The following is a 459,639-nucleotide window of genomic DNA, read 5'->3' on the forward strand; positions in this document are numbered from 1 at the left end:
TCCGCTGATGCCTGGCGGGCCGGTCGAGGAAGCGGATCGGGGGCGGCACGGCGGCCCGAAATTCAGACGTGGCACAGAGGCTTTTCGCCAGCCGCCTCCGGCGGCATATAACAAATAAGCCGCCTCCGGCGGTATATAAGGATCAAGCTGTCAGAAGAGTCAGTCAGCCATACGGATGGTCCCAACCGCATCGCCGGCGGCATTGTAGACGATCGGCTGTAAATGTTTGGCCAACTTGCGGCTTTCTTCTTGCCCGATAATCCCGGCCTCGACCAGCAAATGCCCCATCACGACATCGGCGGCGCGTTTCTCGCCGTCCTCTGCCTTGAGGGCAATCCCCAGGCCCTTCCCCGGCAGAATGGCGATGTGAACGCCTTCTGCGCCGCCTTTCGTCGCGACTTTGCCGCCGAGGGCACCCATGATATCGGTATCGAAGCGGTCCGGGCCGCCGACCATGAACGGCTCCGCCATGACGGCGGCAAGGATGCGCCTGACAGCCGTGCCGCGCTCTTCGCCAAGACCCGCCGGGTCGGCCATTTTCTGCGCTGCATGGGCGAGCGCCGTCAGCGTCATGCCATATACCGGAATGCCGCAGCCATCCAGGCCACGGCCCGTATCTGCCAAATTCTGGCCACCAAGTGTGACGAGTATTTCATACAGCCGGCGTTGCACGGGGTGATCCGGGTCCAGGTATCCTTGCGTCGGCTCGCCGAGGTGCAGCGCCGTGGTCAGGAAACCTGTATGTTTTCCCGAGCAGTTATTGTTCAGCCGTGTCGGCGACTGGTCGGCGCGAATCAGTGCGTGCGCGGAAGTAATGTCATATGGCAGATGCGCGCCGCAGCCGAGATGATCAGCGCCGAGGCCTAATCGTTCCAGCCATGCCGCAACGGCGTCGACGTGCGTCGGCGTTCCTGAATGCGAAGCGGATGCAAGAGCCAGTTCCGCCACATTGACCCGCCGCGCGTCCGCTGCGCCGCTTTCGACCAGCGGCAGGGACTGCATGAATTTGATGGCTGAGCGCGGATAAAACATCAGATCGGGATCGCCCCATGTTTTGACCGGGCCGGACGCGTCGCACACCATCGCATGCACCCTGTGTCGGCTTTCCACCATGGTGCCGCGGGTTACTTCACAAATCAGGGGGTCGGACATGGGTAAGGACCTTGTGTTATCTGAGCGTAAGTATGTAACGGGACTTGCGAATCCGTGAGCGTCCGGTATATCACGTTGGGTATGAAAACCACGCAGCTTTTCCATTTCACGGCCCTGTTTATAGCCGTTTCAGCCGCCCTTTTTTTCTGGACACCTGATGCGCGTGCAGAATTTCTTGGCAAGTTTCAGGACTGGGAGGCGCACACCCTCAAAGATGGTGGTACCAAAGTTTGTTATGCGGCCACCGTGCCGCGTAAATCGGAGGGTAAATACACCCGTCGCGGTGATGTATTCCTTCTGGTTTCGCATCGTCCAGGCGACAAGATGATCGGCTATGTCAGCATTGAAGCCGGCTATCCCTATGGCAGCAAAAGCAAGATCACGGCACGTATCGGCGGGGCTTCGTTTCCGATGTACCCCGGTGGCGAGCTGGCGTTTGCCCATGAGGATCGCCCTCTGGTCGAAGCCATGATCCGGGGGCAGGAAATGGTCGTGACGGGGACGTCCAGCCGCGGGACGCTGACGACCGACACGTTTTCTCTAAGCGGTTTTACGGCGGCTTATAAGACGGCGTCGAAGGAATGTGGGGTGAATCCTTAAATTCATGGCCGGTTTTTCAGATGACATTTTAATGCGTACCGACATTCTTCCGGTGAGATGCCCGGGATGCGGTGAAGCACAGAACACCCTTGAAGGCGCTGCTGATCCGCTATCGCCCAAGGCACAGGTCGGCTGTATGGTGTGCGGCTATGTTTTCGGTGCGGACGAATACCGCACGCTTCTTACCGAACGTCAGCGCGAGTTTCAGACGCTGCAACTCGGCGATCAGTAAGCCGCCGATTAGGATGGTAATGACGCCCTCGGGGTGATACATAGCCGCGCCATGACCGACACCGCACACATACGAAATTTTGCGATCATCGCACACATCGACCACGGGAAGTCGACCCTTGCCGACCGCCTGATTCAGGTGTGCGGCGGGCTGACGGCGCGCGAGATGAAAGAGCAGGTGCTCGACAACATGGATCTCGAGCGCGAGCGCGGGATTACTATCAAGGCGCAGACCGTGCGTCTGAAATACACCGCCAAAAACGGCGAGGATTACATTCTCAACCTGATCGATACGCCGGGTCATGTGGATTTTTCTTATGAAGTCAGCCGCTCGCTGGCTGCCTGCGAAGGCGCGCTTCTCGTTGTCGATGCGACGCAGGGAGTCGAGGCACAGACCCTGGCCAACGTCTATCTGGCCATTGAAAACGACCTCGAGATCATTCCCATATTGAACAAAGCGGACTTGCCGGCGGCTGAGCCGGAACGGGTCAAGGAGCAGATTGAGGACGTCATCGGTCTGGATGCGTCCGAAGCGCTTCTGATTTCCGCCAAGACGGGCATGGGCGTGCCGGATGTTCTGGAAGCCATCGTCAACAAGGTGCCGCCACCCAAGGGCGATCCCACGGCGCCGCTGAAAGCGCTGCTCGTCGACAGCTGGTACGATGCCTATCTGGGCGTGATGACGCTGGTGCGTGTCTATGAGGGTACGCTGAAGAAAGGCATGAAGCTTCGCCTGATGCAGGAAGATGCCATACACCAAGCCGACCAGGTCGGGGTCTTTACGCCGAAACCGACAAAGATCGAGGCGCTGGGCCCGGGGGACGTCGGTTATATGACGGCGGCCATTAAGGCTGTCGCGGAAACGTCGGTCGGCGACACGATTACCGAGGACAAGCGCCAGACGGCAACGCCGCTGGCGGGCTTTAAGCCGTCGATCCCCGTTGTTTTCTGCGGACTGTTTCCGACCGATGCATCCGAATACGAAGATCTGCGCGATGCCCTGGCAAAACTGCACCTGAACGACGCCAGCTTCCACTATGAGGCGGAAAGCTCGGCGGCGCTCGGTTTCGGATACCGGTGCGGATTTCTCGGCCTGTTGCATCTTGAAATCGTGCAGGAACGGCTTGAACGCGAATTCGATCTCGATCTTATCACCACCAGTCCAAGCGTGGTGTACAAGGTCTACCGCACCGACGGCACTATGAAGGAACTGCATAACCCGGTCGATATGCCGGATCCGGTGCAGATCGATTATGTCGAAGAACCGCTGATCCGTGCTTCGGTCATGGTGCCGGACGAATTTCTCGGTTCAGTGCTGAGCCTGTGCGAAGAACGGCGCGGCGAGCAGATGGAGCTGACCTATGTCGGCAACCGCGCCATGGTCGTTTACAAGCTGCCGTTGAACGAAGTTGTGTTCGATTTCTATGACCGGCTGAAGTCCGTCTCGCGCGGATACGCAAGCTTCGATTACGAGCTGATCGGTTACGAGCGCGGCGATCTGGTCAAGATCTCGATTCTGGTCAATGCCGAGCCGGTCGATGCCCTGGCCTTTATTGCGCATCGCAGCCATGCCGAATCGCGCGGCCGCCAGGTGTGCGAGAAATTGAAGGACCTGATCCCGCGCCAACTGTTCAAGATTGCCATTCAAGCGGCGATCGGCGGCAAGGTGATCGCGCGTGAAACCGTTAGCGCCATGCGCAAGGACGTCACCGCGAAATGCTATGGCGGCGATATCACGCGAAAGAAAAAGCTTCTCGAAAAGCAGAAGAAGGGCAAAAAGCGGATGCGCCAGATCGGCAATGTGGAAATTCCGCAATCCGCGTTTTTGGCCGCACTCAAAACCAGCGGCGACTAGCCTCGGATATATGGCCTAGCCGCTGTCAGCGGTCCCGAGGCTTGACGAATTCGGGAAACGGATCGAATTCCGGGTCGAATGCTTCGTCATCGTCATCTCTTTCGAACAGGTCGATCAGATCATGCGTCGGCAAGCGGTCGTCGTCATTTGACGTATCGCCTTCTTCGCGGGCCCATTTGCGGGCTTCGCGGGCCAGTTCGTCGTAAAGGAACAGCGAGACTTCATGCTCGCGCAGTTCCTCTTCGGCCATCGGGCTCAGTTGCCGGTTCGGGCGGCAGGTCCATGCCAGGATGACACCGGGCAGGGCCAACAGAAACCATGCCGGCGGGGTCAGGAACCAGAGCATTACCGGATCCCAAATCCACGGAAGCGTGGCATTCAGCCGCACCTCGGCCATCAGATAAGATCCCGGCCACAGGGATTGCCATAATTCATGCGCCGACAGCATCCAGCCGGTGCCGCCGGGCAGGGCCCGGGCAACGGTTTCCGCAGCGGCGACTGCGAAGGCGCCGAGCAGTAAAATCCAGCCGGTGATAAAGGATGCGCGCATCCGCTCATAGTTACCCAAAATGGTTAATATTCCTTAACGAATATACTATGTGCGTTTCTGCGGCCCAATGATCAATCCCCCTTGCTCAGCGGGGGCTGCTCGGTTAGTTTCCCGCCGACTGTAAAGGTCGATGGAGGGGTGGCCGAGTGGCTGAAGGCGCACGCTTGGAAAGCGTGTATGCGGGAAACCGTATCGAGGGTTCGAATCCCTCTCCCTCCGCCATCACCCCCGAAGTCCACCCTGAGTAACCCTTTCAGTGCCACCTAAGGCTCCCCCAAGCGTCTTGCTACACCAGACGCTACACAGGAGTTGTCATGAAGTTGCACCAAAGGGGACAGGCGTATCACCTCCGGGTTCGCGTTCCAGCGGACCTTGTCGAGATCATCGGTCGTCGTGAAATCCACCAGTCACTAAGAACCAGCGATGGCCGTTCGGCACGCTCCAGAGCCTCCACCTTGAGAGCCACTATCGACGCTGGCTTCGACCGTCTTCGCTTGGCGCGGCTCGGGAACCAGAACCAAGAGCATCTGTCCGAGTTGGCGAATGCCTTCCTCGTGAGCCTTGGTAGCTCCCGCCGCAACGGCAGCAATAAGGCCACAACCAAGAAGCCGCTCCGTCTTCGTCAACTGATGGACCTCCACCTCGCAGAGAAGAAGCCCGCCCTTGATCCTCGCAGTTACGGCAAGATGGAACTCAGCTTCAAGATGGCGCTTCACCACATGGGCAACATTCCCCTCAAGGACTTGGACCGTTCCGTCTGCCGCGCCTACCGGGAAGCCTTGAGGGTGACGCCTCAGTTCCTCCTTCGGAACGATACCGCTTCGGAGAACACCAAGAGAGTTCTCTCGGACAAGACGATCAACCATCACCTCCAGTATCTCTCCGGTCTTCTCCGGTGGGCCACGCGGGAAGAACTGATCGGGGGCAACCCTGCCGAGGGCCTCTCCATCAGGAAGCGCCAACGAGATTGGGAGGAGCGGTTCGCCTTTGACGCCGATCAGTTGAAGACGCTTCTCGGGTCACTCTGGACGGATACCGACAGACAGGAACGTCGATGGGTCCCGTTGATCGCCCTCTGGTCCGGGATGCGTCAGGAGGAAGTCTGCCAACTGCGTCACTGTGACATCGTTGAGCGAGACGAGGGCCACTTCTTCGTTGTTACCATCGAAGCAGGGACACTCAAATCCGCTGCCGCCGAGAGGCTTGTCCCCGTCCATCCCCGTCTGGTGAAGATGGGACTCCTTGAGGAAGTCTGGAACCCCGAGTTGGGAGACCAGCGCCTCTGGCCCTCTCTCAAGAAGACGGCATTGGATCGTTACGCCAACGCCCTCTGTAAATGGTTCAGCCGCTACAAGGCGTCGAAAGGGTTCAACGACCGCCGCTACTGCTTCCACTCACTCCGTCACACCTTCATCAACGCCATGAAGCAGAACGAGGTCCCGGAGCCTGTCATTCGTCAGATCGTCGGACATCAGGAAGCATCCCTGACGTTGGGTCGATACGGGAAGGTCTATGACTTGGAGAAGCTGGTCCGCTACATGGAAGTGATCGACTTCGACATCGATCTCACTCGGCCCACCTGAGAAGACACTGCCTGTCCCCTTTGGTGCAACTTCATGACAACTCCTGTGTAGCGTCTGGTGTAGCAAGACGCTTGGGGGAGCCTCAGGTGGCACTGAAAGTGTTACTCAGGGTGGACTTCGGGGGTGATGGCGGAGGGAGAGGGATTGCCCCAAGCCTCCCTCTGTCGTTCTCAGCCCCTTATGTCTTCCTGTATCTGTCTTCGTGCGACCTCAGGTTCACCACCAAGCGCGGTGGAGCAACCTGTGTAGCATGGGGAACCCACCAAGTGAATCCCCTCAGTTACACCTAAGGCCTCTCCTAAGATCAACACGTGGTCGCACCAGAGTAGCTACCGTGCTGACCATGTTGATGATGATGGCAAAACGACCGGGGCTGACCCTAAGAAGACGACTTGGGAGCGCGGGGGGGGTAATCCGCCGAGGGCACTTCCTATTAAACCCCCTTCGGAAATCTCCAACGAAATGAGCACTCCACCGCTTCCCAGAAGACAGGGAGAGGAGTAGTAGAGTACTTCATCTCAAGCTGTGGAATGGAGTGTAATAATAAACACTGTAAGACTCGCTCCTTTGGGTTTTCCTCAGGGTAAGGCCACGTCGAAGCCGTAATATCTTGCCGAGCCGATCTCGGGTTGCACCTTGAAGGGGTGCATCTCACCAGCGATTTGCCGTTTCCTGTATTCGAGGTACCTGTAGACGAGGCTCTTACCGACCCCAATCCCCTTGGCAATGATCTCAGCGGGAACTTCGCCGAAGTGATCGACAATCCAACAGACCTTCATCTGAGGGTCTAGCTTCGACATTCCCTCACCCTTTCTGAAGCCCTCGAAGTCCGACAAGGCATCGAATACTGGGGTCCACCGGGAGGGGCACTGGGAGGCGAGGAACGCCTTGAGGTCATCCTCGATGATCTCCCGACACAAGGGAGATAAGACATCGAAGGGGCCGTGTTCGCCTATGATCCGATACCCCAACCCCTTCTTCTCCGCTTAAACATGTTCGCAGTAAGCATGATGACGTGCTTTACTGGATGGCAATTATCAGCTGCGAGGCATATTCGTGGACATCGGGATTCACTTCATCACGATAGCAGCCGTTCTTGCTTCTGGGCTTGCCGTTGACAAGGTCGGCCGGGCCACACACTTGCCGAGGATTACGTTGTTGGTGATTTTCGGTGTGATTGTGGGACCTTCCGGTCTGGGCTTTTTGCCCGATGATATCAATGCATGGCGTGAGGTGATTTCTATTCTCGCCCTGACGATGATCGCGTTTCTGCTCGGTGAAGAGTTCTCGATAAAAGGACTCAAGGCTTATGGGCCGTGCATACTCAAAGTTTCCTTTTCGGTTGTTATGGCGTCGCTGTTTTGTATCGCCGGTGGATTGATTTTGCTTGGTGTTCCCGCCGCCTTGGCATTTTTGATGGCCGGCGTGGGGCTGGCCACGGATCCGGCGGCGACGCGTGATGTTATCGTTGAAAGCCATGCGGACGGGCCTGTGACAAAAACCGTACTTGGCGTGGTTGCTGTCGACGATGCCTGGGCGGTGATCATATTCAGCATCATTTTAGGATTTGTCGCCGTGACCGATTCTGGACACAACGGTGGATTGTTGGCCGGCTTTTACGATGTTCTGAAAGCGGCTGCGGTCGGCATTGGTGTCGGAATCCCGGCGGCATTCCTTAGCGGTCGTCTGCGTGACGGCGAGCCGACGTTGCTGGAAGCGATCTCGATCGTCATGCTGTGCGCCGGCGTTGCGCTGGTGCTTGATGTCTCTTTCCTGCTGAGCGGGATGGTCGCGGGCGCTACGGTCGTCAATCTTGCCCGCCATCACGATTATTCGTTTCACGAAATCGAACACATCAGTGCGCCGTTTCTGATCCTGTTCTTCGTACTCGCAGGTGCTGCCATCGATCTGGTCTCGATTTTTGACGCCGGTCTGATCGGCATAGCCTTTATCGTTCTGCGCCTTGCCGGCAGATTTGCCGGGGGCTGGGTTGGCGGCATTTTTGGGGGGATGACAGCGCAACAATCGAAGTGGATCGGCCTGGCGCTTACGCCACAGGCCGGTGTCGCACTGGGCATGGCGCTTGCCGCCGGCCACGCCGCCCCTGACATGGCCGAAGACCTGATGACCCTGACCGTGGCAACGGTCGTATTTTTCGAAATTACGGGGCCTGTGCTGACACGCTATGTGTTTAATCATCTTGGTGAGGCGCAAGCGGATTCAGATCCACCAAATAAGCCAGGCAGATGATTCATACGTGCATAGTCATAGCACATTCCGGATTTTGATCGACGGTACTTTCCTGAATGATGTGCCGGAAAGTCACCGCCACAGCGGATTGACGGTTAGCCGGCTGTACGGTTCCAGGGCATCATCAGAACAATACGGGCCAGTGCACATGTCCCCGTCAGGCCTGCAAAAGCCAACCCGGCGCCGATTGCCATGGTCGCATAGGCGACTTGTGGCGGGCCCACCAGTGTCCACGCCGACAAGGCAAGGATCATGACGCCGACGATCAACTGTACCTGTCTGGCGATGCTCATGCCGGCACTGCCTACGTGGCCGGCGACAACAGGCAAGCCGTTGTCACGCCAGGCGTTGATGCCACCGGTCAGAATGCTGGTTTTACCAATGCCGGACTTATTGATGAGTGGCGTTGCATTTTCTGTGCGGATGCCGGACGAACAGTAAAAAACGGCATCCTTGTCGCCGACGATCAAGGGCAGGTTGTTGTCAATCTGGTCACTCGGCAACAATACGGCACCCGGAATGTGTTCCGCCGCAAATTCATCCTCGCCACGGATATCAAAAAGAATGACCTGTTGATGATCGATCAGAGTTTTCAACTCCGGGGGACTAACGCTCTGCATTGGGGAACTCCATAAAAGGGCTGTATAATATTCTTTGAATATAATATATAAAAATGGAATATGAAGTAGTCTTTTAAGAATATCTATTGTGCGTTGAACACATGCCTCGAAAGAGGCCTTGATTGCGTACGACCCGCATATGCGTTGCCGGAGAATGTCCCTGATGGAAGCCTGGCTTGCCAACGATCTGATTTCCGACCCGGCCAAGGCCAGCCTCGGAGGTCTGCTTATCGGTCTGGCCTTCGGTGCATTTGCGCAGTCCAGCCGGTTTTGCCTGCGCAGTGCTTGTATTGAGTTCTGGAATGGCCGCCTTGGGCAGAACGTCGCGGTTTGGCTTTTCGTCTTCGGATCGGCTTTGTTCTTTGTGCAATTGCTGTTTGCCGAAGGTGGGCTGGCAGCGACGGAAGTCAGACAGATATCAACTGCCGGGACGATGTCGGGCGCCATTATCGGCGGGCTGATCTTTGGCGTGGGCATGATCCTTGCCAGAGGCTGTGCAAGCCGTTTGCTGGTGCTTTCGGCCACCGGAAATTTACGCGCGCTTGTGGCGGGTCTTGTCGTGACCGTTGTCGCCCAGGCGGCTCTGTCAGGCGTATTGTCCCCGCTCAGGGGCATGTTGTCCGGTCTTTGGGTCGTCGATGCAAATGCACGCAATATGATGATCTACTTTCCGGATGGTCTTGGCATCATGATCGGTGCGCTGATTCTGTTGTTGGCGCTCATTCTTGCTATTCGTGCAGGGCTTACGTGGCAGCGGGTTGTGCTCGCCGCAGGTGTCGGCATAACGGTTGCGCTTGGCTGGGAGTTTACGGCGGCATTGTCGCATGTGTCGTTTTCACAGATCCCCGTCGGCAGCGTCACCTTTACAGGGCCTTCCGCAAATACTCTGATGGCGCTGATCACGTTGCCATCATTGCCGCTCGATTTCAGCATCGGCCTTGTCCCCGGCGTTTTCGCAGGGTCGTTTTTGTCCGCGATGATGCGGCGCGAGTTTCATATCCAGGTCTTCAGTATGGAAACAGGCACGTCCCGCTATTTGCTGGGCGCGGCGCTGATGGGTTTCGGCGGCATGCTGGCCGGTGGCTGTGCCGTCGGTGCCGGTGTTACCGGTGGGGCCGTATTGTCGATGACGGCCTGGGTGGCGCTGTTTTTCATGTGGATCGGGGCGGGTATTACCGACCGGATACTCAGTGTGCAGGAAAACCGCACCAGCGGCCTGGCGGAAGTGGGCAGCCGCTAGAGCGCCCGCGCCGCCTCGGAAATCGCAACGACGGTTTGCGCCAAATCATCGTCGCTGAGCGCCAGCGAAATATAGGTCTTCCCCGGCGATTTAAGAATGCCGCGTGCACGAAGTACGGCATTGAAGCGTGCAACCTTGTCGTGATCGCTGTTCAGGACATCGCGATAGGTGCGGACCGGCTTGTCCGTAAAAACGATATCGAACATCGGTGGATGCCCCGAAACGACATGGGCGTGCCCAGCGGCGCCGAGGTGTTCTTCAATGGCCTTGATGATGACGTCGCCGTTGGCGAAAAGCTTTTTGTACTGATCGGGCCGGCGAAGGATTTCCATGGTTTTCAGGCCTGCGACTGCGGCGATCGGATTGCCGCTCAGCGTGCCTATCTGCATCAGGAAACCGCCGTTACCCGCCTTGCCTTTGTCGAAGTGTGCCATGATTTCTGCCTTGCCGGCAATGGCGGCGAGTGGAAAACCACCACCGATGATTTTGCCCAGCGTGCAGACATCCGGCGTCACCACATAGAATTCCTGCGCGCCGCCATAAGCAAGCCGGAAACCGGTGACCACTTCATCGAAAATCAGCACCACGTCTTTTTCTGTGCATAAATCGCGAAGTGCCTGCAGGAAGCCGGGTGCGGGCGGGATAATCCGCTGCAGCGGCTCAACAATGATTGCCGCAACTTCACCGGCATATTCATCTATCAGTGAGCGGGCAAAGTCGGCGTCGTTATAGGGTGCGATCAGCATCTGCTCGGCAACCGTCTCGGGGATGCCTGCTGAATCGGGGACAGCGCGTGGAAAGTTGCCGGGTTTTTCGGGGGCGAGGCTCATTTGCGCTTCGGCCGACATGCCATGATAGCCACCTTCGAACTTGATGATTTTGTCGCGGCCGGTGAACGCACGCGCAAGGCGCATCGCGTACATGTCGGCCTCGCCGCCGGTGGAGACAAAGCGGACCTGATCGGCGCAGGGAACGGCGCGGCAAATCTCCTCTGCCAATTCAATGCCGTGTTCATTATTAGCGAAGAAAGTCATGCCCTGGTCCAGCTGCGCGCGAACGGCATCGAGGACTTCCGGATGCCCATGACCCAATACCATGGGCCCGGACCCGATCAGGTAATCGATATATTCTTTCCCGTCGGCGTCCCAGACGTGCGCACCGCTCCCGCGCTGAATGAAGATATCCGCGTCGAAATTCCCGAATCCGCCGGCCGGCATGACATTTCGGGCGCGATCGATAAGTTGTTGCTGAACGGTCATGCTGCGGAGCTCCTTTGAGATATCTGATGATTGGCGGTTTACAATAGCAAGGTTGGTCAGTCGACTTGTTTGCCAAGGTCTTCTATCAGTTGTTGCGCTTGGTGGTTGTTTATCAGGAATTCAACAAGCGATACCACCTGCTTTACGTTGCCGGTCTCATCGACAAGCGGAAACCGGATAAAGCGTTGAAAGCCTTGGCGCGGCAGGTTCCCGCCGCGGGCGAATTCCGACAACATCGCAAGCGGTGCCCGTGCCCTGACGACGTCGGCATAGGCTTTGCGAACCGGTTCCCTGATTTCAACAGGCAAAAGGGTCTCCGTCGATATGCCGGTGCCGTCATAACCAAGGTATGCCCGGAAACCGCTGCCCCAGAAGCGGTACCGGAAATCCTGTCCGTTATTGATGACGTCCACGATGTGTGTCGTCGGCAGTATGGTCGCGGGCAACCGCATCAGATCGAAACTGGATGTCAGCGGAATGCCGGTGTTCTTATAGGCAGGCAGGCTGCGCCAGTATTCAAGACCGGACAGCTGCAGTTCAGAAAGCTCGGACCCGGCGATTTCCCATTGCCTGTAACTCATTTGAGATCAGGGTTCTTATGTTGTTTCATCTCTATGAGAGATTAGTCCCCTCCGGTGAGGGAGAGCAATTCCTGATATAAAATGGCCGCAAGGTCGGAACGCTGGTTGTTGGTGCGTTCGATCAAGACAACGCTGCGCCGTACCTGCGGCGTGCCGAACGGTACAGTCTTGAGACGGTCCACACTTTCGCCACGTAACCTGCCGCTGGGGACCACGCCGACGCCGAGCCCGGCCATGACAAGGCCGACAATCGATTCGGAGCTGTCCAGCTCCATGGCTTCGGTTACCGCAATGCCGGAGGTGCGAAGTGTCACATCGATCAACGCGCCGACACCGGACTTGCGGTTGAGGCGCAGGAAGGGGCGTGCCCGCAGGATGTTCTTCCAGCCGCGTTCAGAAACCGATTTCGGCGCGACGACGATCAGAGGCTCAGTGGTGATCGGCAATATCTGCATGTCCGGCGATGGCACAAGCGGCTGGGTGATCAGTGCGCCATCCAGGGCGCGGCGGCGGACACGGTTGATCAGGTCATCCGTGAGACCTTCCTCAATGCGGATCTGCAGTCGGGGATGGCGATCGCGCAAGGCGGACAATGCACGGGGTATAAGTGAGCTGGTGATCCCGGTTGCCGAACCGATGGTCAGTGTGCCGGCAATCTCACCCGCTGAGCGCGCCCGCTCGGCCAGGGCATTGAAGCGTTCCAGAACATCGCGCGCCTGTGTGACGATATTGACGCCATGCGGATTCAGCCTTGGCGGACGGGTGGTGCGATCGAACAGCGTGACCTGCAGGTCATCCTCAAGATTACGCATCTGTTGTGAAACCGCCGCCGGTGTCAGAAACAGCGAATCCGCTGCGTCGGCAAAGCTGGCATGGTCGTGGACCGCGATCAGGGTTTTGAGATGCTGGATGTTCATGTTATTAACTTAAGATAAAATTAATCTAATAACAAATATATATCATTTGAGTAATTTTAATCCGCAAACTAGATTCCCCCTGACCGTAGACATGGCGGTCGGCTTTATAAGGAGTAAGACCAATGGAACGCGCAATTGACAGTCTTCTGATCAGCGCCATGGTGGGGATCGCTTTTCTCGCCAACTATTCCTATCTGATGTCCTGAACATGAAGGCCATCGCACAGAACGCCCCTGGCGCCTGAAACGCCGGGGGCGTTTTCATTTGTCCCCAGCATAAAGCTTTTACATTCCCCACAGCCTGCCGAATGCCTTATCATCTCTCGGCATGACCGTCATTTTACGATACCTTTTCATCCCTTCCTTTTGTGCGTTCGTTCTGCTGTTCGCCCCGTCTGGCAAAGCGCAGGCTGAAACGCTTGAAATCACGGTTGCAACATGGGGCGGATTTTATGGTGAGGCGCTGCAAAATGCGGTGTTCAAGCCGTTCACCCGCGCGACCGGGATCGGCGTCCGCATTCATCACCATGGCAGTAATTATCTGCCGCTGATGGAGCGGGCGAGTAACCGCCGCCCGCCGTGGCATGTGGTCGATATCGAGCGCGCGCCGCTGACGCGCGGTTGTGCGGAAGGCGTTTTCGAGAAACTCGATCCCGAACTTTTGCTGGGTAATGCGGCGCGGCAAGATTTTATTCCAGGTACCCTGCACCCTTGCGGGATCGGCGGCATGATCTGGTCACAGGCCATTGCCTACGATGCGACATTGTTCAAGAAACGTCTGCCGAGGACGCTTGCCGATTTTTTCGACCTTGAAGCCTTTCCCGGCAATCGCGGCCTGTTTGCCGGCGCTGAGGGAAATCTTGAGATTGCCCTTATGTCCGATGGCATTCCGCCCGAAGATGTATATGACATCTTGCGCAAGCCCGGCGGTGTCGATCAGGCATTGGCGATCCTCGATAGAATCCGCCCTGTCGCCATTTTCTGGAAAGGCGGCGACGAGCCGGAACAGATACTGAATGACGGGCGCGTCGTGATGAGTACGGCCTATGCAGCGCGGTTTCTACGTCCCAGAGAGGGCGCCCGCCGCCCCATCGGGCTGCTATGGTCGCATCAGTTGTGGCGGTCGACTTATTGGGCGATTCCCGCAGGCCAGGACAAGCCTGTCGATGCGCAGCGTTTCGTCAGTTTCGCCACGGACGCCGTCCGGCTTGGTGAACTTGCGGCCAGACTCTGGTTCGGTCCCGCACGCAAAAGCGGATACGACGCAGCCCCCCCCAACATTCGCGAGGCTTTACCGACGGCGCGCCGTCAGTTTCATGACGCACTACAGATCGACAGCGGTTTTTGGGATGAATTCGGCTCCCGGATCGAACCGCGCTTCCAGGCATGGCGGGGCGGTTAAATATGCCGGCCCATGTACAGGCATTGCCGGAGGAAAGCCGCACTCGCGCGGCATCGCATAAAGCCGAAATTATCCGACAACTCGTCAGGCAGGCATTTCTGACGCATTTGTGTCCGCTGTGATTGGCTCTTTGGGGCGTCCAAGAGGTTTATTTTTCAATGGCCTCACGGATTAACCTTTCCTTTGCCCTTTTTTGGCCTTAATGGCGGTGCCTAATCGTGACAGAAGCCGATTTCGTGACGGAGTAGAAAATGACCGATATAGCAGAAAGCCAACGCGCATACGCTCAAGCAGGCCCTTGGGACAGACTGGGTGCGATGTTGAGAATAGGTGTGGCCGTATTATTTGTGGCGATCACCGTGGTGTTTTTCGCCACGGCAAAGAACGGTCTGGTCAGCGCTTCTGATGCGCACCTGAGTCCGGCTGCTCCGGCGGCAGTTCAGAACTAAGCTTCATCTCTGTTGCTTTCCGAATCGCCGGTTTCTTCGGCCGGTTCCCATTTTTCCATGAATCCATCGATGGCGTTTCTGGCCGGGAGTCCATGCTCGCCAAGAATCTCTGCCTTGATGTAAATAATCGCGAGGGTAATTCCCGACCATGCGATGTTGTCGCGGCGGCTGCGTGCAGCGCGGTTCAGTTCGGTCAGCGCGGCAACCCCGCGCCCATAAAACTGAACATCATCCAGCCCGCGGCGATGAACTTCCGAAATGTTGTATTTAATCTCGCCGGAAATCTTGCGGAGCGAATCCGGGCCGTGCTGGCCGTGCACCATTTCGATCATGGCACGCGCGTCACGGATCAGAATACGTGCGTCGTTTTCAGGTCCGCCCAGTCCGAAAAAAGCTTTCAAGTCCGATAGCATTCAATTCTCTCCGTTGCTTACCCCATTGTTTCTGACGAGCCATGCGACTGCAAGCCGGGTGAACGCGTCAAGCTTGAGCGGGCCTGCCTGCTGACATACCCTCGCGGTCAATGAAAATCCGGGAGAGAAGGAAATCACCATGGCCCTGCAAAAATACGACGTCGAGTTTGAACAGCTTTCCGAAGAAGCTCTTGCCCAATGGCGGGATATCCCGGCGGCCGTGGTCTCTGACATGATGAACCGTTCGCAAGTGATGGGCGGGCGGATCAAACCGGTTGGCGAGGGCATGAAACTCTGCGGTCAGGCCCGCACCGTGAACTGCATGTCCGGCGACAATTCCGGCCCGCACCGGCTGATTGGCATGTGCCGTCCGGGCGAGGTGATGGTGATCGACGCGCGCGGCTCGGAAAACGTTGCCATTTGGGGCGGCATCATGACGGAAGCGGCAATTGCCCGCGGCATTGCCGGTATTGTCGTCGAAGGGGCAATCAGGGATGTTGCGGAAATTCGCGCGCGCGGCTTCGCCGCGTTTTCCAGCGCCGTGGTACCGGCGGGACCTCATAAAAATTTTGGCGGGATCATTGACGGAACGATTTCCGTTGGTGATTGCCCGGTTAAATCGGGCGATCTGATTATCGGTGATGACGATGGCGTTGCCGTGGTCCCGTTGGCGTGGGCCGAACGCATGCTGGCGGCTTCTCAGCAGAAGATCAAAGACGAAGCGGACGTGATTCGTAAAATCCACGAAGGCGCCAATCAGGCAGATCTGATGGGGCTGCCGGAGCCGGAACTGATCGCCTGAAGACTTAAAACATCTTGATTACGTAAGACTCCTTTTCAGCCGCGGCAATCCACGCGGCCATGTCCGGCTGCGGCTATGCTGCCAGGCCTTTCGTCTGTATCGGAGAGTTTAGGGTTTTCGTTTTCCATGCGCCAAGTAAGATCGAGCCTTCACCCGACCAAGGAGCATGCCGTGAGCGAGAAGTCCACGGGCGCGACGCCCGTCCATCTGATAGCTGAAACCGCATTCGAAGAATGGTGTGCCGGCGCGCCGGCCTCTGCCAAGGCCTGGGCGGCGGCCAATGCCTTCAAAGGGGCTGCGGGCAAACACCTTGTGGTGCCGGATGAAGGCGGAACGATCGGGGCGGTGCTTGTGGGCACCTCCGATCCTGTTTCACTTTGGGACACCGGGGCTCTGGCCAAGGCGTTGCCGGCGGGAAATTACGCGCTCGCGGATGATCTGAGTGCTGACGTTGCCGGACAGGCGATGCTCGGCTGGCTTTTGGGATCGTATGAGTTCGACCGCTATAAACCGCCGGCACCGGTGCCCGCCACCCTGCGGCATCCGCAAGGGATCGACGCGGCCCGCATCACGGCAATTGCCGATGCGACCAGATTGGTGCGTGATCTCGTGAACACGCCGGCCAACGATATGGGGCCGGCAGCACTGGCCGATGCGGCAAAGGCCCTTGCCGATCAATTCGGCGCAGATTGCCATGTCACCGTTGGCGAAGATCTTTTGCGCGAAAACTACCCGGCCATTCATGCTGTCGGCCGCGCCGCTACCGATGCGCCGAGGCTGATCGAATTAACCTGGGGCGATCCAGCAAATCCGACCGTTGCCCTGGTCGGCAAGGGTGTGTGCTTCGATTCCGGTGGCCTCGACATCAAGCCGGCTGCGGGCATGAAGCTGATGAAAAAGGATATGGGAGGATCCGCGCACGTGCTTGGCATCGCGCACTGCATCATGGCGCTGGGGATCAAGGTACATTTGAAGGTTTTGGTGCCGGCCGTCGAAAATGCGATCTCGGGGAATGCCATGCGGCCATTGGATGTGGTCCGGACCCGGGCGGGGATAACGATTGAAATCGGCAATACGGACGCCGAGGGCCGGGTCATTCTTGCCGACGCCCTGACCCGCGCCGGTGAGGCAAATCCCGATCTGGTGATCGATTTCGCGACGCTCACGGGGGCGGCGCGTGTCGCGCTGGGGACCGAACTGCCGGCACTTTTCTGCAACGACGATGCTTTCGCGGCCGAGATTCTTGATGCCGGGACAGAAGTCTCCGACCCGTTGTGGCGCATGCCGCTTTGGCCCGGTTACCGGAAAATGATTGAAGGCAAGGTTGCCGACATCACCAACTCACCTGAAGGCGGTTATGCCGGCGCCATTACGGCGGCATTGTTCCTTGAGCGGTTTGCCCCGTCAGCATCGAAGTGGGCGCATATTGACGTTATGGCATGGAACGTATCGTCGAAACCCGGGCGTCCCGAGGGTGGTGAGGCGATGGGCATGCGCGCCTTCGCCGAAATGCTTGAGCGGAAATACGGGCGGGCCTGAGCGGTTGCGGAGGCCAGTGAAGCGCGATGAGCCTTGAGCTTTCAGATTTGCAGGCACTCGACATCTGGCGCCGTGCTCTCGTTGCCAGTGTCCGGCACGATGCGCCGGATCTCTCGGCGCGGCAAATGTCGCTTTTGTTGAGCGTTTACCTGACACCGCCACCGCATACCATCCGCGGGCTGGCGGCGCACCTTAATGTAACCAAGCCGGTCATCACCCGCGCCGTTGACCGTCTCGCAGAGCTGGGAATGGTGCGTCGTAAAACCGATACTCTGGACCGGCGCAGCGTGCTGTTGCAGCGGACAGTCAAAGGGTCGGTATTCTTAAGGGAATATGCGGAACTGATCGTCGCCGCGGCAAACGGCAAAACCGAAGGCGACGCCAGCGGCCTGCCGCCCCGGTATTGAGCCGTTAGCCTGCGGTGCGGGTCTGCGCCAATGGCGTCCGGTAGCGCCTCAGATACGTCGGCAAGATGGCTTCTGCGGGCGTCGCGGCAATCCCGAGGTCCGTAAGCCCCGGCAGCGTGCCGCCGGCGACGTTGTCGGTCTGCATGAGGCGTATTTGATCGGTGGTCAGCAACGGTTTAGGCAGCTTTTCCAGAAAAAAGGCCTCAATTTCCGCGACCCAGAACGGCACCGGTAAAAGCGCGCGTTTGCGGCAGGTCGTCTTGAGCACAAGCCGCATGATGTCGGCGAACGAATAGACACTCGGTCCCGTTAGCTCATACGTCTTTCCGGCCGTGCTGTCGACATTCAGGCACATGACGATGGCGTCAGCGACGTCGCCGACATATACGGGCTGAAATTTGGGCCCGCCGTCGCCAAGGAAATTAATGCTGAACGGTTTGCCGCCGCCGATGCTGACGTCTGGAAACGTCGGCGCGCCGATGACCGGCAGAAACGGCGAAATACGGCACAGGCCGGCAAAGGTGTTGAAGAAACTGTCCTCGGGTCCGAAGACAACGCTCGGGCGGACGATACGGGCCTGCGGCAATGCCGCCATGACGGCTTCTTCACCCATGGCCTTGGTCCGGGCATATTCGGCGTCGGCATGCTTATTCGCGCCAAGCGCCGACATATGGACATAGCGTGTGATACCCAGAGAAGCTGCTGTTTCCGCCGCCAGTTTGGCACAATCCACGTGCATCTTCTGGAAAGTGGACTTGCCGCTCTCATACAGAATGCCGACGAGGTTTACAGCGGCTTCGGCGCCTTCAAGGGCAGCATGTACGCTTTTCGCATCGCCGATATCGGCACCCCAGGGAATGACCTGGCCGACATCGCCCATGGTACGGAGATATTGGGCTTTTTCCGGATCGCGGCAGGCGGCGCGAACAGTCCAGCCGTTTTTCGCCAGACGGCGTACAAGATGGCGGCCGATAAAACCGGAAGCCCCGAATACGGTGATGATGCGTCGCTGCGTACTGTTGGCCATGCTTGCATCCTTCTTGATACACTTCTTGTGCGCTGGAAAAAGAATCAGCTTAATATGGCTTATACCGAGCTTTGCCCATGGTCAACCGGGCCATTTCAAACGATGGGACGGAAACAGGAGACAACATATTGACAAGGTGCCCTGTGAGGACTAATCCCTCCACTTCCGACGCGTGCTTCGGCGCGCACAGGAGCCCAGGTGGCGGAATTGGTAGACGCGCTGGCTTCAGGTGCCAGTGGCCGCAAGGTCGTGGAAGTTCGAGTCTTCTCCTGGGCACCATCACCCTCCCGCCTCACGGCACAGGACGGAAGGCAGTCTCTTGAGCCGTCAGACTTACTCAACACCCGTAGAAGTTCATGTCCACCATGGCGATATACCGGCGGACATTGATTTCGGCAGTGCGGTTGCCGTTGATACGGAAACCCAGGGTCTGAATCTGCAGCGCGATCGGCTTTGCGTTGTGCAGCTTTCAGCGGGGGATGGGGTCTGTCATCTCGTTCAGCTTGCCGCTGATGATTATGCCGCACCGAATCTCAAGGCCCTGATGACCGATCCCGCGTTGACCAAGATTTTTCATTTTGCGCGCTTCGATGTCGCGATCATGAAGCGCTGGCTCGGCATCACGATCAATCCGGTGTACTGCACCAAGATCGCTTCTAAGCTGGTCCGCACCTACACCGACCGTCACGGCCTCAAGGATGTCACCCGCGAACTGATCGGTATCGAATTGTCCAAGGCGCAGCAGTCATCCGACTGGGCCGCAGCGGAACTGAGCGAAGCGCAACAGACGTATGCGGCATCGGACGTTCTCAATCTGCATGCTATCAGTGAAAAACTCCAGGAGATGCTGGTCCGCGAAGGCCGCGCCGAACTGGCGCAGGCATGCTTCGATTTCCTTGCAACCCGTGCCGATCTGGACCTTTCAGGCTGGGCCGAGGCGGATATCTTTGCCCACATGTGATGACGGCCTTCTGTTGAACGATCGTGGTTTGAAGCGCATACTTAGCGAAACCGGCGAACCTTTTTCAGCGCTGCGTTGGGAGCATTCATGAACGGGATTCCCGCCGAGAAAATCGAAAATGACGATACGCGCCGCGATATAGATGCGGCACGGCAGGTTATTGAAACCGAAATCAAGGGTCTTAAAATTCTTGCCGATACCATCGGCACGGATGTTGCCCATGCAATTGAAATTCTTGCCTCCGTAACGGGGCGTGTTGTCGTCACCGGGATGGGCAAAAGCGGCCATGTTGCGCGCAAGATCGCATCGACGCTGGCGTCGACCGGCACGCCTGCCTTATTTGTGCATCCGGCGGAAGCGTCGCATGGCGATCTTGGCATGATTACGCAGGCTGATGCCGTGTTTGCACTTTCCAATTCCGGCGAAACGACGGAATTGGCGGATCTCGTCGATTACTGCAAGCGCTTTGAAATCCCGCTGATATCCATGACCGGCCGCGCCGACAGCACCCTTTCTGCCGCCGCTGATGCGTCGCTGGTTATACCGCCTGCCGCCGAAGCCTGCCCGATGGGTCTGGCGCCGACCACGTCGACGACGGTGATGCTGGCGCTTGGCGATGGCATAGCCGTCGCACTACTGGCCAGAAAAGGTTTTTCGAGTGACGATTTCCACGCGCTTCATCCGGGCGGCAAGCTTGGCAGGCGGTTGCTCAAGGTCCGCGACATCATGCATGGCGGTGACGAACTACCGGTTATCGGAACGGACACGGTGATGTCGGAAGCACTGATCGAAATGACGACGAAAGGTTTTGGCTGCGTCGGGGTCATTGATACCAAGGGCAATCTGGCCGGCATCCTTACCGACGGGGATTTGCGCCGCCATATGAGCGACGACCTGACGATGAAACCGGTGACCGAGGTCATGACGGTCGGTGCCAAGACGCTGCAGCCGGAAATACTGGCCAGCGAAGCGCTGCATTTCATGAATGAATACAAGATCACCAACGTTTTCGTGGTGGCGGATAAGAAGCCCGTCGGCGTTCTGCATATCCACGACTGCTTGAGGGCCGGGGTCGCTTGATGCGGCACTTTTGATTGAGCAGAGGCACAATGGCTCCTGCGACACAAAACGGTCTGGAATTGGAAGGACGCAAGCGCGGCGGAGATTTAGGATTCGAATCCCGCGGGCCAAGGCGTCATACGGCATCGTATTCCCATTTTGTCCGGGCCATGAAGTTTCTGTTGCCGGCCATCGCGCTGTTGCTGATCGGACTGATCATCGCCTGGCCGCACATTCAGGTATCGAACAGCAAGTTCCGGATCGGTTTTGCCGATCTGACGGTCAAGGAAGCAGACGATCCGAGCATGCTGAATCCGCGCTATATTGGCGCCGATGACGATGACCAGCCTTATTCCGTGACGGCTGAAATTGCCCGACGCCTGTCGGCGACAGGCAGCGTCATCGAATTGGACAGTCCGAAAGCGGATATTCTTCTTGAAGACGGGACCTGGCTGGTTTTGACGGCGCGGCGGGGGATCTATGGCCGTGATGCGGAATCCCTCAATCTTGTGGGCTCGGTCGTGCTTTATCACGACACCGGTTACGAATTCTTAACCGAGAAGGCGAAGATTGACCTTGAGAAGAGCTCTGCCGAGGGCGACCAACCGATTCGGGGGCAGGGGCCGTTCGGCAATCTGCAGGCCGAAGGCTTCCGCCTTGTGGACAAGGGCAAGACAATATACTTCACCGGCAAAAGCAAACTTGTGATTTACCCGGGGGCGGGACAAAGGGACCCATGAAAGCACCCATGAAGCGCAGCTTTTACAGAAACGGATCCGGTCGTGAAAATCACGGGCGTCGACGCACCATGCCGCTGATGGATTTTGCATGCGTTATCGTTTGTATGACCGCCCTGCTAAATACCCCTGATGCGCTTGCCCAAAGCCTGAGCCTGGGAGGTGTCGCCGGGGATCAACCGATTGAGGTGTATGCCCAGGACGGCATCGAATGGCAACAGGACGGCAATCTTTTTGTGGCCCGTGGCGATGCCCGGGCTGTGCGCGGTGAAGTGGAAGTGCTAAGCGACGAGTTGCGCGCGCATTACCGCGAGACCGCATCCGGTCAATCCGAGGTCTGGCGCCTCGATGCGCTCGGTAACGTCCGTATCGTGTCGAACAGCGAAACCGCTTACGGTGACCGGGCCATCTATAATGCCGATCAGAAGGTTCTGGTCGTCGATGGCAAGAGCCCCCGGCTTGTGTCCGGTCAGGACACGCTCAGTGCGTCACAGCAGCTTGAGTACTGGGAGTTGAAGAAATACGCCGTGGCGCGCGGAGATGCAGTGGCGTCGCGTGACAAGAAGAAGGTCTTCGCCGACGTTCTGGTGGCTCATCTTCGACCCGATGATAAAGGGAATACCCGCGTCTACCGGGTTGATGCTTACGACAATGTCCGTATCCGCACCGAGCGTGAAACAGCGACGGGAGACCGTGGCGTTTATAATGTGGAAAGTGGTATCGCAACCCTGACCGGTCGGGTTAGACTGGTGCGTGACGATAATGTACTGCGGGGCTGTCGCGCCCAGGTCAATCTCAACACGGGCATCAGCCAGCTGTTTGCCTGCTCGAGCGATCAAGGAACAGGACGTGTTCAGGGGAGTTTCATCCCCAAAAACCGCAGCAACAACTGATAACGGTGCAAGCAAAGCACCGGCGCCTGGAAGGAAGATAATGAGCGACGACTTCGAACGGATCGGAAGAGAACTCTCGGACGGTGGGGGTGCGCAAATGCATAAGCGCAAGAAACCCCGTCTGATCGCAGAGAGTGAACGCGGTCTTTATGCCCTCAATATTGGCAAGCGCTTCAAGAAGCGCCCGGTCGTCCGCAGTGTCAGCCTTGAGGTCCATCGCGGTGAGGTCGTCGGTCTTCTGGGCCCCAACGGTGCCGGCAAGACAACCTGCTTTTACATGATTACCGGCCTGATTCAGCCCGACATGGGCAATATTGTACTCGACGGCAACGACATCACGGACTTGCCCATGTATCGGCGTGCCCGGCTGGGCATCGGGTATCTGCCGCAGGAAGCATCCATTTTCCGGGGCCTCAGCGTTGAGAGCAATATCCGCGCCGTGCTTGAAGTGGTGGAAAAAAGCCGTGAACGTCGCGAAGCGATCCTGGATGCGTTGCTGGCGGAATTCTCGATTACTCACTTGCGCCGGGCGCCTGCCCTCGCCCTTTCGGGCGGTGAGCGACGCCGTGTCGAAATCGCCCGCGCGCTCGCATCCAACCCGCATTTTGTACTGCTCGACGAGCCCTTCGCCGGTATCGACCCGATAGCTGTCGGCGATATCCGCGAACTTGTAGCGCATCTCAAGGATCGCGGTATTGGGGTTTTGATTACCGATCACAATGTTCGCGAAACACTGGATGTGATCGACCGGGCCTATATCATTCATGATGGGATGATGCTGATGGAAGGGGTGCCATCGGATATCGTCGGCAATGCGGACGTGCGGCGCGTCTATCTGGGTGACCGCTTCTCTCTTTGACGTCATGGACAGGAGGCGCCCATGGTGATGTCGCCTCGCCTTGAACAGCGGCTAGGCCAGTCGCTGGTCATGACGCCGCAATTGCAGCAGGCCATCAAGCTGCTGCAACTTTCCAATCTGGAACTCTCTGAGTTTGTCGAAAGCGAGTTGGAGACAAATCCGCTATTGGAGCGCGATGAAGCCGCGCCGGCGGATACGCCTGAGCGTGAAAATGACAGCGATGGCGATTTCGAGGATGCGCCTGGCCTGGATGATCTGAATCTCGGCGAGCCGGCTGAAAGTGAAATGACGACGGTCGGTGAACTGGATGCCGACTTGGGTGGCGCCTTTGAAGACGGGCTGGTTACGGTCGGAGAGTATTCCAGTCTTCCCGAATCCGGTGGCTATGATCCTGATCTGCCGGGCCTGGAGGAAACCCTGGCCGAGACCCAGACGCTTCGCGGCTATCTCGACCAGCAACTGGGAATGGCGCACTTGTCCGCCGAGGATACACTGATCGCGGCTTACTTGATCGATCAGGTCGAAGACAGCGGATACCTGGGAGCGCCGCTTGAAGAGGCCGCGGAAGTGCTGGGTGCCCCGTTTGCAGACATTGAAAGGGTGCTGGCTGTTTTGCAGGGCTTCGAGCCGACAGGCGTGTTCGCTCGCGATCTTGCGGAATGCCTTGCGCTACAACTTAAGGAGAAGGACCGCTTCGATCCGGCGATGCAGACGTTCGTTGAAAACCTCGATCTTGTTGCTGCCAGGGAATTCTCAAAACTGGCAAACCTGTGCGGCGTCGATGCCGAGGACATCACCGACATGCTCGCCGAGCTTCGTGAGCTTGATCCGAAGCCCGGTCTGTCGTTCGCCGTGCAGACGGCGGAACCGATCATTCCTGACGTGATCATGGTCCGGCATCCGAAAGGCGGCTGGATGGTCGAACTGAATTCGGAAACCCTGCCGCGTGTTCTGGTGAATTCCACCTATCATGCCCGGGTCCAGAAAACACCGATGAGCAAGGAAGACCGCAAGTATCTGGCGGAACAGTTTCAGTCCGCGAACTGGCTGGTGCGGGCCCTGCATCAGCGCGCCACGACGATTCTCAAGGTATCTTCGGAAATCGTGCGCCGTCAGGATGCTTTCTTCAAAAAAGGCATCGCACACCTGAAACCGATGGTATTGCGCGACGTCGCCGATGAAATCGAAATGCACGAAAGCACCGTCAGTCGTGTGACGTCGAACAAGTACATCGTCACGCCGCGCGGCATTTTCGAGCTCAAGTATTTTTTCTCGTCCTCGATCGGCGCTACCGATGGCGGCGATGCGCATTCCGCCGAATCGGTGCGCTATCGCATCAAGGAATTGATCGATGCGGAGGATCCGAAAAAGATTCTTTCCGATGATAAACTGGTTAAGCTGCTGGTTGCCGACGGCTATGACATCGCCCGGCGCACGGTGGCTAAGTACCGGGAATCCCTCAAAATAGGCTCATCCGTTGAACGGCGCCGGCAAAAAGCACCGCCAAAGTGATCCGTGAATAGGTCCGGAACCGGACCTCTTGTTTTATTCCTTGTGATGACATTTTACACGAACCGCAGTATCATCGGCCAATGATACAGCTTCACGTATTGACTTCGCGGGGCCATCTCACTAGGGTCCGCCCACCGTCTGCTGAGGGGCCGTTTGGCGCACCATTCTGTTCCATGGACTGGTTGGAAGAAATTAAAAAAATCAAACACTTAGAGGCATAATCCAGACATGGAAATCTCCGTTTCCGGTAAGCATGTTGATGTTGGTGATGCGTTTCGCGAGTACGCTGAAGATCAGCTGACAGATTCAGTCACTAAATATTTCGATCAGGCGATAGATGCGCATGTCACGGTTTCTCGTGAGGGATCGATGATGCATGTGGATATCTCGGTCCACCCCGGACCGCGCGGTATGGTCGTGCAGGGCCGTGGTGAAGCCGCCGAAGCCTATCCGGCATTTGATGCCGCACTTGCGCGGATTGCCAAGCAGCTGCGCCGATACAAACGCCGACTTATCGGTGATCAGCGCCGCCGTGCGGCCAATGACGATGTGGTCCTGGCTCAGCAGTATGTGATTCAGGCGGACAGTGGCGAGGAAGAGGTTGCGGTTGACGAACAACCGATCATCGTCGCTGAAATGCAGACCGATATCGCGACCCTTTCCGTCAGTGAAGCGGTCATGCACATGGATCTGGCAGACCTGCCCGTTTTGATGTTCCGCAACGTCAAAACCAATGCTTTGAGTGTGGTTTACCACAGAAAAGACGGAAATATCGGCTGGATTGATCCATCGCCGAGCGGTGAGTCGGACTAGAAGCAAGCAAGGCCCATAAGAGGGCCGGCCTGAAGGCCAGTGAATAGCAAGTGTTGGACAGGAAGAGACAATGGAACTCAGTGATCTCCTAGACAGCGATAGCATCGTTGCCAATCTTCGCGCGACCAGCAAAAAGCAGGCGCTGCAGGAATTGGCGCGCAAGGCAGCTGACGTGACCGGTCTCGATGAACGCAAGGTTTTCGGTGTGCTGATGGACCGCGAACGGTTAGGGACCACCGGCGTTGGATCAGGAATCGCGATCCCGCACGGCAAGTTGGCCGATCTTGATCGCCTGCACGGCATTTTTGCGCGGCTTGAAAAGCCGGTCGATTTTCAGTCCATAGACGACCGTCCGGTCGATCTGATTTTCGTGCTTCTGGCACCGGAAGAAGCGGGCGCCGATCACCTGAAAGCGCTGGCGCGTGTCTCCAGGCTGCTGCGTGATCACAATATCTGCGACAAATTGCGCGCGACCGGTGAAGGCGATGCGCTTTTCGCCATCATGACGGAGTCTCAGGAGACCCGTGCAGCCTGATTAATTGTCAGGCTCCATGTCGATGGTCTGAGACCCGCCCTTGGCGCTTTCAATCTTGATGGTTTTGACTTCAGGCTCGGGCACTTCGCGGTGCAGGTCGACATGCAGCAAGCCGTTGTCGAGCGTGGCGCCGGTGACATCGATTCCTTCCGCCAGAACAAACGAACGTTGAAACTGCCGCGCGGCAATGCCCCGGTGGATAAAGATGCGCTCGGCTGTGTCATCAACCTGTTTGCCGCGGATGACGAGTTGATTGTCCTCCGTGGCGACCGACAGGTCGTCCATGGTAAAACCGGCAACCGCCAGCGTTATGCGGATATCGTGTTCACCCGTCTGTTCGATATTATAAGGGGGGTACCCCTCGCCGGACGCCTTGGCGGCACGATCGAGAATCCTCTCGATATGGTCGAACCCGAGCAGGTGCGGATTGTTAAAAATCGTCATTGGTTTCTCCCAGCCTCCCCGAAGGGCGAGGCATTTATTGGATCCATGGAATTATTTTTAACCATTCCCGGCATCCGTCACCGGCATCCCCCCATGGGCCAGCCAGTATATTCGTATAGATTTGGATCAGCGGACGGCCAAGTCAAGACCATGACGTTCGAGCACAACCCTCTGCCAAGGCGTGACAAGCCCGTCGGTGCCCAAGTAAGCTCGGGCCCGGCATGAATTCTGGAAACATATAATGATGCAACCGCCCCCCGCCGAAATCGGCGACGACATGCAGGATGTCGATACCCCGGCCTTGATGATCGACCTCGACGCGTTCGAGGCGAATATATCGGCGCTCGCGAAAACCGTCAGTGATTTCGGTGTGCGGCTGCGGGCCCATTCGAAAACCCACAAGTGCCCGGAAATCGCCCGGCGGCAGATTGCCGCCGGTGCGGTCGGTATTTGCTGCCAGAAAGTGGGCGAGGCCGAAGCTATGGTCGCGGGTGGTATTGAGGACGTTCTGGTGACCAACCAGATCTGGGGCGAACGCAAGCTGGCCCGGCTGGCGGCGCTGGCGGACAGAGCACGCATCAGTGTTCTTGCCGACGATGCGGGAAATATCCGCGATCTCGCACAGGCGGCACGTGACGCCGAGGTGACGCTGCATGTTTATGTCGAGATCGATGTCGGCGCCGGTCGTTGTGGTGTCGATCCGGGCTTGCCGGCTGTTGAGCTGGCCCGTCTCGTGAATGAAGAGGATGGTCTTCATTTCGCCGGTCTGCAGGCGTATCACGGTTCAGCCCAGCACATCAGGACCGCTAACGAGCGGGGGGCGGCCATTGGTGCTGCCTGTGACAAGGTGCGCGAAACACTGGCGGCGATGCAGGCCGCCGGGATAGAGGTGCCGATCGTGACCGGCGCCGGCACCGGCAGCTTCCGCTTTGAAGCGGCCAGCGGCTTGTATCAGGAAATGCAATGCGGCTCTTATATTTTCATGGACGCGGACTATGCACAGAACATGGACCAGCGTGGCGATCCGTTTACGGAATTCCGCCACAGCCTTTATGTGCTGGTGACCGTCATGAGTGCGACCAAGCCCGGACGCGCCGTCGTCGATGCCGGCCACAAGGCGCTCGGCAACGATCAGGGGATGCCATGGGTCGCGGACATTCCCGGCGCGCGATATCAGGGCCCTTCGGACGATCACGGCACACTTGTTCTCGATGATGCCGCCAGGGACGTCATGTTGGGGGAGAAAATCCGCCTTATCCCGGGTCACTGCGATCCGACCGTGAATTTATATGACTGGTTCGTGGTGATTCAGGGCGGCCGAGTCGTCGATCTGTGGGAAATCAGCGGGCGCGGGGCGATCCGCTAGGGCGGATGACCAGGACTGGAAAAATGAGCAACGATACGGAACAAAGACTGACCGCCCTCGAGATGACGGTGACGCATCACGAGCAGACGATCCACGAACTCAGCGACGTCATTACCGAACAGTGGACGCAGATTGAAAAGCTGAAACTTGAACTTGGCCGGCTTGACGAAACCAAGGCCGATATCGAGCCCGAGGAAGATGCAACGCGCCGCCCTCCACATTACTGAAAATCCTGCTATCATAATCCGTTAAGGCAGAAAGCCGGGGGCTAACCTCGGGGGAACAATAGGGTGGCACTCGATATTCCATCGGGGCTCGCAGTTTCTTTTGCAGTGACGGGCTCAACAGCTGCCCGCCGACTCGCAAGCGTGCCGTCGGTTTCGCTGGATGCGGCACGGGGACGCGGGCTTGGCGAGGGGAGTGTTGCCGGCCGTTTTGTCGAGCGAACGGTTGAGATCAATACCGAGGCCGCACGTCAGGCGTTGAATCAGTCGGTGTATGCCGGTGCGGCGATCCGCTCGGCGGTCCGTGAATTGTCAGGCCTTGCCCAGCTTGCGGAAAACGGCGGGCTTGTTTCGGACAGCACGTATCTTTTGTCCAATGACGGGTCCCGGGTCTCGCGCGGCAACATACAGACACAAATCAACCGCGCCATCGGTCTCATCGACAATCTGGTCGGCGCCAGCGCCAGTGGCAGCGCCAATTTCATCAACGGCCGGGGTCCGGCGATCCGTGTGCAGACAAGCAGCTACGGTGGCGCCATCAACATTCTGCCGCAGGGATTGGACAGCCGCTCGCTCGGCCTTGCCGGTCTGGATGTTTCGACGAGTGCAGACGCACGAGAGGCCAGGGCGCGGCTCGACAATGCCGTTTTGACTGCCGGAAACCGGCTGGACAGGCTCAGGCAGTTGCAAACGGCGCTTGGTCAGGGCAGCGCCTTCAACCAATCGGTGGTCTCGGCGACCGCCGATATTTCAGGCGCCCTGCCGGTCGGAGCGTTCGTCAATCTGTCCGCTTGAGCCGCCTTAATTCATGATCCCGAACGATTTCAGGATGAACGCGTAATTGAACGCGAGTTCTTCCAGTCTGTCGAAACGGCCGGCGGCGCCGGCATGCCCGGCGCTCATATTTGTCTTGAGTAACAGCGGATTGTCGTCGGTCTTCAGGTCGCGCAGTTTCGCCACCCACTTCGCCGGCTCCCAGTACGTGACGCGCGGATCGGTCAGGCCTGCCGTCGCCAATAGCGCGGGATAAGCCTTGGCCTCGACATTGTCATAAGGCGAGTAACTGAGGATGTAGTCGTACGCCGTCTTGTCTTCGATGGGGTTGCCCCATTCCGGCCATTCGATCGGCGTCAGCGGCAGCGACGTGTCGCACATGGTATTCAGGACATCGACAAAAGGGACATCCGCGGCCACGGCACGCCAAAGACCGGGCGCCATGTTGGCGCAGGCACCCATCAACATGCCGCCTGCCGATCCGCCGTGGATCGCGATACCACCCGGACGTGCCATGTTTTGCGCGATCAACGCGTCGGCCGCGGCAATGAAATCGGTGAACGTGTTGCGTTTCCTGTCACGCTTGCCGTCCGTATACCAGCGATAGCCCTTCTCCATGCCACCCCGGATATGGGCGATGGCATAGATGAAGCCCCGGTCGACAAGGCTCAGACGTGGCGTCACGAACGATGCCGGCATGGTCATACCGTAGCTGCCGTAACCGTATAGTAAAACCGGCGCACTGCCGTCCAGAATGCAATCGGCGCGGTGCAAGACCGTGACGGGGACCAACTCACCATCAGCGGCAACGGCCTGAATGCGGCGGGTTACGTAATCCGCCGGGTTGTGGCCGGACGGGACCTCGTCCTGTTTCAGCAATGCACGTGCGCCGCTCGCCATGTTGAATTCAATGACCTGACGTGGCGTGGTCGGCGATGAATATGAAAAGCGCAGGTTCTGCGTTGCGTATTCATACCCGCCTTCGAGACCCAGGGCATAAGCCTCTTCCTCGAAGCGGATGGTCGTTTCCTGCAGACTCTCCCAATTGCGGATGACGATCCGGGGCAGTGCCGCGACACGTTCCAGCCGGACAAGATAATCGGCAAACACTTCGCAGCCGACGATCAGCGTTCCCGGCATGTGAGCGACGAGATCGGTCCAGTTTTCACGCCCGGGGGTTTCGATCGGGACGGTGACGATCTTGAAATCCTCGGCGCCATCGGCATTGGTCAGAATGACCAGCCGGTCGGCATGATCGGAAACGCTGTATTCCACACCGTTCGCACGGGGCGCAATCAGCCGGGGCTGGGTTTCCGGCTTATCGGCATCGACAAGATAAACTTCCGACGTTTCATGATCGTGGGCATCGACCAGAATGAAGCGGTTGCTCTCGGTCTTGGAAAGACCGACGAAAAAACCTGGATCGGGTTCTTCATAAATCATCACATCCGCATCGGCGGGCGTTCCGAGAACATGGCGCATGACTTTCGATGGGCGATGATTGTCGTCGAGCACGGTATAGAAAAGCGTTTTGCCGTCTTCCGCCCATTCCATGTCGCCGCTGGCGTTGCCGATTTCATCTGCAAGGTTGTTGCCGCTTTCGAGATCGCGGAATCGAATGCGGAAAATTTCAGATCCGTTCCGGTCCTCTGCATAAGCCCCGTAACGGTGATCGGAGGCGTGTACGAATGCGCCGATTTTATAATAGCTTTGCCCTTCGGCTTCGGCGTCGCCGTCGAGCAGGACCGTTTCGCCGGGCGTGCCGGACGTCGGGATACGGCAGAATATCGGATGCTGCCCGCCTTCGACGTAGCGGACATAATAGGCGTACTTGCCGTCTGGAGCGGGGACTGTCGAGTCGTCTTCCTTGATGCGGCCGCGCATCTCGGCGACCAGCTTTTGTTGAAGTGCTGCCGTGTCGGACATCCAATCCAGCGTGTAGGCGTTCTCAGCTTCCAGATAAGCACGGATATCGGCGTGCAGCAGGTCCGGTTCGTGCATCACCCGTTGCCAGTTCTCATCCTTAAGCCATGCATAATCATCGGTCCGTGTGTGGCCGTGCCAGGTGGTCTCGTGAGGATGTTTGTCGGCGATCGGCGGGCGGATGTCGGCCTGTGTCATATTCTTGCCTTCTGGTCGTGACAGAGTAATTCTTGCGTCGAGTTATCCCCTATGTAGTCAGGAATACCCCGGATGTCGAACAAGGTCATTCTGGTCGTCGTCGACGGCCTCAAATATGAAACAGCTCTGGGCCACTGCGGTTTCCTGGAAGGTCAGGTTGAATCCGGCAAGGCGCGGCGCTGGCGTATGCGCGCCTCGCTGCCGAGCATGTCGGCACCATGTTACGAAAGCCTGCATACCGGACTGGACCCGGCGCACCACGGGATCACGGCGAACAGCGTTCTGCGGCCGTCCAGCGTCGACAATATATTTTCGCTGGCAACGGCAGCGGGGAAAACGACCGCGGCTGTGGCGTACAGCTGGTTTTCGGTTCTGTATAACTCGGCCCCCTATGACCCGGTACGCGATCTTGAAACGGACGATACGTCAAAGCCGATCCAGCATGGTCGTTTTTACGACGATACGAGCCGCACCGATTTTCATCTGGCAATACCGTCGGATAATGATCTGTGTGCGCAGGTCGATCGCATGATCGTGCGACATGCGCCGGATTACCTGCTGTTTCATACCCTGAGCTGCGACAGCGTCGGCCATGTGTTCGGCGGCAATTCATGGCAATATCAGCGTTCGGCGACGGTCGTCGACAGCATGCTGGCAAAGCATGTCGGCGGATGGCGCGATGCCGGTTACCGAGTCCTGGTGACGGCCGATCATGGCTTTACCGACTGCGGTTATCATGGCGGCACCAATGACGAAGTGCGCGATGTCGCGTTTTATGATATCGGCCACGCCGCCCCCGGAAAGTGCGATGATGTTGTCTCGCAACGTGCCGTGGCGCCGACGGTCCTGACACTGATGGGACTGGATGTCCCGGCGCAAATGACGGAAGCGCCCTTGGTATGATCCTTACGCAGTGACGGACCGGATCAGTGCGCGGATTTCCTCGCGGATCGGCCCGTGATTGGCGGGGTCGGCCAACGTTGTGAACCAGCGTTCCGGCGCATCGGCGGCGCGCCGGTGGCGCCAGGTCACTTCTCGCAGCAATTTTTCGGCCGCAGGCGGCAGCCTGTCCGGCACATCCAGTCCTGCCAGTACACCCCATATGCCGGCCCAGCCACGCGCAACGCTGAACGGATTATAGCCGCCGCCCCCGGATGCGATGACACGGGGGGCCATGTCTCTGACCGATGCCAGGGCGCGCCAAAGCGCGGTGTTTGAAACAGCCAGGCGGCTTTGCGGGTCGTCGGCCAGTGCATCGACGCCGCATTGCACGAAGACCGCTTCCGGTTCGTGCGTCTGGATCAACGGCAGCACGGCACCTTCTATTATGGCTTCCAGTTCGTCATCGTTGAGGTCCGCCGGTACCGGAATATTGCGGGCCATGCCACCGGCCCGGTCCTTGACGCCGCCCGGTCCGGCCGGATCGGCATTGCGCCGATCCATGGGCCAGCGTCCGGCTTCGTGGATGGACAGGGTGAAGACGCGGGGATCATCGTGAAAAGCGTCCTGCACACCGTCACCATGATGCGCATCGAGATCGAGATAAAAGACACGCTCGATCCCGCGCTCCAGCAACGCCCCAATCGTCAGCGCCGGTTCGTTGAAATAACAAAATCCGCTGGCCCGGTCCGGCCTGCCGTGATGCTGACCGCCACCCAGATTGAAAATTCTTCCGCCGTTTGCGGCTAGCTCGGCTGCTTTGGCACCGCCGCCGGCGGCGGTCGCCGGGCGGCGGAACATCTCGGGGAAAATCGGGTTGCCGTTGATGCCGATGTTGTGTCGCGCTCGAACAGCCGGTGGGGCATCCTGTTCACGTTCGGCCTGCATAACAGCTGCGACGTATTCGGGCGTATGAAAACGTTCAAGATAAGCCGCATCGGCACGCGGACTATCTACGTAAGCACTGTCCCTGAACCAATCCAGCGTCCGGATCAGATCGATGGCTAAAGATACGCGCGGGATCGCCAGTGGATGGCCGCGCCCGTATGTGCTGTCACGATATATCTCGCTGCCGATGAAGTATGCGCCTGTCATGCGCCGGGCCCGGCGTCCAATAGCCATGCACGAAAGGCGGCGACGCGGGGCAGCGTCGCGGCGGCTCGCGGCGCGACCAGATAGAAACTCTCGGACTCTATGATCTGTTCGTCAAAGGGGGCAACAAGTCTGCCTGTCTGCAGATCGCTTTCGACGAACGGCGTATGTGCGATGGCGATGCCGAGGCCAGCCGCGGCCGCTTCAAGCGCCTGTGCCGAAGACGCGAACGTCAGCCGGCCTTGCGGCTTCAGTCCTTCAAGACCGGCATGGGTGAGCCAGCGTGGCCAATCATCGTGGCGCGGCGAGGCGTCGACGGAAATAAAGACGTGGCGGGCAAGGTCTTGCGGCGTGCCGATCGGCACGCGTTCCAGTAAGGACGGGCTGGCGACCGGGAACAGGGCGTTTTCAAACAGGAAATCGCTGCGGCAGCCGGGCCATTTCCCCTCGCCGACGCGGATTGCCAGATCGACATCCTCGCGCTGCAGATCGACGAGACGCGACGTGGTCAGCAATCGCACTTCGATTTCCGGGTGAGCCGCCTGAAACGACGGCAGGCGGGGGATCAGCCAGCGCTGCGCCAACGTTGCCAACAGTGCCAGCGTCAGGGGGGCGGCACTGCCGGACAGACCGGCAGCATCGCCCAGCGCATCGCGCATATCATCGAAAGAGCGGACTAGCCGGGTCGCCAATGCGGCGCCGGTCGCGGTCAGATCAACGCCACGCCGGTCGGTGCGCACAAGCCGTGTGCCGAGATGCCGTTCCAGCAGTCTGAGTTGCTGCGTGACGGCGGGTTGGCTGACGCCCAGCTCCTTTGCGGCAAGCGTGACGTTGCGATGGCGCGCAACGGCCTCGAAGGCACGCAGACACCGAAGAGAGGGAGGAAGGTCCATTTAGTCATAAGAACACCTTATGTCTAAATCAGAAAGAACTGATTGCAGGCATGAGCAAATGCAGTGCTATGGTGCGGCATAATTATTAGATGGAACACCCATGGAACTCTGGATCCCGATTACGATCGTCGCCGCATTTTGTCAGAATCTGCGTTCTGCGCTGCAAAAGCATTTAAAAGGCAAGCTGTCGACCGGCGGGGCAACATATGTCCGGTTCTTTTATGCATGGCCGTTTGCAATTGTGTATGTCTGGGGACTCAACACGTGGGGCGGCATGCCGTACCCCGAGATAAAGGGGTATTTCCTGCTCTATTGTCTGCTGGGCGGATTGTCTCAGATTATCTTCACGGGTCTTCTGGTGTGGCTGTTCTCATTCAGGAATTTTGCCGTCGGCACCACGTTCTCTAAAACCGAGACCGTACAGGTGGCATTGCTCGGATTTCTGTTGCTGGGCGATACGCTGTCGACCGGCGCGATTCTGGCGATCGTCATCAGCGTTGTCGGTGTGATGTCGATGTCGCTGGCACAAACAAATATCACTTTGCGGACTCTGTTTTCCGGTCTGGTCGAGAAATCGACATTGATCGGTTTGGCGTCGGGGCTTTTCCTGGGTGGCTCCGTGGTGTTTTTTCGGGGCGCATCGCTGGAGCTGGGCTACGACGGCTTCATTATGCCGGCCGCCTTTACGCTCGCCGTTTCAGTGGTCATCCAAACGGTTTTGATGGGGATCTATCTGCTGGTGCGCGAGCCGGGGCAGATGAAGGCGGTGTTGGTCAATTGGAAATGGTCACTCGCGGTCGGTGTTGCCGGGGTTCTGGGCTCGGTCGCCTGGTTTACCGCGTTTACACTTGAAAACGCGGCACTGGTGCGCGCTGTCGGCCAGATTGAGCTGGTCTTTACCTTCATCGCGTCGGCGATGTTTTTCCGCGAGAAAAGCACACCGCTCGAAATCGCCGGTATCTTGCTGGTCATCGCCGGGATTTTGCTGATTCTGTTCGTGCGCTGAGCCATGTTGCGGTCTGCGCCTGATGCAGAGGCCCATGCGTATATGGGTCTGGTCAGCGGCGCTTGCCTCTTTATACTCTCGGGCCATGACACTGAATGAACTCGATCAATGGCGGCTGCAGCATGTGCTGACCGACGCCGAATTCAAGGAACTTCCCGGTCACCAGACCGGCAAGGTGCGCGAAAGCTATAACCTGCCCGACGGGCGCCGCGTGATGATCGCGACGGATCGCCAATCGGCTTTCGATCATGTATTGGCGGCGGTTCCGGACAAGGGCCATGTGCTGACGGCGACCGCGCAATTCTGGTTCGAGCAAACCGCCGATGTCTGCCCCAACCATGTGATCGCGCACCCCGATCCAAACGTGATCATTGCCAAGCGGTTGCAGATGCTGCCGGTCGAAATGGTGGTCCGCGATTACATTACCGGCACCACGGATACCAGCATCTGGACCATGTATGCGAACGGTGAACGCACGGTTTATGGCCACACGCTGCCGGAAGGGCTGAAGAAAAACGACAAGCTGCCCGGCGTACTGATCACACCGACCACCAAGGGTGCCGTCGGTGCGCACGATCATCCGATCACGGCAGAAGACATCGTTGCTCAGGGATTGCTGAGCCAGGCGCAGTGGAACGAGGCGGCACAAAAAAGCCTCGATCTGTTTGCCCGCGGCCGGGCGATTGCGAAACGGAACGGCCTGATCCTGGTCGACACCAAGTACGAATTCGGCCTTGACGAGAACGGCGTCGTCACCATCGCCGACGAAATTCACACCCCCGATTCTAGCCGTTACTGGGATGCCGTCAGCTATCCGGAACGGCATGCGGCGGGCGAGGAGCCGGTCAATCTGGACAAGGAATTTCTGCGGCTGTGGATCAGGGCGCGTTGCAACCCCTACACCGATCCGCTACCGGAAATACCACCGGAAACCCTGATCGAATTTTCCAACAAATATGTTTCGCTATATGAGCGGATTACCGGTCACACGTTCGTGCGAACTGACCCCAAGATGCCGGTGCGGGCACGTATTCATGCCGCCCTCGCCAAGACACTTCCCGAATATTTCTGACCCGCGGAGATAACAATGGCCAAAACGCTGCTTGAAATGTCCGGCGCCGATCTGACGCCGAATGCGGTTTCCGACTCCGTGCTAATTCTGATCGATTGCCAAAACGAATACGTGAGCGGCGCTTTACCTTTGGTCGGGATCGATCAGGCAATGGAAAATGCGCGGGTCTTGCTCGAGCTGTTTCGAGCCGCCGGTTCCCCCGTCATTCACATCCAGCATGAAGGCAAGCCCGGTGGGGCTTTCGATCTGAGTGATCCACGAGGTGCCATTGATGCGCGTGTTGCACCGGTGGACGGCGAGACTGTTATCCGCAAGGGTCTGCCGAACAGCTTCGCCGACACGGCGCTTCAGGAAACGCTTGTGGGGATCGGCCGCCAGAAGCTGGTCATCGCCGGTTTCCAGACACACATGTGCGTCAGCGCCACAACCCGTGCCGCATTGGACCTGGGTTACCGCAACACGCTGGTCGCCGATGCCATCGCCACGCGGGACCTGCCGTCCGCACTGGGTGAGGGGGTGGTTTCCGCTGATACCGTTCATGCGGCAACACTGGCTGCATTGAGTGACCGGTTTGCCATTATTGCAGGTACCGCAAACGACCTGCCGGATTAATACCGTTTTCAGGCCGCTTTAAGCGAAGATGGCAGCGAGATTTGATGAGATGGTTGTCTTACCGTAGCCCCCCTTGGCGTTTGGGATGGCATTGGCGTTTGGGATGGCAACGGACTTCATGCTCACGCCTTGTTTTTTCCATGGCCGGACGGCGATTTTTCGCTGCGTGGCTTCCAGAACGGCGGCACGCCGGCAAAGGCTTTCCAGTCCTTGATCAGGGCCGGTTCGGTTTCATGTAAAGCCAGGGCGTACCAACCCTGAACGATACCGCCTGCATGCCGCAGTTTGGCCGTGTCGGCGTCTGTCTGGCCGCTGGTCATCAACTCACCGGTCAGCTTGAGTGCCTGTGCAACATCATTCAGATGCCCGAACTGGTCCTGCAGGGCTTGCAGGGACTTGATGTATTTACGGGTCCCCGGACCGGGATAAACGCCGCGCAGGAAATCGACGGCATAGCGTAGTTTCTTGAGGCGGATACGAACCTCATGACGGGCCTCCATATCCTGACCGGCCAGGCCCTTGGCCTGCCTGATCAGCTTGCGGTGCGGCTTGGCAAGAATGTCGCCGGCGGTATCCCCAAGGGGTTTCAAAAGCGGATCAGACGTATCCAGGGGCATGGCGAGCCAGCCTTCGACGGCGACAAAGGCTGTCAGCCGGAACATCATCTTGGCATAACGGGCCGAACGCAGGGTCCGGCGAACGGTGCCATAGGCACGTGCGCGTTTCTCTTCCGCAGCGGCGGTGAGCGTCTGCATCGCGGTATCGTTGACGCCGTACCCGGAGACCTGCGCCAGCATCTCGGTGATATAGACATCCCAGTCACGTGCGGGGCCCAGCTTGCTACCCAGCCATTTCAGTTCGTCGGCCATCCATGTGACGCGTGCCGGGTCAATGACATCGCTGAAAACCTTGAGGGACGTCCGCAGACGACGCACGGATACACGCATCTGGTGCACCCCTTCGGGGTCCGTGCCGTCAAGGCAGGCTTCTTCGTTATCGACCATATTGGATACACAGGCGGGATAAATTTCTGCCAATGCCTGATGGATACTTTGGTCGGACCGCAGTTGAAATTTTGCCAGCCGTTTGGGGGCAGGGCCTTCGCCGGCAAGCAGGCGGTACCCTCGTGCGGCTTTGGTCAGGCTCGACAATGCGAGCGGGCAAGCGGTGTGTATTTCCGATACGACATGGAAGAATGCGTTGATGTCGCCTTCGATCAGTTCCAGTTCGCATTCGTGAAAGGGTTCGCTTTTGTCCCCGGCCACGGCCAAGCCCTTGTCGGCTACGGCCTCAATGACCAGATCCGGGCCAAGCGGGTTCGCACGTCGCACCATCATAACCTGGCGTTCGATGTGGACTTCCATGACCGGGATTAATGCACCCTCCGTGAGCGCCCCCATGGCGCGCTGGGCTTCGATCGGCAGACGGTCAAGATCAAGGGTATCGCCCTCGACGGGAAACTCCCATTCGTGCCGGTCCATCAGGCCGCCGCTGCCGCCCCTCTTTGCCTTGACGGTCTGTACTGTTTTCCCGGCGTTACTGCGCAACCGGATGGATACGCCACGGTCCTGCAGGCATAAATCCTGTGTGTCGAAATAACGGCTGACGAGGCTCTTCTTGGGCCATGCGCGGCGATTGCCGCTGGCCGCATTGACCGCTTTCTTGAAGCGCTGGAGATCGCGCGGCGCGGCTTTGAATTTTAGCTCAAGTTCGCGGTTTTGCTGGGTGCTCGTCATGAATTTGGCCGGTTTCGCCTCATAAGCCTGATGCCCTAGTTGTGGCATCTTACCCGACTTGCGCCGCGTGTCATTGCTTTGAAAGCGCTGGCGCTGTGGCGGCGATCATACAAATATGTGGGTATGAGCCGTGAAATACTTTTTATGCGCCATGGCAAAGCGGCGAACCCTGGTGGTGTCGGTGATTTCGATCGACCGCTGACAGAGCGCGGCATGTGTCAGGCACGGCACGTTGGCGTGTGGCTGTCGGCCAACGACGCGCTGCCAGATGCCGCGTTGTCGTCGCCGGCGTTACGCGCATTGCAGACGGTGCAAGAAGTTGTGCAAGCGGCGGGCCTCGACGCCGAAGTTATCCGTACGGATACCCGGCTTTATTTCGACACGCGCACGAATTTGATGGCGGCGCTGGCCGAAGCGGCGAGCGTCGGTTCGCGTCTGCTGGTGGTCGGGCACAACCCGCGGCTGGAAGAACTGGTACTGGAAATCGCTGCTGAACCGGTGCCGCATCCGGGCGGTAATTGGTGCATGAAAACCGGCGCAATGATACGTTTCGACGTGACGGGCTTGGCGCCGGGGGCGGGAAGGCTGCTTGATTATATATTGCCGGATGGGCGCGGCGGTTAGCGCCTTATATTGGCAATGCGCGACATCGGTGTTTGGGAAGGAAAAATGGTGGAGCCAGACGGAATCGAACCGACGACCTCTACAATGCCATTGCGCCGGGATATTCTGAAAACCTAAGCATTATCAATAACTTGTTTGGGCGCTGTCGCAACTTTGTGCCCATTTTGTGCCAGATAAGGCCTGATAAGACGGAAGGGCACTGGCACGGTTTGGGCACAACCCACTTGCAACTCGGATGAGTCAAACTCCACCAACTCAATTGGTTGCTCACGCTCAGGAGCAAGAGTTACGCTTCTGACAAAACTTTCTTGTTGTTGCCAGAAATATCAATGCGGTTTTGATCTCTTTGAACATAACCCGCTGTCAATAACGCTCTTTCCATCGCAGTTCGTTTGCCCACGCTCCAACCTTCAATGGTTTTTGAGGCGTCATCTATCGCTTGGTTAACCCAACCATTTTCTTTGTTTGTCATCCGCCAGTGCTCCCGGTGTTTTGGTTTGGAAACAAGCCTTCGATACTCTTAATTACAAGGCTTTCGTTATCAAGGTATGAAGGAAAAATATCTACTCGTGGATTTGCTTTGTCTGCATGCCATTCAATAGTGTTCCCCTTTTTATCTTTTCTTTCTGGGGCTTTGAAAAATCCCATGAATTTTCTAGGTGCCACACCCATAAATGGTTCAAAGGCAACAGCTCCATCTAACGCAGTCGTATCTTGGTCCACGCGGACTGCATTTGGGTACAGCTCTTTTGCAAGCGATTTAGGATATGGTTCAATGTAAACCACACGTAAAATCCCACTCGAAATTATATGCCTAGCGCACATGTGACACGGAAACACGGTTGTATAAAGTGTCGCCTTATCGATTTGCAGGCCTCTGCGGGCTGCATCGCAAATTGCATTCATTTCTGCATGAACTATTCGGCCAAATTCGAGGATTGAAGAAACACGGCTACCTTTTAAAGGAGGGTTTGGGCCCTGAAATAAAGCGGCTTCAACTCTTTCATCACGACTCATCGCCAAAAAATCTGAGCTAAACCAACTATCCGGTAGCTGATCAAAAACCTCATTTACTAGCTCTTTTTTCATTTTAACGCTGGAATCATAACCGATGGCGTGATCTCGGCTATCAGGCAATTCGTCTCCGATATCCTCTGCCCAAATTGACCCTCCGCCAGCTTCAGGAACTTCATTACATCCAGTTGTAATAATCTCGCCAGTTTTGGTGGTGATCACAGCTCCAACCTGTCGAGACAAATCAGCAGAACGCAAAGCTGTTGCTTGGGCGTGAAACATTCCATATTCATCGCGCGTAGGTGTGACAAACGGATTTTCGAACAAAAGATCTATAAACCGGACGATTTGGGGGGCGACATCATCTTTTTGTGAAAGGTCTAAAAAATAATCTGCAAGTGGGAACGTATCTCTGACGTTCTGGCCGAAGTTGTTATCCTTCTCTTTTTCGTCCTTTTCGATCAAATCGTGAGATTGAGTCTGGAAATCATCATAATTGTGGGAATCGCGGGACCTGGCGATCTTCATACGCAAAGCTGCGTCTCGTTGTGCCACGGGAGCATAAGCAGAAATGACAAAGAGATGATTGCGATAAACATCTCTCAACATACTTATTTCTTTAGGATGTTTTAGTGAATTGAAGATGTATGCGGTTCCGTCAACACCGGCGTCAGAACTTCCGGTAGTGTCCAACCGAAATTGTAGAACCTTCATTACGCCTAGAATGGCTACCGCGGCTCCGTTCGCTGCTTTGGATCGGAAATCATCACCAGCGTCCATCGATTGATTAATGCGCTCATCTTCAGAACCGTTCTTTAACTCTTCTAAATGAGGATAAAGCCCGCATTCAGTTATAGCTTGGCTTAACCGAATTGGGACAGGGTTGTATTTTACCCTTCGAAGTTCTTGCTCGAGCCGCTCCTGAACAAGTGATAGGTCGCCGCCGACGGCTCCCACCAAAGCAAAAAATAATTCCGGTTTGTCTGCCACGAAATCCCCAAAGCATCGACCATTCAAGAAACGGCCAATATGTCGCGCGCATGATGAATACTGAGGAGACAGTGAATCAGAATTCGGATTCTATGGGAAGTAACCCAAGGCAAAAACCTGTTGATGCTTTTCCGATTATGTATATTGCAGATGAATGCCGAGCGAATAGAAAATAGTATAACTACTTGATAATGCGATAATTATTGCAGGTTTCTACCTGCAAACGTTAGCAAGGGCACATCCCACAGCATTTAAAAACAAACCTGCAAAACCCTGCGGTAGCGTCTATTGATCACCTGCTTCTCATGCTTTTCGCGAATCGCAATTTCATTTGCAAATTGCGTCGGTAACTAGTTTCCACAACATTTCAAGCGGATTTAACTTGCGCTTAGAACTGGATGAAGTAATCCGAATGGTTTTTTTCTGGCCCCGAAAAGCGGCAACACGCTCCGGCGACCAATCCTCTGCCCAGCTAATGCGATCATTCTTGATCCAGTAATGTGACCGGCATTTTAGGCTCCAGTTGCCGATGGACGGGTGCAACGAAACGGACCGGCCATCGAACATTAACTTCCAGTCCGTTGGCGAAATCGGGGTCACCACCTCTGCGCCGCAACCGCATGCGCACTTATGTGTTGCCGTTGCGTAGTTGATCGACACGTAGATTGTACGTTCCGCCAATTTTTCGGGAATGAATTCTACGAATTCATGGTTAAACGCGATTGGACGTTTCATGACTCGTCGTCCTCGTCTTCCCCGATCAATTCGCTGCCATCGATCATGAAGATTAGGTTGTGTTCGTGATCCGAGTCGGCATAGAAACCGAACAATTTCTTCCACGTGATCACAGCCAAATTGGCGTTTAACGAGTTCAAATCCGAAATTTGGATGTTGGTGGCATACACGTCGTTTCCGTGCCCGCCGGTGAACGGAATACGGTTCTTAGCGCGAACATGGTCCCGCTTCGACGGCGTACTCAGAGTGACGCGCAAGAGGCCCGCAAGCGCATCGTTGACCACGTCAATGCCCATGCCGACGTCGATGAAGGGGATGTCGTGGGCTTCAAGCCATTCAACGATCGGTTTCTTGGCCGGGCCGTTGTCGATGCATATGAAAACGAAATCTGTTCCCTGCAGCAGGTCAACATTGCTTGCGTCGATGCGGTGCGTATGGGGGAAAATAAAGTTCCGCATCCGGCCATAGTAGCGGCCGTAATAATCAACCTTCTTCATCTTGCGTCCAAGAATCCTGGGCGGGATCGCGCCGGGTGTCCGAAAAGCATTGTGCTGCAGAAGGTCGTCGTCGTCGTAGATGTGAATGTCATGCACGTGCGTTTTGCATACGTGATCCAGAATATAGGCTCCGGTGCCACCCAAGCCGATGATGTCGATACGAAGTCCGCGAAGCTTGTGCGACATCGTATTGATGCCGACGCGGCTGGATGCCGTGTCCTCATATTTGAAAACGCTGTCCGGATTGGAAGACATGATAACGTTTCCGGTCCTCGCCGTTGCGGCAGGGTCAATCTGCCGCGCGTGCCGGGAAATCATGTCCTCGTATGTTGTCATTTTTGCGTAATAGTCGGGATAGCCTTCAGTCGGCTTGCTCGAGAAAGAATGCTTCGCTGTAATCGAATCCGAGATACGCTCGGTGTTGCCGGAGTGCTCCATGTGGCGCAGTTTCTCACCGTCGGCGTTACACGGATGATCGCCAGCAAACAGGGCGATATGCGTGCTCGGCGTCACGGTCTTGTCACCAGCTAGGTCGAGCTTTGAGATTAGAATCCCACGGCGGACTTGTTTTGCGGAATCGACATACGGCACGTTGTGGATAAGCAGGTAACCGCCTTCCACAGAAACCTCAAAGCCCTCGTCTGTGAGGGCTTTGAGATCAGCGTTAAGCTTTATCAGTGTATTTGACATCGAAGATCATCCCCTTTTTGACTTTGATGGCTTCGCCGTCCGAGAGCGTCCCCGACTGATTCGGAGAAGGTCCCTTGCGATAGGCGACCGTGAAGCAGATGAATTCGCCGGTGGGCGGGTCATCAAATGCCAGCTGGATAAGTTCGTTAAACGTGATCTCGCCTTTGGGCACGGATTTCTCGCGGCCATTAACGATGATCGTTACCTCTTTGGATTTACCGGGCTTCAACGCCTCAAGAGCACCCATTATTATTTCTCCTTTCTGACGCCCTTGAAGGGCTGTTTGGAGGACGTTTTCACGTCCATGAAGCGACCGGAATCAGTGTCGCGCTTGACCCAGTTTCCGGCCGGTGTTTGGGTTTGCGAGCGACCTTTGACTGCGCCGTTGCGGCGGTTGTCGCCAGTTGGGGGATTGGTAGCCATGTACTTTAAAACCTTTCCTATAAATCGATACAAAAAGTATTGCTATAACGATACTTTTCAAATGCTGACTCTGCGTGTTACATTTGTCAATAATAAAAAGTATCGCTATAGCGAACTTCCCATAAGATATTGAATTTGAAGGGAGATATCAGGTGCCGAGCCCACTTGGTGTGCGAATTAAAGAACTAAGAAAGTCCAAAAAATTCACACTTGAACAATTGGCAGAGAGAATCGGATCGAGCAAAGGGTATGTATGGGAGCTAGAAAATAAGGATGATATTCGACCATCGGCAGAAAAATTAGACAAGATAGCAGTCACGCTTGATACTACATCTGAGTTCCTTCTGACTGGAAAGGACGCCGACTCAGCTGTTGAAGAGGACAAAGCGTTTTTCCGCAAGTATCAGGAAATGCCGCCTGAAACGAAGGAGAAAATCCGCAGAATGTTGCATATCTGGGATTCTGACGATTGAACGAAACTTACGCACTGTCAGCCAAACGTGAAGCAATCAATTTATCGAATCTTCTTAAGCTCACGCTTGGCGAAGAGCGTTTTCCAGTGGATGTGAAATTAATTGCCAAAGAGCGCTCAAAAAACGAAGCAGACCCAATTACTCTAATAAAAGGAGACAAATTGGACGGGTTTGAAGGTGCGCTTTACCCAAGCCCGTCAGGCAAACCAGAATGGGCAATCTTGTATAATTCATCAATTCGAGAGGCTGGGAGGGTGCGGTTTACGTTAGCTCATGAGTTAGGGCACTACATTTTGCATCGTTCCGTGTTAGACCCGGTAGCAATACAGTGTGATCGCCGAGATATGACAAGATGGAGTGATGGCGATCTCATTGAGGCAGAAGCAAATGAATTTGCATCGTACTTGTTGATGCCCCTGGACGATTACCGCGTGCAAGTCGGTAACGCACAAATGACTTTTGATCTAGCACGACACTGTGGGGACCGTTACGGAGTGTCGCTTACAGCGGTGTTGTTAAAATGGGTTGAATTTACAGACGCCGCAGTCGTGTTGGTAGCTTCTGATAAAGGCGAAATTGCTTGGTCCAAGTCTAGTGCCAAAGCATTTAAGCGGGGTATTTTTTTCCGCAAAGGCTCACGCTTGCCAGAATGTTCAGTGGCGGCAATTGGTGCCGGATCAATTTTTGATTCTGGAGATGTAGCAGAGCTTCCGAAAGGTGTCTGGCACGCGAATAGCGCCGCTAGAGAATGGTCCGTGTTCTCGAAGCGATACAACGATTTGTCGTTGGTTGAGTTCCTCTAGTTCGTCTAGAGAGACTATCCTCAAAATTTTTATCACATCGTGATATTGCGCCAAAATAACTATATAATGCCCGAGGAATCTCCGAAGCCTTAAGGCTCCGGATGCGCCTTGGAAGCCTTAAGGCTTCCGAGTCCTTAGGCCTACCCCTTAAGGCTTCTTGGGCGTTCAATGAGCGCACCGCCTCCGTAAGGCCCCGCGTTAACCTCTGAGACGGAACCAAGGCCTTATGCCGATGCGCGTAGATTTATTCCGAATTACAGTCGATTCCGCCTCGGAGGCCTAAGGCCTCCGAAGCCTTAGGCCTCCAGTACAAACCGGCTGAAAACCCCGCAGACTGCTAAAGAGGTCGGGCATTGTGCCGTTGACCCTTTAAGGGCAAGGCTCATTCACTTTGACGGCAGAAACCACCATACCGGAACGAATCTACCTCACGCGAGCGGAGGCCGCCGCCTGGCTATCTGTGTCCGTCGACACATTTGCGTTCCTCGGCATCCCTTATTGCGACCTTGGCCCCCGTATACGGCGCTGGAGCGTCATCGACATCATTGCCTTCATGGATGATACTCGGAACTGCGACAGCGCCCGAACCTCGACAACGAGGAGAAGGCAACAATGCGCATCTTCAAACGCGACGGCTCACCGCTCCGGCGGTCCCAGTTCGTCCAGCAAGGCCGTCACGGCTGTTCGTAGCTCCGGCAACGTGGTCTCTACGGTGCGCCATACGCGGGCATTTTCGATCATCGCATAGCCGTGAATCAACATGTTGCGAAAGCCGACGATGGCCGACAGGTCGGGGACGCGTGCGGCGATCTCGGGCGCGGTTTTCGACAGGCGGTTGAGCGCCTCGCCGATGATCTCGAACTTGCGTTCGACTGCCGCGCGGACAAGCGGGTTTGCGATATATTCCGCCTCCGTCATGCCGTCGGTGAATGCGGCGATGGCTTGGGCTGCTTCCTGCGCATCCCACAGGAATGCGCGTGGATCATGCGGCATACAGCACCTCGCGCGCACGGTCGATTTCGGCCAGGATATAGGGGTTGCTGACCGCCCCGGCCTCGATCAGGTCGACCGGGCGACTAAGCAGTTTTTCCAGTTCGGCGCGCAGGCCGAACACCTGTTCCAGCGGCGTGAACCCGCCACCGTCCACGAACTCGACGAGGAAATCGGCGTCACTTCGCATCGGGTCGAAATCATGCCCGCGCGCGGCGGAGCCGAAAACCTCCAGCCGTGCCACGTGATGACGGCGGCAAAGATCGGCGATCCTGTCACGGTGGCGGGCGAGTTCGGTCAGCATAGTGCGGTTCATCCTCGTTCGCGGCGGCGTTTCGCAACGCCATGACATGCAGGATAGGCAATATTTACGGCTCTGGCATATGATTTTTGCCCGTGAACGGCGAAACCTCAAATGACGCCTCGATATCGACATTCCCTTAAGCTTAAAGCTTAAGGGCAGTCCCCTTAAGGCCTCATTTCAGTACCTGACAGCACACCGCCCCTAACCTCATAAGACCATCTGGCTGGGTCCGAATCGCTTCCGCTGCACATTCTTTTCATCCTGTCTACGAGGCCTAAGGCCTCCGATACACGACCCAGTTTTTTCTGCTCTGATTAATGTCAGAAAACGGATCGATTCATCACGTCCGTATCGATGTGAAACTTAGACAGGGAGAATTTCCAATGTGCCCGATGCCTTCCTTTATGCCTTTCCAAATACAATCATACACTCGCAATTTTCCTGCTTCGCTACGTATACGTAACGTATACGTGCGAGACGTCATTCCCCCATGCCCGTTACGTATACGCGAATCCCCGTATACGGAATCGGCCCCCTGAATGCGGCCTTGAAACAGTCATTTCCGTATACGTATACGGAAACGCGACATCAGAGGCGCGGCGTGTTCCGTATACGGGAGAATCATTGCCAACGGTTTCACGGTTATACGGTTCAAGGATTGGCATGGATGGTGATGCAAATGACAGGTTTAACGGAAAAATTCCCTTTAAAAGAAAAATCTCAAAACGAAATAAAATTGCTCTTTGCCTTTAAAAGAACCGGTTTCTTTTAAAGGAACGTTTTCTTTTAAAGGCATTCGACTGGCGGGAGCAAAGCGGTTTATGCCGGTCCCCTGTTGATAATCATTCGGAGGTTCAAGGACGTTGAAGATCGAGGCACCTATTCCGGAAAGGCGCTACCTCACTCGCGAGGAAGCCGCCATCTGGCTATCCGTGTCCGTCGATACATTCGCGTCCCTCGGCATTCCCTATTGCGATCTTGGCCCCCGTATACGGCGCTGGAGCGTTATCGACATCATTGCCTTCATGGATGATACTCGGAACTGCGACAGCGCCCGAACCTCGACAACGAGGAGAAGGCAACAATGCGTATCTTCAAACGCGACGGCTCACCATTCTGGTGGGCATCATGGTACGACCCCAAAGGTCGAAGACGCCGCAAGAGCACTCGGACTGACGATAAGAAGTTAGCCGAAGCGATGGCGGCAAAATGGCAGCAGGAAAGTTTCATGGAGCAGCATTTCGGCACGATCCCCGATACGCCGTTCGATGACGCCCTTGTCCGGTATGCCGATGAGAAAAACCGGGAGAACCCGGACGGCTACAAGGCGAGCCTGAAGTATCAACTGCAAAGGCTTCTGGACCACTTCGGCGGCCTTATGCTTAAGGACATCGATACCAAGGTCCTGCACGACTACGCGGCGCTCCGGCGGCGCACCATCAAGGAAGCAACCTTGCACCGCGAACTTGCCGTGGTGCAGGCGATTATGAACAAAGCGAAGCGAGAAGGGCTTTTGCTGAATGTGCCACCGTTCCCCAAGGTCAAGCTACCAAAGGGGCGGACACGCTGGTTGACGCTTGAGGAAGAGAAACGGCTCCTTAAGGCCTCTCCGGATCACCTCAGATTGGTCATCATGTTTGCCCTCGATACGGGCGGACGGCGCTCCGAGCTTCTTAAGCTTGAATGGCGGAATGTCGATCTTGCGAACAATCGGATTGTGTTTGTCAGAACCAAGAACGGCGAAGACCGCGCGATCAGATTAACCGACCGTGCGCGAGCAATTCTGGAGCATCTGATATCACGTGATATCACTGGTCCTGTGTTCACGTATAAAGGCAAGCCAATGGCGAGCGTGACGAACGCATTCGAGACTGCGCGTGCAAAGGCTGGCCTAGAAGATGTTCGCTTCCACGATCTGCGGCACACATTCGCATCACGATTGGTGCAACGTGGCGTGCCACTTTATGAGGTGATGCAGCTGACCGGTCATAAATCCTTGGTCATGGTGCAGCGTTACGCGCACCTCGCACCTGAGTTTCAGGAGCGGGCAATCGGCGCACTTAATGATGTGGTCAACCAGTCAAAAGACCGCATTAACGGCTGCTGGCACGTTTTGGGCACAGTAGCCGGATTTTCGGGAAAGGACCGGAATCGGACAAACGAAAACCCCTTGATTTCTCAAGGGGTTGGAATGGTGGAGCCAGACGGAATCGAACCGACGACCTCTACAATGCCATTGTAGCGCTCTCCCAACTGAGCTATGGCCCCACACGTGCCCGCCGTGATATTGCCGGTTCGGGGCCGGCGTTTAGGCGAACGGGCCGGAACATACGAATGCGCCTCCGGCCTAGCAAGCGAAAAATGACTGACGGTTTACGTCTCTACGGCGAGGAGCCAGGTGAGGCGCCCTCATTTACGGCAGACAGCCCCGCTTAGCGTTCCTCGTCGTCGACTTCGATGTGTTCCTTGACCTCGGCTACGTCGTCATCTTCATCAAGATCGGACGTATCCTCGATCAGATCCTCATCGTCGTCGTCGTCGATGTCAATGTCATCGTCGTCATCGTCCAGCAATGGATCGTCTTCATCATCCTCGATCTCGTCCACGACAACAGCCTCTTTCTTGGGTTTCGGCTTCGGCGCTTCGGCGGGCTGGCGTCTTGGTTTAAGGATCGGTTGTGCCTCGACCTTCGTTTCGCATTTCGGGCAGGTCGCGGGGTCCTTGTTCATGTTGTAGAACTTGGCGCCACAGCTCGGGCACGTCAGCTTCTTTCCCCAATCTGGTTTCACCACGGTTTAACTCCTGCAGGTCTGTATTAAAGCTCGTCTGAACGGGCATTTGCCATGATCCTTGTCGCCTGTCAAAGTCTAAGTTCAACAGCTTTTCCCGGTTTTCCCGAAGCACGGCAATCGGGGCTTTATATCAGGGCCCTGCGCGGTGTATGACACCCACATAAAAACCGTGCTTTAAGCGAAAATGACAACGAGGTTTACATCCGTGACAACGCTTCGTGCCAAGCCAGCCAAAGGCCTCAGGGGCATGGTCCGTGTCCCCGGCGACAAGTCCGTTTCACACCGTTCCCTGATGCTTTCCGCACTGGCCATCGGTGAGACGCGGATCACCGGCCTGCTCGAAGGTGAAGACGTTTTGGCGACGGCCGGTGCGATGCGCGCGATGGGGGCCGGTATCGTCCGCGACGAGGATGGGATCTGGACAGTATCGGGTGTCGGAGTTGGCGGTCTGATCGAACCCGAAAACGCAATTGATATGGGGAACGCCGGAACCGGTGTGCGGTTGTTGATGGGACTGGTGGCGACACATCCTATCACGTGTACGTTTACCGGCGACGCATCCTTGTCGCGCCGCCCAATGGAACGCGTCATGGGGCCGTTGCGCCGCTTCGGTACCCGCTTTACTTCGCGTGAAGGCGGCCTGTTGCCGATAACGGTGATCGGTGCCGAAAGCCCGGTTCCGGTCCGAGCCGAAATGACGGTGCCGTCCGCACAGGTAAAATCGGCCGTATTGCTGGCCGGCCTGAATACGCCGGGTGAAACCAGCGTGATCGAAAAAGAAGCGACGCGCGATCATACCGAGAACATGCTGCGGCATTTCGGCGCCGAGGTGAACAGCGAACCCTGGCCTGCCGGAGGCGTCCTGATCCGCCTCAAGGGGCAGCCGACCCTTAAGGCGACGGATGTAAAAGTGCCCGCCGATATCTCGTCGGCGGCTTTCCCGATTGTTGCCGCGCTGATTACGCCGGGCAGCGATGTGGTGATCGAAGCCGTCGGTCTTAACCCGCTGCGTGCCGGTTTGCTGGAAACGTTAAAGGACATGGGGGCGGATCTGAAGATTGAGGACGAACGCGTCGAAGGCGGAGAGCCGGTCGGCGATATCCGCGTCAAGGCAGGGCCGCTGAAAGGCATCGATGTGCCCCCTGAACGCGCGCCGTCGATGATCGATGAATATCCCGTTCTCTCCGTATGTGCCGCATTTGCCGAAGGGACAACGCGGATGACCGGCCTGGCCGAACTTCGGGTCAAGGAGTCCGACCGCCTGGCGGCTATGGTCGAGGGCCTCTCGGCATGCGGAGTGACGGTGCGCGCCGGTGAAGACTGGATGGAAGTTGACGGTGCCAGCGTGCCGCCGAAAGGCGGCGCCATGATCGCTGTCGACCTGGATCACCGTATTGCCATGAGCTTTCTGGTCCTCGGATGTGCTTGTGAAGATGCGGTTGCCATTGACGATGCCCAGGCGATTGCGACAAGCTTCCCCGGGTTCGCAGGACTGATGAACGGTCTTGGCGCCGATATCGAGGAGTTTGAGGCATGATCATCGCCATCGACGGTCCGGCAGCTGCCGGCAAAGGCACGCTGGCCAGGCGCATCGCCGCCGCCTTCGACTTTGCCTATATGGATACGGGATCGCTTTACCGTGCCACGGCAAAAAAAGTGCTGGATCAGGCGATAAACCCGGAAGATGCCCAGGGCTGTACGGTGGTGGCGCTTAATCTGACGCCGGAAGATCTGGTGGTCGATGGCCTCAGAACAGAAGAAGTCGGCCAGGCGGCATCCGTTGTGTCCGTTATTCCGGATGTGCGCGCCGCCCTTTTGAGGTTCCAGCGCGATGTCGCGGCCAGTCCGCCGGGCGGGAAGGCCGGGGCCGTTTTGGATGGCCGGGACGTCGGAACCGTTGTCTGTCCGGACGCCGATGTGAAATTTTTCATCACGGCCTCGGCCGAGGTGCGCGCAGAGCGGCGCTTTAAAGAGTTGCGTGAAGCGGGCGATGACGCTATATACGCCCGCGTTTTGGAGGAAATGAGAGAACGCGACGAACGCGATACCAACCGCGCCGTGGCACCTCTCAAACCGGCCGAAGATGCGACGGTCATCGATACGTCCGGGCTGGATGCCGATCAGGTATTCGAACAGGCCCGTCGGATCGTTGCCGCGAAACAGGCCTGAACTTCCCAATTGACCAGAACCGTCCGCAAAGGACGGCGCCACTGAACCGCCCAGGGATGCAAAAATCCCGTGGGTATATGTTGTTTGAAGACCGCCGGAACCAACCGGTCGGCCGGAAACGAAACTGAAGGATAATATACTTATGGCCAACACTGACGCCTCGAGCGAGGCTCCCGTAATTACTGAAGATTTCGCTGCCCTTTTGGATGAACAACTGGGCACAGAAGACGACGGCTTCGAAGGCCGCGTTCTTAAAGGCACCGTTATTTCCATCGATGGCGACGCCGTCGTGGTGGACGTGGGCCTCAAATCCGAAGGCCGCGTGCCGGTTAAGGAATTCGGCATTCCGGGCCGTGATCTGGATATCAAAGCGGGCGATGAAGTCGACGTTTTCGTCGAGCGCTATGAAGACCGTGACGGCGTTATCCGCCTCAGCCGCGAGAAAGCGCGCCGCGAGGAAGCCTGGGCCGACCTGGAAAAGGCATTTGCCAAGGCCGAGCGCGTCAACGGTGTCATCTTCGGCCGTGTCAAAGGTGGTTTCATCGTCGATCTTTCAGGCGCCGTGGCGTTCCTGCCGGGCAGCCAGGTCGATATCCGTCCGGTGCGCGACATTTCGCCGCTGATGGGGACCCCGCAGCCGTTCCAGATCCTGAAAATGGATCAGGCGCGCAACAACATCGTTGTGTCGCGCCGTGCGGTGCTTGAAGAAACCCGCTCCGAAGCCCGCTCCGAACTGATGCAGAACCTCGTTGAAGGCCAGGTTCTCGACGGTGTCGTCAAGAACATCACCGATTACGGCGCATTCGTCGATCTGGGTGGTGTCGATGGTCTGCTGCACGTCACGGATATTGCATGGAAGCGTATCAATCATCCGTCCGAAGCCCTGCAGGTTGGTGAAACCGTCAAGGTTCAGGTGATCCGTTTCAATTCCGAAACGCAGCGTATCTCGCTCGGCATGAAACAGCTCGAAGCCGATCCTTGGGAAGGCATCGAAGGCAAGTATCCGGTCGGCGCCAAGCTCAAGGGCCGCGTCACCAACATCACCGACTACGGCGCATTCGTTGAGTTGGAAGCCGGCGTTGAAGGTCTTGTCCACGTTTCCGAAATGAGCTGGACCAAGAAAAACGTGCATCCGGGCAAAATCGTTTCCACCTCGCAGGAAGTGGAAGTCATGGTGCTCGACACCGATCCGGAAAAGCGCCGTATCTCGCTTGGTCTGAAGCAGTGTATGGAAAATCCGTGGGCTGACTTCCTGACCAAGTTCCCGGTCGGATCCGAAGTCGAAGGCGAAGTCCGCAATATCACCGAATTCGGTCTGTTCATCGGTCTCGACGGCGATATCGACGGTATGGCGCACCTGTCCGATCTGAGCTGGGATAAATCCGGCGAGGAAGCTCTGGCCGATTACAACAAGGGTGACATGGTAAAAGCCAAGATTCTTGATGTAGACGTCGATAAAGAACGCATCTCGCTTGGTATCAAGCAGCTTACGGACGATCCTGTCGGTGGCGCGCTTGAAGGTGTGAAGAAGGGTGCCGTTGTTACCTGTACCGTGACGGAAGTTATGGACGGTGGCATCGAGGTCATGGTCAACGACACGGTGCCGGGCTTCATTCGCAAGTCCGATCTGTCGCGTGATCGTTCCGAACAGCGCCCCGACCGTTTCGCCGCCGGCGAAAAGGTCGATGCCAAGATCACGCAAGTCGACAAGAACGGTCGCCGTGTGACTCTCTCGATCAAGGCTCGCGAAGTCGAGGACGAGAAGAAGGCAATGGCCGAATACGGCTCCACCGACTCCGGCGCGACCCTGGGCGACATTCTGGGTGCTGCACTTGCCGGTAGCCAGGAAGCCGAAGCCCCGGCCGAGGAAGAAAAGCCGAAAAAGGCAGCTGCCAAAAAGAAAGCTGCCAAAGCCGATGAGCCGGCTGAAGAGGCCGCTTCCGAAGATGGCGAAGAAGCCAAGTCGGAAGACTGAGAAAAATACTAGAGACGACCGGACGGGCGGCAGCAATGCCGCCCGTTTCGTTTGCAGGCGCCGCCGAAATCATAATAATGAGGCCGCATGAGTACTGGCCTGGATAGTGACGCGCTGATCGCGCTCAGAAGACTTAGGCGCCATCTGACTTGGTGGCGGCTTTTGGCCGTTGCCGGATTTGCGCTGGCGATTTTTCTTTCCATTCGTGATGGTGGCGTTTTGCCGCCCGACGAGCATGTTGCCCGTGTGCCGATTGACGGCATCATCGTCGAGGACAGGGAATTCCTGTCCATGTTGGACACGATTGCCGAAGACACGCAGGTCAAGGCCGTGATTGCGGATATTTCCAGCCCCGGCGGGACCTTTACCGGCGGCGAGGCGGTCTATAACGCATTGCGCCGAATTTCCGAAAGCAAACCCGTCATCACCGTGATGGGCGGGATTGCCACCAGCGGCGCCTACATGGCGGCGATCGGGACCGACCGTATATACGCCGGTCATGGTACTATCACCGGGTCAATCGGCGTTATCATGCAATCGGCCGATGTCACGGGGTTGATGGATATGATAGGCGTCAAACCTGAAGTTATGAAAAGCGGAAAGTTAAAAGCGACCCCCAACCCTATGGAATCATTGACACCTTCAGCGCGCGAGCAATTGCAGGCGGTCATCGATGCACTGCATTTGCGGTTTATGGAAATGGTCGCCGAACGCCGTGGTTTAAGTGTCGACGAGGTGCGCAGCCGCACCGGTGACGGCGGCATCATGACCGGAGACGCGGCCTTGAAACTTGGACTGGTCGATGCCATCGGCGATATCAACAAGGCACGCTTATGGTTGGCATCGGAACGGGGTGTTTCCGAAGACCTGCCTTTGGTTGACTGGCAGCCGGATGACCCCCTGGCGTGGTGGCGCGACGGGGCCTCTTCACTCGCATCCGCTTTTTTTGGAAAATCACTTTTACCAGAACGACTTAGACTTGACGGCATTCAAGCCCTTTGGCACCCTTCTATGAGCGGGGAGCGATAATGGAGTCTTGCCGCGCATCTTGGGAGGATTGTCGGATATGACGAAATCTGAGCTCATCGCGAAACTGGCCGCTGACAATCCGCGCCTGTATCACCGCGAAGTGGAACGCATCGTCTCGACGATCTTCGAAGAAATTACCGCCGCTTTGTCGCGTGGTGATCGGGTCGAGCTTCGCGGCTTCGGCGCTTTCTCGGTCAAGGCGCGTCCGTCGCGCGTCGGGCGTAATCCACGCACTGGCGAGTCGGTGAGTGTTGACGAAAAATTCATTCCGTATTTCAAGACCGGCAAACAACTCCGCGAAAGACTGAACGGCGCCCAGTAAGCGGCGTTATGCCGTTCTTTTGACTGCAACAGGCGTTTTCTGGAGGTTTGGGCGTGAAGCGCATTTTGTCCTGGATCATCATGATCCCGTTTGCCTTGGTGGTGATCGTTTTTTCCGCTGTAAACCGCGAGCTCGTTACGTTGGATCTCTGGCCCTTGCCGCACGAGATCACGGTCCCCGTATTCACGCTTGTCCTTGCGGTCTTCATTTTCGGCTTCCTGTGGGGCGCTGTCGCCGCGTGGTCGTCCGCAGCGGGGAATCGCCGGCGGGCACGAAATGCGCAATGGCGCGCCGAAGCGGCGGAACGCGAGTTGCGCTCGTTGAACAATAAACTGCAGGAACGTGAGCGGGAACTTGAAAGCGCCCGCGATATACCCGGGGACAGCGACAAGAAACTTCCAGCCCCCGCATCCGGCGCCTGATAATCAATGCAATTCCTAGATGCCGCAGCAATGGCCCGCGCCTTGCCGTATGGGGCATTGGTTGATGCCATTGAGCGGGCATTTGCAGGCGGCGTCACAGTACCGGTCCGCGCACATCACAATGTACCTGTTCCGGATGGGCAGGATGCCACGATTTTGTTGATGCCGGCATGGTCCGATGACGGTTTCATCGGCGTCAAAACGGTGATCGTCGCGCCTGATAATGCGGCCAGATCCCTGCCTGCGGTACAGGCGACGTATCAGCTTTTCGAGCGCGAAACCGGCCGGCCCCTTGCACTGATGGACGGCCCGGAACTGACGGCGCGGCGCACGGCGTGTGCGTCGGCGCTGGCAGCGCGCTATCTGGCGCCCAGGGAAGCCAGCAAGCTTCTTATGATCGGCACCGGGGTTCTGGGCCATCATCTGCCGCTGGCGCACGCCGCGGTGCGGCCGATTTCAGAAGTTCGGGTCTGGGGCCGGAATGCCGAAAACGCCGAAAAAAGCGCGGCGGCGCTACGCGCCGCGGGTCTCGCTGCCAAAGCCGTGGAAGACCTCGCATCATCGGTTCACTGGGCTGATATTGTATCCGCGGCAACACTGGCCAAGCAGCCGATCATCAACGGGAACTGGCTCCGACCCGGTCAGCACATCGATCTGGTCGGGGCCTTCCGTCCGGATATGCGTGAAGCCGATGATACTGTGCTAAAACGCGCCCGTATTTTCTGTGATACCAAGGCCGGCGCCATGACGGAAGCCGGGGATTTGTCCGATCCGCTGGCTCGCCGTGTGATCGAAAACGCAGACGTGCTTGCCGATCTTTTTGATCTGGCGGACGGAAGCTATCGCTTCGAGCGACACGCCGACGACATCACCCTGTTCAAGTCCGCCGGTACGGCGATTGAGGATCTGGCCGCTGCCATGCTTGCCTACGGTCGCGAAGCGGGCTAAGAGAGCGCCATTATGAGCCTCTCGCCGACAGAACGTATCTATGTTGCGCTCGATACCCCCGATGTGAAAAAGGCGGTATCGCTTGCCGAAAAGCTTACCGGTCATGTCGGCGGGGTTAAGCTCGGCATGGAATTCTATTACGCCAATGGACCGGAAGGCGCACGTGCCGTCACGGACGTCGGCATGCCGTTGTTTCTGGACCTTAAATTCCACGATATCCCGAATACGGTGGCGGGAGCAGTGCGCTCGACGCTGGAATTGCATCCCGCGATCCTCAATGTGCATGCCCAGGGCGGTCCGGCGATGATGCGTGCCGCACAGGCGGCGCTTGATAATGCGGAAGGCATCAAGCCGCTGCTGATTGCCGTTACGGTCCTGACGTCGCTCAGTGACGATGATCTGGGTGAGACAGGCTATACGCTCAGCGCCGGTGATCTGGTAACGCGGCTCGCTAAATTAACGCAGGCATGCGGTCTCGGGGGCGTTGTCTGCAGCCCGCGTGAAATCAAGGCCATCCGTGCTGCCTGCGGCCCCGAATTCAAGTTGATCGTCCCGGGGATTCGCCCCGAGTGGGCCGACGCAGGCGACCAGAAGCGGATCACAACACCCGCTCAGGCGATCCGGGACGGCGCCGATTATATCGTTATCGGCCGTCCGATCACCGGTGCCGATGATCCACTGGACGCGGCTAAACGTATAGCTGACGAATTGGCGGGCCTTTAAGTCCCGCGGCTTCGCCGGCCGGAGATTAAAATGGACGCCATCGTCAAAATATGCGGACTTCGCGAGGCCGAACATGTCGACGCCGCCGTGGATGCCGGGGCGGGGTTGACGGGGTTTGTGTTTTTTCCGCCGTCCCCCAGAAACATCGCGATCGAAGAAGCGGCTGCGCTGACGCGGCGCGTACCCGCCGGGATCGGCAAAGTGGCGCTCACCGTCGATGCGGATGACGCTTTCCTTGCCCAGATCATCGCCGGTGCGAGGATCGATACGTTGCAATTGCACGGTTCGGAAACGGTTGCGCGGGTCCAACACATCAAATCCGTGTACAGCCTGCCGGTGATCAAGGCGCTGCCGGTTTCCAGCGCGGCGGATATTTCTGATGCCAGAGCCTATGAAGAGCATGCCGACATGCTGCTGTTCGATGCGAAACCGCCGAAGGATGCGACACGGCCGGGCGGCAATGCGGAAAGCTTCGACTGGACGCTTTTGCAGGGCATCTCGTTTCGTGTGCCGTGGTTGTTGGCCGGCGGCCTCAACCCGGAAAATGTCGCCGAAGCCCTTAGCATCACGAAGGCGCCGATGGTCGATGTTTCCAGCGGTGTCGAGACAGCGCCGGGGCAAAAAAGCGCTCGGAAAATCCGTGACTTTATCTCCGCTGTACAAGCCGGCTGAGACCTTTCCGGCAGCGTGAAAACACGAGAAACCCCTGTTAAACCGGGTGCTCAAGAGCTAAATTGCGGCGCTGAGGAAGGGACCTGTCATGAACAAGTTGAACACACTGCGCTCCGGCGTCGACGAGAACGGCCATTTCGGCATCTACGGCGGACGTTTTGTCGCCGAAACTCTGATGCCGCTGATCCTGGATGTGGAAAAAGCCTGGGAACATGCCCGCCACGACGATGAATTCTGGGCCGAGTTCGACTATCTGATGAAGCATTACGTCGGCCGTCCGTCGCCGCTGTATTACGCCGAACGTCTGAGTGAACACTTCGGCGGCGCCAAGGTCTTTTTCAAGCGCGACGAGCTGAACCATACCGGTGCACACAAGATCAACAATACGATCGGGCAAATTCTGCTGGCGCGCAGGATGGGCAAGAAACGCATCATCGCCGAGACCGGGGCCGGTCAGCATGGTGTCGCGACCGCTACCGTGTGTGCGCTTTTCGGCATGCCATGCGTCGTCTACATGGGCGAGACAGATGTCGAGCGGCAAAAGCCGAACGTCTTCCGCATGAAGCTTCTGGGCGCCGAAATCGTGCCGGTGACGGCCGGAACCGGAACGCTGAAAGACGCCATGAACGAAGCGCTCAGGGATTGGGTCGCCAATGTCGAGGATACGTTCTACATCATCGGCACGGCTGCCGGGCCGCACCCGTACCCGCAAATGGTCCGCGATTTCCAGTGCATCATCGGCAACGAAACCCGCGAGCAGATGCAGGAAATGGAAGGCCGCCTGCCGGATTCTCTGGTTGCGGCGATCGGCGGGGGCTCCAACGCCATCGGCCTGTTCCACCCGTTCCTCGATGATGAGAGTGTGAAGATCATTGGTGTCGAAGCGGCGGGACACGGCATCGAAAGCGGCGAGCACTGTGCATCGCTGAACGGCGGAAATCCGGGCGTGCTGCACGGCAACCGGACGTACCTGTTGCAGGATGAAGACGGCCAGATCAAGGACGGTTATTCGATTTCGGCGGGTCTCGATTACCCAGGCATCGGCCCGGAGCATGCATGGCTCCGTGATATCGGCCGTGTCGAATACGTGTACGCGACCGATGTCGAAGCCCTGGAAGCTTTCAAGATCTGCACCGCCATGGAGGGGATCATCCCGGCGCTTGAGCCATGTCACGCATTGGCGCATGTCGCCAAGATCGCGCCTGACCTGCCGAAGGACCATCTTATGGTGATGAACATGTGCGGCCGTGGCGACAAGGATATCTTCGCCGTTGCCGCGCGCTTTGGCTTCGATATGTGAGGCGGACATGAGCAAACAGCCAGAAACACGCATCACAAAACGTTTTGCCAAGCTTCGCGCCGAAGGCCGCGCCGGTCTGGTGACGTTCACGACCGCCGGCGACCCGGACCTCGAGACGTCTGCGAAAATTCTCGACGGCATCGCCGAGGCCGGCGCCGATCTGATTGAGATCGGCGTGCCGTTTTCCGATCCGATGGCGGACGGTCCGGCCATTCAGGCAAGCTCCCTGCGCGCCATCAAAGGCGGCATGACGCTCAGAAAAACCCTGGCGATGGTGGCCGAGTTCCGAAAAAAGGATAACGAAACACCGATCGTCCTGATGGGCTACTACAATCCGATTTATATCTACGGCGTCGACAGCTTCCTGGTGGACGCCAAAAAAGCAGGTGTCGATGGCCTGATCGTTGTCGATCTGCCGCCGGAAGAAGAACGCGAACTGTGCCTTCCCGCGCTTGATGCCGGGATCAACTTTATCTATCTGACGGCGCCGACGACGACGAATGCACGTTTGCCGCGGGTCTTGGAACATGCATCGGGCTTCGTTTATTTTGTTTCCATAACCGGGATTACCGGAACCCGTTCGGCGCAGGCCACCGATGTCGCGGGCCACGTCGGGCGTATCCGCGCCATGACGGATCTGCCGGTCGCGGTCGGCTTCGGTATCCGCACCCCGGAACAGGCGGCGAAAATTGCCTCTGTCGCCGATGCCGCCGTTGTCGGCTCGGCGCTGGTTGACCAGATCACGGCAAACCTTGATGATGATGCAAAGCCGGGCCCCGGAACGGTTGATGCGGTACTTGGCCTGGTCAGGTCGCTCGCAGACGGCGTTCGCGGCGCGCAAAAAACGGAGAAAGCTTCTTGAGCTGGATTGCCAATTTCGTTCGTCCGAAACTCCGCGAGCTTGTCGGCGGGCGGAAAGAGGTTCCCGACAACTTGTGGCACAAGTGCCCGAACTGCGGGCAGATGATATTCCACAGGGATCTGACGAAGAACCTGCGCGTCTGCCAGCACTGCGATCACCATATGCGGCTGGGCGCGAAAGAACGCCTGGACATGCTGTTCGATGACGGCACCTACGAGCCGGTCGAGTTGCAATCGCCGGTAACCGATCCGCTCAAGTTCCGCGATATAAAGCGCTATACCGACCGTCTCAAGGAAGCACAGACCAAGACCAAGGAAAAGGATGCGATCCTTGTCGCACATGGCAGGGTCGGCGGCATCCAGACCGTGATGGCGGCTTTCGATTTTTCCTTCATGGGCGGATCGATGGGGCTTGCCGTTGGCGAGGGTGTGTTGACGGCGGCGCGATTGGCCGTGATTCAGCAGGCGCCGCTGGTCGTCCTTACATCGTCGGGTGGCGCGCGCATGCAAGAGGGCATCCATTCCCTGATGCAGTTGGCGCGCACCACCATCGCCGTCGAGGAAGTCCGTGAAGCGGGACTTCCGTATATCGTTGTCCTGTGCGATCCCACGACCGGCGGGGTTTCTGCGTCGTTTGCCATGCTGGGGGATATCCATATTGCGGAGCCGGGCGCGGTCATCGGCTTTGCCGGACAACGGGTGATCGAACAGACAATCCGCGAAACCCTGCCAGAAGGTTTTCAGCGTGCCGAGTATCTGTATGAGCACGGCATGGTCGATATGGTCGTTTCCAGACGCGACCTGCGCGAAAAGCTGGCGCAGGTGATAAACCTTCTGATGGCGCCCGGCAAAGCCGGCGATCTTGTGCCGTTCGATACGGAAAGCGGCATCGACGCCGAAATTCTGCCTCCGGCCAAGGGCGGCAAAAACGCCACTGCCGGAATAGAAGAGGACGGCACGGAAAGCCGTGAACATACCTAAGAGCGATACGACGCTGAAGCGTCTGTTATCGCTGCATCCTAAACTCGTCGATTTATCGCTGGGCCGGATGGAGCGGCTTCTGGCTGCCCTTGGCCATCCGGAACGGCACTTGCCCCCGGTGGTGCATGTCACCGGCACCAACGGCAAGGGATCTGTGCTGGCCTTTCTGCGCGCCATACTGGAAGCCGCAGGTCTATCCGTGCATGTCTATACCTCGCCGCATCTGGTTCATTTTCATGAACGCATCCGACTGTGCGGGGAACTGATATCCGAAGACGATCTGGATGCGCTTTTGAAAGAATGCGAAGCCGCCAACGCCGGCCAGTCGATCACGTTTTTTGAAATCACCACGGCGGCGGCTTTTCTAGCCTTCTCGCGCATTCCGGCGGATGTGGTATTGCTGGAAAACGGGCTCGGCGGCCGGTTGGATGCGACGAATGTCGTTGCCCATCCGGCGGTAACGGCGATTACACCCGTTTCGCTCGACCACCAACAATTCCTGGGCGAAACCCTGGGTGAAATAGCGACCGAGAAAGCGGGGATCATCAAGCCGGGGGTTCCCTGTGTCGTCGGCCCGCAACTTCCCGATGCAATGGATGTGATCGTCGGCCATACCGAGGCACGCGAAGCGCCCTTGCTGGAATGGGGGCTTAACTGGCGTGCGCATGAGAACAGCAACGGCGACGGTATGGTACTGGAGCACCAGGGCTCGTGGCTTGACCTGCCGATGCCGGCTTTGCCAGGGACACACCAGATTGCCAACGCTGGGCAGGCGGCTGTGATTGCGCGCGCGCTTGGGACGTTCGAGATCACCGACGCACACATCGCCGAAGGATTGCAAAACGTTTCCTGGCCGGCTCGATTGCAGCGGCTGGATTTCGGGCCTGTCCTCGATGTGTTGCCCGATGACTGGGAGGTGTGGCTTGACGGCGGGCACAACCCGGATGCGGGTGAAACCCTGGCCAGGCATGCGGGGCGGTGCTGGGCGGACAGACCGCTTTACCTGATTGCCGGGATGATCAATTCGAAGCAGCCAAAGGGGTATTTCAAACCTCTCGCCGGGGTCGCGCAAAGCGTGCACTGCGTAACGATCCCCGATGAGGATGCGGCGATCGACGCAACGGAACTCGCGGCCATAGCCGCCGCTGCCGGCTTGTCCGCGACAACTGCTGAAACCGCTCTTGAGGCTGCCAAGGCAATCGTCGCCGCTGCGGACCGCCCGGCAAGGGTGTTGATCTGCGGGTCTTTGTATTTCGCCGGGTCGATCTTATCCGATCATGGGTAATCAATTATGAGAATGATTATCATTAGCATATAAGAGAAACTATGCTATCCCTGATGCCGTAACCACGGGAGGGGTACCATGACGATCCTGAGATACAATGAAATCCGGGCTGTCGCTTGATTAGCCTAGCCGAATTTCGAGACCCGTTTCGATGATCCGCCGGCCGGCGGGGCCCCGTCGTCAGGGTCGGGTTTTCGGATGATCGTTTGGCCGCATTGCTTACAACTTTCGGTTCCTGCCGTGAGTTTGCGATACCCCGCCTTGAGGATGGCTGCCGCTTCATGCTGGTTCAGGCCAAGCTCCTCTTGAAGATGGCGTAACTCAAGATGTTCGTCCTCGTCGATGGCGCCGTCTTCGAGAACATGGTCGACAAGGTTTTCATATGTCTTGCGGCGTTGGTGCAGCGCCTCGTTGAAGCCGGATGCGAGAATGCCAGCCGGTAACGCTACCATACCCACACTGATGATCCCGATGACGGACGCACAGAGACGCCCGATCAAAGTCTGCGGTACGACATCGCCGTAACCGATGGTGGTCATGGTCACGACCGCCCACCACAGGGCATGCGGTATCGAGGCAAAAGCTTCCGGCTGTGTGTCGTGTTCGGCCAGGTATGTGACACTGGCAGCAACCGTAATCATCATCAGCAAGACGAACAGGGCTGCGGAAATGATCGGACCTTCATCGCGCAAAACCTGTAAAAGCAGGTTCATGGAATTGGCATAGCGGGTCAGGCGGAAGGCCCTGAGCAGCCGTAAGGCCCGCAACATACGCAGATCGGCGCCGAAAAAGGAACTCAGGTAGAACGGCAATATGACGATCAGGTCGATCAGCGTCAGGGGCGATAACATGAAGCGGAGTCGGCCTTTAAAAGGCGATTTATAGCGTGGGTTTCTGCTTTCAACCGAGGACCAGACGCGAAGCACATACTCGATCGTAAAGAAAGAAACAGAGAAGATCTCAAACGCATCGAAGTAGGGCGCATATTGAGCATAGACTTCCGGCATGGACTCGAAGATCACGGCGGCAACGTTCAACGATATCAGACCGATCAGGAAGAGATCGACAAAGCGGGCCAGAGGCTCTTCCGAGTGACCGGCGTCCAACAGCGAAAAAATCCGTTTACGCATCTTACCCCCAAGCGTATTTCATGCTGCAAACCCTAGCTTTACTGAGCCGGAACGTGAAGTATTTGATTGTGACAGAACGTTTCAGCTGAAACGTTTAAGCACGCCGCAGCGCCGAAATCCCAATAAGTATCCATCCGGCAATCATGATCATGCCGCCTGTTGGAGCAAGGCCTGTTATGGGGACTATGCCGTTGAGCACGAAAATATAAAGCGATGCGGCAAACGCCAGCGAACCCACGAGCAGCATCCAACCGGAAATGCGGGCAAGAGTAGCCGTCAGGCCTGTCCGCCGGGTTGCCACCCAGGCGCAGGCAAATACGCCGAGCGCATGCCACATTTGATAGGCGACGCCGGTTTTCCAGATGCCGACAAGGCTTTGATCTGTGCCCAGCCCGTGCGCGCCATAGGCGCCCAGCCCGACGGCTGCCGCTGCCGACAACGCAGCCGCTGCGAGCAGATAATTGCGTGATAGAGCGGATTCTGTCATGTGAGCGGCTCCATCTTGCGGATTTCTGCAATAATGGCGTCTTCGAAAGGTCCGGTGTCCATGTCATCCAGTCCTTCAAGGGCGTCGGTGAAGCTTTTTACATCCTTTTCGAGAATGCCCATAGTGTTGGCGGGATCATAGCCTTCACGCGCCCAGTCTATCTTATCCAGATTGTCACCGTACCAGGTCGCGCCCGAGGAGGTTCGCATCACATCGAGAAGCTTTCCGGGCTCTATCCCGTATCCACCGGCCGCCTTGAGCGCGCGTCTGACGGCGACCACACCGGCAGCGGCGCACAGGTTGTTAGCAACCTTGCAGGCTGCCCCGGCGCCGACCGGACCCAGGTGATGTACCTGTTCCCCCATGGCGTCGAAGATAGGCATCAATGCGGATACTGTGTCCGCTTCGCCGCCGACCATGAATGTCAGGCTGCCGTCGCGGGCACGGTAGGGGGCGCCGGACATGGGGGCATCGATGACGGTTACGTCACCCGGAACACGCGCCGCGACATCGCGGATATAGCGGGGCGACAGGGTCGACGACAGGATCAGCGTTTTCGGACAATCCTGTCCCATGAGGATCGCCTGATCGTTGAACAGCAAGGCTTCCGTCTCGGCGATATCGCGGACAACGGAAATGACCGTGCCGACCTTGGCGGCAAACGCCGGCGCGTCGGCGATCATGCGGTTCTTCATGTTATCGGAGGCATCGACCGGCTTGATATCGTAACCCCAGACGTCAACGCCCGCGCCAAGCAGGTTTTCCGCCATCGGCAGCCCCATGGCGCCACACCCGGCAACGCCGAGAACGGTGCCCCTGATCATGCTCACGAAGGTGAACCGGCGTTCTGAACCAGATGTTCGAACAGCTTGAAATTTGGGTCGCCATCGTCGAGGAAAAATTCTGGATGCCATTGCACACCGATAGCGAAACGACGGTCCGGCAATTCTATGGCTTCGACGATGCCGTCCGGTGCACGGGCGCTGACAACGATGCCGTCGGGGATATCCTTCAGCGCTTCATTGTGAGCTGTGTTGACGGCGATTTCCGACAAGCCGGTGATTTCATGAAGCCGCGTGCCATTGCTGACGCTCACGGTGTGGGCACGTTCCTCGGCGGGCTTTTCATTCAGATGGTCGACGGCACAATCCAACTCGGCAGCGATATCGTCATAAACGGTCGCACCGCGGGCGACGGCCATCACCTGCATGCCGGCACAGATGCCGAGTGTCGGCAGATCGCGGCCAAGCGCATCCAGCATCAATGTGCGTTCGAACGCATAGCGGGGATGCACCGCTTCGTCATTGGCGGGCCTGCCGTAAACTTCCGCAGGAAACGGATAAAACCCGCCCGGCACGATCAGACCGCCAAGCGACGCCAGATACGCATCACGTGCATCTTCGATATAGGGGATGCCGAGAGGCAGGCCGCCGGCTTTCCATACCGCATCGAAATACGCGGTGCGCAATGCGTAATGCGGCCGTTTCGAGAACGAGCCCGAAGTTTCATAGTCGAGCAGGATGCCGATGAGCGGTCGATTATTCATAAGCTGATTCTAGGGCGCGCGGATGGTTTTGCAAACCATCGCGCATGCCTGTCTCCCGTCGGGAGACAGGCATGAAGAAGTTATTCGCCAGCCGTCTTCAGTCCGGTTTGTTCCGACAAGGTGACCGGGTGCTCAAGCTTGCCGATCATTTCCTTCGGCACGATCTGACGGAAATTCGGCAGTTCGCGGTTCCAGTCGTTAAGCAGACGCAGCGCGTGTCTGGAATGTGTGCGTTTAACGTGCTGCTGTATCTGTACCTTCAGCACATCCTGCCAGTATTCGGTTTCGACCGACTGCCAGATGATGGTTTCAGGGTTGGCCTGCAAGTCGAATTTGTCGTCCGGGTCATAAACGAAGGCCATCCCGCCGGTCATGCCGGCGCCGAAGTTGGGGCCGACCTCGCCTAAAATTACGACCAGACCGCCGGTCATGTACTCGCAACCGTTCGACCCGCAGCCTTCGATCACCGCCGTGGCACCTGAATTCCGGACACAGAACCGTTCCCCGGCCTGACCGGCGGCGAACAGGCGACCGGCTGTGGCGCCGTACAACACGGTATTGCCGATGATGGTATTCTTTTCGCTCTCGAGCAGGCTTGAGACAGGTGGACGCAGCACGATGGTGCCGCCCGACAGACCCTTGCCGACATAGTCGTTAGCATCGCCCAGAACTTCCAGTGCCAGGCCCTGCACGGCAAATGCACCAAGAGACTGACCGGCGGAACCCCGCAGCCTGACCGTCAGATGGTTATGATCGAGGCCGGACATGCCGTATTTACGTGTGATCAGCGAGCTGGTACGCGCCCCGACGGCACGATGCGTGTTGCGGATCGCATAGGTGAGCTGCATTTTTTCGCCGTGCTGGAATGTCTGCATGGCGTCCTTGATGATCTGTGCATCCAGCGTGTCGGGGACCTCGTTGCGGCCTTCGCCGTCGTAATAGCGGGGATACCCGCCATGGTCGGCCTGTTGCAGCAACGGGTTCAGATCAAGATCGTCGAGGTGCGCCGCACCTCGGCTGACCTGAGCCAGCAGGTCAGAACGCCCGGTGATTTCCTGCAGCGTTTCATAGCCGAGGTCGGCAAGAATTTCACTGACTTCTTCGGCGACAAACGTGAACAGGTTGACGACTTTCTCCGGCGTGCCGGTGAATTTTTCACGCAAAGCCTCATCCTGCGTGCAGACGCCGACCGGGCAGGTGTTGGAATGACACTGACGGACCATGATACAGCCCATGGCGACCAGCGATGCCGTGCCGATGCCGAACTCGTCAGCCCCCAGCATTGCCGCCATGACGACATCACGGCCGGTCTTGATGCCGCCATCCACACGTAATTTCACCTTATGGCGGAGTCTATTCAGCGTCAGCACCTGGTTGGCTTCGGAAAGACCCATTTCCCAGGGGATACCGGCATATTTGATGGAACTTTGCGGGCTTGCCCCGGTGCCGCCGTCGTGGCCTGAAATCAGGATCACGTCCGCCTTGGCCTTGGCGACCCCCGCGGCAATCGTGCCGACACCCGACCGTGCAACAAGTTTCACACAAACGCTGGCATCCGGGTTGATCTGCTTGAGGTCATAAATCAGCTGCGCCAGATCCTCGATGGAATAGATATCGTGGTGCGGCGGCGGACTGATCAGTGTGACCCCCGGCGTTGCGTGCCGTAGCTTGGCAATCATGCTCGAGACCTTGAAACCCGGCAACTGTCCGCCTTCGCCCGGTTTTGCACCCTGAGCGACCTTGATTTCGATTTCGCGGCAGTTATTCAAGTATTCCGCCGTCACGCCGAAGCGACCCGACGCCACCTGCTTGATGGCGCTCGAAGGGTTGTCGCCGTTCGGCCGCGGCTGGAAGCGGGCGGGGTCTTCGCCACCTTCACCGGAATCCGACTTGGCGCCGATTCGGTTCATGGCAATGGAGAGAGTCTCGTGCGCTTCCGGGCTAAGCGCGCCCAGTGAAATCCCGGGTGCAACGAGACGTTTGCGGATTTCAGTAACGCTCTGCACCTGTTCGACGGGGATTGTCGGGCGGTCCGGTTTGAAAGCCAGCAGGTCGCGAATGAAGATCGGCTGACGTGAATGCACGCCTTCGGAAAACTTTTTGTAGAGAGAATAGGACTCACTGCTGACAGCCGACTGCAGGACATGGATCAGCTTGCCGTCGTGGCCGTGGCGCTCCCCGCCGGCACGGACTTTGTAAAATCCACCGACGGGCAGGGGGATTGCATCCTTGCTGAAGGCTGTCTTGTGCATGGCGGCGACGTTTCGCTTGATACCAGGCAGGCCGATACCGGAAATCCGCGACGCCATGCCGGGGAAGAACTCCGCAACCAGCGCCCGCGAAAGTCCGACAGCTTCGAAGCAGTAGCCGCCACGATACGAGCTGAGCACGCCGATACCCATCTTCGACATGATCTTCAACAGACCCTGATCGATGGCATCTTTATAGTTGTCGACCGCCTGTTCGACGCTGAGGCCTTCCAGAAGGCCGCGGCGCTGACGGTCATAGATCGCCTCTTCGGTCAAATAGGCATTGACGGTCGTAGCACCGACGCCGATCAGAACGGCAAAATAATGCACATCCAGGCATTCCGACGAGCGCACGTTGATCGACGTAAAGGTGCGCAGTTCCTCGCGTACCAGATGCGTGTGCACACCGCCGGCGGCCAGGATCATCGGCACCGGCGCACGCTCGGCGCCTGTGTTCATGTCGGAGAGCACGAGGTGTGTCTTACCGGCGCGTACAGCGGCTTCGGCTTCAGAGCGGATGCGCTGCAGGGCTTCGGTCAGGGAACCGGGGCCTTCGGGAACGAATGTGCAGTCGACTTCGGCAGCTGTATCGCCCATATAGCGTTTCATGGCCTCGAAAGAGGCATTCGACAGCACCGGACTTTCCAGCTGCAACAAATCGCACTGGCTCGGTTCCTCGTCGAGGATATTGCCGAGGTTGCCGAGCCGGGTCTTGAGGCTCATTACCCGGCGTTCTCTGAGACTGTCGATCGGCGGGTTGGTGACCTGCGAAAACGCCTGACGGAAGAAGTGGTGCATGCCGCGGTACTTGTCGGACAGCACAGCCAGTGGGGCATCGTCGCCCATGGAACCGATGGCTTCCTTGCCGCCCTCGATCATCGGCTGCAGGATCATCTCCATGTCTTCCATCGACAATCCGAAGCAATGCTGACGGCGGCGCAGTTCTTCAGGGCTGAGCATGCTTCCCTTGACGTCAGCGGCCTCGATGATGTCGTCGAGGGCGGTCGTCCGCTCTGTCCATTTGGCGAAATCGCCGCGTGCCGCTGTCAGGGATTTCAGTTCCTGATCGTGATAAAATGTACCGGTTTCAAGATCGATACCGATCATGCCGCCGGGGCCGACACGACCCTTCTCGGTCGCCGTCCCGTCGGGAATTTCCACCATGCCGGCCTCGGAGCCGACGATCAGCAGGCCATCGCTTGTTGTAACAAAGCGCATCGGGCGCAAACCGTTACGGTCCATGCCGGCAACCACCCAGCGGCCGTCATGCGCGCAGATCGCCGCCGGGCCGTCCCACGGCTCAAGTACGGCGTTGCAGTAGGAAAACAGCGCCTCATGTTCGGGCGGCATGGTTTTGTTCTGGGCAATGGATTCCGGTATCGTCATCGCCTTGACCATCGGCGCCGGCCGACCGGCACGGCAAAGCAGTTCGAACACACTATCGAGAGCTTCTGAATCCGAGCTTCTGGACGGCACGATCGGCTTAAGGTCCTCGATGTTTTCGCCGAACAGCGGCGAGGCCATTTTCGGCTCGTGCGCCTTCATCAGCTTGACGTTGCCGGTCAACGTATTGATTTCGCCGTTATGCGCCAGCATGCGGAACGGTTGCGCGAGGCGCCAGGTCGGGAAAGTGTTGGTCGAATAGCGCTGGTGATAAATCGCGAAGTTGGAAATGAAGCGATCATCCAGCAAATCCGGATAGAAAGACGTCAATTGTTCGGCCAGGAACATCCCCTTATAGACGACCGAGCGGCAACTCATTGAACAGATATAGAAGTCGTTGATGTGTTCGGCCAGCACACGGCGTTCGATACGGCGACGGACAACGTAAAGGTCGCGCTCGAAATCCTCATACGAGATGTCGGCCTTGGTCGACAGCATGATCTGTTCGATTTCAGGGCGTGTGGTGTTGGCCTTTTCACCGATGACATCGACGTTGATCGGTACCTGGCGCCAGCCGTAAATGCCGTAACCACTGCGCAGCACTTCGGTTTCGACGATGGAGCGGCAGATTTCCTGTGCCCCAAGATCGGCTTTCGGCAGGAAGATCATGCCGACAGCGATCTTGTCGTCGCCCGGTTCATGACCGGTATGACGGATGTGTTCTTTGACGAATTCCCAGGGAATCTGGACATGAATACCGGCGCCATCGCCTGTCTTGCCGTCTGCGTCGACGGCACCGCGATGCCAGATCTTTTTCAGGGCTTCGATGGCGGCTTCGACAACACGGCGTGTCGGTTGGCCATCGATCGCGGCGATCATGCCGACGCCGCAAGATGCATGCTCGTCCGCCGGGTCGTAAAGACCGGTTTTGGCAAGGCGTTTCGAATCGCGTTCGAAGCGGGCAACGAATTCTTCCGCGGTTTCGATGGCATTCTCGGTGCGCTTGCTCATGACGTGCTCTCCGGTTTTTCGGCATACAGGGCGATGACTTCAGCACCCGTCATGGACGGGATATCGCCGGCAAAATTATAGTATTCGGGCTTTTCATCTATGAATATCTGGCCTGCCAGTTTGAAGGCGGATTGATCATCGTAAGTGCCCGCCATGACGAAATATTGCGGTGTCTCGCCTTTCAGACGATAGAAAAGACTGCTGCCGCAGACATTGCAGAAACCGCGTTCCGCCCATTCCGAACTGCTGAACCAGGTGAGGGATTTCTCGCCCTTGATTTCGGGGGCGCCTTTCAGGTGCGCGGCGATGCCTGGGCTGCCGCACCAGCGACGGCACATGTCGCAATGGCATGCGTTGACCTCGTGGATGCGCTCGGTTGTGAAACTCACCTTCCCGCAAAGGCATTTTCCGTGGGATTTATCACTCATGGCTCAATCCTCAGGCCGCGTCGGCACGCTGGGCGCCCGACTGCAGGTAGCGGTGAATGCCGTCGGCGGCATCGCGGCCGTCCTTGATGGCCCACACGACAAGCGAGGCACCCCGGTAGATGTCGCCGGCGGCAAATACGCCGTCCATCTCGGTCATCTTCGAAGGCTCATCGACTTTGACCGTGCCCCACTTGCTGACGGCCAGTTCCGGGGCGCCGAACAGGCTCGGCAAGTCTTCCGGATCGAAGCCGAGTGCCTTGATGGCGATATCCGCTTCGATGTTGAAGCTGGAATCCTTGATGGGTTCCGGAATTTGACGGCCGGTCACATCGGCGACGCCCAGATGCATGCGATGTGCCCGCACGGCTTCGACCTTGTCCTTGCCGAGGAATGCTTCGGGGGCCGACAACCAGACGAATTCGACGCCTTCTTCCTCGGCGTTTGCGACTTCGCGCTGCGAGCCCGGCATATTGGCGCGGTCTCGGCGGTACAGACATTTGACCGTTTTTGCGCCCTGACGGACGGCGGTTCGGACACAGTCCATGGCGGTGTCGCCGCCACCGATGACGACAACGTTTTTGCCGTATGCATTGAGCGTACCGTCATCGAACGACGGCACCGAATCGCCCAGGCCCTTGCGATTGCTTGCCGTCAGAAAATCCATGGCCGCGAAGATGTTCTCGAGGCCGGAACCCGGGGCCTGCAGTTCGCGTGCGCTGTAGACGCCGGTGGCGATCAGGACGGCGGCGTGTTCGGCCCTGAGGTCGGCCAGGGAAGCGTCGCGGCCGACCTCGAAATTCTGATGATAAATGACGCCGCCGTCGGCCAGCAGCTTGGTGCGTCGTTCGACGATGTCCTTTTCCAGCTTGAAGTTGGGAATACCGTAGATCAGCAGCCCCCCCATGCGGTCATACCGGTCGTAAACATGGACTTCGTAGCCCATGATGCGCAGACGTTCCGCCGCCGCAAGGCCGGCCGGGCCGCCGCCGATGATGCCGACGGAAAGGCCCAGATCGGCCTGTGCCACGGGCGCCTTAACCCAACCTTCTTTCCAGGCCGTATCAGTAATGTATTTCTCAATGGCGCCGATGGTGACGGTGCCGTGGCGCGACTGCTCGAGCACGCACGAGCCTTCACAGAGTCTGTCCTGCGGACAGATACGGCCACATACTTCGGGGAAAGTGTTCGTCGCCTGCGAGGTCTCGTAGGCTTCTTCAAGGCGGCCTTCCGTGGCCAGGCGCAGCCAGTCGGGGATGTTGTTTTGCAGCGGGCAATGCACCTGGCAATAGGGGATGCCGCATTGTTCGCAACGCGACGCCTGTTGGACAGCGGCTTCGTCGCTGTATTCGGCGTAAATCTCGTCGAAGTCGGCGCGGCGTTCGGTGGCATCGCGTTTGTCCGGCATGGTGCCGTCAATTTTGATGAACTGCTGCATACGATCAGGCATGTCTGCTCCCCAAGGTCCCTGCACTCGGCTTTTTGCCGTAGCGCGGCAGCCGTGAAGGCCCCTCAAGGCGGTCCAGGCTGCGATTCTCTTCGCCAAATTTCTTAATAGGTCAGTATCTTTTACTAATTATTTGATGATGACGCAATAAGATTGTCATCGCCGTGAGGATTCATCGCGAAAGTTTCCTCAAAGGATCAAAATTAGTACCATTATGAGACAAAATTGACGATTGGCACTCACCGCCAATCGCGCTATGTGTCACAATACCTTGCGAGGGCTGACTATGCCGATCCTACATCTTGTCATTTTGGCCGCAGTTCAGGGCATTACGGAGTTTCTGCCGATCAGTTCGTCAGGACACCTTGTGCTGGCGCCGATGTTTCTCGGTTGGCCGGACCAGGGGCTGATGATCGATGTTGCCGTGCATGTCGGCACCCTGCTGGCGGTTGTGCTTTATCTGTACAAGGACGTCGGCGCCATGCTGGCCGGTATCGGCCGTATGCTGAAAGGCCGCCGTGACCCGGGGGCAAGGCTGTTTCTGCTTCTGGTCGTCGGCACCATCCCTGTGGTCGGTGCCGGTCTGGCGCTTCATCACTATGCGCCGAACATGTTTCGCGATTTGCAGGTCATTGCCTGGGCGACGATCGGCTTTGGGATTCTGCTTTGGATCGCCGATCAGGTCGGCATGACGGTGCGCCGGATTGAACATCTCGGCGTGCTGGACGTGTTTTTTATCGGTCTGGCACAGTGTCTGGCACTGATCCCCGGTACCAGCCGATCCGGTATTACCATGACAGCAGCCAGGTTTATCGGCATGGAGCGTCCCGATGCCGCCCGATTTTCCATGTTGTTATCTATACCGACAATCATTGCCGCCGGGACGTTGAGCGGTATCGACATCTATCAAAGCGGTGACGTGCAACTTGCCGCGGACGCTTTCGTTGCCGCCGGGTTGTCCTTCATCTTCGCGTTGATCGCCATTGCGCTGATGATGGCATGGTTGCGCCGCGCATCGTTCACACCGTTCGTGGTCTATCGGATTGTGCTGGGCGGCTTTCTGCTGGCTGTCGTTTACGGCGCTTTGTGACCGGGTACATCTTCGTCCTGGCGGCTGGCCTATGCGCCGGTGGGATCAGCGCCATCGTCGGGACCGGTGCCTCGATCATCCTGTTGCCGATCCTGATCTTGCAGTTCGGCCCGCAACAGGCGGTGCCGATCATGGCCGTTGCCGCCGTCATGGGAAATATCGGCAAATCGCTGGCGTGGTGGCGTGACATCGACTGGCGCGCGTTTTGGGCATATTCCGTCTTCGGTGTGCCGGGGGCCGCACTGGGGGCGCGGACGCTTTTGGTGCTGCCCGCCAGCATCGTCGAGATTGCGCTTGGTATCTTCTTTCTGGCGCTTATCCCAATGCGCCGCTGGATGCGGGTTCGCGACATGCATATGCCGCTCTGGCAACTGGCAATCGCCGGCGGTGTGATCGGGTTTCTGACGGGGATCGTCTTGTCGACCGGGCCGCTCAGCATTCCTGCCTTCGGGGCCGTCGGCCTGTCCAAGGGCGCGCTGCTGTCGACCGAGGCTGTCGCCTCCCTGGCCCTGATGATTTCCAAGGCGGCGACGTTTCAGATGTTGGGGGCGTTGCCGTGGCCACAGATCGTGCAGGGCCTGATCGTCGGCTCATCGATGATCGCAGGCTCGTTCGCCGCAAAGCGCCTTGTCGACCGAATGAGCATTCATGCGTTCGAACACATGCTCGACGTGATGCTCATCATCGCCGCGATCACCATGTTGTGGACGGGGATTGCCGGCGGTTAATAGCCTTTCTTGATATCGACGGTGTTGAGCGGCGGTTTGCCGGCTTCGATCAGCTTGACGTTTTCCTCCATCCAGTCGGCTGCGCTCGACGGCACCGTCAGGGACGCCATATGTGGTGTTACCGTGACCTTGGGATGGGTCCAGAACGGATGACCGGCGGGTAGCGGTTCGACGTGAAACACATCGAGCGTGGCGGCGTTGATATGACCGCTGTCGAGCGCCGCAAGCAAATCCTCATCGACAACATGCGCACCGCGCGCGCAATTGATGATGTTGGCGCCTTCGGGCAGGGCTGCCAGGGTCTCCTTGTTGACGATGCCGCGCGTCGATTCGGTCAGCGGCAACAGCACGATCAGGATTTCCGTCCGATTCAAGAACGGCGTTAGGCCGTCCGCGCCATGGTAAGACGTAATGCCCTCGATGTGCTTTTCCGTACGCGACCAGCCGGCGACATCGAAGCCGAGGGCTGCGACCTTCTTGGCGGCATCGCTGCCCAGCTCACCCAGCCCCAGGAAGCCGACTTTCCTGTCGCGGGTGTCGGTCTGGCGCATCTGTTTCCAGGTGCCGCCCGTCGTCCAATTCAGATACACGCCGAGGCGGCGGTGATAATGAATAACCCAGTAAAGTACGTACTCGCTCATGCCCTCGGTCAGGCAGCGGTCGACAAGGCGCACCACCGGCACATTCTCGGGAAGTTCGGTATCGCTGAGAATGCCGTCGACACCGGCGCCCAGCGACAGAATTCCTTTCAGGTTCGGAAATGTCTTCAACTCACCCACCGGCGGCCGCCAGACAATGGCGTAATCGTAGCTGGACTTGTCGGCGATTTCATCCGGCCAGACATCGAATCCGGCATCGGGGAATTTCGTTAGTATGGCGTCACGCCAGGCTTCGGCTTTGTCGGCGGCAGACAGGAACATAAATTTCATAAAACGTCTCTCTTTTATTGCAAGTCTAGGTGCTCACCACGCCGCTTTCGTCGGCGGTGAGGTTAAGGGCGGCGGCTAGCAGCGCCTTGGTATAGGGCTGCTGCGGGTTATCGAATATCTGTTCGGCGGGGCCCTGTTCGACAACGCGGCCTTCTTTCATGACCACGACATCATGCGCCATGGCACGGACGACTTTCAGGTCATGGCTGATGAACATATAGGCGAGGTCGTGCTTTTTCTGCAAATCGCGCAGCAGTTCGACGATCTGCGCCTGTACCGACATGTCGAGCGCGCTGGTCGGCTCATCGAGGACGATAAACCTGGGTTTGAGAACAAGGGCGCGGGCAATGGCGATGCGTTGGCGCTGGCCGCCCGAAAATTCATGCGGATAGCGGTCGCGCATGGCCGGTTCCAGGCCGACCTCGAGCAACGCGGCATCGATCATCTTACGACGCTCATCCTCATCGCCGAGATCATGAATGATCAGCCCTTCCTCGATAATCTGGCCGATCGATAGGCGCGGGCTGAGCGAGCCGTAAGGATCCTGAAAAACGATCTGCATTTGACGGCGGAGCGGGCGTAGTTCACCCCAGCTCAAACCCTGTACGGACGATCCCTGAAAAGCGATCTCGCCGGTTGATCTTTCCAGGCGGATCAACGCGCGGCCGAGCGTCGATTTGCCCGAACCCGACTCGCCGACGATGCCGACGGTATGCCCGGCGCGGATATCCACCGATATCCCGTCGACCGCCTTGATGTAGCCGACCGTGCGGCGGAGCACGCCCCGTTTGATTGGAAACCAGACGCGGACATCATCGCCTTTGAGGATACTCTCGCCGCCGGGCGCCGGATCGGGGCGGCCCTTCGGTTCGGCGGCAAGCAGGTGCCGGGTGTATTCGTGCTCGGGCTGGGTGAACACGGTCTCGGCATCGCCGCTTTCGACGACCTTGCCGCTGTTCATGACCGACACCGTATCGGCCATGCGCCGGACGATACCGAGATCGTGCGTGATCAGCAGCATGGCCATGCCGAGTTCGGCCTGAAGGTCTTTCAGAAGCTTCAGGATTTGCGCCTGAACCGTCACATCCAGCGCTGTTGTCGGCTCGTCGGCGATAAGAATTTCCGGTTCGTTGGCGAGCGCCATGGCGATCATGATGCGCTGCTGCTGGCCACCGGAGAATTCGTGCGGCAGGGCGTGAAGCCGTTCCGTGGCGCCTTCAAGCCCGACCAGCTTGAGAAGTTCGATAACCCGTGTGCGCGCCGCCTCAATCGTCATGTGCTTGTGTACCAGAAGCACTTCGGAAATCTGCTTTTCGATGGAATGCAACGGATTGAGGCTGTTCAGCGGCTCTTGGAAGATCATCGCGATCCGATTGCCGCGGATGGAGCGCATAAAACTTTCAGGTGCCGCCATGATTTCGTCGCCGGTGAAATCGATGCTGCCCGCCGGATGCCAGGCGTTGGGGTAGGGCAGTAGCCGCATGATCGACAATGCGGATACCGACTTTCCGGACCCCGACTCGCCGACCAGGGCATGCGTGCGTCCGGCTTCGATGTCGAACGACACGCCCTCGACCGCCTTGACCTCACGTGCGCCATGGCCGAACGAAACATGCAGATTATCGACGCGGAGGATCGTGCTCATCGGAAGGTCTTTCTCGGGTCGAAGGCATCGCGCACCGCCTCGCCGATAAACACCAGCAACGACAGCATCAGGGAAAGTATAATGAAAGCCGTGATGCCGAGCCATGGTGCATGCAGGTTGTTCTTGCCCTGATTCAGGAGCTCGCCCAGCGACGGCGAGCCGGGCGGCAATCCGAAACCGAGAAAATCAAGACTGGTCAGGATCGTTACCGAGCCTGCGAGGATGAACGGCAAAAGCGTCAATGTCGCCACCATGGCGTTGGGCAGTATGTGCTTGAACATGATAATCAGATCGCCGGCGCCGAGCGCCCGTGCGGCACGCACATAATCGAAATTGCGGGCCCGCAAAAATTCGGCGCGCACCACGCCGACCAGCGACACCCATTGAAACAGCAGCAACAGCCCCAGCAAAAGCCAGAAGCTCGGCACGAAAACGCTGGCCAGGATGATCAGGAGATACAACTGCGGCATGGAGGTCCAGATTTCGATAAACCGTTGCCCGATCAGATCGATCCAGCCGCCGAAATAACCCTGAATGGCACCGATGGAGATTCCGATGATGGAACTCAGGATCGTCAACAGAACCCCGAATACAACGGAGATGCGAAACCCGTAAATCGTCCGCGCCAGCACATCGCGGCCCTGATCGTCCGTGCCGAGCCAGTTTTCAGCCGTCGGTCCATAGGGTGCCGGGCCAGGCAGGTTGAGATTGACGGTGTCGTATGAAAACCGCACCGGCGGCCACATCATCCAGCCTTTTTCGACAATCAGGTCGCGAACGAACGGGTCGCGGTAATCGGCCTCGGTCTGAAATTCACCACCGAACTCGGTTTCCGCATATTCCTTGAAGACCGGCATATAGGCGCCGCCGTCGTACCAGACGAAAACCGGTTTATCGTTGGCAAGCAGTTCCGCAAACATGCTGACGACAAACAGCATGGCGAAAAGCCACAGCGAGATATAGCCGCGCCGGTTGGTCCGGAAATTATGCATCCGGCGTGCATTGAGCGGTGAGATGCGCTTGCCCAGAAAGCGATGCTCGGCTTGCCCGGTGGCGGCTTTGTCGATGACCGCCTCCATCTCAGGCCTCCCGGCTTTCGAAATCGATACGGGGATCGATGATGTGGTACATGACGTCGCCCAGAATACCGAGCACGAGGCCCATCAGCGTGAAGAAATACAGCGTTGCGAACATCACAGGATAATCGCGGTTGAGCGCCGCCTCGAAGCCGAGAAGTCCAAGGCCATCGAGCGAGAAAATGATCTCGGTAATCAGCGAACCGGTAAACAGGATGCCGATAAAGGCGCTGGGAAACCCGGCAATGACGATCAGCATGGCGTTCCGGAATATATGGCCGTACAGCACGCGCTTTTCCGTCAGCCCCTTGGACCGTGCCGTGACCACGTACTGCTTGTTGATTTCTTCCAGAAAAGAATTTTTGGTCAGCATGGCCAAGCCGGCGAAGCCGCCGATGACCATCGACAGAATAGGCAGTGTCATGTGCCAGAAGTAATCGGCGATTTTTGCGCCGGTCGACAACTCATCGAAGTTTTCGGATACCAGCCCCCTGAGCGGGAACAGGTCGTAATAGCGCCCGCCCGCGAACAGGACGATCAGCAGGATGGCGAACAAAAAGCCCGGAATCGCATTGCCGATGATAACGATACCCGATGTCCAGACATCGAAGCGGGACCCGTCACGTACCGCCTTGGCAACACCGAGCGGGATCGAAATCAGATAAACCAGCAACGTCGTCCACAGACCCAGCGAAATCGACACCGGCATCTTGTCGAGCACCAACTCGACGACGCTGGCATCCTTGAAATAACTGTCGCCGAAATCGAACACGAGATAGTTCTTCAGCATCAGGAAGAATCTCTCGTGCGCCGGTTTGTCGAGGCCGAACTGTTTTTCGAGATCCTTGATGAATTCAGGCGGCAGACCCTGAGCGCCTCGGTATTTGCTTTCAACGGAGCCTGATGACGTGCCGCCACCCTGTTGCCCGCTTCCGGCCGACGTTTCCGAACCGACATTGCCGCTGACACGGCCGGTGGCGTCTATGGCTTCCCCGGCGATCTGCGAGATCATCTGTTCCACCGGTCCGCCAGGCAGAACCTGCACCACTGCGAAGTTGATCAGAATGATCACGAACAGCGTCGGCGGAACGAACAACAGGCGGCGGATGATGTATGCGAACATGAGCCGAGTTTACCGATGCGGACGCTTGCCGTCACCCGTAAGGAACGCCGGGAAGACGGGATCGCGGAGAGTGGTCAATTCGACCCCTTGCGTACGGCATTGAGGGCTTGGGCTTTTTTGGAATCGACCCACCAGCTCAGGAATTGCGTGCCGCGTGTCGGGGTGATTTTCGGCTGACCGAATTTGTCCCAATACGCGATCCGGTCGTAACCGGCATGGAAATGCGGGATCACCAGATGCTGCCACTGCAGGACACGGTCGAGCGCGTGGCAGGCGGTGATCAAGGCCTGACGGTCGGGTGCCGAAATCAGCTTTTCGACCAGCGCATCGATAACCAGGCTTTTAATGCCGGTCGAATTGCGGCTGCCTTCCTGATCGGCTGAGGCGCTGCCCCAGAAATCACGCTGCTCATTGCCGGGCGACAAGGACTGCCCCCAGTTCATGACGATCATATCGTAATCGAAGGTATCGATGCGACGGCGGTACTGTGCCGTTTCGACAGTGCGCGCGCGGGCTTTGACGCCGAGTTTTTCAAGGTTCTTGGCGAACGGAAGAACGACGCGTTCGAAAAGCGGGCTTGATAGCAGAACTTCAAACTCCAGTGTCTTGCCGGTTTTCTCGTTAACCCGGACACCGTCCTTGATGACCCAGCCGGCATCCCTGAGCAGCTTGGATGCAGTCCTCAGGTTGCCACGGATATTTCCCGATCCGTCGGTTTTGGGTGGGTTGTATTCCTTGGTGAAAACTTCCGCAGGCAACTGAGCGCGATAAGGTTCCAGCAATTTCAGTTCGGCATCGGACGGCAGGCCCGTTGCGGCGAGTTCGGAATTGTCGAAGTAACTGCGGGTCCGGGTGTATTGCCCGTAAAACAGATTTTTGTTCGACCATTCGAAATCAAAGGCGTAGGCGAGGGCTTCGCGGACTTTTGGGTCCTTGAAGGTGTCACGGCGCAGATTGAAGCCGAAACCCTGCATGCCCGAAGAACGGTCATGATCGAATTTTTCCAGCTTGATCTGGCCTTTTTTGACGGCGGGGACGTCATAGGCGGTGGCCCAGGCCTTGGATGAGTTTTCCTGGCGGAAATCAAATCGCCCGCCGGTGAAGGCTTCTATGGCGACCTGCGCATCGCGGTAATATTCGAACTCGATTATATCGAAATTGTTCTGGCCGACGTTGACCGGTAAATTCTGGCCCCAGTAATCCTTTACCCGCTCCAGGACGATATTGCGGTTGGCTTCAACGCTCTTGACGCGATACGCGCCGCTGCCGAGCGGCGGCTCCAGCGTCGTCGAATCGAATTCGCGGGTTTCCCAGTAATGCTTCGGCAGCACGGGCAATTGGCCGAGGATCAACGGCAGCTCGCGATTTTCGCCGGGCTTGAATTCGAAGCGGACGGTTTTCGGGCCGAGTTTCACGGCTCGGGCGACACTGCCGTAATAGAACCGGTAAAAAGGCGCGCCTTTTTCGACGAGAATGTTGAAGCTGAAAATGACATCGTCGGCGGTGATCGGCTTGCCGTCATGCCAACGTGCTTCGTCGCGCAATGTGAATTCGACCCATGAGCGATCTTCGGGCGTGCGCACCGTCTTCGCCAACTGGCCATATTCGCTGAACGCCTCGTCGGCCGACGACGTTAAAAGCGTGTCATACACGAATGATGCCCCGCCGGCGGCGTTCCCCTTGATGATAAACGGGTTAAGGCTGTCGAAGCCGCCGATGGCGCCAAGGCGTATTTCGCCGCCCTTCGGCGCGTTCGGGTTGACGTAATCGAAATGCGTGAACGCCGGGCCGTACTTGAGATCACCATGCATCGCCAGGCCGTGCTGCGGCTGCGGTTCCTCGGCCGAGAGCGGGGATGCCAGCAGAAGGACGATCGCCAGCGTCACAAAACGAAGCAGGGGGGTCGCGGACTTGGAATGCATGGGGCCTCCGGGCTCGGTTCGCTCAATAGTGTATATATTGGCTCAGATATTGGGCTTAGAGGGGCATATCTTCAAGGAATGCCGTTCTCGGTCAGGATAAACATGCCGTGAGCGGGTGCCGCAACTTAACGTTTGTTCATTTGCTGAGGATCTTGACGGCGGCTTCGTGCAGCGTCTTGTCGGCAGCGGCGATAACGGCATGTTTCTTGGCGTCCTCACCGGCTTCAAAGCCGAGCGGGTTGCCGGACCAGTCGGTTATGATGCCGCCCGCCCCCTCGATGATCGGGATCAGGGCTGCATAATCGTACGGTGCGAGCGTGTCTTCACAGACCAGATCGACCCAGCCGCAGGCCATCTGGCCGTAGCCCTGGCATTCGGAACCGAAGGTGGTGTAATGCGCGGCGTCCATCAGGGCAGCGAACCGCGCCTTGTGGTCGCCCGTGAACATTTCCGGTGACGTTGCCGTCAACCAGGCCTGATCCAGGCTGCGGCCTTTCCGGGTGGTCACGGGCAAGCCATTGAAAAGGGTTTCGCGTCCGATGCCGCCGATCCACCGGTCGCCCGTCGCCGGACCGTCGGTGACACCGGCGATAGCGCGGCCATGCCTGACGACACCGATCAGAATGCCGAATACCGGCTTGCCGGTGATGAAGGCCTTGGTGCCGTCAATGGGGTCGAGGATCCAGACGGTATCCGCATCCGGGTTGGTAACGCCGAATTCTTCGCCGAAAATACCGTCATCGGGGCGTTCGGCGGCGATCATGTCACGCATGATGCGTTCGGCCGCACGGTCGGCTTCCGTCACCGGGCTTTCGTCACCCTTGGCGATATGGCCGATGCCGCTACGATAATGACGGAGAATGCCCGGCCTTGCCGCATCCGCGAGGCGGCCGGCAAGGTCCAGGATATCATCGATATCGGCGGGAATGTCCGCCGCGGGGCTCATGGCAGCGGCGGCGGATTGTCGTTGTTTTCACGCATGTACAGGATCACCGCGGCCCGGTCGGAGGCTTTCTTGAGCCCCGCAAAGGTCATCTTGGTGCCCGAAATGAAATCACGCGGGCTTTTCAGGAAGTGGTCCATGTCTTCGTAAGACCACGTGCCGCCCATGCCGGCCAGCGTATCGGAGTAGGCGAAGCCGCCGACTTTGCCTTTTTCGCGGCCAAGCACACCATAAAGGTGAGGACCGACCTTGTCGGCGCCGCCTTTTTCAATGGTGTGGCAACCGGCGCACTTCTTGAAGACTTTGGCACCCTTGTCAGTCGAAGCCGACGCAAGCAATTCAATGGCGCTTACCTCAGGGGCCTTTTCGGCACCTGCGGCCTTATCGGCGCCGCCGGAATCCGCGACCTCGATCTTGTAGGCGTCTTCTTGCAATTCATCGGCGTGAACAAGCATGTTCCCGATCTGATTGCTGCCCCAAATGACCCAGGCTGCCATAAGAACGGCGAAACCGGACTTTTCCCAAAACGAGAAGTGCATGCGTCTCTCTCCTAGACTAACGTTACGGGATGTTTTAGCGGCTCCGCGCCGAACGTTCAACATGTCTCGTGAATTTGCCGAAAGGGCTGGGATAAGGCGGTCCTGACGGGTATACCAGGGCTGCAATCCGTGGCGCTGTCCTGGGTTGCCGACACAACAGCGGGGGAAGCATGAACCCGATTATTATTATCCCGGCCCGGCTCGCCTCGACCCGGCTGCCCGGCAAGCCCCTGGCGGACATTCACGGCAAACCGATGATCTGCCATGTCCTGGACCGTGCCCGCGAAGCGGCATGCGGACCGGTTCTGTGCGCAGCGGCCGAAAACGAGATTATTGCAGCGGTCGAAGCGGCGGGATTCGACGCGGTGCTTACCGACCCGGACCATCCGTCCGGATCGGATCGCATCTGGGAGGCCCTTAGGTTGCTGGACCCGGACGAGACATACGATGTAGTGGTCAACCTGCAAGGCGACCTGCCGACGCTGGACCCGCAACTGGTCAAGGATGTCATTGAACCGTTGCGCAATCCGGAGGTCGATATCGCGACGCTTGTTTCGGCGATCACCGATCCCGGGGAAAGAATCAATCCCAACGTCGTCAAATGCGTGACGGCCTTCGATCAGGGCCATAACCGGGCGCGGGCGCTGTACTTTACACGCGCCGAGGCCCCTGCCGGCGACGGTCCCCTGTGGCACCACATCGGCATATACGCCTACAGGCGCGATGCGCTGCGCCGGTTTGTCTCGATGCCGCCGGGAAATCTTGAACAGCGTGAGAAACTCGAACAACTGCGCGCACTGGAAGCCGGCATGCGGATCGATGCGGTCCGCGTTGACACGGTTCCGCTCGGTGTCGATACTCCCGCCGACCTTGAACGCGCACGAGATATTCTGCAGCGTTGAAAAGGACTTGTAGGTTTTTTCGGAAGGTGTGGATGAATGGCATCGCCAGATAAGTTGATCGCTTTCCAGGGCGCACCGGGGGCCAACTCGGATATCGCATGCCGGACCGCGTATCCGGACATGACCAGTCTCTCGTGCGATACCTTTGCCGATGCCTTCGCCGCCGTGCAGAACGGCGAAGCAAAACTGGCGATGATCCCCATCGACAATACCGTTGCCGGGCGGGTTGCCGATATTCATCACCTGTTGCCCGATAGCGGCCTGCATATCATCGGTGAGCATTTTGAACGCATCAATCATCAGTTGCTTGTGTTGCCCGGTACGAAGATCGGGCAAGTCAAGGAAGTGCACAGTCATGTGCATGCACTGAACCAGTGCCGGAACCTGATTCGCGAGTTGGGTGTGAAGGCGGTGGTGCATGCCGATACTGCCGGTGCGGCTGCGGATATTGCAGCGTGGAAGGATAAAACCAAGGCGTCCATTTCTTCACGCTTGGCAGCGGAAGTTTATGGCCTCGAAATTCTACGCTCGGATATTGAAGATGCCGAGCACAACACCACACGCTTCGTCGTACTGTCGCGCGATAGCCTCCAGCCAGCACCAGGATCGGGCGATACGATCACCAGCTTCGTGTTCAGGGTGCGGAATATTCCGGCCTCGCTTTACAAGGCGATGGGCGGCTTCGCCACCAATGGCGTCAATATGATCAAGCTGGAAAGCTATGTCGGTGAGGGTTTCGTCATCGCACAGTTTTATGCCGAAGTCGAAGGCCATCCGGAAGACGCCGGACTTAAGCTTGCGCTTGAAGAGCTCGGGTTCTTCTCGACCGAGGTTAATATCCTCGGTGTTTATCCCGCCAATGCCTACCGCAAGACGGCGGCTTCAGCCTGATTAACGTGGCGGTGGCCCATAATATTTAACGTGGCGGTGGCCCATAATATTTAACGTGGCGGTGGCCACGGGGGCCTGCCGCCTGAGGGCCACCCGTCAGGAGGCGGCGGACGTAATCCGCCTCTAGGGGGTGGTGGCCGGCGATGACCGCCGTTCGGTCCTCCCGGCCCCCGGCCCCCACCCGGTGGGCCGTTGCGAAACGACATATCCGGCACGCCGGCGAAATATCGTGGAATGACGGGCCAGGTCTCGGTCAGGAAATAAGCGTAGGTGCCGTTCGGGAACTCGGGGGTGACGGTTTCGCGCCCGTTAGCCTGATCCAGATCGCCGATGCCGGGCTGCCATTCCCAGTCTTCAAAGAACCGGCCATCGTAGTTGCCGCCGGGGCCGCCGTTGCGGGCACCTTCACGGACGCGCCAACCCGATGTCATCGCCTTGATTCCACTATTGGGATCTTTCGGATCGGTATACCCATAGGCCGCATAGATAGGAAACCCGTCTGCGGCCCAGCCGATGATCGGTGAATGGGTGTTGGGCGTCCAGGCGCGGATCAGACCCTTTGGCCAGCCGTGGTAATGATATTTCCCGCCCGGTTGTACGTGGGCGTTATTGTCATCAAGGCCAAGATCGACGAAGCCGGTGATGGCGTCATAATTCCAGTTCCTGTCACCGCGCCAGAACTCGGCGGTGAACGGATCGAAAGGCACGCCGTTGACGGCGACGCCGAAATTCCATCCCTGCGCCCCCTTGTATCCACCGCTCCGGCGCGGCGCGAGTGGCGTGCGGAATGTAAAATCCTGTGCCGAAATCGCATTCGGATTGTGACGGTTCGGAAACTGCCCGGTCGGATGGTCTGGAATGGCGTTGGAGGTTATTTTTCGAAAAGCGCCGTCTTCAATGACGTTGACGCGGTTCGACAGCGCCCAGGCCCGACCGACACCTTGCAGCATCAGCGCCACAGGCAAAAGCCCAAGGCCGGCAATAAGTTGCCTGCGATCCGGATCGACAAGCGGCGGCGCTTCGCCCTCTGGTGTAATCTGAGAATGGTGATGCTGGTTTGGCCGCTTGGTCATCGCTCACGCCGCGTCAAACCAGGCTTGTATCAGCCAGCGCGAGATCGAATCCCGGCGCGGCAGGCGAAGATCATCGTCCTTGGCGTCGACAAATTCCTTCATGCCTCGCAGATCGTCACGGGTGAACCAGCGGCAGTCGCTCAGTTCTTCTTCGTCTATGTTGATGTCGAAGCTCGTCGCTTCGGCATGAAATCCGAGCATCAGCGAAGAAGGAAAGGGCCACGGTTGCGATGCGAGATACTGGACGTTGGTCGTCTCGATGCCGGATTCTTCGAACACTTCGCGGCTGACCGCCTGTTCCATCGTTTCGCCCGGTTCAATGAACCCGGCCAGTGTGGAATACATGCCGAACGTCCAGCGCGCATGCCGGCCCAGCAAGCATGCGCCGCCCGGCACGTCGGTGCGGTAGACAAGGACGATGATCGCCGGATCGGTGCGCGGAAAGTGACTTATGCCGCAATCGGGATTGATGCACTTGCGCTCGTGACCGCTGTGGCGGGATTGGGTTTCGGCACCGCAAACACCGCAGAAACCATGCCTTGAGTGCCAATAAGCCATGCCGCGTGCGTGGGCCAGAAGATGCGCGTCGGCTGGCGGCAGAAACGGGCCGACGGCGCGCAGGTCCATGAATTCGGCTTCGCCGCCCGTCATGGCAACGATTCGCGCCGCCTGCTGCTCGTTCACGCTGACGGCGAATACCGGCTTGTGATCATCGGTGCCGAGCAGAATTTCCTGCCCGCCCAAAGCCAGAATGTCACGTGCTGCATCGCCCTCGAAAATTTGCGCGCGGGGGGAATCTCCGGCGATCACGAGGTTTTTAGAATCTGCAACAGGGACAACCCCGACACCCTCGGCCATGCGTGCGGTCAGCCATTCGGCGGGCCGTCGCGACATGTTGTCACGCCTGAGCGACAGGGTCGTATACGTGAGGTTCAAAGACATACCGGTGGATTTGCTGGGCGACATAGCGACACTTTACACCTGCCGCCACGATCGGCAATGCCGCATGATGCCGGATTATTTCGCGATACGTTCGATCAGCGCACGGCATCGCGCATCTGTCGTCGCGTAATCGGCATTGCCCCTGTCACGGGCCGCCGAGATGCCGATATGAAGCCATTCATTATAGCCGCGCCCATCCGTGGAGTCCTTTGGCCCTATCCGGTTGAAAGCATCGATTATGGCGGTTTCGTGAGTGCGCATCATTGCTGCATCGCGGTCGGACTGGCTCGCCAGGAAACCGGCGCAAAAAGCGGGGTTGTCGCTTAATTCGTAAGCCGCTGCCACCGTAGCTGCCGAAAACAGGCATAAAATGATCAATAATCCCCTCATAGCCGGATTCTGACGGAAGTCGTGAAACGAGGCAATTCACATAAAAATCAGCGTTAACCATGTTTTGCTCATAAAGCCTATGGACTCCTGCATAAATTGAGGCTTTTTTAACCGTTCTTGCCCACACTGATTGCGGATGATGTTCCCGCACCCCTGGGTGCCGTTGCATTCCTTGCAATCGGTAGGTGGAGAGAACGGTGGAGAAAATGACAGCCTTATTGTGCCGAAAACTGGGCCGGCACGTACTTAACTGGGGCGCTGCCGTTATGGCGGTGTCGGCGCTGGCCGCGTGTGCGGCGCCATCCGGGGTCGCAGATTTCGCGGCGAGCGGATGCAAACAGATTTCCAAGCGCGCTGAAGCAAAAATCAACTGGGCACGTGTGCCGGAAACGGAAATCCGTATCCGTGACGGCGAATTTTCACCAATGGTGACACGCCTGCAGCAGGGCCGCCCATATGTGCTGCGTATCCGTAACCGTGATGACGGATTGCGGGTGTTCCGGGCACGTGACTTCTTCAAGAAAAATGCGGTGATCGCGGTTGGTGTGGAAGGTGTCCGAGCGCCGGAAACCTGCATTGCCTCGATTTCGATTCCCGGCCGTCAAAGTGCGGAAATCCGCATCGTTGCGGTGACCGACGGTACATTTGAATTCGAAGATAACGTGATCTTGCTGCCGTTTGTTCTTTCCGCGGGGCCATCGGGTGCGATTGTTATCGATGAACGCCGCGAAACCGCGGGCATCAACTGAATCTGCAGCAATCTATTCAACCGGCGCCCGCATCACGGTGCCGGTTGAGTCGTTCGTGTGCATGCACGAGCGTGCGCGTAAGAACGTCAAATCCGATGTACTTGTGATGCCGGTCACTGACTTGGAAAGCCCTATCGACGCCATTATTCCTTATGCAACGGCTTGCGCTTCAAACATCTGTTCATCGCCGGTCGAATCCCGGCTTTCGGCGCTCGCCGATGGCCGGTGACATGACCGCCGAAGACCTGATCATCAATCTGGGCTTGCAGCCGCTCCCCTGGGAGGGCGGCTGGTATCGCGAAACCTGGCGCACCGACGCGACCGTTCCCAGGAAAGTATTGGGTGAAGCGTACACGGGGCCGCGCTCAACCGGGACCGCGATCTATTATCTTCTGACACCGGAGACGGTGTCCCGCATGCACCGCCTGCCATCCGACGAGACCTTTCATTTCTATCTGGGTGATCCGGTCGAGATGTTGTTGCTTTATGCGTCGGATGAAGAAGCACCAGACAGCGAAATCGTCACCTTCGGCCAGGAACTTCTGGCCGGACAATGCGTTCAGTTTACAGTCCCCGGCAACGCCTGGATGGGCGCCCGGCTGAAAGCGGGCGGTGTGCATGGCTATGCCCTGATGGGGACCACGGTTTCGCCTGGATTCGATTTTGACGATCTGGAAATGGGTGCGGCAGAAACACTGGCCACGGAATGGCCGTCACATGCCGACTTGATCAAGGTGCTGGCTTAAGCGACAGGCATCCGGGCGCGGTGCCCCGGCATTTCAGGGCGTCTTTACTTTCTCGGCAATCGGGACTTTCGGCAACCGGGTTCGGTTGTTATATTCCGCATGGGAGATCGGCCCGGACGGGCTTCTCGCCAACCCGGTCAGGTCCGGAAGGAAGCAGCCGTAACGAGTTTCGGCCCGGGTCGGTGTCCGGTCTCCCACTTCTATCTCATCGCAGACGGAATTCCCAATGAACGATCGTCCAGCCCCTGAATCCGCCGAAGCGCCCGCCGCCGGCGAGTATCAGGTTCTGGCACGCAAATACCGGCCGAGCACGTTCTCCGGGCTGATCGGTCAGGATGCCATGGTCAAGACACTGACCAATGCGTTTGCGTCGAACCGGTTGCATCATGCCTTCGTCATGACCGGGGTGCGGGGCGTCGGCAAGACGTCGACGGCGCGGATCATCGCCCGTGCGCTCAACTGTATCGGCCCCGACGGCACCGGCGGCCCGACGACGGAACCGTGCGGGGTCTGTGAACACTGCATCGCCATCGCCGGTGACCGCCACGTTGATGTTTTGGAAATGGACGCGGCGTCGAATACCGGCGTCGATAATATCCGCGAGCTAATTGACGGTGTCCGCTACCGCCCGGCATCGGCGCGCTACAAGGTGTACATCATCGATGAAGTGCACATGCTGTCGAAAAGCGCCTTCAATGCACTTTTGAAGACGCTTGAAGAACCGCCCGAACACGTCATCTTCATTTTTGCGACGACGGAAATCCGCAAGGTGCCGATTACCGTGCTGTCGCGTTGTCAGCGCTTTGATCTCCGCCGGGTGCCGACGGAGTTGCTGGTCACCCACTTCGCCAGTATCTGCAAGAAGGAAGGCGCCGAGATATCCGATGGCGCGCTGCATATCATCGCGCGGGCCGCGGACGGTTCCGTCCGCGACGGCCTTAGTCTGCTCGATCAGGCGATTGCACATGCAGACGGCGCAATCGGTGAAGACCGCGTCCGTGACATGCTCGGCCTTGCCGATCGCACGCGCACTTTCGATCTACTTGAATGCGTCCTGAAAGGTGACATCGCACCGGCATTGACGGAGCTGCAGGGGCAATACAAGGACGGCGCCGATCCAGCATCGGTGATCGAGGACATGCTCGACCTCGTACACTGGCTTACCCGGATCAAAGTGCAGCCGGAAAGCGCCGATGCACCGGAAGTTCCGGAAAACGAACGCACCAAGGGAAAAGAAATTTCCGCGACACTCAGGATGCCGGTGCTGACCCGCGCGTGGCAAATTCTTCTGAAAGGTCTGGGCGAGATCAATGTTGCACCGTCGCCGCTGGCGGCGGCTGAGATGGTTCTCGTCCGCCTTGCTTATGCCGCTGAACTGCCGACGCCAGGCGATGCGGTGAAAGCACTGCAGGATGAAGGGGTATCGGGGGCATCACAGGCCTCCTCCCAAACGCCGTCCGAAAGCCCCTCAGGAGGGAATAAGGCACATGCCGGCGGGGGTGGGGCCGCTGCCGAGCGTGCACCGGCAGCACAGCCGCAGGCAGATGCGGCACCGCAAGCCGTGCCGCGGACCGAAGCCCGGGCCTTTCCTGATTTCGAGGCCGTAGCGGTGCTGGCGGGAGAGTTGCGCGAAGGCTTGCTGCAGGCGTTCCTGGAAAATCAGGTCCGGATCGTGACCTTCCAGCCGGGGCGGATTGAATTCAGTGCCGATGGCAATGCAGATCGCGATATGGTCCAGAAACTCAAAAGTTTTCTGGAAGAGCATTCATCAATGACATGGTCGTTGGCGCTGGCCCGAGAGTCCAACGCACCGACGATTGCCGAAATGCGCGCAGAACAGGCCGCCGATGCCCGTTCCAAAGCCGGTGATCATCCACTGGTCAAGGCTGTGCTCGATGCATTCCCCGGGGCGAATGTCGAGGAAGTCCGCCATGTAAAGCCAAAGGTCTTGTCGGATGCTGAGCCGACGGATCCCGATGCCGCCGGCGAGGACGATATTTGAATAAATCAGATTATTTGCCGCAAAGTACGCGCCCCGATTATTATCGGGTCGACGTTGAAAGCATGCGTATACCCGAATTGTGCGATGCCTTGGCGGTTTGGCAGTCGAGATGCCATAACGGAAACCTGCCCGTTTGGGGAGACCTGGATTTTCTGGATTTCGACCCGAAAATTTTACCCCGCATGATCCTTCTCGATGTCGATCATGAAGCGGGTTTCGGCACTTACCGTTACTGGGGGACACGTGTCGCGAGCTTCAACGGGGCCGATATGACCGGCCTCAGGTTAAATGGACTAGAGCCGGCACGGCACGCCAGCTATTCGGAAGAGGAATATCGCTGGGTTGTCAATCATGCACGGCCTGCGCTTTTCGTGGCCTGCCTTGGCGAACAGGCCTGGGACCGGAAATATGAAGCGGTACTGCGGATGCCTTGCCGTTCGGCTGTGGACAGTCCCCTGGATCGAGTCCTGTCGGTGGGTTTTTACGATGATGTCCGACAGACCATCGAGGATTATGTCGATGCCGATGTCGATCTGGAGAATTACTTCGACCCCGATGCGTGACAGGTGCGGTTAATCGAGCAGGAAGCTGTTGTTTGATGCCTCACCCCAGGCTTCCATGAAATCCGCCAAATATGGCCGCTTTTCCTTCTCCGTATCGATATAGCTGATCAGATCGGCGACGGAGGCATTGTATCCGGCCTTGTTCAGCGTGCCGGTATGCAGTTGCCAGCGCAGATAGACTAGATAGGTATTGAGGACGTCGGTTTCACAGTAATTGCGCACGTCTTCTACTTTGCCGTCATCGATCATCTCCGCAACCATGGATCCGTCGACGCCGAACTTGCCGGCAAATCCGAATGCGGCGCAGACCTCGTTCAATTTGATCCGTGCCGAAGCGCCGTAATCGGACAGCACATCAAGCAGGTCACAATGCCAGTCGCTGGCATAGCGGTATCCGTAACTGTTCCATTTGTCGCCGGATTTATGCAGCCATGGCGCCGAGATGCCGTGCACCATGGCCCGGTATTTCAATACCGGTAGATCGAACGAACGGCCGTTGAAGCTGACCAGTCGCGGTTTTTGCCGCTCCAGATAGGTAAAGAAACCCTGTAATAGCTTGCCTTCATCAAATCCGGCTTCACCGCCGGATCTGAGATCGCGGAGGATATACCCTTCCTTGGCGCCGTCGCGCTCGATCTCGGCCTCCAGGAAAGAAATTGCCACGACCTTGTGAAATGGCTGGCGCGGGAAGCTGTTTCGGCCGTCGGTGACAGCCAGATGGTATTCCTCGATAGCGGCTCGGCGCGCAGCCACGTCCGTGGACGTAATCCCGGTAAGGTTCGGCGCGGCGTCCGTGTCGGGCACGGTTTCGATATCGAAGACGAACAGGTTTTGATGCAGCATGGCAAATGTTATACAGGTCCTTGGAGCAGATTCCCAGCAACGCGACGGAGCATAGCCGGTTATGAAAAACCTTGGCCAGATGATGAAGCAGGCGCAGCAGATCCAGCAGAAGATGGCGGACATGCAGCGCGAACTCGAAGAACTGGAAGTCATCGGCAAATCCGGTGGTGGTATGTGCCAGGTCACGCTCAACGGCAAAGGGGCGGCTAAAAAGGTCCTGATCGACCCGGCGCTGGTCAATCCTGAAGATGCCGAAGTGCTGGAAGACCTGATCGTCGCCGCCATCAATGACGCCCGTGCAAAGTCCGATGAACTGGCGCGTGAAAAAATGCAGGACATTACCGGCGGTCTGTCGCTGCCGCCCGGCATGCAACTGCCTTTCTGAAACAGAATAGCTGATCCGGTATGGCTGAACACGATATCGAACGGCTGGTGCAACTTCTCTCGAAGCTGCCGGGGCTTGGTCCCCGTTCCGCGCGCCGCGCCGTGCTTCAGCTCTTAAAGCGCCGTGAATCCCTGATGCAGCCGCTGGCTATTGCCCTGCAGGATGCCAGTGAACGGGTTCGGGCCTGCACGGCATGTGGGAATTTGGATACCCTGGATCCGTGTGCGATCTGCACCGATCCGCGCCGCGATAACCGCCAGCTTTGTGTTGTTGAGGATGTCGCCGATTTGTGGGCATTGGAACGCACCGCCAGCTTCAAAGGCAAATACCACGTGCTGGGCGGCACATTGTCCGCACTGGACGGGGTCGGTCCGGATGATTTGAATATCCCGACGCTGATTGCCCGGGTTGCGGATAATCCCGATGCCGAGGTGATCCTCGCGACCAGCGCCACTGTGGATGGTCAAACCACGGCGCATTACATTGCCGACCGCCTGCACGAACAAGGCATAAAGGTCTCGGGTATTGCGCACGGCGTGCCGGTGGGGGGCGAATTGGATTATCTGGATGACGGCACGATTTCCGCCGCACTCAGGGATAGAAGACCGGTTTAGGCCTCGGTATTCTTTTTCTTTTTTTCAGGCTTGTCTTCCGTTTCATTGAAGATTGCGCCCAAGCCCTTTAATTGTTCTTCAATGCCGTCGTCGAAATTGCAGCCGATGAATTTGGCTTTTGCGGCTTTAATACCCTGCATCTCGGCACCCCGGAAATTGGCGCCGCTGATATAAGCGCCGGAAAAATTACTATCGGTGAGAATGGCGCCGGACAGATTCGGGCGCCAGCGTTTCTTTTCGCCGCCTTTTGTCTCACTTTGGATTTCGATCGGACGCATTTTGGCGCCGCGAAAATCGGCGTTTTTCAGAACACAGTTGTGAAAATTCGCGGCATCGAGATCCGCATTGGCAAAATTCGCCTTGTTCAGTTTTGATTCCTGGAAAAACGTGAACAGGCAAATCGTATCGCCAAAATTACACCCTTCGAGGTTGGCTGATTTCATGCTCATGCCGCTGAGATTAACGCCCCTCAGATTGTTGCCGGAAAGATCGACCCCCTCGAGGTTGGCGGGCTGGCCATCCTTGCCGTTGGTTCTGATCCACTTATGGTGTTTGACCATGCGTGTGCGGATGGAATCATCCAGATGCGAGAGCGTTTCCGGCACGATGACGTTTTCCGTGCTGGCATGCGACATGTTGGTCGAATCCATAACGGCGCCGCGCATATCCGCATTGTCGAGGCAGGCGGACTGGAGATCGGCCTCGCTGAGGTTCGTTTCGGAAAGGTTGGCCCCCCTGAGCGAAGCGCCACCCATCTTGGCGCCGCTTAAGTTTGCCTTAGAGAGATTAGCATTTTCAAAATTTGCGGCTTGCAGGTCTGCAGATTGGAGATCTGCGCTGGTCATCTGGGCATCTTTCAAATCGGCTTCACCAATCCTTTCCTTCAGATCCTCGGCCCGGCCCCTTTCTTCGTGCGATAAATTCGCGCCCTGCAGTTTCCACACGACTTCGGCAACTTGACCGGAACGCAGATCAACCTCAATCATCGATGCCAGTTCAAGATTGGCGCCGCTCAGCTGAGCGCCACGCATGTCGGCACGATCAAGTTTGGCTTTGCTTAGATCGGCGCCCGTGAAATCACATCCGTAAAGATCGGCACCGCGCAGGTCGGTCTCGACGAATTTGCAATTGGAGAAATTACAGCCCGTGAAAATGGCCTCGCGCAGATTTCCTTTAGAGAGGTTCAGGCCGGATAAATCCTTCATTCGGATATCGGCGCGCTTCCCTCCCTCGATCCCTGAATGGAATCGCTGGTGGTCATGAAGAATTTTCTTCAGTTCTTTTGTATCCACGAAGGACCTTCCCCATCAAAACCCGGCGGAATATTGTGCCTACCCGGGGCCGATAACGCTTCTCATAAAGCGCTGTAATTTATATAGCATTTCTGCTTCTACTCGGCAGCATTGTCGCCTTGAACATTCTCAGGCGGCGTTAACATTTTTTCTGCGGGTTCAGCGCCGTCGCCCAGCTGCAAATCCTCAATGCGGGCACCGCGCCGCATGATCTTGCCACTGGAAATCTCGATATCGCCGATATCCTTCTGCGCCTGGTTAAAGTGTGTTTTGAGCTTGCTGACCCGGTCGTCGAGTCGTGTCATGTCTTCAAGCAATTTATGTACCTCGGCCTGGATGACGTCGGCTTGTTCGCGCATATGCACGTCACGGAGGATCGCACGTACCGTATTCAAGGTCGCCATCAGCGTTGTCGGCGAGACGATCCAGACACGTCTTCGGAAACCTTCCTCGACGACGTTTCTGAAATTGGCGTGCAGTTCCGCATAGACGGCTTCGGAGGGCAGGAACATCAATGCGCTTTCCGACGTTTCGCCGGGCAGGATGTAGCGTTCGGAAATATCCTTCACGTGTTTGAGCACGGCTGCGGAAAATGCTCGTCCCGCCTGAACTTTCTCGGCGTCGCTTTCTGCATTTCGTAATGTTTCATAACTTTCCAGGGGAAACTTGCTGTCGATCGCGATCGACCCAGGTGGATTGGGAAGTTTCAGCAAGCAATCCGCCCGTTTGCCGTTGGACAGCGTTACCTGAAACTCATAGGCCGATGTCGGCAGGGCGGCAGTCACCAGATCGTTCAACTGTATTTCACCGAAAGCACCGCGCGCCTGCTTGTTGGACAGGATATCCTGCAGACTGACCATCTGTTGCGACAACTGGGTGATGTTCTTCTGGGCATTGTCGATGAGGGCCAGGCGTTCATGCAGCACTTTCAGTGTCTGGCCGGTTTTTTCCGTTTGCTCCGTCAAGCCGTCGCCGAGCCGCTTTGAAAGTGAATCGAGACGCTGGTTGGCGTCGGACTGGGCCTGCTCCATGCGGCCGGCCAGGTTCGTCTGTGCCTGCGCCAGCGACTGGGCGATATCACTCAATTGCTGCAGTCTGGCGGCCTGCTCTGTGCGTGCGCGTCCGCCGGCATTGATGGCAATCAGAATCACTACGATCCCGATTCCGAGCGCGGCCAAAATCATCAGGGTCTGCAGGTCGACTTGCACGCTGCCTCTCTTTCGTCAAAATCTTCTGCGAATGCTTGCATGAGCTAGCCCCCGGACGCAATCGCTCGCGTCCGAGGAGGCCACGCACGATTGGAATATGAGGTTTTAAAATGTTCATCCGCACCCTGTCCTTGTCCACACTGGTTTCCGCCGGGCTTCTTATAGCAACGCCCATAGCGGCCCAGAATGCGCAGAAATCGGCGCTCAGACTGACGGTTTATGCCAACGGCCTCGCCCTCGTTGATGAGGCGCGGACACTGCCGGGTGGGGCCGGAACGACGGTGCGTCTGGACCGTGTCGGGCCGATGATGATTGCCGACAGCGTGCGGATCGACTTAAGCGGCGCGGGTGAGGTGCGCGAAATCGCTCTCGATTCGGGTATTTTGACACGGCGTACACTTTTGGAACGCGCCCTTGGTAAAACCGTGCGATTTGTGCGGACCAACCCGGCGACAGGGGCGGAAACGGTGGAGCAGGCAGAGGTGTTGAGCGTTGCCGGCGGGCTGGTGGTAAAGATCGGCGACAGGATCGAAACCGATCCGCCGGGACGCCTTGTCTTTGATCATGTCCCGGATGACCTGCACGCGGCTCCGGCGTTGACGCTGCAACTTGCCAAGCCGCTCGACAAGCCTGCTGCCGCCAGGCTGGCCTATCTGACCAACGGGATCTCCTGGAATGCGGTTTACACGGTGGTGCTCAATCCGGCGCACGACAGCCTCGATCTGACGGCCTGGGCGAAGGTTCAGAATAATGCCGGGGTCGATTTTGATTCCGCGCTGTTGTCGCTGGTTGCCGGTGATGTGGCACGCGAAACCGCGCCGCCACGCGGCAAAATTCTGATGCGTGCCGAATCGGCGATGGCAGCGGATGCAGGTGGGTTTAACGCACCCAGAAGCGACCTTTCCGCATTCCACATGTATAAAATGCCGGAGCCGGTCACACTTAAAGATAAGGAAACACGACAGCTCAGGCTGCTTGCATCCGATGGCGTCGTGTCCAGGCGGGTCCTTGAATTCAGAAGCGGCGCGCCGGTTTTCGGTGCCATACGTGGTGAAGCCGATCCGCAACCGGTGCGCCAGCGGATCATGATCGTCAACGACGCTGCAAGCCATCTTGGTGTGCCGTTGCCCGGCGGGTTGGTGCGGGCTTATGTGCGCGATGACGAAGGTACACTTCGGTTTGTCGGCGAGGACAGTATCGCCAATACGACAACGGGAGGGGATATTGCGCTCGACCTGGGCACCGCATTCGATGTAACCGCCCAGCGCCGGCAGACGGATTTCCGTCGTGTTGCGGATCGTATTACGGAAACCGCCTTTACCCTGAAACTGCGCAATGGCGGTGTGAACCCGGCCAACGTCAAGGTCGTCGAAGAAATTCCCGGTGATTGGGAAATCCTCTCGGAATCGCTGAGCCACACCCGCGAAGGCGTGGCCGCAGAATGGCTGGTCGCGGTGCCGGCCGGGGCGACAGTGGACCTTACGTACCGGGTCCGGGTCAGGCGCTGAGCTTCAGAAAAACAATCCTGCAACGGCGCCTGTCAGGCAAGTTGCAAGTGTCCCCGATACGATCGTGCGCCCACCCAGTTGGATAATTTCGCCGCGGCGTTCCGGACACATGGTGCTCAGCCCGCCGATCATGATGCCGAGGCTGGCGAAGTTGGCGAAACCGCAGAGCGCATAGGTCATGATGAGTTTGCTGCGCGCGGACATGGCCTCTTCGGGGAGCGCGGCCAGTTGCAGATAGGCAAGAAATTCGTTGAGCACCGTCTTGACGCCGAGCAGTCCGCCCGCTTGTACGGCTTCGGACCAAGGCACGCCCATGGCGAAGGTGACCGGCGCCATAACCCAGCCGAGCAGGCGCTGCAATGTTAGCGGTTCGCCGACGACATCCGGGATAAGGCCTAGTCCGGCATTGACCAACGCCACCAGCGCCACGGCAACCAGCAACATGGCGATGACGTTGATCAGCAGGCTGACACCTTCCATGGTGCCGCGTGTAATCGCGGCCATGGCGTTGCCGTCGTCGGGGATATCGATCTCGCCGGGTGTCGGCTTGCCCAGCGGCACCATCAATTGCGCAATGGTGATGGCGGCGGGTGCGCTGAGAATCGAGGCGGCGAGAATATGGCCGAGCGCACCGGGGACCACCGGGCCGATGATCCCGGCGTACAGCACCATCACCGTGCCGGCGACGGTCGCCATGCCTGCGGTCATCAGGACAAAAAGCTCTCCGCGCCCGAGGTTTTTGAGGTAAGGGCGAACCAGAAGCGGGCTTTCGACCATGCCGACGAAGACATTGGCGGCAACGCCGATGCCGAGCGCGCCGCCGATCTTGAATGTACGGCCAAGCAGCCATGCCGCACCTTCGACGATCAGCGGCAGGATGCGCCAGTGAAACAAAAGTGCGGAAAGTGCGCTGACCACGAGAATCAGCGGCAGTGCCTGAAAAGCGAGGTTAAAGGCGGTGCCGCTGCCGGTGGTCGCGAACGGCAGGGTATCGCCGCCGATGTAGCCGAAGACGAACGATGTCCCGGCACGGGTGGCATCCATCAGTGCGATGACGATGCCGTTCAGGGCCAGAAATGCATCTTTGGCTGCGGGAATCCCGAGCAAAAACGCGGCAAGCGCAATCTGTATGCCGAGACCGATGACAACGGCGCGCACCTCGGCGCGCTGCCTGTTTTCGCTCAATAACCAGGCGATCAAGGGAAAGGCGACGATGCCGATCAGGCCCTGCCACATCATGATGAGTTCCCCATGTTTTTATCCCGCCGAAGTGTCGTTTCTTGACGATCCGATGCCAAGATCATATTTCCAAGCAAGGAATTCACGAAAACGGGACGCCTCATGGCCGTTATGCCTATCATTGTTGCACCGGACCCCCGTCTGAAAATCAAGGCGAAGCCGGTTGATGCCGTTGACGACGACGTGCGCAAGCTTATGGACGACATGATCGAAACCATGTACGCCGCGCATGGTATCGGTCTGGCCGCACCGCAGGTCGGCGACAGCCGCCGCGTGATTGTCGTCGATGTGACGCGCGAAAACGAGGACCCGAAACCGATGGCGCTGGCCAATCCGCAGATTATCGAAATCGCCGATGATGACCGCATCCATGAAGAAGGCTGCCTGTCGCTGCCCGAACATTATGCGGAGGTCGAGCGCCCTGACTGGGTCAAGGTGCGCTATCTCGACCGGGAGAATGAAATCCGCGAAATTATGGCCGACGGAATCATGGCGACCTGTATTCAGCACGAAATCGATCATCTGGACGGTGTCCTGTTTGTCGATCATGTCTCGTCGCTGAAACGCAATATGATCCTGCGTAAACTGCAAAAGGCGAAAAAGCTCGCCTCCGCAAACGCGTGAAGACGGAAAGGCCTCTCAGGCTGGCCTTTATGGGCAGCCCGGATTTTTCCCTGCCATCGCTTCATGCCCTGATCGAAGCCGGTCACGAGGTGGTCTGCGTTTATGCTCAACCGCCCAAACCTGCCGGACGCGGGCACAGGGAAACCCCGTGTCCAGTGCATGCCGAAGCCATCCGACTGGGGCTGCAGGTGAGAACGCCGGGAACGCTCCGCGATCCTGGCGAGCAGGCGGTGTTCCGTGATCTGGATCTCGATTGCGCCGTTGTCGTCGCCTATGGACTGATCCTGCCTGCTGAAATCCTCGAAGCGCCCCGTTTGGGGTGCATCAACGTGCATGCTTCGTTGTTGCCGCGCTGGCGCGGTGCAGCGCCGATCCAGCGTGCCCTGATCGCGGGAGATACGGAAACCGGTGTCGGCATCATGAAAATGGATGTGGGTCTGGATACCGGTGCTGTATTGGCCGAAGCCAGAACGCCGATTGCCGCGCGCGAAACGGCAAGCAGCTTGCACGATCGGCTGGCGGATATGGGGGCTGAACTGCTGGTCCGCACCCTGGACGGATATGCCGCCGGTGATATCCAGCCGGTGCCGCAGCCGGAAAACGGCATCACCTATGCGCACAAGCTGGAGCGGGGAGAGGGGCGTCTCGATTTCAGTAAACCCGCAGCAGAGCTGGAGCGGACGATACGGGCGTTGAATCCGTGGCCCGGTACCTGGTTCGAGTACGCTGGCGAGCGTATTAAGGTAGCCGCCGCCGAAACCGTGCCAGGGGCTTCAGGGGACCCTGGAAGCGTTCTGGACGGGGAATTGACGATCGCTTGCGGCGATGGGGCGCTCAGGCCGTTGAAAGTGCAGCGTCCGGGCAAATCGATGACGGATGTGCAGGCGTTTCTGCGTGGCTATCCGATAGGCGCGGGTAGCCGCCTCGATTAAAGTTTTTCGAGAATTTTCGGGTTTTCTTCCAGGCTGCGCATCTTGTCCATACCCTGACGCATATGAAGCATGATGAATTCGGCCCGCTTTTGCGGGCCGCCGGAAGTGCGTCTCGGGAACAGTTGGTGCCATGCGTCCATCTTGACGCTGAGTGAGCACAACGTGCCCCCGAGCGTGCGATGATGGCTTTTGATGACGGCCTGCAGCTTGCGGAACTTTTCAGCCGATATGTCGTCCCACATGTTTTTTGTGCCGTTTTCGAATTCCTGAAATCTCTTGCGGACCTGGGCCGTCAGTTTGGAAATCCGGCTATCCATCATATTGACGGTTTTCTGCAAACTTTGATCGTGTTGCAGGCTGTAGTTTTTGCGCAGTTCAGGCATGGAATCGAGGAAGTCCTCGATAATCGGCGAGACGGAATCAAGGCAGCGCCGGTAATATGACAGCGATAAAAAGATATCGCCGTAATCCTCGATGAATGCAGGGACTTCTTCCGGTTTGATGCCCAGTTTTTCGGCCATCATCTTGAGCTTTTCCAATGCCGTTTTGACATCCGGATCGCGGAACAGGGCGATGACATCCTCGAACGTTTCGATCTTCATGCCGTCGTCCTTGCCGTAAATCTGCACGATCAGGGGACGCGTGAAATCGGTCATATAGGCGGTCAGTTCCTTGTTCATTTCAGGCGAGAGCTTGAGCGCCTCTTCATCGTTTACCTTGATGCCGACCTGGCGCAACGCGACCCTAAGCGAAAAGACGTCATAGCTGGGCAGGGCGGCAGCCTTGCGCAGGATGATCATATCTGGATGATTATTGGCATCGTCCCAATCGAATTCATTCGGCAGATCGCGAACATCGAGCTGGCCGCTGCCGGCACTGGCGTCCTTGAACAATTCGATGACACTGTCCAACTGCGCGTTCTTGATCATGCGCGCACGTTTCAGGCCCGGTGTCTGCAAGGGCAGAATCTCAAGCGGTAGGATATGCATGGCATCCCGCTCATTCTTGATCAATATGGACTCTGCCTCGTCCCCGCTCATTCATCCACCCCGGGTATTTGACTTTTGTGTGACAGTAACAGAAATAACTTTGACACTAAAACGCATGAATATGGAGTCCACATTGTGCATGCTGCAAATCATAAATGCACCAATCGTCGGAACGGCTTATGAGCCGCTATAAGCTGACGGTCGAGTACAATGGCGGGCCTTTCCATGGCTGGCAACGTCAGGACAACGGTCTGGCGGTTCAAGAAGTGCTGGAAACCGCCGTTTTCAAGCTCTGTGGTGAAGAAGCCGTGGTGCAAGGGGCCGGGCGGACCGATTCCGGTGTCCATGCCCTGGGCCAGGTGGCTCATGTTGATATTTCCAAGGAATTTTCTGCCGATACGGTACGCGATGCGCTCAACCATCATGTCCGGCCGCACCCGATCAGCGTGCTGTCGGCCGAGACGGTTGATAATGACTTTCATGCCCGGTTTTCCGCGACGGGCCGCTGCTATCTCTACCGGATACTCAATCGCCGCGCTGGGCCGGCGCTGGATCATGGTCGGGTGTGGTGGAACCCGGTGCCGTTGGATGCAGGCGCCATGCATGAAGCGGCGCAGCTTTTACTCGGGCACCATGATTTCACCACATTCAGGGCATCGGAATGTCAGGCGAAGTCGCCGGAAAAGACCCTTGATGTGCTGAACGTTTCCAGAGTTGGCGAAGAAGTGCATATCGTCGCCGAGGCGCGCTCGTTCCTGCACCATCAGGTGCGTAATATAACGGGGACCTTGCAGCTTGTCGGTGTCGGCAAATGGCGGCACCGCGACGTTGCGCGGGCACTTTCGGCGAAGGACAGGTCCGCAGGCGGTCCGACGGCGCCGCCGGACGGTCTGTATCTGACCCGCGTCCGGTATGGCGATGCCCCCTGAACAGGGTGTTCCGGCGGTCGCACTGTGTTAGGATAAGCAATGAACAAAATACCGCTTTCGCTGTCCACTCAGGACAATACAAAACAAACAGCTGCGCCATCCGTCGCGGCGAAAACGCCTGTGTCCGGTTACATGGCGGTGGGGTTCGGATTGCTCGGTATTTTCGGTCCGGCAATCCTGTTTACCCCTATTGGGTTGATTTTTTCGGTGATCGCCCTGTTTCGCGGCCAGGGTAGCTGGGGCTTCGCCGGTTTATTGCTGACGGTTGGGGGTATTCTCGGCTCGCCGATCCTGATGGGATTGATCGGTGTCGGCGCGATTTATGCTACCTTCGACTGGCAGGAACTCTTCAAACCGGTTTATGACATGCTGGGCGGTGGCTTCGATATCTAGCGGGCGATGATCATACCGTCCGTAACCAGCTCCCAAAACATTGAGATGATCATATCCAGGGCGACGACTGTCGCCGCCGGGCCGGTGGCGAGCCCGAGTCCGTGTTTGGCTATGAACCAGCTGTACAGCAGAATGTAGACCAGCAGGATCAGGCCAAAAAATCCGCGCGCGCCGTCCGGTGCGCCGATCAACCAAAATGCCAGGTCCATGCTCATGAATAGGGCATTCTGTATAACCGCTGCCCAGTTATAGGCAGCGAGGAAATGGAAGAACTGCTTGCGGCAATCCAACGCCTGGCTCAGATGCCACAAGACCAAAGGAAAGATAAGCCAACCGATGGCATAGGCGAGACACTCAAAGATGAAGGCAGAAATAAAAGGCGTGCCTTCAGGGTGCGGCTGGCCATACAGCACAAACCACACCAGATACATCGGCGCCACGATTGCCATGGCAAAAAACGAGCGCGCGGCGTCTTCGCCGCCATCGCCGAAAGCGTTAAGTCCGCCACGATCGAATCTGGCGAGAAGTGCAGCGCCGTAAAGGGCGCGGTGAATCTCGGCCAAGGTTATCATAACGGGCTCACCATGAAAGGCGCGGCATCAGCGGGATTGGCTGAAGTAGTCGTCGAGAATGCGAGTATAAATCTCCGACAACGCGTGGATGTCTTCGACACGGGCGTTTTCGTCGACCTTGTGCGCGGTCTGATTGATCAGACCATATTCTACCACGGCGCAATGATCCTTGATGAAACGCGCATCCGACGTGCCGCCCGTGGTGCTCAGTTCCGGTGTCTTTCCGGTAACGGCCTCTATGGCGCCGCTGACGGTAGCAGAAAGAGCCCCGGGTGGTGTCAGGAAGCTCTCGCCGGAAACTCTGACGCGCATTTCATAACCGCCACCGGCCTGATCGAGCCGTCCACGCAGAAGCTTTTCGACGCTGTCCGAGGTGTGCAGATCATTGAAGCGGATGTTGACGCGGGCCGAAGCACGGGCCGGGATGACATTGGTGGCGGCGTTGCCGACGTCGACGGTTGTTACCTGCAAGGTGCTTGGCTGGAAGTGATCCGAGCCTTCGTCGAGCGGCACATTCGTCAGGGACGTAAGTAGATTTAAAAGTTTGTGGATCGGATTGTCGGCCAGGTGCGGATACGCCGAATGCCCCTGCACGCCTTCGACGTCAATCCACACATTCATGGAGCCGCGCCGGCCGATCTTGACCATATCGGTAATGGCTTCTGGGTTGGTCGGCTCACCGACAAGGCAGGCATCGATGGTTTCGCCGCGCGTCTTGAGCCAGTCGAGCACCTTCTTGGTGCCGTTGGTGGCATCGCCTTCTTCGTCGCCGGTGATCAGGAAGCTGATCGAGCCTTTGAAATTCCCCTCGTTATGTCGAAGAAAATTACGAGTTGCCGTCATCATGCAGGCAACGGCACATTTCATGTCGGCCGCACCCCGGCCATACAGGCGGCCATTGCGGATTTCAGGGCTGAAAGGCTCAGATGTCCAGTCGCTGAGGTCGCCGGGCGGCACCACGTCGGTATGCCCAGCCCAGCAAAAATTCGGGCCTTCGCTGCCGAGACGCGCATAAACGTTACGTGTCGGCTCCCCGGCCGGGTCATCGAACGTCAGATCGTGACATTCGAAACCGAGTGGTGTCAGGAACGCGATCAGTTCATCCAGCGCGCCGGCGTCTTCCGGGGTTACGCTGGCGTGTCTGATCAGCGTCTCTGATACGCAGAGCGCGTCAGGTTCTGAGGAGTTCATTGATCGATGTCTTGGAGCGGGTCTGTGCATCGACGCGTTTAACGATCACCGCACAGGCCAATGATGGGCCGGGTGTGCCGTCCGGCAGTGGTTTACCGGGCATGGCGCCGGGAACGACGACGGAATAAGGCGGGACCTTGCCGAGGAAAATTTCGCCGGTGTTGCGGTCGATGATCTTGGTTGTCGAGGTGATGAACACCCCCATGGAAAGCACCGAACCTTCACCGACGATGACGCCTTCGACGACTTCGGATCGCGCGCCGATGAAGCAGTTGTCCTCAATAATTACGGGACCCGCCTGCAGGGGCTCAAGAACGCCGCCCAGCCCGACACCACCCGACAGGTGCACGCCTTTGCCGACCTGCGCGCACGAACCGACAGTGGCCCATGTGTCGACCATTGTGCCTTCGCCGACGTAGGCGCCCAGATTGACAAAACTCGGCATCAGCACGACGTCCTTGTCGATGAATGCACTGTGACGAACGATGGCCCCCGGCACGGCGCGAAAGCCAGCGGCGCGAAATGCGTTTTCGCCCATGTTTTCAAACTTCGACGGGACCTTGTCCCACCAATGCGCACCGCCTGGTCCGCCGGGGATCGGTTTCATGTCATTGAGGCGGAACGACAGTAAAACGGCTTTCTTGAGCCACTGATTGACGACCCATTCGCCGTCGATTTTCTCGGCGACCCGTTTTTCGCCTCCATCAAGCAGTTTCAACGCGGTCTCAACGGACTCGCGCACTTCCCCCTTGGTGGTCAGCGAGACGTTGGCGCGGTCTTCCCATGCTGCGTCGATAATCTGTTCAAGCTGGCTGGTATCCATGATGTTCCTCTGTCGTCAGTATGGCCGCGAAGGCGCTATTGTTGCGCCCGGAATGTGCCGCCAAGTGCTGGGGGTGTCAACTCAGAGCAGTTATTGTGTGATTCCTGTCAGCCAATCCGCAAGATCATCGATCCTGTGGTGCACATGCCCGTCATCGGACGTCTCGCGCGACCAGCCGACGCCGGTGTCCAGCCATACGGTGGTCATGCCGAGGCCCGCAGCCGGGACGAGATTCTTCGCCATGTCCTCGACCATGACGGCTTCGGTGGGATCGATATCGAAGCGCCGGCAGAAAGCATCATAGGTATCGGGGGCCGGTTTCGGCACATATCCAGCATCGATGATGTCGAAACAGCCCTCAAAATGATGGGCGATGCCGATGTGGCGGGTGATGTTCTCGGCGTGCGCGGTCGAGCCGTTGGTAAAGATCACCTTGCGGCCGGGAAGCTTTTCGAGGGCCTCTATCAGAGCCGGATCGGCGGAAATCGGCGCCAGATCGATGTTATGGACATATTCCAGAAAAACATTCGGGTCGACGTCATGGCGCGTCATCAAACCCCGCATGGTGGTGCCGAATTCGTGGAAATACTGTTTTTGCAGCAAGCGTGCTTCATCCTTCGGCAGCCCCAGGAGACTGCTGACGAAGTCTGTCATGTTCCAGTCGACCTGATCGAAAAGGCGCGAAGATGCCGGGTACAGGGTATTGTCGAGGTCAAACACCCATACACTTGCGGCCAACAGCTCATCGGGCTGCAAGCGGACGGTATTCGGGGTGTTTTCGGGATCAGCGGTGTTATTGTCTGTTTTCATGACAGGTTTACTTAACGTTGGCGGTGTACGAGAGGCAAGACGGAAAAGAAAACCTTGGAAAATCGCGGGTTGGCACCATTGCAAAGCATCTTCTAGTATGAACACAGGGAGACAACATTGATCGGGCAAATTGATGGCCAATGAGGCATCTGCTCCGGCTGAAGCAGCCCGGGCGAGTGACAGCGACGTTAAGCTTGTCGCCGGATATCCGGGGCCTGCGCTTTTGCTTGATGGCGCCGGAAAGACATTGCTTGCCAATGCCAAAGGTACAGGGCTTGAGAAAGCTCTTGCCGGCGGGGCTGTTGCCGATATTGAAACGCTGGTCGCCACAGCACTGGAAAGCGCCAGTATTGCCAATGCGACACTTGCCATCGCCACCAGCCGTGGCGAACTGGTGCTCGACGTCACTGCCGTGCCGATACTGAAAGCGGACGGCACGGTTGATAAGACACTGCTTCTGGCCCGCGATCTGACCATGGAGCGCAACCTGCGCACGACACTGGTAGAATCCCGCCAGCGCTATAAGGACCTCGTCGAGATTTCCAGCGACTTCTCATGGGAGGTAGACGCCCAGGGCAAGCTTATCTTTGTCTCGCCGCAAGGCGCTCTTGGCTACAAGCCCGACGAGTTGGTCGGACATGAAGCCCGCGGGTTCGTTATTGATGCAGATGAATACACGCCGTTTCCCTTTACCACGACGCGCAAACTTGAAAACGTGGAAATGTGGATGATCAACAAGGATGGATCGACGGCATGTGTCGTTGTTTCTGCCCTGCCCCTGGTTAAGAACGACGACGACAGCGAAACATGGATTGGCTGCCGCGGCAATTGCCGCGATGTAACCGAAGAGCGCGAGAGCGAGGCAGCCCTGGCGCGTGCACGTCATCGCGAGCAATTACTGAACTATATTGTTTCGCAGATTCGCGACGAAATCGAGCCACACGATATGTTGATGGCGGCGGCAACAGCCTCGGCAAGGGCGCTCGGCGCGGCTGGATCGCGCATCTTTCGCGAAGATGTCGAGCGCGAAGCTTTCTCTGTCGCGGCTGAATACGGCAACGTCGAAGGCGTGGAAGAGTTAAGTCAGAAGATTGCAGGGCTCAAGGCCGGCGAGGTCATCGCCGTTGATACCGCCAACTGGGCGGCATTGCTGGCGACCACGCAATATCGCGGCGATGTCAATGGTGCCCTAGCCATGTGGAAGCCAAAAAAGGCAGGGGCATGGGATGACGATCACCGGCTGATGCTGACCGATGTTGCTAACCAACTTGGCATTGCCAGTGAGCAAATCGCCAATCATGAACGGATCGTCAAATTGTCCAGAACGGATGGCATGACAGGGCTGTTGAACCGCCGGGCATTTTACGATGAAGAACTGCCGCGCCGCATCGCGCGTCTGGCACGGAGCGGGCAAACGGCATCGATGTTTTATGTCGATATGGATAACTTCAAACGCGTCAACGATGTGCACGGCCACCAGGCGGGAGACGATGCCATTCTTTTCCTGCGCGACATGTTGATCAATTTTTCGCGCCCCGGCGATCTGGTCGCCAGACTAGGCGGTGACGAGTTCGGGATGTGGCTGGACGGCATCGACGAGGAAACGAGCGAAAAGCGTGCCGGCCAGTTGATTCAGACCAGCAAACAGATGGTTTCGATGTCGGGGGACGAGGATCATCCGCTTGGGATTTCCATTGGCGTTGCCTTTTTCGATCCGGCGTCGGGAGAATCGCTTGATGACCTCCTTGCGCGCTCCGACGCAGCAATGTATTCCGTTAAAAAAAGAAGCAAGGGGGGCTTCGAGATGGCGCCGCCGCCAGGGACGCCGCTTGAATTGCCTGAGTAGATAACTCACGGCGGTGATATAAACGTCACTGTTGATTGGGAATGTGTGGGATGACCGGGATTCTCGGTGAGGGCACTATTACCTACGAACGGGCCAAGGAGCTCGCACGTAGTGACGACCCTGCCGTGCGCGCCGCGCTGGCGGAACGTGCCGACCTGTCCCCCGAACTGCTGTACTATTTAGCTGAAGATAAGTCCGTATATGTACGCAGGGCCGTTGCTGTTAACGAATCGGCTCCCCGCCAAACCGACATGCTGCTGGCTCAGGATGAGGATGAGGATGTTCGAGGGGGGTTGGCCCGTAAAATAGCTCAGGTCGCCCCGGATCTCAGCCAAGAGGCGTCAGAGAAGGTCCAGGAACAGACCTACCAGGCTCTGGAGATGCTTGCGAGCGACCAGATTACCAAGGTCAGAGCGATCCTGTCGCAGGCGTTGAAGGATGTCGTCGATGCGCCGACCGACATTATTCGAACGCTTGCAAATGACATCGAAATCGAGGTTTCCGCACCGGTTCTTGAATATTCACCGGTCCTGACGGATGCGGATCTGATTGAGATCATCGAAAGTGGCCCCGCGCCGGGCGGTGTCGCTGCTATTGCTCGCCGTGGCGCGGTTTCCGAGAATTTGGCCGACGCCATCATCGAAACGGATGATATCGAAGGCATTGCCGAGCTGTTGGATAACGGTTCGGCGCAAATACGCGAAGAGGCGCTTGATGATTTGATTGAAAGGTCTGAAAGGCAAGAACTCTGGCAACCGCCTTTGGTTGCACGCAAACACCTTCCCGAAGGAGCCGCCCAGCGAATGGCAGGCTTTATTGCCGAGAATCTGCTGCTTGAACTGTCAAAACGAACTGACCTGGACGAATCAACCATGGCTGCCGTCAGTGACATCGTGCGTGATCGTCTGGGTGGAGATGCTGAGCAAGACAAGAAAACCCTCGCTGCCGGATTTGATTTTCTTAAGGTCGATCCGCCTTTGGACACTGCCCAGCGTCTGCATGGCGCAGGAAAACTGCAAGACAAGGTTGTTGTGAAGGCGCTTCAGGCAGGCGATCATGCATTCGTTTTTGCTGCCCTGATCGTCAGGGCGGGCGTCGACCTGGCCCTTGCCCGCAAGATTTTCATAGAAAAAAATCCTGCAGGAATTGTTGCGTTGATTGGCAAAGCGAAAATGCCTGCTTCAATCATCGTGATGGTACAACAGCAAATGGGGCGGATTGCACCATCTCATATTATCGAACCCGAGGACGATTTAACTTTCCCGATGTCCGATGAGGATATTGACTGGAATATCGAATTTTTCTCGAATATGGCCGAACGTGCCTGAATCCGGCTGATCTCCACGATATTCCCGTAAATCTTCAGCGGATTATTTCACGGTTTCGGCGGACCATTATTGCTATGGCCGAAACAGGGCTGTATTCGGAACAGGCACCTTGAATTTTCAAAGCGCTGACGATTTATGACCCTATCTTATGAAGATGCAAAATCGGTCGCCCATGATGGCGATGATGAGGCACGCGAGACGCTCGCTGGTCGTGACGATATTGCGCCTGAACTGCTTTACTATCTGGCAAGCGACAAGCAGCCTTCCGTCCGCCGGGCGATTGCCGCAAATCCCTCGGCGCCTATGCATGCGGATATCCTGTTGGCGCGTGACGATGAAGAGAGTGTGCGTGCCGTATTAGCCGAAAAAGTAGCGGGGATGGCTTCCGGCGATGCACATGACAATAAGCGGCTGGAGGAACTGGCCCACGAGGCGATGCAGTTGCTGGCAAAGGACCAGACCGTCAGGGTCAGACAGATATTGTCCGAAGCATTACGCGAAGTCGCGGATGCCCCCGCCGATGTCATCCGCCGCCTGGCTTGGGATGTCGAAACGGTGGTTGCGGCGCCGGTGCTGAGATCGTCTCCGGTCCTGAATGATGAAGACCTGATTGAAATTATTCTGGCGAAACCCTCGCCTGGCACGGTTTCGGCAGTATCTTTACGCAGCGGCGTATCCGGCAATGTCAGTGACGCTATTGTCGAAAGTGAGGATATCGAAGCCATTGCCATGCTCTTAGGCAATCCAAGCGCGCAAATCCGTGAAGAGACACTGGACCGTTTAATCAATGACGCCGGGAAAATCGATCTGTGGCAAATGCCGCTTGCGATGCGCCCGAAGTTACCGTCGAAAGCGGCTGTGAAGATTGCCCAGGTGGTGGCGGAAGATGTCTTGAGACGAATGCAGGCACGCAAGGACCTCTCAAAAGAAGCGACGAAAGCGGTGCGTGACATTGTCTTGAAGAGACTAGGCGACGGCATTGCCCTGTTACCCGAGGATGACGGCAAAAAGCTGTATGGCGCCGGCGGCATGCAGCCGGATGATGCTAGCATTTTTGATCGCGCTACGCACGAATGGGCTGCCGGAACTTTGGACGAGACGGCCCTTGTTCGGGAATTGACAAAGGGCGATATGAATTTTGCCAAGGCCATTCTGTCTGTAATGGCGGATGTACCGTACCGTTCGGTCAGGCGGCTCGAGGCTACGCATAACGTCAAGGGATGCGTGGCTTTATCCTGGGGCGCAGGCCTCAGCGCCAAGACGGCAGAAATCGTTCAGGAGAAACTTGGCCAGGTGAAGGCTGAGGATGTCTTGCGCGAAGATGGCGGCAACTATCCAATGACAGACAAGGATATGGCCTGGCAACTGGAATTGCTTCGCAAAGTATAACGGTTATCCGCGCGAGATCAGTGTGCCGGCGCCACCGGCTGTGAACAATTCAACCAATACCGTGTGCGCAACACGACCGTCGATGATCGCCGCGCCGTCGACGCCACCCTGTATGGCTTCGATGCAGGTTTCGATCTTTGGGATCATGCCTCCCGTGATAACGCCGTTTTCAATGGCCTCCCGTGCTTCGGAGACCTTGAGTTCGGAAATAAGGTTCTTATCCTGATCGAGTACGCCTGCGACATCGGTCAGCATGTACATGCGAGATGCCTGCGTCGCCGCGGCAATGGCACCGGCAGCGGTATCAGCGTTGATGTTCAGCGTCTCGCCGTCGGGGCCGATGCCGATGGGGGCGATCACCGGAATAATATCGCTGCCTTCGAAGGATTCCAGTACGAAAGGCGAAATTAACTTTGGTTGACCGACCAGCCCAAGATCAATCACACGCTCGATGTTGCTGTCCGGATCGCGCTTCGTGCGGGTCAGCCGCTCGGCACGGATCAGATTGCCGTCTTTGCCGGACAGGCCGATCGCGGTGCCGCCGGCATTGTTGATGGCAGCGACGATCTGTTTGTTGATCGAGCCGGACAGAACCATTTCGACAACGTCGATGGTTGCCTGATCGGTGACGCGTAGCCCGTCGACGAATTCAGATTTGATCTGCAGCTTTTCAAGCATGGCGCCGATCTGCGGGCCGCCGCCATGTACGACAATGGGGCGGATGCCGACTTGGCGCAGCAAAACCATGTCGCGTGCAAACAGGTCGAACAACTGTTGATCACCCATGGCATTGCCACCGAACTTAACCACGACGGTACGTCCGCTAAAGCGCCGCATATACGGAAGTGCCTCGGAGAGAACGGAAGCTTTGGCGAGGTTATTTTCGCGATTTTCGTCGTGTGTTTTGCTCATGACGGGAAACCAACTCAAGTTTTAAGAAACGTGAACTCTTTGCATAGTCCAAGCACCGTTACTCGGCAAGGCTCGCCAGCTCAGCACGCAATTCGGGGATGCCGGCGTTTTCGCGTGAACTGGTACGCATAATGTCCGGATGCGCCGCGCCATGCTTGGCCAGTTCTGCAGATGTCGCCTCGACAAGACGGCCCAGCGGACCCGGTTTTACCTTGTCGCATTTGGTCAGCACGATCTGATAGTTCTGCGCCGCCTGATCCATCATTTTCATGGCCGTACGGTCACTGTCCTTGAGCCCGTGTCTGGCATCGATCAACAGACAGCAACGGCGCAATTGCACGCGGCCTCGTAGGTAATCCTCGATCAGCCGAGTCCAGCCGTCGATTTCCGACTTCGCTGCCCGGGCATATCCGTAGCCGGGCAAATCGGCGAGCATAAGATGGCCGCTGACATCGAAGAAATTGACTTCCCGGGTGCGGCCCGGGGTGTTTGAAGTGCGGGCCATTTTCTTGTGCCCGATGAGTGCGTTCAGAAGGCTGGATTTGCCGACATTGGAGCGTCCGGCAAAAGCGATTTCCGGAACATTGCCGGTTGGAATTTGAGACATTTCCTTGGCGCCAAGCACAAACGAAACCTCGCCGGCGAACAGCAGTCTGCCGGCTTCGATCTCGGATGGTTCGTAGCTGCGGGGGCTCATGTCGGTCCCCTCCGGTCCCGGGTGTGATCTACCCTGATCAGATGAAATCAGTTCAGGGCATCCTTTGCGTTAATACCCATGCGTCGCATGATAATCCACTGCTGAATGATCGACAGGGTATTGTTCCATGCCCAGTAAATAACCAGCCCGGCCGGGAATTTCGCCAGTAGGAACATGAAGAACAGCGGCATGAACAGGAAAATCTTGGCCTGGATCGGGTCCGCCGGCTGCGGGTTCAGGCGCTGCTGAATGAACATCGATGCCCCCATGATCAATGGCCATACGCCGAGATGCATGAAGTCGGGGGGGGACCACTGAATCAAATCGAACAGGGTGAAAAGATTGGTCGGATCGGGTGCCGAAAGATCGTGCACCCAGCCGAAGAATGGCGCATGGCGCATTTCGATGGTGACGAACAGCACCTTGTAGAGTGCGAAGAAGACCGGAATCTGCAGCAAAATCGGCAAACAGCCGGAAGCCGGATTGACCTTTTCACGCTTGTACAGCCCCATCATTTCCTGGTTCAGCTTGACCTTGTCTTCGGCAAACCGCTCACGCAACTTGACCATCTGCGGCTGCAGTTTCTTCATCTTGCTCATCGATACATACGATTTGTTGGCAAGCGGGAAGAACAGCACCTTGATGACGACGGTCAGCAGCAGGATAGAAATTCCCAGGTTGCCGACAATGCCGTGAATCCACAGCAACGCCAGGAAGATCGGTTTGGTCAGAAAGTAGAACCAGCCGAAATCGATGGCCAGGTCAAAATTGATGATGTTGTAGCGTTCGGCATAATTATCGAGAAGGGTAACTTCCTTGGCGCCGGCGAACATATTAGACTGACTGGCGGCGTTGCCACCTGCAGGAACGACCACGGCGGCACCCAGGTAGTCCGATTGATATATATCGACGACACCTTCCTTGCGGTGCAGGAAGCGTGTCTGGACCTTGTCCTTCTGATTGGGGATCAAGGTTGTCAGCCAGTATTTGTCGGTAATGCCGATCCAGCCACCTGTGGTCTCGGCAGAGATACCGGCGGGCTCATCCTTGAGATCATCGTAGTCGATTTCTTTTAACGCACCGTCAACGACGCCGAGCAGGCCTTCATGAAGAATGTAGAAACCGGTTGTTTTTGGCGTGCCGTAACGGCTGAGCAGCCCATAGGGATAGAGAGTCAATGCTTGCGAAGTGTTGTTTTCGATACTTTGCTCGATCGAGAACATATAGTTTTCGTCGATGCTGATCTTACGCTTGAAGACAAGGCCCTTACCGTTGTCCCAACTCAGGGTGACCGGGTTGCCCGTGCTCAGAGTGTCGGCATCGGCCGTCCACATGGTGTCGAGATCCGGCATCGGCTGCCCTTCGGCGCCGGTCCAGCCATAGCCGACATAATAGGCCTCAACCGAACCGCGCGGCGACAGCAGAACGATTTCCGGGCTCTCGCGGTCGATGGTCGTGCGATAATCGATCATCGTCAGATCGTCGATCAGGCCGCCCTTGAGCGAGATCGAGCCATGCAGCCGGGGAGCATCGATATCGACACGCTGGACATTCTCAAGGGCTGCCTTGCGGCTTTGTTCAACAAGGACCTGGGTACTTGCGATGGGCGCCGTCCCGGGGATGGCGGGCGCTTGCGGCAGGGCGTCGTTTGAGGGGCCGGCCGGCACGCCACCCTGAGTGGGGGCGCTTTGCGCCGCCTGCTGCTCAGCGGTCTGCTGCGGCGGCACCGAACTGGTGTTAAAGAAAGTCTCGAACAGCACCAGAATGGCAACCGATAAGGCGATGGCCAGGATCATGTTCTTTTGGTCGTTCATGGGTGTTCAGGGCTCCCTTTTCGGTCTGCCAGGTCGACCGGGTCGGCGGCGGGGACGGGATCGTATCCCGAACCCCCCCATGGGTGACAACGTAAGATTCGTTTTACGGCAAGAAAACTTCCGCGCCATGCGCCATGTTCATGCAGAGCCTCTTCGGCATAGCATGAGCAACTGGGGTGAAACCGGCAGCTGCCGGGCATGAAAGGGGAAATTCCGTAGCGGTATAGCATAACGAGCGCATGCAGAGGTGCACGGACAAGTCTTTCGGCAACACGTTCAGGCATCTCAGGCGCCTCGCTCGGAAGCGGCAATGCAGGCATCGAGTTTCTTCAGGCTTTTCAAAAAATCGTCCTTCAGGTCCTCGAACGGGCGTGCCGGGGTGGCAGCGCGGCCGATAATCACGATATCCAGGCCCGGCTTTACCTGACCTGGCAGTACCGCATCGACGCAGGCGCGCAGACGGCGGCGGGCACGGTTTCGCACCACGGCGTTCCCCACCTTGCGGCTGGTTGTATAGCCGACGCGAACCAGATCTTTTCCAGCTTCACCGGCTGGACGCTTGCGGACCTGCACTACCATACCAGGCGTTGCCCATTTGCGCTTGGCTCCGGCAACAGCAAGAAATTCACGCCTTTTTTTCAGGCGCGCATGACCGGGCTGTGTGGAGGTCAGGGACATGCGGACGCGGAACGACCGCCCGCCCTTAAGCGGACAGGCGCTTACGGCCCTTGGTACGGCGGTTTGCAAGCACGCGGCGACCACCAACCGTCGCCATACGGTGACGGAAGCCGTGACGGCGCTTGCGAATAAGCTTGCTTGGCTGATACGTGCGTTTCACGGAACTTCTCCTTGCAAAATCGCCCGCTGTATACGGTCTTGGCGCAGGCAAGTCAACGATGACAATGCTGTTTTCGCACGATTAACCAAAGTATTTTCCCTGTGCGGATTCGGTGGGCATCCGCATTTGGCGGCCGTTCACGCGAACTTGACCCGATGTTGATGGAACGTTGGTTGCTCTTGGCGGCACAATTGCGAGAATGCAGCTGCATCGCCGCCTTTGGGCGCGAGGAGAAAATGCCGTTTCTTTGCCGCCTGTAATCATCTGGCTGGCTGGTGGCGGGGAAGCAGTTTATCCAGGAACAGGGACATGCAAATGAGTGTGCGCGGTCAGGAAACAGAGCCTGAAACGCAAAAGCTGGGCGCACCGGGTTCTGCCGTGAAACGTCTGGTCCCGCTGGCTATCGTCGTGGCGGGGATGGCGGCTGTCTTTATTTTCGACCTGGACCGGTTCCTGTCTTTTCAGGCATTGCAGGAGCACCGGGAGTTTCTACTCGGTTGGACGGCCAACAATCGTATCCTGGCGGCTGTACTGTTTATTGCCGGATATTGCGTGATGGTGGCACTTTCCGTGCCCGGCGCAGTCTGGGCGACGCTTGCGGGCGGTTTTGTGTTTGGCACCGTTGTTGGCGGGATATATGTGATCATCGGCGCAACGCTGGGTGCGACGGCGATTTTTCTGATTGCCCGTTATGCCCTCGCCGACATGCTTCGGGCAAAGACCGGCAATGCAATCAAAAAAATGGAGGCGGGCTTTAATGAGAATGCCTTGAGTTACATGTTTGTACTCAGGCTTGTGCCACTGTTTCCTTTCTGGCTGGTTAATCTGGTGCCGGCGTTTCTGGGTGTGCCGCTCAGGATCTATGTGATTGGCACGCTTTTCGGGATCATACCGGGATCGATTGTTTATGTCAGTGTCGGGAGCGGTCTCGGCAGCGTTTTTGAGAAGGGCGGCACGCCCGACCTCGGGATTATTTTCACACCAGAGGTGCTGCTGCCGATTCTGGGGCTGGCGGCCTTGTCTCTGGTGCCGGTATTCTACAAGCGTATCAAAGGCGGCAAGGCCGCCGGCGCACCTGAGGGGGATCAGGGATGAGCGGGCATATCAAGACCGATATCTGTGTTATCGGCGCCGGGTCTGGCGGCCTTTCCGTCGCGGCGGGTGCGCAGCAGATGGGTGCCGACACGGTCCTGATCGAAAAGAATAAAATGGGCGGCGATTGCCTGAATTTCGGCTGTGTGCCGTCCAAGGCGTTGCTGGCGGCGGGTCACGCGGCGCAGCATATTCGCGCTGCCGGACGCTTTGGCGTCGATGCGGGCGCGCCGCAAATAGATGCTAAACGCGTGTTTGAGCACGTGCATGGCGTTATCGCCGCCATCGAGCCCAATGATTCCGTGGAGCGCTTTACCGGCCTTGGCGTTAATGTGATCGAAGCCGCCGGACGTTTCATCGACGAAAGAACCGTCGAAGCGGGTGGAAAGCGGATCTCAGCGAGGCGTTTCGTGATCGCCACCGGATCGTCGGCGTTCGTGCCGCCGATCGACGGGCTGGACAGTGTGCCTTATTACACGAATGAAACGGTTTTTTATACCGATGTGCTGCCCGAACACCTGATCGTCATCGGCGGCGGGCCGATCGGCATCGAGCTTGCACAGGCGCATCGCCAGCTCGGTTGCATGGTAACGGTCCTGGAAATGTTCACGGTCATGCCAAAGGACGACCCGGAGTTGGTCGATGTGGTGCGTCGGGCGCTGGATCAGGACGGTGTCGTTTTGCGCGAAGGTATCAAGATCGCGCGGGTTGAAAAATCTGCCGAAGGCGCGACGGTCGTGCTTGAAACAGATAGTGGTGAAGAAAAAATCAGCGGATCGCACCTGCTTGTCGCCACCGGGCGCCGGGCCAATGTGGACAGCCTTGATCTGGAAGCGGCCGGGGTCCGTTACTCGCCCAAGGGTATAGACGTCGATGCGCGTCTTAGAACATCGAACAAAAAGATTTTTGCCATCGGCGATGTTGCGGGCGGGCTGCAGTTTACGCATGTCGCCGGGTATCATGCCGGGATCGTCATCAAAAACGCACTGTTCAGGCTTCCGGCGAAGGCCGATCACAGCAACGTGCCGTGGGTAACGTATACATCGCCGGAACTGGCGCAGGTCGGACTGACGGAAGCCCAGGCAAAGGAAAAACACGGCGGCGATATCCGTATTCTGCGGTGGCCATTTCATGAAAACGATCGCGCTCAGGCAGAAGGTGAAACCGAAGGTATGGTCAAGGCCGTGACAACGAAAAAAGGCGTCATTCTGGGTTGCGGGATAGCCGGGCCGCATGCCGGCGAATTGATCCAGATATGGATTCTGGCGATGACGAACAAGATCAAGATCGGCGGCGTGGCTACCATGATTGCACCGTATCCAACATTTGGCGAAGTCAACAAACGCGCTGCCGGCAGCTTCTATACGCCGTCGCTGTTCAGTGATAAAACACGGAAAATCGTTCGTTTTCTGGCTAAATTCGGCTGAATGGGCGTAAAACGACAGTCATGAACGACGAGCAAGGCAAACCGCAAAAGCGCTTTATCAACCTGTCGGCCCGGCTTTTGATCCTGACGGTCAGTTTTGTAATGCTGGCGGAGGTGTTGATCTGGACACCTTCGGTGGCGCGTTTCCGCAAAAGCTATATCGATGATTTCATCGCCCGTTCGTATCTGTCGATGGTGGCGCTGGATGCGATGCCGGAAACCCAGCCGAATCAGGATCTGGAAAATGCGCTTCTGCATCAGACCGATGCGCTTGCGATCATCGTCAACCGCCCGGACCGGCGCATGCTGATGGTCGGCGGCGATATGCCGCCGGCGGTCGATTTGTCCGTCGACATGCGCAAGGAGAACTTCCTTTCCATGATCGCGGCAGCTTTTGATACCTTGTCCAGAACCGATAACCGGGTGATCCGGGCCATCGGCATGCCGCCCAGACAGCCTGATCTGACCGTCGAGGTGCTGTTTGAGGAAAAAACGATGCGGGCCGCCATGCTCGAGTTTTCCTGGCGGATATTCAATCTTTCACTAGTCATATCCCTGATCACAGCGTCGCTGGTGTATCTGGCCCTGCAGTGGATGATCGTGCGGCCGATCCGCCGCCTGACCCATGCCATGATCGGATTTCGCGACAATCCCGAAGATGCGACCCGCATTATCACGCCGACCCCGCGTGGCGACGAGATCGGCGTGGCGCAACGCGAACTGGCGGAAATGCAAAGCCAGGTACAGATGTCGCTGAAACAGAAGAACCGGCTGGCAGCGATGGGCAGCGCCATGACCAAGATCAATCATGATCTGAGGAATACCCTGGCGACCGCCGTTCTGGTTTCCGACAGGCTTCAGTTAATCGAGGACCCGGAGGTCAAACGCGTCACGCCACGTCTGATGAAGGCGATCGACCGCGCCATCGATTTGTGCAGCCAGACGCTGAATTACGCCGCTGACGAAATGTTGCAGCTTCGGCCCCGGTTGTTTGTGCTTCGCGATCTGGTCGAGGAACTGCGGGGCATTCTTGAAATGTCCGAGGAAATGACGGCAACGGCTTGGCAGGTCGATATCGACCCGGATCTGGAAATCGTTGCCGACCGACGTCACTTGTTGCGCGCACTGCATAATCTCTGTGTGAACGCCATTCAGTCAGGCGCGGTGACGTTAACGCTCAGCGCGAGAACAGACGATGGCCGGATCGTCATCGATGTCACAGATAATGGTCCGGGTCTGCCGGAAAAGGCGCGCGAGAACCTTTTCCAGGCATTTGCGGGGTCCGGCCGCAAGGGCGGTACAGGCCTTGGCCTTGTGATCGTGCGTGAGGTTGTCATAGAGCATGGAGGAGATGTTCAATTGCTGCATACGGGCCCCGACGGCACCATGTTCAGGATTATTATTCCCGACGATATTCCGCCGTATGTGGCGGAAATGGACGGATCATCAAAGTCTGACTGATCGTTTTCGTTATTCCCCCAGCACGACACCTTCGCGTCGCGGATCGGCGCCGCCGTTCATCATTCCATCCACAAATTGAATACCGTGAAGGCCACTCGTCATTTCGCGCAGTTTGACCGTATGGCCAAGCGCTTCCAGCGCCGGTTTCAGGGCTTCGGCGGGTGTGCCGGCTTCAATATCGACGGGACCGCCGCGGCTGACGATATTGGGGGCGGCGATGGCGTCGGCGACATGCATGTTCCAGTCGATGACGCCGAGAATCGCTTTCAGCGTATACCCGGCAATACGCGAGCCGCCGGGCGAACCGATCGCCAGTACCGGCTTGCCGTTCGCATCGAAGACAATTGTCGGTGACATGGTGCTGCGGGGCCGCTTGCCGGGGGCCGGTGCATTGGCGACGGGATGCCCATCCGATCTCGGCCGGAAGGAGAAATCCGTCAGTTCGTTATTCAGCAGAAACCCTTGAGACATATGCTTGGAGCCGAATGCCCGCTCAATGCTGGCAGTCATGGACACCACATTGCCGTATGAATCGCGGACCGAAAAATGTGTCGTTGAAAGCCCTTTGGTGGCGTCATCTTCGGCGCCCCAATCCCATACCGTGCGCCCGGCACGTCCGGGCCCGACAAATTCCATGCGTTTAGCGGGGCTGATCTGCCGCGCCCGTGCGGCCAGATACGTTTGGTCGAGCAAGCCGGCCACCGGAACCGGCACGTAATCGCTGTCGGCGACATAAAGCGCACGGTCGGCAAAGGCGAGACGGCTGGCCTCGACAAGCAGATGCACGGCGTCGGCGGAGAACGGCTCAAGCGCGCCCAGATCGAAATGCTCCAGCATGCCGAGGATCTGACCGACCAGAATGCCGCCGGACGACGGCGGGCCCATGCCGCAGACCCGGTAAGTGCGATATGGCACGCAGACGGGGCCGCGTGCTTTCGCAGTATATCCGGCAAGATCTTCCACCGTCATCACGGCCGGGTTGAATGCGGCGGTAGAGACGGTTTCAGCGATGCCTTTGGCAATCTCGCCGGTATAAAAAGCGGCGGCGCCGGCTTCGGCAATACTGCGCAGGACACCGGCCAGTGCGGGGTTTTTAAGGGTTGTGCCAACCTTGAGCGGCTGCCCGCCGGGGTAGAAATAGTCACGCGTGGCGGGGATTTTCGGCATCTCCGTATCCGCCGCCAATAATCCGGCCAGTCTTGGTGTGACATCAAAGCCGTCTTCGGCAAGGCGGACGGCCGGCTTAAACAGGTCTTGCCATGGCAGTACGCCGTGCTTGGCGTGCGCCAGCGCCAGCATGCGGAGCAGGCCCGGCACACCGACGGCGCGCCCGCCAAGGGCTGCTTGCGGCCACGGGATGGGTTGGCCGGCGGCATCCAGAAACATGTCCGGCGATGCCGAAGCCGGTGCCTTTTCACGGCCGTCATAGGTTTCGGTATTATTCAGCGAGGCATCGTAATGCACCATGAAAGCCCCCCCGCCGATCCCCGACGATTGCGGTTCGACGAGTGTCAGGACCATCTCGGCGGCAATGGCGGCATCGACGGCGCTGCCGCCCTCGGCAAGGATATCATGTCCGGTTCTTGCTGCCAGCGGATGCGCAATGGCGATCATGAAGTCTTCAGCGGACCCGCGCCGGTGTGCATCGATATCGATGCCGTCGTCGCACGCGGACAATCCGGCAGTCATGCCGAATATCAATAACGCGGCGAAAAGCAAACGCGGTGGCGGCGATTCTCGCATGGTCATCCTAAATCCTGTACAATGACGGTGAACGTTAGAGCGCCCGTCCTTGATGTTCAAACATCGGATGCAGGGCGGCGAAGTGAATGCGATTGGAAAATTGTCAGAGGTTGCCGGGCGATGATGCCGCTACTCAGAGAGCATTTTGTGATTATTTTGCTGGTGCTGTTTGCTGGCGTACTTTTCTGGGCCTTCAAACCGAGAAAAAACAAAAAGAATCATATCCTTGAAAATGACTCTTCAAGTACTGATGAAGATCTAGTATGAGAAGTTATCCACACTCTTTCTGAAAGATATCCACATAAGGTTGAGCGCTAATACCTTGGTATAGAGTGTTTTTTGAGCCCATGCCTATAAATTGTCTATTGTGCAGCGCAATAATTTCGGGATAGGTTCTGCGCGGGAAAACGTTCAATACGGGGAGAGGAGCAGCCATCGACATGGCGGTATCCAGACTTCAATCGACGGACATTCGCGGTCGCAAGGGTGCGGGTGAACTGGTATGCCTGACGGCTTACGACACGCCGATGGCCAAGCGTGTCGATTCGCACTGCGACCTGGTGCTGGTCGGTGATTCGCTGGCAATGGTGGTCTATGGGTTGGAAACCACACGCGGCGTGACCCTGGATATCATGATCGCACATGGCCAGGCCGTGATGCGCGGTACGGAGCGAGCCTGCGTCGTTGTCGACTTGCCGCATGGCAGTTACGAGGATAGCCCGGAACAGGGAGTCGCGTCTGCGAAGCGGGTAATGCAGGAGACTGGCTGTCAGGCTGTGAAGCTGGAAGGTGGCGAAGAGATGGCCGCAACGGTTGCCGCCATTGTCGGCGCAGGTGTGCCGGTTCTCGGGCATATCGGACTATTACCGCAAAAGGCTGAACATCGGGGCGGATTCAAGATTCAGGGGAAGGACGACGCCGGCGCCAATCAGGTTTACCGCGATGCGACCGCAATTGAACAAGCCGGCGCTTTTGCCATTGTTATCGAGGGTACCGTGGAAGCCGTGGCACGCGAGGTGACGGCCAGAAGCGGCGTGCCGATGATCGGTATCGGCGCCTCTCCGGCTTGTGATGGGCAGATTCTCGTGACGCAGGATATGGTCGGCCTATTTGCCGATTTCACACCAAAATTCGTCAAGCGCTACGGCGATGCCGGGAAGTTGATTGAGGATGCGGTTGCCGCCTATGCGTCGGATGTTCGGGCCGGTGATTTTCCAACGCTGGAGCACTGCTTCGGCGTCGGACAGAAGAAGGACTGATCGGATGGAGGTCGTTCGTACCGTTGCTGAAATGCGCGAGCGGACAGGGGCTTGGCGGTTAGGCGGCGAACGTATCTCGCTGGTGCCGACCATGGGGGCGTTGCATGACGGCCACATGTCGCTGGTACGGCGTGCTGCGGAGCAATCGGAGCGGCAGGTCGTCTCGATCTTCGTCAATCCGACGCAGTTCTCGCCGAGCGAAGATTTCAATACCTATCCGCGCGATGAACAGCGCGATCTGGCGATGCTGGAACAAGCAGATGTCGATCTCGTCTTCGCACCGGAAATGTCGCAGATGTACCGTGACGATCATCGCACGAAAGTCGAAGTGCAGGGGTTGAGCCAGACACTCGAAGGTGAATTCAGGCCGCATTTCTTCATCGGCGTTGCCACGGTTTGCGCCAAACTGCTGATACAAACGATGCCGGATAGCGCGTACTTCGGCGAGAAGGATTATCAACAACTTTGCGTGATCCGTGCCATGGCGCGCGATCTTGATCTGCCGGTGCAGATCATTGGCGGCGAGACGGTTCGCGAAAGCGATGGTCTCGCCATGTCATCCAGGAACACTTACCTCAGCAATACCGAACGTACGTTGGCGCCGCGTTTGCATCATGAAATCAGCGATGTCGCCCATCGTGTCGCGGGGGGCGATCCGATTGAAATCGCCTGCGCAGACGCCACGGAGAAGTTGGATGAAGCCGGGTTCAGCAGCGTCGATTATGTCGCTGTGCGCGACGCCGAAACCCTCGAGTTGCCGGCGCGGGGCCGCCCGATGCGGGTCCTGGCCGCCGCGTGGCTCGGCAAGACCCGCCTGATCGACAACATCGCCGTCTAGTTTCCGACTCTAGTGGGCAAAAAAATGCATGCCGCCGTCGACCGGAATGACGGCGCCGGTGATGTAGCTTGCCAGCGGTGACGCAAGAAACGCCACCAGCGGGGCGACATCTTCGGGATCGCCGAAATAACCCATCGGAATATTCGATTCGATAAACTTTTTGCGTGATTCCTCGCTCGGATACAGCCGTTCCAGAATCTGCTCGCTGTTGATACGCCCAGGCGGGATGCAGTTGACCGTGATGCCGTCCTTGGCAACCTGGCAGGACAGCCCCTTGGCCCAAAGATGCAGCGCGGCCTTGGCGGAAATCGCGGCATTGATGACGCGGGGTTCCATGGAGCCGGAAAAATTGATGATGCGCCCCCATCCCTGTTTCTGCATTGCCGGCAGAAGGGCCTGGGTCAGGCGGCGGACGGCGGTAAAATTGAGTTCGATAGACTGGTCCCAGGTTTCGTCATCGGCGAACATGTCAATCGGCAGCGACGCCCCCGCCGCATTGACCAGAATATCGACAGCACGCCCGTCCGGTTGAGCCGCCTTCACGATGCCGCTCAGTTGCTGCCGGTCCGTCAGGTCGGCAGAAATAATCCGAGGCCGTGGTTGCCCGGCGGCAGCGATGCCGTCGGCAATTTCCGCCATAAGTTGTTCGCGCCGCGCCAGCATGGTGACGCTGGCGCCCTCTGCGGCCAGGGTCCGGACGATTTCAGCACCGATGCCGGTACTGGCGCCGGTGACGAGCGCCGTTCGGCCGCCAAGTTGAAGTTCCATGAAATACGTTCCGCTTATTTTTTCGGCGCAACATCAAGGCGCACGACCTTGCCTTCAAGATCTGGTGACGGTGCCGGGTAGAAATCAAGCACTTGCGGGTCGTGACCGGGCACGATCAGGTCTTCATTGCCGGCCGCGAGACGACGCAGCTTGTCATGACCTTCCATCATGTCACCGATATGCAGCACAGTGCGGAACGGGTTCTTGTCCCACATATTGTGATACAGGTGCGAGGCATCGGATGCGACGACGACGCGGCCGCGTGCTGTTTCGACCGTGACCGACTGCAGCCCCATCGTGTGACCGCCGATGAAATGCAGGCCGATGCCGGGGAACAGTTCCGTGTCGCCATCGTGAAAAACGACGCGTTCCTTATAGACTTCACGGACCATGCCGACCACGTGCTCGATGTCGAACGAGTGACGCAGCGTTTTGTGCGCCATATAGCGCCCTGTGGCGTACTGCATTTCCTTGTCCTGAAGATGAAAGCGCGCCTTCGGGAACAGATCGAAGTTGCCGACATGGTCGTAATGCAGGTGCGTGATGATGATGTCTTCGACTTCGTTCGCATCGACCCCAACCAGGCTCAGCGATTCCGCCGGACAGCGGATCAGCTCGCGCCCGCGTTCAGCGGCTGCCTTGGCGTTGAAGCCGGTATCGATCACGACCGTGCGGTTCTTGTTGATCGCCACCCAGACGAAATAATCGAGTGGCATGTTACCCTCGTGCGGGTCGGGATCGTCGATGAAGTTCGCGCTGGCATCGCGGTCGTGGTGGGCGTATTTGATGGCAAACAGCTCGTAAGTCTCGGACATGGATGGCTCTCCGGGTTATTTGGCCGAGAGTTTGCCATCTTGGTGCGAACTGTACCAGACCCTGTATAGAACAAGTGCGGGCCTTGCACAGGGTCTTTCGGGGCGGCTATTGTTGTATAGGCAAACAAAAGGAGCCGGTCATGGCATTCGACGACCTGGACGCTGAAATCACCTATCTGATGGATGTCATGGAGGGCGATCAGGGGGATCTTCGCGAGATTGAGTTCCGGCTCCGACAGGTGATTTCGACGTTACGCGCCGAAGGTCTGCCGGTGCCGGATGACCTCAAGAAACTGGAAGCCGATCTGGACCAATTGCTGTCCAAATAAACACTACTCTGCGGCTTCGCTGGCAGGACGTTCAGCGGTTTCCGTATCGTCTTTCTTTTCAGATGCCGGTTTTTGCGGCGTGCCGAGTTCGTCTAGATCGCCATGCACACGCCCGCCCTCGTCGATGGCAAGGCGCCCGTAGCGGATTTTGCCCTTCACATCGCCGGTGGCGTGCACAATAAGGCGTTCGCGTGCGGTTAACTCACCTTCGAAACGGCCTTTGACGATGGCGATGTCAATTTCGACAGTGCCCTTGTAGACTCCCGTCTCGGAAATTTCGATGACGCGGGAATCCATGGATGCTTCAACATAGCCTTCGACGACAAGGGTGTCGCAGTCTTCTATCTCGACCCCTTTGAGCTTGATGTTCGGACCGACGATCAGGCGGCTTTCCGACGGCCTGGCGTCTTCATCGCGATTGTTCTCCGACATGCCCGGTCTGGGCGGGCGGTTTTGTTCATCGAGATGTTTGCTGGGCGGCATGCCGAGCAGACTGGCTGGCGGCGTTTTCGGTGCGGGCTTGCTGGGGATCGGGTTTACGTCTTTTTGAAACAGCGCCATGGAGTCCTCCGTAATGCGGTGCATGTTATGGTGATAAGGCAGCCCGATTGATCGCAGGAGATTGCGGTCGGCTGTTGTTCAAATCATGACGATTTAGGGGCGTGTGCGGAGCGTGATCAGTCGCGGCCGTCGGCGAGCGGGCGGGCGTACTGTGGCTCGGTGTCCCAGGGGAAGAATATCCACACGTCCTGATCGATGTCGTGAACATAGGTATCGATCAACTCGATGGCTTTGGGTTTGGCGTAAACGGTGGCGAAGTGTGCATTGGGCAGGATTTCGCGGGCGGCCTTCATGGTCGTGCCGGTATCGACCAGATCATCGATCAGAAGCCAGCCTTCGCCGCCATTGGCTAACGCGGCTTCGGGTTTTTTCAGGATGTTGAGGCGGCCCTGTACCTGTTCGTCATAGCTGGTGATGCACAGTGTATCGACGACATGGATCGACATTTCACGGGCAACGATGGCAGCCGGGACAAGCCCGCCCCGGGTCAGGGCAACGATGCCTTGCCACGGGCCTTTGCCGAGCAGGCGGCGCACAAGGATGCGGGTGTCGCGATGCACCTCGGCCCAGGTGACGATGTGATGTTCGATGTCGTCGCGAAGCTGCACCATGGCGTTATCCCATGTGCTCCATCATTTCCGGATTAAACGGGACGTCCTCAGCGGACGTACAGGTGCACTTCGTTATTTGCGACCTGCTGTTCGGTTTTCGCCGATACAGCGACACGGTTCGGCGGCAGGCCCATTTCGACCAGTGAACGCATGACGTTTTCGGCATGCTGGCGTGCCTTTTGCGAGTTAAGCGCGATCCGTGCGGCACCACCGGTGGTGGGTGCCACGGCGACCAGATCGAACATCGCATTGGGGCGGCGCTCGAGGGTCTTGGAAACGGCGGTATAGAGCGCCTGTTCATACGGCACGTCCGCGCGGTCGAAACGGATCACAACGAGCGGTGTGCGGCCAACGGTCGAAAGCGGGGTATTGGTATAGTTCGCCTGGCCGCTGTTCGACAGCACGGCACGGTTGACGAGCGAGCCGCCGAACAGTTCACCCGACTTGATACCGGCCGAAATCAGATTGAGGTTGGCGCGTTCCGTCGTCACATAGTTGGTCTGGCGGCGCACGTCCGACGTCAGTTCCTTGAGCAGACGGTCGATCAGAACCGCGGTACGGTTGCCCTCGTCCTCAAGGATCGCCAGCTGACGGTGATCTTCGTCAACGGCACCCGAAACCGAGAACGCCGCACGTGCGGCTTCGGCCATATACGCCGACAGCGTCGAGTTGTTGGCAACGGCGGCGGTGAGGTTGTTCATGTTGTCGATTTCCTGGGCGATGCGGTCAAGATCGGCCTGTGCGCTCTTGAACTGCTGAACCAGGATCGGGTTGCCCGGCGTGGTGCCGACCTGCAGACGCGAATTCACGGCGGCGATGGTGCCGTGATACTGCTGCGAGTTCTGCACGAGCTGCGTGCGCAGGCGCTGCAGCTCTTCGTTCTGCTGGGCGATGGAATTCTGCAGGCGGGTCAGTTCCTCGCGGAGTTGAACGACTTTTTCGCCGACAAAGGTACCGGTCGGTTCGCCCGGCGTGACGCCCGGGGGCACGAACTGGGTCGCGCCGATCGGCGGTTGTCCGCCGCCGATGACCTGTACCTGGCCATCGCCGGTTGCCGCTTGTGCGGTTTCGGTATTGGCTTCAGGCTCGGCATCGGATGCCGGCCAAAGCAGGTTGTCTCCATATGAGCAGGCGCCCAGCGTCAACGCTGCGCCGACTACGAGAAATCGTAGCGAATTGAAATCCGATAATCTCATCCCTGAAGACCGCCCCTTTGTGGTTTAGGGAAACTCGACAACGGCGCACCTAAATTGCACACCTTTACGATCACTAACACGTCCCCCTGTCGTTGTCGCGATATTAATCAAACGCCAGCATGGCGACAAGATGATTGTTTTACTTGGCGAATCTTTAATTTTCCTAAATTTTAAGGGGGTATTGCGATACAATTTCAGGCTGATTGCCGCCACGCGCCCGCAACTGCGAAAAGCATAGATTGGGGGGTTGTCACGAATGAGCGCGTGGAGTAGGTTCTCGCCGCCTCGCAAGAGGCCCAATGCGCGGCGCCCGTAGCTCAGTTGGATAGAGTACTTGACTACGAATCAAGGGGTCGGGAGTTCGAATCTTCCCGGGCGCGCCATTTCTCCCCAAAGACAGCTTTTCGAACCCGCGCCCAGGTTTTTGTGTTTTCGAACAAGGTTCGACGGGGCGCGCCATTTTCCCTCCAGATCACCGATTAATGCGCCGCCCTCACAACAGTGTGAGCCGTAGTGTACTGTTTTTGCACCGGTTTTGCGCTTATGTTCCGGGTTCTACAGTAGGAGAACCGTCATGGACCGGACATCGGAACGAAAGTTCGTCAGCGACATCGCCTTTACGGCACAGGTGAAAGCCGAGCAGGAAAAGCGCGGCTCGCGTACGGGCTATGCGAAGATGGAACAGCGGGCAGGCTGGCGGGACGTTATCACCGGGGACCTTGCCGGCTATCTTGGCGAGCGTGACTCGTTCTATCTGGCAACCGCCAATGCTGACGGCCAGCCGTACATTCAGCATCGTGGCGGCAGACCCGGTTTCTTGAAGGTGCTGGATGAAAAGCACCTCGCCTTCGCCGACTTCGCCGGCAACAGGCAGTACATTTCCATCGGCAATGCCGCCGAGAATTCCAAAGCCTTTATCTTTGCCATGGATTACCGCAACCGGCGCCGCATAAAACTCTGGGGAACCCTGAAGGTGGTCGAAAACGACCCGGACCTGATGGCCCGGCTGGTTGACAGTGAATATGACGCAAAGCCGGAGCGGGCCTTCGTCTTTTCCGTCGAGGCATGGGATTCAAACTGTCCGCAGCATATTACCCAACGCTGGACGGAGCACGAGATCGCGCCGGTGATCGAGGCCATGCAGCAGAAGATCGAAGAACTGGAAGCGGAGGTGGCGCGGCTGAAAGGCTAAGCGCCCGGTCTCACCCACACCGAAAGATATTCGGCGACGACGCAGGGCTTTTCGCTATCGTCGCCTTCGATCTCGAACGCATGCCCGGTGCGGGTGAAAAGTCCGGCGTCATGCATTTCCGCTGCGATCAATGATATCCGGTCGCGCACCCGAAACCCGTCGCCGATCGGCATGGGTTTCAGAAAGCGGACTTTGTCGACACCGTAGTTCAGCGCGTACGGGCTGTCGGTGGGACGGAGACCGCACTGGTCGATGGCATGATTGATCAGGCTCAAGATCAGAAATCCGTGCGCCACCGTGCCACCATATCTGCCGTCGGCTTTGGCGCGTGCCGGGTCCGTGTGCAGCCAGTGGGTGTGGTGCGTGGCATCGGCAAAGGCATCGACGCGGGTCTGATCTATGTCGATCCACCCGGATACGGCAAGCGGCCCCCCCGGGGCCGCCGCCAGTTCCGCCATATTGCGGTTCATAGAATAATCGCTCAGGTCAATGTCGATCTGATCACGGCCGCTCAGGCCGCTTTGATCGGGGTGCGCGTGATGTGGTCGCAGTTCTGACCTTCGACGCGGATCAGGCGCGTCGGCCCGTTTCTGAGCGGCGCATGTACGGCGCCGGCCGGATAGGCATGCGCATCGCCGGGCTTGAGTGCATAGGAACGGGTCTGCTTGACCAGTGCGGGCTCATCGCCTTCGGCCGGTTTAATGATTTCCCAGTCGGTCATTTCCGTTTCGCCGACGGCCTGACCGTAAATCGCCCATGTCGGCCCATGGTCATGCGGGAAGCCATCTTTCGGCCCCTGATAAACGTGCGCACAAATGCAGAATTTATAATCCGGATCTTCGTACAGGATGCGGCGTTCCTTGTCGGCATCAGGCGGTAGATGTTCGGCGATCAGTGCTTCATCCTTCAGTGCCTTCTCGACATAGGTGCGGACTTTCTCGACCCCTGCCGGGCCGTTGTCCTCTGCCAGGGCATTGCGACAGTCGGCGGCAAATTCATCAAGCGTATAAGACATTCATTCCTCCGGTGGTCATCCTTACGTATTCTATATATAGAATACGACATTCGAAAACGGAACGCACCTCCGGCGTTTTGCTTTTCATTCGAATTGCGGACCGGGAAAACGGCCGGGACAGACAAAAAAGAGTCAGGGACGGGAACAGGCAGCATGAATTTATCTGGTCGAATCGGCCTTGCAGCGGCGTTGTTCGCATCGTCTGCCGTCGGTCTTATTTTGGAAATTGTCGCTGCGCGCCTGATCGCGCCTTATGTCGGCATGTCCATTTACACCTGGACGGCGATTATCGCTACCGTGCTGGCCGGCATGTCAGCCGGCCACTGGATCGGCGGCCGGCTGTCGGAGCGTCCCGACCGCAACGGGCTTTCGATCATCGCCTTGATGCTGGCACTGGCGACTCTCAACGTCCTGGCCATCCCGTTGTTACTGCGCTGGGCGGGGCCGGTGCTGATTTCGGCCGACGTGGCGATCGTTGTTGCCGTCATCGGTCTGTCGACGGTGTTGTTTTTTGTGCCGAGCCTGTTGATCGCGGGGGTCACACCGATCCTGACGCGTATCGCCATCGATACCGAGCCGGACAACCGCGGCATCGTTATCGGGCGGATGTTTGCGCTCGGTGCCGGCGGGGCAATTCTCGGCACGCTGACGGCAGGCTTTGTTTTCATCTCGTGGATCGGCTCACAGGGCACGTTGATCGCCGTCGCCGCGGCTCTAGGATTGATGTCGGCAGGCTTTGCTGCATGGGCCAGACACTTGAAACTGTCGCATGCTGCTTTGGCATTGGTTATTGCCGCCGGTGTGCTGGCGGTCCTTCGGGCCGATGATCTGCTGGCCAGCGTATGCGATGCGGAGAGCCGCTATTACTGTATCCGGGTTATCGACTACAGCCACGAAACGGAGAGTGAAAGCCGCCTCATGGTACTTGATCACATGGGGCACGGCATCAATGACAGGGACGACCCTGTGCGTCTGCACAGTTCCTATACAGAGTTGCTGGACAGAATGGTCCAGATACGGTTCCCCGAACGCGACGACCTCTCAACCTATTTTATCGGCGGCGGTGCCTACACGATCCCCCGTGCATGGGCGGTGACATATCCAAGAGGTCGTCATGAAGTTGCCGAGGTCGATCCAATGGTAACGAAGCTTGCGCAGGACATGATGTGGTTCGAGCCGCATCCGTCGATCCGCATTGCGCATGCGGATGCACGGGTACAGTTACGGCAGATGTCAGGTAATTCGCTGGATGTGGTCGTTGGCGATGCCTTCCACGATATTTCGGTGCCGCAGCATCTGGTGACGGTGGAGTTCGCCCGCGAAATCAGGGCCAAGCTCAACCCCGATGGTGTTTATGTGATGAATGTGATCGACGGTGCACGCGAACCAAAGTTTCTCCTCGCCATGCTGAAGACCCTGTACGAGGTCTTTCCGGTCGTCGAGATTTGGGTGGATACCCAGCAGATGGGCGGCGGCGAACGGCTGACGTATCTGTTGTCTGCGGCGGCGACACCGGTCCCGGTTCCGGTTCTTGTATCGCGCCATGCAGAAGGCCGCCGCTGGCAACGGGTCAATCCGGGTGATATCGCCGGAACGCTTACGCCCGACGATGTGCCGGTGCTGACGGATGACCTGGCGCCCGTCGACCGGCTGATCGGTGCTGTCGCCGAGCGTGCGCGCTAGGCGCTCATTCTGTCCCGCGCGGCGCGGACCAGTTCATTGAATAGCCGCTGCTGGCGCGGTTGCCATAAAAGAAATTCCGGATGCCACTGCACACCCAGCAGAAACCGCCGGCCATGCCGTGCAATTCCCTGAACCATCCCGTGTTCGTCACGGGCACATACATGAAAACCGTTGCCCGGTTCAGAGACGGCCTGATGGTGCAAGCTGTTGACGTCGCAGTGATCGACGCCCATGAGCATTGACAGGCGGGAGCCGGAAACAATATCGACGCACTTTTTCGGGAGTACGGTACGGATTTGCGGGGCGTCCTTGAAGACCTCGTGGATTTCCGTGTGCAATGAGCCGCCATAAAAGACGTTCATGATCTGCGATCCGCGGCAGATGCCGAGAACCGGAATATTCATCGAATCGCAAACCCGTAGAGCCTCCATTTCGATTTCATCGCGTCTGGGATCGACACGGACATCAACTTGAATTTCGCCGCCGTATAGTGATGCCGAAATATCATCGCCGCCGCCGATCACCAGACCGTCGAGTTTGTCGATAGGATAGGGCTTGTCCCAGGTGATGCGGACACTTCGTCCGCCGGCACGCCAGACCGCAAGGCGGTTGAGAAACGTCATAATGCGGCCCTTGCGTCTTGACCCGGTGACGCCGATGAGGGGCTTATCAAGCATACGTCTGTCATGTAGGGACAGGAGACGCGGTTTTCAAACCGCAGGCCATCTAGGGACTTGCCGCCCGCCTACCGTTCATGGACATTTGTCGCGTCGAAAAAAGGAAAATCATCTGATGCACGCGCCCGATCAAACCCAACCTCACCTTGCCAAGGCCTTGGCCCATGTCCGGGTGCTTGATCTGACAAACGTCCTGGCGGGTCCTTTCTGTTGCCATCAATTGGCGCATATGGGCGCGGATGTAATCAAGGTCGAAGTCCCCGGTTCGGGTGATCTGGCCCGGCAACTGGGCGGCGATCCTGCGCTCAATGATAAGAAAATGGGAATCTCGTTCCTGGCCCAGAACGCCGGCAAACGCTCCATCGAGATCAATCTGAAAAGCGCCCGTGGCAAGGAACTTTTCCGCGAACTGGTAAAGACCGCAGATGTGGTGGTTGAGAATTTCCGTCCCGGCGTCATGGACAGGCTCGGTGTCGGCTTTGAGGTGCTGAGAACCGATAACCCGAAGCTGATCTATTGTGCGATCTCGGGCTTTGGGCAGGATGGACCGCTTCGCGATCTGCCGGCCTACGATCAGATCGTGCAGGGAATGTCGGGGGTCATGAGCATTACCGGAGATCCGGATACGGCCCCTTACCGGGTCGGTTATCCGGTATCCGATACCGTCGGCGGCATGACGGCGGCATTCGCCATTGCTGCTCAACTCGCCGAACCGGACCGGTGCGCACATTTCATCGACGTGTCGATGCTGGAGGCCTCGTTGGCGACCATGGGGTGGGTTGTATCGAATTATCTGGTTGCCGGGAATGTGCCGAAACCGATGGGCAACGAAAATTTTACGGCGAGCCCTTCGGGCACTTTTAAAACCGGTGACGGCTTGCTCAATATCGCGGCCAACAAACAAGAGCAGTTCGAAGCCGTGTGCGATGTTGTCGGGCTGGCGGACCTCAAAACCGATCCCCGCTTTGCCAAGCGCCAGGACCGACTGGATAACCGGGGGCTGCTGAAAGAAATACTGGAAGAGGCGATGACCACGGCATCCGCTGGCGAATGGCGCCAGCGCCTGAACGATGCCGGGGTGCCGGCAGGCGAGGTGCTGAGTGTGCCCGATGCGCTTGCGCATCCGCAGATCGCCGATCGCGGTATGATCGCCGAATTCAAAGACCCGCCCGGCGTCGGCCGCGACATCAAGCTGGCGCGGACAGGTTTCAAGATCGATGGCGAACCGGCCAGCGTCGACGCACCGCCGCCGGTTCTGGGACAACATGCCGAGGATATACTGGGCGAGCTTGGCTACGACGCCGGTGCCATAGTCAGATTACGTGAGGAAAAAGCGATATGAGCGACGACGAGGTCGACAAAAAAGTCCGCGATTGGTGGCAAACGGATATTACCGAAATGGCGCCGGGTATGCTGCGCTATCACGGCTATGCGATTGAGGATCTGATCGGCAATGTCGGTTTCCCCGGCATGGCGTGGCTATTGTTGAAAGGCGAGTTGCCGAGCGCGGGTGAGGAAAAACTGTTCGGCTATGCCCTTACCGCCGGGGTCGATCATGGCCCGCAGGCGCCGAGCATCGCCATTGCACGGATGGCTGCGACCTGTGGTGTCGGACTGAACAACGCCATGGCGTCCGCGCTCAATGTCTTGGGCGATGTACATGGGGGCGCCGGCGAACAGGCGGTCGAAATTTATCAGGAAATCCTTGCCGATCTGGAAACGAACGGCGGCGATGCCGAAGCAGGCGTGACGCGGTTCCTCGACAAGTTCTTTGCGGAAGGCGGCAAATATATTCCGGGTTTCGGGCATCGCTTTCACAAGGTCGATCCCCGCACCGGCAGGCTGATGGAACTGATCGAAGAGTCCGAGAAAGACGGTGTGGTCTCGGGGCGGGTCCGCGTCATCGCGCAGGAAATGGAACGCCAAGTCAGTGCGCGCAAGAACCGCGAGATCAACATGAACATCGATGGGGCGACAGCGGTTGTGTATGCCGAACTGGGCTTTCCCGCACCGTTGGCGCGTGGTTTTTTCTGCATGTCGCGTTCCGTCGGCATCCTTGCGCATGCCTGGGAACAGATGCAGCAGGGCGGACGCAACAAGGGGCCTATTCCGCGCGACATGATCTGGAGTTACACCGGGAAACCGCATCGCAAGGTCGAGCGGTGATTTAACGCCGCTCGCCATTGCCACTTGTGGGCGGCTCATTAATACTGCTGCAGGCTTGATATTTGAGCGAGGGATTCTGATGAGCATCGACTGGCAAGGCGTGTTTCCGGCGCTGATGACGGAATTCAAGGCGGATGGGGCGCTCGACCTTGAAGCGACACAGCGTCATATCCAGTCATGCATGGACGCGGGCATCGAGGGTCTGGTGATGCTGGGGACACTCGGCGAAAATCCGTCGCTCACCCCTGATGAAAAAGAACAGGTTCTGCGCGCCGCCGTCGAAGTAACGGCCGGAAAGATTCCCGTGCTGACGGGGGTCGCAGAATACACGACGGCATTCGGGATCGAATTTGTCAGGCGCGCCGAACGCGCCGGCTGCGCCGGACTGATGGCGCTGCCGTGCATGGTTTATCAGCAGGACTCGCAGGAAGCTGTGACACATTTCAGGACCCTCGCCACCGCTACCGATCTGCCGATCATGATCTATAATAACCGCGTCGCCTATAAGGTTGATCTCAGCCCGCAGGATTTTGCCGATCTGGCTGATGTCGAGAACATCGTCGCGGTCAAGGAATCCTCGCACGACAGTCGCCGTATCACCGATATGTTCAACGAGGTCGGGGACCGCTACGTGATTTTCTGCGGCGTTGACGATCTGGTGCTGGAAAACGCCCTGTTCGGTGCCAAAGGTTGGGTCTGCGGCTTGGTCAATACGTTCCCGAGGGAAGCCGTGCAGCTTTTCCGTCTGGCCCGTGAAGGCAAGGTCGCCGAAGCCTATGAGCTATATAAGTGGTTCATGCCGCTGTTGCATCTGGATGTCGATGTGAAGCTGGTGCAGATGATCAAGCTCGCCAATCAACTGACGGGTGAGGGTTCCGAGAACGTTCGCCCGCCGCGCCTGCAACTGGCGGGCAGCGAGCGCGCCATGGTCGAACAGGTGGTCGCCCGCGCACTTGAAACGCGCCCCGATATCTGACCCGCAGACCTTGATGCCCGAACAGGAAGAAGCCTCAAAATACGCGGTCACGGTGCTCGGCAACGGCATTGTCGGTCTTGCCGTCGCCTATGCGCTGATCGAAGACGGACATACTGTCACGGTGATCGACCGGGGGGCTGTCGACGACGGAACATCGACCGGGAACGCCGGCGCCATCGCCGTCGCCGAAATGATTCCCATTGCCGAGCCGGGATTGTGGAAACGTATCCCGGCGATGCTTGTGGATCCGGTCGGGCCGTTGTATTTGCGCGCAACTCACGTGCCGTTTCTGCTGCCGTGGTTTTTCCGTTTCATGCAGGCGTGCCGGCCGCAAAATCACAAACGGGGTATTGCGGCGTTGGCCGGGCTGCTGGGCGGTTCCATGGAAGCACACCTTGCCATGCTGCAAAGGATCGGTGCCGGGGATATGCTGAATCGCGATGGCACGCTGTTCATCTATCGCTCTGAACAGGCTTACAGAAATGAGGCGCATCACTGGCAGGCGCGCCGGGATCACGGCATTGATGCGGTGCCCCTTGATCGCGAGGATATTGCCGCGCGCGAACCGGCGCTGGGACCGGAAGCACGGTTTGGGTATTTCTCTTCGGACTGGGCGCACTATCGCGACCCCAGGGAGCTTGTCGTTGCACTTGCCGAGCATCTGCGCGCGCGCGGCGTGCGCTTCGAGCAGGCGGAAATCACCGATGTTAAATTATCAAATGGCGGCGTATCAGCGCTGATTGCCGATGACGGCCGCGCGTTTCCCGTTGCGCGCCTGATCGTCGCCGCCGGGGCATGGTCCGGGCGGCTTTCGAAACGGATCGGCGATCCGTACCCGATTGAAGCCGACCGCGGCTACAATACGACGCTGCCTGATCCCGGCGTCGACATCCGCACAATGGTGACCTTTTCCGAAGACAACTTCGTCATGACGCCGATGAGTGTCGGTCTGCGTATCGGCGGTTCCGTCGAGATGGGGGGGCTTGATGCGCCGCCGAATTACCAGCGTTCCCGCGCCCTTATCCAGTTGGCTAAGCGCTACATACCCGATCTGAACGTCACGGGTGGAACGGAATGGATGGGACATCGACCGGGCTCGCCGGATTCGGTTCCGGTCATTTCCGCCTCTCCCCATGCCGCCAATGTGCACTATGCTTTCGGACACGGACATCTGGGATTGAGCATGTCGGTGATTACCGGGCGCATCATCGCCGACATGATTGCCGGTCGCGATCCGGGACTGGATATGTCACCTTATCGTATTGACCGTTTCCGCTGAGGGAGGACGCCATGGCGGGCCATACATTTTTCTGTGTCGATGGGCACACCTGCGGCAATCCGGTGCGCATGGTCGTTGGCGGCGCGCCGCATCTCAAGGGCGCGAACATGATCGAGCGCCGCAAGAATTTTGTCGCCGAATATGACTGGATCCGCACCGCATTGATGTTCGAGCCGCGCGGCCATGACGTCATGTCCGGCTCGATCCTGTATCCGCCGACCCGCGACGATTGCGACGTGGCGATTTTGTATATCGAAGTGTCGGGCTGTCTGCCGATGTGCGGTCACGGCACCATCGGCACCGTAACGTTCATGATCGAGCGCGGCATCGTGACCCCGGCGACACCGGGAATTGTCCGCCTCGACACGCCCGCCGGCGTCGTCGAAGCGCAATATGAAATGAACGGGGATCACGTCGACAGCGTGCGCATCAGGAATGTCGCCTGCTTCCTCGCCGGTACGGACCTTGAGGTCAATGTGCCGGGGCTCGGCATGATCTCATTCGATGTTTCATACGGCGGCAATTTCTATGCGATCATCGAGCCTCAGCAGAACATGCGCGACATGGCGGACCTGACGCCCGGCGACATTCAGCGTCTGAGCCCGATCGTGCGTGACCTCATCAACGAGAAGTACGATTTCGTACACCCTGAAGAACCGCTCATTCACGGTGTCAGTCACATCATGTGGACCGGTGCGCCGACGCAGGCAGGCGTGCACGGCAGGAATGCGGTCTTTTACGGCGACAAGGCCATCGACCGCTCACCGTGTGGTACCGGCACATCGGCGCGCATGGCGCAGCGGCATGCCAAGGGCCTGCTTAATGTCGGCGATGACTATCGTCACGAAAGCATCATCGGGTCGATTTTCGATGGCCGCGTCGAAGCGGATGCGAGCGTTGGCGGCAAGCCGGCGATGATCCCGTCCATCGGCGGATGGGCCCGGATGCACGGACTCAACACGATTTTTGTCGATGAACGCGACCCGTTCATGCACGGGTTCGTGCTGAAGTGACGGTGTAAAGAGAAACGAATATCGTCACGCCCGCGAAAGCGGGAGCGGCAGCTATCGTTTGCCCTGGGTATTTGCCCTAAATATTCGTATGCGCGGGCTTGCCCGCGACGCCCTTGTAGAGCACGCCTTGACGCAGCGCCATGATGCGGTCGTGCTCGGCCCTGGCGGCGGCGTCCATGTCGGCTGCGGGCGGCGTTTCGTGTATGAAGTTGCCGTACGTATCTTCGCCGCGTACCAGCCAGGCGCTGTCGCCGTCGGCATTGACCTGACTGACATGCGGTGCGATGTAGCGGACTGCGATGCCGATACGGCGGTCATTGGACTGGTTCGGCGCCGAGGCGTGCACGGTGCGTATGTTGTGCAGGGATATTTCACCGGGCTCAAGTTCCAGATACGCAGCCTTTTCCTCGTCGACATCGACGGCGATTTCCTGACCGCGCGTCAGCAGGTTTTCCTGAGCCAGTGTGTCCTTGTGTTCGATCTGCTCCCATTTATGGGTGCCCGGCATCATCTTCATGCAGCCCGATTGCCGATTGGCCGGCGACAGCGCAATCCATGCCGTGACCACGTCGGGTTTCGACAGCCCCCAATACGTGCTGTCCTGATGCCATGACACGTATGACGGCGTGCCAGCGTCCTTGATGAACAGGCTCAACCCCCAGACCATCAGGTTCGGGCCGAGGACGTCTTCCACCGCATCGAGGATTTTCGGGTGACTGCCCAGGTCGCGCGCCCAGGTCTGCAGCAAGTACAGTTTCTGTCCCTTGGACATTTCGTACCAGCCTTCGTGCTGGGCTTCATAAGCTTCAAATTTACGGCGGAAATCGGCCGCCGTGTCCGTGTCCATGACGCGGACCGGCGCGAAATAGCCGTCGCGGTGATACTGTGCGATTTGCGCGTTCGTCAGTGCCTTACCCATGATGTTCCTCGATTTCGGGCCGCTTTGGTGCGGCAATTGGCGGCAGCTTACACGCAAGGGATGGGGCAGGCTATTTTTACAAACTATAAATATTACTTATGCTAAGGTGCAAGCTTGCGGTCCGGCATTTAGGCAAGGAGCATCCGAAATGAACTGGCCGACGGGCCTCGACCTGCGGGCTTTAAACGTTTTTCTTGAAACTGCGCGAGCCGGAAACATGACCGAAGCGGCAAGACGGCTGGGCATGACACAGCCGGCCGTCTCGCAATACATAAGTAAAGCCGAAGATGAAATCGGCGCGCAACTGCTCGATCGCAGCCTTCGGCCGATCCGCCTGACACCGGCTGGTGAGGTATTGCGCGACCGTGCCGAAGCGTTGATGGTCTCTGCCGAAGCGGCCGTGGCGGCAGCCAGGAGCGTCGGTGACCAGCCGCTGGCGGCACTCCGGATCGGCGTGCCGAATTCATTGGCGACGACACTGACGCCCTGGCTGTATGAAAAGGTTATGGCCGAAATGCGGCCCGGGAACTTTGCGCTCCGCGCCGGTCAGTCGGGCGATCACGTGCGCGCCTTGATGGAACGCGAGGTGGATTTGATCATCGCCACCGATGCCGCCGAGAATCTGGGCGGTATCGCCCGCTTCCAGCTGTTTCGCGAGCCGTTCATGCTAATGCTGCCGGCGGGCTACGTGGCAGGCAGCAAGACACTGGCCGAGATCGCCCGCGATTTGCCGCTGATCCGCTTCGCCGGGCACAATATCGTTGGCCAAATGGTGGAGCGTCATCTCAGGCGGATCCGTGTGCATGCGCCGCGTATCTGTGAATTCGACACGGCCCAGGCGGTGTCGGCAATGGTCGCGGCAGGTCACGGTTTCGCCTTGGCGACGCCGATGTGCGTCTTCGAAGGGGCGGCGCTGGGATATGATGTGGTGACAGCGCCGCTGCCGGGCCCGGCCTTCGCGCGGACCTTGCACGTTCTGGCGCGGGGTCACGAGCTGGGTCAGCAAGCGGCGGTCTTCGCGCGCCTCTGCCGAGGCGTGCTTGCCGAGCGGATCTGCCCAATGTGCGCTCAGCGCATGCCGTGGGTCGGCGAGGGGTTCCGCGTTTTTGCCGGGGACTGAGGGCGCTGGTTCGAGGCGAGTACAGAAAAAATTAAAAAGGGCGGCATTTCTGCCGCCCTTTTTTGCATGACGCCGAGGGTTAGGGGAGGGGGGAACGGCGCCTGCTTTTGTCGTGTCCGCTGCGGCCGGTACTTTCCGGCCGTTTGCTTACGCAGCTTGTGCGGAGGCTTTGCTCTTGAGGTATTTGAGCATGGTGTCGGCGTCGGAAACCTCGAACGGGTCGGTCGGGCAGTTGTCCCCGAAATCCGGTTCGACGAACATCTGTTCGATCTGACCATTATCGACGACCATCGAATAACGCCATGACCGCATGCCGAAACCGAGGTTCGACTTGTCGACGAGCATCCCCATCTTGCGCGAGAACTCGGCGTTGCCGTCCGGCAGCAGGAACACGTTCTTGGCGTTCTGCGATTTGCCCCACTGATACATGGTGAAGGCATCGTTGACGGACAGGCAGATAACCTGATCGACGCCAAGTGCGGCGAATTCTTCATACAGTTCTTCATAACGCGGCAGGTGGCTGGTCGAGCACGTCGGCGTGAAGGCGCCGGGGAGTGCGAACAAAACGACACGCTTGCCGTTAAAAATTTCTTCGGTGGAAAGGTCTTTCCACTCGAACGGGTTATCGCCCTCGATGGCATCGTTGCGAACGCGGGTTTTGAAAACAACGCTGGGGACTTGTCTTTGCATGGTGGTCACCTTGTCTATCTATGTTTTACGAAACGCCCAACGGGCGACTGGGGTGACTATGCTGCATCGCATAACATAAATAAAATCGTTTAAATTTATATATATAATAGGCATTACTTATTATTAGAGTTTTTTAAGAGGTAACCTAAAATATGTGCGATCATGCATCTGGATGACGGGTGGAAAACCACAACTATGCTGCCTTGCGGCTGGAATTTAAGCTCTTTTTCAATGTGGAGAATTGCCGATGTACGAGAACCGCCAGCACGAACGTCAGAGCACGGCCCTTACTGGCATGGTACGCACGGATGGAGCAAATCCAGCGCCGAAACATTGCGAAATCGTCGACCTGTCACCGGGCGGCGCGAGGATCAAAATCGACACCCGCCTCGAGAAGGGGGCCGTCGTTTTTCTGCAAATCGAGGAAATGGGCGAGTACGAAGTCGGCATTGCCTGGTTTCGCCGACCGATGGCGGGTCTCAATTTTAACGTCGCGCCCGAGATCATGACGGAAGTCGTCATGGCCATCGCCATGTATCGTTAAGCGGCTTAAAAATCCACCCTTCCACCGTTGCCACGACCCTTGAGCTTCATGCATAGTTTGCACCAAGCAGTTCAAGGGAGAAAATTCATGCAGACACGTGCCGCCGTGGCCTTCGAGGCCGGTAAACCGCTATCCATCGAAACAGTTGAGTTGGATGGCCCGCGCGAAGGCGAGGTTCTGGTCGAAATCAAGGCCACCGGCATTTGCCATACCGACGAATTCACCCGCTCCGGCGCCGATCCGGAAGGCATCTTCCCGGCCATTCTCGGCCACGAAGGTGCAGGCGTCGTGGTCGATGTCGGCAAGGGCGTGACGAGCCTTAAGAAGGGCGATCACGTGATCCCGCTGTACACGCCGGAATGCCGTCAATGCGAATACTGTACATCGGGCCGGACCAACCTGTGCCAGGCGATCCGGACTACGCAGGGGCAGGGCCTGATGCCCGACGGCACGTCCAGGTTCCGCATCGGCAAGGAGCCGATCTATCACTATATGGGCTGCTCGACGTTCTCCAACTTCACCGTGCTGCCGGAAATCGCACTGGCGAAGATCCGCAAGGACGCGCCGTTCGACAAGGTCTGCTATATCGGCTGTGGGGTGACCACCGGGGTCGGTGCGGTGATCAACACGGCAAAAGTCCGGCCCGGCGACAACGTCATCGTTTTCGGGCTTGGTGGCATCGGTCTCAACGTCATTCAGGGGGCAAAGCTTGTCGGCGCCAACATGATCGTCGGTGTCGATCTGAACCCGGCCCGCAAGGACATCGCCGAGAAATTCGGCATGACGCATTTCGTCAATCCGAAGGAAGTAGAGGGCGATCTTGTACCGTATCTGGTCGATATTACCAACGGCGGTGCCGATCACTCGTTCGAATGCATCGGCAATACCGGCACCATGCGCCAGGCGCTGGAATGCTGCCACAAGGGTTGGGGCGAAAGCACCATCATCGGTGTCGCCGGCGCCGGTCAGGAAATCTCGACACGTCCGTTCCAGCTGGTCACCGGCCGGGTCTGGCGCGGCACCGCGTTCGGCGGCGCCAAGGGTCGCACGGATGTGCCGAAGATCGTCGACTGGTACATGGACGGCAAGATCAACATCGATGACCTGATCACGCACAAGCTGGCGCTGGAAGATATCAACGACGGCTTCGATCTGATGCACAAAGGCGAGAGCATTCGCGCCGTCGTCGAGTTCTGAGGGCGTCACTTGGCCGATAACACATACGATTCCGGCCGCCTGAATCTGCCGTTTGTCGGCCACTGCACGTTTGCCAAGCAGCCTGTGGTGCTGGATTGGGATGGACTGAACGGCGCCGATGTCTGTGTGCTGGGCGCCCCTTTCGACATGGGAACGCAGTACCGGGCCGGCGCGCGGTTCGGTCCCAGGGCGATCCGCGAAGCCTCGACCCTGTTTTCGTTCGGCCATGCCGGCATGTACGATTTCGAGGACGACATTACATACCTGCCGCAGGGCGGGGTTAAAATCGTCGATATCGGCGATGCCGACATGGTGCACACCGACACCATCAAGTCGCATGACAATATCGAGTTTGCGGTTCGCAAAATTCTGGCAGCCGGGGCCATGCCGGTGACGCTGGGCGGCGATCACTCGGTGCACATCCCCTGCATCCGGGCATTCGACGATCAAGAGCCGGTGCACATTATTCATATCGATGCGCACCTGGATTTTGTCGATGAACGGCATGGGGTGCGCTACGGACACGGCAATCCGCTCCGCCGGGCCTCGGAAATGAACCACGTCACCGGTTTTACGCAACTCGGAATCCGTTTCGTATCGTCATCGAACCGCGACGATTATGAAGCGGCGAGAAAAGCCGGATCGGACATCCTCAGCGTCCGCGATGTGCGTAGGCTCGGTGCCGAGGGTGTTCTGGCCCGCATCCCCAAGGGTAAACGCTATTACTGCACCATCGATATCGACGGATTCGATCCGTCCATTGCACCCGGCACCGGCACGCCGAGCCACGGCGGTTTCCTGTATTATGAGGTGTTGGAAATTCTCAAAGGCCTTGCCGGGCTGGGCGAGGTTGCGGGAATCGATCTGGTCGAGGTCGCGCCCGATTATGACCGTGACGGCACCACGGCGTTCCTCGCCGCGCAACTGCTGCTGAGTTTCCTGGGCTACATTTTTCATGCCAGGGGAGTAAGCGCATGACCTATGAAACCGTTTCCGAACAGGCCTGCTTCGCAGGCATCCAGGGGGTTTACAGCCACACCTCACAGGAACTCGACTGCGAGATGCGGTTCGCGGTCTTCACGCCGCCCCAGGCGGCAAGCGAGCCGCGTCCTGTGGTGTTCTGGCTATCCGGCCTGACGTGCACCGAGGAAAACTTCACGGTGAAGGCAGGCGCGCAACGCGTTGCCGCCGAACTGGGTCTCGTGATCGTGGCGCCAGATACCAGCCCCAGGGGCGATGACGTGCCGGATGACAAGGACTCGTACGATTTCGCGAAGGGTGCGGGATTTTATCTAGATGCGACGCGACAGCCGTGGGCGAAAAACTACCGCATGTACAGCTACATCACTGGCGAGTTGCCGGCACTGATCTTCAAGCATTTTCCAGCGCGCGCCGACCGGCAGGGTATTATGGGGCATTCCATGGGCGGGCACGGTGCACTGACGATTGCGCTGAAAAATCCCGAAACTTTTGCCAGTGTGTCCGCATTCTCGCCGATCGTTGCGCCCTCACAGGTGCCGTGGGGCGAGAAAGCGTTTAGCGGATATCTGGGCGATGACCGCGACGCATGGGCCGACTATGACGCAACGGCGCTGATCAAGGCCGGTAACAGCTTCGATGGCACGATCCTGATCGATCAGGGGGAGGCGGATAATTTTCTGGATGAGCAATTGCGCCCGGAACTTTTCATCGAGGCGTGTGCTGACGTAGGCCAATCGGTCAAGCTACGCATGCAGCCCGGATACGACCATTCATATTACTTTATCGCCAGTTTTATCGAAGACCACCTGCGTCACCACGCGGCAGTACTCTGCGAATAAAATCAGCGCTTTCCGTTTCACGAATAAATGACTTGCGCCGTAAATCCATGAGGCGTAAACGCGCCGGATATTGAACCCGTGTGCCAAGGTCTGCGCCATGTTTTCGACGCTCCGTCTCGTTTCATCACTGCTCACCGGCGTTGCCTTCCTGATGGTCGGCGCCGGCGGCTTGTCGACGATTCTGGCGTTCCGGATGGGTGAAGCCGGCCTGCCTTCGACGGTGGTCGGGATTGTGACGTCGATGTACTTCGTTGGCCTTGTGCTCGGCACCGGCTATTGCCACAGACTGATCACCACTGTTGGTCATATCCGCGCCTTTGCGGCACTGGGGTCCGTCATGTCGGCTGCGACGTTGGCGCATGCGCTGACGCCGGACCCATGGGTGTGGGGGGCACTCCGTTTCATTGTCGGCTTCACAACGGTCGGCATGTACATGTGTACGGAAAGTTGGCTCAACGAAAAATCGTCAAACGAGATCAGGGGGCAGGTGTTCTCTCTGTATCAGGTCGTTCTGTATCTGGGGCAAGGTGTGGGACAGTTCCTCATTAATATTCCCGACCAGACGGGCATGGTGTTGTATATTTTCACATCGATTCTGATGTCACTGGCGATTCTGCCGGTGGCGATCACGCGGGTCAGCGCGCCGGAACTGCCCAAGCCGGTACGTTTCCGGCTCAGCCGACTTTGGGGTATCTCACCCACCGGGATGACGGCCTCCATGGCGTCCGGTGCGTTGATGGGGGCATTTTACGGTCTCGGGGCGCTGTTCGCGCAACAAGCCGGGCTGGCAACGCACCAGACGGCGGAGTTCATGGGGGCGGTCATTATCGGTGGTCTGGTCCTGCAATGGCCCATCGGCAAACTATCCGACATGTTCGACCGGCGGCTTGTCATGGTTGGCGTGGCATCGGCGACGGCGCTGGTGTGTTTCCTGATCATGAGCAAGGACGTGCATAACGGTAGCGGCCTGCTGGCGCTGGGGGCGTTATTCGGCGGCCTGTCGTTTACGCTGTATCCGCTCGCGGTCGCCTATACCAACGATTACACCGATGGTGATGACCGGGTCCCGGCATCTGGCGGTCTGATGATGTCGTACGGCATCGGCGCTTCGCTCGGACCGACCGGCGGTGCCGTGTTTATGGATTTATTGGGGGCGCCGGGGCTTTTTATTTTTATCGGGCTAATCGTCATTACGCTGATGGTTTTCATCATGTGGCGGATCACGCAGCGGCAGAGTATGCCGCTTGCTGAACAAGGGGATTATCAGACCCTGCAGCGGACGTCACAGGTCGTCTATGAGATGTATCCGGAGAGCGGCGAAGAGGCGGAAAACGACCCGGAAGACGAAACCCGCTGCTGAAATATGACTGTCAACTGATGGCGGCCACATATCCGACCGAGACGATGACACCGGCAACGGTCTTCGAATAAGTGTGCTTGATGCCAGGCTCGCCGCTGCGCGCATCCGTCCAATGATATTGTGTCCACACGCCGATCCCGTGCGCGTCACTGGCTGCCTGGATCAGGTTGCGGATGAACGGTGTGCCTCGCGTATCATGACTGGCGATCACGTTCCGCCCCTCTCCGCGTCTGTCGGGGTGTAACAATAAATTCCCCTCGGGATCGAGAACAAAGACATACAATCCGAGATCCGGACGTGACCACAAGTTGCGATCGGTACGGTTTAGGGCGCGTGGAAACCCGTATTCGGTAATTGCGGAGGTGGCGGCCTCGACCATCGAGATGACGCTGTCGCGGACACTGCCGGTGGGGACAGTCCCGGCCCGGACGGGCTGGGGCGCTATCCCCATCAGAAGCCCCGCCCCCATCAGAAAAAGTGTATGCCGTCTGTCGTACCTCATTGCGCTTACTTTAGCATATTCGCTTTCAGATGCGCATCGACGGCGGTGGCATAGAACGCCGGCGATTCCTGCATCACGTAATGGCCGGCGTTGGCGCTGACGACGATCTTCAGGTTCGGATACCATTTAGCGAAAGTGCTTTTGATGTAATCGGGCTGAAAGAACGGCAAATCGTTTTCGCCCAGGATCACCGTGACCGGGACCATGAGGCCGTCGACATCGCTGTGAAAATCCTCCAGGTCGAACATGTCGAGATAACCGATCCGGGCGGCTTCCGTGCTCGACGACATGGCACGGGCCGTCTTGAACGCGGCCCAGGTGTCGGACAGGCGTTTGCCGGTCAGCGCATGGATCGCGGCGGAGGTGACTTTCGGGTCCTTGGCGGCGGCTTCGAGGAATCCACGCGTCTTGGGATCGGTGTGCATGCCGTTGGCGGCCACCGGGGTCGTTGCGATGACGGAAATCACGCGCTCTGGCGCGTCGGCGGCGACGCGCTGCACGACCATGCCGGTCATGGAATGTCCGATAATGTGAAATCTTTGCCAGCCCAGATGATCGGCGAGTTTGAGAGTATCGGCGGCAGCCTCGGCGGCAGTGAATTTACCTTTCATGCCGATGGAGTCGCCATAACCGCGCAGATCGGCGAAGGCATAGGTGAAACTGTCGGTGTCCAGATAAGGGCGAGCGTCATCGTAATTTCGCCGGTCGCCGAGCCAGTTGTGCAGGACAATGACCTTGTCGGCGCCACTGCCGGTGACGTCGTGGGCGAGAATGCCGGTTTGCTGCGGCATGCCTGCACAGCCCGCCATCAGGGCCAGCAACGCGATCAGTGGAAAGAACCGGGACAGTTTCGAAAACAGGCGCATCGTATCCTCCATGAAATCAGCGAGGACAGCAGAATCGGCGTGAGAAATAAAATTTACCAATGAATAAAAAATATAATTAAAATAAAATAATGAATATTGATATAAAGGCCGAGACCTTTGACCTCAACCTGCTGAAGGCCATGGTGGCGATCTATGAAGAGCGCCAGATCACCGCTGCCGCCGAACGGCTGGGCATAACCCAGCCGGGCCTGAGCCATATCCTGTCCCGGCTCCGTGCCACTTTCGGTGACGAGTTGTTCATTCGCGGTGCGGGCGGGATGAAGCCGACGGCGCTGGCCGAAGACCTGTATGCGCGTATTCGGCCCGGCCTCAAGCAGTTGCAGGACAGCCTCGGCGTGGCCGAAGCGCTCCGTCCGGAAACCCTGGAACGGACCTTCGTGCTCGGCATGAACGATTACGGCGCGTCGGTTATTCTGCCGCTGCTGATTCGTCTGATCGCCAGGGTAGCGCCCGGTGTTCGGCTGAAGACACGGCACTATGCGCATGGCGCGCAGTACGAGGACCTGCGTGGCGGTAACATCGATTTGTCGATCTCGGTTGCCGGGGAGCATCCGGGGTGGGCACATGCTGCGGTGTTGTTCCGTGAAGATGCCCGGGTTGTCGCCGCTACCGACAACCCGGCGCTCAAGGGCAAATTGACCCTCAAGAAATATACGGCCTGCCCGCACGTTATCATGGCGGCGGATGGCAGCGACAGGAACTGGGTCGACGATCATCTGGCGGACCTTGGTCTTGAGCGGACCGTGCAGCATGCAGTGCCGCACTTCTTTGCAATTCCGCCGATCATTCGGGGCTCGTCGATGATCTCGACCTTGCCCGGACGTATCGCCGAGACGCTTGGGCGCGACGACGGACTGGTGACGTATCCGTTGCCGTTCTCGGCGCCGGCGCACAGCATCGTGCAACTCTGGCCGCGGCGTCTCGACCGTGACCCGCTGCATAAATGGTTGCGCGCGCGTGTTGCGGAATGTGTTGTGTGAAATAAAACCGGAAAAGATTGGAGCGGGTGAAGGGAATCGAACCCTCGTCTAAAGCTTGGGAAGCTTTCGTTCTACCATTGAACTACACCCGCAGAAGATGCCGCTCAGGCTCCTCTAATAAGGGCGCAGGCACCGTCATGGCAAGTGGAATAAAGGTGCGTGCAGCGCGCAAGAAGATGTCACGTGGGTTTCCCCGACCGTTCGATTACACCGGCCGTTCGCCGATGCAGGTGGTGCGCTCCATGTAGCGGGGCTGATCGCCGTAATCCATGACCGCGTAGTGCATCAGGCAACGGTTATCCCATACAATGACGTCGTGCGCCTGCCAGGTGTGGCGATAAAGGTTCTCGGGGCGCGTTGCATGGCGGTACAGGGGGCCCAGAATCCAGCGGCTTTCATCGGCATCGAAACCGTCGAGATGCGAGGTGAAACCCGGATTGACGTAAAGGCTTTGCCTGCCGGTATCGGCATGGGTGCGGACCACCGGGTGCAACGCCTTGTTGGCGCCGGCCATGTCATTCTCGACGACGATCGGTTTTGCGTACTGGGTCCGCGCCGCAACCTCGAAATCGTGCCAGGCGTGCAAGGGGCGCAGCATTTCTTTCATCGGTGCCGACAGGTCCTCGAAGGCCTTGGTCATGTTGGCGAAGATCGTGTCGCCGCCGATCTCCGGAATTTCGACGCCGTGCAAAACAGATGCGCCTGCCGGCGTTTCGCGGAAACTGACATCGGAATGCCAATAGGTCCCGGCGCCCTTGCGGCCGAGTGGCTGTCCGGTGCCGTCGAGCTTGTTGGACACACGATAGATCTCCGGATGGTCAGGGTGAATATAACGGCTCACCGTATCTTGCAGCGGTGACTGGCCCGCTGCACCGAACAGCGGCCCAAAGGCCGCGCCGAAAGCGATATGTGCCTCGGTCGACAGATTCTTCTGTCCCCGGATCACCATCAGGCCACCATGCCCGCCCCATATACGTTTCAGGGCGCCGATGACGTTATCGCCGGGGCTGTCGTTCAGGTCGAGACCGGTAATCTCCGCCCCCAGATGTGTCGACAGGGGCCGTACATTGAAATCCATCGTGTGTGTCCTCCTGACGCCATTATGGAATTTCTGACGCCCCCTGCAATGCTTGTGCGCCGCGCCGCTCACGATAGGTTTATTTGAGTTGAGAACAGCACTCGGCTAAGCCATCCTTAGACGTCACCGACAGGAGCTTGCTCAGAACAATGCCCGATTCCAGCCGTGCACTCGATCCGAAAAAATTTCTTGATCCGCTGATCACCGCCGACGGGCAGCAACGCGCGGTTGTCGCGCTAACTCACCTGACGACGCTGTGGTTCAACACCGGATCTCTGTGCAACATCACGTGCGTCAATTGCTATATGGATTCGTCACCCAGGAACGACGCGCTGGCATACATCTCCCTGGCCGAAATGCGTGCCTATCTGGACGAAATCGCCGACGCACAAATGCAGGTCGAGGAAATCGCCTTTACCGGCGGCGAGCCGTTCATGAACCCGGATATCATTCCAATGATCGGCGAGGCGTTGTCCAGGGGCTACAAGGTGCTGGTGCTGACCAATGCCATGAAACCGCTGCTAAACAAGCGTGATAAGCTGCTTGTGTTGAAACATACCCACGGCGACGCCCTGTCAATCCGAGTCTCGGTAGATCACTATACCCGCCAGGGACATGAAGAAATCCGCGGTAAGGATACCTGGCCGCCGATGCTCGAAGGACTGCGCTGGCTGGCCGGGAACGGCTTCAACATGGCTGTGGCCGGGCGTACCTGCTGGGACGAGGGCGAGGAAGCCGGCCGCGCCGGGTACGCACGTCTGTTCGCAAATGAAAACATTCCCGTCGATGCCGCAGACCGCGCCCGTCTGGTGTTGTTCCCGGAAATGGACACCGATGCCGATGTCCCCGAAATCACCGTGCATTGTTGGGATATTTTGGGCATTCAACCCGAAAGCATGATGTGTGCTTCGTCGCGGATGGTCGTCAAACGGAAGGGAGCGGACAAGCCCGTTGTGATGCCCTGTACATTGCTGCCCTATGACGAAGCGTTCGAGTTGGGCAATGCACTCGGCGATTCCAACAAGGCCGTGCAGCTCAATCATCCCCACTGCGCCAAATTCTGTGTGCTGGGCGGTGCTTCATGCAGTCCGGATTGAACGGATCATGATGTTTTCAGATACGGTTCGCGACCTTGGTGAATTGACCGGTCCCATCCTTGTGTTCGGCGGGCCGTATTCCAACCTGCAGGCGACGCAGGCAATGATCTGCGAAGCGGATCGCCTGGGGATCGCTCCGGAAAATATCATCTGTACCGGGGACGTTGTCGCTTATGCAGCGGATCCGGCCGCCACCACGGATGCCATCATGGATTGGGGTATTGTCACGGTGATGGGCAACTGCGAGGAAAGCTTCGGCGCGGAAGCGGATGATTGCGGGTGTGGCTTCGAGGAAGGCACCGCCTGCGATGTCATGTCCCGGCAATGGTATGCCTATGCCAACGCCTGCCTGACGCCTGAACATCGGGCCTGGATGCGGGAATTGCCGCGCAGGCTCGGCTTTACGCTCGGCGGACGCCGTTTTGCCGTGCTGCATGGCAGCGCGCAATCGATTAACGAGTTCGTTTTCGAAGCATCCGATGATGACGTGAAATATTCGGGGCTAGAAATGCTCGCTGTCGATGCTGTGATCGGCGGGCATTCCGGCGTGCCGTTTACGCAGTTAACCGGTGGTGGGCTTTGGCACAATGCCGGGGTCATCGGTATGCCGGCCAACGATGCGACACCCCGCGTGTGGTATTCGATTTTGCGCACAACGGATCAGGGAATCGAGATCGAAATTTGTCCGCTCGAGTATGACCATGCCGCAGCTGCCCGTGCCATGCGCGACAGGAAACTGCCCGAGGGGTATGCGTCCTGTCTGGAGACGGGGCTTTGGCCGAACATGGACGTGATGCCCCAAGCCGAGCGCGCACGCGCCGGGCAACCGCTTGCCGCCGGGACGGTGTTGTGGCCCCGGCACGTCACCGCCGCCGCCGAGTAAACGCACACGGCCTTATTCATCGCGGTCTGCCCCGAAATCATCATCAGCGCGCCATAATCGGCCATCGTTTTGCCGGATGTGCAGGGTATTCAGGTTTCCAACAGCATGGAAACAGGAGCCCCAGATGTTCAACAAACCGACAACCAAGAATTTAACGGCTGCAGGCTGCCTTCTGGCCTTCGCCGCAGTTTTAAGTGCCTGCGCCAATCCGGAAATCGAAGCGGCGCGTGAGCTTGATATACGTGGCCGTGATGTCAGTGCCGAGGCCGCACGGGAATACAAGCGCCTTGCATATTTCGAAGACAAACAGATGTGGGACAAGGCCTCTGCCATCGCCTTCTCCGAAAAGGCGATGGCCGCCGCCGCCGGCCTGGTCGGGGCCGAACCCGGCAAAGAGCTTGCTAACGCCGAGATTGCAGCCGCTTACAGATACCTCAATCACATGCGAGCACTGGGCGCGGACCGTGTCGCACCGATAGCAACCGGCCAGGCGATTGCCAGGCTCGATTGCTGGGCCGAACAGGCGGCCGAAGGGGATCAGCCGCTGGATATCGGCTTCTGTCGCGACGGCTTTATGGAATACGCGAGCGAAACCGCCGTTGCCCTGAAAGCCGCCGGCAAGACGGTCGCTGCCCAGACCGCCGCTTTGAAATCCTTCAATGTAACGTTTCCCCTGGGTTCGAGCATGCCTGCCGTCGGTGCCGACCGTGTCCTGGATAAAGCCGCCGAGTATGCAAAATCGGCACGTAACATGCGAATTGTGCTGGGCGGTCATGCCGACAAGTCCGGCTCGGCCAGACTTAATCAGCATCTTTCTCAAGCCCGTGCCGAACGGGTTGCCGGGATGCTCAGGGCGCGAGGCGTGTCAGCCGGACAGATCAGCACCATCGGATTCGGCGAAACATACCCCCGCGTCGTGACGCCGGATGGCCAGAAAAGCGATGAGAACCGCCGTGTCGAGATCGTCATCGGTCCGGATAAATTGTTGTAAGGGTGGGGACGGATTAGCGCTTACGCGGCACCTTACACGGTGGCTGGACAAGGCCCCGGTGCTCCGGCTTAATGCAGCCGCGAGCGCCGGGCGATACTCGGGCCGCATCCGCGAAAGGGCCATTGATGAACGAGTTTCCGACCTTCGAACAGACCACCGACGGCATCCGCGTGCAGGTTGCCTCAGCCTATATCGACTCCCAGTCGGATCCCGACGAAAACCGCCATGTCTGGGCCTATCAGGTTCGGGTCGAAAACCTCGGCGAGGAAACGGTACAGCTTCTGACCCGCCGCTGGCGGATTACCGATGGGAACGGCCGCGCCCATGAGGTTATCGGCGACGGTGTTGTCGGTGAAAAACCGGTGCTGGAACCCGGGGATCATTATGAATATTCCAGCGGCACCCCGTTGGCGACGTCGACCGGCTTCATGACCGGTATATTCCAGATGATTGATGCTTCGGGGCGGCGTTTTGCCGTGCAGGTGCCGGCATTCTCGCTCGACGGCCCGGAACCGCCGCGCGCCGTGCATTAATCTGATCCATACGTTATATTTGCCCGTAATGAACAAGCATAACGAGGGCACCAGGTCAGAGAAGTTAGGATAAACCGTGACAGATCATAAACCGCTGAGCATGGCTTCCGCCAACACGCACAAGCATGTATCCCCGGAACTCGACAAGGGCCCCGATGTCGAGCGGCCGGCCCGCGAGGAAGCCGAAGCCGCTGTGCGCACGCTAATCCGCTGGGCCGGTGACGACCCCGAGCGTGAGGGACTCCTGGAAACCCCGGCCAGAGTGGTCCGCGCCTATGAAGAATTCTTCAACGGCTACGACGTCTGCCCGAGAAGCTATCTGGAAAAAACCTTCGAGGAAACCGAAGGCTACGACGAGATCGTTCTGCTGAAAGATATTCGTCTGGAAAGCCATTGCGAACATCACATGGTGCCGTTTATCGGCAAGGCGCATGTCGCCTATTTGCCGGACCGCCGTGTCGTCGGTATTTCCAAGCTGGCCCGTGTGGTCGAGGCCTATGGCAAAAGGCTGCAAATTCAGGAGAAGCTGACGGCGCAGATTGCCAATACGATCGATGAAGTGCTGGAGCCGCGCGGTGTGGCGGTTATCGTCGAAGCCGTGCACCAGTGCATGACCATGCGCGGCGTTCACAAACCGGGTGTGTCGCTGGTGACGAGTCGTATGCTCGGCGCGTTCCGTGACGATCCGGCAACCCGGCGCGAGTTCTTGTCCATGGTCAATCACGACGGCGGCAACTTCGCCTGATATTTTCCTTAGCAGCCAGTAAGGCATGCCATCAGTTGCCGCTGTCTGGGCTTGACCCGCTTCGCGCCGCGCGCTTTTGTATCTTGAGGGCCTGAAACAGGCGGACGGGGACCGGATTTTCAATGGATTTTCGACCGGCAATCTTTATCGTCGGCTTGCTGCTGGCGACGCTTGCGGTTGTGATGTGCCTGCCGGCCATTGCCGATTTTGCCTATGGGCATCCCGATTGGCAGGTTTTTGCGATGGCGGCCAGTACCACGTTCTTCGTCGGCGTCACTATGGCGCTGACGTCGAAGGTCCGTGGTCTGAAACTGACCATCCGTCATGCATTCATGATTACCACGGCAAGCTGGGCGACGATGACGCTGTTTGCGGCGCTGCCGTTCGTGTTTTCCGAGTTGGACATGAATTTTACCGATGCGCTGTTCGAGGCCATGTCCGGAATTACCACAACCGGGTCCACGGTGATTGTCGGGCTCGACAATGCACCTCCCGGCATCTTGTTGTGGCGTGCCCTGCTGCAGTGGCTCGGCGGGATCGGTATCATCGTCATGGGCATTGCCGTGCTGCCGTTGCTGCAGGTCGGCGGGATGCAGTTGTTCCGCATGGAAAGCTCGGATCAGTCCGACAAGGCGATGCCGCGCGCGGCACAGATTGCTTCAGCCATCGGTGTTATCTATTTCGGCCTGACCATGTTGTGGACAGGTTTTTACTGGCTTGCCGGCATGGACGGTTTCGATGCCGTCGTGCATGCGATGACGACGATTGCCACGGGCGGGTTCTCTTCGCATGACGCTTCAATCGCACATTTCGAATCCGCGACCATCGATTACATCGCCACCGCCGGGATGTTGGTTGGTGCCTTGCCGTTCATTTTGTATCTGCGCACGTTGCAGGGCAATCTGATGGCCGTGGTCAACGACAGTCAGGTGCAGTGGTTCATTGTATTCGTTGCCTGCGTGATTGCGGCAATCACGGGATGGCTGGTTCTGGAAATCGGCGAGCAGCCGTTGGAAGCGCTTCGGCTCGCGGCCTTCAATATTGCTTCGATAATTACCGGCACCGGCTACGCCACTGACGATTATGGGCTGTGGGGATCATTCTCGCCGGTGATTTTCTTCTTCATCATGTTTATCGGCGGCTGTGCCGGGTCGACCACTTGCGGCATCAAGGTGTTCCGCTTTCAGGTCCTGTACGCCGCCGCCCGTACACAGATCCACCACCTTTTGCAGCCCCACGGTGTTTTTATCCCGTACTTCAACAAGCGGCCGATCTCGGAAGAGATCATCATCTCCGTGCTGTCGTTCTTTTTCATGTGGTTCTTTACCTTTGCCCTGCTGACACTGGGCTTGAGCTTGCTCGGCCTCGACTTCATGACGGCGTTTTCATCCGCGGCCACGTCGATCGCCAACGTCGGGCCGGCACTGGGACCGATTGCCGGGCCGGCCGGCAATTTCTCGACATTCCCGGATGCCGCCAAGTGGCTGATGTCGCTCGGTATGCTGTTGGGGCGGCTTGAGCTGTTTACCGTGATCGTTCTGTTCAGCCGCAGTTTCTGGCGGCCATAATCCGATGAATCCCTTTGCCGGAATGATGCGCGGTTGGGCGCAGAAACGATATCGCAAGGAGGCGGTGCGCCTGATCGAACACCTTCGCACCCTCGATGATGAAAGTATCGGTCTTGTGCTGGCCATCGCCACGCATCACAGGAATGCTCTGTTTAATGAAGGCGCCGACCTCAGGGATCTGACGGCGTTGGCTGGCGCGCAGCCGATGTATCAGCATGAACTGGCCAAGGCGGTGAATGTCCTGACCCGAAACAAGCGTCAGCACGATTCCCTTGGTCTGCAGATCTGGGTGCACTCACTGCGTTGCGTTGCCGATCCATCGCTGTTTGGGCAGGGGGTGACGTTGTGGCGGGAACTGCACCGGGGTCAACCCCATGTCGCTAAAGCCCGCAAGCTGGTCAAAAAAGAAACCGGGTTCGATCTCGATATCACCATGGCCAATGAAGTGCCGGCTGAATTCGCCGACGACATCTGAACGCTCCGGCCGGGCCCCGGCGGCGGCCTCAGCGTATGAAGTCGGCCAGATGTTTGCGGATCGATGCCGACATTTGCGGATCGAAATCCTTCATCGCCTGCTCGGTCAGATTGAACAGGGTTTCGTCTCGGACGTTGACCGAGGCGTTTTCGGAGATGGTCTGTGAACGCGTGATGTCGGCTTCGGCGTAGGCTTCGCTGACACGGGGCACACCCTCCAGACGAACCAGGACCTTTACGCCGACGTCATAGCGTTGCGCCTGTTCGGTGGTGAAGACGCCGGTCAGGCCCTTGGAGCGGGCAAGCTCGGTTTCCGTGACCGAAGCATTCTCAATAATGAATTTCGCAACACCGGATACGCCATTGGCACGCAATCGGTCGCGGGCCCAGTTTTTCAGCGCACGTTCGGGCGTGACGGGCATACGGTTCTCGACATGTTTCGGATCGGATGGCGGCGTGAAGTTGTCGACGATTTCGATGTTTGCGACACCAAGAGTGATCGCCGGCAGATGCGTGAACGTCAGCTCGGGAAATTGCGGCTTTGGCGGGGGTGGTGTCACACAGGCGCCAACGCTGCCAAGAACGAAAAGCGCGCAGGTGAGCAGGGCGATTTTGCGAAACAGGCGTAAGGGGCGCATATGGAAGGTCTCCGGTTGAAAATCTGGTCTGGTTTGATCCGAGTTCAGGTCCCAGACGGGGGTTCGGTAAAAAGATCATCGAGACGGTCCGCATCGTATACGTAGTCGGTTCTGCAGAACTCGCAAGTGACGGTAATAAGACCGTCGTCCGCCATGTCGTCGATTTCGGCGCGTGGGAATGAGCGCAGCGTACGGCTGACGCGCTCTTCCGAACAACGGCATTCATGTCTTAAAACGCGCTGCACGTAAAGCCGCACTCCGTCCTCGTGATACAGGCGGTAAAGAATCTGCGATGCACTGAGCGCGGGGTCGAGAAGCTCTGCGGACGTGATCGAACTCATCAGGACGACGGCGCGCCGCCAGTTCTCTTCTTCCTGTTCACCGTCTTTCGAGGCGGGCAAGCGTTGCAGCATCAGACCGGCGGCATGCACGGGTGTGCCTTCTTCGCCGCCACTGGCGGTGATGGCGATTGCCGTCTCAAGTTGTTCGGATTGGCGGAAATAGTTATGTGCGCAATCGGCGAGCGTGGCACCGGTCAATTCGGTGATGCCCTGATAGCGTTCCGTGTCGGGGCCCTGATCGACGGTGAACGCCATGCGTCCGGCGCCGAGGGTCTGCGGAATGGATCCCCCGGTGATGTCGGATTCGCTGACACCCTCTCTGAGCTTGGCATAGGCGCGCATGGCGCCGTCCGACGTAATATCGGCCATGATCAGGCTGACCGGCCCGTCGCCTTGTACCTGCAGCGTAAAGACACCGTCATATTTAAGGGCGCTCGCCAGGATGGCGGTCAGCACCATGGTTTCGCCGATCAGGTGCTTGATGGCCGGCGGATAACCGTGCTGTCTGATTGCTTCGTTAAAGGCATCATCGAGACGGATCAGGCGTCCGCGGATATTCAGATCCTCGATCTGAAAGGTCTGGACGAAGTCGCCGAAATCGCTTTGTGCAGGTATGTCGTTCAAGGTCGGTTCCAAAGTGTGCGGTAATGATATCCGTAGACGCCTCGAAAGCCGAGGTTTTCATAAAATCGGCGCGCTACGGGATTGTCGTCTTCCACCTGCAGATAGACACCAAAGGCGCCGCGATCAACCGCCTTGCGGGCCAACGCGTGGATGATGCGGGTCCCGTGGCCCGATTTGCGGGCTTCGGTGCGTGTATACATACCGAAAAGACCCAGCCAGTTCCCCCCTATGATGCCCAGGCCGATGGCATCCTGCAGGGCCGGTATTGCATCTTGATTGCGAGGAATGCCGGCGAACAGGGGGGTGTCGGCCGCCCGCGCCGCAACCCCGCGGGCATCGCGGTTGAAGCCTTCTATATACAAGTCCCACCAGCCCTCAGGGGCGGCTTCCAGCACGTCTGCCCTGTCGTCCCTGTCGTCCCTGTCGTCCCTGGCGAGCGTCCATGCATCGGCGATCATGATCGTGACAGCGGATTCCCGGGTGTATCCGCATTCGGCAAGAATGCTGTCGATGCCCGCCGGTTCCGCTGCGGGAGAGATCTGTACACGTGGTGGCAGGTCATGGGAGCGGTAAAATTCTTCGGTGTGAGCGATCAGATCATCGACGGAAACGTTTGCTTCGGGGGGAAGCGGAGCGGCGGAATTTGCGCGCCGGCTGACACCGGCGGCGAATCTGAAAAGCCATCCGCCGAAATGTTCCTGTTCCGGCGCGGCCCATGCGGCGATGGCCAGGCGGTCGAGCGCAAGAATATCTTCCCGGGACAGTGACGGACGGCTGAAGACGGTTTCGTCCGGACCCGAAACAATTGGTACTAACTCAGACACCACGCCAGTATGGCTTTCTGGACGTGCAGCCGGTTCTCGGCCTCGTCCCAGACCACCGATTGTGGCCCGTCGATGACGGACTCCATGACTTCCTCGCCGCGATGTGCCGGCAGGCAGTGCATGAACAGCGCATCTTTATCGGCTTTCGCCATCAGTGCGTCGTCGACACGGTACGGCGTCAGCATGTTGTGGCGCGTACCGGCATCCTTGTCGCCCATGGAGACCCAGGTGTCGGTGACGACAAGATCGGCGCCGCTGACCGCTTCGCCCGGATCTTCCGTCAGTACGACTTTAGCCCCTTGGTCGGCGGCCCAGTCGATGATCTGCTGGCTGGGCTTCAGCTCATCCGGCGTGGCCACGCGCATTTCGAAACCGAACCGGGCGGCGGCATGAATCCAGCTCGCCACCACATTGTTGCCGTCGCCGGTCCAGGCCACGGCACGATCCTTGATAGAACCGCGGTGTTCCTCGAACGTCATGATATCGGCCATGATCTGGCATGGGTGCGATGAATCGGTAAGGCCGTTGATGACCGGCACGGTGGCATAGGCCTCAAGCTCGGCCAGCTTCGCCGGATCGTCGGTGCGGATCATGATCGCATCGGCATATCGCGACAGCACACGCGCCGTGTCGGCGACAGTTTCACCGCGGCCCAGTTGCGATTGTTCATCGGTCAGCAGGACCGTGAATCCGCCCAGTTCCTGCATGCCGACCTGAAACGAGACCCAGGTACGCGTCGATGGTTTTTCAAAAATCATGACCAGCGATTTGCCGTCGAGCGGCTTCGGCGCGGCGCCTGAGCGGCGTGCCTGTTTCAGGTCGTGCCCAAGCTTGAGAATGCTGTTCAGCGTATCGCTATCGAGGCGGTCGATATCGAGAAAGTGTTTCGGTGCCGTCATGTCAGGCTGCACCTTTTTCCAGTTCGATGCTGGCGGCATCGATGATGGACAGCGCTTCCTTGACGTTTTCGGACGTGATCACCAGCGGTGGCACGAAACGCACAACATTGTCGCCGGCGGGGACGGACAGCAGGCCGTGCTGCATGAGTTTCGCAACGACGTCGCCGTTGACCGTGCCGCTTGTGCACTTGAGTCCCAGCATCAGGCCGGTACCGCGGGCATCCTCATACAAGGACGCATGGCGGGACGCGATGTCTTCCAGGCCTGTTTTCAACTCGGCGGCAACTTTCCGGACGCTTTCCATGAAGCCTTGTTCAAGCAAGACGTCGAGCACGGCATTCCCTGCCGCCATGGCCAGCGGATTGCCGCCATACGTGGATCCATGTGAGCCCGCGGTCATGGCGGCGGCGACTTTCTCTGTCGCCATCGTCGCGCCCAGTGGGAACCCGCCACCGATGCCTTTGGCCGAGGCCAGGATATCGGGATGAATGCCGGACCATTCGTAGGCAAACAGCTTGCCGGTCCGTCCGACGCCGCACTGCACCTCGTCGAACATCAACAGCAGGTCAAACTCGTCGGCGATGGCGCGAAGACTCTGAAGATACGCCTTGCTCATCGGGCGGATGCCGCCTTCGCCCTGCACCGGCTCGACCAGAATACCGGCAGTCTCGGGGCCGATGGCGGCTTTCAGCTCGTTCAGGTTATCGAACGCAACCTGATCGAAGCCGTCGACTTCGGGACCGAAACCCTTCAGGTGCTTTTCCTGTTTGCCGGCGGACAACATGGCGAGCGAACGGCCGTGAAATGCGCCATTGACGGTAATCACCCGGTAGCGTTCCGGATGTCCGTTGGCATAATGATACCGGCGCATCATCTTGACGCCCATCTCAACCGCTTCATTGCCGGAATTGTTGAAGAACACGGCATCGGCAAAGGTGTTTTCGACCAGCCGGTCGGCCAGCCGTTCCTGGCCCGGAATGTGATACAGGTTCGACGTGTGCATCAGCTTACCGGCCTGCTCGCGGATCGCCTCGACCAGATGCGGATGACAATGGCCGATGGACGCGACGGCGATGCCTGCGCCGAAGTCGAGATAACGTCGGCCTTCGGTATCCCACAAATACGCGCCTTCGCCGTGATCGAAGGCAAGATCGTAACGGGCGTATGTGGGCATAACTGCCGGTATCATGACCTTTGCTCCTGCATATGGGGGGCCTGCATGGGCCCCGGGAAAGCCGAGGAGTATCGTGACGCGGCTTGTCGCTGTCAATCAGGACGTTGATTGCGCAACGAGAATGTCACGTGCGGATGAAATGAAGCCCGGTGAAACGTTGGCGCATCCGGCGCGTCTCTTCGGCGACAGCACGGGCGTCGTTCCCGGTCAGGCCGCGATGGATCAGCGACGCCAGTTCCGCCATATCGTCGATGCCCATGCCGATGCGCGCAATTTCCGGCGTGCCGATCCTGAGGCCGTTAACGTCTCCTGCAACGTCCGTTATCGGCAGGCCAATACCGCAAGTCAGGATGTTTGCGTCTCTCAGGCGTTTTGCCGCGTGTTGGCCGCCTGCAAAGGTTTGTGCTTCGATGGCAAACTGGTGCGAGGTGGTGAACCCTTGATCCTTGGCGTAAACCGGCAAGCCGAGGGCATCGAGTTCTGTGGCGAGCTTGGACGACAGTTCGCACATCCTTTGGGCATATGCCTCGCCGTATTGACGCCAGTCCAGCAGGGTGATCGCCAAGGCCGCCGATTTCGCGGCGTCGAAATTGGCGGTCAATCCCGGGAAGGCGATCCTGTCCAGCCGTTCGGCGATCGCGGCGTTATTGCTGACAATCAGGCCGCCGGCAGGACCGCCAAGGCTTTTGTACGTGCTCATGGTCATGATGTCGGCGCCTTGGGTGAGCGGGTTTTCCCATGCGCGCCCGGCGATCATGCCGCACAGATGCGCGGCATCGAAAAGCACCTTGGCACCGACCCGGTCAGCGATCACACGGATGTCGGCGAGCGGGTGGGCAAAAAGATTAAGGCTGCCGCCAATGGTGATCAGCACGGGCTTAACCTGATCGGCGAGAATACTGAGCGCATCCACATCGACGCTATAGCCGTCTGCAAGCACCGGGGCCGGGTGGATGTCGACGCCGTACAGGCCGGCGGCACCGGCCTCGTGGTGCGTCACGTGCCCGCCGATACTGGACGGCGGGACGATGACGGCGTCGCCCGGTTTTGTCGTCGCCATGAAGGCATACAGATTGGCAAGCGCCCCGGACCCGACGCGGATTTCCGCGTATGCGGCCTGGAAAATTTCTGCTGCCAGCTCGGCGCAGATCACCTCGATCTGTTCGATCGCTTCCAGACCCATTTCATACTTGTCGCCCGGATATCCGAGTGATGGGCGCGAGCCCAGGCCGGATGCCAATGCGGCTTCGGCGCGTGGGTTCATGATATTCGTGGCCGGATTGAGGTTGATGCAGTCGACTTCATGAATTCGCCTGTTTTCTGCAATCAGACCGTGAATGCGTGCATCCACCGTATCTGCATCGGCAGACGCGGTCTCGCCGGCAATCTGTTGAACATAGGCTTCACAGGCTTCAGGCGTCCATGTACGGCGGGCTAGGTGCGTCATTTGGCAAAATCCGGATCGTTGAGCTTAGGCGATGATTTGTAGCGGCTTAAGGATGCCCGGGTACAGCTTAAAGACGGCGCAGGTGTCCGACATAGGGCGCCTTTTTTTTATGTCAGGTGTGATTTGCATCATTTAATCGAGAACCGTTTGCAACTATAGTATGAGTAATAATTGAGGGTAAGGACAACCATTGGACGCATTCTTTCATCTTGTGAGTGTTTTTGCGCTGTTCTTCGGCATCGCTGGCATTGTGTTTTCGACGGAGATTTCCAAGCGCTGTCAGCTGATGATCGAAGAGCGGATGAATGAAGCTGAGACGACGCTTGCGGAGAAGGCGGTGAAGCAGGACCGGGTCATTAACGGTGCTGTTGAAATGCTGGCCAGAACCGCCAAGTCTCTTGAGGAATCCGAATTGGCGCAGACGCGCGAAATTCACGCCATCAGTGATAAAATCGAACCGCTGCTTATCGCTTATGCGAAAGCCGAAGAAGAAAGCAAGAAGCAGCTCGCACGCAAGCTGACCGTCAACGGACGCTAGTCCGGGGATGCCGGGTCAGGGCTTAAGCTTGTACCCGCTTTTGAACATCCACGTGCAGACACTCCATAAAACCGCATTCACCCCGGCCATCACCGCAATACCAAGCAAAGACGGCGCATCCGCATGGCCGATGAAGCCCGAACGGAAACCGTCGATCATATAGAAGAACGGATTCAGATGCGCGATCGCTTGTCCGATTTCCGGCAGGCGGTCGATGGAATAAAACGTCCCGGAAAGGAACGCCAGCGGGGTGATGACGAAGTTGGTAACGGCGGCCATGTGATCGAACTTGTCGGCCCAGATCCCGGCGATAATGCCAAGCAACGCCAACATCAGAGATGCCATCAGGGCATGATAGGCGATCAGGCAGATGCTTGAGATGGACAGACCGACAACCAGCGACATTGCCAGCGCGACCGAGATGCCGACGCAGACACCTCGCGTAACGCCGCCGAAGGCAATCCCGGTTACAAGCTCCAGCGGTGAAAACGGCGGCATCAGGGTATCGACTATATTGCCCTGAACCTTGGCGATCATGATCGAGCTTGATGTGTTGGCGAAAGCGTTTTGCGCAATCGCCATCATGATCAGGCCGGGCGCCAGAAATTCGGAGAACGGGACGCCGTGCACATCGGGCCGGAATTTCCCGAGCGCCAGGGTAAAGACAGCCAGAAACAACAGCGTGGTAATCACGGGTGCCAGCAGGGTCTGGGTATAAACCTTCATGAAGCGTCGCACTTCACGATTATACAATGTCCAAAGACCAATGGCGTTGGATGTCGTCGGTTGTTGCATGCAGGGCGTCTCGATTTGGATGTTCAGGTATTTCGTTTGTTATTCTTGCATGTCTATATAAAGACTGAGGAGAGCGGAAACCAGTGTTGCAGTTTTTTAACCGGAACGGGACATGAGCGAAGACGGGGAAAGCAAGCCGGCGAAACGCCGCCGGGGACCGCGCAAGGCGACGGCCAGTTATCTTGAAAATTCCGCGGCCCATTACCTTGGCCGCTTCGCAACCTCGAGTACGCATCTGCGTCAGTTGATGATGCAGAAAGTTAAGCGTTCGGTGGCGCATCACGGCACCGATGCCGATGAAGGTGCCGGTTTCGTCGATGCCATTATCGCCAAGTTCGAGCGGTTGGGGTTCCTCAACGATCAGGCTTATGCCGAAATGCGGGCGCGTTCACTGCACGCCAAAGGCACGCCGGTGCGGGGCATCCGCTACAAATTGCAGCAAAAAGGATTGAGCGAAGACAATATCGATGCCGGACTTGCGGCGCTCGCTGCCGAGGTCGAGGTTCGGGATCTGGATTTGTCTGCGGCGCTCAGGCTGGCGCGTCGGCGTCGGCTCGGCCCTTATCTGTCTGAAGACAAGGACGTCCGCGAAGCCCGCCGCGACAAAGATATGGCGGTGCTCGCCCGGGCCGGGTTTTCTTATGATGTCGTCTGTCAGGTGTTGGATGCGGACAGTGCCGAAGAACTGGAACTGGCCGCCGCTTCCGATTAGCGGGCTTTGAGAGGGGCTTATCGGTTGATCTCGCCTTTCAGCAGGTCTGCGGCATCACGCCGCTCATTCGCTGATTCTTCCAGGAGCTCAGCGTGCGGGTCGAGTTCACCGGCAAGCGGTGTTGCCCCAGGGGTCGGCACGAAGTCGGTCTTGTCTTCGGCTTTCGGTGCGGCGCGGCGGGTCATCCGCCACAGGGCATAAACACCGACGAGGCTAAACACACCGCCGATATAGAAAAACAGGCCTTCGGCACCCAGCCTGTCCATAATCGGTCCGGCAAGCAGTGGACCGACGATGGCACCGGCGCCATAGGTCAACAAGAGTGTGCCGCTGACAAGTACGCGCTCATCGGCGTTTACATAATCGTTGGCGTGCGACACCGTAACGGCGTAGATCGGGAATGTCGAAGCGCCGAAAATAATGGCCATGTAGAGCAATAGGTCCGGTTTTATCATGCCACCGGTGGCAACCATGAACGACATCGCACCGCCGGCGAAGCAGGCGACGGCCAGCACGACCCGGCGATCGAAGTGGTCCGACAGCCAGCCCATGGGCCATTGCATCAGGCCGCCGCCGAGAATGCATAGTGACATAAACACGGCGATCCCGTTGACGTCGAGACCGACCAGTCCGGCGAACACCGGCGCAAGGCCCCAAAACGCGCCCATCGCCAATCCATAGGCGAGGCAGCCGATAAAACCCAGCGGTGAGATCTTGAAAAGCCTGCGGATCGGCAGCGGTCGCGGTTTTTGCGGCACCGGCGCCTGTGTCCGGGTGACGGACACAGGGATAATGGCAATCGACACCAGTATTGAGACGATGCAGAAAAGGACGTAGCCGAGCGGGTCTGCTACCGAAATCAGGAACTGCCCGACGGTCAGCGATAACAGATTGACGATCATGTAGGCGGCCAGCACCTGGCCTCGGGTTTCATTTGTGGCGCGTTCGTTGAGCCAACTCTCGATCACCATGTAGATGCCGGCGAAGCAGAAACCTGAAATGCCGCGAAAAACCGTCCATGCAATGGGATCGATAATGATGATATGGCCGAGCGCCGCTGCCGACGCCAACGACGCCAGGGCGGTAAAGCCGCGTATGTGCCCGGCGCGTTCGATCAGATAGGCCGTAACCATCGTACCGATGACGAAACCCAGAAAATAACCCGATGCCATGACGCCGATGGAATGCGGAGTGAAGGATTCGCCGACGGCGCGGATCGCAATCAACGTCCCTTGCAGGCTGTTGCCGATCAGCAGCATCGACATGCCTATCAGCAGCGACGAAATGGAAACGATCTGTTCGCGGACGGAATTCAAGTCGCTCTCCCTTTGTCTCTCCCAGTCGGCTATTCTAGTGTTTTGATGAGGCTGTGCCACCCGTTGCGGCTAAAAACCTGTGGAGAGATAGAATGAGTGAGCAGGATGGTTTGATCGGCGCCTATGTGCTGGATGGTAAAGGCGGCGGCCGTGAGCTTAGTTGGCAGGATATCGAGCAAGGCACACCCGAGAATGCGCCGGTATGGCTGCATATGGACCGGAACGGTGAAAGAACCGAAGACTGGTTGCGGCAAAAAAGCGGTCTCAAGCATTTGCATGTCGATGCCTTGTTGGCCGGTGAGACACGGCCACGGGTCGCCTTCATGGACGATGGCATTCTGATGACCTTGCGCGGGGTCAATTTAAACCCCGGCGCCGATCCTGAGGATATGGTCAGTTTGCGGATATGGGTCGAACATGACCGAATCATCACCGTCCGGCTGCGCAGGCTTATGGCCGTCAACGACGTTCGCGAGAAAATTGCCACCGGTAATGGCCCGGTAAACAGCAGCGATACACTACGGATGCTGGCACAGGGACTGGTGCAGCGGATGGCGCCGGTGATCGAGGATATGAGTGACGAAATCGATTCTCTCGAAAACGACATGGTGGAAAACCCGACCGCCGATATCCGCCACCGACTCAAGGTACACCGTCGCGAAGCGATTGCGCTCAGGCGTTATCTCGCACCGCAGCGCGAAGCGCTGGCCAGGGTGCAGGCCGAGAACATCGCCTGGATGGCGCCCGATCACCGTATGGCGTTCCGCGAATGTGCCGATCAGGTCGCGCGCATCGTCGAGGACCTCGACGCCATGCGTGAACGCGCAGCAGTTATCCAGGATGAACTGGCCAACCGCACGGCCGAACACATGAACCGCAACATGTACACGCTGAGCGTCGTTGCCGCGCTGATGCTGCCTCTGGGCGTGATCACCGGGATGCTCGGCATGAACGTCGGCGGCGTGCCGTTGGCGGAAAACAAGGACGGCTTTCTTGTCATCATGATCCTGCTGGCAGCGGTCGTTGCACTGCAGGTATTGATCTTCCGCCGGCTCAAGTGGATTTAGCCGTGCGGTTTGAAACCGGTGGAATTGTCGACTATCTCTCGTGCAATTGTTCGGGCCGTCGTAACGGAGACTTTTCTTGAACACGAATGATCTGAAAGATTTCTGGGCGCTAGTTGCCGATGTCTGGCGGAACGGCGTTGGCGGTGTCGATATCGGCCTGGCCATCAATGCGCTTTTGATCCTGTTCGCGTTCTTCGTGCTGCGCGGTCTGATCGCGAAGTTCCTGATCGGCTGGCTCCGGCGCATGGCGAAAAGCACGGCATGGAAAATCGATGACGCCATCGTCGACGCCATTGCCCCGCCGCTGCGTGCCATTCCCGTTGTCTTCGGGATTTTTGTCGCAACCAACTATCTGCAGTTCCAGGGCGTCGTCGAGACGATTGCCGAGAACATCACGCGGACATTGATCGCCGTCGTCATTTTCTGGGCGATGATGCGGGCGCTGGGGCCGCTTTCAAAGGCATTCGTAAAACTGGAAGAACTGCTGAGCCATGAACTGATCGAATGGATCATGAAGGCACTCCGTGTTGCCGTGGTTCTGGTCGGTGCGGCGACGGTGCTGCAGATCTGGGGGATTCAGATCGGCCCGATCATCGCAGGGGCCGGGCTATTCGGTGTTGCCGTGGCGCTTGGCGCGCAGGACCTGTTCAAGAACCTGATCGCGGGGATTCTGATTTTAGGTGAAAAAAGATTCCGCAAGGGCGACTGGATTCAGGTCGATGGTGTGGTCGAAGGCGTGGTCGAAACCATCGGTTTCCGCTCGACCGTGATCCGCCGTTTCGACAAGGCGCCGGTAATGGTGCCGAACGCGCAGTTGTCGGATACCGCCGTCACCAATTTCTCGGATATGACGTACCGCCGGATTTACTGGCACATCGGTGTCGAGTACAGCACCAGCATCGAGCAGCTTCGCGAAATTCGCGACAGCATTGCCGACTATATCGAAAACGGCGATGAATTTGTCGATGCCAGTGAAACGAACACTTTCGTTCGCATCGACCGCTTCAACGATTCATCGATCGATATTCTGGTTTACTGTTTTACGCATACCAAGGTTTGGGGCGAGTGGCTGGAAATCAAGGAACGGCTGGCCTATAAGATCATGGATGTTGTGCACGGTGCCGGCACCGGTTTCGCCTTCCCGTCAACGTCTGTATATATCGAAAAAGTGCCGGGAGAAGCACCGGAATTGTTCGTTCCACCGCAACAGCAGCCGGCACAGCAAGACGACTAGAAAATCCCGAATTTTTGGAGGTTCCCTATGGCGATAACGATTTATCACAACCCGAGGTGTTCGAAATCGCGTCAGACACTGGCGATTCTGGAAGACAGTAAAGCGGAATTTACGGTGGTCGAATACCTCACGACGCCGCCCTCTAAAACTGAACTGAAACGGATACTCGGCCTGTTGGGCATGAAGGCCCACGATATTATTCGCAAAAAAGAAGCGAAGGAAGCCGGTCTCGACATTGCCGCGATGAGTGAAGCGGCGCTGATCGACGCGATGGTCAAGACACCGGTCATCATTGAACGGCCGATCGTAGTCGGCGCTGACAAGGCGGTCATGGGCCGTCCGCCGGAAAACGTGAACTCTCTAATTTGATTAAAATTCGAGGCAAATAAGCGCAGGCCCTTGCGCATGGCCGTGCAGAGCGCTTGCGGTTGGATAAAACCCCTTGCAATATGCCTGTAAGGAAATGCCAACGGGGGGCGGCCAAAATGGCGAAACAGTCCGGGAAGGCCAAAGCGGCGCCGAAAAAGCGCGCCAAGGCGGTGCTTCGTCCACGTGAGAATAAAGAACCGGCGGCGACGGTAGAGTCGCGCCCGCATACGGTCGACCCTGAAAAGCTGGAAATGTGGCGGTCCCTGCCCGAGGATCAGCGCGCCGCATTGCGTGAACGCGAAGCGGCCAGGATGTTCAGCAACGCCGCCGCGATGCACCGTGAAGGCAAGCTTGATCAGGCCATCGAAGCCTATGGCAAGTCCTTGCTTCTCAATCCCAAGCAGCCCGATGTCTACAACAACATGGGCGTCGCGCTACGATCGCTTGGCAAGCTGGAAGCCGCTGTTGCCTGCTATCGCCGCTCGCTGGTTCTGAAGCCGAACAATTCCGGCGTTTATTCGAACATGGGCAATGCTCTTCGCGAGTTGGGCCGGCTCGAGGTCTCGATGGCCTCGCATCAACAGGCTGTCCGCTTGGCGCCGCGTTCGACCGAAGCTTATTACAACCTGGGACTTGTGCTGCGTGATCTCGGTCAGACGGAAGCCGCGTTGAGCTGTCTCGAAAAGGCACTGGCGCTGAATGAAAATCATGTCGATTGCCAGTGGGACCGCGCCTTGACGCTGCTTGAAATGGGCCGGCTCGAAGAAGGCTTCGAAGGGTATGAGAGCCGCTGGCTGCTGGAGCGCTCGCCGCCCCGCCAGTTCGACCAGCCGCGCTGGGATGGCGCCGAGCTCAAGGGTAAGACAGTGCTTGTGCATCATGAACAGGGGTTCGGCGACATGATTCAGTTCGCTCGCTACCTGCCGATGATCAAGGCGCGTGGCGGTCAGGTGGTGGTCGAGGTGCAGCCCGAACTGGCGCGCCTCATCGGTTCCGTCGATGGTGTCAGCAAGGTCTTTAACCGCGGGCAGACGCCACCCAAGTTCGATTACTGGATTCCGATGATGTCTTTGGCGCACATCTTTGGGACAGGGTTGGATACCATTCCGGCCGATGTGCCCTACGTCGGGCCGCTTGACCCCGGCGCGGTGCAGTTGCCATCGTCGCTGGGCCGCATCAAACGTGTCGGTATTGCCTGGGCCGGACGTCCGACGCACAGGAACGACGTTAACCGCTCTTCCGGTTTCAAGCATTTCATTGAAATACTCGGCCTGCCGGGAATGTCGGTCTATTCGCTGCAGAAAGGCGCACCTGCTGCCGATATCAAGGAGCACGGATGCGAAGCGCTGGTCACCGACCTGGGCGAGCGTTTGCGGGACTTCTCGGATACTGCCGCGGTGGTCGCCCAACTGGACCTGGTGATCACGGTGGATACCGCGCTGGCACACCTGGCCGGCGCCATGGGCAAGCCGGTATGGGTCGCCGTGCCGTTCGCCCCTGACTGGCGTTGGATGCGGAGTGGCGATACCTCGCCCTGGTATCCGAGCATGCGGCTGTTTCGCCAGAAACGCCATGGCGCCTGGGCCGGGGTTTTCGGCGATATCAGGCGCGCCTTGCGTGACGAAATCGTCGAGCGCTAGATCACTCGAATCCTGTATTGAGCCTCGTTTCCGGGGCTTTCGTTAATATCATCTTCACACTTTGAAGGCCACCATAGGGGCGCCTGGGCGCATAGACGTACGCGTGCGCGTATAGGAGAGACGGGTGGCAACCAAAGAGTTCAAATCCGGCGACATTTTGCTCGCCGAAGGCAGCGTGCCTGAAACAGCTTATCGTATCCTGCAGGGTTCGGTTGAGTTGTCTCGTGACGCCGATGGCATGTCGATGCCGACGGCTGTGCTCGACCGCGGGTCGCTGATCGGCGCTGAAGAGTTGATCGATGGCCGCGTCATGGACGATACGGTGCAGGCGCTCGGTGCGCTCACCGCCGAGTTGGTCAGCAAGGAACAGGCAGCGGGCCTGCTCGGCAAGCAGCCGGCAAAGAAACAGTCAAAACCGAAAAGAAATCTCCCGGCCCTGAGTGAGGACAAATCCGCATCCGGCGAACAATCAACGTCACGTGCGCTGGTTGCGCTGTCGGCATCGACCGCCGGTGAATTTCATGAAGAAGATGCCGCCTCCAGCGTCCTCAAACCCGGCCTGCTGAGACGCATCCTCAAGCCGGATTTCGCGGATGTCTATGATCGCCTGGATGTTCGTATATCGGCACTTGAGGGAGACGGCGGCGAACAGGCCGCGGCTTACCTGATTTCCGAGCTGTCAAAGCGTCGCGGCTTGCGCGCGCGCGCCATGAACTCAAAGGTCATGCTGGAATTTGAAACGGATCCGATCGGCGCCATGCGTGAATTGAAGCGCGCGTCGGAACGTTGGCTCGTCGACAACGGCGGCGACATCATTGTCTGGGGTGCGGTCGCAAATGCCGGCACGCTGTTGCATCTCAGGTTTTTCGTGCGCGAAGAAGCCCTTGTCGATCAGTTCCGCATGGGGGGCGGCTGGACGCTGTTGATCCTGCCTTTGCCTCTGGATGCGGCATCGGCACACCGGTTGCATGCCGCACTTCTGGCGACCGTGCGGACCAAACAGGCGGGCAAGCTTCTGACGGTACGCCGCGATCTTGACGTGCTGTTGCTCGATGCCCGCGAGCAGTTGTTGCAGGAAGTCCCGCATCTCGATCCGATCGCGCGGGCCGAGGAAAGAGCCACGGTGGCGCGCACGTTTGCCAGTGCCACACGCTTTAAGCGCCGTGCCGAAGATGCGCAGACGGCGATGCAACTCTTCGACAGCTCCCTTGAAGCCTTCAGTGCGGACAGAACGCCGTTGGAATGGGCCTTCGTGCATCGGGACCGAGCTTATCTGGGACAGTTTATTGCGGAACGCACCAACGATACGAACGCGCTCAGGGATTCCATCGACGATCTGGACGCGGCATTGCGGGTGATCGGCCCGGACGCCTTTCCCTATGACTGGGCGGCCATGAACAATCGCCTGGGGCTGGCATTGTACCGCCTCGATTTTGACAATGGGGATGCCGATACGCTGGAGCGCGCGCTGGTGGCATTCGAAAATACGCTCACAATCTATGACAAGAAAAAGACCCCGTCCGAGTGGGCCGAAGCGATGGGACACTTCGGTCAGGTGGCGCTGGTCATCGGTCGTGAAAACCGCAACCCGGCCATGCTGTTGCAGGCGGTCGAAGCCTGTAACGCCGTTGTCTCTGCGCGTGACCGCAGACATATGCCGCTGCACTGGGCGTCGGCACAGAACAATCTTGGCTCGGCACTGTTCCTGTATGGCCGCATTGCCGGCGATACCAGCGCCCTTCAGGGCGCGCGCGATGCCTTCCGCACGGCGCGTGCGATCTATGTTGAGAAAGGCGCCGACCGAATGGCCGGCATTGCCGAAAAGAATCTTCGCCATGTCGACAAGGCAATGTCGCGGGGACGTGAAAAATCAACGCCGCCGGAACTGCCCTGGGAAGGGCGTGGCGATGAACCGCCGCCATTACCCTGGGAATTCGGACCCGGCGCAAGTGGCGGGACAAGTGGTGTTTCCGGTGCTGATGTGCCGGCATCCGGCCCCCGCTCGAAAACCGATACCTGGCTCGACGAGCGTCTGCGTTGAGCGAGCTGCGATTGCTGCTGTTAGAGGTTCGAGCCTAAGCGAGTCTATACGAAAGATGGATGGCTGAATATTGGAACCGGACAAACAGGTTCATCAAGCCATACCCGCCGAAGTAATCCCTACATTCAGGTTTTTGATGCGAAATGCCGGACAAGATCGGTGGCACTGATCATGCCTGCCAGAAAGCCGTTGTCGACGATCGGCAGATGGCGGAAATGGCGTTCGGCCATAATTCTTGCGACATCCACGGCGCGGTCGGTGTCGGAACAGGTAATGACCTCGCGTGCCATGAACATGTCTACAGACATGTTGAGGGCGTGGTTGCCGTGTTCATATATCGCGCGGACCACGTCGCGTTCCGAGATGACACCGGCCAGCGCGCCATCCGATGCGATCACCAGGGTCAGACCAATCTTGTGATCGGCGAGAAAATCGACGGCTTCGCGCAAGGGCCGGCCGCCGGGAACGTGCAGCACGAAGTCTTCGTTTACGCCCTTTACGTCCTTAACGAGGGTATCGTCATAGGCGCGGCGCCGCTTTTCCTCAGCCATTGATCATTCTCCGTATTTTGATGACATCACAAACTTCCGATGAACCGCACCGACGGTCAACGCCGCAAAAGTGACAAATAGTTGCATCAGGTTTCACCAAGGGCCTTTTGCCGCTCCTGTGAAGCCATTAACCTGCGGCGCATGGACTTACGTCACCTCAAGACATTGATCGCGATCGCAGAGCACGGATCGTTCGCCGCTGCCGGCGAGGCTGTCGGTCTGACCCAGTCCGCTGTCAGCCTGCATGTCAAAGCGCTCGAGGAATATCTGGAAACAAAGCTGTTCGACCGGACCACGCGGCCGCCGCGCCTCAACACAAGGGGCCGCAATCTGGTCGACCGGGCGCGCGATATCGTCGAGCAGTGCGAAAGCCTCACCGACATCGTTACCGGCGAAGCGCTCTCGGGCAGCCTGGATATCGGTTCGGTGCCGACGCTTCTGTCAGGCATACTGCCGCCGGCATTGAGTGCGATCCGCGAGACGCACCCCGATCTTCGGATCCGTGTTTCCAGCGGCTTGTCTGCCGACCTGGTCGGGCGGGTGCACAAGGGGGAATTGGACGCCGCCGTGGTGACGGAACCGTCACAGCTTCAGACCGGGCTGAGCTGGCATATGTTCGCGGAAGAGCCGCTGATGGTCATCGCACCGAAGGGCACCAAAGGCTCGACCGATCGCGAGCTGCTCGACGCCGGGCCGTTTATCCGGTTCCAGCGGTTTGCCTGGGCCGGGCGGCTGATCGACACGCATCTCAAGGACCGGGGTATCCGCGTCAATACAGGGATGGAGATCGATTCTCTGGAGGCCATTGCCTCAATGGTGGCGCACGGGCTCGGCGTTTCCGTGGTCCCCGATCGGGCCGGAGCCAAGTTGCCCGACGAGGTCGAGAAAATTCCTTTCGGGGATCCGCCGCTCAACCGGGTCATCGGTGTCGTCGAACGGCGCGATAATCCCAAGGCGCATTTAATCCGGGCGTTGGTTGAAATTCTCAGCGGTCTGGCCGGAGACAAACGGCCAAAGGGCATCGGGCGGCAGATTATAGGTGAGATTTAATCAAGTTTTTCGAAATAATAATTCGTTTTTATCAAGTAATATCTTCGGCTAAAACACAGGTGCGGTTCAAACCGTACGCGACAGAGGAACACCCATGACGAATACTACGGAGAACAAAGGAACAGGCCCGCTTGAGGGCATCCGAATTCTCGATCTCACCCGCATCCTTGCCGGACCGACCTGCACGCAGCTACTGGGCGATCTCGGCGCTGACATCATCAAGATCGAAAAGCCGGTCGACGGTGACGACACCCGGGGCTGGGGCCCGCCGTACCTGAAGGATACGGACGGCAACGACACCCGCGAAAGCGCCTATTACATGGCGTCGAACCGCAACAAGCGCTCCGTCACCGTCGATATCGCCAAACCCGAAGGGGTCAGGTTGATCAAGGAAATGCTCAAGAGCTGCGACGCGCTTTGTCATAACTTCAAGGTCGGCGGTCTCGACAAATACGGCCTCGGTTATGATGAAATACATGCCGAATTTCCGGACAAGGTTTATCTGCATATTTCGGGCTTCGGACGCACCGGGCCATATGCCAAGCGAGCCGGTTACGACATGCTGGCGCAGGGCATGGGCGGGGTCATGAGCCTGACCGGGCCTGTCGACGGCGATCCGCACAAAGTCGGTGTCGGCATTTCGGATGTGATGTGCGGGATGTATGCGACGACGGCGCTTCTTGCCGCGCTCCGCCATCGTGACAAAACAGGTCAGGGGCAGTTGATCGATCTGGCGCTGTTGGATACCTCCGTCGCCTGGCTGATTAACGAAGGCGTCAATTATTTGACGCACGGCAAGGAAAACGTGCGCCGCGCCAATGCACATTCCAACATTGTACCCTATGACGTTTATCCGACGGCGGATGGTTACGTTATTCTGGCGATCGGTAACGATGGTCAATATCAGCGGTTTTGTGAATATGTCGGCAAACCGGAAATGGCGACCGACGAACGCTTTCGGACCAACGATCTGAGAGTCCGCAACCGCGATGCCATTACACCGCTGATGCGACAGATCACGGTAATGAAGACGACCGCCGAGTGGGTCGACGGGCTGGCTCCGCTGGGTGTGCCGTCGGCGCCGGTCAACACTGTGCCGATGGCTTTTGAAGATCCGCAGATCAATCATCGCGGCATGCGTATAGAAATGGATCATCCGATATCGGCCGACGGCAAGTGCCGGTTGATCGGCAATCCGATCAAGTATTCGGAAACGCCCGTCACCTATCGCCGCCCGCCACCGATGACCGGAGAGCACACCGATGAAGTCCTGAAGGAAATGCTGAACCTGGATGCCGACGCGGTTCAAAAGCTCCGCGACGACGGCGTCATTTGAAGGAGACCCCAATGTTTCATCTGAGCGAAACGCAATTGCAGATACAGGAAGCCGCGCGCCGGCTTGCGAGCGGCGTTATTGCCGAACGTGCCGCCGAGGTTGACCGGACCGAGCAATACCCCTGGCACAATGTCGAGGAACTCACCAAAGCCGGTTTCATGGGGATGACAATCCCCAAGGAACATGGCGGTCAGGGACTGACGTTTTTCGATGCCGTGTTAGTCGTCGAACAGATGGCAAAGGTATGTGGCGTTTCTGCGCGCATCGTCGTCGAAGCCAATATGGGGGCCGTCAGCGCGGTCATGAGATACGGCTCCGAGGAACAAAAGAAACTGGCCGCGTCGCTTGTCCTTGCGGGTGACAAACCGGCGATCTGCATCACCGAACCGGGGGCTGGCTCGGCGGCGACCGACATGACCACCAAAGCCGTCAAGCGCGGCAGCGAATACGTCATCAACGGCACCAAGCACTGGATCACCGGGGGTGGTGTGTCGAAACTGCACCTGATCTTCGCGCGCGTGATCGAGGACGGAACCGACATGGGTATCGGCGGTTTCATTGCCGTCAGGGACGAAGCCGAAGGGCTGCGTGTCGGCACCCGTGAACCGGCGATGGGGCTTCGCGGTATTCCGGAATGCGAGATGATCTTCGAAGACCTCGTTATCCCCGAAAGCATGGCGCTGATCCCGCCGGAGGGGATCAAACGAGGATTTGCCGGCCTCATGAACGCCTATAACTCGCAGCGCGTCGGCGCCGGAACGGTGGCGCTGGGTATTGCCGAAGGTGCGTATGAACAGGCGCTCAAATACGCCGGTGAACGCGAGCAGTTCGGCCGTCCGATCGCCGAGTTTCAGGGGCTGCAGTGGATGCTGGCCGACATGTCGGTGGGCCTCGCCGCGGCGCAGGCGCTGATCTACAAGGCGGCGACCTCGGCGGAAACGACGCAGGGCGGATTCCCCGACATGCTGATGGCGGCGCAGGCGAAAATCCTCGCATCGGAAACGGCGATCAAGGTGACGTCGGATGCGTTGCAGGTCTTCGGTGCGGCGGGTTATTCCCGAAATCTGCCGATGGAGCGCATGTACCGCGATGCGCGGATGTTCACCATCGGCGGCGGTACGGCGCAGGTGTTGCGCAATCTGGTCGCCGGCCAAATCCTCGACCGCAAACTGCCGCAGACCCGTGATGGATACACGAAACTGGCCGAGCGCGCCCGCGCTGCGGAATAAGGAACGACAGAATATGCCGAGCACATCCGACATCATCGCGAAACGGCTTTATGACGCCGGGTGCCGCCACGCATTCGGCATTCCGGGCGGCGAGGTGCTGTCACTGATGGACGGGCTGGAAAGTGCCGGCATTCAGTTTCATCTGGTGAAGCACGAAAATGCCGGTGGGTTCATGGCCGAAGGCACGTACCACGCGACGGGTGCGCCGGGCATCCTGCTGGCGACGGTCGGGCCGGGTGTCGTTAATGCGGTTAACGTCGTCGCCAATGCATGGCAGGACCAGGTGCCGATGATCTTCCTGACCGGGTGTGTCGATGCCGCCGAAGCCGAAACCTATACCCATCAGGTTTTCGATCATACGAAAGTAATCGAACCGATCTGCAAGGCCTCCATGGTCGTCGCCGACGGTGCCGTCGACGTGATGATCGACAAGGCGCTGGCCATCGCCATGCAGGATCCGCCGGGGCCGGTGCATCTGGATGTGCCGATCAATATCGCCGGAACCGAAGCGAAAGTGACGGGCTATCCCGGTCGCGCGCCGATGTCGAAAACGGCCCCCGCGCCGGGACCGGACCTTGAGCGTGCACGCAAAGCCATTGCCGGGGCCGAAAGGCCGCTGATGATCTGCGGTGTCGATGTGCTGCATCACGATGCCGCCGCGGTTATCGATGAAGCGGTGCACAGGCTGAATATGCCGGTCCTTACATCCTATAAAGCCAAGGGTGTGGTTGCCGAGGACGATCCTCTTGCGCTCGGCGGGCATGGATTGTCGCCGAAGTCCTACAAGGCGCTGAAACCGCTGATCGACGATGCGGATGTTATTCTGCTGGCCGGGTACGATCCCATCGAAATGCGCATCGACTGGCGGAACGCCTGGCCGACGGGCATTGACGGTAAAACCGTGATCGAGGTCTCGGGACATGCCAACACCCATTATGTGCATCAGGCCGATATCAACTTCATTTGCGACGTCGGCGCCGGGGTGAGCGCGTTGACGAGCGGTATCAACGGCAAGGACACCTGGAAAGGCGGCGACATCGAAAAGATGAAGGCGGCGCTTCAAGGCGCCTTCCCCAGGGACGAGGCATGGGGCCCGGCGGCGGTCATTGATGCCGCGCGCACAGCATTCCCCAAACAAGGTTTCGCCGCCGTCGATACCGGTGCGCACCGAATTCTGCTGAGCCAGCAATGGGAGTGCTATCAGCCACGGACACTGGCGCAGTCGACCGGGCTTTGCACCATGGGCTGCGCGCTGCCGATCGCCATGGGCCACAAGATCGCCAATCCGGACACGCCCGTTATCGCATTTACCGGCGACGGCGGCATGGAGATGATCCTTGGCGAACTGGCGACGCTTCGCGACATGAAACTTGCGGTGGTCATTGTCGTCTTTGTCGACGAAAGCCTGGGGCTGATCGAATTGAAACAGCGTGCCAACAAACAGGATAATCTCGGCGTCGATTTCGGCGGTACGGATTTCGCCGCATTGGCGCGCGTCATGGGCGGCATCGGCGTCACGGCGAGCGACCGCGCAACACTGGAAACGGCCATCGCGGACGGGATGAATGCGGATACCTTTACCCTGATCGCCTGCCCGATCGGCAGAAAAGCCTATGACGGCCGCTTCTGAGGCGGATTTCACATTTGCGTGCGTTCGGCGGAAAACGCTGGAAGTCTTTTCCGTCCCGGATTACTTCGTGGTGTGAACCGGAGGACAGAATGACGGACAAAGTTAGCAAATCCGAACAGGAATGGATGGACCAGCTCGGTTTCGAAGCGTTCAAGGTGCTGCGTATGAAAAGTACCGAACGTGCCGGCACCAGCCCGCTCAACCACGAAAAGCGCAAGGGGGTCTTCGTTTGCGCCGGGTGTGGCGAGCCGCTTTTCACGTCAGAAAGCAAATTCGAGTCCGGCACCGGCTGGCCCAGCTTTTATCAGCCGGTCAGCGACGAAGCCATTGGCGAGGAAATAGACAAGGGTTTCTTCATGACCCGGACCGAAGTGCATTGTGCGAAATGCGACGGGCATCTCGGCCATGTGTTCCCGGACGGCCCGCAGCCGACCGGCCAGCGTTTCTGCATCAATGGTGTGTCGTTGAAATTCAGGCCGGAAGATTAATCCGGCATCGTCATCGGCACATAACCCGCCAGCCCCTTGATCCGCGCGATCCATTTTTCCACGGCCGGATATCCGGACAGATCGAAGCCGCCCTCATCGGCGACATGGGTATAGGCGAACAGCGCGATGTCGGCGATGCTCGGGGCGTCGGCGACGAGCCAGTCATGCGTCGACAAATGATCATTCATCAACTTCAGTGCAGCAATGCCGTTGGCGTGTTTGCCCGGGATCTGAGCCTTTTGTGCGGCCTCGAGCTCGGGCAGGTGGTTCCAGAACCTGAGCGTTGCGATATTGGGTTCGTGTGAATACTGCTCGAAGAACATCCATTGCAGCACCTGTGCGTGGTGCAGCCGGTCGGTGGGCAGAAATGCCGAGCCGGCGGCCAGATAGTTCAGAATGGCGTTGGATTCCGCCAAAGGGGTACCGTCTTCGAGGATCAGCAGCGGTATCTTACCGTTCGGGTTGAGCTTCAGGAAATCCGCTGTGCGGGTCTCCGATTTCAAGATGTCATAGGCCTTGTATTCATAGGGTGTGCCGAGGAAAGCCAATAAAAGGCGCACCTTGTAGCCGTTACCGGAAATCGGATCGTCCAGAAGTTTCAGCATCAAGTTCTCCTTGCCGCCCAGTGGATACTTGCCAATATCCTTTGATAGGACGCATTGCATGCCGGTTCAAAGCACGTTTTGTAATGCGGAAACGAGAGAATCTAATGGGGGACGTCATGGGAGATACATCGAAAATAGCCATTGTCACAGGCGCCGGGTCCGGTGTCGGGCGGGCCACCACACATGCCCTGCTTGATGACGGCTGGACCGTCGGGCTGGCTGGGCGGCGCGCCGATGCACTGGAAGAAACAATCTCACTCAGCTCCCAGCCGGCAAGGGCGCTTGCCGTGCCGACCGATGTCTCGGATCCGGATCAGGTCGCGGCCCTGTTCAAGAAGGTCGTCGATACGTATGGCAGGCTCGATCTGTTGTTCAACAATGCCGGTGCCAACGCGCCGGGCATCTTGCTGGAGGATCTCACGTTTGAACAATGGAAGACCGTTGTCGATGTGAATCTCACCGGGTCGTTTCTGTGCCTGCAGGCGGCGTTCCGCGTCATGAAGGACCAGGACCCGCAGGGCGGGCGCATCATCAACAACGGCTCGATTTCGGCACATGCGCCCAGACCCGACTCAATCCCCTACACGGCGACCAAACACGCCGTCACCGGCCTGACGAAGACGGCCTCTCTGGACGGGCGCAAATACAATATTGCCGTCGGCCAGATCGATATCGGCAATGCCGCATCGCCGATGGCCAACCGCATGGCCAAGGGCGTCAAGCAGGCCAACGGCGAAATCAAGCCCGAGCCCATGATGGACGTGAACGATGTCGGTCGCGCCGTTGTCCATATGGCGGGTTATCCGCCGGAAACGAACGTTTTTTCGATGACCGTAATGGCGACGCAAATGCCGTTTGCCGGTCGCGGGTGATTTTATGCGCTCTACTCGAAAATTGAGACAGGGCATGCTGGGGTATACGCATGACTTGCCCACATTTCCGATCAATACGTAAAAAGGCGTTGAAAAGTAAAATTGATACGCTCACTTGTCAGAATGAAGAACGCTGATACAATCCGCTGACGAAGAGACTGTATCGGTGGCATAAGCCGGTAACGGTAAAAGCAAAATCCACCGCGAATATTGCGTTCGCGTTGAAAATTGAAGTCTGGGAGGGCTCACACAATGAAAGCACGTCTGACGACGGCGGTACTGGCTTCGGCCTTTGCTTTGGGGGTTACGCTGGCAACGCCGGCGAGCGCCAAGGTTGAGGGTGACACGATTGTCCTCGGTTCCGCCATTTCATTCACAGGTAAGTATTCAACCAACGGGATCCACGCCAAAAACGGCTATGAGCTCGGGGTCAAAAAAGTCAACGAAATGGGTGGCGTCAAGGTTGGCGGCAAGACCTACAAGTTGAGAGTCGAATATTACGATGATGAATCGACGCCATTGCGTACAGCGCAACTGCTTGAGCGTTTGATCAGTCAGGATGGCGTAAAATACTTCCTCGGTCCGTATTCGTCGGCAACGACGACGGCCGCAGCGCCGATCGTCGAAAAGTACAAAGTGCCGATGGTCGAAGCCGAAGGCGCTTCGCGTTCGCTGTTCAACAAGGGCTACAAGTACCTGTTCGCGGTGCTGTCAACCTCTGAGCAGTATCTCGCAAGCTCGATCGCGCTGGCTGCTGAAATCGCTGAAAAGAACGGCAAGAAAGCATCCGACGTCAAGGTTGCAATGGCTTTCGAAAACGATCCGTTCTCGCTCGATGTTCGTGCCGGTGTGCTCGAAGACATGAAAAAATTCGGCATGAAAGCCGTCATCGACGACAAGATGCCGCGCGACCTCAACGACATTTCCGCGACCCTGACCAAGGTCAAGGCCCTGAAGCCGGATCTGCTTTTGCTGTCCGGTCACTCCAAGGGTGCCGCGACCGGTGCACGTCAGATCAAGGAATTGCGGGTCGATGTGCCGATGATTGCCATGACGCACTGTGAAGCAGCGAAAGTCACCACCAACTTCGGCGACGCGGTCAACGACTTCCTGTGCCCGACGCAGTGGGCTGAAACGCTGTCCTACAAGGACAAGTGGTTCGGCTCCGCCGCTGACTACGACAAGCTCTTCAAGGCCACATACGAAGGTTACAAAAACGTTCCGTATCAGTCGGCACAGGCAACTGCCGCCGTACTCGTCTGGGCGGATGCGTTTTCGCGTGCCAGCAGCCTGGACCCGGAAAAAGTCCGTGACGCCATTGCCGCAACGGATATGCAGACCTTCTACGGCGGCGTGAAGTTCTCCGAAGCCGGCAACAACATCGCCAAGCCGATGGTGCTGCGCCAAATTCAGAACGGTAGCTACAACGTGGTTGCGCCGTCGAAATGGGCATCGCATCCGGTCAATTGGCCGCGTAAAGCACCGATGAACTGAGTTTCGAGGTGATCGGTTAATAAAGGCACGCCCGTCCCGGATAGCGCTGGGGCGGGCATGTCGGCTTTACTTGGTTAAATAATAACGTTCATAAAAAAAACTGAACAAGGGACGACGTCGCCATGTGGGACAACATTATGGTGCTGGTAGCGGCACCTGTATTTTCCGTGCAACTCGTACTGGATGGGCTTTTCATCGGCGCCACTTTTGCGTTGGCAGCTTACGGACTGGCTCTGGTTTGGGGCGTGATGAACGTCAAGAACCTGGCGCAGGGTGATTTTGTCATTGCCGGGGGATACATCGCCTGGTGGCTCGGCAAGCAGGGCATCCATCCGTTATGGGGACTGCCGGCGGCGATCATCATCATGTTCGCGTTCGGCTGGTTCATTTATGTGACGATTATCCGCCGGGTTATCGATAAGGATCTGTTTACGTCGCTTTTGGCGACCTTTGGTCTGGCAATTGTCATGGCACAGGGTCTGAACCTGATGTTCGGACCGGAAGTGCAGACTGCGGAAAGCGATTTCGCCATCCGTTCCATGTGGGACAACAACCTGACGATCGCCGAGATCAAGGTGCTGGCCTTCGTATTGTGCGGCATCCTCGCCGTGATGGTTGTGCTGTTCATGAAACGCAGCCGCATGGGGCAGGCCATTCGCGCCACCGCCCAGGACGCACGCGCGGCCCGCGTCATGGGGATCGATACTGATAAGGTTTACGCCTTTACGTATTCCCTCAATGCCGCGATCTGCGGGGCTGCCGGTGCCATGATCTCGATGATCTGGGTGATCCAGCCGTTTTACGGCATTTCGCATTCGATCCGCTCCTTCGTGATCGTGACGGCAGCCGGGTTCGGCAATCTGCCGGGCGTCATCATGGCGGGCCTTGGTCTCGGGGTGGTGGAAAACCTTGGCGGTTTCGTCTTCGGGGCTGAATTCCAACAGGCCATTGTCGTCGGCTTGTTGCTGGTGGTGCTTGTCTGGCGCCAAATTCAGCAGCGCAAGCTTCGCCAAGTCGTCAGCTGATCCTGGGAAATAAAAATGAATAGCAACTTTTCTTTGAAAATCCACCTGCCGCTCCTCGTGTTCGGCCTGGCGGCGCCGTTCGTGTTCCCGGGTCTGCAGTACCAGATTGCGACGCTTTGGGTCATGGTCCTGTTTGCCCTGACGTGGGACGTCATGGGCGGGCAGATGGGCTATAACTCACTCGGCAACATCTTCTTCTTCGGCGTCGGTATGTATGCCTCAGCGGTTATTCAGATCGCCCAATTCGCCGATGTCGGTGCCTTTACCGCGGCGCGTGGTGCCATCGTCGTCGAATATACGGATGCCCAGTACTACCAGGGCCTCGTGCTTGGGATTCTGGCGTCCGGGTTTGTTGCTGCGGCGACGGCATTCGCGCTTGGCTGGACCGTGTTCGGTCTGCGCGGCCCGTACTTTGCCATCGGCACGCTTGGCATGGCCCTGGCGGCGGGTGAGCTGATGGGAACGTGGGAATGGGTCGGCGGCGGCGGTGGCATCGGCATGCCGGTGTTCCCGGGATCGGCCCAAGCCAAGGGACTGACGTTCTACTTTCTTACGTTTGCTGCCGCGATCCTGACCTTCGTGACGCTGCAGTGGGTTTACAAAACGCGCTTTGGGCTGGCCATTAACGCCATCCGCGATGACGAAGAAAAAGCCGAAGCCATGGGCATCCATACCTTGCGCTACAAAAGCGTGGCATGGGCGATCTCGGCGTTTTTCCTTGGTATTTCCGGTGCGCTGTTCGGCAATATCGTCGGTTTCGTCGAGCCGCTCGAAGTGGCTTTCCCGACAGTTACCTTCGGCATCTTCATGGTCGCCATGACGCTGCTCGGCGGCAAGGGAACGCTGTGGGGCCCGGTCCTCGGCGCGATATTGTTCCACGTCATCAAGGAAGCCACATGGACTTATTTCCTGGGCTGGCAGTGGGTTGCGCTCGGCATGCTGATCATCATCAACGTGGTGTTCTTCCAGCAGGGGATCATGGGCTGGCTAATGGAAAAATATCCGGAGAAATTCGGCATCATTGTTGAGGACAAGGGAGGCTCGAAATGACCAATTACGTGATTGAGGTCGAGGGCGTCTCGAAGTCCTATGGCGGTGTGATCGCCAACAAAAGCGTCTCGATGAAGGTGCCGGACGGGAAGATCACCGGTTTGATCGGACCCAACGGATCAGGCAAGACGACGCTGTTCAATTCCATCGTCGGCTACCACCCGATCGACGAAGGCTCGATCAAGTTCAAGGGCAAGGAAATCTCTGACCTTCGAGTGCCGCAGATCGCACGGCTCGGATTGTTGAGGACCTTCCAGCAGACCCGTATTTACGGCAATATGAATTGCATCGACAACATGCTGATCTCGGTGCCCCACCGTAAAATGGGTTTCGCCGATATGTTCGGAGAGCGCGAGGCAAAGGAAACGATGGAAGAGGTCGAGCGCCTGCTCGATTTCGTCGGTCTCTACGAAAAGCGTAAGCTGCGTTCAGGCGATCTTTCGTTCGGTCAGCAAAAGCTGCTCGAATTCGCCATGGCACTGATGAACAAGCCGGAAGTGCTGTTACTTGACGAACCGACGGCGGGCATCAACCCGACCCTGATCAACGGGCTGATCGACCGCCTGCGCCGTGCCAACGAGGAATTCGGCATTACTTTGTTCGTGATCGAGCATAACATGCGCGTCATCATGAACATGGCCGAGAGTATCTATTGCCTGGCACACGGTGAAATGCTGGCGCACGGCTCGCCGGATGAAATCCAAAATGACCAGCGCGTGATCGACGCATATCTGGGAGCGCACTAATGAGCGAGGAAACAACACAAACCGACACGGAAAAGCGCAAAGCGTCGGGCTACCATATGGGTAGCGTCGAATCGGTGATTTCCGTCGAGCAGGTCGTCGCGCAAACCCGTGCGATGGCCGAGGATGTGCCGCTCGAAAAGTTGGCGAAACTGGCCAACAACGACCCGTTCGTCGAGATCAAGGACCTGAAGGCAGGTTACGGCAAGATGGAGATCCTGCACGATTTGAACCTGCAGGTCGCCAAGGGACAATCGCTTTGCCTGATCGGCCCGAACGGTGCGGGTAAATCGACGATCCTGCATTCAATCTACGGCTTCACCAACATATTTTCGGGATCGATTGAGATCGGTGATCCCGGCAAAAAGCAGAACGTCACCGATCTGTCGCCGAACGAAAAGCTGAAGAAAGCGGGGATTGCCTACATCCTGCAGGACAAATCGATTTTCCCCGACATGACGGTCGAGGAAAATCTGTGGATGGGCGGGTTCCTGATGGATACGCCGGCGATGGCCCATGAAGCGGCGGAACGCGTTTTCGCGAAGTACGACCGCCTGGCACAGCGCCGTACGCACAAGGCCAAGGTTCTGTCCGGCGGTGAGCGGCGCCTCCTGGAAATCTCGCGCGCCCTGGTCATGGATCCGGAAGTGCTTTTGGTCGACGAGCCGTCGATCGGTCTTGAGCCGCGGTTCATCGACATGGTGTTCGATATCCTCGACGATCTGCAGCACGGTGAAGGTAAAACCATCATCATGGTCGAGCAGAACGCCAAGAAAGGTCTTGAATTCGCGGATATCGGTTATGTGTTGGTTTCCGGCGAACTGGCGATTGCCGGCACGGGTGACGAACTCCTCGCCAACCCGGAAGTCGGCCGTTTGTTCCTAGGTGGTTGAGCAACGAATATACCTCCAAGGTTGCATGCCGTTGTTGATTTGGAGGGACTCTGTTGTTTGATGCTGAATTGAACCTGTATGTGGTTTTCGGGTTCATCGGTGTCGCTTTGTATCTGGGGTCTTACGCGGCACTTCAACTCGGCTATGTGAACGGGCAGGGCGGGCTCTATGCGCTGCTGAATCTGACCGCTGCGAGCAGTGTGCTGATCAGCCTCATTCAAGCATTCAACCTGTCATCAGCATTGATCCAGGTGTTCTGGATTTTTATCAGCATCATTGGCTTGATCCGGATGTATCTGCTGACCCGTCACATCCGGTTCAGCGACGAGGAACGTGCGTTTATCGACCAAGCCATGCGGAATCTGTCGAAGCGCAAGGCGCGGAAATTTCTGGATGCGGGATACTGGATCGACGGCGAATCCGGTGCCGTGCTGACACGCGAGGGCGAGCCCGTCGAGCACCTGATTTACCTGCTTGAGGGCGAGGCCGAGATCATCAGCAGCGGCAGGGCGATAGCCGTTTGTGAAGCGCATTCCTTCATCGGCGAACTGACGGCGATGTCCGGGGAACCGGCGACCGCGACTGTGCGTCTAGACCGCCCGTCACGGTATTTCTGTATTGGCGTCCAGGTGCTGCGGCAACGACTGATGAAGGATCTCGAAATACGCGCCAACCTTGAAAGCTGCGTCAGCCAGCAGATGCTGCACAAGCTGAAACGCTCCAATCAAGCTCTTGCGGGGAACGGTCTCGTCGTCAACAGGTGAGCTTTGTCTGTTCGCCTGTCCGCTATCGATCAGTCCGCTGCCTGGGCGTGGCTTTCAACGACCTTTTCGGCATCCTTGCCGGTCAGTTCCTGCAAGTGATCGAAGGCGGTGACGAACGTGCCTGCGCCTTGCGTTGACGAGCGAATCTCGACGATCAGGTTCTGCATTTCGGCTGCCGGCATCTGACACGATACCTCATCCCAGCCGTCCCAGCCGGGTTTGGCATCGTAACCAAGGATCTGCCCCCGGTGCGAGGTGATGATCCGCTGGATGCGCGCCGTATAGCTGTTCGGCACCGAGATCGTCACGCTGTTAACCGGTTCCAGAAGAACCGGGCCCGCCTCCGGCAAAGCGTCACGAAGCGCCTGTGCGCCTGCCTTGCGGAAGGCCATTTCCGACGAGTCGACGGCGTGGAATTGCCCATCCGTCAACGTTACCGCTACATCGACCACGGGAAAACCGAGCGGCCCCGTCATCAGGGCCTCTTTTGCACCGGCCTCGACGGCGGGAATATATTGCTTCGGCACCGCGCCGCCATGGATCGTGTCGGAGAAACTGAAACCGTCACCGCGCCCCTGCGGTTTGAGGTCGACATGCACATCGGCAAATTCACCGTGTCCGCCGGATTGTTTCTTGTGGCGCGCATGTTTGCTGACCGGTTTGCGGATGGTCTCGCGATACGCGATGCGGGGCGGCGTTGCGATCACGTTCAAGCTACTTCGATTGGCAAGTTTTTCCAGCGCCAGCTTGAGGTGCATCTCCCCCTGGCCAAGCAGTACATATTCCCCGGTGGTATCGTCGTGCTGTGTCGACAGCGAGGGGTCTTCGTCGATAATCTTCTGTAGGTTGGCCGGTAGCTTGACGTCGTCGGAGCGGCTTTCGGCGCGGATCGCCAATCCGTAAAGCGGCCTCAGGCTGGTTTGCGAATTCGCCCGTTGAATGATCTTGTCGGGACCCGCCACATCGCCGGTGCTGATGTCCTCCATTTTGCCAAAACCGATAACGTCGCCGGCTTCGGCTTTGGTGACGCGGTCCAGGTTCGATCCGGAGGAACGGTTGAGTCCCGCCGGGCGCGCGCCCGCCAGGCTGTCGCCGTCGGCAACCTGGCCACGCATGACCCGCCCGTACGACAGTTTCCCTGCGTGACCGGCATGGACGGTTTTGAAGATGCAGACCCGGGCTTCCCCGGTTTCGTCGATGCCGAGCCTGGCTGCCGTCTCCGTAACGTCGGGGGCTTCGTGACGAAGTGCCTTCATCAGCCGTCGGACGCCGTTGCCGTGCGTCACCGAGCCGAAGAACACAGGCACAATAAGGTTTTCCGCAAGATCGCGGGTCAGATTGGCATAAACCTCATCGGTTGACGGGACCGCGTCTTCTAGCAGTTTTTCCAGCAGCGTGTCATCGAAATCGGCGAGGCTTTCGAGCATCTCCGTGCGTGCCTCGGCTTCGCGGCCCTGCATGGTCTCGGGCAGGGAGATCAGCTTAGACGGCTGCCCTTCCTGCCAGCTGAAGGCGCGTTCGGAAACCAGATCGACATGACCTTTTATGCTCTCACCTTCACGGATCGGAATCTCGCGCAGCACCAACGGCCGTGTCGATGCCGCCTGCAGCGCTTCCAGGGTTTCGCGGACACTGGCGCGCACCTGATCCATTTTGTTGATGAACACGATGTGCGGCAGTCCGGCCTTGTCCATGGCGCGCAGCATCGGCGCCAGGGCAATAGCCTTTTCCGGTTCCGGTTCGCAGACCACGATGGCGATATCGGCGATATCCATGGCGCTCTGCATTTCCTGATGCAACTCGACGGAACCGGGGACATCGATAAAGGTCCAGCGTTCGTCGAGATACTCGGCCGTGACGATATTCATTTCCGTCGACATGGCATGCGCCCGGGCTTCTGCCGAGCCGTCGCCAAGCGATGTGCCGTCGGTGACGGTGCCGCGCCGGTTCAAGGCCCCGGCCTCTACGAGCAGCGCTTCAAGCAATGAAGTCTTGCCCGATGAATAGGGGCCTGCGATCAAGGCCGCGCGCGGCGATACTGGGTGATTCCTGGTCATATACGGTTCCTCCCCGGATGTTCCATCCAGGCCCGAGAGGGACCGCTTTTTTACCGGTCGTCTTTTTTCGAATGGTGCGGCCCTGCGGGCACTTCATTCATTATTATGCGAATAGCCTAGCCCCAATTAGGGATTGAATCCAAGAGGCAAGCGCCATTTCACCTCCTGTTGATTATACGTAGTTCCGGGAATTGCCTGTTTTCCCTGTCTGTGGGACGCTGTGCTCAGGATTTTGAGGCGGGGGAGCACGCAACCGATGAAGAAACTGGGATCGTTCGATTATGTGGTCGTCGGCGCCGGCAGCGCCGGGTGTGTTCTTGCCAATCGCCTGTCCGAAGACCCGAATGTCACGGTGGCGCTTCTGGAAGCCGGCGGCAAAGATGATTACATCTGGATTCATATCCCTGTCGGGTATTTGTACTGTATGGGGAACCCGCGCACCGACTGGGGGTTTCAGACGGAGCCGGACAAGGGCTTGAATGGCCGGGCACTGAACTATCCGCGTGGCCGTGTGCTCGGTGGCTGCTCGTCGATCAACGGCATGATCTACATGCGCGGCCAGGCCCGCGACTATGACCAATGGCGTCAGTTCGGCAACACCGGCTGGGGCTGGGACGATGTCTTGCACTATTTCAAGAAATCCGAAGACCAGCTGGCAATGCCTGCGGATGAATTTCACGGCGAAGGCGGCGAATGGCGTGTCGAAAAGCAGCGGTTGCGCTGGGATATTCTGGATGCCTTCCGCGATGCCGCTGCGCAGGCCGGACTGCCGCTGACCGACGATTTCAATCGCGGGAATAACGAAGGTGTCGGGTATTTTCAGGTCAATCAACGTGCCGGTTGGCGCTGGAGCACGGCCAAGGGATTCTTGAAGCCGGCCCGGGGCCGCGCCAATCTGACCGTCTTTACGCATGCTCAGGTCAAGAAGCTGAATTTGACGGAAGGCCGGGTCACGGGTGCCGAGCTTAAGCACGGCGACGCAGACGCGACGATCGACGCGGAGGGAGAGATGATCCTCTGCGCCGGCTCCGTCGGTTCGCCGCAGATCATGGAGGTGTCGGGTATCGGACGACCCGACGTGCTTGGCAAGTACGGGATCGAGGTCAAGCACGCCCTGCAGGGCGTCGGCGAGAACCTGCAGGACCATCTGCAGATCCGCTGTATCTACAAGGTCTCCGGCGTCGAAACCCTGAACGAGCAATATGCGTCGTTACTCGGCAAGGCGAAGATCGGCCTGCAATATGCGCTGTTCCGCAAGGGGCCGATGACGATGGCGCCATCGCAATTGGGCGCGTTCACAAAAAGCAGCGGCGAATACGAGACGCCGAATATCCAGTATCATGTGCAGCCGTTGTCTCTGGACAAGTTCGGCGAACCCCTGCATCCGTTCCCGGCCTTCACTGCAAGCGTCTGCAATCTGCGCCCCGAAAGCCGCGGTTCGATCCATATCAAGTCCGCCGATCCCATGGCGAAACCGGCGATCAATCTGAACTATCTGACGGCACAGGCGGACAGGAAGGTTGCCGCCGACAGCATCCGCATGACACGTAAAATCATCGCCCAGCCGGCGTTGCAGAAATTCTCACCGGAAGAGTTCAAGCCCGGCCCGGATTACATGGAAGACGAGGCGCTGGCGTCCGCCGCCGGCGACATCGGAACGACGATCTTCCATCCCGTCGGGACCTGCAAGATGGGGAACGACAACATGGCCGTTGTCGATGAACGTTTGCAGGTGCGGGGGGTCAGGGGACTTCGGGTTATTGATGCGTCGGTCATGCCGACGATCACCAGCGGCAACACCAACTCACCGACGATCATGATCGCTGAAAAAGGTGCCGATATGATCCGCGAAGATGCACGGCCCTAAAGGCTTAGGGCTTGCCGCAACCGTCATTTGTTTGCTGATACGGCTGACTGCATTCCCAGCCGTTGCCGGAATAATCGATGTGCGCGTTCTTCGGCAGCTTGATGGCAACGCACGTATCGCCCTGGGCTTTATAGCCGCGCTCGCAGACCCAACCGGTGCTACGCCCGGCATCGTCGAGATAAGCATGCGCCGGCACCTTGATCTGCACACAGGTTTTGCCTTCGGCGAAGTACCCGCGATTGCAGCTCCAGCCGCTGCCATAGTCGGAATCCGACAAATAGCCGTTTTCCGGTACACTGATGGCGACGCAAGTATTGTTGGCAGACCGGTATCCGCGCTCGCAAACCCAGCCGTCAGTATACGACGAATCGGATAAGTAAGCGTGTTCAGGCACTTGAATGACGCTGCAGGTATCGCCCGTTTTGACGAACCCGCGGTTGCATTGCCAGCGCTCACCCGATGCCCTGAGATGCGCGTTCGCCGGCATGTCGATGCGCTGGCAGGTGTCGCCGGATTCGATATAGCCACGCATGCATTTCCAGTTCTTACCGTATCCGGCCGTACTGGCGAAGGCGTTGTCGGGAATATTCCCGGCCATGGTTTGATCGACCGAAAGCAGGGTTGCGAAAATGGCGGCGGACGCAAGCAGGGTCATAAGCAAACGGCGAAGTCTCACGCGTGGATATCCTTATTCTGCAGCCGGATCAGGATGTGGTTTTGCGTTTCCGGGGTTTCGGCGCTGCCGCTTCGGCGGCTTTCTTGTCGGCTGCGACTTTTAGCAAGCGGCGTGCACGCAGGGTCGAAATCTGCTGTGCACGCGCTTCTTCAGCCAGTTCTTTTTCCTCAAGCACCTTTTCGGCTTTCTTTTGTGTCGCCTTGAATTGTTCTTCGGCGGTCATTTTTGAAGATTTTCGCATGGAAGGTCCTTGTGGAAACGGGAGTTGAATTCAGGAGCGGGATTTGTTGAGCATACGCGCACAGGCATCGACGACGCTTGAATCGACGGCATCATTGCCCATCAACGGCGTTGTGTACGAGCGCGCCAATTCCTGACGTTTTTCGTTGGCTTCAGCCTGATAGCCTTCGAGGTTCACGGTGCTGTTGCTTTCATTGAGGAAGTCCTCGGCGCGTGCGGCACAAATGGATGCCTGAACGGAGACGGTCATTTCCTCGATTTTTGCGTCGACTTTCGACGTCGGCATGACCCAGCCGTTGGCAAGACTGATAATACTGATGGCGACCACGCCAATGGCGGCGCCGATGGCGACCGGGATCGAATTGTTGGGGAGTTGCATAAAGCTTCCTGTCATATGATGTGCGCATTGGGTGGAGTGATGCCTGGCGCGCACGGTTGCCAAAAAACATCGGCAGCACGTTGCAGCCACCTGTTCCGGCAGCTGAAAAATTAAGGGATCTGAAGTAAAAAACAGCGCAATTTAATATAATACAGCGCGCAAACAGATAGATAATTTTCAGTATAATAGGTACAGGGATTTCGGTTATTTAACAAGTTAAATAAAATATGACTTCTTTTATTATATGAATTCCATGATGTTATGAGCGCTGTAAGTGCGCGCTTGCAGGTCGCCGAAGGACAACAAAAGGCCCGCACGAAGCGGGCCTTTCGGGTATCGTTAACTTGCCGTTTTGGCTGGGGCGCTAGGATTCGAACCTAGGAGTGCCGGAATCAGAATCCGGTGCGTTAGACCACTTCGCCACGCCCCAATAGTGTTGCGCACGCTGGCGCGGGTCCGTAAATAGTCGATGCGCGGCTTTGAGGCAAGTCTGGGATTGTTCTGCCGTGAAAAATGGAGGCACAACAAAAAAAGACCCGCCGATGGCGGGCCTTTTATATGGCTGGGGTGCTAGGATTCGAACCTAGGAGTGCCGGTACCAAAAACCGGTGCGTTAGACCTCTTCGCCACACCCCAGTAATGCCGCGCCAATATGGGCGGGCGAGGCAGAAAATAGTGCAACCGCCCGGATGGGGCAAGCCCGCGTATGACACTTTCAGGTCATTCGCCAGAAAGGCACAGGGACGGTCCCAGAGACGGTTTGTGGGACATTCTCAGGAACCATAAACCGATGCCGCCTGAACCCACCAGTCCGGGTACAGGGCGCTGATTTCATGCGCTGCCGCATGGGCCGTTTCTTCGCTCTCGAAGATGCCGAAGCATGTCGCGCCACTGCCGGACATGCGTTGGAGCCGGATGCCGCTTTGTTTGCCAAGCACCTCCAGCGCAACGCCGATCGCAGGTTCTTGGGTAATGGCCGGGGCCTGCAGATCGTTGCCGGTCTGCGCAAGTGCATCGAAAACGCCAGCCGGGTCCCGGGCGTCACCCGGCCAATCGAAAGCGGTGGAAAAGTTGCCCGTGCGTGCCTTGAAGACGGCAGGTGTTGAGACGGCGGTTCCCGGATTGACCAGAAGCACCGGCAACTCAGGAAATGATGTCAGCAATTGCAGATCTTCACCGATGCCACGCATGACGGCGGGCCGCGTCATCAGACAAACCGGCACATCGGCGCCCAGTGACAGCGCAAGCTTGCCGATGCGCCCGTCTTCCGGGTCAAGCTGCCATAGCCGGATCAGGGCGCGCAGCGCCGCCGCTGCATCTGCCGAGCCGCCACCGATTCCGCTGGCGACTGGCAGGTTTTTGAAAAGAGTCAGGTGTGCGCCCCGGGAAATACCGAAAAGCCGGGCCAGTTCCCGGGCGGCGCGCATAACGAGGTTGGATTCGGGTTCCGGCAGATCGTCTGCGAACGGGCCTAAGTAATCAAGCGTCAGGGTATCGGCACTTGCCGCTTCGATACGGTCCCCGGTATTGGCAAACACGACAAGGCTGTCGAGCAGATGATAGCCGTCCGGACGCTTCCCCGTGATATGCAGATACAGGTTGATTTTCGCCGGCGCGGGCTCGCGGAACGGAGTTTCAGCCGCCATTCGTCTTGGTCTTGATCACGGCGTCGGCATCCTCGAACAAACCGTCCTTGAGTTTTTTCTCGATCTTTGCTTTCAACTCTTCGTCGGCGCCCAGCACGATGGCGTGATTCCACTGGAAGGTCGCTTCCAGGCGGCGTCCGACCTGCCAATAGGCATCACCCAGATGTTCGTTGATCACCGGATCCTCGGGGCGCAGTTCAACGGCGCGTTCAAGTTCCGGCACGGCCTCGTCATAGCGGCCGAACTGGTAATAGACCCAGCCCAGGCTATCGGTGATGTAACCGTCGTGCGGCCGCTTGGCGACGGCGGTCTTGATCATTTCCAGCGCCCGGTCGAGGTTCTTGCGCTGTTCGACCCAGGAATACCCGAGGTAGTTCAGTACCAGCGGCTGATCAGGTTCGAATTCAAGCGCCCTCAAAAAGTCCGCTTCGGCGCGGTCCCATTCCTTTGCCCGTTCAAGCACGATGCCGCGTGAATACAAAAGCTGCCAGTGACGGGCTTCGAGCGTGCCGATCCGTTCAACCGCGCCGTCATAGGCTTTGACGGCATTGTTCCAGTCTTCATGGCGGCGATAAGTGTCGCCCAGTGAAACCAGTGGCCGGGGATCGTCAGCGTATTGCTTGGCGGTTTTCTTCAATATTGCCACGGCACCGTCAAAATCGTCGATCCGGTCCAGATTGCGGGCGATCCGCAGCTTTGCGGCGCGGCTGAAGGGTGTACCGTCCGGCAGCTTTTTATAGACGTCGATGGAATCTTCGTAGCGTTCCAGCCCTTCCAGAATGCCGCCCGCCATATACCGCATAACCGGGAAATCGGGTCTCAAGTGCAGTGCCAGACGAGCCAGGACCATTGCCGTTTCACTGCCGCCCTGCTGGTTCAGCGACGAAGATATGCCGAACAGGGCTTCGGCAATGCCGTCCTTGGCATTGCGCACAAGGATCGGCGCATCCTTGGTGTCTGCGTCGCCAAGCCGTTCCATGTCCAAATCGATAAACGAGGTGCCGGGTTGCGATTTCAGGTACAGATCGAAGGTCGCCTTGGCTTCGGCAACCTTGCCTTGGCGCTCATACAAGGTGCCGAGAATGCGTGACGCGCGCAGCGAAGAGCCTTCATCCTGTTCGGCGACCGACAGGTAATAAGTTTCGGCTGCGGCCAACTCGCCGGCAAGCTCGTGCATCAGGCCGGCATGCAGATCATGCAGGACGCGGGTGCCGCCCAGGTCGCGAAGCGGCTTCAGGGCTTCCAGTGCCGCCTTCAGATCGCCGGTTCCGAACGTTGCCCATGCCTTCAGCATCGGTGCCGTGAAACCGTTGAGGCCGGTCGCATCCAGTGCCGACATGCGCTCGATGACGGCCTTCCAGTTTTCCTTGCGCGCATCCTCGATCGCCAGGGTCATGTTGGCAATCGGGGCCTTGGCTTCATCCTTGATGTACTCGTTGGCGAGTTCCAGAGCATCGTTGATGCGGCCATCCATAACCGAGAACAGGAACGTCCGGCGCAATACGTCGGGTTGCATTTTATCCTGATCGAGCGCGCGGCTGAAAAAGCGGATGGCGGCGGGCAGGTCACTGCGTTTCTGCGCGACATGGCCAGCCAGAAAATTCCCCGACAATGAAGTCTCCTCGTCCTGCGCCACGGCAAAAGACGTGGTCGAAGCGGCTATGCATGCCGTCATAAACATGGTGCAGAGGTAGCGGGCGACAGGGTGGGACAGACGCGAACTTGGGGGCATTCAGTGCTCTCCGATAACATGAGCCGCTGTATTCCGGCTTGTTTGAGTTTAGTGTCCCGGCTCGCCCATGGCCAGCCCGCGCGTGGCCCGGGTTCGAAGAATTTCGCGGCGGATTGTTAATCGTCAGGCGGTGCGGGGCTGGCGCTGGCCCAGCAACAACCAGAGCGCAATCCCCATGTTCAAAAGGTTCCACGCGATACCGTTCAGAAATGCTGCCTGATACGATCCCGTCAGGTCATAAATCTCACCGGACATCCAGCCGCCGATGGCCATGCCGATGACGGTCGTCATCAGGACAAGACTGACTCGTGCGCCGGCTTCGCGGGCCGGAAAGAATTGCCGTACGATCATCGCATAACTCGGAACGATCCCGCCTTGGGACAGGCCGAACAGCGCGGAAACAACATAAAGCGAGACCAGGCCATCGAAAGGAATGTAGAAGAACAGGGCTGCGCACTGCAGTGCCGAGCCCAGCAGCAAGGTACCGAGACCGCCGATCTTGTCGGCGATAAAACCCGACGTGATACGGCTGACGACCCCCAGGCCGAGCATGATCGACAGCATCTCCGCGCCGCGGGCAACGCCGTAACCGAGATCGCCGCAGTAAGCCACGATGTGGACCTGCGGCATGGACATGGCGATACAGCAGGCCAGCCCGGCGACGATCAGCAGAATTTGCACGGTTCGGCTCGACATGCCGTCAGGTCTGAGCCCGCGCGCAGTCCCAAGGATGCTCGGGCGTTCCGAGGTGTCGGCGCGGCGCCGCAGCAGGAATGCCAGCGGCAGCATGATGACGATACAGGCAACGGCGATCCACAGATGCGCCTCGCGCCAGCCGACGGTCTGGATGGCATACGACAGGATTGGCGGCCAGATGGTGCCGGACAGGTAGTTGCCGCTGGCGACGATGCCGACGGCAATGCCGCGCCGCTTTTCGAACCACAATGAAACGTCGGCAACCAGTGGACCGAATGTCGCGGCGCTGCCCATCATGCCGATCAAAAGTGTCTGCGCCAGCGTAAAGGCCAGAACGCTTTCCGCCTGTGACGCGACGACATAACCGATTGCCAGCATAAAGGTGCCGACGAGCAGGGGGACAAAAATACCGAAGCGGTCGGCGAGGCGCCCCATAACGATACCGCCGACGGCAAAACCGATCATCGTCGCGGTATAGGGCAAAGAAGCGCCGCCCCGGTCGAGACCGAATTCCGCCTCGATCGCCGGCAGGGTGACGACAACCGACCACAGACCGATGCCGCCGACCGTGCTGAGAGCCAGCGAAATCGCCAGCCGCGTCCATGCGTACTTGCCGTCAATGTCGCTTGAGGCACTTTGTGTCGACGGGTTGTTCATGGCGTCTCGAAAATAGCGTGGATCATGAAATCACGTAACGCCGCATATCGTCGCTGTCAAAGGATGTCTGGGCGACGCCGGATAAACCGGGCGCCGTTTTATGCCGACCTGGGGCCATGTTCGGTGGGCTTTTGCCGTCTTGATAACGCTTTGGATTTCCCCAAATAACATGTAACAATATTGGGTTGAATGGTGATCGGCCATCTGACCGTTTGGCCTGCGGGCTATAGTCGGCAAGAACAGGCCTATCGAAATTCCCTGTACAGTTTGGCATGGGGCCGACGCCCCTGAACGAAGGTTTGTATCATGGGGCCGATGGATTCCGAGTGGAGTAAATGAGAGTGGATGACACGAAGGACATGATGTCGCATGAGGTTCTCTTGCCGGTAAAGCGGGGGCGCCGCCAGTGAAACGGGAACACCGGATAAGGTGGATTGCCGTCGCAGCGCTGGCGCTCGTCGTGCTGTGGGGAACCCACGATCAGTGGGGGCCTTTGTTCGCAAATGCCACAATCAGTCCGAAAATGGCAGCCGATAAAAGCGCCGCCAAGAAAAAATCCGCCGCCAAGGGCGTTCCCGTAATCGTGGAAGCGGTCGGCGAGACCCGTGACAGTGTTCTTATTGAAGCCATCGGCACGGCGCGTGCGCGGCTTTCGGTAACGATGTTCCCGGCGGCGGCCGGCGAAATCGTGGAGTTTCCGGTCGAAAGCGGCCAGGAAGTCAAGAAGAACGCCGTCATCATGCGCCTTGATGCCCGCGACGCCGGGCTGCAGGTCCGTGTTGCCGATACCCGCGTCAAGGAAGCTGAAAACACGCTCCAACGGGCGCGCCGCCTGCGTGACAACAATGTCCGCTCGAAAGCGAATGTCGAGGACGCCGACGTGATCCTCGAGCGTGCGAAACTGGAACTGGGGCAGGCGCGCGAGGCACTTGCAGATCGCACCATGCGCGCGCCATTCGACGGAATCGTCGGTATCCCCAAGGTTGAAATCGGTGATCGTGTGACGACGGGAAGCGAGATCATCACCATCGACGATCGTTCGACGCTTCTGGTCGAATTCGAAATAGCGGAGCGGAATCTGTCTCGGCTCAGCCTCGGCATGCCGGTAACGGCGCGGACACCGAGTTTCCGTGACCGTGATATCGAAGGACACATCAACAAGATCGATAGTCGCGTCGACCCGGTCTCGAGAACCGTCCGGGTGCGCGCCGAATTCGCCAACACGGATGATTCGTTGCGCCCCGGCATGTCGTTTTTCGTCAACCTTGATCTGCCCGGTGAAATGCTCACCAGCGTGCCGGAACTGGCGTTGCAATGGCAGAACGGAGAAAGTTTCATATGGCGCATTAGCGACGGCAAGGCGGAGCGCGTTCCGGTCGTCTCGAAACGTCGGCTCAACAACAAGGTCCTTGTCGAAGGCGATGTGAAACCCGGAGACGTGGTTGTCGTCGAGGGTGTGCAGCGTCTCAGGAACGGCCGCGAGGTCGAGATATCGCAAAGCGAAGGTAGCTGAAAATGGCGGAACGCCTGGATACGTCAAGCGCGGTCAACGACCTGCCGACGATGAGCGTGCGCCGCCCGTATCTGGCGGTGGTTCTCAATCTTCTGATTATGATTGCCGGTTTCGGGGCGCTGTTGGGCGTTGAAGTCCGCGAGTTGCCCGATGTCGACCGTCCGATCGTGACCGTGCGCGGCGATTATCCCGGGGCGTCGCCGGAAACCATGGATGCGGAAGTCACCAGTATCGTTGAAGCGGCGGTCGCCCGGGTCAATGGCGTCAAGGAAGTCCGCGCGTCGTCCGAGGAAAACAATTTCCGTCTCCGGGCTGTTTTCAATCCCAACGTTAATCTGATCGACGCCGCCAACGACGTCCGCGAAGCGGTCAGCCGCGTCGAACGGCAACTGCCGGATCGGGTCGAAAACCTTACCGTGATCAAGGCCGATGCGGATGCGACGTCGATCGTCACACTCGCGGTCTATAGCGAAAGCCTGCAGATTGATGACCTGACCCGGGTTGTCGAGGACCAGGTCATTCCCGAATTGACCTCGGTCGAAGGTGTCGCAGACGTGAACGTGTTTGGCGATCAGGAGCGCGTGCTGCGTGTGCTGCTCGACCCCATGCGGCTGGCCAGCTATGGCCTGTCGGTCGCGGATGTCGCCAAGGTTATGCGTAATGCGCGTTACGATGTGCCGGCCGGCAGCTTCCAGTCGCGTGAGCAGGAAGTGCTGGTGCGGGCCAATGCATCGGTCATCGATCCGAAAAAGATCGAGGACCTGTTTATCCGTGAGCCGGTTCGTATCGGCGATGTGGCGAGTGTCTTCTTCGGTCCCGCCGAAGCGGAGAGCTGGGTGCGCCTGAACGGGCGCACCGTGCTTTCGCTCGGCATCGTGCGTCAGGCCAGTTCAAACACCATCGCCATTGCCGAAGGGGTGGCCGGGGTGGTCAAGCGGTTGAAAGCGCAAATACCTGCCATCACCATCGAAACCATTTCCGACGACAGCCTGTTCATCAAGGGCTCAATCGGTGAATTGCTGGTGACGCTCGGCTACACGATCATGATCGTGGTATTTGTGCTGTTTGTCTTCACCGGACAATTCCGCGCCTCGCTGATCCCGACGGTGGCAATCCCGGTGGCACTGGTCGGCTCTCTGGCCGCGGTCTGGCTGCTCGGCTTCTCGATCAATCTGATCACGTTGTTGGCGATGGTGCTGGCGGCGGGGGTCGTTGTCGACGATGCCATTGTCGTGCTTGAAAACATCCAGCGCATGCGTGCACAGGGTATAAAGACCCGTGCTGCCGCCGTGCTCGGCACACGTCAGGTATTCTTTGCCGTGCTGGCGACCACGGCGACATTGGTTTCCGTGTTCGTACCGATTTCCTTCCTTCCGTCGACGGCGGGTCGGCTGTTTCAGGAATTCGGTTTCGTGCTCGCCGTGACGGTGATGATTTCATCTTTCGTGGCACTGTCTCTGGTGCCGATGCTGTCGTCGAAATTGCCGAACCGTGCACCTGGCGGGCCGGCCAAGGGTGTCGCTGCGATCCTGCATGGTCTCGGCAGGGCGGGACTCAAGGCTTATACGGTACCGCTGGATATGGTGCTGAAGGCGCCGATACTGGTATTCATCCTGTGCGCTGCGGTCATCGCCACCGCCTATGTCGCATATCAAGACCTGGGCGAGGAACTGGTGCCTGAGGAAGATCGCGGCAAGATCACGGTACGCCTGACCGGGCCGGACGGGGTTGGGCTGCCGTATACCGACCGACAGGTTGAACAGGTCGAAAAAATCCTCGCACCTTATGTCGCCAGTGGCGTGGTCGAAAAACTGTTCACCATCACCGGCCGCTACGATCTCAACCGCGGCCAGATCGATGCGCCGCTTATCCCCTGGGAAGAACGGACCATCAGCGAAGGTGACATCGCCAAGGACGTAAACAGGAAGCTCGCCAAGATCCCCGGCGCCCAGGCGCGGGTCCGACGCGGAAACAGCCTGAACCTGCGCAATGCCGACGGCGGCCTGGAAATCGCGCTGATCGGCGCGGATTACGATCACATCTTCGTCGAGACCAACAAGTTCGTCCGTCAGATAGAGAACAATCTGCCGTGGATCAGTAACATGCGCGTTGAATTCCGCGCCACACAGCCTGAGCTTTCGATCGACATCGACCGTCGCCGCGCCACCGATCTGGGTGTCGACATCGAGGATCTGGCGACGACGATCCAGGTGCTTGTCGACGAGTTCGAGGTCGCCGAGCTGACCGTCAACGACAAGGCCGTGCCGATCATGCTGCAGGCATCGGAAGCGGCGGTCAACGAGCCGTCGGACATCGCCAATCTATATGTGACGGCGGCTGGCGGGCGGCTGGTGCCGCTGTCGCAGCTGATCTCGTTTTCGGAAAGTTCCGTCCCGGCCGAGCTGGACCGTCATGCCCAGCGCCGGGCCATTGAAATCGATGCGGATATCGCCCCCGGACGCACCTTGCGTGAAGCCATCGAAGCGGTGCAAGCGCTGGCTGCGGAGACCCTGATCGGCGATGTCGGTTTGATCTTCCTCGGCGAGGCGAAAACCCTGAACGAGACCTCGCACGATTTGCTGGTGACCTATCTGATCGCCTTTGTCGTCGTGTTCCTGGTGCTGGTTGCACAGTTCGAAAGCATCACCAGCGCCGTCGTCGTCATGCTGACGGTGCCGTTCGGAATCTGTGCGGCGATCTTCGCGCTCTATATTACCGGCACGTCCATCAACATTTATTCGCAAATCGGGGTGCTGATGCTGACCGGCATCATGGCCAAGAACGCGATCTTGATGGTCGAGTTTGCCGACCAGCTCAGGGAACAGGGGCTGAGCCCGCGCGATGCGGCCCGTGAAGCCTCGCTGGTCCGGTTCCGACCGATCATGATGACCATGGTCTCGACGGTGTTCGGCGGCCTGCCGCTCATTCTCGGCGTCGGCCCAGGTGCCGAGGCACGGGTTGCGATCGGCTGGGTGATCTTCGGTGGACTCGGTATGGCGGCGGCAATCACGCTGTTGCTGACGCCGGTGCTATATGCGCTGATCGCCGGGCTGTCGAAACCGCGTTCGCAAAGCGGTGAGGAACTGACCGGTGAATTACGCGCGGTCGATAAATCACACGCCCCTGCGGAATAAACTCAGTCTTCCGGGCTGTCAGCACCGATGGCAGCTTCACCGGCTTCATCGAGCCCCAGTACGGCACCGGATCGTTGCGGCTCTATCGGCTGCAGTTCGTCCTTGGCGTCGGTCGTCCACTCGGCGATCTGGATCACCTCGGCGTGCGTGCCATCCAACTCTTCGGCGTCGACAGGTTCCAGCACATGCAGGCCGCTCTGATCGGCATAGAAAGTATGCTCGCCGAAAACTTCCGTCAGCGCCTCGCTGGCGGGGTTGTCGTCGGGGATGGGTATGGCGCCGGTCTGACGCTCAATGGCGCCGACCTGATCGGTCGTCAGTTTCATGGGATTGCCTAACTATCGTCGTTCGGACCGGGAAACGCCGCTCGCGGCTTTGTCCTTGGATATGGGTTCTCTGACGCGTCCCTGATGCAGCCTCGCAAATTGAGCTATGCGGTGCAAGGGGCCCCTCTGGAAGAGAATGCAGGTCATGCGTGAGTCCCTTCTCCCTTGGGGAAAGGGCAGGATGAGGGGGGGTAAAAGAAACGAAGCCGTCACATATTAGGATAGTTCGGGCCGCCGCCGCCTTCCGGTACTACCCAGTTGATGTTCTGGGTCGGGTCCTTGATGTCGCAGGTTTTGCAGTGCACGCAGTTCTGCGCGTTGATCTGCAGTTTCATGGCGTCTGCGCCCTTGTCCTCGTCGGCGACGTATTCATAGACGCCCGCGGGGCAGAAGCGTGCTTCCGGTCCGTCATAGACGCCGAGGTTCGTCGCGACCGGCACGCTATCGTCCTTCAGCGTCAGGTGAACCGGCTGATCTTCCTCGTGGTTGGTCGCCGAGAACGAAACGTTGGTCAGCTTGTCGAATGTGATCACGCCGTCGGGCTTCGGATAGTCGATCTTTGGCATGTCCTTGGCCGCCTTCAGGCGGTCGTGGTCGGTGTGGTTGGCAAGCGTCCACGGCAGCAGGAAGCCAAGGCCGATATTGTTCAGCCACATGTCGAAACCGGCATAGATGGTGCCCAGCGTGAGGCCGAACTTCGACAGCGCCGGGCGGGCATTGCGGACCTTGTGCAGGTCTTTGTAGACCCATGATTTACGGAATGCCGGTTCATAGTCGGCCAACTCGTCATGGCTGCGACCGGCCTTCAAGGCGGCGAAGGCGCTTTCGGCGGCAAGCATGCCGGTCTTCATGGCGTTGTGCGATCCCTTGATGCGCGGCACGTTGACGAAGCCCGCCGCGCAGCCGGTCATACAGCCGCCCGGGAAAGCCAGCTTGGGCACGCTCTGCAGGCCGCCCTCGTTGATGGCGCGCGCGCCATAGGCAACGCGGCGGCCGCCTTCGAGCATTCTCTTGATATCCGGGTGCGTCTTGAAGCGCTGCATTTCGTCATAAGGCGACAGGTACGGGTTTTCGTAATCCAGCGTGACGACGAAACCGATGGCGATCTGCCCGGCTTCCTGGTGATAGACGAAGCCGCCGCCGGCACACTCGGAAAGCGGCCAGCCCTGAGTATGGATGACGGTGCCTTCCTTATGGTTTTCGGCCGGCACGTCCCACAATTCCTTGATGCCGATGCCGTAAGTCTGCGGCTCGCGGCCTTCGCGCAGATTGAATTTTTCCATTAACTGCTTCGACAGATGTCCGCGGCAGCCCTCGGCGAAGAAGGTATATTTGGCGTGCAGTTCCATGCCCGGCTCAAAGTTCGGCCCTGGTTGCCCATCCTTGCCCCGGCCCATATCGCCGGTGGCAATGCCCTTCACCGAACCGTCGTCGTTAAACAGCACTTCGGCGGCGGCAAAGCCCGGATAAACCTCGACGCCCATGGCCTCGGCCTGCTCGCCCAGCCAGCGCGTCAGGTTACCGAGCGACAGCGTATAGCAGCCGTGGTTCGACATCAGCGGCGGCATCAGAATGTGCGGCAGCGATGCGCTGCCGTGTTCCGACAGAACCCAGTGCTGGTTATCGGTGACGGGCACGCCCATCGGCGCGCCTTTGTCTTTCCAGTCGGGGATCAACTCGTTCAGCGCGATCGGATCGACGACGGCGCCGGACAGAATGTGCGCACCCACTTCGGAGCCTTTTTCGACGACGCAGACGGTGATCTCGTGTTTGCGTTCCTGTGACAGCTGCATCAGCCGGATCGCCGCCGATAGACCGGACGGGCCGGCACCGACGATAACCACGTCGAATTCCATGCTTTCGCGTTCAATGGCTTCTGCTTGTTGTGCGTCGTCGTTCATGTTCGCCCCATTACTCATATATTAAGTCCAGCCCCCACGAGCTTCGGCGTTATATCATGCTGTTTTCGGCGATTCACGGAACAATTCCGAAGCGAAGTCGCCTGAAAGCGTCATTTACAACCCTTATTCGGGCGCTGTTCAGGCCGCGACAGCGTGATATGATCCGTTCATGGAGCAGACTCAGGATATTTCCGCCGTACTGCAATGGCATATCGATGCCGGTTGCGATGAATGTGTCGCTGACGAGCCGGTCGACAGGTTCGCCGTGTCTGCCGTTGCCCCGGCGCCAGAACAAGGGCCGGCACCTACGGCTTCAGCATCCGCGGCGTCCCGCACACCTGCGCAAAACGCACCCGCCATCAGCCGTGGCGCCAAGATCGACCCGCGCGAGGTGGATAACAACAGGCAGGTGAAGTCGGCCATGGAACTGGCCGCCGCTGCACAGAACATCGATGATCTGAGAGAGGCGCTGACCGGCTTCGACGGTTGCCCGCTGAAGAAAACCGCAACCAATCTTGTGTTGTCCGACGGTCCCGCCGATGCCCGGCTGATGTTCGTCGGCGAGGCCCCGGGGGCGGACGAGGATCGCCAGGGCGTGCCGTTCGTCGGCCCCAGCGGCAAGCTTTTGAATGCCATACTGGAAAGTGCCGGGCTGAAACGCGAAGACGTGCTGATCTCCAACACCGTATTCTGGCGCCCGCCCGGCAACCGTACGCCGACGACGCAGGAATCCGCCGTTTGCCATCCGTTCATCGAACGGCTGGTGGAAATCGTCGATCCGGCGGTGCTGGTCTGTGTGGGGGCGCCGGCGGCGCATACGATGCTTGGCCAGACCCAGGGCATCAGCCGCCTGCGCGGCAAGTGGTTCTCGTTTCAGACACCGAAGCTGTCGCATCCGATCAACGCCACGGCGATGTTCCACCCGGCATACCTGCTGCGCACGCCGATCAAGAAGCGCGATGCCTGGGCGGATATCCGCATGATCCGGAAAAAACTCGACGACGCCTAAAGGCTTATTGTCGGCGATTGTCCGAACCTCGCGCGCGCCTCACGCCCAAGTGAGGGGACTTGATTTCTCCCCTTCTGCAAACGGTGGCATACGAAAGACGTGCCGCATGGGACGGCGCATGATCCATCGCTTTCAGGAGAAGACACAGATGAAACGAACCTTTACCGCTGCCGCCGTAGTTGCCGGCGCCCTTGCCACCGCTGGTGCCGCCACGCTTTCGGCCCCGGTCTCCGCCGCCGAGAACGTCAAATGCTATGGCGTATCCAAAGCCGGCCAGAACGATTGTGCCGCCGGTCCGGGCACGACCTGCGCAGGGACGTCCAAGGTCGATTATCAGGGTAATGCCTGGAAACTGGTGCCCAAAGGTACCTGCACGACGATGAAACTGCCGGGCGGCCGCATGGGATCGCTCGAACCGCTGAAGCGCGACAACCCCGCTTAAGGTTTTGTGCTGATCGAGATGAGCGGCGGGGGCCGATGACATATCAGGGTATAGATTTGCTGCGTGCCGGTGCTGGCTTTAAGGCCCGCCATTTCGGCTCGGTGCTGGAAACCCGGCCCTGTACCGGGTTCTTCGAAGTCCATGCGGAAAACTACATGGGCGCCGGCGGCCCCCCTCATGCCCAACTCGAAAAAATTCGTGCCGACTATCCGCTTTCCGTGCACGGGGTCGGAATGTCGATCGGTGGTCCGCTGCCGCTTGATACCAATCATCTCGAACGTCTGAAGCGGGTCGTGGATCGCTATCAGCCGGCGCTGGTATCGGAACACCTGGCCTGGTCGACGCATCAGGGCGGGTATCTGAACGATCTACTGGCCTTGCCTTACAACGATGAGACCCTGGTCCTTGTTTCGGATCATATCGATCAGGTGCAGACGCATCTGGGCCGGCAAATCCTGCTGGAAAATCCGTCGAGTTATGTGACGTTTGCGGCGAGCACCTGGGACGAGGTCGATTTCATCGCCGCCGTTCAGCGCCGTAGCGGATGCGGTCTGTTGCTCGACGTCAACAACGTGCATGTCTCGGCGGTCAATCACGGCTGGGACGGGCAGGAATATATCCGGCGGTTCCCGCTGGATCATGTCCACGAAATCCATCTGGCCGGGCATGCCGTGGCCATTGACGACGATGGCCGGGAATTTTTGATCGATGCCCATGATCGGGCGGTCTCGGCCGAGGTAATGGCGCTCTACAGGCAGGTTCTGCAACGCACAGGCCCGCTTGCGACGCTGATCGAATGGGATAACGACGTGCCGGACTGGATGGTCTTGATGGCAGAGATCGGCAAGGTTTCAGCGGTTCTCGGCGGCTCTGCCGGGACAAGCGAGGCGCGCCATGTGGCTTGAGAGCGCTCAAAAATTCAGTGCCGCCCTGGCCAAGCCGGACATGCCGGTGCCGCCGGGGATCGAAAGCGGCAAAGCGCGTTTCGACGTTTACCGCAACAACGTCGCCGTCAGCCTGTCGGAAGCGCTGGCGGAAACATTTCCTGTCGTGAAACGTCTGGTCGGCGATGAATTCTTTACCGCCATGGCGCAGATCTACGTTCAAAAAAATCAACCGGCTTCGCCGGTTCTCTTTGAGTATGGTCAAACGTTCTCAACCTTCATCGACACATTCGAGCCTGCAGGAAATATCCCCTATCTTGGCGATATCGCCCGGCTCGAACGCCTGTGGCTTGACGCCTATCATGCCAAAGATGCGCTACCTATCGGCATTGATAAGCTGGCACAAGTTCCCGGGTCCACTCTGGATAGTCTCAAAATCGGCCTTCATCCAAGTGCCGGTCTGATCCGCAGTGCTTATCCCGTCATTTCAATCTGGCAGGCACATCAGAACACGGAAATAGCCGATCTCTCGACCATTCAATGGCAGGGTGAACAGGGGTTGATTATTCGCCCCGCGTTGGAGGTTTCCGTCATCCCGTTCAATGTGCCGGCCGTTGATTTTATGACCGGCCTGATGGCCGGCCGTACCTTGGGTGATATCTGCGACGCCCTTTTACATGACCAGGAACAAGACCGGGATTTCGATCCGTCCCAGCATCTCGCCGATATCTTCAACACAGGGGCCGTTGTCGCCCTCGATCATTCACCCACACGGGGGAGCAGCCGATCATGAGCATCGTAAATCTGGTGAAAAAACTGCACGACAAGGTCTTCGGCATTCTTGAAGGACTGGCCGGAGACTGGTTTCTCGGTCTCGCCGCCCGGCTGGTGTTCTCGTCGGTGCTTTTGGCGTTCTTCGTCAATTCGGCGATGACCAAACTCGGCAGCGGCTTCCCGGACATGCTCATTCCCGCCGTTGGTGCTTATGCGCAGATTCTGCCGTCCATCGCCGAGGCCGCAGGATACGATCCGAACAAGATCGCATTGTTTCCGTGGAAGCTGATCGTGCTGGCCGGCACCTATGCGGAACTGCTTATCCCCATCATGCTTTTCGTTGGATTGTTCACGCGCTTCGCCGCGTTGAGCCTGATCGGCTTTATCGGCGTGATGAGTTTCGTCGATGTGGCGTTTCATGGCCTCGATGCGAAAAGTATCGGCATGATGTTCGATCGTGTGCAGGACGGCATTATCGCCGACCAGCGGCTTTTGTGGATATTCCCGTTGATCTATCTGGTGGTGAAGGGCGGCGGACCGGTATCCGTGGACGGGCTGCTTAACCGAGCGCGATAAGCACCACCGAGGGGACGACCATCAGCACCGCCGCAATAATCCTGAGGCTCAGGTACTCGCGGCGGAACACGATAATACTGAGCAGCATGGAAAAAATCGGCGAGGCGGCGACGATCGGCACCACGGTGACGATGGAGCCGTTCAGCAAAGCGGTATTGAGCGACAGGATCGCCGAGCCGAACAAAAGACCAGCGGCCAGGAACCAGTAGGGCGCGCGGGTGGTGAAAGGGACACGGGTGCGGCCGCCCTTTGCCAGATGCAGACTCGAGGTCAGCAAAAATGAGACCGTAAACCCGACCAGACTGGCGAAGTAGGGATCGGGGATGTATTCCATGCCGATCTTTGAAAACCCGTGCCCGAACGAACGTATCATCGCCGCGGCCACCGGCAGCGCCAGCGCCCACAAGGGCCAGGTTGCCGGGACCTTTTTATTGCGCCGGGTCAGCAACAGCACCGCACTCAGGATACCCAGAGTCCCGAGCGCGATCTGCCACGTCAGCATTTCGTCGAGGATGAGGATGCCGAAAGCGGCCCCGAACAGCGGCGAGGTTGCGGCCAGCGTCGTCGTCAGGGTTGGGCCGATGTAACGGATCGCTGCCACCGACAGGTTTGCCGACAGGGCCGGGCGCACGAAGCCGAGTGCAACGAAGATCAGTGCGGCCGGGTGCAGAAAATATTCCGGATGCAGCAGGAACGGCGCCGCGAGCCAGTAACAGGCGGCACTGGCGCCGATGGTCAGCATGGTGCCCGCGCGCGGTTCCATCGCTTGCACGCCGATATTCTGGAACTGTCCGCCGAGGGCGAAAAGAAACGCCGAGATCAGAGCCAGGCCGTAAGGCGGGATACCGATATCTGTGAACAAATAAATCTCCTGTCCGGAACCGGACGGATGAAGGTGCCCGCTTGGCGATTTTGCACGGATCGGGCATGCTCCGTAAAGCAGCACCGCTATGGGATGTAAGGAGTTTCGAAATGAATGACAACCGTTTTGCGTTGATCGTCGGCGCCGGCAAGGGGCTTAGCGCATCGCTGGCCCGAAAGGCCCGTGCCGAGGGTATGACCCCGCTGCTGGCGGCCCGCGATACGGCAAAGCTCGAAGGACTGGTGGGCGAGGTTTCCGGCCATGCCCATGCCTGTGACGGCTCGGACCCGGCCTCGGTGGCGGCGCTGTTCGATTGGGTTGCGGCGGACTTCGGTGTGCCGGAGCTGGTGATTTACAACCCGTCGGCCCGGGCGCGCGGACCGATCGCCGAACTTGATCCCGAAGCGGTGCGAAACGTCCTGATGGTAACCGCATTCGGTGGATTTCTCGTCGGTCAAGCCGCGGCGCGCGCAATGTTGCCGCGCGGGTCCGGCTCGATCCTGTTCACCGGTGCATCGGCCAGCGTCAAGGGCTACGCAAACTCGTCGAGTTTCGCGATGGGGAAATTCGGCTTGCGCGGCCTTGCGCAGAGCATGGCGCGTGAACTGGCACCGAAGGGTATTCATGTCGGACATTTTGTGATTGATGGCGGCATCGGTGAAAGCGACGACGCGGCGACCCCCAACAAGCTGCATCCGGACCACATCGCCGACAACTATTTCCATCTGCACAAGCAGCCGCGCTCGGCATGGACGTGGGAGATGGAACTGCGTCCGTTCGTGGAAAACTTCTGAGATCAGCTCCCGGCGATCGCGCCGGTCAGGCTTTCCACCTCGTCCGCAGTGTCCAGCGCGAAGACAAGTTCGCGGACGCGTTCGGCGTCATCTCTTGTAAAAATGCCCTCCGTCAGTGCTTCGAACTTGGCTTCAACCTCGGCCCCGCTCAGCGGATTTTCCGGGCTGCCCTTGCGGTGCGTGACGACCTCTTCGAAGCTTCGCCCGTCGACGGTCTTGACCGTAACCCGCGCCATGTGGCGGAAGGCAGGGCCTTTGCCTTCGATTTCGGGATCGATCCCGGCGCTGATTTTATCGATGAAGGCAAGGGTGTCGGGGTTGCGGATCGCATCCTCGGTGAACTGGCCGACGAAAGCGCGGCCGTTGAGCGCGATCATGGCGAGGCCGTAATAGATGTTCATCTGCGCCGCCGTAATGCCTTGCGCCGCATAGGGCCAGGCGCAATGTACGTGTGTCGGTTTGCTGACCCCGGCGTGTATTTCCGCAATGTCGTCGGCGGTGATTCCGTTTGCGTCCATGATGAGCTTGAGGGCATCCAGCGCGGCATGGATCGAGGTTACGGTGGCATGCGGCTTGAAGCCGGTTGCGGCGGTTTCCCAAATCTCGCCCAGGCCGTTTGTAACGCGGTCCAACTCGATCCGGCCTGAGAACGCAGCAAGAAAGCCGCCGTATTCGGCCTCGACAATATCGGAAATGCCGGTGAAGCCGTCTCTGGCCAGCAGCGCGCCGCGGACCCCGGCTTCGGCGGCATGCCCCGAATGCAGCCGCTTGACCATGGCGCCTTCTTGCGCCGCCATCAGCCCCGAACCCAGCGAGCCGGCGATGCCGAGTGCATTCAGGGTCTGCCCGGCATCGAGCCGCATCAGCTTCGCCGCCGTGGCGGCCGCGCAGAACGGACCGATCACGCCTTGCGGGTGAAAGCCGCGCAGCAGTAATTCGGTGCCTGCGGCCGCGCCGATACGGTTGCCGGTTTCATACCCGGCGACGATAGCCGTCAGGATATCCGGTCCGCTGGCGCCGCCCATATGCTCGGCGACGTTCAGGGCCACCGGCACGGCAATCGAATTGGGATGCAGGATCGCGTCGCGGTGAATGTCGTCCAACTCGAAGGCATGGCCGGCGGTTGAATTGATCAGGACGGCCCCCGTCAGCGGCGCCGTGCGTCCCATGCCGAAGACGGTCGCCGCCGGCACGCCGCCTTCCGCCGCGACCATGTCGGCGACCATAAGGGTCCACGGCAGGCGGGCGCCGACGAGGCAGCAGGCAATGCCGTCGAGAATGTTGAGTTTCAGCTTGCCGGTAACGTCTGCGGGGATGGTGTTGAACGTCAGATCGGCGATGTAAGCGGCCAGTGTCGCCGAGGCGCCCCGGCTTTGTGCGTTTGAATTTGTCATGCCCGCAGTTTAGCCGCCGCCGCCGTCTTTCCAAGGGGTGTTGAGGACCCGATTTACGCCTCTAACCCCTCCGCTTGCGGCGATTCCCGTGATCGGGTAGAAATATTGCGACTAGGGATTGAGGGGTTTCGTCCATTGACGATGACGAAGGTGTCTTTTCGGCTGGCGCATCTGATTGCGGCGGCGGCTATCGGGATTCTGATGGCCGTTTCGGTTGACGTGCCGTCGGCCTCGGCACAACCGCGCATGCCCGGAAACGAGGCGCTGTCGGCCTCGGCACTGCCGCAAATCCTTGGTGACGAGGATATCCGCCTTTATCAGCGTATCTTCGAGTTGCAGGAGGACGGCAACTGGAAAACCGCCGATCAATTGATCAAGCGGCTTTCCGATCCGATCCTCATGGGACATGTGCTTTACCAGCGCTACATGCATCCGACGAAATACCGTTCCAAATACAAAGAACTCAAGGATTGGATGGCCGACTATGCCGACCATCCGTCGGCCGGGATTATTTACAAGCTGGCGCTCCGGCGCCGACCGTCGAACTGGCGTATGCCGGTGCCGCCTAAGGTCATGGCCGATGCCGGGGTTTTGCTTGTGCGACCGTCGTTCCAGCGCATTCATGTTCCGGGCAAGACCCGCTCCGTCGCAGAAAGGCGCCAGGCACGGTCGCTTCGCAATCAGATCAAGCGTGTCCTGCGCCGGGGGCAGACCCTGACCGCCAAACGGTTGATCCTTGCCCCCGGAACAAAGCGGCTGTTGTCCGCGGCGGAATATGACGAAGCCCGGGTTGGGCTCGCCAAGGGATATTTCATCGACGGCCGGGACGAATGGGGCCTTGAATGGGTGTTGCCGGCTCTTGAACGTTCCGGGAAGTACCTGCCCGAAGGCCACTGGACGGCGGGTCTGCTTTTATGGCGGGCCGAAAAATATGCCGATGCGGCGGCGCATTTCGAGGCGGCGGCGCGGAATACCAAAGTCTCCGACTGGATGGCGTCGGCGTCAGCTTTCTGGGCGGCGCGGTCACACATGGCGGCGCACAAACCGGCACAGGTGGTTGGCCTTCTTGAACAGGCGGCCGAGCATCCGCGCACTTTCTACGGCCTGCTGGCGATCCGGCTTTTGGGCCGCGATCTGCCGTTCAACTGGGCACCGCCGGCGTTCAAGGGCGATTCCCTGCACAGGCTTTCTGAAAATCCACGCGGCCGCCGTGCCATCGCCTTGATGCAGATCGGCGACGATCTGCGTGCCGAAAGCGAGCTCAAGGACTTTATTCGTGGGGCCGACCGGCCGATGCTCGAAGGCATTCACGCCCTGGCGGCACGCGGCAACATGGCGTCGATTGCGGTCCGCCTCGATACGCTGTTGTACCCGGATGGCGGCGGCTACGACGGCGTCGCCTACCCGATCCCCGATTATATTCCCGTTGACGGGTTCAGCGTCGACCGGGCGTTGGTCTATGCCCTGATCCGTCAGGAAAGCCGCTTCAATCCCAAGGCCAAAAGCTGGGCCGGGGCGCGCGGGCTGATGCAGTTGATGCCGAGAACCGCCCGGTTTGTGGCGCGCTCGACCGGCATGCGGCTGCGTGAACGCTCAAAACTGTACACGCCGGAAACGAATCTGGAACTGGGCCAGCGCTATATCGCGATGCTGCTTGATGAAAACGATGTTTCCATGGACCTGTTCAAGCTGGCGGTGGCGTGGAACGGCGGACCGGGCAATCTGCGCAAGTGGGAGCGCCGTACCAAGCACCTCGACGATCCGATCTTTTTTATCGAGAGCATACCCTCTTTCGAGACACGGACCTTCGTTGAAAGGGTGTTGACCAACTTCTGGATTTACCGCCATCGTCTGGGTCAGGATACGCCGTCGCTCGATGCCGTCGCGCGTGGCGAATGGCCGACCTATCAGGCCATGGGACCCGGAGATTCGGAGATTGCCGCCAATGCCCCTCGCAACTGATCGCGAATTCAAGCCAGTCAACATTGCTGTCCTTACCGTATCCGATACGCGGACGCTTGAAGACGACCGCTCCGGCGACACGCTGGTACAGCGCCTGAGCGACGCCGGGCATTTTCTTGCCGACCGCGTTATCTGCAAGGATGATGCCGATGTTATCGCCGAGCAGTTTCGTGAATGGATCGCCGATCCGGGCATCGACGTGGTTATTTCGACGGGCGGGACCGGGGTCACAGGTCGTGACGTAACGCCGGAGGCCCTGAAGCAGGTCACCGACAAGGAAATCCCCGGCTTCGGCGAACTGTTCCGCTGGCTCAGCTATCAGAAGATCGCCACCTCGACGGTGCAGTCCCGTGCCACGGCGGCGGTTGCCGATGGCACCTATATTTTCGTGCTGCCGGGATCGACCGGTGCCTGCAAGGATGCCTGGGACGATATCCTCGTCCATCAGCTCGACTACCGGCACATGCCGTGCAACTTCGTCGAACTGATGCCGCGCCTCAACGAACATAAGAGCTGAGTGTGAGCGATATCCGCGCCGTCCTGTTCGATATGGACGGGGTTCTGTATTCGTATGATTTCGCGAACCGGCTGAACCTGCTGTCCGATGCGCTAGGCGTGCCCGCAGCCGACATCGAGGAAAAGATTTTCAAATCCGGGTTTGAGGACCTGTCCGACAACGGCGACTTGACGCTCGATGACTACATCGCCGGGATCGGGGAACGTCTCGGGGTCGAGGTACGGCTGGGGCAGTGGGTGGCTGCGCGCAAGTGGGCCATGGCGCCGGAACCGATGATGCTCGATCTGGCGCGGCAGTTATCGGCAACGCTTGACGTTGCGCTGCTGACCAATAACGGTGAATTTCTGCACCGGCATATCGATGAACTGGCGCCCGAGTTGTCCCCTCTGTTCGGGGACCGGCTGTTCGTTTCGGGTGTACACGGTTTCAACAAGGAACGCGCCTCGGGCTTTACCGGCATCCTCGAGCATCTGGGATGGGATGGGGAAACGACGTTGTTCATCGACGACAGCCCGCGCTACATCGCCGCCGCCGATGAAGCCGGACTGGTCACGCACCTGTTTGATGGGATCGAGGGTTTAAAGGCCCGCCTGTCAGGAGTTGGGTTGATTTGAAAAAAAAAGAACGCCACCCCGGAACGGCCCGAAGGCTGGCCGGGATGGCTTGGGTAGTGCAACAGAGAGATCGTCGTTGCTGTAATGCGCTGTTTCGGCGTTACCCGTTCCGATATGTATAGCTGTAACCGTTGATCGCCGGGACGCCGCCGAGGTGCGCATAAAGGATTTTCGATCCCGCCGGGAAGTAGTCCTTGCCGACCAGATCGATCAGGCCCTGCATGGATTTACCTTCATAAACCGGATCGGTCATCATGCCTTCCAGCCGAGCACAAAGCCGGATTGCTTCGTTGGTTTCCTCTGAGGGAATGCCATAGGCGGGGTAGGCGTAGTCATTGACCAGCACCAGATCGTCGTCAGTGATGTCGCGGCCGAGTTCAACCAGGTCCGCCGTCTGCTTTGCGATCTGCATGACCTGGGCGCGGGTCTGGTCCGGGGTGAACGAGGCATCGATCCCGATGACCTTGTTGGCACGGCCGTCCTTGGCAAAGCCGACCAGCATGCCGGCATGGGTCGATCCGGTCACCGTGCAGACGATGATGTAATCGAAGGTAATGCCCATTTCCGCTTCCTGCGCACGGACCTCCTCGGCAAAACCGACGAAGCCGAGCCCGCCGAATTTATGCACCGAAGCACCGGCCGGAATCGGATACGGCTTGCCGCCTTTCGCTTTCACGTCTTCCAGCGCATTTTCCCAGCTCTCGCGGATACCGATGTCGAAGCCTTCGTCGACCAGCTCGATCTCGGCGCCTAGGACGCGGCTCAGCAGAATGTTACCGACGCGATCATAAACGGCGTCATGAAACGGCACCCAGCTTTCCTGTACCAGCCGGCACTTCATGCCGATCTTGGCGGCAACGGCAGCGACCTGACGGGTGTGGTTGGACTGGACGCCGCCGATGGTAACCAGCGTGTCGGCGTTCGACGCCAGCGCATCCGGCACGATGTATTCGAGCTTTCTCACCTTGTTGCCCCCGAAGGCGAGACCGGAATTGCAGTCTTCGCGTTTGGCGTAAATCTCGACCTTGCCGCCCAGATGCTCGGACAGCCGGTTCAGCTTTTCGATGGGGGTCGGGCCGAAGGTGAGGGGATAGCGTTCGAATTTTTCAAGCATGATGATGGATTCCTTGTTAACTGTTGATCGAACAGTAACCGAAACCCGGGAAAAGGTGCTCTCATATTTAAAGCGAATATTTCTCTATTATTCAGCAAAATAGAATTATAAGAATGAATAGATACATAATATTATAGAAAATGAGAGAAATGACCGATCTATCGCAACTCGACCGCACCGACCTCAGGATTCTTCGCGCCCTGCAGGCGGATGCCAGGATTTCCAACGCGGATCTGGCAAAAAAGATCAATGCCAGCGCGGCGACCTGTCACCGCCGTACCCAGCGCCTGTTTGACGACGGCTATATCACCGGCACCCGGGCCGCCATCGCGCCGGAAGGTGTCGGGCTGGGCGCGCTGGCCATCGTTGGTGTGGTGCTGGACCGTTCAACGCCGGAAAGCTTTGCGGCGTTCGAAAGCGCGGCGCAGGAAATGCCGTTCATCATCGACTGCCATCTGGTGGCCGGTGACTTCGACTATTTTCTGAAAATCCGTGTCCGCGATATGAACGATTTCAGCCGACTGCATGGGGCGCAGTTGCTGACCCTGCCCGGTGTCCGTCAAACCCGGACGTTTTTCGTCATGAAGGAAGTTATCGATCAGGCCCCGTTGGACTTTTGATCCGGTGAAACATTCCCGTCGCCCTGAACTTGATTCGGGGCCCATGCGATCTCGTCCCGACCTCTTGTTGTAAGTATCGATCCTGAATCAAGTTCAGGATGACGCAGTATCAAGCGTAGGGATCTCGCTGACCGCCGTCGACCACGCGGGGTCGGCGTGCTTGGCCCAGTAAAGTTCTGTCAGGCGGCGGGTCGTCGGCCCGGCTGTGCCGTCACCAATCGCGACCCCGTCAATGGTCGTTACCGCCATGAGGCCACCGGCGGTTGATGTCGCAAACACTTCGTCCGCCCCGCGAAGCGCATCGCCCGGCAGGGGGCAGGCCTCAACAGGGATTTGCAGTTCGCGTGCAAGCTCAATGGCGGTTTGCCGGGTGATCCCTTCGAGCACGCCGCTGTCCGGTGTCCGGACTTTACCGTCCTTGATGACGAAGACATTGAACCCCGGGCCTTCGGTGACAAAGCCGTCCTGATCCAGCAAGATTACGTTGTCCGCATCCCGCTCGTAGGCGCCATAAAGCGCCATCACGAAATCCAGCCAGTGATAGTTCTTTACGCGCGGATCGACGGCGGCGGGTGGAATGCGGGTAATGTCGGAGATCGCCACATTCATCCCGGCGTTGCGGTTTTCCGGCTTCACGATCCAGCCGAACGGAATGGCGAAGCAGATCAGGTTGTTCACGGCGTCGCGGGGATCGCGGGAAAATGTCGGCGACACACCCCGGGTCAGGATCATCTCGACATAGGCGTCTTCATGTCCTGAGCGGCGGACGCATTCGGCCAGAATGCCTTCAAGTTCGGCCCGGTTCACCGGCAGCGTCATATGCAGCCGGTCGATCGAGGTCAGGAATCGCTCAATATGCTTGTCCAGACGGAAAAACCGGTTTTGCCAGACGTGCACCACGTCATAGGTGGCATCCGAGCGCAGAAAACCCCAGTCGAGGACGGAGATTCTCGCGTCGGCCATCGGTGCAAAGTTCCCATTGATATAGGCAATGCCGGGTGGCGTGGTCATGTGGGCTCCTGTCCGTTGGTGTGAATGGAGCCTACATTAACCCGTCGTTGCCCTGAACCTTAATCAGCCGCGGCCCTCCAGAAAGTCGATTTCGGCGGCAAGGGATGTTGCCATGAAATCCATGAACGCGCGCACCCGTCCTGTATGGCGCAGGTCTTCATGTGTCAGCAACCAGAGCGCACTGCCGGCCGCATCTATGGGCGGCGCGAGACGTGTCAGCTTGGGGCGCCGGTCGGTCATGAAACAGGCAAGCAGGGCTGCTCCCATGCCCGCTTCGCAGGCATGCAGCAAACCGAGCAGACTGTTGGAGCGCAAGGCAATATGGGCATCGGGGAATTGCCGGCGGAACCATTTGTCGGAGCTCAGGTGCGCGAGGCTCTCGTCGACGCGGAGCCAGTCCATGTCGGCAAGTACACCGGCGTGTTTCTTCGCATAGGACTTTGCCGCATAGGGCGCGAAGGCGAGACCGCAAAGGCGGCGGCCGACCAGGGTTTCCGGTGGGGTGATGGTTGGGCGCACGGCGACGTCGGCCTGGCGTTTCGACAGATTGACGTGCTGGTTGTCGAGCACCAGTTCCAGCCGGATGCCGGGATACGCCTTGTTGAATGCCGCCAGATGCGGGCCCAGCAGGTTTTCCGCAAGGGTGTCCGTGGTAGTAACGACGAGCGAGCCTTCGAGCTTTAGGTCCTGGCCGCTGATCCGGAGATCGACGCGCTCGATCTCGTGCTCGACCCGAAGTGCCGACGCCCGCATTTCCTCGCCCGCCAGCGTCAGCACATAGCCGCTTTGCAGACGTTCGAACAACCGTACGCCAAGCCCGTCCTCGAACGCATTGATGCGCCGGAACACGGTCGAATGATTGACGCCGAGCGCCTTCGCCGCACCGCTCAAAGATCCACTGCGGGCGATCTCCAGAAAGACGCGCAGATCATCCCAGGCAAAGCTCATCGGGCCCTCATATGGATTTGCAAAAATGCAATATAATAATGCAATATTTGCCAATGTCTTTGCAATACGGAAAGGCATAAGGTCTGTCTCAACGCGTCTGGCGAGGTGCCGGGCGCATCCAGAATAAAGATGAGGACGGAGCTATGTCGGACAACAATATCAATACGCAGACCGCGCCTTACGGCGCTTTTATTCTCCGGGTATCGCTGGGCGTGATGTTCATCGCGCACGGGCTGATCCTTAAATACTTCACCTTCACACTGGCCGGGACGGCGCAGTATTTTGAAAGCATCGGCTATCCGGCGTTCTTGGCGTATGTCGTTTTTGCCGCTGAAACTCTGGGCGGGATTGCCCTTGTGCTCGGCTTCCAGACGCGGCTCGTGGCCTTCGCGCTGATGCCGATCCTGGTCGGTGCAACGCTGCAGCATGTGCCGAACGGCTGGGTCTTTTCGACCCAGGGAGGCGGCTGGGAATACCCGGTGTTCCTGATCGTGGCCTCGGCGGTGCAGGGCCTGCTGGGCGGCGGTGCGTTCGCGCTCAGCAAGCGTGAATTCCCTCTGCCGGTGCTTTCCCCCGGCAACCGCGCTGTGGCGTCGAACTGAGGCCACGCTTAACATAGGGCGGCGGGTGTCTCCTGTGCCTGCCGCCCTTCGCTTATGAACGAGGACAAGAAAAATGCCGATCCCCGCTCTCTTTGTATCGCACGGCGCGCCGACGGTGATCCTCGATGAAAGCCCGGTCCGGACCTTCCTGACGAAGCTTGCCGAGACCGTTGAGACGCCCGATGCGATCCTTGCCGTCTCGGCGCACTGGGAAACCGAAACACCGATGCTCAGCGACGCCGCGAACCCCGAAACCATCTATGATTTTTATGGTTTTCCGGGGGCGATGTATCAGCTCAGCTATCCCGCGCCGGGCGCACCCGAACTCGCGGAGAAAACGCGGAAACTGTTGGTGGATAACGATCTCGGCCCGGTCGACATGGCTGAACGCGGGCTCGATCACGGGGCCTGGGTGCCGCTGATGCTGGGCTGGCCCAAGGCCGACATTCCGGTGACGCAACTGTCCATCCAGCCGCACAAAGATCCGTCCTGGCACTACCGGATGGGTGAGGCGTTACGGCCGCTCAGGGACGACAATGTGCTGATCCTGGCGTCCGGGAATCTGACCCACAACCTGCAGGAATTCAGGGGCCATACCCTTGATTCCGAACCGGAACCCTGGGCCCGCGCGTTCGATGAGTGGGCCGGTTGGGCGATTTGCGAAGGGCGCACGGAGGACCTGCTGGATTACCGCCGCCTGGCGCCGGAAGCGGTCCGTAACCACCCGACCGACGAGCACCTGTTGCCGCTGTTCGTGGCCATGGGCGCAGGATCGCCGGGGCAGTCCGGACGGCATCTGCACAAGAGCTACACCTATGGCGTGCTGGCCATGGATGCCTTTGCATTTTCCTGATTAAAGCTGCTTGGTTTCCGAAAATCGCCGGAAGTCTTTACCATTATCAACGTCGTTTAGCGTTTTTAAGGCCGTATAAGACGCATTTTGGAGATTGCTCACCGTGTCGGCCAGCGCGTGCGGTCCGGACCACCGCACACCGGCGAAGATCTGCCGTGTCACCGGGCGGCGTTTCAGCCCGACCAGCCAGTATCCACCATCCCCGGCGGGACCGAAAACCGCGTCCCGGCGGCCGAGCGCGCGAAAGGCGTCGGCGATGTCAGCGGGACGGATTTCGGGAATGTCGGCGCCGATGATCACCACCGGCCCCGGCGGCAAGGCATCGAAGACGCGCTGCATCCGCTCACCCAGATTGCCCCGGCCCTGGGCAATGCGCGCCACGCCCCGGGGCCAGACCCCGTTATCGAAAAGCGCCGTATCCGGTGCGCAGGCGATCAGCGTTTCGAAGCGCGGATCGCGGCCCATCCTTCGCGCCAGAGAGAACAGCATGACACGATAGAACCGCCACGCCTGAACGTGACCGATGTCGCGCGCAAGCCGCGTCTTGACCCGCCCGAGACGCGGTGCCTTGGCGAAGATCACAAGGCGCGGGCGAAACGCCGGGTCCGCCCTCACCGGTAAAATTTCCAGATCATGGCCGGCGGCACGCCGAAGAAATACAAAATCAGGCAGGCAAGGTTCCGGAGCGGGCGAAGCACCCAGCCGTCGCGCCGGTAGCGTTTCGCCGAGGTCACCGCGGCGCTGGCAAGCGGATGCAGCCGGGGCTGGCCGATGCGCCGCACCAGATCCACGTCCTCCATGATCGGGATCGCCTTGAAGCCGCCCAGGTGGTCGTAATAGTCCCTCGAAATCAGCAGCCCCTGATCGCCGTACGGCAGGCCGAAGGTCCTGGCGCGCCAGTTGGCGAGGTTCTCGACGCGCCGCGCTTCGGGGGCGGGGTCGTTGAGGACGAGTGTGAAATACGCGGCATGAAAGTTGTGACCGGGCGTGCGCATGAAGTGCTCGACGATCGCCACCCAGCCCGGCTGCGGCTGCGTGTCCGAATGCCAGAACAGAAACCACGGACCGCGCGCCACGCTGGCCCCCGCCGCCAGTTGCCGGCCGCGCCCTCTGGGACCGGAAAGCACGCGCACGCCTGCCAGCTCGGCGGCCTCGCGGGTGCCGTCGACGGACCCGCCGTCGCTGACGACGATCTCCCACGCCTCGGGGCGCATCGCCAGCGCGTCCAGCGTGCGCAGCAGATCGTCGCGGCAGTTGAGGGTCGGGATGATGATGCTGAGCACGCGCGCGTCTGCCGTCAGTTCCGGAAGCATAAATTTTCGCGCAAAAAAAAGACGGACACAACGGCCCGTCTTTTAAAGTTCCGGAAGGGATGGTTCCGGGTGGTTCGTCCTTCAGATGGCGCGGATCGAACGCTCGATCGCAACCACCAGTTTGTAAACGCCGCTCGAGATAAGATCGGAAATGCTCAGGCCCAGGTTCTGGCCGGCGACTTCATAGGCGTTCATGTGCTGCATCGTGTTCATGTCAATTCTCCAAAATTTGTGTGAAGCATCATCGCTTCGTTGAACAAAGAATTACGCCGAAACCGCGTTGCCGGCAAACGACTAATTTTCATATACAGATGAGAAAAACTAAACTATAAAAAGTCATGGAACGGCTCCCGCCCCTGAATGGTCTGCGCGCTTTCGAAGCCGCCGCCCGGCATCTGAGCTTCAGCCGCGCGGCCGAGGAGCTGTTCGTTACGCCTGCCGCAATTAGCCATCAAATCAAGGGGTTAGAGGATTATCTCGGGGTCACGCTGTTCCGCCGCATGCCGCGCGCGGTGATGCTGACGGACGATGCGCAATTGATCCTGCCGCTGGTATCCGAGGGCTTCGACAAACTGGCGCAGGCGGCAACGTTGTTGAAGGAATCTGAGTCTTCCGGGGTGCTGACGGTGTCTTCCGCGCCGACCTTTGCGCAAAAGTGGCTGCTCGAGCATCTGGAAGATTTTACCGACGCCTATCCCGACATCAACGTGCGCCTCGACGCGCGTCTCGATACCGTCGATTTCGACCGCGACGGCGTCGACGTGGCGATCCGCCTCGGCGCCGGCAAGTATCCGGGCATGCGTGTGCACCAGCTTTTCGACGAGCAGGTGACGCCGGTCTGCCACCCGAAGTACCTGGACGGGCCGCACGCCCTGAAGTCACCCGAAGACCTCAGGCATCACACGCTTTTGCACGTTGACTGGGGCAACATCAACGCGCCGTTCCCGGATTGGCAGATGTGGCTGGCGTCGGTCGGCGTCGAGGATGTGGACTACACGCGGGGCCCGGTGTTCACGGTCGAGGGCATGGCCATCGACGCCGCCGCGCGCGGCACCGGCGTGGCGTTGGCATCGACCTATGCGGTGGCCGACGACATCAAGGCGGGCCGACTTATGGCGCCGTTCGACCGCCGCCTGACATCTGAGATTTCCTACTGGGTGGTGGCGCCCGAGCGCAGCGCCGACCAGCCCAAGGTCAAGGCGTTTCGCGAGTGGATTGTCAGGCGGGCGAAGGAAACCGGCCTGACGGGCGGGTAGGGCGGAGCGCCCCTCTCCCTCCCACGTGCTGCGCCCGCGGCCCCTCCCTCTCCCGGGAGAGGGAGCCGCCCATAGCTATCGGCAGCTTCTGCGCCGCACCAGCCGACTTATCCCGCCAGCACCGCTTGCGCGCACCAGATATACAGCGGGATGCCGACGATCAGGTTGAACGGGAACGTCACGCCCAGCGACAGCGAGGTGTAGATCGACGGATTGACCTCGGGCATGGCGATCCGCATCGCCGCCGGTACGGCGATATATGACGCCGACGCTGCCAGCGTCATCAGCAGCACGGCGTTGCCGGGCATGAGCCCGAGCACAAAGGCACTTCCCAGGCCCAGCGATGCGCCGATTGCCGGCATGAGGATACCGAAGGCGAGCGATCCCGCAGACAGGACGCGCCGGTCGCGCCGAAGTCCGTCGCCGGTCTTCAGCCCCATGTCCAAAAGGAACAGGCACAGCACGCCGTGCAGCGGATCGAAGAAGAACGGCTTGATCTTGGCACCGCCGTCGGCGCCGATGATGATGCCGATGACCAGCGCACCGATGATCAGGTAGATGCTCTCGTTCCAGAGCACGGTTCTCAGAATCTCGCCGACAGGTGGCCGTTTCATGTTGCCCTGCCCGGCGAGGGCCAGCCCGGTGGCGATGGCGGGGGCTTCCATCAGCGCCGCGACGGCAACCATGCCGGCGGCGAAGCCGATACCTGCCTCGCCCAGGACCGTGCCGGCGGCGATGAAGGTAACGATGCTGATCGAGCCGTAGTGCGCGGCGATGGCGCCGGCCTCGCGGCGGTCGAAACCGGTCATGGCTCTGAGCATCGCGAAAGCGATGAGCGGCATGGCGAAGCTCAGCGCGATACCCGTAACCGACGCGCCGATGATCCCGCCAAGTCCCTCGGTCGAGATCGCCACGCCGCCTTTAAGACCGATGGCGGCAAGCAGATACAGCGCGATTGCTTTTGAGAAGTTCTCTGAAATGCGGACGTCGACGGCGGCCAGTGCACCGGCAAGGCCGAGTGCGAAGAAAAGCACAGGTGCGGACAGCAGTGTCGATGCGAGAAGATCCATTTTAGTCCCCCTTGTTAGTCCCCTTGGTCAAAGCGCCGGCAGCACCGGCGCGCGAATTTCAGGCGGGCGACGACGACGGCGCCGCCATCACGGAAGTGCGCCGCGATGCCAGGCGCAACACCGTGTAACCGAGCACCGCCGACAGGCACGAACCGCCCAGGACGCCGAAGCGCACCTGCGCCGCCAGCGCCGGTTCGGCGAAAGCCAGCCCGCCGATGAACAGGCTCATGGTGAAGCCGATCCCGGTCAGCAGTGAGATGCCGTAGATATGCAGCCAGGTTGCATCCTCGGGCAGTGCACACAGGCGCAGACGCACGGCGGCGAAGCAGAACCCCATGACCCCGATCTGCTTGCCCACGAACAGCCCGAGCGCGATGCCGAGCGGGACCGGCTGCAAAAGGTCGCCGGGCTGAAATCCGGCAAGCGGAATGCCCGAGTTGGCGAAGGCGAAGACCGGCATGACAAGAAACGCGACCCACGGATGCAGCGCATGTTCGATATCGTGATAGCGGGTCGGGCGCGGATCGTTGGCGGTCGGCCGCAACGGCAGGGTCAGCGCGATCAGCACACCGGCCAGCGTGGCATGTACACCGGACTTGAGCACCATTACCCAGAGCACGATGCCGACCAGGAGGTAAGGTGTCAGCGCGCGGATGCCGAGGCGGTTAAAGAGGACAAGGATGGACGCGGCGCCCAAAGACACCGTCAGTGCATAAAGCGACAGGTCCTCGGTATAGAAAAAGGCGATGATCAGGATCGCGCCCAGGTCATCGATGATCGCTATCGCCAGCAGGAACACCTTCAGCGACACCGGCACCCGGTTGCCGAGCAGCGAAAGTACGCCGAGGGCGAAGGCGATATCCGTCGCCGAGGGGATCGCCCAACCGCTGGCGGCGGCGGCGTCACCGGATGTAATCGCGAGATAAATCAGCGCCGGTGCGGCCATACCGCCGATGGCGGCGAGCGCCGGCAAACTCGCCTGATCGAAACTCGACAGGCGGCCGGTCAGCACCTCGCGCTTGATTTCGAGGCCCACCATGAAAAAGAAAACGGCCATCAGGCCGTCGTTGATCCAGAGCAGCAGGGGTTTGTCGATGACCAGACCCCCAACCCCGACGACGACGGGAAGGCCGAGCAGGCTGTCGTAGAGCCAGGCCAATGGCGAATTTTCCATGGCCATCGCCAGTGCGGCGGCGATGACGAGCAGGACTCCGGGGGCCGCTTCGTGATGCAGGAGCTGGTTTAAAGATTGCTTATCAGACATAAAACACCTTAAACATACTAAAACATATATAAACAGCGTGTAACTTAGTCAGAAATTTATAAACATCAATACTTGGATATCTAAAATTTCTGTCATATAAGAAACTTTTCTGAGACATGGTGGAGGAGAGATTCATGCTCTCGAAACCGTTGCTGACGATCCATGAAGTCGCCGCGCTCTTGAAAATGCGCGAAAGCACCGTGCGCGCCTGGATTAACGACGGCCAGCTTAGGGCCATCAAGTTCGGCCGCGACTGGCGTGTCGCGCAGCGTGACCTCGAGGCCTATCTCGATGCCCACGCCAACCGCCAGCCGGAACCGGGCGAGACGCCGCAGCCGGACACGGGCGATATATCGGAAGTGTGACGACTTCCGGGATGACGAAGCCGGTTCGAGCCACTAACCTCTCGGCGCAACAAGGAGAGGACTTCATGCCTGAACAGATCATCGATATCGAAACCGCCGACGGCATCATGCCGACGTTCACCTGCTGGCCGGACAAGAATGATGCCGGCGACGGCCCGTTCCCGGCTATCGTCTTTTACATGGATGCGCCGGCAATCCGCGAGGAGCTTTACACCATGGCCCGGCGGATGGCGGAAGGCGGGTACTTCGTCATTCTGCCCGATCTGTTCTATCGCTTCGGCACCATCCGCTTTCCGTTCCGCAGCCCGAAGACGGCCATCGTCTGGAAGGAAATCATGCGCAACCTTTCGAACGCGGACATCGTCAGCGATACCCGCGCCCTGCTCGACTACATGAACGGCGAGGCGATCGTCAAAAAAGGCGCGAAGGCGAGCATCGGCTATTGCATGAGCGGGCGCTTCGTGACCGCCGTGGCCAGCGCATACCCGGACGATTTCGCCGCCAACGCCTCGCTCTACGGGGTCGGCATCGTCACCGCGCAGGACGACTCCTCGCACTTCGGCATCAAGGACATCAAGGGCGAGATGTATTACGGGTTCGCTGAAACCGACGGCACCGTGCCGGCCTATGTGCTGCCGACGCTGACGGCGGAGCTGGACAAGCACGGCACCGATTACGTGCTGGAAGTCCACCCCGGCACCAGTCACGGCTTCTGCTTCAAGTCGCGCGACGATTACGACGAGGCGGCGGCGGAAAAGGTGCACGCGCACTTCATGGACATGTGCCGGCGCAAGCTGGGCTAGGGCTTATTTCAAAAGCGCATCGATCGCGGCGTAGAATTCATCGGTGCCGGTGACGCCGTTATGGCTGGCGCCCGGCGAATCGACGAAGCTGGCGTCGATGCCGCGCTTTTTCAGGCTTTCGATGTAGTCGCTTGCGATAACCGGAAAGGTGTTGCTGTCGTGTGACCCGGTCACGGCGATGACGCGCGCCGTTTGCGGCACATTATCGGCGAACTCGTGCGGCGACTGGCTGAGCGTCCAGTTGTTCCGGCCGCGCCGCATGACACGCCAGTCGGGGACATGACAGGGGCAGGCGGCGAGCACGGCGGCATCGGCGAGACCGGGAAAGCGGCCGAGGATGATGCCGGAAATCGCCGCGCCGCCGGAATGCCCGACGAGGACAACGCGCGATACGCCGTGAAACGCCTTCAGTGCTTCAACCGCGCCGGCGACCGCGGCGACGATTTTCGGCCGGTAGCCGTCGCCCTCGCGGCGATAGCTGGTGCCGGTCGATTTGTTGCTGTAGCTGTCGAAATAACCGGGCCGGATGAGGTTTACGGCAACGGCGCCGTCCTTGCCGTAGCGGTAGGCGGTTTTGGCCAGATAATCAGACGGGCCGCCGCGGGACCCGTCGCCGTGAATGAAGACGATCATGGTTTTCGCCCCGGCGTCGGCGCCGTAGGTCGCGATGACCAGGCATTCATCCGCGACCCTGACGCGGGTCAGATTGTCGGCATCGCAGTCAGCGGCGTGGGCGGGGCGAGCAAACAACACCAGCACGGCACAAAAAATCACGATGATGCGGGTCATGAGCGGGCTCCTTACCATTCATGGTTGTCTATCTATAGGCGGATGGGATGGAAAAAACCAGTGCCGTGGGTATGGGCCGGTTCGCCTGCCGGCATATAATGTTCTTTATTTGTTCTCATGATGCGGTTAGTCTTCCGCATGGTCGATATTATCCAGGATCAGGCAAAAAAGGGACGCGGCGCGGTCTCCAACCGCTCCGGCCGGTTCGAGCCGACGACGGCGGTCCGCATCGACGACGGCTGGTCGACGCCCGAAGAACTGGCGCGCGAGAAACTGCGCACAACCGTCACCGACGAGCATCCGAAAACGATCATCGCCACAAACGCGTCCCCGGACATTCCGTTTGAGCGCTCGATCAATCCGTACCGGGGCTGCGAGCACGGCTGCGTTTATTGTTACGCGCGGCCGACGCACACCTATCACGGCCTGTCGGCGGGTCTGGATTTCGAAACAAAGCTGTTCGCCAAGCCGGACGCGGCCCGGCTTCTGGAGGACGCGTTCCGCAAACCGGGATACACGCCGAAGACGGTCCAGCTCGGCGCCAATACAGATCCGTATCAGCCGATTGAGCGCCAGCGGCGGATCACGCGGGGCGTGATCGAGGTCATGGCGCGCTACCGGCATCCGCTCGGCATCACCACGAAATCCGATCTGGTGGTGCGCGATATCGATCTGCTGGCGCCGATGGCCGCCGATGGGCTGGCGGCGGTCGCGGTGTCGCTGACGACGCTCGACGCCCGGCTGGCGCGGACCATGGAGCCGCGCTGCCCGCGCCCGGAAAAACGCCTCGATGCGATCCGCCGCCTCAGTGCCGCCGGCGTGCCGGTGGCGGTGATGACGGCGCCGCTGATACCCGGGCTGAACGATCACGAGATCGAGGATCTGCTGGCCGCCGCGAAGGACGCCGGTGCCGTTGCCGCGGAATACATCATGCTGCGCCTGCCGCTGGAAATTCACGAATTGTTCGAGGAATGGCTGGCGGCGCATGTGCCGGACCGCGCCGCCAAGGTGATGTCCCTGGTGCGCGGCACGCGGGGCGGCAAGGTCTATGACGCGACCTGGGCTGAGCGCATGCGCGGCACCGGGGTCTATGCCGACATGATCTCGTCGCGCTTCAGGCAGGCTCGCAAGCGTTTCGGCTTCACGCACAACGCGGCGAGCGGTTTCAGACAGCGCACCGATTTGTTCATCCGCCCGCTCGGCACACTGGCACAGCCGTCGCTGTTCGACTGATTTCCCCTCACCCTGGGGAGAGGGGCCGCTATTGAAGTGTCGGCATAAGTGTCTCATGCTTTGCCTCCCGCCGATCCGTCAGGAGCCCGCCGTTGACCTTGCTCGTCGCCGCCATGGTTATCGCCAGCGCGTGCATTCACCCGTTCTGGAATCTGCTGATCAAGGGCGACCAGGACCGCGCCGCATCTTGGTGGCTGTTCACCATCATGCTGTCGGCGATCGGCGGCGTCGTCTGCCTGCTGCGCGGCGCCGACGTCATGAGCATCACCGCCGTGCTGCCGTTGCTGGCGATATCGATCTTCGGTCAGTATTTCTATGGCCTGACGCTGATCCGCATTTACCGGCACGGCGATCTGTCGGCGTATTATCCGATCGTCCGCGCCTCGCCGGTCGGCGTGGTGATCCTCGGCTTCATGTTTCAGGGAAACAGTTACGGCGTGCTGGTGCTGGCCGGGGTCGCGCTCAGCGTTATCGGCGGGTTCTGGCTGCAGAAACAACCCGGGCGGCGGCTGCTCGACGATCCGCTGACGCTGTTGCTCGCGGTGACGTGCATGATGTCGACGGCAGTCTATTCCATCGTCGATTCCCAGGCCGTCAAGATCGTCGCCCCGGAAGTGCTGTTCTTCTGGGTCGAGACGAGCATGGTGCTCGGTTATCTGCCGGCGTTCTGGTTGCTGGGCGAGAAGGGGCTGGTGGTGCGGGCGGCCGGGCTGATGCGCGCCAGACCTTTCCGCCATCTGGCGGCGGGCGGTCTCGCCTATGCGTCCTACATGCTCATTCTCGTCGCCTACAGCTACGGCGGCGATGTCGCGGCGGTAACGACGGTGCGCCAGCTTTCGATACCGGTGTCGGTGCTGCTGGGCGGCATGGTGCTCAAGGAAGTTCTGCTGGGCCGCCGCCTCGCCGCCTCGCTTCTGCTCGTCTGCGGCATCGTGCTGGTGGTCCTGGGCAGCGCCTGAACGGTGCCATCACTTTCTTAATGGCCCCCTCACCTAACCTCTCCCCCCGAGAGGGGGAGAGGGATTGGAGGACTGTGTGTTTCGACAGGGTCTCTCTCCCCTGCGAAGTGGGGGAGAGGACAGGTGAGGGGGATATCGCCACTGCCCCGCGTTCTTGTGATCGGATATACTTCGCCGATGATGCGATTCGCCTTCCTGCCCATGCTTATGTTCGCGCTATTGCCCGCCGATGCGCGCGCGCAGGCGACCAGTCTCGACGATGTGCCGATTGCCTGGGGCGAGGCGGACGAGCGCCACACCACCGTCTGCGCCAAACGCTGGCACGCGATCCGCATCCGCGACATCCGCACCCGCGCCGTGGAGATGGGGCTCGGCGCCGAAGCGCAGATCGAACAGGAAAGCCGCGCCATCTTCAACGGCGGCGCGGACTGCTTCACCGGGCAACTGGTCTATCGCCCGGTGCAGCACGCCGACGTCATTCTTGGTGCCCGCACATGGGTGCAGGTGATCGAGCGCGATGGCCCGGTCGCATGCTTCGACGGGCTCAAGTGCCGCTGGGACATTCAGGTGCAGAACTTCGTCGAGGCGAAGGTTGTCGTCGACGGCAAGGCGCATCCGGATACCGTCTATGTGGCGACGCCGCGCCCGGTGCAGCCGGCGCGGATCGTGACGCCCGCAAAGGAGCAATAAGTCTCAGGCTGAGGTATGGCGGACGTTCGGCAGTCGCATGGCGTTGAACAGCGCCAGCAGCGAGGCGACGCTGGCGATCTCCAGCGAGACCCGGTAATCGCCGGTCAGGTCGAAAAACCAGCCGCCGGCAATCGGCCCGATCAGGCCCGCGGTGCCCCACGCCGTCAGCAGCACGGCGAAGTTTCGGCCGTAGCTTTCGGGGCCGAGAAAAATCGAAACGGCCGACGGATAAATCCCTGCCGTCATGCCATAGGCGACGCCGGCCATGGCCATGGCGATGACCGCGCCGTCGCCGTTCGGGTTGGCCAGCACGACGACGAAACCGAGGAGCCCGGTCAGGTGCGAGATACCGGCGACCGAGCGTACGGCGACATGATCGCTGAGCCAGCCCGACGCCAGCCGCCCGGAGGCATTGCCGACGCTGAGCAGGGTGACGCCGAGCACGGCGGCCTCGGCCATGCCGCCGAAGTGCGTGATGATCGTCGCCGCGTGGCCGATCGACATGGTGCCGGCCAGCGCGCCGAGAAAAAATCCAGGCCAGCAGATGCCCATGATGTTGCTGTCGGCGGGGCCTTTCGAGTTCATGCGCTGGCGCGGCAGATGCACACCGCTGAGCGCCAGCAGGGCCATCGCGACGATACCGGTCGCGGCGACGCAAAGCGCCAAAAGCCAGAAGCTGGCGCTGACACCGAGCGCGCTGACGCTTATCTCCAGCAGGTAGGCGGCGACGACGCCGCCGGCGGCGAACGATGAGATGACAAGCCCGTTGGCGAGGCCTGCACGGCCCGGCATCGCCGCCAGCCCGGCCTGTAGCACGACGTTGTAGCTGAGCCCGCAGCCGAGGCCGAACAGCAGGCCGTAACCGATGACCACCGACAGATAACCACCGCCCATGGCGGCCAGCGCCAGACCGCCGGCGCCGCACGCCAGCCCGAACAGCGGCAGCAGCGCCGTCTTCATGCGGCCAAAAGCGAACGGCACGATGTAGTTGCCGGCGGTGAAGCTGACGATGGCCAGCGCGAAGACGATGCTGACGTCGGTCCGAAGAATGCCGAGATCGCGTTCCAGTCCGGCGATGAAGACGCTCCACGCATACAGCGAGCCGAACACCATGTTCAGCATCACGGCGGCGGCGAGGGCGAGAAGACGGCGTTTCCCGGTTGCGGAGGCGACAGGGGCCAGCGTGGTATTCGGGGTGTCGGTCATGTGCTGCGTTTTAAAGGTCCGGCGCCGAAGTGACACGTGAAAATTTATCGAAACGGTGAGAGCCGATGGCGACGCAGCGGACTTCCGTCACTATAATGTGCCGTTGTAGCGATTTTGAAACGGAACAGGGAGGCGATCATGCTTCTTAACGGATCGTGCGCCTGCGGCGCCGTTACCTTCACGGTCGAAACGCCGGCCCCGCTGCCGTACAGCCGCTGCTACTGTCCGGACTGCCGGAAAACATCGGGCGGCGGCGGCTTCACCGTTTGGATGGTGGCTTTGGCGGAGACGCTCGAGGTCGAGGGCGAGGAAAACCTCGCCGTGTATGCGCACGAATGTCCGGACGGCAGAGCCTCCGTCGAGGGTGGGGGCCGGCGGTTTTGCAAACACTGCGGCGCGCACCTCTGGTTTTTCGACCCGCGCTGGTCCCGCGACATGCACCCGTTTGCGTCCGCCATCGATACGCCGTTGCCGGTCCCGGCGAAGACCGTCGAAAACAACACCGCGTACAAGGCGTCATGGGTGCCGCTGCCCGAGGGCGAGGCGCATGAAATCTACGAACAGGCCTGTAGCGTCGGCATGATCGATTGGCACAAACGGAACGGCTTTTACGAGGCATGAAATAACCGCAGTCATTGCCGCCCCGTGCCGCAGCGTTTGCGGGCATGCGGTCTGAAATGTGGGGTGCGCGCACCGGGGCGTATGTTATGTTGGACGCATGGAAGCTGCACATCATGTCGACCTGACCGGGATCGCGATTGTCGCACTTGGCGCGCTGGTGTTCGGTTTCGTTCTCGAACGCCTGCGCCAGCCCGCCATTGTCGGCTATATCGTCGCCGGGGTCGCGCTCGGCCCCGCCGGGTTCGGGCTCGTCAACGTCCGTGACGGCATCGAGGTGCTCGCCGAGATGGGCGTCCTCATGCTGTTGTTCATCATCGGTATGGAACTGTCGCTCAGGGCCTTCATGCGCATCTGGAAGATCGCCGTGTCGACGACGCTGTTCCAGATCACGGCTTCGACGGCGGTGACGCTGGGGCTGTCCAGGCTGGCCGGATTCCCGTGGGAACTGGCCGTCCTGCTGGGCTTTGTCGTCGCCATGTCGTCGACGGCGGTGGCGATCAAGATCCTCGACGACATCGGCGAACTCAGGAGCAGTGTCGGGCAGATCACGGTCGGCGTGCTGATCGCCCAGGATATCGCCGTGGTGCCGATGATGCTGACCGTCGGCGCGCTCGGCGGCGACGGCTTCAAGTATTCGCAGATTCCGGTGATGATCGGCTCGGTGGCGTTCCTGATCGGACTGATCCTGTATGCGTCCCGGGGCCGCAAGATCCACCTGCCGTATGCCGACAAGATCGCCGAGAACAAGGAGCTGGCGCCGCTGGCGGGGCTCGCGTTCTGTTTCGGCTGGGCGGCGATTGCCGGTCTGATCGGCCTGTCGGCGGCGTATGGCGCGTTCATCGCCGGACTGATCATCGGCAATTCGCAGGCCCGTCACGCGATGCTGAACAGCGTGCTGCCGATCCAAAGCGTCCTGATGATGGTGTTCTTCCTGTCGATCGGGCTGCTGATCGACCCGGCATATATGTGGAACAATGCCGGTGTGGTGGCGATGCTGTTCCTGATGGTGACGGTGTTCAAGACCATCATCAATGTCGGCTTCCTGCGGTTTCTCGGCCAGCCATGGTCGACGGCGTTTCTGGCCGGCATCAGCATGGCGCAGATCGGCGAGTTCTCGTTCCTGCTCGCCGTCGTCGGGATCGCGTCCGGTGTGCTCGACGAGGAAGGGCGCCGGCTGATCGTCTCGGTGACGGTGCTTTCGCTGGCGCTTTCGCCGTTGTGGGTGTTCACGGCCCGGCGTCTGCATCTGCTGGCGAGCTATGGCGTGACCGAGGCACTGGACCTTTTGAAACTGGTCTATGGGCCGGAAACCGAGGCCGTGGCGCTGGCCGCCGAGAAGGCCAGCAGCAAAACCCAGCGCGGCTTGCGGATTGCTGCGCTGAAGGTACGCAAGTTGCGCCGCAAGCGGAAATCGACACGCACACCGGTGATCCGGGGCAAGACCGCGGCCCCGCCCGAAGCGGCGGCAGAAGTGCCCGAAGCGGCGGCAGAAGTGCCCGAAGCGGCGGCAGAAGTGCCCGAAGCGGCGGCAGAAGTGCCCGAAGCGGCAGGTGAAACGCCCGAAGCGGCGGCGGCATCTGAAAAATCCGCCCGAAAAAAACCTGCGGCCAAGAAAACCGCGGCCAAGAAAACCGCGGCCAAGAAGCCCGCCCAGAAGAAGCCCGCCCAGAAGAAGCCCGCCCAGAAGAAGCCTGTCACACCCAAGGGCGATGCCTGAAGCAGGTCCGGATCTGAGGTGCGAACAGGCGGCCTGGGGCGCCGGGCATGTCCGCGTCGCGGGCGTCGACGAGGCCGGGCGCGGCCCGCTGGCGGGCCCGGTGGTGGCGGCTGCGGTGGTCCTCGACCGTGCCGTGCTGGACGATCCGCTGTGGCGCGCGCTGGACGATTCAAAACGTATGCGCGCCGCCGCCCGGGACCGGCTTTTCGATGAAATCATGGCCACGGCGCAGGTCGGCGTCGGCATCTGTAATGTTGACGAGATCGATCTGCTGAACATCCTCGGTGCCACCATGAAGGCGATGGCCGATGCCGTGCGCGCTCTTGATCCGGCAGCGGATTATGCGCTGATCGACGGTAACCGGCTGCCGGTGCTGCCGCTCGAGGCGGCCTGTATCGTCAAGGGCGATCAGAAATCGCTCTCCATCGCCGCCGCGTCGGTGATCGCCAAGGTGACGCGCGACCGCATCATGGCCGATCTGGCCGTGCGCTATCCGGGCTACGGCTGGGAACGCAACGCCGGGTACGGCACGGCGGAACATCTGGCGGCACTGCAGAGCCTCGGCGCGACGCCCGCGCACCGCAGAAGCTTCGCGCCGGTCAGGGACGCATTGGCGGCGTCGCATCCGCCGCCGCGCTGAGATACGTCTCGTCCCGCGGAAAATAATATGAGCAGTGCCGGGTTTTGTTTTCCGTAAAACCCTCGCGAAAGCGAAGGTGCGATGCCTTGAGAAACCGCATCATCACCCGGATGACCGGTATTAACTTCCCTTTCCGCAGGTAATTTGTATAATCTCAATGATTGTATACGCACAGAGAAAATCGCCTTGGGGGCCGCCATGTCGCTCGAAGCATTTGCTGACGCAACGCGCCGGAAATTCGGCAGTGACGACATTGCCCCGAAGCACCTTGTCGAGATGGCCCGATGGCTCTCCGAACTCCTTTTAAAGAACGAGAAAACGGAAATCCGGGGTTTGATGCTTGGAGTGGGGCTGCATTTGCCTTGGCCCTCCAGTTTCAGAGAATTATTTGCTTACGGGCTTGAAGTTCCACCTGAAGGTATCCGTCCTCTAAAGCTGACAGTACTCGCCAGTCGCTCGGATGCCGGTATCGACTCCGACGAGATTGCACCAGTAGAAAGAGTCCCTTCGGTACGCGGTGCCCTCGACGCCCTGTTGGGCAAAGAGGCAGCGGAAGTGGCCGGGGAATTGAATGTGCTGCCCGTGTCCCTGGGCTTCCGTCATGCGAACCCGGGCGACAGGTTGATAAACGCGACAAGCGGACGCATGGGGCCTCATGTGCAATGGGGATCGGGCCGGCAAGGTTTTTTGACGGCAGGACATGTGGCGCAATCCGTCGGGACGCAAGTTACGGACGATCAGGGCGGACCGCTTGGCACAGTGGTCTGGTCCAACGATCCGGCTCTAGTATTATCGGGGCAAGGTGACATCGACGCCGCATTGGTGGAGTTTCAATCGGGTTTCCGTGCGAGGACCGGCCGGACGTCCGTCGTTCCGGCGGCGCTTGATGTTCTGACAGTCGAGGGCAGTTATGCGCGCGCCGCGTTGTTCGGCAAGTTCGCGCATGTTTCCCTGGGTAATGCCCTGGCCTGTTATGCCGATTGCTACGCGACCGAGAGGTTAATTACGCAACCCGGTGACTCTGGCAGTTTGGTAGAAGTTAACGGCGGAATCGCCGGCACGGTGATCGGTGGTTATATCCGCCGCGATATGACGCTGATCCAGGATATTGATTATCAGTTAGGTGTAATCGCGTCCCGGGCCGGATTGTCGGTTTCACTGTAAATCGGATCAGAACAAGGAGAGAGGTTATGTATATCGCCGCCGACGGAATATCGAACGACCTGCCCCCCGATGTGCTGTCTTTGAAGACGTCTGCAGCCTTGATGGCCGCCGGACCCGATCGCGGCACAACGCATGGCGGTGAAATGTCAGCGATGGCTCAGGGGCCGTCCGTAAGCGAATCCGCGCTCGACCGATGGGACGTTCAATCCCATCAGTACACGACCAAGGCCGAGGTCGAGACCAGCATCCTCGGACGGCTTTTTTCCGGAAAGGGAGGGGGATCGCATCACGGACTTGTGCAAGAAGCGAAACGCTTTTGCGTCATAGAGTCCGAGGAAGGCCGGAAGGTCGAGTACGGCACAGCCGTACGTTTGTCCGTGGCGGTGCTTGCCACTGAATTTGAAGCTTCGTTGACGCTGCCGAACATTGCCGCGACGACACAACTCACCGATGTGCGTGCACGTATCGCGCTGTCGGTCGCCGGATATTCCGGCCCGCTGGGGGAACTCTTGCCAGCGCCGGATAATCTCAATGTCGAAAACCTTGCGGTTTATACCACCGCATTCAAGGCGATACAGGCCAAGGTGTTCGGCGCCAGTGGGATCGACGGCATTTCTCCGACATTTCTGGGTTACTATGACCTCTAGGACCCGCCGTCAACTTAGCCGGTAAGGAATCGGTGTTGCGTTTGAATCGGCGCTCGCGGAATCAATCCGCGCAACGATGTGCATGAAAAAAGCTGTGGGCGGCGTCTGGGAAGTGGCCGGTCGTAACATGTTCCTCAAAAATATTGCTAAGGGCGTTTGTGCGCCGCGTCGCGGATCATCCGGCCGTATGCTATATCTTGTCCCGTTAACCATTATTAATTTCAATATATAGCTTGCGATTCATCTTCTAAGTCATTGAATCCATTTAATAGTTGACGGCGAATCCCCGGTGACTCAGGATGCGCCGCATGGGCAGAGATACAAAAAACAACTGGATCAACAAGATCCATGTCGGGGATTGCATTGACCTCATGAACGGCTTGCCGGCGGCGAGTATCGACATGGTGTTCGCCGATCCGCCATACAATTTACAGCTTTCCGGCGACCTGATGCGCCCGGAAAACCACAAGCGCGTCGACGCCGTCGACGATGCCTGGGACCAGTTCGACAGCTTCAAGGCCTATGACGATCTGACGCAAGGCTGGCTCAAGGCCGCGCGCAGGGTACTGAAGCCCGACGGCACGCTGTGGGTCATCGGCAGCTATCACAATATTTTCCGGGTCGGCGCGACGCTGCAGGATATGGGCTACTGGATTCTCAACGACGTGGTCTGGCGGAAGTCGAATCCGATGCCGAATTTTCGCGGCCGCCGCTTTACCAACGCGCACGAAACCATGATCTGGTGCGCGCGCGACGAAAAAAGCAAATACCGCTTCAATTACGAGAGCATGAAAGCGCTGAACGACGATCTGCAGATGCGGTCCGACTGGCTGTTGCCGATCTGTTCGGGCGGCGAACGCCTGAAGGGCGAAGACGGCAAGAAAGCGCATCCGACGCAAAAGCCCGAAGCGCTTCTGCACCGGGTCATCATGGCGTCGACGGAAGTCGGCGACACTATCCTCGATCCGTTTTTCGGCACCGGCACCACGGGTGCGGTGGCGAAACGGCTCGGTCGCAATTATGTCGGTCTGGAACGGGAGAAAAGTTACGTGGCCTACGCAGAACAACGCATTGCCGAAGTCAAGAAACTGGCCACGGACGAAATGCTTAATTCGCCTTCAAAACGAGACGAGCCGCGTGTGCCGTTCGGCTGGCTGGTCGAACGCGGCATGCTCGAGCCGGGTACCGTACTGACCGATGCGCGGCGCCGCTACAAGGCGCGGGTACGCGCCGACGGCACCCTGATCTCGTCCGATTTCAAGGGCTCGATCCACCAGGTCGGCGCCAAGGTTCAGAACCTGCCGGCGTGCAACGGCTGGACGTTCTGGTGCATCGACGCCGAGGGCGGCACGGTGCCGATCGATGTCCTCAGACAGAAGCTCCGTGCCGAGCTGCACTGATACGCCGTTGGTGCTGACGCATTTGACGGCGGGATGTGGCCGCACCGCCGGGTGAGAGAGCGTTCCCCAGCTCAACTTTCTTTTACATCGCCGTCGTAAGAGGCTTCGTCGAACGAGCGTTCGTTGTCCCAGACGTTTTTCGGCAACGGCAGGCCTTCGAAATCGGCATCGTCGAGCGGCCCGTCCGGTTCGATCCCCAGCTTCTCGCGCAGCATCAGCATGATCTGACGGGTATGCTGGCCGGAATGCCAGCCGGTGCGTTCCAGAACCTCGTGCAGGCTGACCTCGCCGTAATAAACTTTGCCGGGTTGTTTGAAATCGGTGCCGGTGCCGTCACGTTCCCACCACTCGGCGAAACGCTGGCGGTTAGCCGCACCGTAATCGAGCAGGTCCTGTTTTGTCGCCATCTCGTCGGGCAGGACCGAAAGCAGCGCCTCGTAGGTGTAGGGCGTATCGTGTTCGACGCGGTCCAGGAACACTTTGGGGATGTCGAACACATGATAGACGAGCTGGCGGTACGAACGGGGCCGGCCGGGCAGGATCACGTCGAGCTTGTCGTCGGGGATTTGCTGCAGATAGCGGCCCGCGGCATCGAGGATCATCAGCACCTTGTCCTTCAACTGCTCGGGCGTGAGCATTTTGTGGCCGCCGTATTCGAAACCGGCGACCTTGGCAACGTCGCGAAATACCGCGCCGTTGGCCCACACCGGGCCGCGCGCGACGATCGGCACCAGACGCACACCCAGCGCTTCGAGTTCCCGGAAACCCTGTTCGTCGTCAAGCACGTTGACGGACTGAAAGGGGACGCCGTGCTCAAGCAGAAATTCCTTGGTTTTCAGGCAACTGGAACAGCCCGGCTGCCAATAGACCTTGAGCGGCAGGGCGAGATTTTCCGGCGTACCGGCGGCGTCGAGCTGGCTCATGGTGTGTCTCCCGTTATCTGTTGTTTTTATTTACTTAGGGTGGGCGAGACGCGATGTCATCACCTGAACATGGATTTTCAGGTGCGGCGTCGTTTGCCGACAAGCATGGCCGCGGCCCCGGCGATAAAACCGATCAGTGACAGGATCATGCTCGTCCTGAACCAGGCATCGGCGCGGTACTGTTCATGCAGGTTCGCCCTGGGATACCCGACGACACGCCAGTACGACCCGGGAATGTCCACAGCCGCCTTGATGCGCGCTTGTTCGTCTTGCGTCAGATTGATGTCGCGGCGTGCGGATATCTTGTCGCGCGCGCCGAGGCTGTTGACCTCCAGCAGATACGGCCGCGCGGTGTTGATGATCGCCAGTTGGTGTCCGGCACCCTGATTCGCCTGCAAAATGCTGCGCAACGCGGTTGGAAAGAAACTGACGAAAAACACGCCCTTCACGTCGTCGCCGTCCATCCACGGCGCCATGACATCGAAATGATAATTGTTGGCCTGCGGATGAATGACGGTCCGGTAATCGGCGCCGGCGCCGGTTGGGCTGGTCAAATGGCCCACGTATTCGCGAATGCTGTCGACGCATGCCGTGCCGACGAAGCCTTCCAGATCGTCGATCAGGTCATTGCCATCACGGTCGGCAATGGTGAACGTGAAGTATCCGGGGAACCGCTGGCGCAGGCTGGCGGCGATCCGATGCCGCAATTCTGCATCGTTGGGCGTGTCGGCAAGCGCGTTCAGGCGCGCCGGGTTCTCGTCAGCGAACTGCTGCACCAGTTTCTGGCGGTCGGCGAGATGGCGTTCGATCTCCTGCGCCGCGTCACGGACCTCTGCGGCCAGAATTTCATTATCCCGTTCAACGCTGGCGCGGATGTCCTGCAGCGTGCCATAGACCGTCAAGCCGCAGGCGATCAGAAACAGTGCCGCGATAACCGAGAGGTATAGCCGCAAACGCCCCTGCTTTGTGCTGCTCTCCGGAGTCACGGCCTGCCTGGAAATAATTTCTGCATAAGCCGCTTATAGCGGCTGGCGGGGAACGGGTAAACGTGGCGCATATTGAATTACCGCATGGTCTCGTGTGCCCGGGACTGAGATCGGCCCTGAGATCGGCCCTGATTTCAGCTCTGATTTCAGCTCTGGGGCTCGGCCCCGGCGATGATCCGCTTCGCATAACCGACGAGCATCGTATGATACTCGGCGCGCTGGCTGTCGAGGGGGTCTTCCTCGGCCCAGCTCAGCCGCTTTGCCCATTCGCGCATGGTGACGATCCAGGGATCGGTGAATTCCATCGCCTGACAGATCGCCAGGACTTCGGCGATCTCGGCCTCGTGCACGTAATCGTCCGCATGGACCATGCGCATCAGTTCCAGCCCGGCGATGACGCGCGTGCTGTGGCTGTCGAAATGACTGACGTTGATGTCGGCGAGGATCGCTTTCATGTCGACGTCGAAGGCGATCTGCATTTCCAGACACAGTGCATCCAGCGCCGCGTGCTCGTCGGCGGAGTCCTCGCCGTCGGCCTGGGTGACCCGTTGCGCGAGGACCAGAAAGGCGCGCTTTTGATGCTCGTTCAACTGCTCGAGAAACATGATGACCGTGTGCCCGTTTCATCCTGCGGTTCGTGATGCGGGCCGCCTGACGCGACACGACGACATTCACCACCCCGCAGAATGTTAACCGCGGAGACGGCGCCGTTGAAGAAAAAATCCGCGGCTTGCCCCGGACACATACCGGGGCCGGATGCTATCGCACGATAAAGACCGACAAGTCCGTGTGCGTCGCCAGCGTGCCGGCATGCGAGGTAAAGAAAAAATCCATTATGCCGGGCTTGTGCGACGACATCACCACAAGATCGGCGCCGATCTCGCTGGCCGCTTCAACGAGCCTGTCTTCCAGATCGACCGCCGGGTCGTGCGAGACGACGGTTTTCGTCTGCACCCGGATGGCGTGCCGATCGGTCAGGCTGTCGGCGAACGTGTGCAGTTTTGCCGTCAGTTCCGCCGGGCTGTGCGCCGCGCGTCCCGGCGCGGCAGCGGTGACACCGACGAGGTGCATCGTCGCGTCGTAGTGGGCCGCCAGATCGCAGGCAACATCGACCCCGCGCTGAACGAGGTCTTTGTGGGCGAGATCGACGGGCACCATGATCGTTTTGAACATATCCTTCTCCCTTCCATTCTTATGTCTGTTCAAAGGGGCAAGCATGATATCGGCTGTTTTTGCGCCGGACATTGATATACGTCACCCACAGATTCGCTGCGCAGGTTATAGTCGACGCCGATGCAAAAAATTCGTAGAAGTGCCGATGGCCGAGCTTAACCGTTCTCTATCGCTGCCTCTGGTCGTACTTTACGGTCTGGGCGTCACCATCGGTGCCGGGATATATGTGCTGCTGGGGGCGGCCGCCGGGCGCGCCGGTATTCATGCGCCGGTGGCGTTCGTGCTGGCCTCCGTGGTCATGGCCTTCAGCGCGGCGTCGTTCGCCGAGCTTTCGGCGCGCTTCCCGGTCAGCGCCGGCGAGGCGGCCTATGTCCGCGCCGGATTCAATTCAGGCACACTGTCGGCGATCGTCGGGTTTCTGGTGATCCTGTCCGGCACCGTGTCGTCGTCGGCGATCACCGTCGGCAGCACCGGATACATCCGCGAGTTCATCGATGTGCCGGCGCCGCTGCTGGTCGTCGCGATCGTCCTCGCCCTGGGCGGCATCGCCGCCTGGGGAATCATGCAATCGGTGCTGTTCGCCAGCCTGTTCACGATTTTCGAGGCGGGCGCGCTGCTGGCGATCGTCTTCGTTGGCATTTATCAGGACCCGGCAATCCTGGCGGAACTGCCACGCGTATTCCCGCCGCTGGGCGACGCGGCGGCGTGGGCCGGTATCTCGAGCGCCGGGTTGCTGGCATTTTTCGCCTTCATCGGCTTCGAGGACATCGTCAATCTGGCGGAGGAGGTGAAAAACCCCGAGCAGACGCTGCCGTGGGCGATTTTCCTGACGCTCGGGCTCGGTACGCTGATCTATTTCATGGTCACGGCAGTGGCGATCCTGTCGGTGCCGCTGGATGAGCTGGCGGTATCGCCGGCGCCGCTGAGTTTCGTGTTCGGCCACATCACCGGGGCTTCGCCGGTGGTCATCACGCTAATTGCCATTGTCGCCACGCTGAACGGGGTCATCATCCAGATCATCATGGCGTCCCGGGTTCTTTACGGGCTCGGCAAGCAGGGCAGTGTCCCGGCGCTGTTCGCAAGGATCGATGCCCGCACACGGACACCGTTGATCGCAACGGCGGCGGTGACAGGTCTGGTGCTGGTGCTGGCGTTGACGACGCCGTTGGAAAATCTCGCGGAATGGACATCCGGCATTGTTCTGGTGATCTTCACGCTGGTGAACATGGCGTTGTTCATCATCAAGCGGCGCGGCACGCCCGCCCCGGAAGGCAGCTTCACGGTCTACATCTGGGTGCCGGTCATGGGGGTCGTGACGTGCCTGATCTTACTGGCCAGCGGCCTGTCCGGCTGAACCGGTACGCTGCGTCAGATCGATTCCCACAGCTTTCTTTCGAACTCGAATTCCTTTTCGTAATCGCCGAGTTCCTCGTTCGGGAAATCACGGATCGACACGACGCCGTAGCCTTCATCGCCATCCTTGACGACGACAATATGGCGGATGCCGTGCTCGCGCATGTGGCGCACCGCCTCGATACCCGTTTGTTCGCAATGCAGGCAGATCGGATTTTCCGTCATCACCTCGGCGATGCAGGTTTCAAGCGGGTCCAGCTTCGGCTCCAGAACGTCGTTGAAAAGGTTCGAGCCCGTGAAAATGCCCTTCAGTTCGCCGTCGGCACCTAGAATGACCGCCGCGCCGACATGGTTGCGCTGCATGCGCTTGACGGTATCGGCGACACTGTCACTGATGGACGCATGGACAAGTTCCTGACGTGCGACGATATCCTTCAGTTTTCGGTTTGGCATGTATCTTCACTCCGCTCCCCCGCCCGCGATCCGGGCGGTTTTGTCGTATGGTAATAGTATGACACGCAGGGGTTGCGATAAATGACCTGGATCAATCCGCCGGTTTCAAGGGCAGTACCGTCGTGTACTTGATCTGTTCGATCGCGAACGTCGAGCTGACATCCTTGAGTTTCGCGGCCGCGATCAGCTTTTTGTAGAACGCGTCATAGGCATCGATATCCGGCACGACGACACGCAGCAGATAGTCGACCTGCCCGCTCATACGGTAAAATTCCACCACTTCGGGGAACCCGTTGACCGCGCTGTGGAACTGATCCAGCCATTCCGGGCTGTGTTCGGGGGTGGTGATGGCGACAAAGGCGGTCATGTTCACGCCGACCTTGCGCGGATCGAGAATCGCCACGCGGCGCTGAATGACGCCGTCATCCTCAAGCTGTTTTATACGATCCGCGCAGGTTCTTTCATCGATGCCGGCCTGTTCCGCGACGTCATGTGCGGAAAGGGCAGCGTTGGTCTGCAGAATCTCCAGGATTTTCGTATCGGTATTGTCCATTTTTCATGCATTCCTGTGTGACATGTGGCGCACAAGGCTGGAAAATCAAATCCAGTCTAGTGGTGTCGCCGCAAAGGTGAAACACATAAGATGACGGCGCAGCGGAAAGGCGGCGGCGTAAATAGAACAAGGAACCCGAGAAGCGTGCTCGAAAACGTCAGCATAACACCTGAATTCACGATCGGCCCGCAGGTGACGAGCGAGGATTTCGACGCCCTTCGCGCCGCAGGTTTCGCATCGGTGCTTAACCTGCGGCCCGACGATGAAATCGGCACTTATCTGCTTTCGCACGATGCCGAACGGCTTGCGCACGCGAACGGTCTCGCATACGCACATAGCCCGACGGAAGGCCACGAGATTTTCGAGCCCGACGTCATCGACCGGTTCGAGCGCGCGGTTATCGATCTGCCGGCGCCGATTTTCGCGCACTGCAAGAGCGGCATGCGCGCAGCGATATTGTGGGCGCTCGCCGCAGCGCGACATCGCGACGTCGAGGACGTAATCGCCACATTGCAGGCGGCCGGTCAGGAGCTTGATTTTCTCGAGGACGAACTGCGCGAATCCGCCCGGGAAGTGAGCCGCTCGCCCTTCCGCCTGAAAGATGACGCGTTGCTGAGCCTTGGCCGTTCAAACCTGTTCGGCGGGCGCCGGGCCGGCGATGACAATCAATAACACCGGCTGATATAATCCTGCGGCCCGGAACTGCGGTTCAGCGGCCTTTTTCGAGCGCGCGGCGTAACCGGCGCAGAATAACGCCCCGCGATTTTTCGTCCGCGGCGGCATCGAGCGCCTCTCTGAGATCGAGCGAGAACTGCGCCAGGTCGTTGTGCCAGTCGGCACCGGCGAGGGCTGGCGACTGAATGCGCCGCAATTTCCGCTTGCTGGTTTTCGACGTCAGCCCGCGCACCAGATCGAACTCTTCGTCGAACGCAGGAATATACACCGTCTTCGGGTCGATCCCCGCCTCACCGAGGCTTTTCTTGAGGCCGGCGAGCGCATGGTCCTCGCCGTGCGTCAGGATGATCTTGTGCTTGACCGGCAGGCGTTCGCGTACCCATTGCATCAGTCCGTCGCGGTCGGCGTGCCCGGAATAGAAGTCGACCTGGCGTATATGCGCGCGGACTTTTACGTCTTCGCCCTGAATGCGGACGGCTTTTGCACCTTGTTCCAAAAGATGGCCGAGGGTTCCCGGCGCCTGATAGCCGACCATCATGACGGTGTTTTCCGTGGACGGCAGATACTTTTTCAGGTGATGGCGGATACGCCCGGCGTCGCACATGCCGCTCGCCGCCATGATGATGACGCCACCGCTGTATCGATGGATGGATTTGCTCTGCTCGACGGTTTCGGTGAAATGAACGGCGGGATCGTTGAGGAATTCGGCACCCGCACCGGCGTCCAGCAGGTCGCCGCTGTGCGCACGGAAGACACGGGTCGCACGGATCGCCAACGGGCTGTCGAGAAACAGCGGCACCTTGGGGATATCGCCCGACTTCATCAGCATCGAAATATCGGCCAGCAGTTCCTGCGTTCGCTCAACGGCAAACGCGGGGATCAGCAGAACCCCCTTGCGCGACAACGCGCTACGGATTTCATCTCCCAGCATCTGACGCCGCTCATCGGCGTCGGCGTCGGTGCGGACACGGTCGCCGTAAGTCCCTTCGCAGACCACGAAATCCCACCCTTCCGGCGCTTCCGGATCGGGGTGAAACAACTTGCCGTCGGGGCCGATGTCGCCTGAGAAAAGGATGCGCAGCGTCTGCGGCGTTTTCTCCACGTTCAGGATTTCGATCTCGATCGAGGCGGCGCCAAGGATATGCCCGGCATTCCAGAACCGCGCCCGCACGCCGGGGCCGGGTTCGATCCACTGTTCGTATGCGGTGGCACGAAAGCTCTCGAGGCTGTTTTCCCCGTCGGCGCGGGTATAGATCGGCTGGACCGCCTTTTTGCCGCGCTGGTGCTTGCGCCGGTTCAGATGTTCGACCTCGCGTTCGTGAATGTAGCCGCTGTCCGGCAGCATGTAGGACAGCAGGTCGATCGAGCCTTCGGTGGCATAGACGGGGCCTTCAAAGCCGTCCTTGATGAGCTTCGGGATAAGCCCCGAATGATCGATGTGCGCATGCGTCAGCAGAACGAAATCGATGTTCCGGGGATCGAACGGAAAAGCGCCGTAGTTGAGTTCCTTGAGGGTCTTCGAGCCCTGGAACATGCCGCAGTCGACAAGGAACTCCCCGCCGGGATGACGAATCCAGTAACACGATCCGGTGACCGTCTCGGCCGCGCCGCAAAATTTTACGAATATGGAAATGGCTTCATCCCACCTGCCTGAATGCCGCTCGCGCTATAACACGAGCGGCGATCATTATGTGACGACACGTCGCCAACTTACATGATCTGGATCAGTTGGGTGCGGTTGTGTAGTCGCCTTCGCTGACCGGTTCCAGCCAGTCCGTGGCGTTGCCCTGATCGTCGGATTCGGAAAGCGCCAGATGGCACATCATCTGGTCCGGTGCGGCGCCGTGCCAGTGACGCGTGTTCGGCGGGATGACCACGGTGTCGCCAGGGCGGATTTCCTCAACCGGGCCGCCGTCCATCTGATAGCGCCCGACGCCGGAAAGCACATACAGGATCTGTCCGACGGCATGCGCATGCCAGTTGGTGCGCCCGCCCGGCGTAAACGTGACGCGCGTCACGCGCAGGCGCGACGGGTCTTCGGGGACGAACACCTGGTCCTGCAGGACCTGACCGACGAACAGATCGTCCGGGGCGATCTTGGTTTTGCTTTCGTTGGCTCTGACAATTCTCGGTTTCATGGGGAAGTTCCTCTTGTTGGATTCTTTTGGCTGTGTTTCTCGGGGGGCCTTTTTGTAATCTGGGGAAGTCCGGCTGAATATGCAATGTCCGGGTGAGCGCGCGCGGCGCTATTTCGAGATCATGCGCTCCGGCGGCAGCGATATGCGAACCTCGGTTCCCTTGCCCGGTTCGCTGGCAATCGTCAGTGTGCCGCCGTGCAGTTCCGCCAGGTATTTGGACAGCGACAATCCCAGACCGGTTCCCTGATGGCTGCGGTGCGCACTGTCGCGCACCTGTCCGAACGGTTCCAGAATCTTCGGAATATCCGCGCCGGAAATGCCAATGCCGGTATCGCGTACCGAGATCGATATGGCGCCGTCGGCCGCGGTTTCCGACGTCATCACAACGCTGCCGCCGGAGACATTGAACTTGATGGCATTCGACAACAGGTTCATTGCAATCTGCTTGATGATCCGCTCGTCGGCATGGATTTTCGGCGGCGCCGGTGCAGGTTCATAACGCATACGGATGTCGTTCTTGGCGGCGATTCCGTGCAGCAGGTGGCATGCATCGGCAAGTGCATCGCCCAGTTCGAAGCTGGTTTCATGGAGCTTGAATTCACCGGCTTCGATTTTAGATATGTCGAGAATATTGTTGATGATGCCCAGCAGGTGCTGACCTGAATCGTGGATGCTGCGGGCATATTCGGTCTGTTTTTGGGCCGTCATCACGGGCGTGGGGGGCGACAGCAGAATTTCCGAAAAGCCCAGGATGCTGTTCAGCGGGGTGCGCAGCTCATGGCTGACGTGGGCCAGGAATTCGGATTTGGCATGGTTCGCCTTTTCCGATTCGATGCGTGCCGCGACCAGCTGGTCCTCGGCTTTCTTGCGATCCGTGATATCGACATGCCAGACAATGCCGGCCTTGGCGCCCTGAAACGTTACCGGTTGCGTGTTCATCAGGACCCACCAGTTCGAACCGTCGAAGCGCCGCCTTTCGGCTTCGAAATTCACCAGGGTGTTTCTCTGGAAAATACCGAAGGCGCGGTGCAACTCGTCCGGGTCGGCCCATGTCTCGTCGATGTCGCGCGACAGCATGTCTGCGTGCGACGCCGCGCCGAACATCCGGACCAGAGCCGAGTTCACGAATTTGCGCTTCCCGCTGTGCAGATCGAGTATCGCGGCACCGATCGGGCTGCCTTCAAGCATCTCGCTCAGCGTATCGTTTTCGGGTGCGGACATGTCGGGTGTCGGTTTCTCGTTTATTCTGTTCACCACAACATCCATCCCCGCGTCCCGTTTGGCAACACGTCCGATTGATCTAGAATCGTGCCGGCGTGCCGAGCAGATCGGTGATCCCGGGCGACTGCTCCAGAGCCCAGACAAGTTCCTGCTTCTCGTGGTTGTCCAGTTGTGCCACTTCGACCTTGTTCGACAGCTTGAGTCCGGCTTCGATATCGCGGAGCTGCTGGCGCAGGATCGCATCGAGCAGGATGCGATGCGCGTCGATCAGGTTGTCGATATGGTGAGCGCCGCGGATATCCATGTCGCGGGCGGCGGCGAGGCGTTCCGGGGTCGCGCGCGCGTCGATGCCGAGCCTGAGCGACAATACGCGGGCCGCCGAGAAAATCGGCATGATGCCGCCTTTCTTGAGATCGAGACGGCCGTTTTCGGTCTTGATGCGGCCGAACCAGCCGAGCGGACTTTCGAAGTCGGCGGCCTTGATGGCCATGCTCTGTAAAAACAGCTTGTTGCCGCCGGCGGCGTCAATGGCGTCGGCCCGCAAGGCATCGCCGAGCGCATCGTCGCCGTACACCGGGCGAGCGTCGAAAAAGATATCGCTGTTGAGGATGTCCTCGGCCTTGCCCTTGCCGATCCACGTCGCCACGGTTTCGCGCCAGTGTTCGACATCCTTCCGCCACGCCTCGTTCTTGGCCATGATGCCGCCCTTGCAGTAGACGACGCCGACGCTGTCCAGGGTGTCGGCGGTGATTTCGCCCAGCCGTTCGAACCATTTGTCGGTCTCGGAACCGGGATCGCCTTTTTCATATATGACGGCGTTGTCCTGATCCATCGCCAGAAGGCTCTCGCCGCGCCCGCCCGATCCCAGTACCAGCATCGCATACGGCACCGGTGCCAGGCCCCGGCCTTCGTCGATCATCTGCGCTTCGGCCAGTTCCGTGGCGCGCCGGGTCAGTGTGCGCAATTCCTGCGAGATGATGGCGGCGGTATTGCGCGGGTCGACGCCTTCGGCGGACAACGACGCCGCGACCATGGTCAGGCTTTCCCAGATGCTGCCGAGATCGGCGGCGGTGCCGGCCGCTTCGATGCAATCGCCGAGCGACATGGCATCACCGGCACGCTGTTTCAACAGATCGCGCGCACTCAGCGCGCCGCTCAGCCTGCCGGCGGCATCGGTGACGCCGAGATGGCGGAAGTTGCGTCCCGACATCCGGGTGATCGCCCGGTACACGAATTCGTCGTCGCGGATCGACACAAGCGGGCGGATGGCGAAGCTGTCGGCCTTTTGTTCCAGCGCCCCGGCGCCCTTTTCGGCGATCGCCCTGAGCACGTCGCGCTCGGTCAGGATGCCCCACCGGTCGGCATCGGCTTCGGCGCCGCCGGCGGTCTCGTCGGGGGTGATGAAGACCGAGCTGATCCGCTTGTCGATCATCGTCGCCAGGGCTTCTTTCAGGGACGTCGCGCCATCGATGCCGATCGGCGGCGCATGCATCACGTCGGAAACCCGGTGGCGATACGGATAACTGTCGATTCGGGCCAGCAGCAGGGCGTCATTGCCGCCGCCGCCGGCGACTTCGTGCCAGCCGGCCTGCGCCTCGGCGCTCATATGGCTGGCGAGATTGCGGCACGCACGCTCGGCCTGTGCCAGGGTCACGATATCGCGGCTTTTCAGCTTGTCGATCAGGGCATTGAAAATTTGCGCCGTGACCTGGGCGTCGCCCATGGCGCGATGGCGTTCGGTGATTTCGATGCCCAGCCATTCGGCGGTGATATCGAGGGACTGCCCGGGCAGGTCCGGCGCCACCAGTTGCACCAGATGGCGCACGTCGAGATTTCGGGGCGGCGTCCATTTCAGACCCGCGCGGCGGTGCTCGGCTTCAAGAATGGCAAGATCGAAGCCCAGTGAATAGCCGATCAGAACGTCATTGCCGGTCCATTTCGCGAACCGCTCCATAACGTCGGCGAACGGTGGCGCGTCCGTCAGATCGGCATCGGTGATGCCGTGAATTTCCGTGGACTTCGCCGGCACCGGCAAGCCCGGCTGTACCAGCTCGGCGAAACCGTCGTCGAGGACCTCGCCGTTCAGAACGCGGACGGCGGCGATCTCGATGACCCGGTCGTTGGCGGTATCGAGCCCGGTGGTTTCCGTGTCGGCGACAATGGCCGGCACCGAGCGCAGCGGCAGACCGGAAAGCGTGCCCTTAGGGGGATCAAAACTCATTCGTGTCCTCCCGTCTACTTGCGGCCGTTTATTTGCGGCCGTTCATTCCCTGCCGCCTATTATATATAGACTATATATATAGACGCCTTCAGCCCGATGCGCCGTCCGCGAGCATGGCGCCCGTGCCCGTGTCCGCCAGCCGCTTGGCGAGATTTTCCGCATCGAGCCGCTTTTCAAACTGACGGCGGATGTTGTTCCAGGCGAATTTGACGGAATTTTCCACATATTCGACATCGTACTTCTTGAGCTGGTCGGCGATCGGCGCCCACTTGACGACCGCGGCCGGACTTTGCGTGAAATTATCGCGAGTCCCGGCGGTGCCGGCCCAATCGACCGCCGCAAGCCGGGCCTTGAAGCTGCCGACCGCCTCGTCGGGTGAAAATTCAGCCACGGATGTGTCGGTATTCTGTGCAAGGCCGTTCTTGAAGATGCGCAGTGCGATGTCGCGGCGTTGCGAATCGTCGATGCCGGTCTGCGTAAAGGCGGTGGCTACGACCCAAATGCTGAAATCCGAAAGACATGCAACGAAAACGTGCATCTTGGCGATGTTCACGGAGCGGATAATATTATCGTCGCGGAACATTTCCGGATATTTCGTGCCCATACGCGTTTTAACATAGCCGAAGAGCGTTTTCTGGGCGATGAACGCGCTGCGCGTTATGGCAAATTCCTCAATGGTATCAATACTATCCAAGGCACCGGCGTGACGGCGGAGATTGAAACCGGAGGCAAATAAACGCCAGTATTCGCCGATCTTGGAAAATTCAAAATGCAGCATGCGGCAACTTTCGATTCGCGGAAGTCATCTGGCGGTTTTCCAATATGTCAAGGGTCAATCCCGGCGAATTCGCCGAACCTGTTGCGCTCAACGAAGAATAATGCAGTATAAAGTGAGTCGCATTCGTGTAAATGCGCGTTATTTGGGGATGAAACGTCTGAGGGGATTCAATCATTATGGCTGATAACATAAATGAAGTCCGTCAGCAGCATTGGGTGAAAACCAGAAACCTCACGTTCGGGGTTTTGATTATTTGGTTTATCTTCGCCTTTGTGCTGCCGTGGAACGCGGCGTCGTTGAACAGTATGACATTCATCGGCTTTCCGCTTGGTTACTACTTCTGTGTTCAGGGCTCCCTGATCGTTTTTGTTGCGCTCATCTTTATCCAAAACAAGATGCAGGACAAAATCGATGACGAAGCCGGCCTTAGCGGCGAATAGGGGGACATCATCATGAAGGGTAGTTTTATTGAAAATCTCGGTCGTGTGTACGGCATGTACACCGGCGGGTTTCTTGTTTTCGTGCTGCTTATGGCGCTGCTCGAACAGATGGGTGTCGGTGCCGACACCATCGGTATTCTGTTCGTTGCCTTCACGATTGCCATCTATGCCTTGATCGGCTGGCTTTCGCGAACCATGCAGGTCGATGCGTATTACGTGGCCGGACGCGAAGTCCCGGCGGTCTACAACGGCATGGCGACGGCGGCGGACTGGATGTCCGGTGCTTCGTTCGTGGCGCTGGCCGGCGGTATCTACTTCGGTGGTTACGGCTATCTCGGCTTCATCATCGGCTGGACCGGCGGTTATGTGCTGGTCAACTCGCTGATGGCTCCGTACCTGCGCAAGTTCGGTTGCTACACGGTGCCTGACTTCATCGGTACCCGTTACGGCGGCAACCTGGCCCGCTTCTGTGCGGTATGCGTTCTGGTGCTGGCGTCGTTCACATATGTGACGGCACAGATCAACGCATCCGGGACGATTGCTTCGCGGGCGCTTCACATTCCGTTCGAAGCAGGTGTCTGGTTCGGCCTTCTCGGTATTCTGCTGTGCTCGATGCTCGGCGGGATGCGGGCCGTGACGTGGACGCAGGTGGCGCAGTACATCGTGCTGATCGTCGCCTACCTGGTGCCGGTTATCTGGATGTCCAACAAGCAGGGCTTCGGGATCATCCCGCACTTCTCGTACGGCGATGCGGTGCAGCGTATTCAGGAACTCGAGCCGTTGATCGGTCTCGGGGTACCTGCTGTCGACAAACCGCCGTTCGGTGGCGTCAGCATTCTGAAGACGCCGCACTTCGCACCGGGTGGCGGCATGGATAGCTGGAAGTTCGCCACGCTGGCGGCCTGTATGATGATGGGGACAGCCTCGCTGCCGCACATCCTCATGCGCTACTTCACGACGCCGTCCGTTCGCGACGCACGCCGTTCGGTGGCATGGTCGCTGTTCTTCATCTTCCTGCTGTACTTCACGGCGCCGGCTCTGGCCACGCTGACGAAGCTGCAGCTGATCGATCCGAATCTTGCAACCAGCATCATCGGCCGGTCGTTCGAGGAAGTGCAGAACCTGGCGTGGGTCAAGAACTGGTCATCGGTGAACATGTTGTACCTCGTCGACAGCAACAAGGATGGTCTCCTGCAGTTGAACGAGTTCTTCATGCGCTCCGGCATTGTCGTCCTTGCGACACCTGAAATCGCGGGTCTTCCGTACGTGATTTCCGGTCTTGTCGCAGCGGGTGGTATGGCAGCCGCCATGTCGACCGCGGACGGCCTGCTTCTGGCCATCGCCAACGCGCTCAGCCACGATCTGTACTACAAGATCATCGACCCGAAAGCCGACACCAAGCACCGTCTCATCGTTGCGCGGGTGTTGCTGATCGGGATCGGGGCGGCCGGTGCGTTTATCGCCAGTCTCAAGCTGACCACCATTCTGGGGGCCGTGGCATGGGCGTTCGACTTCGCCATGTCGGGGCTGTTCTTCCCGCTGGTGCTCGGCATCTGGTGGAAACGCGCCAACCGTCCGGGCGCCATTGCCGGGATGGTTGTCGGCCTCGGCGTCGGCACCCTCTACCTCTACCAGGTCCGGTGGGGCGGCATGGAGCCGTGGATGGGTATCGATCACCTGCGCTTCGGCATCATCGGTGCCGTTGCCAGCCTGATCGCGATGGTCGTGGTGTCGCTTGCGACGCCGGAACCGGATGCGGAAACCCAGGCCATGGTGGACGAAGTCCGTGTGCCTTCGGGTGAATCGATCCTCGGTAAGGACCACTAAGTCAGGTCCTTTCGATAAGCAAAAGCTCTGGGGGGCGGATCATTCCGTCCCCCATTGTTTTGCCTCCATTGTCTTTAGCGGCATGCTGTGATTTTCTCGTTTCATCAACAGCCTGAACGCTAACCACGAGAGTAGTTCAAACGCCATGCAAGACGCTGTCGCCGGATTCCCGGGTTGGGTTATCGCCATCGATTATGTTCTGGGGATGATCATGTGGACGCTGGTCGGGCGGGTTGCCATGAACCTGTTCCTGCCGATCGACAGCAACTTCGCCTTCATGAAGATGTTCGTCAAACTGACCGACCCGATCCTGGCGGTGTTCCGGCCGTTAACCCCGGGCTTTCTGGTCGAGCCGCTGGTGCCGCTGTTCGTGGCCTGGTTCTTTTATATGATCCGCTTTTATGTGATGCCGTGGCTGCTCGGCTACGACGTCATGGGGATGCTGTCGTTCCCGCTCGAAGGCGAGGTTTCCCGGGCGCTGTATGAGTTGTTCTACAACAAGTAGCGTCGCGCGGTTCAGCAGGCCCATCTCAATATCCTCTCAATATCCTCTCAGTATCCGCTCAATAACCTCTGTGCGATTTCAGCACGCTCTGGCGCACGGCGCGGTGGCAGGCTTCGGCCAGCGATTTGCGGTTCGGAAAAGCGACCGGGTGGATGGCCGGCATGAAGGTGACGTCGATGACGCAGCCCTTGAGGCCGAAGACGCTGAGCAAATGCCCGGCCAGTGTCATGTCGCCGTACCAGGCATATAGATCGCTCAACTCGCCCTTCAGCCGGCGGCCGTCGGCATAGCGGGCATAGGCGATCGAGACCGGCTGCATGACGACGTCCGGTGCGGTATTTTTGGGTTCGACGGCGGCGAACAGGGTCGAGCGGAACGGCAGCACCGAAAGCCCGTTCGACGATGTGCCTTCGGGGAACAGGAACAGTTTCTCGCCGGCATCCAGCGCACGTTTGAGCTGCCCGCAGTCGCCGGGTGCCTTGCTGCGCTCGCGGGTCACGAAAATGGTGTCGGCCATGCGCGCCAGAAGCCCGAACAGCGGCCACGCGGCGACGTCCTTCTTGGCGACGAAGCGGGCATCGGAAAGCGCGCCCAGCACGATGATGTCCAGATATGAAACATGATTGGCGCAGAAAAGCGTCGCGCCGTCGGCGTTCGGTGTGCCGTGCACGCGCACCCTGAGACCGCATATTTTCTGGCACGCCCGATACCACAATCTGGCGATGGGCCGTTTGGCGGCCGGGTACAGGGCGCCGCTGAGCGCATACGGACCGATCAGGCCGAGGGTCAGCAGCGAGAATGCGCCGGCCCTGAAGACGGCGCGGGTCACCGACGTTTTTGTCGCCGCATAGTCGTCTAGGATGTTCCAGATGGTCTGTAGTGGCGACGGTATCTCTCGGTAATTTTCGTACATTCGACGATCACGCATATATCCGTTGTGTTGAACTGTTCATCGATCACGGCGCCGTCACCGACGACCCCGCCGACGCGAAGGTATCCCTTGATCAGCGGCGGCAGCTCGCTCAGTGCCGAACGCCGGTCAAGGCCGTCCTGGGCGATCTTGCCCATGTCGACGAAGCGGGTATCGCGGGCGCGCGGGCGGATGTCCGCGGGCGCCAGGTGGTTGTGGTGCAGATACGACAGCCCGGACTGAAATGCATCCGGATCCGTGCCCGGGAAGCTGGCGCAGCCGAACATCATCTCGATGCCGTGGGTGTCCAGGTAGTCGGCGATGCCGCGCCACAGTAGCTGCATCGTCGCGCCCGAGCGGTAATCCGCATGCACGCAGGACCGGCCCAGTTCGACGATCTCGCCGGGGTAGCCCATCAGCGACGAAAGATCGAACTCGTTTCGGGAATAGAACCCGTCGGCCTGTTCGGCAACGGTGCGCCTGAGCAGCCGATAGGTGCCGGCGACGAACGGCTTGCCGTTGGACCGCGCCTTGTCGACCACCAGCAGATGATCGCAGACGTGATCGAACGGGTCCGCGTCGATCTGTTCACGCCTGGCCGTCAGCGACGGGACGGCGCCCATTTCTTCGTAAAATACCTGATAGCGAAGTCGCTGGGCGGCCTCGATCTCGATCGGGTTGTCCGCAAGATAGACCAGCAAATCGCCGTTCTGGATCATGTCTTTCATGGTCCCTCCTTTGCCGCGCCGGGTGCGCGGCGCCTGCGACGGCGAAGGCGCGCATGCGGCCTCCATGTCTGAACAAGTGACAGAGGCCGCGATCGAATTCAAAAGAAGCTTATTTGCCGGATTGATGTCGGAAATATGACGCCCGTCGCATTTGAGAGACCCTTGCCGTTCAGCAAACGGGAAATCAGGCGGCGCTGGCGCAAACCAGATACAGGCAGCGGCTCGCCAGCCTTGCCGGGCCCTGCGGCCGGCGCCAGTAGACGAGAAGCCGGAGCATATCAGGCGACGCTTTCCTGGCGTTGCTTGCTGGCCGCGCCGGCGCTGCCGTTCTTGGTGTCGTCGCGGCGGTTCTGATCGACGTTGATCTGACGGCGGCGGCGGTCGGGGCCGAAGAAATCGCCGGTGCGGACGAACGAACGCGGCTGTTCGGCGATGATGCGGAGCCGCAGGTAAATCAGCTTCGGCGAGAACGGCTTGGCGATGAATTCCGTCATGCCGAGATCGCGCGCCGTCAGCACATGTTCCTTGTCCGACATCGAGGTGACGACGATGACCGGCACGAACGGGTTCGGGCTGTCGTCGTCGCGGCGGATCCGTTTCAAAAGCCCCATGCCGTCGAAGCCCGGCGCCCAGTCCGCGAACACCACGTCCGGCTTGTGCAGGCAATAGCCGTCCCAGGCATGTTCCGGGGTCCGCGCCTCCTCGATCTGACCGATGTTGAAGGTCCTGAGAATCGAGCGGATGGTCTGGCGCATGTAGGAATTGTGCTCGGCGACAAGCACCGAGATATCCGAGAAATCGTATGGTCTGATCGTTTCGCCCATGTTTGCATCCCCACTTGTTATCCCGGCGCCCATGCGGGCCGAAGGGTGTGTTTCCAATGTGGAGGATCGCAGCTTCGTGTCGCATTGATATGTCGACAGCGTAAAAGCGGGTGATGAAATGTTTCAGTGTGTTAACGCGGGGGGCGGACGTAAAAACGGGGCCCCGGTCATATCCGGGACCCCGTTTCGGGTATTGGTTGCCTGGCTTGGCGCTTCGCGCGCCGGCCCTTAACGTGTGGGCACCGGCGTATCCGTGGAATAATCGTAGAAACCGCGGCCGGTTTTGCGGCCGAGCCAGCCGGCTTCGACGTATTTCACCAAAAGCGGGCACGGACGGTACTTGGTGTCGGCCAGGCCGTCGTGCAGCACATGCATCACGGCGAGACAGGTATCCAGACCGATGAAGTCGGCCAGTTCGAGCGGCCCCATCGGATGGTGCGTGCCGAGCTTCATGGCGGTGTCGATGGCATCGACGGAACCGACGCCTTCGTAAAGCGTGTAGATCGCTTCGTTGATCATCGGCAGAAGGATGCGGTTGACGATGAACGCCGGGAAATCCTCGGCGTTGACCGAACGCTTGCCGAGCTTGGCGGCCAGTTCGCGGATCGCCGAATAGGTGTCCTCGTCGGTGGCGATGCCACGGATCAGTTCGACCAGTTCCATGCGCGGCACCGGGTTCATGAAGTGCATGCCGAGGAACTTGCCGGGACGGTCGGTCTGTGCGCCGAGACGGGTAATCGAAATCGACGACGTGTTCGATGCGATCAGCGCGTCGGGCTTGAGCACCGGACACAGCATCTTGAGGATCGCTTTCTTGACGTCTTCGTCCTCGCTGGCGGCTTCGACAACGAAGTCGCAGTCACCGAAGGCGGCGTAATCGGTGCCGGTGGTGACCCGCTTGAGCGCGGCTTCGGCATCTTCGTCCTTCAGATCGCCACGGGAAACCTGGCGTGCCATGCCTTTTTTGATCTTGTCGATCCCGGCGGCAAGGGCCTCATCCGTGACGTCGAGCATGTGCACGTCGAAACCGGCCTGCGCGCAGACATGCGCGATGCCGCTGCCCATCTGACCGGACCCGATGATGCCGATCTTCTTGATATCTATCGCCATGCTCTTGTTCTCCTCGCTATCGAATGCAGCGGTTACGTGTTTATCCATTATAAATCAGGATCCAGTCTCTTTGTTATTTGTCCAGTTCGGCGGAAAATGCGGGAATCGCATCGAACAGATCGGCGACGAGGCCGTAGTCGGCGACCTGGAAAATCGGCGCTTCCTCGTCCTTGTTGATGGCGACGATGACTTTTGAATCCTTCATACCGGCGAGGTGCTGGATGGCACCGGAAATGCCGACGGCGATGTAAAGATCGGGGGCCACGACCTTGCCGGTCTGGCCGACCTGGTAATCGTTCGGCACGAACCCGGCGTCGACGGCGGCGCGGGACGCACCTACGGCGGCACCCAGCTTGTCGGCGATGTCTTCGAGCATGGCGAAGTTGTCGCCCGACTGCATGCCGCGGCCGCCGGAAATGACGATCCCGGCGCTGGTCAGCTCGGGGCGCTCCGACTTGGTCAGGTTCTGGCTGACGAATTCCGACAGATCGCTGGCGCCGGCGGCATCGATGGTTTCGACCGCGGCCGAGCCGCCTTCGCTTGCCGCTGCATCGAAAGCGGTGGCGCGCACCGTGATGACTTTTTTCGTGTCCGATGACTGCACGGTGGCCATCGCGTTGCCGGCATAGATCGGGCGCACGAAGGTATCCGCGCTGACGATGGCGGAGATTTCGGAAATCTGCTGCACATCGAGCTTGGCGGCGATGCGCGGCGTGATGTTCTTGCCCGACGTCGACGCCGGCGCGACGATATAGTCGTAATCGCCGGCAATGCCGACAACCAGCTCGGTGACGCTTTCGGCCAGCGCGTTGGCGTAGTGATCGCCCTCGGCATGCAGGACCTTGGCGACCCCGGCGACTTTCGCCATCTCGGCGGCGACAGCCGCGCAATCCTTGCCGCAAACCAGCGCGGTCACGTCGCCCAGTTCCTGGGCTGCGGTGACGGCGTTCAGGGTAACAGGGCGGAGCGCCGCATTATCATGATCGGCAATCAAAAGTACGTTGGCCATGTCAGATCACCTTCGCTTCGTTTTTCAGTTTGCCGACGAGTTCCGCAACGTCGGCGACCTTGACGCCGCCTTCGCGTTTCGGCGGCTCTTCGACCTTCAGCGTCGTCAGGCGCGGTGCCGCGTCGACGCCGAGATCGGCCGTCGTCATCGTGTCGATCGGCTTTTTCTTGGCTTTCATGATGTTCGGCAGCGAGGCGTAGCGCGGTTCGTTGAGACGCAGGTCGGTGCTCATCACCATCGGCAGCTTGACCTTGATGGTCTCCAGCCCGCCATCGACTTCGCGCGTCACATCGGCGGAACCGTCGCCGAGCGCCAGTTCGGATGCGAACGTCGCCTGCGGCCAGTCCAGCAGCGCCGCCAGCATCTGGCCGGTCTGGTTGGAATCGTCATCGATGGCCTGTTTACCGACGATCACCAGATCGGGGCTTTCCTTGTCGACGATGGCCTTCAGGATCTTGGCGACGGCGAGGGGCTGAATATCTTCGTCGCTTTCCACCAGAATGCCGCGATCGGCGCCCATGGCGAGCGCGGTGCGGATGGTTTCCTGGGATTGGGCCGGGCCGATGGAAACGGCGATCAATTCCTCGATCTTGCCGGCTTCCTTCAGGCGCACGCCTTCCTCGACGGCAATTTCGTCGAACGGATTCATCGACATCTTGACGTTCTGCAGTTCAACGCCGGAGTTGTCGGGCTTGACGCGGATTTTGACGTTATAGTCAACCACCCGCTTGACAGCAACGAGTGCCTTCATCGGTTCTCCTTATGCCGCATTCGCGACTTCTTGGTTCTCCACCCAGCGAAAATCCCGGGAATTCTTCATGTGGAGCGGTTTAGGGTGCAGGTGCACGGGTCTTTTCGCAGGCGCAACATTAGGCCTTGCCAGATAGGGGGTCAAGCTACGTTTGCGACAAAAATGTGAAGGGAAACGACCGGTTTTCCGCCGCTTTCCGGGGGCCGGGGCCGGCTTTTGCCTAGCGGCTGCCGCCCGGCACCCACAGCACGTCGGCGGCGCCGTTGTCGTTGAGACGCCGGGCCAGCACGAACAGGTGGTCCGATAGCCGGTTGATGTACTTGACGGCGGCGGGATTGACCGGTTCCGATCCGGCAAGCTCGGTCATCAGCCGTTCGCAACGCCGGGCCACGGTCCGTGCCAGATGCAAGTAACTGGCGGCCGGTGTGCCGCCGGGCAGGATAAACGAGGTGAGCGGCTGCAATTCGGCGTTCATGGCGTCGATTTCCGCCTCCAGTCGGTCGACCTGGGTATCGACGATCCTGAGCGCGCCGTCGGACCGTTTGCCGTCTTCGGGGGTGCAGAGATCGGCGCCGAGATCGAAAAGATCGTTCTGTATGCGCGCCAGCATGGCGTCGGCGTCGGGAAATTTGTCTGCGGGGGTATGCAAACGCACCAGACCGATCACGGCGTTGGCCTCGTCGGCGGTGCCGTAGGCGGCAACACGCACGTCGTGTTTCTTGACGCGGTCGCCGGAGCCGAGCGAGGTCTCGCCGGTGTCGCCGCCGCGGGTATAGATTTTGCTGAGCGTTACCAAGTTGGCCTCCTAAACGGTCTTATCTGGCGGCCAGAAACATGATGATCGCGAAGATGATCAGGGCCAGGCCCTGACCGATGACACGCGCGCGCATCAGGTTATTGGCGTGTTTCTTGTAAAATGGGCCATTGCGCGCGAAGCCGATCAGGCCGACCACCAGGATCGCCAAAGTCGCCAACATGGCGAAGCCGAGCAAAAACGGTAAAAAAGCGTTCATTGCACATATATAATCGCCGCCGCCCGGTTTCGCGAGGACAAATCCTGTTTTTCGTTGGCAATGGCGACGGCGCGTCGGTCGGCGAGACGAATACCCCCTCACCTAACCTCTCCCCCTGAAAGGGGGAGAGGGATGAGGTTGAACGTGGCGTCGATACGAGAGTCCCTCTCCCCCACTGGTGGGGGAGAGGACAGGTGAGGGGGATTAAACCGCAATCGCGCGGTTGATGGCGCTGACGACCGCGTTCAGCGAGGCCTTGGTGATGTTCTTGTGCCGCCCGACACCGAACACGGCGGGTTTGTCGCCGACCTGCATTTCGACATAGGCGACGGCGTCCGCATCGGCGCCGGTGCCGACGCCATGCTCGTGATAGCTGACCAGCTTCACATCTTCGCCCATGTGCGTGTTGATGGCGTTGACGAACGCATCGATGGGGCCGGCCCCCTTGCTTTTCAATGCCACCTCCTTGCCCGCGTCGGTGATGGTCGCGGTCAGTTCGCGAACCTCGCTGGCGTGGGTGTCGGGCACCGAGCGGTGATCGACAAAGCGAAACCGGCCTTGCGGCTGGTTGAAGTACGCATCGTCGAAGATCGACTTGATCTCCTTGCCCGACAGTTCCTTGCCCGAGGTGTCGGCCTCGACCTGCACGACGCCGGAAAACTCGATCTGCAGACGCCGGGGCATTTCGAAGCCGTAGTCGGTTTCCATGACGTAAGCGACGCCGCCCTTGCCCGATTGCGAGTTGATGCGGATCACGGCTTCGTAGCTGCGCCCGACGTCTTTCGGATCGATCGGCAGGTAGGGGACGTCCCACTGTTCGGAATTGGCGGTTTTCATCGCCCCCAGGCCTTTCTTGATGGCGTCCTGATGGGAGCCGGAAAACGCCGTGAACACCAGATCGCCGACATACGGATGGCGCGGGTGCACCGGCAACTGGTTGCAGTATTCGGCGACGCGCATGACCTCGTTGATGTCCGAAAAATCCAGATCCGGCGCGATGCCCTGCGTGAACATGTTCAGCGCCAGCGTGACGACGTCGACATTGCCGGTGCGCTCGCCGTTACCGAACAACGTGCCTTCGATGCGGTCGGCCCCGGCCATCACACCCAGTTCCGCCGCCGCGACACCGGTGCCGCGGTCGTTGTGCGGATGCAGGCTCAAAACGATGCTGTCGCGCCGGGCCAGATTGCGGTGCATCCATTCGATCTGATCGGCATAGATATTGGCGCTCGACATCTCGACGGTGGCCGGCAGGTTGATGATCGCCTTTTTCCCGGGCGTCGGCGCCCACACGTCCATGACCGCGTCGCAGACATCGCGGGCGTATTCCAGTTCCGTGCCGGTGAAGCTTTCCGGCGAATACTGGAAGACGATTTCACCGTCCGTGACCTGATCCGCCAGTTCGCGGACCAGCTTGGTGCCGTCGGTGGCGATCTTGGTGATGGCGTCCATGTCCATGCCGAAGACGACGCGCCGTTGCGTCGTCGAGGTCGAGTTGTACAGGTGCACGATGGCCCGCTTGGCGCCACGGATGGCGTCGAAGGTACGGCGGATCAGCGGCTCGCGGGCCTGCGTCAGGACCTGGATCGTGACGTCGTCGGGGATCATGTCGTCCTCGATCAACTGGCGGCAGAAATCGAAATCGGTCTGCGAGGCGGCGGGGAAGCCGACCTCGATTTCCTTGAAGCCGATTTCCACCAGCTTTTCGAACATGCGGCGCTTGCGGTCCGGTCCCATGGGCTCGATCAACGCCTGGTTGCCGTCGCGCAGATCGACCGAGCACCACACCGGCGCCTTGTCGATCACCTTTGACGGCCACTGCCGGTCGGGCAGGTCGACGGGTTTGAAGGGAACGTATTTTGCGCCCGGCATCATCGCGGGCTTTGCGGTAGCTTTGGTCATTTTCGTCTCCCGGGGCGCGGTCTTGATGACCGGCGGACCCCTGCTTGTATTCAGTTTCCGAATGTATGAGACGGCTTCGGAAGCGACCGCCGGGCAGCCGTGGAGTTACCGGCGGTCGTCGGTAAGTCGTAGGCGCGCAGCATCGGTGCGGACGGCGTGCAGACGGGAGACGTGTGTGCGGTAGGGTTTCATGATGTCGGACTCAAAAAAGTAAAAACGGTATGCGCAGCGGTGACCCGGCGTCCTGTCAGGACCCCGGGGTGATAAGGCTTAGGCCGAGCGCGTTGTTTTTCTTCAACATCATGAGGCAAAACTAAGTCCGGTTTTGTCTGCCGTCAAGGGGCGGCTGGCGGGACCGCCGGGGGCTTCACCAAATCTTCAAATTCCGTGTGCCACAACAAAGAGGTCGTGATTCAGTCATATACACTTTAAAGTTTATATAAATGAATAGAGCACTTTTTAGTATTTTCGGGTTGTTGCTGCTGTTGCTCTCGGTGCCGGCGGCCGGGGCAGGGACAGGAGCAGGGGAAACCTGCGGCTGCGATGTGCCTCCGGCCAGGCGCGCGGCGTACGATGCGGTGCTGATGGCGGCCGATGCCGTTGAAAGCGCAACCCAACACGCGCCTTATGGTGTGGCGGTGGCCAAGGCACCGTCGTTGCCGCCGATTGTGCTGGCGCAGCCGCATTGGCTGACGGGCTACGATCCCGTGCGCAGGATGCCGCTTTGGGTCGCTTACCGGCTCAGTGCCGCCGACGTCGCGGTGAAACGAAAACGCACCCAGTGTTTCCGTCCCGATCCGCGCGTCCCTGCCGCTATGGGCGGCACGCGCTGCGCCAGCTACCGTGGCGACGGCATGGACCGGGGCCACATGGTGGCGAGCGCCGACATGACGCGGTCCGAACAGGCCATGGTCAATACCTATGTATTCTCCAACATCGCGCACCAATACCCGGCATTTAACCGCACCCTGTGGCGCGATCTGGAAATCCGCGTCCGCGCGATGGCGCGCCTCAGGGGCGAAATTTACGTGATGAGCGGCGCTGTCTTCGACCACGATGCCGACGGCCGCCCGGACGCGCCCGCCACGGCGCCGCATCCGACAAAGAGCGGCCGGCCCGCCGCCGCCGTCGCCAGTCATTTCTACAAGATCGTCATCGTGCCGCAGGCCGGGACCGGAGCGCCCGAGGTTGTGGCGTGGCTATTGCGCCATGAAAACATCAAGACTACACGGGCAGAATCCAAGCGCCGGATCGCCGCCCAGCGGGTGCCGCTCGAAACAGTTGAACGGCTGAGCGGCCTGGACATCGCGCCGGCGCTGAACGGAATCAGGACAGCCGGTGTCGTAAGCGATTAACTGCGCCGGGCCAACGCCAGACCGAGCCCGGTCCCCAGCAACAGCGTGCCGGTGATGCCGTGCCGCAGACGCGCCTTTTTGGCGCCGACCAGCCAGCCCCGCGCCCGGCCCGCGATCACCGCGTACATGCCGTCCAGCAGAAACGCCAGCACCATGAAGGTCACGCAGAGGATGGTGATCTGCGGCGCGTAAGGCCGGGCCGGATCGATGAACTGCGGGAAGAAGGCGACGAAGAAGAACACCGTTTTCGGGTTGGTGATGGCGACGACGAAGCCGTGCCAGAACACGCCCGCCGGTTTCTTGTCGGGGGGCAGCATGGCGTCGGTTTCGGGTTGCGCCTTGAGCGCGGTGCGCCATTCACGCGCGCCCAGATAAACCAGATACGCAACTCCGGCCCAGCGGATCCACTCGAATACATCCGCCGCCACCGCCAGCACCGTCGACAGGCCGAGCGCGCCCGCCGTGATCAGCACCGTGGTGCCTGAGTTCGCGCCGATCACCGTTCTGACCCCGGTCCCCGTCCCGTGCTTCAGGGAATTGGCGATGACAAGGGTCACGATCGGTCCCGGCATCAGGATCAAAAGCGCGGTCGCAAACACAAAGGCGATATAAAGTTCGGTATCGATGGGCATGGCGGGTCTCCGGAAAAATCAGGACCGAAGCAATCCATCAAACGCAAAGACTGTCAACGCACCTCGTTACTGACGAGTCCCCTCTCCCTTGGGAGAGGGGGAAACCGCTTAAAGCTTCTTGGTATAGACGTACTCGACGGAGTTCGACGCATCGGCGCGCTGCATCAGACCGGGCTGGCGATGGTAGCCGAGCCGTTCGTACAGGCGGTGCGCGTCGAGGAAGCGGGAATCGGTGTACAGCATGATCATGTCGGCGTTCATCTCGTCCTTCGCGGTGCGCTCGACGAGCTGGCACAACGTTTCGCCGAGCCCGCGCCCGCGCGCCGCATCCGACACATAGAGCTTGTTCAGCCGCGCGACCCTGGGCGCATCGGTCGGCGTCAGCGCAATGGTGCCACAGATCCGGTCCTGGCATTCGGCGACCCAGAAATGGCCGCCGAGATTGGCGAAGGCCGTTTGCGGCGCTTTCAATTCGGGTTCTTCCTCGTCGACCAGCAGCACACAGCCCTGGAATTCATCATAAACTTCACCGATCAGCTGGATGACATCTTCGGCATCGTCGTCGGTGGCTTCGCGGACGATGACGTCGGCGACACGCGCCGCGATCTCGGTGGTGTCTTCGGCGGCGGCGCTGCAGGTTGCGATGCTCATGATCAGTTCCTCCCTTCGAGGAGGCCACGGGCGATGACCTGCGCCTGGATTTCCGCCGCGCCCTCGAAGATGTTGAGGATGCGCGCATCGCACAGCACGCGGGAGATCGGGTATTCCAGCGCATAGCCGTTGCCGCCGTGAATCTGCAGCGCCCCGTCGGCGTTCGACCAGGCGACGCGGGCGGCCAGCAGCTTGGCCATGCCGGCTTCGATATCGCAGCGGCGCTCGCTGTCTTTTTCGCGGCCCGAGAAATAGGTGATCTGCCGGGCGATCATGGTTTCCACCGCCATCCACGCGATCTTGCCGTGCACGCGCGGGAATTTGTAGATCGGTTTGCCGAACTGAATACGGCCGGTGGCGTACTCAAGGCCCAGCTCCATGGCGTTCTGCGCCACGCCGACGGCTCGCGCCGCGGTCTGTATGCGGGCACTTTCGAACGTCGCCATCAGTTGCTTGAAGCCCTGGCCTTCCTCGCCGCCCAGCAATTGTTCGGCGGGCACTTCCATATTGTCGAAGCCAAGCTCGTATTCCTTCATGCCGCGATAGCCCAGCACCTCGATCTCGCCGCCGGTCATGCCGTCCTTCGGGAACGCATCGTCCTCAGAGCCGCGCGGCTTTTCGACCAAAAGCATCGACAAACCCTTGTAGCCGGCTTCGTTCGGATCGGTGCGGACCAGCAGCGTCATCATGTCGGAGCGGCTGGCGTGCGTGATCCAGGTCTTGTTGCCGGTCACTTTATAGGTATCGCCGTCCTTGATCGCGCGGGTCTTGAGCGAGGCCAGATCGGAGCCGGTGCCGGGTTCGGTGAACACCGCGGTCGGCAGGATTTCACCCGACGCGATCAGCGGCAGGTAATGTTCTTTCTGCTGGTCGGTGCCGCCGAGCCGGATCAGTTCGGCGGCGATTTCCGAGCGCGTGCCCAAGGAGCCGACGCCGATGTAGGCGCGGCTGAGTTCCTCGGTGACGACGCACATCGCCATCTTGCCGAGCCCGAGGCCGCCGAAGTCTTCCGGCACGGTCAGGCCGAACACGCCCAACTCCGCCATCTGTTCGACGATCTCGATCGGGATCAGCTCGTCCTTGAGATGCCACTCGTGGGCATGGGGCAGAACCTGTTCCTCGGCGAAGCGGCGGAACTGGTCGCGGACCATGTCCAGCGTCTCGTCGGACAGGCCGGGGGCACCGAAATGATTGTCCTCGATCAGTTCGGCGATGCGCGCACGCACGGCACCGGTGTTGCCAAACGTCTGCAGGGTCTGCACCGCGTCGCTATGGAACGCATCCATTTCGGCGGCGCCGATGCCGATGTCGCCGGGGCGGATCATCTCGAGCTGGCTGATGGCGATGCCGCCGGCAAGCTGGCTCAGGTATTCCCCAAACGCCGCCTGCACCATCAACTGTTCAAGCTCACCGAAACGGCCTTCGGCGTCGAGCCGCTTGCCCCATTCGAGCATCTGGCGCAGGCCCTCGACATAGGTCGCGACCCAGGCCAGGCCGTGCACTTCGGTCTGGTATTTTTCGACCAGCGGGCCTTTGACGCGGCCGTCGACGACGACCATTTTCTGCAGATGCTGACGGGTTTCGGCGAAAAGCTGTTCGGCTGAGGGCAGCGCGGCCGCCGTCAGTTCCAAAAGACCCTCGATCAACGGCGTATCCGAATTGCCGCTCGCGTCCATATTATCTTTCCCCATCGGTCCCCACCGCAATGCTGATGCCGGTTTCGGCGTTTATTGCGGCTGCAGGTTATCGGCCAACGTTCGTTCCGGCAAGACGCCGGCTGAGCATATGCCGACCGTCATGTCGGTGGCCGCACTTACCCCTCGATGCAATCTTCGATCGTGCGGCGGCCCGGTTTCTTGGCCTGTACCAGTACCGCCATGTTGCCCGGCTTGTGCTGGTTCTTGAGCATCTTCATGTGCGCGGCCGGAATATCGTCCCACGAGAACACTTCCGACATGCACGGGTCGAGACGCCGTTCGACGACCAGATTGTTGGCCTGGCTGGCCTGCATCAGGTTGGCGAAATGGCTGCCCTGAATACGTTTCTGGCGCATCCACACGAACCGTGCGTCCATGGTCAGGTTGTAGCCGGTGGTGCCGGCGCAGAACACGACCATGCCGCCGCGTTTGACGACGTTGCAGCTGACCGGGAAGGTGGCTTCGCCCGGGTGTTCGAAGACGAAGTCGACATCGTTGCCCTTGCCGGTGATGTCCCAGATTGCCTTGCCGAACTTGCGGGTCTCTTTCATGTAGTCCTTGAAGCCGTCGCCGTTGACCGGCGGCAGTTGGCCCCAGCAGTTGAAATTCTTGCGGTTGATGACGCCCTTGGCGCCGAGGCTCATGACGAAGTCGCGTTTGTCTTCATCCGAGATCACACCGATGGCGTTGGCCCCCGACACGGCGCAAAGCTGCACCGCCATGGCGCCGAGCCCGCCGGACGCACCCCACACCAGAACATTATGGCCGGGGCGCAGGATGTGCGGGCGGTGACCGAACAGCATCCGGTACGACGTCGCCAGCACCAGCGTGTAACATGCACTTTCTTCCCACGTCAGATGCTTCGGGCGTTCCATGCACTGGCGGTCCTGGACGCGTGCGAACTGCGCGAACGAGCCGTCCGGGGTCTCATAGCCCCAGATGCGCTGCGAGGTGGAAAACATCGGATCGCCGCCGTTGCATTCCTCGTCGTCGCCGTCGTCCTGGTTACAGTGCACCACGACCTCGTCGCCGACCTTGAAACGCGTGACCTTGGAGCCGACCGCATAGACGACGCCCGACGCATCGGACCCGGCAATGTGGTATTCGGCCTTGTGATAGTCGAACGGCGAGATCGGCGTGCCGAGCGCGGCCCACACACCGTTGTAGTTGACGCCGGCGGCCATCACCATGATCAGAACGTCATGGCTGTCCAGCTCGGGCGTGTCGACGACTTCGACCTGCATGGCGGTATCCGGATCGCCGTGGCGTTCGCGGCGGATCGCCCACGCATACATCTGCTTCGGTACGTGGCCGAGCGGCGGAATTTCGCCCAGTTCGTAAAGGTCCTTCTTCGGCAGGTCCGGATGTAAATCGATGATTTCTGCGGCTTCGGTCATTTGGTTCGTCCCCTGTCGTCGCTCAGTCGCGTATTGTTGGCTCAACCGCCGCATGCCTCCCGAACGTGCGGACGATCCCCGTTTGCAATTGCAAATTTGTTGCAATGCAATATCAGGCATAGACGGATTTCGCTTTCTTCGCAATGCACAATTTGCTACGTTGCAAAAAAATTTTCCGCATTTTTGAAATAAAATTACGCGGAAGTGATATTTGTGGATTGTTATTGTTCAGGGGCTTCGGGTTAATGACAGAAAATTACGTTGCGGGTAAAAATGACGTTGCTGCAGATGCTAACGAAATGGCCCACGTGAAACCCGACCGCCCTTGGCTGTTCCGCACCTATTCGGGGCATTCGTCGGCGGCCGAATCGAATAAGCTGTACCGCGCCAATCTGGAAAAAGGCCAGACCGGGCTTTCCATTGCCTTCGATCTGCCGACCCAGACCGGTTACGACAGCGACCACCCGCTGGCGCGCGGCGAGGTCGGCAAGGTCGGTGTGCCGGTCAGCCATTTGGGCGACATGGAAGTGCTGCTGGACGGCATTCCCTTGGACAAGATGAACACGTCGATGACCATCAACGCGCCGGCGGCGTGGTTGCTGGCACTTTACGTGGCGGCGGCGGAGCGTCAGGGCGTGGCCCGCGACCAGCTTTCCGGCACCGTGCAGAACGACATCATCAAGGAGTATCTTTCGCGCGGCACCTATATCTTTCCCCCCGCGCCGAGCCTGAAACTGATCGCCGACGTGGTCAGCTTCACGTACCGCGAGATTCCGAAATGGAATCCGACCAACGTATGTTCGTATCATCTGCAGGAAGCCGGTGCGACGCCGGTGCAGGAACTGGCCTACGCGCTGGCCATCGCCATCGAGGTGCTGGACCGGGTCCGCCCGCTGGTCCCTGCCGACGAGTTTCCGACCGTCGTCGGACGCATCAGCTTCTTCGTCAACGCCGGCGTCCGCTTCGTCACCGAGATGTGCAAGATGCGCGCCTTCACCGAGCTGTGGGACGATATCTGCCGCGAGCGTTACGGCGTCGAGGATGCGAAGCTCAGACGATTCCGCTACGGCGTGCAGGTCAACTCGCTGGGCCTGACCGAGCAGCAGCCGGAAAACAACGTCTATCGTATTCTTTTGGAAATGCTCGCCGTGACGCTTTCGAAGAACGCCCGTGCGCGCGCCGTGCAATTACCGGCATGGAACGAGGCACTGGGGCTGCCGCGCCCGTGGGATCAGCAATGGTCGCTCAGGTTGCAGCAAATCGTCGCCTATGAAACGGATCTTCTGGAATACGGCGATCTGTTCGACGGCTCGCCGGTGATCGAGGCCAAGGTCGCCGAACTGAAGGCCGGCGCGCTGAAGGAGCTTTCCGTCATCGACGGCCTGGGCGGCGCCGCCGCCGCGGTCGAGAATTCCTACATGAAGCGCCGCCTGGTCGAAAGCAACGCACGGCGCCTGGCGGCCATCGAACGCGGCGAGCAGCCGGTGATCGGCGTCAACCGCTACACCGATGGCGAACCCTCGCCGCTGACGGCGGGCGACGGCTCGATCATGACCGTCGATGCCCGTGCCGAAAAGGAACAGATCGAACGTCTGGCGGCGTGGCGGGGTGCGCGCGACGACGCAAAGGTCGAAGCGGCGCTGAGCGAATTGAAAGCCGCCGCCACCGAGGGGCGCAACATCATGGAACCGTCCATCGCGTGTGCGCACGCGGGCGTGACGACCGGCGAATGGGCGGCGGTGCTCAGGGACGTTTACGGTGAATACCGTGCGCCGACCGGCGTCGGAGGGGCGGCGCCGGGCACGCATGACGAAATGGCCGCGATCCGCACCCGCGTCGATCAGCTCGAGGACGTGCTCGGCACGCGCCTCAAGATGCTGGTCGGCAAGCCGGGGCTCGACGGGCATTCCAACGGTGCCGAGCAGATCGCGGTCCGCGCCCGCGATGCGGGACTGGAAGTCGTCTACGAAGGCATCCGCCTGACGCCTGATGAAATCGTGCAGGCGGCATTGCAGGAAGGCGTGCATGTGGTCGGACTGTCGATCCTGTCCGGCTCGCACGTGACGCTGGTCGCCGATATCGTCGCCAAAATGAAAGCCGCCGGCCTCGCGGATGTCCCCGTTGTCGTCGGCGGCATCATCCCGCCGGATGACGAGAAGCTGTTGCTGAAAAGCGGTGTCGCCGCCGTCTACACGCCGAAGGATTTCGACCTGACGCGGATTCTCGACGGTATCGTCTCGATCGTCGAGGCGGCCAACCAGCAGGCGGCTTAGTTTCTGCCTGAACGATAAACACAACCGTCATCCCAAAACTGATTTGGGATCCGTGTTAGCTGATGTGATGAGGGCCTTTGCCTATTTGCGTTTCGGCACGATGACGCTGATCGGGCCGTCCTTGATGCCTTTGGCGTCGGGGTTTTCGACCACCGGCTGCATGGCTTCGATCAGAAACCGCATGACGCCGTTGCGGCGCAGTTTGAGGATCGGTGCCCAGCTTACGAACAGGCCGCCGTTGACTTCATAACTCATGATGTCGCCGTCATCGGATGCGGCATTGATCGCCTGGGCGAGGTCGTCGGACGCGCCGACATAGACCCACTGCGGCTTGACGCCGGAATGCCAGATCACGAAGACACCGCCGTAACCCTGCAGACCTTCGGCCCTGGTATCGAGGTGGCTGAGTCGAAAGAACTTGCCCTGTTTATTGCGCTCCCATTTCGGATCGATCGGAGGGCCGCTGTATGCCGGGGCCGGTTTTTTCTTTTTGAATATGCCGAACATTTTTCCTGCTCACACTCATATACGTAAAGTCGGTTACGTAAAGTCGGTCTACCGACAATGATAATTATTAAAACCGGCTTCGTAAAAAATAGATAAACCTTATGAACTTTCGTGTTTTGCGAAAATACTTTTCTCTATTTACGATTTTGCGAAATCTCTGGAATACCGTATTTTACGGCAAAGGAGAGGTTCATGAAAATCGACCGCATCGACCATTTTGTGCTGACCGTCCGGGACATCGGCGCCACGTGCGATTTCTACGAACGCGCGCTCGGTATGCAGCGCGAGGTGTTCGGGGAAGGGCGCACGGCACTTAAATTCGGGCGCCAGAAAATCAACCTACACCCGGCCGGGCGCGAGTACGAGCCAAAAGCGCGTAACCCGTCGGCCGGCGGTGGCGATTTCTGCCTGATCACGCGGACGCCGATGGACGATGTCGTCGATCACCTCGAACGCGCAGGCGTTGAAATCGAATTGAGTCCCAGTGCACGAACCGGCGCCACGGGGCCGATCAACTCGGTTTACTTTCGCGATCCTGACGGCAACCTGGTCGAAATTTCCAACTATGCGGATGAAATAGATGCCTGAGAAAAGCACAGCGGACAGCAACATTACCGGGCCCCTCTCGGGACTTCGAATTCTCGAGTTGGGGCATTTCATCGCCGCGCCGTTCTGTACGCGCGTGCTGGCCGATCTCGGCGCCGACGTCATCAAGGTCGAACCGCCCGGCCGCGGCGACCCGGTGCGTACCTGGGGGGCGATCCCCGAAGGCGAGAAATCCTCGGTCTGGTGGTCGGTGCACGGACGCAATAAGCGATCCGTCACGGCCGATCTGAAAAAACCCGAAGGCATCGAACTGGTCAAAAAGATGATCGAACACGCCGATGCGGTGGTCGAGAATTTCAAGCCCGGACAACTGGCGAAGTGGGGGCTGGGCGTCGAAGACATCGCCGCCGTCAACCCGGAAGCGATTGTCGTGCAGATTTCGGGCTATGGACAGACCGGCCCCTATCACAAGCGCGCCGCCTTCGGTGTCATCGGCGAGGCGGTCGGCGGGCTGCGCCATCTGACCGGCTATCCGAAAGAGGTTTCCGACCTGCCGCCGGTACGCACCGGGGTCTCCATCGGCGACAGCATTGCCGGGCTTTACGGTGCGATCGGCCTATTGGCGGCGCTGTTCGAAAAGAACGCCGGGCGCGGCCGGCCCGGGCGGACCGTCGATGTCGCGTTGACCGAGAGCATCCTCAGCATGCTCGAAGGCTGCCTGCCGGAATACGGTTATATGAATACGATCCGCCAGCCGCACGGCTCGACCATTCCGACCGCCGCACCGTCGAGCGCATATCCGTCGAAGGACGGGCGCTGGTTCCTGATCGGCGCCAACTCCGACACCCTGTTCGCCAAGCTCTGCCATGTGATGAAGCGCCCGGATCTGCTGGAGGACGTTCGCTTTGCCGACAACCCGAGCCGGGTCAAGCACATGCCGGTACTGGATGCGGAGATCGCCGGGTGGACCTGCCGCTATCCGCTGGAAGAACTGGAAAAAATGATCTCGGACGTCGATATCCCGTCGACGCGGATTTACGATATGGCCGACGTTGCCAAAGACGAGCAGTTTCTTGAGCGCGGCATGGTGCGTCCGGTCGACGATCCGCGCCTGGGCGAGGTTCTGCATCCGGGCGTGGTGCCGATGATGGCGAATGGCGATGGCGCCACGGACGACGGCATCCGTTGGGCCGGTCCCGGCGTCGGTGAACACAATGAACAGGTTTTGCGCGATTTGCTCGGCATGGATGGCGCCGAGATCGAACGCCTTAAGAAGGAGGAAATCATATGAGCAGCAAAGAAGCGGTCATTCTGTGCGATGTCGCGCCGCGCGACGGTTTTCAGGTCGTCCCGACCTGGATTCCGACCGAGACCAAGGTGCGGATTATCGAGGGGCTTGCCGCCGCCGGCATGAAACGGATCGAGGCCGGGGCCTTCGTCAGTCCCAAGCATGTGCCGCAGATGGCCGACACCGCCGAGGTGCATGCCACCGTCAAGGTCCCGGCCGATGTCGCCCTGACGACGCTGGTGCCGAACCTGCGCGGCGCGGAAAATGCGCTGGCCGCCGGGGTTGCGGACATCGGGTATGTGTTCTCGGTCTCGGAAAGCCATAACAAGTCGAACGTGCGGCGCCCGGTCGCGGCGTCCATCGCCGAGCTGGGCGAGGTCATTCAGGCCGGACGCGATCACGACGGTTTCAAGCTGCGCGTCAACGCCGCGACGTCTTTCGATTGTCCGTTCGAGGGCCGCGTCCCCGAGGACGATGTTTATCGCGCCATCGAACAGGTGCTGGCCTTCGGCTATCCGGTCGAGATCGGTTTGTGCGACACCACCGGCCGCGCGCTGCCCGATCATGTCGGCGCGCTCTGCGCGGGCGCCATCGAGCGCTTCTCGGATGGTGTCGTCGGCTGGGCCTATCACGGCCACGATACCTTCGGGCTCGGCGTCGCCAATGCGCTCTATGCCTATGAAGCCGGGGTCCGGGTGTTCGATGCTTCTGTTGCCGGGCTTGGCGGCTGTCCGTTCGCGCCGGGTGCGACCGGCAACACGGCGAGCGAGGATCTGGTGTTCACGTTCGAGCACATGGGCATCGCCACCGGCATCGATCTGGCAAAGCTTCTCGATGTCGCCGAGGAAGTGGCGGCACTGCCCGACACCGATACCGGCGGGCATATCCGCATCGTGCCGCGCGCGCGCGTCCTCGACGCGGCGTGATGGATTGCCCCTCTCCCTGTCCCTCTCCCAAGGGAGAGGGGACCCACGGACAGCCACCCCTCTCCTTGGGGAGAGGGTGGCGCTTGTCCCGGACTTGATCCGGGACGGGCGCCGGGAGAGGGGGCGCCTTGCTGCCGGCAAGCATAAGGAGACGACGGTATCGACTTCGATCTGATCACGCTCCGGCTTTTGGAATCGGCGGTCCGGCTGGGCTCGATCTCGGCCGCCGCCAGTGAGCAGAACATTGCCGTTTCCGCCGTCAGCCGCCGTCTCAGCGACCTCGAGGTCAGGCTCGGAACGGCGGTGCTGTACCGTAAGGGCAGGGGGGTTGAGCCGACGCCGGCGGGCAGCGTGTTGCTGCGCCACGCGCAGAACCTGCTCGGCCTCGCCGAGCGTGCGGCGGATGAAATGTCGGACTTCGCCCAGGGCAGCCGGGGACATGTGCGCCTTGCCGCCAACCCGTCGGCCATCGCGCAGTTTCTGCCGGATGTGCTGGCGGCCTTTAAAACCGGGAACCCGAACATCAAGATCGCGCTGAACGAGGCGGTCTCGGACGTTATCGTTCAGCAGATCCGTGACGGCCTTGTCGATGTCGGTATCTTTTCAGCCGCCGTCGATCATGAAGGGATCGAGACGTTTGCGTATCGCAGCGACCGACTGTGCGCCATCGTGCCCGAAGATCATCCGCTGGCCGACAGGGCCCAGGTGGCGTTTCGCGAAATCCTGCCTTACCCGCATGTCGCGCTGGCCGACGGCAGCTCGCTGTTCGCATTGATCGCCGGATTGGCGCGCGAGCAGGATGCGGAACTGGACGTCGCCGTCAGCGTGCGCAGTTTCGACGGGGTGCGCAGGATGGTGGCGCGCGGGCTGGGCATCGCCGTTCTGCCGGCGGGCGTTACCGAGCCTTATTCAAAAAGCGACGGGCTTCGGGTGATCGATCTTCTCGATGACTGGGCGGCGCGTGCCTTCCTGATCGGCGTGCGCGAACGCAAGGCACTGTCACGTCCGGCGGAGCGGTTTGTCGCGCACTTGCTGGCGGCGGGCGCGTAGGTTTTCACGCGTGCCAACGCGGGCGCGGTTTGCTAGATGAATGGACGTCATTTTCTCGGAGGCTTCCTTGGACAGCATCGTCAATATTCTGATCGCCGGCACCGGCCTCGATCTCTGGGGCTTCGCCCTCATGTGCGCGGTGTCGTTCGCCGGCAGTTTCATCGCCGCATCGCTGGGACTCGGCGGCGGTCTTTTGGTGATGGCGACCATGGCGTCGCTTTTACCGCCGCAGGTGCTGATCCCGCTGCACGGCATCGTGCAGCTTGGCTCCAACGCCGGCCGTGCGGCGATGCTGCGCGGTCATATTCTCAAGCATGTGGTGCCGCCGTTTCTGATCGGTACCGTGATCGGCGCCTTCATCGGCGGCAATCTGGTGGTCACGCTGCCGACCGCGGTCCTGCAGATGGTGCTGGGCGCGTTCGTGCTGTACGCCACGTGGGGGCCGAAGATGAGGACCCGCTCACCGGGCAAGCGGGCGTTTTTCGGGATCGGGCTTTTCGGTGCGCTGGCGACCATGTTCGTCGGCGCCACCGGGCCGCTGGTCGCGCCGTTCGCCGCCGCCGCGTCGGAAAAGCGCCAGGAAGTGGTGGCCACGCACGCCACCATGATGACCATTCAGCACGGCTTCAAGATCGTCGCCTTCGGTGTTCTGGGATTTGCCTTCGGGCCGTATATCCCGCTGTTGTGCGGTCTTCTGGCGTTGGGCTTCGCCGGCACCTGGGTCGGCAAGCATACCCTGAACGCGTTGCCGGAACGGGCGTTCCGCATTGCGCTCAAGACCATCATCACGCTTTTGGCGATCCGCCTGCTGTTCGTCGGCCTGACGAAGCTGGCGGCCTAGCGATCATGCCGCCTTCGGGCGGTGCTGGGCCAGATGCCGAAGACCGGCATCGGTGATGGCGACCATCTGATGACCGTCCGCATAGCGCTTTTCGATAAACCCGGCATCGATGGAATCTTCCCAGACCGTGAGGCGCGGGCATGAGGTGCGCCACGCATCCATGACGTCCTCGTAGGGTCTGGGTGCAGGCTTGAGCCATTCAAGAAGATCAAGAACCAGATCGTTCATTTTACCCTCCTTGTTCCGCCGGATATTTTAGAACAAAGCGCACGCGGGGCAAAGAGGCATGCTGCCAGCCGGTTCAGCGGCTAGGCAGCTTGAGCGGCTTGGTCGCCTTTGTGAGCCAGGCGCGGACCGGCTTGTCGAGTTGCTTTTCCAGCGATTTGCGGACCCACGCGTGATAATCGTTGATCCATTCGGTTTCGGCACGACTCAGTAATTTGGGCTCGATCAGGGCGAGGTCGTAAGGCGCACACGTCAGCGTCTCGAAGCCGAGGATTTTGCGCTCCCAGCCCTTTTGCGGTTTGACGGTTTTCACCATCACCAGATTCTCGATGCGGATGCCGTACCCGCCGGATTTGTAATACCCCGGTTCGTTGGAAATGATCATGCCGGGCGCGAGCGCGACCGTGCTCGGGTGCTTGGAAATGCGTTGCGGGCCTTCGTGCACGCCGAGATAGCTGCCGACCCCGTGCCCGGTGCCATGTTCGTAATCGAGACCGATATCCCACAGCGGCTGGCGCGCCAGGGTGTCGAGCTGCGAACCGGTGGTGCCTTCGGGGAAAACCGCGCGGCCAAGCGCGATATGACCCTTGAGGACACGGGTATAGCGATCGCGCATTTCCTGTGTCGGCTTGCCGATGGCGACGGTGCGCGTGACGTCGGTGGTGCCGTCGAGGAACTGGCCGCCGCTGTCGACCAGCAGCAACGAACCTTTCTTCAGTCGCGCGCTGTTCTTTTCCGATGCCCGGTAGTGCACGATGGCGCCGTTGGAACCAAACCCGGCTATGGTCTGGAAACTGTGTCCCATGTGCTGCTCGAGTTCGGCGCGAAGGGCGTCGATCTTTTCGCCGACATCCCATTCCGTTGCCTTGGCGCGCAGCGCCGACTTTTCGATCCAGTAAAGGAAATTGGCCAGCGCAATGCCGTCGCGCAGGTGCGCGCCCCGCATGCCGTCCTGCTCGGTCTTGTTCTTGCGCGCCTTCATGGCCTGGGTCGGGTCGGGCGTATTGACGATGTCGGCACCGGCAAAGCGCAGTGTCATGGCGATTTTCGCCGGCGCGTTGCCGAGATCGACGCCGACCTTGAGGCCGCGGCTGCCGAGATGGCCAAGTTCGTCGTTGAGCGCTTCCGTTTCCATGACGACCACGTCGTCGCCAAGGTGGCTTTGCAGTCCCGGACTCATTTTGCGCGGGTCGGTGAACAATTCGATGCCGCCACGGGCATGGACGATGGCATAGGCCAGCGAAACCGGGGTGCACGGCACATCGCGACCGCGCACGTTGAGCAGCCAGGCGATCGCGTCCGGCGCGCTGAGGACCAGGGAATCCAGCCCGCTGTCGGTCATGACATCCTGCAGCGCCTTGCGCTTTTTGGCGGACGCGGCACCGGCAAAGCGCGACGGATGCGCCACCAACGGCGTGATCGGTGCCGGCGGCTGACCGGCCCATACGGCGTCGATGGGATTGTCGGGCTGCGCCACCAGATAGGCGCCGGCACGGGTGCAGACGGTCTCCAGGCGGTCGCGTTCATTGTCGGTGATCAGCCACGGGTCGAAGCCGACGCGCATACCGGCGGAAATGTTGTCGGCCAGCCAGGTATGCATCGGTGTGGCGGCGCTGTGGTGCGCCTCGAACAGTTTTGTGCTGACCTGCTTTTTGACTTGCAGGGTATAGCGGCCGTCGACGAACACGGCGGCCTTGCGGAGCATGACGACGCAAGACCCGGCGGAACCGGTGAACGCGCTCAGCCATTGCAGGCGCTCTGAGCGCCGCGCGACGAATTCACCCTGATGTTCGTCGGCTTTGGGCACGATGAAGGCATCGAGATCGCGCCGCTTCATCTCGGCGCGGAGCGCGGCAATGCGGTCCGGATCGGTGCTGCGCCGCTGCAGGCCGTCGTCGAGCAATGTCGATTTGATACGGGCATTGAGTTCGCTGAGCGCCGCGATGACATCGTCGCCGCAATCGGGGGCGATCAGGGATATCCAGGCATCGTCATCATCGCAGGCGGGAGAAGCGAGCACGCCGCGCAGGATTTCCCGCGCATTGACCATATCGACCCGTGCCCCGTTGTCACGCAACAGGTGATCCAGATCCCGGTCAAGCTCGCGTCGATCGGTCATAGCGGGAGGCTAGGGCCGTCACAGCAATGACGCAAGTGTTATCTTATTTTGCATAGCTTGTGACGTGAATCACCTCTGAGTTATGCGCCTGTAGCATGCCAGATACGCAAAAACACCGCTTTTTGCACTGCAACATAAAGCGTAAATACGTCTCAGTGAAACAAGGGCGACGCGGACAGAGCTGCGCCGGCCTGATCTTCCAGAACGAAGGAACAGGTACTATGACAAACCAAATCAACCCGACAGCCGGCCTGCCGCTTTTCGAAACCAGCCATGACGCCAGCAGCGTCAATGTTCAGGCTATTCTTGAGCAAGCGAAGGTCATGCGCGGTCGCGTGCTCGGCGGCATGCTGAGCAATGCATTTGCTGCGCTGATGTCTGCGATTCGCGCACGGCGCACGGCACACACGCTCGATCAGCTCAGCGACGCCGTTCTGGCCGACATCGGCATCGAACGTTCGCAGATCGCCTCGATCAGCCGCTCGCTTGCCGATGGCACGTACATTCAGCCGACGGCCGAAGTGACCGTTCTCGCACCGGCCGAAGCCGCGCACAAAGACGACAAGCAGCCGGAATTGCCGCTCGCGGCCTAACGGTTCTCCCCGATGGCTCTCCCAGCCAAACGACGATAAGACGGCGGCTTTCCCCTCCCGGAGCCGCCGTTTTTTTTATGTTTCCGTCTTATTTGACGATCGGTCGATAGCCGAGCCGGCGCATGCACGAAGCAAATGTGCGTTCCTGAAAACGGGCCAGATCGTAGCTGCTGATCGATGAATTGTAGCTGGAAAGCCCGCCGCCGAGATTATCCGCCGGTGCGCTTGCTGTCGGCAGGCCGGCTTCGCGGTCCGTCTCGCGCCGCGCATAGCGCCGGCATTCGCCGATATCGTCGGACCAGGCTTCGCGGGGCAGGCTCGGGTGCTGCCAGTTGGCGGGGCTTCGCTTTTGCGCGCAGCCGCTCAGCCCGATGCCGAGGCCCAGTCCGAGCGCGCCGATCAGCATCAGGGCGCGGGCGGGTTTGGTCCGGATCGCCACCCTCAAGATCCTTCGGGGCCGATGCAGCGTTTGAAATAGGCGATGCTTTCCGCGGTGTCGTATTTATGCAGCCCGACGATGCGCGCCACTTCCCGGCCTTTCGGGTCGATCAGCAACGTTGTCGGCAGGCCGCGGATGCCGAGCGCGCGCGTCGCATCGTTGTTGGCAATATGCAAAGCCTCGAGATTGTCGATCTTGTAGCGGGTGAAAAAATCCGCGATGACCTTGTGGCCGCCGCGGTCCATGGACACCGCCAGCACGTCGATTCCCGCCGGTGCGAGTTCTTTTCTGATCGCGTCCAGCTCCGGCATTTCCCGGACGCACGGTACGCACCAGGTGGCCCAGAAGTTGACGATCACGCCGCGTCCCTTGAGACTTTGCAGCGTCAGTTTGCCGCCGTCGGCTTTGCTGAATTCCAGCGCCGGCGGGATTTTCGCCTCGGCGGCCGGCTTGAGCGCCTTGAAAGCATTGCCGTCGACCGCGCAGCGCGCCGCATGATCGCTTGCAAGTGCAGGGAATATAAGGAAAATCACGCCGACGAGTGACACGGCCAGCATGCGAATACGGATTGGGGCCAATATCCCGTTCCGGGTTTGTGGCCGGGTTAGTGGATTGAAAAACCGGGCGTACATGCGCAGTCCTTGTCGTAGTATGATGTTCACGCGTTAGCATATGTAAGGCGAAAAAGGCAGGAATGCCATGACCGAGAAAAAGAACCAGAACAAGCCGGATACTGCACAGGGCACCAGCGCCATGTGGGGCGGGCGTTTCAGTGCCGGGCCGTCGGCGGTCATGGAAGCCATCAACGCCTCCATCGACTTTGACAAAAAGCTCTATGCGCAGGATATCGCGGGCTCAAAGGCGCACGCCCGGATGCTGGCGGATCAGGGCATCATCGCATCGGCCGATGCCGATGCCATCGCCAAGGGGCTGGATGACATCCAGGCGGAAATCGAGGCCGGCACGTTCGAATTCAAGACCGCGCTCGAGGATATCCACATGAACGTGGAATCCCGGCTGCGCGAACTGATCGGCGATGCGGCCGGGCGGCTGCACACGGCGCGGTCCAGAAACGATCAGGTGGCGACGGACCTCAAGCTGTGGGTGCGTGACGCGCTCGACGGCCTGGATCGCGATCTCAAGGCTTTGCAGGCGGCGCTGATCGATCAGGCGGAACGCCATGCCGATTCGGTCATGCCCGGCTTTACGCATATGCAGACGGCGCAGCCGGTCACGCTCGGCCATCATCTGATGGCGTATGCGGAAATGCTCGGCCGTGACCGCTCCAGGGTGACGGATGCGCGCGCACGGATGAACGAAAGCCCGCTCGGTGCGGCGGCTTTGGCCGGCACCTCGTTCCCGATCGACCGGGACGCGACGGCCCGGGCACTCGGCTTCGAGCGTCCTGCGGCCAATTCGTTGGATGCGGTTTCCGACCGTGACTTCGCCATGGAATACATGGGCGTGGCAGCGATTTGCGCCGTGCACCTGTCGCGCCTCGCCGAGGAAATCGTGCTGTGGTGTTCGGATCAGTTCGGCTATGTGCGGCTGTCGGATGAATTTTCGACCGGCAGCTCGATCATGCCGCAAAAGCGCAACCCCGACGCCGCCGAACTGGTGCGGGCCAAGGCGGGCCGGGTGATCGGCGCGCTGAATTCGCTGATGATCGTCATGAAAGGCCTGCCGATGACCTACGGCAAGGACATGCAGGACGACAAGGAACCGGTATTCGAGGTCGCCGACACCATGGCGCTGTCGCTGGCGGCGATGACGGGGATGATCGAAGGCGCGGTCTTCAATGAACAACGAATGAAGGCCGACGCCGGCAAGGGCTTCTCGACGGCGACCGATCTGGCCGACTGGCTTGTCAGGACGCTGGCGATGCCGTTTCGCGATGCGCACCATGTCACCGGTGCGCTGGTGAAAATGGCCGAGGAACGGGGCTGCGGCCTTGAAGATCTGCCGCTCGCCGACATGCAGGCCGTCAATGCCGGCATCAGCGACGAAATCTTCGCCGTGCTCGGTGTCGACAATTCGGTCGCCAGCCGCAAAAGCTATGGCGGGACCGCGCCCGACAACGTCAGAGCGCAGATCAAAAATGCGAGAGCACGGTGGCTATAGGGCCTGAATGTGCTTTAGGATGGACGTCATGAACGGGACCAGAAAAATGCTTTGCCGGGCATTGCTGCTGACGGCGGTCGTCGCCATGTTACCGGGATGCGGCGTCAAATCGGCGCCGGCGTCGGTCGATGGGGCGGACTATCCGCGCGTCTATCCGGCGTTGCCGGCGGAAAACGTGCAGGCGGCGCCGCAAAAGCGCACGCAGAGCGGCGGCACGGTCTATACACGGCGCCCGGCGAAAGACGGTTCCGGCGTCTACACGCCACCGCCGCCGGCGACGGAGATTTTGGCCCAGTAAGGGTTTCCAGGGTTTAGGAACGGACGTGGATCATTTCAACTACAAGAACGGCGAGCTTTATGCCGAGGATGTCCGCCTGGCCGATGTGGCCGCGGCTGTCGGCACGCCTTTCTATTGCTATTCGACGGCGACGCTGGTGCGCCACTATACGGTTTTCACGGACGCCTTGGCTGGCCTCGACACGCAGGTCTATTTCGCCGTCAAGGCGAACGGCAACATCGGTGTGCTGGCGACGCTGGCCGCGCTCGGCGCCGGCGCCGACATCGTTTCCATCGGCGAGTTGCACCGTGCCAATGCCGCCGGCATTCCGGCCTCGAAAACGGTTTTCTCCGGGGTCGGCAAGACCGCCGAGGAACTGCGCGCCGCGCTTGAAGCCGGTGTGCATCAGATCAATGTCGAGTCGCTTTCCGAACTGCGCAGCCTGTCGGACATCGCGTCGGCCATGGGGGTCGCGGCGCGGATCGCCATCCGCGTCAATCCGGATGTCGACGCCAAGACGCATGCCAAGATCACCACCGGCAAAAGTGAAAACAAGTTCGGTATCGCCTGGGAACAGGCCGAAGAGGTGTTTGCCGAAGCCGCCTCGCTGCCCGGCATCGATGTCGCCGGGGTTGCCGTGCATATCGGTTCGCAACTGGTCGACCTGGCGCCCTATCGCGCGGCGTATACAAAAGTGCGCGGTCTGGTGGAGACGCTGCGCGCGGGCGGCCATGATATCCGTGTCGTCGATCTCGGCGGCGGGCTCGGCATTCCCTATGACGCCGAGGACCCGCCCAGCCCGGCCGAATACGGCGCCATGGTCAGGGACGTCATGGACGGTATCGGCTGCAAGCTGGCGTTCGAGCCGGGCCGCATGATCTGCGGCAACGCGGGCGTGCTGGTCAGCCGTGTCGTCTACGTCAAGGAAGGCATCGACCGCTCGTTCCTGATTCTCGATGCGGCGATGAACGACCTGATCCGCCCGGCCATGTACGACGCCTATCATACCGTGGTGCCGGTCCTGGAAGCCGGCGTCGGCGACAACATGGCGCCGGTCGATATCGTCGGGCCGATCTGCGAAAGCGGCGACACCTTTGCCAAGGGCCGCATGATGCCGAAGCTCGATCCCGGCGATCTGGTGGTGTTCCGCTCCGCCGGGGCCTATGGCGCGGTCATGTCGTCGACCTATAACGGCCGCGACCTGGTGCCGGAAATTCTGGTCAACGGCGCGGCTTACGAGATCGTTGCGGAACGGCTTAACATAGATGCTATGATGGCGCGTGAACACGTGCCTGCTTGGTTGACCCAATCCAACAACGCGCCGAAGGAGGCGAGTGGATGACGGAAACGCCAGAGAAGTCACCGGAAGCTTCATCCGGTGTCTCACGCTTGTCGTCAACGTTGCAGGCCGCAGTGCTGACGATCCGCTGGGAACGTCTTTGGCGTGTTCTCTGGGCTCCTGTCGCGACGGTCATTCTGTTTATCGGTGTTGCCCTGACGGATGTTCTGCCGGCGCTGCCCGATGCCCTGCACAGCATCGCGCTGGCCTTGATCTGTGTTCTTTTCGGCTATTCCCTGAAGGGGCTTTTGCAGGCCTTCGCACCGATCACCGGGGCCGAGGTGGCGCGCCGCGTGGAGTCCGCTTCCGGTCTCAGGCACCGGCCGTTGACGGCGCTGTTCGATACCCCGGCACAGGAAAAACTGAGCGCCGATGCCAAGCTGTTGTGGCGCGCGCACATCGAGCGCGCGCTCAGGCAGACGGAGGGGCTGAGCTATCCGGCGCCCCGCCCGGGGGTCGCCGGTCTCGATCCCTATGGCCTGCGCTTCGTGCCGGTGCTGGTGTTGTTCATCGGCGTGCTGATGGGCAGCGACGATCCGCTGTCCAGACTTGAACGCGCGCTGTCGCCAATCGGCGATGCCGCCGCTGCCGATGCGCTCAGCATCGATCTGTGGGTCACGCCGCCGTCGTATACCGGTCTGGCGCCGAGTGTTTTCAATAATATCGGCATCCGGACGGCAAAAAAGGATGACGGCGCCGCCGATACGGCCACTGCACCGAACCGGGCGCGCCCGACCCTGATCGTGCCGGTCGGATCGCAAATTCTCGTGCACGCCACCGATGCCGAACATCCGCCGTCGCTCGGCCTTGGCGCCAGCGCCTTTCCGCTGGCAAGGCTCGGTGACGAAACCAGCACGTCCTATAAACTGGAAATCGACGTCTCTGCCGAGGTTGCCGGTGCCGACAAGTTGACGCTGAATGTCGGCAAGTCGGTGCTGGCCGAATGGCCGGTGGTGATCGCACCCGACGCGGCGCCGAAGATCGAGTTCGAGCGCGCGCCGTCGAAGCAGCGCGACACGCAGCTCGAAGTGGTTTATCTGGCGTCCGACGATTACGGCGTCAAAAACGTCGACATGACGATCCGCCGCCCGAACGGTGTGCCGGTGCCGGGCGGCGAGGCCGAGATCCGTATCGAGGTGCCGTTGAGCGGCGACCGCCGGGACATTCGCGCGACGCACCTGCGCGATCTGTCGGCGCATCCGTGGGCCGGTCTGCCGGTGCAGGTAAAACTGATCGCCGAGGATACCGCCGGGCAGATAACCGAGACCGACAGCATCGAAGTCGTCTTGCCGGAACGTATCTTCAACCACCCGGTGGCGCGCAAACTGGCCGAAGCCCGCAAGACGCTGAACGATGCCGATCTGACATTGATGGAGATCGTCGCCAACGATCTGCACGAACTGTCGCTCTATCCGATGCGCTTTTTCGATGACACCGTCGCCTTTCTGGCGATCCGCACCGCCGCCGGTCGGCTCGGCTATGCGCATGACGTCGATGTCGTGCCGAGCGTGCAGCGTCTGTTATGGGAAACCGCGCTCAGGATCGAGGACGGGGAATTCGCACTCGCCGAGGCGGATCTGATGCGGCTTCAGGAAGAGGCGATGGAAGCGCTCCGCGACGGCAAGACCGGCGAAGAGCTTGAGCGCGTGATGCGCGAGCTTCAGGAGGCCATGGACCGTTACATGCAGGCCCTGGTCGAGCGCCTGCAGGAAATGGGTCTCGATGAACTGCCGCCGATGCCGGACCAGCCGCAGATGCAGACCCAGGACATCCAGGAGATGCTCGATAAGATCAAGGAAATGGCGGAAACCGGAAACCGCGATGCCGCCGAACAGATGCTGGCGCAGATGCAGCAGATGCTTGAACAACTGCGCCAGGGCCTGAAGATGCAGGATGCCAATCCGGCGATGGCGCAGGCCAAGAAGCTCATGGACGGGCTGCGCTCGCTGACCCAGGACCAGCAGGAACTGCTCGACCGGACTTTCAAGGAAGGCCTGACCCGCCAGGCGATGCGGCCGAGGCTCGGTCAACAAGGTCAGCAACAGCAGGGCCAACAGCAACAAGGCCAGCAGGGCCAACAGCAACAAGGCCAGCAGGGCGAGCAGCAGGCCGGTGAAAACGGCCCGCCCAACGCCGCCGAACAGGATGCGCTGCGCAAGCGCCTGGGCGAGCTGATGATGCAGATGGACGAACTGATGGGCCAGATTCCGCAAAATCTCGGCCGCGCCGAACAGCAGATGGAACAGTCCGGCAACAATCTGGGCAAGGGCGAGCTGGCCGATTCCGCGCGCAACCAGACACAGGCGATCGAGGAACTGCGCAACGCCACCAACCAGATGTCGCAGATGCTGGCGCAGCAGTTCGGCCAGCAGATGGGCATCGCCGGCGGCAACCGCCCGATGCAGGGTCAGGAAGGCCGCTTCGATCCATTCGGACGGCGGAACTCCAGCGAGAACGGTCAGGGCACCGCGGTCGAGGATTCCGACGTCCAGGTGCCGAACCGCATGGAGATGCGCCGCGCCCGGGAAATTCTCGACGAGTTGCGCAAGCGCTCCGGCGAACGCACCCGCCCGCCCCTCGAACTCGATTACATCGACCGGCTTCTGGATATTTTCTGAGGGTTATTCACTGCCGTCATTCCGGCGAAGGCCGGAATCCAGAATCAACTGGACATTCTCGCTGAGCGATTCTCACCGCCCTGGACCCCGGCCTGCGCCGGGGTGACGAGGGTGCTGCTTCAGTAGACGGAAATCAGTGCGCGGGCTTTTTCTCTTCGCCGTGGCTTTCACCGCCACGTTCGATGAACGTCACTTCGAGGCGCCGTGCCAGCGGGCTTGGGTCTTCGACCTGAATCTTGAAGCCGATCTGATCGCCGCCGGAAAGCTGGGTCTTCAGCGGCGCGGTGTTCGCCGACTGGACGAGCTTGCCGTCAAGATCGGAGAGCCGCAGTTCCAGCATCGGCACCGGGCGTTCCCGGTCCGAGATGTTGGCGATCACGCCCCGCACCACCAGTACGTCCTTGCCGGAGATCGATTCCCGCGTGCTTTTCACATCGTTGATCGACAGCCCGGCGCCCAGCGAATCGTCGTTGAGACCGATCATCGAATAGATGCCTTCGGTGGCGGGGACCATTTCAATGATCGTTTCCTTGAGGAAGACCGCAGCCCCGATGACGCCCAGCAGGACAACCAGCACGGCCGCGAGAATGATCTTCAGCGCAGAGCCCTTGCCGTCGCCTGCGCTGCGGCCCCGGCCGGCGTCCTCATCCTCGTCATCGTCTTCGTATTCGTCGTCGCCGGTTTCCTCGGCGGTGAAAACCTGGGGAATCGGCTCCGGTTCCTCCAGATCGTCGAAATCTTCGATGTCTTCGACGTCATCGTCGTCGCCGCCTGGGCTGTCGACCATGGACCCCAGGCCCGGCGAATCGTCGTCGTCGTCATCGCCGAACATCGCCTCGATGTCTTCCGACGACAGTTCATTGTCATCATCGTCGTCATCGGTGGCGAAGACGGCCATCGGGTCTTCGTCGGCGTCATCTTCCATATCCGGAAGGGCGACGTCTTCTTCTTCAACCTCGTCCGGCTCGGGCGGCGGCGGTGGCGGTGCGGCCGGTTCCGGCGCGGGCGGGGTTTGCTGTCCGTCCATCGGTGCGCCCGGCGCCGGGTAGCCTTCCTGCGGCGGGTAGCCGGGCTGCGGCGGGTAGCCGGGCGGCGGCGGGTAGCCGGGCGGCGGATAGCCGGGGTAACCCTGCGGCGGCGGGGGCGGATAGCCGGGATAGCCCTGCTGCGGCGGATACGGATAAGGTTGCTGCGGCGGCGGTGCTGCGTGTTGTGCAGCGCCTTGCGGGCGCATCGGCGGCGGTGGCGGATCGGCGACCGGGCGTTGGTGCCAGGTGTTGCCGCAGTTCGAACATTTGACGGACTTGCCTTCCGCCCCCAGCTGGGCGGGAGTCACATTGTAGCGCGTCGAACAATTCGGGCAGGATATAAACATACGCGACCGGCCAGTTAAGACTTCAACGTTTATAAGCGCTGCTGATTCACCACGCAAGCGAACGCACGCAACCGGCGTAAATCCTTTCGGCGGTGCAACAAAATGCCGATGCTGGACGGATGGCGTTCGCGCGTGGCATTGTCGGAACATTATCGCGGACGCCGGCTGCTCGGCCATGCGTCCTACACCTTGAACGAGCCGCAGGTGCCGGGGTTGTCAAAAGGTAACATCGCACGTTTCGAAAATGTCGGGTTGCGCTACGGGCTTGGTCCGGAAGTGCTGCGCGACGTCACGTTTACGCTGGATTCCGGGTCGTTTCATTTTCTGGTCGGCGAAAGCGGCGCCGGGAAATCGTCGCTGCTGAAACTTTTGTATCTGGCGCTGAAGCCGTCGCGCGGCCTGATTTCCCTGTTCGGGGCCGACATTGCAACCACGCCGCGGCCTCAACTTCCCGCATTAAGGCGACAAATCGGCGTTGTTTTTCAAGAGTTTAGGCTTCTCGAGCATTTGTCGACGTTCGACAATGTCGCTTTGCCGCTGCGCGTTGCCGGGGTTCGGGAATCCGACGTCAACCGCCACGTCACGGAGCTGCTCGAATGGGTCGGCCTGAAGGATCATATGAAATCGCGGCCGCCGACGCTGTCGGGCGGACAGCAGCAACGGGTCTCCATCGCCCGCGCCGTGATCGCCCGGCCCAAGCTTCTGCTTGCCGACGAGCCGACCGGCAATGTCGATGACCGCATGGCGCTCAGGCTCATGCATCTGTTCGAGGAACTGAACCGACTCGGCACGACGATCGTCGTTGCGACCCACAACATGGCGCTCGTCGACAGCCTCGGTTATCCGGTTATGCGCCTCGATGCCGGGGACATGAGTGTTGTCGAAGGCAGCGGAAACAAGTCGGCGGCACGTGAATGGCGCGAATCGCGCGAATCGGCGCAGTCCAATGCTCAGGCAAATACACGGGCCGAAGCGAAGGCCCAGGCACGCGCCCGGCGCGAACGGATGCGCGGCGAAACCGACGACGCGGACATCGATCCGCCCGGCATCGAGAACTTCCTCTAGATGCTCGGGGTCAAGCGATCAGACCTGCCGCTGGACAAGGACGCGCACAGCCGCTTCCTGCCGTGGCTTATTGCCTTCATGGTTTTCCTCGCCGTGCTCGCCATCGGCGGCATCCTGGTGCTGAACGCCACCGCGTCGCGCTGGGACCAGGGGGTCGGCGGCACGCTGACGGTGCAGATCGCGGCGACCGAGGATGCGGCGCGCGATCAGAACAATCTGCAAGAAGTGCTGAACGTCATCGCCGCGCAATCGGGCATCGAGCGCTACATCGTGATCGAGGAAGAGCGCATGCTGGCGCTTCTGGAACCGTGGCTGGGCAGCGCCGCGGAAGCGGGCGATCTGCCGTTGCCGAAACTGATCGATGTCGGCCTCGCCGACGAAGCGCAATTCGATCTCAAGGCATTTACCCGCGCCCTGCAGCTGCGTGTCCCCGAAGCCACCGTCGACGATCACCGCATCTGGCTGCAGCGCCTCGTCAATCTGATCCGGACCGTCGAGCTGATCGCGCTGGCGGTGCTCGTCTTCATCGCGCTGGCGACCATGGGGACGGTGATTTTCACGACCCGGACCGGGCTTGCCGTGCACAAGGAAGCGATCGAGGTTCTGCATCTGATCGGCGCGCAGGACAGTTACATCGCCGGCCAGTTCGCCGGGCGCGCCATGATGCTTGGGCTGAAAGGCGGCCTCATCGGTCTGTCGCTCGGCCTGCCGGCGCTGCTGGCGGTCGGCTATCTGGCGGAAAGCCTCGAGGATGCGGCCCTGCCGAACCTCAGCTTCGGCATTATCGAATGGGCGATTTTCGCGGCGATTCCGCTCAGTGTGGCTTTTCTGGCGATGACCACGGCACGCTCGACGGTGCTGCGTTCGCTCGCACGGATGCTCTGAGATGCGCGGGCGCGGACGCGGGCGGCGGTCGCCCTGGCTGAGGACGATTGTCGTCATTTCGCTGCTGATGCTGGCGAGTTGGGGCGCCGGGCTGTTTGTCTTTGCCGAGCGCATTCCCCTGCCGGGACCGGAGCAGACGGAACGGACCGACGCCATCGTCGTGCTGACCGGCGGCAGCGGGCGCTTGCGTGCCGGGCTCGATCTTCTGCTCGAAGGCCGCGCCGAGCGGATGTTCATCTCGGGTGTTTATCGCGGCGTCGATGTGACTCAATTGCTGGCGCTTTTGAAGCAACAACCCGATCAGGTCGAAAACAGGATCAGCATCGGCAATGCCGTGGACACTATCGAAAACGCCCTGGAAACCCGCATCTGGATGCGCACGCAAGGCTACACCTCGCTCAGGCTGGTGACGGCGGCTTATCACATGCCGCGTGCCTTGCTGGAGTTTCAGGAAGCCATGCCGGCGGCACGGATCGTGCCGCATCCGGTGTTTCCCCAGCACGTCAAACAGGAATACTGGTGGGCATGGCCCGGGACCATGGCGCTGACGGTAACGGAATATAACAAGTATCTGGTGGCCTCGTTCCGCCACGGGGTCAAGCTGCTGGATCTGGGTGGCTCGCCGGCCGCCCGGCGCGACGATGCGGATACCGGCAAGGAAGGGGGCGGTACATGATCGCCTGGCTGCGTTCGCTGTTTTTCAATATTTTCTTTTTCGCCTGGCTGCTGGTTCTGCTGCTGTTCGCGTGGATCTTCCTGCCGTTCCCGCGCAAGGTGATGCAGCGCATGCTGCGGGTCTGGTCGTGGATCACGCTGTGGGGGATCCGCGTTTTCGGCGGCATTCATTACCGCTTCGAGGGGCTTGAGAATATTCCCGAAGGACCGGTGATGATCGCATCGAAGCACCAGTCGATCTGGGACACGTTCGTCATGTACGTGCTGCTCGACGATCCGCAATATGTCCTGAAACAGGAACTGATGAAAATTCCGCTGTGGGGCCGCTACGCGGCGAAAAGCGAACACATCGCCATCGACCGCGACGCCGGGGCCAAGGCGCTGCGCGACATGGTCGAACAGTGCACCGACCGGCTGAACAAAGGCCGCCAGATCATCATCTTCCCCGAAGGCACGCGCACCGCGCCCGGCGTTACGCTGCGCTATCATCCCGGCGTCGCCGCGATCTATCAGAAGATGCCGGAAAATTCCTGCGTCGTGCCGGCGGCGCTGAACTCAGGCAGTTTCTGGGGGCGGCGCAAATATTACATCCGCCCCGGCACCATCACGCTGAAGTTTCTCGAGCCGATCCCGACCGGTTTGCCGCGCAAGGAATTCATGAACATTCTCGAAGAACGGATCGAGGGCGCGAGCACGGTTCTGTACGATGCCGCCGCCGCGCCCGCGGGAAAAAACCCGCCCACCACCCCGTGAAACCCGGGGATAACCTGCTTATATCCTGATGTGAAACGGTTTTTCACGATTGCACCGGAGGATAAATCTGGTAAAATCGGTGGAAACATTTCAAGAACATTGACTTGATGCCGATGTAGGCTGTGCCTATGGTTTCAGGCCTTGGGGAGTGTGCCTTTCGCGGTGCCAAGCCCCGCCGAAATACGCCTGAATTCAGAAATACACCTGAATTCACCTGAAACACGCCAGAAGCACATCTGACCAGCCGGAAGAAACGCCATGACCGAGATTGCCCCGATTTCCCAGCAGATCTGGGACATGAAGTACCGACTGAAAGATGCCGAGGGCAATCCCCGCGACAAAGCCGTCAGCGATTCCTGGCGGCGCGTGGCACACGCCTTGGCCGAGAACGAAGCCGACCCGGCGCACTGGGAAGATCGCTTCTTCCACGCCATGGAGGATTTCAAGTTCCTGCCCGCCGGGCGCATTCTGTCGGGCGCCGGTTCGGACCGCCGTGTGACGCTGTTCAACTGCTTCGTCATGGGCGACATCCCCGACGACATGGCCGGTATCTTCGAGCAATTGAAGGAAGCCGCGCTGACCATGCAGCAGGGCGGCGGCATCGGCTACGATTTCTCGACGCTTCGCCCCAAGGGTGCACCGGTCAAGGGTGTCGGCGCCGATGCATCGGGGCCGCTCAGCTTCATGGATGTGTGGGACGCCATGTGCCGCACCATCATGTCGGCGGGATCGCGGCGCGGCGCCATGATGGCGACGCTCAGATGCGACCACCCGGACATTGAGGATTTCGTCGACGCCAAGCGCGAAGCCGGCCGGTTGCGCATGTTCAACCTGTCGGTGCTGGTCACCGACCCGTTCATGCAGGCGGTCAAGGATGACGCGGCGTGGGACCTGGTGTTCGACGGCACGGTTTACCGCACCGTTTCGGCGCGCGCGCTGTGGGACAAGATCATGCACGCGACATATGCCTATGCCGAACCGGGCGTGATCTTCATCGACCGCATCAACAACCGCAACAACCTGCATTACTGCGAAACCATTCACGCCACCAACCCGTGCGGCGAACAGCCGCTGCCGCCCTATGGCGCGTGCCTTTTGGGCTCGGTCAATCTTGCGCGTCTGGTCAGCCGCCCGTTCGAGGCCGATGCCGATCTCGATGTGCACGCGCTCGACGATCTGACGCGGACCGCGGTGCGCATGATGGACAACGTCGTCGACGTGTCCGGCTTCCCGCTCGATGAACAGGCGCACGAGGCGAAGGCCAAGCGCCGCATCGGGCTCGGCATCACCGGCCTTGCCGACGCGCTGATCATGTGCGGCGCGCGCTATGGTTCGCGCGAAGCCGTGCAGCTGACGGAAAAATGGCTGAAGGCGATGCAGCGCGCGGCGTACCTGGCGTCCGTTGATCTGGCCCGTGAAAAGGGTGCGTTCCCGCTGTTCGACAAGGACAAGTACCTGGCCGGCGAAACCATTCGCGAGATGGACGAGGACGTGAAGGACGCCATCGCCGAACACGGCATCCGCAATGCTTTGCTGACGTCGGTCGCGCCGACCGGCACGATTTCGCTGTTCGCCGACAACATCTCGTCGGGCCTCGAGCCGGTATTCAGTTTCAAATACCGCCGTCATGTCCTGATGCCGGACGGCACGCGGCGCGAGGAGGAAGTGTCGGATTACGCGTTCCGTCTTTACCGCCGCCTCAAGGGACCGGACGCGGCGCTGACGAATGCCTTCGTCGATGCGCAGCAGCTCAGCCCCGAGGATCATCTGGTGATGCAGGCGGCGGTGCAGAAATACATCGACAGCTCGATCTCCAAGACCATCAACGTCCCCGAAGACGTGTCTTTCGATGACTTCAAGGACATCTATGCGCAGGCCTATGAACTCGGCTGCAAGGGCTGCACCACGTACCGCCCGAACGACGTCACCGGCGCCGTGCTCGAGGTCGGCGAGAAGAAAAAGAAAGAAGCCAGCGAGCCCGAACTGCCGTTCGACGCGCCGGCCAAGAAGACCCTGCCCAAGGACGAAGGGGATTCCGGTTCCGTCGTCTACATGACGCGGCCGCTCGACCGGCCGGGCGAACTGGCGGGCCAGACCTACAAGGTGCGTTGGCCGGACAGCGATCACGCGCTGTATATCACGCTGAACGACGTCATCGACGATCAGGGCCGGGTGCGGCCGTTCGAGATTTTCATCAACTCCAAGAACGTCGAGCACTTTGCCTGGACGGTGGCGCTGACGCGGATGATCTCGGCGGTGTTCCGGCGCGGCGGCGATGTGTCGTTCGTGGTCGACGAACTGAAGGCGGTGTTCGATCCCAGGGGCGGTCAGTGGATGGGACGGCGCTATGTGCCCTCGCTGCTGGCGGCCATCGGCGACGTGATCGAGCGGCATATGATCAGCACCGGTTTCCTGAAAGCCGACGGCCGTCTCAACGACGATGCGGACAACGAAACGAACGTCGTCACCCTGGCCGCCACCGGCACCGGGGATGACATGGGCGAGCGCGCGGCGGCCCCGTTCCGGAGCTGCCCGAAGTGCCAGCAGCCGAGCCTGATCCGCCAGGAAGGCTGCGACACCTGTACGTCGTGCGGTTATTCCAAGTGCGGCTGAGTTAAGTGGACCCCCGTATCTCGCTGGTGACGCTCGGCGTCAATGACATGGCGAGAAGCCGCGCCTTTTACGAAAAGCTCGGCTGGAAAGCGGGCGCGCCATCCAACGACGACGTCACGTTCTTTCAGGCCGGCGGCATGATCCTGGGTCTTTACGGCCGCGCCGCGCTGGCCGCCGACGCAAAAGTCGATGACAGCAAGCCGGGGTTCTCGGGTGTTGCGCTGGCCTATAACGGCCGCGACAAGGCGGAAGTCGATGCGGTGCTGGCCGACGCCGTCGCCGCCGGCGGGGCACTCATAAAGGCGGCGGAAGACGTTTTCTGGGGCGGCTATTCCGGCTACTTCGCGGACCCCGACGGGCACCTCTGGGAGGTCGCCTTCAACCCGTTCTTCCCGATCGCCGACGACGGGTCGATATCTCTCGGGGATTCATAATATACCGTCGTCCTGAACTTGATTCAGGACCCATGCCTTCAAGTCGGATAGGCGCGGTGTTTTCATGGATCCTGAATCAAGTTCAGGATGACGTTCAAATGAGCTGACCGATGCTCGACTTTAACGGCGAAGTTTCTTCGCCAGCCGCTCCAGCCGACGGTCGCGAATGCCGCATTCGGCCAGGTGATCGGCGGTGTTCAGCACGTATTCGCTGCACGGCCCCGACGTGCCGTGTCCGGCCTTAACGAGACGCAGGACTTCATCCTCATCCAGCTTGCCGGTATATTGCTGGTTGCATTCGTTGGCGACGAAGGCGAGCGCGGTGACGGTTTCCGGCGTGCCGTCGGCGAGGCGCAGCCGGAGCCAGCGTGGACAGTAAACCGCGGTCACCATTTCGCGCTCATACAGTTGCGCATAGACGGTTTCGGCATGCTGTGCGTCGATCCGGTAGGCCCGCCCGGCAACGGCGCCGCCCCGGTCCAGTCCGAAGACCAGGCCGGGATTTTCCTCGCTGCCGCGATACACCCACGAATAAACGCAGAGCGCGCGGTGATAGCCGTACAGCATGGCGCGGCGGTTCTGCGCATAGGGGAAATCCGCATGCCACATCAGCGAGCCATAGGCAAAGACCCAGAAAGCATCGCGCGGCGGCGTGAAGCGGGGGTCCGTCATCATCGTCAGCCCCGCGTCACCAGGGCGACGCCGATCACGGCAACGGCCATCCCGGCCAGCGCCGCCGGGTTGAGGATTTCATCGAACAGGAAATAACCTTCGATGGCGACGACGGGCGGCACCAGATAGAACAGGCTCGCCACCTTCGACGCCGCGCCCTCGCGGATCAGCATATACAACAGCGTGACGGCGCCGAACGAGAGCACGATGACCAGCCATGCCATGGCAAAGATGGATTCCGCGTTCCAGTCGACGACCATGGTCTCGCCCATAAAGGCGAAAATCCACATCACGGCGGCGGCGGCGGCAAACTGGATCGCCGAGCCGACGCGCAGATCGATGGCGCCGGCAAAGCGTTTTTGATACAGCGTCGCCACGGTGATCGCGATCAGGCTGGCGACGCACGCCGTCAATCCGTATGCGCCGCCGGTATCCCCGGCCTGACGCCATACCACCAGCGAGATTCCGGCAAAGCCCAGGACCAGGCCGATCCAGGCGCGTCCGCTCAACCGTTCGCTCAGGAACACACCGGCGAGGATCGCCGTCAGCACCGGTTGTACGCCGACGATCAGCGCCGAAATGCCTGCCGACGTGCCGTGATCGACGGCGAAGAACACACCGCCCAGATAGATGCCGTGGATCAGGATGCCGACGATCGCCGCGTGCATCCAGATACGGGGGCTTTTCGGCCACGGCACACGCATCGCCAGCAGAAGCACGAAGAATACGACGGACGCCAGGGTGAAGCGGATTCCCAGAAACGTAAACGGTTCGGCATGCGGCATGCCCAGTTTGGCGCCGATAAAGCCGGTCGACCACAGCAGGACGAAAATAATCGGGGCGGCAAGGCTCAGCGTACGGCGCAGGGTCGGCGAAGAGGACATGGTTTAACGTTCTGCTGCATTCGTTCCGGATGATTTCGTCGTGCTGGCAAGCTATGCCCTTCCCGAAGCGGGGGCAACGCCCTAGATTACCGGGGATGTCCGATCCGAATTTACCCGGCACCGACGAACCTGTGCTTGAAGCGTCTTTCAGCCGCCGCCGCTGGGCGCGCACGGTTTTCGCCGTGCTGGCGATCGCCGCCGGGGCCTATTCGTTATGGTGGTCGTGGCTGGCGTCGGAAGTGCGCGCCGAACTCGATGGATGGGTCGATGCCATGCATGCCGGCGGGCGCGTGGCCGTGTACGGCGCGCTGACGGTCAGCGGGTATCCGGGGCCGCTGCGGATCGGCATTGTCCGCCTCGACGCCGCCGACCCGGAGGGCGGCTGGCGCATCCGCGTGCCCGAACTGCGGGCCGAATTGCGGCCCTGGAATTTCGACTCGCTTGCCGGATCGGTTACAGGCCCGCTTGTTGTGACGCTGGACAAGGGCGCCATGCCGGGCCGCTATATTCTGGATGCGGCGCACAATGCCTTCACGCTGGGGCGCGACCGGGGCGGGCGCGTGGATATGGATCTGGCCGGTGTCAGCGCCGCCCGGCCATTGAGCGGCGATACGCTGCGCGTGAAATCCCTGTCCGTGGCCCTGCGGCGGGGTGCGTTGCCGGTCTACGGGCAACTGCGGATCGATGCCCGCGACGCCAGCCTGCCGGAAAGCATGCACTCGGCGTTCGGCGGCAATGTCGCGGTCTTCAGGTTGACCGCCGAAGCGACCGGCGCGGCACCGCCGCAAGGGATCAACGCGGAAAGTCTGCGGGTCTGGGTCGATGACGGTGGGGCTGTGGATATCCGCACTCTTGAGATCGCGCACGGCGTCCTCGCCATGAAGGGCGAGGGAACACTGGCGCTGGATCGCGACTTGCAGCCGATCGGCGCGTTCACGGCGGGGATTTCAGGCTTCAACGAAGCCGTCGATGCGCTGGTCGCCGCCGGCGCGGCGAGACCCGAGGACGGGACTCTGGCCAAGGTCGTGCTGGGTGTGCTGGCGAAATCGCCGCCGGGCGGCGGTGCGAAAGTCGTGTCATTGCCGCTGAGCCTGCAGGACCGGAAGCTGTCCGTGGGCCCTGTGCCGCTGATCCGGCTTAAAACGATCGACTGGCAATAACGCCACGTCTCAGAATTTTATCAGATTATCCTCGATCAGTTCGAGACAGGCATCGACGACCTGTGCGGCGTATTTTTTCCCCCGTCCGGCGATAAGCTCGGCCTTCGCGGTTTCGATGCCGAGACTGGCCCGGAACGGCCGGTGCGACGTCATCGCTTCAAGGGTGTCGGCGACGGCAATGATCTGGGCTTCTTCGTGGATTTGACCGTTCTTCAATCCCCGGGGATAGCCGCTGCCGTCCTGCCGCTCGTGATGTTGCAGGATGATTTCCTGGATCGGCCAGCCGAAATCGACATCGCTCAGCAATTTTGCGCCGTATTCCGGATGGCATTTAATCAGATTGAACTCAGGCTCGGAGAGCGCCGCCGGCTTGACGAGAATATCCGTCGGGATCTGGATGTTGCCGAAGTCATGTAATGACGCGGCAAGGCGGAGTCCTTCCAGCCGATGCGCATCGTAGCCGAGCTTTTCACCTATTATGACGGTGATCTCGGCTACTTTCTTTTCATGACCCGATGTCAGCGGGTCCCGCGATTCCAGCGCTGATGACAGGACATCGACCACTTTTTCCAGGGCCTCCGCCTTGTCGGTACGCAGTTTCAGCAGTTCATCCTTGGTGACGATCTGTTCCTCGATGGCCAGAAAGACCATGCCGAGGATGGCGGTCGCCGGAATGAAGACAACGATCAATGGAATGGCGATACTGCGCAGAACATGCGCGACGACGGCTTCGGGCAGAAACAGGAACAGAAAAATTTCGGATATATGAACGACTGTTCCAAGGGCCAGCAGGGACAAGATATTCGCCTTGATCCGCTTGCTTTGGAGCAGATGACGAAAGACCAGGCCACAGGCGACGGCCATGGCGATCACCGATACCCCGACAACCGCGCCGCCGCCGCCCAGCCACGCCCTGTAGGAGCCGGCGAGCAGTCCCGCGATCACGGCGGTGACGGGGCCGCCGAAAACCCCGGCCAGAGGCAGGATAATGGTTCGGGCATCGAATATCACACCGGGTTCTATGGTAACGGGATACGCCATGCCCAGGATGGCAATGCTGCCGAAAAGGCTTCCCGAAAGGACTGCGGAAAAGGTCGAGGCCGTTGGCCACAGGCGAAGGATAAAGCCGTAAATAAGCGCCAATGAAAGAATTAAGCCGGCGGAATGTATGAGATCGAGAAACATGGCGATCCTCCACCTGAACCTACGCCGATAGTTGACTGGCGCTCCATAATACAAACAGGGATATCATGATTGCGAAAGATTACAGTATAACTTTTAAGTGAAGCGTTACTCTTAATCTTACGACAGAGAGGGGCTTTACTTATTTCCAGCCCGACAACAGCGCGTTCCGCGCCGCGTCGTAGTCGGCCTTTAACTGCCGGACAATCTCGCTGACGCCGGCGACGGCGGTGATCTGCCCGACCCCTTGCCCGGCGCTGCAGATATCCTTCCAGGCGTTCGGGCGCTCCTTGCCGACCTTGAAATCCTTGTTCCTGGGCTTGGCGTTAGCCGCTTCTTCAAGGTCGACACCGGCCGCCTTGATCGACGGGATCAGGTAATTGCCGTAGGTCGCTGAAAAATAGGGGGTGTAGAGAATGTCGTCGGCGCTGCAGTCGACGATCATCTGCTTGTGCGCATCCGATGCCATGCTTTCGGTGGATGACAGGAATGCCGTGCCGATATAGGCGAAATCGGCGCCGAGGGCTTCCGCGGCAAGGATCGCCGGACCTGAGGCGATGGCCCCGGCAAGGATGATCGCGCCGTCATAAATTTTTCTGACCTCGCCGATCAGCGCGAATGGGTTGAGCCGCCCGCCGTGTCCGCCGGCCCCGGCAGAGACGAGGATCAGGCCGTCGACCCCGGCGGCGGCGGCCTTCTGCGCATGACGCCGCGTGATCACGTCATGGAACACCAGCCCGCCATAGGCGTGCACGGCATCGACGACCTTGTCCGGCGCCGACAGCGAGGTGATCACCAACGGCACGCGGTGACGGATAACGGTCGCCAGGTCTTCGTCGAGCCGTGTGTTGGAGGCATGCACGACAAGATTTACCGCATACGGTGCCGCAACCTTGCCGGTCTCATTCTCAAAAGCCGACAGGCGGGACTTTATGTCGCCGAGCCAGACGTCCAGTTCTTCGGCGGGGCGCGCGTTCAACGCCGGGAACGCGCCGATCACCCCGTTGCAGCATTGTGCGACGACGAGATCGACACCGGATTTGAGGAACATCGGCGCGCCGATGACCGGCAGCGCCAAATGCCGCTTGAGTTCATCGACCGTCATTTTTTAGGGGCCGGGGCCGGCGTCGGGATGTCGTCCTGATGCGCGTCGACGACGCCGCGGCGGATGGCGCGGGTGCGGGTGAAGTGATCGAACAGCTTGTCGCCGTCGCCCTTGCGGATGGCGCGCTTCAGTTCCGTCAGGTCCTCGTCGAAGCGGCCCAGCACTTCCAGAACCGCGTCCTTGTTGGTCAGAAACACGTCGCGCCACATGGTCGGGTCGGACGCCGCGATACGCGTGAAATCGCGAAACCCCGAGGCCGAGAACTTGATCACTTCCTGCTTCAGGTCGTCGCCCAGATCGGTCGCCGTGCCGACGATGGTATAGGCGATCAGGTGCGGCAGGTGCGACGTGATGGCCAGGACCTGATCGTGATGGTGCGCATCCATTACTTCGACCATGGCGCCGGCGCGCGTCCACAGTTCGGTGACTTTCCGCACGGCATCGGCGTCGGTGCCTTCGGCTGGGGTGAGCACCGTCCAGCGGTTCTTGAACAGCTCGGCGAACCCGGCATCGGGGCCGGAATGCTCGGTCCCGGCGACGGGGTGACCCGGCACCAGGTGCACATGATCCGGCAATGCCGGGGCCAGCGTCGAAAACACCGGCGCTTTGACCGAGCCGACGTCGCTGACGATGGCGCCCTGCTTCAGGAACGGTGCGATCTGCGCGCCGACGGTGGCGTAACTGCCCATCGGCGTGCAGACGATGACCAGATCGGCGTCGCGGACGGCCTCGCCGGCATCCAGCGTGCCGCGGTCGCAAAGGCCCAGCTCGACGGCGCGTTTCAAGGTTTCTTCACGGCGCGTGGCAACAATGATTTCGCCGGCCAGATTCTCGGCGCGCATGACACGGGCCAGCGACGAGCCGATCAGGCCGATACCGATCAGGGTAACTTTATCGAACAGCGGTGCTTCGCTCATGATGGGGCTTCCGTATCGTTGCGGCCGAGGAAAGCCGCCAGCGCATCGACGACGCTGCGCATTTCTTCCTCAAGACCGATGGTGATGCGCAGGCAGTTCGGAAAGCCGTAACCGCCCATGCGCCGGACCACGATGCCGCGCGTCTTCAAGAACGCATCCGCCGCCGCCGCGTCGCGGTCCGGGTCTTCACCAAAGCAGACGAGCAGGAAATTGCCGATGCTGGGCGTCACGGAGAGGCCCAGTTTCGTCAGTTCCGCCTGCGTCCATTCGCGCCATCGCGTGTTGTGATCACGGCTCATGTCCTCGAACGCCCGATCGCCGATGGCGGCGATCCCGGCAGCCATCGCCTGCGCGCCGACATTGAACGGCCCGCGGATACGGTTCAGGACATCGGCGATATTGGCGGGCGCGTAACACCAGCCGAGGCGCATCCCGCCGAGCGCGTAAATCTTCGAAAAGGTCCGCGTCATCACCGTGTTCTCGCCGGCGTCGACCAGCGCGATCCCGGGCTCGTAGTCGTCGGCGGTGACGTACTCCGCATAGGCGGCATCGATCACCAGAAGGATATCGTCCCTGAGCCCGTCGCGAAGCCGCCTGACCTCGGCTGCCGGCAGGTAGGTGCCGGTCGGGTTGTTCGGGTTGGCGAGAAACAGAATCCGTGTCCTGTCCGTCACGGCGGCCAGCAGATTGTCGACGTTCGCGGTCTTGTCGGTTTCCGTCGCCGTCACCGGTGTCGCGCCAACGCTTCTCGCCGTGATCGGATACATTAGAAAGCCGTGCTCGGAATACAGGACCTCGTCGCCCGGCCCGGCATAAGCCTTGCAGAGCAGCGCGATCAGTTCATCCGATCCGGCGCCGCAGACGATTTTCGCCGGGTCGAGGCCGTAGCGTTCGCCGATGGCATTGCGCAGTTCGACGGCGCTACCATCCGGATAGCGGTGCAGGTTCTGGGCTTCGGCCTCGAATGCCTTGCTGGCCAGCGGGCTGGGGCCGAACGGGCCTTCGTTCGACGACAGCTTGATGATGCGATCGACGCCGGGAATGGCGGATTCGCCGCCGACATAAGCGGCGATCTCCATGATGCCGGGGCGCGCTTCGGGGCGCTTTGTCATGTTTCATCTCCGCCAAGCTTATCAGGCGCGACATCTCGTTCGCCGAGCGGCGTACCGTAACCGCCGACATGGAGGATACGCTGCGCCGATTTGCCGATAGCGTCGGTGAACCGGGGGAATTGTTTGCCGGCGGGATCGACGAAGCCGAACGTTTCGACCAGATAGACCCAGCCGGGCGGGCGGTTCGGATCGTGCCAGCCTTGCACGAAGGCGGCGCTGACACCGGCGGAATTGAGGGCATCCTCTATCTTGCGGGCGCTGATTTCAGTATCGGATTCGACGGCGAGGAGGGAACGGTCGCGACCGGTTTTTTCCTGTTCCATCGGGCAGATGACGGCGGCTTCAAGGCCGTTGCCGCGGACGTTCGAACCGGGGACGAACGGCAGGCGGGCGATGATCTTGGGGGTCGAGGGATCACTGGAGACCATGTATCGCCACCACGGATCCGGATCGTCACGGCTGGGCCATGGCAGTATCCCGACGGAAGATTCCTGCGAGCGCACGGCTTCGACCACGGCACGGCCCGAGCTGTGGCGCGCCATCTTGGTGAAGCTGCCGTACTGGTCGCGTGCCATGTCCCAGTAACCGGGCTCGTTCTCGATGTCCTTGACGGCGACGGAAAACGGTCCTTCGAAGCTGAGCGTGGCGACGATGATCTCGCGCCAGATGCGGCACAGTTCGCGTTTCGGGAAGTTGCCGTGGTGACGCGCCGTCAGCCGGTACATCATCTCCGCTTCACGCGAAGGCCTGATCTTGACGGTTTCGCCTTCCTTGATCGTGCGCACTTTCTCGACGACTTTCGTGCGCCGGATCAGCAAGTCCTGAATTTGCTCGTCAATGGCGTCGATTTCCTCACGGACTGCCGCCAGCGCTTTTTTCTTATCGGTCATGACCCCAATGTCCGCTCGAGCTGCGAAGTAAATTCAAAGCCGGCTAGTGATAATGGCTAAGGCTCTGGAAATCAAAGTAAAGGTGAAAGTGCGTTCAACTGCCGGGTGCGGTGCCCATGGCGGTTTGCAGCAATTCACGGAACAGCGCCAGTATCTTGTCGAGGAACTTGAGCTCGCGCTCACGCTCGGCCTGACGCTGGGCATCGGCGGCTTTTTGCGCTTCGGCGCGCTCGGCCTCGATCTCGGCATAGGATTTCTTAGGTACCTCTGCGGCATTGCTTGTCGATGTGCAGACCAGGTTCTCGCCGGAAAGCTCGCACACCGCGATTTCGCCGGTTTCGGTATTCAGCCGCCAGACCCGGCTCTCCGTCGCCTTGACGATCTGGTAAATGCCGTCGCGCTTGCCTTCGGCGGTTTCCGCTTCGGCCAGTCCGGCGGGCAGGGTCAAAGCCAGTGCGGCAATCCAAACTGAATGTTTCATGGTCTTTCTCTCAATCAAGCGGCGTAAGGGGTCGGGTCGTCGATGCCGGCTTCGCGGAAGCCTTTTTTGCGCAGGTGGCAGGCATCGCATTCGCCGCAATGTTTGCCGTCCGTTGTCGGATCATAGCAGCTTAAAGTGTTTGCGTAATCGACGCCGAGCCGGGTGCCGCGGCGGATGATATCGGCCTTCGACATGTCGATCAGCGGAGTGTGCAGCGTGAACGGCTTTTCGCCTTCGACACCGGCCTTGGTGGCGAGGTTCATGACGTTCTCGAAGGCGGCGACGAACTCGGGGCGGCAGTCGGGATAGCCGGAATAGTCCAGCGCGTTGACGCCGATGAAGACGTCGAAGGATTGCGTCGTTTCCGCCAACGCCAGGGCATAGGACAGGAACACCGTATTGCGTGCCGGGACATAGGTAATGGGGATGCCTTCGCCGATTTCCGCATCCGAGCGGTGCTTCGGCACATCAATGTCGGCGGTCAGCGCCGAGCCGCCGAAGGCACGCAGATCGATATCGGCGACGACATGGCGTTGGATCCCGTTGGCTTTGGCCAGGGCCTGGGCGACACCGATCTCGGCGGCGTGGCGCTGGCCGTAACGAAACGTCAGGGTGACGGGACGAAAGCCCTGTTCCAGCGCAATCGCCAGAACGGTCGCGGAATCGAGGCCGCCGCTCAACAGGACGACCGCGGGTTTTTCTGTGCTCATAACGTGTATCCCGAATGTCTTCTTAAATGTATCTCGGTTGATTGCGCGGCTCATTAGCATAATGCTGCTGAAATGACGAGTACCGGAAAACCACCAGCACGTATCGAAACGGATCCCCGCGTGATCAAGGCGGAAATCCGTGACGAGGCCCTGAGCATGGGTTTCGATGCCGTCGGCTTCGCGGCGGCCGATGCCGATCCCCGCGATCTGGCCGCCTTGGCGAAGTTCACGGCCAACGGCTATCACGGCGATATGGCCTGGATGGCACGCGAAGACGGCCGGCGCGGCGATCCGAAAGCGCTGATGGCGCAGGCGAAAACGGTGATCGTGCTGGGATTCAATTACGGTTCCGGCTTTGATCCGATGGCGGTAACCGGCATGGCGGACCGGGGCGCGATCAGCGTCTATGCGCGCGGTAAGGATTATCACGATGTGGTCAAGAAACGCCTGAAGCGGCTCGGCCGCTGGATCGTCGGAACCTACGGCGGCGACATCAAGGTCTTCGTCGATACCGCGCCGGTGATGGAAAAACCGCTGGCCCAGCGCGCCGGGATCGGCTGGCAGGGCAAGCACACCAATCTGGTCAGCCGCGCCAAGGGCTCGTGGCTGTTCCTGGGCGAGGTGTTTCTGGAAATCGAGCTGCCGCCCGACATGCCGGAAGCGGATCACTGCGGCAGTTGCGACAAGTGCCTCAGGGCCTGCCCGACGGATGCCTTTCCCGCTGCCTATGAGATGGATGCCAGGCGCTGCATTTCGTATCTGACCATCGAGCACGCCGGCGATATCGCAGAGGAGCTGATGGACGCCATGGGCAATCATATCTATGGCTGCGATGACTGTCTGGCGGCGTGCCCGTGGACCAAGTTTTCCGAACCCGCGCGCGAGCCTGCGCTGCAGCCCCGCATTGAGCTGGCCCAGCCCCGGCTCGCCGATCTGGCTGCGCTCGACGACGTAGCGTTCCGCAAACTGTTCGCCGGTTCGCCGATCAAACGCACCGGGCGCGACCGGTTCGTGCGCAATGTCATGATCGCGATCGGCAATTCCGGAGATACTTCCCTGAAGCCGGTGGCCGAGCAGTTGTGCGCCGATGCCTCGGGGCTGGTCGCCCGTGCCGCCCGGCGTGCATGCGCCAAGCTCGGAGAGACTTGACCGGGGCGCGGGCAACGGACACGTTAAGATCATGATCCGACTTCTTCTCATTGCCGCGCTGGTTCTAGGCAGCGTCGTGCCCGCGACGGTCGCGGCACAGGGTGTCTATCCGGAAGATATCGCACCCAGGGACATCCCCAAGGCACCGGTCATTGCCCCCGGCACCAAGCTCAAACCCGGCGATATTTTTCGCGACTGCGAAACCTGCCCCGAAATGGTGGTGGTCCCGGCCGGGCTTTTCGTCATGGGCTCGAAACTGCACAAGAGCGAGCAGCCGACACGGATCGTCCGATTCAAAAAGCCGTTCGCCATCGGCCGCTTCGAAACACTGCATGCGGAATGGCAGGCGTGTCTGGACGGCGGCGGCTGCACGCACGTGCCGGACGACCATAACTGGGGCAAGCTCAGGAAGCCGGTCATCAACGTCAATCACAACATGGTGCACGGGTTTGCCGACTGGCTGAGCAAGACGACGGGAAAGAAGTACCGCCTGCCGAGCGAGGCGGAATGGGAATACGCCGCCAAGGCCGGCACCAAGTCGAATTACTGGTTCGGCGAGCAGGTCGGTGAAAACAGGGTCAATTGCCGCAAGTGCGGCTCGCCCTGGTCGGGTATCGGCAACGCGCCGGTCGGCAGCTTCGATCCCAACCCGTGGGGGCTGTATGACATGCACGGCAATGCCTTCGAATGGGTCGAGGATTGCTGGCATGAGAATTACGAAGGTGCGCCGAAGGGACCGGAAGCCTGGCTCGGCGGCAAATGCCAGTTCCGCGTTATCCGCGGCGGGTCTTGGTATTACTATTCGAGAATGTCGCGTTCGGCCAACCGCCAGAAGAACCCGGGCGCGGTCAAGAGCTACTGGCTCAGCTTCCGCCTGGTCCGGGAACTGCCGTAAATCAGCGAATAATGGGAAGCGTTACTTGCCGGAAAGCTTGTCGAGCTTCTTCTGCATGTCCAGCATCTGCTGACGCAGATCGTTGATGTCGTTGCCGTCTTCGGGTTTGGCATCTTCGGTCTTTGCGGCATCGTTGCCGGCAACCATGCCGTCCGGGCCGTAGAACGGCGTAAACATCTTCATGGCGTTTTCGAACATCGCCATGTTCTTTTTGGAGATCTCCTCCATCGGGCCGAACGGGCTCAGGCCGCCGAAAGCGTCTTCCAGGTAATTGCGCATCTGTTCCTGATTGTGCGCGAAAGAGCTCATCGAATGGTCGAGGTAGTTCGGGACCACCGCCTGCAGGCTGTCGCCATAGAAACTGATGAGGTGGCGCAGAAAGCTGATCGGCAGCAGGTTCTGCCCCTTGGACTCTTCTTCGACGATGATGTGCGTCAAAACCTGGCGGGTGATATCTTCACCGGTCTTGGCGTCGAAAACGCAGAATTCCTTGCTGTCCTTCACCATCTGCGACAGGTTGTCGAGCGTCACATAGCTCGACGTTTCCGTGTTGTAGAGGCGGCGGTTCGCATATTTCTTGATGGTGATCGGCTTCTTCTCACCGTCGGAAGTCTCGGTGTCCTGAGGCTTTTTGGCCATGGTAGGCTCCCTTCCCGTTATACCAAAAACTAGCGCTGATGCTTGTGCACTGCAACGAAAATTCCACATGGTTTTCGGCAGGTGCAGCATTGCGCAGCATAAAGCGACCGAAGGTGCACAAAATTCCGAGCTTTTACCTGACCCTGCGGCACGGCGTTTGCCGATGCTTTCGGTGGCGATATACTGCGCAATATATAGTGTGGGCGGAAACAAAAACCAGTGTACCGAAGCCCGGTGCTCGATAGAGTGAGCCGATATCATGAGTAAAGACAGCGGACCGGATGGTGAAGCGGAACAGGCAGGCGAAGACCTGCAGCGTCTGGCGAGGGAATACGCCGATCTGTGGGAACAGCAGATCAAGGCGTTTACCACCGACGAGACACTGGCCCGGACCATGGCGCAGACCATGGAACTGATGAATGCCGGCGCGGCGAACGTGGCGGCGATGATGCAAAAGGCAGCGCAAACACCTGAGGCGGGGACGGATGATAAAGGACATGATCAGGGCGATGGAGCAGACGGTTCTGGCACCACGTCCGCTGGCGCTTCATCTGGCCGTGCAGAACCTGATGTTCGCGAGCTCGCTCTGCGCATTGCCGAGCTTGAAAAACGGCTCGCTCGTCTGGAAGGACTCACTGAGCCCGCAGGCAAAATCGCTACAGGAAAAACTGCAAAAAGTTGATCCGGACGCGTTCTCCGAGGCCCTTGCCAAAGAAATCGAAAACCGTATCCATGCTTTCGCCGAAGGGGTGAACAGCTTTGCCGCCCGGCCGCGCCCGGCCAGGATGCCGCCGCTGCCGGTCTGCTGGCGCGAAGGCACGTCGAAGCTTCTGCGCGCCGACGCGGCCGCGGACGGAAACGGCGCGCCGGTGATCCTGATCCCGTCGCTGGTCAACCGGGCCTATATTCTCGACCTCGACCCCGAACACTCTCTGGTCCGTTATCTGGCGGCAAACGGTCATGACACATATCTGGTCGACTGGGATGCGCCGGGCGAAACGGAAATGACTTTCGATATCGACCGCTATGTCGACCGCCTGGAACGGATCCGCGATTTTGTCGCCGCACAAAGCGGGCAGGCGCCGGTCATTGCCGGGTACTGCATGGGCGGCAATCTGGCGTTGGCGCTGGCGCATCGCGATGTGCAGAAAATCCGCGCCATGGTGCTGCTGGCGACGCCGTGGGACTTCCATGCCATGCCGAGGTCGTCGACGGAACTGCTGGCTGCGATGATGCCGGGTTTGCGCCATCTGATCGACACCGTCGGCTATCTGCCCATCGACGTCATTCAGGCGATGTTTTCAAGCCGCGATCCCGGCGGCGTGATCCGCAAGTTCCGCAGCTTCGCCGCCATGAAGCCGGACAGTGCGGCGAGCAGGGCGTTCATCGCGCTCGAGGATTGGCTCAACGACGGCGTCGCGTTGAGCGGGCCGGTGGCGCTCGAATGCCTGGGTGCATGGTACGTCGACAACCAGCCAGCAGCGGGCACCTGGCAAAGCGGCGGGCGGCCCCTTGACGTCGGCAAACTCGACATCGCGGCATTGGTGGTGATCCCCGATCATGATACGATCGTGCCCCCGGCATCGGCCCGGCCCTTGGCAGAACAGATGCCGCGTGCCACGCTTATCACCGCGAATGCGGGACACATCGGCATGGTTGCGGGCTCAAGGGCCGAAGCCACGTTGTACAGGCCGGTGAACGACTGGATTGCTGCACTGCAATAAAAATGGTGCACTGCAAAATTATTCTTGAAGGCGCGGCTGAAATGACGTATGTCGGTCGCAACGAAGCAAATCAACCGGTCAACAATGACCGCCATCTACGCAAGCATGACAAAGGGAGAGACCCATGAGCGAAGTAGTAATCACAGGTGCAGCCCGGACCCCCGTCGGGGCCTTTTTGGGCGGATTGAGTTCACTGTCGGCGGCCCAGCTGGGTGAAGTTGCCATCAAGGAAGCCCTGAGCCGCGCCGGCGTCAGCCCGGAAGACGTTTCCGAAGTTATCATGGGCCAGATCCTCGCCGCCGGCGGCGGTCAGAACCCTGCCCGCCAGGCTGCCATGGGCGCCGGCATCCCGCAGGAAAAAACGGCTTACGGCATCAACCAGCTTTGCGGCTCCGGTCTGCGTACCGTGGCACTCGGCTATCAGGCAATCAAGATGGGCGACAGCGAGATCGTCGTTGCCGGCGGGCTGGAAAGCATGAGCCAGGCACCGCACGTCATGCACCTGCGGAACGGCGTCAAGATGGGCTCCGGCGAGCTTGTCGACAGCATGATCAAGGACGGTCTGTGGGATGCCTTCAACGGCTATCACATGGGCAACACGGCGGAAAACGTCGCCCAGAAATGGCAGCTTACGCGTGAAGAGCAGGACGCATTCGCGCTTGCCTCGCAGGAAAAAGCCGAAGCCGCGCAAAAGGCCGGCAAGTTCACGGACGAAATCGTTCCCGTCACCGTCAAGTCCCGCAAGGGTGAAACCGTCGTCGACACCGACGAGCATCCGAAGCACGGCACCACCATGGAAAGCCTGTCCAAGCTGCGCGCGGCCTTCGACAAGGAAGGCACGGTCACGGCCGGCAACGCATCCGGCATCAATGACGGCGCCGCCGCACTGGTGCTGATGAGTGCCGAGAACGCCGAAAAGCGCGGCGCACCGGTTCTGGCCCGCATCAAGTCGTGGGCGACCGCGGGTGTCGATCCGGCGATCATGGGCACCGGTCCGATCCCGGCATCGCGCATGGCACTCGAAAAAGCCGGCTGGACGGTTGACGATCTCGATCTGATCGAAGCCAACGAAGCATTTGCGGCGCAGGCCTGCGCGGTCAACAAGGACATGGGCTGGGACGTCGAAAAAGTGAACGTCAACGGCGGCGCCATCGCGCTGGGTCACCCGATCGGCGCCTCGGGCGCCCGGGTTCTCGTCACGCTTTTGCACGAAATGCAGAAACGCGATGCGAAAAAGGGTCTGGCGACGCTTTGCATCGGCGGCGGCATGGGGATCGCCATGTGCGTCGAACGCGACTAAGATAAATTCCTGACGGGTGGCGGGATCGACGCCGCCACCCGGACAGGGAGCCAAACGACCGCAAAAATTGCGGCATTCATCGGAGGTAGCATATGTCCAGAGTAGCATTGGTCACGGGTGGGACGCGCGGTATCGGGCGCGCCATTTCAGAAGAACTTAAAGCCAAGGGGTATACCGTCGTCGCCAACTATGCCGGCAACGACGAGGCCGCGAACGCTTTCAAAGACGAGACGGGCATCGCCGTCTATAAATTCGACGTCGGCGACTTTGACGCCGTATCGGCTGCCGTCGCGCAGATCAAGGCGGACGTCGGGGCCATTGAAGTCCTCGTCAACAACGCCGGCATCACGCGCGACAAGCCATTGCACAAGATGGACAAAGCGGACTGGGATGCGGTGATTCACACCAATCTTTCAAGCCTGTTCAACCTCAGCCGCAACGTCATCGACGACATGCGCGCCGCCAACTTCGGACGGATCGTTTCGATCAGCTCGATCAACGGCCAGAAGGGCCAGTTCGGGCAGACCAACTACGCCGCATCGAAAGCGGGCGACTTGGGCTTCACCAAAGCGCTGGCGCTGGAAACCGCATCCAAGGGCATCACCGTCAATGCCGTGGCGCCGGGATACATCGGTACCGAAATGGTGCGCGCAGTGCCCGAGGAAATCCTCAATACCAAGATCATTCCGCTGATCCCGGTCGGCAGACTGGGCGAAGCCGAGGAAATCGCGCGTTGCGTCAGTTTCCTGGCCTCCGACGAGGCGGGCTTCATCACCGGCTCGACGATCTCCGCCAATGGCGGTCAGTATATGATCTGACCGGTCGCGCATACGGTTCGAAAAGGGCGGCACCTTCGGGCGCCGTCCTTTTTGTTTGTGGCGAGATTGCGCGTTGATCAATCGAACGCGGCGGGTAGAGTTCCTCATCCCGGGGAGCGCAAAGCGCGTCTCGAAGAAAGGGGGAGCCATGGCGGCCAGGGACGCACGAACGGTAAAGGCGACGTTGATCGGGTCGACGGCGGTCCTCATGTGGGGGTTGCTGGCGTTGTTCACGACGCTGACCGGAAAAATTCCGCCGTTCCAGCTCGCCGCCATGTCGTTCGGCATCGCCACCGCTTTCGTTGCGATCAAATGGCTGGTGTTTCGCGAGAATATCGTCCGCCATCTGAAGCAGCCCATCGGCGCGTGGGCGCTCGGCACCTGCGGGCTGTTCGGCTATCACTTCTTCTATTTCATGGCGCTGAAGAACGCGCCGCCGGTCGAGGCCGGGCTGATCGCCTATATGTGGCCGCTCTTGATCGTTGTCGGCTCGGCCCTGCTGCCGGGCGAGCGGCTTCGCTGGTGGCATGTCGCGGGGGCGTTCGCGGGTCTTGTCGGGGCGGCGTTGCTGATCACCGGCGGGCGCGGGCTTGCCGGATTCAAGTCGGAATTTACGCTGGGCTACGCGATGGCCGTTCTTTGTGCGCTGACATGGTCGAGCTATTCCGTCTTCAACCGCCGCTTCGGCCATGTGCCGACGGATACGGTCGGCGGCTTTTGCGCGGCGACGGCGGTCCTCGCCCTGCTGTGTCATGGCGTGTTCGAGCAGACCGTGTGGCCGGCCGATGGACTGGAATGGCTGGGTGTCATCGGCCTCGGTCTCGGGCCCGTGGGGGCTGCGTTCTTCACCTGGGACTACGGCACCAAACATGGCGACATTCAGGTGCTAGGCGCATTGGCCTATGCCGCGCCGCTGATCTCGACAATCCTCTTGATTGCATTCGGCAAGGGCGAGGCGACATGGGTCGCCGCCGCCGGATGCCTGTTGATCGTCGGTGGCGCGGTCTTGGCGTCGAAAGAACTGTTGAAACGTAAACCGGTTTAGCGCATCCGGGAACGAAAACGGCACGGGCGCATGCGAACCTCGTCGCATACGCCCGGCGCATCACGGATGAATACTCTTCGGGTTAGGCCGGCTTCGGCACCGTCTGCTCGAACGACGGGCGGTCCGAGATCTTGTTGAACCAGTCGGCCAGGGCCGGGCGGTCGTCGCGCCAGCCCATATCGGGGAAGCGCAGGTCGATCCAGCCGAGGCCCGCACCGATGGCGGCTTCGGCAATGGTGATCGGGCCGTCGGTGCCGGCCATGTCATCGGCGGCGGCATCGGCAACGTCCATGCAGCGGAAGATAACGGACTGCTGACGCTCGGCCCACCAGTCCCATTTCAATTCGGCCGGACGGCGCACGGTCTCGATCAGCATCAAGACGCCGGCATCCAGCATGCCGTCCCCGGCCGCGGCCAGCGTCAGCGCCTTGAAACGGGCATCGCCGCTTTCCGGGATCAGCTTTGTGCCGGTGTTCAGGCTGTCCAGGTATTCGCAGATCACCGGGCTGTCGTAAATCGCCATGCCTGCATCGGTGATCAGGCACGGGACCTTGCCGATGGGGTTCGAGCTGCCGAGATCGGTTTCCGCCGACCACGGATCGGTGGAGACGCGCTCGATCTTGTCGGCCAGACCGGCTTCGATGGCGGTGATGGAAACCTTGCGCACGTATGGCGATGTCGGTGAATAGCGAAGTTGCATGGATATTCTCCTTAAGAATAACGGACGGAAATTGTTGCTTACCCGCAATATGGGTATTTACGGCGGAATGTCATCACCTGCTTTTTCGGGAACAGACATGCGGCGGGGATGACCACGCCCAAGAAACGATCTAATGTCGGCGTATGTGGTGTGATGTAGTCGATCTTCGCGAGTTTTACGCGCGCCGTCTCGGGCGCACGGCGCAACGTATGGTGCGCCGCCGCCTGCGCATGCTGTGGCCGGACGTCAGCGGTTTGAGAATTCTCGGTCTCGGTTTCGCGACGCCGTACCTTTCGATGTTCAGGGGCGAGGCGGAGCGTGTCCTCGCCGCCATGCCGGCAGGCCAGGGCGTGATGCACTGGCCACAACACGAGCGCAGCCTGACCATGCTGGCCGACGAAACGGAATTGCCGCTGGCGGACCTCAGTATGGACCGGGTACTAATCGTGCATGCGCTTGAATGCACCGAACAGGTGCGGCCGCTGCTTCGCGAGGCATGGCGGGTGCTGGCGGATTCCGGCAAGCTGGTGATCATCGCGCCGAACCGGCGCGGCCTGTGGGCGCGCTTTGAATCGACCCCGCTCGGCAACGGGCGGCCGTATTCGCGGGGGCAGTTGTCCCGCCTATTGCGCGATAACATGTTCATGCCGGTGGAAAGCACGCGCGCGCTGTTCGTGCCGCCGGTCGATGTCGGCATCCTGCAAGGCTCGGCGGCGGCGTGGGAAAAAATCGGCATGCGCCTGTTCCCGGCAGCCGCCGGCGTTATCGTGACCGAAGCCGTGAAACAGATGTACGCCCAGCCGGTTGTCACCGACGCCAAGCGCAAGCGCGCCCTGAACGCGATGCCGGAACGCCCGCAAGGGTTCAACCGCGACCGCCCCGACGCGGCCCGTGCGGCACGCCTGAGCGGGGATGAACAAGTATGAGCACCGGTCTTTCCGGCGATGTCGTGGCGTGCCGCGTGCGCGAGGTCGAAGCCGCGTCCCCCGAAGTCAGGATTATCAGGCTGGAACCCGATGACGCCGAACTGTTCGACTGGCGCGCCGGCCAGTATGCCAGCTTCCGGATCGGCGATCTCGAACCCCGCGATTACTCCATCGCCAATGCCCCGGGGGCGGGCGTCATCGAATTGCACATCCGCCGTTCCGGCGCCGGGGGCGTCAGCGACTATATCTGCGATGAGCTGAAGTCCGGCGACCCGGTCGACGTCCAGGGCGCTTTCGGCGGCGCCTATTACCGCGCCAGGCACGACGGCCCGTTGCTGGCGGTCGCCGGGGGGACGGGGCTTGCGCCGATGAAGGCGATCGTCGAAGACGCGCTGGCTGGCGGCTTCAGAAAAGACGTGCATCTGTATTTCGGTGTGCGCGAGGAAAGCGAACTGTATCTGGAGCGCTACTTCATCGACCTGATGCACACCTATCCGAATTTCCGTTTCGTGACGGTGATCTCCGAGCCGCAGGAGAATTCCGGCCGCCGTACCGGGTTTGTCAGCGATGCGGTCGCCGCCGACTTTCAGCTTCTTTATGGTCATCAGTGTTATCTTGCCGGACCGCCGGTGATGGTCGACGCCTGCGCGCATATGCTGAAACTGAAATCGGTGCCGCGCCACGACATTTTCGCGGACGCATTCTATAGCGAAGCCGAGATGCAGGCGCGGGGCGCGCCGCGCCCGGATTGGGATTGAGCGGACATTAGTTGAAGCGGGCGGACAATCGGCGTAAAACCCGCCACCATGACATATCAGGTCAAAGAAATTTTCTACACCTTGCAAGGCGAGGGCCGTCAGGCCGGACGCCCGGCGGTGTTTCTGCGCTTTGCCGGCTGCAACCTGTGGAGCGGGCGCGAACAGGATCGCGACAGCGCTGTGTGCAGTTTCTGCGATACCGACTTCGTCGGCACCGACGGTGAAGGCGGCGGCGCCTTTAAAGATGCGGACGCCCTGGCCGACGCCGTGCTTGCGGCCTGGCCGGTGACGGACGAAGGCAAGCGTTTCGTCGTCATGACGGGTGGCGAGCCGCTGTTGCAGGTCGATGACGCGCTGACCGATGCCCTGCATGCGCACGGTTTCGAGATCGCGGTCGAGACCAACGGCACCATTGCGGCACCGGCCGGGATCGACTGGATTTGCGTCAGCCCGAAGGCCGACGCCGAACTGAAACAGACCCGCGGGCACGAACTGAAACTGGTGTATCCGCAGCCCAAGGCGATGCCGGAACGTTTTCAGGACCTGAATTTCGACTATTTCATGCTGCAACCGATGGACGGGCCCGATCAGGCCGCCAACACCCGGGCCTGCGTCGACTACTGCCGTGCGCATCCGGCGTGGCGCCTGAGCCTGCAAACCCATAAAGTGCTGGGGATACCCTGATCCCCGCCGAATAGATACGACCCTGACAGGAACGACGATGGAAATTTTCAAGGAATTCACCTTCGAAGCGGCACACGATCTGCCGAACACCCCGGAAGGCCACAAGTGCCGCCGTCTGCACGGACACAGCTTCCGCGTCCGCCTCGCGGTCGAGGGGCCGGTCGATGCGCAAACCGGCTGGGTCATGGATTTCGCCGAGATCAAGGCCGCGTTCCATCCGATCTGGGAGCGCCTCGATCATCATTACCTGAACGAAATTCCGGGGCTCGAAAACCCGACCTCGGAAGTCATCGCGCAATGGATCTGGGCGCAATTGAAACCGCTTTTGCCGGCCCTTTCCGAGGTCAAGCTCTGGGAAACCTGCACCGCGGGCTGTACCTACCGGGGCGACGAATAAGGACGGGCGACATGACGGATGCGCAAGCGTGGGCGAAGCGGCGCTGGGTACTGGTCGGATCGACCGTGTCGATGCTTTATACGGTGCTGCTTGTGTCTTTCGGGACCGGAATTTTCAACGTTGAAGCGGCCGGCGCGGCTGCACGCATCGCGCTTGTCCTGAAATGGATGGCCCTACCGGGGCTGGTGCTGGCGTTGCTGGTCATCATGGTCGGCAATGCCCGGTTCCTTGTTAAGGATATTATCGACGGCGAGGCGCCGCCGAGCGGGACCTGGGCCGATATAGACAGGCGCTGCCTTAACAACACGCTGGAACAGGTCATCCTCGCGTTCTTCGGCTGGTCTGCGCTGGCGCTGCAACTCCCCGATGCCGATCTCGGCGTCATTCCGCTGTTGGCGTGCTCGTTCGTGTTCGCCAGGATATGTTTCTGGGCCGGGTATCATCATTCCGGGCCGGCCAGGGCCTTCGGCTTCGGCGCGACCTTCCTGCCGACGCTGGTCAGCTACGGCTGGGCGTTAATGTTGTGGCTCGGCTGACAGGCGGGCTGCACGTACCGGAGGGGCCTTGTTCAGCCCCGACCGCGATAGGGGGCGACGCCCTGATCAGGGACCCACAAGCCCTTCGGCGGTTCGCCCGACTGATAGAACACGTCGATGGGAATCCCGCCGCGCGGATACCAGTAGCCGCCGATCCTGATCCAGTGCGGCTCGGCGGCGGAAATGATTTTCTGCGCGATGTCGACCGTACACTGTTCGTGAAAGCCCGGATGATTGCGGAAACTGCCGAGATAGAGCTTCAACGACTTGCTTTCGACAATGAGTTTCTGCGGCACGTAGTCGATCACCAGATGCGCGAAATCGGGCAGGCCCGTGACCGGGCAGACCGAGGTGAATTCGGGGACCGCGAAGCGGATCAGATAGCGCGTGCCGGGGTGCGGGTTGGCAACGCATTCAAGCGTAGCCGCGTCCGGGTTATCCGGCAGATCGCTCGACTGGCCGAGTTGGCTCAGGGTTTCGTATGTGGTGTCGCTCATGCGCGCATATTAGGCGAGACAGCCGGGTGCGGCAAAGCCGGATTACGTCGCCTCGATATCTCCGTCCGTATATTGGGCAGTAAAATCGCTCTGAAAGTCAGCCAAGGTGCCGGCTTCGATGGCGGTGCGCATGCCGGCCATCAGTTCCTGATAATAATGCAGGTTGTGGCGTGTCAGCAGCATCAGGCCGAGGATTTCCTTGGCCATCACCAGATGGTGCACATAGGCACGGCTGTAATTGGCGCAGGCATAACAGGCGCAATCGGGGTCGATCGGCCGGGTGTCATCCTTGTGGCGCGCATTGCGCATGTTGACGGTGCCGCGCCGCGTGAACGCCTGATTGGTGCGTCCGGACCGGGTCGGCAGCACGCAGTCGAACATGTCGACGCCGCGCGCGACGGCGGCCACCAGATCGTCCGGCTTGCCGACGCCCATCAGATAGCGGGGCCTGTCATCCGGTAATTTCGGCGCCGTGAAATCGAGAACGCGGAGCATTTCGTCGTGACCTTCGCCGACCGCCAGCCCGCCGATGGCATAGCCGTCGAAGCCGATGTCCGTCAGCGCGGTGATGCTTTCGTCACGCAGGTCCTCGAAAACGCTGCCCTGGACGATGCCGAACAGGCCGTAGCCGTCGCGCTCGGTGAAGGCATCCTTCGATCGCTTGGCCCAGCGCATCGACAACTGCATGCTTTTGGCGGCATCGTCTTTTTCGCACGGGAACGGTGTGCATTCGTCGAACGCCATGGTGATGTCGGCATCCAGATGGTTCTGTATCTGCATCGATATTTCCGGCGTCAGATCGTGATAGCTGCCGTCGATGTGCGAACGGAACCGAACCCCGTCCTCGCCCATCTTGCGCAGACCCGCCAGCGACATCACCTGAAAGCCGCCGCTGTCGGTCAGGATCGGCCCCGGCCAGTTCATGAACGTGTGCAGACCGCCCAACCGCGCGATCCGCTCGGCACCCGGACGCAGCATCAGGTGATAGGTGTTACCCAGGATGCACTCGGCGCCGGTTTCGGCGACCCACTCCGGCGTCATCGCCTTGACCGTCGCCGCCGTGCCGACGGGCATGAAGGCCGGTGTCTCGAAGCTGCCGTGCGCCGTTGAAACCCGGCCGCGTCTGGCCTGGCCGTCGGTGGTGATCAGTTCAAATCCGGTGCCGCTCATGCGTCCAGCTCCGCCCGTTCGATGAAACACGCATCGCCATAGGAATAGAAACGGTACCCGTTGTCGATGGCGTGTTTGTAGGCGGCCTGCATCCGCGCCAGCCCGGCCAGCGCGGACACCAGCATGAACAGTGTCGAACACGGCAAATGGAAATTGGTCATCAGCGCATCGACGGCCTTGAAGCGGTAACCCGGCGTGATGAACAGGTCCGTGTTGCCGTCGTAAGCATGAAAGCGGCCGTTGTCGTCGCAGGCGCTTTCCAGTGTCCGGAGCGATGTCGTGCCGCAGGCGATGATGCGCCCGCCCGCGTCGCGCGCGGCGTTCAGTTTCTCGGCAATGTCCGCGCTCAGGATCGCACGTTCGGTGTGCATCACGTGATCCTCGGTCTTTTCGACGCGGACCGGCAGAAACGTCCCGGCGCCGACGTGCAGCGTGACACGGTGATCGATGACGCCGACGTTGCGCACGGCTTGCAACAGCTCGCCGGTGAAATGCAGCGCCGCCGTCGGTGCGGCGACGGCGCCGTCGTTTTCGGCGAACATGGTCTGGTAATCTTCACGGTCTTCGTCATCGCCGCCGGCGTCGCGCTTGATGTAGGGCGGCAGCGGCATGATGCCGTGCTTTTCCAGCATATCGATCAGATCGCGGCCTGAAACGTTGAAGCGTAATGTCCGTTCGCCCATGTCGCCGGCGTCGATACAATCGGCCGCGAAGCCCGGTGCGAAAACGATGTAATCGCGCGGATTCAGTTTGCGGGCCGGTTTGGCGAAGACGCGCCAGGTATAGGCATCGACCGGCTGGTGCAGGGTGACTTCGATCTTCGCGCCGTCGGGCTTGCCGCGATTGGTGGCATCGCCGCGCTTGCCGGTCAGGCGCGCCGGGATGACGCGGGTGTCGTTGAACACCATGACGTCACCCGCGCGCAGCAGCGTCGGCAGATCGCGCACGGTCAGGTCGTTCAACCCGCCCCCGGCCGGGATATGCAACAGCTTCGCGCTGTCGCGGGGCCGGGCAGGGCTTTGCGCGATGCAGGCTTGCGGCATATTGAAATCGAATTGCGAGACGTCCATGAGCGGGGGTTTTATAGACTTGCGGCGGCTGGGACAATCGTGGAACTTAGTTGGTGTGCATATCGCTGCCGTCGACCATATGCGGTAGCCTACAACAATAGACGAGGACCGCTATGTTACGATTAATCCTTGCCCTGCTGGTGCCGTGGCTGAACTTCTTCACCATCGGCAAACCGATACAGGGGATTATCTGCCTGATTCTGCAACTGAGCCTGATCGGCTGGATTCCCGCCGCGATCTGGTCGGTTTATGCTCTCAGTCAGTACAACACCGACAAAAAGATCGACGCCGCGACCAAAGACTGACGCCTAGCCCGGTTTGACGGCGTTGCCGGTTTTCGACGCCTCGACCACGGCTTCGAGAATGGCGATGCCGTGGATGGCGTCTTCGATCGGCACCGGATAAGGCATGCCGTCCGTCAGCGTATCGGCAAACGCCTCAAGTTCGGCGCGCTCCATATCGAAGCCGCTGAAATCCTCACGTGTATTGTCGCCGTCGAGCAGGCGCACCTCAAGAATGTCCTGATCGCGGACCTCGGCCCAGCCCTTGGAGCCGAAGACCTGTATCCGCCACAGCAAATGCGTGGCGAACAGGGTCGTAAGGACACCGGTGACGCCGGAATGGAATTTCAGCGTCGCGAACGTCGTATCGTCGACCGGCACCGGTGTGGCGCGGCGTTCGCTGACGGCGCGCAGTTGCTCGACGTGACCGCAAATGGACATCATCGCATCCATCATGTGCACACCCATCGCCGTCATGCCGCCGGCCGGGCTTTCAGTTTCCGACGCGCGCCAGTGTTCCGGCCCGTAGCGCAGCCCGCCGCCGCCGGAGATATTCCCCTCGATATGCAACAGCGTGCCGAGCGCGCCGGATGTCGCCAGCTCGCGGAGTTTGATCATGGCCGGCAGGAAGCGGCGGTTGAAGCCGACGCAGAGCGGCAGGTTCGCGGCCTGCATGGCATCGGCGGCGCGCCTGGCGTCGGCGGCGGTCAACGCCAGTGGCTTGTCGCAGAACACAGGCTTGCCGGCTTTCGCGGCGGCGATGATCTGATCGACGTGCTGGGTGTGCGGTGTCGCCAAAACGATGGCGTCGATATCGGAATCGTTCAGCAGCTCGGCGAAATCGTCGCGAAGATCGATGCCTTTATCGGTGCAATATTCGACGGCGAGATTCTTGCGCCCGGTGACGCCTGCGGTAACGGTGATCTTGTCCGATTTCCCCTGCACGGAATCGATAAGTACACGGCCCCAACGGCCAAGTCCGGCCACACCACAACGAATCATTTGTCGGAACTCCTTTTAGGCTCTTGTTTGACGTATCGCGGATACAAGCTAAACATTAAGACTTCGATCGGCGCACGCATTCTTGCGTGACGGTAACATTTTTTCCGGGGACGGCAACGACATGGGCGAAGAAGCTGCCTACAGCCACGGCCCGAAACATCCGACTGCCCGCAAGGCGACGCTCAAGGGTGTCGCGTACATGGCGATCTCAGGATTGCTGATTACCTCGCTGCACGTCCTCGTCCGCGACGTTTCCAGCACCGTGCATCCGATCGAGATCGCATTCTTTCGCAATGTCATCGGATTCGTTCTGCTGATTCCTTTTTTGCTGCGACAGGACCGCACGCAGTGGAAAAGCAAGCAGCCGAAACTGCAGTTCTTCCGCTCCATCGTCGGTGTGATGGCGATGATAACGTGGTTCGTGTGTCTTAGCCTGATGCCGGTGGGCGACGCCACGGCGATCAGTTTCGTCACCGTGCTTTTTGTCACCACGGGGGCGGCACTGTTCCTCGGCGAGAAAGTCGGGATCCGGCGCTGGACGGCCATTGCCATCGGTTTTGTCGGGACCTTGATCATCATTCGCCCGGGATCGGGGATTCTCGGGCCGGGGGTGCTGGTGGCATTGGCCTCGACCGTTTTCTGGGCGGCGTCGATCCTATGCGTCAAGGTGCTGTCCAGGACCGACAGCAGCGTCACCATGGTCTTTACGGCCAACGTTTATTTCACGATCTTCTCATTCATACCGGCGCTCTTCGTGTGGACATGGCCGACGGTGGAAGAACTCGGCTGGATGCTGCTGATCGGGGTGCTGGCGATGGTCGGCCATCTGTGCATGGCGACAGCGCTCAGGTCGTCGGACGCCACCGTTGTCGCACCGGTCGATTATCTGCGTATGGTCTGGGCTGCGGGGATCGGCTATCTGGTGTTCGGCGAATTTCCGGACGCCTGGACCTGGATCGGCGGCACGGTCATCTTTCTCAGCACCGTCTATATCACGTACCGGGAATCCCGCCGCAATCGGGATCATAAGGCGCAGCGGCCGCCGGCGACACCGACGCCGACAGTCGAATCCTAGGACGCGGCCGCCGTCTGGCGGTTCTTCTCGGCCTGCAATTGTTGTTCGCGGCGCACGATATAAAACGACGACGCGAAAATCACCAGGGCGCCGGCCCATGTCCACAGATCCGTCAGTTCGCCGAACGCCAGCCAACCGAACAGAACGGCGAACGGCAGACGTGAAAAATCGACGGCGGCGATAATCGACACGTCGGTGATGGAGAACGCCTTGGTCATGATCAATTGGCCGAACACCGCGATCGGACCGGTCGCCGCCAAGAGCAGCCACACATGCAAGGACGGCCAGGTCCAGACGAACAGCGCCGGGATCAGCGTCAGCGGAATCATGATCAGATGCGAAAAGAATACCACCGTCCACGGGTCGTCACCGCGGGTCAGGGTTTTGATGATCAAAGCGGCTGAGCCCATGAACACCGCCGAGCCGAGCGCGAACCAGCTGCCGGGGCTCAGTTCCGCAAAGCCGGGGCGGATGATGATCAGCGCGCCGCAGAAACCGATCAGCGTCGCCGTCCAGCGGCGCAGGCGGACCACTTCGCCCAGCACCAGCGCGGCGCCGACGGTGGTGAACAGTGGCGCCAGAAAGCTCAGTGCGGTCACTTCACCGATGGGGCTGAGGGCAAGGGCATAGAACCACGTCGACATGGCGCCGACGCTGACAACGGCGCGGAACAGGTAAAGCTTGATCTGCGAGGTGCGCAGCGAGCCGATGCCGCGCTGCATAAGCCACGGCAGCATGCACATCCACGCGAACAGCACGCGGCAGAAGACGATTTGCGGCGGATCGATATCAAGCTGCGATATGTGGCGGCCAAGCGCCGACAGAGCCGCCATGAACCCGCATGACGCGATCATCAGCAAGGTCCCTTCGAGTGGCCGGTTGATGCTCGGCCGCCGTTGATGGATGGCCTTTGCCTCAGGGACCGTTTCCGGCACGGTCTAGTCCAGATCCAGCGGATAAATCGGGCGGCGCAAACGTGTGAACGGCAGCTTCGAGATATCCTTGGTCGAAAGCGCCCCGGCGTCGCAGATCAGAATCTCGCGGGCAATCGGCGCAAACGCGGCGCGGAAATGCTGCATCGATTTGACGGCGACGACATCGCGCGCGCGGGGATCGATACCGGCGTGCGTGAAGGCCTCGACCTCGGTCAGCTGCAGGCGGTTGGAGGCGACGACGATCTCCATGCCGCCGACCTTGAATATGGCGGTCGGACCGAGATGATGCGTGACACCCTTCCAGCGCGGGCCGCCCGCGACATACGTGCCGTCGGTGATACGGGTGACGGTGCCGGTCAATTCAAGCGGCGCACCGAAAGCGGGATCGGTCTTGCCGCCGAGTGCGACGGACACTTCCGCACCCTCGCCGGCGGCAACGAGGATGGCGGCGGCTTCGGCGTCGCAAATGGTGCCGAAGCAGGCGTTGTCGAGATTTGCCTGCAGAAGGCCTTCGAGCATCAGGGTTGAATCCCCGTATGCGCCCGAGCCCGGGTTATCGGAAAAGTCGGCGACGACAATCGGCCCTTTGCCGGTTCCTTCACCGATGATGCGGCCGATCTGGGAGACCGTGTCGGCAACGCTCAGATAAGTATTGGAATCGAAGTGCCGGGTCTCCCAGGCGTAATCCATATATTCATCGGCGATGGCGCGGAATTTCGGATCGTCACCGTCACCGGTGACGGTGACGGTCGGCCCGGCTTCATACAGATTGGCCGGTGTGAACCCGGCATGGATGCTGACCAGCAACACGCCGGGATCGTTGTTTTCCAGATCGGCGGCGCGGCCCAGCAGCGTCGTCATCGGGTTGTCGGTGGTGGTGCGGCCGTCGTCCAGGCCTTCGATGGTGTCGCGCCGCGCGGTGACGCAGACCGGTTTCACTTCGCCCCGCATGGCCCTGTCCAGAACGGCGGCGGCGCGTTTCGACGTCGCGATCTGGTCGATGTGCGGATAGGTCCGGTAGGCGCAGACGATATCCGCGTGTTCGCTCATCAGGTCCGTCACGTTGGCATGCAGATCGAGCGTGATGGCGAGCGGCACGTCCGGGCCGATAATGGCGCGCAGCTGTTGCAGCATTTCCCCTTCGGCATCGTCATGATCGACGCTGGCCATGGCGCCGTGCAGGTTGAGCAGCACGCCGTCGAACGGCCCCTTGGTTCTGGCGGCGTCGAATATTGCCCCGGTGCAGGCATCCCACGCATCCTTGGCCACGGGGCCCGAAGGGGTCGCCCAGGCAACCACGGTGCGGACCAGTTCCCAGCCCAGTTCGGCGGCGGCTTCCTCGACGCCTGCGGGCTCGATGCTGGCACCTTTGATCGCGGCGGGAACATCGTCGCCGAAGGCGAGCAGGTAATCCTCGAAATTGGCGAGCCGGGTCGGCAGATTTGAAAAAGCGTTGCTTTCGTGGCCGAACAGGCCGGTGAGGACGCGGAAGGTCATGTTGTTATCATCCTGTTTTCGTCAGTGCCGGCCCCTGTCTGATCAGGCCATGCCGGGGGTGAGTGCTGGGCAGTGATGCCGCACGGTGCGGGTAGGGTTAGGGCATGCTCAATATTCCTGTTCGGATGCGACCAGTGCGCCGGAAATGCCATCCGCCGTTTCAATGGAAAGAGGGCCGAGCTTTTCTGCGGCCACCGACTGTTTCCAGGCCGGGGTATAAACGGGAATCTGCACGGCGCCGACAGGGCGTCCGCGGACATCGACGATCGGTGCGGCAATGGAAATTTCGCGGGGCAATTGCTGGGCATAGGTCATGGCAAATCCGCGTTTTCGGGTTTGCGCCACGACTTTCATGATTTTATCCGGATCGATCAGCGTTGTCGCCAGGCGCTTGACCAGATCCGAGCGCGCCAGAATGCCGTAAGCTTCGTCGTCATCCATCCGCGACATCATGGCGATGCCCGACGCGGAACAGAAGATCGGCACGCGTCTGCCGGGCACTGTTGCCGAATAGGCGGCCTTCACATGCGGGATGCGAACAGTATATATCACACTGGTATCTTCACGCTCGGCAAGGTTGACGGTGGTCTGGTAGGTCGAGCCGGCCTCGATCAGGCGCGGCATGGCGACGGCGCCGAGCACACTGTGGCGCAGATAGGTATAGGCCAGTTCCATCAGTCGGCGGCCGGGCCGGTAGCGTCGCGTCGCCGCATCCTTCTCGAGAAAACCGAGTTGATGGAGCGTGTTGGAAAATCTTTGAGCGGCGCTCTTGTCGAGGCCTGTACGGAGTGCGATTTCGGTCACGCCGAGCGCCGGAAAGTCGTCGCTGAAGGCTGCCAGCACACGAAACCCCTTTTCGAGCGAACCGACGAACAATGCGTTGGAGGTGACGGGGTCCGGTGCCACAAACTTTGGTTTTTCGCTGGTCATGCTTGACGCCTCGTGTCAGTCTTCATAGCATATCGTTATATACTACGCTGTATTAAATAGTAATACAAAAAAACAGCGAAGCTTGAGGCGCGACAGGGAGTGAGTTCTATAAAATCTGCACGGGATCGCTGTTCAATATGGACTCGGCAGCGAATTCATCGAACAATCACGTTAACGGGGCGCGTCGAGAGCGTCCCCGCTGATGGCATGCGCAATGCCAATTTAGTCAGGGAGGCGCGAGCAAAATGTTCCGCAAAGTAATCTTGAGTACAGCTCTGGCAGCAGCGGCAACGCTGGCTGTCGCACCTGCTGCTTACGCAGGTAAGGCCGACGATACATTGGTATGGTCGACGACACGCGAAGTCGCGGTTGCCGATCCGTATTACAACAACACTCGTGAACTCGTCATCATGGGCAACACGGTTTGGGACGGACTTCTGTTCCGCAACCTGAAAACCGGCGAATTCGAACCGCTGCTGGCGACGTCCTACAAGTGGGTCGACAACACGACCATCGATTTCGATCTGCGCACCGACGTGGTGTTCCACGACGGTTCCAAGTTCGGTCCCGAAGATGTCGTCTACACCGTCAACTTCGTTTCCAATGCCGACAACGGTGTGCTGACCCAGGCCAACGTGAAGTTCCTGAAGTCGGCTGAAAAAACCGGTCCGAACAGCGTTCGCATCCTTCTGAAAGAGCCTTTCCCGGCGGCTTTGGCGTACTTCGCGCAGGCCGTCTTCATGATGCCGGAAGGCCATTATGACAGCGCGCCTGCCGGCCCCGACGGCAAGAAGGACTATGCTGCGGTCAAAGCCGTCGGCACCGGCCCGTACAAGATCGTCAACGTGGTCGCCGGCGACCGTGTCGAAATGGTCCGTAACGATGCGTACTTCAAGAACGGTCCGAAAGGCACCGCCGCGATCGGCAAGCTGACGTTCCGCACGATCAAGGAAATGAACACGCAGATCGCCGAGATGCTGACCGGCGGCGTCGACTGGATCTGGGACGTTCCCAAGGATCAGGCCGAGAAGCTGGGCGGCATGGGCAACGTCACGGTGACCAACGCCAAGACCATGCGTATCAGCTATATCGCCTTCGACGTTGACGGTGACAGCGGTGACGCGCACTTCAAGGACAAGCGCGTCCGCGAAGCCGTGGCACACGCCATCAACCGCAAGTCGATTGTCGAAAACCTTGTCGGCCCGGCTTCGGTCGTCATCGACTCGGCGTGCCATCCGGACCAGTTCGGCTGCACCCAGGACGTGCCGAAGTGGAACTACGACCCCGCGAAATCCAAAGCGCTTTTGAAGGAAGCGGGTCTCGCCGACGGTTTCACCACCGACATCTATGCTTATCGTCAGCGTGAATTCACCGAAGCCGTGATCGGCGATCTGGCGAATGTCGGCATCAAGGCCAACCTCAAGTTCATGCAGTACCGCGCATTGCGCGATCTGGTGTGGAAGGGCGTTACGCCGCTGCACCACATGACGTGGGGTTCCAACTCGATCCCTGATGTTTCCGCCAGCACGGGGCATTTCTTCTCGGGTGGACACGACGATCCGGCCAAGGATCCGACCGTCGCCAAACTTATGAAGGAAGGCGACACCTCGGTCGATCCGGCCGTTCGTAAAGCCAAGTACAAGGAAGCCCTTTCGCGGATTTCCGGTGAGCTGTACTGGCTGCCGATGTTCACGTACGCAAAATATTATGCCTACACGAGCGATCTCGACTTCGTGCCGACCTCGGATGAAATTCCGCGGTTCTATACGGCGAAATGGAAGTAACTCCGCTGTAATGCGTCCGGCCCCGGCAGTGTTGCCGGGGCCGGTGCGTTGCATCGGCGATAGGGATTGACGGCATGCTTATTTATGCCTTGAAGCGGTTAAGTATCGCCCTTCTGGTCGCGATCACCGTTTCATTGATCACATTTTCAATGATTTATTTGTCCGGCGATCCAGCCATCGCGCTGGCCGGCGAAACCGCGACGCAGCAGGATATCGAGAATATCCGCAAGGTGTACGGTTACGATCAGCCGATCATCGTACAGTACCTGTCCTGGCTCGGGCATGCGTTGCAGGGAAATCTCGGCCATTCTCATTATCTGAAATCCGAAGTCTCCGACGTTATCTTCGAGCGGCTGCCCGTCACCATGACGCTCGGCGCCTGCTCTTTGGGGTTTGCGCTGGTGCTGTCGATCCCGCTCGGCGTGCTGGCGGCGATGCGCCCCAACACCCTGGTCGACCGCTTCGCCCTGACGGTGGCGGTGATCGGTCAGGCGCTGCCCAGTTTCTGGTTCGCGCTGATCATGATCTTCTTCTTCGGCGTGGCCCTGCGCTGGCTGCCGATTACCGGCAGCGCGTCGTGGACGAACTTCATCATGCCGTCGATTGCGCTCGGCTATTACGTGACCCCGGCGGTGATGCGGCTGACGCGCGCCGGGATGATCGAAGTGCTGTCGAGCGATTATATCCGCACCGCGCGCGCCAAGGGGCTGCGTCCGATGGTCGTGCTGTTCAAGCACGCGCTCAGGAACGCCATCATTCCGGTGGTGTCGCTGGCTGCCGTGCAGTTCGGCTTCATGCTCGGCGGTTCGATCGTCATCGAGACGATTTTCGCTATTAACGGTCTCGGCCAGTTGGCCTGGGAATCGATCCTGCGCGCCGACCTGCCGATGATGCAGGCGATCGTTTTGGTGCTGTCGTGCTTCTATATCGTACTGACGTTCCTGGCCGATCTGCTGAATGCATTCCTCGACCCACGAATCAGGGTGAGCTGACATGAGCGAAACTGCCGCCAATAAATCCGTCCAGGGACCTGCTCAGGGGCCGGAGATCGCCGAGCGCATCTTCGACGAGCCGTCGCCGGGCGAGCGCGCCCGCAGGCGTATGTTCGGCCATTTCGGCTTCATGTTCGGCGCCTGTGTGCTGTTGGCGATCATTGCCATCGCCTTTTTGGCGCCGCTGATTTCCCCGCACGATCCCTACGACCAGCAACTGGCGCGGAAACTGATCCCGCCGGTCTGGCACGATCATGCCAAGGCGACCTGGGAATTTCCGCTCGGCACCGATCAGTTCGGCCGCGATTACCTGTCGCGCCTGATACACGGTTCGCAGATTTCGCTGCTGATCGGTTTCGCGGCGATGTTGATATCCGGTGTCATCGGCACCGCGCTCGGCGTTGCGGCGGGGTATTTCGGCGGCCGTGTCGACATGGTCGTCAACTTCATCATCACCACGCGTCTGTCGCTGCCGGTGGTGCTTGTGGCGCTGGCCGTCGTTTCACTGGTCGGCAATTCGCTGACGATCGTGATCTGGGTGCTCGGTCTTCTGATCTGGGACCGCTTTGCCGTCGTCATGCGCTCGACGACGCAACAGGTGCGGAATCTCGATTACGTCGCCGCCGCGCAGGCCATCGGCTGTTCGACGACGCGCATTATCTTTGCCGAGATCATGCCGAACATCGTCAACAATCTGATTGTCGTCGCGACGATTGAAATGGCGCACGCCATTATCCTCGAAGCGGCGCTGTCGTTCCTGGGTCTCGGCGTGCAGCCGCCGGCGCCGAGCTGGGGGTTGATGATCGCCGAAGGGAAGAACCACATGCTGTTCGATCCATGGCTGGTCGGCATTCCGGGGACGGCGCTGTTTATCCTGATCCTCTCCATCAACCTTCTGGGTGACGGCATCCGCGATGTCACGGCACCGGAAAACCGGAACTAGGAGGCAGGGAGCATTCGATGAGCAAACGCGTTCTAGAGGTCGAAAATCTGACCGTCGACATTCCCGTCGGCGCCGGCATGCTGCATGCGGTGCAAGGCATATCGTTCCATGTCGACAGCGGCGAGACGCTGTGCATCGTCGGCGAAAGCGGCTGTGGCAAATCGCTGACCTCGCTTGCCGTTATGGATCTGTTGCCGAAGAAGGCCATCCGCACGGCGGACAAGCTGATGCTCGACGGTGAGGATATTCTGGGCGTCGGCGAACGGCGGATGTCGGATATCCGCGGCAACACCATGGGCATGATCTTTCAGGAACCGATGACCAGCCTGAACCCGGCCTATACCATCGGCGATCAGCTGGAAGAAGCGTTGAAGCGCCACCGCAAGGTGGGTACGCGCGAAGCCCGCGAACGCGCCATCTACCTGTTGGAAAAAGTCGGCATCACGGCGGCGGCATCGCGCCTGACACAGTACCCGCACCAGCTTTCCGGCGGTTTGCGACAGCGCGTGATGATCGCCATGACGCTGATGTGCGGCCCCGACCTGATCATTGCCGACGAGCCGACGACCGCGCTCGATGTGACGATTCAGGCGCAGATCCTGCTGTTGCTGGCCGATCTGCAACGTGAATTCGACATGGGGCTGATCCTGATCACCCACGACCTGGGTGTCGTCGCGCGCATCGCGGACCGGGTCTGCGTCATGTATGCCGGGCAGATCGTCGAACAGGGCACCGCCGAGCAGGTCTTCAACAGTCCGACACATCCGTATACGCAGGGATTGCTCGATTGCATTCCGATCCCCGGCAAGACCGACCGCGGCAAGCCGCTGGGCTCGATCCCGGGCATCGTGCCGTCACTGGTCGGCGCCTTCAATTCCTGCCATTTCGCGGAACGCTGCATGTACGCCACGGATGACTGCACGAAAGCCGATATCGATATGCAGGCGGCGCTGGAGCAGGGACACGAATACCGCTGTCTGCTCGACCCGGCGACGTGCAAGAAGAACGCTTTTCGCGAGGGCGCAGCATGACCGATACCGTGATCAGCGCCAAAGACGTCACCCGGACCTTCATGATTTCGGCGGGTATGTTCCGCGGCAAGAAACCGCTGCATGCGGTCAACGGCATCTCGCTCGACGTCAAGCGTGGTGAAGTGCTGGCGCTGGTGGGCGAGAGCGGCTGCGGCAAGACGACGCTGGCGAAAATGCTTTTGGGCCTGTTGTCGACGACGCAGGGCACGATTGAATTCGGCGGCACACCGGTCGCCGATATCGACCGCCTGAAACTGGCGTCGCTGGTGCAGCCGATCTTTCAGGATCCGTATTCGTCGCTGAACCCCCGCAAATCCATCGGCTCGATCATCACGCTGCCGTTGAAGGTGCAGAAGGACCCGGATCCGTCGACCTGGCGCCGGCGCGCCGAGGAAATCATGGAACTGGTCGGTCTGGCGCCGCGGCTTTACGAAAACTTCCCGAACCAGCTTTCCGGCGGGCAGCGCCAGCGCGTCGCCATTGCCCGCGCGCTCATCAACCGGCCGGAAGTGGTAATCTGCGATGAGCCGACATCGGCGCTCGATGTTTCGGTACAGTCGCAAATCCTCAACCTGTTGCAGGACCTGCGCAAGGAACTGAACCTGACGTACATCGTCATCAGCCACAATCTGGCGGTGGTCGAGCACATCGCGACCCGTGTCGCGGTCATGTATCTGGGCCGCATCGTCGAACAGAAGGACACGGCCAGTTTGTTCGACGCGCCCGAGCATCCCTACACCAAGGCGCTGCTGGAATCCGTGCTGACGCCGGACCCGTCGATGGGCGTGCCGGACACGCATCTGGGCGCGGCCTATCCGAATCCGGTCGATCCGCCGTCGGGCTGCACGTTCCATCCGCGCTGTGCCCAGGTCATGGATCACTGCTCGCAAATCAAACCCGGGACCATCGCGCATGACGGCGGTATCGTCGAATGCCACCTGTATGACGAAAACGAAGGACGGGGCAGGGCCGCCTCGTGAGGGCCGTAATATGAATGACAAGGCATCAGCGCTGGACGGCATTGATGATTATTTCGACAGCGGCCGCTTCAAGACCGATCTGGCACGGCGTGTCGCCTATCACACGGAAAGCCCGGAGCCGGACAAGCGCCCCGAACTGTACCGCTATCTGCGGGACGAAATGACGCCTTATCTCGAGGACTTCGGTTTCACCTGCGAGATTTACGAGAATCCGATCGAGGGCCTGATGCCGTTCCTGGTTGCGCGCCGGCACGAAGGCGACGATCTGCCGACGGTCATGACGTACGGCCACGGCGACGTCGTGCGCGGTTACGACGATCAGTGGCGCGAAGGGCTGACGCCCTGGGAAATCACCGAAGAGGGGGATCGCTGGTACGGCCGCGGCACCGCCGACAACAAGGGCCAGCACACCATCAATCTGGCGGCCATGAAACAGGTGCTCGAAACGCGCGGCAAGCTCGGCTTCAATGTCATCGCTCTGATCGAGACCGGCGAAGAAGCAGGCTCGCCCGGTCTCAAAGCGTTCTGCGAACAGAACAAGGACCTGTTCAAGGCGGACGTTTTTATCGCCTCGGACGGACCGCGCCTGCAGCCGGACATGCCGACGGTGTTCATGGGATCGCGCGGTGTCTTCAATTTCACCATGACTCTGGAATGCCGCGATGGCGGACACCATTCCGGCAACTGGGGTGGCCTGTTGTCGAACCCGGGCGTGGTCATGGCGCATGCGCTGGCGACCATCACGGACGCCAGGGGCAAGCTGCTGATCGAGGATTGGCGTCCCGAGCCGATGTCCAATTCGGTGCGCAAGGCGATTTCAAAACTCGAGGTCGGCGGCGGCGAAGGATCGCCCGAGATCGATCCCGAATGGGGCGAGCCGGGACTGACGCCGGAAGAAAAGGTGTTCGGCTGGAACACCTTCGAAATCCGCGCCTTCGAGTGCGGCAACCCGCGCAACCCGGTGAATGCGATCCCGCCGCGCGCCATCGCGCATGGCCATATCCGTTATGTGGTCGGCACCGATCCGCACAATTTCCTGCCGGCGCTCAGAAAGCATCTGGACGCGCATGGTTTTCAGGCGATCGACCTGAAGGCGGAGCGCGATTACATGTACGCGACCCGGCTCGATCCCGACCATCCGTGGGCCAAGTGGGCGATCTCGTCGATCGGCGAAACGTCCGGCCAAGAAGTCGCCGTGCTGCCGAACCTGGGCGGCACGCTGCCGAATGACTGCTTCGCCGAAGTGCTGGGCCTGCCGACGATCTGGGTGCCGCATTCCTATGCCGGTTGCTCTCAGCATGCGCCGAACGAGCATGTGCTTGCGCCGGTCTGTCACAGTGCGCTCCGGATCATGACCGGCTTGTGGTGGGATCTCGGTGACGGCAAGACCCCGACGGGGAAAGCCGCCTAACATACAACAGGGGGAACGGGGACATGAGCGAGCTTTGCGATCAAAGCGCGGTTGAACTGCGCAGACAGATCGGCGTTAAGGAAATCTCGCCCGTTGAGCTGACGGAAAGCTGCATCCGCCGTGTCGAGGCCGTGAACGGCACGTTGAATGCCATGGTCTCGACCTGCTTCGAGCGCGCGCTGGACGAAGCCAAGGCCGCCGAGCAGGCGGTCGTGGACGGTGAATTTCTGGGCGCGCTGCACGGCCTGCCGGTCGCCATCAAGGACCTGGAATCGACCGAGGGACTGCGCACCACCTTCGGCTCGAAGATTTACGAAGACAATGTGCCTGCCGCCGATCAGCTCTCCGTCGCCAATGTCCGCGACGAGGGCGGGATCATCATCGGCAAAACCAACACGCCGGAATTCGGCGCCGGGGCCAATACCCGCAACCTGGTGTTCGGCGCCACGGGCAATCCGTTCGATCCGGTGAAGACCTGCGCCGGGTCGTCGGGCGGCTCGGCCGTGGCGCTGGCGGCCGGCATGGTGCCGCTGGCCAGTGGTTCGGATTACGGCGGCTCTCTCAGGACGCCGGCGGCGTTCTGCGGTGTCGTCGGGTTCCGCCCGAGCCCGGGCGTGGTCCCGGCAGAAGCCAAACCGGCGGGCTTGCTGCCGTTCTCGGTGCTGGGGCCGATGGGCCGCAGTGTCGCCGATACGGCACTTTTGTTGTCGGCACAGGCCTCCGCCGATGCGCGCGACCCCTATTCCGGCGATTTGGACCCGGCGCTGTTCGAGCCGATGCGTGAAGCCGATCTCGGTTCCATGCATGTCGCGATTTCGGCCGATCTCGGCTGCGCGCCGATCAGCAAGGCGAACCGGTCGTTGTTCAAGACGCGGACCGATACTTTCCGCCATGTCTTTGCCGAGGCTCAGGACCGCGATCCGGATTTTACCGACGTGCACGAATGCTTCGAAGTTCTGCGCGGCGTCGTTTTCGTCGGTGCGCATGGCGAGCGGGTGAAAAACCATCGCGATATCATCAGCCCCAATGTCGTCGACAACGTCGACCGCGGCCTTGAATATTCGCTTGAGGATGTCGCCAAGGCGCATCTGGTGCAGACGAAAATCGCCCGCAACTGGATATCACTGCTGAACGAGGTTGATTGCGTGATCTGTCCGGCGGCATCGGTGTCGCCGTTCCCGCACGCGGAATGGTATGTCTCGGAAATCGACGGTGAGCAGATGCCGACATACATGCGCTGGCTGGCGATGTCGTATGCGCCGACCATGGCCATGGCGTGCGGTTGCGTGCTGCCGTGCGGCCTGGACGATCAGGGCATGCCGTTCGGCATTCAGGTGCTTGGCGCACCGGGCCGCGACCGTCAGGTGCTGGAGATCGCCGCGGCGCTGGAACGCCAGCTTGCCGCCCATGCCGATACCGCCCGCCCGCTGCCGGACCTCGGCAAGCTCAGCGGCTGAGCAAACGAAAAGGACGACCTTCGATGAAACTGTTTACCGCCTGTCTCGGCACCGAAACCCATACCGAAGCACCGCTGCCGACCGACCTTGCGGCGTTTGAAAGCTCGCATCTCGTGCGTGGCGGCCAGCATGGCGAGGTGCCGCACATGTTCGGCGCACCGCTGGTGATCTGGCGCGAACATGCCAGGGCGCGCGGCTGGGATGTGGCCGAAAGCCTGTCCGCCTTCGCGACCCCGTCCGGCATCACGGTGCGCAAGGTTTATGAAGAACTTCGCGATGAAATCCTGAACGATCTGAAGGCGGCGATGCCGGTCGACGGCATCATGCTCAGCCTGCACGGCGCGATGGTCGCGGAAGGCTATGACGACTGCGAGGACGATCTGGTGCACCGCATCCGCGAAATCGTCGGCCGCGATATCCCGCTCGGTGTCGAGCTTGATCTGCATTGCCACATCACGCGCCGCTTCACCGAGGAAGTCGACGCCATCGTCATCTACAAGGAATATCCGCACACCGATTCCCGCGAACGCGCCGAAGATTTGTGGCGCATCATGGAAGCGACCTTCGACGGCAAACTGAAACCCGCCATCAGCAGTTTCGACTGCCGTATGATCGGCTGTTATCACACGACACGCGAACCGATGCGCAGCTTCGTCGACCGGATGAGTGCGCTTGAGGGCAAGGACGGCGTGCTGTCGATATCCCTCGGACACGGTTTCCCGTGGGGCGATGTGCCGGCCGAAGGGACGCGGGTCATCGTCGTTACCGACAACGACAAGGCCAAGGGCGACGAGGTGGCGGAGATGCTGGGCCGCGAGCTTTGGCAGATGCGCGACGAAATCACACCGCGCTACGTCGACGTGGAAACCGCGATCACCGACGCGTTGGCGGAAAAAGACGGCCCTGTGGTGATCGCCGACATGGCCGACAATCCGGGCGGCGGCGGCCCCGGCGACAGCACGTTCATCGTCCGGCGCATGCTGGAACGCGGTATCGGCATGGCGGCGGTCGGCGGCCTTTGGGATCCGGTGGCGACGGGAATCTGCATCGGCGCCGGGATCGGCGCCCGGTTCCAGTTGCGCCTCGGCGGTAAAACGGGCGCCGTTTCGGGCGAGCCGCTGGATCTCAACGTCGAAGTCAAAAACATCATCCGCGATGCCTATGTCAAAAGCCTCGGCGGTTCGCAGCGCTATCTCGGCGATGCAGTGTGGGTTCATGCCGAGGGGATCGACTTCGTGATTCATTCGGCCCGTACCCAGAACACACATCCGCATTATTTCGAGGCGCTGGGGATCGATCCGGCGAAACAGCGGATTCTGATCGTCAAATCCATGCAGCATTTCCATGCCGAGTATTCGAAGATCGCGGCGAAGATTATCTATTGCGCCGCCCCCGGCACCCTGGAATGGGATATGACCAAGGTCGCGCACAAAAAGATCGCCCGCCCCGTATGGCCGATCGACGCCGACCCCTGGACCATCAACGAAGAACGTCCGTGGTCTTAGAACGCGGCTCTAGAGCGGCAGCCTGATCCAGACGCGAAGCCCGCCCATCGGGGATTCCTTCAGTTGGATTTCACCACCGTGGCCCTGGATCGCATCGCGCGCGATGGACAGGCCGAGACCGACACCGCCGGTGCCGGGATTGCGTGACTGTTCGAGCCGGTAAAACGGGCGGAAGACCTCGGTGCGCTGTTCTTCGGGAATGCCGGGACCATCGTCATCGATGACGATTTCAACCGCCTCGTCGCGGATACCGGCGCGGATCGAAATATGTTCGGCATAGCGCATGGCGTTTTCAATGAGGTTGGTGATGCAGCGGCGGAAGCCGTTCGGGCGAATGGTGACATCGATACGGCCTTCGGTGTGCAGATCGATCCGCGCTTCACGCCGGCGTGCCTGATCGGCGACGTCCTGCAGGAGCTGCGACAGATCGGTCAGTTCCGGGGTTTCGCCGCCTTCACCCCGGGCAAAGGCCAGATAGCCTTCCAGCATCCGTTCCATTTCCACAATGTCGTCCTTGAGTGCCGCGCTATCGTCGCTTTGGCCGAGCATTTCGAGCTGAAGTTTCATCCGGGTCAGTGGCGTGCGCAGGTCGTGCGAGACGCCCGAAAGCATGTCGGTACGTTGTGCGATCTGGCGGCGGATGCGATCGCGCATGGCCAGAAAGGCGCTGGCGGCCTGACGGACTTCGGTCGCCCCTTCCAGTTTGAAGGCTTCAGACGCGCGGCCCTTGCCGAAATCGTCGGCGGCGGTCGCCAGACGGCGGATCGGCTTGACCTGATTGCGCATGAAGACCATGGCGACGGCGAACAGGATCAGGGATGTGCCGACCATCCAGATGACAAAAACGTATGTCGTTGAACTGAACAGACGCTTGCGGGTGGTGACGAGCCTGAGCACACCGTCGGCGAGTTGCACCTCGATGGCGACATCGCGCTCCATGCTGGACGTATCGAGCACGAACGGCTTGTTGACGAAGGACTTCATGGATTCGCTCATCATCTCTTCCAGCAAACCGTCCGGTTTCGGTGGCCTGTTTGGCAGGATGCGGCCTTCGTCGAATGTCACCCTGAACTCCATGGTTTTGGAGGCAAGATTGAAAATCCAGGTGCGGTTTTCCGGCTCGGGAAAGCGGCGCATCAGGGAGATCACGGACGCGATGTCACCGGTCACGGATTTGGCCAGCCTGAGTGTGACCTTGTCCCAGTGGCTTTCGAAGAAAATGATGGCCGAGACAATCTGCAGCAGCACCAGCGGCGTGACGATAATCAGCAACGACCGCCCGAGAAGCGACTTCGGCAGGAAGCGTTTGACCGATTGGCTCAGCGGCTGGCTCAAAGTCTCACTCATCCGTTGTCTATTTGTTGTCCGGCCAGAGTACATATCCCTTGCCGCGCACGGTCTTCAGATACCGGGGCGCGCGCGGGTCTCTTTCGATCTTACGCCGAAGCCGCGTCACCTGCACGTCGATGGCGCGGCCCTCGCCGCCGGCGTCGGTTGCCGCGATCAGTGTGTCGCGTGACATCACCTGACCGGACGTTGCACCCAGTGCACGCAGTAACGCAACCTCGACATCCGTCAGGTGGATGCGGCGGCCGCGGCGGCGCATTTCGCCGCGATCGAGCGAGAACACGGCATCGCCGAACAGCAGTTCCTGCGGCATGTCGGGTTCCGGGCGGGCGCGCTTCAAGATCGAATGAATACGCAGCACCAGTTCGCGCGGCTCGAATGGTTTGGTCAGATAATCGTCGCCGCCTTTTTCGAGGCCGCGGATGCGGTCTTCGGATTCGCTCATCGCCGTCAGCATGAGAATCGGGATGTCGTCAATCACCCGCAGCTTTTCCGCGAACTCGAGACCGCTTTCACCGGGCATCATGAGATCGAGCACAATCAGGTCGAAGGCGAGGCTGGTCATCCTGCGGCGCGCTTCTTCGGCGTCGGCTGCGGCGGTGACCATGAAGCCGTTATCGCTTAGATATTTCGCTAAAAGAGAGCGCAGCCGGTCGTCGTCATCGACCACCAGCACATGCGGCTTCTCGTCGGGGTTGTCATCCGTCATGTGCGCATTCTAGCGTGCCGATCGGCAGGGGTCATGCGGAACTGTCGGCATCGCTAACGGTGCAAAAGCGGCGGAAAAGATCAGGATGCCTCGTTGTCGCGGGGTGTGACGCGGTTCCTGTCTTCTTCGTTGATCAGGCCGCGCAGCACGGTTCTGAAGCCGGCAACGGCATCGGCACCGGCGTTGCGGAACGCATCGGCGACATGGCGGCTTTGGCGTTGCGTCAGTTCGCCTTCGAGCGCCTGACCTTTTTCCGCCAGATACAGGCGGCGGCGGCGGCGGTCGCCGGGGTCGGTTTCCTGGATAATGAAATTCTCTTCGACGAGCTGGCTCAGCACCCGCGACAGGCTTTGCTTGGTGATTTTCAGAATAGACAGCAATTCCCCAACCGAGATGCCGGGATTGGCGCCGACGAAATAAATGATGCGGTGATGCGCGCGCCCGAACCCGTAGGTTTCGAGTACCGCGTCCGCTTCGCCGGTGAAGTCGCGATAGGCGAAGAAAAGAAGTTCGATCGCCTCGCGCAAATCCTCGTCCCTGAGGAACAGGGGGTTTGCGCGCGGGCGGCCTCGTGATTGCTGATCAGACATAACCGGACTTTCACTAGGTGCAGCCGACAAGTCAATAATAATTGGTCAGTGTTATTGACATATATGCGGGAAACTGATACTTGACGCAATATCCAAGTTATCATGACTCAAGATACGAAAGAAAATTACAATGTCTGGTCCAAACTTTGCCGATCGTGACGGAAAGATCTGGTTTAACGGTGAGTTCGTAGAATGGCGCGATGCCAAGGTTCACGTCCTGACGCACGGTTTGCACTATGCATCGTCGGTCTTCGAAGGCGAGCGCATGTACAACGGCAGCATCTTCAAGCTGCGCCAGCATACCGAGCGGCTGTTTTATTCGGCCGGCGAATTGGGCTTTGAGATTCCGTACACCGCTGACGAGATCGATGCCGCCTGCATGCAAGTGTGCGACGTCAACGGTATCACCGAAGGTTATATCCGTCCGGTTGCGTGGCGTGGCAGCGAAATGATGGGGGTCTCGGCACAGAGCAACAAAATCAACGTCGCCATCGCGGCGTGGGAATGGCCGTCGTACTTCTCGCCGGAAGCGCGCATGAACGGGATCACGCTGCAGATTTCAAAATGGAAACGGCCGAGCGCGGAAACCGAGCCGGTGCATGCCAAGGCGGCGGGGCTTTACATGATTTGCACCCTGTCCAAGCACACCGCGGAAGCCGCCGGCTTTCAGGATGCGCTGATGCTGGATTACCGTGGTCTGGTCGCCGAAGCGACGGGGGCCAATGTGTTCTTCGTCATGGCGGACGGCAAGTTGCATACACCGACGCCGGATTGTTTCCTCAACGGCATTACCCGCCAGACCGTCATCGAACTTGCCAATAAACGCGGAATCGAAGTCGTCGAACGCGCCATCCGGCCCGAAGAAATGGCCGATGCGTCGGAATGCTTCCTGACCGGGAGCGCTGCCGAAGTTACGCCGGTGAGCGTTATCGGCGAGTATACCTTCAAGCCGGGCGAGGTCTGCCGGGTGCTGATGGAAGATTATGACCGTGCTGTCGGCAAGACGGCGGCCGAGGCTGCGGCCTAGAACCAACTGCTTGGTAACTTTGAATATGCGGGCGGGGCACTGGGGTAAACCCTGGGTCACGCCGGGTGAATGGCCTGTTTACAAACAATTGAATAACTGTTTAATTGTTTGTTATGATGAACGCAGCACAATCGACGGAACCGCACGACATCGCCCTGCAGCACGAGGCGCCCGACTCCGAAACCCGCCGCGAGATTGCCGATCTGTTTCGTATTCTCGGTGACCCGACGCGGCTCGGGATCGTCTATGCCTGCCTTTCCGCCCCGTTGGCGGCCGGCGATATTGCTTCGCGGCTGGGTATATCCGCATCGTTGACAAGCCATCACCTCAGATTGTTGCGGGCGGCCCGGCTTGTGCGTGGTGAGCGTCGCGGCAAGCAGATATTTTATACCGCTGCCGATGATCACGTTATCCGCGTGCTGTCGGACATGGCGGAACATGCGATAGAGCCGGACCGTGAGGATATGCCATGAGTGCGGTCTGTCATCACCACCATGCGCCGGACCCGGACAATAACGTAACGCCCGGTCAGCGGCGCGCCCTGTGGGCGGCGCTGCTGATTAACGCGGCGATGTTCGTGACGGAAATAACCGGCGGTGCGCTCGTCGGTTCGGTCGGACTGCAGGCGGACGCCGTTGACTTCTTCGGCGATGCGGTGAATTACGGTCTGTCGATCCTGGTGCTCGGTATGGCCGGCGTGTGGGGGACACGCGTTGCTTTCGTCAAAGGGTTGGCGATGATCGGCTTCGGCATCTGGGTCGCGGTGAACATCGTGCATCACCTGATTGCCGGGACTGTGCCGTCGGCGCCGGTCATGGGGACCATTGCCTTTATTGCCATGCTCGCCAATATCGCCTGTGCGCTGATCCTGTTCCGCTACAGGGGCAAGGACGCAAACATGGCGTCGGTTTGGATTTGCACCCGGAACGATGCGCTTTCCAATGTTGCGGTTATGCTTGCGGCTTCGGGTGTCTGGGTCAGCGCCAGCGGCGTCCCCGACCTGATCGTCGGCGGGCTGATTGGCGGGCTTGCCATTTTTGGCGGTCTCCAGGTGTTGCGGCTGGTGCGCATTGAACGCCGCCAGACCCGCAGGGATACGGAAGATCCGGCGGCATGCCTGAACCCGGCCGAAACCGGGGACGATTGATTGCGCACCGTGCGTTGGTTTCTATCACAATTGATCCATGACAATGTGTGTATAAATGCCGGTAAATAGTCTCTGCGTATGTCTGTGACCAAGGAGCCTCGTTCATGACCGATCCCTTTCCCGCACCGGGTTACGATGCCTACAGCCCGGGCGAAATAGCCGTCCGTGTTGAAAATGCAGGCGTCGCCAAGGCCTCGCAAGCGCCGCTGACAACCTTCGTGCTGGCTTTGCTGGCCGGCGCGTTCATTGCCTTCGGCGGCATGCTGTTCACACTGGTGATGACGGATAACGGTCTCGGCCTCGGACCCGGGCGTTTGCTTGGCGGGGTCGCGTTCTCGCTCGGGCTGATCCTGGTCGTGGTCGGCGGCGCCGAACTGTTCACGGGCAACAACCTGATCGTTATGGCCTGGGCCGACAGGAAAGTGACGACGTCCGGTCTGCTCAGGAACTGGGGTGTCGTCTTTGCCGGTAATGTCGCCGGCAGCATTGCTATGGCCGTCATGGTCTTCTTGTCCGGTACGCTCGATATCGGCGCAGGTGCGGTTGCCAAGACGGCGGTGGCGATTGCCGAGGCAAAGATGACTATCCCGCCGCTGGAAGCGTTCTTCCGCGGTTTGCTCTGTAATACGCTGGTGTGTCTCGCCGTCTGGCTTTGTTTTGCGGCGCATTCGGTGAGCAGTAAAATTCTCGCGATTATTTTTCCGATCGCAGGCTTCGTCGCCCTGGGCTTCGAGCATTCCATCGCCAATGCTTATCTGATTCCGGTTGGCTACCTGGCCGGGGCGGATGTCGGGATGGCCGGTTTTCTGGGCAATATGCTCCCCGTGACGGCCGGTAATATCGTCGGCGGCAGCGTCTTTGTGGCGCTGGTGTACTGGGCGGTATATCTGCGCGGGAAATAGTCTCCTGTCCGAATTGCATTTCCAGGTCCCTGAAATCGATTGAATATACCGCAATATGTGCGTATAAAGCAGGGATTCGGGCATAAACACAGAATTATCAACATTTTTGTGTCCGCCCTGTAGTCAAAAGGCATATCCGTTCTCGTGCATATTCTGATTGAAATATTTGGTGGCGTCGCGCTGATGTTGTGGGGTATCCGCATGGTGCGCACAGGCGTCATGCGTTCGTTCGGTGCCGAATTGCGCCGCGCTCTGTCGATGACTGCCGGCAAGCCGCTTCGCGCTTTCGCGGTCGGTTTCGGGGTCACGTCGATTCTGCAAAGCTCGACGGCGACGGCATTGATTCTGTCCTCGTTCGCCGGCCGTGGGCTGATCGGCGGGGCGGCGGCGCTGGCGATAATTCTCGGTGCCGATGTCGGCACCACGATGGTCGTACAGGTACTGTCCTTCGATCTGACGTGGCTGTCGCCGCTGTTGATCGGTGCCGGGGTAATCGCCTTTCTGACATCCGAATCGAGCCACCGCCGGGCGCTGGCCCGCGCCGCGATCGGCCTCGGCCTGATCCTTCTGGCGTTGCAGCTGATCGGCCAGGCTTCCGTGCCGCTGCGCTCGAACGAGACGCTGGCGCTGATCCTGAAGCCGCTCACCGATGAAATTCTGCTGGCCGTGATGCTGACGGCGGTCCTGACGTGGATGGCGCATTCCAGCGTCGCTGTCGTGCTGTTCGTGATGTCGCTGGCGGCGTTGCAGGTGCTCAACATGCAGCTCGCCCTGGCCATGGTGCTCGGCGCCAATCTGGGCGGGGCCTTCATTCCCGTTGTCGCGACCTATGCCGAGAAACCCGCCGGGCGGCGTGTCGCCATCGGCAACCTGATGATGCGGGGGCTGGGCGTGCTGGTGTGCGTCGCCGTGCTGCCGTGGGTACAGCCGTATCTGGCCATGCTCGACGATCAGCCGGCGCGCATGATCGCCAACTTCCATACCGTCTTCAATATCGCGTTGGCACTGGCGTTGCTGCCGTTCGTCGGCTTCGTGCATAAACTGACGGAGCGGATGATCCCGGCGCTGCCGGCGCAGGACGTGCCGGGCACACCGCGTTATCTTGACCCTTCCTCGCTGGACACGCCCTCGGTGGCGCTGGCCTGTGCGGCACGCGAGGCCCTTGCCATGGGCGATACCGTGCGTGACATGCTGGCCCGCAGTCTGGATGTGTTCCAGAAAAGCGACACCGCTCTGGTCCGCGATATCGAACTGATGGACGACACCGTCGACAGGCTGCACGAAGCGATCAAGCTTTACCTGACACGGTTGTCGAAGGAAGAAATGGACAAGGCCGAAAGCGAGCGCAATGTCGAGGTGCTCAGCTTCACCACCAACCTTGAGCACATCGGCGACATCATCGACAAGAACCTGATGGATCTGGCGGCGAAAAAGATCAAGAAGCGCGCCAGCTTCTCACAGCAGGGGCTCGAAGAACTGAGAATCTTCCACGCACGGATTCTGGAAAACTTCGATCTGGCAATGAATGTCTTCATGGCGCCCGATGTCGACATGGCGCGGATGCTGATCCACCAGAAAGTCGGCGTCCGCGATCTGGAGCGGAATTTCGCCGAAAGTCATTACGCACGCATCGCCGACGGGCGCGCCGATTCGATTGAAACCAGTTCGCTGCATCTCGATGTGTTGCGCGACCTGAAGCGCATCAACGGCCATCTGACGTCGGTCGCCTATCCGATTCTGGACCGCGCCGGGGAGCTGACGCAAAGCCGCCTCAAGGACGAGGCCGCGGAAGCGCTGGACCGCGACGCACGCCTCAACCCCTGTGCGCCGGGCGAAGCGCCGTTGCCCTGACCTGACGCCCCCTGTTGTCATCCTGAACTTGATTCAGGACCCATAATTTCGGCACGATCTCAGTGTGATGGCATGGACCCTGAATCACGTTCAGGGTGACGCGGTTTCGCTCGCCGAGAGAATCTCCAGCGTCGCCGAATCGCGCACCCCGCCGTAAAACGCTTCGAGCGCGTCTGCGAACAGCGGACCGCCGCCGGCGGCGTCGAACAGCGTCATCGACGATCTGAACTTAACGGCGTCGATCGAACCGAAAATCTCACCCGCGCTTTTATGCGCATGTCCGAGCACAAGGCCGGTTGCCTCTTCAAGACGGCCGCCCAGCACGGGGTGCTTCAGATAGGCCTTCGCCGCGTTCAGGGACGGCAAGGCGTAATGCACCGCCGTCGGGCTGTGTCCGAGACCGGCGATCTGCGGAAAGACGAACCACATCCAGTGCGTCCGCTTGGCGCCTGCGCTCAGTTCGGCTGTGACGTCCGGCCACACCGTATCCTGTGCCGAGACGAAACGTTCGAGGTCGAACGGGTCGCTCATGGCCGGGGAATCTAGAAGTTGTCCTTGCGCTTGCGCACTTCGGCGAAGACATCGACGATGTCCGCGCCCTGCATGCCCAGTGTCGCCTGAATGCCGGCGCTCGACGGCCTCAGGAACGGGTTGGTCCTGCGTTCCTGCGCCAGGGTCGAGGGCACCGTCGGGATACCCCTGGCGCGCTTGTCGTTGACCTCGTCCATCAGCTTGATGAGATCGTCGTTGTCGGGGTCGACGCTGAGCGCGAAACGGCCGTTGGACTGGGTGTATTCGTGCGCGCAGTAAACCCGGGTTTCGCCGGGCAGCGCCTCGAACTTGGCGAGCGAGTTGACCATCTGCGCGGGCGTGCCTTCGAACAACCGCCCGCAGCCCATGACGAACAGGGTATCGCCGCAGAACAGCGCGTCCGAGTCCGCGAACCAATAGGCTATGTGCCCGCGCGTGTGGCCCGGCACGTCGAACACCGTCGCGCTGGCAGCGCCCATCGTATAGGTGTCGCCGTCGCCGACCTCGACATCGATGCCGGGGATACGGTCCTTATCGGCGCGCGGGCCGACGATGGTGCAGCCGGTGGCGTTCTTGAGTTCCATATTGCCGCCGGTGTGATCGTTGTGATGGTGCGTGTTGAGAATGTGCGTCAGTGTCCAGCCGGTCTGTTCGAGCGTATCGAGAACCGGGCCGGCAACGGCCGGATCGACGACGCCGGTGGCGCCGGTTTCCGGGCAGTGCGCCAGATAGACATAGTTGTCGTTGAGCACCGGGATCTGTTTGATTTCAAGCTTGCTCATGGCATTCCCCATAAAGACTGAACCCCGCCGTTTCGGGCGGGGTCCAAAATTTCAAATCGTGACCCCGATGGGCCGGATTAAAGATTCTGTTCGATCCACTGCACCAACTGGCTCTTCGGCAACGCGCCCACCTTGGTGTCGGCAACTTCGCCGTCCTTGAACAGCATCAGCGTCGGAATGCCGCGCACACCGTAATTGCTGGGCGTTTCGGGATTGTCGTCGATGTTGATCTTGGCGATGGTGACCTTGTCGCCCATTTCCGCCGAGATTTCCTCGAGCGCAGGCGCGATCTGCTTGCACGGTCCGCACCATTCGGCCCAGAAATCCACGACCACAGGGCCGGATGCGCCAAGGACGTCCTGTTGAAACGAGCTGTCGGTTACTTGCTTGGGCATAAGGTGTGTCCCTTCAAAAAAGCCGGTTTGAAACCAGTATTAAAATATGCGGTGTTTCTTTGCCACACGTCGATTGTCTGTATGGAATCTAGGTAGCTGCCATTACCCCGTCAAGGTGCCAGAGGGGCCAGTAATTCATCCGGCAATTCCATGCACTTGGGCGCATCTGTCCACAATAGAAAGGCGCGTACAGGAATATCCGGGAAAATTTGCCGGAGCGCAGCGCTGTAAGTCGCCATCTGCTTGAGATACAGGGGGGCCACGTCTTCGGGCCTGGACGGCGGCGGACGGTTGGTCTTGAAGTCGATAATCAGCAGCTCGCCGCCGCTATGCACCAGCCGGTCGATCTGCCCGGATATGACACGCGGGCCGTCGGCGGTCTCAATAGTGCCGGTGAGCGGCACTTCGGCGCGCGACCCGGGGCCGAACAGGGGGGCGAACGCCGGGTCCTCGAGCACCGCCATAACTTCGTGGACAAGAGCGGCCTGGGATTCCTCATCGAAACCGTGCGCCGGGCGGGCGATATAGGCACGCGCCGCTTCCCGGCGATTCTGGGCGGGCAGTTCGGGTAGGGTCTGCATCAGTGCATGCACGACATTGCCGCGCTTGAAGCGCTGACCGTCATCGCCGTCGAGCGGTGAACGCACCGGCGGTTCCTCGTCATCGGGACGGGACGGGCTCAACGGTTTGGGCGGCGTCGGTTCGCTTTCGGGCGCAGCCATGGCCCAGCCGGGCAGGGGGGTGTCCGCGGCAAGGCTGCCTTCGCGCCCGCCGCCGCCGTCCGGGTCCGCCGTCTGCGGTTTGTCGTACACGATCCGGGTGCGGTCATCGGCTTCGGTTTCCGCGGTCCCCAGTTTCGTCATGGCGGTTTCGATCATGTCATACCAGGAAGATCCGCCGGCGGCGTTCTTGCCGGTGAAGCCGGTGACATACAGCCGGTCCTTGGCGCGGGTCATGGCGACGTAAAGAAGCCGGCGGTACTCTTCCAGCGACTGTTCGCGCTTTTCCTGCTTGATCGCCTGCAGCGCCTCGGTCTCGTTGCTCTTGAAGCCGGGCCACATGGGGATTTCACCGTCCGGCCAGCGGATCTTGTCATCGGTCTGCGACGCCGGGACCGAGCAGGCATCGGCAAGGAAAACGATTTCCGCCTGCAGTCCTTTGGCGCCGTGCACGGTCATGACACGGACCTCGTTGCGGCCCTGCTCAAGGTCGCGTTTGACCTCGGTGCCGCCGATCTCCAGCCAGTGCAGGAAGCCTTCCATGGACGGCACGTGATCGGCTTCAAAGTCCAGCGCGGCGGCGAGGAAGTCGTCGATCGGGTCGGCGGCGTCCGGTCCCAGCCGTGCCAGCAACCGGCGCCGTCCGCCATCGGCATTCAGCACGTTCGAGAAAAATTCGAACGGCGGCATGAAATCGGCGCGATTGCGCCATGTGCCGATCCGCTCCCAGGCCCGCGCATAGGCCTCATCCTCGCCATACCGGTCGCGCAGCGCGTCGAGCAACGTCCCCGGCCGGTCATACGCGAGCGCGAAAAGCTGGTCTTCGTTCAGGCCGGCGAGCGGGCCTTTCAGCACCGTCGCGGTATTCAGATCGTCGTCCGGCAGCAGCGTCAGGCGGCCGAGCGCGATCAGGTCCTGAATGACAAGCTGATCGGGCAGGACCATGCGGTCGCGCCCGGAAACCGCGATGCCCCGTTCCTTCAGCGCGGCGACCAGCGTTTCCGCCATGCGGCGGCGGCGTTGCACGAGGATCAGGATATCGCCGGGCTGCACCGGACGGCCCTGGGCCGGCAGGATTTCGCCGCTGTCGATCCAGTCTTTGACGGTGTCGGCAATGCGCACGGCGACCCGCGCCAAGGGGCTGTCGGCACTGACATGATCCAGCGGCACATGCCACGGATCATCCTCGCCGTCGTCCGCGCGGGGTTCTTCCTTGGGCCACAGGGTGACGCGCCCGGCCTGCCCCTGACGGGCCGAGATATGATCGACCTTGTGACCGTCAAAGCTGAGACCGCGCGCCGCTTCGGCGTCCTCGAACACCTTGTCGACGACATCCAGCACCGCCGGGGCGGAGCGGAAGCTTTCCGCCATGTCGACCGGTTTCCAGACCTGACCGATGGTCTGCACCTGATCGCCGAAGCGGCTTTTCATGGTGCCGAACATCACCGGATCGGCACCCTGAAAGCTGTAGATCGACTGTTTTTCATCGCCGACGGCGAACATCGTGCGCGGCCGCTCGGCGGTTTCCTCGTAGCGGCTCTGGCCGGTAAAGAAGTCCGACGCGATTTCCTCGATCACCTGCCACTGTTCGGGGCTGGTGTCCTGTGCTTCGTCGACGAGCACATGCTCGATGCCGCCGTCGAGCTTGTAATGCACCCAGCTTACGCCGGACGCACTGCTCAGCAGCGCCGAGGCATGCTGGATCAGATCGTCGTAATCGAGCCTGGCATGGCGTTGCTTTATCCCCTCATAAGCCTCGATCAGTGCCGCGCCGATGGTGATCAGCGCGCGCGTCGCGGCGGCGACATTGATCGCTTTCAAGAGATCGAGCTTAGCAATCAGCGTTTCGGCAAACCCGACGGCAAGGCTCTGCGCCCCTTCATCGAAGGCTCGCGCGTCTTTGGCGACCAGCCGGTCGGGACTGCGGATTTCTTGTTTGTCTGTCAGGAACACCTTGATGAAATCGCTCCGCCAGAGCGTTTCTCGCTTTTCGACCGGTAACTCGAGCCAGCCGCGCACGGTTGCCGCAGCATCCTTATTCGTCTTGCTCCCTTCGTCCCAGGCGGCGCACACACGTTCCAGCATGGCGCGGGTGTCGTCGTCGATAACGCAGGCTTCGCGAATGACCTGCTCAGCGCTCAGACTTGGGTCAATGCCGAGGGCATGACAGACGGCATCGCCGAGCGGACCGGGGCCGCCGTATGTCTGCAGCGCCCCCCTGAACCGGGCCCGCGTGCCGTCCAGCTCCTTCATCAGACCCGCGAACTGTTCCTCGTTCACCAGCGCGGCGATTTCGGATAGCGCGTCGGTCAGTTCCGTGCCGCGCGCTGCCGCCTGACCCAGCACGATATCGCGTGCCTGCAGTTGCAACTCGCGTTGGTCGCGGTCGTCCATGACGCGGAAGTCGGGGGCGATTTCGGCTTCCAGCGGAAACCGCCCCAACAGCGATTCGCAGAACGCATGAATGGTGCGGATGCGCAGTCCTTCGGGGGCTTCGAGCGTCATCGCGAACAACTGCCGCGCGCGGCTCAGCAATTCGGGATCGTCCGGGGTCTCGCCGAGTGCCTGCAGTTCTTCTTTGAGCACATCGTCGGGCATCGCCGACCATTTGCCGAGCAACTCGGAAAGTCGGTTCGACATTTCCGCGGCGGCGGCCTTGGTGAAGGTCAGGCACAAAATGCGTTCGGGTTGCACGCCGGCCAGCAAAAGCCGGGAAATCCGGTCGACCAGAACCCCGGTCTTGCCGGTCCCCGCGTTCGCCGACACCCACACCGACGCTTCCGGTGCTGCCGCAATGATCTGCTGGCCGGTCCGCTTGCGGATTTTGAAGTCGGCCGATGCGCTCATGCGTCCTCCTCCCCGCCGCCGCGCCATTCGGCAATGCGGGCCAGATGATCGTAGTCGCTGTAGCGGTTCTCGAACTGCGGACGCGGCACGGACAGATACGGACGATCGGGATCGGCATACTGCGAAATCAGCCGGTTGACGCCTGTCAGCGTCTTGTCGATCAACTCCGGAATGTCGAGCTTGATGGGCTTTTCCTCGCCCGGGTCCCGGCCGCCCGACAGCTTGACGTATAAAAGCTCCACCGCATCTTCCGCCGGCACGCCCTTGAACGCGCCGCGCCGCGCCATGACCGCTTCCAACGGCAGTTGCGGGCTGAAGCCGCTGCCCACCTGTTTCGGCGACGGCGTGTGGCCGGTCTTGTAATCGATGATCGACAGCCCCAGTTCGGGCCGCTCGTCGATACGGTCCGGTTTGGCGGTGATGGTGAAGCCGCCTTCGACGGCGTCGATGACCAGCTCGCCTTTCTCCTCGGCGAAGTTGACCTGCCAGCCCTGCGCCAGGCGGTCGCGCTGCCAGCCCGTGAACCAGGTGGCGATGCGCTCGAAGCGGGGCCACCAGAAGGCGCGCACGCCGGGCCGGGCCAGGTGTTCGGCGAAGACCCGCTCGCCGATCTCGCGCAGGATCCGTTCGGCGTCATCGGGGACAGAATCCGGATAGTCGCGGACGAAGGTTTCCAGAACCTCGTGTATAAGACTGCCGCGCTCGGCGGCGCCGGGGTCGGCGTCCAGCGGGTCGAGCGCCTTGAGCTTCAGGATGTGACGGGCATAGACGGCATAGGGATCGCGGATCAGGGTCTCGATCTGCGTTACCGACAGGCTTTTCGGGCGCGCGTCGAGCGGCGGCACCGGTTTCGGCGGCCCCGGCTGGACGCGGGGCGCGTCATCGAGCTTCGTGACCCACTGCAGCCACGGCTTTTCGCCGTCGCTCTCGAAACCCGGTATTGCTCTCTGGGTCTCGCTTTGGCTTGCACCCGCACGCTGCAACAGGTTGTCGATCCTGAGCAGCCAGCGCGACGGCACCGTCGGCGCGCCACCGAGGCGCTCGGCGCGGGTCAGGATCACCTCGGGCGCGGCGAACGCCTGCTGGAAATCGTGCGCTGTCAGGCCGATGCGGCGTTCCGGCATCTCGAGCCCGATCGCCGCCATCATCGGCCGGCTCATCCACGGATTGCTCTCGGCCTCCGGCGGCCATGTGCTTTCGTTGAGGCCGCCCAGAATGACCGTGTCGGCATGTTGCAGGCGGGCTTCCAGCAGCCCCCAGATATGAAGGCGCGGATGCGTGCCGAAACGGGGCCGTACCACACGTCCCGCCATCAGGCCGTCGAACATGCCGGCATACGCCGCCCCCGGCTGCTTGCCCATAACGCCGATGGCTTCCGCCAGTTCGGCGATGAAACGCGCCGCGTTGTCGCCCGCATCCCCGGCCCACAGGCGCTGCGCGCCGGCCAGTTCTTGGTTGCCGGCGAGCGCTTCGCAGGCCGCGACATGGCATTTCAGGGCGTCTGCGTAATCGGCGCTGTCGCTTTGCAGAAGCGCCAGAAGCGGGCTCAGGGTTTTCTCGATGATATCGATCAGCGGGCGCAGATGCGCGGTTTTCGGGCTGTTGCCGAGGGCGGCCCGCAAGCCCTTGATCCCCGGCGCCGGTCGCGGTCCGCGCAGGGCGCGGATTTCGAAACCGCGCACCAGACTGCGGAAATCGGCGGCCTCAAGGCCGCCTGCCGCCAGCGGATGTTTCAACAGTGCCAGCAGTTGTACGGGCGCCAGCCGTTCCGCGCAGGCATCGGCGACGAGCCGCAGAAAGGCCCCGGGCGGTGTCTGCGCCAACGGTACGCCCGCGGAATCGTCGACCTCCAGGTCCCAGCGCTTGAGCGCGGCGGCAACGCGGCGGGCAAGGCTGCGGTCCGGCGTGATCAGGGCGCAGGTCTTGCCCGGTGTCTCAAGTGTGTTGCGCATGGCAAGCGCGATCACGGCCGCTTCTTCGCTCGGGCCGGGACAATTGATCCGGTGGACCTGGGCAAGCGCGGCGCCGATGTCGTCGCTGCTTTGCGCTGCCGGGGCGGATGCCTTGGCCGGTGTCAGCGCGGCGGAAATCAGGCGGCTGCGCGGACTGGGCGGGGCATCGATGAAATCATCGACGGCGCCGCGTTCGACATCCAGGCGCGCCAAAAGCTGCTTCAGGCCGAACTGCGGGTGCGTCGGTCCCAAAAGCGACCAGGCGTCGTCGCTCATGCATTTGTCGAGGCCGGGCAGGATCACCATGCCTTGCGGCAGGCGGGCAATGACGCCCAGCAAATCCGCCGTCGCCGGGATCGAGCCGGTTGATCCGGCGGCAATCACCGGGGTCTTGGGCGGGATGTCGCGCCACAGCCGTGCCTGTGCACCGAGCAGGGCGTTGCGCCGGGCGGCGGGATCGAGACAGCCTTCGGCTTCGAGGATGTTCGGCCACTGGGAAATCAGGATTTCCAGAAACCGCAGTACCTGCTGCCAGTGCACCGCGTAATCGGCATCGTCGCTGACGAGGCCGCGGATATCTTCGGGAGTGCAGTTTTCCGTCGCCAGCCGGTCGATCAGCTTGGCCAGTTCCAGTGCCAGCGCCGTTGCCTGTTCGGGATGCATGCGGTGATCGGGCAGCGCCATGACGGCACGGCCGAGCAGGAGCTGACGGCGCAGCGAGGGAATGGCGGGGGCGAGGGACAGTGCCTCGGCGGCCCCCGGCGGCAAACCGGCCTCGGCGATGGACAGTTCCTCCTCGTCCATGTCGCCCAGCGGAGTCATTGTCGGCAGCAACTGCGCACGTCCGCCGCCAAGCCGCAAAAACGCCTCGGCCAGGGCCCGGCAGGCACGCCGGGTCGGCAGCAGGATTCGCATTTCCGCCAATTTCATGGGCTCAGCGCCGGCATGTTCGAGTAACCGCGCCGCCAGTGCATCGACGAAGGCGACGCCGCTATCGATTGTGACTATGCGTGGCGCCGGTCCGTCGAACATCTCGGTTTATCTTTTCCTCTCGCCGGCAAAGGGCTGGTTCAGAAACGCCTCGGCCTCGGCAAGGCCGTCCGGTGTGCCGATATGGAACCATTCGCCGTCATGGATGACGCCGTATAGCCGCTCGGCCTCGATCGCCTTGTCGAACAATACATTCAACGACCACGCCCCGCCCGGGCTGCCCTCGAAGATACGTGGATGCATAATCTGCACGCCGGCGAAGAGCCATGGCGCGATTTCGGATTCCGGACGGCGGATCAATTTGCCCAGCGGGTCGGCGAAAAAATCACCCTTGCCATCGTAACCGTGGCTTTCGACGGTTGAATGCAGCAGTAAAAGCCCGTCCATGAGATCGTCTCTCCATTCCCGCGCCAGTCGCAACAGGCTATCTTCGTATCCGTCGAGCCAGAATGCATCGGAATTCACAACATAGAACGGATGGGTGCCAGATTCGGTCAGGGATGCGAGGGCATTCTTGACGCCGCCGCCGGTCTCCAGCAGATCGGGCTCATCGGCAAAGACGACGTCCAGGCGCTTCTCGTCAGCCAGGTATGCGCGGATCTGATCGCCGAGGTAGTGCAGGTTGACCACGGCCCGCTCGACACCGGTATGCACAAGGCGGTCCATGACATGGCCGATCAGCGGCTTTCCATTGAGCGCCAGCATCGGTTTAGGCGTCGTGTCGGTGAGCGGCCGCATGCGTTTGCCGTAGCCGGCGGAAAGCACCATGGCGACCTTCGGGATTTCAAAACTCATTGCGGGTCTCCGGAGTTCTCTGGCCGATGGCCGGGCGTGACGCGGCTGGCGGGCGGCACGTTTTGGGCGAACCACTCGGCGACGGGCGCCAGCGCCGGATGCGAAAGGCTGTGCTCCAAGAGCCGCCACACGCGTGGAATATGCACGAGATACTGCGCCTTGCCGTCGCGCTGGCAAAGCCGCGTGAAGATGCCGATCACCTTGGCATGCCGGCCGGCGCCAAGGATTGCAATATCGCGCCTGAGGTCGGTTTCGCGAACATCCCCGCAAGCGGCGACGTAGCGCGCGATCAGCCTGTCGGCGCGCTTGTGATCGACATCGCGCCGCGCATCCTCGATCAGCGACATCAGGTCATAGGCCCGCGCGCCGATCAGGGCGTCCTGAAAATCCAGCAGCCCGCAGCGCGCCGTGGCACTGCGCCCCGGCAGCCACATCAGGTTGTCGACATGATAGTCGCGCAACACCAGCGTTTCGCGCTTGTCGGCGACACCGGCGAAGACACTGCGCCAGGCGGCATCGAAGGTGCCGCGTGCCTGATCGCCGAGCGGGGAGCCGACGGCGGGCATGTACCAGTCTGCAAACAGCATGGCTTCGGCCAGCAATCTGTCCATGTCGTAGTCGGGAATTTCAGCCGGGGCGGTTTTGGCGGACGACAGTTCGTGCAGGTGCACCAGGGTATCGACGGCGGCATCGTACAGAAGACCCTGATCGCCGCCCGCTTCGATGACGCGGGTATAGGTGTCGTCGCCGAGATCTTCCAGAAGCAGGAAGCCGCGCCGCGGGTCTTCGGCGAGGATTCTCGGCGCACTGAACCCGAGTTGCCCCAGATAACGCGCCACGGTGACGAACGGGCGGATGTCTTCCTCGGGCGGCGGCGCGTCCATCAGCACGCAATGCCGCTCGTTCAGCTGCACCCGGTAATAGCTGCGGAACGAGGCATCGGCGGCGAGGATGGAGACCTTGGCCCCGGCCCAGCCGGCATTGGCGAGGAATGTCATCCGCGATTCGGTGCGTTTATCCATTTGCCGCCATTCCTTCGAATACATCTGCGAGCCGCCCGGCCCATTCGGCATTGCCGGCGATCACGATACGCCTGGCACCTGAAATCTCGCCGCTGGCTTCACTGATCGTGACGTGCAGATGCCCGGCGGGCAGCAATGCCCCCAGCCTGTCCGGCCATTCAATCAGGCTGACGGCATCGTAAAACGCATCCTCGATGCCCAGTTCATACGCTTCTTCGGCATCTTCCAGCCGGTAAAGATCGAAATGCCAGATGTCGAGGGCACCGCGTGTATATGTCTGCACCAGGGTGAACGTCGGGCTCGGCACATCCTCGGCCTGGCCCGGCAACGCATTGATGAGCGCGCGGGCAAACGCCGTCTTGCCGGCGCCGAGGGTGCCGTCGAGGGCGATGACGTCGCCGGCGGCCAGTACCAGGGCGAGCCGCCCGGCGAGGGCGCGGGTGCCGCCTTCATCGGTTACGGTGACGTCCGCGATGGTGTCTGCCTGATCACGCATGCCTGCGTTTGTATATGCCGCGCGAATGGCGAACAAGACTTGAACCGCCGCCCGTGCGCACCCATCCTAGGGCATCACCCCGCGCGCGCTTTCCCGAAAGACGGCGGGGCAGGAAAAAGGATGAAAGAACGTGCCTGTTTCGCCAGCATCAGAACGGTTTTCAACGGACGTCGCGATCATCGGCGCCGGGCCGGTCGGGCTGTTCGCGGTGTTCCAGTGCGGCATGCTGGGGATGAGTTGCCGCGTCATCGACGCCTTGCAGGAAATCGGCGGCCAATGCACGGCTCTTTATCCGGAAAAGCCGATTTATGACATTCCGGCACAACCGGAAATCGCTGCCGGTGAGCTGATCCGGGCATTGGAAAAGCAGATGGCGCCGTTCGATCCGCATATTCATCTGAACCAGCAGGTAACGGCATTGGCGGGCGAGGCCGGGGCATTCCATCTGACGACCTCGGCGGGGACGGAAATCGATGCCAAGGCGGTGATCATCGCCGCCGGTGTCGGGGCATTCGGGCCGAAACGTCCGCCGCTTGAGAATATCGAGGATTACGAGGCGCAGGGGCCGGGGCTCGGCGTGAAATACCTGATTCGTTCGGTTAAGGATTTCGCCGGCAAACGTGTCGTAATCGCCGGCGGCGGCGACAGCGCTGTCGACTGGGCGATCCAGCTATCGGGGATCGCCGAAAAAGTGTACGTCGTGCATCGCCGCGACAAATTTCGCGCGATGGACGAAAGCGTGCGGCGCATGACGGTGCTGGCGGGTGAAGGCGCCATCGAGCTTGTCACGCCGTATCAGTTGCAGGGCCTGTCCGGCGGCGCAGGCACACTGGAAGCGGTGATCGTTGTCGATATGGATGGCAATGAGCGCAAATTGGAAGCCGACGTGCTGCTGCCGTTTTTCGGTCTGGCGCAAAGCCTGGGACCGATCCGCGCGTGGGGCCTGGATGCGGGCAGGGAAGGTGTTCCGGTGAATGCGACGACGGCCGAGACCGCAATCCCGGGCATTTACGCCATCGGTGACGTGTCGGATTATCCCGGCAAACTGAAGCTTATCCTGAGCGGGTTTTCGGAAGCCGCGTTCGCGGCGCATCATGCCTATCTGCGGGTGTTCCCGGACAAGGCCCTGCATTTCGAATATTCGACGACCAAGGGGATTCCGGGCCGGAGTTGACAGGTTGGGATCAGCATCGAGGTGTAGTGTCAGGGCACCAATAAGAACAATGGAGCTATCCATGGATATCAAGTCTGCTCTTGCGGTTTTGTGTCTGTTTCTGTTCGCGGCGAACCCGGTACTTGCGTCACACCATGGCGATCCCAAGCGGGGCGCCGAGTTGGCACAGCAGTGCGTCAGCTGCCATGGAGTTGACGGCACCAACAACACCGAAGGTTTCCCCAGTCTTTCGAACCAGAAGTACAAGTATCTGGTCAAGCAACTGCGCGAAATGCGCAATTCCGCGAAAATCCGTACCGGCGAAAAGAACCATGACACAGATGCCGCCCAGGCGATCATGCGCTCACGGCGGACCAATGAAATCATGGACCCGTTCATTGTTGATCTAAGCAACACGGATATTGAAGACCTCGCCGCGTATTATGCCGCGGAACCGTGCCGCGCCGTGATGTCCGAGGCGCCGTTGCCGCCGCCAAGATTTGAAATCCGTTGCCAGGTCTGTCACGGCCAGTTTGGTATTGCTGCGAACAGCAACGTGCCGAATATCGCCGGTCAGGATGCAGGGTATCTGGAACAGCAGCTGCGCAGCTTTCAGGAATCCAGGTCCCAGATGGACGACGGGCAGGAACGCCGACGCGCACCGATCATGGAAGGGCAGGTGCGTCATTTGAGTGAACAGGATATCAAGGATATATCCCTTTACTACGCCCGCCTTCCTTGCCGATAAACGGTGGTTAGCGATTTCAAGGGGAGTTGACCATGACGTTTGATATTCAGCGCGCCCGTGCGGAAACGCCGGGTACCGGGAATGTTCTGCATTTCAACAATGCCGGTGCCGGGTTAATGCCGCAGCCGGTGCTCGATGCCCTGTTCGAGCATCTGCAGCTCGAAGCCGATATCGGCGGGTATGAAGCGGCGGCCGCGGCGCATCAAAAGCGCGAGCGCACGTATCAGGCAATTGCCGAGCTTTTGCATGCCGACAAGAACGAAATTGCGCTGGTCGAGAACGCTTCCGTCGCCTGGCTGCAGGCGTTCCATGCCATGCTCAGACAATTCCGGCCGGGCGACAAGATCATCACCGTGGAAGCGGAATACGCGTCCAACTATATTTCCTATCTGCAGGCGGCACGGACGCACGGGGTTGAAATCGTCGTTGCGCCAAGCGCCGCGGACGGCGCGGTGGATTTGCCGGCACTCGAAAACCTGATAGACGACAAGGTCAGAATGATTGCCGTGACGCACGTGCCGACCAACGGCGGGCTGGTAAATCCCGCCGAGGAAATCGGCCGGATCGCACGCGATGCCGGCGTTTATTATCTGCTGGATGCATGCCAGTCGTGCGGGCAGCTGCCGCTCGATGTGGAAAAAATCGGCTGCGACGCACTGTCCGTCACGGGGCGAAAATACCTGCGCGGGCCGCGTGGCACCGGCTTCCTGTATGTCCGCAAGAACCGGATCGAGGCGCTGGAGCCGTTGTTCCTCGATCTGCACGCGGCGCAATGGACGGGCCGCGACAGTTTCGAAATCCTGCCGACGGCAAAACGTTTCGAGAATTGGGAATTCTATATTGCCGGCGTCATCGGGCTCGGCGTTGCCGTCGATTACACGCTCGGCTGGGGTATGGAGAATATCAGTGCGCGCATCATCGAGCTGGCGGGGAAATTGCGTACATCGCTTTCGTCGATCCCGGGGGTCACGGTGACGGATATCGGCACACAGAAATGCGGCATCACTACGTTCATCAAGAACGGAAAGACACCGGACGAAATCAAAGCGGCGCTGTCAGCAGACAAAATCAACACCTCGGTTTCTCGGCTCGGTTCGACACGAATCGACATGGAAAACCGTGGTCTCGACGAAGTGGTGCGGGCATCGGTGCACTATTACAATGACGAGAACGAGATCGCGAAATTCTGCGAGGCGGTCGAGCGGCTATAGCCCTTAACGCGGGCCGCGCACCTGAGCGTCGGTGAAATACGACAGGATACGCACGAAGTATTCCCCAGTGTAATTCGGATCGCAAGCATCCGCGCCATCCATTTCGCCGGCGATCAGGCCCTGCTGCCCTTCGTCGCTGGCGAGAATCCGCGCCATGACGTCAGAGCCGTTGCCGCCTGAAATGCCGTGGCGGATCATTTCCATGCGGATCGGGGTTTCCAGCGCCGGACCATAGGCGATCTTGTTCATCTTGGCGATTTCCCGGCCGATGCCGACCAGATAGGCGATGTAGAAACGCAGTCCCGAAGGATCGTTGCGCCCCGGCGCCTGATCGCCAAGATCGCGCTGCAGGATCCGCACGGTTTCATTGAGCTTGTCGAGCGCATCGTCGAGCGCAAACGCACCCGGCAACGGTTTTGCCGCTTGCCGCTTTCGACCGCCGGTCCGCAATTTGTCGCCTGCGCGCGCATTCGATTTCCCGGCGGCTAGCAAGGCGCGCACCAGCATCGTGACCATGGCGGCCAGAATGACGACAATGCAGAGCGTTTGCAGGTCCAAGTCCGTTCTCCGTCGAAGCGGACGGTTAGCTATCCGAAGATTACTCCGCCGCGTGTTCGTCTACGATAGCATGATCACCATCAAGGGGCGCAACCCCTTCGGTGGCGCCATCGCCAGCCGGGATGCGGCAGACGACGGTCGCACCCCGTGATTTGTTCGATCTGATCTCGACTTTGCCGCCATGCAGTTCAACGAAGCGTTTGACGATCGTCAGGCCCAGGCCCGGCCCGGCACCTGTGTGATCGTCGCTTTTGATACGCTGGAACGGCTGCATGATTCGTTCGCGTTCGTCCTTCGGGATGCCCGGTCCGCTGTCGGAAACCGAGATTTCGATAACGTCTGCGTCGCGCGCCGCGGCGAGGGTGATGTGACCCAGTTTCGGCGTGAACGTAATGGCGTTGGTCAGCAGATTGAAGACGACCTGCGTCAGGCGCTTGGCGTCGGCCGAGATCCAGCCGATGTCGGGCGGACAGTCGAAATCGATCTTGATGTTCTTGCGTTTCGCTTGTTCCTTCACGACGTTGAAGGCGTCGACCAGAATGGCGTGCGGATCCACGGTGTCCTTGTTGAGTTCCATGCGCCCGGCTTCGATGGTCGCCAGATCGAGGATGTCGGTGACGACGCCCATCATTTTCTCGGACGTGTCGACGATGCCGTTGGCATATTCATGCTGGCGCTTGTTCATTTCGCCGAACATTTCCTGGCGCAGGATATCGGCGAAGCCGTGGATGGTGTTCAAGGGTGTGCGGACCTCCATCGCCACGTTGGCGATGAACTCGGTCTTCATGCGGTCGGCCTCGGCTAGGGTCCGGGCGCGCTGGCGCAAAGCTTCCTCGACCTTGAAGCTGTCGGTGATATCGCCGTAGCTGACCAGCGACGCGCCGTCCGGCAGCGGGATGTTGGCAAACGCCAGGATGCGGCCGTTGATCAGGTCGAGGCGGCCGCTGGAAACCGTGCGCGCCAGAACTTCGCTGGCGATGCGTTCCTTGCGCAGCGACCATTTTTCATTGTTGGCGGCCATCTTCATGCCGAGCGCCTGGATCACGTCGGGCAGGCGTGCGCCCAGAACGAGCTCGCCTTCGTCCAGGTCCCATAGTTTGGCAAGCTGCGGATTGGTCAGTTGCAGGCGGCCGTCGGCGCCGAATACGGCGATACCTTCACGCATGTTCTCGAGCGTCGTGCGTTGGACACGGTCCGCGGATTTGAGCGAACGCTGCATATCGAGCCGGTCCGATACGTCCTCGCACGTCATCACCAGACCGCCGTCATCCAGGGGGCCGAAGCGGCGTTTCAGGGTCCGCCCGTCGGGCAGGTGCAACGCGTCTTCGGCGATGTTGGTAAGCGTTCCGAAACGGCCCAGTTCTTCCGCGCGGAACTCGGCGAAGTTGGCGACTTCCGGCAGACGCCGCAGCTCGCGCAGCCGCATCAGCACGTCGCTCATGCTTGGGCGTGTCTGCAGCCAGTCCGGGTCGAGCCGCCACAGCGCGGCAAAGGCGGGATTGGCGGCGATCAGGAGCGTCTCTGCATCGAACACGGCGACGCCGGCCTCAAGCGGCCGCAGCAGTTCCCTCGTCGGTGCCGTGATGTCGCCGGCCGGTGCGGCGACGATCTCTTCGGCATCGACGGCGAAGCCGATGGTGCCGCTGTTGTCGCCGTTGCCCGGCGCCAGCGGGGTTTCGGTGATCCGCACGCGGCGCGACTGGCCGTTTTCGGTAATGCCGGCGGTCGCGGTGGCGGGTCTGCCCTCGGCACGGGCGCGCTGGCCGATCTCTTCGGCCAGACCCTGAACGCGTTCGGCAGCGCGGTTCTGAAACGCCAGCTTGAGGTTCGCATCCCTGAGCCACAACGGGATCGGCAGGGCATCGAGCAGAGCCGTCAGATGCTTGTCTTCAAGGCCCGAGCCGTTGCGCGCTGCGTCAGCGGCGGGTGCCCCGGCGGCGGCCACACGGCGCATCCAGACGATGTCCGCGACCGCTTCGCCGCCCGGACCAAGGGCGCGTGTCCCCAGGGCCTGGAACGTCCGTTCGCCGCGTCTGAGCGTCACGTCGAAGGGCGTTCCCTTGGCGCGCAACAGGCTGACGCCCTGTTCGAGCTTTTGCAGTTCGTCCGCTTCGAAGCAGGCCCGGATATCGTCATAACGCGCCAGGGTGCCGCTTTCGATTTCCAGCATTTCCGCGAGGCGTCTGGAGCACGAGATGCCGCCGGTGGCGTGATCCCACAGGAAAATGCCGTCGGGCGATGCCGAGAGGATACCCCGCGTGCGGGTGGCAACGGCTTCGGTGCGCCGCCGTTCGGTCGACGCATCGCGTGCGCGCGCACGGTAGACCAGCGCAAACGGCAGGACGATCACCACGCCGACAACGGCGCCGACGATCAACGGCAATACATTCAAAACGGTTTCCAACACGGCCAGAAGTCTACGCCCGATGCGTGCCCGGGCCAAGAAAAGCATTGCAGGGCGGTTATGCCCTCAGCACGCATGTCAGGTCCCATTTTCGGCCTCGATATTCTCGGCGATGCGCATCAGGTGATCGAGCGTCGATTGCCAACGCGACAGTGCGGCAAAGGTGTCCACGACGGGCCCGGTCCATGTCTCGGCGGCGACGGTGCGGGCCGCGGGCAGGAACGGATAGGCGGGGGCAAGCGCCTTCAGCGCGTCGGCCTGTTTCGCCACAGTGCCGGCATAACTGCCATAGGCGATCAGCGGTTTGCGGGCGCCGGAGCTGTCCATGATCAGCCACTTGTCAGCGGCGTCGATATAGTGCGGAAGGTTGTCGAGCGAGGCCCGAAAGGCACGCTCCAAAAGATCGTCGGCGATGTCCTCGCCGCCCTTCATGATGCGGAGGCGAATACGCCTGCGGCACAACTCGATTTTCGGCAGCGCCAGATAGATCAGCGATACGCCCCAGCCGCGGCGGCGCAGACGGATCGCGGCGGACAGCGGCTTGCGACTCATCAGGCGGCTTTCGACGATGAAGCTGCGCCCGCCGGTCTCGGCGATCTCAAGGCGTTTGGAAACGGGAACGATGCGTTTCAGCACTGCATCGGGCAGATCGTCGGCGGCATCGAACCCGCGTGTATCGTCGGCATTGATGTGGCGCGTCGTGCCGATATCGGCTGCAAACAGCTTCGCCGCCAGGGTGCTTTTCCCCGATCCCGGCGGGCCGGCGATGATCCACATGCGTTTTTCGGTGTTCATGTGAATTTATAGGCCCGTGCATATAAAAACGTCATCCCAAACTTGATTTGGGATCCATGCGGCACCGGCACAACGCCAAGTGCGAAAGCATGGATCCTGAACCGAGTTCAGGATGACGATATGTGGCGAGGACGCGAACGCCCTTGCGCTAAATCAGTAACGATACGTTTCCGGCTTGTGCGGGCCGTCGACGGCGACGCCGATGTAGTCGGCCTGTTTCTGGCTGAGCGTCGTCAGCGACACGCCGAGTTTTTCCAGGTGCAAAGCGGCGACTTTCTCGTCCAGGTGCTTCGGCAGCACATAGACGTCGTTTTTGTAATGGCCGTCCTTGTTGTTGGCGTACAGTTCGATCTGCGCCAGTACCTGGTTGGTGAAGGATGCCGACATCACGAAGCTCGGGTGGCCGGTGGCGCAGCCGAGGTTCACGAGGCGGCCTTGCGCCAGCAGGATGATGCGGTTGCCGCTCGGCATTTCGATCTCGTCGACCTGCGGCTTGATCTCGTCCCACTTCATGTTCTTCAGGCCGGCGACCTGAATCTCGCTGTCGAAGTGACCGATGTTGCAGACGATGGCCCGGTCCTTCATTTCGCGCATGTGATCGACGGTGATCACATCGACGTTGCCGGTCGCGGTGCAGAAGATATCGGCGCGCTTGGCGGCTTCTTCCATGGTCACGACCTCGAAGCCTTCCATGGCGGCCTGCAGGGCGCAGATCGGATCGGCTTCGGTGACCATGACACGGCAACCTGCATGACGCAGGCTCTCGGCGGAGCCCTTGCCGACATCGCCGAACCCGGCAACGCAGGCGACCTTGCCGGCCATCATCACGTCGGTGGCGCGGCGGATCGCATCGACAAGGCTTTCACGGCAGCCGTACTTGTTGTCGAACTTGGACTTCGTGACCGAGTCGTTGACGTTGATCGCCGGGAACATCAGCGAGCCTTTTTTCGCCATGTCATAGAGGCGGTGCACGCCGGTCGTCGTTTCCTCGGTAACGCCCATGATGTCCTTGGAATGATCCGTGTACCAGGTCGGGTCGGTCTTGAGGCGCGCCTTGATGGCGGCGAACATGACTTCGGCTTCTTCCGAATCGGGGTTGTCGAGGACGGAAAGGTCTTTCTCCGCTTCCTTGCCAAGATGCATCAGCAGCGTCGCATCGCCGCCGTCATCGAGGATCATGTTCGGGCCGGTGTTGCCGTCCCAATTGAAGATTTCGTGCGTGTACTGCCAGTAATCTTCCAGCGACTCGCCCTTGATGGCGAACACCGGGGTGCCTTTTTCGGCGATCGCGGCGGCGGCGTGATCCTGCGTCGAATAGATGTTGCACGATGCCCAGCGGACCTCGGCGCCCAGCGCCTGCAGGGTCTCGATCAGCACGCCGGTCTGGATCGTCATGTGCAGCGATCCGGCGATTTTCGCGCCCTTGAGCGGCTTCGACGCGCCGTATTCCTCGCGTGTCGCCATCAGGCCGGGCATTTCGCTCTCGGCGATATCAAGCTCCTTGCGGCCCCATTTGGCGAGGCTCATGTCGGCGACTTTGCAGTCGGTGAATGCGGTCATATCGTTCGGCTCCGTGATCAGAATTTCAAAACACTTAAAGACATAAAGATTTCTTTATATCACCTTCTTGACCGGATTTATAACGCCGCCGAGACACGGGGGCAAGGGGAAAAAACGGTTGGGCAGACAGGAAAACCCGTCACTGCGATAGCAATATTTTTCCGCGGATGACGGCAAGGCGCTGTTCGATATCCGCGACCTTCGGATCGTTGCTGCGCTTGAATATGCGCAACACGTCCGAGAAGCACTGTTCCGCAGATTTCAGATGGTCCGTATCGTTTGTATGCAAGGCCAGCACACAAAGCGACTCTGCGAGGTTGGCGGATGTCATGGCATAGTCCATCGGCACTTTGTCGCGCGTATAAATCGTCAATGCGTCGCGCAGGCAGTCGATACCGCGATACAGCGCATCAATGTTCTCCGGGTCGTCGCCCAATGCGCTCAGCATGCTGCCGAGATTGTTCTTTGCCATGGCCCAGTCGAGCGGAAACGCTTTCGGATTGTATACCGTGAGGGCCTCGTGCATGGCATCGAGCGCGGCGATCGCATGTTCGGGTTCGCCTGCACTGCGGTAGACATTCCAGCATGCTGCACCCAGGTTCGCTTGCGCCATGGCCCAGTTTTGAACGTCCAGATTGCGATAAAGCACGGGAATGATGCTGCGGAGAAGATCACACGCGGACAGGAGGATTTCGGTATCGTCGAGAATCAGGCCAAGCTCGGATTTACAGTTGGCCAGCGTCATGTCGAGTCGGGCGCGGTCGATATTTTCGGTGAAATGAGGCGCCGCTTTTTTCAAGGCGGTGATTGCCGCCAGTATATCCGCAACCTCACCGGTGCGTGCGCCAAGGACTGCGAGATAGCTTGCCCGGTCCTTCAATCGCCGGGCGAAGCGCGTCGTGTCGACGTTTTCGAGTTCGCAGCAGAGACGTTCATTCAGGTCGATGGCGCGCCGCAGGTTCCGGTCCCAGTTTTCATCTTCCCGGACGGCAAAATAGAGCGATTGAAGCCGGTCGAGTGTGAGCAGGTAGAGATCGTGTTCCAGCGTCCCCGTCAGTCCGGTTTCCATCGCGTGGATGCAGGCGCCGATCAAGACCGGTGACGCCGGGCAGGTGTCTGCGATTTCGGTCAAGGCCGCGCCGAGGATGTTTGCCGCCAGCAATTCGGCGGTCGCGGGATCGGCGGCGTTTGCGGTACGCACTGTGAACGTGTTTGCCTCGCGCCCCTTGTGTTTAACTTTCGGATAACGTGAAACGGCGCACCGGAAAAGGCGCGTTCCCGCCATGTCCGGCGCGGTTGCCCAGACCACGGCATCCACATCGGCATCGACGAGGAATTCGTTCAGGCTTTCGGCGCTCAGGCGGTCATAGTCGGTGCTGTCGACAAGGATGGCCGCGGGAGGCGAAACGGCGTGCGGTGCGAACGTGGCGATGCAGCTTCTCAGCCAGGTCTTTGTCGCGCCGTCTGCGTCGCCGTCGATGCTGGCGATATAGACGATCGGCGTGTGTTCCGCCGTGCGGATATCGATGTTGTTCATACTGTCCCCCGTGCGCTGTTCGATGCTTGCTCACGGAAGCTATGAAAGGGGCAGGGCGTTTTTTTAGCTGTGCGGGAGAACTATCGTCCGACTTCGTTGAAATCGTCGATCATCATGGCGATTCGGCCGCTGTCGGTCTGTTCCATGATCTGCAGGGCGCGCTGCGACGCGGCCAGTGCATCCATGTCGCGGATGCGTTTCTTGACCAGCGGGATATTACTCGCGGTCATCGACAGGTCGTTCAGACCGAGACCGATCAGAAGCGCCGTGTAACGCGGGTCACCGGCGATCTCGCCGCAGATCGATACCGGAATGCGTGCGCGCAATGCCGCCTGTGTGGTGAACTGTACCAGTCTTAGTACCGCCGGGTGCAGGGAATTGAAAAGATGCGCCACGTGCTCGTTGGCGCGGTCGACGGCGAGCGTGTACATGGTCAGGTCGTTGGACCCGATGGCGAAGAAATCGCTGGCCCGGGCCAGGGAATCGGCGGCCAGCGCCGCACCCGGCACCTCGATCATGACGCCGACCGGGGGCAGGGGGGTGTGCAGCTCGTGGCCTTCGGCTTTGAGCTTTTCCGCTTCTTCGGCCAGCATCGCCTTGGCGCGCTTGACCTCGCTCGGGGTCGTGACCATCGGCAGCAGGATGCGCACGTTGCGATTCGAGGCGACGCGCAGAATGGCGCGGAACTGGGTTCTAAGCGTGTCGGGATTGGCCAGCGACAGACGGATTCCGCGCAGGCCCAGGGCCGAGGCCGCTGCTTCGTCGATATTCGACAGCAGCGCCGGGGCCGGCTTTTCGCCGCCGATATCGAGGGTGCGGATGGTCACCGGCAGGAATTTCATCGGTGCGACGATCTGCTTGAGGATCGCCGTCTGTTCATCCTCGCTCGGGATGTCGTCGCGGTTCATGAACATGAATTCCGAACGCAGCAGGCCGACGCCCTGGGCGCCGGAATGATGCACCGCCTCCATCTCGACCGGCAGTTCGACGTTGGCCATCAACTGCACTTCGGTGCCGTCGCGCGAGATCGCCGGCTCGAACCTGAGCCGGTCCAGCGCCCTGGCGCCCTTGCGCTTTGCGGCCAGACGCTTTTCGTATTTACGGACGGTCTCCGGCGTCGGCGCGACAACGATCTTGCCGGCATAGCCGTCGACGATCACCGTATCGCCCTGCATCACGCCGTCCGCGAGACCGGCGGCGCCGAGCACGGCCGGCAGGCCCAGGGCGCGCGCCATGATCGCGGTGTGGCCTTCGGTGCCGCCAAGCACCGCAGCAACGGCGGCGACGCTCAGCGGATCGATCTGCGCCATGTCGGCGGGCGACAACTGATCGGCGACGACGATGCCGCCCTTGGGCGGTTTCGGCGGGGCCTTGCCGGGCGCGCGCACGAGAATGCCGATCAGGCGTGTAGCGACCTCGCGGATATCGTCGAGACGCGCCGCGATGTAGGCATCCGCCATGGCCTCGAAGCGTTTCGCCAGGGATCTGAATTCCTGCTGCACGGCGGCTTCGGCATTGATGCGGTCGCGTTCGATGCTCTGGCGTGCACCGCGTACAAGGCGCGAGTCCTCAAGCATGGCGAGGTAGGCATCGAACAGGATGACAAGTTCCTCGCCCGCCGCGCCCTGCATCTCGCGGGCGCGCTCCTGCAGGCTGCGGATTTGCCGGCGCGCCACCTTGACGGCGCTATCCAGGCGCTTCAACTCGTCGGCGATTTTTGTCTTTGCGACGGCATAGGTCTGCACTTCGATATCGTCGCCGAACCGCACGAATGCCTTGCCGATGGCGATCCCCGGCGCGGCGGCCAGGCCTTCGAACACCTGTTCTTTTGGCTTTTTAGCCGGCGCTTCCTTTTTCGGTGTTTTGGTCATCGCTCAGTCTTCTTCGAACTTGTCGGCGACCAGGGTCTCGATCGCGTCGAGCGCGGCTTCGGCATCGGTCCCTTTACAGATCACCGTGATGTCGGTGCCGGTGCTGGCGGCCAGCATCATCAGCCCCATGATCGAGCGGCCCGCCACGCTCTGGCCGTTTCGTTCGACCTCGATGTCGCAATCGAAATTGCCGGCGGTCGCCGCGAACTTGGCGGCGGCGCGGGCATGCAAGCCGCGCTTGTTCTGGATCGTGAACGTTCTTTGTTGTGCGCCCTCGGTCATGGCGCTGATCAGGTGCTGCCCTGAGCAAGCAGTTGCGAGGCGATGTTGATGTACTTGCGTCCGGCGTCCTGGGCTTCCTTGGCGGCGTCCGCCAGTGTGCCTTCGTCACGAATCGAGCCGAGCTTGATCAGCATCGGCAGATTGACCCCGGCAATGACCTCGATATTGCCCTGATCCATGATCGAGATCGCCAGATTAGACGGCGTGCCGCCGAACATGTCGGTCAGCACGATCACACCGTCGCCTTCCTCGACTTCCTCGGCCTTGGTGACGATTTCAGCGCGCCGCTGTTCCATGTCGTCATCCGGCCCGATGCAGACGGAGGCGATGTTTTCCTGTGGCCCGACGACATGTTCGAGCGCAGAAACGAGTTCGATGGCCAGGCGGCCATGAGTGACGAGCACCAATCCGATCATTGTCGGTTATCCCTTATCCCCGGTCTCTTTTTTTGTACTTGGTGGAATTGTGAGCAGATTCTCAGGCTTTGTCCAAGTCCCTGTGACGAATTTGCGCACGCCATCCGTTATCCTTAAGCCATGCATGGAAGCGTTCGGCAATGAAAACCGACCGGTGACGCCCGCCGGTGCAGCCGAAAGCGATGGTCAGATAGCTTTTCCCCTCGGCCCGGTAGCGTGGCAGCAACGGCCCTGTCATCCCGGTCAGATGCGCGAAGAAATCTTCGAACGCCGGATCTTTGGATACGTATGCCTGCACTTCCGGGTCCTTGCCGGTTTTCGGCCGGAGTTCCTTGTCGTAATGCGGATTCTTGAAAAACCGGACATCGAACACAAGATCGGCATCGCGCGGCAGTCCGCGCTTGAACGAGAACGAGGTGACGAAAATGGCGAGGCCGGGGTCGCTGTCCATACCAAAAGTATGCTCGAGTTGTGCCTTCAGTTCGCCGAGCGCGAAATCCGTGGTGTCGATCACATAGTCGGCGCGAGCGCGCAGCGCTTCCATGGCGCGGCGTTCACGGCGGATGCCGTCGATCACCGGGCGGTCGGCGGCGAGCGGGTGGCGGCGGCGGGTTTCCTCGAAACGCCGGCCCAGTACCTCGTCGTCGCAGTCCACGAACAGCAGGGAAATATCGACGTTGGAGGTTTCCTGAAACTGGTCGATCATTGCCAGCAGATACGTCGCGTCGAAATCGCGGGTGCGGATATCGACACCGATCGCCAGCGGCTGGTTGTCCTCGCTCGGTGTATCGCCGCCTTCCAGGCCCGGAATCAGTCTGCCGATCAGCGACAACGGCATGTTGTCGACGGCTTCGAAGCCGATGTCTTCGAGGAGCTTCAGGGCCGAGCTTTTTCCGGCCCCGGAAACACCGGACACCAGCAAGACGCGCGTTTGCGGTTTTTCAGTACTCATTTCGGCTCCAGCATATCCTTATCATGGACGGATAATGCAAGGCGGATTTTTGCCGCTGCCGACGCCTGGAACGGATCGAGGCAAATACGCCGCACCCGAACCCCCATGAATGATGCGTGAAGTGTTTCCGGCAGCCGCTCCACATCCGCAGGCTTCACCAGATCGACAATCAGTGAAAGCGGCACTTTTGTTTCATGCGCCATGCGGACGATGCCGAGGCCGCGGACCTCCATCAGTCCGGCCAGCTTGCCGGGCGGCGATACCAACAGTTTGCTTGGTCCTGCAACGATGTCGACCCGGTCGTCGGCAACAAGTTTTGCCCCGCCGTCGATCAGGCGAAGCGCCAGATCGGATTTGCCGGCCCCGCTCGGCCCCAGCAACAAAACACCCCGCCCATCGATGGCGACGGCGCTGGCGTGGAGTTGCTGCGGAGGTGCGGTCATGTGAGCCTCCTTATCAAACGCTGCGCGCCGGCAGGCGCACGATGAATCTGGCACCGATCACCTTACCCGCACCGTCGCGCCGGTTCATGGCCGTGATCTGGCCTTCGTGAACATCGATGATCTGTTTTGAAATGGACAGCCCGAGGCCGGAGTGCGTACCGAATTTCTCGCCTTCGGGGCGGGCCGAATAAAAGCGGTTGAAGATTTCCACCTCCTTGCCTTCGGGGACACCGGGGCCGTCGTCGTCGATGGTGGCGACCAGCCATTGTCCGTCGCGGCCGAGCGAAATACGGATCGAGCCGCCGTCGGGCGAGAAGGTGTTGGCGTTCGAAATAAGGTTGCGGAAGACCTGCACCAGCCGGTCCTCGATGCCGTCGACCTCGAGCCCGCCGTTGGCGACGATTTCGAGTTGTACCCTGGCATCGCCTTCCCGGTTGGCGGCGGCCCGCATCTCGACGAGGGCGCTCAGCAAACCCGCCAAGTCAACGGTCGCGAACTCGGTGCGGCTCAATTCCGCATCCAGCCGCGATGCGTTCGAGATATCGCTGATCAGCCGGTCGAGACGCGCCACATCGTCGGTGATGATCGCCATCAGCTTTTCGCGCTGCGCCGGGTCGGTGACGCGTCCGGCGGTTTCGACGGCGGAGCGGAGCGAGGTCAGCGGGTTCTTGATTTCATGCGCGACATCGGCGGCGAATCGCTCGATGGCGTCCATGCGCAGCCACAACGCTTCGGTCATTTCCTTGAGGCTGAGGGCCAGATCGCCGATCTCGTCGCGGCGTTCGGTCAGCAGCGGGATGGTTTCCTTGCGGCCCTTGTCGTGGCGGATGCGTTCGGCGGCGATGGCCAGTGCGCGGATCGGCCGGGCGATGGTCCCGGCCAGATACAGCGACAGCAAAATGGTGACGCTGAGCGCCACGGCAACGACTTTCAGGATATCCCGCCGGACGTCATGGAGCGCGGTTTTGATGTTTTCGCCGTCTCTGGACAGCATGATCGCACCCAGCACCTGCTTGTATCGCTGCACCGGCACGGCGGCGCTGAGCACCAGGCCGTCGCGCCCGAAACGGCGTGCGGCGACCGCGCTTTCGCCGATTAGCGCGGCCTGGGTTTCGGGAAAATCGCTTGCCGACTGCAGCGGGTTTTCCCGGTATTTCGGCAGCGGGCCTTCGCCGCTGATGGCGCGCGCCAGATTGTCATACTTGTCGAGCAGGGTGTCGAGAAGATCGAAATCGTCCTCGGGCGGGCGCAGAATCTCGATCTGTACCGTACCCCCGGCACCGCCGAGACGCCGGGAATCGACGATCATGGTGCCGTCGGCGCGGAACAGCCGGGCGCGGGTTTCGGTGATTTCAACAAGCCTGCGGGTGATCTGATAGGCGATGTCTGAAACCAGATACTGGCCATTGGGCGCTTCCGATACGACGGCGCCTTCGCCGAGTGCGGCGGCGAACATCTCCGCCTGGACTTCAAGCGATGCCAGTTCGTTGTCGATCAGCGAGCGCCGGTATTCGCCCAGATACAGCAGACCGGCAACAAGCGTGCCGATGGCCAGAAGATTGACCGTCAGGATACGCCGCGTCAGGGGTGAAACAAACGGCCGCGACGCGGTGCCCCGCATCGTTCCCCGAGGTTCGTCTTCCTGCCCCCCCTTGGCCATGTATCCCCCGACGTTGGAAAATTAACGGAGACCCGTCCCGGTGATCTGTCTCCCGGCGTTATGCCTTATAGCGATAGCCGACGCCATAGAGTGTTTCGATTTCCGAAAACTCGGGATCGACCTCGCGGAATTTCCGGCGCAGCCGCTTGACGTGACTGTCGATGGTCCGGTCCTCGACGTAGATGTTCTCGCCATAAGCAGCGTCGATCAACTGGTCGCGGTTTTTCACATGACCGGGACGGCGCGCCAGGGACTCGACCAACAGGAATTCCGTTACCGTCAGAGTGACTTCCCTGTCTTTCCAGGTGCACAGGTGGCGGTCCGGGTCGAGCATCAGTTCGCCGCGCCTGAGCACGTTTTCGCCGTCTTCGCCCTCGGTCACGGGGCCGGCGTCCTGGCGGCGCAGAATGGCACGGATGCGCTCGATCAACAGACGTTGCGAGAACGGTTTCTTGATATAATCGTCTGCGCCCATGCGCAGACCCATAAGCTCATCGACCTCGTCATCCTTCGACGTCAGAAAGATCACCGGCAGGGCGTCTTTCTTGCGGATCTCGCCCAGAAGTTCCATGCCGTCCATGCGCGGCATCTTGATGTCGAGGACGGCCAGGTCGACCGGGTGTTCGCCGATGCCCTGCAGGGCGGCAACGCCATCCGGATAGGTGGCGACGTCATAACCTTCGGCTTCAAGAGCCATGGATACGGATGTCAGGATATTTTGATCGTCGTCGACCAGCGCGATTTTCTGCAACATGGGCTTGGGTCCAGTCATGATAGTGGTGTTACCTCGCTCCTGGTACGTGGCCAATATGGCCAAATTATATGCGAATTGCGGCGAAATAAGGCATGATCAATGCCTATACAGGTGTATTTGCCGCGCGCATTCACTATCTGAGCTTAACGGAAAACAATAAAAACATCGAACATCGAGGATTTCAGGGAGGAAACCATGATCAAAACGACAATCGCCGGGAGTCTGCCGAAACCGGCCTGGCTCGCGGAGCCGGAGAAACTCTGGGCACCGTGGCGGATTCCGGACGACCTGCTTTTCGAGGCTCAGTCGGATGCGGCGCTGGCGTGGATTAAATGCCAGGAAGACGCCGGGATCGATATCGTCAGCGACGGCGAACAGTTCCGAAAGCATTTCGTGCACGGCTTCCTTGAAAACATCGAGGGCATCGACTGGAACAAGATGACGACCATGGGCATCCGCAACGACCGCTATGACGCCGACGTGCCGACGGTGACGGGCGAGGTCAAGCGGAACGGCTCGGTGCACGCTGCCGGTGCGAAATTCTGCAAGGAACACGTCAACGGCGGCTACAAGTTCACGCTGCCGGGGCCGATGACCATCTGCGATACCATCGCCAACGGCTATTACGATACGCGCCCCGACATGGCGATGGCCTTCGCCAAGCTGCTGAACGAGGAAGCCAAGGAACTGGAAGCACTCGGTGTCGATGTCATTCAGTTCGACGAGCCGGCCTTCAACGCGTTCACCAAGGAAGCCGCCGAATGGGGCGTTGAAACCCTGGAAGCCGCCGCCGACGGGCTTAAATGCACGACGGCCGTGCACATCTGTTACGGCTACGGCATTCAGGAAAATCTCGACTGGAAGGAAACGCTGGGCGACGAATGGCGTCAGTACGAGGATTTCTTCCCGGCGCTGAACGCCAGCAAAATCCAGCAAGTCTCGCTGGAATGCGCCGACAGCCATGTGCCGCATGAGGTGATGGGGATCCTGAAAGACAAGGAAATCCTGGTCGGCTCCATCAACGTCGCGACCGAGGAGATCGAGACGCCGGAGAAGGTCTGCGCCACGCTGACGGCGGCGGCCGAGTTCGTCGATCCGGAACGCATCATCGCGTGTACCAACTGCGGCATGGCGCCGCTGCCCAGGCACGTCGCCGAAGGCAAGCTGAAGGCGCTGGGTGCCGGTGCGGAACTTTTCAGGAAGTCGCTCTAGGGGTCAGCTTGCTCTCGCCATTCCGGCGACCGCCGGAATCCAGGGCAAAGCGTGCCCCTGCATCCGGCGAGCCGAAATGTATCCCTGGGCCCCGGCCTGCGCCGGGGTGACGACGTAAGGGGATCGCCTTACGCGGCACCCTCGGCCTTCAGTTTTCGGCGGCGCCGGCGCGACAGCATGTTCAGCCCCTCGACGAATCCTGAAAACGCCATCGCCGCGTAGATGTAGCCCTTGGGGACGTGGAAGCCGAGGCCGTCGGCGATCAGCGTCATGCCGATCATCATCAGAAAGCCCAGCGCCAGCATGACGATGGTCGGGTTGTCTGCGATGAATTTCGACAACGGATCGGCGGCGACCAGCATCGCCATGACGGCGATGATCACGGCAATGATCATCACCGGCAGGTGGGTCGTCATGCCGACGGCGGTGATGATGCTGTCCACGGAAAAGACCATGTCGAGCAGCAATATCTGCACAATGGCGGCATTGAACGCCATGCCGGCGGCGCCCTTGTTGAAGATATCGGGCTCCGGGTCCGGATCGACGTTGTGGTGAATCTCCTTGGTCGCCTTCCACACCAGAAACAGGCCGCCCGCGAGCAGGATCAGATCGCGCCATGAAAAGCCGTGCGCGAAAATTTCGAGCACCGGATCTGTAAGGCCGACGATAATGCTCAGCGTGCCGAGCAGGATCAGGCGCAATACCAGCGCCAGGCTGATGCCGATGCGCCGCGCCTTCGGTTGCTGATCGACCGGCAGCTTGTTTGTCAGGATCGAAATGAAGACGAGGTTGTCGATGCCGAGGACGATTTCCATGACGATCAGCGTGACGAGCGCGATCCATGCTTCGGGGGTTGCGGCGAGGGTTAACAGATGCTCCATGGCACCTCTCCGGTTTGCTGGTGGTTATGCGTGATCGTAGGGCGTCAGATCAGCACTCCGCACGGGCGGGGTCAATGGGCGCGGCATGCCGTGAGATACCCGTTCTTCGATCCGATCGTGATTTCTTGACGCCGGGGGGCGCGCTCCGCAAAGTCCACTGGAACGTTTCGGAGGCATATCATGACGGCACGCAGAAACGCAGATATCTCGAGGCTTCTGACCCGCAGACGCGGCGTCGGCATGCTGTCGACGGTCATGGCCGACGGTGCGCCATACGGATCGCTCGTCACCTATGCCTGCGATCATCAGGGACAGCCGCTGTTTTTGTTCTCGGGGCTTTCGGATCACACCAAGAATCTGGCCGGCGACAGCCGCGCCGCGCTTTTGGTTGAAAATGCCGCCAGGAACCGTAACCCGCAGACCGGCCCGCGCCTGACATTGATGGGCAAGATCACACGCGACAAAAAGCCGGAAACCCGCGCACGCTTCCTCGCCCGCCATCCCGATGCGGCGCTTTATGCGGGGTTCGGCGATTTCGGCTTTTACCGCATGTCGGTGGAGCGTGCGCACTACGTCGGCGGCTTTGCCCGCGCCGTCTGGTTCGAGGCGAAGCACATCCTGACCCCGAAAAAAACGGCCGCCGAGATGGCGTCGATCGAGGCCGGGGTCATCGCCCATATGAACGCCGATCATCCGGATGCCGTGCAGGCGTATTGCGAGTCGCTGCTTGGACGAAAACCGGGCGAATGGCGGATAACGGGGGCGGATTCGGATGGTCTCGACCTGATGGCCGACGGCCGCTATGCGCGTCTCGAATATGACAATCCTGTAACAGATTCAACGACCTGCCGCAGTGCACTCGTGACGCTGGCCGAACGGGCCAGAAAATAATCCCAAAAAAAGCCCGGAAACCCGCCACTTTGTCTTGATTCCACATAACCACTTTGTCTAAGTTCGCCGCCTTCGGGTGGACATCAGGCGGCAGGTGCATAGACCGCTGAAATAGGAGCGAGGAAACGTTGCAGAACATCGGTCATCGAGTAAGCCGGAACGGGCTTGATCAACAAGGCTTGGGCAAGGTTGCCAACGCCTTTTGGAATTTTTCGGCACCGCGTTTGAGCGAAGAAGCGATTCGCCGGGGTGAAGTTCACCTGGGTCAGGGCGGCTCTTTGCTGGCGCTGACCGGCAGCCACAGCGGACGGTCCCCGAATGACCGTTTCGTGGTCGAGGAAGATGAAACCAAGGACCAGATCTGGTGGGGCGACGTCAACCGCCCGATGTCGGAGGAAAATTTCGAGAAGCTTCTGACCAAGATGCAGCGTCATTATGAAGGCCGCGATGCCTTCGTGCAGGACTGCTACGCTGGCGCCGACCCGAGCTACCGCCTGCCGGTACGGATCGTCACCGAAAACGCCTGGCACAATCTGTTCGCGCGCAACATGTTCATTCAGCCCGCCGACAGCGAGCTTGAGGATTTCGCGCCACAGTTCACCGTGATCCAGGCGCCGAGCGTGACCGCCGATCCCGCGACGGACGGCACGACATCGGAAACCTTCATCGTCCTCAACCTGAAGCGCCGCATCGTGATCGTCGGCGGCTCGGGTTATGCCGGCGAGATCAAGAAGTCGATCTTCTCGGTCATGAACTTCCTGATGCCGCCCAAGGATGTGCTGCCGATGCATTGCTCGGCCAACATGGGCCCGAACGGCGACACGGCCATCTTCTTCGGCCTGTCGGGCACCGGTAAAACGACGCTCAGCGCCGACAGCTCGCGCACGCTCATCGGCGACGACGAGCATGGCTGGAGCCCGGAAGGCATCTTCAACTTCGAAGGCGGCTGCTATGCCAAGTCGATTAACCTGACGGCCGAAACCGAACCGGAAATCTTCGCCACGGCGTCCCGCTTCGGCACCATCGTCGAAAACGTGATGATGGACCCGCAGACCCGGTCATATGACTTCTTCGACACCACGCTGACCGAAAACGGCCGCCTGTCCTATGACGTATCGGAAATTCCGAACGCGTCGGCCGACGGCCGCGGCGGCCTGCCGCAGAATATCGTCATGCTGACGTGCGATGCGTTCGGCGTTCTGCCGCCGATCAGCCAGCTCACGCCCGAACAGGCGATGTACCACTTCCTCAGCGGTTATACCGCCAAGGTTGCCGGGACCGAGCGCGGCCTCAAGGAGCCGGCGGCAACGTTCTCGACGTGCTTCGGCGCGCCGTTCATGCCGCGTCATCCGACCGTCTATGCGCAGTTGCTGCGCGACAAGATGGCGGCTTCGAACGCCAAGTGCTGGCTGGTCAACACCGGCTGGTCGGGCGGCGGTTACGGCGTCGGCGAGCGGATGCAGATCGCCTATACCCGCACCATGCTGAACGCGGCGCTGGACGGCCGTCTGGCCCAGGGCTCATTCCGTCAGGACCCGAACTTCGGCGTTCTCGTGCCGGAAGCCTGCCCGGGGATTCCGGACGACGTGCTGAACCCGAAAAGCACATGGTCGGACGGTGCCGGCTACGATGCACAGGCACTGGACCTGCGTCAGCGTTTCGAGAATAACTTCACGCAGTTCGAGCCGCACGTTGATGGAGAGGTCAAGGCTGCCGCGATTCGCGCCGCCGCCTGATCCGGTTTCGACACCGCTTTCAAAAGGCCGGTTCCGAAAGGAGCCGGCCTTTTTGCTGCGCTCCTTATGCGGGTGCGGTTGCACATGTCTGGTGTGTATGGGATCGTTTTTGTAATCGGGCGGTCAGTCCCTATATGCATTTTAGGTCAATACCTAAGACAAATACCCATGGGAGGGTTCACGCGTGACGAAAATCAATATTCAATTCACCCTGTTTTCGGCGTTCTATTCGCCGCTCATTTCCACCATGTCCGGCGGTTTTCTGGAGGCCGAAGGCCTGGAGCCGAACTGGTCGATTTCCCCGGTCGGCAAATCGGCCATCGAATCCCTGCTCGACGGCAGCGCACATGTGGTACAAACGGCACCGAGCCAGTCGTTCAACTGGCTCAAGAAAGGCGAAGAGCCGCCGTTCAAGCATTTCGCGCAAATCAACGAGATGGATGGTTTCTTCATCACCGGGCGCGAAGCGGACGACAATTTCACCTGGGATAAGCTTGAAGGCGCCGAGGTCGTGATGTTCAAGGCCGGTCAGCCGAACGCCATGTTCCGCTATGCCTGTCACAAAGCGGGCATCGATTACGACAAGATCATCCCGGTGACACCCGGCGGTGCGGGCGATATCGACAAGGCGTTCCGCGACGGCCAGGGCCAGTATGTGCAGCAACAGGGGCCGTTCCCGCAGCAACTTGAAGCCGACGGCGTCGGCCATGTGGTCGCACAGGTCGGCCCGATGATCGGCCCGAACGCATTCTCAAGCCTGGCGGCGACGCCGGCATGGCTTGAAACCGATATGGCCAAGGCCTTCATGCGGGCGTACCGGAAAACCCGCCAGTACATGAACGACACACCCGCCGCCGAGATCGCCAAGGCGGAAAAGCCGTATTTCCCGGATATCGACGAAGCGGTGCTCGCCGACTGTATCGGCACCTATCAAAAACTGGGCTGCTGGGCGCCGCATCCGGAAATCACCCGCGAAGCCTTCGAGGTGGCGATCGATGTCTTTATTCATGCCGGCGCGATTACCGAGCGCTATCCTTATGAGGCGGCGATTGCACAACCGCCGTCAACGGATTGAGGGAGCCTGGCTGCCGCCGGCAACCTGCAATTAAGTGCTGGATAAAATAAGGGGAAGTCCTATCTTGGCCAGCAAGGGCAGGGCGGCTATCATCGCTCAGCTTGGGGGTCCTTGAGGGAAGGAAACGGATGCTCTGTCACGTTCTGGCCGAAGAGGGTGCTCGGACCTGGCTTGCTTTTCGCCGTCCGGTGGCATCGGCCAATGGATCGCGTTTCTGCAGCCATTATGTGGTCTGCTCCGATGATCAGGCGATTCTGATCGATCCGGGCGGGACGGCAGACTTCGGCCCGCTTCTGGCGGCCATCTCAGATAACATCTCCCTCGACAAGATTGTCGGCATCGTCATCACGGAATCGGGCGCGCACACAGCCGGATCCGTCGGCATGTGGGCGGAAGCTCTCGGCTACGACCTGACGATCCATGTCCCCGAGCTGATTGCAGCGGATCTTCTGCATATCGATGCCGCGTTGAATATAGAGACGATTTCCGAGAACGGTGGCGAGATCCCCATGTCGGACGGGTCGGGTCTGCACCTGATGCCGGCGCCGTATCTGCCGACGGCCGCATCGATGTCGCTATATGATCCGGTGGCACGGGTCCTTTATTCAAGCGATATCGGTACCGCCGAAGGCAAGTGGATGGATGATGCAACGCCCTTCTGTGAGCAGTTCTCGCTGATCAGCCATGCCATGAACGCCTACCATCATACATGGCTGCCGTCACCGGCGGCTCGTGATGACTGGCTGGCCAGGATCGACGGTCTGTCCATCGATATTCTGGCGCCGCGCGCCGGGCCGTGTTTCCGTGCCAAGGACGTCGATCATTTCAAGCGCTGGCTGGCATCGATGGATATTGGTGTGCTGGTCGATCATCAGGCGCCGGCGTATCTGTCCGAGACAACCTATGCGCCGGAGCAGGGCCGCGAAGATTCGGATATCGTTATGGAGCCGCCGGCGGTTGTCGACGACGATGTGCCGTTCATGGATGCGATCGAACAAGCCGAACTGGGCATAGCCGACGATGACGACGAAGAAGAATACGTCGACATCGACGATGATGAAGTGTCGCGGCTTGTCGATGCGCTTGGCGTCGAAGAGGCCGAGGACGAGCATGTTGTCGAGGATATCGACGACTACAACGATGACGAGGAATTCGATATCGTCTACGTCGACGAGGACGGCAACGAGATCGATCCCAGCGAAATCGAGGACGACGAGATTATCGAGGAAGAGGAAGAGCTTGTCGGTAACGACGAGCAGCGACTGGAATTCCCGCCGGGTCAGATGTACCGGCTGATTACGCGAAGCGACTTCGACGGCCTGGTGTGCGCGGTTCTGCTTGAGGAACTGGATCTGATCAACGATATCCTGTTTGTGCACCCGAACCAGATGCAGGAAGGCGAGATCGAAGTTTCGGAAACCGACATCTCGACCAACCTGCCGTACACGCCCGGAATTTTTGCCGCCTTCGACCACCACCTGTCGGAGATCACGCGTCTCGGCAAACACTACGACAACCACATCATCGACCCGCTGGCACCGAGCGCGGCGCGCGTTGTGTACAACTATTTCGGCGGTGAAAAGCGCTTCCCGACGATCTCGGCGGACATGATGGACGCCGTCGACAAGGGCGACGCGGCGCAGTTCAGCCAGGAAGAAGTGATCAATGCCGAAGGCTGGCCGCTTTTGAACTTCATCATGGATTCCCGCACCGGCCTCGGCCGTTATCGCGGTTTCCGCGTGCCGAACTATGAACTGATGATGTCGCTGATCGATTATTGCCGCAGATACGACATCGAGCAGATTCTCGAGCATCCGGACGTCAAGGAACGCGTCGAGCTGTACCGCGAGCACGAAGGTCCGGCAAAGGAACAGATCAAGCGCTGCACGACCGTGCACGGCAACCTTGCCGTGATCGATTACCGTGAAGAAGAAATGATCCACGTCGTCAACCGCTTCATGGTCTATGCGCTGTTCCCCGAGTGCAATATCTCGATGCACATCCTGTGGGGCCGGGGCGAGCAGAACACCGTCTTCGCCGTCGGCAAATCGATTTTCAACCGAACGTCGAACACCAACATCGGCGATCTGATGCTGACTTATGGCGGCGGCGGTCACCGCAACGCCGGGACCTGTCAGGCCGACAACATGTTGGCCGACGTTGTGCGCGATGCCCTGATCCAGCGCATCAACGCCGACGGGTAATTTTCCGCTGTTCCGGATTCCGCGCTGCCGCCCGATCTTTATGGGTACCCGGCGCGATATCTGCGTGTTACCAATAAGCCATGGATTTTCAGCTTAAGGACAAGACCGTTCTCGTTACCGGCGGCTCGCGCGGTATCGGCCGTGCGGTGGCGCTGACGCTGGCGGCGCAGGGCGCGCACGTGGCGATCTGCGGGCGCACACGCGAAAGCCTCGATGCCGCGTGCGCCGAGATCGAAGCGCTGGGCGTCAGGGCGTGGGGCTTTCAGGCCGACGTCAGCATCAACGAAGAGGTCGAGAAGCTGGTCGCCGATGCCGCCGCCGCGATGGGCGGGATCGACATACTCGTCAACAATGCGGTGACGTCGGTCAGTGCGCCGTTCGACCAGTTGACGGACAAGGAATTCCGCTATCACATCGACGTCAAGCTGATGGCCTATATCCGTATCGCGCGGCTGGCGCTCGATCACATGATTCCGCGGGGCGGTGGGCGGATCGTCAACATTGGCGGCATGACGGCCCGGATCGTCGCACCGCACCGCATGACCAACGGCGTCACCAATGCCGGCGTCGCCAATTTCACGAAGCAGTTCTCAAGCTACGCGGCCAGGCACAACATCACCGTCAACTGCGTGCATCCCGGCTACACGGCGACCGAGCGGGTTACGCAGATATTTACCAAGGAAGCCGAGGAAGCGGGCATCGACCTGGACAAGGTCATCGCCAAACGCACCGGCGATATACCGCTCGGCAAGCTGATCCAGCCCGAGGACATTGCCCGTGCCGTGCTGTTTTTCTGCTCACCGTTGGCGGAGATGGTGACCGGTCAGTGCATTGCCGTCGACGGCGGGTCGGGCGAGTCGGTGAATTACTGACGGCTCAGGCCGCCATGTCCTCGCCGCGCGCGGCGCGCTCGATCAGCTCAAGGGATTCCTGCATCCCGTAGAGTGCGAAGAACGAACCCATGCGCGGCCCCTGGCTCTGGCCCAGCAGGATTTCATACAACGCCTTGAACCACGCCTTCAGATCGGCGAACGCTTCGCGCTTGCCGATTTCGTAGACCTCGGTCTGGATCGCTTCGGCGTCGGCATCGGCGGGAAGCGCACGCAGGCGTTCGGCGAGGTCGACAAGCGCCTGGCGTTCGTCATCCGTTGCCTTGCGGTAGGACTTCGCCGGGCGCACGAAATCGCGGTAGTAATTGATCGCGTACTCGACCAGCTTGTCGAGGATCGGCGCCGTTTCAGGGCTGGCGTCGGGGCGGTAGCGGGAAATGAAATGCCACAGCACAGCCTTGTCTTCGCTGTGACAAACGCTGGCGAGGTTGAGCAGAATGTTGAACGACAGATGTGCCCGTTCACTGGGCGGGTTGCCCATGTGGATGAACCATGCCGGGTTGTCGATGCGTTTCGCCGGTTCCTGGTCTTCATAAGCTTCCAGCATGCGGGCGTATTCGTCGACCTGGCGCGGGATCACGTCGAAATAAAGCCGCTTCGCCGTCTTCGGCTTCTGGAACATGAAATACGACAGGCTTTCCGGCGGCGCATAGCGCAGCCATTCCTCGACGGTCAGGCCGTTGCCGCGCGATTTTGAAATCTTCTCGCCGTTGTCGTCCAGGAACAGCTCATAGGAAAAACCGGCCGGCGGCTTGCCGTCGAGAATGCGGCAGATCTTGCCCGACAGGTTGACGCTGTCGATCAGGTCCTTGCCCGACATCTCGTAGTCAACGTCCAACGCCGCCCAGCGCATCGCCCAGTCGGCTTTCCACTGCAACTTGCAATGACCGCCTGTGACCGGGACTTCGGTCTTCGCGCCGTCGTCTTCCTGATACACGATGGTGCCGGCGGCGGGGTTGGTTTCAACGACCGGCACCTGCAGCACGACCCCCGTTTTCGGGCATACCGGCAGGAACGGTGAATAGGTGCGGCGGCGTTCTTCGCCGAGTGTCGGCAGGATGACGTTGATGACCGCGTCGTAGCGCTCGAGAATTTTAAGCAGCGCCGCATCGAAGCGCCCGGCCTTGTAGCTTTCCGTCGAGCTGACGAATTCGTAGTCGAAACCGAAGTCATCCAGGAACGCCTGCAGACGCGCGTTGTTGTGCGCGCCGAAGCTCGGGTGCGTGCCGAACGGATCGGGGATTTCCGTCAGCGGCTTGCCCAGATGCGGTTCCAGGATTTCCTTGTTGGGCAGGTTGTCCGGTACCTTGCGCAGACCGTCCATGTCGTCGGAAAACGCGAACAGGCGCGTTGGAATGTCGGAGAGCTGGTGGAAGGCATGGCGCACCCACGACGTGCGCGCAACCTCGCCGAAGGTGCCGATGTGCGGCAGGCCGGACGGACCGTAGCCGGTTTCGAAAAGCACGTAGCCTTTTTCAGGCGTCTTGCCGTTCAGCCGTTTCAAGATCGCGCGTGCCTCGGCAAACGGCCAGGCATTGGACTTTTCGGCAAACTCGCGCATGTCGCTCATGTGTTCATTCCTCAAGGCGCTTCGGGCGTCGGGAAACTAAGGTTTCGGCGGCATTTAATCAAGCGGGCAGGGGGATCACCCGCGCAGCTTCACATCCGTATTGATGACATTGATCGGGGTGCCGTCGGCAAAAGCAAGAATCTGCCCGAATATATCGGTGAACTGTATTTCGTACTCGTCTTCCGTCACATAGCCGATATGCGGCGTGCAGATGACGTTATCCATGTTGAGCAGCGGATGCGCGGTGTCGGTCACGGGTTCTGCGTCATAAACATCGACGGCGGCGGCGCCGGGTCTGCCCGCGCGGAGCGCTTCGACCAGCGCATTGGGTTCGATCAGCGCCGAACGGCTGGTGTTGATCAGCACCGCGCCCGGTTTCATCTGTGCCAGATCGTCTTGCGTGATACAGCCTCGCGTCGACGGATAGAGCCGCACATGCAGGGAGATCACGTCCGAGGTGGCAAAGAATGCCGCACGGCTTTCCGGCACATGCACACCGGCTTCGCGGGCGCGTTTAAGCGTGTTCTCGCTGCCCCACGCCTGGATGTTCATGCCGAAGGCTTTGCCGATATCGGCGACGGCGGAGCCGATGCGGCCATAGCCGTAGATGCCGAGGGTGCGGCCACGGACCGATTTGCCGACCCCCATCATCCAGTTGCCGGCCCTGAGCGACGCCATCTGCTGCGGGATCATGCGCATCGCCGACAGGATCAGCCCCCAAGCCAGCTCGACGGTGGCAAAGGACGGCGTGCCTTCGTGCTGGCCGGAACACAGCATGATGCCGAGCCGCGTGCAGTCGTCGACGTCGATGTGCGGATAAACGCTACGCTGCGAGATCAGCCGGAGCTTTGGCAGGCGTTCCAGCAGCGGCTTGCGGATCTTCGTGCGTTCACGGATCAGCACCAGAACCTCGGTGTCCTTGAGCCGTTCCGCCAAAACGTCATCGTCCTGCACGTGGTCGTTCCAGATCGTCACGTCATGTTCGGCGACCATGGAAAAGCACGGCAGATGGCGGATGGTGTCGAACCAGTCGTCGAGGATGGTGATTTTCATATGTTTCTCCTATGCGCGCCAGAAATCAGGATCGAAGGCCACCAGCAGCGCCAGTATTTCCAGCCGTCCGGCCAGCATGGCGACGGTCAGAAGCCACTTCGCGGCAACCGGCAGCGAGGCGAAATTGCCAGCCGGACCGATGATGTCGCCGATGCCCGGGCCGACGTTGGTGACGGCGGTGATGCTGGCCGAATAGGCGGTCTGAATATCGAGGCCCAGTAATGACAGCAATACCGTAAACCCGGCGATGGTGGCGACGAACACCGCCATAAACGACAGCACGGAATACGGAACGTCGGGAGGCAGGGGTTTGCCGTTGTAGCGCAGCGGGATCACGCGGTTCGGGCTGAACAGGCGCTTGATGTGGGCGCGTACCAGCAAAAGCAGGATCTGGTGGCGGTAAATCTTGATCGCGCCCGACGTTGAGCCCGAACACCCGCCGACGAACATCAAAACCAGGAACATGCCGACGGCGCCCGGCCCCCAGGCGGTGTAGTCATCGGATGCGAACCCGGTGGTCGTCACCACGGAGGTGATATTGAACGACGTCAGGGTCAGTGCCTCGAAAAAGTCGATATTGCGTTCCATCGCCAGCCATACCGCCATGCCCAGGCTGCTGAGCACCAGAAACCCGACGAATCCGCGCACCTGCTGATCGTTGCCGAGGGCGCTAAAATTTCCGCGCACCGTCTTGATGTACAGCATGAACGGGACCGAGCCTGCGATCATGAATGCGGTGGCGATCCAGTGCAGGCGGGCATCCTTGAAATAGGCAAAGGATTCGTCATGCGTCGAATAACCGCCGGTCGACAGCGTCGTCATGGCATGGGTCGCGGCATCGAACGGCGTCATGCCGAAAACCTCGTACAGGACCGCGCAAAGCACCGTCAGTCCGGCGTAGATTGTAAACAGCGCGACCACGGTCCTGAGTGCGGTGAAGATTTTTTCTTCCGAGGTGTCCGAGCTTTCGATCTTGAACAACTGCATGCCGCCGACACGCAGCAACGGCAGGATCAGGATGGCGATGGCGATGATGCCGATGCCGCCGAACCATTGCAGGATGGCGCGCCACAAAAGGATACCCGGCGGCAACTCGCTTAAATCGGTCAGCACGGTCGATCCCGTGGTCGTGATCGCCGACATCGACTCGAAAATGGCATCGGAAAAACCGATCCCGACATGCATGAACGGCAACGCCGAAAGCGCGGCGACGACGATCCAGCCCAGCGACGTGATCAGGAATGCCTGGCGGATGTCGATCTCCATGCCGCCCCGCGAATGCGTCGCATAGACGACGCTGCCGCCGATGAACACGGTCGTGATGCAGACTTCGAGGAAAATCTTCCACTCGGGGTTGCCGGCGAGACCGTCGGCCAAGGCCGGCACGCACAGCACACCGGCCAGGGCCAATGAAATCCAGCCGAGAATGTTGAGGACGGGGCGCAGGTTGAGCATCAAAATGTCCGCCGGCGAAAAGGGTGCATAGTGAACTCCGTGAACGCCCGGAAATCAAGCTGGCAGCAGGCAAATTACAGCGATAAGCCGCTATGCGCGAAGGGCATTGAATATGACGCATGGCGGGGTCACGTAAAGGGCACGGCTCGGGTTCTTGATCTCTGCGCCGCTCGGGCGCGTAATGGCGGCTGATTTTTTTACGATCACGGAATGTAACGGCGATACAAGGGGGATACGATGAGCATCGAACGTTTGGACAGCGGTGAAATTCTCAGTCAGGCGACAATTCACAACGGCATCGCATATATCTGCGGGCAAACGGCAACCGACAGAAGCGCAGATATCAAGGGGCAGACCGCCGAGGTGCTGGCCAAGATCGATGACCGGCTGACGCGTTGCGGCACCGATAAATCAAAGATGCTGATGGTGACCATCTATCTCGCCGACATGTCGCAAAAATCGGAAATGAACGAAGTCTGGACGGCCTGGCTCGGCACGCTGGCCCGTCCGGCCCGCGCCTGTGTCGGCACGCCGTTGGCGACGTCTGACACGCTGATCGAAATCGTCGTCAACGCCGCCGTCTGACACCGGGACTTGGATACGCCGCCCGTCACGCCTAAAGAGGCCGCCTCGGACAAAGTTCAGAGCGCGCTCAAAGGCATCGCGTTCATGCTTGCTTCGACGCTGTTGGCGGCGGTGATGAATTCTGCGGCGCGGCATGTTTCGCAAACCGTTCATCCCTTCGAGCTGGTTTTCTTTCGAAATCTGTTCGCCTTCGCTTTCGTACTGCCGATGTTGTGGCGGGTCGGTTTCGGCGCGCTGAGGACCAACCGCCCATGGATGCATGCCGGGCGCGCTGGCCTGAATGTCGTCAACATGATGGTCTGGTTCACGGCGATCAGCCTGGCGCCGTTGGCCGAAGTCGTCGCACTTGGATTTACCGGGCCGATATTCGCGACGATCCTGGGCGTGCTGATCGTCAAGGAAGTGGTCGGTGTCCGCCGCTGGTCGGCGATCATCGTCGGCTTTATCGGTACGCTCGTCGTCCTGCAGCCCGGCTTCGATACGGTGCAGACCGGACACGGCCTGGCTTTGATGGCGGCCTTTATGTGGGCAGGAGTTCTGCTGATCATCAAGTCGCTCAGCCGTACCGAAAGCTCCATCACCATCGTCGCCTACATGTCGATCCTGATGACGCCGCTGTCATTGATTCCGGCGTTGTTCGTCTGGGTCTGGCCGACATGGACCGAACTGGGCTGGCTCGCATTGATCGGGGTTTGCGGCGGCGCGGCACAGTACCTGCTGTCGCAATCCTTCCACGAAGCCGACATCAGCGTCGTCATGCCGTTCGATTTCGCCAAGCTGGTGTGGATCGCGCTGATTGCCTATATCGCATTTGCCGAGGTGCCGACGCTGACCACGTGGATCGGCGGTGCGATTATCTTCGCCAGCGGGCTTTACATCGCCCGGCGTGAATCGATTAAGAACCGGGAAAAACGCCGGGAATAGGCGTTCAGTTCGCGGGCTCGAGGCGAAGGATCTGTCCCGGATCGTGATCAACCAGGATATACAGATATCCGTCCGGACCGTCGACGACGGCGCGGATGCGTTTGTTGATCCCTTTGAGAATGCGTTCCTCGGCGACGACCTTTTCACCGTCCAGCGTCAGGCGCGCCAGAAGCTGGTATTTCAGCGCGCCGACAAAGGCATTGCCCCGCCATTTCGGGAACCGGTCGCCGGTGTAGAACGCCATGCCGCTCGGTGCGATGGACGGGTCCCAGTAATGCACCGGTTGTTCCATGCCGTCCTTGTGCGTGCCTTCGCCGATCTTCAGTCCCGAGTAATGCACGCCGTAGGCAATCACCGGCCAGCCGTAGTTGCGCCCGGGTAGCGGAATGTTGACCTCGTCGCCGCCGCGCGCACCGTGCTCGTTGATCCACAATTTGCCGGTTTCGGGATGGCGGGCCGCGCCCTGCGGATTGCGGTGACCGACCGACCAGGTCTCCGGCCGGTAGCCTGGACGACCGACGAAGGGGTTATCGGCGGGGATCGAGCCGTCGCGGTTGATGCGGATCACCTGGCCCCGGTTGACGGTAAAATCCTGGGCGCGATCCCGCTCGCCGCGTTCGCCGACGGTGATGAACAGATGCCCCTCGGGCGAGAACACGAGCCTGGAGCCGAAATGCCGCCCGCCGCTCGTTTTCGGGAACTGCCGGAACAGGACCTCGACATTCCGGACGGCATTGCCGGCACGGTCGAGTCTTGCGCGCGCAACGGCGGTGCCGGCACCACCCTCTCCGGGTTCGGCATAGGAAAAATAGATCAGCTTGTTTTCGCTATAGTCCGGATCGATGGCGACATCGAGCATGCCGCCCTGACCCGACGTGAAGGCCCGGGGCGTGTTTGCCAATGGTTGCCGGACCTTACCGTCCGGCTCGACGATGCGGATGGTGCCGGGGTCGCGCTCGGTGACCAGAATTGCGCCGTCCGGCAGGAACGCCATCCCCCATGGGTGATCGAGCCCGTCGGCGACGACGGACAGTTTGACGTCGTAATGCTCGGTCTTGAAGGTCTGGGCAGCCGCAGGCTGGGCAGCCAGCAGTAGAATACCGATCAATGCAGAAAGTGCCTGGCGCATGAATGCCCCCTCTCCTGTCCTCTCCCCCATAAATGGTGGAGAGGGACTCTCGGATCAAGTCACTGTCTTGATCCTCTCCTCCCATCGGGGGAGCGGTTAGGTGAGGGGGTAATCAGTACATCCGCCCGCCGTTCGGCACCTCGAGGTCGGGTTTCAGTAAAACCACCTCGTTTTCGTCGTCGGGTATGCCGAGCACCAGGACTTCCGACATGAACTTGCCGATCTGGCGCGGCGGGAAATTAACGACGCCCAGGACCTGGCGGCCCGGCAGCGTTTCCGGATCGTAGTGCTTGGTGATCTGCGCAGACGATTTGCGCTCGCCGATCTCGGGCCCGAAGTCGACCCACAACTTGATCGCCGGTTTGCGCGCTTCCGGATACGGCTCGGCACGGACAATGGTGCCGACACGAATATCGACTTTCATGAAATCGTCGAATGAAAGGTCCCCGGTACTATCCATGGCTCATTCCCCCTGAATTCGAATTGGGGGAAAATGCCCGAGCGGCGCCAAAAAATCCAGACCGGAGAAAGCCATTCAAACAAAAGAAAGGGCCGCCCGGTCTCCCGGTACGGCCCAATCCATCACTTCAGGAAAGTGTGATTACTTCTTTTTGGAAGCTTTCAGGACGGTCGTCTTGACTTCTTCCAGAGCTTCGACAACGCGGGTGTTCAGCGCGTCGCTGGCTTCGGTGTTCGACTTGGTCATCAGGTCGGCGAGTTCGCGGGTGTTGTCGACGGACTTGACGAAAGCACCTTTGAGCATGTCGGTCTGAACCGCGGCAACAGCCTGCGGGTTTTCGATTTTCGAGAAGGATTCGATCATTTTCGAAACTTCTTCGAGAGCCTGCTGCAGCATTTCCGACTGGCGCTTGGCGAAAGCCTGCGCACCTTCGGCGGCAACCTGATTGGCGGCGGTCAGCGCGTCGAAGTTCTTCTTCTGCAGTTCGATAACGGCATCGAAGTCGAATTTCGGCATGTCGTAACCTTTGGTCACTTTGGCGAATTCGTCAGCCATTTTCTTCGGGTCGAAACCGTCCATCATTTTCTTCGGGTCGAAATCGGCCATGATCTTGGTGTATTCAGCGAAGAAAGGGTTGGCTTTCTCGGCCATTTTGAAAAAATCTGCGTACATTGGTCTATCTCCATCTCCAGGGTGGGTGCATCGGCACCCGTTGAAACTCTCAGTTGCGCGCTGACATGAGATTCATATTGCGCTGCAACATGACAACAATATGGAGATATCCGGCTCGGAAGTCAATAGGTTTTTGTGCAGTGCACAAAATATTTCTCGCGACTGCAATATGCTAAAAATTGGTGGATACGTTAGGCTTTGGAGGTCTGGTTTCTTAAAGGGGGTCGTCTCGATGCAAATTTTTCTGCACGTGCGAGGCCTTTGTCGAGGGCGGCCATGGTTCTGGAAAGGCCGGCATCGTCGTCATTTATCCATACGCGCGCGGCATTCAACTGGATCACTGCGAGCGCCTTGGATTTGAGCGCACCGGCGCAGCCTTCGGCGGAAACGCCCGCCGCCTGCAGGCTGAGCGCCATCGATTTCAGGAACCTGGCGCCGAGGCATGCGGTGCTCAGCGGGTCGCGCGCGCTGTCGCGCGTCATGGATTTCAATGCCGCCTGATGACCGTCCAGCGCATCGAAGCGGCGCATCAGAATATCGAACAGTTTGTCCTTGGTCGTGCCATCGAGGGGATCGTCTTCCAGACCGCCGAACACCTGGGCATCGATGCGTTCGATCAAGGCGCGCTGAATGTGCAGCCGCGACGGCAAGCACAACAAAGCCTCACCGACAGGCACCCCGGCATGAGCGGCAATCGTTGGCAACGACAGCGTGCGCCATGGGTTTTCCGCAGCCAGTTCCAGCGCTGCATCGACCAGTTTGTCGCTGACGCTTCGCTTGTCCGTTTTGCGGCGGGTGGATTTCTTTTTTGCCGGTGTCATGCGCATCCTCCTTCACCGAAGGCAGGAAGAGGTCCCGCTTTCGGGTTCTGCATTATACAGAAGTGGGGGTGCGGCGGCTAACCTGCAAGTTCGCGCGAACGGCGCGTCGCCGCGGCAATGGCTTTCGTCATCAGCGGCTGCAGGGCGTCGTCGGCCATCAGCACCTTGAGCGCTTCCGCCGTGGTGCCGCCGGGGCTGGTGACGTTGCGGCGCAGCGTCTGGGCATCCTCGCTCGCCTGATATAAAAGCTCACCCGCACCGGCCACGGTGGCGCGCGCCAGTTGCATGGCAAGTTCATCGGGCAGGCCGTTGTCGATGCCGGCCTGCGCCATGACCTCGACCAGCAAAAAGACATAGGCAGGACCGCCGCCCGACAACGCAGTGACGCAGTCGATCTGCCCTTCGTCGTCGACCCAGGCCACGTCGCCGACCGATTGCAGAAGTTCGCCGGCCCATTGGCGCTGGGATTGCGAGACCAGATGATTGGGATAGCCGACGGTGATGCCGCGCCCGACGGCCGCCGGCGTGTTCGGCATGGCGCGGACAATCGCCGCCCCCGCGCCCAGACGGCTTTCGAAATAGGCGATGGTCTTGCCCGCCGCGATCGACAGATAAAGGCAATCCGGCCCGGCAAAACGGACATAGTCGGCAAGGGCGTCATCCATCATCTGCGGTTTCACGGCAAGGACGATGGTTTGCGGTGCGCAATCGGCGGGAATCCCCGCAGCGTCGGCGACACAGTTTACGCCCAGGTTTTCGCCGACAAGCTTGCGGGTTTCCTCGAAAGGCTCGACGACAAGGACGTCTTCGGCGCGAAGGCTGCTTTTCAGCCACCCGGCCAGCATGGCGCTGCCCATCTTGCCGCCACCGACCAGCAACAGTTTAACGCTCATGGATTATGCTTCGCCCGCAGTCTCGATCATGGCTGCGGCAATCGCCTCGCTCGCGGTTTTGCCGCCCCAGATGACATATTGGAACGCCGGATAGAATTTCTCGCATTCGATCAGCGCCGTTTCGACCAGATCTTCCATCTGCTCGAGCGTCGGTTCGATCTGGCCGCGCATCGGCATCGCGTGCCGGTACATCGGCAGGCCCTCGTCGGCCCACATGCCGAAGTGACCCATCCACAGCCGCTCGTTGACCTCGGCCAGCAGTTCGAAAACCGGCTGGCGGCGGTCGGCGGGGACGCGCATGTCGAAGGCACAGGTAAAGTGCATCGCCCCCATGTCGTCGTTCCAGGCGAAATACATGCTGAAATCGCACCAGGCCCCAGGCACCTGTACGGCCATTTCCTGATCGTTGCGGCGATCGAAGGTCCAGTCGTTGTATTCGACAATTTTTTCGACGATATCGAGGGGATTTGCGAGGGAGGTATCTCGGGATATTTCTGTGGTACGCATAGAGCGCTCCTCTCAATGCCCGGCCGGCGTTGGTATCGGACCGAATAGAGCGTAACTACTATACCTAGCGGTGATCGCTAGATATTGCTAACGCCATCCGATCACCTACAAGATTTACCCTGCACCAAGTCGGAATCGCGCGCAAGCGGAATTGAGAGAATTAACGCAAACTGTTGTGGATAATGCGGACACTTACACACATTGTTGTGTTCAATCCGGCGGGAAACACAGGACAGGCGGGGCTTTCCGGCACCGTGCCGGTTTCCTTAAATGCGCCCGGGCGAACAGATATGGTAGGTTCGGAATTTACGGCTTGGCTTTTGTGGCGGGTTTCCTTGGTGCTTTCGCACGCGTTGCGGCACCAGGTTTCGCGGATGCTTTCGCGGCCGGCTTGGCGGCCTTTTTGAGGTCCGCTTCGAGCTTGGCGATGCGGGCTTCCAGCTTTTCGTTTTCCGTTCTGGCCTTTGCAGCCATCGCCTTGACGGCGTCGAATTCCTCGCGCGTGACCAGATCGGCATCGCCCATGAAACGCTCCAGGCGCTGGCGGATCATCGCGTCGATTTCATCCTTCATCCCGGTCAGGGTCGAGACCGCGCCGTTGGCGACACGGGCCAGATCGTCGAAAAGCTTGTTCTGCGTCTGCATCGAAGGCTCCTTTGTCTGAACAGAATATGGTCCTTTGTGACGCGCTTCGCAAGCCGGTGGCGCTTGCCCGGTCCGTGTTCCGGGGCCTATAAGGGAGCACGGAAAACATGAGGCTGAAGCATGTATGTGATTACCGGCGGCGCCGGCTTTATCGGATCGAATGTCGCTGCGGCGCTTGAGGCGCGCGGCACGGCCCCGTTGGTTATCGTCGACCGGCTGCGCGACGCCGACAAGTGGCGCAATATCGCCAAGCGCACACTCCATGACATCGTGCACCCGGACAATGTGCACGGATTCCTCAAAGATAACGTGCGCGACGTCAAAGGGCTTGTGCACATGGGGGCAATCTCGGCGACGACCGAGACGGATGCCGATCTGATCGTCGAAAACAATTTCCGTCTCAGTCGCGATCTGTGGAACTGGTGCGCCGATAACGACATTCCCTACATCTATGCATCGTCGGCGGCGACCTATGGCGACGGTGCCGAGGGTTTCGACGACGACATGTCCGCGGACGGTCTCAACAAGCTCCGGCCCTTGAATCCGTACGGCTGGTCGAAGCTGCTGTTCGACAAGTGGGTGGCGCAGGAACTGGCGGCCGGCCACGCGCGGCCTCGGCAATGGGCGGGGCTCCGCTTTTTCAACGTTTACGGTCCGAACGAATACCACAAGGGGCGGATGGCCAGCGTGGTCTCGCAGATCCAGCCGCTGGCTGCCAAGGGCGAAGCGTGCCGCCTGTTTAAGTCGCACCATCCGGATTACGAAGACGGCGGCCAACTGCGCGATTTCGTCTCCGTCGACGACTGCGCCGATGTCATCCTCTGGCTGCTGGATAACCCGTCGGTGTCCGGCCTGTTCAATCTCGGCACCGGCAAGGCCCGCAGTTTCGCCGATCTGGCGCGCGCGGTCTATACGGCGATGGGCCAGGACTTCAAGGTCGAGTACGTGCCGACCCCTGAAGACATCCGCGACAAGTACCAGTACTTCACCGAAGCCGACATGACCCGGCTCCGCGATGCGGGCTACGCCGGGCAGTTCACCTCGCTCGAGGACGGTGTCGGCCGTTACGTCCGAGATTTCCTCGGCGCCGCCGATCCGTATCGCTGACCCGGCGGCCAGCGGATCATGTTCTTCGCCATTCCGTTCCCCAATATAGACCCGGTCATCTTTCAGCTCGGCGTGTTCGCAATCCGCTGGTATTCGCTCGCCTATATCGCCGGGCTGGTGCTCGGCTGGTTTTATATGAAGAGGCTGTGCCGCCTCTCGCCCGAGGTTTGCAAAACCGAAGCGGTCGACGACTTTCTGGTCTGGGCGACGATGGGTGTCATCCTCGGCGGCCGCCTCGGCATGGTGCTGTTCTATCAGTTCGACTATTACATGGCGAACCCCGCCAAGATCATTGCCGTCTGGGAAGGCGGGATGTCGTTCCACGGCGGGTTCCTCGGCGTGGTGGCTGCGGGTATCCTGTTCACGCGCAAGCACAAAATCAATCCGCTCCGCTTCGGCGATCTTTTGGGCTGCGTGGCGCCGATCGGTCTGTTCTTTGGGCGCATTGCGAATTTCATCAACGGCGAGCTGTGGGGCCGCCCGGCCGACGTCGCGTGGGCCGTCGTGTTCCCGACCGGCGGGCCGGTCCCGCGCCACCCGAGCCAGTTATATGAAGCCGCGTTCGAGGGGCTTTTGCTGTTTGCCGTGATGTTCGCGCTGTCGCGCAGCGAATCCGTGCGCCGGCGCCCCGGGCTGCTGATGGGGACTTTCATCGCCGGGTACGGCATTGCGCGCAGTGTCGGCGAGCTGTTCCGCGAACCCGATGCCTACATCGGTTTCCTTAGCTTCGGCACCACCTGGGGGCAGTGGCTTTCGGTGCCAATGATCGGCGTCGGCGTTTACTTCATCATCCGGGCACGACGCCGGGAACCGGTGTGAGATGCCGCCGCTTGCGGCAAAACTGAAAGCGCGCATTGCGGCAGACGGACCGATGCCGGTCGATGAGTGGATGCAGGCCTGTCTCTGCGATCCCGATCACGGTTATTACATGACACGCGATCCGCTGGGCCGCGCCGGCGATTTCACCACCGCACCGGAAATATCGCAGATGTTCGGCGAGTTGCTGGGCCTTTGGGCGGCGGTTGTGTGGCAGCAGATGGGCAGCCCCAGCGGTGTTCGTCTGATCGAGCTTGGTCCCGGGCGCGGCACGCTGATGACGGATGCGCTCAGGGCGACGGCGCAGGTGCCGGGTTTTCCGGATGCGCTTCGGGTTCATATGATTGAGGCCAGCCCCGTGCTGCGCAAGGCGCAACAGGCGGCTTTGGCGGCGGTCGGCATTTCGGCCACGTGGCATGAAACCGTCGGGGATGTGCCGGACGGCCCGGCCATCATTCTAGCCAACGAATTTCTCGATGCCCTGCCTGTGCGTCAGTTGATCCGGCTGGGCGGCGCGTGGCGCGAACGCCTTGTCGACGTCGACGGCGAGGGGTTCGTCTTTGTCGGCGGCGCGGAAACCGGCGCGGACCTTGTTCCGGCGCATTTACGCGATGCAGGAGAGGGCAGCATATTCGAGTATTCCCCCGCCGTCCGGGACGTCACGGGAACACTGGCGGCACGCTTGGCCGCTATGGGCGGTGCGGCGCTGCTGATCGATTACGGTCACGACGCACCGGGGCTGGGCGAGACCCTGCAGGCGCTGAAAGACCACAATTTCGCCGACCCGCTGTCCGCCCCCGGTGAACAGGACCTGACCGCGCATGTGGATTTTGCCATGCTCGGCGATGCGGCGGCGACTGCCGGTGCCCGCGTCTGGGGGCCGTTGGGGCAGGGGGAATTATTGGAGCGCCTCGGCATTGCCGCACGCGCGGCGACGCTTCTGGCGGGCGCGGACCAGGCACAGGCGCAAAATATCGGTACGGCCCGCCGGCGTCTTGTCGACGCCGATGCCATGGGCCGGCTTTTCAGGGCGGTTGCCCTGACGCACCCCGAGGCCCCGGCGCCGCCGGGGTTCGAGGTCGTCAGTTGGGCCTAGGCGTCAAACGGCGCCTATTTGCTTCACAGCCTCAGTCCGTCTTGCAGGACTTGATGCCGAACGGCACATAAGCCGGGCACCAGCGGATGATGCCGGTCAGTAGCGGCACGACACCGACCCATCCCCAGACGGCGTATTCGTGCCCCGAGAAAAGGGCAAAGGCGATCAAGGCAAGGCCGACGACGATGCGAAGGATGCGGTCGATGCCGCCAACATTACTGGTCATGTGACTCTCCTATATATTCATATTGTTGAATATGTATAAGCGCACCGCGCCGTTTCCGCTTTGATACAGATCAATTCACGCAATCAAACGACGGCGCTTATTGTGCAAATTCGTAACGGTCGGCCAACTCGTCCAGCGCTTCCTGGGCACAGGCCTCATCGATGTCGCCCCCAGGTGCACCGCTGACGCCGACAGCCCCGATACGCACACCGGCGGCGTTGATCGGCAATCCACCCTGCATCATCTTGATGTCCGGCAGCCGGCTGAGGTTCCGCGCCAGTTCCGGACGACTGGCGACCAGCTCGCCGGTCGGTGTCCCGGCCATGATCGCACCGCGCGCCTTGCCGCCGGCAATGACGATGGTCTGCACGGCGGCGAACTGGCTGCGCAGCACGGCAATGTCGTCACCGCCCCGGTCGACGACAACGGCCGAAACGGAATAGCCTTTTTCGGTGCAGGCAGCGACGGTCTTGTCGGCGATATCGCGGGCCAGCTCGGTGCCGATGGATTTCACGTTCAGAACATCGGCGGCGCGGGCCTCAGTAGCCCCCAGCGCAATCAAAGCGGCGCCGAAGGCCAGGCCCGTCATGGTGATTTTGGAAGTCTTGAACATGGTTTCTCTCCCTTTTGGCATTTTTTACATTGCTTACCCCTTAAACATATTCTTCGGGTGGAATATGTAAATAGTCTTGGGGTTCATCGGTTGCTTCTACCTGGCGCTAATATCGGATGAAGGCCTTTCAAGGCTGCCGGGTTTCATGAATAATCAGCGGATGATCACGGCAGCGAATCTACTCAGTGCACCGGGCGTCCGGCATATGTTTTTCACCCGCAAGGGCGGCGTCAGCGAAGGCATATACGGCTCGCTGAATTGCGGCCCCGGGTCCGACGATGACCGCGCGGCGGTGCTCGATAACCGGGCCCGTGCGATGGCGGCGCTGGATCAGGAGCCGGGCCGGCTGGTGACGGTCCATCAACACCATTCGCCGATTGCCGTTCGGGTGTATGACACATGGGATCTCGCCCAGGCGCCGAAAGCCGATGCGATGGTCACGACCGAACCGGGCGTGGTGCTGGGCATTCTGACGGCGGACTGCGCGCCGGTGCTTTTCGCCGACGCAGAAGCCGGTGTCATTGGTGCGGCGCATGCCGGATGGAAGGGCGCCCTTGGCGGCGTCCTGGATGCGACCCTGGAATTGATGATCGATGCGGGGGCGCAGGCGGATAGGGTCTGTGCCGCCGTCGGCCCCTGTATTCAGCAGCCGTCCTATGAAGTCGGTGCCGATTTCCGCTCGTCTTTCATGGAGGCGGGCCAGGCCAACGAACGTTTTTTCTCTTCAGGTGCGCAGCCGGGCAAATACCAGTTCGATCTTGCTGGATATGTCCGCCACCGCCTCGCCGAATGCGGTATCGGTGCCATTGAAGATCTGGCGATCGACACCTACGCCGATGCGGATCGTTTTTTCAGCTACCGCCGCGCCACGCACCGGGGGGAACCGGATTACGGGCGCGAGCTGTCGGCAATCGTTTTGGAAGGATAAGTCGAACATGGCGCTTCACTTCAGCGAGCAGGAACTGGCAGCCCGCCGGCGGCGAACATGCGAAGCGATGGCTGCGGCGGGGCTCGACGGGATGCTGCTGTTCCGCCAGGAAAGCATGTACTACCTGAGCGGCTATGACACGTTCGGGTATGTGTTTTTCCAGTGCCTGTATCTGGGCGCCGATGGCACGCTGACGCTGTTGACCCGCGCTCCCGACCTGCGTCAAGCGCAGAACACGTCGATCATCAAGGACATCCGCATTTGGGTCGATGCGCCGGACGCCGAGCCGGCCCGCGAACTGCTGGCCATTCTCGACGAGCACGGATGCCGGGGAAAGCGCCTCGGCGTCGAGTATGAGAGCTATGGTCTGACGGCTCGGAACGGCAAACGCCTCGATGCGGCGCTGGACGGCTTTTGCACATTGGTCGATGAATCGGAACTGATCAGCCGCTTGCGGGTCGTCAAAAGCGACGCCGAGATCGCCTATGTGCGGCGTGCCGCCGAGCTGGCGGACGATGCGCTCGACGCGGCGATTGAGGTTGCGGCCCCCGGCGTTTCCGAATCCGATGTGCTGGCGGCGATGCAGGGCGCGGTCTTCAAGGGTGGCGGCGATTATCCGGGTAATCCGTACATCATCGGCTCGGCCGAAGATGCCCTGTTATGCCGGACGAAATCCGGGCGTCGGACCTTGACGGCAAATGACCAGCTCAATCTCGAATGGGCCGGCACGTACCTGCACTATCACGCGGCGATGTTCCGGACCATGGTCTTCGGCGAAATGCCCGACAAGCAAAAGCGCATGTACGATGTCGCCCATGAAGCCTTGCTGGCGGTCGAGGGCGCGCTCCGCCCCGGCAACATCGTCGGCGATGCGTTTCAGGCCCATGCCGACGTCATCGACCGCGCCGGCATGCGCGCGCACCGCCTGAATGCCTGCGGCTACAGCCTCGGCACGACATTTCAGCCGAACTGGATGGACTGGCCGATGCTGTATGCCGACAATCCCGTCGAGATCGCGCCGGGCATGGTCTATTTCTGTCATATGATCATCTTCGACAGCGATGAGAAACTGGCGATGTGCCTTGGCGAAACGGTCCTGACCACGTCCGGCGCCGCCGAGCGTCTGTCGCGATCGCCTCTCGATCTGATCCACAAGGGGTGAACACCGCATGCCGCACATGCTGATCTTCCTTTGTGTGCTGATGCTGGGCATGCTGGCGACATGCGTTATCGGCATCGGTCCGGCATGAAGCAAATCCGATGAAACGGGGTCTCGCCGTCATCTGTCTGCTGTCGTTTATTCTGAATGCCTGTGGGCCCTTGCCGCGCCCGTTCGGCCGAGACGAAGGCGACGGCGGCAATGCCCTGGCGCAGGGGATATCTTTCGAAGGCGTCGAGGTGCAACCGCTCAGCGGCACGACGCTGCCGATGGGCAAGCTGATTGCCGAGCAGGTCGTTCGCGGGCTTGAGAAGGATTTCGAGATACCGGCGGCGGCGAGTGGTTTCGACGGCAGCCAGTATCTCCTGCAGGGTCATGTCGTCGACAACGAGGGCAAGCCTGGTGCGGCAACCCTGATCGCCATCAACTGGGAACTGTTTTTTCGCGACGGCACGCTGGTCGATAGCTTTACCGAGAATATCGATGCGACCCGCCTGCAATGGGATTACGGCGCGCCGCCGCTGCTGAAAAGTATCGGCGAGCAGGTCAGTGCGCGGGTTGCCGAGAGAGTTCTCGGCGAACGCTTCGGCAGTGCCGGACAGGATCGGCTTCTGGGGCGCAGCGGCTTGCTCATCGGCAACGTGCACGGTGCGCCCGGTGACGGGAATGCATCGCTCCGGCGTGCCATGTCCGTGGCCCTCGGTGGCGGCGGAATCAAGCTGACCAACGATCCGGACAAGGCGTTGTTTACGCTGACCGGCAGCGTCGAAATGGGGACCCCTGAAAACAATGCGCAATCGATCCGCATCCTCTGGCTGGTTAAGGATATAGAAGGGGAGGTTGTCGGCCGTGCCGAACAGCAGAACGTGGTTGCCGCCGGCAGTCTGGACGGAACCTGGGGACGCACGGCGGCATTCGTGGCGGCCGCGGCGACCGAGGGGATCATCACCGTCGTCGAGCGCAACGATCCGACCCGGCTGCGCGGACCCGATCTGGGCGCGCCACGGCCGCCGCGCGTCCTGCCGTCTTCCAATTCGCCGAACGCACCGCCGCTGAAACAGGTGCCGGGACGCGCGCCGCCTCCGCCAAGCTGAGGCTTTTGCGGCGCAGAACCCTGTTTTTACTGAAAACACGCGCCGGGACTGATAGATTCCTTACGTGGCGACATGGATCTCGAGACATGAGAATTCGTGGCGGCCGGGCATGCGTGGCCGGACGTTGTCGCTTGCTGTCTATGCCTTGCTGAGCATGGCTTTGCTGCTGTCCGGATGCGGTGGCGGCGAAACCCATGCGCCGCCGCCGAGTGCCAGCATGAGCAGCGAATCGGCGCCCGCCGGCGCGGACCTGGCCGGTGTGATCTTCGTCGTGCCGCTCGAAGGTGCGCCGACGCGGACAGGACTGATCCTCGCCGATGCCATCGCCGCCGAAATCCGCGACAGAAACCATCCTGCGATCCTTTCGCACGAGCCGAATCAGGCCGGCGCCTCGGTGGTCGGCAAAGTGATCACCGCCGATACCCGCGGCAATGTCATCTGGCTCGGTGTCGACTGGGCGATCCGGGCGCCCTATGGCACGCATGTCGCGACCTATCGTCAGCATGTGGTCATCGATGCCCTGATGTGGCGTAACGCGGCGCCGGAAGCCATCAATCTTATTATTACCGATGCCGCACCGAAACTCGCCGACATGGTCAATGACGAGGTCGGCCCGCCCGTGCTCTCGGCCATGCACCGCCCCGAGGATCATTCGATGGCCGATGCGGAGATTTCACAACAGGCGGCGGCGCGGCCGCAAACCACAATGGAAATGCGCCAACAGGAAATACAGCACCAGAAAATACAGCACGAGGAAATGCGCCCGGACCTTTCCCCGTCGCCGGCAACCGCTCCGTCAGCGGCGCCGCAAACGGTGCAGCCGCTGGCGCGCATTGCCGATGCCACCAACGGGCAGGTTGTCCACCAGTCCTTACCGGCGGGGGCTCCGCGTGCACCAAGCGTAATCTCTGCCGAGCGGCCCACGGAAACAGCGAGCGCGCCGCCCACCGGCCTGCCGTCGCTGCTGACGCCCGTGCCGGCCCCGCAAGAGAATGCGGCAGCGGCCGCTTCGTCAGGGCCGCCGCAACCTTTGACGCCGGGGACCAGTATCGTGCAGCCGCCTCCGGGCGGTATTACCGGGTCTTCAAGCGATGAGGAATCGAAAAGTTTCCTCGATATGTTGAATCCCGGTCTGGATACCAAGACCCGTCTGCCGGACGATGCCCGACCGGCAGGGGCCGGCGGGGCTGCCTTCGCCAAGGTGCGCTGGGGGCAGCCGTCATTCCTGATCAAACCGGTCAGCGGTGCGCCCGGCAACGGCAACGAGGCGCTGACGGCCGCGCTTAAATCCGCGCTCAGGGATCGCGATCTGACGATTTCCGACGATCCGCGTCAGGCCGGCTTCGTGATCCAGGGAGCGGTCGATACCGGTGAGCCGGTCAACGGGCGCCAATATGTCCGCATCACCTGGCGTGTGAATACGGTCACCGGCGAGGAGGTCGGCAAGGCGGTACAGGAGAACACGGTCGTTGCCGGCAGTCTGGACGGGGAATGGGGTAATGTCGCCGAAGCCGTCTCCCATGCGGCCGTCAGGGGCATCAAGGACCTGTTTAGCGATGCCGACGAACACCTGACAAGCCGTGAACCACTGCCGAATTTCCCCGATGTCACGCTGCCGACGATCCCCGGGCGGGCGCCACCGCCCCCGGCATCTTATTGATCCCATTATTGATACAAGCGACGTATCGTCACAAAGCAGTCATCAAAGCGTTTACAGGCCATGATCGGGTTGGTATGTTCCGCCCGCTTTTTCCGGGGCACAGGTACGACGCATGAAAATCATTGCTTGCAACAGCAATCGGCCACTCGCCGAAGCCATCTCCGCCTACGTGAACCTGCCACTGACCAAGGCCAGTGTGCGGCGCTTCTCGGATATGGAGGTATTTGTCGAGATCGAGGAAAACATGCGCGGCGAGGATGTCTTCGTCGTACAGTCGACGTCGTACCCGGCCAACGACAACCTGATGGAACTTCTCGTCACGCTGGACGCGTTGCGTCGCGCGTCGGCACGCCGCGTCACGGCGGTCATTCCGTACTTCGGATACGCTCGCCAGGATCGCAAGTCCGGGCCGCGCACGCCGATTTCCGCCAAGCTGGTCGCCAACCTGATCACCGAAGCCGGCGCCGACCGGGTTCTGACCATGGACCTGCACGCCGGACAGATTCAGGGCTTCTTCGATATTCCGACCGACAATCTTTTCGCCGAGCCGGTTCTGGGCGAACATATTCAGAGCGACATGAACGGTGAAACGGAAAAGCTGGTCATCGTCTCGCCGGACGTCGGCGGTGTGGTCCGAGCGCGCAGTCTGGCGAAGCGCCTGAATGCGGATCTGGCGATTATCGACAAGCGCCGCGAACGCGCCGGCGTCTCGGAAGTCATGAACATCATCGGTGAGGCCGAAGGCCGTCACTGTATCCTCGTCGATGACATCGTCGACAGCGCCGGCACATTGTGTAATGCCGCCGTGGCGCTGATGGAGCAGGGCGCTGCATCGGTTTCCGCCATTGTCACACATGGTGTGTTGTCGGGCGGTGCCGTGGCGCGGGTATCGTCATCGCCGCTGCAGAAGCTGATCATTACCGACAGCATACAGGCAACCGAAGCGGTTCGCGTTGCCCAGAACATTCAACAATTGACGGTCGCGCCCCTGATCGGCGAGGCCATGGAACGGATCAGCTCGGAAAGCTCGGTATCGTCGCTTTTTGACTGATCTGCAGGAATTCCGGCCCGATGGTAGGGCCGGTAACGTGGACGGACACCCCTGGAGGCCGTCTGCAAATTTGAGCAAGGAGATTTATTATGGCTCAAGCCCATCCTTTGAATGCGGAGCTTCGCGATCGTGCCGGCAAGGGGGCCGCTCGTGCTGTGCGCCGCGAGGGACGTGTCCCTGGTGTTATTTACGGTAACAAGCAAGAACCCGTGCTGATTTCCCTCGACCCTGTCGATCTGATGAAGGAATACAGCAAGTCCGGTTTCTTCTCGCACGTTTATGAAATCGCCGTCGGTGGCGAAACCTACAAGGTGCTGGCGCGCGATCTGCAAACGCACCCGATCAAGGATATGCCGATCCACGTCGATTTCATGCGCTTCAGCGCTAAAACGCGTCTGGCCGTTAACGTCTACGTTGAATTCACCAATGAAGAATCCTGCCCGGGCCTTCGTGAAGGCGGCGTTCTCAACGTGGTTCGCCACGAAGTCGAACTGCGCTGCTCGCCGGACAGTATTCCGGAAAGCCTGATCGCCGATCTGAGCGGTCTGGAAATCGGCGATTCGCTGCACATCAGCTCGATTGCGCTGCCGGATGGGGTTGAGCTGACCATCGATCGTGACTTTACGGTCGCGACGATTGCCGCGCCGACGGTCTTTACCGAAGTCGAAGAGGGTGAAGGCGAAGAAGGCGAAGGCGAAGCAGGCGAAGCTGCAGCCGAAGACGGCGAAGAAGACGGCGACGACGAAGAGAAATCCGAGGAATAATCCCGGGATCACATCCTGGGAGGAGGATTCTCATGTTTCTCGTGGTCGGTCTCGGCAATCCGGGTCAAACCTATGCCGCAAACCGTCACAACATCGGTTTCATGGCGGTGGACGAAATCGTCCGCCGCCATGATTTTTCGCCCTGGCGCAGCAAGTTCCAGGGCGAAATTGCCGACGGCACCGTGAATGGCCGCAAGGTCCTGGCCCTGAAGCCGTTGACTTATATGAACGACAGCGGCCGGTCGGTTCTGGCGGCGGCCACTTTCTTCAAGATTCCCCCGGAAGACATCATCGTCTTTCACGATGAAATCGATCTGGCGCCGGGCAAGCTCCGGGTCAAGCGCGGCGGCGGTCATGCCGGACACAATGGCCTGCGTTCGATCCATGCCGGTATCGGCGCCAACTACGCGCGTGTGCGCATGGGTGTCGGTCATCCGGGCGAAAAGGACGAGGTGAAGAACTACGTGCTCAGGGACTTCGCCAAGGCCGATGCGGCATGGCTGGAACCGATGCTGGACGGCTGCGCCGAATTTCTTGCCGACGTTATTGAAGGCGACGATCCGTCCTATATGAGCAAGATCGCACATCGCATCAGCCCGAACCGGCCGAATGCCCCCAAACCCGGTTCAGCGGAACCGGATAACACCGAAGAGGCTTAAAAGATGGGTTTTAACTGCGGTATCGTCGGCCTGCCCAATGTCGGCAAATCGACGCTTTTCAATGCATTGACGCAAACCGCGCAGGCGGAAGCGGCGAATTTCCCGTTCTGTACCATCGAGCCGAACACGGGCCGTGTTTCGGTCCCCGACTCGCGTCTGGAAGAGATCACGAAAATCTCGCATCCGGAAAAGACCGTGCCGACGAGCCTGGAGTTCGTCGATATCGCCGGCCTTGTGCGCGGCGCGTCGAAAGGCGAAGGCCTCGGCAACCAGTTTCTCGCCAACATCCGCGAGGTCGATGCGATCTGCCATGTGCTGCGCTGTTTCGAGGACGACAACATCACCCACGTCGAAGGCAAGATCGATCCCATCGCCGATGCCGAGACCGTGGAAACCGAACTGATGCTGGCGGATATGGAGAGCCTGGAAAAACGTGAAATTCCGCTGACCAAGCGCATCCGCGGCGGCGACAAGGAAGCGGCGAAGGAACTGAAGCTCTGCGAACGTGCGCTCGAACTGCTGCGCGCGGGCAAACCGGCGCGCATGCTCGAGGTTGCCGACGACGAGAAAAAAGCCTTCAAGATGCTGCAGCTTCTGACCGGCAAGCCGGTGCTTTATATCTGCAATGTCGAGGAAGAATCAGCCGCCGAGGGCAACACTCAGTCGGCCCGCGTGTTCGAGAAAGCGGCGGCCGAAGGTGCCGAAGCGGTGGTGATCTCGGCGAAGATCGAGGAAGAAATCGCGCAACTCGGCTCGCCCGAGGAAAAGGCCGAGTTCCTGGAAACCCTGGGGCTTGAGGAAACCGGCCTGGCGCGGGTCATTCAGGCCGGCTACAGGCTTTTGGACCTGATCACGTTCTTCACGCAGGGACCGAAGGAAGTCCGTGCCTGGACCGTGCGCAACGGTGCGAAAGCGCCGGAAGCGGCGGGCGCGATCCATACCGATTTTCAGCGCGGCTTCATCCGTGCCGAAACCATCGCCTATGACGATTTCATAACCCTGGGCGGGGAACAGGCCTGCAAGGACGCCGGCAAGGTGCGCCAGGAAGGCAAGGAATACGTTACAAAGGACGGCGATCTGATGCTGTTCAAATTTAACGTCTGATTTTCGAAGACCAACCCAAGGGGAAAGTGTCGATGCCGTGGCTGTATATGATCGGAGCGATTGCCCTTGAAGTCAGCGGCACGATTTCGCTGAAGCTCTCTGAGGGTTTCACGAAACCACTGTTCGTCGTCATCACGACCGTCGGCTATCTGATGAGTTTCGCTTGTCTCGGTATCGCGCTCAAAAGCCTGCCGGTGTCGACGGCTTATGCGATCTGGGCGGGGGCCGGCACCGCGTTCGTCGCCATCATCGGTATGGCGTTCCTGTCGGAACCGGCGAACCTGATTAAATACGCAAGTCTCGTGCTGATCGTGCTCGGCGTCGTCGGATTGCACGTCGCCGAACGCTTCGTCTAGGTTTCCGTTTCCGGCGGGCGGCTGCGCCGCGTCACGATATACAGGGCTGCCGGCAGCATCACGGCACCGGCCGCCGTCGGTAGTTTCCAGTCCTGGGCAACCCATATCGCAACGTAAACGAAGCTCAGTGTCATGACGATGACAGCAAGCACCTTGCCGCGGATCGGGATGACCTGATGCAGATGCCAGTTCCTGACCGGCGGCCCGAAAGCCGAATGCGTCCACAGCCAGGTCTGAAATCTGGCGGAGCTTCTGGAAAACGCCCAAAGCGCGGCGATCAGAAAAACCGTTGTCGGCATGACGGGGACGAAAATCCCGACAATCCCGACACCGATCATCAGCCAGCCGAAACCGATCAAGGCCCAACGCAACCACGCCGATTCCGAGATGGCCGGGGTCGGTTTTGCCGGGATTTCTCTTTCACCGGTTTTTATCGGGGCTTTGATCACCTGCATGGGATAGAGCATACTCGGGCTTCGGAGCAAACGCGAGAAAGACAAGGTTCGACAGTCCACATATGATCCCTGCGAAATTTCCTTTTGGTGCCACCATCGGCGCCGACGGTGTCTGGCGACAGGTTCTGACCCGTCTGCCGTCGTCTGCCGTGCGTCCGGCGTTGTTTCTGGACCGCGACGGGGTTGTTGTCGAGGAAGTTCATTATCTGCACAAGCCCGCCGACATGAAGGTGATGCCCGGCGCGGCGGATGTGATCCGCGCCGCCAACGCCCTTGATATTCCCGTCGTCATCGTCACCAACCAGGCCGGGATCGGGCGCGGCAAATACGACTGGCAGGCCTTCATGGATGTGCAGGAGGCGATGCTCGATGAACTGGCCGGGGACGGGGCTTTCGTCAATGCCGTGTTTGCCTGTCCGCATCATGCCGATGGCGTTGCGCCTTATAACGTCGCCGATCACCCGGCCAGGAAACCCAACCCGGGCATGTTGCTGGCGGCCCGGGAGATGCTGCCCATCACGTTCGAGGACTCGTGGATTGTCGGCGACCGCGCCGGCGACATCGAAGCGGCGAAGCGCGCCGGTTGCGCCGGTGGCGTTCACGTGCTGGCCGGCCATGGCAGCGCCGAGGGCGAACGTGATGCAGCACTGACGCAGCGCACTGTCAGCTTCGATGTGAAGGGCGCGAAGAGCATTGAAGATGCCGGCGGACTGATACCCCTGCTACGGAAAGGCACATGAACATGACGAAATCCGCCGACATCGTGATTGAAAACGCCGAGATTATCGATGGCACCGGCGCTGCACGGTTCAAGGGCGGTGTTGCGGTCACCGGCGCGTTGATCACGGCGCTCGGCGACGTCTCGGATATCAAGGCGGATCACCGGATCGACGCCGGCGGTCATGTTGTTGCGCCCGGATTTATCGACTGCCACACCCATGACGACCGGGTCCTGCTCGACGATCCGGCCATGGCCTGCAAGGTGACGCAGGGCGTGACGACGGTCGTCACGGGAAATTGCGGGGTCAGTCTGACGCCGTTCCTGCCCGGCGACGACTGGGAGATGCCGGTGCCGATGGCGCTGCTGGGCGAAAAGCATCAATACCGGTTCCCGGCCTTTGCCGATTACGCCAAGGCCTTTGCCAAGGCACCTCCGGCGGTTAACGCGGCGATGCTGTGCGGACACAACACGCTCCGCGCCGAGGCCATGCAGGGCGACGTGAAGCGTCCGGCGACGGATATCGAGATCGAACGCATGCAGGCGCGTGTCCGCGAAACCATGCAGGCCGGCGCCATCGGCGTCAGTTCAGGGTTGATGTATCCGGCGGGCTTTGCGGCGCCGACGTCCGAAGTTGCGGCACTGGCTGCGGCGGCGGGGAAATTCGGCGGTCTTTACGCGACGCATTTGCGCGACGAAGCCGAGAAACTGGTGCCCTCGATCGAGGAAGCCGCCGAGATCGGCCGCGCCGGCGGCGTTGCCGTGGTGTTATCGCACCACAAGGTGACGGGGCGGAACAACTGGGGCGGGACCAAGCTGTCGTTGAAACGTATCGAGCAACTGGCGGAAGGGCAGACCATTCACTTCGATGTCTATCCCTATGTCGCCAGCGCGACGGCGCTGATGGTCGAGCGCATCTCGGTTGCCGAGAAAGTGCTGATTGTCGCCTCCGACAAGCACCCGCGCACGGCGGGCTGGTATCTCAAGGACATTGCGCTGGAATGGGGCATGAGCGAAGCCGAGGCGGCCGAGGAACTGCTGCCGGCACAGGCGATCTATTTCGCCATGCACGAAGATGACGTGCGCCGGGTTCTGGCGCACCCCCGCGCGATGGTCGGCTCCGATGGCATTCCCGGCACCGATGCTCCGCATCCGCGTCTGTGGGGAACGTTCCCGCGTGTGCTCGGCTACTATGCCCGCGACGAAGGACTCTTCTCGCTGGAAACCGCTGTTCACAAGATGACCGGCCATACGGCAAGTGTCTTCGGTTTCAGCGACCGCGGCGAACTGCGCGTCGGCGCTGTCGCCGACATCACGGTGTTCGATCCGGAAACGGTGCTCGACCGTGCGACATTCGAGAAACCGACGACGCCGTCGGACGGCATCGAACATGTTATCGTCGGCGGCGAGGTTATCCTGGAATCCGGCCGCCAGACCGCTGCGCGCCCGGGCCGACTGTTAAGCCGGGGCTGAATATGCAAAGATCGTTTAAGGATTTTTTGATACTGACAGATTCCTATAAATAACGGAAAAAAACCAAGCAGGTTCAATGCTCTGATGGCCAATTCGGATCATGACAGCACTTCCAAAGATGAAGTAGTGCGAGCGCTTCGCGACGAGATCGAGACGCTGCGCGTCAGGCTCGATCAGGTTGAAGCCGATGCCGTTTTCGCCGAAGCGATGGAAAACAGTTCCGAAGCGATTGTCATCTATGATGACGATGGAAAGCTCGTTGCCTGCAATCAGAATTTCCGCGACCTGTATGGCTATTCTGCGGAAGAAGCCAAAAAGGGTGTCCATTTCGCCAAGTTGGGCCGTATCGACATTGAGCGCGGGAATGTCGTCATCGGCGATGAGTTCGGCGGTGGCGATGAATACTTGGAGCGCAAGGCCGAGTACCGGAGGAAACTCTCAGGATCATTCGTTGTCCGCCTCAAGGACGGCCGCTGGATCAAGACCGTTGACCGGCGTATGCAAAGGGGCGGGTTTGTCAGTGTTCAGGTCGACATCACCGACATAAAGAAAAACGAACAGAATTTGCGCACAGCCATGGAAGCGGCGGAAAAGGCAACGCAGGTCAAGTCGGAATTCCTCGCCAATATCAGTCACGACCTGCGCACGCCGTTGAATGCCATTATCGGATTTTCCGAGATGATCCGCTCAGAATTGCTGGGGCCTATGGGGCACGCAGGGTACATGGGATACGTCGACGACATCAACGAGAGCGGGCAGCTCCTGCTGTCGATCGTGAACGATATTCTGGATACGGCACAATTGGAAAGCGGCAGGCTGAGCCTGTCACGTAACAGGTTCGATGCGATAAAGATGAGCAAAGATATCGTCCGGCGGATCGAGCCGATTACGGCCAGCAAGAAGCTGAGCGTCAGCATCGAAAAAGCCGAGGACTTCCCTGAAATCATTTGTACCGATCAGCGCGCGACGGTGCAGATTCTCAATAACCTGATATCGAATGCCGCGAGGCACAGCGATGAAGGTGCGGCTATTGCTATTGAATGGTGCCTGGCGGAAAGCGGGGATATCACCCTTAGTGTGACCGATGCCGGCGAAGGTATGACACCGCTTCTTCTTGAAAAGATCGGCGATCCGTTTCTGCAGGACGGCACTTATGCCACGCATCCCGGCGAAAAGGGCGCCGGGCTCGGCCTGTATATCTGCAAGAAACTGATCACCGCCATGGGCGGCGACATGGATATCGAAAGCATTCTCGGCAAGGGCACCAGGGTGACCATGCATTGGCCCGCCGATTGTATCGGCCCCGGTTACTGTACTTAGAGCCAGACCCTATTCCAACGTCTCCATCAGCCGGATCATCAGGCGGCAGCGTTCAACCAGGCTTGAATAATAAATAAACTCGTCGTTAGCGTGGGCGCCGTGACCATCCGCGCCGAGACCGTCCAGTGTCGGGATGCCCAGTGCGCCGGTGAAGTTGCCGTCCGAGCCGCCACCGGTCTTCAGGTCCTGCAGATCGAAGCCGATTTCGGCGGCGCATGCCTTGGCGTGCTCGAACAGCTTCTCGATCCCTTCGAATTTTTCATAGGGGGGGCGGTCGACGCCGCCTTCGACGGATATCTTGCATTCGGAGTCTTCCGAAGTCAGCCCTTCGACAAACGCCATGACCTGGTTGGCGGCGTCCATGTCGGGGATACGGATGTCGACGCTGATGAAGCAATCTTCGGGGACGACATTGGTCAGGGTGCCGCCGTTGATGAGACCGACGGAACACGTCTGGCCCTTGTCGTAATCGGTCAGCGCCTCGAGCTTGAGGATGATGTGCGCCATTTCGCGGATCGCCGAGCGGCCGTCCATGTGCCGGGCACCGGCGTGGGCGGGCACGCCTTTGACGCGGATTTCGTACTGCAGTCTGCCGTTGCGCGCGGTGACGATCTTGCCGCCTTCACGGGCCGGTTCGGTGACCAGCACGAATTTGTTCTTTTTACCCTCTTCGGCGATCATCGCCTTGGAGGTCGGTGAGCCGATTTCCTCTTCGGGGATGAACATGAAGGTGACCGGCAGCGGCGTCTGCTTGCCGTCTCGGATCAGATGACGCATGGCGTGCAGCGCGATATAGGCACCGGCCTTCATGTCATAGATACCGGGGCCGTAGACCTTGTCACCCTCGCGGCGGATCGGATTCTTGGTTTCCTTCATGCCGATCGGGTGCACCGTGTCCAGATGCGACAGCACGAGGATGCCCGGTCCGTCGCCGCCCCAGGGCGTGCGGCACTTGAGGATGTCGCCGAACCCGTCACGCCCCAGCGTGCGGTCGATGCCGAGCCCCATGGTTGCGGCTTCCCGCTCGACCTGATCGACCATACCGTTGACCGCCTGGCCGTCGTGGCTCGGGCTTTCGATCTCGACCCAGCTCAGAACGCCAGCCAGAATTTCCTCGGCATCGAGCGCAGGCAGGTTCGATTTTACTTTGTCCATCTTTTCCCCCAGGAATTTGCTTGGTAAGAACGGTCTGTCCGGAACGGATATGTCAGAATAAATCACGAAACAGGAACGGGAAACCATCATGTCGGTCATAGATCAATTGAATTTGCGTCAGGCAACTGCGAACGACGTTGCCGCCATCGTTCAATTACTGGTCGATGACCCGCTTGGGGCGAAGCGCGAAAATCCCGGCGATCCGGCCTATGACGCGGCTTTTGCCGAGATCGACAAGGATCCGAACAACGAACTGTGGGTGATCGAAGGTGACGACGGTCGCATTCTCGGCGTCCTGCAGCTCACCTTCATTCCCGGCATCACGCACACGGCGGGTACGCGTGCCATGATCGAAGGCGTGCGTGTCGCCGACGAACTGACGGGCCAGGGCGTCGGCACCTGGTTCTTCCAGCAGATGATCGACCGCGCGCGCGAAAAGGGCGCGCGGCTTGTACAGCTGACCTCCGACAAGTCCCGCACGGACGCGATCCGCTTTTACGGCAACCTCGGCTTCACCGCATCCCATGAAGGCTTCAAGCTGAAGTTCGATTAGCCTCCTCACCTGTCCTCTCCTCCATAAATGGAGGAGAGGGACTCTCGTATCAATGCACGTTGCTCTCGTATCCCTCTCCCCCTTTCAGGGGGAGAGGTTAGGTGAGGGGGTGTTCAGCCCGGCATCTTCAGGTGATACGACTTGGGCCGGGTCAAACTCTGATAGCCCAGCGATGACAATGCCGCACCGCGTCCGGTTTCCTTGCAACCGGTCCAGCACAGGCCCGGATCGAGGTAATCGGCGCGGTTCATGAAGATGGTGCCGGTCTCGATCCGCTTGCCGATGGCGGCGGCGCGCGCCGGATCGGCGGTCCACAGCGACGCGGTCAGGCCGAAGTCACTGTCATTCATCAGGGCCACGGCCTCGTCGTCGGTTTCGACCTTCATGATGCCGACCACGGGGCCGAAGCTTTCATCGCGCATCACGCGCATGTCGTGGCTGACGTTGGTCAGGATCTGCGGCATCAGGTACGCCCCGCCGTCGTCCTCCGGAAAAAGCGCCGGATCGATCAGCGCCGTGGCCCCGGCTGCGATTGCTTCGGATGTCTGGGCGCGAACTTCAGCAGCGAAGCGGACGTTGGCCATGGGCCCCAGCGTCGTTGCCGGATCCAGCGGATTGCCGAGCTTGTAGCCCGATACAATGGCGAGCGCCTTTTCGACAAAGGCGTCGTACAACGAGGCGGTAACATAAATCCGCTCGATCCCGCAGCAGCACTGCCCGGAATTGAACATGGCACCGTCGATCAGGGTGTCGACCGCGGCATCCAGATCGGCATCGTCCATCACGTACCCCGGGTCCTTGCCGCCCAGTTCCAGCCCGACACCGGTGAACGTCCCCGACGCCGCTTTTTCGATGGCCCGCCCGCCGCCGACCGAGCCGGTGAAGTTAACGAAGCCGAAGGACTTGGCCGCGATCAGTTCCGACGTGGTGGCATGATCGAGGAACAGATTCTGGAACACGTCGGCCGGCACGCCGGCTTCGGTGAAAGCACGCACCATGCGTTCGCCGACCAGAAGCGTCTGCGTCGAATGTTTGAGGATCACCGTATTGCCGGCGATCAGCGCCGGGGCGACGGTGTTGATCGCCGTCATGTAAGGATAGTTCCAGGGCGCGATCACCAGAACGACGCCGACGGGCTCGCGTTCGATGCGGCGTTGAAAAGCAGGGCTGTCCTCGATGACGATCGGCTTCAGGGCCTCGGCGGCAATACCCGCCATATAGGACGCGCGTTCGTCGGTGCCGCCGAATTCGCCGCCGTAGCGCACCGGCCGGCCCATCATGCCTGCTAACTCCGGAACGACCTCGTCGGTCATTTCGCCGAGCCGCGTCACCCCGGCGCGGACCAGTTCGATACGGGCCTGCAGCGGCATGTCCGCCCAATCTCGCTGCGCTGCTTTGGCGCGCGCGGTGGCGGCAAAGGCGTCCTCGCGGGTCACGACGGGACGTTCGGCGAAGACCGAACCGTCAATCGGGGAAATGCATTTCAAGGTGGTGCTCATCGATGTGCCTCTGAAAGGGTATGCGGACTGCTTTCTTAGGATGCCCGGGCGTCAACGTAAATACCCCCGGCAAATGATGCCGGGGGTATCTGACGCGAATGGAAAGATGGCTCAGCCGTAACGATACGGGCGGCCGGCTTTCAGCATGTCTGCGTTATATTTCTTGAAGATGTCGACGACCTTCTTCTTGGTCGCGGACTCCGAAGCGATCTCGTCCCAGAACTTGACCGCCGCGGCCTCGACCGTTTCCCATTCCTTGTCGGGGATGGTGGTCAGCTTCATCTTGGTACCGTTGACGCGCAGCGATGCCTCGCCGCCCCAGTACCACCACTGGCGGTAATAGTGCGAGCTGTCGAAGGTCAGCTTCAGCAGTTCCTTCAGGTTGTCCGGCACCTTGTTCCAGCTGTCCATGTTGGCGAAGAACGATCCCGCCCACGCACCGGAGATGTTGTTGGTGAGGAAGTAGTTCGTCACATCGGCCCAGCCGACCGTGTAATCCTCGGTAATGCCGGACCAGGCGATGCCGTCCAACTCGCCGGTCTGTACCGCGACTTCGATATCTTCCCACGGCAGCGTCACCGGGACGACGCCGAACTGGGTCAGGAAGCGGCCCGCCGTCGGGAAGGTGAAGACACGCTTGCCCTTGAGGTCGGCGAGCGAGTTGATCGGATCCTTGGTGGCGAAATGGCACGGATCCCACGACCCGGCCGAGATATGCTTGACGCCGACTTTGGAATACTCCGCGTCCCAGATTTCATTCAGCCCGTACTGGTTGAACAGCACCGGCACGTCCAGCGAGTAGCGGCTGGCGAACGGGAAGTAACCGCCGAACACCGTGACTTCGGTCGGAGAGGCCATGGAATCGTCATCGGACTGCACGGCATCGATGGTGCCGGCCTGCATGGCCCGGAACAGCTCACCCGTCGGGACCAGCTGATCGGCGAAGAAAAGTTCGATTTCCATCTGCCCGGCGGCGACCTTGTTGAAACTGTCGATGGCCGGCTTGATCACGTGCTCGGCAAGTGCCGGACCGGCGTATGTCTGCATGCGCCATTTGATCGGCGCCTGAGAATGAACGGCTGGCGCCGCGATCGTTGCGGCACCGGCGACACCGGCGGCGGCGCCGGCTTTCAGGAAGTTACGTCTCGTTGTCATTGTGCTCTCCTCTGGTTTTTATCGTCTGTTGTTTTCCGGCCGTCGGGTATTGTACCCGCTGATCGCTCCTTTCCGGAGTCCTGGTTATTTTCCGTAGATATAATTCGGCAGCCACAGCGCGATTTCCGGGAATGCCAGAATCAGCGACAGGGCCAGCACCATGACGATAACGAACGGCAGGATCGAACCGTAGATATCGCGGATGCTGATTTCCGGCGGTGCCATGGCGCGCATCAAAAACAGATTATAGCCGAACGGCGGCGTCATGTAGGCAATCTGGGTGGTGATCGTATAGAGCACGCCGTACCACACCAGATCGAAACCCAGCGCCGCGACTAAAGGCACATACAGCGGTGCGACGATGACCAGCATCGCGGTATCGTCGAGGAACGTCCCCATAATCAGGAACGACAGCTGCATCAGAATCAGGATCATGATCGGGCTCAGGTGCAGTTGATCGGTAAACAGGTTGTCGATGGCCTTGACCGCGCCCAGCCCGTCGAACACCGCGCCGAAACCCAGCGCGGCCAGAATGATCCACATGAACATGCACGAAATCGCCAGCGTCTGGCGTACCGACACCTCGAACACGTCCTTGTTCATGCGGCGTTTGAGGACGGCGGCCATGAACGCCGTCAGCGCGCCGATGGCCGAACTTTCGACAAGGCTGGTCCAGCCGTTGACGAACGGGATCATCATCGCCCCGAAAATCGCCAGCGGCAAAAGGCCCGAGCGCAGCAGGCGCAGTTTCTCGCCCAGCGGCACGTTGCGTTCTTCCTTTGGTAACGCCGGTCCCAGTTCCGGCTGCAGTTTGCAGCGGATATAGATGTAGATCACGAACAGCGCTGCCATCATCAGGCCGGGCACGACGCCTGCGAGCCACAGCTGACCGACCGGTTGGCGCGCGATCATCGCATACAGCACGAGCACGACAGAGGGCGGCACAAGGATTCCCAGCGACGAGCCGGCCTGAATGACGCCGGTCACCATGCGCTTGTCATAACCGCGCCTGAGCAGTTCCGGCAGAGCAATGGTGGCGCCGATCGCCATGCCGGCGACCGACAGGCCGTTCATCGCCGAGATCAGCACCATCAGGCCGATGGTGCCGATGGCGAGTCCGCCGTTCACCGGCCCCATCCAGACATGGAACATCTTGTACAGGTCGTCGGCGATCTTGGATTCCGAGAGGATATAGCCCATGAAGATGAACATCGGCAGCGTCAAAAGGGGATACCACTTCATCAGCTTCATCGCCGAGGAGAACGGGATCGTCGAGCCGCCCGTGCCCCACAATGCCAGCGCCGCAATCACGGCGACACCGCCGATGGCGGCGAACACGCGCTGGCCGGTCATCAGCATCAGCATCATCGACGAGAACATGAGAAGGGCGATCAGTTCGTACGACACGGTCTAGATTTCCTCGCCGCGGATTTTGGCGATGTCCTTGAACAGCTCGGCAAAGGACTGCAACAGCATCAGCAGGAACCCGACGCACATGATGGTCTTGATCGGCCACAGCATGGGCCGCCATGCCGTCGGGTTGCGCTCTCCGTACTTGAAGGCATAAGCCGTGCTGTCGATGGCGCCGTACAGCATGACGCCGAGATAAAACACCAACAGCAGGATGGTGATGGAATCGAAGCACGCCTTCTTCTTCGGCGACCAGTTGGCGTACAGTAGATCCATTCTGACGTTGGCGTTCATCTGAATGGAATACGGGCCGCCCAGAATGTAATAGGCGACCATGGCGAACTGTGCGACCTCGAGGGTCCACAGCGAGGGCAGAAAGAAGGTCTTGGAAATCGACGACCACAACAGGATCGCCGCCATGACGAAAATGCCGTACATGGCAATGCGGCCGATGCGGTAGTTCACCGCCTCGACGTATTTGACGTAAAGCCTGATCCCCTTCGGCATTCGCCCCCCTGCGCATTCTTAGCCGTGCATTGCTGCACGTGCGTAAAAGCAGGTTAGCGGACCTGCGGTTGCGGTCAAGCGGGGAACGGTTGCCGCCCTCTACCTGGGGAGAGGGGGGACGTTATGCCTAAACCGCCAGCGCCATACCGTCGCGGCCGGGGTCGGCGCCGCCGTCGATGCCGTTCTCCGTGATGCGGATGGCGTGCACGCCGGCAAAGTGGAAGCCGAGCGGATAGCGGCGGAAGGTATAGCCGTCCGCTTCCAGTTCCGCCTGCACGAAACGCGGGATGCGGTTGACGATCTCGATAAGGTCGCTGGTTGCCGAGAATCGCGGCGCGGAAACGGCTTGTTGCGCGTCCATGCCGAAATCGATGGCGTTGATGATCCCCTGCACAACGCCCATGGCGATGTAGGTGCCGCCCGGTGCGCCGATCAAAAGCACCGGCTTGCCGTCCTTGAACACGATCGACGGCGCCATTGAAGTAAAGCGTGCCTTGCCGGGCGCCAGCGACCCGGTCATGCCGGGGCGCGGATCGAAAACCCCCATGCAGCCGTTATAGACGAAGCCCAGTCCTTCGGTGGTGACACCCGACGGCATACCCAGGGAATGCGTCATGGTGACGCAGTTGCCCTGACCATCGATGGTGCAGAGGTGCGTCGTTTCCTTCTGGTCCTCGCCCTGTTGCAGGCGCGGTACATGGGTTTTCTCGCCCGACTTGATCTTGTCGGCCATTTGCTTCGCGTAATCCTTGGACAAAAGCCGGTCCAGCGGAATGTCGACGAAGCGCGGATCGCCGACGTGATTGTCCTTGTCGACGGTGGCGATCTTCATCGCTTCGGCGACGGTCCGGATATACTCGGGCGTATTGTGACCCATGGCCGCGAGATCGAAATTCTCGAGGATATTCAGCATCTCGAGCACCATGATTCCGCCGCCCGGCGGCGGGCTCGACGCGATCTGGTATCCACGGTAATCGGTCCACAGCACATCGGCGTCTTCCGGTCCGGCGTTTTTCAGGTCCTCGGCCCGGATCAGTCCGCCGTTGGCTTCCATGTCGGCAACGATCTTCGAGGCGATCTCGCCTTCGTAAAAATCGTCGGCGCCGGCCTCGGCGATGCGGGTATAGGTCGCCGCCATATCGGGGTTCTTGATGATGCCGCCCATCGGTTTCATGGAGCCGTCATCATTCAGATAGATTTTCGCCGTCGCCGGGGAACCGCGCAGGTATTCGATGTGCTCGACCCGGCCGCCGGGTTCGACCTGTTCCCAGAAGCGGCGCACGTGCGGGCGGATCATCCAGCCACCCGCGGCATAGTCGATGGCCGGCTGGATCACTTCGGCCAGGCTTTTACTGCCCCATTTTTTCAAGGCGGTGTCGTAGGCGCGCAGGCTTTCGGGCGTGGCGATGGATTGATAGCCGACTTCGTTGACGCGGCCTTTCAGAATAAACCCGAAACCGTCCTCGCATTCGTGCAGCAGCTTGTCGGCCCACATATCGGGTGTCACGCCCAACGGCGCATGGGCATGAAAGTCCAGGCACTGGTGGGTGCCGCTTGCGGGCAGATAGACGTGCATCGATCCGAAACCGGCGATCCCCGACATGAACGGGTCGACGGCGGTTTGCACCAGGGCCGTGGCAATCGCCGCGTCGACGGCATTGCCGCCCGATTTCAGGACCATTGCGCCTGCTTCGACCGCCTCGGGTTGAGGCGCGCACACCATACCATTGGCCATCTCAGGCTCTCCTCGGAAGTTGATTAAGGGTTCAGTTTATTCAGCGTAGCCGGGATCGATCCGGTCGAGCATCCGCCGCAGCGCATCCCATTGCAATACGGCGTTCTTGCCGCTCGAATAATTCTGTTCGAATTGCAGTGCGGTTTTCTCGCAGACATCTTCGGGAACGATGCGTAATTCGCCGCCGCCGGCCTGCGCCATCAGTTGCAGCTGACAGGCATCGTTCAGGCGTTTGTGCAGGATAAAGGCATTGGCAACGGAATTGCCGACCGTCAACAAGCCGTGGTTCCAGAGCATCATAGAATTCAGATCGCCGAGATCGGCGGCAAGGCGGTCGCGCTCCTCAAGGTCGTCGGCGATGCCTTCGTAATCGTGATAGGCAAGCCGGTTATAGAAGCACAGCGATTTCTGGTTGAGCATCAGAAGGCCGTCTTTCTGTGCCGATACCGCCATGCCTTCCATGGTGTGCGTGTGCATGACGCAAACCGCGTCTTCGCGGTTCATGTGGATCGCGGAATGGATCGTGAAGCCGGCCTTGATGTAGCCGAAGGGGCTTTCCATGATCTTGTTGCCGTCGCAGTCGATCTTGATCAGCGACGAGGCGGTGATCTCCTCGAACTTGAGGCCCATCGGATTGATCAGGAAATGATGGTCCGTGCCGGGAATGCGCGCCGAGTTGTGGGTGAAAAGAATATCGTCCCACCCGTAGTGGGCGACAAGCCGGTAACAGGCTGCCAGATCGACCCGCATCTGCCATTCTTCCTCCGAAACGCGATCCCGGACCGACGGCAGTTCAAGCGCATGCACATTGCTCATTTGTATTCCTCCAGCTACGACTATCCCATAAGGTTCTATCATCAGGGGCCTTTCCGCAAGACCCGCGCATTGGTATTTCAAAGCCATCGAGGAGAACAAAAGTGTCGGACAGCAATTCGCAAGCAGCCTGGAAAGTCGCGCCCAGAGATTATGTACGTGGGCTCGAGAAATCATATAAAGGCGAACGGCTGAGCTCGAGCTATGTGGCGATGCGCGACGGAATCCGGCTGGCCGTCGATGTCCATCTGCCCGGCACCGAAGATGAAGACAAAGCCTATCCGACCATCTGTATCTTCACGCCGTATTATCGCCGCTTCGCGCTCAGCGACGGACATCGCGAAGGTATCGACCCCTGTCCGACCATCGCCTTTTATCGCGATAACTTCGTCAAGCGGGGCTACGCGCTGGTCTGTGTCGATGTGCGCGGTTCCGGCGCCAGCTTCGGCTGCCGTGACGGTTTCCGCTCGCCGGCGGAACGCCTTGACCATCATGACACGGTCGACTGGGTGGCGGCTCAGCCCTGGTGCGACGGCAATATCGGCGCGACGGGCATTTCCTATCCGGGTGCGGCGTCGGATTTCCTGGCGTCGACCTGCCACCCCGCGGTGAAGGCCGTGGCGCCGCTGTTTGCGGTCTGGGATACGTGGTCGAACCATTTGTACCCCGGCGGTGTGCTGCTGACCTGCGTGACACGGAATTACGGCCAGCTTGCCGACGCGCTTGATTTCGATGACCGCGATATGATTCCCGATTACGCGTATTTCAAGGACAGCGATCTGGCAGGACCGGCGCCGGTCGACGAAGATGCCGACGGCAGCCTTCTGAAAGCGGCACTCAAGGACCACGTGGCGAATTTCAACATGCAGGATTTCGCGCAGCAGTTCCGCTTTCGCGACGATGCCCTGACCGATAATCCCGATTACCAGAGCCGGGTGATCTGCCCCTACAACTACGCCAGCCGGGACGCCGACAAGAACGTTGCGTACTATACGATCTCGGGCTGGATGGACGGCGGCGGCTATTCCACCGGCACCATTCAGCGCTATCTGTGGCTCAAGGAAAAACATCACCGGCTTATGCTGGGGCCCTGGGATCACGGTGCGCGCGGTCATGTCAGCCCGTGGCGCGGCGACAAACCGGCCGCTCAACAGCCGTTCGTGGCCGCCGAGGTGCTGCGGTTCTTCGACACGCACCTGAAGGGCCTCGATACGGGCCTGAATGATGAAGATCCCGTGCATTATTTCACCATGGGCGCGGAAGAATGGCAGTCCGCCCCGAGCTGGCCGCCGGCCGAGCCGGACACGGTGCTGTATTTCGATGCCGACGGCACCCTCAACGACGATGCCGCGCCGGCCGAAGAAGGGGCCGACGACTATCAGGCCGATTACGATTGCCGGACCGGGTTCCACTCCCGTTATGACCGGCTTTATATCGCCAATGTCGAAACGTATTACGATGACTGGCACGGCCGTGACGAAAAGATGCTGAACTATACGGCGGCGCCGTTCGAGGTGGATACGGAAATGACCGGACATCCGGTCGTCGATCTGCACTTCACCTGTTCGGAACGTGACGGGACCTTTTTTGTCTATATCTCGGATATCACGCCGGAGGGGAAATCCGTCTATGTGACCGAAGGTGTGTTCCGCGCCTTGCACCGGAAAATCGGCCCACTGCCAGAGGATATCCCGCCGACCGGGCCGACACATACGTTCAATCGCGCCGATGCCGAGCATCTGACGCCGGGTGAGGCGGCAAGCGCCGCGTTCGAGCTTTTGCCGACGTCGTATCTGTTCCGTGCCGGACACAGGCTCCGGGTCTCGATTGCGTCGTCGGACAGCGACCATTTCACGCGCATCCCCGATGGTCGCCCGCCGAAGTTCGTGTTCTTGCGGGGCGCGGATCACCCGTCAGCCATCCGTCTGCCGATTGTTCGGGCTTAAGTCATTGAATTCCGGAAAACCCTTCCGATATGCAGTTAATGAGAAGGGGCGAGTATGGCCAACGAGTTAATACCCGATATCGATCCGGCATTGCAGCCGACGCCCGAGGATATGACCTTCGATCTGAAGGAAGCACTCAGGGCGATATACTTGATCCGAACCCGCGTGCCGGAAGACGGTTTCACGGCCCAGTCGCTCGGCTCGGAACGTGCCGGGCACGCGGTTCTGATCGACGAGCGCGGGCTGTTGGTGACCATCGGGTATCTCGTCGTCGAAGCGGAAAGCGTGTGGCTTGTCGATGCCGACGGCGCCGCGGTCGAGGGGCATGTTCTGGGCTCGGATACGGAAACCGGCTTCGGCCTGGTGCAGATGCTGGGGCGGCCTTCGGTCAAGCCGTTGCAGGTCGGCACCGCCGATGATCTTGAGGTCGGGGACCGTGCCATCGTCGCCGGCTACGGCGGCTGCAGTCAGGCCGTCGACGTCGAGGTGGTCGGGCGGCGCGAGTTCGCAGGGTACTGGGAATATCTTCTGGACCGCGCCATTTTCACATCGCCGCCACATCCGTTCTGGGGTGGATCGGCGCTGATCGGCGAAGATGGCACGTTGAAGGGCATCGGTTCTCTGTTTGTGCAGGAAGGCGCACATGAAGAAGATGACGACACACCTCGCGAAGGCAACATGATCGTGCCGATCGATCTTCTGGCCGGGATCAAGGATGACTTGCTCAATCACGGGCAGCGCATGACGCCGCCCCGGCCCTGGCTCGGTATGTTCTCGGCCGAGCAGGCGGGGAAGGTCGTGATCGCCGGCTTGTGGGACGGCGGGCCTGCCGACAGCGCCGGACTGGAAGCGGGCGACTTGGTTCTGGAAATCGGCGGCAAGCCGGTGACGAGCATGGCGTTCATGTACAAGACCATCTGGGCGCTCGGCGATGCCGGGGTGCGCGTGCCGATGACGGTTTACCGCGACAAGCGGATCATCGAAATCGAAATCGAAAGTGCCTGCCGCACCGATTTCTACAAGAAGCCCGGCCTGCACTGATCATGTGCGCGGCGACCGGTTCCGGCCTTGATGTAAAAGGTGCGGACATCGAGCTGATCAAGAACGCCTGCGCCGATCCGGCCGGGCTTTTCCGGCAAATCCACAGCGAAGCCGAATGGTGTCAGGAGAGCATCAGCCTGTTCGGGCGCACGCATGCCATGCCGCGGCTGACATGCTGGATGGGGGACATGCCATACCGTTATTCCGGGCTGACGCACCCGCCAAGCGCGTTCACACCGGCCGTGCTGGACGTACGCAAAATAGCGGAACAACTCAGCGGTGCGTCATTCAACGGGGTTTTGCTAAATCTTTATCGCGACGGGCACGATTCCATGGGCTGGCATGCGGACGATGAGGCTTCGCTTGGCCGGGATCCGGTGATTGCATCGCTGAGCCTCGGGGCCGTCCGGCGGATGCGTTTCAAGCCGAAACCGCATTTCAGGGCAGAACCCTTCGGTATCGACCTCGCGGCGGGAAGTCTTCTCGTCATGCGCGGTCCGACACAGGCAAATTGGCTGCATGCGGTTCCAAAGACATCGCGGCCTGTCGAGGCCAGGATTAACCTGACGTTTCGCCTGATCGTGGAAGCGTCTTAAGCGGTATCGGACTCGGACATAAAATCCTCGGCAATAAGGGCCGCATATTCCTTGAGTACCGGCACGTGCTTGATCGCCGCCTCGACGTTCATGCGCGCTGCGGGGGCATGTATGGCAAGCCCAGAAATAACGTGATCGGCGTCCGAATGAACAGGCACGGCGACGGAGATTATACCGTCGTGATATTCCTCGTTGTTGACCGAATAACCGCGCGCGCGGGTTTTCGCGCAATCTGCTTCCAGTGCCTCGGGATCGGTGAGGGTTCTGGCCGTATAAGCCTTGAGGTTAAGGCGCTCGAGAATGCGTTTGCGCGTGCGGCCTGGCAGATAGGCGAGGAAAAGCTTGCCCAGACCGGTGCAGTGCACCGGCACGCGGCTGCCGGGATGAAGTTCGGCACGAAGCGGAAAGTTGCTTTCGACGCGGTCGAGATAGAGAACGCAGTCTCCGTCCAGGATGCCCACGTTGCAGGTTTCCGAGACCTTGTCGACGAGACGCGCAAGGACGGCATTTCTGGGGGCGTAGCGGATGCACCAGCCGAAAACGTCCTTGGATATATCGAAAAGTTTGGGGCCGATGGCATAACGGTCGCGTACCGGTTCACGGTACAAAAAGCCGTGTTCTTCTAGCTGACGGGCGGTGCGGTGCACGGTTTGCTTTGGACGCCCCAGCGCTTCGGCAAGCTCGGGCAGCGACAGCGGACGCCGCGCTGCAAGGATTACCTCGATCACGGCAAATGCCTTGATCACCACCGGTTCAGCATTATCGGTCATGTACCCCCCCAACAAACCCCCGAAACTTCCTATCACTTTGCAGGCAGGTAGGGAAGGGGGCGCGCCGCTTAATCAGACACCGAGAAGTTGTACCGCTATTTCGGGATTTTTGTCGAGTTCCGAGAAGCTGCCCCTGTAGGCGATGCGCCCGGTTTCCATGATGATCACATTCTCGGCGACTGTCCGGGCGAGATGACGGTTCTGCTCGGAAATCAGGATCGCGATGCCGTCCTTCAGAAGCGCCCGTAAAACCTCACCAAGCCGCTTGACGACAACAGGGGCCAGTCCTTCCGACGGCTCATCCAGTAACAACAGCGCAGGGTTCCCCATCAGGGCGCGGCCGATGGCCAGCATCTGGCGTTCGCCGCCCGACAGGGTGCCGGCAGCAGCGTCCTTGCGGCGGGCGATTTCGGGAAACAGTTCGAAGACGCGCGCGGCCGACCACGGATGGTTGCCATGCATGTCCGGTTTTGCGCCGCTAAGCAGGTTTTCCGTCACGCTGAGCGATTCGAAGATGCGGCGTTCTTCGGGAACATAACCGATCCCGGCATGGGCGATCCGCTCTGGCGGCCATGTACCGATTTCGCTGTCCCGGAAGACGATTTCGCCGGACCAGGGGCGGATCAGTCCGATCAGCGATTTGAGGGTCGTCGATTTTCCGGCGCCGTTGCGGCCAAGGATGGCGAGACCTTGCGATGCCCCGAGGCTGAAACAAACATCGTCGATGGCAAGCGCCTTGCCGTAACCGCTCCGCAGGTTTCTGACCTCAAGCATGGGCATCGTCCACATCGCCCAGATAGACCCGGCGCACACGTGCGTCGGCACGGACCGCATCGGGGCTTGCGTCGGCAATCAGTTGCCCCTGATCCATGGCCAGGACACGGTCGGCAAATCCGAAAACGGCATCCATGTCGTGTTCGGTGAACAGCACCGTGGTGCCGCGCGCGCTGACCAGGTCCTGGATCATCTGCATGATTTTCCGCCGCTCGTCCGCAGCCATGCCGGCCGTCGGCTCGTCGAGCAAAAGCAGGGACGGCTCGGCTGCCAGCGCCATCACCAGTTCGACGCGCTTCACATCGCCGTATGCCAGCGCCGTCACGGCATACCCCGCCAGGGCCGCGATGCCGGCTTCCGTCAGCAGGTCACGGGCCCCGGCGGGGTCCAGATTGGCGGCCAGAAGGGCGGTCTCGACGTTTTCGATGACGTTCATGGAACGGAATGTCGCGGCGATCTGAAAGGTGCGGCCGATCCCGCCATGGGCGCGTTTGTGTGTCGGCCACGCGGTGACGTCACGGCCCTGGAAGATGACGTGTCCGCTGTCAGCGGTCAGGGAGCCGCTCAGCAGATTGAAGCAGGTTGTCTTTCCGGCACCGTTAGGGCCGATCAGGGCGGCGATCTCACCTTTCTGCAAATCGAAAGAAACCCGGTTGACGGCCTGCAGGCCACCGAAGCTTTTGCTGAGCGACTGTATTTCAAGGATTGCGTTCATGCCGCACGCACGTCGCCTGCGGGCGGATCGCGGCGGTGTATTTTTGTCAGCACCGTTGCGATGCCGCCGGCAATCCCGTTCGGCGCGAAAAGCGCGATAATGATGATGGACGCGCCCAGCATCGCCCGCCAATACTCAAGCCGGCTCAGGACATCTTCAAGCAGGGAAAACACCCCGGCCCCCAGGATCGGGCCGGCGGGGGCATGCAGTCCGCCCAGTAACACCACCACCAGCGCATCGACTGAACGCGGGATCGCCAGGGTGTCGGGAAAGACGCTGCCCTTGGAAAAGGCAAAGATGCCCCCGGCCACTCCGGCTGCCGTTCCGGCAATGACGATTGCTGCCCAGCTCTGCTTCTTGATGTCGATGCCAAGTGCGCCGGCACGGGCCGGAGCATCACGTCCGGCGCGCAGCAGTCTGCCGAAACGCGTGCGCGTCAGATACATCAGCACGGCGATTCCGGTGCCGCAGAGGCTCAGGGTCAGGTAATAGTATGCTGTCGTGCCGTTGGCCCAGGCGGCCGGCCAGATGCCGAGAATACCGTCGTCGCCGCCGGTCACGTCCTGCCACTGAATCCCCATCGACCAGAGGATTTGCGCCGCGGCCAGCGTCAACATCGCCAGATAGACGCCGCTGAGACGGACCGCGAACCAGCCGATGACGGCGGCGCCAGTGGCGGCGGCGACAGGTGCCGCAATAAGTGCCAGTTCCATCCCGGCGCCGAATTCGCGCACCGCCAGCGCAGCGCCATACGCACCGAGCCCGAAGAAGGCGGCATGCCCGAACGAGATCAGTCCGCCCGTGCCCATCATGAACTGCAGCCCGGCGGCGAACAGGGCGAGGACCATGATGTCACCGGCCAGCACGACGATGAAGCTGTCGGCGATGAACGGCAGCGACAACAGGGCCATCATCAGCAGCACGGCGGCGGCTTTGCCGGGCCTGGCGAAAGTCTGCGGCGGTTGGATTTCAACCGCATGCGGCTGCGACGTCACCGGTTTACCGAGAAGCCCGTACGGGCGGATCACCAGGACCACGGCCATCGCGGCAAACGCGGCCACCAGCGTGATTTCCGGCAGGATCAGGATGCCGAAGGCGTTCAACTCGGCAATCAGCAACGCCGCCAGAAAAGCGCCTGCGACACTGCCCATGCCGCCGATGACGACGACCACGAAAGCTTCGGCGATGATGTTGAGGTCCATCAAGAGGCTCGCCGGCTGACGCGGCATTTCCAGCGCACCGCCGAGCCCGGCCAGCGCCGCGCCGATGAAGAACGTCGCCTGAAACAGCCGCGCCGGCTTGACGCCCAGCGCCTGCAGCATCTCGCGGTCTTCGGTGGCGGCGCGTACAAGTATGCCGAAACGGGTGTGCGTGAACATCCACCAGATGGCGCCCAGAACGGCAAGGCCGACGGCGATCAGGAACAGATCGTATTCGGGGACGGTCTGGCCGAAGATGTCGACGACGCCTTCAAGTCCCGGCGCGCGCGGCCCCAGCAGATCGGTCGGCCCCCAGATCCACAGCGCGGCATCCTGAATAATCAGCACCAGCCCAAAGGTGGCGACGAGCTGGAACAACTCAGGCGCGGCATAAAGACGGCTCAGCACGGTGCGTTCCATCAACCAGCCGACGGCACCGACGGCCAGCGCCGCCAGGGGAACCGCCAGCCAGAACCCGAACTGCTGGGAAATGCTGTAGGCAATGAAGGCACCCAGCATGAACAGCGAGCCATGCGCGAAGTTGACGATACGCGTGACGCCGAAAATGATCGACAGACCGGCTGCGACAAGAAACAGCGACGATGCGCTGGCGAGACCGGTCAGGAACTGTGCGAAATAAAAACCCATGGTCGGGCCATCCTATGGGACGGAATGGGCTGAATGCCAGCATGTCTCTCCTCTCCCCCTTGTGCGGGGGAGAGGGAAACAGTCATCCGGCTCAATTTGTCGGACGCATTGCCTTGGCTTCTTCGGGGCTCGGCAAGACTTCCGCGCCATCGACATAGCGCCAGCCGGTCATCTGACCGCCGCCACCGACGACATCGGTGCGCCCGACCCACGATCCCATGGTCGCCTGATGATCGGCGGCACGGTAGATAACCTCGCCGCCGGGGGTCGCAACCTTAAGGTCGGCCATCGCGGCGACAAGGGCGGGCGTATCGGTGCTGCCGGCTTTTTTCAGCACGGCGGCGATGGATTGGATGGTGTTGTAACCGACCAGTGAGCCCATCTTCAGGGTTTCTTTCCAGCGCGCTTCATAAGCCTTGCGAAACGCGTTGTGCGCGGGCGTGTCGATCGCATACCAGGGATAGCCGGTGACGATCCAGCCTTTCGGCGCTTCGCCTTTCAAGGGTTCGAGATATTCCGGCTCGCCGGTCAGAAGGCTGACCACGGTGCGGTCCTTGAACAGGCCGCGCACGGTGCCTTCGCGGACCAGCGCACCCAGATCGGGACCGAAGGTAACGTTGTAGATCGCATCGGGCTTGGCGACTTCGAGGGCACGGACGGTAACGCCGGCATCGATCTTGAACAACGCGGGCCACTGCTCGTCGACAAATTGTACGGACGGCTTGAGCTTGCTCAGCACCTGTTTGAAGGCAGAGACGGCGTCTTTGCCATAGGCATAGTTCGGCGCCACGGTTGCCCATTTGACGGCATCGATCTTGGCGGCCTCGATGGCGAGCATCGCTGCCTGCATATAAGTCGAGGGCCGGAGCCGGAACGTATATTCGTTGCCCTTGGACCACACCAACGCATCGCTCAGCGGCTCGGAGGCGAGGAACATTACCTTGTTTTGCTTGGCAAAATCGGCCACCGCGAGTCCGATATGCGAGAAGAACGTCCCCGTCAGCATCACCACCTTGTCGCGTTTCAGCAGTTCCCCGGCGATCTTGACGGCATTGCCGGGCTTGCCGGCGTCGTCACGGCTGATGATCTCCAGCGGCCGGCCATTGATGCCGCCGGCGGCGTTGATTTCCTCAACGGCCATCTGCCAGCCCTTCTTGTAAGGTTCGGTGAAGGCCGGCAGGCGGGTGTAGCTGTTGATCTCGCCAATACGGATCGGTTCCGCGCCGGCTTGTGCCGTGGATACAAAAAATACCGCCGCAAGGGCGAACAAACGTGTGAAATTCATCGGGTTTCTCTCTTCTGTCGCTTAAGACGCGGCGGTCGCAATCTCACGGCTTCCGCCTCTGCAAAATATGTAACGATTAATCTACGCGAGTGAAAGGCAGTTTGTGCAAATTTAGCGATAAACAGTTGTGAATTTGCCGTCTTGCGCTTGCCGCCCCGATCCACACAATAGCGGTTCCTTTGGGAAGGGGACATTTATGACTGATTTCAGAGCGAGCGTCGTCGGTCTCGGCGCAATGGGCATGGGGATCGCAACCTCGGGATTGAAGGCCGGACTGGACGTTACCGGCTGCGACGTTTCGCAAACTGCACTCGAAGCTTTTGCTGCCTGCGGCGGGAAGACCGCGAAATCACCACTCGATGCCGCCGCGGATGCCGATTGTCTGGCGATTGTCGTCGTCAATCAGGCGCAGACGGAGGCCGTTCTGTTCGGCGAAAACGGGGCCGCCACGGCCTTGCCGAAAGGCGCTGTCGTGCTTGGTTGCGCCACCGTGCCGCCGGCGTTTGCCCGGGATCTGTCGGCGCGGCTGGATGCTTTGGGGCTATTGTATCTTGACGCGCCGATTTCCGGCGGTGCCGTCAAGGCGGCTGCGGGGCAGCTGTCGGTCATGGGGTCGGGGACGCCGCAAGCGTTCGCCCGCGCCCGGCCGTTTCTGGATGCGGTTGCCGAAAAGGTGTTCGAACTGGGTGACGAGGCCGGCCCCGGCTCGACCATGAAGATGGTCAACCAGTTGCTGGCCGGCGTGCACATCGCGACGGCCATGGAAGCGCTGGCGCTCGGTATCCGTTCGGGTCTGGATGCGCGGACGGTGTTCGAGGTCATTACCGCGTCGGCGGGGAATTCGTGGATGTTCGAAAACCGGGTGCCGCATGTGCTGGACAACGATTACGCCCCGAAAAGCGCCGTCGATATCTTCGTCAAGGATCTGGGGATCGTACTCGAAACGGGCAAGCGCGAGGGCTTCCCGCTGCCGGTATCCGCCGCCGCGCACCAACAGTTTCTGGCGGCCAAGGCGATGGGGCTGGGGCGCGAGGACGACGCCGCCGTGATCAAGGTGTTTGCCCAGCTTGCCGGGATCGAGTTGCCCGACGGCAAGAAACAGGAATAGACCGATGCCGCATTTCGCCGCGAATTTGAGCCTGATGTTCACCGAGGCGCCGTTTCTGGACCGCTTCAAGGCGGCGCGGGACGCCGGCTTCGATGCCGTGGAGTTTCTGTTCCCCTATGCACATTCGGCGCCCGACGTCGCGGCAAGACTCAGGGATAACGGCCTCACGCAGGCGTTGTTCAATGCACCGCCGGGGGATTGGGATGCCGGCGAGCGGGGCATTTCGGCCTTGCCGGACCGGGTGTCGGAATTCCGCGAAAGCATCGACAAGGCCTTGGAATATGCCCGCGCTCTTGATTGCCGGACGCTGCATGTGATGGCCGGCCTGGTCCCCGATGCGGCGGACCCGGACGAGATGCTGGCGTGTTATGTCGACAACATCCGCTTCGCCGCCGACCGCTGCCAGGCGCAAGGGGTCGTGGTGTCGCTGGAGCCGCTCAATAGTCGCGACGTCCCCGGTTATCTGATGCCGACGAGCGCCGCCGTCGCCGAAGCCATGCAAAGAATCCAGCGCCCGAATGTCGGCCTGCAGTTCGACTTTTATCATGTGCAGATCATGGAAGGCGATCTGGCACGCCGCTTCGAGGCGATGCTGGACGATATCGTGCACGTGCAGATTTCCGGTGTGCCGGAACGCCACGAGCCGAATACCGGAGAGATCAATTATCCATACCTGTTCAATCTGATGGACCGGCTCGGGTATACCGGCTACGTGGGCTGCGAATACAACCCGCGGGCCGGCACGCTCGACGGTCTGGGCTGGCTGTTCGATTAGACCGGGGCCAAAAGAAAGTACGACGTGCGGTCTTCAGACATCACAATCCCACCCTTCTAGCCGGCGGAACGCGCCATGGGTGTGCCCGTAACTAGTCGAGGCCGGGTCGCGATCTGTCCTGCCCAGACAGAAAACAGAACAATCACAGCACCTGTCATCTGTAGTGCCGATAGCGTTTGGTGGAGAAATATCCAGCCGAGGATGACAGCCGTGACCGGGCTCATCATGGCGAGCATCGATACGGCGCCGGGCTCAAGTCTGGCGATCCCGCGAAACCATATCCAGTACGTGAGCGCTGCGCCGATCAGCGTCAGCCATGCGAGTCCGGCGATATTTGTTGTGCTCAATGCTGGAAGCGGCGGCTCAAGTATCAGAGCCACGGGGACCAGGATCAACCCGCCTGCCGTCAATTGCCAGGCAGTGAAACTGAGGGCCGGCACCGGGGGCTGCCACTTGCGACTAAGCACCGTGCCTGCCGCCATTGAAGCCGCACCGCCAAATCCAGCGGCAATGCCGATCATATCGAGCGATGCATCTGGCCCGAGCAGCAACAGGGCGACGCCGGCGATCCCCGTCGCCGCGGCGGCGACGGCACCGGCCCTGACGGGGGTGCCGAGCCATCCACGCGCGAGCCCGATGACCATCAGGGTCTGTAGTGAACCGAGCGTCGCAGCCACGCCACCCGGCAGCCTGTAGGCGGCGACAAAGAGAAGCGTCCAGAAAACGGCGAAGTTCAGCCCACCGAGCACGAAGCTGCGGGCAATCCACGCCCTTGGCGGCAAGCACCGGGTCACGGCAAGCAGAAGCAGCCCGGCCGGCAGCGCCCGCAGGACGGCAAGCGAGACGGGATAGCCATCGGGGAGTACTTCTGTCGTCACGAGATACGTGCTGCCCCAGACGGCAGGGGCCAGTGCAGTGAGAAGGATGTCGGTCGAGCGTGTCATATCGGTTTCCTGTAAGTCAGATTCCAATTCAGATCTGCGCGAGCAGACGGGCAGCGGTGGAGATTTGCGCGCGCAGGTCTTCTGTCGGGCCGTTGACGAGCCTGGCACCCGTGTTGCGGATGATCAGCGCCGGGATGCTGCGAACTTGCAGTCTGCGGGCCAGCTGTCGGTCGGCTTCGACGGCTTGTGCCGTCATTGGATCGTCCATGACTTTCATGAAGGCCATGCTGTTCAGTCCGATGTCGCATGCCATGTCGTTCAGTACGGCACGATCGGCAATGTTTTGCGCGTCGGTGAGGTGTGCCGACTGGATACGGTCGAACATGTCCCAATGGGCTGACTGGCCGCCGAGACGCTCTGCTGTCTTGCAGGCGATCGCGGCTGTCCAGCCGTGTGGATAATCGAACGCGGCGTTTCTCATCTTTTCGATATCGATCAGTTCGGGTCGATCGCTGACCTCGCGACAGACCGACCAGTGGCCGAGGATCGTCTCGCGGGCCTCGGCCGGCGTCCCCCAGCGGGCCGCCATCTCCGCCGGACTGGCCTGCAGGACGAACGTCCGGTGGCGGATATCCAGGTTGAGTTCCTGTGCCAATGTCCGCATCCGAGACGAGATGTTGAAGCACCAGCAACACACCACATCATGGAAAAAATCGATGGTCAGCGGGGAAGGCATCACGCAACCTCCCACACCGGTTCGGCACCGGCCAGACGTGCGGCGATCTCTGCCACGTAGGCACCCTGGAAGCGGGCACCGGCAAGATCGGTCTCGGTCGGGTTGAGCGAACCGTCGGCCCCGGCAATGGTGCCGGCGCCATAGGGTGCACCGCCGATGATGCCGTCTCTCGACGTCTGCCCGGCAAAGGTATAGGGCAATCCGGCGATCAGCATGCCGAAATGCTGCAGCGGAATCTGCGTCGACAGAAGTGTCGCCTCGTGACCGCCGTGTTGCGATCCCGTCGATGCGAACACCGCTGCGACCTTTCCGACCAGCGCGTTTTGCGCCCACAGGGCGCCGGCCTGGTCGAGAAACTGTTTCATCTGTCCGGCCATCATGCCGAACCGTGTCGGGGTGCCGAAGATAATGCCATCGTACGCCGACAACTCGGCGGGCGCGGCGACGGGGGTGTCGTCATCGACGTAACCGGCGTCTTTGCGGACGGCACGGGGCACGGTTTCGGGGACGCGGCGGAGATCGACGGTCGTGCCGGGGACGCTACGCGCGCCTTCGGCTTCAGCCTCGGCGAGTGCGCGCACATGGCCGTAACTGGAATAGTAGAGAACGAGAATGCGTGTCATGGGAACCTCTCTGGCTCGGGTTTCGGTGCCAGGAGGATCGGCGATTATGGCCGGCGGATTAACCGGTTTGCTCGCAATTCAGTGTTTACGCCATGTGAAGAGTGTCAGGTCTTCAAGGCTGCCTGCAAATGGTTCAGAAATGCCATGACGCGGCCGTCAGCGCCGAGGCGCGAAGTCGTGACGGCGAATATCTCCGGAGCCGGCAGTTCATATTCGGGGAGGACCCGGACAAGTGAGCCGTTGCTTTCCGGTTCCCTGGAGATGAAGTCCGGTAGCGTGCCGATCCCGTATCCGGCAATCAGCAGATCGCGCAACACAAGGCTGTTCCCGACTTTTACAGGCGGATCCAATGCGACGTCATGGGAGCCTTCGGGACCGGTCAGTTGCCAGGCCCTCAAATGGTCGGCGAGAAGAAATCCGATGGTCCTGTGCTTGGCGATATCTTCGGGTGTCCGGGGTGTGCCGGCATGCTCGAGGTAGGCCGGAGAGGCAAAAATACGCTGCCGCATGGTGCCGATGCGCCGCGCAACGAGAGCGGAATCAGGCATTGCAGGGCGAATGCGGATAGACACGTCAAAGCCGCCTTCGATCATGTCTACAACCCGATCGTCGAGAGACAGGGTGAGCCGGAGGTCGGGGTAGCGCTCCAGGAACTCGGGAAGGGCGGGTGCGATCACCACCTGACCGAAGGAGTTCGGTGCGTTGACTTTAAGCTCTCCCTGTACGTTTCCCGTTCCGGTGCGGATATGGTCCTCGACCTTTCCGACCGCATCCAGAATACGCTGCGCTTCGTCGTAATAGAGTCGGCCCTGGCCGGTCACCGACATGGACCGCGTCGATCGGGTCAGAAGCGTACAGCCAAGGCTTTCCTCCAACAGCTTGACTTCGCGACTGAGCAAGGCCGGAGACACCCCCAGATCTTCCGCCGCGCGCGCAAAGCTGCCGCGTTCGACAATCCGGCAATAAGCGTTCATGACCGAGAGCTTGTCCATTTCGTCTATTTCCAAACAGATCTGCGGCCAGTTGAGATTACGCTTCGAACTTCCAAAATATCACGCCAGAACAAAATCGCCAACCGAATGACCTGGACTTCGCGGAGCGCGTTTCGATGGTGTTTGCGCCTTGTTAGCGCCTCGAAATATCCGGGAGGGGGCCCATAGTTGAGCGTATGTCGGTCCCAACATTTGCTGCACAAACCTGCTAGTCGCAATCGTTTATGGCGATATGAACTCGGTTTCTGTCTTGCAGGGACAAATAGTCGTGCACACCGGGAAAATCGAAAGACACTGGCATTTACGCGGTCAATCTGTATAACCCCTCCGTAATTGTTGCATTGCGGCATTGTCTTTTTTGGAGGCTGGATAATTCCAGCTCGTGGGCGATGCCATTGATAGTGATTTGATGAGGAACGTATGACGGATCGTGTTGAAAACAGTGGTTTGCAGATCGACAAAACGCTTTTTGATTTTGTGAATGACGAAGTATTGCCGGGTATCGGTATTACCGGGGATGATTTCTGGGCAGCGCTGGCGGGGATCGTTAATGACCTGACGCCGGCGAACAAGGCGCTTTTGCAAAAGCGTGACGAACTGCAGGAAAAAATCGACGCCTGGCACCGGGAGCACCAAGGCAAGCCGTCCGATCCGGGCGCCTATAAATCGTTTCTCACCGACATCGGATATCTGGTGTCGGAAGGAGAAGATTTCTCCATCAACACGACCAATGTCGATCCGGAAATCTCGACCATCGCCGGGCCGCAGCTCGTCGTGCCGCTGACCAATGCACGCTATTCGCTGAATGCGGCCAATGCGCGCTGGGGCAGCCTGTATGATGCGCTCTACGGCACCGATGCCATCCCGTCCGATGACGGTTGCGAAATCACCGCGCAGTTCAATCCGAAGCGCGGCGCCAAGGTCATTGCCTGGGCGCGTGATTTTCTCGACAAAAACGCACCGCTGGCTTCAGGCACACATGCGGACAGCGCTGGATACCGGATCGAGAACGGCTCGCTTGTCGTCACCATGAAAGACGGTTCCGAGACCGGCCTGGACGTGCCGGAAGATCTTGCCGGCTACACCGGAGAGCCGGGCTCGCCGAACGTGGTGCTGTTCGTCAACAACGGCCTGCATTTCGAAATCGTCATCGACCGCGATCATTTCATCGGCAAGGACGATGCCGCCGGCATTGCCGACCTGATCATGGAATCCGCGATCACGACGATCATGGATTGCGAGGATTCCGTCGCTGCCGTTGACGGCGAGGAAAAGACACTGGTCTACCGCAACTGGCTCGGTTTGATGAAGGGCGATCTGACGGCCAGCTTCGAGAAGGGCGGCAAGACCGTCGAACGGGCCTTGAACCCGGACCGCGTCTACACCACACCGGGCGGCGGCGATGTCCGGCTTTCGGCGCGCTCGCTGCTTCTGGTCCGCAACGTCGGTCATCTGATGACGACGCCGGCGGTGCTCGATGCCGACGGTAACGAGGTCTTCGAGGGTCTGCTCGACTGCATGGTCACCGCCGCCATCGCCAAGCACGATATCGATGCACACGGCAAGTTCCGCAACTCGCACACCGGCTCGATGTACATCGTCAAACCGAAGATGCACGGCCCGGAAGAAGCCGCGTTCGCGGCGCAGACCTGCACCCGTGTCGAGGATGCGCTGGGCATTCAGCGAGGCGCCCTGAAGCTCGGGATCATGGACGAGGAACGCCGCACCACGGTCAACCTCAAGGAATGTATCCGTGCCGTCAGGGACCGGGTCGTGTTTATCAATACCGGCTTCCTCGATCGTACCGGTGACGAAATCCACACCTCGATGGAAGCCGGGCCGATGATCCGCAAGGGCGATATGAAACAGGCTGCATGGATTGCGGCTTATGAGGACTGGAACGTCGATTCCGGTCTGCTGTGCGGTTTCAAGGGCAAGGCGCAGATCGGCAAGGGCATGTGGGCCATGCCGGATCTGATGCACGACATGCTGGAAGCCAAGATCGCGCATCCCAAGGCGGGTGCCAATACAGCCTGGGTGCCGTCGCCGACGGCGGCGACGCTGCATGCGACACACTACCACCAGGTCGTGGTGTCGGAAGTCCAGGAGCAGCTCAAATCCCGCGAAAGGGCCAGCCTCGACGATATTCTCTCGTATCCGGTGGCCGAACTGCCGAACTGGTCGGCGGAAGATGTCCAGGCTGAACTCGATAACAACGCACAGGGCATCCTGGGGTATGTGGTGCGCTGGATCGACCAGGGTGTCGGCTGTTCCAAGGTGCCGGACATCAACAATATCGGCCTGATGGAAGACCGTGCGACGCTTCGGATTTCCTCGCAGCACATCGCCAACTGGCTGCATCATGGCATCTGCACCGAGAGCCAGGTGATGGACACCATGAAACGCATGGCCAAGGTCGTCGACGAACAGAACGCGGGTGATGCGGCCTATACGCCGATGGCACCTGGTTTTGACGGCATCGCCTTCAAGGCGGCCTGCGATCTGGTGTTCAAGGGCCGCGAACAGCCGAGCGGTTATACCGAACCGATCCTGCATGCGCGCCGCCTGGAGTTGAAGGCAGGCTGAACCGCCGGCCATCGCAATACGGAACAAGCAGGGCTTTCGCCCGGCTTGTTTTTTGCGGCCATGTACCCATGCCTGTCCACGGCCGTCCGTACCCGTCAGTCGGCGTTAGCGGACCGGCGGATAATGTCGGGGGCACCGCCGGGCAAGCCTGAAAACAATGCCAGCAGTTCAGGAAGCATACTCATCTCTATCTCCGTGTTTACGTCGGGCAGCAGCTTGAAATATGAATAGCGCCATTCCAAATATAATTGAAATCGATTGATCGTATTTATACGATAGGTATAGCCGATATCATGGGAAGGGTTGTCACATGAACCTGCGGGATCTGGCGTATGTCGTTGCGGTGGCCGAGGAAGGCCACTTCGGTCATGCATCGGAGCGTTGCCACGTTTCACAACCGGCGCTCAGCGGACAGATCAAGAAGCTCGAGGATTTTCTGGGCGTTCAATTGTTCGAACGCACCAATCGCCGTGTCGCGGTCACGCCGATCGGCGCCGAGGTGGTTGTGAAGGCCAAACAGGTTCTGCTGATCGCCGACGAGATCAAGGATGCGGCGGCGGCGTATGCCGATCCGCTGGCCGGGACGCTTCGTTTCGGGACCATTCCGACCATCGGGCCGTATCTGCTGCCGTCGATCCTGCGGCCGCTCAAGGCGGCACTGCCGAAGATGCAATTAAGCCTGAGCGAGGACTTCACCCACGAGCTTGAGCGCAAGTTGTGCCGCGGTGAAATCGATATTGCCATCACGGCGACGGAAATCAGGGAAACGGGGCTCGCGGAAATCCCGCTTTATGAAGAACCGTTCCGTGTCGCCCTGCCCGAAGGGCATCCGCTCGATACCGGCAAGGATATCGATGTAACGACCCTGGATACGGCCGAGCTTTTGTTGCTGAAGGACGGCCACTGTCTCAGCGATCAGGTGGCGCAGTTGTGCGGGCTAGCCCGCAACAATGCGGTTCTGGGCCTGGATACACAGGCATCAAGTATGGAAACCATCGTCGGGCTGGTCGCCGCAGGGGCGGGTATCACGTTCCTGCCGGCATCCATGATCGGTGATTCGGGCACGCCCCGGCCCGGCATCGCGATACGCAAGGCCACCAATGAAGCGGCGCGCCGCCGTGTGCGTTTGATTTTCAGGGAAACATTTCCGAAGCGCGCCTTGCTGGACGCCATGTCGGCAGTCATTGCCGAACATCTGCCTGCGGGCGTGACGGGTATTTGAGGCCCTTACTTTTTCAGAGTGGACGAAACGGCAAGACCCACGCCTTCGATGCCGGCGATCGCGGCCAGCTCGTCATTGCCTGAATTGTCGCCGCTGATGCCGACGGCGCCGACGATCATGCCGTTCGCATCCTTGATCAGCACACCGCCCGGGACCGGCACCATGCGCCCGCCCGATGCTGCCGCGACGGCACCCAGGAACGTCGGATTTTTTTCCTTGAGGTCGCGTCCGTCGAGCCCGAAACCGAGCGCGCCGTACGCTTTCCCCATGGCGATTTCCGGGCGCAGGATGCCGCTGTTGTCTTCGCGCTTGAAGGCGACCATGTGGCCGCCGGCATCCATCACGCAGACGGTCAGCGGATCGAAATTTTTATCTGCGGCATAGGCCAGCGCGCCGTCGACGATCCGGCTCGCCTGATCGAGAGTCAGTGTCATCGTCTTCTCCTATTCCCTTAAAGCGTCACCGAGATAGGCGGTGGCGGCGGCGATGCCGCCTTTCGAGCCGTCATCGGTCAGCCCCAGCACATCGAGTGCGATTTCCAGCACGCCGAGCGTTCCCAGCATCATCGGCGCGTTGACGTGGCCCATGTGCGCGACGCGGAAGGCCTTGCCGGACAACTCGCCGATGCCAAGACCTAGCGTCACGCCCATATTGTCGAAACAGTAGGCACGGATCGGCTCGGGGCGCAGGTCCTCGCGCAATTTCAGCGTGGTCACCGAGGCCGAGCGTTCGGACGGTTCAGTAATATTGAAGTCGAACGCGCCGCTCTCGCGCCAGACGCCGACGGCGGCATGCGCCGCACCGGCCAGCAGGGCGTGGCGGCGGAAAATGTTCTCAAGACCTTCTTCAAGGATCATATCCATTGCCTTGCGCAAGGCGAACAGCAGGTGCACGGGCGGCGTGCCGCAGTATTTGCGGTAATGCTCTTCCATGTCGCGGGTTTCCCAGTCCCAATAGGACGTACGCAAACCGGCTTTCTTGTGCGCGGCCTTGGCTTTCGGGCCGGCGGCGACAAAGCCCAGACCCGGCGGGGTCATCAGGCCCTTCTGCGAGCCGCCGACGGCGACGTCGACGCCCCAGCCGTCCATGTCGAAAGGCATGCACGCCAGCGAGGCGATGGTATCGACCATCAAAAGCGCATCGTGACCCGCAGCATCCATGGCGGCGCGGATCGCCGGAATATCGTTGACGCAGCCGCTGGCGGTGTCGATCTGCACAACGAGAACGGCCTTGATCCGGCCTTCCGTATCGGCGCGGAGCGCGGCTTCGACTTTTGCGGGATCGACGGCGCGCCGCCAGTCACCGGCAAGGCTTTCGATATTGACGCCCATGGAGCGTGCCATCTCGCCCCAGCCGACGGCAAAGCGGCCGCTTTCAAGCACCAGCACGGTGTCGCCGGCGTTGAGCACGTTCGAGACCGCGCCCTGCCATGCACCATGTCCGTTGGCGACATAGATATAGGTGTCGCCCTGGGTTTTGAAGATGGCCTTCAGATCCTTCAGGCAGCTCGTGGTGATGGCGAGAAGCTCGCCGCCGCCTTCGCCGCCGTAGATGTCGATGGCCGGCCGGTGCATGGCACTGAGAACTTCATCGGGGACCGTTGTCGGTCCGGGAATGCTGAGAAACTGTCGTCCGTTACGAAGCGTCATGGCGGGGCTCTGCTGAGAGGGGTTGGAAGTATTCGCCGATGATCCTTCCCGACCGGCGCGCACTTGTCCAGAACCTAAATCCCCTTTCGGATACTGCACGGTGGGGAATGGCGGACGGTACCAAGCAGAGATTGCGTCGCCGGTTTCGGGCGTTAAAGTATGACCCTGGTTTGGGAGGGGTATCCATGGAATTCGACTTTATCATCGTCGGCGGCGGTTCCGCCGGATGCGTGCTGGCCAACCGTTTGAGCGCGGACCCGCGTCACAGTGCCTGTTTGCTGGAAGCCGGCGGCGAGGACAGGAACCCGCTGATCCATATCCCGGCGGGCTATGTCAAAACCATGGTCGACCCGGCCATCAACTGGCTGTTTGAAACCAGTCCCGATGAAAAGACGGGCAACCGTTCGATCCCGGTGCCGCGCGGCAAGGTGTTGGGCGGTTCGAGTGCCATCAACGGTATGCTTTATGTCCGGGGGCAGGCCACGGATTACGACACCTGGGGGCAGATGGGCTGCCGTGGCTGGTCGTACTCGGATGTGCTGCCGTACTTCAAGCGCTCCGAAAACCGCGAAGAAGGTGGCGACGATTTTCACGGCACCGGCGGCCCGCTCAACGTCACCATGCCGACGGTCACCTATGAGACGCTGGACAAGGTCATCGATGCCGGTGGTGAACTCGGCTATCCGACGCATGTCGATTATAACGGCGCCGATCAGGAAGGCTTCGCCTACTACCAGGTGACGCAGCGCCACGGAAAGCGCTTCAGTGCCAAGAACGCCTACCTTGATCCGGTGCGCGGTGTCCGGAAAAACCTGCACGTCGAGACCCGTGCCTTCGCGCGGAAAGTGCTGATCGAAAACGGCCGCGCCATCGGCGTCGTCTATCTGAAAAACGGCAGGGAACAAATCGTGCGGGCGCGCCGCGAGGTTGTCCTGGCGGCCGGGGCAATCCAGTCGCCGCAGTTGCTGGAGCTGTCCGGTATCGGCCAGGGGGAGTTGCTGCAGAAACTCGGCCTCGACGTGGTGCATGAGCTCAAGGGCGTAGGTGAGAACCTGCAGGACCACTATATTTCACGCGTGTCTTACCGTCTCGCGGGCCTCGACAGCCTCAACCAGCTGACGCGCGGGCCACGTCTTGTGATAGAGGCTTTGAAGTTTTTCACGCAGCGCAAGGGCGCGCTGACGATGCCGGCCGGGATCATCGCCGGTTTCGTGAAAAGCCGGCCCGACATGCAGGACCCGGACATCCAGTTCCATATCGCGCATGCGACGTTCGCCAACCCGCACAAACGGGTTTTCGACAAGTTCCCGGGGATCACCATCGGGCCTTGTCAGTTACGCCCGGAAAGCCGCGGCTATCTGCATGCGACATCGCCGGACATGTCGGTGAAGCCGGATATCCAGCCGAATTTCCTGGCGACCCGGACCGATTGCGAGGTGCATGTCGAAGGCCTGCGCATTGCCAGGAAGCTGATGGCGACCAGCATCATGGGGCCGCACGCGGCGGAGGAACTATCCCCCGGCAGCGGTGCGGACGACGATGAGGCGCTGCTCGAACACGCCCGGCAAACCGGTGCAACGCTCTATCATCCGGTCGGCACCTGCAAGATGGGCACCGATGCCATGGCCGTCGTCGATCCGACGTTGAAAGTCGTCGGGCTTGAGGGCTTGCGTGTCGCCGATGCGTCGATCATGCCGAACCTGGTCAGCGGCAACACCAATGCGCCGACGATGATGATCGCCGAAAAGGCTTCCGACATGATGCTGGCCGACGCAACGTAGGCTATTTTGGCAGGTCTTCTGGGGTGTCGACATCGAACAACGTGCCGGGATCGTCGACCGGTACGGCGCAGACCCGTTCCGGGTGAGCATTCAGGATATCGCGCGCGCCGGTATCGCCACTGAGCGCACAGAGCCGTGTGAAGTAACGTGCCGCGAATAAAACCGGGTGGCCCCGCTTGCCGTCATAGACCGGAACCACGATATCGTGGCCGCCCTTCGGATCGAGGGATTGCAGCAACGCAAAGATCGTCTCCCCCTTCAGGTTCGGCATATCGCCGAGCACAATGAACATGCCGTCGGCGCCAGGCTTGATCGCATTCGCGCCTGTCGCCAGTGATGTTCCCATCCCGGCCCAGGGGGTAGCATTGCGGGCGCAGCGGATGTCGAGCCCTTGCAAGGCGCGCTCCACATCGTCGGCGTCATGGCCCGTCACCACCACCACATCGCCCAGTCCGGCCGCCAGTACATGCCTTGCTGTATGGCGGATCATCGGTTCGCCGTCGATCGGATGCAGCATCTTGTTGCTCTCGCCGAAGCGTTGCGAACGTCCGGCGGCGAGGATGACTGCCGCAATGTTCGCGGCATCGCGTTGCGGGGTCATACGGGAAATCTTTCGCGGTACGTCATCAGCACCTCGGCAACCAGCGAGATGGCAATCTCGGGAGGATTGCGCGAGCCGATGGAGATCCCGAGCGGGCCTTTGATGCGTTTGACATTTGCTTCACTGACGCCGTCTTCAAGGAACCGGCTGACGCGTTCGGCGTGCGTATTGCGGCTGCCAAGCGCTCCGATATAGAAGGCATCGGATTGCATGGCCGCTTCAAGCACCGGGCCTTCGAGTTCATGCTCGTGAAACAGGGTCGCGACAGCGGTCCATGCATCGATATAACCGGGCGGCAGCGATTTGGATGTCGTCGCACCGGCACCCTCGCACTGGCGGGCGACGTCGTCCTCGGTCGTGACCGCATGTACGGCAATATCCGATGCACTGGCGATTTCCGCCGTCGCCACAAGGACCGGCCCCTTGCCGGCGACGGCAAGGCGTAACGGCGGGCGATACAGGCGGTCGAAAGTGTCGCCGTTCAGCGTCAGTTGCAGGCGGTCGTCACCGCTACCGGCATCCGCCATATGACTCTCGCCGGTTTTCATGTCGGTGATCAGTGAAACCGGTGTCCGTGCCTGCTGCGCGGCAATCAACTGGTCGAGCAGGTCGTCGGCAAAACCGATATCGATGTAGACGTCGATGGCACTGCCGCACGGCAACGCAATGTCGAAATAGGGAGAATTGACGCCGTAGCGGATCGAGCGGTTTCCCCCCGCATCCATGGCGGCTTTGGTTTCTTCGACCAGCGCGCCTTCGACGCAGCCGCCGGACAGGAACCCCGTAAAGTCACCGGCATCCGAGACCGCCATCTGGCTGCCCGCCGGTCGCGGCCCGGTCGGCTCCACGTTATAAAGCGTCAGCAAGGCGGCGCGCTTCCCCTCGGACCGCCATTTTCTGAGGTCCGCAAGTACGTATTCCGAGAAACGCCCGTTCATGGCCTTGCCGCGCGGGTATCAGCTATCCGATTTTGCATCCTGTATGGCACGCCAGACGCGCTCCGGAGTCAACGGCATGTCGATGTGGTGCACGCCAAGGTCCTTGAGCGCATCGCAGACCGCATTGACGACGGCAGGCGGCGCACCCACGCATCCGGCTTCGCCGGCGCCCTTGACCCCGAGCAGGTTCTTCTTCGTCGGCGCATCCTCGTAATACCCGATGACCATTTTCGGCATGTCGTCGGCACGTGGCAGTGCATAATCCATCAGCGAGCCGGTCACGAGCTGACCGTTCTCGTCATAGACGATGTTTTCCATCAGCGCCTGACCGATGCCCTGGGCAATGCCGCCCATGACCTGGCCGTCGGCCAGCATCGGATTGACAATGGTGCCGAAATCGTCGACCACCCAGTAACCGTCGACCTTGACGGTGCCGGTGTCGGCATCGACTTCGACCTCGCAGGCATGTCCGCCGTTGGGGATCGAGATGATGCCGCGTTCGAAAATGCTGGTGATATTCATGCAGCCGGGTTCCAGATCGCCGGGCAGGTTTTCCGGATCGTTCTGGGCATCGATGGCGTCACGGATGGTCAAGGTGTGGTTGGTTCCCGGCACATGGAACCGGCCTTCGTCGAAAGCCACGCTGGCGGCATCGACGTCGAACCGGTGCGCGGCGATCTTCTTGCCGACTTTGACGATTTCACGCGCCGTTTGCAGCACCGAGCTGCCGCCGACTTCAAGCCCGCGCGAGCCGCCGTGACCGCCGCCGATCGACGTCGCGTCGGTGTCGGCCTGGTGAAATTCGATATCCTCGAGCGGCAGGCCGAGGTGCCCGGCCAGCAACTGCGCGAAGGCGGTCTCGTGGCCCATGCCGGTCGACGAGCTGCCGACGGAAAGCTCGACCTTGCCGTCATCGCGGAACACGACCTTGGCTTCCTCTTTCGGGCCGCCGCCGGTGCATTCCATATACATGCAGACACCGAAGCCGCGCTTCAGGCCTTTGGCTTCGGATGCCTCGACCCGGGCCGCGTAGCCTTCGCGGTCGGAAAGCTGAATGGTGCGCTCGAACACTTCCGGGAAATTGCCGCAGTCGATGTCGAGACCCATCGGCGACTTCATCGGCAGGGATGATTCGGGGATCAGGTTCTTACGGCGAAGCTCAATCGGGTCCATGCCGAGTTTGGCGGCCGCATAATCGATGATCCGGTCCATCTGGTACGACCCTTCCGGACGTCCCGCGCCACGGTACGGATCGAGTGGGCAGGTGTTCGTGAACGGTGCGATGGCGGAATAGTAGATCGCATCGAATTTGAACGGGCCGCCCTGTGTGCGGCTTGAGCCGCCGGTCGGCGTGAACGGGCCGACGGTAGCGCAGAACGCACCCAGGTTGCCGACGGTTTCGGTGCGCAGACCGCGGAATGTGCCGTCATTGTCCAGCGCCAGTTGCACGGTCGAGACCTGGTCGCGGCCGTGGGTGTCGGACAGAAAGCTCTCGGCGCGATCATTGACCCATTTGACGGGGCGCCCGACCTGTTTGGTTGCGTGCAGGATCAGGATCGGTTCCTGATAGACGCCGTTCTTGGCGCCGAAGCCGCCACCGACATCGGGTGCGATGTGGTGCAGGTTTTCCTTGCCGATTTTCAGCACCGCATCGGCCATGGTGTCGCGGTTGGCGTGAATATTCTGCGACGCGTTCCAAAGCGTATACTTGCCGGTTTCCGCATCATAATCGGCGATGGCGCCGCGTGGCTCGATCGGCGTCGCGGTGACGCGGTTGTTGACCAGTTCGAGCGTGATAATGTGGTCGGCGGCTGCGAAGGCTTTCTTTTGCGCTTCCTCGTCACCCAGTTCGAAATCCAGGCAGATGTTGTTGGGGGCGATATCCCAGATCTGCGGCGCGCCGTCCTTGATGGCTTCGGACTGATGCGAAACAGCCGGCAGGCTGGCGTAGTCGACGACGATCAGCTCCAGGGCATCGCGGCAGATGTCGAGACTCTCGCCAACCACCAGGGCAACCGGCTGGCCGACATAACGCACACGGTCGATGGCGATGGCATGGTGCGGCGGCTCTTTAAGATCCGTGCCGTCCTTGAACTTGCGGACACCCGATTTGGTCGGGATCGGCCCATATCCGGCAGCTTTCCAGTCTTCTCCGGTGACAATGCAAAGCACACCGTCGAGGGCGAGGGCTTCGGAAACGTCGATGGACGTAATATCCGCATGTGCCTCGGGCGAACGAAGAACCATGGCAAAGGCCTGATTCTCCAGGTTGATGTCGTCGATATAATTGCCGTGTCCGGTCAGAAACCTGAAATCTTCAAGTCTTCGCTGGCTTTCACCGATACCGTTACGTGCTACGAAAGTGCTCATGTGGTTATCTCCCGCCCTGCGCTCAGGAACTGGCTTCCGCAACCGCACGACGGGCGAGAACGCCAATCAGGTGTGCACGGTATTCGCGGCTTGCGTGAATGTCGTTGTTGAGATCGTCGGCCGGCACCATGTCGTCCTTGATGCTGTCCGGCGAGAAGCTGGCGGTCAGCGCCTGTTCCATTTCAGCGACGCGGAACACGCACGGCCCGGCGCCGGTGACGGCGACGCGGACGGTGTTGCCGATCTTGGCCGCCATGACGCCGACCAGCGCATAGCGGGTCGCCGGGTTCGGGAACTTGATGTAGCCCGCGATCTCGGGGATCGGGAAAACGATTTCGGTGATCAGTTCGTCTTCCTTGAGCGAAGTGTCGAACATGCCGGTGAAAAAGTTGTCGGCGTCGATCTCGCGTTCGGTCGTCACGATGGTGGCACCAAGACCGAGCACGGCTGCCGGATAATCGGCGGCCGGATCGTTGTTGGCGATGGACCCGCCGATGGTGCCGCGGTTGCGCACATGCGGATCGCCGATGCCGCCCGCTAGTTTGGCCAGGGCCGGAATGGCGGATTTGATGTCGCTGCTGGCGGCGACGTCGGCGTGGGACGTCATCGCCTTGATGGAAATGCTGTCGCCGGCCGCCTGGATGCCGACCAGATCCTTAACGCGTCCCAGCGAAATCAGATCGGACGGCATGGCGAGCCGCTGCTTGAGAACCGGGATCAGGGTCTGACCGCCGGCCAGGAATTGCCCGTCATCGGCTTCGTCGAGAGCTGCTTTGACGTCGTCCACGCTTGATGGTGATTTTACTGCAAATTCATACATGGCATTAACCCCGCATCGCCTTGGCGCCGGTTTTTACGGCTTCGATGATGTTCTGGTAACCCGTGCAGCGGCAGATGTTGCCTTCCAGCCCGTAGCGGATACCGTCTTCGTCGATATCCGGATTGTCTTTCACCAGCTGCACGGCGGTCATCACCATGCCGGGGGTACAGAACCCGCATTGCAAACCATGATGCTCGCGGAATGCCGCCTGCATCGGATGCAGTTCGCCGCCGCTTTCCGAATAATCGCTGAGACCTTCGATGGTGCCGATATCGGCGCCATCGGCTTCCCAGGCGAAAACGGCGCAGCTCTTCACTGTCTTGCCGTTCAATGTGACGACACAGGCGCCGCACTGGCTGGTATCGCAGCCGACATGGGTGCCGGTCAGCTTCAGCTGTTCGCGGATGAATGTGCTTAACAATGTGCGCGTATCGACCTCTTTGGTAACCTCAAGACCGTTGACGCGAACCGTAATCGCGGGCATCTGAATCTCCCCCCGGAATGTCATTAAAGGGCCTGAACAGGCCCCCGGCGCTATAACTCTATACATAGAAACACCGCCCGCACGGCTTCCCGGTCTTGCCGAGTGGCACAGGCGAGGTGTTTCTCCTATATAAAAATTGGGGATGACGCCGGGTGTTGCAAGTCTTTATACAGGATGTCGCTGCACAATTTTCAATTTAGGCCCGGAAAGTCCGGTCCCGGCAGACAAAACAGGAGACCCTGAATGAAGTTATCCGACGAGAAACGTATCGACGCGCCAAGAGAAGACGTCTGGCGCGGGCTGAACGATCCGGAAATCCTCAAACAGTCGATCCCGGGTTGCGAAGAGCTTGAACGTGTCTCCGACACCGAATTCAATGCCACCGTTCAGGCCAAGGTCGGTCCTGTCAAAGCCCGTTTCAAAGGCAGCGTGCAGCTCAGCGATCTCAATCCGCCGGAGAGTTACCGTATTTCCGGCGAAGGCAAGGGGGGCGCCGCCGGCTTCGCCAAGGGCGGTGCGACCATCACGCTCAGCGAAGACGGTGCGGCAACGATCCTCAAATACGATGTGGATGCCGACGTCGGCGGCAAGCTGGCGCAAATCGGCGGACGCCTCCTCGAGGGGACATCGAAAAAGCTCGCCGGTGAATTCTTCGACAATTTCGAAACCGCGCTCAAGGGCGGTGCGGATGAGCCATCGCCTGACGGCGGGGATGCCGCAGAGGATGCCGCCGGGGCGGCGGCGCCGGAACCGCGCACGGTCGGTGAACCGGCCTCGGGCTCGTCAAAAATGTGGCTGATCATCGGGGTTGTCTTCGTGCTCGGGGCGCTCGCGCTTACGCTCATTAAATAAACCTTCAGGAACGGGATATCCGGCGGGGCGGCATGAGTGAAAAGACTCTTCTGATTGTCGGCCATGTGCCGTCCGCGAATACCCGGGCGCTGCGCGATGCCGTTCAGGCGGGCGCGGCGTCGGATCAGGTTGATGGTATCGACGTGCGTGTGCTCAGCCCGTTCGATGCGGGGGTGGCGGATGTTCTCGGCGCCGATGCCGTCATTCTCGGCACCACGGAAAACCTCGGCTACATGTCCGGCGCACTGAAGGATTTTTTCGACCGCACGTACTATGGCGTCCTCGAAGAAAAGCAGGGATTGCCCTATGCCCTTTATGTGCGCGCCGGACTGGACGGCACCGGCACCATCCGCGGTGTTGAGAGCATCACCACCGGGCTGCGCTGGAAAGCGGTGCGTGCGCCGCTTTTGCTGAAGGGCACGTGGCAGGACGGCTTTGTTGACGAGGCGCACGAACTCGGCCTCCTGGTCGCGGCCGGCCTGGAGGCGGGGGTCTTTTAAGTCTCTAAAATCCCACAATCTTGACGCAAAACTGCTTCAGTGCCTCGTTCCATAACCAGGGCACCGGTCCGACTACGGCGTATACGATAAGGATGTTTTCACCGAGATGTTCTACCGGGACCTGGATCAGGTCGAGAAAATCGTTCAACTCTTTTGGAGCGCGGCATTGCGGGAGAGACACGGGGCGTGCCGAATCGTCCATGCACAAAACAGCAGCACATAATGCGCGCGTCTCATATTCCTTTGCCCTGCAGTATGGCGGCCACTATTTCTGTGGCGCAGGGGTATTGTAAAGCTGCGAGGGTTTGGTCACATTGTGCGTCCAGATTTTTTATGTCTAAAGGAGCCCCCCGATGAGCAGGATCGTCTACGTCAACGGCGAGTATCTACCGGAAGAAGACGCAAAGATTTCGGTATTCGATCGCGGCTTTCTGTTTGCCGATGCCGTGTACGAGGTTTCTGCCGTGATCGGCGGCAAGCTGGTCGACAACGATGCGCACATGGCCCGGCTGCAGCGCTCCATGAACGAGTTGAAAATGACACCGCCCGCCACCGGTGAAGAGATCACCGCGGTCATGCTCGAATTGGTCAAGCGCAACGATATCGAAGAGGGGCTTGTATATCTGCAGGTCACGCGCGGCGCCGCCGACCGTGATTTTGCTTTTCCCAAGGATGCGACGCCGTCGCTGATCATGTTCACGCAGAAAAAGACCCTTTCCGAAAACCCTGTCGCCAGGACGGGGATTTCCGTGATCACGGTGCCCGACATCCGCTGGAAACGCCGCGACATCAAGACCGTCGGGCTGCTGCCGGCATCAATGGCCAAACAGGCAGCGCTGGATGCGGGGGCCAACGATGCCTGGTTCGTCGAGGACGGCTTCGTCAACGAGGGCAGCTCCAACAATGCCTTTATCGTCACCGAGGACGGCAAGATCATTACCCGGCATCTGGGCACGGAAATCCTACACGGCATCACCCGCAAGGCGGTGATGGAACTTGCGAAACGCGAAAACCTCGAGATTGAGGAACGTCCGTTCACACCCGAAGAGGCACAGGAAGCGCGCGAAGCGTTCTCGACCAGTGCCTCCGCCTTCGTCATGCCGGTGGTCAAGATCGACGGGCATATTCTGGGTAACGGCGTGCCGGGTCCGGTCACGGAAAAGATGCGCAAGCTCTACATCGAGATGGCGAAGGCAGGCTGATCCGTGCGCCTTCAGAGTAAAACCGCGATCGTCGTCGGCGCCGGTCAGCAGCCGGGCGAAACCATGGGCAACGGCCGCGCCACGGCGTTGCGCTTCGCTCAGGAAGGCGCGCGCGTCCTGTGTGTCGACATCTCCGAGGAACGGGCCCGCGAAACCGTCGACATCATTGTCAATGAAGGGGGCAAGGCCGAAGCTTTCGGCGTCGATGTCACCGACGAGGACTCATGCCGCACCGTCGCCGAGGCGGCGCAGAAACGCTTCGGGCGTATCGACATCCTGCATAACAACGTCGGCCGCTCCGAAGGCGACCGGCAGACGGTCGAGATGGACGCCGACATGTGGGATACGCTGATGGCGCTGAACCTCAAGTCCATGTTCCTGATGTGCAAGCACGTGCTGCCGGTGATGCAGGATCAGGGCTCGGGGGCGATCATCAACGTCTCGTCGACATCGTCGGTGGCTGCGCGCCAGACCGTGACCTACAAGACGTCGAAAGGCGCGGTGAATACGTTCACTCAGCATCTGGCCTGGGAAAATGCGCGGCACGGGATTCGCGCCAATGCGATCCTGCCGGGCCTGATGGACACACCGATGGCGATCGAGCGCCGCGCGCGCGAGCAGGGTGTGGACCGTGAAGAGGTCCGCGATGCCCGTAACAAGCTGGTGCCGTTGCAGAATCAGATGGGCACGGCGTGGGATGTCGCCAACGCGGCGCTGTTCCTGGCGTCCGACGAGGCGCGCTACATCACCGGCGTTCTTTTACCGGTCGACGGCGGACTGCTGATCAAGATCGGCTGATTGAATATGCATGAACCTGCATATTTCGCGGATTCCCCGCCCGGCGTTAACCTTTTTAAGCGCGTTTAGCGTCTTTCAGGCGTTTTTCGTAAAAATCAGGTGCCGCCGGGCTTGGTGGCGATTTCCGTCGAGCGGTGTTTGTGTTGCAGCGCGATGCCGATTCCCTTGAGCCGCGGCAACAGCCACAACGTCATCAATAACCCGATCGGCCCCCACAAGACGAAGTGCACCCAGATCGCGGGCTCGTATTTGAATTCGACCCAAAGCGCCAGGCCGACGAGAACGGTGCCGAGAATCAGCAGCGCCGGCACCACGGCGCCATCGCCGGCGTCGTGTTCGCTCAGCACCAGGCCGCACACCGGACATTCATCGACGACTTCCAGGCGGCCCTTGAAAATCCGCCCCTGCGCACATCGCGGGCAGCGCCCGGCAAAGCCGAGACGGATGGTCTCCTTGACGGAACGTTCGGGATAGTCTGCGTTGCTGTCGGTCATGCGGATACCCTCTGAATTTCAAATGTGATAACAATATATATTTTATGAATATGTTTTAAAGTCCTGATCGTGAAATAAGCATCCCTTGCCAGTCCCCGACGCTAGAACTAAAACCCGCTGATGGCACCCCCACTTCTGATTTTAACCGATATTGCCCTGACGTTCGGCGGCACACCTTTGCTGGATGGCGCCGAGATGTCGGTGGCGCCCGGCGCACGTATTTGCCTGGTCGGGCGCAACGGGTCGGGCAAGTCGACGTTTCTGAAAATCGCCGCCGCCAAGATCGATCCGGATTCCGGCGATGTCTATCGCCAGCCCGATGCGACGATCCGCTATCTGCCCCAGGAACCGGACCTCGCCGGGTTCGCGAGCGTGCGTGAATATGTCGTTGCCGGTTTGGCGCCGGGTGACGAGCCGTATGTCGCGGATATGCTTCTGGGCGATCTCGGGCTCAGCGGCGACGAGGACCCGGCGCACCTGTCGGGCGGCGAAAAACGGCGCGCGGCACTGGCGCGGACCCTGGCACCGCAGCCGGATATCCTGTTGCTCGATGAGCCGACCAACCACCTCGACCTGCCGGCCATCGAGTGGCTTGAGCGCGAACTGAAGAGCCGCCGCTCGGCCATGGTCCTGATCTCGCACGACCGCCGTTTTCTCGAGAACCTGTCCGATACCGTGGTCTGGCTCGACCGCGGCCGCACCATGCGCCTCGACAAGGGCTTTGCTCACTACGACGAATGGCGCGACGAAATACTGGAACGCGAGCAGACCGAACGCCACAAGCTCGACCGCAAGCTGGTCGCCGAAACGTCCTGGCTGCACAAGGGCGTGACGGCCCGGCGCAAACGCAACATGGGCCGCCTGCGCGCACTCATGGACCTGCGCAAGACCCGCCAGGAACTGCGCCAGGTGGCGGGCGCGGTCAAGATCACCGCAAGCGACGCCGGTGCGTCCGGCAAGCGGGTGATCGAGGCCGAGGGTATCTGCAAGACCTACGGCGATCGTAAAATCGTCGACGATTTCTCGACCCGTATCCTGCGCGGCGACCGCGTCGGGCTGATCGGGCCGAACGGGGCGGGCAAGACGACGCTGCTGAACATGCTGACCGGTGCACTTGCGCCGGACAGCGGAAAAGTGACGCTCGGCACCACGCTCGAAATTGCAACGCTGGACCAGAGCCGGGAATCGCTTTCGCCGAACACGACGACGCGCGATGCGCTGACCGGCGGCAGCGGCGACAGCGTCACCGTCGGCGGGCAACAACGCCACGTCATCGGTTACATGAAGGATTTCCTGTTCGACCCGGCGCAGGCGTCGACGCCGGTCTCGGCGCTGTCGGGCGGCGAGCGCGGCAGATTGATGCTGGCCCGTGCCATGACCCGGCCGTCCAATCTTTTGGTGCTGGACGAGCCGACCAACGACCTCGATCTGGAGACGCTGGATCTTTTGCAGGAAATGATCGCCGATTACGCCGGCACGGTGCTGGTCGTCAGCCACGACCGCGATTTCCTCGACCGGGTGGTGACGTCTGTCATCAACTTCGAAGGGGACGGGAAATGGCTTGAATATGCCGGGGGCTACAGCGACATGGTCCGCCAGCGCGGCCACGGTGTGGAAAAGCGGACGGATGGCATTACCGGTGCCAAACCGGGGAAGAAGCCGAAGTCCGGGAAGCCGGCAAAAACGCAGGGCACGTCAAAACAGCGGATGACGTTCAAGGACAAGCACGCGCTGGAAACCCTGCCCGGGCGGATCGCCGGGATGGAGGCGGAAATCGCGAAGCTGCAAAAGGCCCTCGCCGATCCTTCGCTTTATGCGAAGGATGCCGCCGGTTTCGATGCGACGAGCCGCAAGCTGGCCGATATCAGCGCCGACCTCGCCAAAGCCGAGGACGAATGGTTGCGCCTGGAAGTGCTGCGCGACGAGATCGAAAACGCCTGAGCGACGCTCGGCGATCAAGGTCGGCTTTCAGGGCAAGAGACGCCAAGACCGGCGCCGCCGCTGAACGGCAGGGTTTAGCCAAAAGCGGACAATTCATTTGATCTGATTGAGGCAAATCAATTCTCAAGACGAATGCGTTGGGTAGGGTTGATTGCCCAGATATTTATTTAGAAACCATGTTCTGTAGAATTGACTTAAGATGCTTGATCATAGTGGAGTTGTAAGCCGGAAGGGTTTGTAGAAATGAAGGATCTTATCGGACGGGCGTTTGATTTTAAAACTATCCGCTTATTATCGAAACTCTTAGTAAATGTAATACTGCTATTTTTCCTGCCTTTCATCGGCAATGCGTTAGCCCAAAGCCCACTTGAAAACAAAGTCAATCTGACCCCCTCAGAAGAAGCATGGCTGGCGGAACACTCAAAAATACGATTAGCCATCGATGTTAACTGGGCGCCGTTCGAATTCGTTGATGATCAGAAGCAATATCGGGGCATGGCTGCTGAATACATCCGTTTAGTCGAAAACCGCCTTGGTATTGAATTGGAAATCGATAAAGAACGGCCCTGGCCGAAGATGGTAGAAGCGGTCAAAAATCGCGAACTCGATGCTTTTTCCCTGGTTGTCAGAACCCCTCAAAGAGATGAATTCGTTAACTTCACTCGACCTTATATTTCATTTCCTATGGTCATCGTGACGCAGGAAAACCAACCGTACATTGACGGTATTGAGCCCCTAAATACCAAGAGTGTTGGTGTTGTTAGAAGCTACGCCTCCCATGACTTGCTGGCTGCAAACCACCCAGAACTTGACCTGCGGCTTGCAGATAACGTCCGCAAGGGCCTGGAAGCGGTTTCAAATGGAGAGACTTACGCGTTTGTTGGTAACCTGGCGGTCGTTGGCCATGTCATAGAATCAACAGGTCTCAGCAACCTCAAGATATCCGGTCAAACCCCGTATCGCTTTGAGCTTAGCATGGCAGTTCGCAACGATTGGCCCGAGCTTATCCCTATACTGCAAAAAGCTTTGGATTCAATAACCGCGGATGAACGCAGAGCCATTCTCGGTCGATGGATTCAGGTGAAGTATCAAAATGAGGTCGATTATACACTGGCCATATTGATAATCGTCATAGCATCGGTGATCATTCTTGCAATTTATGGATGGAACAAAAAACTTCGGCGCGAAATCGAACATCGCCAGAAGGCAGAGAAAGCACTGAAAGCTAGTGAGCAAAAATACCGTGCAATATTTACCTCCTCAAATGTCGGTCTGGCATTGTGTAAAATGGACGGAGCCTTGCTGGAGGTGAACCAGGGATTTTCTGATATCCTTGGAAGAACTAAAACCGACACGCTTCAACTCTCATACTGGGATATCACACCACGTGAGTATGAACTTCAAGAAAAAGAGCAGTTGGCATCCCTGCATGAGCGAGGAACTTACGGTCCTTATGAGAAAGAGTACATACGTGCAGATGGCACAAGGGTTCCTGTTCTATTAAACGGTTCATTGGTTCTCGGCGATGACGGCGAACCGCTCATATGGTCGATTGTACAAGATATATCCGGTCGAAAAAAAGCGGAGGAACAAATCGAATTAGCTTTGGCAAATGCCGAAGTAGCCAGCAAGGCGAAGTCAGAATTCTTGGCAAGTATGAGCCATGAGTTGCGAACACCGATGAACGCAGTTCTAGGGTACGCCCAAATGCTGAAATTAGACCTCGATAAAAATTTATTGTCTACGCAACACGATTATATCGCGTCAATTATTGATGGGGGCAATCATCTGCTGTCATTGATAAATCAGGTGCTGGATTTGGCCAGCATCGAGGCAGGGGTTGTTGAGCTAAAGATCGAGAAAACATCGGCCAAAAAATGCATAGCAGAAGCCATTGGCATGATAATGCCGATGGCACAAAAGCGCAGCATCCGGATTGAAGATGGATTTAGTGCTCAGCCTGAAGTGTTCTTGCTCGCTGACCACATCCGGTTACATCAGGTGCTTCTTAATCTGCTTTCTAACGCGGTTAAATTCAATAAACCGGATGGTACAGTTACGCTTTTTCAAGGTGAATGCAAAAGCGGCTTTTTGCGAATTTGCATTGAAGATACAGGGATTGGTATTTCCGAGAGAGATTGTTTGGAAATTTTCCAAATGTTTCATCGAATTAATTCGGATCCTATGCAGCCAAGTGAAGGAACAGGCATCGGGCTCGCGGTCACCAAAGATCTGGTCGAAAAAATGAATGGTGAGATCGGGTTGAAAAGCGAATTAGGGATTGGCACAATTTTTTGGTTTGACCTGCCAGTAGCGCCGTTGACGTGAGATTTCTAAATGACTGCTAATGGGATGGACCGGCTGCTCCACTGAAGTGGCAGGTTAATGTTTCACATTACCTGCAAGAGCAAGGAGCAGCATCCCATGACAAAGACATCAACTGCATCTGTTACCGTTGTTGGCATCGATATCGGCAAGGACGTGTTTCACTTAGTCGGCTTTGATGCCGTCGGCACGGTCGTTCTGCGGCGGAAGATCAAGCGTTTAGCGCTTGAGACGGAGTTCAAGAAGCTCCCATCATGTATCGTCGGCATGGAGGCGTGTCTTAGCGCTCACTTTGTTAGCCGGACACTGCGGACGCTGGGCTTCGAGCCGCGTATCATTCCCGCCAAATACACGAAGCCGTTCGTCAAAGGTCAGAAGAACGACTTCAATGATGCGGAAGCCATTGCAGAGGCAGCACTTCGCCCAAACCTCAATCTTGTCCAGGAAAAGACACAGGATCAGCTCGATCTGCAGGCACTGCATCGTGTCCGCTCTCGGTTGGTCTCTCGTCGAACGGCCACGATCAATCAGATCCGTGCCTTCCTGATCGAGCAGGGCATCGCCGTTCGATCCGGTGCCCATGCGCTTCGTAAATCTCTCTTTCCTATCCTGCAGAACCGAGCGGATGAGATATCACCGCGCCTGAGCGCGATCATCGTCGGTCTTTATGAGGATTGGTTGTGGCTGGATGAACGTATCGAAAGTACGACCAACGAGATCGAGATGATCAGCAAACGTGAAGGACATTGCCAGCGTCTGATGACGATACCCGGGATCGGGCCGATGATATCTACGGCGATGGTCGCGGCGGTTGGCACTGGCGAAGCCTTTGAGCGAGGCAGGGACTTTGGTGCCTGGCTCGGCCTTGTGCCACGCCAGTACAGCACCGGCGGCAGGCCAATCCTCGGACGGATATCAAAACGGGGTAGTAAATATCTGCGAAGTCTGTTCGTGCAGGCAGCTCATATTATCCTGATGCGGCCAAAGAACTGGGACAGGTTTAGCTTCGGGCCCTGGCTCGAACAGGCATCGGAGAGGATGCACAAAAACAAACTGGCCGTGGCGCTGGCGAATAAGCCCGCCCGTATTGCCTGGAGCGTTCTCAGAAACGACCAAGACTTCGACGCAACCAAGATTGAGGTAGAGGCCATCTGAGCCAACGCCTCCCGGTACTCGCGATTGAGATGACTGCATGGAACGGATCAAGAAACGCACCCGAAGCCTGATGACCCAAATGACCGCTCGCCGGTCGGTCCGCTAATGAGGCAAATGGCGCGTGCGTATTCCCATCAAGGCCACAGCCCGCGTGCCGATCAAACAGGCCGGATACATATCAGCGACTTCCGAAATCTAGCAGAAATTCTCTATTGCGATCAGCAGCCGGTCCATACATTTGGGTCAGACCCAGACTTTACCCGCCTTGCCATCCTCTGTCTGCTTCCGGAACTTCAGCGGACGGGAAAGTCTCAGTTTGAAATCAGGACAGCATTGACACGGTATCGCATCCGTTCCTTCCTCCTGTATAATGCTGAACGGAAAGCATAGGAGGGCGTATGCCGCTTAAATATGAAGTCTATGGTGTTCGTGAGAATCACGACGAACTGCGGAAGCTCCTGAATGATATCGCAGCACGGGGCGAGCGCGTCATAAGCGTAACCTCTCAGGAAGGGATGCCGAACGGCATTCACATAGTACCCAGATTCACCGTCGTCACGGAAATAGAAACCGATTCATAGAAGTGCCTGACGACAGACACCGCCCCGAAGTTCTAATCCCTCGCTGCCAGGAAGCGGCAGGCTTTGGCGGTTCCCCCTCACCGCGTGATCACCCGCATGTCGATGCGAACAAGGTTGTCGCTGACCTGAAAGCCAGCGTCCTGCGGTAGGGTATAGAAGATGTGCCGGCCGATCTTGGCGACCTTCTCCTTGGCCCCGGCCCAGTGCGGCGTCACGTAATCGGCATGATACCAGAGCGCACCCCGGGTCGGATCGTCGATCACACCGGAACTGGCCAGCCTGGCCAGTGTCGTCGCCCGCCGCCACGCGTTCATGTCCAGCGGATCGTCTTTTTTGCCGTCGCACCACCACGAGAACTGGCAGCGATGGCGGCGCACCTCGCCGCCCTGACGGACCACGTCGCAGACGCTGGCCGGAAAGCGCGGGCTTTCAACCCGGTTCAGGGTCACGGCGGCGACCGCGAGCTGACCGGGAATCGATTCCGAGCGGGCTTCCCAATAGATATTCAGCGCCAGGCAGCGCAACTCCGCCAGACGTGCGGTGTCATCGTCATGAATGATAAAATTTGCTGCGGATGCGAAAAGCCGTTCCGTCTGTGCGGAGCGGGACTCCGCCTCAACCTGATCGCGGAACAGGCCGGGCATGAGAAAAACGCTGACAGTAAGGCCAAAAGCCAGTGCCAGCGCGACATTCTGACGCGACATTTTGCGCTGTCTCCTCTTTCCTGCTTCTTTCCCAGAGAAGAAGCGAGACATTCAAACGGGTCGTCATTCCGGGGGATATATAGGGACCTGCGGATACTTTTCAAGTATTTTTTGTGCAGTGCACAATATTGACATATTTCAGTACCTTGCGGCGTTCGGCACGGCGTGGCATTACGAAACGGACCTGCGCCGATCCTTGGGGGAAATCCTTTGAAGACGACCGTTCGCAAAGCCGTACTGCCCGTGGCCGGATTAGGCACGCGCTTCCTGCCGGCCACCAAATGCATGCCGAAGGAAATGCTGCCGGTTGTCGACAAACCGCTGATCCAGTACGCCATCGAGGAAGCCGAAGCCGCCGGGATCGAGCAGTTCATGCTGATCACCGGGCGCGGCAAGAACCTGATGGAAGACCATTTCGATCATGCCTTCGAACTGGAGCAGATTCTCGAGCAGCGCGGCAAGACAAGGGAACTGGACATGGTGCGCCAGTTCCCCGAACCCAGCAGAATCCGCTACACGCGCCAGCAAAAGGCGCTCGGGCTTGGGCATGCGATCTGGTGCGCCAAGGATTTCGTCCGCGATGAGCCGTTCGCGGTGCTGCTGCCCGATGACATGGTGCTGGCGGAAAAGGGCTGTCTCGCGCAGATGATGGATGCCTACGCAGAGGTCGGCGGCAATATCGTCGCCGTCACCGAAGTGCCGCGCGCGCACACCAACCGCTACGGCATTCTCGATATCGAAAGCGATGACGGACGGCTGGCCAAAGCCTGCGGGCTTGTCGAAAAACCGGCCCCCGAGGATGCGCCGTCGACGCTGTCGATCATCGGGCGTTATATCCTGCAGCCGGAAGTCTTCGAACATCTGGACAAGAAGATCGCAGGCGCCGGCGGCGAGATCCAGTTGACCGATGCGATTGCCGCGACGCTTGACGATGTGCCTTTCCATGGCCTTCGCTATGCGGGGACAAGGTTCGATTGCGGATCGAAACCGGGGTTTATCGCGGCCAACGTGGCCTATGCGCTTGAGCGCCAGGATATGGAAGCGGACGTCCGCGAAGCACTGGCGAAAATCCTGAAGTAGACCGCCATTCAGGTCTTTTCAGGGCGGTCGTGTCAGGTCTTGAATGGAACGGACGTGACGGAGGGGGCCGGTATGACGGGATATATTCTTGCCATCGATCAGGGCACGACATCGTCCAGGGCACTGGTGCTGGACGCCGCGTATAACGTCATCGGCTCGGCGCAGCAGGAATTCAGGCAGATCTATCCGGCGTCCGGCTGGGTCGAACACGATGCCGGGGATATCTGGGGGTCCGTCGTCGAAACCTGCCGCGCCGCGATCACCAAGGCCGGGATCGCCAAGCCCGGGCTCAGCGCCGCCGATCTGGCCGCCATCGGCATCACCAACCAGCGCGAAACGACCCTGGTCTGGGACCGCGCGACGGGCAAACCGGTTTATAACGCCATCGTCTGGCAGGACCGCCGCACGGCGGACGAAACCAACAGCTTGCGCGAACGGGGGTTCGAGGCCGCCGTGACGGACAAGACCGGGCTGTTGCTGGATCCGTATTTCTCGGCCTCCAAGATCGCCTGGATTCTCGACAACGTCGCCGGGGCGCGAAAAAAGGCCGAAGCCGGCAAGCTCGCCTTCGGCACCGTCGACACCTATCTGATCTGGCGCATGACCGGCGGCAAACGGCATGTCACGGATGCGACGAACGCCAGCCGAACGATGATTTACGACATTCACAAGGGCGAGTGGTGTTCGGAACTGCTGGACCTGTTCCGGGTGCCCAGGGCGATTTTGCCGGATGTGCTGGACTGCGCCGCCGACTTCGGCGTCTGCGATGCGGAAATTCTGGGTGCGGCGGTGCCGATTTCGGGGGTTGCCGGCGATCAACAGGCGGCGACCATCGGCCAGGCGTGTTTTTCACCGGGGATGGTCAAATCCACCTACGGCACCGGCTGCTTCGCGATGCTGAATACGGGCAAGCAGGCGGTAAAATCCGAAAACCGGCTGCTGACGACCATCGCCTACCGGCTGGGCGGCGAGGTGACCTACGCGCTGGAAGGCTCGATCTTCGTCGCCGGGGCCGCCGTGCAATGGCTCCGCGACGGGCTTGGGATTATCGAACGCGCCGATCAGTCCGGCCCGCTCGCCGATACGGCCGAAGACGACGAGGTTTATCTGGTGCCGGCGTTCGTCGGTCTCGGCGCGCCGCACTGGGACCCGGACTGCCGGGGCGCGCTGTATGGCCTGACCCGCGCCACGGGACCGGCCGAGCTGGCCCGTGCGGCCCTGGAAAGTGTCTGCTTCCAGACCCTCGACCTGATCGACGCCATGCACGCCGACTGGACTCCTGAACAGGAATTTGGTGGCGAAACGGTGTTGCGCGTCGATGGCGGCATGGTGGCGTCGGAATGGATGCTGCAGCGTCTCGCCGATATTCTGGCAGCGCCCATCGACCGCCCGAAAATGCTCGAGACCACGGCCTTGGGGGCCGCCTACCTCGCCGGCATGCAGGCCGGCATCTATGGCGATCCGGCGTCGTTCGCGCGCGAGTGGGCCTGTGACCGGCGCTACGCGGCGCGGATGGATTCCGATACACGTGCGCGTAAAATCCAGGGCTGGCAAACGGCCGTGCGCCGTACGTTGCTGTAAGTCTGTTTCAGCTCCGCTGGCCCAGACTGACGGCGATCAGTTCCTCGTAAAATCCCTGGGCGATGTGCGCCAGCGGTGAATCCGTCAATTCGACCAGACCGATGGTCCGGGTCACCGGCGGGTCGCCGAACGGCAGTTGCTTGAGCGGCAGCGGAAACGGCGAGGCAATGCAGTGCTTCGGGATGATGGAGACACCGAGACCGTTGTAGACCATCGTCGCCACCGCTTCGAGGTTGTCGAGCTCCATGGTCATGTTGACCTTCAGGCCGCGCTTTTTCAGGCTCTCGGCAATGATCTTGCCGGTCCACGCACGGCTGTTGAAGCGAATGTAGGGATAATCTTCGAGGACCTGCGTATCGAGCGTCGCCTTGGTATGGGCCGGGGCGATCACCACGAAAGGTTCCTTGGCGATCGGCCGCCATTTGATCGTGCCGTCGTTTTCGGGCGGGGCACTGGTGATCGCGGCGCCGATCTTGCCCTCGTGCAGCCGTGCGACAAGCTCGCCTGAGTGATCGTCGATGACGTGGATGACCAGATTGGGAAACCGGCGCTGGCACGCGACCATGGCCTTCGGCAGGATTCCCGTCAGTGTCGTCGGCATCGCGCCGATGGCGAACTCGCCGGATATTTCCTTCGACGCGGTCGCACTGGTCAGCTTGTCGTATTGCAGGACGACCTCCTGAACCAGCCCGAGGATGGATCGTCCGCGCTGGTTGAGAGCGGGCGGCCGTTTTGTGCGATCAAACAGTTCAGCGCCCAAGGCTTGCTCGACGGTCTTCATCTGCAGGCTGACGGCCGAGGGCGTGCGGTTGAGAATCTCGGCCGTCGTAATAAAGCTGCCGGTTTCCGCGACCGTCAAAAAAGTCTTCAAGTAGCTGATTCGCATATGAATTTTCTCCTGTGACCGGGCGCGGCAGGTGGTGCCGGGAAATTCCTGGAAGGCGGAACGAACAATATTTGAACAAACTAATTATAAAGTAAAAATAGTTTACGATAACCGTAAATATAACTCGTTTGCTTGATGATGGAGTCCTGACCTAGCCTTTTTACTGAAATTCGACAAGGCGGTCCGCGACAAGAATACCGCCGTCGATACCGATTTATTCCCTGAGTCGGGTCAAACAGAGAGGTATCAAAACCATGACATTAGACAGAGAAAAGAACGAAGCCGAGCTTCATAGCCGCCGCGAGTTTTTGCAGGCCGGTGCCAAGTACGGGATGACCGCTGCGTTTCTGGCGGCCGCTTCGACAGCGGGTGGCGTTTCCATTGCCGAGGCAGCCGAAGCGGCTTCAGCCGTGGAAAAGGCCAAGAAGAAAGCCGCCGATCACTCGTTGCTGTTCGGTTGCGGCGGCACGCCGAACCGTTGGCCGCAGGGGCAGATCTTCAAGCAGAACTTCGATCTGACGGGTCTTCTGCAACTCAAGGAAGGCATTGAGCGCAACACCGCCGGCAAGGTCCACGTCGACATCAAGTTCGGCGGCGCGCTGGGCGGCCAGGTCGCTGTCGGGCGCAAGGTCCAGCAGGGTATCGTCGCCGGTTCGCAGTCGTCGTCGCAGAACATGGCGGCGCACGCCCCGGTCTGGAACGTCACCGATTTTCCGTACGTCATCGGCTCGGTCGAGAACTACTGGCGTTGCGTGTTCTCGAAAGAAGTCAACGACACGCTGCGTGCCTCGTCGATGAAACAGGGCGTCATTCCGCTCTGCATCTTCCCGCAGACGCGCTGGCTCGAACTGAAGATGGGCCTGCCCGCCGAGGTTCGCCATCCCCAGCAGCTCGATGGGCTGAAGATGCGGGTTACCGGCTCCAAGCTGGAACAGACGGCCTTCAACATCCTGCCCGCCAACCCGACGCCCATCAACTGGGGAGAGGTTTATTCCGCGGTCAAGGAAGGCGCGGTCGACGGCATCCACGTCGGCACCGGGTCGGTTGCCGATGCCGGCATTTACGAAGTCGTCGGTCAGCTTGTGGACACCGAATGGATGTTCAATGCCGACACACTTTATATGAGCACCAAGTGGTTCAGCGGCCTGCCGTCTGAAGTGCAGGGCGGTATCATGGAAGGCGCTTACGAAGCGCAGGTTTACAACTATGCGATCTATGAGCCGGCGTTCAAGTTCCAGGCGGGGATCCGCAAGGATTCGCCTGCGGATGCGGCCTGGAATACAGTCAAGGCCAAGAAGGTGTATCTGACGGAATCGGAACGGGCCGAATGGGTCGATGCGTTGTCGTATGAACGTAACAAGAAGATCTACGATCCGCTTATCGAGCGTTTCGGCAAGACCGAATACGAAACGGTCAAGCGGGTTGCCAGCTCGGGCGATCCCGTTATTCCACGCCGTTGGTGGATGTAACATCTTCGCGATACGCGGCTCCGGGGCGGTCCGCCGTTCCCGGGGCTGCGGTCCACCCTGCCGGATATCCCGGCGGATAAAGGGAGGCCGGGTTTCTTGAATATGCGTTGGAAAGCCATGTGGTCATGGCTGGATGAAAAGATCGAGTACGTCGTGAATTCGATGTTCTACGGTTATCTCGCAAGCATTGTCGTTATCGAGGTGTTTCGCCGCTACGTGCTGAGCGATGCGAGTTCCTGGGGCGAGGAAACCGCGATCTATGCCTTTATCTGGATGACCTATATCGGTGCCGCGCGCGGGGTCCGAAACCGCAGTCACCTGACCATCGATATCCTGCGCCGGCATTTCAACCGCGTCGGCCAGTTCTGTCTGCACATGTTGAGCGACATATGCTTCCTTGTGCTGGCGGTGGTGATCGTCTTCACCTCGATCAAGGCCGTCGACGGCGTCATGCAGTTCGGCCAGACTTTTCAGGGCGCCGATGTGCCGATGTGGCTGGCCATGATCGGTGTGCCGATCGGCTGGACACTGATCGCCATCCGCGTCGTTCAGCGCTCGGTCCATGCCATCGGCGTTTTCCGCAGCGGCGAGGCCGAAGAAGAAGCCAGAGTTATCAGCGAGTAATGTAAATGGATGCGAGCGTACTCATTTCCCTGTCGATCATCGGTGTCCTGCTGTTACTGGGTGTCGAGATATTTGTCTGTCTCGGTATCGGCGCCATTCTGCTGATCGTGCTGACCGGCACCTTCACGCTGGACAATGTCGGCATTGCGGCATTTTCGTCGATCGAGATTTTCCCGCTTCTGGCGATGCCGCTGTATATCCTCACCGGCGACCTGATCTCGGAATCCGGCATCGCACGGCAACTGGTCCGCTTCGCCCGCGCCACGGTCGGCTGGATCAGCGGCGGCCTGGCGTTGACGGTGCTGGTGGCGTCGGGGCTGTTCGCGGCGATCAGCGGCTCGAACTCGGCAACGGTTGCAGCCATGGGCAAGATGCTGGTCCCCGAGATGGAGGAAGACGGCTACCCGAAGGATTTCGCCGGCGCCGTCACGGCGTGCGGCGGCACGGTCGGGATCATCATTCCGCCCAGCATCGTCTTCGTGCTGTACGGCGTTGCCGCAGGCGTGCCGGTCGGCGATCTGTTCATCGGCGGTATTATCCCCGGTGTTCTCATGATCGCGTCAATGGCGGCCGTCGGCTGGTTCATGGCCAAGCGCAACGGCTGGGGCACGAAAACGCCGTTCACGCTCCGCAACGTGCTGGTCAGCGCCTGGGACGCAAAACTCGCGTTCGGTGCCAGCTTCATCATCCTCGCCGGGATTTACGGCGGCGTCTTCACCCCGACGGAAGCGGCCGCGGTGGCCGTCGCCTACTGCGTGATCGGCGGCCTGTTCATTACCCGCGAGTTGAAGGTCAGGGACCTGCCGGACATCATGAACCGCAGCGCCGACATCAATGGGCTGATTGCCCCGGTCATCGCCATGGCGTTGATTCTGTCGCAGATCCTGGCGGTGCTCGGTGTGCCGGAACTCGGGGTCAATGCGCTGCTTGGGTTTTCCGACGATCCGATTGTGCTGACACTGTGTATCCTCTGCATCCTGCTCGTCGCCGGGGCGATCATGGAGGCAACGCCGAACATCTTGCTGCTGGTCCCGCTTTTGGTCCCCGTGGCGACCAAGATCGGCATCGACCCGGTGCATTTCGGCGTCATCATGGTGGTGGCGCTGGCGATCGGTTTCGTGACGCCGCCGGTGGGGCTGAACCTGTTCGTTGCGTCGTCTATTACAGGGGTGCCGTTTACCCGGATCGCATGGAAGGCGACGCCTTTCATCCTCGCTTTGCTGTTCTCGTTGCTGATGATCACTTTCGTGCCGTCATTGACGACGATGCTGCTTGCACGCTAGCGAACGGATCGGGTATTCGGGCTGCGATACATCCACTGAGAATATCGGGATAAATCACTGGCCTCACCACTGCCTGCACCGGCACAATACAGAAAACAAAAAGCCAAGAAGAGGAAGGAAACAAGAAAATGTCCGAACAACCGCTCGGCAGCCCGGATGACGCCGCAGGCGCACCGTCCGGCGGCATACAAAGCACCCCGGTCCGCGCCACCATACCGGCGCATGAAATCGGCACCGTCACGCTGAGCCCGTTGGGTGATTTCGAAGCCGGCAGCTATCAGACGTTCACGCTGGTCTATACGGCGGGCAAGTTCGGCATCGACGATTCCGGCTCCATGCGCATCTGCTTCCGGTTTGCCAGCGATCAGACGCGCCCGCAATTCGAAAATCCCACGGGGCCGAATTTCACGACCATCGTCGCGTCGAATTCGGCGGTGCTGCAATACCACTACGACCCCAAGGGCAACGTCCGGCCGTGGGACCGCACGCTGTATATCAAGGTCGTGAAGGGCTTCCTGACCGAAGGCGACACGATCACGGTGACCTTCGGCGATACCTCGCAAGGCTCGCCCGGCATGCGCCTGCAGACGTTCTGCGAGGACACCTTCGAGTTTCATACCCTGATCGATCCGATTGCCACCTATTGTTATCAGCCGGTCCCCGAACAGCCGGTGATCCGCATCGTTTCCGGCCCGCCCGAAGTGTATCTGGCCGTCGCCCCGACGCTGGTCGCGGTGGGCGATAAATTCGCGCTGAAGATGAAGGGCGAGGACAAGTGGGGCAATCCGTCCGACAAGTGCGATGCGGCGTTTACGGTGCGCGTCGCCGGTGACGCCGAAATCGGCGGCCTGCCCGAAAGCGTGACGTTCCGTCCGGGGGCGTTTACCAACATCATTGACGGCCTTTCCATGCCCGGCGCCGGCGAGGCGGTGATCGAACTGGTCGATACCGACGGCAACGTCGCCGCGCACACCAACCCGATCCGCGCCGCCAAGGCCCCGGCCCTCAAGCATTTCTGGGGCGACCTGCACGGCCAGTCGGAAGAAACCATCGGCACCGGCAGCGCCGAAGAGTACTTCGCCTATGCCCGCGACCTGGCCTTCGTCGACGCCACCGGACACCAGGGCAACGATTTCCAGATCACCTCGCCGTTCTGGCTGGAGCTGGACGAGCTGTGCGAAAAATTCGACAAGCCCGGATCGTTCATCGCCATTCCCGGTTACGAATGGTCGGGCAACACCGGGCTGGGCGGCGACCGCAACATCTATTTCCCCGATGAAGGGCGCACGCTCAGACGTTCGTCGCATGCGCTTGTTCAGGACCACAGCGATATCCATAACGACGCCAACAGCGCGCAGGAACTTTTCGATGCGCTGGCCGCCAACAAGGAATGGGACGTTGTCGGGTATGCACATTGCGGCGGCCGCTATGCCGACGTGAAGATGGCGCACGACGGGCGTTTCGAAAAATCGATGGAGGTGCACAGCTCGTGGGGCACCTTCGAATGGTTGGTGCACGATGCCTTTGAGATGGGCTACCGCGTCGGCATCGTCGCCAATTCCGACGGCCACAAGGGGCGCCCCGGCGCCAGCTATCCCGGGGCATCGCTGTTCGGCGCCGTCGGCGGGCTGACGTGTTTCCTGTCGCACGACCTGACCCGCGACGGCATTCTCGACAGCATGCGCAAGCGCCGTCATTACGCGACCACCGGCGGTCACGGCGGGCGCATGTTCATCGATGTGAAGGCGTCTTTCTCAGCGCCCGCGACAATCTATCATGACGATCCGAGGGACGGGCCGAGCGAGGGACACACGCAGAGCACTGCGCTGATGGGCGACATCGTGCATCTGCCGACCGGCGAAGCGACGCTCGATATCGATATCACCGGGGCCAAGCCGATTGAGCGGGTCGATATCTATAACGGGCTGGATCATATCGAAACGGTCCGCCCCTATACGACGGAAGATCTCGGCAACCGTATCCGCGTGATGTGGGAAGGTGCGGAATACCGGGGCCGTTTCCGCCAGGTGATCTGGGACGGCGAGGCGCACCTGTCCGATAACCGCATCCTCGATGCCAGGCCGATCAACTTCTTCAACCGCGACAAGACGCTGGACCGGACGTCCGATACGTCGCTGGCGTGGCGCGCCCTGACGACCGGGAACATCGGCGGTTTCGATCTGTGGGTCGAGGATGCCTTCGCAGGCACGCTGAAGATCGAGACGCCGCTGGTGAAATGCGGGGTGCCGCTCGAAGAAATCGACATCAACGACGAGGTCTTCGACAAGAGCGATATCCTGCCGCGCTATCTTAAGATTTTCCGTCTGCCTGCGGAAAATCCGCACCGGAAGATGAAAATCACCCGCAGCCTCGATCTCAAACCGAGCGGCGACAACCCGATCTTCATCCGTGTGACGCAGGAAGACGGGACGCTTGCCTGGACCAGCCCGATCTACATCTATCGCTGAATTGCGGTGGAAAAAGCCGGGCGGGCGGAGTAGGTTCCTGCCAACCCCGGCTTTAGCCGGTTCAGTATATGTCCAAGAGGGTGCGATCGACGCTATGAAAGCTTCGCAAATCGGTATTCAGGTTCTTCGTGAAATGCCTTCCGACGCCGACGATCTGGCGGCGGCATGGCTGATCCGCGGTGGTTACATCCATCGCCATGCGTCCGGGATTTTCACGTTCGCGCCGCTGATCTACCGGGTGGAGAAAAAAGTCTCCGACATCATCAACGAGGAAATCACCCGTTTCGGCGGTATCCAGGTGCGGTTCCCGTTGCTGCAGAGCGCCGAAATCTGGAAACAGTCCGGCCGCTGGGCGGTCTATGAACACGCCAACCTGATGTTCCAGTCGGAAGACCGCCGGGGCCGTTTGTTCGGACTCAGCCCGACGGCCGAAGAGGTCGCCTGCGATCTCGGCAAGCATTTGATCCGCAGCCCCAACCAGCTGCCGCTCAACGTATTCCAGAACCACATGAAATTTCGTGACGAATTGCGCCCCCGCTCGGGTCTGCTGCGGTCGCGCGAATTCATCATGATGGATGCCTACTCGTTCGACATCGACGAAGACGGCCTCGACCTGTCGTATCGCAAGATGCGCCAGGCCTATCACGCGATCTATAAGAAAATGGGTTTTGATTACATCGTCGTGCAGGCGGATTCCGGTGCCATCGGCGGCTCGGCCTCCGAAGAATTCATGGCCGTTTCCGAGGCCGGCGAGGATACGCTGCTCTATACCGATGAAGGCTACGCCGCCAATCTCGAGCGCGCCATGAGCGAAGCCCCGGCACCCGTGAAGGCCGAAGACGGCGAGATGGAAATCATCGACACGCCGGACAGCGAGACGATCAAGAAGGTCGCCGACTTTGTCGGCGTGCATCCGTCCGCCGTGCTCAAGACGCTGGTTTTCGATCTGGTCTATCAGGGCCGCGTCGAACAGGTGGTGGTGCTGATCCGCGGCGATTGCGACGTCAACGAAGTCAAGCTGGGCAACCATTTCGGCGCCATCGCCGCACAGCCGTCCGACGCCGACACGGTGCGCAACGTGACCGGCTGCGAGCCCGGTTACGTCGGCCCCATCGGCATCAAGGCAGGCGCGAAAATGATCGCCGATACGACCATCGCGGGCTTGACCAGCCTCGTTTCCGGCTGCTGCGAAAAGGATCGTCACGCGATCCGCGTCTGCCCGGGCCGGGATTTCGAGATGCCCGAGGTCGTCGATCTGCGCACCGCGCACCCGGGGGAAATTGCGCCCAACGGTCAGCCTTTGCAGCAGTGCAAGGGGATCGAGATCGGCCACGTCTTCAAGCTCGGCACCAAGTATTCCGAGCCCCTGAATGCGGGGGTCATCGATTCCAATCAGGTCTTCCAGAACTTCCACATGGGCTGCTACGGCATCGGCACGACGCGCATCCTGCAGACCATCGTCGATCAGAACTGCGACGCCGAGACCGGTATCAAATGGCCGGTCGTGCTGGCGCCGTTCCACGCGCACCTGATCCCGGTGAAGGCGGATAATCCGGAAATGATGCAGGCCGCCGAAGACATGGGCGCCAAGCTTGAAGCGCTCGGCTGCGAGTGCATCGTCGACGACCGCAAGGGCTCGCTCGGCTCGAAGCTGAAAGATGCGGACATTCTCGGCATGCCGTTGCGGGTCGTGTTCGGCCGCGATCTGGCGGACGGCAAGGTGGAAATCTACAACCGCCTGACCGACGAAAAAGACATCGTCCTGATCGATGACGCCATCGAGCGGCTCGCCGGGTTTGTCCGAAGCGAACTCGATGCCGCCGACGCACGCCGCGATGCGGTGGTCGACGAAGGGGTTTAGTTTCGCGGGTCCTGGTATGGATTAATCCGTCACCCCGGCGTAGGCCGGGGTCCAGGTCTGCCGTTCCATCACAGGCCGTGCCGATTGCACTGGATTCCGGCCTTCGCCGGAATGACGGTATAGAGTGCTGGAATGACGGCTTCCTGGATTGCCTATTTCGCCTCCGCCAACAACCGGTATGAATTGCGGCGGTCTTCCTGGGCATGGGTCCAGGTCAGGACCACGGCTTCGTCGATGCCGAGTTTCCCAGCCAGCGTTTCCAGTTGCTGATAAACGCTTTGCCCGGTGCCGATGATGGCGCCGGCACGCAGCTCGGCGATGCGGGCTTTCTCGCCCTGGGTGTATTCGAAGCCTTCGATGCTGTCCGGTGACTGGATGGGGAGAAGATCGCCCATCTCGCGCCGTACCTTCCAGTGTGCGCGTGACGTGAACAGGCGCTCGGCGTCGGCGTCGGTTTCCGCCGCCAATGCCCAGACACAGACATTGGCGATGGGGTCGGGATAGCGTTCGCTGGGCTGGTAGTTGTCGCGATAGACCTGAAACGCGCGTTCGACACCGCGCCCGTCGGTGATGAAATGCGCAAAGCAATAGGGCATGCCGAAATGCGCCGCGACCCGGGCGCCGTAATCGGACGTGCCGAGCATCCACATTTCCGGCGCCGTCTCACCCTGGGGCTGGGCTACCAGCCCGTTGAAGGGATGGCCGGCGATCAGCGGTTCGCCGGTGACCCAGGCCATCAGATCGCGGACGTTGGCGGGGAAGTGCTCGGCATCTTCGTGGGCGTTGGGGTTCAGCGCAAAGGCCGTCTTGCCGTCCGAGCCCGGCGCGCGGCCGAGACCGAGATCGATACGCCCCGGCGCCAGGGCGTCGAGGACGCGGAACTGTTCGGCGACTTTCAGCGATGCATAGTGCGGCAGCATGATCCCGGCGCTGCCGATACGGATGCGTGCGGTTGTCTGGGCGATCGCCGCCATGACGATTTCCGGCGCCGAGCCGACGATCGTCGGATGGTTGTGGTGCTCCGACACCCAGAATCGTTTGTAGCCTAGATCTTCGCAGTATTTCGCCAGCGCCACGGTGTCGCGAATGGCCTGCGCCTGAGGGACGCCGGCGGCGGCGGTCGACTGGTCGAGAACGGAAAGGGCGACCATCAGCCGGCCGCGTCTGCGTCTTCGAAGGCTTTCTTGACGTGGCGCATGCTGTCCAGCGCCGCGGGCAGGCCGCAGTAGATCGCGGTCTGCAGCACGGCCTCGACGATTTCCTCGCGGCTCAGGCCGTTGTTCATCGCGCCTTTCAGGTGCACCGCCAACTCGTGCGGCCGGTTCAGCGCCGTCAGCATGGCGATGTTCATGAAGCTGCGGGTGCGGCGGTCAAGCCCGGGCCGCGTCCAGCACGCGCCCCAGCCGTACTCGTTGACCAGATCCTGCAGCGGTTTCGTCAGTTCGTCGGTGGCGGCGACGGCGCGGTCGACGTATTCATCGCCCAGCACTTCGCGGCGTACCTTCATGCCGGCATCGTATTGCGATTGATCCATGAGTCCCTCCCGTGTGTTCGGATTTGCAGGGCAGCATACCCGACCGTCGCCCGGCGGCAAGCGGCGCGAGGGCTATTGCGGCGGCGGTGCCGTGGTGCCGCGGACCATGATGTCGGTCGGCAGTTCGTTGCGGGGCTCGGGCATCTCGCCGGCAATACAGTCAAGAAGGTACTCGGCGGCGCGTTCGCCCATGCGGCGGCTCGGGACATGCACCGTGGTCAGGCCCGGCGACAGGTGCTCGGCCAGCGGCAGATCGTCGAAGCCGACGATGGAAACATCCTCGGGGACCCGGATGCCGAGGTGCTGGGCTTCCAAGATGGCGCCGACGGCAAGCACATCGTTGCCGCAGAAGATACCGCTCGGGCGGTGTTTTTTCGGCAACCGCATCAGGGTGCGAAAGGCATCGCGGCCTTCGCTGACTTCGTAAGGTTTTTCGATCAACGCGTCAGGCGCCAGCTCGATGCCGCGGGCATGCAAGGCCGTCCTGACGCCGATGACGCGTTCGCGTGCCCGGTCGTTGCTGTCGCCAAGGCCGGCGATGACGCCGATCCGCTTGTGGCCGAGATCAAGAAGGTGCTCGGTGATGCGCCGTGCCGCCCCCGGATTGTCGAAGCCGACGCAGGGATATGCGGCATCGGGGGCATAGGTCCATGTGGTGACGAACGGGCAGTCCTGGCGCGACAGCATGGTCAGGGTGTCGGCGTTATGCTGGCTGCCGACCAGAATCATGCCGTCGACACCGCGTTCGATCAATGCCTGCACCTGTTCGTATTCATGATCCAGATCGTAATTGGTGACTGCCAGCAAAAGGGTGTAACGGGCTTCTGTCAGTCGGTTTTCGACGGCATTGACGCCGCTGGCGAAAATTGCGCTCTCAAGGGTCGGGATGACGGCGCCGATGGTGTGCGAGCGTGCCGACGCCAGTGCCCGTGCCGCACCGTGGCGGACATAACCAAGGGCGCGGATCTGCGTCTCGACCCGTTCGCGCAGGATAGGGCGCACATCGGCGGGGCTGTTCAGCACCCGCGACACCGTTGCCGTCGAGACGCCGGCGGCGGTGGCGATATCCTGCAGGTTGGGGGTGTTCGGATGCTTGTCCGGCATGGGGAACCCTGATGCTCCAGAACAGAATTGACTCTGCAAATTGATAATGCGATGCTGCAATTCTTGTAAGCGCTTACATTTTTGATGCAAGATATATTTTGCGCGGAGAGCAGAAGCATGCAATAATGGGATGTATAGTCTCATTATTGAGATTTGTAAGAAGAGGCAGGCAATGCCCGATAAAAAATCCCCGGGTACGGGGCGATTTGGGAGGTTTAATGTTGGGGTGGGGAGTCAAAGACTCTGATGCCATGGGGACCGGTACTTGGCCGGCCTTTTCGCATCGCGCCTTCTTCCTTCTTTCGGTTTTACTTTCCAATCCCTGTTTGACGATCCCTAGCGCAGGCCCGGGCGGATTTTCTCTGCGCACTAGGCGGAACCAAAAACGACAGCAATTGGAGGAGACGATTTATGTTTCGTGTAAGTAAAACCATCAAGGGGCTTTGCGCTGCCGCGCTCGCGGTTGCCTTTGTCTCGGCGCCCGGCATTGCCGACGCAAAGACCAAAATCCGCGTTCAGTCGGTGATCCCGGCTAAGGCCGACGAAGTCTTCATGTTGAACGATTTCGCAAAGGACGTGAAGGCTTTGACGAGCGGCTCGCTTGAAATCGAAGTGTTGCCCGCTGGGGCCGTCGTGGGTGTTAAAGAAACCCTCGACGCCGTTGATAGCGGTTTGATCGAAGGCGGGTTCGCATGGACTCACTACTGGTCCGGTAAGCACCCGGCGGCCATGCTGTTCGGCTCGCCGGTTGCAGGTGCCGGTGTCGGCATCGACAACATCGCCTTCGTTTCCTGGTTCCAGTACGGCGGCGGTAAAGAGCTGTACGACCAACTCTGGAAAGAAATGGGCGTCAATGTGAAGGGCTTCATGCTGCAGCCGGTCGGTCCGGAAGCGCTCGGCTGGTTCAAAGAGCCGATCAATTCCATGGACGACTTCCGCAAGTACCGCTTCCGCACGCCGCCGGGCATTCCGGGTCAGACCTACAAAGACATCGGTGTTGCCTCCGTCGCCATGGGTGGCGGGGATATTCTGCCGGCGCTTGAAAAAGGCACGATCGATGCTGCCGAGTGGTGCTGCCCGAAACCGGACAGCGTGTTCGGCTTCCAGAAAGTGCTCAAGCACTACTATCTGCAAGGCCTGCACCAGGTCGTCGTGAACGCCGACATGTATATCAATGGCGACGTTTACAACAAACTCTCGGCTCTCGAGAAGAAAGCCCTCGAAGTTGCAGCCAATGCATCGCTCTCGAAGGCTATGTCTTATCGGATCTACGAGAACGGCAAGGCCCTCAAGGACCTGACCGAAAATCACGGCGTGCAGCTTCATGATACCCCGGCCGACTATTTCCCGGCGTACATGAACGCGGCGAAAGCTGCCCTCGAGAAGAATGCGGCCGAGAACGCATTCTTCGCCAAAGTCTGGCAAAGCCAGAAGGATTTCGCAGCGATCGCGGTTCCTTTCTGGGCTGGTGCCCAAGCGTCAAATGCGAGCCTGGGTAAGGCGTTCGCAGACAGCGTGAAAAAGAAGTAAGACCAAATTGGGAGGCGGGGCCGTCAAGGCCCCGCCTTTCTCTTTAAACATTTCAAAATGATAACGCCGAATTTATCGGGTGGGGGGCATCATGGCCGACAAAGTCGAGATGGATAAACTTGATACGACGGACGAATTGATCGCCGAAGCGCGCACGGAAGCGCCGGGCGAGACGCCGGAAGACATGACGCCCTGGCAGCGCCCGATCACGGCCTCCATTGATGTTCTCAACCTGTGGGTAGGCCGCATCATCTGCGTTCTGATGATCCCATTGGTTTTGGCCATTGTTTACGAAGTTTTCTCGCGCAATGCGTTCGCGGTATTGACAGAGATGGACATGAACGACGTGGCCATTTCGTGGGGACTTGGTCCGACTTTATGGGTTTACGATATCAGCCGAATGCTGGGCGGCGTCATATTTATGGCAGCGTCCGGTTACGCATTGATGCGCGGTGTTCATATTCGCGCCGACTTCTTGTATCGAAACTGGTCCCCCAAGACGCAGGCGACCGTCGATGCAACGCTGTATTTGGCACTCTATATTCCTGCAATGTTGTTCTTTACCTGGGTCTCGGCGGAGTACTGGTACAAGGCATTTGCCATCGGTGAACAAGCGAGTGACTCGACGTGGGCGCCGATCTTATGGCCGGCCCGTCTTGCGATGCCGGTGGGCGGTTTTCTGCTTCTTTTGCAAGGCTTCCCGGAACTGTTTCGCGCATTCCATAAAATGGGCAAGGAACGCGAACGGCTCTTCCTGCGCGTACTCCCTCTTTATGGCGTTGCCTTGCTTGTGTTGGTCGGTGCGGTGTTCTTCCCCGATGTTGTGCCAATCACAGACTGGTGGAACGAAACGTTTAACCACGAGGGACAGGTCGACATTTCTAAACCGGTAATCGGCCTCATCATGCTCGCGGTGATGCTGTTCTCGATCTTCGTCGGTTTTCCGATTTCCTTCACCCTCATTTTCCTCGGGTTCGCCTTTGGGACTTGGGGTGCGAACTTCAAACTCGCCACATTCCTTATGGCCCTGCAAACCAATTCCGTGATGCTGAGCGACCAGTTGGTTGCGGTTCCGCTCTTCATCTTGATGGGGATTGTGATGGAGAAAGCCGGATTGATGGAACGTTTGTTCCAGGCCGTTCAAATGATGATGAGCCGGACAAGGGGCGCGCTATTCATCGCCATCCTGTTCGTGTCGACCATCTTCGCGGCCGCAACGGGCATCGTCGGCGCATCGGTCACGATCCTCGGGATCATGGCTGCGCGCACGATGAACCGCTCTGGGTATGATGTGAAACTCGCCGCAGGGACGATCACAGCGGGCGGGACGCTCGGTATTCTGATCCCGCCTTCGATCATGTTGATTGTCATGGGGCCGGTCCTCGAGGTGCCTGTCACGGATTTGTTCCGCGCGGCGATCATCCCCGGCATCATGCTCGCGGGGCTCTACATGCTGTATGCGCTCGGACGGTGTTTCATCAATCCAAGCCTCGGCCCCATTCTGCCGCCGGACGAGCAGCCTGAAACGTCCAGCTTCTATCTGCTCGAAGTGGCGATGGTTATGGGCGCGCTCGTCTTCCTGATCTGGCTGATCACGCATGGGATAACGAACGGCTTCGGCTTCCCCATGGGTGCGTTGATTGTTCCGTTCGCCTGGATTGGCGTGATGTGGGCCGTCTATAGGTGGCTCGGGAAAACACGCCCCGGTGGCTTCTATTTCTCGGACCTTTGGTACGAGTTTTTCATGGGCCTCGTGCCGCCGACCGTGCTCATCGCATTTGCGCTGGGCTCAATCCTTGCCGGTTGGGCGACACCTGCCGAAGCTTCGGCCTGCGGCGCATTCGGTGCGGTGCTTCTATCCATGCTTTATGGCAAGTTTTCGATCGAGGAGCTTTATAGCGCTTTGATCAAAAGCCTGGAGATCACGGTTCTGATCATGTTCCTGGTGGCGGCGTCGAACTTCTTTGGGGCCGTGTTCTCGAACCTCGGTACGCCAACGATGCTGACAGAGCTTCTACTGACGCTCGATATGTCGCCCGTTTTTATTCTGATCTTGATCATGGCGTTGATCTTCCTGCTCGGATGGCCGCTGGAATGGGTGCCGATCGTCCTTATTATCGTTCCCATCCTGGTCCCGACGGTAACGTCGCTTGATCTTGGATTTGAGAACCAGAACGACTTGTTGATCTGGTTCGCGATACTTGTCGCTGTCAATTTGCAAACGGCATGGCTGAGCCCACCCGTTGCGCTTTCCGCATACTTCCTGAAGGGCGTTGTCCCGGAGTGGGACCTGCGCGATATCTATTTGGGAATGATGCAGTTCATGGTGATCCAGCTGATTGGGCTCACGTTGATCTTCGTGTTCCCGCAAATTGCCTTGTGGCTTCCTAACTATATTTACGGAAATTAGGGGGCGTGAGTGACGTATACCATTCGATTGGATGAGCTTCTCGTCTGTCGGCACTTACAAGAGGACCAGGAAAAATGACCCGCGAGTACCTTAAGAAAGCCACGTTGACATCGCGCTCGGATTCTAGCGAAACGGCTGAAATCGTTTCCACGATCCTTGCCGAGATTGAAGCGGGCGGTGAAGAAAAAGCGCTCGAGTATGCCGCGAAGTTCGATAAGTACGAGGGCAATATCGTACTGTCGCCAGAAGAGATCGAAGCCGCGGGGGCAAAGCTTCCGCAAAAGCTTAAGGACGATATTCTCTTTGCTTACGACAACGTCCGCCGGTTCGCGGAAGCCCAAAAGAACACGGTTGCGGATTTCGAGTACGAGATAAATGAGGGACTGATTGCCGGACAAAAAGCGATACCGGTATCCGCCGCCGGCTGTTACGTGCCGGCGGGGCGGTACCGCCATATCGCCAGCGCCATCATGACGGTGACGACGGCTGCTGTCGCCGGGTGCCAGCATATTTCGGTTTGTTCCGCGCCTCAGCCTGAAACGGGCGTCGATCCGGGGGTCGCTTATGCGGCGCATGTTTGCGGCGCGGATACGATTATGGCCATCGGCGGAGTGCAGGCTGTGGCGTCCATGGCGTTCGGCTTGTTCGGACAGCCCAAGGCGAACATCATTGTCGGTCCGGGCAATCAGTTTGTCGCTGAGGCAAAGCGCATGCTGTATGGCCGTGTCGGCATCGACATGATCGCCGGTCCGACGGACAGCTTGATCCTGGCCGACAAGGATGCCGATGCCCATATCGTTGCCACCGATCTCGTTAGCCAGGCGGAGCACGGTTACAACTCACCGGTTTGGCTGGTTACCGACCATCGGCCGTTGGCTGAGGATGTCATGGCCCGTGTGCCGGACCTTATCGCTGACCTGCCGGAACTCAACCGTGGGAATGCAGAAGCGGCATGGCGCGATTATGCCGAGGTGATTGTCTGTTCAGACCGCGAGGAAATGGCCAGAACGTCGGACGAATATGCGCCGGAGCATCTGACCGTTCAGGCGGATGATCTGGATTGGTGGCTGGGTCGGTTACAATGTTATGGGTCGCTGTTTCTCGGCGAAGAAACCACTGTCTCTTATGGGGACAAGGCTTCCGGGACCAACCATGTTCTGCCAACCTCGGGAGCAGCCACGTATACGGGCGGCCTCAGTGTCCACAAGTATATGAAGATCGTGACCTGGCAACGGGCCACCCGCGAAGGCGCCAAGAAAGTTGCCGAAGCGACCGCGCGGATTTCGAGACTGGAAGGGATGGAAGGCCATGCACGGGCTGCGGATGTCAGGCTTGCCAAGT

At 59.9% G+C, this 459,639-nt stretch carries 453 protein-coding genes, 7 tRNA genes and 1 other RNA gene (2 of these 461 running past the window's edge); 242 read left to right on the top strand and 219 right to left on the bottom strand.

The genetic code is table 11. The features are described from left to right. A protein-coding gene (locus L2D14_03025; GenBank protein ID WNK00407.1) for an RNA methyltransferase crosses the window boundary here: on the top strand, positions 1-118 show its end. It extends 452 nt beyond the left edge of the window; only the last 118 of its 570 coding nucleotides appear in the window; the start codon falls outside the window, past its left edge; it ends in the stop codon at positions 116-118. 41 nt (positions 119-159) lie between these two features. On the opposite strand, the gene L2D14_03030 is transcribed toward L2D14_03025, so the two are convergent. Continuing rightward, positions 160-1,152 carry an asparaginase gene (locus tag L2D14_03030; protein ID WNK00408.1) on the bottom strand — a complete coding sequence of 331 codons (993 nt, stop codon included), beginning with the start codon at positions 1,150-1,152 and terminating at the stop codon, positions 160-162. Positions 1,153-1,233: 81 nt separating this feature from the next. Here L2D14_03030 and L2D14_03035 point away from each other — a divergent pair, with 81 nt between their 5' ends. From L2D14_03035 to lepA, 3 genes are read left to right on the top strand one after another with little or no spacing between them, the layout of a single operon-like run. Then, entirely contained in the window at positions 1,234-1,752 is a 519-nt protein-coding gene (locus tag L2D14_03035) for an invasion associated locus B family protein (protein ID WNK00409.1), read from the top strand. Positions 1,753-1,783: 31 nt separating this feature from the next. Beyond that, positions 1,784-1,984, top strand: coding sequence for a hypothetical protein (locus L2D14_03040; GenBank protein WNK00410.1), 201 nt, complete (start codon positions 1,784-1,786; stop codon positions 1,982-1,984). Positions 1,985-2,035: 51 nt separating this feature from the next. Beyond that, entirely contained in the window at positions 2,036-3,838 is a 1,803-nt protein-coding gene (lepA, locus tag L2D14_03045) for a translation elongation factor 4 (protein ID WNK00411.1), read from the top strand. A 25-nt stretch (positions 3,839-3,863) separates the two neighbouring features. Here lepA and L2D14_03050 read toward each other — a convergent pair whose 3' ends face one another. Beyond that, positions 3,864-4,388, bottom strand: a complete 525-nt coding sequence (locus L2D14_03050) for a hypothetical protein (protein ID WNK00412.1) — start codon at positions 4,386-4,388, stop codon at positions 3,864-3,866. 132 nt (positions 4,389-4,520) lie between these two features. On the opposite strand from L2D14_03050, the gene L2D14_03055 reads away from it, so the two are divergent. Together L2D14_03055 and L2D14_03060 are read left to right on the top strand one after the other, a co-directional pair. Then, positions 4,521-4,610 (top strand) — tRNA-Ser (locus L2D14_03055). Between the two features lie 92 nt (positions 4,611-4,702). Then, positions 4,703-5,971, top strand: coding sequence for a tyrosine-type recombinase/integrase (locus L2D14_03060; GenBank protein WNK00413.1), 1,269 nt, complete (start codon positions 4,703-4,705; stop codon positions 5,969-5,971). 578 nt (positions 5,972-6,549) lie between these two features. Here the strand turns inward: L2D14_03060 and L2D14_03065 are convergent. Beyond that, positions 6,550-6,942 (bottom strand): hypothetical protein, encoded by a 393-nt coding sequence (locus L2D14_03065; GenBank protein WNK00414.1) that lies wholly within the window; start codon positions 6,940-6,942, stop codon positions 6,550-6,552. An 85-nt stretch (positions 6,943-7,027) separates the two neighbouring features. Here L2D14_03065 and L2D14_03070 point away from each other — a divergent pair, with 85 nt between their 5' ends. Further along, entirely contained in the window at positions 7,028-8,221 is a 1,194-nt protein-coding gene (locus tag L2D14_03070; protein WNK00415.1) for a cation:proton antiporter, read from the top strand. A gap of 95 nt (positions 8,222-8,316) precedes the next feature. Here L2D14_03070 and L2D14_03075 read toward each other — a convergent pair whose 3' ends face one another. Next, positions 8,317-8,841: a rhodanese-like domain-containing protein gene (locus tag L2D14_03075; GenBank protein ID WNK00416.1), complete on the bottom strand. Its 525-nt coding sequence runs from the start codon at positions 8,839-8,841 to the stop codon at positions 8,317-8,319. Positions 8,842-9,004: 163 nt separating this feature from the next. Here L2D14_03075 and L2D14_03080 point away from each other — a divergent pair, with 163 nt between their 5' ends. After that, entirely contained in the window at positions 9,005-10,081 is a 1,077-nt protein-coding gene (locus L2D14_03080; GenBank protein ID WNK00417.1) for a YeeE/YedE family protein, read from the top strand. Here the strand turns inward: L2D14_03080 and L2D14_03085 are convergent. The 3 genes from L2D14_03085 to L2D14_03095 are packed head-to-tail and all read right to left on the bottom strand — an operon-like array spanning position 10,078 to position 12,838. Continuing rightward, on the bottom strand, positions 10,078-11,340 hold the full coding sequence (locus L2D14_03085; protein ID WNK00418.1) for a glutamate-1-semialdehyde 2,1-aminomutase: 1,263 nt from the start codon (positions 11,338-11,340) through the stop codon (positions 10,078-10,080). The genes L2D14_03080 and L2D14_03085 overlap by 4 nt on opposite strands. Before the next feature lie 56 nt (positions 11,341-11,396). Beyond that, complete coding sequence (locus tag L2D14_03090; protein ID WNK00419.1) at positions 11,397-11,921, bottom strand: hypothetical protein; 525 nt, start codon at positions 11,919-11,921, stop codon at positions 11,397-11,399. Between the two features lie 41 nt (positions 11,922-11,962). Beyond that, a complete protein-coding gene (locus tag L2D14_03095; GenBank protein WNK00420.1) occupies positions 11,963-12,838 on the bottom strand; it encodes a LysR substrate-binding domain-containing protein in 876 nt (291 codons plus the stop codon). Between the two features lie 327 nt (positions 12,839-13,165). Here L2D14_03095 and L2D14_03100 point away from each other — a divergent pair, with 327 nt between their 5' ends. Then, complete coding sequence (locus L2D14_03100) at positions 13,166-14,239, top strand: extracellular solute-binding protein (protein WNK00421.1); 1,074 nt, start codon at positions 13,166-13,168, stop codon at positions 14,237-14,239. A 251-nt stretch (positions 14,240-14,490) separates the two neighbouring features. Next, a complete protein-coding gene (locus L2D14_03105) occupies positions 14,491-14,688 on the top strand; it encodes a hypothetical protein (GenBank protein WNK00422.1) in 198 nt (65 codons plus the stop codon). On the opposite strand, the gene L2D14_03110 is transcribed toward L2D14_03105, so the two are convergent. Further along, a complete protein-coding gene (locus L2D14_03110) occupies positions 14,685-15,101 on the bottom strand; it encodes a hypothetical protein (GenBank protein WNK00423.1) in 417 nt (138 codons plus the stop codon). The genes L2D14_03105 and L2D14_03110 overlap by 4 nt on opposite strands. Positions 15,102-15,240: 139 nt before the next feature. On the opposite strand from L2D14_03110, the gene L2D14_03115 reads away from it, so the two are divergent. The 3 genes from L2D14_03115 to L2D14_03125 all read left to right on the top strand — a co-directional run bounded on the left by L2D14_03115 (position 15,241) and on the right by L2D14_03125 (position 17,849). After that, positions 15,241-15,903, top strand: a complete 663-nt coding sequence (locus L2D14_03115) for an RraA family protein (protein ID WNK00424.1) — start codon at positions 15,241-15,243, stop codon at positions 15,901-15,903. 171 nt (positions 15,904-16,074) lie between these two features. Next, positions 16,075-17,442, top strand: coding sequence for a leucyl aminopeptidase family protein (locus tag L2D14_03120; GenBank protein ID WNK00425.1), 1,368 nt, complete (start codon positions 16,075-16,077; stop codon positions 17,440-17,442). Between the two features lie 26 nt (positions 17,443-17,468). Beyond that, positions 17,469-17,849, top strand: coding sequence for a MarR family transcriptional regulator (locus L2D14_03125; protein WNK00426.1), 381 nt, complete (start codon positions 17,469-17,471; stop codon positions 17,847-17,849). Between the two features lie 4 nt (positions 17,850-17,853). Here the strand turns inward: L2D14_03125 and L2D14_03130 are convergent, their stop codons facing one another. After that, positions 17,854-18,876, bottom strand: coding sequence for a complex I NDUFA9 subunit family protein (locus L2D14_03130; GenBank protein ID WNK00427.1), 1,023 nt, complete (start codon positions 18,874-18,876; stop codon positions 17,854-17,856). A gap of 192 nt (positions 18,877-19,068) precedes the next feature. Between L2D14_03130 and L2D14_03135 the strand changes: the two genes are divergently transcribed. From L2D14_03135 to ptsN, 9 genes are all read left to right on the top strand, one after another. Next, positions 19,069-19,155, top strand: a tRNA-Leu gene (locus L2D14_03135). 40 nt (positions 19,156-19,195) lie between these two features. Further along, on the top strand, positions 19,196-19,837 hold the full coding sequence (locus L2D14_03140) for a ribonuclease D (protein ID WNK00428.1): 642 nt from the start codon (positions 19,196-19,198) through the stop codon (positions 19,835-19,837). Between the two features lie 87 nt (positions 19,838-19,924). Continuing rightward, entirely contained in the window at positions 19,925-20,917 is a 993-nt protein-coding gene (locus L2D14_03145; protein ID WNK00429.1) for a KpsF/GutQ family sugar-phosphate isomerase, read from the top strand. Positions 20,918-20,946: 29 nt separating this feature from the next. After that, positions 20,947-21,636, top strand: a complete 690-nt coding sequence (lptC, locus tag L2D14_03150; GenBank protein ID WNK00430.1) for an LPS export ABC transporter periplasmic protein LptC — start codon at positions 20,947-20,949, stop codon at positions 21,634-21,636. After that, positions 21,633-22,526: an LptA/OstA family protein gene (locus L2D14_03155; GenBank protein WNK00431.1), complete on the top strand. Its 894-nt coding sequence runs from the start codon at positions 21,633-21,635 to the stop codon at positions 22,524-22,526. The genes lptC and L2D14_03155 overlap by 4 nt, the downstream gene beginning before the upstream one ends. 97 nt (positions 22,527-22,623) lie before the next feature. Continuing rightward, positions 22,624-23,385, top strand: coding sequence for an LPS export ABC transporter ATP-binding protein (gene lptB / locus L2D14_03160; protein ID WNK01639.1), 762 nt, complete (start codon positions 22,624-22,626; stop codon positions 23,383-23,385). A 21-nt stretch (positions 23,386-23,406) separates the two neighbouring features. After that, positions 23,407-24,897 (top strand): RNA polymerase factor sigma-54, encoded by a 1,491-nt coding sequence (gene rpoN / locus L2D14_03165; GenBank protein WNK00432.1) that lies wholly within the window; start codon positions 23,407-23,409, stop codon positions 24,895-24,897. 228 nt (positions 24,898-25,125) lie between these two features. Continuing rightward, positions 25,126-25,710, top strand: a complete 585-nt coding sequence (gene raiA, locus L2D14_03170; protein WNK00433.1) for a ribosome-associated translation inhibitor RaiA — start codon at positions 25,126-25,128, stop codon at positions 25,708-25,710. A 70-nt stretch (positions 25,711-25,780) separates the two neighbouring features. After that, positions 25,781-26,245, top strand: coding sequence for a PTS IIA-like nitrogen regulatory protein PtsN (gene ptsN / locus L2D14_03175; GenBank protein ID WNK00434.1), 465 nt, complete (start codon positions 25,781-25,783; stop codon positions 26,243-26,245). Here ptsN and L2D14_03180 read toward each other — a convergent pair whose 3' ends face one another. Continuing rightward, on the bottom strand, positions 26,246-26,689 hold the full coding sequence (locus L2D14_03180) for an Hsp20 family protein (protein WNK00435.1): 444 nt from the start codon (positions 26,687-26,689) through the stop codon (positions 26,246-26,248). Positions 26,690-26,930: 241 nt separating this feature from the next. On the opposite strand from L2D14_03180, the gene L2D14_03185 reads away from it, so the two are divergent. The 3 genes from L2D14_03185 to L2D14_03195 all read left to right on the top strand — a co-directional run bounded on the left by L2D14_03185 (position 26,931) and on the right by L2D14_03195 (position 29,074). Continuing rightward, positions 26,931-28,055 (top strand): DSD1 family PLP-dependent enzyme, encoded by a 1,125-nt coding sequence (locus L2D14_03185; protein WNK00436.1) that lies wholly within the window; start codon positions 26,931-26,933, stop codon positions 28,053-28,055. Positions 28,056-28,078: 23 nt separating this feature from the next. Then, positions 28,079-28,282, top strand: a complete 204-nt coding sequence (locus L2D14_03190) for a SlyX family protein (GenBank protein ID WNK00437.1) — start codon at positions 28,079-28,081, stop codon at positions 28,280-28,282. A gap of 105 nt (positions 28,283-28,387) precedes the next feature. Further along, positions 28,388-29,074, top strand: a complete 687-nt coding sequence (locus L2D14_03195; protein WNK00438.1) for a hypothetical protein — start codon at positions 28,388-28,390, stop codon at positions 29,072-29,074. Positions 29,075-29,080: 6 nt separating this feature from the next. On the opposite strand, the gene L2D14_03200 is transcribed toward L2D14_03195, so the two are convergent. Continuing rightward, positions 29,081-31,174 (bottom strand): S9 family peptidase, encoded by a 2,094-nt coding sequence (locus L2D14_03200; protein WNK00439.1) that lies wholly within the window; start codon positions 31,172-31,174, stop codon positions 29,081-29,083. Between the two features lie 72 nt (positions 31,175-31,246). On the opposite strand from L2D14_03200, the gene L2D14_03205 reads away from it, so the two are divergent. Next, positions 31,247-32,077: an alkaline phosphatase family protein gene (locus tag L2D14_03205; GenBank protein ID WNK00440.1), complete on the top strand. Its 831-nt coding sequence runs from the start codon at positions 31,247-31,249 to the stop codon at positions 32,075-32,077. Positions 32,078-32,080: 3 nt separating this feature from the next. Here the strand turns inward: L2D14_03205 and L2D14_03210 are convergent, their stop codons facing one another. After that, complete coding sequence (locus L2D14_03210) at positions 32,081-33,208, bottom strand: acetoin utilization protein AcuC (GenBank protein ID WNK00441.1); 1,128 nt, start codon at positions 33,206-33,208, stop codon at positions 32,081-32,083. After that, entirely contained in the window at positions 33,205-34,098 is an 894-nt protein-coding gene (locus tag L2D14_03215; GenBank protein WNK00442.1) for a LysR substrate-binding domain-containing protein, read from the bottom strand. Before L2D14_03215 ends, L2D14_03210 begins: the two co-directional genes overlap by 4 nt. Before the next feature lie 100 nt (positions 34,099-34,198). On the opposite strand from L2D14_03215, the gene L2D14_03220 reads away from it, so the two are divergent. The 3 genes from L2D14_03220 to L2D14_03230 all read left to right on the top strand — a co-directional run bounded on the left by L2D14_03220 (position 34,199) and on the right by L2D14_03230 (position 36,788). Further along, positions 34,199-35,104: a DMT family transporter gene (locus L2D14_03220; GenBank protein ID WNK00443.1), complete on the top strand. Its 906-nt coding sequence runs from the start codon at positions 34,199-34,201 to the stop codon at positions 35,102-35,104. Positions 35,105-35,189: 85 nt separating this feature from the next. Further along, on the top strand, positions 35,190-36,176 hold the full coding sequence (locus tag L2D14_03225) for a phosphoribosylaminoimidazolesuccinocarboxamide synthase (GenBank protein WNK00444.1): 987 nt from the start codon (positions 35,190-35,192) through the stop codon (positions 36,174-36,176). 15 nt (positions 36,177-36,191) lie between these two features. Continuing rightward, a complete protein-coding gene (locus L2D14_03230) occupies positions 36,192-36,788 on the top strand; it encodes a cysteine hydrolase family protein (protein ID WNK00445.1) in 597 nt (198 codons plus the stop codon). Positions 36,789-36,910: 122 nt separating this feature from the next. Here L2D14_03230 and L2D14_03235 read toward each other — a convergent pair whose 3' ends face one another. Then, positions 36,911-38,524, bottom strand: a complete 1,614-nt coding sequence (locus L2D14_03235) for a CYTH and CHAD domain-containing protein (GenBank protein ID WNK00446.1) — start codon at positions 38,522-38,524, stop codon at positions 36,911-36,913. 144 nt (positions 38,525-38,668) lie between these two features. Between L2D14_03235 and L2D14_03240 the strand changes: the two genes are divergently transcribed. After that, positions 38,669-39,148, top strand: coding sequence for a histidine phosphatase family protein (locus L2D14_03240; protein ID WNK00447.1), 480 nt, complete (start codon positions 38,669-38,671; stop codon positions 39,146-39,148). A gap of 286 nt (positions 39,149-39,434) precedes the next feature. On the opposite strand, the gene L2D14_03245 is transcribed toward L2D14_03240, so the two are convergent. The 6 genes from L2D14_03245 to L2D14_03270 all read right to left on the bottom strand — a co-directional run bounded on the left by L2D14_03245 (position 39,435) and on the right by L2D14_03270 (position 43,497). Further along, a complete protein-coding gene (locus L2D14_03245) occupies positions 39,435-39,620 on the bottom strand; it encodes a hypothetical protein (GenBank protein WNK00448.1) in 186 nt (61 codons plus the stop codon). Next, the gene (locus tag L2D14_03250) at positions 39,617-41,152 is read right to left on the bottom strand and encodes an anti-phage dCTP deaminase (GenBank protein WNK00449.1); all 1,536 of its coding nucleotides are present in this window, start codon (positions 41,150-41,152) and stop codon (positions 39,617-39,619) included. The genes L2D14_03245 and L2D14_03250 overlap by 4 nt, the downstream gene beginning before the upstream one ends. Positions 41,153-41,479: 327 nt before the next feature. Next, entirely contained in the window at positions 41,480-41,887 is a 408-nt protein-coding gene (locus L2D14_03255; protein WNK00450.1) for a DUF6527 family protein, read from the bottom strand. After that, entirely contained in the window at positions 41,884-43,074 is a 1,191-nt protein-coding gene (locus L2D14_03260) for a ThiF family adenylyltransferase (GenBank protein ID WNK00451.1), read from the bottom strand. The genes L2D14_03255 and L2D14_03260 overlap by 4 nt, the downstream gene beginning before the upstream one ends. Then, positions 43,049-43,321 carry a multiubiquitin domain-containing protein gene (locus L2D14_03265; GenBank protein ID WNK00452.1) on the bottom strand — a complete coding sequence of 91 codons (273 nt, stop codon included), beginning with the start codon at positions 43,319-43,321 and terminating at the stop codon, positions 43,049-43,051. Before L2D14_03265 ends, L2D14_03260 begins: the two co-directional genes overlap by 26 nt. A 2-nt stretch (positions 43,322-43,323) precedes the next feature. Continuing rightward, positions 43,324-43,497, bottom strand: coding sequence for a hypothetical protein (locus tag L2D14_03270; protein ID WNK00453.1), 174 nt, complete (start codon positions 43,495-43,497; stop codon positions 43,324-43,326). Positions 43,498-43,649: 152 nt separating this feature from the next. On the opposite strand from L2D14_03270, the gene L2D14_03275 reads away from it, so the two are divergent. Continuing rightward, on the top strand, positions 43,650-43,970 hold the full coding sequence (locus L2D14_03275) for a helix-turn-helix transcriptional regulator (GenBank protein WNK00454.1): 321 nt from the start codon (positions 43,650-43,652) through the stop codon (positions 43,968-43,970). Further along, entirely contained in the window at positions 43,967-44,773 is an 807-nt protein-coding gene (locus L2D14_03280; protein WNK00455.1) for an ImmA/IrrE family metallo-endopeptidase, read from the top strand. Before L2D14_03275 ends, L2D14_03280 begins: the two co-directional genes overlap by 4 nt. A gap of 636 nt (positions 44,774-45,409) precedes the next feature. Here the strand turns inward: L2D14_03280 and L2D14_03285 are convergent. The 5 genes from L2D14_03285 to L2D14_03305 all read right to left on the bottom strand — a co-directional run bounded on the left by L2D14_03285 (position 45,410) and on the right by L2D14_03305 (position 48,859). Further along, entirely contained in the window at positions 45,410-45,766 is a 357-nt protein-coding gene (locus L2D14_03285; protein WNK00456.1) for a DUF86 domain-containing protein, read from the bottom strand. After that, a complete protein-coding gene (locus tag L2D14_03290) occupies positions 45,756-46,067 on the bottom strand; it encodes a nucleotidyltransferase domain-containing protein (GenBank protein WNK00457.1) in 312 nt (103 codons plus the stop codon). The genes L2D14_03285 and L2D14_03290 overlap by 11 nt, the downstream gene beginning before the upstream one ends. A gap of 1,186 nt (positions 46,068-47,253) precedes the next feature. Continuing rightward, positions 47,254-47,478 carry a hypothetical protein gene (locus L2D14_03295; GenBank protein ID WNK00458.1) on the bottom strand — a complete coding sequence of 75 codons (225 nt, stop codon included), beginning with the start codon at positions 47,476-47,478 and terminating at the stop codon, positions 47,254-47,256. 781 nt (positions 47,479-48,259) lie between these two features. Next, a tRNA-Ala gene (locus L2D14_03300) sits at positions 48,260-48,335 on the bottom strand. A 164-nt stretch (positions 48,336-48,499) separates the two neighbouring features. Continuing rightward, complete coding sequence (locus L2D14_03305; protein WNK00459.1) at positions 48,500-48,859, bottom strand: FYDLN acid domain-containing protein; 360 nt, start codon at positions 48,857-48,859, stop codon at positions 48,500-48,502. 205 nt (positions 48,860-49,064) lie between these two features. Here L2D14_03305 and aroA point away from each other — a divergent pair, with 205 nt between their 5' ends. From aroA to L2D14_03370, 13 genes are all read left to right on the top strand, one after another. Next, positions 49,065-50,396, top strand: a complete 1,332-nt coding sequence (gene aroA, locus L2D14_03310; GenBank protein WNK00460.1) for a 3-phosphoshikimate 1-carboxyvinyltransferase — start codon at positions 49,065-49,067, stop codon at positions 50,394-50,396. After that, entirely contained in the window at positions 50,393-51,028 is a 636-nt protein-coding gene (gene cmk / locus L2D14_03315) for a (d)CMP kinase (GenBank protein WNK00461.1), read from the top strand. Before aroA ends, cmk begins: the two co-directional genes overlap by 4 nt. 142 nt (positions 51,029-51,170) lie before the next feature. Then, positions 51,171-53,003: a 30S ribosomal protein S1 gene (rpsA, locus tag L2D14_03320; GenBank protein WNK00462.1), complete on the top strand. Its 1,833-nt coding sequence runs from the start codon at positions 51,171-51,173 to the stop codon at positions 53,001-53,003. An 87-nt stretch (positions 53,004-53,090) separates the two neighbouring features. Continuing rightward, positions 53,091-54,032, top strand: coding sequence for a signal peptide peptidase SppA (gene sppA, locus L2D14_03325; protein ID WNK00463.1), 942 nt, complete (start codon positions 53,091-53,093; stop codon positions 54,030-54,032). A gap of 37 nt (positions 54,033-54,069) precedes the next feature. Then, positions 54,070-54,354, top strand: coding sequence for an integration host factor subunit beta (gene ihfB / locus L2D14_03330; protein WNK00464.1), 285 nt, complete (start codon positions 54,070-54,072; stop codon positions 54,352-54,354). A gap of 53 nt (positions 54,355-54,407) precedes the next feature. Next, entirely contained in the window at positions 54,408-54,776 is a 369-nt protein-coding gene (locus L2D14_03335; protein ID WNK00465.1) for a LapA family protein, read from the top strand. 6 nt (positions 54,777-54,782) lie between these two features. Continuing rightward, positions 54,783-55,724 carry an ornithine cyclodeaminase family protein gene (locus L2D14_03340; GenBank protein ID WNK00466.1) on the top strand — a complete coding sequence of 314 codons (942 nt, stop codon included), beginning with the start codon at positions 54,783-54,785 and terminating at the stop codon, positions 55,722-55,724. 12 nt (positions 55,725-55,736) lie between these two features. Next, positions 55,737-56,447 carry an orotidine-5'-phosphate decarboxylase gene (gene pyrF, locus L2D14_03345; GenBank protein WNK00467.1) on the top strand — a complete coding sequence of 237 codons (711 nt, stop codon included), beginning with the start codon at positions 55,737-55,739 and terminating at the stop codon, positions 56,445-56,447. A gap of 30 nt (positions 56,448-56,477) precedes the next feature. Then, on the top strand, positions 56,478-57,119 hold the full coding sequence (locus L2D14_03350; protein ID WNK00468.1) for a phosphoribosylanthranilate isomerase: 642 nt from the start codon (positions 56,478-56,480) through the stop codon (positions 57,117-57,119). An 88-nt stretch (positions 57,120-57,207) separates the two neighbouring features. Further along, positions 57,208-58,419, top strand: a complete 1,212-nt coding sequence (gene trpB / locus L2D14_03355) for a tryptophan synthase subunit beta (protein ID WNK00469.1) — start codon at positions 57,208-57,210, stop codon at positions 58,417-58,419. Positions 58,420-58,426: 7 nt separating this feature from the next. Continuing rightward, positions 58,427-59,281 (top strand): tryptophan synthase subunit alpha, encoded by an 855-nt coding sequence (gene trpA, locus L2D14_03360; protein ID WNK00470.1) that lies wholly within the window; start codon positions 58,427-58,429, stop codon positions 59,279-59,281. Next, positions 59,278-60,261, top strand: coding sequence for an acetyl-CoA carboxylase, carboxyltransferase subunit beta (gene accD / locus L2D14_03365; GenBank protein ID WNK00471.1), 984 nt, complete (start codon positions 59,278-59,280; stop codon positions 60,259-60,261). Before trpA ends, accD begins: the two co-directional genes overlap by 4 nt. Then, complete coding sequence (locus tag L2D14_03370; GenBank protein WNK00472.1) at positions 60,248-61,546, top strand: folylpolyglutamate synthase/dihydrofolate synthase family protein; 1,299 nt, start codon at positions 60,248-60,250, stop codon at positions 61,544-61,546. The genes accD and L2D14_03370 overlap by 14 nt, the downstream gene beginning before the upstream one ends. A gap of 125 nt (positions 61,547-61,671) precedes the next feature. Here L2D14_03370 and L2D14_03375 read toward each other — a convergent pair whose 3' ends face one another. The 7 genes from L2D14_03375 to L2D14_03405 form a co-directional block, all read right to left on the bottom strand. Beyond that, the gene (locus L2D14_03375) at positions 61,672-62,676 is read right to left on the bottom strand and encodes an ion transporter (protein ID WNK00473.1); all 1,005 of its coding nucleotides are present in this window, start codon (positions 62,674-62,676) and stop codon (positions 61,672-61,674) included. 94 nt (positions 62,677-62,770) lie between these two features. Next, the gene (locus tag L2D14_03380) at positions 62,771-63,163 is read right to left on the bottom strand and encodes a DUF423 domain-containing protein (protein ID WNK00474.1); all 393 of its coding nucleotides are present in this window, start codon (positions 63,161-63,163) and stop codon (positions 62,771-62,773) included. Beyond that, positions 63,160-63,987 carry an NAD(P)-dependent oxidoreductase gene (locus L2D14_03385; protein ID WNK01640.1) on the bottom strand — a complete coding sequence of 276 codons (828 nt, stop codon included), beginning with the start codon at positions 63,985-63,987 and terminating at the stop codon, positions 63,160-63,162. The genes L2D14_03380 and L2D14_03385 overlap by 4 nt, the downstream gene beginning before the upstream one ends. A gap of 2 nt (positions 63,988-63,989) precedes the next feature. Next, entirely contained in the window at positions 63,990-64,709 is a 720-nt protein-coding gene (locus L2D14_03390; GenBank protein WNK00475.1) for a gamma-glutamyl-gamma-aminobutyrate hydrolase family protein, read from the bottom strand. Positions 64,710-64,789: 80 nt separating this feature from the next. Next, a complete protein-coding gene (gene gltB / locus L2D14_03395; GenBank protein ID WNK00476.1) occupies positions 64,790-69,352 on the bottom strand; it encodes a glutamate synthase large subunit in 4,563 nt (1,520 codons plus the stop codon). Then, positions 69,349-69,780 (bottom strand): GFA family protein, encoded by a 432-nt coding sequence (locus L2D14_03400; GenBank protein ID WNK00477.1) that lies wholly within the window; start codon positions 69,778-69,780, stop codon positions 69,349-69,351. Before L2D14_03400 ends, gltB begins: the two co-directional genes overlap by 4 nt. Before the next feature lie 10 nt (positions 69,781-69,790). Next, positions 69,791-71,227, bottom strand: a complete 1,437-nt coding sequence (locus tag L2D14_03405; protein WNK00478.1) for an NAD(P)-dependent oxidoreductase — start codon at positions 71,225-71,227, stop codon at positions 69,791-69,793. A gap of 283 nt (positions 71,228-71,510) precedes the next feature. On the opposite strand from L2D14_03405, the gene L2D14_03410 reads away from it, so the two are divergent. Together L2D14_03410 and L2D14_03415 are read left to right on the top strand one after the other, a co-directional pair. Next, positions 71,511-72,314, top strand: a complete 804-nt coding sequence (locus L2D14_03410; protein WNK00479.1) for an undecaprenyl-diphosphate phosphatase — start codon at positions 71,511-71,513, stop codon at positions 72,312-72,314. Beyond that, positions 72,311-73,042 (top strand): sulfite exporter TauE/SafE family protein, encoded by a 732-nt coding sequence (locus L2D14_03415; GenBank protein WNK00480.1) that lies wholly within the window; start codon positions 72,311-72,313, stop codon positions 73,040-73,042. Before L2D14_03410 ends, L2D14_03415 begins: the two co-directional genes overlap by 4 nt. On the opposite strand, the gene L2D14_03420 is transcribed toward L2D14_03415, so the two are convergent. The 7 genes from L2D14_03420 to L2D14_03450 all read right to left on the bottom strand — a co-directional run bounded on the left by L2D14_03420 (position 73,039) and on the right by L2D14_03450 (position 81,219). After that, on the bottom strand, positions 73,039-73,971 hold the full coding sequence (locus L2D14_03420) for a glyoxylate/hydroxypyruvate reductase A (protein ID WNK00481.1): 933 nt from the start codon (positions 73,969-73,971) through the stop codon (positions 73,039-73,041). The two genes, L2D14_03415 and L2D14_03420, sit on opposite strands and share 4 nt — an antisense overlap. Positions 73,972-73,996: 25 nt before the next feature. Next, complete coding sequence (locus L2D14_03425) at positions 73,997-75,616, bottom strand: ABC transporter ATP-binding protein (protein WNK00482.1); 1,620 nt, start codon at positions 75,614-75,616, stop codon at positions 73,997-73,999. Beyond that, on the bottom strand, positions 75,613-76,608 hold the full coding sequence (locus L2D14_03430) for an ABC transporter permease (GenBank protein WNK01641.1): 996 nt from the start codon (positions 76,606-76,608) through the stop codon (positions 75,613-75,615). Before L2D14_03430 ends, L2D14_03425 begins: the two co-directional genes overlap by 4 nt. 88 nt (positions 76,609-76,696) lie before the next feature. After that, positions 76,697-77,815, bottom strand: a complete 1,119-nt coding sequence (locus L2D14_03435) for a microcin C ABC transporter permease YejB (protein ID WNK00483.1) — start codon at positions 77,813-77,815, stop codon at positions 76,697-76,699. 74 nt (positions 77,816-77,889) lie between these two features. Then, a complete protein-coding gene (locus L2D14_03440; GenBank protein ID WNK00484.1) occupies positions 77,890-79,737 on the bottom strand; it encodes an extracellular solute-binding protein in 1,848 nt (615 codons plus the stop codon). Between the two features lie 136 nt (positions 79,738-79,873). Continuing rightward, a complete protein-coding gene (locus L2D14_03445; GenBank protein WNK00485.1) occupies positions 79,874-80,683 on the bottom strand; it encodes an inositol monophosphatase family protein in 810 nt (269 codons plus the stop codon). Then, positions 80,680-81,219, bottom strand: a complete 540-nt coding sequence (locus L2D14_03450; GenBank protein ID WNK00486.1) for a cytochrome c family protein — start codon at positions 81,217-81,219, stop codon at positions 80,680-80,682. The genes L2D14_03445 and L2D14_03450 overlap by 4 nt, the downstream gene beginning before the upstream one ends. A gap of 170 nt (positions 81,220-81,389) precedes the next feature. Here L2D14_03450 and L2D14_03455 point away from each other — a divergent pair, with 170 nt between their 5' ends. Beyond that, entirely contained in the window at positions 81,390-82,121 is a 732-nt protein-coding gene (locus L2D14_03455; GenBank protein ID WNK00487.1) for a 3-deoxy-manno-octulosonate cytidylyltransferase, read from the top strand. 36 nt (positions 82,122-82,157) lie between these two features. Then, positions 82,158-83,012 (top strand): prephenate dehydratase, encoded by an 855-nt coding sequence (locus tag L2D14_03460; protein WNK00488.1) that lies wholly within the window; start codon positions 82,158-82,160, stop codon positions 83,010-83,012. Between the two features lie 50 nt (positions 83,013-83,062). Here the strand turns inward: L2D14_03460 and L2D14_03465 are convergent, their stop codons facing one another. From L2D14_03465 to L2D14_03475, 3 genes are all read right to left on the bottom strand, one after another. Next, positions 83,063-84,085 carry a YHYH protein gene (locus L2D14_03465; GenBank protein ID WNK00489.1) on the bottom strand — a complete coding sequence of 341 codons (1,023 nt, stop codon included), beginning with the start codon at positions 84,083-84,085 and terminating at the stop codon, positions 83,063-83,065. A gap of 3 nt (positions 84,086-84,088) precedes the next feature. Continuing rightward, the gene (gene nudC, locus L2D14_03470) at positions 84,089-85,027 is read right to left on the bottom strand and encodes an NAD(+) diphosphatase (GenBank protein WNK00490.1); all 939 of its coding nucleotides are present in this window, start codon (positions 85,025-85,027) and stop codon (positions 84,089-84,091) included. A 75-nt stretch (positions 85,028-85,102) separates the two neighbouring features. Next, the gene (locus L2D14_03475; GenBank protein WNK00491.1) at positions 85,103-85,405 is read right to left on the bottom strand and encodes a hypothetical protein; all 303 of its coding nucleotides are present in this window, start codon (positions 85,403-85,405) and stop codon (positions 85,103-85,105) included. Positions 85,406-85,623: 218 nt separating this feature from the next. Here L2D14_03475 and L2D14_03480 point away from each other — a divergent pair, with 218 nt between their 5' ends. The 6 genes from L2D14_03480 to L2D14_03505 all read left to right on the top strand — a co-directional run bounded on the left by L2D14_03480 (position 85,624) and on the right by L2D14_03505 (position 89,477). Then, positions 85,624-86,166 (top strand): hypothetical protein, encoded by a 543-nt coding sequence (locus L2D14_03480; GenBank protein WNK00492.1) that lies wholly within the window; start codon positions 85,624-85,626, stop codon positions 86,164-86,166. Continuing rightward, positions 86,135-86,395, top strand: coding sequence for a hypothetical protein (locus L2D14_03485; GenBank protein WNK00493.1), 261 nt, complete (start codon positions 86,135-86,137; stop codon positions 86,393-86,395). Before L2D14_03480 ends, L2D14_03485 begins: the two co-directional genes overlap by 32 nt. Beyond that, entirely contained in the window at positions 86,385-86,912 is a 528-nt protein-coding gene (locus tag L2D14_03490) for a cupin domain-containing protein (GenBank protein ID WNK00494.1), read from the top strand. Before L2D14_03485 ends, L2D14_03490 begins: the two co-directional genes overlap by 11 nt. A 101-nt stretch (positions 86,913-87,013) precedes the next feature. Continuing rightward, positions 87,014-87,111: signal recognition particle sRNA small type (ffs, locus tag L2D14_03495), an RNA gene on the top strand. Between the two features lie 27 nt (positions 87,112-87,138). Next, on the top strand, positions 87,139-88,914 hold the full coding sequence (locus tag L2D14_03500) for a DNA polymerase III subunit gamma/tau (GenBank protein ID WNK00495.1): 1,776 nt from the start codon (positions 87,139-87,141) through the stop codon (positions 88,912-88,914). Then, entirely contained in the window at positions 88,911-89,477 is a 567-nt protein-coding gene (locus tag L2D14_03505; GenBank protein ID WNK00496.1) for a hypothetical protein, read from the top strand. Before L2D14_03500 ends, L2D14_03505 begins: the two co-directional genes overlap by 4 nt. 9 nt (positions 89,478-89,486) lie before the next feature. Here the strand turns inward: L2D14_03505 and L2D14_03510 are convergent, their stop codons facing one another. Continuing rightward, positions 89,487-90,320, bottom strand: a complete 834-nt coding sequence (locus L2D14_03510; protein ID WNK00497.1) for a 3'-5' exonuclease — start codon at positions 90,318-90,320, stop codon at positions 89,487-89,489. Between the two features lie 61 nt (positions 90,321-90,381). Between L2D14_03510 and L2D14_03515 the strand changes: the two genes are divergently transcribed. Both L2D14_03515 and recR read left to right on the top strand, forming a co-directional pair. Further along, on the top strand, positions 90,382-90,705 hold the full coding sequence (locus tag L2D14_03515; protein WNK00498.1) for a YbaB/EbfC family nucleoid-associated protein: 324 nt from the start codon (positions 90,382-90,384) through the stop codon (positions 90,703-90,705). Positions 90,706-90,725: 20 nt separating this feature from the next. Next, a complete protein-coding gene (recR, locus tag L2D14_03520) occupies positions 90,726-91,319 on the top strand; it encodes a recombination mediator RecR (protein ID WNK00499.1) in 594 nt (197 codons plus the stop codon). Here recR and L2D14_03525 read toward each other — a convergent pair. Then, positions 91,316-92,611, bottom strand: coding sequence for a pentapeptide repeat-containing protein (locus L2D14_03525; GenBank protein WNK00500.1), 1,296 nt, complete (start codon positions 92,609-92,611; stop codon positions 91,316-91,318). The genes recR and L2D14_03525 overlap by 4 nt on opposite strands. A gap of 98 nt (positions 92,612-92,709) precedes the next feature. After that, positions 92,710-93,819, bottom strand: coding sequence for a DNA recombination protein RmuC (rmuC, locus tag L2D14_03530; GenBank protein ID WNK00501.1), 1,110 nt, complete (start codon positions 93,817-93,819; stop codon positions 92,710-92,712). A 110-nt stretch (positions 93,820-93,929) separates the two neighbouring features. On the opposite strand from rmuC, the gene L2D14_03535 reads away from it, so the two are divergent. Beyond that, a complete protein-coding gene (locus tag L2D14_03535) occupies positions 93,930-95,327 on the top strand; it encodes a DUF4139 domain-containing protein (protein WNK00502.1) in 1,398 nt (465 codons plus the stop codon). 3 nt (positions 95,328-95,330) lie between these two features. On the opposite strand, the gene L2D14_03540 is transcribed toward L2D14_03535, so the two are convergent. Then, positions 95,331-96,566 carry a nucleoside transporter C-terminal domain-containing protein gene (locus L2D14_03540; protein ID WNK00503.1) on the bottom strand — a complete coding sequence of 412 codons (1,236 nt, stop codon included), beginning with the start codon at positions 96,564-96,566 and terminating at the stop codon, positions 95,331-95,333. 102 nt (positions 96,567-96,668) lie between these two features. Here L2D14_03540 and def point away from each other — a divergent pair, with 102 nt between their 5' ends. Together def and fmt are read left to right on the top strand one after the other, a co-directional pair. Further along, positions 96,669-97,190 (top strand): peptide deformylase, encoded by a 522-nt coding sequence (def, locus tag L2D14_03545; protein WNK00504.1) that lies wholly within the window; start codon positions 96,669-96,671, stop codon positions 97,188-97,190. 29 nt (positions 97,191-97,219) lie between these two features. Beyond that, positions 97,220-98,122, top strand: a complete 903-nt coding sequence (fmt, locus tag L2D14_03550; protein WNK00505.1) for a methionyl-tRNA formyltransferase — start codon at positions 97,220-97,222, stop codon at positions 98,120-98,122. On the opposite strand, the gene L2D14_03555 is transcribed toward fmt, so the two are convergent. Further along, the gene (locus L2D14_03555; GenBank protein ID WNK00506.1) at positions 98,119-99,111 is read right to left on the bottom strand and encodes a hypothetical protein; all 993 of its coding nucleotides are present in this window, start codon (positions 99,109-99,111) and stop codon (positions 98,119-98,121) included. The genes fmt and L2D14_03555 overlap by 4 nt on opposite strands. Positions 99,112-99,290: 179 nt before the next feature. On the opposite strand from L2D14_03555, the gene truA reads away from it, so the two are divergent. Further along, positions 99,291-100,040: a tRNA pseudouridine(38-40) synthase TruA gene (gene truA, locus L2D14_03560; GenBank protein ID WNK00507.1), complete on the top strand. Its 750-nt coding sequence runs from the start codon at positions 99,291-99,293 to the stop codon at positions 100,038-100,040. Positions 100,041-100,079: 39 nt separating this feature from the next. Beyond that, the gene (locus L2D14_03565; GenBank protein ID WNK00508.1) at positions 100,080-100,433 is read left to right on the top strand and encodes a hypothetical protein; all 354 of its coding nucleotides are present in this window, start codon (positions 100,080-100,082) and stop codon (positions 100,431-100,433) included. Here L2D14_03565 and L2D14_03570 read toward each other — a convergent pair. From L2D14_03570 to L2D14_03585, 4 genes are all read right to left on the bottom strand, one after another. Then, on the bottom strand, positions 100,430-100,996 hold the full coding sequence (locus L2D14_03570) for a hypothetical protein (GenBank protein ID WNK00509.1): 567 nt from the start codon (positions 100,994-100,996) through the stop codon (positions 100,430-100,432). The genes L2D14_03565 and L2D14_03570 overlap by 4 nt on opposite strands. A 36-nt stretch (positions 100,997-101,032) precedes the next feature. Continuing rightward, a complete protein-coding gene (gene dapE, locus L2D14_03575; protein ID WNK00510.1) occupies positions 101,033-102,196 on the bottom strand; it encodes a succinyl-diaminopimelate desuccinylase in 1,164 nt (387 codons plus the stop codon). Then, on the bottom strand, positions 102,177-103,019 hold the full coding sequence (gene dapD / locus L2D14_03580; protein ID WNK00511.1) for a 2,3,4,5-tetrahydropyridine-2,6-dicarboxylate N-succinyltransferase: 843 nt from the start codon (positions 103,017-103,019) through the stop codon (positions 102,177-102,179). The genes dapE and dapD overlap by 20 nt, the downstream gene beginning before the upstream one ends. 90 nt (positions 103,020-103,109) lie before the next feature. Continuing rightward, positions 103,110-103,829 (bottom strand): pyrimidine 5'-nucleotidase, encoded by a 720-nt coding sequence (locus L2D14_03585; protein WNK00512.1) that lies wholly within the window; start codon positions 103,827-103,829, stop codon positions 103,110-103,112. A 133-nt stretch (positions 103,830-103,962) separates the two neighbouring features. On the opposite strand from L2D14_03585, the gene L2D14_03590 reads away from it, so the two are divergent. From L2D14_03590 to L2D14_03600, 3 genes are all read left to right on the top strand, one after another. Beyond that, entirely contained in the window at positions 103,963-105,675 is a 1,713-nt protein-coding gene (locus L2D14_03590) for a diguanylate cyclase (GenBank protein WNK00513.1), read from the top strand. Positions 105,676-105,725: 50 nt separating this feature from the next. Then, on the top strand, positions 105,726-107,003 hold the full coding sequence (locus L2D14_03595) for a DUF2336 domain-containing protein (protein WNK00514.1): 1,278 nt from the start codon (positions 105,726-105,728) through the stop codon (positions 107,001-107,003). A 321-nt stretch (positions 107,004-107,324) separates the two neighbouring features. Further along, positions 107,325-108,392: a DUF2336 domain-containing protein gene (locus L2D14_03600; protein ID WNK00515.1), complete on the top strand. Its 1,068-nt coding sequence runs from the start codon at positions 107,325-107,327 to the stop codon at positions 108,390-108,392. A gap of 3 nt (positions 108,393-108,395) precedes the next feature. On the opposite strand, the gene argB is transcribed toward L2D14_03600, so the two are convergent. Genes argB through rpmH form a run of 6 tightly spaced genes read right to left on the bottom strand, consistent with a single transcriptional unit; the run spans position 108,396 to position 112,653 of the window. Continuing rightward, entirely contained in the window at positions 108,396-109,304 is a 909-nt protein-coding gene (gene argB / locus L2D14_03605) for an acetylglutamate kinase (protein WNK00516.1), read from the bottom strand. A gap of 58 nt (positions 109,305-109,362) precedes the next feature. Continuing rightward, positions 109,363-110,001, bottom strand: a complete 639-nt coding sequence (gene yihA / locus L2D14_03610) for a ribosome biogenesis GTP-binding protein YihA/YsxC (GenBank protein WNK00517.1) — start codon at positions 109,999-110,001, stop codon at positions 109,363-109,365. A gap of 47 nt (positions 110,002-110,048) precedes the next feature. Next, positions 110,049-111,815, bottom strand: a complete 1,767-nt coding sequence (gene yidC / locus L2D14_03615) for a membrane protein insertase YidC (GenBank protein ID WNK00518.1) — start codon at positions 111,813-111,815, stop codon at positions 110,049-110,051. Then, positions 111,812-112,135, bottom strand: coding sequence for a membrane protein insertion efficiency factor YidD (gene yidD, locus L2D14_03620; protein ID WNK00519.1), 324 nt, complete (start codon positions 112,133-112,135; stop codon positions 111,812-111,814). Before yidD ends, yidC begins: the two co-directional genes overlap by 4 nt. Beyond that, positions 112,101-112,493, bottom strand: coding sequence for a ribonuclease P protein component (rnpA, locus tag L2D14_03625; GenBank protein WNK00520.1), 393 nt, complete (start codon positions 112,491-112,493; stop codon positions 112,101-112,103). Before rnpA ends, yidD begins: the two co-directional genes overlap by 35 nt. A gap of 25 nt (positions 112,494-112,518) precedes the next feature. Then, positions 112,519-112,653 carry a 50S ribosomal protein L34 gene (gene rpmH, locus L2D14_03630; GenBank protein ID WNK00521.1) on the bottom strand — a complete coding sequence of 45 codons (135 nt, stop codon included), beginning with the start codon at positions 112,651-112,653 and terminating at the stop codon, positions 112,519-112,521. A gap of 309 nt (positions 112,654-112,962) precedes the next feature. Between rpmH and L2D14_03635 the strand changes: the two genes are divergently transcribed. From L2D14_03635 to L2D14_03645, 3 genes are read left to right on the top strand one after another with little or no spacing between them, the layout of a single operon-like run. Beyond that, a complete protein-coding gene (locus tag L2D14_03635) occupies positions 112,963-113,748 on the top strand; it encodes a TVP38/TMEM64 family protein (GenBank protein WNK00522.1) in 786 nt (261 codons plus the stop codon). Then, positions 113,745-115,172 (top strand): FAD-dependent oxidoreductase, encoded by a 1,428-nt coding sequence (locus L2D14_03640; GenBank protein ID WNK00523.1) that lies wholly within the window; start codon positions 113,745-113,747, stop codon positions 115,170-115,172. The genes L2D14_03635 and L2D14_03640 overlap by 4 nt, the downstream gene beginning before the upstream one ends. Before the next feature lie 20 nt (positions 115,173-115,192). Continuing rightward, positions 115,193-116,632 carry a HAMP domain-containing sensor histidine kinase gene (locus L2D14_03645; protein WNK00524.1) on the top strand — a complete coding sequence of 480 codons (1,440 nt, stop codon included), beginning with the start codon at positions 115,193-115,195 and terminating at the stop codon, positions 116,630-116,632. 9 nt (positions 116,633-116,641) lie between these two features. Here the strand turns inward: L2D14_03645 and ggt (L2D14_03650) are convergent, their stop codons facing one another. Then, positions 116,642-118,381, bottom strand: coding sequence for a gamma-glutamyltransferase (gene ggt / locus L2D14_03650; protein WNK00525.1), 1,740 nt, complete (start codon positions 118,379-118,381; stop codon positions 116,642-116,644). Positions 118,382-118,815: 434 nt separating this feature from the next. On the opposite strand from ggt (L2D14_03650), the gene panB reads away from it, so the two are divergent. Further along, a complete protein-coding gene (gene panB / locus L2D14_03655) occupies positions 118,816-119,634 on the top strand; it encodes a 3-methyl-2-oxobutanoate hydroxymethyltransferase (GenBank protein ID WNK00526.1) in 819 nt (272 codons plus the stop codon). Between the two features lie 4 nt (positions 119,635-119,638). Next, entirely contained in the window at positions 119,639-120,472 is an 834-nt protein-coding gene (gene panC / locus L2D14_03660; protein ID WNK00527.1) for a pantoate--beta-alanine ligase, read from the top strand. A gap of 9 nt (positions 120,473-120,481) precedes the next feature. Here the strand turns inward: panC and L2D14_03665 are convergent, their stop codons facing one another. Together L2D14_03665 and L2D14_03670 are read right to left on the bottom strand one after the other, a co-directional pair. Next, entirely contained in the window at positions 120,482-121,240 is a 759-nt protein-coding gene (locus L2D14_03665; GenBank protein WNK00528.1) for an SDR family oxidoreductase, read from the bottom strand. Positions 121,241-121,254: 14 nt separating this feature from the next. Then, entirely contained in the window at positions 121,255-122,055 is an 801-nt protein-coding gene (locus tag L2D14_03670; GenBank protein ID WNK00529.1) for an N-acyl homoserine lactonase family protein, read from the bottom strand. 140 nt (positions 122,056-122,195) lie between these two features. Between L2D14_03670 and L2D14_03675 the strand changes: the two genes are divergently transcribed. Next, positions 122,196-122,384, top strand: coding sequence for a hypothetical protein (locus L2D14_03675; GenBank protein WNK00530.1), 189 nt, complete (start codon positions 122,196-122,198; stop codon positions 122,382-122,384). 3 nt (positions 122,385-122,387) lie between these two features. On the opposite strand, the gene L2D14_03680 is transcribed toward L2D14_03675, so the two are convergent. From L2D14_03680 to L2D14_03690, 3 genes are all read right to left on the bottom strand, one after another. Beyond that, the gene (locus L2D14_03680) at positions 122,388-122,945 is read right to left on the bottom strand and encodes a polymer-forming cytoskeletal protein (GenBank protein ID WNK00531.1); all 558 of its coding nucleotides are present in this window, start codon (positions 122,943-122,945) and stop codon (positions 122,388-122,390) included. 116 nt (positions 122,946-123,061) lie between these two features. Further along, entirely contained in the window at positions 123,062-123,556 is a 495-nt protein-coding gene (gene gpt, locus L2D14_03685) for a xanthine phosphoribosyltransferase (protein ID WNK00532.1), read from the bottom strand. A gap of 47 nt (positions 123,557-123,603) precedes the next feature. Beyond that, complete coding sequence (locus L2D14_03690; protein WNK00533.1) at positions 123,604-124,752, bottom strand: hypothetical protein; 1,149 nt, start codon at positions 124,750-124,752, stop codon at positions 123,604-123,606. Positions 124,753-125,058: 306 nt separating this feature from the next. Between L2D14_03690 and L2D14_03695 the strand changes: the two genes are divergently transcribed. Continuing rightward, a tRNA-Arg gene (locus L2D14_03695) sits at positions 125,059-125,135 on the top strand. A 191-nt stretch (positions 125,136-125,326) separates the two neighbouring features. Then, a complete protein-coding gene (locus L2D14_03700) occupies positions 125,327-125,944 on the top strand; it encodes a pyridoxamine 5'-phosphate oxidase family protein (protein WNK00534.1) in 618 nt (205 codons plus the stop codon). On the opposite strand, the gene L2D14_03705 is transcribed toward L2D14_03700, so the two are convergent. Then, positions 125,941-126,414, bottom strand: a complete 474-nt coding sequence (locus L2D14_03705; protein ID WNK00535.1) for a MaoC/PaaZ C-terminal domain-containing protein — start codon at positions 126,412-126,414, stop codon at positions 125,941-125,943. The genes L2D14_03700 and L2D14_03705 overlap by 4 nt on opposite strands. 41 nt (positions 126,415-126,455) lie before the next feature. Next, a complete protein-coding gene (locus L2D14_03710; GenBank protein ID WNK00536.1) occupies positions 126,456-126,959 on the bottom strand; it encodes a hypothetical protein in 504 nt (167 codons plus the stop codon). Between the two features lie 153 nt (positions 126,960-127,112). Here L2D14_03710 and L2D14_03715 point away from each other — a divergent pair, with 153 nt between their 5' ends. Next, the gene (locus tag L2D14_03715; GenBank protein ID WNK00537.1) at positions 127,113-128,642 is read left to right on the top strand and encodes a fused MFS/spermidine synthase; all 1,530 of its coding nucleotides are present in this window, start codon (positions 127,113-127,115) and stop codon (positions 128,640-128,642) included. On the opposite strand, the gene L2D14_03720 is transcribed toward L2D14_03715, so the two are convergent. Next, a complete protein-coding gene (locus L2D14_03720) occupies positions 128,639-129,319 on the bottom strand; it encodes a type 1 glutamine amidotransferase (GenBank protein WNK00538.1) in 681 nt (226 codons plus the stop codon). The two genes, L2D14_03715 and L2D14_03720, sit on opposite strands and share 4 nt — an antisense overlap. Before the next feature lie 115 nt (positions 129,320-129,434). On the opposite strand from L2D14_03720, the gene L2D14_03725 reads away from it, so the two are divergent. From L2D14_03725 to L2D14_03745, 5 genes are all read left to right on the top strand, one after another. Continuing rightward, entirely contained in the window at positions 129,435-130,661 is a 1,227-nt protein-coding gene (locus tag L2D14_03725; protein WNK00539.1) for a CaiB/BaiF CoA-transferase family protein, read from the top strand. Further along, positions 130,658-131,485: a citryl-CoA lyase gene (locus tag L2D14_03730; GenBank protein WNK00540.1), complete on the top strand. Its 828-nt coding sequence runs from the start codon at positions 130,658-130,660 to the stop codon at positions 131,483-131,485. Before L2D14_03725 ends, L2D14_03730 begins: the two co-directional genes overlap by 4 nt. A gap of 79 nt (positions 131,486-131,564) precedes the next feature. Beyond that, positions 131,565-132,461 (top strand): dihydrodipicolinate synthase family protein, encoded by an 897-nt coding sequence (locus L2D14_03735; protein WNK00541.1) that lies wholly within the window; start codon positions 131,565-131,567, stop codon positions 132,459-132,461. Between the two features lie 13 nt (positions 132,462-132,474). Continuing rightward, positions 132,475-133,740: an FAD-binding oxidoreductase gene (locus tag L2D14_03740; GenBank protein WNK00542.1), complete on the top strand. Its 1,266-nt coding sequence runs from the start codon at positions 132,475-132,477 to the stop codon at positions 133,738-133,740. Between the two features lie 11 nt (positions 133,741-133,751). Further along, entirely contained in the window at positions 133,752-134,753 is a 1,002-nt protein-coding gene (locus L2D14_03745) for a 4-hydroxyproline epimerase (GenBank protein ID WNK00543.1), read from the top strand. Positions 134,754-134,829: 76 nt separating this feature from the next. On the opposite strand, the gene L2D14_03750 is transcribed toward L2D14_03745, so the two are convergent. After that, positions 134,830-135,672 (bottom strand): phytanoyl-CoA dioxygenase family protein, encoded by an 843-nt coding sequence (locus L2D14_03750; GenBank protein ID WNK00544.1) that lies wholly within the window; start codon positions 135,670-135,672, stop codon positions 134,830-134,832. A gap of 148 nt (positions 135,673-135,820) precedes the next feature. Here L2D14_03750 and L2D14_03755 point away from each other — a divergent pair, with 148 nt between their 5' ends. Then, on the top strand, positions 135,821-136,792 hold the full coding sequence (locus L2D14_03755) for a LysR family transcriptional regulator (GenBank protein ID WNK00545.1): 972 nt from the start codon (positions 135,821-135,823) through the stop codon (positions 136,790-136,792). Positions 136,793-136,939: 147 nt separating this feature from the next. Here L2D14_03755 and L2D14_03760 read toward each other — a convergent pair whose 3' ends face one another. Next, positions 136,940-137,482, bottom strand: a complete 543-nt coding sequence (locus L2D14_03760) for a peroxiredoxin (protein WNK00546.1) — start codon at positions 137,480-137,482, stop codon at positions 136,940-136,942. A gap of 247 nt (positions 137,483-137,729) precedes the next feature. Between L2D14_03760 and L2D14_03765 the strand changes: the two genes are divergently transcribed. The 5 genes from L2D14_03765 to L2D14_03785 all read left to right on the top strand — a co-directional run bounded on the left by L2D14_03765 (position 137,730) and on the right by L2D14_03785 (position 142,403). Then, the gene (locus L2D14_03765) at positions 137,730-138,026 is read left to right on the top strand and encodes a PilZ domain-containing protein (GenBank protein WNK00547.1); all 297 of its coding nucleotides are present in this window, start codon (positions 137,730-137,732) and stop codon (positions 138,024-138,026) included. Positions 138,027-138,113: 87 nt separating this feature from the next. Next, positions 138,114-139,223 (top strand): S-(hydroxymethyl)glutathione dehydrogenase/class III alcohol dehydrogenase, encoded by a 1,110-nt coding sequence (locus tag L2D14_03770; protein WNK00548.1) that lies wholly within the window; start codon positions 138,114-138,116, stop codon positions 139,221-139,223. Positions 139,224-139,232: 9 nt separating this feature from the next. Then, the gene (gene speB / locus L2D14_03775) at positions 139,233-140,201 is read left to right on the top strand and encodes an agmatinase (protein ID WNK00549.1); all 969 of its coding nucleotides are present in this window, start codon (positions 139,233-139,235) and stop codon (positions 140,199-140,201) included. Then, a complete protein-coding gene (gene fghA, locus L2D14_03780; GenBank protein WNK00550.1) occupies positions 140,198-141,043 on the top strand; it encodes an S-formylglutathione hydrolase in 846 nt (281 codons plus the stop codon). The genes speB and fghA overlap by 4 nt, the downstream gene beginning before the upstream one ends. A 97-nt stretch (positions 141,044-141,140) precedes the next feature. Continuing rightward, positions 141,141-142,403: an MFS transporter gene (locus L2D14_03785; GenBank protein ID WNK00551.1), complete on the top strand. Its 1,263-nt coding sequence runs from the start codon at positions 141,141-141,143 to the stop codon at positions 142,401-142,403. A 10-nt stretch (positions 142,404-142,413) separates the two neighbouring features. On the opposite strand, the gene L2D14_03790 is transcribed toward L2D14_03785, so the two are convergent. Beyond that, entirely contained in the window at positions 142,414-142,905 is a 492-nt protein-coding gene (locus L2D14_03790; GenBank protein ID WNK00552.1) for a cache domain-containing protein, read from the bottom strand. Positions 142,906-142,910: 5 nt separating this feature from the next. Next, positions 142,911-143,771 carry an alpha/beta hydrolase gene (locus L2D14_03795; protein WNK00553.1) on the bottom strand — a complete coding sequence of 287 codons (861 nt, stop codon included), beginning with the start codon at positions 143,769-143,771 and terminating at the stop codon, positions 142,911-142,913. A gap of 89 nt (positions 143,772-143,860) precedes the next feature. Between L2D14_03795 and L2D14_03800 the strand changes: the two genes are divergently transcribed. Beyond that, positions 143,861-144,772, top strand: a complete 912-nt coding sequence (locus L2D14_03800; protein ID WNK00554.1) for a LysR family transcriptional regulator — start codon at positions 143,861-143,863, stop codon at positions 144,770-144,772. A gap of 18 nt (positions 144,773-144,790) precedes the next feature. Here the strand turns inward: L2D14_03800 and L2D14_03805 are convergent. Together L2D14_03805 and L2D14_03810 are read right to left on the bottom strand one after the other, a co-directional pair. Continuing rightward, positions 144,791-144,864, bottom strand: a tRNA-Gly gene (locus L2D14_03805). A 113-nt stretch (positions 144,865-144,977) separates the two neighbouring features. After that, positions 144,978-145,850, bottom strand: coding sequence for a TauD/TfdA family dioxygenase (locus L2D14_03810; GenBank protein WNK00555.1), 873 nt, complete (start codon positions 145,848-145,850; stop codon positions 144,978-144,980). Between the two features lie 149 nt (positions 145,851-145,999). Between L2D14_03810 and L2D14_03815 the strand changes: the two genes are divergently transcribed. The 7 genes from L2D14_03815 (at position 146,000) to L2D14_03845 (ending at position 152,142) form a co-directional block, all read left to right on the top strand. Further along, entirely contained in the window at positions 146,000-146,947 is a 948-nt protein-coding gene (locus L2D14_03815) for a radical SAM protein (GenBank protein WNK00556.1), read from the top strand. A gap of 7 nt (positions 146,948-146,954) precedes the next feature. Further along, positions 146,955-147,830, top strand: coding sequence for a metallophosphoesterase family protein (locus L2D14_03820; GenBank protein WNK00557.1), 876 nt, complete (start codon positions 146,955-146,957; stop codon positions 147,828-147,830). Positions 147,831-147,954: 124 nt separating this feature from the next. Continuing rightward, entirely contained in the window at positions 147,955-148,821 is an 867-nt protein-coding gene (locus L2D14_03825) for an OmpA family protein (protein WNK00558.1), read from the top strand. A gap of 125 nt (positions 148,822-148,946) precedes the next feature. Beyond that, positions 148,947-149,354, top strand: coding sequence for a Co2+/Mg2+ efflux protein ApaG (gene apaG, locus L2D14_03830; GenBank protein ID WNK00559.1), 408 nt, complete (start codon positions 148,947-148,949; stop codon positions 149,352-149,354). A gap of 100 nt (positions 149,355-149,454) precedes the next feature. Continuing rightward, a complete protein-coding gene (folE, locus tag L2D14_03835) occupies positions 149,455-150,099 on the top strand; it encodes a GTP cyclohydrolase I FolE (GenBank protein WNK01642.1) in 645 nt (214 codons plus the stop codon). Between the two features lie 122 nt (positions 150,100-150,221). Next, positions 150,222-151,667: a TrkH family potassium uptake protein gene (locus L2D14_03840; protein WNK00560.1), complete on the top strand. Its 1,446-nt coding sequence runs from the start codon at positions 150,222-150,224 to the stop codon at positions 151,665-151,667. A gap of 4 nt (positions 151,668-151,671) precedes the next feature. Beyond that, the gene (locus tag L2D14_03845) at positions 151,672-152,142 is read left to right on the top strand and encodes a hypothetical protein (protein WNK00561.1); all 471 of its coding nucleotides are present in this window, start codon (positions 151,672-151,674) and stop codon (positions 152,140-152,142) included. A gap of 28 nt (positions 152,143-152,170) precedes the next feature. Here the strand turns inward: L2D14_03845 and L2D14_03850 are convergent, their stop codons facing one another. The 6 genes from L2D14_03850 to L2D14_03875 form a co-directional block, all read right to left on the bottom strand. Then, positions 152,171-152,779: a hypothetical protein gene (locus L2D14_03850; protein ID WNK00562.1), complete on the bottom strand. Its 609-nt coding sequence runs from the start codon at positions 152,777-152,779 to the stop codon at positions 152,171-152,173. A 44-nt stretch (positions 152,780-152,823) separates the two neighbouring features. Continuing rightward, positions 152,824-153,744 carry an Hsp33 family molecular chaperone HslO gene (locus L2D14_03855; GenBank protein ID WNK00563.1) on the bottom strand — a complete coding sequence of 307 codons (921 nt, stop codon included), beginning with the start codon at positions 153,742-153,744 and terminating at the stop codon, positions 152,824-152,826. Further along, on the bottom strand, positions 153,741-154,568 hold the full coding sequence (locus L2D14_03860; GenBank protein WNK00564.1) for a GNAT family N-acetyltransferase: 828 nt from the start codon (positions 154,566-154,568) through the stop codon (positions 153,741-153,743). The genes L2D14_03855 and L2D14_03860 overlap by 4 nt, the downstream gene beginning before the upstream one ends. Next, positions 154,556-155,467: an ornithine carbamoyltransferase gene (gene argF / locus L2D14_03865; protein WNK00565.1), complete on the bottom strand. Its 912-nt coding sequence runs from the start codon at positions 155,465-155,467 to the stop codon at positions 154,556-154,558. Before argF ends, L2D14_03860 begins: the two co-directional genes overlap by 13 nt. Before the next feature lies 1 nt (position 155,468). After that, on the bottom strand, positions 155,469-156,656 hold the full coding sequence (locus L2D14_03870; protein WNK00566.1) for an aspartate aminotransferase family protein: 1,188 nt from the start codon (positions 156,654-156,656) through the stop codon (positions 155,469-155,471). Positions 156,657-156,765: 109 nt separating this feature from the next. After that, complete coding sequence (locus tag L2D14_03875; protein ID WNK00567.1) at positions 156,766-158,088, bottom strand: aminotransferase class I/II-fold pyridoxal phosphate-dependent enzyme; 1,323 nt, start codon at positions 158,086-158,088, stop codon at positions 156,766-156,768. A 190-nt stretch (positions 158,089-158,278) separates the two neighbouring features. On the opposite strand from L2D14_03875, the gene L2D14_03880 reads away from it, so the two are divergent. Beyond that, positions 158,279-158,626: a hypothetical protein gene (locus L2D14_03880; protein ID WNK00568.1), complete on the top strand. Its 348-nt coding sequence runs from the start codon at positions 158,279-158,281 to the stop codon at positions 158,624-158,626. Between the two features lie 15 nt (positions 158,627-158,641). On the opposite strand, the gene L2D14_03885 is transcribed toward L2D14_03880, so the two are convergent. After that, positions 158,642-159,421 (bottom strand): ABC transporter permease, encoded by a 780-nt coding sequence (locus L2D14_03885; GenBank protein WNK00569.1) that lies wholly within the window; start codon positions 159,419-159,421, stop codon positions 158,642-158,644. A gap of 112 nt (positions 159,422-159,533) precedes the next feature. Here L2D14_03885 and L2D14_03890 point away from each other — a divergent pair, with 112 nt between their 5' ends. After that, positions 159,534-160,133 (top strand): RecX family transcriptional regulator, encoded by a 600-nt coding sequence (locus L2D14_03890; GenBank protein WNK00570.1) that lies wholly within the window; start codon positions 159,534-159,536, stop codon positions 160,131-160,133. A 17-nt stretch (positions 160,134-160,150) separates the two neighbouring features. On the opposite strand, the gene L2D14_03895 is transcribed toward L2D14_03890, so the two are convergent. Continuing rightward, entirely contained in the window at positions 160,151-161,449 is a 1,299-nt protein-coding gene (locus L2D14_03895) for an MFS transporter (GenBank protein ID WNK00571.1), read from the bottom strand. 92 nt (positions 161,450-161,541) lie between these two features. Here L2D14_03895 and L2D14_03900 point away from each other — a divergent pair, with 92 nt between their 5' ends. From L2D14_03900 to L2D14_03920, 5 genes are all read left to right on the top strand, one after another. Beyond that, the gene (locus L2D14_03900) at positions 161,542-162,516 is read left to right on the top strand and encodes a zinc transporter ZntB (GenBank protein WNK00572.1); all 975 of its coding nucleotides are present in this window, start codon (positions 161,542-161,544) and stop codon (positions 162,514-162,516) included. A gap of 76 nt (positions 162,517-162,592) precedes the next feature. Next, positions 162,593-163,750, top strand: coding sequence for a mechanosensitive ion channel family protein (locus L2D14_03905; GenBank protein WNK00573.1), 1,158 nt, complete (start codon positions 162,593-162,595; stop codon positions 163,748-163,750). A 27-nt stretch (positions 163,751-163,777) separates the two neighbouring features. Continuing rightward, positions 163,778-164,119, top strand: a complete 342-nt coding sequence (arsC, locus tag L2D14_03910; protein WNK00574.1) for an arsenate reductase (glutaredoxin) — start codon at positions 163,778-163,780, stop codon at positions 164,117-164,119. Between the two features lie 116 nt (positions 164,120-164,235). Next, complete coding sequence (locus tag L2D14_03915; protein WNK00575.1) at positions 164,236-165,759, top strand: tetratricopeptide repeat-containing glycosyltransferase family protein; 1,524 nt, start codon at positions 164,236-164,238, stop codon at positions 165,757-165,759. A gap of 124 nt (positions 165,760-165,883) precedes the next feature. Further along, on the top strand, positions 165,884-167,800 hold the full coding sequence (locus L2D14_03920; GenBank protein WNK00576.1) for a cyclic nucleotide-binding domain-containing protein: 1,917 nt from the start codon (positions 165,884-165,886) through the stop codon (positions 167,798-167,800). Between the two features lie 125 nt (positions 167,801-167,925). Here L2D14_03920 and L2D14_03925 read toward each other — a convergent pair whose 3' ends face one another. After that, complete coding sequence (locus L2D14_03925; protein ID WNK00577.1) at positions 167,926-168,351, bottom strand: CBS domain-containing protein; 426 nt, start codon at positions 168,349-168,351, stop codon at positions 167,926-167,928. Positions 168,352-168,492: 141 nt separating this feature from the next. Between L2D14_03925 and L2D14_03930 the strand changes: the two genes are divergently transcribed. From L2D14_03930 to msrB, 5 genes are all read left to right on the top strand, one after another. Continuing rightward, the gene (locus tag L2D14_03930) at positions 168,493-169,401 is read left to right on the top strand and encodes a LysR family transcriptional regulator (protein ID WNK00578.1); all 909 of its coding nucleotides are present in this window, start codon (positions 168,493-168,495) and stop codon (positions 169,399-169,401) included. Positions 169,402-169,495: 94 nt separating this feature from the next. Beyond that, positions 169,496-170,737 (top strand): CaiB/BaiF CoA-transferase family protein, encoded by a 1,242-nt coding sequence (locus L2D14_03935; GenBank protein WNK00579.1) that lies wholly within the window; start codon positions 169,496-169,498, stop codon positions 170,735-170,737. A gap of 11 nt (positions 170,738-170,748) precedes the next feature. Beyond that, positions 170,749-171,966: a 3-sulfinopropanoyl-CoA desulfinase gene (gene acdA, locus L2D14_03940; protein ID WNK00580.1), complete on the top strand. Its 1,218-nt coding sequence runs from the start codon at positions 170,749-170,751 to the stop codon at positions 171,964-171,966. A 13-nt stretch (positions 171,967-171,979) separates the two neighbouring features. Beyond that, positions 171,980-173,596 carry a thiamine pyrophosphate-binding protein gene (locus L2D14_03945; GenBank protein WNK00581.1) on the top strand — a complete coding sequence of 539 codons (1,617 nt, stop codon included), beginning with the start codon at positions 171,980-171,982 and terminating at the stop codon, positions 173,594-173,596. An 89-nt stretch (positions 173,597-173,685) separates the two neighbouring features. Then, a complete protein-coding gene (gene msrB, locus L2D14_03950; GenBank protein ID WNK00582.1) occupies positions 173,686-174,084 on the top strand; it encodes a peptide-methionine (R)-S-oxide reductase MsrB in 399 nt (132 codons plus the stop codon). On the opposite strand, the gene L2D14_03955 is transcribed toward msrB, so the two are convergent. Further along, positions 174,081-174,689, bottom strand: coding sequence for a glutathione S-transferase family protein (locus L2D14_03955; protein WNK00583.1), 609 nt, complete (start codon positions 174,687-174,689; stop codon positions 174,081-174,083). The two genes, msrB and L2D14_03955, sit on opposite strands and share 4 nt — an antisense overlap. Positions 174,690-174,805: 116 nt before the next feature. Here L2D14_03955 and L2D14_03960 point away from each other — a divergent pair, with 116 nt between their 5' ends. The 7 genes from L2D14_03960 to L2D14_03990 all read left to right on the top strand — a co-directional run bounded on the left by L2D14_03960 (position 174,806) and on the right by L2D14_03990 (position 181,530). Next, positions 174,806-175,561 carry an SDR family oxidoreductase gene (locus L2D14_03960; protein ID WNK00584.1) on the top strand — a complete coding sequence of 252 codons (756 nt, stop codon included), beginning with the start codon at positions 174,806-174,808 and terminating at the stop codon, positions 175,559-175,561. A gap of 252 nt (positions 175,562-175,813) precedes the next feature. Beyond that, positions 175,814-177,055, top strand: a complete 1,242-nt coding sequence (locus L2D14_03965; protein WNK00585.1) for an amino acid ABC transporter substrate-binding protein — start codon at positions 175,814-175,816, stop codon at positions 177,053-177,055. 122 nt (positions 177,056-177,177) lie between these two features. Beyond that, a complete protein-coding gene (locus L2D14_03970) occupies positions 177,178-178,080 on the top strand; it encodes a branched-chain amino acid ABC transporter permease (protein WNK00586.1) in 903 nt (300 codons plus the stop codon). Between the two features lie 15 nt (positions 178,081-178,095). After that, complete coding sequence (locus tag L2D14_03975; GenBank protein ID WNK00587.1) at positions 178,096-179,130, top strand: branched-chain amino acid ABC transporter permease; 1,035 nt, start codon at positions 178,096-178,098, stop codon at positions 179,128-179,130. Next, positions 179,127-179,876 carry an ABC transporter ATP-binding protein gene (locus L2D14_03980; GenBank protein ID WNK00588.1) on the top strand — a complete coding sequence of 250 codons (750 nt, stop codon included), beginning with the start codon at positions 179,127-179,129 and terminating at the stop codon, positions 179,874-179,876. Before L2D14_03975 ends, L2D14_03980 begins: the two co-directional genes overlap by 4 nt. Next, complete coding sequence (locus L2D14_03985; protein ID WNK00589.1) at positions 179,876-180,766, top strand: ABC transporter ATP-binding protein; 891 nt, start codon at positions 179,876-179,878, stop codon at positions 180,764-180,766. The genes L2D14_03980 and L2D14_03985 overlap by 1 nt, the downstream gene beginning before the upstream one ends. 53 nt (positions 180,767-180,819) lie before the next feature. Continuing rightward, positions 180,820-181,530 carry a cyclic nucleotide-binding domain-containing protein gene (locus tag L2D14_03990; GenBank protein WNK00590.1) on the top strand — a complete coding sequence of 237 codons (711 nt, stop codon included), beginning with the start codon at positions 180,820-180,822 and terminating at the stop codon, positions 181,528-181,530. Between the two features lie 29 nt (positions 181,531-181,559). Here L2D14_03990 and L2D14_03995 read toward each other — a convergent pair whose 3' ends face one another. Next, on the bottom strand, positions 181,560-183,587 hold the full coding sequence (locus L2D14_03995) for an elongation factor G (GenBank protein ID WNK00591.1): 2,028 nt from the start codon (positions 183,585-183,587) through the stop codon (positions 181,560-181,562). Positions 183,588-183,843: 256 nt separating this feature from the next. On the opposite strand from L2D14_03995, the gene L2D14_04000 reads away from it, so the two are divergent. Next, on the top strand, positions 183,844-185,454 hold the full coding sequence (locus L2D14_04000; GenBank protein ID WNK00592.1) for a GMC family oxidoreductase N-terminal domain-containing protein: 1,611 nt from the start codon (positions 183,844-183,846) through the stop codon (positions 185,452-185,454). 4 nt (positions 185,455-185,458) lie between these two features. Here L2D14_04000 and L2D14_04005 read toward each other — a convergent pair whose 3' ends face one another. The 8 genes from L2D14_04005 to L2D14_04040 all read right to left on the bottom strand — a co-directional run bounded on the left by L2D14_04005 (position 185,459) and on the right by L2D14_04040 (position 191,480). Then, positions 185,459-186,130: a hypothetical protein gene (locus L2D14_04005; protein WNK00593.1), complete on the bottom strand. Its 672-nt coding sequence runs from the start codon at positions 186,128-186,130 to the stop codon at positions 185,459-185,461. Between the two features lie 28 nt (positions 186,131-186,158). Next, the gene (locus L2D14_04010; protein WNK00594.1) at positions 186,159-186,371 is read right to left on the bottom strand and encodes a hypothetical protein; all 213 of its coding nucleotides are present in this window, start codon (positions 186,369-186,371) and stop codon (positions 186,159-186,161) included. Positions 186,372-186,401: 30 nt separating this feature from the next. Beyond that, the gene (locus L2D14_04015) at positions 186,402-186,749 is read right to left on the bottom strand and encodes a hypothetical protein (GenBank protein ID WNK00595.1); all 348 of its coding nucleotides are present in this window, start codon (positions 186,747-186,749) and stop codon (positions 186,402-186,404) included. A 353-nt stretch (positions 186,750-187,102) separates the two neighbouring features. Next, positions 187,103-187,179 (bottom strand) — tRNA-Gln (locus L2D14_04020). Positions 187,180-187,308: 129 nt separating this feature from the next. After that, a tRNA-Gln gene (locus tag L2D14_04025) sits at positions 187,309-187,385 on the bottom strand. A gap of 137 nt (positions 187,386-187,522) precedes the next feature. Continuing rightward, complete coding sequence (locus L2D14_04030; protein ID WNK00596.1) at positions 187,523-188,395, bottom strand: 4-(cytidine 5'-diphospho)-2-C-methyl-D-erythritol kinase; 873 nt, start codon at positions 188,393-188,395, stop codon at positions 187,523-187,525. Further along, positions 188,385-190,127, bottom strand: coding sequence for a tetratricopeptide repeat protein (locus tag L2D14_04035; GenBank protein ID WNK00597.1), 1,743 nt, complete (start codon positions 190,125-190,127; stop codon positions 188,385-188,387). Before L2D14_04035 ends, L2D14_04030 begins: the two co-directional genes overlap by 11 nt. 123 nt (positions 190,128-190,250) lie before the next feature. Next, entirely contained in the window at positions 190,251-191,480 is a 1,230-nt protein-coding gene (locus L2D14_04040) for an MFS transporter (protein ID WNK00598.1), read from the bottom strand. Positions 191,481-191,886: 406 nt separating this feature from the next. Here L2D14_04040 and L2D14_04045 point away from each other — a divergent pair, with 406 nt between their 5' ends. After that, positions 191,887-192,993, top strand: a complete 1,107-nt coding sequence (locus L2D14_04045) for an efflux RND transporter periplasmic adaptor subunit (protein WNK00599.1) — start codon at positions 191,887-191,889, stop codon at positions 192,991-192,993. Between the two features lie 2 nt (positions 192,994-192,995). Next, positions 192,996-196,127, top strand: a complete 3,132-nt coding sequence (locus L2D14_04050) for an efflux RND transporter permease subunit (GenBank protein WNK00600.1) — start codon at positions 192,996-192,998, stop codon at positions 196,125-196,127. 2 nt (positions 196,128-196,129) lie between these two features. Here L2D14_04050 and L2D14_04055 read toward each other — a convergent pair whose 3' ends face one another. Continuing rightward, the gene (locus L2D14_04055; protein WNK00601.1) at positions 196,130-196,453 is read right to left on the bottom strand and encodes a hypothetical protein; all 324 of its coding nucleotides are present in this window, start codon (positions 196,451-196,453) and stop codon (positions 196,130-196,132) included. Between the two features lie 209 nt (positions 196,454-196,662). Next, positions 196,663-198,354 carry an electron transfer flavoprotein-ubiquinone oxidoreductase gene (locus L2D14_04060; protein WNK00602.1) on the bottom strand — a complete coding sequence of 564 codons (1,692 nt, stop codon included), beginning with the start codon at positions 198,352-198,354 and terminating at the stop codon, positions 196,663-196,665. 169 nt (positions 198,355-198,523) lie between these two features. Here L2D14_04060 and L2D14_04065 point away from each other — a divergent pair, with 169 nt between their 5' ends. The 5 genes from L2D14_04065 to L2D14_04085 all read left to right on the top strand — a co-directional run bounded on the left by L2D14_04065 (position 198,524) and on the right by L2D14_04085 (position 202,039). After that, positions 198,524-199,363: a uracil-DNA glycosylase gene (locus tag L2D14_04065; protein ID WNK00603.1), complete on the top strand. Its 840-nt coding sequence runs from the start codon at positions 198,524-198,526 to the stop codon at positions 199,361-199,363. Positions 199,364-199,511: 148 nt separating this feature from the next. Next, complete coding sequence (locus L2D14_04070; GenBank protein ID WNK00604.1) at positions 199,512-199,805, top strand: DUF2282 domain-containing protein; 294 nt, start codon at positions 199,512-199,514, stop codon at positions 199,803-199,805. A gap of 35 nt (positions 199,806-199,840) precedes the next feature. Further along, positions 199,841-200,710 (top strand): DUF692 domain-containing protein, encoded by an 870-nt coding sequence (locus L2D14_04075; GenBank protein WNK00605.1) that lies wholly within the window; start codon positions 199,841-199,843, stop codon positions 200,708-200,710. Beyond that, positions 200,700-201,482 carry a DNA-binding domain-containing protein gene (locus tag L2D14_04080; protein WNK00606.1) on the top strand — a complete coding sequence of 261 codons (783 nt, stop codon included), beginning with the start codon at positions 200,700-200,702 and terminating at the stop codon, positions 201,480-201,482. Before L2D14_04075 ends, L2D14_04080 begins: the two co-directional genes overlap by 11 nt. Next, positions 201,479-202,039, top strand: coding sequence for a DoxX family membrane protein (locus L2D14_04085; protein ID WNK00607.1), 561 nt, complete (start codon positions 201,479-201,481; stop codon positions 202,037-202,039). The genes L2D14_04080 and L2D14_04085 overlap by 4 nt, the downstream gene beginning before the upstream one ends. On the opposite strand, the gene L2D14_04090 is transcribed toward L2D14_04085, so the two are convergent. Continuing rightward, a complete protein-coding gene (locus tag L2D14_04090) occupies positions 202,023-202,901 on the bottom strand; it encodes a DMT family transporter (protein ID WNK00608.1) in 879 nt (292 codons plus the stop codon). The genes L2D14_04085 and L2D14_04090 overlap by 17 nt on opposite strands. Positions 202,902-203,011: 110 nt before the next feature. Between L2D14_04090 and L2D14_04095 the strand changes: the two genes are divergently transcribed. Further along, positions 203,012-203,695: an SDR family NAD(P)-dependent oxidoreductase gene (locus L2D14_04095; GenBank protein ID WNK00609.1), complete on the top strand. Its 684-nt coding sequence runs from the start codon at positions 203,012-203,014 to the stop codon at positions 203,693-203,695. 2 nt (positions 203,696-203,697) lie between these two features. Here L2D14_04095 and L2D14_04100 read toward each other — a convergent pair whose 3' ends face one another. Beyond that, the gene (locus L2D14_04100; GenBank protein ID WNK00610.1) at positions 203,698-205,089 is read right to left on the bottom strand and encodes an MmgE/PrpD family protein; all 1,392 of its coding nucleotides are present in this window, start codon (positions 205,087-205,089) and stop codon (positions 203,698-203,700) included. 141 nt (positions 205,090-205,230) lie between these two features. On the opposite strand from L2D14_04100, the gene L2D14_04105 reads away from it, so the two are divergent. From L2D14_04105 to L2D14_04115, 3 genes are read left to right on the top strand one after another with little or no spacing between them, the layout of a single operon-like run. Then, entirely contained in the window at positions 205,231-207,051 is a 1,821-nt protein-coding gene (locus L2D14_04105; GenBank protein ID WNK01643.1) for a lytic transglycosylase domain-containing protein, read from the top strand. After that, positions 207,035-207,568 carry a molybdenum cofactor biosynthesis protein B gene (gene moaB, locus L2D14_04110; GenBank protein WNK00611.1) on the top strand — a complete coding sequence of 178 codons (534 nt, stop codon included), beginning with the start codon at positions 207,035-207,037 and terminating at the stop codon, positions 207,566-207,568. The genes L2D14_04105 and moaB overlap by 17 nt, the downstream gene beginning before the upstream one ends. A gap of 2 nt (positions 207,569-207,570) precedes the next feature. Then, positions 207,571-208,182 (top strand): hypothetical protein, encoded by a 612-nt coding sequence (locus tag L2D14_04115; protein WNK00612.1) that lies wholly within the window; start codon positions 207,571-207,573, stop codon positions 208,180-208,182. A 100-nt stretch (positions 208,183-208,282) separates the two neighbouring features. Here L2D14_04115 and L2D14_04120 read toward each other — a convergent pair whose 3' ends face one another. Then, positions 208,283-209,296 (bottom strand): 1-aminocyclopropane-1-carboxylate deaminase, encoded by a 1,014-nt coding sequence (locus L2D14_04120; GenBank protein WNK00613.1) that lies wholly within the window; start codon positions 209,294-209,296, stop codon positions 208,283-208,285. Positions 209,297-209,436: 140 nt separating this feature from the next. Here L2D14_04120 and L2D14_04125 point away from each other — a divergent pair, with 140 nt between their 5' ends. Beyond that, positions 209,437-209,916, top strand: a complete 480-nt coding sequence (locus tag L2D14_04125; GenBank protein WNK00614.1) for an Lrp/AsnC family transcriptional regulator — start codon at positions 209,437-209,439, stop codon at positions 209,914-209,916. A gap of 93 nt (positions 209,917-210,009) precedes the next feature. Here L2D14_04125 and L2D14_04130 read toward each other — a convergent pair whose 3' ends face one another. Together L2D14_04130 and L2D14_04135 are read right to left on the bottom strand one after the other, a co-directional pair. Continuing rightward, a complete protein-coding gene (locus L2D14_04130; protein WNK00615.1) occupies positions 210,010-210,927 on the bottom strand; it encodes an aminotransferase class IV in 918 nt (305 codons plus the stop codon). Positions 210,928-210,990: 63 nt separating this feature from the next. After that, entirely contained in the window at positions 210,991-211,875 is an 885-nt protein-coding gene (locus L2D14_04135) for a LysR family transcriptional regulator (protein WNK00616.1), read from the bottom strand. A 143-nt stretch (positions 211,876-212,018) separates the two neighbouring features. Between L2D14_04135 and L2D14_04140 the strand changes: the two genes are divergently transcribed. Then, positions 212,019-212,477 (top strand): DoxX family protein, encoded by a 459-nt coding sequence (locus tag L2D14_04140; protein WNK00617.1) that lies wholly within the window; start codon positions 212,019-212,021, stop codon positions 212,475-212,477. A 73-nt stretch (positions 212,478-212,550) separates the two neighbouring features. Further along, entirely contained in the window at positions 212,551-213,330 is a 780-nt protein-coding gene (locus L2D14_04145) for a class III extradiol ring-cleavage dioxygenase (GenBank protein ID WNK00618.1), read from the top strand. On the opposite strand, the gene L2D14_04150 is transcribed toward L2D14_04145, so the two are convergent. The 3 genes from L2D14_04150 to L2D14_04160 form a co-directional block, all read right to left on the bottom strand. Then, positions 213,331-213,945 (bottom strand): TIGR04282 family arsenosugar biosynthesis glycosyltransferase, encoded by a 615-nt coding sequence (locus L2D14_04150; protein WNK00619.1) that lies wholly within the window; start codon positions 213,943-213,945, stop codon positions 213,331-213,333. After that, a complete protein-coding gene (locus L2D14_04155) occupies positions 213,942-214,643 on the bottom strand; it encodes a TIGR04283 family arsenosugar biosynthesis glycosyltransferase (protein ID WNK00620.1) in 702 nt (233 codons plus the stop codon). Before L2D14_04155 ends, L2D14_04150 begins: the two co-directional genes overlap by 4 nt. Before the next feature lie 81 nt (positions 214,644-214,724). Beyond that, the gene (locus tag L2D14_04160) at positions 214,725-214,856 is read right to left on the bottom strand and encodes a hypothetical protein (GenBank protein WNK00621.1); all 132 of its coding nucleotides are present in this window, start codon (positions 214,854-214,856) and stop codon (positions 214,725-214,727) included. A 125-nt stretch (positions 214,857-214,981) separates the two neighbouring features. On the opposite strand from L2D14_04160, the gene L2D14_04165 reads away from it, so the two are divergent. Further along, a complete protein-coding gene (locus L2D14_04165; protein ID WNK00622.1) occupies positions 214,982-215,899 on the top strand; it encodes a transcriptional regulator GcvA in 918 nt (305 codons plus the stop codon). Positions 215,900-216,006: 107 nt separating this feature from the next. On the opposite strand, the gene L2D14_04170 is transcribed toward L2D14_04165, so the two are convergent. Both L2D14_04170 and nhaA read right to left on the bottom strand, forming a co-directional pair. Further along, entirely contained in the window at positions 216,007-216,969 is a 963-nt protein-coding gene (locus L2D14_04170; protein WNK00623.1) for a sodium-dependent bicarbonate transport family permease, read from the bottom strand. 58 nt (positions 216,970-217,027) lie between these two features. After that, positions 217,028-218,233: a Na+/H+ antiporter NhaA gene (gene nhaA / locus L2D14_04175; protein WNK00624.1), complete on the bottom strand. Its 1,206-nt coding sequence runs from the start codon at positions 218,231-218,233 to the stop codon at positions 217,028-217,030. Between the two features lie 134 nt (positions 218,234-218,367). Here nhaA and L2D14_04180 point away from each other — a divergent pair, with 134 nt between their 5' ends. Then, positions 218,368-218,598, top strand: coding sequence for a helix-turn-helix domain-containing protein (locus L2D14_04180; GenBank protein ID WNK00625.1), 231 nt, complete (start codon positions 218,368-218,370; stop codon positions 218,596-218,598). A 65-nt stretch (positions 218,599-218,663) separates the two neighbouring features. Further along, entirely contained in the window at positions 218,664-219,401 is a 738-nt protein-coding gene (locus L2D14_04185; protein WNK00626.1) for a dienelactone hydrolase family protein, read from the top strand. 3 nt (positions 219,402-219,404) lie between these two features. Here the strand turns inward: L2D14_04185 and L2D14_04190 are convergent, their stop codons facing one another. Beyond that, positions 219,405-220,190 carry an alpha/beta hydrolase gene (locus L2D14_04190; GenBank protein WNK00627.1) on the bottom strand — a complete coding sequence of 262 codons (786 nt, stop codon included), beginning with the start codon at positions 220,188-220,190 and terminating at the stop codon, positions 219,405-219,407. Positions 220,191-220,328: 138 nt separating this feature from the next. Between L2D14_04190 and L2D14_04195 the strand changes: the two genes are divergently transcribed. The 3 genes from L2D14_04195 (at position 220,329) to L2D14_04205 (ending at position 223,072) form a co-directional block, all read left to right on the top strand. Next, entirely contained in the window at positions 220,329-221,423 is a 1,095-nt protein-coding gene (locus tag L2D14_04195) for a PA0069 family radical SAM protein (GenBank protein ID WNK00628.1), read from the top strand. 92 nt (positions 221,424-221,515) lie between these two features. Further along, a complete protein-coding gene (locus L2D14_04200; GenBank protein WNK00629.1) occupies positions 221,516-222,382 on the top strand; it encodes a hypothetical protein in 867 nt (288 codons plus the stop codon). A gap of 177 nt (positions 222,383-222,559) precedes the next feature. Continuing rightward, complete coding sequence (locus tag L2D14_04205; protein WNK00630.1) at positions 222,560-223,072, top strand: hypothetical protein; 513 nt, start codon at positions 222,560-222,562, stop codon at positions 223,070-223,072. Between the two features lie 3 nt (positions 223,073-223,075). On the opposite strand, the gene L2D14_04210 is transcribed toward L2D14_04205, so the two are convergent. Further along, entirely contained in the window at positions 223,076-224,278 is a 1,203-nt protein-coding gene (locus L2D14_04210) for a hypothetical protein (protein WNK00631.1), read from the bottom strand. A gap of 138 nt (positions 224,279-224,416) precedes the next feature. Here L2D14_04210 and L2D14_04215 point away from each other — a divergent pair, with 138 nt between their 5' ends. From L2D14_04215 to L2D14_04240, 6 genes are all read left to right on the top strand, one after another. Continuing rightward, positions 224,417-224,899, top strand: coding sequence for a GFA family protein (locus L2D14_04215; GenBank protein WNK00632.1), 483 nt, complete (start codon positions 224,417-224,419; stop codon positions 224,897-224,899). Between the two features lie 97 nt (positions 224,900-224,996). Next, positions 224,997-226,616 (top strand): cation:proton antiporter, encoded by a 1,620-nt coding sequence (locus tag L2D14_04220; GenBank protein WNK00633.1) that lies wholly within the window; start codon positions 224,997-224,999, stop codon positions 226,614-226,616. Continuing rightward, complete coding sequence (locus L2D14_04225; protein WNK00634.1) at positions 226,609-227,256, top strand: ribonuclease HII; 648 nt, start codon at positions 226,609-226,611, stop codon at positions 227,254-227,256. Before L2D14_04220 ends, L2D14_04225 begins: the two co-directional genes overlap by 8 nt. Before the next feature lie 198 nt (positions 227,257-227,454). Next, positions 227,455-228,420 carry a hypothetical protein gene (locus tag L2D14_04230; GenBank protein WNK00635.1) on the top strand — a complete coding sequence of 322 codons (966 nt, stop codon included), beginning with the start codon at positions 227,455-227,457 and terminating at the stop codon, positions 228,418-228,420. A 26-nt stretch (positions 228,421-228,446) separates the two neighbouring features. After that, positions 228,447-229,067, top strand: a complete 621-nt coding sequence (locus tag L2D14_04235) for a hypothetical protein (protein ID WNK00636.1) — start codon at positions 228,447-228,449, stop codon at positions 229,065-229,067. Positions 229,068-229,375: 308 nt separating this feature from the next. Continuing rightward, positions 229,376-230,467 carry a site-specific DNA-methyltransferase gene (locus L2D14_04240; GenBank protein WNK00637.1) on the top strand — a complete coding sequence of 364 codons (1,092 nt, stop codon included), beginning with the start codon at positions 229,376-229,378 and terminating at the stop codon, positions 230,465-230,467. Positions 230,468-230,538: 71 nt separating this feature from the next. Here L2D14_04240 and L2D14_04245 read toward each other — a convergent pair whose 3' ends face one another. From L2D14_04245 to L2D14_04260, 4 genes are all read right to left on the bottom strand, one after another. Beyond that, on the bottom strand, positions 230,539-231,390 hold the full coding sequence (locus L2D14_04245) for a glutaredoxin domain-containing protein (GenBank protein WNK00638.1): 852 nt from the start codon (positions 231,388-231,390) through the stop codon (positions 230,539-230,541). A gap of 77 nt (positions 231,391-231,467) precedes the next feature. Continuing rightward, positions 231,468-232,343, bottom strand: coding sequence for a hypothetical protein (locus tag L2D14_04250; protein WNK00639.1), 876 nt, complete (start codon positions 232,341-232,343; stop codon positions 231,468-231,470). Between the two features lie 179 nt (positions 232,344-232,522). After that, the gene (locus L2D14_04255; GenBank protein WNK00640.1) at positions 232,523-232,981 is read right to left on the bottom strand and encodes a hypothetical protein; all 459 of its coding nucleotides are present in this window, start codon (positions 232,979-232,981) and stop codon (positions 232,523-232,525) included. A gap of 154 nt (positions 232,982-233,135) precedes the next feature. After that, positions 233,136-233,549 (bottom strand): universal stress protein, encoded by a 414-nt coding sequence (locus tag L2D14_04260; protein WNK00641.1) that lies wholly within the window; start codon positions 233,547-233,549, stop codon positions 233,136-233,138. 145 nt (positions 233,550-233,694) lie between these two features. Between L2D14_04260 and L2D14_04265 the strand changes: the two genes are divergently transcribed. Further along, positions 233,695-234,903: an amino acid permease gene (locus L2D14_04265; GenBank protein ID WNK00642.1), complete on the top strand. Its 1,209-nt coding sequence runs from the start codon at positions 233,695-233,697 to the stop codon at positions 234,901-234,903. 14 nt (positions 234,904-234,917) lie between these two features. Here the strand turns inward: L2D14_04265 and L2D14_04270 are convergent, their stop codons facing one another. Together L2D14_04270 and L2D14_04275 are read right to left on the bottom strand one after the other, a co-directional pair. Beyond that, positions 234,918-235,355: a CBS domain-containing protein gene (locus L2D14_04270; protein WNK00643.1), complete on the bottom strand. Its 438-nt coding sequence runs from the start codon at positions 235,353-235,355 to the stop codon at positions 234,918-234,920. Between the two features lie 91 nt (positions 235,356-235,446). Then, a complete protein-coding gene (locus tag L2D14_04275; protein ID WNK00644.1) occupies positions 235,447-235,908 on the bottom strand; it encodes an Lrp/AsnC family transcriptional regulator in 462 nt (153 codons plus the stop codon). A 144-nt stretch (positions 235,909-236,052) separates the two neighbouring features. Here L2D14_04275 and L2D14_04280 point away from each other — a divergent pair, with 144 nt between their 5' ends. Then, on the top strand, positions 236,053-236,580 hold the full coding sequence (locus tag L2D14_04280) for a TIGR01244 family sulfur transferase (protein ID WNK00645.1): 528 nt from the start codon (positions 236,053-236,055) through the stop codon (positions 236,578-236,580). Positions 236,581-236,617: 37 nt separating this feature from the next. On the opposite strand, the gene L2D14_04285 is transcribed toward L2D14_04280, so the two are convergent. The 5 genes from L2D14_04285 to L2D14_04305 all read right to left on the bottom strand — a co-directional run bounded on the left by L2D14_04285 (position 236,618) and on the right by L2D14_04305 (position 242,941). Beyond that, the gene (locus L2D14_04285) at positions 236,618-238,216 is read right to left on the bottom strand and encodes an MBL fold metallo-hydrolase (protein ID WNK01644.1); all 1,599 of its coding nucleotides are present in this window, start codon (positions 238,214-238,216) and stop codon (positions 236,618-236,620) included. 91 nt (positions 238,217-238,307) lie between these two features. Next, entirely contained in the window at positions 238,308-238,721 is a 414-nt protein-coding gene (locus L2D14_04290; GenBank protein WNK00646.1) for a cupin domain-containing protein, read from the bottom strand. 108 nt (positions 238,722-238,829) lie between these two features. Beyond that, positions 238,830-239,978, bottom strand: a complete 1,149-nt coding sequence (locus L2D14_04295) for an ATP-binding protein (GenBank protein WNK00647.1) — start codon at positions 239,976-239,978, stop codon at positions 238,830-238,832. Positions 239,979-240,021: 43 nt separating this feature from the next. Further along, positions 240,022-242,163 carry a DUF294 nucleotidyltransferase-like domain-containing protein gene (locus L2D14_04300; GenBank protein ID WNK00648.1) on the bottom strand — a complete coding sequence of 714 codons (2,142 nt, stop codon included), beginning with the start codon at positions 242,161-242,163 and terminating at the stop codon, positions 240,022-240,024. 88 nt (positions 242,164-242,251) lie between these two features. After that, a complete protein-coding gene (locus tag L2D14_04305; protein ID WNK00649.1) occupies positions 242,252-242,941 on the bottom strand; it encodes a hypothetical protein in 690 nt (229 codons plus the stop codon). A gap of 176 nt (positions 242,942-243,117) precedes the next feature. On the opposite strand from L2D14_04305, the gene L2D14_04310 reads away from it, so the two are divergent. The 3 genes from L2D14_04310 (at position 243,118) to L2D14_04320 (ending at position 245,713) form a co-directional block, all read left to right on the top strand. After that, a complete protein-coding gene (locus L2D14_04310) occupies positions 243,118-243,381 on the top strand; it encodes a DUF4212 domain-containing protein (GenBank protein WNK00650.1) in 264 nt (87 codons plus the stop codon). Positions 243,382-243,393: 12 nt separating this feature from the next. Beyond that, a complete protein-coding gene (locus L2D14_04315) occupies positions 243,394-245,208 on the top strand; it encodes a sodium:solute symporter family protein (protein WNK00651.1) in 1,815 nt (604 codons plus the stop codon). Between the two features lie 145 nt (positions 245,209-245,353). Further along, entirely contained in the window at positions 245,354-245,713 is a 360-nt protein-coding gene (locus tag L2D14_04320) for a YggT family protein (GenBank protein ID WNK00652.1), read from the top strand. Between the two features lie 58 nt (positions 245,714-245,771). Here L2D14_04320 and L2D14_04325 read toward each other — a convergent pair whose 3' ends face one another. The 9 genes from L2D14_04325 to leuA form a co-directional block, all read right to left on the bottom strand. Then, positions 245,772-246,626, bottom strand: a complete 855-nt coding sequence (locus L2D14_04325; protein WNK00653.1) for a lysophospholipid acyltransferase family protein — start codon at positions 246,624-246,626, stop codon at positions 245,772-245,774. Continuing rightward, positions 246,569-247,351: a GNAT family N-acyltransferase gene (locus L2D14_04330; GenBank protein WNK00654.1), complete on the bottom strand. Its 783-nt coding sequence runs from the start codon at positions 247,349-247,351 to the stop codon at positions 246,569-246,571. The genes L2D14_04325 and L2D14_04330 overlap by 58 nt, the downstream gene beginning before the upstream one ends. 278 nt (positions 247,352-247,629) lie before the next feature. Further along, entirely contained in the window at positions 247,630-248,175 is a 546-nt protein-coding gene (locus L2D14_04335; protein WNK00655.1) for a response regulator, read from the bottom strand. A gap of 228 nt (positions 248,176-248,403) precedes the next feature. Then, on the bottom strand, positions 248,404-249,285 hold the full coding sequence (locus tag L2D14_04340) for a 3-hydroxybutyryl-CoA dehydrogenase (protein ID WNK01645.1): 882 nt from the start codon (positions 249,283-249,285) through the stop codon (positions 248,404-248,406). A 73-nt stretch (positions 249,286-249,358) separates the two neighbouring features. Next, on the bottom strand, positions 249,359-250,294 hold the full coding sequence (locus L2D14_04345; protein ID WNK00656.1) for an FAD-binding protein: 936 nt from the start codon (positions 250,292-250,294) through the stop codon (positions 249,359-249,361). Position 250,295: 1 nt separating this feature from the next. Continuing rightward, entirely contained in the window at positions 250,296-251,045 is a 750-nt protein-coding gene (locus tag L2D14_04350) for an electron transfer flavoprotein subunit beta/FixA family protein (GenBank protein WNK00657.1), read from the bottom strand. Between the two features lie 220 nt (positions 251,046-251,265). Next, entirely contained in the window at positions 251,266-251,841 is a 576-nt protein-coding gene (locus tag L2D14_04355) for a cob(I)yrinic acid a,c-diamide adenosyltransferase (GenBank protein ID WNK00658.1), read from the bottom strand. A gap of 19 nt (positions 251,842-251,860) precedes the next feature. Next, complete coding sequence (locus tag L2D14_04360; GenBank protein WNK00659.1) at positions 251,861-252,058, bottom strand: HIG1 domain-containing protein; 198 nt, start codon at positions 252,056-252,058, stop codon at positions 251,861-251,863. A gap of 204 nt (positions 252,059-252,262) precedes the next feature. Then, on the bottom strand, positions 252,263-253,933 hold the full coding sequence (leuA, locus tag L2D14_04365) for a 2-isopropylmalate synthase (protein ID WNK01646.1): 1,671 nt from the start codon (positions 253,931-253,933) through the stop codon (positions 252,263-252,265). Positions 253,934-254,403: 470 nt separating this feature from the next. Between leuA and L2D14_04370 the strand changes: the two genes are divergently transcribed. Further along, on the top strand, positions 254,404-255,315 hold the full coding sequence (locus L2D14_04370; protein WNK00660.1) for a DNA/RNA non-specific endonuclease: 912 nt from the start codon (positions 254,404-254,406) through the stop codon (positions 255,313-255,315). Here the strand turns inward: L2D14_04370 and L2D14_04375 are convergent. The 4 genes from L2D14_04375 to ccrA form a co-directional block, all read right to left on the bottom strand. Next, a complete protein-coding gene (locus L2D14_04375; protein WNK00661.1) occupies positions 255,312-255,947 on the bottom strand; it encodes a LysE family translocator in 636 nt (211 codons plus the stop codon). The two genes, L2D14_04370 and L2D14_04375, sit on opposite strands and share 4 nt — an antisense overlap. 108 nt (positions 255,948-256,055) lie before the next feature. Then, positions 256,056-256,598: a GNAT family N-acetyltransferase gene (locus tag L2D14_04380; protein ID WNK00662.1), complete on the bottom strand. Its 543-nt coding sequence runs from the start codon at positions 256,596-256,598 to the stop codon at positions 256,056-256,058. A 2-nt stretch (positions 256,599-256,600) separates the two neighbouring features. Further along, positions 256,601-258,274, bottom strand: a complete 1,674-nt coding sequence (locus L2D14_04385; GenBank protein ID WNK00663.1) for an acyl-CoA dehydrogenase family protein — start codon at positions 258,272-258,274, stop codon at positions 256,601-256,603. Between the two features lie 137 nt (positions 258,275-258,411). Further along, positions 258,412-259,692, bottom strand: a complete 1,281-nt coding sequence (gene ccrA / locus L2D14_04390; GenBank protein WNK00664.1) for a crotonyl-CoA carboxylase/reductase — start codon at positions 259,690-259,692, stop codon at positions 258,412-258,414. A 299-nt stretch (positions 259,693-259,991) separates the two neighbouring features. On the opposite strand from ccrA, the gene L2D14_04395 reads away from it, so the two are divergent. Continuing rightward, positions 259,992-261,965, top strand: a complete 1,974-nt coding sequence (locus L2D14_04395; protein WNK01647.1) for a protein meaA — start codon at positions 259,992-259,994, stop codon at positions 261,963-261,965. Between the two features lie 81 nt (positions 261,966-262,046). Here L2D14_04395 and L2D14_04400 read toward each other — a convergent pair whose 3' ends face one another. Further along, positions 262,047-262,472, bottom strand: coding sequence for a hypothetical protein (locus L2D14_04400; protein ID WNK00665.1), 426 nt, complete (start codon positions 262,470-262,472; stop codon positions 262,047-262,049). A gap of 192 nt (positions 262,473-262,664) precedes the next feature. Here L2D14_04400 and L2D14_04405 point away from each other — a divergent pair, with 192 nt between their 5' ends. The 5 genes from L2D14_04405 to L2D14_04425 all read left to right on the top strand — a co-directional run bounded on the left by L2D14_04405 (position 262,665) and on the right by L2D14_04425 (position 267,123). Next, positions 262,665-263,060: a VOC family protein gene (locus L2D14_04405; GenBank protein WNK00666.1), complete on the top strand. Its 396-nt coding sequence runs from the start codon at positions 262,665-262,667 to the stop codon at positions 263,058-263,060. Further along, positions 263,053-264,309, top strand: coding sequence for a CoA transferase (locus L2D14_04410; GenBank protein WNK00667.1), 1,257 nt, complete (start codon positions 263,053-263,055; stop codon positions 264,307-264,309). The genes L2D14_04405 and L2D14_04410 overlap by 8 nt, the downstream gene beginning before the upstream one ends. Continuing rightward, positions 264,306-265,232 (top strand): hydroxymethylglutaryl-CoA lyase, encoded by a 927-nt coding sequence (locus tag L2D14_04415; GenBank protein ID WNK00668.1) that lies wholly within the window; start codon positions 264,306-264,308, stop codon positions 265,230-265,232. The genes L2D14_04410 and L2D14_04415 overlap by 4 nt, the downstream gene beginning before the upstream one ends. Before the next feature lie 189 nt (positions 265,233-265,421). Next, entirely contained in the window at positions 265,422-266,282 is an 861-nt protein-coding gene (locus L2D14_04420) for a LysR substrate-binding domain-containing protein (GenBank protein WNK00669.1), read from the top strand. A gap of 67 nt (positions 266,283-266,349) precedes the next feature. Further along, the gene (locus L2D14_04425) at positions 266,350-267,123 is read left to right on the top strand and encodes a sulfite exporter TauE/SafE family protein (GenBank protein ID WNK00670.1); all 774 of its coding nucleotides are present in this window, start codon (positions 266,350-266,352) and stop codon (positions 267,121-267,123) included. A 3-nt stretch (positions 267,124-267,126) separates the two neighbouring features. Here L2D14_04425 and L2D14_04430 read toward each other — a convergent pair whose 3' ends face one another. Together L2D14_04430 and L2D14_04435 are read right to left on the bottom strand one after the other, a co-directional pair. Next, positions 267,127-267,351 (bottom strand): hypothetical protein, encoded by a 225-nt coding sequence (locus L2D14_04430; protein WNK00671.1) that lies wholly within the window; start codon positions 267,349-267,351, stop codon positions 267,127-267,129. Between the two features lie 73 nt (positions 267,352-267,424). Beyond that, entirely contained in the window at positions 267,425-269,467 is a 2,043-nt protein-coding gene (locus L2D14_04435; GenBank protein WNK00672.1) for an aminopeptidase P family protein, read from the bottom strand. Positions 269,468-269,688: 221 nt separating this feature from the next. Here L2D14_04435 and L2D14_04440 point away from each other — a divergent pair, with 221 nt between their 5' ends. Beyond that, the gene (locus tag L2D14_04440; protein ID WNK00673.1) at positions 269,689-270,060 is read left to right on the top strand and encodes a DUF1127 domain-containing protein; all 372 of its coding nucleotides are present in this window, start codon (positions 269,689-269,691) and stop codon (positions 270,058-270,060) included. 88 nt (positions 270,061-270,148) lie between these two features. Here L2D14_04440 and L2D14_04445 read toward each other — a convergent pair whose 3' ends face one another. Further along, positions 270,149-270,499: a hypothetical protein gene (locus L2D14_04445; protein WNK00674.1), complete on the bottom strand. Its 351-nt coding sequence runs from the start codon at positions 270,497-270,499 to the stop codon at positions 270,149-270,151. A 2-nt stretch (positions 270,500-270,501) separates the two neighbouring features. After that, positions 270,502-271,077 carry a TlpA disulfide reductase family protein gene (locus tag L2D14_04450; protein WNK00675.1) on the bottom strand — a complete coding sequence of 192 codons (576 nt, stop codon included), beginning with the start codon at positions 271,075-271,077 and terminating at the stop codon, positions 270,502-270,504. Between the two features lie 121 nt (positions 271,078-271,198). On the opposite strand from L2D14_04450, the gene argH reads away from it, so the two are divergent. Genes argH through L2D14_04470 form a run of 4 tightly spaced genes read left to right on the top strand, consistent with a single transcriptional unit; the run spans position 271,199 to position 276,854 of the window. Next, complete coding sequence (argH, locus tag L2D14_04455) at positions 271,199-272,620, top strand: argininosuccinate lyase (GenBank protein WNK00676.1); 1,422 nt, start codon at positions 271,199-271,201, stop codon at positions 272,618-272,620. Positions 272,621-272,648: 28 nt separating this feature from the next. Then, complete coding sequence (locus L2D14_04460; protein ID WNK00677.1) at positions 272,649-272,918, top strand: hypothetical protein; 270 nt, start codon at positions 272,649-272,651, stop codon at positions 272,916-272,918. Positions 272,919-272,943: 25 nt separating this feature from the next. After that, positions 272,944-274,239, top strand: a complete 1,296-nt coding sequence (gene lysA / locus L2D14_04465) for a diaminopimelate decarboxylase (protein WNK00678.1) — start codon at positions 272,944-272,946, stop codon at positions 274,237-274,239. After that, entirely contained in the window at positions 274,236-276,854 is a 2,619-nt protein-coding gene (locus tag L2D14_04470) for a TIGR02302 family protein (GenBank protein ID WNK00679.1), read from the top strand. The genes lysA and L2D14_04470 overlap by 4 nt, the downstream gene beginning before the upstream one ends. 133 nt (positions 276,855-276,987) lie before the next feature. On the opposite strand, the gene L2D14_04475 is transcribed toward L2D14_04470, so the two are convergent. Beyond that, positions 276,988-278,229 (bottom strand): DUF3426 domain-containing protein, encoded by a 1,242-nt coding sequence (locus L2D14_04475; GenBank protein ID WNK00680.1) that lies wholly within the window; start codon positions 278,227-278,229, stop codon positions 276,988-276,990. Between the two features lie 102 nt (positions 278,230-278,331). Here L2D14_04475 and ftsE point away from each other — a divergent pair, with 102 nt between their 5' ends. The 6 genes from ftsE (at position 278,332) to L2D14_04505 (ending at position 284,654) form a co-directional block, all read left to right on the top strand. Continuing rightward, positions 278,332-279,294: a cell division ATP-binding protein FtsE gene (gene ftsE / locus L2D14_04480; protein WNK00681.1), complete on the top strand. Its 963-nt coding sequence runs from the start codon at positions 278,332-278,334 to the stop codon at positions 279,292-279,294. Further along, complete coding sequence (locus L2D14_04485) at positions 279,295-280,179, top strand: FtsX-like permease family protein (protein WNK00682.1); 885 nt, start codon at positions 279,295-279,297, stop codon at positions 280,177-280,179. Position 280,180: 1 nt separating this feature from the next. Continuing rightward, a complete protein-coding gene (locus L2D14_04490) occupies positions 280,181-280,855 on the top strand; it encodes a YdcF family protein (protein ID WNK00683.1) in 675 nt (224 codons plus the stop codon). Continuing rightward, positions 280,852-281,607, top strand: a complete 756-nt coding sequence (locus L2D14_04495) for a lysophospholipid acyltransferase family protein (GenBank protein ID WNK00684.1) — start codon at positions 280,852-280,854, stop codon at positions 281,605-281,607. The genes L2D14_04490 and L2D14_04495 overlap by 4 nt, the downstream gene beginning before the upstream one ends. 258 nt (positions 281,608-281,865) lie before the next feature. Continuing rightward, positions 281,866-284,220 (top strand): adenosylcobalamin-dependent ribonucleoside-diphosphate reductase, encoded by a 2,355-nt coding sequence (locus tag L2D14_04500; protein ID WNK00685.1) that lies wholly within the window; start codon positions 281,866-281,868, stop codon positions 284,218-284,220. 5 nt (positions 284,221-284,225) lie between these two features. Continuing rightward, on the top strand, positions 284,226-284,654 hold the full coding sequence (locus L2D14_04505; GenBank protein WNK00686.1) for a VOC family protein: 429 nt from the start codon (positions 284,226-284,228) through the stop codon (positions 284,652-284,654). Positions 284,655-284,774: 120 nt separating this feature from the next. Here the strand turns inward: L2D14_04505 and L2D14_04510 are convergent, their stop codons facing one another. Together L2D14_04510 and L2D14_04515 are read right to left on the bottom strand one after the other, a co-directional pair. After that, positions 284,775-285,329, bottom strand: coding sequence for a gamma-glutamylcyclotransferase (locus L2D14_04510; GenBank protein ID WNK00687.1), 555 nt, complete (start codon positions 285,327-285,329; stop codon positions 284,775-284,777). Between the two features lie 2 nt (positions 285,330-285,331). After that, complete coding sequence (locus L2D14_04515; protein ID WNK00688.1) at positions 285,332-286,210, bottom strand: DMT family transporter; 879 nt, start codon at positions 286,208-286,210, stop codon at positions 285,332-285,334. Between the two features lie 95 nt (positions 286,211-286,305). Between L2D14_04515 and L2D14_04520 the strand changes: the two genes are divergently transcribed. Beyond that, positions 286,306-287,370 carry a DUF2125 domain-containing protein gene (locus L2D14_04520; protein ID WNK00689.1) on the top strand — a complete coding sequence of 355 codons (1,065 nt, stop codon included), beginning with the start codon at positions 286,306-286,308 and terminating at the stop codon, positions 287,368-287,370. Between the two features lie 9 nt (positions 287,371-287,379). On the opposite strand, the gene L2D14_04525 is transcribed toward L2D14_04520, so the two are convergent. The 7 genes from L2D14_04525 to queC form a co-directional block, all read right to left on the bottom strand. After that, positions 287,380-288,555, bottom strand: coding sequence for a LytS/YhcK type 5TM receptor domain-containing protein (locus L2D14_04525; GenBank protein ID WNK00690.1), 1,176 nt, complete (start codon positions 288,553-288,555; stop codon positions 287,380-287,382). Between the two features lie 139 nt (positions 288,556-288,694). Then, positions 288,695-289,657, bottom strand: coding sequence for a nitronate monooxygenase family protein (locus L2D14_04530; GenBank protein WNK00691.1), 963 nt, complete (start codon positions 289,655-289,657; stop codon positions 288,695-288,697). Then, the gene (locus L2D14_04535; GenBank protein ID WNK00692.1) at positions 289,654-290,574 is read right to left on the bottom strand and encodes a prephenate/arogenate dehydrogenase family protein; all 921 of its coding nucleotides are present in this window, start codon (positions 290,572-290,574) and stop codon (positions 289,654-289,656) included. Before L2D14_04535 ends, L2D14_04530 begins: the two co-directional genes overlap by 4 nt. Further along, the gene (gene hisC / locus L2D14_04540; GenBank protein ID WNK00693.1) at positions 290,571-291,686 is read right to left on the bottom strand and encodes a histidinol-phosphate transaminase; all 1,116 of its coding nucleotides are present in this window, start codon (positions 291,684-291,686) and stop codon (positions 290,571-290,573) included. Before hisC ends, L2D14_04535 begins: the two co-directional genes overlap by 4 nt. Then, entirely contained in the window at positions 291,683-292,576 is an 894-nt protein-coding gene (locus L2D14_04545) for a chorismate mutase (GenBank protein WNK00694.1), read from the bottom strand. The genes hisC and L2D14_04545 overlap by 4 nt, the downstream gene beginning before the upstream one ends. Positions 292,577-292,670: 94 nt before the next feature. Next, entirely contained in the window at positions 292,671-293,057 is a 387-nt protein-coding gene (locus L2D14_04550) for a hypothetical protein (protein ID WNK00695.1), read from the bottom strand. A gap of 14 nt (positions 293,058-293,071) precedes the next feature. Continuing rightward, a complete protein-coding gene (gene queC / locus L2D14_04555) occupies positions 293,072-293,821 on the bottom strand; it encodes a 7-cyano-7-deazaguanine synthase QueC (protein ID WNK00696.1) in 750 nt (249 codons plus the stop codon). An 18-nt stretch (positions 293,822-293,839) separates the two neighbouring features. On the opposite strand from queC, the gene queG reads away from it, so the two are divergent. Next, complete coding sequence (gene queG, locus L2D14_04560) at positions 293,840-294,916, top strand: tRNA epoxyqueuosine(34) reductase QueG (GenBank protein WNK00697.1); 1,077 nt, start codon at positions 293,840-293,842, stop codon at positions 294,914-294,916. 31 nt (positions 294,917-294,947) lie between these two features. Continuing rightward, the gene (locus L2D14_04565) at positions 294,948-295,811 is read left to right on the top strand and encodes a formylglycine-generating enzyme family protein (protein WNK00698.1); all 864 of its coding nucleotides are present in this window, start codon (positions 294,948-294,950) and stop codon (positions 295,809-295,811) included. A gap of 21 nt (positions 295,812-295,832) precedes the next feature. Here L2D14_04565 and phaR read toward each other — a convergent pair whose 3' ends face one another. After that, positions 295,833-296,450, bottom strand: coding sequence for a polyhydroxyalkanoate synthesis repressor PhaR (phaR, locus tag L2D14_04570; GenBank protein WNK00699.1), 618 nt, complete (start codon positions 296,448-296,450; stop codon positions 295,833-295,835). Between the two features lie 259 nt (positions 296,451-296,709). Between phaR and L2D14_04575 the strand changes: the two genes are divergently transcribed. From L2D14_04575 to L2D14_04595, 5 genes are all read left to right on the top strand, one after another. Continuing rightward, on the top strand, positions 296,710-297,132 hold the full coding sequence (locus L2D14_04575; GenBank protein WNK00700.1) for a hypothetical protein: 423 nt from the start codon (positions 296,710-296,712) through the stop codon (positions 297,130-297,132). Then, positions 297,020-298,174 (top strand): alpha/beta fold hydrolase, encoded by a 1,155-nt coding sequence (locus tag L2D14_04580; GenBank protein ID WNK00701.1) that lies wholly within the window; start codon positions 297,020-297,022, stop codon positions 298,172-298,174. Before L2D14_04575 ends, L2D14_04580 begins: the two co-directional genes overlap by 113 nt. Positions 298,175-298,298: 124 nt before the next feature. Beyond that, positions 298,299-299,474 (top strand): acetyl-CoA C-acetyltransferase, encoded by a 1,176-nt coding sequence (locus L2D14_04585; protein ID WNK00702.1) that lies wholly within the window; start codon positions 298,299-298,301, stop codon positions 299,472-299,474. 92 nt (positions 299,475-299,566) lie between these two features. Then, on the top strand, positions 299,567-300,292 hold the full coding sequence (gene phbB / locus L2D14_04590; GenBank protein WNK00703.1) for an acetoacetyl-CoA reductase: 726 nt from the start codon (positions 299,567-299,569) through the stop codon (positions 300,290-300,292). A gap of 148 nt (positions 300,293-300,440) precedes the next feature. Then, on the top strand, positions 300,441-301,337 hold the full coding sequence (locus tag L2D14_04595) for a DMT family transporter (GenBank protein WNK00704.1): 897 nt from the start codon (positions 300,441-300,443) through the stop codon (positions 301,335-301,337). 82 nt (positions 301,338-301,419) lie between these two features. On the opposite strand, the gene L2D14_04600 is transcribed toward L2D14_04595, so the two are convergent. Further along, positions 301,420-302,037: a glutathione S-transferase N-terminal domain-containing protein gene (locus tag L2D14_04600; GenBank protein WNK00705.1), complete on the bottom strand. Its 618-nt coding sequence runs from the start codon at positions 302,035-302,037 to the stop codon at positions 301,420-301,422. Between the two features lie 143 nt (positions 302,038-302,180). On the opposite strand from L2D14_04600, the gene L2D14_04605 reads away from it, so the two are divergent. From L2D14_04605 to L2D14_04625, 5 genes are read left to right on the top strand one after another with little or no spacing between them, the layout of a single operon-like run. Beyond that, on the top strand, positions 302,181-302,963 hold the full coding sequence (locus L2D14_04605; protein ID WNK00706.1) for a methyltransferase domain-containing protein: 783 nt from the start codon (positions 302,181-302,183) through the stop codon (positions 302,961-302,963). Next, positions 302,960-303,721, top strand: a complete 762-nt coding sequence (locus L2D14_04610; protein ID WNK00707.1) for an FAD-binding oxidoreductase — start codon at positions 302,960-302,962, stop codon at positions 303,719-303,721. The genes L2D14_04605 and L2D14_04610 overlap by 4 nt, the downstream gene beginning before the upstream one ends. A 48-nt stretch (positions 303,722-303,769) precedes the next feature. After that, complete coding sequence (gene queE, locus L2D14_04615) at positions 303,770-304,405, top strand: 7-carboxy-7-deazaguanine synthase (protein ID WNK00708.1); 636 nt, start codon at positions 303,770-303,772, stop codon at positions 304,403-304,405. A 37-nt stretch (positions 304,406-304,442) separates the two neighbouring features. Next, positions 304,443-304,802: a 6-carboxytetrahydropterin synthase QueD gene (gene queD, locus L2D14_04620; GenBank protein WNK00709.1), complete on the top strand. Its 360-nt coding sequence runs from the start codon at positions 304,443-304,445 to the stop codon at positions 304,800-304,802. Between the two features lie 11 nt (positions 304,803-304,813). After that, complete coding sequence (locus L2D14_04625) at positions 304,814-305,338, top strand: MAPEG family protein (GenBank protein ID WNK00710.1); 525 nt, start codon at positions 304,814-304,816, stop codon at positions 305,336-305,338. Between the two features lie 32 nt (positions 305,339-305,370). Here L2D14_04625 and queF read toward each other — a convergent pair whose 3' ends face one another. From queF to queA, 3 genes are read right to left on the bottom strand one after another with little or no spacing between them, the layout of a single operon-like run. Continuing rightward, entirely contained in the window at positions 305,371-305,835 is a 465-nt protein-coding gene (gene queF, locus L2D14_04630; protein WNK00711.1) for a preQ(1) synthase, read from the bottom strand. A 42-nt stretch (positions 305,836-305,877) separates the two neighbouring features. Then, on the bottom strand, positions 305,878-307,005 hold the full coding sequence (gene tgt, locus L2D14_04635; GenBank protein WNK00712.1) for a tRNA guanosine(34) transglycosylase Tgt: 1,128 nt from the start codon (positions 307,003-307,005) through the stop codon (positions 305,878-305,880). Beyond that, on the bottom strand, positions 307,002-308,075 hold the full coding sequence (gene queA / locus L2D14_04640; protein ID WNK00713.1) for a tRNA preQ1(34) S-adenosylmethionine ribosyltransferase-isomerase QueA: 1,074 nt from the start codon (positions 308,073-308,075) through the stop codon (positions 307,002-307,004). The genes tgt and queA overlap by 4 nt, the downstream gene beginning before the upstream one ends. A gap of 113 nt (positions 308,076-308,188) precedes the next feature. Between queA and L2D14_04645 the strand changes: the two genes are divergently transcribed. Then, positions 308,189-308,380, top strand: a complete 192-nt coding sequence (locus tag L2D14_04645) for a YqaE/Pmp3 family membrane protein (protein ID WNK00714.1) — start codon at positions 308,189-308,191, stop codon at positions 308,378-308,380. Between the two features lie 3 nt (positions 308,381-308,383). Here the strand turns inward: L2D14_04645 and L2D14_04650 are convergent, their stop codons facing one another. After that, positions 308,384-309,358: a Gfo/Idh/MocA family oxidoreductase gene (locus tag L2D14_04650; GenBank protein ID WNK00715.1), complete on the bottom strand. Its 975-nt coding sequence runs from the start codon at positions 309,356-309,358 to the stop codon at positions 308,384-308,386. An 82-nt stretch (positions 309,359-309,440) separates the two neighbouring features. On the opposite strand from L2D14_04650, the gene L2D14_04655 reads away from it, so the two are divergent. Then, positions 309,441-310,433 carry a DMT family transporter gene (locus L2D14_04655; protein WNK00716.1) on the top strand — a complete coding sequence of 331 codons (993 nt, stop codon included), beginning with the start codon at positions 309,441-309,443 and terminating at the stop codon, positions 310,431-310,433. Here the strand turns inward: L2D14_04655 and L2D14_04660 are convergent. The 3 genes from L2D14_04660 to L2D14_04670 all read right to left on the bottom strand — a co-directional run bounded on the left by L2D14_04660 (position 310,430) and on the right by L2D14_04670 (position 313,795). Next, positions 310,430-311,368, bottom strand: a complete 939-nt coding sequence (locus L2D14_04660; protein WNK00717.1) for a DMT family transporter — start codon at positions 311,366-311,368, stop codon at positions 310,430-310,432. The genes L2D14_04655 and L2D14_04660 overlap by 4 nt on opposite strands. A gap of 3 nt (positions 311,369-311,371) precedes the next feature. Next, positions 311,372-312,865, bottom strand: a complete 1,494-nt coding sequence (locus tag L2D14_04665) for a M81 family metallopeptidase (GenBank protein ID WNK00718.1) — start codon at positions 312,863-312,865, stop codon at positions 311,372-311,374. A gap of 108 nt (positions 312,866-312,973) precedes the next feature. Next, positions 312,974-313,795, bottom strand: coding sequence for an IclR family transcriptional regulator (locus tag L2D14_04670; protein WNK00719.1), 822 nt, complete (start codon positions 313,793-313,795; stop codon positions 312,974-312,976). A gap of 245 nt (positions 313,796-314,040) precedes the next feature. On the opposite strand from L2D14_04670, the gene L2D14_04675 reads away from it, so the two are divergent. The 8 genes from L2D14_04675 to L2D14_04710 all read left to right on the top strand — a co-directional run bounded on the left by L2D14_04675 (position 314,041) and on the right by L2D14_04710 (position 323,898). Then, positions 314,041-315,579, top strand: a complete 1,539-nt coding sequence (locus L2D14_04675) for an ABC transporter substrate-binding protein (protein ID WNK00720.1) — start codon at positions 314,041-314,043, stop codon at positions 315,577-315,579. 74 nt (positions 315,580-315,653) lie between these two features. Beyond that, positions 315,654-316,571, top strand: a complete 918-nt coding sequence (locus L2D14_04680) for an ABC transporter permease (GenBank protein WNK00721.1) — start codon at positions 315,654-315,656, stop codon at positions 316,569-316,571. A gap of 1 nt (position 316,572) precedes the next feature. Further along, positions 316,573-317,514, top strand: coding sequence for an ABC transporter permease (locus tag L2D14_04685; GenBank protein WNK00722.1), 942 nt, complete (start codon positions 316,573-316,575; stop codon positions 317,512-317,514). Between the two features lie 17 nt (positions 317,515-317,531). Next, the gene (locus tag L2D14_04690) at positions 317,532-318,545 is read left to right on the top strand and encodes an ABC transporter ATP-binding protein (protein WNK00723.1); all 1,014 of its coding nucleotides are present in this window, start codon (positions 317,532-317,534) and stop codon (positions 318,543-318,545) included. Continuing rightward, positions 318,542-319,525, top strand: coding sequence for an ATP-binding cassette domain-containing protein (locus L2D14_04695; GenBank protein WNK00724.1), 984 nt, complete (start codon positions 318,542-318,544; stop codon positions 319,523-319,525). The genes L2D14_04690 and L2D14_04695 overlap by 4 nt, the downstream gene beginning before the upstream one ends. A 10-nt stretch (positions 319,526-319,535) precedes the next feature. Then, entirely contained in the window at positions 319,536-320,936 is a 1,401-nt protein-coding gene (locus tag L2D14_04700) for a M20 family metallopeptidase (GenBank protein ID WNK00725.1), read from the top strand. Positions 320,937-320,959: 23 nt separating this feature from the next. Continuing rightward, the gene (locus tag L2D14_04705) at positions 320,960-322,393 is read left to right on the top strand and encodes an amidase family protein (GenBank protein ID WNK00726.1); all 1,434 of its coding nucleotides are present in this window, start codon (positions 320,960-320,962) and stop codon (positions 322,391-322,393) included. Positions 322,394-322,416: 23 nt separating this feature from the next. Next, positions 322,417-323,898 carry a M81 family metallopeptidase gene (locus tag L2D14_04710; protein ID WNK00727.1) on the top strand — a complete coding sequence of 494 codons (1,482 nt, stop codon included), beginning with the start codon at positions 322,417-322,419 and terminating at the stop codon, positions 323,896-323,898. Positions 323,899-323,907: 9 nt separating this feature from the next. On the opposite strand, the gene L2D14_04715 is transcribed toward L2D14_04710, so the two are convergent. The 3 genes from L2D14_04715 to L2D14_04725 all read right to left on the bottom strand — a co-directional run bounded on the left by L2D14_04715 (position 323,908) and on the right by L2D14_04725 (position 326,544). After that, positions 323,908-325,245 carry an ATP-binding protein gene (locus L2D14_04715; protein ID WNK00728.1) on the bottom strand — a complete coding sequence of 446 codons (1,338 nt, stop codon included), beginning with the start codon at positions 325,243-325,245 and terminating at the stop codon, positions 323,908-323,910. A gap of 7 nt (positions 325,246-325,252) precedes the next feature. Continuing rightward, positions 325,253-325,954 (bottom strand): response regulator, encoded by a 702-nt coding sequence (locus L2D14_04720; protein WNK00729.1) that lies wholly within the window; start codon positions 325,952-325,954, stop codon positions 325,253-325,255. Positions 325,955-326,034: 80 nt separating this feature from the next. Further along, positions 326,035-326,544: a MarR family transcriptional regulator gene (locus L2D14_04725; protein ID WNK00730.1), complete on the bottom strand. Its 510-nt coding sequence runs from the start codon at positions 326,542-326,544 to the stop codon at positions 326,035-326,037. Positions 326,545-326,674: 130 nt separating this feature from the next. On the opposite strand from L2D14_04725, the gene L2D14_04730 reads away from it, so the two are divergent. The 5 genes from L2D14_04730 (at position 326,675) to L2D14_04750 (ending at position 331,471) form a co-directional block, all read left to right on the top strand. Beyond that, positions 326,675-327,571: a branched-chain amino acid aminotransferase gene (locus L2D14_04730; protein ID WNK00731.1), complete on the top strand. Its 897-nt coding sequence runs from the start codon at positions 326,675-326,677 to the stop codon at positions 327,569-327,571. Positions 327,572-327,684: 113 nt separating this feature from the next. Next, positions 327,685-328,044, top strand: coding sequence for a metalloregulator ArsR/SmtB family transcription factor (locus L2D14_04735; GenBank protein WNK00732.1), 360 nt, complete (start codon positions 327,685-327,687; stop codon positions 328,042-328,044). Further along, on the top strand, positions 328,041-328,718 hold the full coding sequence (locus L2D14_04740) for a cation transporter (GenBank protein ID WNK00733.1): 678 nt from the start codon (positions 328,041-328,043) through the stop codon (positions 328,716-328,718). The genes L2D14_04735 and L2D14_04740 overlap by 4 nt, the downstream gene beginning before the upstream one ends. 104 nt (positions 328,719-328,822) lie before the next feature. Then, positions 328,823-329,620, top strand: a complete 798-nt coding sequence (locus L2D14_04745) for a formate/nitrite transporter family protein (protein WNK00734.1) — start codon at positions 328,823-328,825, stop codon at positions 329,618-329,620. 144 nt (positions 329,621-329,764) lie between these two features. Beyond that, positions 329,765-331,471 (top strand): Na/Pi cotransporter family protein, encoded by a 1,707-nt coding sequence (locus L2D14_04750; GenBank protein ID WNK00735.1) that lies wholly within the window; start codon positions 329,765-329,767, stop codon positions 331,469-331,471. 90 nt (positions 331,472-331,561) lie between these two features. Here the strand turns inward: L2D14_04750 and L2D14_04755 are convergent, their stop codons facing one another. From L2D14_04755 to tsaE, 8 genes are all read right to left on the bottom strand, one after another. After that, positions 331,562-332,002, bottom strand: a complete 441-nt coding sequence (locus L2D14_04755) for a DUF1810 domain-containing protein (protein WNK00736.1) — start codon at positions 332,000-332,002, stop codon at positions 331,562-331,564. Between the two features lie 11 nt (positions 332,003-332,013). Beyond that, complete coding sequence (gloB, locus tag L2D14_04760) at positions 332,014-332,784, bottom strand: hydroxyacylglutathione hydrolase (GenBank protein WNK00737.1); 771 nt, start codon at positions 332,782-332,784, stop codon at positions 332,014-332,016. Between the two features lie 77 nt (positions 332,785-332,861). Beyond that, a complete protein-coding gene (trxA, locus tag L2D14_04765; GenBank protein WNK00738.1) occupies positions 332,862-333,179 on the bottom strand; it encodes a thioredoxin TrxA in 318 nt (105 codons plus the stop codon). Between the two features lie 110 nt (positions 333,180-333,289). Next, positions 333,290-336,745, bottom strand: coding sequence for a double-strand break repair helicase AddA (gene addA / locus L2D14_04770; protein ID WNK00739.1), 3,456 nt, complete (start codon positions 336,743-336,745; stop codon positions 333,290-333,292). Then, positions 336,742-339,729: a double-strand break repair protein AddB gene (gene addB, locus L2D14_04775; GenBank protein ID WNK00740.1), complete on the bottom strand. Its 2,988-nt coding sequence runs from the start codon at positions 339,727-339,729 to the stop codon at positions 336,742-336,744. Before addB ends, addA begins: the two co-directional genes overlap by 4 nt. 6 nt (positions 339,730-339,735) lie before the next feature. Next, positions 339,736-340,482 carry a nucleotidyltransferase family protein gene (locus L2D14_04780; protein ID WNK00741.1) on the bottom strand — a complete coding sequence of 249 codons (747 nt, stop codon included), beginning with the start codon at positions 340,480-340,482 and terminating at the stop codon, positions 339,736-339,738. Further along, entirely contained in the window at positions 340,479-341,504 is a 1,026-nt protein-coding gene (locus tag L2D14_04785; protein ID WNK00742.1) for a phosphotransferase, read from the bottom strand. Before L2D14_04785 ends, L2D14_04780 begins: the two co-directional genes overlap by 4 nt. After that, positions 341,497-342,000 (bottom strand): tRNA (adenosine(37)-N6)-threonylcarbamoyltransferase complex ATPase subunit type 1 TsaE, encoded by a 504-nt coding sequence (tsaE, locus tag L2D14_04790; GenBank protein ID WNK00743.1) that lies wholly within the window; start codon positions 341,998-342,000, stop codon positions 341,497-341,499. Before tsaE ends, L2D14_04785 begins: the two co-directional genes overlap by 8 nt. A 130-nt stretch (positions 342,001-342,130) precedes the next feature. Here tsaE and L2D14_04795 point away from each other — a divergent pair, with 130 nt between their 5' ends. The 3 genes from L2D14_04795 (at position 342,131) to L2D14_04805 (ending at position 345,112) form a co-directional block, all read left to right on the top strand. Then, a complete protein-coding gene (locus tag L2D14_04795) occupies positions 342,131-343,174 on the top strand; it encodes an NAD(P)/FAD-dependent oxidoreductase (GenBank protein WNK00744.1) in 1,044 nt (347 codons plus the stop codon). Between the two features lie 61 nt (positions 343,175-343,235). Then, positions 343,236-343,901: a c-type cytochrome gene (locus L2D14_04800; GenBank protein WNK00745.1), complete on the top strand. Its 666-nt coding sequence runs from the start codon at positions 343,236-343,238 to the stop codon at positions 343,899-343,901. Between the two features lie 32 nt (positions 343,902-343,933). Continuing rightward, positions 343,934-345,112: an aminotransferase class V-fold PLP-dependent enzyme gene (locus L2D14_04805; protein ID WNK00746.1), complete on the top strand. Its 1,179-nt coding sequence runs from the start codon at positions 343,934-343,936 to the stop codon at positions 345,110-345,112. A 3-nt stretch (positions 345,113-345,115) separates the two neighbouring features. Here L2D14_04805 and L2D14_04810 read toward each other — a convergent pair whose 3' ends face one another. The 12 genes from L2D14_04810 to L2D14_04865 all read right to left on the bottom strand — a co-directional run bounded on the left by L2D14_04810 (position 345,116) and on the right by L2D14_04865 (position 358,344). Continuing rightward, positions 345,116-345,670, bottom strand: a complete 555-nt coding sequence (locus tag L2D14_04810; GenBank protein ID WNK00747.1) for a hypothetical protein — start codon at positions 345,668-345,670, stop codon at positions 345,116-345,118. A gap of 40 nt (positions 345,671-345,710) precedes the next feature. Continuing rightward, complete coding sequence (locus L2D14_04815; GenBank protein WNK00748.1) at positions 345,711-348,062, bottom strand: PAS-domain containing protein; 2,352 nt, start codon at positions 348,060-348,062, stop codon at positions 345,711-345,713. A 90-nt stretch (positions 348,063-348,152) separates the two neighbouring features. Then, positions 348,153-348,869 carry an AAA family ATPase gene (locus L2D14_04820; GenBank protein WNK00749.1) on the bottom strand — a complete coding sequence of 239 codons (717 nt, stop codon included), beginning with the start codon at positions 348,867-348,869 and terminating at the stop codon, positions 348,153-348,155. Positions 348,870-349,022: 153 nt separating this feature from the next. Further along, entirely contained in the window at positions 349,023-350,429 is a 1,407-nt protein-coding gene (gene ahcY / locus L2D14_04825; GenBank protein WNK00750.1) for an adenosylhomocysteinase, read from the bottom strand. Positions 350,430-350,568: 139 nt separating this feature from the next. After that, positions 350,569-351,966 (bottom strand): hypothetical protein, encoded by a 1,398-nt coding sequence (locus L2D14_04830; protein WNK00751.1) that lies wholly within the window; start codon positions 351,964-351,966, stop codon positions 350,569-350,571. Positions 351,967-352,046: 80 nt separating this feature from the next. Further along, positions 352,047-353,837, bottom strand: coding sequence for a phosphoenolpyruvate--protein phosphotransferase (ptsP, locus tag L2D14_04835; GenBank protein ID WNK00752.1), 1,791 nt, complete (start codon positions 353,835-353,837; stop codon positions 352,047-352,049). A 3-nt stretch (positions 353,838-353,840) separates the two neighbouring features. Further along, positions 353,841-354,119 (bottom strand): HPr family phosphocarrier protein, encoded by a 279-nt coding sequence (locus L2D14_04840; GenBank protein ID WNK00753.1) that lies wholly within the window; start codon positions 354,117-354,119, stop codon positions 353,841-353,843. Between the two features lie 8 nt (positions 354,120-354,127). Then, a complete protein-coding gene (locus L2D14_04845; protein ID WNK00754.1) occupies positions 354,128-354,535 on the bottom strand; it encodes a PTS sugar transporter subunit IIA in 408 nt (135 codons plus the stop codon). 61 nt (positions 354,536-354,596) lie between these two features. After that, complete coding sequence (rapZ, locus tag L2D14_04850) at positions 354,597-355,487, bottom strand: RNase adapter RapZ (GenBank protein ID WNK00755.1); 891 nt, start codon at positions 355,485-355,487, stop codon at positions 354,597-354,599. Then, the gene (locus tag L2D14_04855) at positions 355,484-355,930 is read right to left on the bottom strand and encodes a serine/threonine protein kinase (protein WNK00756.1); all 447 of its coding nucleotides are present in this window, start codon (positions 355,928-355,930) and stop codon (positions 355,484-355,486) included. Before L2D14_04855 ends, rapZ begins: the two co-directional genes overlap by 4 nt. 13 nt (positions 355,931-355,943) lie before the next feature. Continuing rightward, positions 355,944-357,590, bottom strand: a complete 1,647-nt coding sequence (locus L2D14_04860; GenBank protein ID WNK00757.1) for a stimulus-sensing domain-containing protein — start codon at positions 357,588-357,590, stop codon at positions 355,944-355,946. 58 nt (positions 357,591-357,648) lie between these two features. Beyond that, positions 357,649-358,344: a response regulator transcription factor gene (locus L2D14_04865; GenBank protein ID WNK01648.1), complete on the bottom strand. Its 696-nt coding sequence runs from the start codon at positions 358,342-358,344 to the stop codon at positions 357,649-357,651. A gap of 195 nt (positions 358,345-358,539) precedes the next feature. On the opposite strand from L2D14_04865, the gene L2D14_04870 reads away from it, so the two are divergent. Further along, complete coding sequence (locus L2D14_04870; GenBank protein ID WNK00758.1) at positions 358,540-359,556, top strand: methionine synthase; 1,017 nt, start codon at positions 358,540-358,542, stop codon at positions 359,554-359,556. Positions 359,557-359,684: 128 nt separating this feature from the next. On the opposite strand, the gene L2D14_04875 is transcribed toward L2D14_04870, so the two are convergent. Then, the gene (locus tag L2D14_04875; GenBank protein ID WNK00759.1) at positions 359,685-360,437 is read right to left on the bottom strand and encodes a TerC family protein; all 753 of its coding nucleotides are present in this window, start codon (positions 360,435-360,437) and stop codon (positions 359,685-359,687) included. 180 nt (positions 360,438-360,617) lie between these two features. On the opposite strand from L2D14_04875, the gene L2D14_04880 reads away from it, so the two are divergent. From L2D14_04880 to L2D14_04900, 5 genes are all read left to right on the top strand, one after another. Next, the gene (locus tag L2D14_04880; protein WNK00760.1) at positions 360,618-361,328 is read left to right on the top strand and encodes a DUF2470 domain-containing protein; all 711 of its coding nucleotides are present in this window, start codon (positions 360,618-360,620) and stop codon (positions 361,326-361,328) included. 128 nt (positions 361,329-361,456) lie between these two features. Continuing rightward, positions 361,457-363,064, top strand: a complete 1,608-nt coding sequence (locus L2D14_04885; GenBank protein WNK00761.1) for a phosphoenolpyruvate carboxykinase — start codon at positions 361,457-361,459, stop codon at positions 363,062-363,064. 184 nt (positions 363,065-363,248) lie between these two features. Beyond that, on the top strand, positions 363,249-364,139 hold the full coding sequence (locus tag L2D14_04890) for an ABC transporter substrate-binding protein (GenBank protein WNK00762.1): 891 nt from the start codon (positions 363,249-363,251) through the stop codon (positions 364,137-364,139). Between the two features lie 1,283 nt (positions 364,140-365,422). Next, positions 365,423-366,343 carry an exopolyphosphatase gene (locus L2D14_04895; protein ID WNK01649.1) on the top strand — a complete coding sequence of 307 codons (921 nt, stop codon included), beginning with the start codon at positions 365,423-365,425 and terminating at the stop codon, positions 366,341-366,343. Between the two features lie 80 nt (positions 366,344-366,423). After that, positions 366,424-367,215, top strand: coding sequence for an SDR family oxidoreductase (locus L2D14_04900; protein ID WNK00763.1), 792 nt, complete (start codon positions 366,424-366,426; stop codon positions 367,213-367,215). Between the two features lie 4 nt (positions 367,216-367,219). Here the strand turns inward: L2D14_04900 and L2D14_04905 are convergent, their stop codons facing one another. The 3 genes from L2D14_04905 to L2D14_04915 form a co-directional block, all read right to left on the bottom strand. After that, positions 367,220-368,803 carry a lysine--tRNA ligase gene (locus L2D14_04905; protein WNK00764.1) on the bottom strand — a complete coding sequence of 528 codons (1,584 nt, stop codon included), beginning with the start codon at positions 368,801-368,803 and terminating at the stop codon, positions 367,220-367,222. A gap of 75 nt (positions 368,804-368,878) precedes the next feature. Next, positions 368,879-369,856 (bottom strand): D-2-hydroxyacid dehydrogenase family protein, encoded by a 978-nt coding sequence (locus L2D14_04910; protein WNK00765.1) that lies wholly within the window; start codon positions 369,854-369,856, stop codon positions 368,879-368,881. A gap of 9 nt (positions 369,857-369,865) precedes the next feature. Beyond that, positions 369,866-371,311, bottom strand: a complete 1,446-nt coding sequence (locus tag L2D14_04915; protein ID WNK00766.1) for a TrkH family potassium uptake protein — start codon at positions 371,309-371,311, stop codon at positions 369,866-369,868. Between the two features lie 237 nt (positions 371,312-371,548). Between L2D14_04915 and L2D14_04920 the strand changes: the two genes are divergently transcribed. Next, positions 371,549-371,896: a RidA family protein gene (locus L2D14_04920; GenBank protein ID WNK00767.1), complete on the top strand. Its 348-nt coding sequence runs from the start codon at positions 371,549-371,551 to the stop codon at positions 371,894-371,896. Positions 371,897-371,905: 9 nt separating this feature from the next. After that, positions 371,906-372,820: a DMT family transporter gene (locus L2D14_04925; GenBank protein ID WNK00768.1), complete on the top strand. Its 915-nt coding sequence runs from the start codon at positions 371,906-371,908 to the stop codon at positions 372,818-372,820. Positions 372,821-372,824: 4 nt separating this feature from the next. Here the strand turns inward: L2D14_04925 and L2D14_04930 are convergent, their stop codons facing one another. The 7 genes from L2D14_04930 to L2D14_04960 form a co-directional block, all read right to left on the bottom strand. Continuing rightward, positions 372,825-373,949, bottom strand: coding sequence for a PQQ-dependent sugar dehydrogenase (locus tag L2D14_04930; GenBank protein ID WNK00769.1), 1,125 nt, complete (start codon positions 373,947-373,949; stop codon positions 372,825-372,827). Between the two features lie 112 nt (positions 373,950-374,061). Further along, on the bottom strand, positions 374,062-374,409 hold the full coding sequence (locus L2D14_04935) for a tRNA-binding protein (protein ID WNK00770.1): 348 nt from the start codon (positions 374,407-374,409) through the stop codon (positions 374,062-374,064). 141 nt (positions 374,410-374,550) lie between these two features. Then, entirely contained in the window at positions 374,551-375,081 is a 531-nt protein-coding gene (phaP, locus tag L2D14_04940) for a TIGR01841 family phasin (GenBank protein ID WNK00771.1), read from the bottom strand. A gap of 191 nt (positions 375,082-375,272) precedes the next feature. Beyond that, complete coding sequence (locus L2D14_04945) at positions 375,273-375,902, bottom strand: hypothetical protein (GenBank protein ID WNK00772.1); 630 nt, start codon at positions 375,900-375,902, stop codon at positions 375,273-375,275. Positions 375,903-375,979: 77 nt separating this feature from the next. Further along, positions 375,980-376,795 carry a pyrroline-5-carboxylate reductase gene (gene proC / locus L2D14_04950; protein WNK00773.1) on the bottom strand — a complete coding sequence of 272 codons (816 nt, stop codon included), beginning with the start codon at positions 376,793-376,795 and terminating at the stop codon, positions 375,980-375,982. Between the two features lie 3 nt (positions 376,796-376,798). After that, the gene (locus L2D14_04955; protein ID WNK00774.1) at positions 376,799-377,302 is read right to left on the bottom strand and encodes a YbjN domain-containing protein; all 504 of its coding nucleotides are present in this window, start codon (positions 377,300-377,302) and stop codon (positions 376,799-376,801) included. Between the two features lie 306 nt (positions 377,303-377,608). Beyond that, positions 377,609-377,947 (bottom strand): accessory factor UbiK family protein, encoded by a 339-nt coding sequence (locus L2D14_04960; GenBank protein WNK00775.1) that lies wholly within the window; start codon positions 377,945-377,947, stop codon positions 377,609-377,611. 120 nt (positions 377,948-378,067) lie between these two features. Here L2D14_04960 and rfaD point away from each other — a divergent pair, with 120 nt between their 5' ends. Genes rfaD through L2D14_04975 form a run of 3 tightly spaced genes read left to right on the top strand, consistent with a single transcriptional unit; the run spans position 378,068 to position 380,966 of the window. Then, a complete protein-coding gene (gene rfaD / locus L2D14_04965; protein WNK00776.1) occupies positions 378,068-379,054 on the top strand; it encodes an ADP-glyceromanno-heptose 6-epimerase in 987 nt (328 codons plus the stop codon). Positions 379,055-379,072: 18 nt separating this feature from the next. After that, positions 379,073-379,873, top strand: a complete 801-nt coding sequence (gene lgt / locus L2D14_04970; GenBank protein ID WNK00777.1) for a prolipoprotein diacylglyceryl transferase — start codon at positions 379,073-379,075, stop codon at positions 379,871-379,873. Position 379,874: 1 nt separating this feature from the next. Beyond that, positions 379,875-380,966: an SAM-dependent methyltransferase gene (locus L2D14_04975; GenBank protein WNK00778.1), complete on the top strand. Its 1,092-nt coding sequence runs from the start codon at positions 379,875-379,877 to the stop codon at positions 380,964-380,966. Between the two features lie 31 nt (positions 380,967-380,997). Here L2D14_04975 and L2D14_04980 read toward each other — a convergent pair whose 3' ends face one another. Both L2D14_04980 and L2D14_04985 read right to left on the bottom strand, forming a co-directional pair. Continuing rightward, the gene (locus L2D14_04980) at positions 380,998-381,192 is read right to left on the bottom strand and encodes a DUF2892 domain-containing protein (GenBank protein WNK00779.1); all 195 of its coding nucleotides are present in this window, start codon (positions 381,190-381,192) and stop codon (positions 380,998-381,000) included. Positions 381,193-381,289: 97 nt separating this feature from the next. Beyond that, a complete protein-coding gene (locus tag L2D14_04985) occupies positions 381,290-381,805 on the bottom strand; it encodes a heme-binding protein (protein ID WNK00780.1) in 516 nt (171 codons plus the stop codon). Between the two features lie 205 nt (positions 381,806-382,010). On the opposite strand from L2D14_04985, the gene pgeF reads away from it, so the two are divergent. From pgeF to L2D14_05030, 9 genes are all read left to right on the top strand, one after another. Then, complete coding sequence (gene pgeF, locus L2D14_04990; GenBank protein ID WNK00781.1) at positions 382,011-382,733, top strand: peptidoglycan editing factor PgeF; 723 nt, start codon at positions 382,011-382,013, stop codon at positions 382,731-382,733. A gap of 7 nt (positions 382,734-382,740) precedes the next feature. Further along, complete coding sequence (locus L2D14_04995) at positions 382,741-383,895, top strand: Xaa-Pro peptidase family protein (protein ID WNK00782.1); 1,155 nt, start codon at positions 382,741-382,743, stop codon at positions 383,893-383,895. 98 nt (positions 383,896-383,993) lie between these two features. Continuing rightward, the gene (locus L2D14_05000; protein ID WNK00783.1) at positions 383,994-384,986 is read left to right on the top strand and encodes a hypothetical protein; all 993 of its coding nucleotides are present in this window, start codon (positions 383,994-383,996) and stop codon (positions 384,984-384,986) included. Between the two features lie 109 nt (positions 384,987-385,095). Then, the gene (locus tag L2D14_05005) at positions 385,096-386,646 is read left to right on the top strand and encodes a hypothetical protein (GenBank protein ID WNK00784.1); all 1,551 of its coding nucleotides are present in this window, start codon (positions 385,096-385,098) and stop codon (positions 386,644-386,646) included. Positions 386,647-386,758: 112 nt separating this feature from the next. Continuing rightward, complete coding sequence (locus tag L2D14_05010; protein WNK00785.1) at positions 386,759-387,697, top strand: ribose-phosphate pyrophosphokinase; 939 nt, start codon at positions 386,759-386,761, stop codon at positions 387,695-387,697. A gap of 89 nt (positions 387,698-387,786) precedes the next feature. Next, positions 387,787-388,461: a 50S ribosomal protein L25/general stress protein Ctc gene (locus L2D14_05015; protein ID WNK00786.1), complete on the top strand. Its 675-nt coding sequence runs from the start codon at positions 387,787-387,789 to the stop codon at positions 388,459-388,461. A gap of 32 nt (positions 388,462-388,493) precedes the next feature. Next, positions 388,494-389,120 (top strand): aminoacyl-tRNA hydrolase, encoded by a 627-nt coding sequence (pth, locus tag L2D14_05020; GenBank protein ID WNK00787.1) that lies wholly within the window; start codon positions 388,494-388,496, stop codon positions 389,118-389,120. A gap of 3 nt (positions 389,121-389,123) precedes the next feature. Further along, on the top strand, positions 389,124-390,224 hold the full coding sequence (gene ychF, locus L2D14_05025) for a redox-regulated ATPase YchF (protein ID WNK00788.1): 1,101 nt from the start codon (positions 389,124-389,126) through the stop codon (positions 390,222-390,224). Positions 390,225-390,256: 32 nt separating this feature from the next. Then, a complete protein-coding gene (locus L2D14_05030) occupies positions 390,257-390,580 on the top strand; it encodes a multidrug efflux SMR transporter (GenBank protein WNK00789.1) in 324 nt (107 codons plus the stop codon). Here L2D14_05030 and L2D14_05035 read toward each other — a convergent pair. Next, positions 390,577-391,047 (bottom strand): YbaN family protein, encoded by a 471-nt coding sequence (locus tag L2D14_05035; GenBank protein ID WNK00790.1) that lies wholly within the window; start codon positions 391,045-391,047, stop codon positions 390,577-390,579. The genes L2D14_05030 and L2D14_05035 overlap by 4 nt on opposite strands. Before the next feature lie 50 nt (positions 391,048-391,097). Between L2D14_05035 and L2D14_05040 the strand changes: the two genes are divergently transcribed. The 3 genes from L2D14_05040 (at position 391,098) to L2D14_05050 (ending at position 394,546) form a co-directional block, all read left to right on the top strand. Next, positions 391,098-391,775 (top strand): HAD family hydrolase, encoded by a 678-nt coding sequence (locus L2D14_05040; protein WNK00791.1) that lies wholly within the window; start codon positions 391,098-391,100, stop codon positions 391,773-391,775. Further along, a complete protein-coding gene (locus L2D14_05045; GenBank protein ID WNK00792.1) occupies positions 391,772-393,226 on the top strand; it encodes a D-aminoacylase in 1,455 nt (484 codons plus the stop codon). Before L2D14_05040 ends, L2D14_05045 begins: the two co-directional genes overlap by 4 nt. Before the next feature lie 84 nt (positions 393,227-393,310). Next, positions 393,311-394,546 (top strand): ATP-binding protein, encoded by a 1,236-nt coding sequence (locus L2D14_05050; protein WNK00793.1) that lies wholly within the window; start codon positions 393,311-393,313, stop codon positions 394,544-394,546. Between the two features lie 9 nt (positions 394,547-394,555). Here the strand turns inward: L2D14_05050 and L2D14_05055 are convergent, their stop codons facing one another. Then, on the bottom strand, positions 394,556-395,701 hold the full coding sequence (locus tag L2D14_05055; protein WNK00794.1) for a M20 family metallopeptidase: 1,146 nt from the start codon (positions 395,699-395,701) through the stop codon (positions 394,556-394,558). An 88-nt stretch (positions 395,702-395,789) separates the two neighbouring features. Between L2D14_05055 and L2D14_05060 the strand changes: the two genes are divergently transcribed. Further along, positions 395,790-396,254 (top strand): GNAT family N-acetyltransferase, encoded by a 465-nt coding sequence (locus L2D14_05060; GenBank protein WNK00795.1) that lies wholly within the window; start codon positions 395,790-395,792, stop codon positions 396,252-396,254. 113 nt (positions 396,255-396,367) lie between these two features. Here L2D14_05060 and L2D14_05065 read toward each other — a convergent pair whose 3' ends face one another. The 6 genes from L2D14_05065 to L2D14_05090 all read right to left on the bottom strand — a co-directional run bounded on the left by L2D14_05065 (position 396,368) and on the right by L2D14_05090 (position 403,376). Continuing rightward, positions 396,368-397,753 carry an aldehyde dehydrogenase family protein gene (locus L2D14_05065; protein WNK00796.1) on the bottom strand — a complete coding sequence of 462 codons (1,386 nt, stop codon included), beginning with the start codon at positions 397,751-397,753 and terminating at the stop codon, positions 396,368-396,370. A gap of 111 nt (positions 397,754-397,864) precedes the next feature. Next, positions 397,865-398,908, bottom strand: coding sequence for a TRAP transporter substrate-binding protein (locus tag L2D14_05070; protein WNK00797.1), 1,044 nt, complete (start codon positions 398,906-398,908; stop codon positions 397,865-397,867). An 84-nt stretch (positions 398,909-398,992) separates the two neighbouring features. After that, on the bottom strand, positions 398,993-400,315 hold the full coding sequence (locus L2D14_05075; GenBank protein WNK00798.1) for a TRAP transporter large permease subunit: 1,323 nt from the start codon (positions 400,313-400,315) through the stop codon (positions 398,993-398,995). A gap of 3 nt (positions 400,316-400,318) precedes the next feature. Then, positions 400,319-400,825, bottom strand: coding sequence for a TRAP transporter small permease subunit (locus L2D14_05080; protein ID WNK00799.1), 507 nt, complete (start codon positions 400,823-400,825; stop codon positions 400,319-400,321). Positions 400,826-400,952: 127 nt separating this feature from the next. Next, positions 400,953-402,560: a gamma-glutamyltransferase gene (gene ggt / locus L2D14_05085; protein ID WNK00800.1), complete on the bottom strand. Its 1,608-nt coding sequence runs from the start codon at positions 402,558-402,560 to the stop codon at positions 400,953-400,955. A gap of 36 nt (positions 402,561-402,596) precedes the next feature. Further along, entirely contained in the window at positions 402,597-403,376 is a 780-nt protein-coding gene (locus L2D14_05090; GenBank protein ID WNK00801.1) for a class II aldolase/adducin family protein, read from the bottom strand. 101 nt (positions 403,377-403,477) lie between these two features. Between L2D14_05090 and L2D14_05095 the strand changes: the two genes are divergently transcribed. Genes L2D14_05095 through L2D14_05105 form a run of 3 tightly spaced genes read left to right on the top strand, consistent with a single transcriptional unit; the run spans position 403,478 to position 406,956 of the window. Further along, positions 403,478-405,319, top strand: a complete 1,842-nt coding sequence (locus L2D14_05095; GenBank protein WNK00802.1) for a CocE/NonD family hydrolase — start codon at positions 403,478-403,480, stop codon at positions 405,317-405,319. A gap of 54 nt (positions 405,320-405,373) precedes the next feature. After that, on the top strand, positions 405,374-406,360 hold the full coding sequence (locus L2D14_05100; GenBank protein ID WNK00803.1) for a S1C family serine protease: 987 nt from the start codon (positions 405,374-405,376) through the stop codon (positions 406,358-406,360). A 2-nt stretch (positions 406,361-406,362) separates the two neighbouring features. Further along, the gene (locus tag L2D14_05105) at positions 406,363-406,956 is read left to right on the top strand and encodes an alpha-ketoglutarate-dependent dioxygenase AlkB (protein WNK00804.1); all 594 of its coding nucleotides are present in this window, start codon (positions 406,363-406,365) and stop codon (positions 406,954-406,956) included. Here the strand turns inward: L2D14_05105 and L2D14_05110 are convergent. The 5 genes from L2D14_05110 to L2D14_05130 form a co-directional block, all read right to left on the bottom strand. Beyond that, positions 406,953-407,726: an IclR family transcriptional regulator gene (locus L2D14_05110; protein WNK00805.1), complete on the bottom strand. Its 774-nt coding sequence runs from the start codon at positions 407,724-407,726 to the stop codon at positions 406,953-406,955. The two genes, L2D14_05105 and L2D14_05110, sit on opposite strands and share 4 nt — an antisense overlap. A 72-nt stretch (positions 407,727-407,798) precedes the next feature. Next, entirely contained in the window at positions 407,799-408,500 is a 702-nt protein-coding gene (locus L2D14_05115; GenBank protein WNK00806.1) for an ABC transporter ATP-binding protein, read from the bottom strand. Next, positions 408,493-409,215, bottom strand: a complete 723-nt coding sequence (locus L2D14_05120; GenBank protein WNK00807.1) for an ABC transporter ATP-binding protein — start codon at positions 409,213-409,215, stop codon at positions 408,493-408,495. Before L2D14_05120 ends, L2D14_05115 begins: the two co-directional genes overlap by 8 nt. Next, positions 409,212-411,062 carry an ABC transporter permease gene (locus tag L2D14_05125; protein WNK00808.1) on the bottom strand — a complete coding sequence of 617 codons (1,851 nt, stop codon included), beginning with the start codon at positions 411,060-411,062 and terminating at the stop codon, positions 409,212-409,214. Before L2D14_05125 ends, L2D14_05120 begins: the two co-directional genes overlap by 4 nt. A gap of 91 nt (positions 411,063-411,153) precedes the next feature. Further along, positions 411,154-412,347: an ABC transporter substrate-binding protein gene (locus L2D14_05130; GenBank protein ID WNK00809.1), complete on the bottom strand. Its 1,194-nt coding sequence runs from the start codon at positions 412,345-412,347 to the stop codon at positions 411,154-411,156. A 196-nt stretch (positions 412,348-412,543) separates the two neighbouring features. Here L2D14_05130 and L2D14_05135 point away from each other — a divergent pair, with 196 nt between their 5' ends. Then, on the top strand, positions 412,544-413,455 hold the full coding sequence (locus L2D14_05135) for an NAD-binding protein (GenBank protein WNK00810.1): 912 nt from the start codon (positions 412,544-412,546) through the stop codon (positions 413,453-413,455). Between the two features lie 4 nt (positions 413,456-413,459). Continuing rightward, positions 413,460-414,230: a hydroxypyruvate isomerase family protein gene (locus L2D14_05140; protein ID WNK00811.1), complete on the top strand. Its 771-nt coding sequence runs from the start codon at positions 413,460-413,462 to the stop codon at positions 414,228-414,230. Between the two features lie 56 nt (positions 414,231-414,286). On the opposite strand, the gene L2D14_05145 is transcribed toward L2D14_05140, so the two are convergent. The 4 genes from L2D14_05145 to L2D14_05160 form a co-directional block, all read right to left on the bottom strand. Next, complete coding sequence (locus tag L2D14_05145; GenBank protein ID WNK00812.1) at positions 414,287-415,174, bottom strand: EamA family transporter; 888 nt, start codon at positions 415,172-415,174, stop codon at positions 414,287-414,289. A gap of 28 nt (positions 415,175-415,202) precedes the next feature. Then, entirely contained in the window at positions 415,203-415,850 is a 648-nt protein-coding gene (locus L2D14_05150; GenBank protein WNK00813.1) for a DsbA family protein, read from the bottom strand. Further along, positions 415,850-416,473, bottom strand: a complete 624-nt coding sequence (gene wrbA, locus L2D14_05155) for an NAD(P)H:quinone oxidoreductase (GenBank protein ID WNK00814.1) — start codon at positions 416,471-416,473, stop codon at positions 415,850-415,852. Before wrbA ends, L2D14_05150 begins: the two co-directional genes overlap by 1 nt. Positions 416,474-416,577: 104 nt before the next feature. Continuing rightward, positions 416,578-417,465 carry a LysR substrate-binding domain-containing protein gene (locus L2D14_05160; protein WNK00815.1) on the bottom strand — a complete coding sequence of 296 codons (888 nt, stop codon included), beginning with the start codon at positions 417,463-417,465 and terminating at the stop codon, positions 416,578-416,580. A 420-nt stretch (positions 417,466-417,885) separates the two neighbouring features. Between L2D14_05160 and L2D14_05165 the strand changes: the two genes are divergently transcribed. Both L2D14_05165 and L2D14_05170 read left to right on the top strand, forming a co-directional pair. After that, positions 417,886-420,051: a malate synthase G gene (locus L2D14_05165; protein WNK00816.1), complete on the top strand. Its 2,166-nt coding sequence runs from the start codon at positions 417,886-417,888 to the stop codon at positions 420,049-420,051. Positions 420,052-420,361: 310 nt separating this feature from the next. Beyond that, complete coding sequence (locus tag L2D14_05170) at positions 420,362-421,273, top strand: LysR substrate-binding domain-containing protein (protein ID WNK00817.1); 912 nt, start codon at positions 420,362-420,364, stop codon at positions 421,271-421,273. Positions 421,274-421,278: 5 nt separating this feature from the next. On the opposite strand, the gene L2D14_05175 is transcribed toward L2D14_05170, so the two are convergent. Both L2D14_05175 and L2D14_05180 read right to left on the bottom strand, forming a co-directional pair. Beyond that, positions 421,279-421,707, bottom strand: a complete 429-nt coding sequence (locus L2D14_05175) for a heme-binding protein (protein WNK00818.1) — start codon at positions 421,705-421,707, stop codon at positions 421,279-421,281. A gap of 9 nt (positions 421,708-421,716) precedes the next feature. Next, entirely contained in the window at positions 421,717-422,922 is a 1,206-nt protein-coding gene (locus L2D14_05180) for an aminotransferase class V-fold PLP-dependent enzyme (protein WNK00819.1), read from the bottom strand. A 185-nt stretch (positions 422,923-423,107) separates the two neighbouring features. Between L2D14_05180 and L2D14_05185 the strand changes: the two genes are divergently transcribed. Next, on the top strand, positions 423,108-424,703 hold the full coding sequence (locus L2D14_05185) for a GMC family oxidoreductase N-terminal domain-containing protein (protein WNK00820.1): 1,596 nt from the start codon (positions 423,108-423,110) through the stop codon (positions 424,701-424,703). A gap of 1 nt (position 424,704) precedes the next feature. On the opposite strand, the gene L2D14_05190 is transcribed toward L2D14_05185, so the two are convergent. From L2D14_05190 to L2D14_05210, 5 genes are read right to left on the bottom strand one after another with little or no spacing between them, the layout of a single operon-like run. After that, entirely contained in the window at positions 424,705-425,304 is a 600-nt protein-coding gene (locus L2D14_05190) for a nucleotidyltransferase family protein (GenBank protein ID WNK00821.1), read from the bottom strand. Then, entirely contained in the window at positions 425,301-426,242 is a 942-nt protein-coding gene (locus tag L2D14_05195; protein WNK00822.1) for an XdhC family protein, read from the bottom strand. The genes L2D14_05190 and L2D14_05195 overlap by 4 nt, the downstream gene beginning before the upstream one ends. Before the next feature lie 18 nt (positions 426,243-426,260). Continuing rightward, the gene (locus L2D14_05200; protein WNK00823.1) at positions 426,261-428,612 is read right to left on the bottom strand and encodes a xanthine dehydrogenase family protein molybdopterin-binding subunit; all 2,352 of its coding nucleotides are present in this window, start codon (positions 428,610-428,612) and stop codon (positions 426,261-426,263) included. Between the two features lie 22 nt (positions 428,613-428,634). Next, entirely contained in the window at positions 428,635-429,432 is a 798-nt protein-coding gene (locus L2D14_05205) for a xanthine dehydrogenase family protein subunit M (protein WNK00824.1), read from the bottom strand. Between the two features lie 4 nt (positions 429,433-429,436). Then, the gene (locus tag L2D14_05210) at positions 429,437-429,916 is read right to left on the bottom strand and encodes a (2Fe-2S)-binding protein (GenBank protein ID WNK00825.1); all 480 of its coding nucleotides are present in this window, start codon (positions 429,914-429,916) and stop codon (positions 429,437-429,439) included. 243 nt (positions 429,917-430,159) lie between these two features. Between L2D14_05210 and L2D14_05215 the strand changes: the two genes are divergently transcribed. The 4 genes from L2D14_05215 to L2D14_05230 all read left to right on the top strand — a co-directional run bounded on the left by L2D14_05215 (position 430,160) and on the right by L2D14_05230 (position 433,268). Continuing rightward, positions 430,160-430,768, top strand: coding sequence for a carbon monoxide dehydrogenase subunit G (locus L2D14_05215; protein ID WNK00826.1), 609 nt, complete (start codon positions 430,160-430,162; stop codon positions 430,766-430,768). 32 nt (positions 430,769-430,800) lie between these two features. Further along, positions 430,801-431,268 (top strand): flavodoxin family protein, encoded by a 468-nt coding sequence (locus tag L2D14_05220; GenBank protein WNK00827.1) that lies wholly within the window; start codon positions 430,801-430,803, stop codon positions 431,266-431,268. A 353-nt stretch (positions 431,269-431,621) separates the two neighbouring features. Beyond that, a complete protein-coding gene (locus L2D14_05225) occupies positions 431,622-432,470 on the top strand; it encodes a D-amino-acid transaminase (protein WNK00828.1) in 849 nt (282 codons plus the stop codon). 3 nt (positions 432,471-432,473) lie between these two features. Continuing rightward, positions 432,474-433,268 (top strand): SDR family NAD(P)-dependent oxidoreductase, encoded by a 795-nt coding sequence (locus L2D14_05230; protein ID WNK00829.1) that lies wholly within the window; start codon positions 432,474-432,476, stop codon positions 433,266-433,268. A 95-nt stretch (positions 433,269-433,363) separates the two neighbouring features. Here the strand turns inward: L2D14_05230 and L2D14_05235 are convergent, their stop codons facing one another. After that, positions 433,364-433,762: a DUF983 domain-containing protein gene (locus L2D14_05235; GenBank protein ID WNK00830.1), complete on the bottom strand. Its 399-nt coding sequence runs from the start codon at positions 433,760-433,762 to the stop codon at positions 433,364-433,366. Positions 433,763-433,882: 120 nt separating this feature from the next. Between L2D14_05235 and L2D14_05240 the strand changes: the two genes are divergently transcribed. The 3 genes from L2D14_05240 to L2D14_05250 all read left to right on the top strand — a co-directional run bounded on the left by L2D14_05240 (position 433,883) and on the right by L2D14_05250 (position 439,183). Continuing rightward, on the top strand, positions 433,883-435,703 hold the full coding sequence (locus L2D14_05240; GenBank protein WNK00831.1) for an ATP-binding cassette domain-containing protein: 1,821 nt from the start codon (positions 433,883-433,885) through the stop codon (positions 435,701-435,703). Between the two features lie 243 nt (positions 435,704-435,946). Beyond that, a complete protein-coding gene (locus L2D14_05245) occupies positions 435,947-438,031 on the top strand; it encodes a transporter substrate-binding domain-containing protein (GenBank protein WNK00832.1) in 2,085 nt (694 codons plus the stop codon). A gap of 96 nt (positions 438,032-438,127) precedes the next feature. Next, positions 438,128-439,183, top strand: a complete 1,056-nt coding sequence (locus L2D14_05250; protein ID WNK00833.1) for an IS110 family transposase — start codon at positions 438,128-438,130, stop codon at positions 439,181-439,183. A gap of 658 nt (positions 439,184-439,841) precedes the next feature. On the opposite strand, the gene L2D14_05255 is transcribed toward L2D14_05250, so the two are convergent. Further along, positions 439,842-440,468, bottom strand: coding sequence for a cell wall hydrolase (locus L2D14_05255; GenBank protein ID WNK00834.1), 627 nt, complete (start codon positions 440,466-440,468; stop codon positions 439,842-439,844). 210 nt (positions 440,469-440,678) lie between these two features. On the opposite strand from L2D14_05255, the gene galU reads away from it, so the two are divergent. Both galU and glpK read left to right on the top strand, forming a co-directional pair. Beyond that, on the top strand, positions 440,679-441,548 hold the full coding sequence (gene galU / locus L2D14_05260; GenBank protein ID WNK00835.1) for a UTP--glucose-1-phosphate uridylyltransferase GalU: 870 nt from the start codon (positions 440,679-440,681) through the stop codon (positions 441,546-441,548). A 72-nt stretch (positions 441,549-441,620) separates the two neighbouring features. Further along, entirely contained in the window at positions 441,621-443,129 is a 1,509-nt protein-coding gene (gene glpK, locus L2D14_05265) for a glycerol kinase GlpK (GenBank protein ID WNK00836.1), read from the top strand. A gap of 7 nt (positions 443,130-443,136) precedes the next feature. On the opposite strand, the gene L2D14_05270 is transcribed toward glpK, so the two are convergent. Further along, on the bottom strand, positions 443,137-444,015 hold the full coding sequence (locus tag L2D14_05270) for a LysR substrate-binding domain-containing protein (GenBank protein ID WNK00837.1): 879 nt from the start codon (positions 444,013-444,015) through the stop codon (positions 443,137-443,139). Positions 444,016-444,269: 254 nt separating this feature from the next. Here L2D14_05270 and L2D14_05275 point away from each other — a divergent pair, with 254 nt between their 5' ends. From L2D14_05275 to L2D14_05295, 5 genes are all read left to right on the top strand, one after another. Then, a complete protein-coding gene (locus L2D14_05275; GenBank protein WNK00838.1) occupies positions 444,270-445,484 on the top strand; it encodes a TRAP transporter substrate-binding protein in 1,215 nt (404 codons plus the stop codon). 102 nt (positions 445,485-445,586) lie between these two features. After that, positions 445,587-446,108 (top strand): TRAP transporter small permease, encoded by a 522-nt coding sequence (locus tag L2D14_05280; protein WNK01650.1) that lies wholly within the window; start codon positions 445,587-445,589, stop codon positions 446,106-446,108. Between the two features lie 5 nt (positions 446,109-446,113). Beyond that, entirely contained in the window at positions 446,114-447,391 is a 1,278-nt protein-coding gene (locus tag L2D14_05285; GenBank protein ID WNK00839.1) for a TRAP transporter large permease, read from the top strand. Between the two features lie 128 nt (positions 447,392-447,519). Beyond that, the gene (locus L2D14_05290; protein WNK00840.1) at positions 447,520-449,859 is read left to right on the top strand and encodes a hypothetical protein; all 2,340 of its coding nucleotides are present in this window, start codon (positions 447,520-447,522) and stop codon (positions 449,857-449,859) included. 94 nt (positions 449,860-449,953) lie between these two features. Continuing rightward, positions 449,954-451,720, top strand: a complete 1,767-nt coding sequence (locus tag L2D14_05295; GenBank protein WNK00841.1) for a proline--tRNA ligase — start codon at positions 449,954-449,956, stop codon at positions 451,718-451,720. Between the two features lie 152 nt (positions 451,721-451,872). Here L2D14_05295 and L2D14_05300 read toward each other — a convergent pair whose 3' ends face one another. The 3 genes from L2D14_05300 to L2D14_05310 all read right to left on the bottom strand — a co-directional run bounded on the left by L2D14_05300 (position 451,873) and on the right by L2D14_05310 (position 454,358). After that, complete coding sequence (locus L2D14_05300) at positions 451,873-452,871, bottom strand: LLM class flavin-dependent oxidoreductase (GenBank protein WNK00842.1); 999 nt, start codon at positions 452,869-452,871, stop codon at positions 451,873-451,875. Continuing rightward, positions 452,871-453,254, bottom strand: a complete 384-nt coding sequence (locus L2D14_05305) for a carboxymuconolactone decarboxylase family protein (protein WNK00843.1) — start codon at positions 453,252-453,254, stop codon at positions 452,871-452,873. The genes L2D14_05300 and L2D14_05305 overlap by 1 nt, the downstream gene beginning before the upstream one ends. A 72-nt stretch (positions 453,255-453,326) precedes the next feature. After that, on the bottom strand, positions 453,327-454,358 hold the full coding sequence (locus tag L2D14_05310; protein ID WNK00844.1) for a substrate-binding domain-containing protein: 1,032 nt from the start codon (positions 454,356-454,358) through the stop codon (positions 453,327-453,329). Positions 454,359-454,769: 411 nt separating this feature from the next. Between L2D14_05310 and L2D14_05315 the strand changes: the two genes are divergently transcribed. The 3 genes from L2D14_05315 to hisD form a co-directional block, all read left to right on the top strand. Next, entirely contained in the window at positions 454,770-455,888 is a 1,119-nt protein-coding gene (locus L2D14_05315) for a TRAP transporter substrate-binding protein (protein WNK00845.1), read from the top strand. Between the two features lie 91 nt (positions 455,889-455,979). Further along, complete coding sequence (locus tag L2D14_05320; protein ID WNK00846.1) at positions 455,980-458,298, top strand: TRAP transporter large permease subunit; 2,319 nt, start codon at positions 455,980-455,982, stop codon at positions 458,296-458,298. Between the two features lie 74 nt (positions 458,299-458,372). Beyond that, on the top strand, positions 458,373-459,639 hold the 5' portion of the coding sequence (hisD, locus tag L2D14_05325; protein WNK00847.1) for a histidinol dehydrogenase. It continues 41 nt past the right edge of the window; the window shows 1,267 of its 1,308 coding nt (coding positions 1-1,267); its start codon is at positions 458,373-458,375; the stop codon falls past the right edge of the window.

It is taken from the genome of Thalassospiraceae bacterium LMO-JJ14 (assembly GCA_021555105.2).
Classification (GTDB): Bacteria; Pseudomonadota; Alphaproteobacteria; order Rhodospirillales; family Casp-alpha2; genus UBA4479.

Bases quoted from the DNA above. Each gene is read 5' to 3' on its own strand.
- L2D14_03030 (WNK00408.1), bottom strand. From the start codon at position 1,152: ATGTCCGACCCCCTGATTTGTGAAGTAACCCGCGGCACCATGGTGGAA.
- L2D14_03035 (WNK00409.1), top strand. From the start codon at position 1,234: ATGAAAACCACGCAGCTTTTCCATTTCACGGCCCTGTTTATAGCCGTT.
- L2D14_03040 (WNK00410.1), top strand. From the start codon at position 1,784: ATGCGTACCGACATTCTTCCGGTGAGATGCCCGGGATGCGGTGAAGCA.
- lepA (WNK00411.1), top strand. From the start codon at position 2,036: ATGACCGACACCGCACACATACGAAATTTTGCGATCATCGCACACATC.
- L2D14_03050 (WNK00412.1), bottom strand. From the start codon at position 4,388: ATGCGCGCATCCTTTATCACCGGCTGGATTTTACTGCTCGGCGCCTTC.
- L2D14_03060 (WNK00413.1), top strand. From the start codon at position 4,703: ATGAAGTTGCACCAAAGGGGACAGGCGTATCACCTCCGGGTTCGCGTT.
- L2D14_03075 (WNK00416.1), bottom strand. From the start codon at position 8,841: ATGCAGAGCGTTAGTCCCCCGGAGTTGAAAACTCTGATCGATCATCAA.
- L2D14_03080 (WNK00417.1), top strand. From the start codon at position 9,005: ATGGAAGCCTGGCTTGCCAACGATCTGATTTCCGACCCGGCCAAGGCC.
- L2D14_03085 (WNK00418.1), bottom strand. From the start codon at position 11,340: ATGACCGTTCAGCAACAACTTATCGATCGCGCCCGAAATGTCATGCCG.
- L2D14_03090 (WNK00419.1), bottom strand. From the start codon at position 11,921: ATGAGTTACAGGCAATGGGAAATCGCCGGGTCCGAGCTTTCTGAACTG.
- L2D14_03095 (WNK00420.1), bottom strand. From the start codon at position 12,838: ATGAACATCCAGCATCTCAAAACCCTGATCGCGGTCCACGACCATGCC.
- L2D14_03100 (WNK00421.1), top strand. From the start codon at position 13,166: ATGACCGTCATTTTACGATACCTTTTCATCCCTTCCTTTTGTGCGTTC.
- L2D14_03105 (WNK00422.1), top strand. From the start codon at position 14,491: ATGACCGATATAGCAGAAAGCCAACGCGCATACGCTCAAGCAGGCCCT.
- L2D14_03110 (WNK00423.1), bottom strand. From the start codon at position 15,101: ATGCTATCGGACTTGAAAGCTTTTTTCGGACTGGGCGGACCTGAAAAC.
- L2D14_03115 (WNK00424.1), top strand. From the start codon at position 15,241: ATGGCCCTGCAAAAATACGACGTCGAGTTTGAACAGCTTTCCGAAGAA.
- L2D14_03125 (WNK00426.1), top strand. From the start codon at position 17,469: ATGAGCCTTGAGCTTTCAGATTTGCAGGCACTCGACATCTGGCGCCGT.
- L2D14_03130 (WNK00427.1), bottom strand. From the start codon at position 18,876: ATGGCCAACAGTACGCAGCGACGCATCATCACCGTATTCGGGGCTTCC.
- L2D14_03145 (WNK00429.1), top strand. From the start codon at position 19,925: ATGAACGGGATTCCCGCCGAGAAAATCGAAAATGACGATACGCGCCGC.
- lptC (WNK00430.1), top strand. From the start codon at position 20,947: ATGGCTCCTGCGACACAAAACGGTCTGGAATTGGAAGGACGCAAGCGC.
- L2D14_03155 (WNK00431.1), top strand. From the start codon at position 21,633: ATGAAAGCACCCATGAAGCGCAGCTTTTACAGAAACGGATCCGGTCGT.
- lptB (WNK01639.1), top strand. From the start codon at position 22,624: ATGCATAAGCGCAAGAAACCCCGTCTGATCGCAGAGAGTGAACGCGGT.
- rpoN (WNK00432.1), top strand. From the start codon at position 23,407: ATGGTGATGTCGCCTCGCCTTGAACAGCGGCTAGGCCAGTCGCTGGTC.
- raiA (WNK00433.1), top strand. From the start codon at position 25,126: ATGGAAATCTCCGTTTCCGGTAAGCATGTTGATGTTGGTGATGCGTTT.
- ptsN (WNK00434.1), top strand. From the start codon at position 25,781: ATGGAACTCAGTGATCTCCTAGACAGCGATAGCATCGTTGCCAATCTT.
- L2D14_03180 (WNK00435.1), bottom strand. From the start codon at position 26,689: ATGACGATTTTTAACAATCCGCACCTGCTCGGGTTCGACCATATCGAG.
- L2D14_03185 (WNK00436.1), top strand. From the start codon at position 26,931: ATGATGCAACCGCCCCCCGCCGAAATCGGCGACGACATGCAGGATGTC.
- L2D14_03190 (WNK00437.1), top strand. From the start codon at position 28,079: ATGAGCAACGATACGGAACAAAGACTGACCGCCCTCGAGATGACGGTG.
- L2D14_03200 (WNK00439.1), bottom strand. From the start codon at position 31,174: ATGACACAGGCCGACATCCGCCCGCCGATCGCCGACAAACATCCTCAC.
- L2D14_03205 (WNK00440.1), top strand. From the start codon at position 31,247: ATGTCGAACAAGGTCATTCTGGTCGTCGTCGACGGCCTCAAATATGAA.
- L2D14_03210 (WNK00441.1), bottom strand. From the start codon at position 33,208: ATGACAGGCGCATACTTCATCGGCAGCGAGATATATCGTGACAGCACA.
- L2D14_03215 (WNK00442.1), bottom strand. From the start codon at position 34,098: ATGGACCTTCCTCCCTCTCTTCGGTGTCTGCGTGCCTTCGAGGCCGTT.
- L2D14_03220 (WNK00443.1), top strand. From the start codon at position 34,199: ATGGAACTCTGGATCCCGATTACGATCGTCGCCGCATTTTGTCAGAAT.
- L2D14_03225 (WNK00444.1), top strand. From the start codon at position 35,190: ATGACACTGAATGAACTCGATCAATGGCGGCTGCAGCATGTGCTGACC.
- L2D14_03230 (WNK00445.1), top strand. From the start codon at position 36,192: ATGGCCAAAACGCTGCTTGAAATGTCCGGCGCCGATCTGACGCCGAAT.
- L2D14_03235 (WNK00446.1), bottom strand. From the start codon at position 38,524: ATGACGAGCACCCAGCAAAACCGCGAACTTGAGCTAAAATTCAAAGCC.
- L2D14_03240 (WNK00447.1), top strand. From the start codon at position 38,669: ATGCGCCATGGCAAAGCGGCGAACCCTGGTGGTGTCGGTGATTTCGAT.
- L2D14_03245 (WNK00448.1), bottom strand. From the start codon at position 39,620: ATGACAAACAAAGAAAATGGTTGGGTTAACCAAGCGATAGATGACGCC.
- L2D14_03255 (WNK00450.1), bottom strand. From the start codon at position 41,887: ATGAAACGTCCAATCGCGTTTAACCATGAATTCGTAGAATTCATTCCC.
- L2D14_03260 (WNK00451.1), bottom strand. From the start codon at position 43,074: ATGTCAAATACACTGATAAAGCTTAACGCTGATCTCAAAGCCCTCACA.
- L2D14_03265 (WNK00452.1), bottom strand. From the start codon at position 43,321: ATGGGTGCTCTTGAGGCGTTGAAGCCCGGTAAATCCAAAGAGGTAACG.
- L2D14_03270 (WNK00453.1), bottom strand. From the start codon at position 43,497: ATGGCTACCAATCCCCCAACTGGCGACAACCGCCGCAACGGCGCAGTC.
- L2D14_03285 (WNK00456.1), bottom strand. From the start codon at position 45,766: ATGCCGCATGATCCACGCGCATTCCTGTGGGATGCGCAGGAAGCAGCC.
- L2D14_03290 (WNK00457.1), bottom strand. From the start codon at position 46,067: ATGCTGACCGAACTCGCCCGCCACCGTGACAGGATCGCCGATCTTTGC.
- cmk (WNK00461.1), top strand. From the start codon at position 50,393: ATGATCATCGCCATCGACGGTCCGGCAGCTGCCGGCAAAGGCACGCTG.
- rpsA (WNK00462.1), top strand. From the start codon at position 51,171: ATGGCCAACACTGACGCCTCGAGCGAGGCTCCCGTAATTACTGAAGAT.
- sppA (WNK00463.1), top strand. From the start codon at position 53,091: ATGAGTACTGGCCTGGATAGTGACGCGCTGATCGCGCTCAGAAGACTT.
- ihfB (WNK00464.1), top strand. From the start codon at position 54,070: ATGACGAAATCTGAGCTCATCGCGAAACTGGCCGCTGACAATCCGCGC.
- L2D14_03340 (WNK00466.1), top strand. From the start codon at position 54,783: ATGCAATTCCTAGATGCCGCAGCAATGGCCCGCGCCTTGCCGTATGGG.
- pyrF (WNK00467.1), top strand. From the start codon at position 55,737: ATGAGCCTCTCGCCGACAGAACGTATCTATGTTGCGCTCGATACCCCC.
- L2D14_03350 (WNK00468.1), top strand. From the start codon at position 56,478: ATGGACGCCATCGTCAAAATATGCGGACTTCGCGAGGCCGAACATGTC.
- trpB (WNK00469.1), top strand. From the start codon at position 57,208: ATGAACAAGTTGAACACACTGCGCTCCGGCGTCGACGAGAACGGCCAT.
- trpA (WNK00470.1), top strand. From the start codon at position 58,427: ATGAGCAAACAGCCAGAAACACGCATCACAAAACGTTTTGCCAAGCTT.
- L2D14_03375 (WNK00473.1), bottom strand. From the start codon at position 62,676: ATGCGTAAACGGATTTTTTCGCTGTTGGACGCCGGTCACTCGGAAGAG.
- L2D14_03380 (WNK00474.1), bottom strand. From the start codon at position 63,163: ATGACAGAATCCGCTCTATCACGCAATTATCTGCTCGCAGCGGCTGCG.
- L2D14_03385 (WNK01640.1), bottom strand. From the start codon at position 63,987: ATGATCAGGGGCACCGTTCTCGGCGTTGCCGGGTGTGGCGCCATGGGG.
- L2D14_03390 (WNK00475.1), bottom strand. From the start codon at position 64,709: ATGAATAATCGACCGCTCATCGGCATCCTGCTCGACTATGAAACTTCG.
- gltB (WNK00476.1), bottom strand. From the start codon at position 69,352: ATGAGCAAGCGCACCGAGAATGCCATCGAAACCGCGGAAGAATTCGTT.
- L2D14_03400 (WNK00477.1), bottom strand. From the start codon at position 69,780: ATGAGTGATAAATCCCACGGAAAATGCCTTTGCGGGAAGGTGAGTTTC.
- L2D14_03405 (WNK00478.1), bottom strand. From the start codon at position 71,227: ATGCCTGATCGTATGCAGCAGTTCATCAAAATTGACGGCACCATGCCG.
- L2D14_03410 (WNK00479.1), top strand. From the start codon at position 71,511: ATGCCGATCCTACATCTTGTCATTTTGGCCGCAGTTCAGGGCATTACG.
- L2D14_03420 (WNK00481.1), bottom strand. From the start codon at position 73,971: ATGAAATTTATGTTCCTGTCTGCCGCCGACAAAGCCGAAGCCTGGCGT.
- L2D14_03425 (WNK00482.1), bottom strand. From the start codon at position 75,616: ATGAGCACGATCCTCCGCGTCGATAATCTGCATGTTTCGTTCGGCCAT.
- L2D14_03430 (WNK01641.1), bottom strand. From the start codon at position 76,608: ATGCATAATTTCCGGACCAACCGGCGCGGCTATATCTCGCTGTGGCTT.
- L2D14_03435 (WNK00483.1), bottom strand. From the start codon at position 77,815: ATGTTCGCATACATCATCCGCCGCCTGTTGTTCGTTCCGCCGACGCTG.
- L2D14_03440 (WNK00484.1), bottom strand. From the start codon at position 79,737: ATGCATTCCAAGTCCGCGACCCCCCTGCTTCGTTTTGTGACGCTGGCG.
- L2D14_03445 (WNK00485.1), bottom strand. From the start codon at position 80,683: ATGAGCCCCGCGGCGGACATTCCCGCCGATATCGATGATATCCTGGAC.
- L2D14_03450 (WNK00486.1), bottom strand. From the start codon at position 81,219: ATGCACTTCTCGTTTTGGGAAAAGTCCGGTTTCGCCGTTCTTATGGCA.
- L2D14_03455 (WNK00487.1), top strand. From the start codon at position 81,390: ATGAACCCGATTATTATTATCCCGGCCCGGCTCGCCTCGACCCGGCTG.
- L2D14_03460 (WNK00488.1), top strand. From the start codon at position 82,158: ATGGCATCGCCAGATAAGTTGATCGCTTTCCAGGGCGCACCGGGGGCC.
- L2D14_03465 (WNK00489.1), bottom strand. From the start codon at position 84,085: ATGACCAAGCGGCCAAACCAGCATCACCATTCTCAGATTACACCAGAG.
- nudC (WNK00490.1), bottom strand. From the start codon at position 85,027: ATGTCTTTGAACCTCACGTATACGACCCTGTCGCTCAGGCGTGACAAC.
- L2D14_03480 (WNK00492.1), top strand. From the start codon at position 85,624: ATGACAGCCTTATTGTGCCGAAAACTGGGCCGGCACGTACTTAACTGG.
- L2D14_03485 (WNK00493.1), top strand. From the start codon at position 86,135: ATGAACGCCGCGAAACCGCGGGCATCAACTGAATCTGCAGCAATCTAT.
- L2D14_03490 (WNK00494.1), top strand. From the start codon at position 86,385: ATGGCCGGTGACATGACCGCCGAAGACCTGATCATCAATCTGGGCTTG.
- L2D14_03500 (WNK00495.1), top strand. From the start codon at position 87,139: ATGAACGATCGTCCAGCCCCTGAATCCGCCGAAGCGCCCGCCGCCGGC.
- L2D14_03510 (WNK00497.1), bottom strand. From the start codon at position 90,320: ATGCTGCATCAAAACCTGTTCGTCTTCGATATCGAAACCGTGCCCGAC.
- L2D14_03515 (WNK00498.1), top strand. From the start codon at position 90,382: ATGAAAAACCTTGGCCAGATGATGAAGCAGGCGCAGCAGATCCAGCAG.
- recR (WNK00499.1), top strand. From the start codon at position 90,726: ATGGCTGAACACGATATCGAACGGCTGGTGCAACTTCTCTCGAAGCTG.
- L2D14_03535 (WNK00502.1), top strand. From the start codon at position 93,930: ATGTTCATCCGCACCCTGTCCTTGTCCACACTGGTTTCCGCCGGGCTT.
- L2D14_03540 (WNK00503.1), bottom strand. From the start codon at position 96,566: ATGATGTGGCAGGGCCTGATCGGCATCGTCGCCTTTCCCTTGATCGCC.
- def (WNK00504.1), top strand. From the start codon at position 96,669: ATGGCCGTTATGCCTATCATTGTTGCACCGGACCCCCGTCTGAAAATC.
- fmt (WNK00505.1), top strand. From the start codon at position 97,220: ATGGGCAGCCCGGATTTTTCCCTGCCATCGCTTCATGCCCTGATCGAA.
- L2D14_03555 (WNK00506.1), bottom strand. From the start codon at position 99,111: ATGCATATCCTACCGCTTGAGATTCTGCCCTTGCAGACACCGGGCCTG.
- truA (WNK00507.1), top strand. From the start codon at position 99,291: ATGAGCCGCTATAAGCTGACGGTCGAGTACAATGGCGGGCCTTTCCAT.
- L2D14_03565 (WNK00508.1), top strand. From the start codon at position 100,080: ATGAACAAAATACCGCTTTCGCTGTCCACTCAGGACAATACAAAACAA.
- dapE (WNK00510.1), bottom strand. From the start codon at position 102,196: ATGAACTCCTCAGAACCTGACGCGCTCTGCGTATCAGAGACGCTGATC.
- dapD (WNK00511.1), bottom strand. From the start codon at position 103,019: ATGGATACCAGCCAGCTTGAACAGATTATCGACGCAGCATGGGAAGAC.
- L2D14_03585 (WNK00512.1), bottom strand. From the start codon at position 103,829: ATGAAAACAGACAATAACACCGCTGATCCCGAAAACACCCCGAATACC.
- L2D14_03590 (WNK00513.1), top strand. From the start codon at position 103,963: ATGGCCAATGAGGCATCTGCTCCGGCTGAAGCAGCCCGGGCGAGTGAC.
- L2D14_03595 (WNK00514.1), top strand. From the start codon at position 105,726: ATGACCGGGATTCTCGGTGAGGGCACTATTACCTACGAACGGGCCAAG.
- argB (WNK00516.1), bottom strand. From the start codon at position 109,304: ATGAGCAAAACACACGACGAAAATCGCGAAAATAACCTCGCCAAAGCT.
- yihA (WNK00517.1), bottom strand. From the start codon at position 110,001: ATGAGCCCCCGCAGCTACGAACCATCCGAGATCGAAGCCGGCAGACTG.
- yidC (WNK00518.1), bottom strand. From the start codon at position 111,815: ATGAACGACCAAAAGAACATGATCCTGGCCATCGCCTTATCGGTTGCC.
- yidD (WNK00519.1), bottom strand. From the start codon at position 112,135: ATGCCTGCATTGCCGCTTCCGAGCGAGGCGCCTGAGATGCCTGAACGT.
- rnpA (WNK00520.1), bottom strand. From the start codon at position 112,493: ATGTCCCTGACCTCCACACAGCCCGGTCATGCGCGCCTGAAAAAAAGG.
- L2D14_03635 (WNK00522.1), top strand. From the start codon at position 112,963: ATGCAAATGAGTGTGCGCGGTCAGGAAACAGAGCCTGAAACGCAAAAG.
- L2D14_03640 (WNK00523.1), top strand. From the start codon at position 113,745: ATGAGCGGGCATATCAAGACCGATATCTGTGTTATCGGCGCCGGGTCT.
- L2D14_03645 (WNK00524.1), top strand. From the start codon at position 115,193: ATGAACGACGAGCAAGGCAAACCGCAAAAGCGCTTTATCAACCTGTCG.
- ggt (WNK00525.1), bottom strand. From the start codon at position 118,381: ATGACCATGCGAGAATCGCCGCCACCGCGTTTGCTTTTCGCCGCGTTA.
- panB (WNK00526.1), top strand. From the start codon at position 118,816: ATGGCGGTATCCAGACTTCAATCGACGGACATTCGCGGTCGCAAGGGT.
- panC (WNK00527.1), top strand. From the start codon at position 119,639: ATGGAGGTCGTTCGTACCGTTGCTGAAATGCGCGAGCGGACAGGGGCT.
- L2D14_03665 (WNK00528.1), bottom strand. From the start codon at position 121,240: ATGGAACTTCAACTTGGCGGCCGAACGGCGCTCGTCACCGGCGCCAGT.
- L2D14_03670 (WNK00529.1), bottom strand. From the start codon at position 122,055: ATGTCCGAGACTTACGAGCTGTTTGCCATCAAATACGCCCACCACGAC.
- L2D14_03675 (WNK00530.1), top strand. From the start codon at position 122,196: ATGGCATTCGACGACCTGGACGCTGAAATCACCTATCTGATGGATGTC.
- L2D14_03680 (WNK00531.1), bottom strand. From the start codon at position 122,945: ATGGCGCTGTTTCAAAAAGACGTAAACCCGATCCCCAGCAAGCCCGCA.
- gpt (WNK00532.1), bottom strand. From the start codon at position 123,556: ATGGTGCAGCTTCGCGACGACATCGAACATCACATCGTCACCTGGGCC.
- L2D14_03690 (WNK00533.1), bottom strand. From the start codon at position 124,752: ATGAGATTATCGGATTTCAATTCGCTACGATTTCTCGTAGTCGGCGCA.
- L2D14_03700 (WNK00534.1), top strand. From the start codon at position 125,327: ATGGACCGGACATCGGAACGAAAGTTCGTCAGCGACATCGCCTTTACG.
- L2D14_03705 (WNK00535.1), bottom strand. From the start codon at position 126,414: ATGAACCGCAATATGGCGGAACTGGCGGCGGCCCCGGGGGGGCCGCTT.
- L2D14_03710 (WNK00536.1), bottom strand. From the start codon at position 126,959: ATGTCTTATACGCTTGATGAATTTGCCGCCGACTGTCGCAATGCCCTG.
- L2D14_03715 (WNK00537.1), top strand. From the start codon at position 127,113: ATGAATTTATCTGGTCGAATCGGCCTTGCAGCGGCGTTGTTCGCATCG.
- L2D14_03720 (WNK00538.1), bottom strand. From the start codon at position 129,319: ATGCTTGATAAGCCCCTCATCGGCGTCACCGGGTCAAGACGCAAGGGC.
- L2D14_03725 (WNK00539.1), top strand. From the start codon at position 129,435: ATGCACGCGCCCGATCAAACCCAACCTCACCTTGCCAAGGCCTTGGCC.
- L2D14_03730 (WNK00540.1), top strand. From the start codon at position 130,658: ATGAGCGACGACGAGGTCGACAAAAAAGTCCGCGATTGGTGGCAAACG.
- L2D14_03735 (WNK00541.1), top strand. From the start codon at position 131,565: ATGAGCATCGACTGGCAAGGCGTGTTTCCGGCGCTGATGACGGAATTC.
- L2D14_03740 (WNK00542.1), top strand. From the start codon at position 132,475: ATGCCCGAACAGGAAGAAGCCTCAAAATACGCGGTCACGGTGCTCGGC.
- L2D14_03745 (WNK00543.1), top strand. From the start codon at position 133,752: ATGGCGGGCCATACATTTTTCTGTGTCGATGGGCACACCTGCGGCAAT.
- L2D14_03750 (WNK00544.1), bottom strand. From the start codon at position 135,672: ATGGGTAAGGCACTGACGAACGCGCAAATCGCACAGTATCACCGCGAC.
- L2D14_03755 (WNK00545.1), top strand. From the start codon at position 135,821: ATGAACTGGCCGACGGGCCTCGACCTGCGGGCTTTAAACGTTTTTCTT.
- L2D14_03760 (WNK00546.1), bottom strand. From the start codon at position 137,482: ATGCAAAGACAAGTCCCCAGCGTTGTTTTCAAAACCCGCGTTCGCAAC.
- L2D14_03765 (WNK00547.1), top strand. From the start codon at position 137,730: ATGTACGAGAACCGCCAGCACGAACGTCAGAGCACGGCCCTTACTGGC.
- L2D14_03770 (WNK00548.1), top strand. From the start codon at position 138,114: ATGCAGACACGTGCCGCCGTGGCCTTCGAGGCCGGTAAACCGCTATCC.
- fghA (WNK00550.1), top strand. From the start codon at position 140,198: ATGACCTATGAAACCGTTTCCGAACAGGCCTGCTTCGCAGGCATCCAG.
- L2D14_03785 (WNK00551.1), top strand. From the start codon at position 141,141: ATGTTTTCGACGCTCCGTCTCGTTTCATCACTGCTCACCGGCGTTGCC.
- L2D14_03790 (WNK00552.1), bottom strand. From the start codon at position 142,905: ATGAGGTACGACAGACGGCATACACTTTTTCTGATGGGGGCGGGGCTT.
- L2D14_03795 (WNK00553.1), bottom strand. From the start codon at position 143,771: ATGCGCCTGTTTTCGAAACTGTCCCGGTTCTTTCCACTGATCGCGTTG.
- L2D14_03800 (WNK00554.1), top strand. From the start codon at position 143,861: ATGAATATTGATATAAAGGCCGAGACCTTTGACCTCAACCTGCTGAAG.
- L2D14_03810 (WNK00555.1), bottom strand. From the start codon at position 145,850: ATGGATTTCAATGTACGGCCCCTGTCGACACATCTGGGGGCGGAGATT.
- L2D14_03815 (WNK00556.1), top strand. From the start codon at position 146,000: ATGCCCGATTCCAGCCGTGCACTCGATCCGAAAAAATTTCTTGATCCG.
- L2D14_03820 (WNK00557.1), top strand. From the start codon at position 146,955: ATGATGTTTTCAGATACGGTTCGCGACCTTGGTGAATTGACCGGTCCC.
- L2D14_03825 (WNK00558.1), top strand. From the start codon at position 147,955: ATGTTCAACAAACCGACAACCAAGAATTTAACGGCTGCAGGCTGCCTT.
- apaG (WNK00559.1), top strand. From the start codon at position 148,947: ATGAACGAGTTTCCGACCTTCGAACAGACCACCGACGGCATCCGCGTG.
- folE (WNK01642.1), top strand. From the start codon at position 149,455: ATGGCTTCCGCCAACACGCACAAGCATGTATCCCCGGAACTCGACAAG.
- L2D14_03840 (WNK00560.1), top strand. From the start codon at position 150,222: ATGGATTTTCGACCGGCAATCTTTATCGTCGGCTTGCTGCTGGCGACG.
- L2D14_03845 (WNK00561.1), top strand. From the start codon at position 151,672: ATGAATCCCTTTGCCGGAATGATGCGCGGTTGGGCGCAGAAACGATAT.
- L2D14_03850 (WNK00562.1), bottom strand. From the start codon at position 152,779: ATGCGCCCCTTACGCCTGTTTCGCAAAATCGCCCTGCTCACCTGCGCG.
- argF (WNK00565.1), bottom strand. From the start codon at position 155,467: ATGACGGCACCGAAACACTTTCTCGATATCGACCGCCTCGATAGCGAT.
- L2D14_03870 (WNK00566.1), bottom strand. From the start codon at position 156,656: ATGATACCGGCAGTTATGCCCACATACGCCCGTTACGATCTTGCCTTC.
- L2D14_03875 (WNK00567.1), bottom strand. From the start codon at position 158,088: ATGACGCACCTAGCCCGCCGTACATGGACGCCTGAAGCCTGTGAAGCC.
- L2D14_03885 (WNK00569.1), bottom strand. From the start codon at position 159,421: ATGCAACAACCGACGACATCCAACGCCATTGGTCTTTGGACATTGTAT.
- L2D14_03890 (WNK00570.1), top strand. From the start codon at position 159,534: ATGAGCGAAGACGGGGAAAGCAAGCCGGCGAAACGCCGCCGGGGACCG.
- L2D14_03900 (WNK00572.1), top strand. From the start codon at position 161,542: ATGAGTGAGCAGGATGGTTTGATCGGCGCCTATGTGCTGGATGGTAAA.
- arsC (WNK00574.1), top strand. From the start codon at position 163,778: ATGGCGATAACGATTTATCACAACCCGAGGTGTTCGAAATCGCGTCAG.
- L2D14_03915 (WNK00575.1), top strand. From the start codon at position 164,236: ATGGCGAAACAGTCCGGGAAGGCCAAAGCGGCGCCGAAAAAGCGCGCC.
- L2D14_03925 (WNK00577.1), bottom strand. From the start codon at position 168,351: ATGGCTGAGGAAAAGCGGCGCCGCGCCTATGACGATACCCTCGTTAAG.
- L2D14_03930 (WNK00578.1), top strand. From the start codon at position 168,493: ATGGACTTACGTCACCTCAAGACATTGATCGCGATCGCAGAGCACGGA.
- L2D14_03935 (WNK00579.1), top strand. From the start codon at position 169,496: ATGACGAATACTACGGAGAACAAAGGAACAGGCCCGCTTGAGGGCATC.
- acdA (WNK00580.1), top strand. From the start codon at position 170,749: ATGTTTCATCTGAGCGAAACGCAATTGCAGATACAGGAAGCCGCGCGC.
- L2D14_03945 (WNK00581.1), top strand. From the start codon at position 171,980: ATGCCGAGCACATCCGACATCATCGCGAAACGGCTTTATGACGCCGGG.
- msrB (WNK00582.1), top strand. From the start codon at position 173,686: ATGACGGACAAAGTTAGCAAATCCGAACAGGAATGGATGGACCAGCTC.
- L2D14_03955 (WNK00583.1), bottom strand. From the start codon at position 174,689: ATGCTGAAACTTCTGGACGATCCGATTTCCGGTAACGGCTACAAGGTG.
- L2D14_03960 (WNK00584.1), top strand. From the start codon at position 174,806: ATGGGAGATACATCGAAAATAGCCATTGTCACAGGCGCCGGGTCCGGT.
- L2D14_03965 (WNK00585.1), top strand. From the start codon at position 175,814: ATGAAAGCACGTCTGACGACGGCGGTACTGGCTTCGGCCTTTGCTTTG.
- L2D14_03970 (WNK00586.1), top strand. From the start codon at position 177,178: ATGTGGGACAACATTATGGTGCTGGTAGCGGCACCTGTATTTTCCGTG.
- L2D14_03975 (WNK00587.1), top strand. From the start codon at position 178,096: ATGAATAGCAACTTTTCTTTGAAAATCCACCTGCCGCTCCTCGTGTTC.
- L2D14_03980 (WNK00588.1), top strand. From the start codon at position 179,127: ATGACCAATTACGTGATTGAGGTCGAGGGCGTCTCGAAGTCCTATGGC.
- L2D14_03985 (WNK00589.1), top strand. From the start codon at position 179,876: ATGAGCGAGGAAACAACACAAACCGACACGGAAAAGCGCAAAGCGTCG.
- L2D14_03995 (WNK00591.1), bottom strand. From the start codon at position 183,587: ATGACCAGGAATCACCCAGTATCGCCGCGCGCGGCCTTGATCGCAGGC.
- L2D14_04000 (WNK00592.1), top strand. From the start codon at position 183,844: ATGAAGAAACTGGGATCGTTCGATTATGTGGTCGTCGGCGCCGGCAGC.
- L2D14_04010 (WNK00594.1), bottom strand. From the start codon at position 186,371: ATGCGAAAATCTTCAAAAATGACCGCCGAAGAACAATTCAAGGCGACA.
- L2D14_04015 (WNK00595.1), bottom strand. From the start codon at position 186,749: ATGCAACTCCCCAACAATTCGATCCCGGTCGCCATCGGCGCCGCCATT.
- L2D14_04030 (WNK00596.1), bottom strand. From the start codon at position 188,395: ATGGCGGCTGAAACTCCGTTCCGCGAGCCCGCGCCGGCGAAAATCAAC.
- L2D14_04035 (WNK00597.1), bottom strand. From the start codon at position 190,127: ATGCCCCCAAGTTCGCGTCTGTCCCACCCTGTCGCCCGCTACCTCTGC.
- L2D14_04040 (WNK00598.1), bottom strand. From the start codon at position 191,480: ATGAACAACCCGTCGACACAAAGTGCCTCAAGCGACATTGACGGCAAG.
- L2D14_04050 (WNK00600.1), top strand. From the start codon at position 192,996: ATGGCGGAACGCCTGGATACGTCAAGCGCGGTCAACGACCTGCCGACG.
- L2D14_04055 (WNK00601.1), bottom strand. From the start codon at position 196,453: ATGAAACTGACGACCGATCAGGTCGGCGCCATTGAGCGTCAGACCGGC.
- L2D14_04060 (WNK00602.1), bottom strand. From the start codon at position 198,354: ATGAACGACGACGCACAACAAGCAGAAGCCATTGAACGCGAAAGCATG.
- L2D14_04065 (WNK00603.1), top strand. From the start codon at position 198,524: ATGGAGCAGACTCAGGATATTTCCGCCGTACTGCAATGGCATATCGAT.
- L2D14_04070 (WNK00604.1), top strand. From the start codon at position 199,512: ATGAAACGAACCTTTACCGCTGCCGCCGTAGTTGCCGGCGCCCTTGCC.
- L2D14_04075 (WNK00605.1), top strand. From the start codon at position 199,841: ATGACATATCAGGGTATAGATTTGCTGCGTGCCGGTGCTGGCTTTAAG.
- L2D14_04080 (WNK00606.1), top strand. From the start codon at position 200,700: ATGTGGCTTGAGAGCGCTCAAAAATTCAGTGCCGCCCTGGCCAAGCCG.
- L2D14_04085 (WNK00607.1), top strand. From the start codon at position 201,479: ATGAGCATCGTAAATCTGGTGAAAAAACTGCACGACAAGGTCTTCGGC.
- L2D14_04095 (WNK00609.1), top strand. From the start codon at position 203,012: ATGAATGACAACCGTTTTGCGTTGATCGTCGGCGCCGGCAAGGGGCTT.
- L2D14_04100 (WNK00610.1), bottom strand. From the start codon at position 205,089: ATGACAAATTCAAACGCACAAAGCCGGGGCGCCTCGGCGACACTGGCC.
- L2D14_04105 (WNK01643.1), top strand. From the start codon at position 205,231: ATGACGAAGGTGTCTTTTCGGCTGGCGCATCTGATTGCGGCGGCGGCT.
- moaB (WNK00611.1), top strand. From the start codon at position 207,035: ATGCCCCTCGCAACTGATCGCGAATTCAAGCCAGTCAACATTGCTGTC.
- L2D14_04120 (WNK00613.1), bottom strand. From the start codon at position 209,296: ATGCTTGAAAAATTCGAACGCTATCCCCTCACCTTCGGCCCGACCCCC.
- L2D14_04125 (WNK00614.1), top strand. From the start codon at position 209,437: ATGAGAGAAATGACCGATCTATCGCAACTCGACCGCACCGACCTCAGG.
- L2D14_04130 (WNK00615.1), bottom strand. From the start codon at position 210,927: ATGACCACGCCACCCGGCATTGCCTATATCAATGGGAACTTTGCACCG.
- L2D14_04135 (WNK00616.1), bottom strand. From the start codon at position 211,875: ATGAGCTTTGCCTGGGATGATCTGCGCGTCTTTCTGGAGATCGCCCGC.
- L2D14_04140 (WNK00617.1), top strand. From the start codon at position 212,019: ATGTCGGACAACAATATCAATACGCAGACCGCGCCTTACGGCGCTTTT.
- L2D14_04145 (WNK00618.1), top strand. From the start codon at position 212,551: ATGCCGATCCCCGCTCTCTTTGTATCGCACGGCGCGCCGACGGTGATC.
- L2D14_04155 (WNK00620.1), bottom strand. From the start codon at position 214,643: ATGCTTCCGGAACTGACGGCAGACGCGCGCGTGCTCAGCATCATCATC.
- L2D14_04160 (WNK00621.1), bottom strand. From the start codon at position 214,856: ATGAACACGATGCAGCACATGAACGCCTATGAAGTCGCCGGCCAGAAC.
- L2D14_04165 (WNK00622.1), top strand. From the start codon at position 214,982: ATGGAACGGCTCCCGCCCCTGAATGGTCTGCGCGCTTTCGAAGCCGCC.
- L2D14_04170 (WNK00623.1), bottom strand. From the start codon at position 216,969: ATGGATCTTCTCGCATCGACACTGCTGTCCGCACCTGTGCTTTTCTTC.
- nhaA (WNK00624.1), bottom strand. From the start codon at position 218,233: ATGTCTGATAAGCAATCTTTAAACCAGCTCCTGCATCACGAAGCGGCC.
- L2D14_04180 (WNK00625.1), top strand. From the start codon at position 218,368: ATGCTCTCGAAACCGTTGCTGACGATCCATGAAGTCGCCGCGCTCTTG.
- L2D14_04185 (WNK00626.1), top strand. From the start codon at position 218,664: ATGCCTGAACAGATCATCGATATCGAAACCGCCGACGGCATCATGCCG.
- L2D14_04190 (WNK00627.1), bottom strand. From the start codon at position 220,190: ATGACCCGCATCATCGTGATTTTTTGTGCCGTGCTGGTGTTGTTTGCT.
- L2D14_04195 (WNK00628.1), top strand. From the start codon at position 220,329: ATGGTCGATATTATCCAGGATCAGGCAAAAAAGGGACGCGGCGCGGTC.
- L2D14_04205 (WNK00630.1), top strand. From the start codon at position 222,560: ATGATGCGATTCGCCTTCCTGCCCATGCTTATGTTCGCGCTATTGCCC.
- L2D14_04210 (WNK00631.1), bottom strand. From the start codon at position 224,278: ATGACCGACACCCCGAATACCACGCTGGCCCCTGTCGCCTCCGCAACC.
- L2D14_04215 (WNK00632.1), top strand. From the start codon at position 224,417: ATGCTTCTTAACGGATCGTGCGCCTGCGGCGCCGTTACCTTCACGGTC.
- L2D14_04220 (WNK00633.1), top strand. From the start codon at position 224,997: ATGGAAGCTGCACATCATGTCGACCTGACCGGGATCGCGATTGTCGCA.
- L2D14_04225 (WNK00634.1), top strand. From the start codon at position 226,609: ATGCCTGAAGCAGGTCCGGATCTGAGGTGCGAACAGGCGGCCTGGGGC.
- L2D14_04230 (WNK00635.1), top strand. From the start codon at position 227,455: ATGTCGCTCGAAGCATTTGCTGACGCAACGCGCCGGAAATTCGGCAGT.
- L2D14_04235 (WNK00636.1), top strand. From the start codon at position 228,447: ATGTATATCGCCGCCGACGGAATATCGAACGACCTGCCCCCCGATGTG.
- L2D14_04240 (WNK00637.1), top strand. From the start codon at position 229,376: ATGGGCAGAGATACAAAAAACAACTGGATCAACAAGATCCATGTCGGG.
- L2D14_04245 (WNK00638.1), bottom strand. From the start codon at position 231,390: ATGAGCCAGCTCGACGCCGCCGGTACGCCGGAAAATCTCGCCCTGCCG.
- L2D14_04255 (WNK00640.1), bottom strand. From the start codon at position 232,981: ATGTTTCTCGAGCAGTTGAACGAGCATCAAAAGCGCGCCTTTCTGGTC.
- L2D14_04260 (WNK00641.1), bottom strand. From the start codon at position 233,549: ATGTTCAAAACGATCATGGTGCCCGTCGATCTCGCCCACAAAGACCTC.
- L2D14_04265 (WNK00642.1), top strand. From the start codon at position 233,695: ATGGCCGAGCTTAACCGTTCTCTATCGCTGCCTCTGGTCGTACTTTAC.
- L2D14_04270 (WNK00643.1), bottom strand. From the start codon at position 235,355: ATGCCAAACCGAAAACTGAAGGATATCGTCGCACGTCAGGAACTTGTC.
- L2D14_04275 (WNK00644.1), bottom strand. From the start codon at position 235,908: ATGGACAATACCGATACGAAAATCCTGGAGATTCTGCAGACCAACGCT.
- L2D14_04290 (WNK00646.1), bottom strand. From the start codon at position 238,721: ATGAAACCGAGAATTGTCAGAGCCAACGAAAGCAAAACCAAGATCGCC.
- L2D14_04300 (WNK00648.1), bottom strand. From the start codon at position 242,163: ATGAGTTTTGATCCCCCTAAGGGCACGCTTTCCGGTCTGCCGCTGCGC.
- L2D14_04305 (WNK00649.1), bottom strand. From the start codon at position 242,941: ATGCTGCATTTTGAATTTTCCAAGATCGGCGAATACTGGCGTTTATTT.
- L2D14_04310 (WNK00650.1), top strand. From the start codon at position 243,118: ATGGCTGATAACATAAATGAAGTCCGTCAGCAGCATTGGGTGAAAACC.
- L2D14_04315 (WNK00651.1), top strand. From the start codon at position 243,394: ATGAAGGGTAGTTTTATTGAAAATCTCGGTCGTGTGTACGGCATGTAC.
- L2D14_04320 (WNK00652.1), top strand. From the start codon at position 245,354: ATGCAAGACGCTGTCGCCGGATTCCCGGGTTGGGTTATCGCCATCGAT.
- L2D14_04325 (WNK00653.1), bottom strand. From the start codon at position 246,626: ATGTACGAAAATTACCGAGAGATACCGTCGCCACTACAGACCATCTGG.
- L2D14_04330 (WNK00654.1), bottom strand. From the start codon at position 247,351: ATGAAAGACATGATCCAGAACGGCGATTTGCTGGTCTATCTTGCGGAC.
- L2D14_04335 (WNK00655.1), bottom strand. From the start codon at position 248,175: ATGGGCGAAACGATCAGACCATACGATTTCTCGGATATCTCGGTGCTT.
- L2D14_04340 (WNK01645.1), bottom strand. From the start codon at position 249,285: ATGGCGATAGATATCAAGAAGATCGGCATCATCGGGTCCGGTCAGATG.
- L2D14_04345 (WNK00656.1), bottom strand. From the start codon at position 250,294: ATGGCCAACGTACTTTTGATTGCCGATCATGATAATGCGGCGCTCCGC.
- L2D14_04350 (WNK00657.1), bottom strand. From the start codon at position 251,045: ATGAAGGCACTCGTTGCTGTCAAGCGGGTGGTTGACTATAACGTCAAA.
- L2D14_04360 (WNK00659.1), bottom strand. From the start codon at position 252,058: ATGAACGCTTTTTTACCGTTTTTGCTCGGCTTCGCCATGTTGGCGACT.
- leuA (WNK01646.1), bottom strand. From the start codon at position 253,933: ATGATGCCGGGCGCAAAATACGTTCCCTTCAAACCCGTCGACCTGCCC.
- L2D14_04370 (WNK00660.1), top strand. From the start codon at position 254,404: ATGAATAGAGCACTTTTTAGTATTTTCGGGTTGTTGCTGCTGTTGCTC.
- L2D14_04375 (WNK00661.1), bottom strand. From the start codon at position 255,947: ATGCCCATCGATACCGAACTTTATATCGCCTTTGTGTTTGCGACCGCG.
- L2D14_04380 (WNK00662.1), bottom strand. From the start codon at position 256,598: ATGAGCATCGCAACCTGCAGCGCCGCCGCCGAAGACACCACCGAGATC.
- L2D14_04385 (WNK00663.1), bottom strand. From the start codon at position 258,274: ATGGACGCGAGCGGCAATTCGGATACGCCGTTGATCGAGGGTCTTTTG.
- ccrA (WNK00664.1), bottom strand. From the start codon at position 259,692: ATGACCGAAGCCGCAGAAATCATCGATTTACATCCGGACCTGCCGAAG.
- L2D14_04395 (WNK01647.1), top strand. From the start codon at position 259,992: ATGGCCCACGTGAAACCCGACCGCCCTTGGCTGTTCCGCACCTATTCG.
- L2D14_04400 (WNK00665.1), bottom strand. From the start codon at position 262,472: ATGTTCGGCATATTCAAAAAGAAAAAACCGGCCCCGGCATACAGCGGC.
- L2D14_04405 (WNK00666.1), top strand. From the start codon at position 262,665: ATGAAAATCGACCGCATCGACCATTTTGTGCTGACCGTCCGGGACATC.
- L2D14_04410 (WNK00667.1), top strand. From the start codon at position 263,053: ATGCCTGAGAAAAGCACAGCGGACAGCAACATTACCGGGCCCCTCTCG.
- L2D14_04415 (WNK00668.1), top strand. From the start codon at position 264,306: ATGAGCAGCAAAGAAGCGGTCATTCTGTGCGATGTCGCGCCGCGCGAC.
- L2D14_04430 (WNK00671.1), bottom strand. From the start codon at position 267,351: ATGAACGATCTGGTTCTTGATCTTCTTGAATGGCTCAAGCCTGCACCC.
- L2D14_04435 (WNK00672.1), bottom strand. From the start codon at position 269,467: ATGACCGATCGACGCGAGCTTGACCGGGATCTGGATCACCTGTTGCGT.
- L2D14_04440 (WNK00673.1), top strand. From the start codon at position 269,689: ATGACAAACCAAATCAACCCGACAGCCGGCCTGCCGCTTTTCGAAACC.
- argH (WNK00676.1), top strand. From the start codon at position 271,199: ATGACCGAGAAAAAGAACCAGAACAAGCCGGATACTGCACAGGGCACC.
- L2D14_04460 (WNK00677.1), top strand. From the start codon at position 272,649: ATGAACGGGACCAGAAAAATGCTTTGCCGGGCATTGCTGCTGACGGCG.
- L2D14_04470 (WNK00679.1), top strand. From the start codon at position 274,236: ATGACGGAAACGCCAGAGAAGTCACCGGAAGCTTCATCCGGTGTCTCA.
- L2D14_04475 (WNK00680.1), bottom strand. From the start codon at position 278,229: ATGTTTATATCCTGCCCGAATTGTTCGACGCGCTACAATGTGACTCCC.
- ftsE (WNK00681.1), top strand. From the start codon at position 278,332: ATGCCGATGCTGGACGGATGGCGTTCGCGCGTGGCATTGTCGGAACAT.
- L2D14_04485 (WNK00682.1), top strand. From the start codon at position 279,295: ATGCTCGGGGTCAAGCGATCAGACCTGCCGCTGGACAAGGACGCGCAC.
- L2D14_04490 (WNK00683.1), top strand. From the start codon at position 280,181: ATGCGCGGGCGCGGACGCGGGCGGCGGTCGCCCTGGCTGAGGACGATT.
- L2D14_04495 (WNK00684.1), top strand. From the start codon at position 280,852: ATGATCGCCTGGCTGCGTTCGCTGTTTTTCAATATTTTCTTTTTCGCC.
- L2D14_04500 (WNK00685.1), top strand. From the start codon at position 281,866: ATGACCGAGATTGCCCCGATTTCCCAGCAGATCTGGGACATGAAGTAC.
- L2D14_04510 (WNK00687.1), bottom strand. From the start codon at position 285,329: ATGATGACGGACCCCCGCTTCACGCCGCCGCGCGATGCTTTCTGGGTC.
- L2D14_04515 (WNK00688.1), bottom strand. From the start codon at position 286,210: ATGTCCTCTTCGCCGACCCTGCGCCGTACGCTGAGCCTTGCCGCCCCG.
- L2D14_04520 (WNK00689.1), top strand. From the start codon at position 286,306: ATGTCCGATCCGAATTTACCCGGCACCGACGAACCTGTGCTTGAAGCG.
- L2D14_04525 (WNK00690.1), bottom strand. From the start codon at position 288,555: ATGTTTCTCGATCTCATACATTCCGCCGGCTTAATTCTTTCATTGGCG.
- L2D14_04530 (WNK00691.1), bottom strand. From the start codon at position 289,657: ATGACGGTCGATGAACTCAAGCGGCATTTGGCGCTGCCGGTCATCGGC.
- L2D14_04535 (WNK00692.1), bottom strand. From the start codon at position 290,574: ATGAGCGAAGCACCGCTGTTCGATAAAGTTACCCTGATCGGTATCGGC.
- hisC (WNK00693.1), bottom strand. From the start codon at position 291,686: ATGACAAAGCGCCCCGAAGCGCGCCCCGGCATCATGGAGATCGCCGCT.
- L2D14_04545 (WNK00694.1), bottom strand. From the start codon at position 292,576: ATGACCGATAAGAAAAAAGCGCTGGCGGCAGTCCGTGAGGAAATCGAC.
- L2D14_04550 (WNK00695.1), bottom strand. From the start codon at position 293,057: ATGAAACATTCAGTTTGGATTGCCGCACTGGCTTTGACCCTGCCCGCC.
- queC (WNK00696.1), bottom strand. From the start codon at position 293,821: ATGAGCCGCGCAATCAACCGAGATACATTTAAGAAGACATTCGGGATA.
- queG (WNK00697.1), top strand. From the start codon at position 293,840: ATGACGAGTACCGGAAAACCACCAGCACGTATCGAAACGGATCCCCGC.
- L2D14_04565 (WNK00698.1), top strand. From the start codon at position 294,948: ATGATCCGACTTCTTCTCATTGCCGCGCTGGTTCTAGGCAGCGTCGTG.
- phaR (WNK00699.1), bottom strand. From the start codon at position 296,450: ATGGCCAAAAAGCCTCAGGACACCGAGACTTCCGACGGTGAGAAGAAG.
- L2D14_04575 (WNK00700.1), top strand. From the start codon at position 296,710: ATGAGTAAAGACAGCGGACCGGATGGTGAAGCGGAACAGGCAGGCGAA.
- L2D14_04580 (WNK00701.1), top strand. From the start codon at position 297,020: ATGTTCGCGAGCTCGCTCTGCGCATTGCCGAGCTTGAAAAACGGCTCG.
- L2D14_04585 (WNK00702.1), top strand. From the start codon at position 298,299: ATGAGCGAAGTAGTAATCACAGGTGCAGCCCGGACCCCCGTCGGGGCC.
- phbB (WNK00703.1), top strand. From the start codon at position 299,567: ATGTCCAGAGTAGCATTGGTCACGGGTGGGACGCGCGGTATCGGGCGC.
- L2D14_04595 (WNK00704.1), top strand. From the start codon at position 300,441: ATGGCGGCCAGGGACGCACGAACGGTAAAGGCGACGTTGATCGGGTCG.
- L2D14_04600 (WNK00705.1), bottom strand. From the start codon at position 302,037: ATGCAACTTCGCTATTCACCGACATCGCCATACGTGCGCAAGGTTTCC.
- L2D14_04605 (WNK00706.1), top strand. From the start codon at position 302,181: ATGTGGTGTGATGTAGTCGATCTTCGCGAGTTTTACGCGCGCCGTCTC.
- L2D14_04610 (WNK00707.1), top strand. From the start codon at position 302,960: ATGAGCACCGGTCTTTCCGGCGATGTCGTGGCGTGCCGCGTGCGCGAG.
- queE (WNK00708.1), top strand. From the start codon at position 303,770: ATGACATATCAGGTCAAAGAAATTTTCTACACCTTGCAAGGCGAGGGC.
- queD (WNK00709.1), top strand. From the start codon at position 304,443: ATGGAAATTTTCAAGGAATTCACCTTCGAAGCGGCACACGATCTGCCG.
- L2D14_04625 (WNK00710.1), top strand. From the start codon at position 304,814: ATGACGGATGCGCAAGCGTGGGCGAAGCGGCGCTGGGTACTGGTCGGA.
- queF (WNK00711.1), bottom strand. From the start codon at position 305,835: ATGAGCGACACCACATACGAAACCCTGAGCCAACTCGGCCAGTCGAGC.
- tgt (WNK00712.1), bottom strand. From the start codon at position 307,005: ATGAGCGGCACCGGATTTGAACTGATCACCACCGACGGCCAGGCCAGA.
- queA (WNK00713.1), bottom strand. From the start codon at position 308,075: ATGGACGTCTCGCAATTCGATTTCAATATGCCGCAAGCCTGCATCGCG.
- L2D14_04645 (WNK00714.1), top strand. From the start codon at position 308,189: ATGTTACGATTAATCCTTGCCCTGCTGGTGCCGTGGCTGAACTTCTTC.
- L2D14_04650 (WNK00715.1), bottom strand. From the start codon at position 309,358: ATGATTCGTTGTGGTGTGGCCGGACTTGGCCGTTGGGGCCGTGTACTT.
- L2D14_04665 (WNK00718.1), bottom strand. From the start codon at position 312,865: ATGACCTTCCGCGTCCTCACCGGCCTGTTCGGCCACGAAAGCAACGCT.
- L2D14_04670 (WNK00719.1), bottom strand. From the start codon at position 313,795: ATGACCAGCGAAAAACCAAAGTTTGTGGCACCGGACCCCGTCACCTCC.
- L2D14_04675 (WNK00720.1), top strand. From the start codon at position 314,041: ATGTTCCGCAAAGTAATCTTGAGTACAGCTCTGGCAGCAGCGGCAACG.
- L2D14_04680 (WNK00721.1), top strand. From the start codon at position 315,654: ATGCTTATTTATGCCTTGAAGCGGTTAAGTATCGCCCTTCTGGTCGCG.
- L2D14_04685 (WNK00722.1), top strand. From the start codon at position 316,573: ATGAGCGAAACTGCCGCCAATAAATCCGTCCAGGGACCTGCTCAGGGG.
- L2D14_04690 (WNK00723.1), top strand. From the start codon at position 317,532: ATGAGCAAACGCGTTCTAGAGGTCGAAAATCTGACCGTCGACATTCCC.
- L2D14_04695 (WNK00724.1), top strand. From the start codon at position 318,542: ATGACCGATACCGTGATCAGCGCCAAAGACGTCACCCGGACCTTCATG.
- L2D14_04700 (WNK00725.1), top strand. From the start codon at position 319,536: ATGAATGACAAGGCATCAGCGCTGGACGGCATTGATGATTATTTCGAC.
- L2D14_04705 (WNK00726.1), top strand. From the start codon at position 320,960: ATGAGCGAGCTTTGCGATCAAAGCGCGGTTGAACTGCGCAGACAGATC.
- L2D14_04710 (WNK00727.1), top strand. From the start codon at position 322,417: ATGAAACTGTTTACCGCCTGTCTCGGCACCGAAACCCATACCGAAGCA.
- L2D14_04715 (WNK00728.1), bottom strand. From the start codon at position 325,245: ATGAGTGAGACTTTGAGCCAGCCGCTGAGCCAATCGGTCAAACGCTTC.
- L2D14_04720 (WNK00729.1), bottom strand. From the start codon at position 325,954: ATGACGGATGACAACCCCGACGAGAAGCCGCATGTGCTGGTGGTCGAT.
- L2D14_04725 (WNK00730.1), bottom strand. From the start codon at position 326,544: ATGTCTGATCAGCAATCACGAGGCCGCCCGCGCGCAAACCCCCTGTTC.
- L2D14_04730 (WNK00731.1), top strand. From the start codon at position 326,675: ATGTCTGGTCCAAACTTTGCCGATCGTGACGGAAAGATCTGGTTTAAC.
- L2D14_04735 (WNK00732.1), top strand. From the start codon at position 327,685: ATGATGAACGCAGCACAATCGACGGAACCGCACGACATCGCCCTGCAG.
- L2D14_04740 (WNK00733.1), top strand. From the start codon at position 328,041: ATGAGTGCGGTCTGTCATCACCACCATGCGCCGGACCCGGACAATAAC.
- L2D14_04745 (WNK00734.1), top strand. From the start codon at position 328,823: ATGACCGATCCCTTTCCCGCACCGGGTTACGATGCCTACAGCCCGGGC.
- L2D14_04755 (WNK00736.1), bottom strand. From the start codon at position 332,002: ATGAGCGACCCGTTCGACCTCGAACGTTTCGTCTCGGCACAGGATACG.
- gloB (WNK00737.1), bottom strand. From the start codon at position 332,784: ATGAGCAAGCTTGAAATCAAACAGATCCCGGTGCTCAACGACAACTAT.
- trxA (WNK00738.1), bottom strand. From the start codon at position 333,179: ATGCCCAAGCAAGTAACCGACAGCTCGTTTCAACAGGACGTCCTTGGC.
- addA (WNK00739.1), bottom strand. From the start codon at position 336,745: ATGAGCGCATCGGCCGACTTCAAAATCCGCAAGCGGACCGGCCAGCAG.
- addB (WNK00740.1), bottom strand. From the start codon at position 339,729: ATGTTCGACGGACCGGCGCCACGCATAGTCACAATCGATAGCGGCGTC.
- L2D14_04780 (WNK00741.1), bottom strand. From the start codon at position 340,482: ATGAGTTTTGAAATCCCGAAGGTCGCCATGGTGCTTTCCGCCGGCTAC.
- L2D14_04785 (WNK00742.1), bottom strand. From the start codon at position 341,504: ATGGATAAACGCACCGAATCGCGGATGACATTCCTCGCCAATGCCGGC.
- tsaE (WNK00743.1), bottom strand. From the start codon at position 342,000: ATGCGTGATCAGGCAGACACCATCGCGGACGTCACCGTAACCGATGAA.
- L2D14_04800 (WNK00745.1), top strand. From the start codon at position 343,236: ATGGATATCAAGTCTGCTCTTGCGGTTTTGTGTCTGTTTCTGTTCGCG.
- L2D14_04805 (WNK00746.1), top strand. From the start codon at position 343,934: ATGACGTTTGATATTCAGCGCGCCCGTGCGGAAACGCCGGGTACCGGG.
- L2D14_04820 (WNK00749.1), bottom strand. From the start codon at position 348,869: ATGAACACCGAAAAACGCATGTGGATCATCGCCGGCCCGCCGGGATCG.
- ahcY (WNK00750.1), bottom strand. From the start codon at position 350,429: ATGACCGCATTCACCGACTGCAAAGTCGCCGACATGAGCCTCGCCAAA.
- L2D14_04830 (WNK00751.1), bottom strand. From the start codon at position 351,966: ATGAACAACATCGATATCCGCACGGCGGAACACACGCCGATCGTCTAT.
- ptsP (WNK00752.1), bottom strand. From the start codon at position 353,837: ATGACCAAAACACCGAAAAAGGAAGCGCCGGCTAAAAAGCCAAAAGAA.
- L2D14_04840 (WNK00753.1), bottom strand. From the start codon at position 354,119: ATGACCGAGGGCGCACAACAAAGAACGTTCACGATCCAGAACAAGCGC.
- L2D14_04845 (WNK00754.1), bottom strand. From the start codon at position 354,535: ATGATCGGATTGGTGCTCGTCACTCATGGCCGCCTGGCCATCGAACTC.
- rapZ (WNK00755.1), bottom strand. From the start codon at position 355,487: ATGAGTACTGAAAAACCGCAAACGCGCGTCTTGCTGGTGTCCGGTGTT.
- L2D14_04855 (WNK00756.1), bottom strand. From the start codon at position 355,930: ATGACCGCACCTCCGCAGCAACTCCACGCCAGCGCCGTCGCCATCGAT.
- L2D14_04860 (WNK00757.1), bottom strand. From the start codon at position 357,590: ATGGCCAAGGGGGGGCAGGAAGACGAACCTCGGGGAACGATGCGGGGC.
- L2D14_04865 (WNK01648.1), bottom strand. From the start codon at position 358,344: ATGTTGCAGAAAATCGCGCTGGTCGACGACGATCAAAATATCCTGACA.
- L2D14_04870 (WNK00758.1), top strand. From the start codon at position 358,540: ATGATCAAAACGACAATCGCCGGGAGTCTGCCGAAACCGGCCTGGCTC.
- L2D14_04875 (WNK00759.1), bottom strand. From the start codon at position 360,437: ATGGAGCATCTGTTAACCCTCGCCGCAACCCCCGAAGCATGGATCGCG.
- L2D14_04880 (WNK00760.1), top strand. From the start codon at position 360,618: ATGACGGCACGCAGAAACGCAGATATCTCGAGGCTTCTGACCCGCAGA.
- L2D14_04895 (WNK01649.1), top strand. From the start codon at position 365,423: ATGTACCGGCTGATTACGCGAAGCGACTTCGACGGCCTGGTGTGCGCG.
- L2D14_04900 (WNK00763.1), top strand. From the start codon at position 366,424: ATGGATTTTCAGCTTAAGGACAAGACCGTTCTCGTTACCGGCGGCTCG.
- L2D14_04905 (WNK00764.1), bottom strand. From the start codon at position 368,803: ATGAGCGACATGCGCGAGTTTGCCGAAAAGTCCAATGCCTGGCCGTTT.
- L2D14_04910 (WNK00765.1), bottom strand. From the start codon at position 369,856: ATGAAAATCACCATCCTCGACGACTGGTTCGACACCATCCGCCATCTG.
- L2D14_04915 (WNK00766.1), bottom strand. From the start codon at position 371,311: ATGCTCAACCTGCGCCCCGTCCTCAACATTCTCGGCTGGATTTCATTG.
- L2D14_04920 (WNK00767.1), top strand. From the start codon at position 371,549: ATGAGCATCGAACGTTTGGACAGCGGTGAAATTCTCAGTCAGGCGACA.
- L2D14_04930 (WNK00769.1), bottom strand. From the start codon at position 373,949: ATGCGCCAGGCACTTTCTGCATTGATCGGTATTCTACTGCTGGCTGCC.
- L2D14_04935 (WNK00770.1), bottom strand. From the start codon at position 374,409: ATGGATAGTACCGGGGACCTTTCATTCGACGATTTCATGAAAGTCGAT.
- phaP (WNK00771.1), bottom strand. From the start codon at position 375,081: ATGTACGCAGATTTTTTCAAAATGGCCGAGAAAGCCAACCCTTTCTTC.
- L2D14_04945 (WNK00772.1), bottom strand. From the start codon at position 375,902: ATGACACCGGCAAAAAAGAAATCCACCCGCCGCAAAACGGACAAGCGA.
- proC (WNK00773.1), bottom strand. From the start codon at position 376,795: ATGAGCGTTAAACTGTTGCTGGTCGGTGGCGGCAAGATGGGCAGCGCC.
- L2D14_04955 (WNK00774.1), bottom strand. From the start codon at position 377,302: ATGCGTACCACAGAAATATCCCGAGATACCTCCCTCGCAAATCCCCTC.
- L2D14_04960 (WNK00775.1), bottom strand. From the start codon at position 377,947: ATGCAGACGCAGAACAAGCTTTTCGACGATCTGGCCCGTGTCGCCAAC.
- rfaD (WNK00776.1), top strand. From the start codon at position 378,068: ATGTATGTGATTACCGGCGGCGCCGGCTTTATCGGATCGAATGTCGCT.
- lgt (WNK00777.1), top strand. From the start codon at position 379,073: ATGTTCTTCGCCATTCCGTTCCCCAATATAGACCCGGTCATCTTTCAG.
- L2D14_04975 (WNK00778.1), top strand. From the start codon at position 379,875: ATGCCGCCGCTTGCGGCAAAACTGAAAGCGCGCATTGCGGCAGACGGA.
- L2D14_04980 (WNK00779.1), bottom strand. From the start codon at position 381,192: ATGACCAGTAATGTTGGCGGCATCGACCGCATCCTTCGCATCGTCGTC.
- L2D14_04985 (WNK00780.1), bottom strand. From the start codon at position 381,805: ATGTTCAAGACTTCCAAAATCACCATGACGGGCCTGGCCTTCGGCGCC.
- pgeF (WNK00781.1), top strand. From the start codon at position 382,011: ATGTTTTTCACCCGCAAGGGCGGCGTCAGCGAAGGCATATACGGCTCG.
- L2D14_04995 (WNK00782.1), top strand. From the start codon at position 382,741: ATGGCGCTTCACTTCAGCGAGCAGGAACTGGCAGCCCGCCGGCGGCGA.
- L2D14_05000 (WNK00783.1), top strand. From the start codon at position 383,994: ATGAAACGGGGTCTCGCCGTCATCTGTCTGCTGTCGTTTATTCTGAAT.
- L2D14_05005 (WNK00784.1), top strand. From the start codon at position 385,096: ATGCGTGGCCGGACGTTGTCGCTTGCTGTCTATGCCTTGCTGAGCATG.
- L2D14_05010 (WNK00785.1), top strand. From the start codon at position 386,759: ATGAAAATCATTGCTTGCAACAGCAATCGGCCACTCGCCGAAGCCATC.
- L2D14_05015 (WNK00786.1), top strand. From the start codon at position 387,787: ATGGCTCAAGCCCATCCTTTGAATGCGGAGCTTCGCGATCGTGCCGGC.
- pth (WNK00787.1), top strand. From the start codon at position 388,494: ATGTTTCTCGTGGTCGGTCTCGGCAATCCGGGTCAAACCTATGCCGCA.
- ychF (WNK00788.1), top strand. From the start codon at position 389,124: ATGGGTTTTAACTGCGGTATCGTCGGCCTGCCCAATGTCGGCAAATCG.
- L2D14_05030 (WNK00789.1), top strand. From the start codon at position 390,257: ATGCCGTGGCTGTATATGATCGGAGCGATTGCCCTTGAAGTCAGCGGC.
- L2D14_05035 (WNK00790.1), bottom strand. From the start codon at position 391,047: ATGCTCTATCCCATGCAGGTGATCAAAGCCCCGATAAAAACCGGTGAA.
- L2D14_05040 (WNK00791.1), top strand. From the start codon at position 391,098: ATGATCCCTGCGAAATTTCCTTTTGGTGCCACCATCGGCGCCGACGGT.
- L2D14_05045 (WNK00792.1), top strand. From the start codon at position 391,772: ATGAACATGACGAAATCCGCCGACATCGTGATTGAAAACGCCGAGATT.
- L2D14_05050 (WNK00793.1), top strand. From the start codon at position 393,311: ATGGCCAATTCGGATCATGACAGCACTTCCAAAGATGAAGTAGTGCGA.
- L2D14_05055 (WNK00794.1), bottom strand. From the start codon at position 395,701: ATGGACAAAGTAAAATCGAACCTGCCTGCGCTCGATGCCGAGGAAATT.
- L2D14_05060 (WNK00795.1), top strand. From the start codon at position 395,790: ATGTCGGTCATAGATCAATTGAATTTGCGTCAGGCAACTGCGAACGAC.
- L2D14_05065 (WNK00796.1), bottom strand. From the start codon at position 397,753: ATGAGCACCACCTTGAAATGCATTTCCCCGATTGACGGTTCGGTCTTC.
- L2D14_05070 (WNK00797.1), bottom strand. From the start codon at position 398,908: ATGACAACGAGACGTAACTTCCTGAAAGCCGGCGCCGCCGCCGGTGTC.
- L2D14_05080 (WNK00799.1), bottom strand. From the start codon at position 400,825: ATGCCGAAGGGGATCAGGCTTTACGTCAAATACGTCGAGGCGGTGAAC.
- ggt (WNK00800.1), bottom strand. From the start codon at position 402,560: ATGGCCAATGGTATGGTGTGCGCGCCTCAACCCGAGGCGGTCGAAGCA.
- L2D14_05090 (WNK00801.1), bottom strand. From the start codon at position 403,376: ATGAGCAATGTGCATGCGCTTGAACTGCCGTCGGTCCGGGATCGCGTT.
- L2D14_05100 (WNK00803.1), top strand. From the start codon at position 405,374: ATGGCCAACGAGTTAATACCCGATATCGATCCGGCATTGCAGCCGACG.
- L2D14_05105 (WNK00804.1), top strand. From the start codon at position 406,363: ATGTGCGCGGCGACCGGTTCCGGCCTTGATGTAAAAGGTGCGGACATC.
- L2D14_05110 (WNK00805.1), bottom strand. From the start codon at position 407,726: ATGACCGATAATGCTGAACCGGTGGTGATCAAGGCATTTGCCGTGATC.
- L2D14_05115 (WNK00806.1), bottom strand. From the start codon at position 408,500: ATGCTTGAGGTCAGAAACCTGCGGAGCGGTTACGGCAAGGCGCTTGCC.
- L2D14_05120 (WNK00807.1), bottom strand. From the start codon at position 409,215: ATGAACGCAATCCTTGAAATACAGTCGCTCAGCAAAAGCTTCGGTGGC.
- L2D14_05125 (WNK00808.1), bottom strand. From the start codon at position 411,062: ATGGGTTTTTATTTCGCACAGTTCCTGACCGGTCTCGCCAGCGCATCG.
- L2D14_05130 (WNK00809.1), bottom strand. From the start codon at position 412,347: ATGAATTTCACACGTTTGTTCGCCCTTGCGGCGGTATTTTTTGTATCC.
- L2D14_05135 (WNK00810.1), top strand. From the start codon at position 412,544: ATGACTGATTTCAGAGCGAGCGTCGTCGGTCTCGGCGCAATGGGCATG.
- L2D14_05140 (WNK00811.1), top strand. From the start codon at position 413,460: ATGCCGCATTTCGCCGCGAATTTGAGCCTGATGTTCACCGAGGCGCCG.
- L2D14_05145 (WNK00812.1), bottom strand. From the start codon at position 415,174: ATGACACGCTCGACCGACATCCTTCTCACTGCACTGGCCCCTGCCGTC.
- L2D14_05150 (WNK00813.1), bottom strand. From the start codon at position 415,850: ATGCCTTCCCCGCTGACCATCGATTTTTTCCATGATGTGGTGTGTTGC.
- wrbA (WNK00814.1), bottom strand. From the start codon at position 416,473: ATGACACGCATTCTCGTTCTCTACTATTCCAGTTACGGCCATGTGCGC.
- L2D14_05160 (WNK00815.1), bottom strand. From the start codon at position 417,465: ATGGACAAGCTCTCGGTCATGAACGCTTATTGCCGGATTGTCGAACGC.
- L2D14_05165 (WNK00816.1), top strand. From the start codon at position 417,886: ATGACGGATCGTGTTGAAAACAGTGGTTTGCAGATCGACAAAACGCTT.
- L2D14_05170 (WNK00817.1), top strand. From the start codon at position 420,362: ATGAACCTGCGGGATCTGGCGTATGTCGTTGCGGTGGCCGAGGAAGGC.
- L2D14_05175 (WNK00818.1), bottom strand. From the start codon at position 421,707: ATGACACTGACTCTCGATCAGGCGAGCCGGATCGTCGACGGCGCGCTG.
- L2D14_05180 (WNK00819.1), bottom strand. From the start codon at position 422,922: ATGACGCTTCGTAACGGACGACAGTTTCTCAGCATTCCCGGACCGACA.
- L2D14_05185 (WNK00820.1), top strand. From the start codon at position 423,108: ATGGAATTCGACTTTATCATCGTCGGCGGCGGTTCCGCCGGATGCGTG.
- L2D14_05190 (WNK00821.1), bottom strand. From the start codon at position 425,304: ATGACCCCGCAACGCGATGCCGCGAACATTGCGGCAGTCATCCTCGCC.
- L2D14_05195 (WNK00822.1), bottom strand. From the start codon at position 426,242: ATGAACGGGCGTTTCTCGGAATACGTACTTGCGGACCTCAGAAAATGG.
- L2D14_05200 (WNK00823.1), bottom strand. From the start codon at position 428,612: ATGAGCACTTTCGTAGCACGTAACGGTATCGGTGAAAGCCAGCGAAGA.
- L2D14_05205 (WNK00824.1), bottom strand. From the start codon at position 429,432: ATGTATGAATTTGCAGTAAAATCACCATCAAGCGTGGACGACGTCAAA.
- L2D14_05210 (WNK00825.1), bottom strand. From the start codon at position 429,916: ATGCCCGCGATTACGGTTCGCGTCAACGGTCTTGAGGTTACCAAAGAG.
- L2D14_05215 (WNK00826.1), top strand. From the start codon at position 430,160: ATGAAGTTATCCGACGAGAAACGTATCGACGCGCCAAGAGAAGACGTC.
- L2D14_05220 (WNK00827.1), top strand. From the start codon at position 430,801: ATGAGTGAAAAGACTCTTCTGATTGTCGGCCATGTGCCGTCCGCGAAT.
- L2D14_05225 (WNK00828.1), top strand. From the start codon at position 431,622: ATGAGCAGGATCGTCTACGTCAACGGCGAGTATCTACCGGAAGAAGAC.
- L2D14_05235 (WNK00830.1), bottom strand. From the start codon at position 433,762: ATGACCGACAGCAACGCAGACTATCCCGAACGTTCCGTCAAGGAGACC.
- L2D14_05240 (WNK00831.1), top strand. From the start codon at position 433,883: ATGGCACCCCCACTTCTGATTTTAACCGATATTGCCCTGACGTTCGGC.
- L2D14_05245 (WNK00832.1), top strand. From the start codon at position 435,947: ATGAAGGATCTTATCGGACGGGCGTTTGATTTTAAAACTATCCGCTTA.
- L2D14_05250 (WNK00833.1), top strand. From the start codon at position 438,128: ATGACAAAGACATCAACTGCATCTGTTACCGTTGTTGGCATCGATATC.
- L2D14_05255 (WNK00834.1), bottom strand. From the start codon at position 440,468: ATGTCGCGTCAGAATGTCGCGCTGGCACTGGCTTTTGGCCTTACTGTC.
- glpK (WNK00836.1), top strand. From the start codon at position 441,621: ATGACGGGATATATTCTTGCCATCGATCAGGGCACGACATCGTCCAGG.
- L2D14_05270 (WNK00837.1), bottom strand. From the start codon at position 444,015: ATGCGAATCAGCTACTTGAAGACTTTTTTGACGGTCGCGGAAACCGGC.
- L2D14_05275 (WNK00838.1), top strand. From the start codon at position 444,270: ATGACATTAGACAGAGAAAAGAACGAAGCCGAGCTTCATAGCCGCCGC.
- L2D14_05280 (WNK01650.1), top strand. From the start codon at position 445,587: ATGCGTTGGAAAGCCATGTGGTCATGGCTGGATGAAAAGATCGAGTAC.
- L2D14_05285 (WNK00839.1), top strand. From the start codon at position 446,114: ATGGATGCGAGCGTACTCATTTCCCTGTCGATCATCGGTGTCCTGCTG.
- L2D14_05290 (WNK00840.1), top strand. From the start codon at position 447,520: ATGTCCGAACAACCGCTCGGCAGCCCGGATGACGCCGCAGGCGCACCG.
- L2D14_05295 (WNK00841.1), top strand. From the start codon at position 449,954: ATGAAAGCTTCGCAAATCGGTATTCAGGTTCTTCGTGAAATGCCTTCC.
- L2D14_05300 (WNK00842.1), bottom strand. From the start codon at position 452,871: ATGGTCGCCCTTTCCGTTCTCGACCAGTCGACCGCCGCCGCCGGCGTC.
- L2D14_05305 (WNK00843.1), bottom strand. From the start codon at position 453,254: ATGGATCAATCGCAATACGATGCCGGCATGAAGGTACGCCGCGAAGTG.
- L2D14_05310 (WNK00844.1), bottom strand. From the start codon at position 454,358: ATGCCGGACAAGCATCCGAACACCCCCAACCTGCAGGATATCGCCACC.
- L2D14_05315 (WNK00845.1), top strand. From the start codon at position 454,770: ATGTTTCGTGTAAGTAAAACCATCAAGGGGCTTTGCGCTGCCGCGCTC.
- L2D14_05320 (WNK00846.1), top strand. From the start codon at position 455,980: ATGGCCGACAAAGTCGAGATGGATAAACTTGATACGACGGACGAATTG.